Annotated in this window: 413 protein-coding genes, 2 tRNA genes and 11 pseudogenes (2 of these 426 only partly in view); 229 read left to right on the top strand and 197 right to left on the bottom strand. The window is 69.8% G+C overall.

The features are described 5' to 3' along the window. A protein-coding gene (locus OG828_RS07720; RefSeq protein ID WP_328500585.1) for a cobalt-precorrin-6A reductase crosses the window boundary here: on the top strand, nt 1-194 show its final stretch. 553 nt of this gene lie to the left of the window's left edge; the window shows 194 of its 747 coding nt (coding positions 554-747); its start codon lies beyond the left edge, outside the window; it ends in the stop codon at nt 192-194. 147 nt (nt 195-341) lie between these two features. On the opposite strand, the gene cobF is transcribed toward OG828_RS07720, so the two are convergent. Beyond that, entirely contained in the window at nt 342-1,118 is a 777-nt protein-coding gene (gene cobF, locus OG828_RS07715) for a precorrin-6A synthase (deacetylating) (RefSeq protein ID WP_328500584.1), read from the bottom strand. Between the two features lie 90 nt (nt 1,119-1,208). Beyond that, the gene (locus OG828_RS07710; RefSeq protein WP_328437258.1) at nt 1,209-1,730 is read right to left on the bottom strand and encodes a DUF309 domain-containing protein; all 522 of its coding nucleotides are present in this window, start codon (nt 1,728-1,730) and stop codon (nt 1,209-1,211) included. 100 nt (nt 1,731-1,830) lie between these two features. Between OG828_RS07710 and OG828_RS07705 the strand changes: the two genes are divergently transcribed. Next, nucleotides 1,831-1,904: transfer RNA gene (locus tag OG828_RS07705), tRNA-Pro, on the top strand. A gap of 218 nt (nt 1,905-2,122) precedes the next feature. Beyond that, complete coding sequence (locus tag OG828_RS07700; RefSeq protein ID WP_328500583.1) at nt 2,123-2,782, top strand: hypothetical protein; 660 nt, start codon at nt 2,123-2,125, stop codon at nt 2,780-2,782. An 18-nt stretch (nt 2,783-2,800) separates the two neighbouring features. Here the strand turns inward: OG828_RS07700 and OG828_RS07695 are convergent, their stop codons facing one another. The 5 genes from OG828_RS07695 to OG828_RS07675 all read right to left on the bottom strand — a co-directional run bounded on the left by OG828_RS07695 (nt 2,801) and on the right by OG828_RS07675 (nt 7,104). After that, on the bottom strand, nt 2,801-4,000 hold the full coding sequence (locus tag OG828_RS07695) for a site-specific integrase (protein ID WP_328500582.1): 1,200 nt from the start codon (nt 3,998-4,000) through the stop codon (nt 2,801-2,803). Between the two features lie 490 nt (nt 4,001-4,490). Next, nucleotides 4,491-4,658: a hypothetical protein gene (locus tag OG828_RS07690; protein WP_328500581.1), complete on the bottom strand. Its 168-nt coding sequence runs from the start codon at nt 4,656-4,658 to the stop codon at nt 4,491-4,493. A gap of 134 nt (nt 4,659-4,792) precedes the next feature. Then, entirely contained in the window at nt 4,793-5,788 is a 996-nt protein-coding gene (locus tag OG828_RS07685; RefSeq protein WP_328500580.1) for an Acg family FMN-binding oxidoreductase, read from the bottom strand. 163 nt (nt 5,789-5,951) lie between these two features. Next, entirely contained in the window at nt 5,952-6,596 is a 645-nt protein-coding gene (locus tag OG828_RS07680) for a CBS domain-containing protein (RefSeq protein ID WP_328500579.1), read from the bottom strand. 43 nt (nt 6,597-6,639) lie between these two features. Next, complete coding sequence (locus OG828_RS07675; protein WP_328500578.1) at nt 6,640-7,104, bottom strand: Crp/Fnr family transcriptional regulator; 465 nt, start codon at nt 7,102-7,104, stop codon at nt 6,640-6,642. Between the two features lie 328 nt (nt 7,105-7,432). On the opposite strand from OG828_RS07675, the gene pflB reads away from it, so the two are divergent. Together pflB and pflA are read left to right on the top strand one after the other, a co-directional pair. After that, nucleotides 7,433-9,691: a formate C-acetyltransferase gene (pflB, locus tag OG828_RS07670; RefSeq protein ID WP_328500577.1), complete on the top strand. Its 2,259-nt coding sequence runs from the start codon at nt 7,433-7,435 to the stop codon at nt 9,689-9,691. Between the two features lie 5 nt (nt 9,692-9,696). Continuing rightward, nucleotides 9,697-10,434: a pyruvate formate-lyase-activating protein gene (gene pflA / locus OG828_RS07665; protein WP_328504819.1), complete on the top strand. Its 738-nt coding sequence runs from the start codon at nt 9,697-9,699 to the stop codon at nt 10,432-10,434. On the opposite strand, the gene OG828_RS07660 is transcribed toward pflA, so the two are convergent. Then, nucleotides 10,428-12,137, bottom strand: coding sequence for a SulP family inorganic anion transporter (locus OG828_RS07660; RefSeq protein ID WP_328500576.1), 1,710 nt, complete (start codon nt 12,135-12,137; stop codon nt 10,428-10,430). The two genes, pflA and OG828_RS07660, sit on opposite strands and share 7 nt — an antisense overlap. Before the next feature lie 213 nt (nt 12,138-12,350). Between OG828_RS07660 and OG828_RS07655 the strand changes: the two genes are divergently transcribed. From OG828_RS07655 to OG828_RS07640, 4 genes are all read left to right on the top strand, one after another. After that, nucleotides 12,351-12,959 (top strand): hypothetical protein, encoded by a 609-nt coding sequence (locus tag OG828_RS07655; protein WP_328500575.1) that lies wholly within the window; start codon nt 12,351-12,353, stop codon nt 12,957-12,959. Nucleotides 12,960-13,104: 145 nt separating this feature from the next. Further along, complete coding sequence (locus OG828_RS07650) at nt 13,105-14,010, top strand: universal stress protein (protein WP_328500574.1); 906 nt, start codon at nt 13,105-13,107, stop codon at nt 14,008-14,010. 25 nt (nt 14,011-14,035) lie between these two features. Further along, a complete protein-coding gene (adhP, locus tag OG828_RS07645) occupies nt 14,036-15,052 on the top strand; it encodes an alcohol dehydrogenase AdhP (RefSeq protein ID WP_328500573.1) in 1,017 nt (338 codons plus the stop codon). 5 nt (nt 15,053-15,057) lie between these two features. Further along, on the top strand, nt 15,058-15,927 hold the full coding sequence (locus OG828_RS07640) for a universal stress protein (protein WP_328500572.1): 870 nt from the start codon (nt 15,058-15,060) through the stop codon (nt 15,925-15,927). Between the two features lie 5 nt (nt 15,928-15,932). On the opposite strand, the gene ppk2 is transcribed toward OG828_RS07640, so the two are convergent. Further along, nucleotides 15,933-16,736, bottom strand: a complete 804-nt coding sequence (gene ppk2, locus OG828_RS07635) for a polyphosphate kinase 2 (RefSeq protein ID WP_328437243.1) — start codon at nt 16,734-16,736, stop codon at nt 15,933-15,935. A 35-nt stretch (nt 16,737-16,771) separates the two neighbouring features. Here ppk2 and OG828_RS07630 point away from each other — a divergent pair, with 35 nt between their 5' ends. Continuing rightward, complete coding sequence (locus OG828_RS07630) at nt 16,772-19,156, top strand: phosphoketolase family protein (RefSeq protein ID WP_328500571.1); 2,385 nt, start codon at nt 16,772-16,774, stop codon at nt 19,154-19,156. Between the two features lie 55 nt (nt 19,157-19,211). On the opposite strand, the gene OG828_RS07625 is transcribed toward OG828_RS07630, so the two are convergent. Together OG828_RS07625 and OG828_RS07620 are read right to left on the bottom strand one after the other, a co-directional pair. Next, nucleotides 19,212-19,784 carry an Rv1733c family protein gene (locus OG828_RS07625; protein ID WP_328500570.1) on the bottom strand — a complete coding sequence of 191 codons (573 nt, stop codon included), beginning with the start codon at nt 19,782-19,784 and terminating at the stop codon, nt 19,212-19,214. 70 nt (nt 19,785-19,854) lie between these two features. Then, nucleotides 19,855-20,547, bottom strand: a complete 693-nt coding sequence (locus OG828_RS07620) for a TetR/AcrR family transcriptional regulator (protein WP_328500569.1) — start codon at nt 20,545-20,547, stop codon at nt 19,855-19,857. A gap of 149 nt (nt 20,548-20,696) precedes the next feature. Between OG828_RS07620 and OG828_RS07615 the strand changes: the two genes are divergently transcribed. The 4 genes from OG828_RS07615 to OG828_RS07595 all read left to right on the top strand — a co-directional run bounded on the left by OG828_RS07615 (nt 20,697) and on the right by OG828_RS07595 (nt 23,396). Then, nucleotides 20,697-21,368 (top strand): SDR family NAD(P)-dependent oxidoreductase, encoded by a 672-nt coding sequence (locus OG828_RS07615; RefSeq protein WP_328500568.1) that lies wholly within the window; start codon nt 20,697-20,699, stop codon nt 21,366-21,368. Next, nucleotides 21,365-21,868: a hypothetical protein gene (locus OG828_RS07610; RefSeq protein WP_328441217.1), complete on the top strand. Its 504-nt coding sequence runs from the start codon at nt 21,365-21,367 to the stop codon at nt 21,866-21,868. The genes OG828_RS07615 and OG828_RS07610 overlap by 4 nt, the downstream gene beginning before the upstream one ends. A gap of 308 nt (nt 21,869-22,176) precedes the next feature. After that, nucleotides 22,177-22,926, top strand: a complete 750-nt coding sequence (locus tag OG828_RS07600; protein ID WP_328500567.1) for an SDR family NAD(P)-dependent oxidoreductase — start codon at nt 22,177-22,179, stop codon at nt 22,924-22,926. A 341-nt stretch (nt 22,927-23,267) separates the two neighbouring features. Continuing rightward, complete coding sequence (locus OG828_RS07595) at nt 23,268-23,396, top strand: hypothetical protein (RefSeq protein ID WP_328441219.1); 129 nt, start codon at nt 23,268-23,270, stop codon at nt 23,394-23,396. 251 nt (nt 23,397-23,647) lie between these two features. On the opposite strand, the gene OG828_RS07590 is transcribed toward OG828_RS07595, so the two are convergent. Next, nucleotides 23,648-24,040 carry an STAS domain-containing protein gene (locus tag OG828_RS07590; protein ID WP_328500566.1) on the bottom strand — a complete coding sequence of 131 codons (393 nt, stop codon included), beginning with the start codon at nt 24,038-24,040 and terminating at the stop codon, nt 23,648-23,650. Nucleotides 24,041-24,316: 276 nt separating this feature from the next. On the opposite strand from OG828_RS07590, the gene OG828_RS07585 reads away from it, so the two are divergent. The 6 genes from OG828_RS07585 (at nt 24,317) to OG828_RS07560 (ending at nt 29,541) form a co-directional block, all read left to right on the top strand. Further along, entirely contained in the window at nt 24,317-25,387 is a 1,071-nt protein-coding gene (locus OG828_RS07585) for a zinc-dependent alcohol dehydrogenase family protein (RefSeq protein WP_328500565.1), read from the top strand. Nucleotides 25,388-25,405: 18 nt separating this feature from the next. Continuing rightward, nucleotides 25,406-26,089 carry a helix-turn-helix domain-containing protein gene (locus OG828_RS07580; protein WP_328500564.1) on the top strand — a complete coding sequence of 228 codons (684 nt, stop codon included), beginning with the start codon at nt 25,406-25,408 and terminating at the stop codon, nt 26,087-26,089. Nucleotides 26,090-26,205: 116 nt separating this feature from the next. Continuing rightward, nucleotides 26,206-26,646 carry a pyridoxamine 5'-phosphate oxidase family protein gene (locus tag OG828_RS07575; RefSeq protein WP_328437237.1) on the top strand — a complete coding sequence of 147 codons (441 nt, stop codon included), beginning with the start codon at nt 26,206-26,208 and terminating at the stop codon, nt 26,644-26,646. A gap of 255 nt (nt 26,647-26,901) precedes the next feature. After that, on the top strand, nt 26,902-27,726 hold the full coding sequence (locus OG828_RS07570) for a universal stress protein (RefSeq protein ID WP_328500563.1): 825 nt from the start codon (nt 26,902-26,904) through the stop codon (nt 27,724-27,726). A 181-nt stretch (nt 27,727-27,907) separates the two neighbouring features. Beyond that, complete coding sequence (locus OG828_RS07565; protein ID WP_328500562.1) at nt 27,908-28,540, top strand: hypothetical protein; 633 nt, start codon at nt 27,908-27,910, stop codon at nt 28,538-28,540. Between the two features lie 152 nt (nt 28,541-28,692). Next, nucleotides 28,693-29,541, top strand: coding sequence for a universal stress protein (locus tag OG828_RS07560; RefSeq protein WP_328500561.1), 849 nt, complete (start codon nt 28,693-28,695; stop codon nt 29,539-29,541). Between the two features lie 135 nt (nt 29,542-29,676). Here the strand turns inward: OG828_RS07560 and OG828_RS07555 are convergent, their stop codons facing one another. Beyond that, on the bottom strand, nt 29,677-30,729 hold the full coding sequence (locus OG828_RS07555; RefSeq protein ID WP_328500560.1) for a class I fructose-bisphosphate aldolase: 1,053 nt from the start codon (nt 30,727-30,729) through the stop codon (nt 29,677-29,679). 80 nt (nt 30,730-30,809) lie between these two features. Continuing rightward, nucleotides 30,810-31,873 (bottom strand): IS630 family transposase gene (locus OG828_RS49485; protein ID WP_443062357.1). Its coding sequence is split into 2 segments (ribosomal slippage): nt 30,810-31,427 and nt 31,430-31,873, totalling 1,062 coding nucleotides; the frame shifts between segments, so codons are not numbered across the junction. A 356-nt stretch (nt 31,874-32,229) separates the two neighbouring features. Between OG828_RS49485 and OG828_RS07540 the strand changes: the two genes are divergently transcribed. Beyond that, entirely contained in the window at nt 32,230-33,120 is an 891-nt protein-coding gene (locus tag OG828_RS07540; protein ID WP_328437233.1) for a universal stress protein, read from the top strand. A 12-nt stretch (nt 33,121-33,132) separates the two neighbouring features. Here the strand turns inward: OG828_RS07540 and OG828_RS07535 are convergent, their stop codons facing one another. Both OG828_RS07535 and OG828_RS07530 read right to left on the bottom strand, forming a co-directional pair. Further along, complete coding sequence (locus tag OG828_RS07535) at nt 33,133-34,158, bottom strand: 6-phosphofructokinase (RefSeq protein WP_328500559.1); 1,026 nt, start codon at nt 34,156-34,158, stop codon at nt 33,133-33,135. A 94-nt stretch (nt 34,159-34,252) separates the two neighbouring features. Then, entirely contained in the window at nt 34,253-34,927 is a 675-nt protein-coding gene (locus tag OG828_RS07530; protein WP_328500558.1) for a CBS domain-containing protein, read from the bottom strand. Between the two features lie 222 nt (nt 34,928-35,149). Here OG828_RS07530 and OG828_RS07525 point away from each other — a divergent pair. The 9 genes and pseudogenes from OG828_RS07525 to OG828_RS07485 form a co-directional block, all read left to right on the top strand. After that, nucleotides 35,150-35,330, top strand: a pseudogene (locus OG828_RS07525) (DUF1918 domain-containing protein); the annotation flags it as partial. A gap of 569 nt (nt 35,331-35,899) precedes the next feature. Beyond that, nucleotides 35,900-36,241 carry an ArsR/SmtB family transcription factor gene (locus tag OG828_RS07520; RefSeq protein ID WP_328437232.1) on the top strand — a complete coding sequence of 114 codons (342 nt, stop codon included), beginning with the start codon at nt 35,900-35,902 and terminating at the stop codon, nt 36,239-36,241. Next, complete coding sequence (locus tag OG828_RS07515; RefSeq protein ID WP_328500556.1) at nt 36,238-37,974, top strand: SulP family inorganic anion transporter; 1,737 nt, start codon at nt 36,238-36,240, stop codon at nt 37,972-37,974. Before OG828_RS07520 ends, OG828_RS07515 begins: the two co-directional genes overlap by 4 nt. Beyond that, nucleotides 37,971-38,381, top strand: coding sequence for a pyridoxamine 5'-phosphate oxidase family protein (locus OG828_RS07510; protein ID WP_328437230.1), 411 nt, complete (start codon nt 37,971-37,973; stop codon nt 38,379-38,381). Before OG828_RS07515 ends, OG828_RS07510 begins: the two co-directional genes overlap by 4 nt. Beyond that, nucleotides 38,381-38,806: an ATP-binding protein gene (locus OG828_RS07505; protein ID WP_328500555.1), complete on the top strand. Its 426-nt coding sequence runs from the start codon at nt 38,381-38,383 to the stop codon at nt 38,804-38,806. The genes OG828_RS07510 and OG828_RS07505 overlap by 1 nt, the downstream gene beginning before the upstream one ends. A gap of 31 nt (nt 38,807-38,837) precedes the next feature. Further along, on the top strand, nt 38,838-39,200 hold the full coding sequence (locus OG828_RS07500) for an anti-sigma factor antagonist (protein WP_328437228.1): 363 nt from the start codon (nt 38,838-38,840) through the stop codon (nt 39,198-39,200). A gap of 75 nt (nt 39,201-39,275) precedes the next feature. After that, nucleotides 39,276-39,626 carry a zinc ribbon domain-containing protein YjdM gene (locus OG828_RS07495; protein WP_328500554.1) on the top strand — a complete coding sequence of 117 codons (351 nt, stop codon included), beginning with the start codon at nt 39,276-39,278 and terminating at the stop codon, nt 39,624-39,626. A gap of 267 nt (nt 39,627-39,893) precedes the next feature. Then, complete coding sequence (locus OG828_RS07490; RefSeq protein ID WP_328437226.1) at nt 39,894-40,244, top strand: ArsR/SmtB family transcription factor; 351 nt, start codon at nt 39,894-39,896, stop codon at nt 40,242-40,244. 215 nt (nt 40,245-40,459) lie between these two features. Beyond that, nucleotides 40,460-41,464 carry a GerMN domain-containing protein gene (locus OG828_RS07485; protein ID WP_328500553.1) on the top strand — a complete coding sequence of 335 codons (1,005 nt, stop codon included), beginning with the start codon at nt 40,460-40,462 and terminating at the stop codon, nt 41,462-41,464. 57 nt (nt 41,465-41,521) lie between these two features. Here the strand turns inward: OG828_RS07485 and OG828_RS07480 are convergent, their stop codons facing one another. The 3 genes from OG828_RS07480 to ppdK form a co-directional block, all read right to left on the bottom strand. Beyond that, nucleotides 41,522-41,986 carry a pyridoxamine 5'-phosphate oxidase family protein gene (locus OG828_RS07480; protein ID WP_328500552.1) on the bottom strand — a complete coding sequence of 155 codons (465 nt, stop codon included), beginning with the start codon at nt 41,984-41,986 and terminating at the stop codon, nt 41,522-41,524. 163 nt (nt 41,987-42,149) lie between these two features. Further along, nucleotides 42,150-42,551, bottom strand: coding sequence for a hypothetical protein (locus OG828_RS07475; RefSeq protein WP_328504818.1), 402 nt, complete (start codon nt 42,549-42,551; stop codon nt 42,150-42,152). A 20-nt stretch (nt 42,552-42,571) separates the two neighbouring features. After that, nucleotides 42,572-45,268, bottom strand: a complete 2,697-nt coding sequence (gene ppdK / locus OG828_RS07470) for a pyruvate, phosphate dikinase (RefSeq protein WP_328500551.1) — start codon at nt 45,266-45,268, stop codon at nt 42,572-42,574. Nucleotides 45,269-45,524: 256 nt separating this feature from the next. On the opposite strand from ppdK, the gene OG828_RS07465 reads away from it, so the two are divergent. The 4 genes from OG828_RS07465 (at nt 45,525) to OG828_RS07450 (ending at nt 49,705) form a co-directional block, all read left to right on the top strand. Then, nucleotides 45,525-46,220 carry a response regulator transcription factor gene (locus OG828_RS07465; protein WP_328437222.1) on the top strand — a complete coding sequence of 232 codons (696 nt, stop codon included), beginning with the start codon at nt 45,525-45,527 and terminating at the stop codon, nt 46,218-46,220. Between the two features lie 138 nt (nt 46,221-46,358). Continuing rightward, nucleotides 46,359-47,387 carry a type I glyceraldehyde-3-phosphate dehydrogenase gene (gap, locus tag OG828_RS07460; RefSeq protein ID WP_328500550.1) on the top strand — a complete coding sequence of 343 codons (1,029 nt, stop codon included), beginning with the start codon at nt 46,359-46,361 and terminating at the stop codon, nt 47,385-47,387. Nucleotides 47,388-47,513: 126 nt separating this feature from the next. Then, a complete protein-coding gene (locus OG828_RS07455) occupies nt 47,514-49,238 on the top strand; it encodes a sensor histidine kinase (protein ID WP_328500549.1) in 1,725 nt (574 codons plus the stop codon). Nucleotides 49,239-49,414: 176 nt separating this feature from the next. After that, the gene (locus OG828_RS07450) at nt 49,415-49,705 is read left to right on the top strand and encodes an NAD(P)(+) transhydrogenase (Re/Si-specific) subunit beta (protein ID WP_328500548.1); all 291 of its coding nucleotides are present in this window, start codon (nt 49,415-49,417) and stop codon (nt 49,703-49,705) included. A gap of 55 nt (nt 49,706-49,760) precedes the next feature. Here the strand turns inward: OG828_RS07450 and OG828_RS07445 are convergent. Both OG828_RS07445 and OG828_RS07440 read right to left on the bottom strand, forming a co-directional pair. After that, nucleotides 49,761-49,823 (bottom strand): annotated as a pseudogene (locus OG828_RS07445) (hypothetical protein); the annotation flags it as partial. Between the two features lie 235 nt (nt 49,824-50,058). Beyond that, nucleotides 50,059-50,943 (bottom strand): universal stress protein, encoded by an 885-nt coding sequence (locus OG828_RS07440; protein WP_328500547.1) that lies wholly within the window; start codon nt 50,941-50,943, stop codon nt 50,059-50,061. Between the two features lie 230 nt (nt 50,944-51,173). Here OG828_RS07440 and OG828_RS07435 point away from each other — a divergent pair, with 230 nt between their 5' ends. The 4 genes from OG828_RS07435 to OG828_RS07420 all read left to right on the top strand — a co-directional run bounded on the left by OG828_RS07435 (nt 51,174) and on the right by OG828_RS07420 (nt 53,634). After that, the gene (locus tag OG828_RS07435) at nt 51,174-51,605 is read left to right on the top strand and encodes a cyclic nucleotide-binding domain-containing protein (RefSeq protein ID WP_443060270.1); all 432 of its coding nucleotides are present in this window, start codon (nt 51,174-51,176) and stop codon (nt 51,603-51,605) included. A 24-nt stretch (nt 51,606-51,629) separates the two neighbouring features. Then, nucleotides 51,630-52,352, top strand: a complete 723-nt coding sequence (locus OG828_RS07430) for a CBS domain-containing protein (protein ID WP_328500546.1) — start codon at nt 51,630-51,632, stop codon at nt 52,350-52,352. Between the two features lie 135 nt (nt 52,353-52,487). Then, entirely contained in the window at nt 52,488-53,087 is a 600-nt protein-coding gene (locus OG828_RS07425) for an Rv1733c family protein (RefSeq protein ID WP_328500545.1), read from the top strand. A 124-nt stretch (nt 53,088-53,211) separates the two neighbouring features. Beyond that, entirely contained in the window at nt 53,212-53,634 is a 423-nt protein-coding gene (locus tag OG828_RS07420) for an Hsp20/alpha crystallin family protein (RefSeq protein WP_328500544.1), read from the top strand. A gap of 98 nt (nt 53,635-53,732) precedes the next feature. On the opposite strand, the gene hypE is transcribed toward OG828_RS07420, so the two are convergent. The 9 genes from hypE to OG828_RS07375 form a co-directional block, all read right to left on the bottom strand. Then, nucleotides 53,733-54,767, bottom strand: a complete 1,035-nt coding sequence (gene hypE / locus OG828_RS07415; RefSeq protein ID WP_328500543.1) for a hydrogenase expression/formation protein HypE — start codon at nt 54,765-54,767, stop codon at nt 53,733-53,735. After that, entirely contained in the window at nt 54,764-55,867 is a 1,104-nt protein-coding gene (hypD, locus tag OG828_RS07410) for a hydrogenase formation protein HypD (protein ID WP_328500542.1), read from the bottom strand. Before hypD ends, hypE begins: the two co-directional genes overlap by 4 nt. Beyond that, nucleotides 55,864-56,529, bottom strand: coding sequence for a CBS domain-containing protein (locus tag OG828_RS07405; RefSeq protein WP_328500541.1), 666 nt, complete (start codon nt 56,527-56,529; stop codon nt 55,864-55,866). The genes hypD and OG828_RS07405 overlap by 4 nt, the downstream gene beginning before the upstream one ends. A gap of 18 nt (nt 56,530-56,547) precedes the next feature. Then, on the bottom strand, nt 56,548-57,864 hold the full coding sequence (locus OG828_RS07400; protein WP_328500540.1) for a Ni/Fe hydrogenase subunit alpha: 1,317 nt from the start codon (nt 57,862-57,864) through the stop codon (nt 56,548-56,550). After that, nucleotides 57,861-58,616 (bottom strand): oxidoreductase, encoded by a 756-nt coding sequence (locus OG828_RS07395; RefSeq protein WP_328437209.1) that lies wholly within the window; start codon nt 58,614-58,616, stop codon nt 57,861-57,863. Before OG828_RS07395 ends, OG828_RS07400 begins: the two co-directional genes overlap by 4 nt. 1 nt (nt 58,617) lies before the next feature. Further along, on the bottom strand, nt 58,618-59,436 hold the full coding sequence (locus tag OG828_RS07390; RefSeq protein ID WP_328500539.1) for an FAD/NAD(P)-binding protein: 819 nt from the start codon (nt 59,434-59,436) through the stop codon (nt 58,618-58,620). Continuing rightward, complete coding sequence (locus tag OG828_RS07385; protein WP_328437207.1) at nt 59,433-59,891, bottom strand: Crp/Fnr family transcriptional regulator; 459 nt, start codon at nt 59,889-59,891, stop codon at nt 59,433-59,435. Before OG828_RS07385 ends, OG828_RS07390 begins: the two co-directional genes overlap by 4 nt. Continuing rightward, nucleotides 59,888-61,051, bottom strand: a complete 1,164-nt coding sequence (locus OG828_RS07380) for a 4Fe-4S dicluster domain-containing protein (protein WP_328437206.1) — start codon at nt 61,049-61,051, stop codon at nt 59,888-59,890. Before OG828_RS07380 ends, OG828_RS07385 begins: the two co-directional genes overlap by 4 nt. A gap of 124 nt (nt 61,052-61,175) precedes the next feature. Further along, a complete protein-coding gene (locus OG828_RS07375) occupies nt 61,176-61,460 on the bottom strand; it encodes a TOBE domain-containing protein (RefSeq protein ID WP_328500538.1) in 285 nt (94 codons plus the stop codon). 21 nt (nt 61,461-61,481) lie between these two features. Here OG828_RS07375 and OG828_RS07370 point away from each other — a divergent pair, with 21 nt between their 5' ends. Both OG828_RS07370 and OG828_RS07365 read left to right on the top strand, forming a co-directional pair. Next, nucleotides 61,482-61,895, top strand: a complete 414-nt coding sequence (locus OG828_RS07370) for a peptidase M52 (RefSeq protein ID WP_328500537.1) — start codon at nt 61,482-61,484, stop codon at nt 61,893-61,895. A 609-nt stretch (nt 61,896-62,504) separates the two neighbouring features. Then, nucleotides 62,505-62,717, top strand: coding sequence for a hypothetical protein (locus OG828_RS07365; RefSeq protein WP_328437203.1), 213 nt, complete (start codon nt 62,505-62,507; stop codon nt 62,715-62,717). Nucleotides 62,718-62,779: 62 nt separating this feature from the next. On the opposite strand, the gene OG828_RS07360 is transcribed toward OG828_RS07365, so the two are convergent. The 6 genes from OG828_RS07360 to OG828_RS07335 all read right to left on the bottom strand — a co-directional run bounded on the left by OG828_RS07360 (nt 62,780) and on the right by OG828_RS07335 (nt 67,728). Beyond that, complete coding sequence (locus OG828_RS07360; RefSeq protein WP_328500536.1) at nt 62,780-63,289, bottom strand: universal stress protein; 510 nt, start codon at nt 63,287-63,289, stop codon at nt 62,780-62,782. A 119-nt stretch (nt 63,290-63,408) separates the two neighbouring features. Continuing rightward, on the bottom strand, nt 63,409-63,786 hold the full coding sequence (locus tag OG828_RS07355; protein WP_328500535.1) for a hypothetical protein: 378 nt from the start codon (nt 63,784-63,786) through the stop codon (nt 63,409-63,411). Then, nucleotides 63,783-64,439, bottom strand: coding sequence for a DUF4389 domain-containing protein (locus OG828_RS07350; RefSeq protein WP_328437200.1), 657 nt, complete (start codon nt 64,437-64,439; stop codon nt 63,783-63,785). The genes OG828_RS07355 and OG828_RS07350 overlap by 4 nt, the downstream gene beginning before the upstream one ends. A gap of 177 nt (nt 64,440-64,616) precedes the next feature. Beyond that, on the bottom strand, nt 64,617-64,892 hold the full coding sequence (locus tag OG828_RS07345; RefSeq protein WP_328442292.1) for a HypC/HybG/HupF family hydrogenase formation chaperone: 276 nt from the start codon (nt 64,890-64,892) through the stop codon (nt 64,617-64,619). Nucleotides 64,893-64,897: 5 nt separating this feature from the next. Further along, entirely contained in the window at nt 64,898-67,186 is a 2,289-nt protein-coding gene (hypF, locus tag OG828_RS07340) for a carbamoyltransferase HypF (RefSeq protein ID WP_328500534.1), read from the bottom strand. Continuing rightward, a complete protein-coding gene (locus OG828_RS07335; RefSeq protein WP_328500533.1) occupies nt 67,183-67,728 on the bottom strand; it encodes a hydrogenase maturation protease in 546 nt (181 codons plus the stop codon). Before OG828_RS07335 ends, hypF begins: the two co-directional genes overlap by 4 nt. Nucleotides 67,729-67,888: 160 nt before the next feature. Here OG828_RS07335 and OG828_RS07330 point away from each other — a divergent pair, with 160 nt between their 5' ends. From OG828_RS07330 to OG828_RS07310, 5 genes are all read left to right on the top strand, one after another. Further along, nucleotides 67,889-68,764, top strand: a complete 876-nt coding sequence (locus OG828_RS07330) for a universal stress protein (RefSeq protein WP_328437197.1) — start codon at nt 67,889-67,891, stop codon at nt 68,762-68,764. 2 nt (nt 68,765-68,766) lie between these two features. Beyond that, nucleotides 68,767-69,543, top strand: a complete 777-nt coding sequence (locus OG828_RS07325; RefSeq protein WP_328437196.1) for an HAD family hydrolase — start codon at nt 68,767-68,769, stop codon at nt 69,541-69,543. Then, on the top strand, nt 69,540-71,921 hold the full coding sequence (locus tag OG828_RS07320) for a glycoside hydrolase family 65 protein (protein WP_328500532.1): 2,382 nt from the start codon (nt 69,540-69,542) through the stop codon (nt 71,919-71,921). The genes OG828_RS07325 and OG828_RS07320 overlap by 4 nt, the downstream gene beginning before the upstream one ends. A 174-nt stretch (nt 71,922-72,095) precedes the next feature. Beyond that, on the top strand, nt 72,096-72,998 hold the full coding sequence (locus OG828_RS07315) for a universal stress protein (protein ID WP_328500531.1): 903 nt from the start codon (nt 72,096-72,098) through the stop codon (nt 72,996-72,998). A 48-nt stretch (nt 72,999-73,046) separates the two neighbouring features. Continuing rightward, nucleotides 73,047-74,063, top strand: coding sequence for an Acg family FMN-binding oxidoreductase (locus OG828_RS07310; protein ID WP_328500530.1), 1,017 nt, complete (start codon nt 73,047-73,049; stop codon nt 74,061-74,063). Nucleotides 74,064-74,111: 48 nt separating this feature from the next. On the opposite strand, the gene OG828_RS07305 is transcribed toward OG828_RS07310, so the two are convergent. After that, on the bottom strand, nt 74,112-74,561 hold the full coding sequence (locus OG828_RS07305; RefSeq protein ID WP_328437192.1) for an OsmC family protein: 450 nt from the start codon (nt 74,559-74,561) through the stop codon (nt 74,112-74,114). 213 nt (nt 74,562-74,774) lie between these two features. Between OG828_RS07305 and sqr the strand changes: the two genes are divergently transcribed. The 3 genes from sqr to OG828_RS07290 are packed head-to-tail and all read left to right on the top strand — an operon-like array spanning nt 74,775 to nt 76,847. Further along, a complete protein-coding gene (sqr, locus tag OG828_RS07300) occupies nt 74,775-76,016 on the top strand; it encodes a type III sulfide quinone reductase, selenoprotein subtype (RefSeq protein ID WP_328500529.1) in 1,242 nt (413 codons plus the stop codon). 20 nt (nt 76,017-76,036) lie between these two features. Beyond that, nucleotides 76,037-76,354, top strand: a complete 318-nt coding sequence (locus OG828_RS07295; protein ID WP_328500528.1) for a TusE/DsrC/DsvC family sulfur relay protein — start codon at nt 76,037-76,039, stop codon at nt 76,352-76,354. A gap of 19 nt (nt 76,355-76,373) precedes the next feature. Beyond that, entirely contained in the window at nt 76,374-76,847 is a 474-nt protein-coding gene (locus OG828_RS07290) for a DsrE/DsrF/DrsH-like family protein (protein ID WP_328500527.1), read from the top strand. 86 nt (nt 76,848-76,933) lie between these two features. On the opposite strand, the gene OG828_RS07285 is transcribed toward OG828_RS07290, so the two are convergent. The 4 genes from OG828_RS07285 to OG828_RS07270 are packed head-to-tail and all read right to left on the bottom strand — an operon-like array spanning nt 76,934 to nt 80,630. Continuing rightward, nucleotides 76,934-77,119, bottom strand: a complete 186-nt coding sequence (locus OG828_RS07285) for a hypothetical protein (protein WP_328500526.1) — start codon at nt 77,117-77,119, stop codon at nt 76,934-76,936. A gap of 6 nt (nt 77,120-77,125) precedes the next feature. Continuing rightward, on the bottom strand, nt 77,126-77,341 hold the full coding sequence (locus tag OG828_RS07280; protein WP_328437187.1) for a hypothetical protein: 216 nt from the start codon (nt 77,339-77,341) through the stop codon (nt 77,126-77,128). A 12-nt stretch (nt 77,342-77,353) separates the two neighbouring features. Continuing rightward, the gene (locus tag OG828_RS07275) at nt 77,354-79,681 is read right to left on the bottom strand and encodes a heavy metal translocating P-type ATPase (RefSeq protein ID WP_328500525.1); all 2,328 of its coding nucleotides are present in this window, start codon (nt 79,679-79,681) and stop codon (nt 77,354-77,356) included. Nucleotides 79,682-79,739: 58 nt separating this feature from the next. Next, nucleotides 79,740-80,630 (bottom strand): universal stress protein, encoded by an 891-nt coding sequence (locus tag OG828_RS07270; protein WP_328500524.1) that lies wholly within the window; start codon nt 80,628-80,630, stop codon nt 79,740-79,742. 241 nt (nt 80,631-80,871) lie between these two features. Between OG828_RS07270 and OG828_RS07265 the strand changes: the two genes are divergently transcribed. The 5 genes from OG828_RS07265 (at nt 80,872) to OG828_RS07245 (ending at nt 88,557) form a co-directional block, all read left to right on the top strand. Further along, nucleotides 80,872-81,738 carry a universal stress protein gene (locus tag OG828_RS07265; protein WP_328437184.1) on the top strand — a complete coding sequence of 289 codons (867 nt, stop codon included), beginning with the start codon at nt 80,872-80,874 and terminating at the stop codon, nt 81,736-81,738. A gap of 2 nt (nt 81,739-81,740) precedes the next feature. Further along, entirely contained in the window at nt 81,741-84,461 is a 2,721-nt protein-coding gene (locus OG828_RS07260) for a cation-translocating P-type ATPase (protein WP_328500523.1), read from the top strand. A gap of 145 nt (nt 84,462-84,606) precedes the next feature. Then, on the top strand, nt 84,607-87,300 hold the full coding sequence (locus OG828_RS07255) for a bifunctional acetate--CoA ligase family protein/GNAT family N-acetyltransferase (RefSeq protein ID WP_328500522.1): 2,694 nt from the start codon (nt 84,607-84,609) through the stop codon (nt 87,298-87,300). Between the two features lie 14 nt (nt 87,301-87,314). Continuing rightward, nucleotides 87,315-88,046: a CBS domain-containing protein gene (locus OG828_RS07250; RefSeq protein ID WP_328500521.1), complete on the top strand. Its 732-nt coding sequence runs from the start codon at nt 87,315-87,317 to the stop codon at nt 88,044-88,046. 16 nt (nt 88,047-88,062) lie between these two features. Further along, nucleotides 88,063-88,557 carry a flavodoxin domain-containing protein gene (locus OG828_RS07245; protein WP_328500520.1) on the top strand — a complete coding sequence of 165 codons (495 nt, stop codon included), beginning with the start codon at nt 88,063-88,065 and terminating at the stop codon, nt 88,555-88,557. Nucleotides 88,558-88,843: 286 nt separating this feature from the next. Here the strand turns inward: OG828_RS07245 and OG828_RS07240 are convergent, their stop codons facing one another. Together OG828_RS07240 and OG828_RS07235 are read right to left on the bottom strand one after the other, a co-directional pair. Then, nucleotides 88,844-89,866 (bottom strand): hemolysin family protein, encoded by a 1,023-nt coding sequence (locus tag OG828_RS07240; protein ID WP_328500519.1) that lies wholly within the window; start codon nt 89,864-89,866, stop codon nt 88,844-88,846. After that, the gene (locus OG828_RS07235; protein ID WP_328500518.1) at nt 89,863-91,200 is read right to left on the bottom strand and encodes a hemolysin family protein; all 1,338 of its coding nucleotides are present in this window, start codon (nt 91,198-91,200) and stop codon (nt 89,863-89,865) included. The genes OG828_RS07240 and OG828_RS07235 overlap by 4 nt, the downstream gene beginning before the upstream one ends. A 219-nt stretch (nt 91,201-91,419) precedes the next feature. Here OG828_RS07235 and OG828_RS07230 point away from each other — a divergent pair. Both OG828_RS07230 and OG828_RS07225 read left to right on the top strand, forming a co-directional pair. Next, nucleotides 91,420-92,256 (top strand): annotated as a pseudogene (locus OG828_RS07230) (sporulation protein). A gap of 91 nt (nt 92,257-92,347) precedes the next feature. Then, entirely contained in the window at nt 92,348-92,803 is a 456-nt protein-coding gene (locus OG828_RS07225) for a tellurite resistance TerB family protein (RefSeq protein WP_328360281.1), read from the top strand. Between the two features lie 61 nt (nt 92,804-92,864). Here OG828_RS07225 and OG828_RS07220 read toward each other — a convergent pair whose 3' ends face one another. Together OG828_RS07220 and OG828_RS07215 are read right to left on the bottom strand one after the other, a co-directional pair. After that, nucleotides 92,865-93,797, bottom strand: coding sequence for a M56 family metallopeptidase (locus OG828_RS07220; RefSeq protein ID WP_328500517.1), 933 nt, complete (start codon nt 93,795-93,797; stop codon nt 92,865-92,867). Between the two features lie 6 nt (nt 93,798-93,803). After that, nucleotides 93,804-94,193, bottom strand: coding sequence for a BlaI/MecI/CopY family transcriptional regulator (locus OG828_RS07215; RefSeq protein ID WP_328437175.1), 390 nt, complete (start codon nt 94,191-94,193; stop codon nt 93,804-93,806). A 166-nt stretch (nt 94,194-94,359) separates the two neighbouring features. On the opposite strand from OG828_RS07215, the gene OG828_RS07210 reads away from it, so the two are divergent. Together OG828_RS07210 and OG828_RS07205 are read left to right on the top strand one after the other, a co-directional pair. Then, nucleotides 94,360-94,935 carry a TerD family protein gene (locus tag OG828_RS07210; RefSeq protein ID WP_328500516.1) on the top strand — a complete coding sequence of 192 codons (576 nt, stop codon included), beginning with the start codon at nt 94,360-94,362 and terminating at the stop codon, nt 94,933-94,935. Nucleotides 94,936-94,953: 18 nt separating this feature from the next. Then, nucleotides 94,954-95,196 (top strand): twin-arginine translocase TatA/TatE family subunit, encoded by a 243-nt coding sequence (locus OG828_RS07205; protein WP_328437173.1) that lies wholly within the window; start codon nt 94,954-94,956, stop codon nt 95,194-95,196. Between the two features lie 27 nt (nt 95,197-95,223). Here OG828_RS07205 and OG828_RS07200 read toward each other — a convergent pair whose 3' ends face one another. The 3 genes from OG828_RS07200 to OG828_RS07190 all read right to left on the bottom strand — a co-directional run bounded on the left by OG828_RS07200 (nt 95,224) and on the right by OG828_RS07190 (nt 96,714). Continuing rightward, nucleotides 95,224-95,547 (bottom strand): hypothetical protein, encoded by a 324-nt coding sequence (locus OG828_RS07200; RefSeq protein ID WP_328437172.1) that lies wholly within the window; start codon nt 95,545-95,547, stop codon nt 95,224-95,226. A gap of 47 nt (nt 95,548-95,594) precedes the next feature. Next, nucleotides 95,595-96,419, bottom strand: a complete 825-nt coding sequence (locus OG828_RS07195; protein WP_328353643.1) for a sulfotransferase family protein — start codon at nt 96,417-96,419, stop codon at nt 95,595-95,597. A 139-nt stretch (nt 96,420-96,558) separates the two neighbouring features. Beyond that, entirely contained in the window at nt 96,559-96,714 is a 156-nt protein-coding gene (locus tag OG828_RS07190; RefSeq protein ID WP_328500515.1) for a hypothetical protein, read from the bottom strand. Nucleotides 96,715-97,624: 910 nt separating this feature from the next. On the opposite strand from OG828_RS07190, the gene OG828_RS07185 reads away from it, so the two are divergent. Together OG828_RS07185 and OG828_RS07180 are read left to right on the top strand one after the other, a co-directional pair. Then, a complete protein-coding gene (locus OG828_RS07185) occupies nt 97,625-98,710 on the top strand; it encodes an IS110 family transposase (RefSeq protein WP_328500514.1) in 1,086 nt (361 codons plus the stop codon). Nucleotides 98,711-99,300: 590 nt separating this feature from the next. Next, a complete protein-coding gene (locus OG828_RS07180) occupies nt 99,301-100,371 on the top strand; it encodes a PucR family transcriptional regulator (protein WP_328500513.1) in 1,071 nt (356 codons plus the stop codon). 743 nt (nt 100,372-101,114) lie between these two features. On the opposite strand, the gene OG828_RS07175 is transcribed toward OG828_RS07180, so the two are convergent. The 8 genes from OG828_RS07175 to OG828_RS07140 form a co-directional block, all read right to left on the bottom strand. Continuing rightward, complete coding sequence (locus OG828_RS07175; protein WP_328500512.1) at nt 101,115-101,561, bottom strand: hypothetical protein; 447 nt, start codon at nt 101,559-101,561, stop codon at nt 101,115-101,117. Nucleotides 101,562-101,986: 425 nt separating this feature from the next. Continuing rightward, on the bottom strand, nt 101,987-102,382 hold the full coding sequence (locus OG828_RS07170; protein WP_328437168.1) for a hypothetical protein: 396 nt from the start codon (nt 102,380-102,382) through the stop codon (nt 101,987-101,989). A gap of 888 nt (nt 102,383-103,270) precedes the next feature. After that, nucleotides 103,271-104,569, bottom strand: a complete 1,299-nt coding sequence (locus OG828_RS07165; protein WP_328500511.1) for an ArsB/NhaD family transporter — start codon at nt 104,567-104,569, stop codon at nt 103,271-103,273. Further along, nucleotides 104,566-105,024 (bottom strand): CBS domain-containing protein, encoded by a 459-nt coding sequence (locus tag OG828_RS07160; RefSeq protein WP_328500510.1) that lies wholly within the window; start codon nt 105,022-105,024, stop codon nt 104,566-104,568. The genes OG828_RS07165 and OG828_RS07160 overlap by 4 nt, the downstream gene beginning before the upstream one ends. After that, nucleotides 105,011-106,246: a cation:proton antiporter gene (locus OG828_RS07155; protein WP_328500509.1), complete on the bottom strand. Its 1,236-nt coding sequence runs from the start codon at nt 106,244-106,246 to the stop codon at nt 105,011-105,013. The genes OG828_RS07160 and OG828_RS07155 overlap by 14 nt, the downstream gene beginning before the upstream one ends. Nucleotides 106,247-106,428: 182 nt before the next feature. Beyond that, complete coding sequence (locus OG828_RS07150; RefSeq protein ID WP_328500508.1) at nt 106,429-106,797, bottom strand: hypothetical protein; 369 nt, start codon at nt 106,795-106,797, stop codon at nt 106,429-106,431. Between the two features lie 312 nt (nt 106,798-107,109). Continuing rightward, complete coding sequence (locus OG828_RS07145) at nt 107,110-107,649, bottom strand: hypothetical protein (RefSeq protein WP_328500507.1); 540 nt, start codon at nt 107,647-107,649, stop codon at nt 107,110-107,112. Between the two features lie 445 nt (nt 107,650-108,094). Then, complete coding sequence (locus OG828_RS07140) at nt 108,095-108,616, bottom strand: nitroreductase family deazaflavin-dependent oxidoreductase (RefSeq protein WP_328500506.1); 522 nt, start codon at nt 108,614-108,616, stop codon at nt 108,095-108,097. A 168-nt stretch (nt 108,617-108,784) separates the two neighbouring features. Here OG828_RS07140 and OG828_RS07135 point away from each other — a divergent pair, with 168 nt between their 5' ends. The 3 genes from OG828_RS07135 to OG828_RS07125 all read left to right on the top strand — a co-directional run bounded on the left by OG828_RS07135 (nt 108,785) and on the right by OG828_RS07125 (nt 111,353). Further along, the gene (locus tag OG828_RS07135; RefSeq protein WP_328437163.1) at nt 108,785-109,873 is read left to right on the top strand and encodes a PP2C family protein-serine/threonine phosphatase; all 1,089 of its coding nucleotides are present in this window, start codon (nt 108,785-108,787) and stop codon (nt 109,871-109,873) included. Between the two features lie 34 nt (nt 109,874-109,907). After that, nucleotides 109,908-110,444, top strand: coding sequence for a MarR family winged helix-turn-helix transcriptional regulator (locus tag OG828_RS07130; protein WP_328500505.1), 537 nt, complete (start codon nt 109,908-109,910; stop codon nt 110,442-110,444). Nucleotides 110,445-110,630: 186 nt separating this feature from the next. Then, nucleotides 110,631-111,353 (top strand): hypothetical protein, encoded by a 723-nt coding sequence (locus OG828_RS07125; protein WP_328500504.1) that lies wholly within the window; start codon nt 110,631-110,633, stop codon nt 111,351-111,353. A gap of 21 nt (nt 111,354-111,374) precedes the next feature. Here the strand turns inward: OG828_RS07125 and OG828_RS07120 are convergent, their stop codons facing one another. The 6 genes from OG828_RS07120 to OG828_RS07095 all read right to left on the bottom strand — a co-directional run bounded on the left by OG828_RS07120 (nt 111,375) and on the right by OG828_RS07095 (nt 119,082). Continuing rightward, on the bottom strand, nt 111,375-112,121 hold the full coding sequence (locus OG828_RS07120) for a DUF4142 domain-containing protein (protein ID WP_328436819.1): 747 nt from the start codon (nt 112,119-112,121) through the stop codon (nt 111,375-111,377). A gap of 152 nt (nt 112,122-112,273) precedes the next feature. Next, nucleotides 112,274-114,214: a kelch motif-containing protein gene (locus tag OG828_RS07115; RefSeq protein ID WP_328500503.1), complete on the bottom strand. Its 1,941-nt coding sequence runs from the start codon at nt 114,212-114,214 to the stop codon at nt 112,274-112,276. A 961-nt stretch (nt 114,215-115,175) separates the two neighbouring features. Next, the gene (locus OG828_RS07110; protein WP_328500502.1) at nt 115,176-115,964 is read right to left on the bottom strand and encodes a class I SAM-dependent methyltransferase; all 789 of its coding nucleotides are present in this window, start codon (nt 115,962-115,964) and stop codon (nt 115,176-115,178) included. After that, complete coding sequence (locus OG828_RS07105; RefSeq protein ID WP_328500501.1) at nt 115,961-117,523, bottom strand: radical SAM protein; 1,563 nt, start codon at nt 117,521-117,523, stop codon at nt 115,961-115,963. Before OG828_RS07105 ends, OG828_RS07110 begins: the two co-directional genes overlap by 4 nt. A gap of 302 nt (nt 117,524-117,825) precedes the next feature. Next, the gene (locus tag OG828_RS07100) at nt 117,826-118,002 is read right to left on the bottom strand and encodes a hypothetical protein (protein ID WP_328500500.1); all 177 of its coding nucleotides are present in this window, start codon (nt 118,000-118,002) and stop codon (nt 117,826-117,828) included. Between the two features lie 507 nt (nt 118,003-118,509). Continuing rightward, on the bottom strand, nt 118,510-119,082 hold the full coding sequence (locus OG828_RS07095) for an SRPBCC family protein (protein ID WP_328500499.1): 573 nt from the start codon (nt 119,080-119,082) through the stop codon (nt 118,510-118,512). 235 nt (nt 119,083-119,317) lie between these two features. Here OG828_RS07095 and OG828_RS07090 point away from each other — a divergent pair, with 235 nt between their 5' ends. After that, nucleotides 119,318-119,872, top strand: coding sequence for a CDP-alcohol phosphatidyltransferase family protein (locus OG828_RS07090; RefSeq protein ID WP_328500498.1), 555 nt, complete (start codon nt 119,318-119,320; stop codon nt 119,870-119,872). On the opposite strand, the gene OG828_RS07085 is transcribed toward OG828_RS07090, so the two are convergent. Both OG828_RS07085 and OG828_RS07080 read right to left on the bottom strand, forming a co-directional pair. Beyond that, nucleotides 119,861-120,187: a DUF427 domain-containing protein gene (locus OG828_RS07085; protein ID WP_328500497.1), complete on the bottom strand. Its 327-nt coding sequence runs from the start codon at nt 120,185-120,187 to the stop codon at nt 119,861-119,863. The genes OG828_RS07090 and OG828_RS07085 overlap by 12 nt on opposite strands. A gap of 289 nt (nt 120,188-120,476) precedes the next feature. Next, a complete protein-coding gene (locus tag OG828_RS07080; protein ID WP_328500496.1) occupies nt 120,477-120,881 on the bottom strand; it encodes a MerR family transcriptional regulator in 405 nt (134 codons plus the stop codon). A 412-nt stretch (nt 120,882-121,293) separates the two neighbouring features. On the opposite strand from OG828_RS07080, the gene OG828_RS07075 reads away from it, so the two are divergent. From OG828_RS07075 to crcB, 4 genes are all read left to right on the top strand, one after another. Then, nucleotides 121,294-122,799 (top strand): SulP family inorganic anion transporter, encoded by a 1,506-nt coding sequence (locus OG828_RS07075; protein WP_328500495.1) that lies wholly within the window; start codon nt 121,294-121,296, stop codon nt 122,797-122,799. A 428-nt stretch (nt 122,800-123,227) separates the two neighbouring features. Beyond that, complete coding sequence (locus tag OG828_RS07070) at nt 123,228-123,713, top strand: fluoride efflux transporter FluC (protein ID WP_328500494.1); 486 nt, start codon at nt 123,228-123,230, stop codon at nt 123,711-123,713. After that, complete coding sequence (locus OG828_RS07065) at nt 123,710-124,057, top strand: DUF190 domain-containing protein (protein WP_328500493.1); 348 nt, start codon at nt 123,710-123,712, stop codon at nt 124,055-124,057. The genes OG828_RS07070 and OG828_RS07065 overlap by 4 nt, the downstream gene beginning before the upstream one ends. Continuing rightward, nucleotides 124,054-124,428, top strand: coding sequence for a fluoride efflux transporter CrcB (gene crcB, locus OG828_RS07060; protein WP_328500492.1), 375 nt, complete (start codon nt 124,054-124,056; stop codon nt 124,426-124,428). Before OG828_RS07065 ends, crcB begins: the two co-directional genes overlap by 4 nt. 291 nt (nt 124,429-124,719) lie before the next feature. On the opposite strand, the gene OG828_RS07055 is transcribed toward crcB, so the two are convergent. Continuing rightward, entirely contained in the window at nt 124,720-125,124 is a 405-nt protein-coding gene (locus OG828_RS07055) for a DUF302 domain-containing protein (protein WP_328500491.1), read from the bottom strand. Between the two features lie 176 nt (nt 125,125-125,300). Here OG828_RS07055 and OG828_RS07050 point away from each other — a divergent pair, with 176 nt between their 5' ends. Together OG828_RS07050 and OG828_RS07045 are read left to right on the top strand one after the other, a co-directional pair. Beyond that, entirely contained in the window at nt 125,301-126,668 is a 1,368-nt protein-coding gene (locus OG828_RS07050; RefSeq protein ID WP_328500490.1) for an MBL fold metallo-hydrolase, read from the top strand. A 70-nt stretch (nt 126,669-126,738) separates the two neighbouring features. Continuing rightward, entirely contained in the window at nt 126,739-127,134 is a 396-nt protein-coding gene (locus OG828_RS07045) for a rhodanese-like domain-containing protein (protein WP_328500489.1), read from the top strand. A 290-nt stretch (nt 127,135-127,424) separates the two neighbouring features. Here OG828_RS07045 and OG828_RS07035 read toward each other — a convergent pair whose 3' ends face one another. Further along, nucleotides 127,425-127,712 carry a metal-sensitive transcriptional regulator gene (locus OG828_RS07035; RefSeq protein ID WP_328504817.1) on the bottom strand — a complete coding sequence of 96 codons (288 nt, stop codon included), beginning with the start codon at nt 127,710-127,712 and terminating at the stop codon, nt 127,425-127,427. 81 nt (nt 127,713-127,793) lie between these two features. Here OG828_RS07035 and OG828_RS07030 point away from each other — a divergent pair, with 81 nt between their 5' ends. Further along, nucleotides 127,794-128,381 carry a rhodanese-like domain-containing protein gene (locus OG828_RS07030; RefSeq protein ID WP_328500488.1) on the top strand — a complete coding sequence of 196 codons (588 nt, stop codon included), beginning with the start codon at nt 127,794-127,796 and terminating at the stop codon, nt 128,379-128,381. Between the two features lie 59 nt (nt 128,382-128,440). Here OG828_RS07030 and trxA read toward each other — a convergent pair whose 3' ends face one another. From trxA to OG828_RS06975, 12 genes are all read right to left on the bottom strand, one after another. Then, nucleotides 128,441-128,812 (bottom strand): thioredoxin, encoded by a 372-nt coding sequence (gene trxA / locus OG828_RS07025; RefSeq protein WP_328500487.1) that lies wholly within the window; start codon nt 128,810-128,812, stop codon nt 128,441-128,443. A gap of 50 nt (nt 128,813-128,862) precedes the next feature. Continuing rightward, nucleotides 128,863-130,557, bottom strand: a complete 1,695-nt coding sequence (locus tag OG828_RS07020; protein WP_328500486.1) for an aminotransferase class V-fold PLP-dependent enzyme — start codon at nt 130,555-130,557, stop codon at nt 128,863-128,865. Beyond that, on the bottom strand, nt 130,554-131,006 hold the full coding sequence (locus OG828_RS07015) for an OsmC family protein (protein ID WP_328500485.1): 453 nt from the start codon (nt 131,004-131,006) through the stop codon (nt 130,554-130,556). The genes OG828_RS07020 and OG828_RS07015 overlap by 4 nt, the downstream gene beginning before the upstream one ends. 685 nt (nt 131,007-131,691) lie before the next feature. Next, entirely contained in the window at nt 131,692-132,297 is a 606-nt protein-coding gene (locus tag OG828_RS07010) for a class I SAM-dependent methyltransferase (protein WP_328504816.1), read from the bottom strand. A 174-nt stretch (nt 132,298-132,471) separates the two neighbouring features. Further along, the gene (locus tag OG828_RS49480; protein ID WP_443062377.1) at nt 132,472-132,777 is read right to left on the bottom strand and encodes a three-helix bundle dimerization domain-containing protein; all 306 of its coding nucleotides are present in this window, start codon (nt 132,775-132,777) and stop codon (nt 132,472-132,474) included. Nucleotides 132,778-132,920: 143 nt separating this feature from the next. After that, nucleotides 132,921-133,883, bottom strand: a complete 963-nt coding sequence (locus tag OG828_RS07005; RefSeq protein ID WP_328500484.1) for a sulfite exporter TauE/SafE family protein — start codon at nt 133,881-133,883, stop codon at nt 132,921-132,923. After that, on the bottom strand, nt 133,880-134,461 hold the full coding sequence (locus OG828_RS07000; protein ID WP_328500483.1) for a rhodanese-like domain-containing protein: 582 nt from the start codon (nt 134,459-134,461) through the stop codon (nt 133,880-133,882). The genes OG828_RS07005 and OG828_RS07000 overlap by 4 nt, the downstream gene beginning before the upstream one ends. A gap of 80 nt (nt 134,462-134,541) precedes the next feature. Further along, on the bottom strand, nt 134,542-135,927 hold the full coding sequence (locus OG828_RS06995) for a rhodanese-like domain-containing protein (protein ID WP_328500482.1): 1,386 nt from the start codon (nt 135,925-135,927) through the stop codon (nt 134,542-134,544). Nucleotides 135,928-136,057: 130 nt separating this feature from the next. Beyond that, complete coding sequence (locus OG828_RS06990; protein WP_328500481.1) at nt 136,058-137,287, bottom strand: NAD(P)/FAD-dependent oxidoreductase; 1,230 nt, start codon at nt 137,285-137,287, stop codon at nt 136,058-136,060. 76 nt (nt 137,288-137,363) lie between these two features. After that, a complete protein-coding gene (locus tag OG828_RS06985) occupies nt 137,364-137,690 on the bottom strand; it encodes a rhodanese-like domain-containing protein (RefSeq protein WP_328500480.1) in 327 nt (108 codons plus the stop codon). Nucleotides 137,691-137,758: 68 nt separating this feature from the next. Further along, nucleotides 137,759-139,255 carry a sensor histidine kinase gene (locus tag OG828_RS06980; protein ID WP_328500479.1) on the bottom strand — a complete coding sequence of 499 codons (1,497 nt, stop codon included), beginning with the start codon at nt 139,253-139,255 and terminating at the stop codon, nt 137,759-137,761. Next, the gene (locus tag OG828_RS06975) at nt 139,245-139,940 is read right to left on the bottom strand and encodes a response regulator transcription factor (protein ID WP_328500478.1); all 696 of its coding nucleotides are present in this window, start codon (nt 139,938-139,940) and stop codon (nt 139,245-139,247) included. Before OG828_RS06975 ends, OG828_RS06980 begins: the two co-directional genes overlap by 11 nt. Before the next feature lie 171 nt (nt 139,941-140,111). On the opposite strand from OG828_RS06975, the gene OG828_RS06970 reads away from it, so the two are divergent. Next, entirely contained in the window at nt 140,112-140,789 is a 678-nt protein-coding gene (locus tag OG828_RS06970) for a DUF2202 domain-containing protein (RefSeq protein ID WP_328500477.1), read from the top strand. Nucleotides 140,790-141,799: 1,010 nt separating this feature from the next. On the opposite strand, the gene OG828_RS06965 is transcribed toward OG828_RS06970, so the two are convergent. Genes OG828_RS06965 through OG828_RS06955 form a run of 3 tightly spaced genes read right to left on the bottom strand, consistent with a single transcriptional unit; the run spans nt 141,800 to nt 145,148 of the window. Beyond that, nucleotides 141,800-142,465: a hypothetical protein gene (locus OG828_RS06965; protein ID WP_328500476.1), complete on the bottom strand. Its 666-nt coding sequence runs from the start codon at nt 142,463-142,465 to the stop codon at nt 141,800-141,802. A gap of 59 nt (nt 142,466-142,524) precedes the next feature. Next, entirely contained in the window at nt 142,525-143,418 is an 894-nt protein-coding gene (locus OG828_RS06960; protein WP_328500475.1) for a 5'-methylthioadenosine/S-adenosylhomocysteine nucleosidase family protein, read from the bottom strand. After that, the gene (locus OG828_RS06955) at nt 143,415-145,148 is read right to left on the bottom strand and encodes a hypothetical protein (protein WP_328500474.1); all 1,734 of its coding nucleotides are present in this window, start codon (nt 145,146-145,148) and stop codon (nt 143,415-143,417) included. The genes OG828_RS06960 and OG828_RS06955 overlap by 4 nt, the downstream gene beginning before the upstream one ends. 85 nt (nt 145,149-145,233) lie before the next feature. Between OG828_RS06955 and OG828_RS06950 the strand changes: the two genes are divergently transcribed. Beyond that, the gene (locus OG828_RS06950; RefSeq protein WP_328500473.1) at nt 145,234-145,956 is read left to right on the top strand and encodes an NUDIX hydrolase; all 723 of its coding nucleotides are present in this window, start codon (nt 145,234-145,236) and stop codon (nt 145,954-145,956) included. Between the two features lie 154 nt (nt 145,957-146,110). After that, nucleotides 146,111-146,585: pseudogene (locus OG828_RS49475) on the top strand (IS630 family transposase); the annotation flags it as partial. Here the strand turns inward: OG828_RS49475 and OG828_RS06940 are convergent. Both OG828_RS06940 and OG828_RS06935 read right to left on the bottom strand, forming a co-directional pair. After that, nucleotides 146,579-147,929, bottom strand: a pseudogene (locus OG828_RS06940) (SMI1/KNR4 family protein); the annotation flags it as partial. The pseudogenes OG828_RS49475 and OG828_RS06940 overlap by 7 nt on opposite strands. A gap of 413 nt (nt 147,930-148,342) precedes the next feature. Continuing rightward, nucleotides 148,343-148,552 carry a hypothetical protein gene (locus tag OG828_RS06935; protein WP_328500471.1) on the bottom strand — a complete coding sequence of 70 codons (210 nt, stop codon included), beginning with the start codon at nt 148,550-148,552 and terminating at the stop codon, nt 148,343-148,345. Nucleotides 148,553-148,847: 295 nt separating this feature from the next. Between OG828_RS06935 and OG828_RS06930 the strand changes: the two genes are divergently transcribed. Further along, entirely contained in the window at nt 148,848-149,543 is a 696-nt protein-coding gene (locus OG828_RS06930) for a hypothetical protein (RefSeq protein WP_328351667.1), read from the top strand. A 2-nt stretch (nt 149,544-149,545) separates the two neighbouring features. Here OG828_RS06930 and OG828_RS06925 read toward each other — a convergent pair whose 3' ends face one another. The 3 genes from OG828_RS06925 to OG828_RS06915 all read right to left on the bottom strand — a co-directional run bounded on the left by OG828_RS06925 (nt 149,546) and on the right by OG828_RS06915 (nt 151,499). Then, entirely contained in the window at nt 149,546-149,974 is a 429-nt protein-coding gene (locus OG828_RS06925) for a hypothetical protein (RefSeq protein WP_328500470.1), read from the bottom strand. Nucleotides 149,975-149,992: 18 nt separating this feature from the next. Continuing rightward, the gene (locus tag OG828_RS06920) at nt 149,993-151,036 is read right to left on the bottom strand and encodes a zinc-dependent alcohol dehydrogenase (RefSeq protein WP_328500469.1); all 1,044 of its coding nucleotides are present in this window, start codon (nt 151,034-151,036) and stop codon (nt 149,993-149,995) included. Nucleotides 151,037-151,343: 307 nt separating this feature from the next. Next, entirely contained in the window at nt 151,344-151,499 is a 156-nt protein-coding gene (locus tag OG828_RS06915; protein ID WP_328500468.1) for a hypothetical protein, read from the bottom strand. A gap of 393 nt (nt 151,500-151,892) precedes the next feature. On the opposite strand from OG828_RS06915, the gene OG828_RS06910 reads away from it, so the two are divergent. From OG828_RS06910 to OG828_RS06895, 4 genes are all read left to right on the top strand, one after another. Then, a complete protein-coding gene (locus tag OG828_RS06910; protein WP_328500467.1) occupies nt 151,893-152,387 on the top strand; it encodes a MarR family winged helix-turn-helix transcriptional regulator in 495 nt (164 codons plus the stop codon). 114 nt (nt 152,388-152,501) lie between these two features. Then, entirely contained in the window at nt 152,502-153,110 is a 609-nt protein-coding gene (locus OG828_RS06905) for a DsbA family protein (protein ID WP_328500466.1), read from the top strand. Between the two features lie 44 nt (nt 153,111-153,154). Continuing rightward, complete coding sequence (locus tag OG828_RS06900) at nt 153,155-153,961, top strand: MBL fold metallo-hydrolase (protein WP_328500465.1); 807 nt, start codon at nt 153,155-153,157, stop codon at nt 153,959-153,961. A 2-nt stretch (nt 153,962-153,963) separates the two neighbouring features. Then, a complete protein-coding gene (locus OG828_RS06895) occupies nt 153,964-154,374 on the top strand; it encodes a nuclear transport factor 2 family protein (protein ID WP_328500464.1) in 411 nt (136 codons plus the stop codon). Between the two features lie 148 nt (nt 154,375-154,522). Here the strand turns inward: OG828_RS06895 and OG828_RS06890 are convergent, their stop codons facing one another. Beyond that, nucleotides 154,523-155,566 carry an alpha/beta fold hydrolase gene (locus tag OG828_RS06890; protein WP_328500463.1) on the bottom strand — a complete coding sequence of 348 codons (1,044 nt, stop codon included), beginning with the start codon at nt 155,564-155,566 and terminating at the stop codon, nt 154,523-154,525. A gap of 204 nt (nt 155,567-155,770) precedes the next feature. Between OG828_RS06890 and OG828_RS06885 the strand changes: the two are divergent. Continuing rightward, nucleotides 155,771-155,979: pseudogene (locus tag OG828_RS06885) on the top strand (hypothetical protein). Here the strand turns inward: OG828_RS06885 and OG828_RS06880 are convergent. Further along, nucleotides 155,911-157,146, bottom strand: a complete 1,236-nt coding sequence (locus tag OG828_RS06880) for a PP2C family protein-serine/threonine phosphatase (RefSeq protein ID WP_328500462.1) — start codon at nt 157,144-157,146, stop codon at nt 155,911-155,913. The pseudogene OG828_RS06885 and the gene OG828_RS06880 overlap by 69 nt on opposite strands. A gap of 336 nt (nt 157,147-157,482) precedes the next feature. Here OG828_RS06880 and OG828_RS06875 point away from each other — a divergent pair, with 336 nt between their 5' ends. Beyond that, a complete protein-coding gene (locus tag OG828_RS06875; protein WP_328437155.1) occupies nt 157,483-157,776 on the top strand; it encodes a hypothetical protein in 294 nt (97 codons plus the stop codon). Nucleotides 157,777-158,129: 353 nt separating this feature from the next. On the opposite strand, the gene OG828_RS06870 is transcribed toward OG828_RS06875, so the two are convergent. Continuing rightward, entirely contained in the window at nt 158,130-158,708 is a 579-nt protein-coding gene (locus OG828_RS06870) for a TetR/AcrR family transcriptional regulator (RefSeq protein WP_328351479.1), read from the bottom strand. Nucleotides 158,709-158,799: 91 nt separating this feature from the next. Between OG828_RS06870 and OG828_RS06865 the strand changes: the two genes are divergently transcribed. Then, entirely contained in the window at nt 158,800-159,246 is a 447-nt protein-coding gene (locus OG828_RS06865) for a DUF1772 domain-containing protein (RefSeq protein WP_328351476.1), read from the top strand. Between the two features lie 649 nt (nt 159,247-159,895). Further along, nucleotides 159,896-161,065: an ABC transporter substrate-binding protein gene (locus OG828_RS06860; RefSeq protein ID WP_328500461.1), complete on the top strand. Its 1,170-nt coding sequence runs from the start codon at nt 159,896-159,898 to the stop codon at nt 161,063-161,065. Nucleotides 161,066-161,326: 261 nt separating this feature from the next. Here the strand turns inward: OG828_RS06860 and OG828_RS49470 are convergent, their stop codons facing one another. Then, a complete protein-coding gene (locus OG828_RS49470; RefSeq protein ID WP_443062376.1) occupies nt 161,327-163,765 on the bottom strand; it encodes an MFS transporter in 2,439 nt (812 codons plus the stop codon). Between the two features lie 143 nt (nt 163,766-163,908). Further along, the gene (locus tag OG828_RS06845) at nt 163,909-164,388 is read right to left on the bottom strand and encodes a MarR family winged helix-turn-helix transcriptional regulator (RefSeq protein WP_328351470.1); all 480 of its coding nucleotides are present in this window, start codon (nt 164,386-164,388) and stop codon (nt 163,909-163,911) included. Nucleotides 164,389-164,487: 99 nt separating this feature from the next. Between OG828_RS06845 and OG828_RS06840 the strand changes: the two are divergent. Further along, nucleotides 164,488-164,839, top strand: a pseudogene (locus tag OG828_RS06840) (alpha/beta fold hydrolase); the annotation flags it as partial. 137 nt (nt 164,840-164,976) lie between these two features. Here the strand turns inward: OG828_RS06840 and OG828_RS06835 are convergent. Beyond that, nucleotides 164,977-165,816 carry a helix-turn-helix transcriptional regulator gene (locus tag OG828_RS06835; protein WP_328500460.1) on the bottom strand — a complete coding sequence of 280 codons (840 nt, stop codon included), beginning with the start codon at nt 165,814-165,816 and terminating at the stop codon, nt 164,977-164,979. Between the two features lie 133 nt (nt 165,817-165,949). Beyond that, on the bottom strand, nt 165,950-166,699 hold the full coding sequence (locus tag OG828_RS06830; protein WP_328437152.1) for an SDR family oxidoreductase: 750 nt from the start codon (nt 166,697-166,699) through the stop codon (nt 165,950-165,952). 352 nt (nt 166,700-167,051) lie between these two features. Between OG828_RS06830 and OG828_RS06825 the strand changes: the two genes are divergently transcribed. The 6 genes from OG828_RS06825 to OG828_RS06800 all read left to right on the top strand — a co-directional run bounded on the left by OG828_RS06825 (nt 167,052) and on the right by OG828_RS06800 (nt 171,334). Further along, nucleotides 167,052-167,255: a cold-shock protein gene (locus OG828_RS06825; protein WP_210569121.1), complete on the top strand. Its 204-nt coding sequence runs from the start codon at nt 167,052-167,054 to the stop codon at nt 167,253-167,255. Nucleotides 167,256-167,781: 526 nt separating this feature from the next. Further along, on the top strand, nt 167,782-168,687 hold the full coding sequence (locus OG828_RS06820; protein ID WP_328500459.1) for an NADP-dependent oxidoreductase: 906 nt from the start codon (nt 167,782-167,784) through the stop codon (nt 168,685-168,687). Between the two features lie 91 nt (nt 168,688-168,778). Next, on the top strand, nt 168,779-169,840 hold the full coding sequence (locus OG828_RS06815; protein WP_328500458.1) for an alkene reductase: 1,062 nt from the start codon (nt 168,779-168,781) through the stop codon (nt 169,838-169,840). An 11-nt stretch (nt 169,841-169,851) separates the two neighbouring features. After that, nucleotides 169,852-170,331 carry a MarR family winged helix-turn-helix transcriptional regulator gene (locus tag OG828_RS06810; RefSeq protein WP_328500457.1) on the top strand — a complete coding sequence of 160 codons (480 nt, stop codon included), beginning with the start codon at nt 169,852-169,854 and terminating at the stop codon, nt 170,329-170,331. A gap of 95 nt (nt 170,332-170,426) precedes the next feature. Next, a complete protein-coding gene (locus tag OG828_RS06805) occupies nt 170,427-171,086 on the top strand; it encodes an SDR family oxidoreductase (RefSeq protein WP_328500456.1) in 660 nt (219 codons plus the stop codon). Next, a complete protein-coding gene (locus tag OG828_RS06800) occupies nt 171,065-171,334 on the top strand; it encodes a hypothetical protein (RefSeq protein ID WP_328500455.1) in 270 nt (89 codons plus the stop codon). The genes OG828_RS06805 and OG828_RS06800 overlap by 22 nt, the downstream gene beginning before the upstream one ends. A 6-nt stretch (nt 171,335-171,340) precedes the next feature. Here the strand turns inward: OG828_RS06800 and OG828_RS06795 are convergent, their stop codons facing one another. Then, on the bottom strand, nt 171,341-172,510 hold the full coding sequence (locus OG828_RS06795; RefSeq protein WP_328500454.1) for an epoxide hydrolase family protein: 1,170 nt from the start codon (nt 172,508-172,510) through the stop codon (nt 171,341-171,343). Between the two features lie 82 nt (nt 172,511-172,592). On the opposite strand from OG828_RS06795, the gene OG828_RS06790 reads away from it, so the two are divergent. Continuing rightward, nucleotides 172,593-173,168 (top strand): CGNR zinc finger domain-containing protein, encoded by a 576-nt coding sequence (locus tag OG828_RS06790; protein WP_328500453.1) that lies wholly within the window; start codon nt 172,593-172,595, stop codon nt 173,166-173,168. 3 nt (nt 173,169-173,171) lie between these two features. Here OG828_RS06790 and OG828_RS06785 read toward each other — a convergent pair whose 3' ends face one another. From OG828_RS06785 to OG828_RS06750, 8 genes are all read right to left on the bottom strand, one after another. Beyond that, nucleotides 173,172-174,350, bottom strand: coding sequence for an esterase-like activity of phytase family protein (locus tag OG828_RS06785; protein ID WP_328500452.1), 1,179 nt, complete (start codon nt 174,348-174,350; stop codon nt 173,172-173,174). A gap of 68 nt (nt 174,351-174,418) precedes the next feature. After that, the gene (locus OG828_RS06780) at nt 174,419-175,354 is read right to left on the bottom strand and encodes an ABC transporter permease (RefSeq protein ID WP_328437144.1); all 936 of its coding nucleotides are present in this window, start codon (nt 175,352-175,354) and stop codon (nt 174,419-174,421) included. After that, complete coding sequence (locus OG828_RS06775; protein ID WP_328351436.1) at nt 175,351-176,463, bottom strand: ABC transporter permease; 1,113 nt, start codon at nt 176,461-176,463, stop codon at nt 175,351-175,353. The genes OG828_RS06780 and OG828_RS06775 overlap by 4 nt, the downstream gene beginning before the upstream one ends. Beyond that, nucleotides 176,460-178,046, bottom strand: coding sequence for an ABC transporter ATP-binding protein (locus OG828_RS06770; protein ID WP_328351434.1), 1,587 nt, complete (start codon nt 178,044-178,046; stop codon nt 176,460-176,462). Before OG828_RS06770 ends, OG828_RS06775 begins: the two co-directional genes overlap by 4 nt. Before the next feature lie 13 nt (nt 178,047-178,059). Beyond that, nucleotides 178,060-179,154 (bottom strand): BMP family lipoprotein, encoded by a 1,095-nt coding sequence (locus tag OG828_RS06765; protein WP_328500451.1) that lies wholly within the window; start codon nt 179,152-179,154, stop codon nt 178,060-178,062. A gap of 136 nt (nt 179,155-179,290) precedes the next feature. Then, on the bottom strand, nt 179,291-180,040 hold the full coding sequence (locus OG828_RS06760; RefSeq protein ID WP_328500450.1) for a glutamine amidotransferase: 750 nt from the start codon (nt 180,038-180,040) through the stop codon (nt 179,291-179,293). 91 nt (nt 180,041-180,131) lie between these two features. Next, nucleotides 180,132-181,166, bottom strand: a complete 1,035-nt coding sequence (locus OG828_RS06755) for a LacI family DNA-binding transcriptional regulator (protein WP_328500449.1) — start codon at nt 181,164-181,166, stop codon at nt 180,132-180,134. Beyond that, nucleotides 181,156-182,520: an amidohydrolase gene (locus OG828_RS06750; protein ID WP_328500448.1), complete on the bottom strand. Its 1,365-nt coding sequence runs from the start codon at nt 182,518-182,520 to the stop codon at nt 181,156-181,158. The genes OG828_RS06755 and OG828_RS06750 overlap by 11 nt, the downstream gene beginning before the upstream one ends. A gap of 104 nt (nt 182,521-182,624) precedes the next feature. Here OG828_RS06750 and OG828_RS06745 point away from each other — a divergent pair. The 3 genes and pseudogenes from OG828_RS06745 to OG828_RS06735 all read left to right on the top strand — a co-directional run. Further along, nucleotides 182,625-182,915: pseudogene (locus OG828_RS06745) on the top strand (NUDIX domain-containing protein); the annotation flags it as partial. A 131-nt stretch (nt 182,916-183,046) separates the two neighbouring features. Then, nucleotides 183,047-184,030, top strand: a complete 984-nt coding sequence (locus OG828_RS06740) for an aldo/keto reductase (RefSeq protein ID WP_328500447.1) — start codon at nt 183,047-183,049, stop codon at nt 184,028-184,030. A gap of 58 nt (nt 184,031-184,088) precedes the next feature. After that, nucleotides 184,089-184,904 (top strand): DUF427 domain-containing protein, encoded by an 816-nt coding sequence (locus tag OG828_RS06735; RefSeq protein ID WP_328500446.1) that lies wholly within the window; start codon nt 184,089-184,091, stop codon nt 184,902-184,904. Nucleotides 184,905-184,915: 11 nt separating this feature from the next. Here the strand turns inward: OG828_RS06735 and OG828_RS06730 are convergent, their stop codons facing one another. Both OG828_RS06730 and OG828_RS06725 read right to left on the bottom strand, forming a co-directional pair. After that, nucleotides 184,916-185,701, bottom strand: coding sequence for a GntR family transcriptional regulator (locus tag OG828_RS06730; RefSeq protein WP_328500445.1), 786 nt, complete (start codon nt 185,699-185,701; stop codon nt 184,916-184,918). Nucleotide 185,702: 1 nt separating this feature from the next. Further along, nucleotides 185,703-186,380 carry a PfkB family carbohydrate kinase gene (locus OG828_RS06725; protein ID WP_328500444.1) on the bottom strand — a complete coding sequence of 226 codons (678 nt, stop codon included), beginning with the start codon at nt 186,378-186,380 and terminating at the stop codon, nt 185,703-185,705. A 298-nt stretch (nt 186,381-186,678) separates the two neighbouring features. Between OG828_RS06725 and OG828_RS06720 the strand changes: the two genes are divergently transcribed. The 5 genes from OG828_RS06720 (at nt 186,679) to OG828_RS06700 (ending at nt 192,151) form a co-directional block, all read left to right on the top strand. Next, nucleotides 186,679-187,692: a sugar ABC transporter substrate-binding protein gene (locus tag OG828_RS06720; RefSeq protein WP_328351414.1), complete on the top strand. Its 1,014-nt coding sequence runs from the start codon at nt 186,679-186,681 to the stop codon at nt 187,690-187,692. Then, nucleotides 187,692-188,771 carry an ABC transporter permease gene (locus OG828_RS06715; RefSeq protein WP_210569159.1) on the top strand — a complete coding sequence of 360 codons (1,080 nt, stop codon included), beginning with the start codon at nt 187,692-187,694 and terminating at the stop codon, nt 188,769-188,771. The genes OG828_RS06720 and OG828_RS06715 overlap by 1 nt, the downstream gene beginning before the upstream one ends. 4 nt (nt 188,772-188,775) lie before the next feature. Beyond that, on the top strand, nt 188,776-189,690 hold the full coding sequence (locus OG828_RS06710) for an ATP-binding cassette domain-containing protein (protein ID WP_328351411.1): 915 nt from the start codon (nt 188,776-188,778) through the stop codon (nt 189,688-189,690). 1 nt (nt 189,691) lies between these two features. Next, nucleotides 189,692-190,594 carry a sugar phosphate isomerase/epimerase family protein gene (locus OG828_RS06705; RefSeq protein WP_328437132.1) on the top strand — a complete coding sequence of 301 codons (903 nt, stop codon included), beginning with the start codon at nt 189,692-189,694 and terminating at the stop codon, nt 190,592-190,594. Between the two features lie 231 nt (nt 190,595-190,825). After that, on the top strand, nt 190,826-192,151 hold the full coding sequence (locus OG828_RS06700) for an alpha/beta fold hydrolase (protein ID WP_328500443.1): 1,326 nt from the start codon (nt 190,826-190,828) through the stop codon (nt 192,149-192,151). A 47-nt stretch (nt 192,152-192,198) separates the two neighbouring features. On the opposite strand, the gene OG828_RS06695 is transcribed toward OG828_RS06700, so the two are convergent. The 3 genes from OG828_RS06695 to OG828_RS06685 are packed head-to-tail and all read right to left on the bottom strand — an operon-like array spanning nt 192,199 to nt 195,188. After that, nucleotides 192,199-193,203 (bottom strand): Gfo/Idh/MocA family protein, encoded by a 1,005-nt coding sequence (locus tag OG828_RS06695; protein WP_328351404.1) that lies wholly within the window; start codon nt 193,201-193,203, stop codon nt 192,199-192,201. Nucleotides 193,204-193,252: 49 nt separating this feature from the next. Next, nucleotides 193,253-194,029, bottom strand: a complete 777-nt coding sequence (locus OG828_RS06690; RefSeq protein WP_328500442.1) for an SDR family oxidoreductase — start codon at nt 194,027-194,029, stop codon at nt 193,253-193,255. 16 nt (nt 194,030-194,045) lie between these two features. Beyond that, on the bottom strand, nt 194,046-195,188 hold the full coding sequence (locus OG828_RS06685; RefSeq protein WP_328500441.1) for a phytanoyl-CoA dioxygenase family protein: 1,143 nt from the start codon (nt 195,186-195,188) through the stop codon (nt 194,046-194,048). 118 nt (nt 195,189-195,306) lie between these two features. On the opposite strand from OG828_RS06685, the gene OG828_RS06680 reads away from it, so the two are divergent. Then, nucleotides 195,307-196,329, top strand: coding sequence for a LacI family DNA-binding transcriptional regulator (locus OG828_RS06680; RefSeq protein ID WP_301986103.1), 1,023 nt, complete (start codon nt 195,307-195,309; stop codon nt 196,327-196,329). Here the strand turns inward: OG828_RS06680 and OG828_RS06675 are convergent. Further along, nucleotides 196,319-197,470 carry a Gfo/Idh/MocA family protein gene (locus OG828_RS06675; RefSeq protein WP_328500440.1) on the bottom strand — a complete coding sequence of 384 codons (1,152 nt, stop codon included), beginning with the start codon at nt 197,468-197,470 and terminating at the stop codon, nt 196,319-196,321. The two genes, OG828_RS06680 and OG828_RS06675, sit on opposite strands and share 11 nt — an antisense overlap. Before the next feature lie 129 nt (nt 197,471-197,599). Here OG828_RS06675 and OG828_RS06670 point away from each other — a divergent pair, with 129 nt between their 5' ends. Genes OG828_RS06670 through OG828_RS06660 form a run of 3 tightly spaced genes read left to right on the top strand, consistent with a single transcriptional unit; the run spans nt 197,600 to nt 200,874 of the window. Then, nucleotides 197,600-198,637 (top strand): LacI family DNA-binding transcriptional regulator, encoded by a 1,038-nt coding sequence (locus tag OG828_RS06670; RefSeq protein ID WP_328500439.1) that lies wholly within the window; start codon nt 197,600-197,602, stop codon nt 198,635-198,637. A 51-nt stretch (nt 198,638-198,688) separates the two neighbouring features. Further along, nucleotides 198,689-199,345, top strand: a complete 657-nt coding sequence (locus tag OG828_RS06665) for a hypothetical protein (protein WP_328500438.1) — start codon at nt 198,689-198,691, stop codon at nt 199,343-199,345. A gap of 56 nt (nt 199,346-199,401) precedes the next feature. Then, nucleotides 199,402-200,874 (top strand): glycoside hydrolase family 3 N-terminal domain-containing protein, encoded by a 1,473-nt coding sequence (locus OG828_RS06660; RefSeq protein ID WP_328500437.1) that lies wholly within the window; start codon nt 199,402-199,404, stop codon nt 200,872-200,874. Between the two features lie 11 nt (nt 200,875-200,885). On the opposite strand, the gene OG828_RS06655 is transcribed toward OG828_RS06660, so the two are convergent. Further along, nucleotides 200,886-201,560: a M15 family metallopeptidase gene (locus OG828_RS06655; protein ID WP_328500436.1), complete on the bottom strand. Its 675-nt coding sequence runs from the start codon at nt 201,558-201,560 to the stop codon at nt 200,886-200,888. Nucleotides 201,561-201,646: 86 nt separating this feature from the next. Here OG828_RS06655 and OG828_RS06650 point away from each other — a divergent pair, with 86 nt between their 5' ends. The 3 genes from OG828_RS06650 to OG828_RS06640 all read left to right on the top strand — a co-directional run bounded on the left by OG828_RS06650 (nt 201,647) and on the right by OG828_RS06640 (nt 204,509). Further along, nucleotides 201,647-202,342: a response regulator transcription factor gene (locus OG828_RS06650; protein WP_210569184.1), complete on the top strand. Its 696-nt coding sequence runs from the start codon at nt 201,647-201,649 to the stop codon at nt 202,340-202,342. Beyond that, complete coding sequence (locus tag OG828_RS06645) at nt 202,335-203,441, top strand: sensor histidine kinase (RefSeq protein ID WP_328500435.1); 1,107 nt, start codon at nt 202,335-202,337, stop codon at nt 203,439-203,441. The genes OG828_RS06650 and OG828_RS06645 overlap by 8 nt, the downstream gene beginning before the upstream one ends. A gap of 159 nt (nt 203,442-203,600) precedes the next feature. Then, nucleotides 203,601-204,509, top strand: a complete 909-nt coding sequence (locus OG828_RS06640) for an endonuclease/exonuclease/phosphatase family protein (RefSeq protein ID WP_443062494.1) — start codon at nt 203,601-203,603, stop codon at nt 204,507-204,509. On the opposite strand, the gene OG828_RS06635 is transcribed toward OG828_RS06640, so the two are convergent. Further along, nucleotides 204,499-205,749 (bottom strand): glycoside hydrolase 5 family protein, encoded by a 1,251-nt coding sequence (locus tag OG828_RS06635; protein ID WP_328500433.1) that lies wholly within the window; start codon nt 205,747-205,749, stop codon nt 204,499-204,501. The genes OG828_RS06640 and OG828_RS06635 overlap by 11 nt on opposite strands. Before the next feature lie 63 nt (nt 205,750-205,812). Here OG828_RS06635 and OG828_RS06630 point away from each other — a divergent pair, with 63 nt between their 5' ends. Both OG828_RS06630 and OG828_RS06625 read left to right on the top strand, forming a co-directional pair. Continuing rightward, complete coding sequence (locus tag OG828_RS06630) at nt 205,813-206,790, top strand: N-acetylglucosamine kinase (protein ID WP_328500432.1); 978 nt, start codon at nt 205,813-205,815, stop codon at nt 206,788-206,790. 59 nt (nt 206,791-206,849) lie between these two features. Then, nucleotides 206,850-209,007: pseudogene (locus OG828_RS06625) on the top strand (glycoside hydrolase family 3 N-terminal domain-containing protein). On the opposite strand, the gene OG828_RS06620 reads toward OG828_RS06625, so the two are convergent. From OG828_RS06620 to OG828_RS06595, 6 genes are all read right to left on the bottom strand, one after another. After that, nucleotides 208,971-209,855 carry a carbohydrate ABC transporter permease gene (locus OG828_RS06620; RefSeq protein WP_210569193.1) on the bottom strand — a complete coding sequence of 295 codons (885 nt, stop codon included), beginning with the start codon at nt 209,853-209,855 and terminating at the stop codon, nt 208,971-208,973. The pseudogene OG828_RS06625 and the gene OG828_RS06620 overlap by 37 nt on opposite strands. Next, the gene (locus OG828_RS06615) at nt 209,852-210,859 is read right to left on the bottom strand and encodes a carbohydrate ABC transporter permease (protein WP_328500430.1); all 1,008 of its coding nucleotides are present in this window, start codon (nt 210,857-210,859) and stop codon (nt 209,852-209,854) included. Before OG828_RS06615 ends, OG828_RS06620 begins: the two co-directional genes overlap by 4 nt. 2 nt (nt 210,860-210,861) lie before the next feature. Then, nucleotides 210,862-212,235, bottom strand: a complete 1,374-nt coding sequence (locus OG828_RS06610; protein WP_328500429.1) for an extracellular solute-binding protein — start codon at nt 212,233-212,235, stop codon at nt 210,862-210,864. Between the two features lie 139 nt (nt 212,236-212,374). Next, nucleotides 212,375-212,803, bottom strand: a complete 429-nt coding sequence (locus tag OG828_RS06605; protein ID WP_328500428.1) for a hypothetical protein — start codon at nt 212,801-212,803, stop codon at nt 212,375-212,377. A gap of 197 nt (nt 212,804-213,000) precedes the next feature. Then, nucleotides 213,001-217,230: an NEW3 domain-containing protein gene (locus tag OG828_RS06600; RefSeq protein WP_328500427.1), complete on the bottom strand. Its 4,230-nt coding sequence runs from the start codon at nt 217,228-217,230 to the stop codon at nt 213,001-213,003. Nucleotides 217,231-217,351: 121 nt separating this feature from the next. Continuing rightward, nucleotides 217,352-218,236 (bottom strand): MurR/RpiR family transcriptional regulator, encoded by an 885-nt coding sequence (locus tag OG828_RS06595; RefSeq protein ID WP_328500426.1) that lies wholly within the window; start codon nt 218,234-218,236, stop codon nt 217,352-217,354. 157 nt (nt 218,237-218,393) lie between these two features. Here OG828_RS06595 and OG828_RS06590 point away from each other — a divergent pair, with 157 nt between their 5' ends. Further along, on the top strand, nt 218,394-219,158 hold the full coding sequence (locus OG828_RS06590; protein ID WP_328500425.1) for an SIS domain-containing protein: 765 nt from the start codon (nt 218,394-218,396) through the stop codon (nt 219,156-219,158). Nucleotides 219,159-219,220: 62 nt separating this feature from the next. Here OG828_RS06590 and OG828_RS06585 read toward each other — a convergent pair whose 3' ends face one another. Then, complete coding sequence (locus tag OG828_RS06585; protein ID WP_328500424.1) at nt 219,221-220,120, bottom strand: EamA family transporter; 900 nt, start codon at nt 220,118-220,120, stop codon at nt 219,221-219,223. Between the two features lie 68 nt (nt 220,121-220,188). Between OG828_RS06585 and OG828_RS06580 the strand changes: the two genes are divergently transcribed. The 7 genes from OG828_RS06580 to OG828_RS06550 all read left to right on the top strand — a co-directional run bounded on the left by OG828_RS06580 (nt 220,189) and on the right by OG828_RS06550 (nt 226,802). After that, a complete protein-coding gene (locus tag OG828_RS06580; protein WP_328500423.1) occupies nt 220,189-221,043 on the top strand; it encodes a LysR family transcriptional regulator in 855 nt (284 codons plus the stop codon). 97 nt (nt 221,044-221,140) lie between these two features. Then, nucleotides 221,141-221,791, top strand: a complete 651-nt coding sequence (locus OG828_RS06575; RefSeq protein WP_328500422.1) for a GntR family transcriptional regulator — start codon at nt 221,141-221,143, stop codon at nt 221,789-221,791. Nucleotides 221,792-221,837: 46 nt separating this feature from the next. Then, nucleotides 221,838-222,599, top strand: a complete 762-nt coding sequence (locus OG828_RS06570; RefSeq protein WP_328500421.1) for a PIG-L deacetylase family protein — start codon at nt 221,838-221,840, stop codon at nt 222,597-222,599. After that, nucleotides 222,596-223,300 carry a 4-carboxy-4-hydroxy-2-oxoadipate aldolase/oxaloacetate decarboxylase gene (locus tag OG828_RS06565; protein ID WP_328500420.1) on the top strand — a complete coding sequence of 235 codons (705 nt, stop codon included), beginning with the start codon at nt 222,596-222,598 and terminating at the stop codon, nt 223,298-223,300. The genes OG828_RS06570 and OG828_RS06565 overlap by 4 nt, the downstream gene beginning before the upstream one ends. Nucleotides 223,301-223,326: 26 nt before the next feature. After that, nucleotides 223,327-224,409: a 4-oxalomesaconate tautomerase gene (locus OG828_RS06560; protein WP_328504814.1), complete on the top strand. Its 1,083-nt coding sequence runs from the start codon at nt 223,327-223,329 to the stop codon at nt 224,407-224,409. Beyond that, the gene (locus OG828_RS06555) at nt 224,390-225,340 is read left to right on the top strand and encodes a VOC family protein (protein ID WP_328500419.1); all 951 of its coding nucleotides are present in this window, start codon (nt 224,390-224,392) and stop codon (nt 225,338-225,340) included. Before OG828_RS06560 ends, OG828_RS06555 begins: the two co-directional genes overlap by 20 nt. Nucleotides 225,341-225,473: 133 nt before the next feature. Continuing rightward, on the top strand, nt 225,474-226,802 hold the full coding sequence (locus tag OG828_RS06550; protein ID WP_328500418.1) for an MFS transporter: 1,329 nt from the start codon (nt 225,474-225,476) through the stop codon (nt 226,800-226,802). Between the two features lie 172 nt (nt 226,803-226,974). Here OG828_RS06550 and OG828_RS06545 read toward each other — a convergent pair whose 3' ends face one another. Next, nucleotides 226,975-227,553 carry a TetR/AcrR family transcriptional regulator gene (locus OG828_RS06545; RefSeq protein ID WP_328351332.1) on the bottom strand — a complete coding sequence of 193 codons (579 nt, stop codon included), beginning with the start codon at nt 227,551-227,553 and terminating at the stop codon, nt 226,975-226,977. A 214-nt stretch (nt 227,554-227,767) separates the two neighbouring features. On the opposite strand from OG828_RS06545, the gene OG828_RS06540 reads away from it, so the two are divergent. After that, nucleotides 227,768-229,201 carry an MFS transporter gene (locus OG828_RS06540; RefSeq protein ID WP_328500417.1) on the top strand — a complete coding sequence of 478 codons (1,434 nt, stop codon included), beginning with the start codon at nt 227,768-227,770 and terminating at the stop codon, nt 229,199-229,201. 43 nt (nt 229,202-229,244) lie between these two features. Further along, nucleotides 229,245-229,318 (top strand) — tRNA-Pro (locus tag OG828_RS06535). An 81-nt stretch (nt 229,319-229,399) separates the two neighbouring features. On the opposite strand, the gene OG828_RS06530 is transcribed toward OG828_RS06535, so the two are convergent. After that, complete coding sequence (locus OG828_RS06530) at nt 229,400-229,543, bottom strand: hypothetical protein (RefSeq protein ID WP_443062375.1); 144 nt, start codon at nt 229,541-229,543, stop codon at nt 229,400-229,402. Nucleotides 229,544-229,771: 228 nt separating this feature from the next. On the opposite strand from OG828_RS06530, the gene OG828_RS06525 reads away from it, so the two are divergent. Further along, nucleotides 229,772-230,560 carry a DeoR/GlpR family DNA-binding transcription regulator gene (locus OG828_RS06525; protein WP_328500416.1) on the top strand — a complete coding sequence of 263 codons (789 nt, stop codon included), beginning with the start codon at nt 229,772-229,774 and terminating at the stop codon, nt 230,558-230,560. Between the two features lie 95 nt (nt 230,561-230,655). On the opposite strand, the gene OG828_RS06520 is transcribed toward OG828_RS06525, so the two are convergent. Genes OG828_RS06520 through OG828_RS06510 form a run of 3 tightly spaced genes read right to left on the bottom strand, consistent with a single transcriptional unit; the run spans nt 230,656 to nt 233,780 of the window. After that, nucleotides 230,656-231,513, bottom strand: coding sequence for a carbohydrate ABC transporter permease (locus OG828_RS06520; protein ID WP_328500415.1), 858 nt, complete (start codon nt 231,511-231,513; stop codon nt 230,656-230,658). 41 nt (nt 231,514-231,554) lie between these two features. Next, nucleotides 231,555-232,526, bottom strand: coding sequence for a carbohydrate ABC transporter permease (locus OG828_RS06515; protein ID WP_328500414.1), 972 nt, complete (start codon nt 232,524-232,526; stop codon nt 231,555-231,557). A gap of 3 nt (nt 232,527-232,529) precedes the next feature. Further along, nucleotides 232,530-233,780: an extracellular solute-binding protein gene (locus OG828_RS06510; RefSeq protein WP_328437110.1), complete on the bottom strand. Its 1,251-nt coding sequence runs from the start codon at nt 233,778-233,780 to the stop codon at nt 232,530-232,532. Between the two features lie 119 nt (nt 233,781-233,899). Here OG828_RS06510 and OG828_RS06505 point away from each other — a divergent pair, with 119 nt between their 5' ends. The 12 genes from OG828_RS06505 to OG828_RS06450 all read left to right on the top strand — a co-directional run bounded on the left by OG828_RS06505 (nt 233,900) and on the right by OG828_RS06450 (nt 259,057). Next, a complete protein-coding gene (locus OG828_RS06505; protein WP_328437109.1) occupies nt 233,900-234,229 on the top strand; it encodes a hypothetical protein in 330 nt (109 codons plus the stop codon). A 562-nt stretch (nt 234,230-234,791) separates the two neighbouring features. Then, the gene (locus OG828_RS06500; protein ID WP_328500413.1) at nt 234,792-237,818 is read left to right on the top strand and encodes a TIM-barrel domain-containing protein; all 3,027 of its coding nucleotides are present in this window, start codon (nt 234,792-234,794) and stop codon (nt 237,816-237,818) included. 123 nt (nt 237,819-237,941) lie between these two features. Beyond that, a complete protein-coding gene (locus OG828_RS06495) occupies nt 237,942-239,816 on the top strand; it encodes a DUF4091 domain-containing protein (RefSeq protein ID WP_328500412.1) in 1,875 nt (624 codons plus the stop codon). Next, complete coding sequence (locus OG828_RS06490) at nt 239,813-243,457, top strand: beta-galactosidase (protein WP_328500411.1); 3,645 nt, start codon at nt 239,813-239,815, stop codon at nt 243,455-243,457. Before OG828_RS06495 ends, OG828_RS06490 begins: the two co-directional genes overlap by 4 nt. Beyond that, the gene (locus OG828_RS06485) at nt 243,454-247,203 is read left to right on the top strand and encodes a beta-galactosidase (protein WP_328500410.1); all 3,750 of its coding nucleotides are present in this window, start codon (nt 243,454-243,456) and stop codon (nt 247,201-247,203) included. The genes OG828_RS06490 and OG828_RS06485 overlap by 4 nt, the downstream gene beginning before the upstream one ends. Next, on the top strand, nt 247,203-249,206 hold the full coding sequence (locus tag OG828_RS06480; protein WP_328500409.1) for a glycoside hydrolase family 31 protein: 2,004 nt from the start codon (nt 247,203-247,205) through the stop codon (nt 249,204-249,206). The genes OG828_RS06485 and OG828_RS06480 overlap by 1 nt, the downstream gene beginning before the upstream one ends. A gap of 10 nt (nt 249,207-249,216) precedes the next feature. Then, nucleotides 249,217-250,437, top strand: a complete 1,221-nt coding sequence (locus OG828_RS06475; RefSeq protein WP_328500408.1) for an SGNH/GDSL hydrolase family protein — start codon at nt 249,217-249,219, stop codon at nt 250,435-250,437. Between the two features lie 9 nt (nt 250,438-250,446). Beyond that, on the top strand, nt 250,447-252,600 hold the full coding sequence (locus tag OG828_RS06470; RefSeq protein ID WP_328500407.1) for a GDSL-type esterase/lipase family protein: 2,154 nt from the start codon (nt 250,447-250,449) through the stop codon (nt 252,598-252,600). An 11-nt stretch (nt 252,601-252,611) separates the two neighbouring features. Continuing rightward, nucleotides 252,612-254,060, top strand: a complete 1,449-nt coding sequence (locus OG828_RS06465; RefSeq protein ID WP_328500406.1) for an alpha-L-fucosidase — start codon at nt 252,612-252,614, stop codon at nt 254,058-254,060. A 5-nt stretch (nt 254,061-254,065) separates the two neighbouring features. Beyond that, the gene (locus OG828_RS06460; RefSeq protein WP_328351291.1) at nt 254,066-255,010 is read left to right on the top strand and encodes a hypothetical protein; all 945 of its coding nucleotides are present in this window, start codon (nt 254,066-254,068) and stop codon (nt 255,008-255,010) included. After that, a complete protein-coding gene (locus OG828_RS06455) occupies nt 255,007-255,903 on the top strand; it encodes a beta-glucosidase (protein ID WP_328500405.1) in 897 nt (298 codons plus the stop codon). The genes OG828_RS06460 and OG828_RS06455 overlap by 4 nt, the downstream gene beginning before the upstream one ends. A gap of 25 nt (nt 255,904-255,928) precedes the next feature. After that, a complete protein-coding gene (locus OG828_RS06450) occupies nt 255,929-259,057 on the top strand; it encodes an alpha-N-acetylglucosaminidase TIM-barrel domain-containing protein (RefSeq protein WP_328500404.1) in 3,129 nt (1,042 codons plus the stop codon). A gap of 614 nt (nt 259,058-259,671) precedes the next feature. On the opposite strand, the gene OG828_RS06445 is transcribed toward OG828_RS06450, so the two are convergent. Both OG828_RS06445 and OG828_RS06440 read right to left on the bottom strand, forming a co-directional pair. Beyond that, nucleotides 259,672-260,133 (bottom strand): hypothetical protein, encoded by a 462-nt coding sequence (locus OG828_RS06445; RefSeq protein ID WP_328500403.1) that lies wholly within the window; start codon nt 260,131-260,133, stop codon nt 259,672-259,674. Between the two features lie 22 nt (nt 260,134-260,155). Further along, nucleotides 260,156-261,817, bottom strand: a complete 1,662-nt coding sequence (locus tag OG828_RS06440) for a DNA/RNA non-specific endonuclease (RefSeq protein WP_328500402.1) — start codon at nt 261,815-261,817, stop codon at nt 260,156-260,158. A 98-nt stretch (nt 261,818-261,915) separates the two neighbouring features. Between OG828_RS06440 and OG828_RS06435 the strand changes: the two genes are divergently transcribed. Further along, nucleotides 261,916-262,449, top strand: a complete 534-nt coding sequence (locus OG828_RS06435; protein ID WP_328500401.1) for a dienelactone hydrolase family protein — start codon at nt 261,916-261,918, stop codon at nt 262,447-262,449. Nucleotides 262,450-262,714: 265 nt separating this feature from the next. On the opposite strand, the gene OG828_RS06430 is transcribed toward OG828_RS06435, so the two are convergent. Beyond that, nucleotides 262,715-263,407 carry a TetR/AcrR family transcriptional regulator gene (locus OG828_RS06430; RefSeq protein ID WP_328437096.1) on the bottom strand — a complete coding sequence of 231 codons (693 nt, stop codon included), beginning with the start codon at nt 263,405-263,407 and terminating at the stop codon, nt 262,715-262,717. Nucleotides 263,408-263,548: 141 nt separating this feature from the next. On the opposite strand from OG828_RS06430, the gene OG828_RS06425 reads away from it, so the two are divergent. From OG828_RS06425 to OG828_RS06415, 3 genes are all read left to right on the top strand, one after another. Continuing rightward, entirely contained in the window at nt 263,549-264,445 is an 897-nt protein-coding gene (locus tag OG828_RS06425; RefSeq protein ID WP_328351271.1) for an NADP-dependent oxidoreductase, read from the top strand. A gap of 34 nt (nt 264,446-264,479) precedes the next feature. Beyond that, nucleotides 264,480-265,160 carry an SDR family NAD(P)-dependent oxidoreductase gene (locus OG828_RS06420; RefSeq protein WP_328500400.1) on the top strand — a complete coding sequence of 227 codons (681 nt, stop codon included), beginning with the start codon at nt 264,480-264,482 and terminating at the stop codon, nt 265,158-265,160. Between the two features lie 123 nt (nt 265,161-265,283). Continuing rightward, on the top strand, nt 265,284-265,655 hold the full coding sequence (locus OG828_RS06415) for a DoxX family protein (protein WP_328351266.1): 372 nt from the start codon (nt 265,284-265,286) through the stop codon (nt 265,653-265,655). A gap of 409 nt (nt 265,656-266,064) precedes the next feature. Here the strand turns inward: OG828_RS06415 and OG828_RS06410 are convergent, their stop codons facing one another. The 5 genes from OG828_RS06410 to OG828_RS06390 form a co-directional block, all read right to left on the bottom strand. Beyond that, on the bottom strand, nt 266,065-266,949 hold the full coding sequence (locus OG828_RS06410) for a helix-turn-helix transcriptional regulator (protein WP_328500399.1): 885 nt from the start codon (nt 266,947-266,949) through the stop codon (nt 266,065-266,067). Between the two features lie 195 nt (nt 266,950-267,144). Continuing rightward, nucleotides 267,145-268,365: a metallophosphoesterase gene (locus tag OG828_RS06405; protein WP_328500398.1), complete on the bottom strand. Its 1,221-nt coding sequence runs from the start codon at nt 268,363-268,365 to the stop codon at nt 267,145-267,147. Nucleotides 268,366-268,699: 334 nt separating this feature from the next. Further along, the gene (locus OG828_RS06400; RefSeq protein WP_328500397.1) at nt 268,700-270,187 is read right to left on the bottom strand and encodes a UDP-N-acetylmuramoyl-L-alanyl-D-glutamate--2,6-diaminopimelate ligase; all 1,488 of its coding nucleotides are present in this window, start codon (nt 270,185-270,187) and stop codon (nt 268,700-268,702) included. A 252-nt stretch (nt 270,188-270,439) separates the two neighbouring features. After that, nucleotides 270,440-270,562 (bottom strand): hypothetical protein, encoded by a 123-nt coding sequence (locus tag OG828_RS06395; protein WP_328500396.1) that lies wholly within the window; start codon nt 270,560-270,562, stop codon nt 270,440-270,442. A 185-nt stretch (nt 270,563-270,747) separates the two neighbouring features. After that, nucleotides 270,748-272,172, bottom strand: coding sequence for a DUF1996 domain-containing protein (locus OG828_RS06390; protein ID WP_328500395.1), 1,425 nt, complete (start codon nt 272,170-272,172; stop codon nt 270,748-270,750). Nucleotides 272,173-272,529: 357 nt separating this feature from the next. Here OG828_RS06390 and OG828_RS06385 point away from each other — a divergent pair, with 357 nt between their 5' ends. Next, nucleotides 272,530-273,279: a DUF429 domain-containing protein gene (locus OG828_RS06385; RefSeq protein ID WP_328500394.1), complete on the top strand. Its 750-nt coding sequence runs from the start codon at nt 272,530-272,532 to the stop codon at nt 273,277-273,279. A gap of 63 nt (nt 273,280-273,342) precedes the next feature. Here OG828_RS06385 and OG828_RS06380 read toward each other — a convergent pair whose 3' ends face one another. The 3 genes from OG828_RS06380 to OG828_RS06370 all read right to left on the bottom strand — a co-directional run bounded on the left by OG828_RS06380 (nt 273,343) and on the right by OG828_RS06370 (nt 276,016). Next, the gene (locus tag OG828_RS06380) at nt 273,343-273,531 is read right to left on the bottom strand and encodes a YbdD/YjiX family protein (RefSeq protein ID WP_210569279.1); all 189 of its coding nucleotides are present in this window, start codon (nt 273,529-273,531) and stop codon (nt 273,343-273,345) included. Next, a complete protein-coding gene (locus OG828_RS06375; RefSeq protein ID WP_328500393.1) occupies nt 273,528-275,705 on the bottom strand; it encodes a carbon starvation CstA family protein in 2,178 nt (725 codons plus the stop codon). Before OG828_RS06375 ends, OG828_RS06380 begins: the two co-directional genes overlap by 4 nt. 89 nt (nt 275,706-275,794) lie before the next feature. After that, nucleotides 275,795-276,016: a DUF3311 domain-containing protein gene (locus tag OG828_RS06370; protein WP_328351242.1), complete on the bottom strand. Its 222-nt coding sequence runs from the start codon at nt 276,014-276,016 to the stop codon at nt 275,795-275,797. Nucleotides 276,017-276,184: 168 nt separating this feature from the next. Here OG828_RS06370 and OG828_RS06365 point away from each other — a divergent pair, with 168 nt between their 5' ends. Genes OG828_RS06365 through OG828_RS06355 form a run of 3 tightly spaced genes read left to right on the top strand, consistent with a single transcriptional unit; the run spans nt 276,185 to nt 278,711 of the window. After that, nucleotides 276,185-277,747: a sodium:solute symporter family protein gene (locus OG828_RS06365; RefSeq protein ID WP_328500392.1), complete on the top strand. Its 1,563-nt coding sequence runs from the start codon at nt 276,185-276,187 to the stop codon at nt 277,745-277,747. Further along, nucleotides 277,744-278,424 carry a sigma-70 family RNA polymerase sigma factor gene (locus OG828_RS06360; RefSeq protein ID WP_328351236.1) on the top strand — a complete coding sequence of 227 codons (681 nt, stop codon included), beginning with the start codon at nt 277,744-277,746 and terminating at the stop codon, nt 278,422-278,424. The genes OG828_RS06365 and OG828_RS06360 overlap by 4 nt, the downstream gene beginning before the upstream one ends. After that, on the top strand, nt 278,421-278,711 hold the full coding sequence (locus OG828_RS06355; RefSeq protein WP_328500391.1) for a hypothetical protein: 291 nt from the start codon (nt 278,421-278,423) through the stop codon (nt 278,709-278,711). The genes OG828_RS06360 and OG828_RS06355 overlap by 4 nt, the downstream gene beginning before the upstream one ends. A 17-nt stretch (nt 278,712-278,728) precedes the next feature. Here OG828_RS06355 and OG828_RS06350 read toward each other — a convergent pair. Continuing rightward, nucleotides 278,729-278,839: pseudogene (locus OG828_RS06350) on the bottom strand (DUF1731 domain-containing protein); the annotation flags it as partial. Between the two features lie 85 nt (nt 278,840-278,924). Between OG828_RS06350 and OG828_RS06345 the strand changes: the two are divergent. After that, nucleotides 278,925-279,509, top strand: a complete 585-nt coding sequence (locus tag OG828_RS06345) for a DinB family protein (RefSeq protein ID WP_328437081.1) — start codon at nt 278,925-278,927, stop codon at nt 279,507-279,509. A gap of 97 nt (nt 279,510-279,606) precedes the next feature. Beyond that, nucleotides 279,607-280,398: an SDR family oxidoreductase gene (locus tag OG828_RS06340; RefSeq protein WP_328500390.1), complete on the top strand. Its 792-nt coding sequence runs from the start codon at nt 279,607-279,609 to the stop codon at nt 280,396-280,398. 43 nt (nt 280,399-280,441) lie between these two features. Here the strand turns inward: OG828_RS06340 and OG828_RS06335 are convergent, their stop codons facing one another. From OG828_RS06335 to OG828_RS06325, 3 genes are all read right to left on the bottom strand, one after another. Then, nucleotides 280,442-281,404, bottom strand: coding sequence for an ABC transporter substrate-binding protein (locus tag OG828_RS06335; RefSeq protein WP_328500389.1), 963 nt, complete (start codon nt 281,402-281,404; stop codon nt 280,442-280,444). An 87-nt stretch (nt 281,405-281,491) separates the two neighbouring features. Then, complete coding sequence (locus OG828_RS06330) at nt 281,492-283,855, bottom strand: arylsulfatase (RefSeq protein WP_328500388.1); 2,364 nt, start codon at nt 283,853-283,855, stop codon at nt 281,492-281,494. Nucleotides 283,856-284,078: 223 nt separating this feature from the next. Next, nucleotides 284,079-284,960 carry a LysR family transcriptional regulator gene (locus OG828_RS06325; protein ID WP_328351218.1) on the bottom strand — a complete coding sequence of 294 codons (882 nt, stop codon included), beginning with the start codon at nt 284,958-284,960 and terminating at the stop codon, nt 284,079-284,081. Between the two features lie 194 nt (nt 284,961-285,154). Here OG828_RS06325 and OG828_RS06320 point away from each other — a divergent pair, with 194 nt between their 5' ends. The 4 genes from OG828_RS06320 (at nt 285,155) to OG828_RS06305 (ending at nt 289,266) form a co-directional block, all read left to right on the top strand. Then, a complete protein-coding gene (locus OG828_RS06320; protein WP_328500387.1) occupies nt 285,155-286,240 on the top strand; it encodes an S-(hydroxymethyl)mycothiol dehydrogenase in 1,086 nt (361 codons plus the stop codon). A gap of 242 nt (nt 286,241-286,482) precedes the next feature. Beyond that, a complete protein-coding gene (locus OG828_RS06315) occupies nt 286,483-286,845 on the top strand; it encodes a bifunctional 3-phenylpropionate/cinnamic acid dioxygenase ferredoxin subunit (RefSeq protein WP_210569291.1) in 363 nt (120 codons plus the stop codon). Then, nucleotides 286,842-287,999: an NAD(P)/FAD-dependent oxidoreductase gene (locus OG828_RS06310; RefSeq protein WP_328500386.1), complete on the top strand. Its 1,158-nt coding sequence runs from the start codon at nt 286,842-286,844 to the stop codon at nt 287,997-287,999. Before OG828_RS06315 ends, OG828_RS06310 begins: the two co-directional genes overlap by 4 nt. 97 nt (nt 288,000-288,096) lie before the next feature. Continuing rightward, entirely contained in the window at nt 288,097-289,266 is a 1,170-nt protein-coding gene (locus tag OG828_RS06305; protein WP_328351206.1) for an aromatic ring-hydroxylating oxygenase subunit alpha, read from the top strand. Here the strand turns inward: OG828_RS06305 and OG828_RS06300 are convergent. Beyond that, complete coding sequence (locus tag OG828_RS06300) at nt 289,238-289,984, bottom strand: IclR family transcriptional regulator (RefSeq protein ID WP_328371631.1); 747 nt, start codon at nt 289,982-289,984, stop codon at nt 289,238-289,240. The genes OG828_RS06305 and OG828_RS06300 overlap by 29 nt on opposite strands. Before the next feature lie 202 nt (nt 289,985-290,186). Here OG828_RS06300 and betA point away from each other — a divergent pair, with 202 nt between their 5' ends. Continuing rightward, complete coding sequence (betA, locus tag OG828_RS06295) at nt 290,187-291,863, top strand: choline dehydrogenase (protein WP_328351203.1); 1,677 nt, start codon at nt 290,187-290,189, stop codon at nt 291,861-291,863. A 75-nt stretch (nt 291,864-291,938) separates the two neighbouring features. Here betA and purU read toward each other — a convergent pair whose 3' ends face one another. Next, nucleotides 291,939-292,871, bottom strand: coding sequence for a formyltetrahydrofolate deformylase (purU, locus tag OG828_RS06290; RefSeq protein WP_443062374.1), 933 nt, complete (start codon nt 292,869-292,871; stop codon nt 291,939-291,941). A gap of 166 nt (nt 292,872-293,037) precedes the next feature. Here purU and OG828_RS06285 point away from each other — a divergent pair, with 166 nt between their 5' ends. The 5 genes from OG828_RS06285 (at nt 293,038) to OG828_RS06265 (ending at nt 301,236) form a co-directional block, all read left to right on the top strand. After that, nucleotides 293,038-294,507 (top strand): aldehyde dehydrogenase family protein, encoded by a 1,470-nt coding sequence (locus tag OG828_RS06285; protein ID WP_328500384.1) that lies wholly within the window; start codon nt 293,038-293,040, stop codon nt 294,505-294,507. A gap of 19 nt (nt 294,508-294,526) precedes the next feature. After that, on the top strand, nt 294,527-295,615 hold the full coding sequence (locus OG828_RS06280; protein ID WP_328500383.1) for a quaternary amine ABC transporter ATP-binding protein: 1,089 nt from the start codon (nt 294,527-294,529) through the stop codon (nt 295,613-295,615). Then, on the top strand, nt 295,615-297,618 hold the full coding sequence (locus tag OG828_RS06275) for an ABC transporter permease (protein ID WP_328500382.1): 2,004 nt from the start codon (nt 295,615-295,617) through the stop codon (nt 297,616-297,618). Before OG828_RS06280 ends, OG828_RS06275 begins: the two co-directional genes overlap by 1 nt. 15 nt (nt 297,619-297,633) lie before the next feature. Further along, entirely contained in the window at nt 297,634-298,620 is a 987-nt protein-coding gene (locus OG828_RS06270; protein WP_328437074.1) for an ABC transporter substrate-binding protein, read from the top strand. A gap of 177 nt (nt 298,621-298,797) precedes the next feature. Then, nucleotides 298,798-301,236, top strand: a complete 2,439-nt coding sequence (locus OG828_RS06265) for a GcvT family protein (RefSeq protein ID WP_328500381.1) — start codon at nt 298,798-298,800, stop codon at nt 301,234-301,236. Between the two features lie 117 nt (nt 301,237-301,353). Here OG828_RS06265 and OG828_RS06260 read toward each other — a convergent pair whose 3' ends face one another. Then, a complete protein-coding gene (locus OG828_RS06260; protein ID WP_328500380.1) occupies nt 301,354-301,746 on the bottom strand; it encodes a VOC family protein in 393 nt (130 codons plus the stop codon). A 119-nt stretch (nt 301,747-301,865) separates the two neighbouring features. On the opposite strand from OG828_RS06260, the gene OG828_RS06255 reads away from it, so the two are divergent. The 3 genes from OG828_RS06255 to OG828_RS06245 all read left to right on the top strand — a co-directional run bounded on the left by OG828_RS06255 (nt 301,866) and on the right by OG828_RS06245 (nt 303,663). Then, nucleotides 301,866-302,042 (top strand): hypothetical protein, encoded by a 177-nt coding sequence (locus tag OG828_RS06255; RefSeq protein WP_328500379.1) that lies wholly within the window; start codon nt 301,866-301,868, stop codon nt 302,040-302,042. 401 nt (nt 302,043-302,443) lie between these two features. Further along, nucleotides 302,444-302,647: an erythromycin esterase family protein gene (locus OG828_RS06250; RefSeq protein WP_328500378.1), complete on the top strand. Its 204-nt coding sequence runs from the start codon at nt 302,444-302,446 to the stop codon at nt 302,645-302,647. A 158-nt stretch (nt 302,648-302,805) separates the two neighbouring features. Beyond that, on the top strand, nt 302,806-303,663 hold the full coding sequence (locus OG828_RS06245) for a hypothetical protein (protein WP_328500377.1): 858 nt from the start codon (nt 302,806-302,808) through the stop codon (nt 303,661-303,663). Between the two features lie 63 nt (nt 303,664-303,726). Here OG828_RS06245 and OG828_RS06240 read toward each other — a convergent pair whose 3' ends face one another. From OG828_RS06240 to OG828_RS06230, 3 genes are all read right to left on the bottom strand, one after another. Then, entirely contained in the window at nt 303,727-304,434 is a 708-nt protein-coding gene (locus OG828_RS06240) for an ABC transporter ATP-binding protein (RefSeq protein ID WP_328500376.1), read from the bottom strand. A 6-nt stretch (nt 304,435-304,440) separates the two neighbouring features. Then, entirely contained in the window at nt 304,441-305,820 is a 1,380-nt protein-coding gene (locus OG828_RS06235) for an ABC transporter permease (RefSeq protein ID WP_328500375.1), read from the bottom strand. 80 nt (nt 305,821-305,900) lie between these two features. Then, a complete protein-coding gene (locus OG828_RS06230) occupies nt 305,901-307,175 on the bottom strand; it encodes an ABC transporter permease (RefSeq protein WP_328500374.1) in 1,275 nt (424 codons plus the stop codon). A 150-nt stretch (nt 307,176-307,325) separates the two neighbouring features. On the opposite strand from OG828_RS06230, the gene OG828_RS06225 reads away from it, so the two are divergent. Together OG828_RS06225 and OG828_RS06220 are read left to right on the top strand one after the other, a co-directional pair. Beyond that, nucleotides 307,326-307,988: a response regulator transcription factor gene (locus tag OG828_RS06225; RefSeq protein ID WP_328500373.1), complete on the top strand. Its 663-nt coding sequence runs from the start codon at nt 307,326-307,328 to the stop codon at nt 307,986-307,988. Then, nucleotides 307,979-309,169, top strand: coding sequence for a sensor histidine kinase (locus OG828_RS06220; protein ID WP_328500372.1), 1,191 nt, complete (start codon nt 307,979-307,981; stop codon nt 309,167-309,169). The genes OG828_RS06225 and OG828_RS06220 overlap by 10 nt, the downstream gene beginning before the upstream one ends. A 34-nt stretch (nt 309,170-309,203) precedes the next feature. Here the strand turns inward: OG828_RS06220 and OG828_RS06215 are convergent, their stop codons facing one another. After that, the gene (locus OG828_RS06215; RefSeq protein ID WP_328500371.1) at nt 309,204-309,491 is read right to left on the bottom strand and encodes a hypothetical protein; all 288 of its coding nucleotides are present in this window, start codon (nt 309,489-309,491) and stop codon (nt 309,204-309,206) included. A gap of 409 nt (nt 309,492-309,900) precedes the next feature. Then, the gene (locus tag OG828_RS06210) at nt 309,901-310,749 is read right to left on the bottom strand and encodes an esterase/lipase family protein (protein ID WP_328351161.1); all 849 of its coding nucleotides are present in this window, start codon (nt 310,747-310,749) and stop codon (nt 309,901-309,903) included. 328 nt (nt 310,750-311,077) lie between these two features. Here OG828_RS06210 and OG828_RS06205 point away from each other — a divergent pair. Together OG828_RS06205 and OG828_RS06200 are read left to right on the top strand one after the other, a co-directional pair. Continuing rightward, a pseudogene (locus OG828_RS06205) lies at nt 311,078-311,931 on the top strand (IS5 family transposase). Beyond that, complete coding sequence (locus OG828_RS06200) at nt 311,928-312,326, top strand: hypothetical protein (protein ID WP_328500370.1); 399 nt, start codon at nt 311,928-311,930, stop codon at nt 312,324-312,326. Before OG828_RS06205 ends, OG828_RS06200 begins: the two are co-directional and overlap by 4 nt. A 54-nt stretch (nt 312,327-312,380) precedes the next feature. Here OG828_RS06200 and OG828_RS06195 read toward each other — a convergent pair whose 3' ends face one another. Next, nucleotides 312,381-312,962 (bottom strand): TetR/AcrR family transcriptional regulator, encoded by a 582-nt coding sequence (locus tag OG828_RS06195; RefSeq protein WP_328500369.1) that lies wholly within the window; start codon nt 312,960-312,962, stop codon nt 312,381-312,383. A 50-nt stretch (nt 312,963-313,012) separates the two neighbouring features. Here OG828_RS06195 and OG828_RS06190 point away from each other — a divergent pair, with 50 nt between their 5' ends. Beyond that, on the top strand, nt 313,013-313,969 hold the full coding sequence (locus OG828_RS06190; protein WP_328500368.1) for a quinone oxidoreductase family protein: 957 nt from the start codon (nt 313,013-313,015) through the stop codon (nt 313,967-313,969). 23 nt (nt 313,970-313,992) lie between these two features. Here the strand turns inward: OG828_RS06190 and OG828_RS06185 are convergent, their stop codons facing one another. From OG828_RS06185 to OG828_RS06165, 5 genes are read right to left on the bottom strand one after another with little or no spacing between them, the layout of a single operon-like run. After that, on the bottom strand, nt 313,993-317,154 hold the full coding sequence (locus tag OG828_RS06185) for a glycoside hydrolase family 38 C-terminal domain-containing protein (protein ID WP_328500367.1): 3,162 nt from the start codon (nt 317,152-317,154) through the stop codon (nt 313,993-313,995). A gap of 54 nt (nt 317,155-317,208) precedes the next feature. Beyond that, nucleotides 317,209-318,402, bottom strand: coding sequence for a glycoside hydrolase family 76 protein (locus OG828_RS06180; RefSeq protein ID WP_328500366.1), 1,194 nt, complete (start codon nt 318,400-318,402; stop codon nt 317,209-317,211). 36 nt (nt 318,403-318,438) lie between these two features. Beyond that, the gene (locus OG828_RS06175) at nt 318,439-319,254 is read right to left on the bottom strand and encodes a carbohydrate ABC transporter permease (protein WP_328351144.1); all 816 of its coding nucleotides are present in this window, start codon (nt 319,252-319,254) and stop codon (nt 318,439-318,441) included. Nucleotides 319,255-319,257: 3 nt separating this feature from the next. Next, the gene (locus tag OG828_RS06170) at nt 319,258-320,223 is read right to left on the bottom strand and encodes a carbohydrate ABC transporter permease (RefSeq protein WP_328500365.1); all 966 of its coding nucleotides are present in this window, start codon (nt 320,221-320,223) and stop codon (nt 319,258-319,260) included. After that, complete coding sequence (locus OG828_RS06165) at nt 320,220-321,533, bottom strand: ABC transporter substrate-binding protein (protein WP_328500364.1); 1,314 nt, start codon at nt 321,531-321,533, stop codon at nt 320,220-320,222. The genes OG828_RS06170 and OG828_RS06165 overlap by 4 nt, the downstream gene beginning before the upstream one ends. Before the next feature lie 240 nt (nt 321,534-321,773). On the opposite strand from OG828_RS06165, the gene OG828_RS06160 reads away from it, so the two are divergent. Genes OG828_RS06160 through OG828_RS06145 form a run of 4 tightly spaced genes read left to right on the top strand, consistent with a single transcriptional unit; the run spans nt 321,774 to nt 325,773 of the window. Then, on the top strand, nt 321,774-323,495 hold the full coding sequence (locus OG828_RS06160) for a class I mannose-6-phosphate isomerase (protein ID WP_328500363.1): 1,722 nt from the start codon (nt 321,774-321,776) through the stop codon (nt 323,493-323,495). Then, nucleotides 323,492-324,409 carry an ROK family protein gene (locus OG828_RS06155; protein WP_328500362.1) on the top strand — a complete coding sequence of 306 codons (918 nt, stop codon included), beginning with the start codon at nt 323,492-323,494 and terminating at the stop codon, nt 324,407-324,409. The genes OG828_RS06160 and OG828_RS06155 overlap by 4 nt, the downstream gene beginning before the upstream one ends. A gap of 45 nt (nt 324,410-324,454) precedes the next feature. Further along, nucleotides 324,455-325,456 (top strand): LacI family DNA-binding transcriptional regulator, encoded by a 1,002-nt coding sequence (locus OG828_RS06150; RefSeq protein WP_443062493.1) that lies wholly within the window; start codon nt 324,455-324,457, stop codon nt 325,454-325,456. After that, nucleotides 325,453-325,773: a hypothetical protein gene (locus tag OG828_RS06145; protein WP_328500360.1), complete on the top strand. Its 321-nt coding sequence runs from the start codon at nt 325,453-325,455 to the stop codon at nt 325,771-325,773. Before OG828_RS06150 ends, OG828_RS06145 begins: the two co-directional genes overlap by 4 nt. Here OG828_RS06145 and OG828_RS06140 read toward each other — a convergent pair. From OG828_RS06140 to OG828_RS06130, 3 genes are read right to left on the bottom strand one after another with little or no spacing between them, the layout of a single operon-like run. Then, the gene (locus OG828_RS06140) at nt 325,760-327,268 is read right to left on the bottom strand and encodes a family 43 glycosylhydrolase (protein ID WP_328500359.1); all 1,509 of its coding nucleotides are present in this window, start codon (nt 327,266-327,268) and stop codon (nt 325,760-325,762) included. The genes OG828_RS06145 and OG828_RS06140 overlap by 14 nt on opposite strands. 17 nt (nt 327,269-327,285) lie before the next feature. Continuing rightward, entirely contained in the window at nt 327,286-329,043 is a 1,758-nt protein-coding gene (locus OG828_RS06135; RefSeq protein WP_328500358.1) for a ThuA domain-containing protein, read from the bottom strand. Between the two features lie 17 nt (nt 329,044-329,060). After that, complete coding sequence (locus OG828_RS06130; RefSeq protein WP_328500357.1) at nt 329,061-331,931, bottom strand: PQQ-dependent sugar dehydrogenase; 2,871 nt, start codon at nt 331,929-331,931, stop codon at nt 329,061-329,063. 300 nt (nt 331,932-332,231) lie between these two features. Here OG828_RS06130 and OG828_RS06125 point away from each other — a divergent pair, with 300 nt between their 5' ends. Next, on the top strand, nt 332,232-333,383 hold the full coding sequence (locus OG828_RS06125) for an acyl-CoA dehydrogenase family protein (RefSeq protein WP_328500356.1): 1,152 nt from the start codon (nt 332,232-332,234) through the stop codon (nt 333,381-333,383). A gap of 300 nt (nt 333,384-333,683) precedes the next feature. Here OG828_RS06125 and OG828_RS06120 read toward each other — a convergent pair whose 3' ends face one another. From OG828_RS06120 to OG828_RS06100, 5 genes are all read right to left on the bottom strand, one after another. After that, entirely contained in the window at nt 333,684-334,205 is a 522-nt protein-coding gene (locus OG828_RS06120) for a PaaI family thioesterase (protein WP_246884670.1), read from the bottom strand. A gap of 57 nt (nt 334,206-334,262) precedes the next feature. After that, on the bottom strand, nt 334,263-335,237 hold the full coding sequence (locus tag OG828_RS06115) for an LLM class flavin-dependent oxidoreductase (protein ID WP_328500355.1): 975 nt from the start codon (nt 335,235-335,237) through the stop codon (nt 334,263-334,265). Then, nucleotides 335,234-337,669 carry a bifunctional acetate--CoA ligase family protein/GNAT family N-acetyltransferase gene (locus tag OG828_RS06110; protein ID WP_328500354.1) on the bottom strand — a complete coding sequence of 812 codons (2,436 nt, stop codon included), beginning with the start codon at nt 337,667-337,669 and terminating at the stop codon, nt 335,234-335,236. Before OG828_RS06110 ends, OG828_RS06115 begins: the two co-directional genes overlap by 4 nt. Nucleotides 337,670-337,759: 90 nt before the next feature. Next, on the bottom strand, nt 337,760-338,716 hold the full coding sequence (locus OG828_RS06105) for an electron transfer flavoprotein subunit alpha/FixB family protein (RefSeq protein WP_328500353.1): 957 nt from the start codon (nt 338,714-338,716) through the stop codon (nt 337,760-337,762). A 26-nt stretch (nt 338,717-338,742) separates the two neighbouring features. After that, a complete protein-coding gene (locus tag OG828_RS06100; RefSeq protein ID WP_328500352.1) occupies nt 338,743-339,522 on the bottom strand; it encodes an electron transfer flavoprotein subunit beta/FixA family protein in 780 nt (259 codons plus the stop codon). Between the two features lie 146 nt (nt 339,523-339,668). Between OG828_RS06100 and OG828_RS06095 the strand changes: the two genes are divergently transcribed. The 7 genes from OG828_RS06095 to OG828_RS06065 are packed head-to-tail and all read left to right on the top strand — an operon-like array spanning nt 339,669 to nt 346,521. Further along, complete coding sequence (locus tag OG828_RS06095; RefSeq protein ID WP_328351098.1) at nt 339,669-340,976, top strand: phenylacetate--CoA ligase family protein; 1,308 nt, start codon at nt 339,669-339,671, stop codon at nt 340,974-340,976. Beyond that, nucleotides 340,976-341,701, top strand: a complete 726-nt coding sequence (locus tag OG828_RS06090) for a hypothetical protein (RefSeq protein ID WP_328351095.1) — start codon at nt 340,976-340,978, stop codon at nt 341,699-341,701. The genes OG828_RS06095 and OG828_RS06090 overlap by 1 nt, the downstream gene beginning before the upstream one ends. A 4-nt stretch (nt 341,702-341,705) precedes the next feature. After that, nucleotides 341,706-342,614, top strand: a complete 909-nt coding sequence (locus OG828_RS06085; protein WP_328437044.1) for an SDR family oxidoreductase — start codon at nt 341,706-341,708, stop codon at nt 342,612-342,614. A gap of 1 nt (nt 342,615) precedes the next feature. Continuing rightward, nucleotides 342,616-343,035 carry a Zn-ribbon domain-containing OB-fold protein gene (locus OG828_RS06080; RefSeq protein WP_328500351.1) on the top strand — a complete coding sequence of 140 codons (420 nt, stop codon included), beginning with the start codon at nt 342,616-342,618 and terminating at the stop codon, nt 343,033-343,035. After that, nucleotides 343,032-344,180, top strand: coding sequence for a thiolase family protein (locus OG828_RS06075; RefSeq protein WP_328504812.1), 1,149 nt, complete (start codon nt 343,032-343,034; stop codon nt 344,178-344,180). Before OG828_RS06080 ends, OG828_RS06075 begins: the two co-directional genes overlap by 4 nt. 14 nt (nt 344,181-344,194) lie before the next feature. After that, the gene (locus OG828_RS06070) at nt 344,195-345,415 is read left to right on the top strand and encodes an acyl-CoA dehydrogenase family protein (RefSeq protein ID WP_328500350.1); all 1,221 of its coding nucleotides are present in this window, start codon (nt 344,195-344,197) and stop codon (nt 345,413-345,415) included. Next, a complete protein-coding gene (locus tag OG828_RS06065; protein ID WP_328500349.1) occupies nt 345,412-346,521 on the top strand; it encodes an acyl-CoA dehydrogenase family protein in 1,110 nt (369 codons plus the stop codon). Before OG828_RS06070 ends, OG828_RS06065 begins: the two co-directional genes overlap by 4 nt. Before the next feature lie 65 nt (nt 346,522-346,586). Here the strand turns inward: OG828_RS06065 and OG828_RS06060 are convergent, their stop codons facing one another. Genes OG828_RS06060 through OG828_RS06035 form a run of 6 tightly spaced genes read right to left on the bottom strand, consistent with a single transcriptional unit; the run spans nt 346,587 to nt 351,958 of the window. Continuing rightward, complete coding sequence (locus OG828_RS06060; protein ID WP_328500348.1) at nt 346,587-347,744, bottom strand: acyl-CoA dehydrogenase family protein; 1,158 nt, start codon at nt 347,742-347,744, stop codon at nt 346,587-346,589. A gap of 38 nt (nt 347,745-347,782) precedes the next feature. Then, nucleotides 347,783-348,298 (bottom strand): DoxX family protein, encoded by a 516-nt coding sequence (locus OG828_RS06055; protein WP_328351074.1) that lies wholly within the window; start codon nt 348,296-348,298, stop codon nt 347,783-347,785. After that, the gene (locus OG828_RS06050; protein WP_328500347.1) at nt 348,295-349,206 is read right to left on the bottom strand and encodes an SDR family NAD(P)-dependent oxidoreductase; all 912 of its coding nucleotides are present in this window, start codon (nt 349,204-349,206) and stop codon (nt 348,295-348,297) included. Before OG828_RS06050 ends, OG828_RS06055 begins: the two co-directional genes overlap by 4 nt. Before the next feature lie 3 nt (nt 349,207-349,209). Then, nucleotides 349,210-350,367 carry a CaiB/BaiF CoA transferase family protein gene (locus tag OG828_RS06045; protein ID WP_328500346.1) on the bottom strand — a complete coding sequence of 386 codons (1,158 nt, stop codon included), beginning with the start codon at nt 350,365-350,367 and terminating at the stop codon, nt 349,210-349,212. A 54-nt stretch (nt 350,368-350,421) separates the two neighbouring features. Beyond that, nucleotides 350,422-351,192, bottom strand: a complete 771-nt coding sequence (locus OG828_RS06040; protein WP_328500345.1) for an enoyl-CoA hydratase/isomerase family protein — start codon at nt 351,190-351,192, stop codon at nt 350,422-350,424. Nucleotides 351,193-351,202: 10 nt separating this feature from the next. Further along, a complete protein-coding gene (locus OG828_RS06035; protein WP_328500344.1) occupies nt 351,203-351,958 on the bottom strand; it encodes an SDR family NAD(P)-dependent oxidoreductase in 756 nt (251 codons plus the stop codon). Between the two features lie 88 nt (nt 351,959-352,046). Between OG828_RS06035 and OG828_RS06030 the strand changes: the two genes are divergently transcribed. The 6 genes from OG828_RS06030 to OG828_RS06005 all read left to right on the top strand — a co-directional run bounded on the left by OG828_RS06030 (nt 352,047) and on the right by OG828_RS06005 (nt 358,688). Continuing rightward, nucleotides 352,047-353,189: an acyl-CoA dehydrogenase family protein gene (locus OG828_RS06030; RefSeq protein WP_328500343.1), complete on the top strand. Its 1,143-nt coding sequence runs from the start codon at nt 352,047-352,049 to the stop codon at nt 353,187-353,189. A gap of 81 nt (nt 353,190-353,270) precedes the next feature. Then, the gene (locus OG828_RS06025) at nt 353,271-354,761 is read left to right on the top strand and encodes an aldehyde dehydrogenase family protein (RefSeq protein ID WP_328437034.1); all 1,491 of its coding nucleotides are present in this window, start codon (nt 353,271-353,273) and stop codon (nt 354,759-354,761) included. A gap of 21 nt (nt 354,762-354,782) precedes the next feature. Next, nucleotides 354,783-356,375 carry an AMP-binding protein gene (locus OG828_RS06020; RefSeq protein WP_328500342.1) on the top strand — a complete coding sequence of 531 codons (1,593 nt, stop codon included), beginning with the start codon at nt 354,783-354,785 and terminating at the stop codon, nt 356,373-356,375. After that, nucleotides 356,372-357,523, top strand: coding sequence for a thiolase family protein (locus OG828_RS06015; RefSeq protein WP_328500341.1), 1,152 nt, complete (start codon nt 356,372-356,374; stop codon nt 357,521-357,523). Before OG828_RS06020 ends, OG828_RS06015 begins: the two co-directional genes overlap by 4 nt. After that, the gene (locus tag OG828_RS06010) at nt 357,520-357,924 is read left to right on the top strand and encodes a Zn-ribbon domain-containing OB-fold protein (protein ID WP_328351048.1); all 405 of its coding nucleotides are present in this window, start codon (nt 357,520-357,522) and stop codon (nt 357,922-357,924) included. The genes OG828_RS06015 and OG828_RS06010 overlap by 4 nt, the downstream gene beginning before the upstream one ends. Nucleotides 357,925-357,929: 5 nt before the next feature. Beyond that, the gene (locus tag OG828_RS06005) at nt 357,930-358,688 is read left to right on the top strand and encodes a FadR/GntR family transcriptional regulator (RefSeq protein ID WP_328500340.1); all 759 of its coding nucleotides are present in this window, start codon (nt 357,930-357,932) and stop codon (nt 358,686-358,688) included. Between the two features lie 22 nt (nt 358,689-358,710). On the opposite strand, the gene OG828_RS06000 is transcribed toward OG828_RS06005, so the two are convergent. The 5 genes from OG828_RS06000 to OG828_RS05980 form a co-directional block, all read right to left on the bottom strand. Beyond that, entirely contained in the window at nt 358,711-359,169 is a 459-nt protein-coding gene (locus tag OG828_RS06000) for a nuclear transport factor 2 family protein (protein WP_328500339.1), read from the bottom strand. A 50-nt stretch (nt 359,170-359,219) separates the two neighbouring features. Continuing rightward, nucleotides 359,220-360,278 (bottom strand): type III polyketide synthase, encoded by a 1,059-nt coding sequence (locus tag OG828_RS05995; protein ID WP_328500338.1) that lies wholly within the window; start codon nt 360,276-360,278, stop codon nt 359,220-359,222. Nucleotides 360,279-360,439: 161 nt separating this feature from the next. Continuing rightward, nucleotides 360,440-361,462, bottom strand: a complete 1,023-nt coding sequence (locus OG828_RS05990) for an LLM class F420-dependent oxidoreductase (protein ID WP_328437027.1) — start codon at nt 361,460-361,462, stop codon at nt 360,440-360,442. After that, the gene (locus tag OG828_RS05985; protein ID WP_328500337.1) at nt 361,459-362,595 is read right to left on the bottom strand and encodes an acyl-CoA dehydrogenase family protein; all 1,137 of its coding nucleotides are present in this window, start codon (nt 362,593-362,595) and stop codon (nt 361,459-361,461) included. The genes OG828_RS05990 and OG828_RS05985 overlap by 4 nt, the downstream gene beginning before the upstream one ends. Before the next feature lie 19 nt (nt 362,596-362,614). Beyond that, the gene (locus OG828_RS05980) at nt 362,615-363,382 is read right to left on the bottom strand and encodes an enoyl-CoA hydratase/isomerase family protein (RefSeq protein ID WP_328500336.1); all 768 of its coding nucleotides are present in this window, start codon (nt 363,380-363,382) and stop codon (nt 362,615-362,617) included. Nucleotides 363,383-363,473: 91 nt separating this feature from the next. Between OG828_RS05980 and OG828_RS05975 the strand changes: the two genes are divergently transcribed. The 3 genes from OG828_RS05975 to OG828_RS05965 all read left to right on the top strand — a co-directional run bounded on the left by OG828_RS05975 (nt 363,474) and on the right by OG828_RS05965 (nt 367,490). Beyond that, nucleotides 363,474-364,340 (top strand): crotonase/enoyl-CoA hydratase family protein, encoded by an 867-nt coding sequence (locus OG828_RS05975; RefSeq protein ID WP_328500335.1) that lies wholly within the window; start codon nt 363,474-363,476, stop codon nt 364,338-364,340. Nucleotides 364,341-364,362: 22 nt separating this feature from the next. Further along, nucleotides 364,363-365,964, top strand: a complete 1,602-nt coding sequence (locus tag OG828_RS05970; RefSeq protein ID WP_328500334.1) for a GMC family oxidoreductase — start codon at nt 364,363-364,365, stop codon at nt 365,962-365,964. 122 nt (nt 365,965-366,086) lie between these two features. After that, nucleotides 366,087-367,490 (top strand): glycoside hydrolase family 1 protein, encoded by a 1,404-nt coding sequence (locus OG828_RS05965; protein ID WP_328500333.1) that lies wholly within the window; start codon nt 366,087-366,089, stop codon nt 367,488-367,490. Here the strand turns inward: OG828_RS05965 and OG828_RS05960 are convergent. Beyond that, nucleotides 367,469-367,969: a MaoC family dehydratase gene (locus OG828_RS05960; protein WP_328351018.1), complete on the bottom strand. Its 501-nt coding sequence runs from the start codon at nt 367,967-367,969 to the stop codon at nt 367,469-367,471. The genes OG828_RS05965 and OG828_RS05960 overlap by 22 nt on opposite strands. A 10-nt stretch (nt 367,970-367,979) precedes the next feature. After that, nucleotides 367,980-368,801 (bottom strand): enoyl-CoA hydratase/isomerase family protein, encoded by an 822-nt coding sequence (locus OG828_RS05955; RefSeq protein WP_328500332.1) that lies wholly within the window; start codon nt 368,799-368,801, stop codon nt 367,980-367,982. Between the two features lie 84 nt (nt 368,802-368,885). Between OG828_RS05955 and OG828_RS05950 the strand changes: the two genes are divergently transcribed. Genes OG828_RS05950 through OG828_RS05935 form a run of 4 tightly spaced genes read left to right on the top strand, consistent with a single transcriptional unit; the run spans nt 368,886 to nt 372,475 of the window. After that, nucleotides 368,886-369,995, top strand: a complete 1,110-nt coding sequence (locus OG828_RS05950; RefSeq protein WP_328500331.1) for an acyl-CoA dehydrogenase family protein — start codon at nt 368,886-368,888, stop codon at nt 369,993-369,995. 39 nt (nt 369,996-370,034) lie between these two features. Continuing rightward, on the top strand, nt 370,035-371,213 hold the full coding sequence (locus tag OG828_RS05945; RefSeq protein WP_328504811.1) for an acyl-CoA dehydrogenase family protein: 1,179 nt from the start codon (nt 370,035-370,037) through the stop codon (nt 371,211-371,213). Beyond that, nucleotides 371,210-371,722: a nuclear transport factor 2 family protein gene (locus tag OG828_RS05940; protein ID WP_328437018.1), complete on the top strand. Its 513-nt coding sequence runs from the start codon at nt 371,210-371,212 to the stop codon at nt 371,720-371,722. Before OG828_RS05945 ends, OG828_RS05940 begins: the two co-directional genes overlap by 4 nt. Further along, complete coding sequence (locus tag OG828_RS05935; RefSeq protein WP_328351008.1) at nt 371,723-372,475, top strand: SDR family NAD(P)-dependent oxidoreductase; 753 nt, start codon at nt 371,723-371,725, stop codon at nt 372,473-372,475. It abuts the gene before it with no gap. Nucleotides 372,476-372,552: 77 nt separating this feature from the next. Here OG828_RS05935 and OG828_RS05930 read toward each other — a convergent pair whose 3' ends face one another. Continuing rightward, the gene (locus OG828_RS05930) at nt 372,553-373,128 is read right to left on the bottom strand and encodes a TetR/AcrR family transcriptional regulator (protein ID WP_328500330.1); all 576 of its coding nucleotides are present in this window, start codon (nt 373,126-373,128) and stop codon (nt 372,553-372,555) included. A 111-nt stretch (nt 373,129-373,239) separates the two neighbouring features. On the opposite strand from OG828_RS05930, the gene OG828_RS05925 reads away from it, so the two are divergent. Both OG828_RS05925 and OG828_RS05920 read left to right on the top strand, forming a co-directional pair. Next, the gene (locus tag OG828_RS05925) at nt 373,240-374,250 is read left to right on the top strand and encodes an NADP-dependent oxidoreductase (protein WP_328504810.1); all 1,011 of its coding nucleotides are present in this window, start codon (nt 373,240-373,242) and stop codon (nt 374,248-374,250) included. A 113-nt stretch (nt 374,251-374,363) separates the two neighbouring features. After that, nucleotides 374,364-375,113, top strand: coding sequence for an SDR family NAD(P)-dependent oxidoreductase (locus OG828_RS05920; protein ID WP_328500329.1), 750 nt, complete (start codon nt 374,364-374,366; stop codon nt 375,111-375,113). A 31-nt stretch (nt 375,114-375,144) separates the two neighbouring features. Here the strand turns inward: OG828_RS05920 and OG828_RS05915 are convergent, their stop codons facing one another. Continuing rightward, nucleotides 375,145-376,356, bottom strand: coding sequence for a CaiB/BaiF CoA transferase family protein (locus OG828_RS05915; protein ID WP_328500328.1), 1,212 nt, complete (start codon nt 376,354-376,356; stop codon nt 375,145-375,147). Between the two features lie 126 nt (nt 376,357-376,482). On the opposite strand from OG828_RS05915, the gene OG828_RS05910 reads away from it, so the two are divergent. The 6 genes from OG828_RS05910 to OG828_RS05885 are packed head-to-tail and all read left to right on the top strand — an operon-like array spanning nt 376,483 to nt 381,254. Further along, nucleotides 376,483-376,977, top strand: a complete 495-nt coding sequence (locus OG828_RS05910) for a PaaI family thioesterase (protein WP_328351000.1) — start codon at nt 376,483-376,485, stop codon at nt 376,975-376,977. Nucleotides 376,978-376,981: 4 nt separating this feature from the next. Then, on the top strand, nt 376,982-377,827 hold the full coding sequence (locus OG828_RS05905) for an enoyl-CoA hydratase-related protein (RefSeq protein ID WP_328500327.1): 846 nt from the start codon (nt 376,982-376,984) through the stop codon (nt 377,825-377,827). An 18-nt stretch (nt 377,828-377,845) separates the two neighbouring features. Next, a complete protein-coding gene (locus OG828_RS05900; RefSeq protein ID WP_328500326.1) occupies nt 377,846-378,286 on the top strand; it encodes an FAS1-like dehydratase domain-containing protein in 441 nt (146 codons plus the stop codon). Continuing rightward, on the top strand, nt 378,286-378,702 hold the full coding sequence (locus OG828_RS05895) for a MaoC family dehydratase (RefSeq protein WP_328350994.1): 417 nt from the start codon (nt 378,286-378,288) through the stop codon (nt 378,700-378,702). Before OG828_RS05900 ends, OG828_RS05895 begins: the two co-directional genes overlap by 1 nt. A gap of 3 nt (nt 378,703-378,705) precedes the next feature. Then, complete coding sequence (locus OG828_RS05890; RefSeq protein WP_328500325.1) at nt 378,706-380,151, top strand: class I adenylate-forming enzyme family protein; 1,446 nt, start codon at nt 378,706-378,708, stop codon at nt 380,149-380,151. Next, nucleotides 380,148-381,254, top strand: coding sequence for a serine hydrolase domain-containing protein (locus OG828_RS05885; protein WP_328437008.1), 1,107 nt, complete (start codon nt 380,148-380,150; stop codon nt 381,252-381,254). The genes OG828_RS05890 and OG828_RS05885 overlap by 4 nt, the downstream gene beginning before the upstream one ends. Before the next feature lie 15 nt (nt 381,255-381,269). Here the strand turns inward: OG828_RS05885 and OG828_RS05880 are convergent, their stop codons facing one another. Then, a complete protein-coding gene (locus OG828_RS05880) occupies nt 381,270-382,070 on the bottom strand; it encodes a FadR/GntR family transcriptional regulator (RefSeq protein ID WP_210569463.1) in 801 nt (266 codons plus the stop codon). Nucleotides 382,071-382,240: 170 nt separating this feature from the next. Here OG828_RS05880 and OG828_RS05875 point away from each other — a divergent pair, with 170 nt between their 5' ends. Next, nucleotides 382,241-383,029: an enoyl-CoA hydratase-related protein gene (locus tag OG828_RS05875; protein WP_328500324.1), complete on the top strand. Its 789-nt coding sequence runs from the start codon at nt 382,241-382,243 to the stop codon at nt 383,027-383,029. After that, nucleotides 383,026-383,598: a DUF2889 domain-containing protein gene (locus OG828_RS05870; protein WP_328500323.1), complete on the top strand. Its 573-nt coding sequence runs from the start codon at nt 383,026-383,028 to the stop codon at nt 383,596-383,598. The genes OG828_RS05875 and OG828_RS05870 overlap by 4 nt, the downstream gene beginning before the upstream one ends. A 118-nt stretch (nt 383,599-383,716) precedes the next feature. Here the strand turns inward: OG828_RS05870 and OG828_RS05865 are convergent, their stop codons facing one another. Continuing rightward, on the bottom strand, nt 383,717-384,934 hold the full coding sequence (locus OG828_RS05865; RefSeq protein ID WP_328500322.1) for an acyl-CoA dehydrogenase family protein: 1,218 nt from the start codon (nt 384,932-384,934) through the stop codon (nt 383,717-383,719). A 104-nt stretch (nt 384,935-385,038) separates the two neighbouring features. Between OG828_RS05865 and fabG the strand changes: the two genes are divergently transcribed. From fabG to OG828_RS05840, 5 genes are all read left to right on the top strand, one after another. After that, on the top strand, nt 385,039-385,785 hold the full coding sequence (gene fabG / locus OG828_RS05860; RefSeq protein WP_328500321.1) for a 3-oxoacyl-ACP reductase FabG: 747 nt from the start codon (nt 385,039-385,041) through the stop codon (nt 385,783-385,785). A 75-nt stretch (nt 385,786-385,860) separates the two neighbouring features. Continuing rightward, a complete protein-coding gene (locus tag OG828_RS05855; protein WP_328500320.1) occupies nt 385,861-387,096 on the top strand; it encodes an acetyl-CoA C-acetyltransferase in 1,236 nt (411 codons plus the stop codon). Beyond that, a complete protein-coding gene (locus OG828_RS05850) occupies nt 387,096-388,520 on the top strand; it encodes an OB-fold domain-containing protein (protein ID WP_328500319.1) in 1,425 nt (474 codons plus the stop codon). Before OG828_RS05855 ends, OG828_RS05850 begins: the two co-directional genes overlap by 1 nt. A gap of 16 nt (nt 388,521-388,536) precedes the next feature. Then, nucleotides 388,537-389,745: an acetyl-CoA acetyltransferase gene (locus OG828_RS05845; RefSeq protein WP_328350969.1), complete on the top strand. Its 1,209-nt coding sequence runs from the start codon at nt 388,537-388,539 to the stop codon at nt 389,743-389,745. A gap of 15 nt (nt 389,746-389,760) precedes the next feature. Then, nucleotides 389,761-390,558: an SDR family NAD(P)-dependent oxidoreductase gene (locus OG828_RS05840; protein ID WP_328350966.1), complete on the top strand. Its 798-nt coding sequence runs from the start codon at nt 389,761-389,763 to the stop codon at nt 390,556-390,558. Between the two features lies 1 nt (nt 390,559). On the opposite strand, the gene OG828_RS05835 is transcribed toward OG828_RS05840, so the two are convergent. After that, the gene (locus tag OG828_RS05835) at nt 390,560-391,441 is read right to left on the bottom strand and encodes an NAD(P)-dependent oxidoreductase (protein ID WP_328500318.1); all 882 of its coding nucleotides are present in this window, start codon (nt 391,439-391,441) and stop codon (nt 390,560-390,562) included. Nucleotides 391,442-391,537: 96 nt separating this feature from the next. On the opposite strand from OG828_RS05835, the gene OG828_RS05830 reads away from it, so the two are divergent. Beyond that, a complete protein-coding gene (locus tag OG828_RS05830; RefSeq protein ID WP_328500317.1) occupies nt 391,538-391,876 on the top strand; it encodes a winged helix-turn-helix transcriptional regulator in 339 nt (112 codons plus the stop codon). 45 nt (nt 391,877-391,921) lie between these two features. Here the strand turns inward: OG828_RS05830 and OG828_RS05825 are convergent, their stop codons facing one another. Then, nucleotides 391,922-394,606, bottom strand: a complete 2,685-nt coding sequence (locus OG828_RS05825; protein ID WP_328500316.1) for a branched-chain amino acid ABC transporter permease/ATP-binding protein — start codon at nt 394,604-394,606, stop codon at nt 391,922-391,924. A 241-nt stretch (nt 394,607-394,847) separates the two neighbouring features. On the opposite strand from OG828_RS05825, the gene OG828_RS05820 reads away from it, so the two are divergent. From OG828_RS05820 to OG828_RS05805, 4 genes are read left to right on the top strand one after another with little or no spacing between them, the layout of a single operon-like run. Further along, nucleotides 394,848-396,041 (top strand): ABC transporter substrate-binding protein, encoded by a 1,194-nt coding sequence (locus OG828_RS05820; protein WP_328350954.1) that lies wholly within the window; start codon nt 394,848-394,850, stop codon nt 396,039-396,041. After that, nucleotides 396,041-396,757, top strand: a complete 717-nt coding sequence (locus tag OG828_RS05815; protein WP_328350951.1) for an ABC transporter ATP-binding protein — start codon at nt 396,041-396,043, stop codon at nt 396,755-396,757. The genes OG828_RS05820 and OG828_RS05815 overlap by 1 nt, the downstream gene beginning before the upstream one ends. Before the next feature lie 24 nt (nt 396,758-396,781). Then, the gene (locus OG828_RS05810; protein WP_328350948.1) at nt 396,782-398,125 is read left to right on the top strand and encodes a hypothetical protein; all 1,344 of its coding nucleotides are present in this window, start codon (nt 396,782-396,784) and stop codon (nt 398,123-398,125) included. After that, the gene (locus OG828_RS05805; protein WP_328500315.1) at nt 398,122-399,513 is read left to right on the top strand and encodes an acyl-CoA reductase; all 1,392 of its coding nucleotides are present in this window, start codon (nt 398,122-398,124) and stop codon (nt 399,511-399,513) included. Before OG828_RS05810 ends, OG828_RS05805 begins: the two co-directional genes overlap by 4 nt. 35 nt (nt 399,514-399,548) lie before the next feature. On the opposite strand, the gene OG828_RS05800 is transcribed toward OG828_RS05805, so the two are convergent. Both OG828_RS05800 and absR1 read right to left on the bottom strand, forming a co-directional pair. Beyond that, a complete protein-coding gene (locus tag OG828_RS05800; RefSeq protein ID WP_328500314.1) occupies nt 399,549-399,932 on the bottom strand; it encodes a hypothetical protein in 384 nt (127 codons plus the stop codon). Between the two features lie 134 nt (nt 399,933-400,066). Next, the gene (gene absR1 / locus OG828_RS05795) at nt 400,067-401,152 is read right to left on the bottom strand and encodes a beta-glucuronidase AbsR1 (protein ID WP_328500313.1); all 1,086 of its coding nucleotides are present in this window, start codon (nt 401,150-401,152) and stop codon (nt 400,067-400,069) included. 95 nt (nt 401,153-401,247) lie between these two features. Between absR1 and OG828_RS05790 the strand changes: the two genes are divergently transcribed. Continuing rightward, on the top strand, nt 401,248-403,071 hold the full coding sequence (locus OG828_RS05790) for a LuxR family transcriptional regulator AbsR2 (RefSeq protein ID WP_328500312.1): 1,824 nt from the start codon (nt 401,248-401,250) through the stop codon (nt 403,069-403,071). A gap of 107 nt (nt 403,072-403,178) precedes the next feature. Here OG828_RS05790 and OG828_RS05785 read toward each other — a convergent pair whose 3' ends face one another. Next, nucleotides 403,179-405,782 carry a CHAT domain-containing protein gene (locus tag OG828_RS05785; RefSeq protein ID WP_328500311.1) on the bottom strand — a complete coding sequence of 868 codons (2,604 nt, stop codon included), beginning with the start codon at nt 405,780-405,782 and terminating at the stop codon, nt 403,179-403,181. 111 nt (nt 405,783-405,893) lie between these two features. On the opposite strand from OG828_RS05785, the gene OG828_RS05780 reads away from it, so the two are divergent. From OG828_RS05780 to OG828_RS05770, 3 genes are read left to right on the top strand one after another with little or no spacing between them, the layout of a single operon-like run. Continuing rightward, entirely contained in the window at nt 405,894-407,321 is a 1,428-nt protein-coding gene (locus OG828_RS05780) for a S8/S53 family peptidase (RefSeq protein WP_328500310.1), read from the top strand. Further along, nucleotides 407,318-407,950 carry an RNA polymerase sigma factor gene (locus OG828_RS05775; protein WP_328436840.1) on the top strand — a complete coding sequence of 211 codons (633 nt, stop codon included), beginning with the start codon at nt 407,318-407,320 and terminating at the stop codon, nt 407,948-407,950. The genes OG828_RS05780 and OG828_RS05775 overlap by 4 nt, the downstream gene beginning before the upstream one ends. 38 nt (nt 407,951-407,988) lie before the next feature. Next, entirely contained in the window at nt 407,989-408,459 is a 471-nt protein-coding gene (locus tag OG828_RS05770; RefSeq protein WP_328504809.1) for a hypothetical protein, read from the top strand. Between the two features lie 171 nt (nt 408,460-408,630). Here OG828_RS05770 and OG828_RS05765 read toward each other — a convergent pair whose 3' ends face one another. From OG828_RS05765 to OG828_RS05755, 3 genes are all read right to left on the bottom strand, one after another. Then, a complete protein-coding gene (locus tag OG828_RS05765; RefSeq protein WP_328500309.1) occupies nt 408,631-409,854 on the bottom strand; it encodes a cytochrome P450 in 1,224 nt (407 codons plus the stop codon). Between the two features lie 98 nt (nt 409,855-409,952). Next, on the bottom strand, nt 409,953-410,744 hold the full coding sequence (locus OG828_RS05760; RefSeq protein WP_328500308.1) for an N-formylglutamate amidohydrolase: 792 nt from the start codon (nt 410,742-410,744) through the stop codon (nt 409,953-409,955). A gap of 389 nt (nt 410,745-411,133) precedes the next feature. After that, nucleotides 411,134-413,353, bottom strand: coding sequence for an NADP-dependent isocitrate dehydrogenase (locus tag OG828_RS05755; protein ID WP_328500307.1), 2,220 nt, complete (start codon nt 413,351-413,353; stop codon nt 411,134-411,136). Between the two features lie 229 nt (nt 413,354-413,582). Between OG828_RS05755 and OG828_RS05750 the strand changes: the two genes are divergently transcribed. Further along, nucleotides 413,583-415,118: a M1 family metallopeptidase gene (locus OG828_RS05750; protein WP_328500306.1), complete on the top strand. Its 1,536-nt coding sequence runs from the start codon at nt 413,583-413,585 to the stop codon at nt 415,116-415,118. A 27-nt stretch (nt 415,119-415,145) separates the two neighbouring features. Here the strand turns inward: OG828_RS05750 and OG828_RS05745 are convergent, their stop codons facing one another. From OG828_RS05745 to OG828_RS05735, 3 genes are all read right to left on the bottom strand, one after another. Further along, nucleotides 415,146-416,249: a mechanosensitive ion channel family protein gene (locus OG828_RS05745; RefSeq protein WP_328350916.1), complete on the bottom strand. Its 1,104-nt coding sequence runs from the start codon at nt 416,247-416,249 to the stop codon at nt 415,146-415,148. A 197-nt stretch (nt 416,250-416,446) separates the two neighbouring features. Then, nucleotides 416,447-417,970: an amino acid permease gene (locus OG828_RS05740; protein WP_328500305.1), complete on the bottom strand. Its 1,524-nt coding sequence runs from the start codon at nt 417,968-417,970 to the stop codon at nt 416,447-416,449. A gap of 30 nt (nt 417,971-418,000) precedes the next feature. Next, nucleotides 418,001-419,002 carry a hypothetical protein gene (locus tag OG828_RS05735; RefSeq protein WP_328500304.1) on the bottom strand — a complete coding sequence of 334 codons (1,002 nt, stop codon included), beginning with the start codon at nt 419,000-419,002 and terminating at the stop codon, nt 418,001-418,003. 297 nt (nt 419,003-419,299) lie between these two features. On the opposite strand from OG828_RS05735, the gene OG828_RS05730 reads away from it, so the two are divergent. The 3 genes from OG828_RS05730 (at nt 419,300) to OG828_RS05720 (ending at nt 423,443) form a co-directional block, all read left to right on the top strand. Next, nucleotides 419,300-420,739, top strand: a complete 1,440-nt coding sequence (locus OG828_RS05730; protein WP_328500303.1) for an FGGY family carbohydrate kinase — start codon at nt 419,300-419,302, stop codon at nt 420,737-420,739. Between the two features lie 104 nt (nt 420,740-420,843). Further along, on the top strand, nt 420,844-422,223 hold the full coding sequence (locus tag OG828_RS05725) for an FAD-dependent oxidoreductase (protein WP_443062492.1): 1,380 nt from the start codon (nt 420,844-420,846) through the stop codon (nt 422,221-422,223). Further along, the gene (locus OG828_RS05720; protein ID WP_328500301.1) at nt 422,220-423,443 is read left to right on the top strand and encodes an NAD(P)/FAD-dependent oxidoreductase; all 1,224 of its coding nucleotides are present in this window, start codon (nt 422,220-422,222) and stop codon (nt 423,441-423,443) included. The genes OG828_RS05725 and OG828_RS05720 overlap by 4 nt, the downstream gene beginning before the upstream one ends. Nucleotides 423,444-423,538: 95 nt before the next feature. Here OG828_RS05720 and OG828_RS05715 read toward each other — a convergent pair whose 3' ends face one another. Then, on the bottom strand, nt 423,539-424,495 hold the full coding sequence (locus OG828_RS05715) for a lysylphosphatidylglycerol synthase transmembrane domain-containing protein (RefSeq protein WP_328500300.1): 957 nt from the start codon (nt 424,493-424,495) through the stop codon (nt 423,539-423,541). A 162-nt stretch (nt 424,496-424,657) separates the two neighbouring features. Between OG828_RS05715 and OG828_RS05710 the strand changes: the two genes are divergently transcribed. Next, complete coding sequence (locus tag OG828_RS05710) at nt 424,658-426,565, top strand: ABC transporter ATP-binding protein (RefSeq protein WP_328504808.1); 1,908 nt, start codon at nt 424,658-424,660, stop codon at nt 426,563-426,565. 30 nt (nt 426,566-426,595) lie between these two features. After that, nucleotides 426,596-428,194, top strand: coding sequence for a serine/threonine-protein kinase (locus tag OG828_RS05705; protein ID WP_328500299.1), 1,599 nt, complete (start codon nt 426,596-426,598; stop codon nt 428,192-428,194). Between the two features lie 2 nt (nt 428,195-428,196). Here OG828_RS05705 and OG828_RS05700 read toward each other — a convergent pair whose 3' ends face one another. Continuing rightward, nucleotides 428,197-428,670, bottom strand: a complete 474-nt coding sequence (locus OG828_RS05700) for a hypothetical protein (RefSeq protein WP_210569534.1) — start codon at nt 428,668-428,670, stop codon at nt 428,197-428,199. 367 nt (nt 428,671-429,037) lie between these two features. Here OG828_RS05700 and OG828_RS05695 point away from each other — a divergent pair, with 367 nt between their 5' ends. Continuing rightward, the gene (locus OG828_RS05695; protein WP_328500298.1) at nt 429,038-430,453 is read left to right on the top strand and encodes a DEAD/DEAH box helicase; all 1,416 of its coding nucleotides are present in this window, start codon (nt 429,038-429,040) and stop codon (nt 430,451-430,453) included. Between the two features lie 88 nt (nt 430,454-430,541). Continuing rightward, nucleotides 430,542-430,784 carry a DUF5302 domain-containing protein gene (locus OG828_RS05690; protein WP_328500297.1) on the top strand — a complete coding sequence of 81 codons (243 nt, stop codon included), beginning with the start codon at nt 430,542-430,544 and terminating at the stop codon, nt 430,782-430,784. A 348-nt stretch (nt 430,785-431,132) separates the two neighbouring features. Here the strand turns inward: OG828_RS05690 and OG828_RS05685 are convergent, their stop codons facing one another. Then, a complete protein-coding gene (locus OG828_RS05685; RefSeq protein WP_328436826.1) occupies nt 431,133-432,674 on the bottom strand; it encodes an alanine/glycine:cation symporter family protein in 1,542 nt (513 codons plus the stop codon). Nucleotides 432,675-433,073: 399 nt separating this feature from the next. On the opposite strand from OG828_RS05685, the gene OG828_RS05680 reads away from it, so the two are divergent. The 7 genes from OG828_RS05680 to OG828_RS05650 all read left to right on the top strand — a co-directional run bounded on the left by OG828_RS05680 (nt 433,074) and on the right by OG828_RS05650 (nt 440,012). After that, complete coding sequence (locus OG828_RS05680; protein WP_328436825.1) at nt 433,074-433,505, top strand: NfeD family protein; 432 nt, start codon at nt 433,074-433,076, stop codon at nt 433,503-433,505. A 4-nt stretch (nt 433,506-433,509) separates the two neighbouring features. After that, the gene (locus OG828_RS05675) at nt 433,510-434,541 is read left to right on the top strand and encodes an SPFH domain-containing protein (protein ID WP_328350881.1); all 1,032 of its coding nucleotides are present in this window, start codon (nt 433,510-433,512) and stop codon (nt 434,539-434,541) included. Nucleotides 434,542-434,742: 201 nt separating this feature from the next. Further along, on the top strand, nt 434,743-436,116 hold the full coding sequence (locus OG828_RS05670) for a TrkH family potassium uptake protein (protein WP_328350878.1): 1,374 nt from the start codon (nt 434,743-434,745) through the stop codon (nt 436,114-436,116). After that, entirely contained in the window at nt 436,109-436,831 is a 723-nt protein-coding gene (locus OG828_RS05665; protein ID WP_328350875.1) for a potassium channel family protein, read from the top strand. The genes OG828_RS05670 and OG828_RS05665 overlap by 8 nt, the downstream gene beginning before the upstream one ends. 268 nt (nt 436,832-437,099) lie before the next feature. Further along, complete coding sequence (locus OG828_RS05660; RefSeq protein WP_328500296.1) at nt 437,100-437,615, top strand: hypothetical protein; 516 nt, start codon at nt 437,100-437,102, stop codon at nt 437,613-437,615. A 104-nt stretch (nt 437,616-437,719) separates the two neighbouring features. Further along, nucleotides 437,720-439,153 carry a flotillin family protein gene (locus OG828_RS05655; protein WP_328350868.1) on the top strand — a complete coding sequence of 478 codons (1,434 nt, stop codon included), beginning with the start codon at nt 437,720-437,722 and terminating at the stop codon, nt 439,151-439,153. Nucleotides 439,154-439,535: 382 nt separating this feature from the next. Further along, nucleotides 439,536-440,012 (top strand): CBS domain-containing protein, encoded by a 477-nt coding sequence (locus OG828_RS05650; protein WP_328350865.1) that lies wholly within the window; start codon nt 439,536-439,538, stop codon nt 440,010-440,012. Nucleotides 440,013-440,036: 24 nt separating this feature from the next. Here the strand turns inward: OG828_RS05650 and OG828_RS05645 are convergent, their stop codons facing one another. Beyond that, complete coding sequence (locus tag OG828_RS05645) at nt 440,037-440,594, bottom strand: hypothetical protein (RefSeq protein ID WP_328436824.1); 558 nt, start codon at nt 440,592-440,594, stop codon at nt 440,037-440,039. Between the two features lie 275 nt (nt 440,595-440,869). Then, on the bottom strand, nt 440,870-441,301 hold the full coding sequence (locus OG828_RS05640) for a hypothetical protein (protein WP_328500295.1): 432 nt from the start codon (nt 441,299-441,301) through the stop codon (nt 440,870-440,872). 417 nt (nt 441,302-441,718) lie between these two features. Here OG828_RS05640 and OG828_RS05635 point away from each other — a divergent pair, with 417 nt between their 5' ends. Beyond that, nucleotides 441,719-443,662: an NAD-binding protein gene (locus tag OG828_RS05635; RefSeq protein ID WP_443062373.1), complete on the top strand. Its 1,944-nt coding sequence runs from the start codon at nt 441,719-441,721 to the stop codon at nt 443,660-443,662. Nucleotides 443,663-443,766: 104 nt separating this feature from the next. Here the strand turns inward: OG828_RS05635 and OG828_RS05630 are convergent, their stop codons facing one another. Beyond that, a complete protein-coding gene (locus tag OG828_RS05630) occupies nt 443,767-444,705 on the bottom strand; it encodes a DMT family transporter (RefSeq protein ID WP_328350851.1) in 939 nt (312 codons plus the stop codon). 565 nt (nt 444,706-445,270) lie between these two features. On the opposite strand from OG828_RS05630, the gene OG828_RS05625 reads away from it, so the two are divergent. From OG828_RS05625 to OG828_RS05610, 4 genes are all read left to right on the top strand, one after another. Further along, on the top strand, nt 445,271-446,332 hold the full coding sequence (locus tag OG828_RS05625) for a PucR family transcriptional regulator (RefSeq protein WP_328350848.1): 1,062 nt from the start codon (nt 445,271-445,273) through the stop codon (nt 446,330-446,332). A 748-nt stretch (nt 446,333-447,080) separates the two neighbouring features. Then, nucleotides 447,081-447,998, top strand: coding sequence for a lactonase family protein (locus tag OG828_RS05620; RefSeq protein ID WP_328500294.1), 918 nt, complete (start codon nt 447,081-447,083; stop codon nt 447,996-447,998). Beyond that, on the top strand, nt 447,913-448,296 hold the full coding sequence (locus OG828_RS05615; protein ID WP_328500293.1) for a beta-propeller fold lactonase family protein: 384 nt from the start codon (nt 447,913-447,915) through the stop codon (nt 448,294-448,296). Before OG828_RS05620 ends, OG828_RS05615 begins: the two co-directional genes overlap by 86 nt. A gap of 202 nt (nt 448,297-448,498) precedes the next feature. Further along, nucleotides 448,499-449,035, top strand: a complete 537-nt coding sequence (locus tag OG828_RS05610) for a MarR family winged helix-turn-helix transcriptional regulator (RefSeq protein WP_328350842.1) — start codon at nt 448,499-448,501, stop codon at nt 449,033-449,035. A gap of 227 nt (nt 449,036-449,262) precedes the next feature. Here the strand turns inward: OG828_RS05610 and OG828_RS05605 are convergent, their stop codons facing one another. From OG828_RS05605 to OG828_RS05590, 4 genes are all read right to left on the bottom strand, one after another. Beyond that, complete coding sequence (locus tag OG828_RS05605; RefSeq protein ID WP_328350839.1) at nt 449,263-450,009, bottom strand: DUF4142 domain-containing protein; 747 nt, start codon at nt 450,007-450,009, stop codon at nt 449,263-449,265. 29 nt (nt 450,010-450,038) lie between these two features. Continuing rightward, nucleotides 450,039-450,572, bottom strand: a complete 534-nt coding sequence (locus OG828_RS05600; RefSeq protein WP_328500292.1) for a DUF1929 domain-containing protein — start codon at nt 450,570-450,572, stop codon at nt 450,039-450,041. Nucleotides 450,573-450,694: 122 nt separating this feature from the next. Then, entirely contained in the window at nt 450,695-450,970 is a 276-nt protein-coding gene (locus OG828_RS05595; protein ID WP_328500291.1) for a hypothetical protein, read from the bottom strand. Between the two features lie 105 nt (nt 450,971-451,075). Continuing rightward, nucleotides 451,076-451,309 (bottom strand): hypothetical protein, encoded by a 234-nt coding sequence (locus OG828_RS05590; protein ID WP_443062372.1) that lies wholly within the window; start codon nt 451,307-451,309, stop codon nt 451,076-451,078. 341 nt (nt 451,310-451,650) lie between these two features. Between OG828_RS05590 and OG828_RS05585 the strand changes: the two genes are divergently transcribed. Next, nucleotides 451,651-452,787 (top strand): tyrosine-type recombinase/integrase, encoded by a 1,137-nt coding sequence (locus OG828_RS05585; RefSeq protein ID WP_328500290.1) that lies wholly within the window; start codon nt 451,651-451,653, stop codon nt 452,785-452,787. An 808-nt stretch (nt 452,788-453,595) separates the two neighbouring features. Continuing rightward, on the top strand, nt 453,596-455,389 hold the 5' portion of the coding sequence (locus tag OG828_RS05580) for an MMPL family transporter (RefSeq protein WP_328500289.1). Its footprint extends 507 nt past the window's final position; only the first 1,794 of its 2,301 coding nucleotides appear in the window; its start codon is at nt 453,596-453,598; its stop codon lies beyond the right edge, outside the window.

The following is a 455,389-nucleotide window of genomic DNA, read 5'->3' as shown; positions in this document are numbered from 1 at the left end:
TGCTGCACGCCCACCGCATCGACGTCCTCGTCACCAAGGACAGCGGCGGCCAGGCCACCGCGGCAAAACTCACGGCCGCCCGCGAACTCGCCCTGCCGGTCGTGGTCGTACGCCGCCCGCCCTTGCCGTGGGGTGTGGATGCGGTGGGCGATGTGGCGGGGGTGTTGGAGCGGTTGGGTCTGGGCGGGGTGTGACGGGGGTCGGGAGTGGGGCTCATGGAGTGGGGGGGCTGATGGAGTGGGGCCACGTCTTCTCAGCGCGCCGTTGGTGTGGCTGGGGCAACGGGAGGTGCCGGCCCGGTTCCGCCCGGTCCGTTCCCCGCTCGGCGTTTGCGGTTCGCCCTACGACTCCTTCGGTCCCCGGCGCCGCAGCAGATACGTGTCCATGATCCAGCCCTTGCGCTCCCTGGCCTCGGCACGCAGCCGCTCGATGCGGGGGGCGGCCTCGGCGATCGGGCCGGAGGCGAGGATCTCGTCGGGTGTGCCTATGTAGGCGCCCCAGTAGATGTCCATGTCCTGGTCGGCGTACTGCCGGAAGGCCTGGTGGGCGTCGAGCATCACGACCACGTCGTCCACGCCGTCCGGGAAGCCCTCGGCGAGCCGCCGTCCGGTGGTGATCTGCACGGGCCGCGCCACCCGGTTCAGCCCCGTCCGGTGCCGGGCGACGAGCGCCGAGACGCTGCTGATGCCCGGCACGACGTCGTACTCGAAGGCCACCGCGCCCCGCGCCAGCACCTCCTCGAGAATCCCGAGCGTGCTGTCGTACAGCGCGGGGTCGCCCCACACCAGGAACGCGCCGCTCTCGTCCTCGCCCAGCTCCTCGACGATCATCCGCTCGTAGATGTCGGCGCGGGCGCTGCGCCAGTCACCGACGGCGGGGGAGTACGCCGACCCGCCCGCGGACCGATCCCGCTCCGGGTCGCGCGCCGCCACCACGCGATACGTCCCCTCGGGCACATGTGCGTCGAGTATGTCCCGGCGGAGCTGCACCAGGTCGGACTTCACCTCGCCCTTGTCCAGGACGAAGAACACGTCCGTGCTCCGCAGCGCCTTGACGGCCTGCAGGGTCAGCTGGTCGGGGTCGCCAGCGCCGATACCGATGACATGAATCTTTCGCACGCCCCCGAGTCTGCCGCACGCCACTGACAACGCATGCGGCACCTCCTACGAGGCACTGCTGAGCCCTGTTGAACCCCTACTGACCCCCTGCTACGAGCCCCCGCGCAGCCGAGGCGCCCGCGCCCCCGCGTCGACGGCCACCCCGTCCCGCTCCACGTCGCCCGCCAACTGCCGCGCCCAGGCCACGACACCGGCGAGATCCATCCCGTACGGCCGCGGCTCCCCGGAGCCCGACGCCCACTCCTCGACGGCCCCGGCCCCACGCCGCAGCAGCCGCACCCCGCCCGTGAGATTCCCGCGGGCCGTGTGGGTGAGCCCCACGGCGAGCTGGGCCAGCCCCCGCCACAGCGCGCGCTCCGACGCGGGACCCGATTTCCAGGCGTCCTCGAAGACCTCGTGCGCATGGAACGGCTTCCCCGCATCCAGCAGCTCCTGCGCCTCGGCGACGGTCCGCGCCGGGCTGCGCACGACCCCCTCCGGCTGCCGCGCCACCCCTTCCGCGCCGTACGGCAACGGCCGCCCGAGCCCGTCCCGCGGCCGGGCATTACGTGCCCGCCCCTCATGATCCCGGTCCCGCGCCCCCACCGGTCCTCCCGAAGATGTACTGCCCATACCTCGATTCTGCCCCGCCGCATCATCTTTCGGCGCCGCCCCCGACGTGCGGTAAAGTTCTGTCTCGCGCGCTCACGCGGATCACCGCGAGACAGCGCACCGGGACGTGGCGCAGCTTGGTAGCGCACTTGACTGGGGGTCAAGGGGTCGCAGGTTCAAATCCTGTCGTCCCGACAGTTCGACGGACTGTCGTAGCAGGTCAGGGCCTTGAATCACTTCGGTGAGACGAGGCCCTTGATCGTTTCTGAGGCTCTCGTCTCACAATCTCTCACAGACAGGTCTATAACCCTGACCAGGTTGCCCGGATCCGCTGACCTACGGAGAGGCGCTCAGGCCGGGCCTTGGCCAAACACGTCCAGAACATGCGTCAACGCGCCGTAGACTGACTGGCCGTGACATCTCAGGGCGATGACAGCACCCCGGTTCCTGGCATAGCACCTGCGGGTGACGATGACGGAGACCCCAACCCCGGTACCAGGCAGGTAAGGGGCAACTCGAACACCAGCACCACAGCCCCCGACACTTCTTCATCGCAGCACAGCGAAGATCACCGCATTGTTCTGATTGGATTTGCCGTCGCCTTGATTGGTGCGCTAATTGGTGGAGTATTTTCCTACCTGGGGGCTTACCAGCAGGCCCGCACGCAAATCGAATCGCAATCCTCCCAACTCTTCGAAGATCAGAAGAAGGAGCAACGCGAGAAGCGGGCGGAGGTGTATGAAGAATTCCTCAAAGCGGCCGACACCTTCGCGGTAGAAACAAACAAAATCATCACTGATTGCAAAGATGGTAAATGCTCACCAAACTGGGGTGACTGGCAAACCGCTCGCTACGACTACCAAGGGGCTGTCAATCATGTGTGGGTCTTTGGGAGTGATGCGGCCGTCAAGCAACTGGTAGCGGTTTCAGGGACACTGCCCGAGTCCGTTTGGGCACCCAACTCGGACGAACTGAATCTACGCTTCAAGTCGACCGGATTCACGACTGCTTATAACGGCTTCCAATCTTTGATGTGCCGGGAACTTCCTGCGCAACCCCGCAACAGCTGCTGAGGTGGGGATGATCTTCCCCTAGCCGAGCAGCTCGCTCAGCTTCTCCGAGCCTGCCTTGAGGCTCTGCGGGTCAGGGTGGACGTAGACCCGCTTGGTGAACGAGAGGTCGCTGTGCCCGGCCCAGGCCGAGACCACCGTGTCGGGAACGCCGTTGTTGGCCATCCAGGAGAGGCAGGCATGCCGCGCGTCGTAGAGACGGACCCTGCGCACGCCTGCTGCCTCCATCAGCTTCTGTGCCTCACGCCGAAGCTTGTCCGTCTTGAACGGGCGACCAAGCTCATCGACCACCACATAGCCTGAGTCCTCATAGGCCTCACCAGCTTGCTCCTTCTCCTTCGCCTGGAGACCTCGGAGAGCCACAAGCGAGCTGTGAACAGGCTTGGGCAGCGGCAAGGTGCGCTTGCCGTTGAGGGTCTTGGGCTGCTTCTCAACGACCTTGTTTCGTAGACCCAGCTCAAGGCTTCGGTCGTAGACGATGGTTCGGGTATTGCCAACGGCAATAGTCCCCTCCCCTTCGAGGTCAACATCCTCTTTCCAACGAGCGCCGCATACTTCTGCGGGACGCTCGGCAATGAGGGTGAGGAGCATGGGACCGAACAGCCGGTGATCCTTGCTCGCCTCGATGAAGGCCTTCACCTCGGACTCGTCCCATGGACGCCTCTCAGGCGCGTTCTGGGCTGCGCGAGTGCGAGCCTCCCGGGATATTCGAACGTGCTCGGCGACGTTTCGGACCACCCAGCCTCGGCGAACGGCCAAATGCAACGCCGAGCGGAAACGGCCGAGCGTCAGCTGAACTGAGCGGGCACCCAAACCGGTGCCCGGCTTCCCGCCTCGCCGGCGTCCGCTGGTGACAAGCCAGTCGACGAACTCCTCGACATCCTCCTCGGTGAGCTGCTGTACGCGCTTGTACCCGAGGTGGTTACGAACCGGGCGGACCGCGTTGTCGTAATTGGAGGAGGTCGCCTCCTCAACATCCCGCGTCGCGGCCTTGAGCCAGATATCCAAGAGCTCGTTGACAGTCAGCTTGGTCGGTGCGACGTACTCGCCTGTTTTGGACTGGTGACGAATACGAGCAAGCTCGCTGCGTGCTTCCGTCTTCGTGTCATACGTCTTAGTGACCTGCCGACGCTTCCCGTCGGCTTTGCGGGGTCCGTCCGTTACGAAGCGATACCGCACCGTGCCGTCCCGCAGTACCACCTTCTTTATGGGATCTCCCACTGGGTCACCTACTCGCGGTGAACCCCCCTGAAATGAACGTGAGCGCAAGCACTCACAGGCGGCTACAAGAGGTGCTCCCCTACTCTGCCTCAAGGTAGCGGATCAACGAAGCGGTGATCACTCGGTACCGAGTACCGAGGCCACCACTCGAAAAGGAACCTGGTCGCGCTTGATCAACTCGTACAGATGGGAACGTGAGATACCGAGCGCCCGCGCTGCGTGGCAGACATCGATAGTCGCTGCCCACGAGTGGATCTCCGAAAGGGTGGGTCTCATGAAGGATCATCCTCCGGCGTGGCCTTTCTTCGGCCGACCAGGTCCCCGCTTGCGGGGCGATCAGGCCGAGTTCGGTGAACGTCTTGTCGGACGCGATGTCCTTCAGCCTCGGGTACTCCTGGGCGGTGTGCTGCAGGACGAGGTTGATGGCGAACTCATAGCCGGAGCGGGCCGCCCCGGACGCGGTGGCCCGCCAGTGCAGGGCCCGCTTGTCCTACTCGGTCTTGACCAAGGTCCCCTCGAAGCACACGTGCGACCCGGTGGTCTCGGCGCAGTCCTCCGCCTTGGCCGACTGAAGGGCGTCGCGCTTCCACGGAAGCTCGGCGAGCGCGTGCACCACCCTGTGCGGTGAAGCCTCGGCCAGCCGGGCCGCCGCGATCACGCTCGCGATGACGTGCCGACCGGCCGCCGACGAGGGAAGGTATTCCTGCGGAAGTCAACGACTATCGTGGTGCCTTCGGACATCTTGCGCCAGCCGGGCATGTGCTCGAACGCGTACAGCGCGCGTCCGGTCAGTCATCCCGGAACCGACAGGGAACCTTCAGCCAAGGTCTGCTGGGCTGTGCGGCGAGGGGAATGAGGTCCCTCGGGGCCGTACCCCAGACGGAGGACCATCTGGGCGTGGAGGCGCTGCTCGCCGGATGTCTGAACGAGTTGCTCGCGCAGGTCGGGCCACTCGAGTGCCTGGTGGAGCATCGACGCCCGCACGCCGTGAGCGGTGGCCACCAGCAGGACGCGTTCGAGGGCCTGGCCGGCTCGCAGCCAGTCGGTCCGCCGGTCGTGTGTCGTGGACAGGACGGTGATCGACGGCCGCTTCTCGAAGGGGCGGGAGGGCAGTACGGCGGGGTGGCGGTGGGCACCGAAGTCCCGCATCGGAATCTGCTCCCGGGAGTCCTGGGGTCCCAGTGTCTCGGGCGGCATGCCGAGGGCCGCGCTGTTCGGTTCGTGGACCCAGCGGCGGCTTTCCATTGCCCGGTCGGGGTCGGCAGTGTTGCGGTGCTCGGCCTCACCGGTGAGTCGTAGCAGGAGGTCGGTTCGGGCAGGCTCAGGACGGCTCAGCACGGCGCCTTCGGCATGCGCTGCTTCCACGAGTTCGGTCAGTACGGCGGTGGGCAGCGGCCGGTCGGAGAAGGGGAATCGGCTGCTGCGCCGACGCCACAGCATGTCGTACAAGTGCGGCGTGGAGGAGGCCGTGGGGCTGCCACTGAGCCGCACGACGGCAAGGAGGTCCGGCTCGTCCGGCCGCGGGAGCAGCCTGGTCACCGGCTCCCAGCCGAAGTGCGCAACGGCCACCCGCAGGTTGAGGACCGCGCAGCCGACGGAGAGGTGCAGGGCGCGCCCCGTTGGATCGACGTGACGCAGCCCGCGCTCCGCGGCAGCACGGATCTCCCAGGTGACCGTGTCGGGGTCGAGCCGGATCCGCCAGGGCTGGGTGTTGTGGATCGAGGGTGCGGCCACAGCGGCGGAGACCAGCGTCTCCAACGTAGGGACGTCCAGAACCGCAGCACACATCGGGAGCTCCTCCCCGCCCTGCACCAATGGGGCAGTGGGGCAATTCGGTGACTCTGCCAGGGTGGTGTTTCTGCGAGTGCCCGAGGAGGGGCCGTACGGCCTCAACCAGTGCCGGATGGCCCCGTCGTCGCTCACGGGGGCAGCTGATGGCTCTCCGACAGGGTCAGTCCCCCGCAAGCTCGAATTCCACGTCGACGACACCCTCGACAGCGCGGACCAGCCGAGCGGCGACGGGGACGAGTGCCGTGTCCCGGACGCGGCCGCTGAGCTTGACGACTCCGTCACTTACCTCTGCCCGTACGGCTGACACCGGCGCGGGGAAGAGATACGACACCACTTCTCGCCGTACCTCCTCCGCGATCTCCTCGTCGGCTCGCAGGAACACCTTCAGCAGGTCGGAGCGGCTGACGATGCCTTCCAGCATGCCCAGCTCGTCGACGACGGGGAGGCGCTTGACCTTGGCGCGTGCCATGGTGCGGGCGGCTTGGGCGAGTGTGGCGTCCGGGCGGGTGGTGAGGGCCGGAGAGGTCATCAGCTCTCCGGCGGTCACCGCGCCCGCCTTGGCCAGGTCCGTGAGACGCCGCAGTTGCGTGTACCGGTCGGGGTCGCTGTCGCGGAACTCCTCCTTCGGCAGCAGATCGGCCTCGGAGACGACGCCGACGACACGGCGCTCGCCCTCCACCACGGGGAGGGCGCTGACCTTCCACTCCTGCATCATCCGCACGATGTCCTTGAAGCTCGCCCCACGGCCGATGACGGCGACCGTGTGGGTCATGACGTCGCGCACGATGTGCGGGGTTCCGTGCATGGTGACTCCCTGGTGGCTCGGATCGTTTCGGTCGAGGGTGCTGTCACATCAGGCTGCCGCTGCCGTACGGGGCGTACAGGTCCAGCAGGCGGGTGCGGGCCGCGCACAGGCGGTGCGCCAGGACGTCGCCCACCCATTGGGCTACGGAAAAGCCGAGTGCGGGGTCGTCGTGGCACATAGAGCGGACCATCGTGGCGTCGAACTCGTAGGCGCGTACCGGGCTCGTCGCCTCGGCGCCCATGTGCCAGATGTACGGGGTGAACAGCCAGGACCAGCCGATGAGTTCGTTGTGACCGAGGATCTCGATGACGGCGGGCTGCCGGCCCGGGACACGCATGTCGAGTTCGACCGTACCGGTGCGGATGACCCAGAATCGGTCGGCCCGGCCGCCCTCCTCGAAGAGGCGCGTGCCCTGGGGGAACGACACCTCCCGAGCGGTCCGCATGATCCGGTGACGGTGCTCGGCCGGGAGCGCCCGCAGCATGCTGGCAGTCGGGGGAGCGTTCATGACGGGCCTCCAGAGCGGGGCGTACGGATACTCCTCTTCGAGCGTGCTCCTGCCTCTCGGCCCGGACCATGGGCCACCCGGCCCCAAGTGCGTGCCACCTGGCACTTCGCCAGCGCGCTGAGCCTCGTCACTTCGCCCAACCAGCACAAGCCGCCGGGAACGTGCGAGTGACGTCCCCGCCTGTCGGACGGGGCCATACGGCCCCCGCCGAGGAGGGCCATACGGCGCTCCTGTCGACACCACCCGGTCCTCACGCCGGCCAAGTCGAGCGACCAGCATCGGAAGCAGGGGACATCCCCATGCGGAAATGCGAGGGAGAGGACCGGCGATGACTGTGACCGTGACAGCGGGCACTTCGACGGCCGAAGCGTGGCGGGGCTTTACTGGAACCCGGTGGCGCGACCGAATCGACGTGCGTGACTTCATCCAGGCCAACTACACGCCGTACGAAGGGAATTCTGCGTTCCTGACCGGCCCCACCGACCGGACGCGCGCCGTCTGGGAAAAGGTGAGCGCGCTGTTTCCCGAGGAGCGGCGCAAGGGCATCCTCGACGTCGACCCGGCGACCCCGTCTACGATCACCTCGCACACGCCCGGCTACATCGACCGCGCACGGGAGCTCATCGTCGGCCTGCAGACCGACGCCCCGCTGAAGCGCGCGATCATGCCGAACGGCGGTCTGCGTATGGTCGAGAACGGACTGAAGGCGTACGGCTATCGGCCCCATCCGTTCGTGATGAAGGTCTTCGGTACCTACCGTAAAACCCACAATGCGGGTGTCTTCGACGCGTACACGCCCGAGATGCGGGCCGCCCGCAAAGCGGGCATCATCACCGGTCTGCCCGACGCGTACGGCCGCGGCCGGATCATCGGCGACTACCGTCGCGTCGCCCTGTACGGCACCGACCGCCTGGTCGAGGCCAAGCGCGCCGAACGAGACATGCTGGACGAACGGCCGTCCACCGAGCACGTCATCCGGGACCGTGAGGAACTCGCCGAGCAGATCCGGGCTCTGGGTGAGCTGACCGACATGGCCGCCACGTACGGCCACGACGTCTCCCGCCCCGCCGTCACCGCGCACGATGCCGTGCAGTGGCTGTACTTCGGCTACCTTGCCGCCGTTAAGGAGCAGAACGGTGCCGCCATGTCGCTGGGCCGTACCTCCACCTTCCTCGACGTGTACCTCCAGCGAGACCTGGACGAGGGGGTCATCGACGAGACCCGTGCCCAGGAGCTGATCGACGACTTCGTGATCAAGCTCCGGATCGTACGGTTCTTGCGTACCCCCGAGTACGACGCCCTGTTCTCCGGCGACCCCACCTGGGTGACCGAATCGATCGGCGGCATCGGCTCCGACGGGCGCTCGCTGGTCACCCGTACCTCCTTCCGCTTCCTGCAGACGCTCCACAACCTCGGGCCCGCCCCCGAGCCCAATCTGACCGTGCTGTGGTCGCCCCGACTGTCGTCCGGATTCAAGGAGTTCTGCGCTCAGGTCTCCATCGACACCAGTGCGGTCCAGTACGAGTCCGACGAGTTGATGCGGCCCTGCACCGGCGACGACACGGCGATCGCCTGCTGTGTCTCTGCCATGGCGGTGGGCAAGCAGATGCAGTTCTTCGGTGCCCGCGTCAACCTGGCCAAGGCCATGCTGTACGCGGTCAACGGCGGCCGGGACGAGGTGACCGGCGAGCAGATTGCCCCCGAGACGCCCGCACTGACCCGCGAGTACCTGGAGTACGAGCAGCTGTGGGCGTCGTACGACCACATGCTCGACTGGCTGGCGGCCACCTACGTGAACACACTCAACGTCATCCACTACATGCACGACAAGTACGCCTACGAGCGCATCGAGATGGCGCTGCACGACCACCCGGTACACCGCTTCATGGCGTGCGGTATCGCCGGTTTGTCGGTCGCCGCCGATAGCCTGGCCGCCGTCAAGTACGCGCGCGTGAAGGTGATCCGGGACGCCACGGGGCTCGCCGTCGACTACGAGGTCGAGGGCGACTACCCGGCCTACGGCAACAATGACGACCGGGTGGACGCCATCGCGGCGGATCTTGTCCGCTCCTTCATGGCCAAGGTGCGCCATCACCCGACCTACCGGGACGCCGAGCACACCCAGTCGGTGCTGACGATCACCTCGAACGTCGTCTACGGCAAGCACACCGGCAACACCCCCGACGGCCGACGTGCCGGTCAACCCTTCGCGCCCGGTGCCAACCCGATGAACGGCCGCGACCGGCACGGGGTGGCCGCCTCCGCACTCTCGGTGGCCAAGCTGCCGTACGAGCAGGCTCGCGACGGCATCTCGCTCACCACGACGATCACCCCGGAGGGACTGGGCCACGTGCCCGCCGAGCGCGCTCGCAACCTCGTCGGCATCCTGGACGCCTATATGACCTCCGGCGGCTTCCACATGAACGTCAACGTCCTGGACCGGGCCACGCTCGAGGACGCCATGGAGCACCCGGAGCAGTACCCCGAGCTGACGATCCGGGTCTCCGGATACGCCGTCAACTTCGTCCGCCTGACCCGTGAGCAGCAACTCGACGTGATCAGCCGCACCTTCCACGGATCGCTGTGAGCACGATGGCGGCGACGATGAACGGCCGGATCCACTCCTGGGATCTGTCCACCGGCGTGGACGGTCCCGGGACCCGGTTCGTTCTCTTCGTCTCCGGCTGTCCGCTGCGCTGCCTGTACTGCGCCAACCCCGACACCTGGCACATGCGCGATGGTAAGGAAGCGACCGTCGAGGAGGTGATGGAGGAGATCGAGAAGTACCGCGCCTTCATCACCACGGCCGGCGGCGGAGTGACCGTCACGGGCGGCGAGCCGCTGCTCCAGCCCGCCTTCACCGGCGAGGTCCTGCGCCGCTGCAAGGAGGCGGGACTGCACACCGCCCTCGACACCTCGGGCTTCCTCGGCGCCCGCGCCGGCGACGAACTCCTCGCCGACACCGACCTGGTGCTGCTGGACATCAAGTCCTTCGACGTTCGCACCTACCGGGAGCTGACCGGCGGTGAACTCGCGCCCACCCTGAACTTCGCCACCCGCCTGGACCGATGCGGCGTCCCGATGTGGATCAGGTACGTCCTGGTACCGGGCTGGACCGACTCACCGGAGGCCGTGTACGGCCTTGCCCGCTTCCTCGCAGGCCTCGCCAGCATCGATCGCGTGGACGTCCTGCCGTTCCACAAACTCGGCGCCGCGAAATACGAGGCCCTCGGTCTGCCCTTCCCGCTGCGGAGCACGCCGAGTCCGGGGCCCGACATGGTCCGGCGGGTCCAGGAAATGTTCCGCGAGCAGGGGCTGAACGCCTACTGATCGCCGCACCGTTTCCGGTAGGCGGCGACGGCGGTGGGCAAGGTGGGGAAGATCAGGTCCGACCCGACGGAATCCGCGAGACCGTATGCCTTGAGTTCGTCCATGAGGTCCTGTTTGACGCGGGCGAGGGCGAACACGATGCCACGGTGGGCGAGTTCGCGGCGCAGTTCGTCGACGGCGTCCAGGGCGGTGATGTCCACCTCGACGTTGGCCTCGGTGTTGAGGACGAACCAGCGGACCGGGCCCGTCTGTTCGTCGACGGCGGCCAGAGCCCGGCGGTGGAAGTCCTCGGCATTGGCGAAGAACAGCGGCGAGTCGTAGCGATAGACCAGCAGGCCGGGGATCGTACGGGCCTCGGGATAGTCGTCCACGTCGTGCATGCCGGCCACCCCGGGGACCAGCCCCTCGACGGCGTCGTGCGGACGGGCCACCCGCGTCAGCAGCTCGGCCACCGACAGGCCGACCGCGACCAGGACGCCGTACAGGATGTCCAGGGCCAGCACCCCGGCCAGACAACCGAGCGCGAGCAGCAGCTCCCGGCGCCGGAACGAGGCCAGCCGGCGGAAGCCCGCCAGGTCGATCATGCGGACGGCCGCGTAGACGACGAGCGCGCCCAGCACGGCCGACGGCGTGCGGGTCAGCAGCGGGCTGAGGAAGAGCAGCACGGCCAGCACTGCCGTGCCGGCGACCAGTGCGTACACCTGGCTGCGGGCGCCCGCCGAGGAGGCGAGCGCGGTGCGGCTGGCGCTGCTGCTGACCGGGAAGCCGTGCACCGCACTGGCGCCCAGGTTGGCCGCGCCCAGAGCCAGGAACTCCTGGTTGGCGTCGAGGCCGCCCTCGTCGTCGCGGACGGTGAAGGCGCGCGCGGTCAGGATGACGTCGGTGTAGCCGACGAGGAGGACACCGAGAGCGGGCAGCACCAGCTGCGGCAACTCGGTCGGATCCGGCAGGGCGATGTCGGGCAGCCCTGCCGGTACCTCTCCGATCACTTTGATGCCGTGTCGGTCGTCCAGGTCGAAGACGGCCACGGCCGCGGTGGCGAGCACCACGACCAGCAGCGGACCCGGCACCGTATTCAGGTATCGCGCCGCCGCGAAGAGGAACACGAGCGCGCAGGCGGAGAACAGAGCGGTGGCCGGGTGGATCTGTGCCGTATGCCTTACGAAGGACCACAGTTGGGGGAAGAAGGCCGAGCCAGTCGTCCGTACGCCGGTCAGCTTGGGCAGTTGGTCCACCATCATGATCAGCGCCACGCCCGCGAGATAGCCGATCAGGACGGGCCGGGAGAGCAGATCGGCGACGAAGCCCAGCCGTAGGGCCCAGGCGACCAGGCACAGCAGCCCGACCGTGAGCGCGAGGGTGGCCGCCAGCGTGGCGTAACGGGCGGGGTCTCCGGCGGCGAGTGGGGCGATCACGGTCGCCGTCATCAATGCGGTCGTGGACTCGGGGCCGACCGACAGCAGACGCGACGAGCCGAGCAGGGCGTACAGGGCGAGCGCCGGCAGGATCGCCCACAGCCCGGCGACCGGTGGCAGACCGGCCACGCCGGCGTATGCCATGACCTGCGGGACGAGGTACGCGGCCACGGTCATCCCGGCCAGCAGGTCGCCCCTCAGCCAGGTGCGTCGGTACCCGGTGAGGGTGCCGAGCCCGGGCGTAAGGCGGCGCCACGCTGCGACGCGCCCGCCCGAACTCCGGGACATGTGCCTCCTCTCCCAGCCTGATCTCAGGATCCACCGATGGGAGGCGACCCGCGACATCTCCTGCCCCATCGGCCCAACCGGCCCTGCCGAAAGGGCCGTTCAGACCCGCCGTCGCGGACCTTCGGCATCAGGCGCGAACCCCCGCCGCATCACCAGAGTGAGGGGCGTCAGGCAACGAGCCGACATCCTCGGATTCCCGAAGGGAACACCAACATGGCTGTGCACGAGCACCCTCACCGACGCCTGGGACTGCGCCTGCCGTCCCTGCACAGGACATCCGCTGATTCGACGGCTGAGGCGGTGACGGCGATGCGTGCGTATGTTTTCGCGTCGCTGCGGTTGCTGACCGGGTTCGTCTTCTTGTGGGCGTTCCTGGACAAGACGTTCGGGTTCGGTTACGCGACCCCGTCCGGTAGGGGCTGGGTCGATGGTGGTTCGCCGACCATGGGTTTTCTCAGTGGTGTTGCGGTGGGGCCGATGGAGTCGACGTTCCATGAGTGGGCGGGGGATGGCTGGGCGGACTGGCTGTTCATGCTGGGTCTGCTGGGCGTGGGGCTGGCTCTGATCGCTGGTGTCGGTCTGCGGCTGGCCGCGGTGGCGGGGGCGGCGATGATGGCGTTGATGTGGGTCGCGGAGTGGCCGCCGGCGAAGCACCTGTCGGATGGTGCGGCGAGCATGTCGACCAATCCGTTCGCCGATTACCACGTCGTCTACGCCGTGGTCCTGGTCGCTGTGGCCGCTGCGGGCGCCGGCGCCACCTGGGGTCTGGGCAAGGCCTGGGCACGGTTGCCGTTCGTCAGCCGCAACCACTGGCTCCTCTGACATGCCCGACACGGCGGGGCCGGCCATCGGCGCCCCGCCGTGTCGACTGGGCCGATCGGCCCTCCTTGGGGCCCTGCGGCCCCTGCCCACCAACCCCTGCAACAACGACGCTGGGATCGGGTCACCGATCCAGGAGGTGGAGATCATGCTCCGCACGGTCATCGTGGGTCTCGACGGCTCACCCGAGAGCCGGGCCGCCGCCGAATGGGCGGCCCGGGAAGCGAAGCTGCGCGGTCTGCCGCTCAAGGTCGTTCATGTCTGGGAGCCGGTGCCCGATCCCATGGCGCAGGCCCCGCTCCTCGGCCCCGAGACGCATGCGCACTGGACCGAGCGGGTTCCCCGCGAATCCGCCGAAGGCCTCCGGCTGCGGCACCCCGGTGTCGAGGTCGTCGCCGAGCACCGCAGCGGACGTCCCGCCGACGTGCTGTCGGAGCTGGCGAAGGACGCCGCACTGCTGGTCCTGGGCTCCCGCGGCCTGAGCGGTTTCGGCGGGTTCATGATGGGCTCCGTCGGGATGCTCGTCCTGGCGCGCGCCGAGCAGCCCGTTGTGCTGGTCCGAGCCTGGGAGCAGGCCGCCGACGAGCACGAGAAGGACCCGGTGGGCATCCCGTCGGCCGCGGCCCCGTACCGGCCCGTCGTCCTCGGGCTCGACATCGACAACCCGGACGACTCTGTGATCGAGTTCGCCTTCGACGCGGCTACCCGCCGTGACACGGCCCTGCGGGTCGTTCACGGCTGGAACCTGCCGCCGTACTACGTCTACGGCCTGTCCGCCGACCTCGACCAGCACAGCGACATCGCCCGGCAGCAGGCCGCGGCCCTCAGCGAGGCACTGCGTCCCTGGCGCCAGAAGTACCCGGCGGTGGAGGTGAGCGAGGAGTCCAGCTCCGGCAGCCCGGCCAACCACCTGGTTGACGCCTCCCGCGAGGCCTCCCTTGTCGTCGTCGGCCGCCGGATCCGGCGCAGCCCGATCGGTACCCACATCGGCCCCGTCGCGCACGCCGTCCTGCACCACGCCACCGCCCCCGTCGCCGTCGTCGCGCACAGCTGACGCACCCACCGAAGGAATTGTCACCATGAAGGCAGCGGTCGTACGAGCATTCGGCGAACCCCTCGTCATCGAAGAGCGCCCCGATCCCCAACCCGGCCCCGGTCAGGTCCGCGTCCGAGTGGAGGCCTCCGGGCTGTGCCACACCGACATCCACGCGGCCCACGGCGACTGGCCGGTCAAGCCGAACCCGCCGTTCGTACCCGGCCACGAGGGCGTCGGACTTGTCGAGGCCCTCGGAGATGGTGTCACCCACCTCGCCCTGGGGCAGCGGGTCGCCGTGCCGTGGCTGGGCAAGGCCTGCGGGCGGTGCGAGCACTGCCTGTCCGGCTGGGAGACGCTGTGCGAGCAGCAGATCAACACCGGGTACGGCTGCGACGGCGGGTACGCCGAGAAGATGCTGGCCTGGGCCGACTACGCACAGCCGGTGCCCGAAGGCGTCACCGCGTTCGACGCCGCACCACTGACCTGCGCGGGCGTCACCACGTACAAGGCCCTCAAGGTCGCAGACGTCCGGCCCAGTCAGCTCGTCGCGATCTCCGGCGTCGGCGGACTCGGCCACCTCGCGGTGCAGTACGCGAAGATCGCCGGGGCGACCGTGGCGGCCATCGACGTCACCGACGACAAGCTCGAACTTGCCGCGGAGCTCGGCGCCGACCTGGTCATCGACGCTCGCAAGCAGGACGTGGCCGACGTGCTCAAGCGGCACGGCGGAGCGCACGCCGCGATCGCGCTCGCGGTGAACGAGGCCGCGTTCACCGCTGTCAACTCCGGGCTACGGCGCGGCGGCAAGCTGGTCATGGTGGCCCTTCCGGCGCACGGCACGATCCAGGTTCCGATCTTCGACACGGTACTCAACGGCACCTCGGTGATCGGCTCCATCGTGGGCACGCGGCAGGACCTCGCCGAGGTGTTCCAGCTGCACGCGGCCGGCCGGACGAAGGTCATCCACGAGACCCGTCCGCTCGCCTCCGTCAACGAGTCCATCGACGACGTACTCCGCGGTCAGATCAAGGCCCGGATCGTCTTCGACCTGGGCCTGTGATTCCCGTGGGACTCCCTCTGGTCGTGGGCGTCGACGGCTCCGAGCCGAGCATGCGTGCCGTCGACTGGGCGGCGGAGGAGGCCGCCCTGCGCGGAGTACCGCTGCGGCTGGTGTACGCCTCCCTCTGGGAGCGCTACGAGGGTGCCGCGCTCGCCCGCGACCTGGGCAGGACGTCCGAGCAGATACTCGCCGACAAGATCGTCGATACCGCGGCCAAGCGTGCCCAGCGACGCGAGGCGAACGTGAAGATCTCCACCGAGGTCCTGCCGGAGGAGCCGGTGTCCGCGCTGCTGCACGCGGGCCGCAACGCCTCCGCCCTGGTCCTGGGCACGCGTGGCCGCGGAGGCATCGCCGAGTTGCTGCTCGGTTCCGTCAGCCTCGCGGTCGCCGCCCGCGCCGACTGCCCGGTGATCGTGTTGCGGGGCAACGGCGGTCGGGTCGGACTCGACCAGCGCATCGTGCTCGGTGTCGGCGAGGACACGAGCCCGGACGTGGTGCGCTTCGCCTTCCAGGAGGCGGCCGACCGGTATTCCACGCTGCATGCCGTACGGGCCTGGCGGCGCCCGGCGCACGAGCCCACCGATCACCCCTTGCCGGCCGGGGAGCCGGCCCACTACCACGAGCAGCATGCCGCGGAGCTCCTGGAGACGGCACTGCGCGACGCCGCGGCGGAGCACCCGTCGGTCAAGGTGCGCCGCAGGACCGTCGAGGGAGCGGCCGGCAACGTGCTCGTGGAGGCTTCCGCCGGGGCAGATCTCCTCGTCGTCGGGGCCCACCGTCGCCGCGGCCACTTCGGGCTCCAGTTCGGCCGCGTCGCCCACATGGTGCTGCACCACGCCGCCTGCCCGGTCGCCGTGGTACCGCAGCCGGCGTGAGCGGGTCAGAGGGTCGCCGCGTGATCCGGGACGTAGGTCTGAAGATCGCGCGGCGGACGCACATAGCCGGTCGACGGCGGCCGCTCCGGAAACTCCAGAACCGGCAGCGGTACCTCGTTGTACGGCACGGAACTCAGCAAATGAGCGATCATGTTGATGCGCGCCCGGCGCTTGTCGTCGCTCTCGACGACGTACCACGGTGCTTCCGAGATGTCGGTGTGCACCAGCATCTCGTCCTTCGCCCGGGAGTACGCCTCCCAACGGGTGATCGACTCCAGGTCCATCGGGGAGAGCTTCCAGCGGCGCACCGGATCGTTCAGCCGACGCCGAAATCGCTCCTCCTGCACGGCGTCGCTCACCGAGAACCAGTACTTGCGGAGCAGGACGCCCGCTTCCACGAGCATCCGCTCGAAAATCGGGCACTGGCGAAGGAAGAGCTGGTGCTCCTCCTTCGTACAGAAGCCCATGACGTGCTCGACGCCGGCGCGGTTGTACCAGCTGCGGTCGAACAGCACGATTTCCCCGGCGGCCGGCAGATGCTCGACGTACCGCTGGAAGTACCACTGGGTGCGCTCGCGCTCGGTCGGCGTGGGCAGCGCGACGATGCGGGCGACTCGCGGATTGAGGTGTTCCGCGACACGCTTGATGGTGCTTCCCTTGCCCGCCGCGTCCCGCCCCTCGAACACGACGACCAGACGTGCGCCCTCGGTACGGACCCACTCCTGAAGCTTGACCAACTCCGTCTGCAGGCGGAGCAGTTCCTGCTCGTACGTCTTGCGCGGCAGCGTCGTTGCCTTCTTGCCGGCCATGCCGCCTCCACCCATCGATGACTTACGGAGTCACCATGCCCAAGGCCGAACACCAGGACAGCAGCACCGTACTGACCGATGAGGAACTGCGCACCCTGGACGCCCACTGGCGGGCAGCCAATTATCTCGCCGCGGGCCAGATCTACCTGCTGGCCAACCCTCTGCTGACCGAGCCCCTCAAGCCGGAGCACATCAAGCCGCGTCTGCTCGGCCACTGGGGGACCTCGCCCGGCCTGAACCTCGTGTACACCCACCTCAACCGGGTGATCAGGGATCGTGGCCTCGACGCATTGTGTGTCTGGGGGCCGGGGCACGGCGGTCCGTCCGTGGTCGCGAACTCCTGGCTGGAGGGGAGCTACAGCGACACCTATCCGGACGTGTCCCGGGACGCGGCGGGCATGGAGCGGCTGTTCCGGCAGTTCTCGTTCCCCGGCGGAGTGCCGAGCCACGTCGCGCCGGAGACCCCGGGCTCCATCCACGAGGGCGGCGAGCTGGGGTACGCGCTGTCCCACGCGTACGGCGCAGCCTTCGACAACCCGCAGCTGCTGGTCGCCTGTGTGATCGGCGACGGTGAGGCGGAGACCGGACCGCTGGCCGCCTCCTGGCACTCCAACAAGTTCCTCGACCCCGTCCACGACGGTGCCGTACTGCCGATCCTGCACCTGAACGGCTACAAGATCGCCAACCCGACGGTGCTGTCCCGTATCCCCGAGCCCGAACTCGACGCTCTCCTGCGGGGGTACGGCCACGACCCGATTCACGTGACCGGCGACGATCCCGCCCAGGTCCACCGCGCCCTGGCCGGCGCCTTCGACGAGGCCCTGAACCGCATCGCCCTGATGCAGCGCACGGCACGCGCGGAGGGCATCGCCGAGCGCGTCCACTGGCCCATGATCGTGCTGCGTACGCCGAAGGGCTGGACCGGCCCGGCGGAGGTGGACGGGGTGCCGGTCGAGGGCACGTGGCGTGCCCACCAGGTCCCGCTCGCCGGAGTCCGTGAGAACCCCGACCACCTGCGGCAGCTGGAGGCGTGGCTGCGTTCGTACCGCCCCGAGGAACTCTTCGACGCCGACGGGCGCCCGGTCGCGGACGTCCTCGCGTGTGTGCCCGAGGGGGACCGGAGGATGGGTTCCACCCCGTACGCCAATGGCGGCCTGCTGGTACGCGAACTGCCGATCAAGCCCCTCGACCGCTTCGCCGTACCCGTCGACAAGCCCGGGGTCACCCTGCACGAGCCCACCCGGGTCCTCGGCGACCTCCTCGAACAGGTCATGCACGACACTTCCGCCCGCCGCGACTTCCGTGTGGTCGGCCCGGACGAGACCGCGTCGAACCGGCTGCAGGCCGTGTTCGACGCCAGTGGCAAGGCCTGGCAGGCCCAGACCCTTCCGGTGGACGAACATCTGGACCGCCATGGCCGGGTGATGGAGATCCTCTCCGAACACACCTGCCAGGGCTGGCTGGAGGGCTACGTCCTCACCGGTCGGCACGGCTTGTTCTCCTGCTACGAGGCGTTCGTACACATCGTCGACTCGATGGTCAACCAGCACATCAAGTGGCTCAAGACATCGCGGGACTTGGCGTGGCGGGCCCCGATCGCCTCACTCAACTACCTGCTGACGTCGCATGTGTGGCGCCAGGACCACAACGGCTTCTCCCACCAGGACCCCGGTTTCGTCGACCACGTACTCAACAAGAGCCCCGAGGTAGTACGTGTGTATCTGCCGCCGGACGCCAACACGCTGCTGTCCGTGGCGGACCACGCCCTGCGCAGCCGCGACTACGTCAACGTGATCGTGGCAGGCAAGCAGCCCTGCTTCGACTGGCTGTCCATGGACCAGGCCCGTGCCCACTGCGCGCGCGGCGCCGGGATCTGGGACTGGGCGGGCACTGAGAACGGCGGCGAGCCCGATGTCGTACTGGCCTGCGCGGGCGACGTTCCCACCCAGGAAGTGCTGGCCGCCGCGCAGTTGCTGCGCCGCCACCTGCCGGAGCTGGCCGTCCGGGTCGTGAACGTCGTCGACATGACGAGGCTGCTGCCGCGCGAGGAACACCCGCACGGGATGAGCGACTTCGAGTACGACGGCCTGTTCACCAAGGACAAGCCGGTGATCTTCGCCTACCACGGCTACCCGTGGCTGATCCACCGTCTCGCCTACCGCCGCACCGGGCACGGGAACCTGCACGTGCGCGGCTACAAGGAGTCGGGCACCACGACGACTCCCTTCGACATGGTGGTGCGCAACGACCTCGACCGGTACCGGTTGGTCATGGACGTCATCGACCGCGTCCCCGACCTCGCCGTCCGTGCAGCCGCCGTACGCCAGTCGATGGCGGACGCCCGCACCCGCCACCAGGCCTGGATCCGCGAGTACGGCACGGACATGCCCGAGGTCGCCGAGTGGACGTGGAATGCCTGAGTCATGTGTGCGCCACGACGATTGCCGACGTCGTGGCGCACGAGGGCCACCGTGTTCAACCGTGTTCAGGTGATGGATCAGCCTGCCGGTGTCCCCACCGTGGGCCGATCGGTTCCCACTCCCTGTCCCACTGGCTGATGCGTCGTCGGTCGAGGCGCCGCCGCGCGACGACGGCCAGAGCCGCAGCAGTGCCCAGCACACCTGCCTCGACGGCTGCCTCGGTGGCACTTGCGGGCTCGGCGGTGAGCTCGCCACGGCTGTCCACCCACACGACGACCTTGGAGCCAGATTGCCGGCCGGCGTCGATGAGTGTCTTACCGGTGTGTATGGAACCGTCCGCGGCCGTCCAGCTGACCTCTGCCCGGCCGAGGTCGCTCACTCCGCCGACCGCCGAAGGGATCCGGGGAACGGTGGTGAGGAGTACGGCCTCGACCGGATACCGCGCGCTGCGCTGTCCGGCGAGCATCTCATCGGTGACGCGGGCCGTGATCAGGCCGACGAGGACGCCTCCGACGCTGATGACCATCCATACGGCCAGCACGATCCACGCCTCGATGATGTCGTCGCGCCGCCGGAGCGGGTTGCTTCGCCACTGCCACAGCCACCTGTTCGTGCGCCTGCTGCCCATCGGTCCGCCCTCCCTGGTCGCCGGGAAGGAGTTCCCCGCGGTGCCTTGAGACAACGACGCGTGCCGACGGTCAGGCGCCGCAGGCCCCGTTTCCGCCGAGGCTGATCATGGCGCGGTACAGCTGCTCCTCGGTGAGCGGCGGTGCCGGCAGCGGGTGGGCGCGGTCGGTTCGGAAGCCGTCGAGCAGAAGGTAGAGGTGGCGGCGCCAGGCGTCCGGGGCGATGGCGTGGGTGGCCTCGGTGACGCGGCTGTGCGACCAGATGACGAAGGCAAGGTCCTCGGGGGTGAGGTCGGGGCGCAGGCTGCCCTGCTCCTGCGCACGCTCGACGATGTGTACACCGAGTTCACGGATGCGGGTCTGGGCGCCCGCCAGGCAGGCGCTCTCCGGCAACCGCATGGAGGCCAGATCGTTGAACCCCCGGTCCTGTGACTGGAGTTCGCACATGGTCTCCAGGAAGTGGCACAGCCCCGCCCAGGCGTCGTCCATGGTGACGGCCTTCTCGGCGGCCTCCCGCCAGAGGGCCAGCTTCTCGGCGAAGGTCGCCTGCACCAGGTCCAGCCGGGTGGGGAAGTGCCGGTACAGCGTGCCGATGGCCAGCCCGGCCCGCTTGGCCACCTGCTCCAGGGGTGCCTCCAGGCCCTGCTCGGCGAAGCAGGAGCGGGCCGCGGTGAGCAGGGCCTCGCGATTGCGCTGCGCGTCGCGCCGCAGGGGGCGGACAGGGGCCGGGTTCCCGGCGGAGGCGGACGGAGGGTCGATGGCCATGTCACTCAGCCTACCAACCGGAGGGGTGCCTCATATTCTCTGCTACGATCCAAGAACATGAGGATGCCCTCGACTTTCAGTTCTGACCGCTGTCGGGGCGGGAGGTGCCCCTCATCCGTCCAGCCCGTCCGACCACAGGAGCACCACCCATGCCCGTCATCGCCGTCATCGGGGCAGGCCCAGGCCTGGGCCTGTCCATCGCCCGCCGCTTCGGAAGGGAGGGGTTCCAGGTCGCCCTGGTCTCCCGGACCCAGGACAAGCTCGACGCGCTCGCCGCACGGCTCGCCGAGGACGGCATCGAGGCCGCGGGCTTCGCCGCGGACGTGACGCGTCCCGACTCGCTGCAGTCGGCGCTCGCCGCGGTCGCCGACCGGTTCGGGGCCGTCGACGTACTGGAGTACTCACCCGCCGACCCCACGTTCGCCGGCGCCGCCGCCGTCGACGCCACGGCGCAGGACCTCCACAAGCAGCTCGACTACTACCTGTACGGAGCGGTCGCCGCGGTCCGTCAGGTGCTGCCCGCCATGCTCGAACGCGGCAGTGGCACCCTGCTGTTCTCCACGGGCGCCTCCTCGGTCCGGCCGAGCGGCGGCGCGTTCGGCAGCATCGGCGTCGCGGCGGCGGCCCTGCGCAACTACGCCATGGCCCTGGGCATCGACCTCGCCGAGCACGGGGTCCACGCCGCACACGTGGCGATCGGGGTGTTCATCGGCAGCGGTCCCGGCACCGAGCCCGAGACCATCGCCGAGCACTACTGGGACGCCTACACCAAGCGCGACCAGGCCGAGATCGTCCACACCGCCCCCGGCGGCATCAGGTGAGCACCTCCGGCACACCCGCGGCGAACACGGCCAGGCCACCCATGGTGAAGCTCTTCCGAGCAGCCAACAAGGTCGTACGGCCGCTGCTCGCCTCCCGCTTCCACAAGCCGCTGAGCGGGCGCCTGATGCTGCTCACCTACAACGGGCACAAGACGGGCCGCGAATACACGGTCCCCATCGGCTACTTCGACTGGGATCCCGGCACGGTACTCGCCATGTCCTCCCAGCTCGGCTGGATCCCCAGCATGCGCCAAGGGTCCGCCGTCCGGCTGCGCATCCGGGGCCAGGACCACAGCGCCGTCCCGACGGTCGTCGAGGACCCTGAGAAAGTCGCCGCCCTGCTGGGTGAGTTCGGCCGGCGCAAAGGGCCCAAGGCCGCCAAGGGGCTGATGCTCGGCCTCCCGGGCGACCGGCAGCCCACCGACGACGAGCTGCGCACGGCCGCCGCGAAGACCCGCTTCGTCTGCTTCCGGATGGAGCCCGAGCGGCCCGGCCGGTAGCACTTGTGAAGCGCCGGTTGCACATCGCCCGGCCCGGGGAAAGCCCCCGGCTTCACCGACCCCGTCAAGTTCACCGACGGCAACCCCTACGGAACCTCGCACGTGACCGGTGCCCGGGGAGAGATCCCCGTCGACAGCACGGCCCGCGTCTCTGGCGCCTACCAGGGCAAGCGGATCGCCAACGTCGCCAGGACCCTCAAGGCCGGCCGCGCGGCGTGACGCTCACCCCGGTGGGGGCCGGAAAAGAAGTCTCGGGCACCGTGCCACGAGGCGCGGGACCGGAAGTTCGCAACAAGGGAGTTTCTGACATGTCAGTTCCCCAGACACACACGGACCGAGTGGCCGTTGTCACCGGCGCCGGACGCGGCATCGGCCAGGCCATCGCCGTCGACCTCGCCGCACGCGGCGCGACCGTCGTCGCGGTCGACCTCAACATCCCCGAGGAAACCGTCGCCTTGCTCGCCGACACAGGACACCCGGTGCTGGGTCTCACAGGCGACGTGTCCAATCCCGACCAGACCGCGGCCGTGGGCAAGGAGGTCGCCGACCGGTTCGGGCGGGCGGACATCCTGGTCAACAACGCCGGCATTTGCCCCTTCCTCGACATCGAGGAACTGGACTACGACACCTGGCGGCGCGTCATCGCGGTCAACCTCGACTCGCAGTTCCTCATGGTCAAGGCCCTGCTGCCGACCATGAAGAAGAGCGGCTGGGGCCGCATCGTCAACCTGACCTCCAACTCAATCGTCGCCAACGCGCCCGGCATGTCCCACTACATGGCGAGCAAGATGGGCAACATCGGCTTCAGCCGCGGACTGGCCAACGACCTCGCCCCGTTCGGCATCACCGTCAACGCGGTCGGCCCGACCCTGACCATCACACCCGGCGTCCCGAATGCCCACCCGCAGGAAGCCCTCACTGCGGCCGCACAGTCCCAGGCCATCAAGCGCAACGGGCTGCCGGAAGACTTGACCGGCACCATTGCCTTCCTCACCAGCGACGACGCTGCCTTCGTGACTGGCCAGACCATCATGGCCGACGGCGGCTACGCCCGCTGATCCACGCTGAGCGGCCGTAGGCGCGCTGGTCGCAAGCGCCACCCGGACCGATCCGGGTGGCGTTCTGCGCGGGCCCGCCCGTTTCCGGTCGCGCCCTGCCTCACCCGGTCATGGGGTGATGTTCTGGCGGGGGCCGACCATACGGCACGACAGCAGTGGTGCGGTGAACGGCATGTGCGACACGGCGCGAATGCCGGGCTCTGAGGGTCCTGGGAATGACTTCTGGGAGGCGCGTCATGGCGCGAGTCCCTGCGTTGACCGCAAACGAGCAGCGCATGGCACGGGCCGACGGATGTTCCGGGCGCCGGCACTGAATCGTGCTGGCGGCCGGGTTCCTGGGCGTGCGCTCGACCCTGTTCGCCGCGCGAGCGGGAGTGCCGGAGTTGTTGCGCCACGCGCGAGACGGCGATGTGTCCGTCGTGCCCGTTGTCAGCCCCGACGTCGGCGTACGGGTCTTCCGGCTCTCCTGAGCGGATGCCGGCCACCAGCGATGGGGCGGCCTGCGAGGTTGACGACCGTCGTCAACGGGGCCTGACATCAGTTGTCGGTCAGATGTCACAATGTGTGCTGATTCTTGCGGGTGCTGGCGACGCCAAGGGCCCGATATGCCGCAGCGATGTCGCTTGGCTACTTCCCGACCGCCGGTGGTGTACCTCGCCGTTGATGATCAGGATCCTGTGGGCTGACCACGCATCGTGGCAACTGTCGCACACTGTTTTGACTAACCCGCCTGGGCCGATACGACGCTCGGCTCCACCTCGTGCGCAAGCGCTTCGGGCAAATGGGTGTGCACTTCGAAGACGCCAGCCAGGCCGGCGTGGCGCAGGATCCGCAGGAAGCGGGGGCTGCCGGTGACCAGCCGGAGCCGGCCGTGCTGTGTCCTGATCCGGTTCCGTGCCCGGCACAGAAGACGCAGTCCGCTGCAGTCGATGAAGGACACGCCGCGCAGGTCCAGGACCAGATCGGGGCGCGGACCGGCGGTCAGGGCGTCGATGCGCACCGAAACGAGCGGAGCTGTGAGGATGTCGATGTCGCCGAGCAGCTCCATGACGGTCGTGTCGCCGACGGTGCGTTCCCTGAGGTACTGCAGTCGCCTGGCGTGGGCTTCGGACATAGTCCGAGCCAAGCGTGGCCGGTGGTGCTTCAGGAAGGGCCGTTCGGCCCCTTTGGGCATGTTTGGGTCGGGACTTCCGGGGACTCGCCCGTGGCCGTGTGGCCCCCATGCCCCGTACGGCATCGAGATGAGGGCCGACCGGCCCAAGCGGAGCCCATTGGAACCGGACAAGCTGGACCTGCGGGGCAATCCCGGCAGCTGTGACGCCTGGCCGCCCCGGACCTGGCCGACAGCCGGGTCGGGCTCCGGAGGAGATCAAGGACGGTGATGATCGTCATGAAGGGCTTCGTATTCCACGGCCCCGGAAAGTCGGCCTGGGAGGACGTCCCGGACCCCGGCATCAGGGACGCCACCGATGCGGTCGTACGCGTCGACGCAGTCACCATCTGCGGAACCGATCTGCACATCCTCAAGGGCGACGTGCCCGAGGTGCCCCCCGGCACGGTCCTCGGGCACGAGGCGGTCGGCGAGATCGTCGAGGTCGGCGCCGACGTGCGGACCGTGCGGCCGGGGGACCGGGTGCTGGTCTCCTGTATCACCGCCTGCGGGCGTTGCCGCTTCTGCCGGGAGGGGATGCAGGGGCAGTGCCGGGGTGGCGGAGGCTGGATCCTGGGCCACCTGATCGACGGTACGCAGGCCGAGTACGTTCGCGTGCCGTACGCCGACCTGTCCGTCTATCCGCTGCCCGGTGCGGTGGACAGCAAGGACGCCGTACTGCTGGCGGACATCTTCCCGACCGCGTACGAAGTGGGCGTGCTCAACGGGTGTGTGCGCCCGGGTGACACAGTCGCCGTCGTCGGAGCCGGCCCCATCGGACTGGCGGCGATCGCCACGGCCAAGCTGTTCGCGCCTGAGCGGATCGTCGCCGTGGACCTGGCCGCCACCCGGCTCGACGCTGCCAAGGGGCTCGGTGCCGACGCTGTGGCGGATGCCCGCGAGGCCCCCGAACAGCTGATCGCCGACCTCACCGACGGGCTCGGTGCGGACGTGGTCATCGAGGCGGTCGGCGTTCCGGAGACCTTCGAGCTGTGCACGCGCATGGTGCGCCCCGGAGGGCATGTCGCGAACGTCGGAGTGCACGGCAAGCCCGCGACACTGCACCTCGAAGACCTCTGGATCAAGAACATCACCATCACCACCGGCCTGGTCGACACCTACTCCACGCCGACCCTGCTGCGGATGGCGGCCGCCGGCCGGCTGCCCACATCCGCCCTGGTCACGCACGCCTTCCCGCTCGACCACATGGAAGAGGCGTACGACGTCTTCGGCCGAGCCGCCGAGACCGGCGCGCTCAAGATCGTGCTGGGCGGGCCGCAACACGAGGTCGTCCCCGTTGAGACGGCCTGACGAGAGGAAGTGAGGGCGATGGCCGAACAGGCACCCTCGAACGCAGCGCACGCCGCGGAGGGACTCCCGCGCGGTGATCTCGGCCGACGCATCGCCCGGCGGCGCGCGGAACTCGGATTGACCCGGGGTGACACGGGCGCCCGAGCGGGCATGACGGGCAGCTACGTCCGGCACTTGGAAGAGCACCCGGACGCCGCACCGGACTCCGGCGCCCTGCGCAGGCTGGCCGGAGCCCTGGAAACCACCGTGTCGGAGCTCGCCGGCGGCAACGTCGATCTGCCGCCCGGCACCGGACAGGCCACTCGCCACCCCGAGTTCACCGAGCTGAGCACGGCGGAGTGCTGGGCGTTGCTCTCGACGCACGGCGTGGGAAGGCTCGCGGTGCCCACCGAGTCCGGGCCGGTCATCGTCCCGGTCAACTACACGGTCATCGACGACGCGATCGTTTTCAGGACCGCACCGGGCACGACACCGTCCCAGGCGTCCGATGTCCTGGCTGCCTTCGAAGTCGACCGCATCGACGACGTCTTCAGCCAGGGCTGGAGCGTCCTGGTACGGGGCCACGCCCAGATCGTGATGGATCCCGAGGTCGCACGCCGACTGGAGGAGCGGGCCTACAGCACGCCCTGGGCAGGAGGGAAGCGCGACCTGTGGGTGCGCATCGTCCCGCTTGTCATCACCGGGCGCCGGATCACGGTCTGACAGGGGGCCGTTCTCCGGCAGGGCGAGGACCGATGGCCCTCGCCCTCGGTTCTCGCCCGGCGAAGGATGGACAACTACGGCAGTACCGCCGTACCAGGTGAAAGACGGACTGGCTGATGTATCCCAACGACGGTTTCCGCGAACTCGAACGGCGGGAGTGTCTGCGCCTGTTGGCGCAGGCGCCCGTCGGCCGCATCGTCCACACACGCCAGGCGCTGCCAGCGGTGCTGCCGGTCAACTTCGCTCTGGACACCGACGACTCAGTGCTGCTGCGCACGTCGTCCGCCTCGGAACTGGTACGCGCCATCGAGGGCTCGGTGGTCGCCTTCGAGGTCGACGAGGTCGACGCGGCGACGCACTCCGGATGGAGCGTCGTCGTCACCGGCTCGGCGACCGTGGTGAGGGACCCCGCCGAGCACGCTCGGCTGGCCCGTACCGGCCCGCCCTCCTGGGTGCCGTCGCCCGATGAGGTATTCGTCCGCATCGAACCCGAGTTGGTGACGGGGCGTGAACTCGTCGCCGGACAGACCATGTACGGGGTGGACCTCTCCTCCTGAGTATCAGTCACCACAGCCGTTCTTGCGCACTCGCCGCCACCGCGTTCCGGACGTACGGCCCTGCGAATAAGGGGCCGTTCGGACCGTCGACGGGCCCCGTGCGGCCCCTGCCCCGGGCTCGGGCGGACGACGAGCATCATCTGCGGAGCTGCCCCGGCGCCCGGCTGGACCGGCGGTCCCGTCCGCAGCGGACGAGTCCCCGGCACCCCCTTCCGGCCGTACACCAAGAGCACGGCACAGAAGGGAAACTGAACGATGACTGCCCACGACGTGGTCGTAGGAGTGGACGGCACGCTCGTCGCCGTACGGGCGTTGGACTGGGCCGCGGATGAAGCAGTACGACGCGGCGCCACCCTGCGTATCGTGTACGCCGCGCCCGATGCGGACGAAGCCGCGCCGATCCTTGCGTCGGCTGCCACACGGATCCATGAGCGTCACTTCGGCCTGCCGACGGAGACGACGGCCGCGGAGGGAGACGCCGTACGTGCGTTGGCGCGCGAGAGCGAGCACGCCGCCCTGACCGTTGTCGGGACCCGCGGGTTCGGCGGAGTCACCGGCCTGCTGTTCGGCTCGGTGAGTCTGCGTCTGGCCGCTCGCGTGCACGGCCCTCTCGTGGTCGTACGCGGTGATCATCCGTGCGACGGCGAGGTGTTGCTCGGACTGGCGGACGACGCCCACGCGGATGTGGCCGCCTACGCCTTCCAGGAGGCGGAGCGGCGGGGTGCCCGGCTGCGTGTCCTGCACTCCTGGACCCATCGGCACACCACACCGGAGTTGCCCTCGCCGCTGCCGGCGACGAGCCTGGGACAACGGCAACTCGCCCAGCAGGACCGGGCCGAGGAGGCCGTGCCGCGCTTCTCCATTGCAGGCTTGAGGGAGCGGTATCCCGAGGTCGAAGTGGAGCCCCGCACGGTCCGGACGAGCCCGGCACACGCGCTGCTGGAGGCCACCCGCGACGCCTCAGTCGTCGTCATTGGCGCCCAACGGCACGCCAGTTGGCACCGCCCGCGCCTGGGCCCGGTTACGCACACCCTGCTGCACCGCTCCCACTGCCCCGTGGTCGTGGTGCCCACCGGCTGAGGACTCCGCCGACCGGCCGCGCGCTTGCTGATCGGCTTCAACAGCGGCCGCAGTCAGGGACGTTCGGCCCCTCGTCCGGGCCCTGCAGACCCTCCGGCAGCGCGCGGCGGGGCGGGACAGTGAGAGCGAAACGAGAGCCACCAACACGCAAGCATGTCACCCGTCGAAAGGGATGAGCATCATGGCCGTGCACGAGCACCCTCACCAACGCCCGGGATTCCGTTTCCCGTCCCTGCACAGGGCCGGGGCGGCTCCGGGAACCGCTGATTCGACGGCTGAGGTGGTGACGGCTGCGAGTGCGTATGTCTTCGCGTCGCTGCGGTTGCTGACGGGATTCGTCTTCTTGTGGGCGTTCCTGGACAAGACGTTCGGGTTCGGTTACGCGACTCAGTCCGGTAGGGGCTGGGTCGATGGTGGGTCGCCGACCATGGGTTTCCTCAGTGGTGTTGCGGTGGGGCCGATGGAGTCCACCTTCCATGAGTGGGCGGGGGACGGCTGGGCGGACTGGCTGTTCATGCTGGGTCTGCTGGGTCTGCTGGGCATCGGGCTCGCTGTGACCGCTGGTGTCGGTCTGCGGCTGGCCGCGATCGCGGGGGCGGCGATGATGGCGTTGATGTGGGTCGCGGAGTGGCCGCCGGCGAAGCACCTGTCGGATGGTGCGGCGAGCATGTCGACCAACCCGTTCGCCGATTACCACGTCGTCTACGCCGTCGTCCTGGTCGCTCTGGCCGCCGCGGGCGCCGGCGCCACCTGGGGTCTGGGCAAGGCCTGGGCACGGCTGCCGTTCGTCAGCCGCAACCACTGGCTCCTCTGACCGCCGTCCTCGTCGCACCGGGGCACCGCCGCTCCCCGTGGTGGTGCCCCGTTCGCTTGCCCCGCCCACCGGCTGCATACGGGGACCGTTCGGCCCTGCTGCGGCGGGCCTCGGGCGACAAGAGTGGGATCAGATCCCGAAGGAGACCAAGCATGCTCCGAACCGTCACCGTCGGCTTGGACGGCTCGCCCGAGAGCCTCGCTGCGGCCGACTGGGCCGCCCGCGAAGCCCTGTTCCGAGCGGCCGCTCTCCGTCTCGTACACGTCGGCGAGCAGCCGCCCTACGCCTACGTACCGTTCGCTGCGGAAACCGTGCCCCCGCCCGGTGCCGACCGGTCCGCGAACATGTTGCGCGAGGTGCCCGCATCCCTTACCTACCGGTACCCCGGCTTGCGGATCACCGCCGAGCAGGCTTCTGGGCAGCCCACGAAGGTTCTGACGGCTGAGGCGAAGGATGCCGAGCTGCTGGTGCTCGGGTCACGAGGGCTGGGCAGGACAGCCGGACTCCTGCTCGGTTCAGTGGCGTTGGCCGTCGTGGCCAGGGCCGAGGCGCCGGTCGTCCTGGTGCGGGCGGAGGCCGAGGGTGCGGACGAACGCCTGCCGGACACTGCCGGGACCGCCGCAGCCGCCACGTCGTTCCGCGATGTTGTAGTCGGACTTGACCTGCACGCCCCCGACGACACGGTTCTGGAGTTCGCCTTCAACGCCGCCGTCCGCCGTGCCGCCGTCCTGCGAGTCGTCCACGGTTGGAGCCTGCAGGCACGGGAGGAGTTGACCGACACGTTGCGGCCGTGGCGTGAGAAGTTCCCCGGCGTCGACGTGACTGAGGAGGCCGTGATCGGCCAGGCGGGTCCGCACCTGGTGGACGCCTCCCGCAGAGCCTCGCTGGTTGTCGTCGGCCGGAGGAACCGCCACGTTCCGATTGGCACGCACATCGGCCCGGTGACCAACGCGGTGCTGCACCATGCCGTCGCGCCGGTCGCTGTGGTTCCCCACGACTGATCGACGACGGGGCGGTCGCCGCTTCACTTCCTGCCTCGGGGCCCCTGACCAGGCCCAGGGGGTGTTCCGAGGCACCGGGTTGCCGCGGACGATCTCCCACGCCGCGGCGTAGCGCCCCGCAAGGGTGCTTTCTCGTCAGGCGATGGTGATGCTGTCGTCGAGGTAGACGTCCTGGACGGCGTGGAGCAGCTCGATGCCCTCGCCGGTGGCCCGCTGGAAGGCCTTGCGGCCGGTGATGAGGCCGGTGCCGCCGGCCCGCTTGTTGATCACCGCGGTGCGTACGGCCTGGGCGAGGTCGCCCGTGCCTGCCGAGGCGCCGCCGCTGTTGATCAGTCCGACCCGGCCCATGTAGCAGTTGGCGACCTGCCAGCGGGTGAGGTCGATGGGGTGGTCGGTGGTGAGCCTGTCGTACAGGAGTTGGTCGGTCTTGCCGAATTCCAGCGCGCGGTAGCCGCCGTTGTTCTCCGGCTGCTTCTGCTTGACGATGTCGGCCTCGATGGTCACGCCGAGGTGGTTGGCCTGGCCGGTGAGGTCGGCCGACAGCGCGTAGTCCACGCCGTCCTTCTTGAACGCCGAGTTGCGCAGGTAGCACCAGAGCACGGTGAACATGCCCAGTTCGTGGGCCCGTGCGAAGACTTCGCTGACCTCCTGCAGCTGGCGGTCCGACTGCTCCGAGCCGAAGTAGACCGTGGCACCGACGCCGGCCGCGCCGAGCTCGAAGCACTGCTCGACGTTGCCGAACAGGATTTGGTCGTGGTGGTTCGGATAGGTCAGCAGCTCGTTGTGGTTGAGCTTCACGACGAAGGGGATCTTGTGCGCGTAGCGCCGCGACACGGCCCCGAGCGCACCGAGCGTGCTGGCGACCGCGTTGCAGCCGCCCTCGACGGCGAGTTCCACGATGTTCTTGGGATCGAGGTAGCGGGGGTTCGGGGCGAACGCCGACGCCGCGGAATGCTCGATGCCCTGGTCGACCGGCAGGATCGACACGTATCCCGTGCCGGCCAGTCGGCCGTGGTCGAAGAGGGACTGCAGGTTGCGCAGCACCCGGGGTGAGCGGTCGGTTCCGGCCACGACCCGGTCGACGAAGTCATGGCCCGGCAGGACCAGGTCTTCCTTGGGAATCCCCTGGGCGGTATGGGCCAGCAGGTCCTTGGCCTCGTCGCCCAGCAAGCCTTGAATGTCGGTCATCGTTCCGTCTCTCCTGTCACCCGGAATGCTGATGGAGGGAGCCACAGGCCGTGCCTACCGACCTTGAATGCGTGATGTCGTCATGGCGGGGTGGGGCGAAGTCCGGTGCCGGTGAGGCAGCCGTCGAGTGCGTCGCTGCGGTATTGGAGTAGGCGTAGGCCCTGCCGGACAGCGGCGATGAGGTCCTCCGGGTCGGCGAACGCGCGGTTGGCCAGTGTCGTCCGGCGGAGGATGGACCAGATTCCTTCGACTGGGTTGAGGTCAGGCGCATAGGCAGGCAGCTGGTAGACGGTGAGCCAGTCGCGCTCGGCGATGTAGCGGCGCATCCCCGCTGTCAGGTGCGTGTTGAGGTTGTCCCACACCAGCACGATCGGGCCACCGAGCTGGTGGTGAGCGGCCTGGACGAGATCGCGGTAGTCGGTCCAGGCGAAGCTCTTGCGTCCGTCCGGCCGGGTGTCGGGGCGGGGTCGGTAGATCAGCCGGGACGCCCGCCCGGGTTTGTAGCAGGCCAGGGCGGCGACCGATAAGCGGCGGCGGGAACGGCCACGGACCCGCACGATCGGCGTGTGCCCGCGTCGGGACCAGGTGCGGGTGGTGGGCGGCGTCATCGAGAAGCCGGCCTCGTCCTCGAACACGAGCCAGGCGTCGAGCGCCGCCGCGGTCATTCCACGCGCGGCCAGGTCTCTTTCACCCAGCCGGCCACCGCTTCCTCGTCCCGCTCAAGCGCCCGGCGGGCGGGGACCTGGCAGGTCCAGCCGTGCCGCTTGAGCAGGGCCGCGACGCCCTGGACCGTGTAGCTCTTGTGGAACCGGCGCCCGATCAGGGTCTTGATGCGCGACAGAGTCCAGGTCTGGTCCGGCCAGCCATGCGCGACCGGTCCCTTGTCCAACTCACGTTCCAGCACCACGAACAGTTCGTCGCTCAGCAGCGGCAGCGACGCCGGGCCCTTCGACGCCAGTGCTCGCGGACCTTCTTCGGCCCACGCTTTCCGCCAGCGTTGCACCGAGCGGACGGTGACCCGCAGATCACGGGCGACGACGGCATTGTCGTCACCCCGGACGAAGCGTTCGGCGGCCTCTCTCCGTAACCGCTCACGAAACGCCCGACGTTCAGCGGTCAGCCCGCCACCCTGCGCGTACCTCATAAAGACGGCATACCGCTGGGATCACCAGCCGTCAGCCCTCACGACACCACGCTTTCAAGGTCAGTAATCAGCGGTACGACCGGGCCCTGGCCCGAGGCCAGGTTCACAGAGCTTTTATGTACGGCCGTCCCGCAGATTCACTGTCAACCATGCAGCGCGGCGGGATCGCTCGGCAGAGCCAGTTGGTCCCCTCATCGAGGCCGAACGGCCCTCAAAGGGACGATGCCGGCGTTGAGAGCAGGCAGCCTGACGCCAGTCCGCCGGGACCTTCGGGGCCCGCCGTGGAACAGTGGGAGAAGGGTAAAGGGGTCGCGGGACGTGCCTGCCAAGGTGCACGGCGGGTGAAGGAGGATGCGATGAGTCAGCCTGTGCTGACGGGCATCGACGGATCCGAACGTAGCCTGGTCGCGGCCGACTGGGCAGCGCGGGAAGCGGTGCTGCGTGGCGTTCCCCTGCGTATCGTGAACGCCTCACCACCGCTTCCGGGCGAGGCCGTTCCGGTCCCGGCCGTGGAAACGCTGCACCATTTGGGTGAGCGCATGCTCCAGCAGGCGATCGCCGGTCTCGGCGCCCGCTACCCGGATCTCGAGGTGCGGGGCGAGCAGGTCGCCGACGCCCCGGCCATTGCCCTCCTCGACGCGGCGCGCAGCGCGGGGCTCCTCGTGGTCGGTGCACGAGGCTCGGGTGGCTTCGACGGACTTGCGGTCGGCTCGGTGGCGCTGCGGGTCGCGGCAGGAGCCGCATGCCCGGTCGTGCTGGTGCCCGAGCAGCCGCTCGGGGGCTTCGGGGACGGGACGCGGGTGGCAGGCGGTGCCGGCCAGGTCGTGGCGGGTTTCGACGCACACCGTCCGGTCGGCGAGGTGGCGGACTTCGCGTTCGTAGCCGCCGAGGCGCACGGGGCGCGTCTGAGGGTGGTGCAGGCATGGGCGTTTCCCGCCGAGGCCGTGTCTCCCCAGATGCTGTTCGTGACCGAAGAGGACCGTGCCACCTGGGAGGATCAGGAGGTCATGCAGCTGTCCGACGCTCTGCGCACGCGGCGGGAGAAGTTCCAGGAGGTGGCTGTGCGTAGCGATGTCGTCCTGCTCCACCCCGCGGAAGCGCTCCTGAACGCTTCCCGGGGAGCGGACCTGCTGGTCGTGGGCCGACGCACTGGCTCACAGGCGACCGAGGGTCGGCTGGGGCCGGTCACCGACGCCGTACTGCACCACATCCGCTGTCCGGTGGCGGTCGTACCGTACGGCGGCTGACAGCGGAGAGCATCAGCCGAAGAAAACCTCGAACTCGTCGTACAGCGACGGATCCACCGACTTGGTCTTCGTCCTGGTGTCGGCGAGGGGAACGCGGATGATCTGCGTGCCGCGCAGGGCCACCATGCTGCCGAAGTCACCGTCCTTGACCGCGTCGACGGCGTGCAGCCCGAAGCGTGTGGCCAGCCAGCGGTCGAAGGCGCTCGGGGTGCCCCCGCGCTGGACGTGGCCGAGGACCGTCGTGCGGGCGTCCATGCCGGTGCGCTCCTCGATCTCCTGTGCCAGCCACTCGCCGATGCCGGACAGCCGCACATGGCCGAACTCGTCCAGCGTCTTGTCCTTGAGGATCATCTGTCCCTCTTTGGGCAAGGCTCCTTCAGCCGCCACGACGATGGGCGCATAGTGGATCTTGAATCGGCTCTTCACCCAGGCACAGACCTGATCGATGTCGAACGGCTGCTCTGGGATGAGGATCACGTTGGCCCCGCCTGCGACGCCGGCGTGCAGGGCGATCCACCCGGAGTGCCGGCCCATCACCTCTACCACCAGGGTGCGCATGTGCGACTCGGCGGTCGTGTGGAGGCGGTCGATGGCCTCTGTGGCGATGCCCACGGCCGTGTCGAAGCCGAAGGTGTAGTCGGTGCCGGACACATCGTTGTCGATGGTCTTGGGCACGCCGACCAGCTTGATCCCCTGACGGCTCAGTTCGGCGGCCACGCCGAGCGTGTCCTCGCCGCCGATCACGATGAGCGCGTCCACCTGGTGGGAGGCAAGGGTGTCCTGGATGCGCCGCACCCCGTCCTCGTGCTTGAACGGGTTGGTGCGAGAGGAACCCAGGATGGTTCCGCCGCGTGGCAGAATCCCGCGCACGCTGGAGATGTCCAGCGGTACGACATTGCCCTGGAGCGCGCCGAGCCAGCCGTCGCGCAGGCCGATGAAATCGAAGGCGTACTCCTGGATGCCCTTGCGGACGACGCTGCGGATCACGGCGTTCAGGCCGGGACAGTCACCGCCGCCGGTCAGCACTCCGACCTTCATGGCGTTCTCCCTCTCTGCGCGGAGTGACGTCGGCGGACGCTGATACAGCGGCCGGTCCATGTGCTCGACGAGGGAGCCGCCGCTCCTGAGGCAGTCATGTTCTGGTGGGGGAAGGCCGGGAGGCGTCGATCCGGTACCCGATGTGTGTGGAGACCGAGACCACGCCGTCAACATTCCGGCACAGGCGTTCGATGATGGGGATCAGGCTGCTCACCTGGACGGATCCTCCGAGGGTCACCTGCCCTTCGCGCACTCTGACCGTGATATCTGAGGGTGCGAGGTTCAGCGTCTGCCGCAGTACGTCCTGGGTGATCTCGTCGCGGATGGCGTCGTCCCGGCGCAGGAAGACCCGCAGCAGATCTCCTCGACTGACAATGCCCTTGAGCCGGTCGGCCTCGTCCACCACAGGCAGCCGCTTGACGTTTCGGAGCGCCATCAGGCGGGCCGCCTCGACCACGGTCCACTCGGGACGTGCGCACAGGGCGGGAGCCGACATCAGCTCCTCGGCCCTGGCGCCCGCGGCCTTGGCGCGCTCCCATGCCTCCAGGTGAGGAACGGGAGTCCGGCTGGACGGGTCGGTCTGGACAGAGCACTTGCGCAGCAGGTCGGCCTCGGACACCACGCCCACGGGGTGGTCCAGTTCGTCCACCACGGGTACGGCCGTGACGTCGTTCTCCGCCAGCAGCTTGACGATCTCCTTAAAGGGCATGTCGCGCCGGGCCCGGACGACATTGTGGGTCATCAGGTCGGCGACCGTACGGTGCTGCATGTCGCTCCTCCCTTCCCCTGGTGACAGCCGACGACTGTCACGTTTCAACCGTGTCAGGACTCAGTCGTCCACAGGAGAGGCCATCCAGGCCCTGTTCAGGGCTGGTTGGCCCCGGAAACGGTCTGTTCGGCCCCCTCGAGTCAGGGTTTTCCAGCCCATGTGGTTGAACGCCATGCGTGCCACGTTGGGTGCAGGAGCAGTCTGAGGAAACGGGTGGCGATCATGCGAGCTCAACTCGGGGATGTACTTGTTGTCGAAAGCCCGATCACCGGCGTCACCAAGCGCGACGGCGAGATAGTCGGACTGCACCACAAGGACGGCACGCCTCCCTACGACGTGCTCTGGTCGGACACGCATCGGGTGTCGCTCGTGTTCCCCGGACCCGACGCGCACGTCCATCATGTCGAACACGGCGCCGGAAACCCGCCCGCTGAGCGCAACACGACCGGCACGGCGTGAAGCACCGGGAATGGTCGGAATCCCTGTGGGCGAGGGAGCCGTAGGCCCGGGGCCGACTGTGGATGGCGGCACGCGTCGGGCAAACAGCTCCCCACGACAGCGTGTTGACCGCGACTCCTTCACCGAGCAGCCGTAGTGAAGTCCTCCTTCGCGGCCATGGAACCCGGCCGGCCGAGCACGCTGGCGGACACCTCGACCGGCAGCCGGTACGGCGCCAGGGGCGCGCGCCCGCGAGGGAATCGAGCGCGGCCGGGACGACCAGCCCGGTGCCGAGCCCGAGCAGCAGCATGCCGGGGAGCACGTTCTCGTAGGTGCCGGAGACATCCGCGGCGGACAGCTGCCACGGTCTGTCATGTTCTGGACCAAGGAGCTATTGCCCAATATCTGAATTGCAAAAATTCGCAAGTCCATACATGCTGGAGTGGCTGTGCCCGCTCCGCCGGTAGCCGCGGGGGCAGCGCAGTCGTGTCTGCCCGGACCGGCGGGTGTGTGGATAGGGGAAGCCGAGGCGTCGTGTCTGTTCCGCTGTACCAGGCCAAGGCCGAGTTCTTCCGGATGCTGGGGCATCCGGTCCGTATCCGGGTGCTGGAGCTGTTGCAGGATGGTCCGAAGCCGGTACGGGAGTTGCGCGCGGCGATCGAGGTGGAGCCATCCGGCCTGTCGCAGCAACTGGCGGTGCTGCGCCGCTCGGGGATCGTCACGTCGCAGCGGGAAGGCTCGACGGTCGTCTACGCACTGGCCGGCGGGGACGTCGCCGACCTGATGCGGGCCGCGCGCCGGATCCTGACCGAGATGCTTGCGGGTCGCAACGAGCTGCTGGCCGAACTGCGTGAGGCCGGGGTCGCCCCGCGATGATCTCGTCACTTGGCCGGGCTTGGTCCCGGATCGTCGGGCTCCTGCCCGCCTATTCCGATCTGGCGGAGATGCGGCGCGACCCTCGCCGGGACTTGCTCGCCGGACTGACCGTGGCGATCGTGGCGTTGCCGCTCGCGCTCGGATTCGGAGTTTCCTCCGGTCTCGGCGCGGAAGCCGGACTGGCGACCGCCGTGGTCGCGGGCGCCCTGGTGGCGGTGTTCGGCGGGTCGAATCTTCAGGTGTCGGGGCCGACGGGGGCGATGACGGTCGTCCTGGTGCCGATCGTCGGCCAGTACGGTCCTACGGGTGTGCTGACCGTCGGTCTGATGGCGGGCGTGATGCTGATCGCGCTCGCGGCGGCCAGGGCCGGGAAGTACATGCAGTACGTGCCCGCGCCGGTGGTCGAGGGCTTCACTCTGGGCATTGCCTGCGTGATCGGGCTCCAGCAGATCCCGAACGCGCTCGGCGTGCCCAAGCCCGAGGGCGACCGGGTGCTGGTGGTCACCTGGCGCGCGATGGAGGAGTTCGCGAAGGCCCCGAACTGGACCGCCGTCGGCCTCGCGGTCGCGGTGGCCGCCGTGATGCTGGCCGGGGCGCGCTGGCGGCCCACGGTTCCCTTCTCGATCCTGGCCGTCATCGCCGCGACGGTCGTGGCGCAGGCCGCAGGGCTGGACGCGGCTCAGCCGATCGGTGCGCTGCCGTCGGGCCTGCCCGCGCCGTCGCTGTCCTTCCTCGACGTGGGCTCGCTGGGCTCGCTGCTCGCCCCGGCCGTGGCGGTCGCCGCGCTCGCCGCACTGGAATCCCTGCTGTCCGCCTCGGTCGCCGACGGCATGACGGTCGGCCAGCAGCACGACCCCGACCGGGAGCTGTTCGGCCAGGGCCTCGCCAACATCGCCGCCCCGCTGTTCGGCGGCGTGCCCGCGACCGGCGCAATCGCCCGCACCGCGGTCAACGTCCGCACCGGCGCGAGCTCTCGGCTCGCCGCCCTCACGCACGCCGCGATCCTCGCCGTGATCGTCTTCGCGGCGGCGCCCCTCGTCTCGAAGATCCCGCTCGCAGCCCTCGCCGGCGTGCTGCTGGCCACCGCGATCCGCATGGTCGAGGTCGGCTCACTGCGGGCGATGGTCAGGGCCACCCGCTCGGACGCGATCATCCTGGTCCTCACCGCAATGGCCACGTTGGCGCTGGACCTGGTCTACGCCGTCATCATCGGCCTGGTCGTTGCGGGCGCCCTCGCGCTGCGCGCCGTCGCCAAACAGGCCCGCCTGGACCAGGTCCCGCTGGACCGGGCCGACCACACGGAGGAGGAGCACGCCCTCCTCGCCGAGCACATCGTGGCGTACCGCATCGACGGCCCGCTGTTCTTCGCAGCCGCCCACCGCTTCCTGCTGGAACTGACGGACGTGGCCGACGTGCGGGTCGTGATCCTGCGCATGTCCAGGGTGTCGACGATGGACGCCACCGGGGCCCTGGTCCTCAAGGACGCGGTGGTGAAGCTGAAGCGGCGCGGAATCCTCGTTCTGGCCTCAGGGATACGACCCGGACAGCGCCAAGTCCTGAACTCTGTAGGCGCGTTGGACCTGCTGCGGCACGAGGGTCGGGAGCACGCCACTACCCCCGAGGCGATCTTGGCCGCCCGCGACCACCTGGAGACGGTCGGAGTCCTGACCGCGATCCCCGCGCAGAAGACGAGCCCGAAGCCTGTAGACACCCGCGAGGAGCGAGTCCGATGAGCACCACGCCCGCTCCGCTACGCATGGTCGCGGTCTCCGGCGTGGAGGCGCTGTGGCTGCTGGAAGGTTCGGCGCTCAGCCGGTTGGTACTACTGCAGGGGGAGTTGGCCGTCGTACGGCCCGCCCGGCATGTGTGGGAGTACGGCCGACTGGTCGTCCGCGCCCCAGTGCAGGCGGCCGCGGTCCTGACGACGGCGACGTACTACGTGGACGAGATCCGAGCCGCGACCGGCACCGGCTGGACGGTGATGGCGGCCGGACCCGCGGAAGTGATCACTGACCCGGACGAGGCCGCGCACTACCGGCGCACGCTTGTCGGCTGGACGCACGGACCGCACGACACCATTTCGTGTATCCGCCCCCAGACGGTCACCGGGTTCCGTCTCGCACGAAGCGCGGAGCGCTGATGTCCGCGCAGTTGGAGGCGCTGCCCCACCGCCACGTACTCACCCTCCCTGCGCTGCCGTCCGCGGTCCGGCTCTCCCGCGAGGTCGCCGAACAGGCGCTGGTCGAATGGGGCATCGGCCTGCGCCATCCCACGGTGGACCCGGCGCTGCTGATCCTGGGCGAGCTGGTCACGAACAGCGTCCGGCACGCCGCCGTGCTCTCTCCGCAGCTCACCGTCATCTACGCGGCGGGCGCCGACTGCCTGGCTTTAGCCGTCCACGACCGCCACCCGTATCAGCCGCCGATGTACGCGTCGGTCACCGGAACGGGAACCGGTGGTCTTGGCACCGTCATGGAACTCACCCTCGGCCTGGGCGGCACCGCGGTTGTCCGGGCCGACGCCGACGGCGGCGGCAAGAGCATCTGGATCACCCTGCCCCTGTGAGGGGCAGCCCCGGCAAGGAAGTTTCACCACCATGACCATCGAGTGGCGCTACACCATCGAGCAGGACCTCGGCATCCTCTCCGTCTCCGGTTACCTGGGCCCGGACGCAGTCCGCCGTTTCAGCGGCGCGGTCGGCTGGGTCGTCGCGCGCGGCACCGGCCCGGTCATCGTCGACCTGACCGGGCTGCGCAGCTGGTCGGCCGAGGGACAACTGGCCATCACCGAGGCCGCCCGCCGCCTCGCCGACGACGGCCGGATCCTGGAGCTGGCCGCGATCCCCGCCGACGGGTCCCTGGTCCCGCCGGGTGACTGCCCGCCCATCCCGGTCCACGGCGACCTGGCGGCAGCCCTTGTCGCCCACGCCAGGACAGAAGCGGCTGCCGACGAGGGGTAGCAGACGTGGCGCACCGACGGGTGGCCCTCCTGACTGACGTATCGATTCGAACCTGCGACTGAAAGATTTTGTGTAATGAGCGAGAAGCTTCCCCCATGCCCCACATGCTCCGGTGAGTACACGTACGAGATGGGCGCGCTGCTGGTCTGCCGGGAGTGCGGGCACGAGTGGTCACCGTCCGACGCGCCCATGGCCGACAGCGCGGACAGGGTGATCAACGACTCGGTCGGAAACGTGCTTGCCGATGGCGACACCGTGACGGTGGTCAGGACGCTGAAGGTCAAGGGCAGCCCGACCGGAATCAAGGCAGGTACCAAGGTGCGCAACATCCGCCTCGTCGACGGTGTGGACGGTCACGACATCGACTGCAAGGTCGACGGGTTCGGGGCCATGCAGCTGAAGTCCAGCGTGGTCAAAAAGGTGTGACCTCGGCGGCATGAAGACCGCCTGCATCACAGTGTTGAGCAAGGCGACTCATGTCCGGCGGCGGGCATCCCGTGTGGCGGGATTGCTAATCTCGGCAATTTCTGAGTTCGTCTCCGCTGGATTTCGCGGCTCGGATCCTCAGTGCGGGTTCGGCCGCTCGGAGCCGCACGCGAGGATGGGGCGCATGTTGTCGACGAGCAGTTGGATGCGATGGACCGAGGTCCGGCCGGTGGGGCCGTCCTGTTGTGTCGGAGAGGGGACGGCACGATGAGTACGCCGCTCTACCAACTGAAGGCCGAGTTCTTCAAGACGCTCGGCCACCCGGCCCGCATCCGCGTCCTGGAGCTGCTGAGCGAGCGCGAGCACGCGGTCGCCGAGATGCTGCCCGAGGTGGGCATCGAGCCCGCGCACCTGTCCCAGCAGCTGGCCGTACTGCGCCGGGCCAACCTGGTCGTGACCCGCAAGGAAGGCTCGACCGTGTACTACTCGCTCACCAGCCCGCACGTCGCCGAATTGCTCAGGGTCGCCCGCACCATCCTGTCCGGGGTGCTGGCCGGGCAGGCCGAGCTGTTGACCGACCTGCGGGCAGCGCAGGGGGAGGCGAAACCGCCGTCGTAGCGGTGGCCCTCGAACGGTGGGAGCCGTGACCCTGGGCATGGGGTGGCTGGTTGGCCGCCTGCAGACAAGTCCTCGGCGTGCTCCTCACCTGATGCCGCGTCATGCACGGCCTGAGCAGTCCGAAATCGGTGTCCTGCGGCTCACCTACCAGGGCCGTACGGCACTTGAGGCATTCCGGTCGCAGGTGTTGCCTGGAAGGAGCGGAGGAGGCCGTCATGCGCACCGAGATCTCCACCAGGCGTACATCCCACAGGCTGCGGCGACCGATCGTTCTGGCCGCCGCGGCACTCCTCGTGTCATCCGCGGCGACCGCGTGCGGCAGTGACGCCGGCACCTCGGGCACCTCTCCCGGCACCGCCCGGCCGAGCCCGTCGAGCACCGATGGCACCAGTGGCGGCACGACGGGAGGCAGCCCCACCACACCTGGCCGGGACGCCACCACCACGCCCGGCACCCCCGGGACGACGGACACGCCCGCACCGCCAACGACCCCTGGTGGCGGACCGCGCCAGGTGCGCGCGTCGGTGTACTTCCTGCACGGCGAGAAAGTCGCGCCCGTTCCGCGCACCGTGACCACTCCCACCACCACGTCCAGTGCGCTGCGGGCCTTGCTGGCAGGGCCCAGCCGCTACGAACGCGGCCACGGGCGCACCACGGCCATTCCTTCGGGCACGACGCTGAACTCCGTCGTGGTGAACCGCCACGTGGCCACGGTGGACCTGTCGGGGCGGTACGACGACGGCGGCGGAAGCCTGTCGATGCGGGCCCGCCTCGCGCAGGTGGTGTTCACCGCGACCCGCTTCCCCGCCATCGAGAAGGTGCGCTTCGAGCTGGACGGCAAGCCAGTCACGGCCTTCGGCGGTGAGGGCATCGTCCTCAACCGGCCGGTGGGCCGGGCCGACTTCGAGGACCTCGTGCCGCTCGTCCTCGTCGAGTCGCCGCTGATCGGCGACACCATCCGCACGCCTGTCAGGGTGTGGGGGAGTGCCAACACCTTCGAGGCGACCCTCCGTCTGAAGATCACCGACGCCGCGGGGCGCACGGTGGCGAACATCTACGCCACGGCGACCTCCGGCAGCGGGACGCGGGGCACGTTCGACGTGACGTTCCCCTACAAGGCGACCCGCTCGGGCGTCGGCACGCTCACGGCGTACTGGGATTCTCCTGAGGACGGCCGCGTGGTGGTCGAGGACACCGTGCCCCTGAACGTCTTGGGGTGACGCCTACCTCGACTCACGGCAGACCGGGCGTCGCGTGACGCACGCAGGTCGATCCAGTCAGGCGGGTGTGGATCGGTCCGCGACGGTGAGCCGGATTCCCGTGACCAGATCGGGGTGGATACGGACCGCGTGGTCCATGGTCTGCTGAACCCAGGGGTGGAGCAGGGCCTGGTAGATGGCCAGCTCCTCCGGATCGGTCACCAGGTGGGCGTAGCCGGTGACGACCACGCTCCAGCCGAGGTGGGTGTCCGGGTCGATTGTGTCGGCCTCGTAGGCGACGACGACGCCGGGCACACCGGCCTGCCGCGTGTGCGAGGTGAGGGCTCCGCCCTCGTGGGTGCGGATGACGATGTCGCCATCGATCAGGATGTGGTTGACCGGCCGGATGGTCGGCAACGCGTGCTGCGTGAAGACGATCCGGCCCAGGGACATACTGCCCAGCAGTCGCAGTGCTTCGGTGGTGTCGAGCTCGATGCTCTGGCGCGGGCCGACAGGGATCGGCTGGGCATGGTTGGTGTCCATGGAATGTTTCCGTACGGATTCGTCGCTCACTGCTTCGGGCACCTGGCCGGTTCACCCAGCGTTTTGCACGTGTGCATCTCGCAATTGAAAGCAGGTCATGATCGGCCCGCCAGGGCCGTTCGGCCCTGACTTGCGGCCGCCCGGCCCTGCGCGGTTTGGATCTTCACGAAGTCGTCGTCCAGCTCTCTGCCCGCCCACCCCGCCACGGGGGCGGCGTGGCCAACCTGCGGGCCGCGTCCCTGCGGTGCAGGAGTCTGTCGGCCTGGCTGCGCAGCCGGCCGTGGATCCGGTCGGCGAGCTCATGTGCGCTCGCCTCCCGGGCGTGCACCACCACGAGGATGTTGCCCACCACGATCTCGGCCTCGGCCGACCACGGGTGCTCGGCGTGGTGCGTCGAGGCCCGGGCGATCCGCACTTCGCCGCTGACGGCCGGAAGTCCTGGCCGGACGAGGGCCGCACCGACCTTGGCACGGACGTACGCGATGGCTTCCTCGTTCACGTCGCCCTCGGCGCGCACCCGCACCTCGGCGCTGGGAACCTGGGTTCCGGTTTCCCTGGCAGCTATGTGCGCCACTCTCCAGTCCCTCACCTGCTGTCGCTGACCTCGGTCCCAGGCAACGCGGCCCGGCCCGCCTCCAGACGGGCGATCGGGACGCGGAACGGCGAGCAGGAGACGTAGTCCAGTCCCGCGCGGTGGAAGAAGTGGACGGACTCGGGGTCGCCGCCGTGTTCTCCGCAGACGCCGATCTTCAGGCCGGGACGTGCGGCGCGGCCCTCGGCGACGGCGATCTCGACCAGCCGGCCCACGCCGTCGCGGTCGATGGTCTCGAACGGGGAGGTGGCGAAGATGCCCTTGTCGAGGTAGGCGGAGAAGAACGCCGCCTCCACGTCGTCGCGGGAGAAGCCCCAGGTCGTCTGCGTCAGGTCGTTCGTGCCGAAGGAGAAGAACTCGGCCTCCTCGGCGATCCGTCCTGCGGTGAGCGCGGCCCTGGGCAGTTCGATCATGGTGCCGACCGGGCAGTGGACCGGAACGCCCGTTTCCTCGGATACCTCAGCCAACACCCGTTCCACTTCTTCACGCTCGATCCGCAGTTCCTCGACGGCGCCGACCAGCGGAACCATGATCTCCGCCTCGGGGGCGCCTCCGGCCCGCGTACGCTCCACGACCGCTTCGGCGATGGCCCGTACCTGCATGGCGACCAGGCCCGGGATCACGAGGCCGAGGCGCACGCCGCGCAGGCCGAGCATCGGGTTCTCCTCATGCATGCGGTTCACGGCCTCGAGCAGTTCGACGTCGTGCGGGTCCGGCAGGTCGCCGTGGGCCTCGGCGGAGGCGATGCGGACGGCGAGTTCGGTGTGGTCGGGCAGGAACTCGTGCAGCGGCGGGTCGAGCAGGCGGATGGTGACGGGCAGCCGGTCCATCGCCTCCAGGATGCCGATGAAGTCCTGCCGCTGGAGGGGGAGCAGCGCGGCGAGCGCGCGGTCCCGCTCGGTGTCCGAGCGGGCCAGGATCATCTCCTCGACCAGCTTGCGGCGCTCGCCGAGGAACATGTGCTCGGTGCGGCACAGGCCGACGCCCTGAGCACCGAACCGGCGAGCGCGTGCGGCGTCCTCGGGGGTGTCGGCGTTGGCGCGCACCTCCAGTCGCCGAATGTCGTCGGCCTGCTTCAGGACGCGGGCCACCGGGCCGACGACCCAGTCCGACTGCTCCAACCACACACCGGCTTCCAGGTACCGCATGACCGCGGAGTCGACCAGCGGTGCCGCACCCGGGTACACGGCACCCGCCGAGCCGTCCACCGAGAGAACCGTGCCCTCCTCGACGACCGTGCCGTCGCGGGTGGTGAAGCGGCGGGCCTCGGTGTCCACGGTGAGTTCCTCGGCGCCGCAGACGCAGACTTTGCCCATGCCGCGGGCGACGACGGCAGCGTGACTGGTCTTGCCGCCGCGGCTGGTCAGCACCGCCTGGGCGGCGATCATGCCGGGCAGGTCGTCGGGGGTGGTCTCCTGGCGTACGAGGACGACCTTCTCGCCGGCCGCGGCACGCCGTACGGCCTCGGCGGAGTCGAAGACGGCGGCGCCGACCGCGGCACCTGGCGAGGCGGGGATGCCGTGAGCGAGCGCCTCCCCGGTCGCAGAGGCGTCGAAGCTCGGGAACATCAGGTGCGCGAGCCCGTCCCCGCTGACCCGCGCCAGGGCCTCGTCCGGGGTGACGAGCCCCTCGTCGATCAGCTCGGCGGCGATGGCGAAAGAGGCCGCGGCGGTGCGCTTGCCGACCCGGGTCTGCAGCATCCACAGGGTGCCGCGCTCGATGGTGAACTCGATGTCGCACAGGTCCCGGTAGTGCCGCTCCAAGGTCCGCATGTGGTCGCGCAGCTGCCGGTACGAGCCCGGGTCCAGTCGCTCCAGGTCGGTGAGTGGCACGGTGTTGCGAATGCCGGCGACGACGTCCTCGCCCTGTGCGTTCGGCAGGTAGTCGCCGTACGGGCCGGTGCGGCCGGTGGCCGGGTCGCGGGTGAAGGCGACGCCGCTGCCCGAGTCGGCGCCCAGGTTGCCGAACACCATGCGCTGGACGGTGACCGCGGTGCCCAGGTCGTCGGGGATGTGCTCGCGGCGCCGGTAGAGGCGGGCCCGCTCACCGTTCCAGGACTGGAAGACGGCGAGGATCGCCCGGCGCACCTGCTCGGCGGGGGACTGGGGGAAGTCCTGGCCGGTTTCGTCGTGGATCAGGTTCTTGTACACGTCCACGAGCTCAGCGAGGTCGCTCGCCTCCAGGTGCACGTCGTCCGGGACGCCGCGGATCGTCTTGAGGGCCGTCATGGCCCTCTCGAACAGCGCGGAGTCGACGCCCATGACCGTGCTGCCGAACATTTGGACCAGTCGACGGTACGAGTCCCAGGCGAAGCGCTCGCTCCCGGAGACCTTGGCCAGGCCCAGGACCGAGTCGTCGTTCAGGCCGATGTCGAGGACCGTCTCCATCATGCCGGGCATGGAGAAGCGTGCCCCGGAGCGGACCGACAGCAGCAGCGGGTCGTCCGGCTGCCCCACCGTCCGTCCGGAGGCGGCCTCAAGGGCCGACAGGTGCCGGGAGACGTCCTCCGACATACCGTCTGGTTCGGCACCCGTGGCCAGGAAGGCCCGGCAGGCATCGGTGGAGACGATGAAACCGGGTGGCACCGGCAGGCCCAGCCGGGCCATCTCGGCCAGGTTCGCGCCCTTGCCACCGAGCAGGTCGGCCATGTCACGGCCGCCCTCGTGGAAGTCGTACACGTAACGGACCATGACGCAGTGCTCCTCAGCTTCGTTCCGCAGCTTGGCGGGGCTCCGTTCCGTTCCAGCGTCGAACGGATACCGGTACGAGGGCAGGTGCCGGTCGTCCCGTCGGGTGGGCCGGTCGGCCCCAGTCGTCGTGAGCGGGCTCCAATCAGGGCCGACCGGCCCTGGTCTTTCGGCCCTGACGCGGCAAGGATTTCTGTATGGAGGCCGAAACCGTCCGTGGGCGGGCGACGGCGAAAGATGCGGACCCGAGGAGCCATCGATGGCCGCCAGTGAGCAGACCGACCCGCACGACCCGATCCGGGTCTTCCTGCTGGACGACCACGAGGTGGTACGACGCGGGGTGCGCGATCTGCTGAACGACGAGCCGGACATCACCGTGATCGGCGAGGCCGGCACCGTCGAGCAGGCCCTGGTGCGCGTCCCCGCCCTGCGCCCGCAGGTGGCCGTGCTGGACGTCCGGCTGCCCGACGGCGACGGTGTGACCGTGTGCCGGGAGCTGCGCTCGCGCATGCCGGAGCTGACCTGCCTGATGCTGACCTCGTTCGACGACGAGGAGGCGCTTCTCGACTCGATCATGGCTGGGGCGTCCGGCTACGTCCTCAAGCAGATCCGGGGCTCGGACCTGGTGTCCGCCGTCCGAACGGTGGCTGGGGGACAGTCCCTGCTCGACCCGAGCGCCACCACCAAGCTGATGGCCCGCCTTCGCAAAGGCCAGCACGAGGAGGCGCAGCCGGAGGCGCTGCCGGGCCTGACCGACCGGGAGCGGGAGATCCTGGCCTTGATCGGCGAGGGACTCACCAATCGCCAAATCGGTGAGCGGCTCTACCTTGCTGAAAAGACGGTGAAGAACCACATCTCCCGTCTGCTGGCCAAACTCGGTGTGGAGCGGCGTATTCAGGCCGCCGTCATCGCCACCCAGGCCCAGGACCGGATGAATCAGGAAGGCAGCCACTGAGGCTCCCGCGCCGGTGACCCGCGGTTGGGCGCTGGGCCGAAGGTCCCTCGGTTCGTCCCCGTGCGGCCCATGCCCTGCTCGCTCAACGGCCCGCAAGCTGACAGCGGACACCGGATTTCCCATGGGAGGGCGAAGGACATGAGCGTACGCGTGGGCATCAACGGTTTCGGCCGCATCGGGCGCAACTACCTGCGCTGCGTGCTGGAGCGCGCGGAGGCCGGGACCGGCACACCGGTCGAGGTCGTCGCGGTCAACGACGTCACCTCGCCGGCGACGCTGGCCCATCTGCTGGAGTACGACTCGACGTACGGCCGCCTCGGCCGCGCCGTCGAGCACGACGACGACTCGATCACCGTGGACGGGCACCGTATCGCCGTCACCGCCGAGCGCGACCCGGCGGCCCTGGCCTGGGGCGACCTGGGCGTGGACATCGTCATCGAGGCGACCGGCCGCTTCCGTAGCCGCGCCGACGCCGGACTGCACCTGAAGGGCGGGGCCCGCAAGGTGCTGCTCTCCGTGCCCGGCAAGGGCGTCGACGCCACGATCGTCATGGGCGTCAACGAAGGCACGTACGACCCGGACAAGGACGACGTCGTCTCCAACGCCTCCTGCACCACCAACTGCGTGGCCCCGATGGTGAAGGTCCTCGACGAGAGCTTCGGCATCGACAAGGGCCTGATGACGACCATCCACGGCTACACCAACGACCAGGTGATCCTCGACGGCCCGCACAAGGACCTCCGCCGCGGCCGCAGCGCCGCCGTCAACATCATTCCCACCAGCACCGGAGCCGCCCGAGCGGTCGGCCTCGTCCTGCCGGAGCTGGCCGGGACCCTGGACGGCATCGCCGTGCGGGTGCCGGTCGAGGACGGTTCGCTGACCGACCTCGCCGTGGTGCTGGACCGGCCCGTGACCGCCGACGAGGTCAACGCTGCCTACCGGGAGGCCTCCGAGGGCCCGCTGAAGGGCATCCTGCGGGTGTCCGACGCCCCGATCGTCTCCCGCGACGTCGTCGGCGACCCCGCCTCCTGCGTCTTCGACGCCCCGCTCACCCAGGCCCACGGCAACCTGGTGAAGGTCTTCGGCTGGTACGACAACGAGTGGGGGTACACCAACCGGCTCCTCGACCTCACCGAGTACGTCGCCGACCGGCTCCCGAAGGGCTGACCGGCGACGACTGCTGCCGGGGCGACCGCGCCGGATTCCCGTCCCGTCCCTCCGCCGGACCGTTACCGTGGCACATGACGGAACGGTCGGCGGTCGGAACGTTGCAGGGGACCTGGAGGATCACCGGTGGGAAGCCCCAAGCAGCCCAGGGAGGCCCTTGTCAGGCTGCCGCAACTGAGGCTGGACGAACTGCTCGAGGAACTGCAGGCCCGGCTCGACGCGGCCCGCGGCACCCGCGACAAGGTGCACAGCCTGCTGGAAGCCGTGCTCTCGGTCGGCCGTGAACTGGACCTCGAGCAGGCACTGCGCAGCATCGTGGAAGCCGCTGCGGTGCTGGTCGAGGCCCAGTACGCGGCCCTGGGCGTGATCGGACCGGACGGCAAACGGCTGTCGGAATTCCTGACCGTCGGCTTCACCAAGGATCAGATCGCCAAGATCGGTCACTACCCCGAGGGCCACGGCATCCTCGGCGAACTGATCCGGCGCCCCGAGCCCCTGCGGCTCGCAAAGATCTCCGAGCACCCCGCCTCGTACGGCTTCCCGGCCCACCACCCGCCGATGAACTCATTCCTCGGGGTCCCGATCCGGGTGCGGGACCAGGTGTTCGGCAACCTCTACCTCACCGAGAAGCGAGGCGGCGTCCAGTTCGACGAGGAGGACGAGTCGGTGCTGGCGACCCTGGCTGTCGCGGCTGGTGTGGCGATCGACAATGCCCGCCTGTATGAGGAGTCCCGCCTGCGCGAGCGGTGGCTGCAGGCGAGTGAGGAGATCACTCACAGTCTGCTGTCCGGCAGCGAGCGCGGCGAGGTACTCGGGCTGATCGCCGAACGGGCCAGAGAGATCACCGGCGCCGCACTGGCCGTGGTCGCGCTGCCGATGGAGGACACCGGCTCCCTGACCCAGGAACTGGCGATCGGGCAGCAGGCGGAGGTGCACCGCGGGCTGGTGCTGCCCGTGGAGGGCAGCCTGATCGGCGAGGCCTTCTCCCAGGCTGTCCCTGTGAGGAGTCCCGACATTGCCCACGACGGACGGGTCACAGCGGGCCCCCCGCACTTCGAGGGTCTCGGCCCGGCCGTGGCCGTCCCCATCGGCGCCGGCGACGGCGTACGCGGCGTGGTCCTGCTGGTCCGCGAGGCGGGGCGGACGGCGTTCACGGCGAAGGAGATCGAGCCGCTCCGGGGCTTCGCGGCTCAGGCCGCGGTGGCGATGGAGCTGGCGGAGCGGCGCCGGGACGCCGAGCAGATCGCGATGCTCCAGGACCGCGACCGGATCGCCCGGGACCTCCATGACCTGGCGATCCAGCGGCTGTTCGCCACCGGCATGACCCTGCAGAGCGCGGGGCGCTTCATCAAGCACACGGAAGCCTCGGAGCGAGTGCTGCGGGCCGTGGACGACCTGGACGAGACCATCAAAATCATCAGGTCGACGATCTTCGGTCTGCGTACCCGCGAGGGTGCGTCCGGGCCCGGCCTGCGGGCACGGGTGGTGCGTGTGATCGGGGAAGCCGCGCCCGTGCTGGGCTTCGCGCCCAGCCTGCGGATGGACGGCCTGCTGGACACCCAGGTCCCCGAGGAGACCGCCGAGCATGTCGTGGCGGTGCTCTCCGAGGCATTGACCAATGTCGCTCGGCACGCCCACGCCGACCGCGCCGCGGTGGCCCTCGAGACCGACGGCCGTCAGCTGCGGCTGACGGTCACCGACAACGGCGTGGGCATGCCGCCCGACGGCCGCCGGAGCGGTCTGCGCAACCTGGCCGAACGAGCTGAACAGCTGGGCGGGGAGCTGGAATTGAGCACTCCGGTCGACGGAGGCACGGCGTTGGTGTGGTGGGTACCGGTGCCCAAGGACTAGGGGCGCAACGATTCGGCGGCCACGGTGGTGAAGGCCATCCTCGTGCTGTTCGTCGCTCTGGTTGTCGTAGCAGTGTTCCCTGCTCGCGCGGCATGCCGAGGAGAAGGACGCGGGAGGTGCCGTGGACGCTGCCACCACCGCCCAGGCGTCTGCGCTGCGCCGCGCACGAGCGGTTCGTGACTTCGCCAGGGTTGCTGGGGGTGCGGAGCCTGGTGGCCGACTCGTGGCGGCGGTGCGAGACGTGTGGCGTACGCCCCGACGGCAGCCAACTGCTGTCGATCTCAGGGATGCCCATCCTCGACGTCGACAAGGCCAAGAGCGTTGCTGTCATCAAGCGCTCGATGGGTCACGGCTATGCGGGCATCGACAACGAGCTCTACACCAACCCCAAGACCGGCATGTTCTACTCCGACGCGAAGAAGGGACTGGCCGAACTCAAGGCCGCGGTGAGGGAGTTCGTCGGCTGACGGACACAGACTTTGAGCCCCCGGCGGACCGAGGGCTCAGGTCATGCCCGGGTTCTCACTCCTCCCGCACCATCTCGATCGCCCCGCTCGGGCATTCGGCCACGCACAGTGCGCAGCCCTTGCCGGGTCAGAGCTTGGTGATGGCGTTGTCGGGGCAGACGCCGTAGCAGTTGTCGCACGGGCAGCGGCGGGCCTCCGGTGCGTTCCGAGCCGAAGCTCGGGAACGCCTGCGCGCACCGACCCTCCACGAACGCCGCCACTGACAGCAACTCAGCCGCCGTGACTGGCGCGGTACAGAGGCCGAACGTCCCGAGGGGTACAGAGAAACGGGACGGGAGCCATGCCGTTGGCAGTCACTCGTGCGGCACGATGGCGACCGGGCAGCGGACATGGTGCATCACGGCGTGCGCGACCGGCCCTGTTTGGGCACCCAGCCTGGTCGGGCGAATCCTGCGGCCGACGACCAACAGGCCGGCGTCCGCCGCCGCGTTCAGCAGAAGCTGCGCCGGACGACCGCTCTCCACAAGCGCCCGAACGGTCACCGCCGGGTACTTCTCCCGCCAGGGCCGGAGCGCGGATGCCAGGGCGTGCGCGGCCTCTGCCTTTCCGTTCGCGGTGCCCGGGACGTGCCCGTAGGCGGATGACAAATGCGACGAGTGGACCGCGAGGAGTGATGTGGAACGCAGCGCCGCGCTCTCGAAGGCGAACGCAAGCATCTCCTCGCACGGGTGTGCCGCGTCCACGCCCACCACGACCTCGCGGTACGGGCCGTCGGCCGAGGGCCGGCCGTCGGCGTCCGGCATGTGCTCGGCCTCGGCGGTCTCGTCCGCCCGGACGAGTATCACGGGCCGCGGCACATGGGCCACCGTCGCCAGTGCCACGGAGCCGGCCAAGAATCCACCGAACCCGCTGAGCGCCTGGCTGCCCAGGACGAGCAGTTCGCCCTCCGCGCCAGCTGAGATGAGGGCCTCGGGCGCGGGCCGGGGAATCTGCTCGGCGCTGAGATACACCTGCGGATAGCGCTCGCTGATCCGGTCCATGGCGTCACGCAGGATCCGCCGCGCCCAGAAGCGCGGTGCGTCGAGCTCCGGAAGACGCGACTCCTCGGGCGACCACGCCTGCCACGCGTGCACCAGACGCAGCGGCAGGCCGCGCAGCAGAGCCTCCCTGGCCGCCCAATCGGCGGCAGCAAGGCTCTCGCGTGAACCGTCAAGTCCTACGACTACGGGGCGAAGCACGGCCAACACCTCCCCGGTGAGTTCCGCAGGCCGCCCTGCGGGGTCCCCCTAGGACCAGCATCTCCCTGGGGAAGAGGCCGAGGCATGGGCCGCGGGGCCTTGCTTCGGGGCCCACCGGAACCAGGGACAGGGCCACTCGGCCCATGTGCCCGGCGCGTTCGTGTCCGAAGCTGAAGGCGTCGCGTGACCACGTGGAGGAGTGAGCGATGGACCTCAACGACGTCACCACGATGACCAGCACGGCAGCGCCCCGTATGGCCGGGATGCTGCCCGTCGACTACCGGGGCAGGCTCATGAGCATGGCCCGCGATGTGGGTCTCCCTCAGGGCATCCGCCTGTTCAGTGAGGGTGAACGGGCCGACCACTTCTGGATCGTGCGTTCCGGCACGGTCGCCCTCGCTGTCCGCGTGCCCGGTGACGGCACGGCCGTAACCGAGCCGCTGGGCTTCGGCGACCTCGTCGGCTGGTCCTGGCTCACGCCGCCCTACGTCTGGCAGGCGGGCGCAGAGACGGTGACGTCGGTGCGCGCCCACGAATTCGACGCCGCCGCCGTACGGCAGATATGCCAGGCCGATCCGGCGATGGGGAGCGCGGTCGCCCGCTGGGTCGGCAGGGTCATCGACCATCGTCTGCGCTCGGCCGGCGCGCGCCTCAATCTGTAAGCCCCTAGCGCCCCGGAGGACGCCATGCACAGTACTCCGCACATCGTGAGCGATGTCATGACCAGTAGGGTCGTGGCCCTGCGCCGTGGCGCGACGTTCAAGGACATCGTGAAGGCCATGCAGCGGCGCAAGGTCAGCGCCCTTCCCGTGCTGGACGGCGAGAACCGGGTCGTCGGTGTTGTCTCCGAGGGTGATCTGCTTCCCAAGGAGGCGTTCCGCGACGGCGACCCGGACCGGTACACGCAGTTGCGGCGCCTGTCCGATCTGGTCAAGGCCGGCGCGGTCACGGCCGAGGAGCTGATGACCGCTCCGGTCATCACCGTCGGAGCGGGCGCGACCTTGGCGCAGGCCGCGCACCTCATGGCCCGGCGCAAGGTCAAGCGGCTGCCGGTCGTCGACGACCAGGGCGTGCTGCAGGGCATTGTCAGCCGCGCCGACCTGCTCAAGGTGTTCCTGCGGGACGACGAGGACATCGCCGGGCAGATCCGCCGCGAGGTCGTCGCCCACCTGTTCCCCACTCCGGTCGAGCCGATCCGGGTGGAGGTGCACGACGGGATCGTCACGCTCACCGGCCGCATCCGCGACACCGGACTCGTCCCCGTCGCCGTAGGCCTGGTGCGGGCCGTGGAGGGCGTGGTGGACGTGGACTGCGCGCTCATGGGCCAACGCCGCCATCCGGACCTCGACCCGGACCTCCCGGACGACGCGGGCACCATCCCGGACGCACCCGTGCCGAACGGCCCATAAGGGCCGGGGAACTTGGCCCGGACGTCCCGGCGAGCAAGCCTGGTCGGCCCCTGCTGGCGGACCGCGCACCGTGGCACGTTTCCAAGCGGCAGGTGTCACGAATCGCTCGCGGTACTCGTTAGGGGGTGTCCACCGATGGCGAAGACACAGCGCACGAAGGTGACGAAGGTGCGGTTCTGGCGGTGGCGGCGCAGCCCCCTGCGACGCCGCAGCGACCGCTTGGAGGCCTGGATCGTGCTCTGCACTTGGACTCTGGCCCTCCTGGGCGGCGTGTCCGCCGGCTGGATGGCCTCGGAGTCCGTGGCGGACGGCATCGCCTCACGGCGCGCGGAGGTCCACCCCGTAGCGGCCGTACTGACGCAGGACGCGGCCAAGACCCTGGCCTTGACGGCTTCCGGATCCAGCACCGGCACGGTATGGGCGAAGGCGCGCTGGACGGCCCCTGACGGCTCCGCGCGTACGGGCCCGGCGAAGGTCGAGCCGGGCAGCAAGACGGGCACTGCGGTCACCGTGTGGACGGACCGCACGGGCAAGCTGGTCTCCGAGCCCGCCACCGCGACCGAGACGAAGTTGGAGGCGGCATTCGCGGGGGTGCTGATCGGGGCGAGTGCCGGTGGCGGCGTGCTGCTGTGCGGGTGGCTCGTGCGCGAGCTGCTGGCGCGGCGGCGCCTGGCCGACTGGGACGCCGAATGGAAGCGCATCGGCCCTCAGTGGAGGAAGCGGATGATCGGTTGAAGTGGTGGAAGCGGATGACCGGCCGACAGGGCCGACCGGGCCTCGTACAGGGCCGGTCGGCCCACGCACGTCTCGGCCCCGCAGCGTGACGCTGGAAGTGACGAAGAGTGAAGAGGAGGGCGACATGAGCGGCATGATCGAGCGGCTGCCGGGCTGGCCGGCACTGCCCGACCTCTTCGGCTGGGTCGAGGCCGGCATCCCCGGGACGCACACGATTCCCGGGTCGCACGCCATCCGCATCGAAGAGCACATCGCGGACGGGACATACGTGCTGCGCGCCGAGCTCCCGGGCATCGACCCCGCCAAGGACGTCGAGATCAGCGTCACGGAAGGCGTTCTGACCCTGCGGGCCGAGCGCAGTGAGGAGACAACGGAGAAGCACCGTACGGAGTTCCGGTACGGCACCTTGACCCGCTCCGTCCGGCTGCCCGCCGGAGCGAGGGGTGACGAGGCGACCGCCGATTACAAGGACGGTGTCCTGACCATCACGGTCCCTGTCCCGGAGGAGAAGGCGGGCACCAGGACCATCCCCGTGCGGCACGCGTGACCGCGGACTCACGCGGCGTCGCACCCGTGTGCGCGGCCGGCACTCCCGCTCGGCCGCGCACACGTCTGTCCGACCCCACCCGCTGCAGTGTGCAACGCTCAGCAGATACGCGGGAGTTGCTCACCCAGCGGCATGTCCACCACGCGCCGGGCGCCGACCAGCGTGCGAAGCGTCACCCGGCCGCGGGGCCCGTCGGTGAGGACCTCACCGATGCGGACAGCGTTCCGTCCCTCGGGGAGCGACCGCATCGTCGCGAGCGCCTCGTCCGCCGCCGACGGCGCGACGAAGGCGACCATGCAGCCCTCGTTGGCGACGATCAGCGGATCGAGGCCGAGCAGATCGCAGGCGGAGGCGACCGCTTCCGGCACCGGGACGCAGCTCTCGTCGATCTCGACGGCGACGGAGGAGTCGCGGGCGATCTCGTTGAGGGCCGCGGCGAGTCCGCCACGGGTCGGGTCGCGCAGGGTGTGGACGTGCTCGCCGAGCGGCGCCAGAGCGCGTACGAGGCGGTGCAACGGCTGGCTGTCGGAGGCGATGTCACTCTCGAAGCCGAGTCCTTCACGGGTGGACAGCACCGTGGTGCCGTGCAGCCCGATCGGGCCGGAGAGCAGGACGGCGTCCCCGGGACGGGCGAGCGCGGCGGACAGGCGCAGTGCCCCGCGCCGCCGGCCGATGCCGGTGGTGTTGATGAAGATCTTGTCGACCGCCCCCCGGCCCACCACTTTCGTGTCGCCCGTGATGACCGGCACGTCGGCGGCGTGGGCCGCCTTGCCCAACGACTGGATCACGGACCGCAGTTCAGCCAGCGGCAGCCCCTCCTCGACGATGAGGGCGACGGACAGGGCGAGCGGCCATGCGCCGCGCATGGCCAGGTCGTTGATGGTGCCGTGCACGGCGAGAGAGCCGATGTCGGCGCCGGGAAAGAACAACGGGCTCACCACGAAGCTGTCCGTGCTCACCACCAGGTCGGGGTGACCCGGCAGCAGCGCCGCGTCCTCCAATGGGCCGCTCTGGTCACCGAGGGCAGGCAGTACGACCGTGTCCAGGAGCTCGGCGGTGAGCCGGCCTCCGGCGCCGTGACCGATCAGAACGACTTCGTCCTCGTGGAAGGGAGTGGGGCAGGCGAGAGTCATGACGGTGACACTTCCTTCGTACGGCCGGCCGCATGGAACGCGGCGCAGGTGCCCTCGGCGGACACCATCGGCGCGCCGAGCGGATGACGGGGAGTGCAACGGGTGCCGTAAGCCGTGCAGTCGGTGGGGAGCCGGGCGCCGGTGAGGATGGCGCCGGCGATGCACTCGGGGTCCTCAGTCGGGCACAGCCCGCTGACGTCGAAGCGGAGCGCCGCATCGAACTGCCGGTAGCTTTCGGCGAGTTCGAGACCGCTGTCGGGCAACGCGCCGATACCGCGCCATGCCCGGTCGGTGACGCGGAAGACCATGCGGACCGCATCCTGCGCCTCCGTGTTGCCCGAGCGCCGCACGGCCCGCACATACTGGTTCTCGACCTCGAAGCGTCCCTGCTCCAGCTGGTCCACCGCCATCAGGATGCCCTCCAGCAGGTCGAGCGGCTCGAAGCCGGTGATGACGATCGGCACCCGGTAGCGCTCGGCGATCGGCTCGTACTCGCGCCAGCCCATCACCGCGCAGACGTGCCCGGCGGCGAGGAAGGCCTGCACCTCGCAGTCGGGGTCGTCGAGCAGTGCGGTCATCGCGGGCGGTACGAGGACGTGGCTGACGAGCATCGAGAAGTTCGTCAGGCCCAGACGGTCCGCGTGCAGGACGGCCATGGCGTTCGCAGGGGCTGTGGTCTCGAACCCGACCGCGAGGAAGACCACTTCACGGTCCGGCCGCTCCTGGGCGATACGAACCGCGTCCATCGGCGTGTACACGACGCGTACATCCGCGCCGCGCGCTCGCAGCGACAACATGTCGGTGTCAGAGCCGGGAACGCGCAGCATGTCGCCGAAGCTGGTGAAGATCACGCCGGGGCGGGCGGCGACGGCCATGGCGCGGTCCAGGGTCTCCAGCGGGGTGACACACACGGGGCAGCCGGGCCCGTGGATCATGCGGACGCCCGCCGGGAGGAGTTCGTCGATGCCCTGCCGGACCAGGGTGTGGGTCTGGCCGCCGCACACCTCCATGATCCGCCAGGGCCGCGTCGCCGTGTTCCGCAGCTCGTCCAGCAGGTGGCGGGCGAGCGCCGGGTCGCGGTACTCGTCGAGGTACTTCACCGCGGGTCACTCCTTGGCACGCCGGAGAAGAGGTCGCACTGAACGTCGACCACTCCTTCGACGGCGCGTACGAGGCGGGCGGCCACCGGCACCAGCGAGGTGTCCCTGATCCGCCCGGTGAGCGTGACGACTCCCTCGGTGACCTCGACCCGGATGGGTTCGACGGGAGCCGGGAACAGGTGCGTGACGATCTCGCGGCGGACCTCCTCGGCGATGTCGTCGTCGCCCCGCAGGAACACCTTCAGGAGGTCGGCCCGGCTGACGACGCCTTCGAGCAGGCCCTCGGCGTTGACGACGGGCAGCCGTTTGACCTTCCGCTGGGCCATGATGCGGGCCGCTTGGGCGAGGGTGGCGTTGGCGTGGACGGTGATGGCCGGTGCGTTCATCAGGTCCGCCGCGGTCAGCCCGCCCGCCTTGGCCAGGTCGGCGAGGCGGTCCCGCTGAGTGAACCGGTCGGGGTCGCTGTCGCGGAACTCCTCCTTGTGCAGTAGATCGGCCTCGGAGACGACGCCGATCACCCGGCCCTCGCCCTCCAGCACGGGAAGGGCGCTGACCTTCCACTGCCCCATGAGTTCCACGATCTCCTTGAACGGGGCATCGCGGCCGACGGCGACGACGGTGTGCGTCATCACGTCGCTCACGATGCGCGGGCTGCCGAACATGGCGTCCTCCCTTGCTGCTCAGGTGCGTTCGACGGTGAGGTCGAGGAAGTGGGTCGCGCAGGAGATGCACGGGTCGTGATTGCGGATGAGCCGCTCGCACAGGTGCGTCAACTCGTGGTCGCTCGCGTCGTGGTCGGTGATCGCGGTCTGGACACTTCGGACCAGGTCGTCCTCGATGGCGCCTTGGTTCTGTGCGGTGGGCGGCACCAGCTGGGCATCGGTGACGGTGCCTTCGGCGTCGAGCCGGTAGCGGTGGTAGAGCAGCCCGCGCGGTGCCTCGGTCGCGCCGTGGCCCGTTGCCTCGACGGGCGGTACGTCGACGTACGGGCGGGGCGGCGGCTCGTAGGCGTCGATGATCCGCAGCGCCTCGTCGACCGCGTACACCACCTCGACGGCCCGCACGAGGACCGAACGGTACGGATTGCGGCACTCGGGGCCCAGCCCGGCCTCACGGGCCGCCTCCAGCGCCGCGGGTGACAACAGGTTCCCGCTGATCGCGTACCTGGCCAGGGGGCCCGTGAGATGACGCCGCCCGTCGAGGCGGGAGTGCAGCGCGGTGGAGTGCGGCACCTGCGCCTCGCGGACATGGTCGAGGAAGGAGGGCAGGGGGAATGTCGTCAGCGTGCCGTCGGCGCGCAGCCTGGTCGGGGTGCCGCCCTCGATGGCGTACGTGCTCGGGGAGGCCAGCGCCAGGAAATCGGCGTCGACCACGGCGTCTGGGAAGTCGAAGCCCGCGACCCAGCGCACCGTCTTCCTCGCGTCCTCGGCCGCGCGACGCAACTGCTCGGCCAGCGGGCGGAGTTCGGCGGACGTGGGAGTCCGATGGAAGCCGCCGAGGCGCACGTTGACGGGGTGGATGGCGCGGCCGCCCAGCTGCGTGAGGAGAGCGTTTCCCGCCTGCTTGAGCCTGAGTCCTCGCTGCACGGCGGTGCGATCGGTACGGGCGAGGTCCACGGCGCTGTCGCAGCCGAGGAAGTCGGGTGCGTGCAGCAGGTAGATGTGCAGAGCGTGGCTCTCGATCCACTCGCCGCAGTACAGCAGCCTGCGCAGATCCCGGATCGGCCGGTCGACGGTGACACCGCAGGCGTCCTCGATGGCCTGGCAGGCGCTCATCTGGTACGCCACGGGGCAGATCCCGCACACCCGGGCGGTGATGTCGGGCGGCTCGGTGTACGAACGGCCGCGCAGGAACGCCTCGAAGAAGCGCGGCGGTTCGTAGATCTGCAGCCGTGCCTCCTCCACCCTGCCGTTGTGAACGCGCAGATGCAGGGCGCCCTCGCCCTCGACGCGGGCGAGCGAGCCGACGCGCAGGACACGGGAACCGCGGTGGGTCATGGCTGACGCTCCTTCGCGAAGGCGGCGGCATTGAAGGTGCGGAGGAAGCGTTCTGTATCGCGGTCGTCCATGCCGTCCCGGTGCAACAGCGGTATCAGCGCGGGCAGGTTGACCGATCCGGACGGGCCGAAGCAGCCGTAGCAGCCGCGCCCGTACGCCGGGCAGATCGCCCCGCACCCGGCGTGGGTGACCGGACCGAGGCAGGGCGTGCCGTGAGCCACGGTCACGCAGACCGTGCCGCGTCGCTTGCACTCGAAGCACACGCTGTGGTTGGGGACATCGGGCTTGCGACCGGCCAGGAACGCGGTGATGACTTCGAGGAGCTGGCCGCGGTCGATGGGGCAGCCACGCAGCTCGAAGTCGACGTCCACGTGCGCCGAGACGGGAGTTGAGGTGGCCAGTGTGTCGATGTAGTCGGGACGGGCGTAGACGGTCCGCGTGAACTCCTCCACGTCGGAGAAGTTGCGCAGGGCCTGGATACCGCCGGCGGTCGCGCAGGCGCCGATGGTCACCAGGAAGCGGGACTGCGCGCGGATCTCCTGCACGCGCTCCGCGTCGGCGGGCGTGGTGACCGAACCCTCCACAAGCGCGAGATCGTACGGGCCGGGCCGAAGGGCGCTGGACGCCTCCGGGAAATGGGCGATCTCGACCTTTTCCGCGAGGGCGAGGAGTTCGTCCTCGCAGTCGAGGAGCGTGAGCTGACAGCCGTCGCAGGACGCCAGCTTGAACACGGCGAGCGTGGGTGCGGTCATGTCACAACTCCCGTACGGAGAGCAGAGAACCAGCCTGGTCCCAGCCGATCACCGGGCCGTCCCGGCACAGCAGGACACCGCCCAGCTGGCAGTGGCCGCAGTGTCCGGTGGCGCAGCGCATGTTGCGCTCCAGTGAGACTCGGATGCGCTCGGCGGGCAGACCTCGGTGGAGCAGGTCGCGGGCGGTCGCGCGGATCATCACCTCGGGACCGCAGATGAACGCCGTGGTGTTCTCCGGCTCGAACCGGGCGCCGTTCAGCAGGGTGGTGACGACACCGACCTGGCCCCGCCAGCCGGCGGCGGGCCGGTCGACGGTGACCGCGCAGTGCAGCGGGCCGTGCGCTGTCGTCCAGGCGCCGAGCTGTCGGGCGTAGAGGAGGTCGTCGGGGCTACGGGCGCCGACCAGGAGGCCCAGCCGTCCGTACTGGTGCGGGTCGGCCAGCGCGGCGAGCACCAGCGGTCGCAGCGGGGCGAGACCGATACCGCCCGCGACGATCAGCAGGTCCTGTCCGGCCGCCCGTTCGAGCTCCCACCCGATGCCGAAGGGGCCACGCAGACCGACCTGCGCACCCGGCCGCAGCGCGCACAGCGCGGCCGACACCGCCCCGACCGAGCGGACCGTGTGGATGAGTTCCCGCCCTTCGATGCGCGACACCGAGACAGGGATCTCTCCGACCCCGAAGGCGTACACCATGGCGAACTGTCCGGGCGCGAAGGGTGCGAGCCGCGCAGGGCCCACCGGCGCGAGCGCCAGGCTGACCGTGTCAGTGGTCTCGTCGCGCACCCGGGTCACCTGGTACGGCAGGGGGACTTCGCTCATGGCCGGCTCCCGCTGCCGTAGGGGGCGTACAGGTCGAGGAGGCGGATACGGGAGGCGTGCAACCGGTGGGCGACCACACGTCCGACCCAGGTCGCGACCTCCCGCCCGAACGCCGGGTTGTTCGCGCACATGGCTCGTACAGCGTCCGCGTCGAACTCGTAGGCTCGCACCGGGCTCAAGGCCTTCGCGCCCAGTTGCCACAGGTACGGCGGGAAATGCCAGGACCAGCCGACCAGTTCGCCGTGTCCGAGCGACTCGATGACGGCCGCCCGGCGGCCCGGCACATGCAGGTCCAGCACGACCGTCCCGGTACGAATGATCCAGAACCGGTCGGCACGCCGGCCTTCCTCGAACAGGCGGGTTCCCGCTTCGAAGGACACTTCGCGGGCGATCCGCATCAGACGTTCGCGATGCTCGGCCGGAAGGGCCGCGCTCAGATTGGTGGTGGAGGTCATCGCTCCGGCTCCTTTCCTTCGTCTTGTCGCAGCCGGGCGGCGAGCTCGTCGTGGAGCGCCGTCGCCTCCTCGGTGATGTCGATGCCGACCGGGCACCAGGTGATGCAGCGTCCGCAGCCCACGCAGCCGGAGCTGCCGAACTGGTCGTACCAGGTGGAGAGTTTGTGGGTGAGCCACTGCCGGTAGCGGCTGCGCGGCGAGGAGCGCACCGCGCCGCCGTGCAGGTACGAGAAGTCGAGGTCGAAGCAGGAGTCCCAGCGCTGCCACCGCTCGGCGTGGTCGCCGGTGAGGTCGGTGACCTCCTCCGTGGTGGTGCAGAAGCAGGTGGGGCAGACCATGGTGCAGTTGCCGCAGGTCAGACAGCGGGCTGCGACGTCGTCCCAGCGGTCGGCCTCCAGGCTCCCGCCCATCAGCGTGCGCAGGTCCACAGGCGGCATGGTCCGGCCCATCCGGTCCCGGGCGGTATCCACCGCGTCCCGGGCGGCGGTCGCCGTCTCCGGATCGGCGGGACGGTGGGGTACGAGGGCGAGGACCTCGTCCCCGGCCTCGCTGCCGACACGGACCAGGAAGCGGTGCCCCGCCTCGTCGACGATCTCGGTCAGCGCCAGGTCGAAGCCCGCCTCGGCCGCCGGTCCGCTGCCCATGGAGACGCAGAAGCAGGTGGCTCCCGGTTCGGTGCACTCGGCGGCTATCAGGAAGGCACCCTGACGACGTTCCTGATAGCCGCTGTCCTGGTAGTGGCCTCCGGCCAGCACCCGGTCCTGGATGGCGATGGCGCGCAGGTCACAGGGGCGCACACCGAGGAAGGCATACGACGGCTGCTCCTCATGTGCTGCGGTGACGGACAGGTGCCCGTCGGCCGTACGGTCCGCGCTCCACAGCTTCTCGCGCTGTGGGTGCAGGAACGCCTTCCACGACTGCGGGCCCGCCGTGTGCGCGAAGGCTCCGCCGTCCTCGCGGGGGACGAGCCGGTAGCGGCCCGCCTCGACCTCGCTGCCCCAGCCGAACGGCAGCTGGTCGGCCGAGGCGAGCTCGGCCAGGACCACGGCACCGTCCCGTACGGTCGGGCCGATGACCGTGCGTCCCTGGGCGCTCAGCGTCTTGACCAGCGCGTCGAGCCCGTTCCTGTCCAGGACCGCGGCTCTGGGGCTGTCTGTCATGGTTCCCCTCCGGTATGCCGTGGGGGCTGCTGACCCCATCGTCGGCGCAGGTCGGGCGGGACGCCACGGGCCGCCCGGGCCTCGTAAAGGGGCCATTGGGCCCCAGGTGTCCGGACCCACCGGATCAGGCAGACCTTTCGCCGGTGTCCAGCCTGAGCTGCGTCTTCGCCGAGAAGAGGTGGATGTCGTCCGGGCGGACCGTGACGCGCAGCTGCTCCCCCTTGCCGCACGTCTGCCGTCCCGGGGTCCGGACGATGATCGGCGTGGCCTCCTGGCCGACCTTGGCGGTCGTGTGCAGACAGACCACGGCGCCGGTGTCCTCCACCGCGTCGACCACGAGCTCCAGGCCCGGAGTCTCGAGGTCGTCCTTCGACAGGATGGTGAACCGCTCCGGTCGGATGCCGAGCACGATCTCCGCGGAGCCCTCGTCGTGCGCGGCACGCCGCAGAGGCCGGGGCAGCCGCAGCCCGCCGAGATCGATTCCGGCCGGCTGATCCGACTGTGGGACGACGCGGAACTCGCCGTCGTACTGGAGCCCGCACATGCCCGGCCCGGCCATCCCGGCCGCATCTACCGTCTCCAACTGGACGCCGCCGAGCTGGGGCGCCCGGCGGCCATGAGCCCGCACGGTCTCGGTGAGGCCGTGGAACTGGCGCGGGTGCTGGGGCGTCTGCCGGGTCGGCTGGTGGCGTACGCCGTCGACAGCGGGGACACCTCACTCGGCCAGGGGCTTTCCGAGCCGGTTGCGACATCGGTCGAAGCCCTGGTGCGGCGAGTGGAGGACGAGATCGCCCGTCACCGGGTCGCAGCGGCGCCGGACACAGCCGGCCTGGGCGCGGCATGACGGAGCGGGAAGGGCCCCATCCGCTTCTCGCGGATCCTGATTGCGCGGTGCGCGGCTGTCGGCCGCTTCTCCGCGTCTGCTCGGGTCCTTCCCGCCGACTCCAGCACAACACGAGGCACGCGAGTCCGCCAGGGCCGAACGGCCCCACGTCGGACTCCCGGCCTTGGTGCGGTGCACGTCGTCAGGGTCGCCGGCGTACGGCACTTCATGGCGTGACGGGAGCCGCACATCATCAGTAGGGAAGGGGCCGTCCGGAGGGTGTTCGGAGATCGGGGGGCTCCGGTTCGCGCGGAGTCCGGGGGCGCCTGTCCCCCTGCATCCGCTTCATGGTCGTCGCCTCCTGGACGAGGTCCGCGGTCTGCCGGTCTTTCCGGCACCGCGCATACGTCAGCCTTGTCGATGACCAGCGGTCCGACCATGAGGCGACCGGCCCTGACCGAGGGCCATGTCGGCCCACGTGCCGGGCCGACACGCCCCATCACTGCGGGCGGCTCGTGGACAAGGGCCGCTTCGGACCTCCGTTCGGACCGGTCGGCTCACGCGTCGCGGCTCGTGTCGGCGTTGGCTGGAAGTGAAAGGAATGACGCCGACCCGAGGGGAGTGAGGGCAATGGGTACGAGTCTCACGCCGGAGTTCTGGGGGCGTTTTGCCGTCCTCCTGGTTGCGGCCATGGGTGTGACCTTCATCCTGACCGCAGTGCTCGACGCATGGGCCGTCCGGCTGCTGCATCGGCGCGTGCGCGGGGCACCGACGCAGGTGGCGCTCCGTTCGACGACCGATGATCAATCCACGCCCGGTGCGAGCACCTTCGTCCGCCACTGAGGGACGTGGCGGCAAACCCTGGGGCCCGCCACGGGCATGCCGGCTGGCTGATGAGACGAGTGCTACGCGGCACCGCTCCGCCGGAGCGACGACACACCGACAGCCCGGAGCGGTGAGGCGGTCCGGTCGGCGGCGGGCACTGCGACCACGGGGACCGTCGCGTGCGGCAGGCACGCGCGGCCCACCGTGCCGACCGGGGGCAGCCCGTGCTGTCCGTGAGCCTTGCGTCCCAGGGCCAGCAGCAGGGCGCCGTGCGCCTGTTGGAGCAGCACCTGTTCGGGCGGTCCCTCCACGAGCACGGCGCGTACGGCGCTGTCGATACGTGGACCGAAGACCTCTCGTACCGCAGAGGCGAGCAGCTCCGCAGCTTGGTCGCGCTGCTCCGTGACCGTCGGGAGCGCGGACACCGGAGCGTAGGGAGCGAACCGGGGCCCGACCGGTTCCCAGGCGTGCACGGCGACGACTTCGGCGTGCAGGGCGTGAGCCTGCTCGGTGGCCCAGCGCAGTGCCGCCATGGACGCCTCCGACCCGTCGATGCCCACCACGATGCTGTTGCCCACGGGTTCTGTCATGGCTTCCTCCCGGAACGGCCTCTTGTTCCACGGTGCCGTGAGCCGGGTGGGCGGGGCCTGGGCCGAGTGTCCCCGTGCGCATGCCGGTCGGTCCCTTGTCCGCGGTCGCGGTCGGCGGCTCAGTACAGCGAGGCGGGCCAGCTCATCAGGACGGCGGTGATGACACCGGCGTCGAGCAGTACGCCGAGGGACAACCAGGGGTTGAACCAGAGGGCCTTGAGCACCAGGCCGACGGACGCAGCGAGGATTGCGGCGGTGGCCCAGCCGCTGCTCTGTGCCGCGGTGGCCGCGCCCGCGATGACGTACAGGATGGTGGTCACCGAGGCCAGGCCGACGGCGGCCGAGCTGACGACCCGCGCCTGGGGCAGTCCGGCCGTGGCGAGTGGCCACGAGTGCCGTGGGTCGAAGGGCTCGTTCCTGTCGTCCTGTGCCAGCCAGACAGGCAGATGGACGAGGCCATGGAGGAACAGGAAGGTGGCGACGAGCGCGGTGGTCACGGCAGGTACTCCGGTTCGTGGCCGCCCTGGTCGAGCCGGAACGGCGGGTACACGTCGGTGAGGAGGGCCGCGTAGGCGGCGGTGCGCAGCACCCAGCGGTTGAGCCCGATCACGAGGTCGAAGATGCCGCGGGGGTAGCGTCCGGTGAAGGCCAGGGCGATTCCGGCGAACAGGGTCAGCAGGCCGATCAGCCCGCCTTCGGCCCAGGGCACACGGAATCCGCCGATCAGGAAGGCGAGCACCGCGTAGTGGGGGATGGCCAGCAGCCACCACTTCACCCACACGAGGCCGCGGGAGAGGTGCTTGGGGTACGTCACGTCGAAGTGCGCCGGGTAGTCGGGGACCTCGGCGAGCGTGAACGGCGGATAGCGGTCGGTGCCGAGAGCGCCGTACGCGTAGTAGGCGACGCGCCAGGTCCACCGGAGCACCCCGGTGTTGAAGTCGAACAGGGCGCGTGGATAGCGGCCGGTGAAGGCAATCGTGAAGAACGCCGCCACGCTCACGCCCACGAACGCCACCCACAGGAAGAACAGGACGACGTAGTGGGGGATGGCGAGCAGCCACTTCACCAGCCAGAGCCAGCGGGACAGTTGCGGGTCGAGGTCCGCGGTCAGCCGGGCCGGCTGGACCGGGGGTGTGGTGTGCGTGCTCATGGCGTCCATCCCTTCGGAACCGAGGGGGATTCACTTCCCGAAGCACTGGTGTTCGCTCGCTGCCTCCCCTTCGTCTGCCGCAGGGTTTTGCGCAGCCAGGGCTTCGCCTTCAGCGTCCGGCGTCGGAGGCGAGCGGCACAGGGGCTGACGGGGCAGGCGGCTGGGCCGAACGGCCCCTCAACGCCCTTGCGAAGGTCCCGGCAGCGGCTCTCCCAGTTCGTTTTCCACCGCGTCAGCCATGGCGCGCAGCACGTCGAGGGTCCGCTCGGCCTCCGCCTCGTCGACCTCGGTGATGGCGAAGCCGACGTGGACGATGACGTACGTGCCCACGTCCGCCGTCGGCGTGTAGGCCAGGCACACCTCGCGCCGTACGCCACCGAAGTCGACCGTGCCCATCCGCAGGCCGGCGCCGTCATGGACCTCTGTGATCCGGCCGGGGATACCCAGGCACATCGTGCTCACCCTTCCTTCGCGAGCAGAGCGGACGCTACCGCCGCCTGCCCATAGCTGATACCGCCGTCATTGACCGGGACGGCGTTGCCGGTCAGGATCCGCAGTCCCCGGGCGCGCAGGAGTCGCTCCACCTCGGTCAGCAGACGCCGGTTCTGGAAGCAGCCGCCGCCCAGACACACCGTGTGGAGGTCGTCGGCGGCGACGGCACGCTCGACCAGCGCCGCGGTCACCTCGGCGACGGTGGTGTGGAACCCGGCGGCCGCCTCGGCCACCGGGACACCCGCGGCGAGTCCTTCGAGGAGTGCGGTGAGCGTGGGTGTGGGGTCGTACACCCACAGTCCTTCGACGAGCGTCAGGCGCCAGGGAAGCGCGCCGACGCGCAAGGACCCCGCCGCGCTCTCCAGGGCCACGGCGGCCTGTCCCTCGTACGACACGGTGTCCCCCAGGCCGAGCAGGGACGCGACGGCGTCGAACAGCCGTCCCGCGCTGGAGGCTTGCGGACAGTTGACCCCGCGCTCGATCAGGGCTCGGACCGAGCGTGACTCGCGCTCGTCGAGGCGGTCCGTGAACGCCCGCGTGAGCCAGGGCGCGGGCCGGGGCACACCCAGCGGCTCCAGCCCGTGGAGGTAGCCGAGCGCCATCCGAGCGGGGTGCCGGACCGCGGCCTCTCCGCCGGGGAGCGGAGCCCGCGCGAAACGCCCCACGCGGCGGTAGCCGGTCAGGTCCGCGACCAGGATCTCGCCGCCCCAGAGTGTGCCGTCGTCGCCGAGGCCGAGGCCGTCGTAGGCGACGCCGACGAAGGGATCGGTCAGGCCGTGCTCGGCGGCCACAGCGGCCACGTGCGCGTGGTGGTGCTGCACGGGGATTCTGCGCTCCACGGGCTGGGCCTGGGCCCATTGTGTCGACAGATAGCCGGGGTGCAGATCGTGGGCGACGGCGCGCGGGCCTATGCCGGTGAGACGGGTGAGATCCGCGTACGAGGTCTCGAAGGCGTCGTACGTCGCCGCGTCGGCGAGATCTCCCGTGTGCGTCCCGAGATGAGCTCGGCCGCGCTCGGCCAGCGTGAAGGTGTGCTTGAGCTGCGCGCCGGCGCCCACGAGCGGAAGTGCGGCGGGAACCGGCAGCGGAAGGGGCGCGGGTGCGTAGCCGCGGGCCCGGCGGAGTACGAGGGTGGCGCGGCCGACGGTGTGGACGACGGAGTCGTCGTAGCGGGCGCGGATGGGTCGATTGTGCGTCAGGAATCCATCCGCGACCGCCGCGAGTGCCCGTCGGGCTTCGACATCGTCCGTGGCGATGGGCTCGTCGGCGAGGTTGCCGCTGGTGACGACGAGGGGCCGGTCCAGCTCGCGCAGGAGGAGGTGGTGCAGTCCGGTGGTGGGGAGGAAGAGGCCGATGCGGCGGGTGCCGGGGTGCACTTCGGGCAGTTGCGAACGTGCCGTGACCAGTACGACGGGTCGCTGCGGGGAGGTCAGTACGTCTCGCGCCTGCGCGCTGATGTGTGCCAGTCCCCGTGCTGTCGTGAGGTCGCGCACCATCACGGCGAACGGCTTGGTCGGCCTGTGCTTGCGCCGCCGCAGCTCGGTCACCGCCGCTTGATCGGTGGCGTCGCACACCAACTGGTAGCCGCCGAGCCCCTTCATCGCGACGATGCCGCCGTCCTCGACGGCTTTCACCGCCGCCTGAAGGGCCTCCTCACCCCTCAGGTCGTTCCAGGCGAGGCGGGGCCCGCACACGGGGCAGGCCAGCGGTTCGGCGTGGAAACGCCGGTCGCCGGGATCCCCGTATTCGGCCGCGCACGAGGGGCACAAGGGGAAGCGGCGCATGGTAGTGCGCTCGCGGTCGTACGGCAGGTCCTCGATCACGGTGGCGCGCGGGCCGCAGCCTGTGCAGTTGATGAAGGGATAGCGGTGCCGCCGGTCTCCGGGGTCGAACAGCTCCCGCAGGCAGGCCTCGCACGTGGCGGCGTCGGGCGGGATCTCGCGTGGCGCTGCGGACGGGTCCGTCTGGCTCGTGCGGACCGTGAAACCGCCCTCGACGGGTGTCTCTTCGCCGGACACGTCCGTCACCTCGATGCGGCGGACGGCGGCCAACGGCGGCGGGTGCTCGCGGAGACTCGAGATCAGCTCGCGCAGAGCAGCGGGGTGTCCGGCGGCGGTCACCTCTACATGACCGTTGATGTTGCACACCCATCCGTCGAGGCCGAGCGCGGTTGCCGTCCGGTGTACGAAGGGGCGGAAGCCGACTCCCTGGACCCGGCCGAGGACCTCGATGCGCTGGGTGATCCGTTCGTTCATGGCTCGTCCTCACGGGAAGGACGCCCGGTGTCGGTGCGATAGCGGGCGATCTCGTCCGCCACGCTCTGCACCAGGGCGTCCACCTGTGCCGCGACGGGGGCCGACAGCCCCCTGCCCAGGCTTCTGTCGGTGCCCTCGACGGCGTACACCACGAGACGACCCGGCAGCCGGCCCAGGACGCGGGACAGCTCTACGGCCTCGCCCAGCCCCAGGCCATGGGAACTCGTCGCCCCGGCCTTTCCCCAGTGTGTGCTGTCCAGGGCGAGCCGGTGGACGCGACCGGGGACAGCTGGCTGGGCGTCCGCGGCGTCGAGCACGATGGCCAGCCCGGCGTTCTCCCAGAGACCGAGCAGCCGACCGGGGTCGCCGTCGCAGGTCTCCAGGACTGTGCCGGACGGCAGACGTCCGGCGCCTCGGTACTCCGTGAGACGTGCGATCACGGCCCACCCCACCCCGTCGTCGTGGCGGAACTCGTTGCCGACCCCGATGACCACGATCCCGGGGGCGCCGGCCGTCGTCCCTGCTTCCTCACTCCGGGCCATGTGATCATCCTCGGCTTCCCGCGAGGGGAACGCCATGGGCCGAACGTCCCGGTCAAGGGCCGAACCGTCCCTTCTGCCGCCCGGTGGGCAGTGGGACGGTGAGCGTGGTAACCCGTCCGGGCGCTGCGATGTGCAGCCGGGACTCAAGGTGGTGGAGACGATGGAACTGCCCCTGATAGTGGGTGTCGACGGATCCGAGGCGAGCCTCATGGCGCTCGACTGGGCGGTTGACGAGGCGGCTCGGCTCGGGCTGCCGCTGCGGCTCGTGTACGGCTCCCTGTGGGAGCGCTACGAAGGCGCCGCACCGCCGGGCAGCCCGGAGCGGCCGTCCGGGCAGGTGATGGCGGAGAACATCGTGGGAGTCGCGACCGAGCGCGCCCGGCGGCGCAATCCTGAGGTGAAGGTCTCTGCCGAGGTGGTCCCCGAGGAAGCGGCGGACGCCCTCCTGCGCGAAGGCAACAACGCCTCCGCCCTGGTGACGGGATCGCGCGGCCGCGGCGAACTGAAGGGCCTCCTCCTCGGCTCGGTGAGCCTGGCCGTGGCGTCCCGCGCCCACTGCCCCGTGTACGTGGTTCGCGGCGACAAGGCCGCCCTGGAGAGCACGCACGAGCGGATCCTCCTCGGGGCCGGTGAGCCCGCCACGGGCGGTGAGGCGGCGCGGTTCGCCTTCCGGGAGGCCGATGCACGCAAGTGCACCCTCGACGTCGTACGTGCCTGGCGATGCCCCGCGCACGAGACCACCGACCATCCAATGCTGGCCGACGCGCCGGCGCGCCACCACGAGGAACGGGCATCCGACCTGCTCGACGAGCTGATCCACGACGCCGCGGCGGACCATCCCGGTGTCCGGGTGCGCCGCGACACGGTCGAAGGGCCGGCCCGCAAGGTGCTGCTGAACCGCTCGGCCGCCGCGGACCTCGTGATCATCGGCGCCCAGCGCAGGCACGGCCACTTCGGCCTTCAGCTGGGCCGGTTGGGGCACACGCTGCTGCACCACGCGGACTGTCCCGTGGCGATCGTCCCGCAGCGGGTCTGACCGTGAATCCACCGGCCGCGCCGCCCGAGACGTCCCGCAGTGCACTCGCGCCCGCACTGCGGGACATCCAAGCTGTCGTCTTCGACACCGACGGGGTGATCACCGACTCGGCCCGGGTGCACGCCGCCGCCTGGCGGACCGCCTTCGACGCCCATCTGCGCGCCCACCCGCCCGAGGATCCGCAGCAGCGGCGCCCGTTCGACCCGGTCGACGACTACCTGCGGTACGTGGACGGCAAGTCCCGCCTCGACGGCGCCGCCGCATTCCTCGCTTCCCGCGGCCTCGACGCGTCGGCCGACACGGTGACGTCCGTCGCCGCCTACAAGGAAAGGCTGTTCACGGAACGGCTGCGCACCCACGGTGTCGACGCTTATCCGGGGACGGTCCGGCTGGTGCGTGCCCTGCGCCGCGCAGGGGTACCCGTGGCGGCGGCCTCCGCCTCCCGGCACGCGGGTGAACTCCTCGCCCACGCTGGGGTGCTGAACCTCTTCGACGCCCTGGTCGACGGCGGGGAGGCGGCCCGGCTGGGCCTGGCGGGCAAGCCGCAGCCCGACCTCTTCCTGGAGGCGGTCCGCCGCCTCCGTGTCGCTGCCGCTCGTGCGGCGGTTGTCGAGGATGCGCTGGCGGGTGTGGAGGCGGGCCGCAACGGTGGGTTCGCGCTCGTCGTCGGCGTGGACCGGGCCGCCGGTACGGACACCGGCGCGAGACTGCTGCGGCACGGCGCCGACATCGTCGTACGAGATCTGGGAGAACTGCTCGCGGGAGGGGCACCGCAGTGACGGCAGGGACGGACTGGACCTGGGAGTACGACGGGTATGAAGCGGCAGACGAACGCCTCAGGGAGTCGCTGTGCACCCTGGGCAACGGGTACTTCGCCACCCGTGGCGCGTTCCCGGAGTGCGTCGCCGACGAGGTGCACTACCCCGGCACGTATGTCGCCGGCTGCTACAACCGGCTCACCTCGGACGTGGCCGGACGCCGCGTCGAGAACGAGGACATGGTCAACGTCCCGAACTGGCTGTCGCTGCGCTTCCGCCCGGTCGGCGGAGAGTGGCTCGTGCCGGATGCGGTGACGGTGCTCGACCACAGGCAGGTGCTGCATCTCGCCTCCGGGCTGTTGGAGCGCCTTACTCGGTACGCGCTCGGGGAGGGACGGGCGCTGTTCGTTCGGCAGCAGCGGTTCGTGCACATGGCCGATCCCCATCTGGCGGTCCTGCGTACCGAGTTCACCGCCGAGGGCTTCGCCGGTGCCCTCAACGTCGAGGCGACGCTCGACGGGGAGGTCACCAACTCCGGGGTCGCGCGGTACCGCGCGTTGGACGGGCGACACCTGACCCACGTCCATACGGGCACGGCTGCCCCGGACACGGTGTGGCTGCGGTGCCGGACCCGTACCTCGGACATCCGCATCGGCATGGCGGCCCGTCTGACCGCCGACGCGCCTGTCGCGGACCGGCACGAGGGTCCGTGTGCCACGCAGCGCGTACGCCTTGACCTGGCACCGGGCCGTACCGTCACCGTCGACAAGACCATCGCCCTGCACACCTCCCGCGACCCCGCGATCAGTGATCCGCTGGCCGCCGCTATCGACCGGGTGGGGCGGGCGCCGGGCTTCGATGACCTGCTCGAAGCTCACCTCACGGCCTGGGACCGTCTGTGGCGTCGGGCCGCACTCGACATCGCCGACGGGGAGGCTGGCAGCATCCTGCGGCTGCATCTCTTCCACGTCCTGCAGACCCTCTCGCCGCACACCGCCGACCTGGACGTGGGCGTGCCGGCCCGGGGACTGCACGGCGAGGCGTACCGGGGGCACGTCTTCTGGGACGAGCTGTTCGTGCTGCCGTACCTGAATCTGCACTTCCCGGAGGTGTCCCGGGCCCTGCTCCGGTACCGTCACCGGCGCCTGGACGAGGCCTGCACTGCCGCTCTGAAGGCGGGCCGGAGGGGTGCGCTGTATCCGTGGCAGAGCGGCAGCGACGGCCGCGAGGAGACCCAGCGGCTCCACCTCAACCCCCATTCGGGGCGCTGGCTGCCGGACCACTCCCACCTTCAGTACCACGTCGGCTCGGCGATCGCGTACAACGTGTGGCAGTACTGCGAGGCGAGCGGCGACGCCGAGTTCCTGCACACCAAGGGTGCCGAGATGCTGCTGCAGATCGCCCGCTTCTGGGCGGACTCGGCGGTCTACGACGAGAGTCTGGGCCGGCACCGGATCCGGGGCGTGGTCGGCCCGGATGAGTACCACGACGCCTACCCCGACGCGAAGCTGCCCGGCCTCGACGACAACGCGTACACCAACGTCACCGCCGCGTGGGTGCTCACCCGCACCCTGGAGGTGCTGCAAGCCCTGCCCGAACCCCGCCGCCGCGAACTCCTCGAACGCACCGGCCTGGACGGCGGCGAACTCGAACAATGGGAGGACGTCTCCCGCACCCTCCACGTGCCCTTCCACCGGGGAGTCATCAGCCAGTTCGAGGGCTATGGCGACCTCGCCGAACTCGACTGGGACCGCTACCGCAAGCGCTACGACGACATCCGACGACTGGACCGGATCCTGGAGGCGGAGGGCGACACCGTCAACCGTTACCAGGCGTCCAAACAGGCCGACGTGCTGATGCTCGGCTACCTGTTCTCGCCTGCCGAACTCCAGTCGCTCTTCAGTCGGTTGGGGTACCGGCTCGACGAGGGCACCTGGTCACGCACCGTCGACTACTACCTGGATCGAACCAGCCATGGCTCGACACTCAGCGGCCTGGTCCATGGCTGGGTGCTGGCCAGGGCCCGGCGGGCCGAGGCGTGGATGTTCTGCCAGGAGGCCCTGCGGGGTGACATCGCGGACCTCCAGGGCGGCACCACCGGTGAGGGCATCCACCTCGGCGCCATGGCCGGCACCCTCGACCTCGTCCAGCGTGGACTGACCGGGCTGGAGACCCGCAGCGGGGCGCTGTGGCTCGACCCCGTGCCGCTGCCGGAGCTGTCGTCGTACGGGTTCGCTGTCCAGTACCAGGGTCATTGGGGCGTAAGGCTCCGGCTGGAGCGCGGACGGCTGGAGATCGCGGTGCCGTCCTCCGACCGTGATCCGATCGACGTCCGCCTTCCGAACCGCACGGTCTGTCTCCAACCGGGGGAGACCTACCAACTGATGCTTCCCGACTGATCGTCGCGCCGGGGCGCGGTTTCGCCAACTTCTTGAGCGAGCCTGCGACTTCGGCAAGCAGCTGTCGGCAGGGGCCGGACGGTCCGGAGGGAGGGCCTGGCAGCCCCTCCTGCTCTGCTTGTCGAGACGCGACGCTGGCCATGAGGAGCAAACCGAGCATTGGAGGTGCGCGTCATGCTTCAGCCTGTGATTGCCGGAGTCGACGGATCCGCCGAGAGTCTGGCAGCGGCCGAGTGGGCGGCGCGCGAAGCCTTGCGCCGCGAGCGTCCCCTGCGTCTGGTGCACGTCTGGAACTGGCACCCGCGTCAGGCGGGTAGCGAGATGGCCAACGCGGCGCAACGGCACCTGGCGCGGCGTTCCTTGCGCCAGGCGGAGGAGCGTGTGCGAGCCGCCTGCCCCGGAGTGCGAGTGGAGGACGAGCAGATGGAGGGGCCCGCGACGCCGGCCCTGCTGAAGGCGGCGGAAGGGGCCGACCTGTTGGTGCTGGGCTCTCGCGGGCTCAGCGGTTTCACCGGATTCCTCGTGGGTTCGGTCGCGCTGGGCGTCGTGGCGAAGGCCTCACGTCCTGTCGTACTCATCCGGGCCGGAGACGAGCCGGAGGACGAACATCTGCCGGCGGTTGACGGCAGTGCCTCCACGCGCACCGGCTACCGGGACGTGGTGCTCGGTCTGGATCTCGGTGATCCGTGCGACGAGGTCATCGAGTTCGGATTCCAGGAGGCACGGCTGCGCCGAGCCCGACTGCGCGTCGTGCACGCGTGGCAGCCGCCCTCCGCGATCAGCCTGGGGCCGGGAGACATCGCTCTGGTCGACGACCCCTACCGCGGGGAGGAGTGGCAGGGGTTCCTGTCCGCTGTGCTTCAAGTGTGGCGGGACAAGTATCCCGATGTCGAGGTTGTCGAGTGCGTGCCGAAGGACAAGGCGACGACCGCCCTCGTCCGGGCCGCCTCCGGAGCGAGCCTGCTCGTCGTCGGCCACCGCCTGGCCGAGCGGCCGGTCGGCCCCCGCACTGGACCAGTGACCCACGCCGCCATCCATCACGTCGGCTGCCCCGTGGCCGTCGTACCGCATGAGTGACGAAGGCCCCTGGAGCCGGGCGACAGCTCAGAAAGGGCGGAACCGATCATGTCCGACTTCCTTGTGCGCCCGGGCTACGCGGCCAACTACCTCGTACGTGCCGCCGTCACGGCGCCCTCGGTGCACAACACACAGCCGTGGCTGTTCGTCGAGGAGGGCCGGGACCGCAGCCTCGAGGTGCACGCGGACGCCACCCGGCGCCTCGTCCTGACCGACCCGTTCGGCCGGGAGATGGTCATCAGCTGTGGTGCCGCTCTCTTCAACGTCCGCCTTGCCATGCGACACCTCGGCTTCCACGCTGTCGTCCAGTCCCTGCCACACCAGGGGGACCCGGCGTTCCTCGCCCGTGTGGGCTGGGGAGCGTATGGCCCTCCCACGCTCGACGAAGAGCTCATGTACCGTGCCCTGGCCCGCCGGCACACCGTCCGGGGCCGCTTCCGCAGGGACCCTGTTCCGACGCCGCTGTGGGAGGAGTTGCGTGAACAGGCTCACGCCGAGGGGGCCACTCTGCACCGCCTGGACGTCGGCGACGATCGGCGGCGCCTCGCCGAACTCGTCCGGATCGCCGAGGGTGTGCATCGGACCGATCCGGGTCACAGCGCCGAACACGCCCGGTGGGCGAGGCCGGTTCGCCGGCCCCGGTACGACGGCGTACCCGTCGACGTGTCCGGCACACACCCCGACGCCACTGTCCTGGCCGGACGGGACTACGCCGGCGTCATGAGGAACGAGCCGTCGCCCGCTCGGCGGTGGACCGCACGGACCGGACTGGTCGCCGTGCTCAGTACGGACCGCGACGAACGGCCGGACTGGCTCCGGGCCGGACAGGCCCTCGAGCGGGTCCTGCTGTACGCCGCTGCACACAACGTCATGGCGGCCTTCCATACCCAGCCGCTCGAAATCCCACGGCTCAGGTCTCGCATACGCGAGACCGTCACCGCGGGAGGATGCCCACAGATGATTCTCCGCCTCGGCTACGCGACGTCTATCCGCCCGCTTCCGCGGCGCCCGGTGGCGGAGGTCCTCAGGGTGGGCGTTGCCCGAGCCGACGGCGTTCCCCGCTGATCGCTCGGAAGACGGGCGTCACCGGCGGTGCCGATGGCGCCCGTGTGCTCATGGCTCCAGTTCGAGATCGATCTCGGGCGGTTCGTGGAGCGTGTTGTGGACGGTGCAGTGGGAGGCGACGGCGAGCAGGGCCGCGTGGCGCTGCGCGGACAGCGCGGGCGGCGGCACGAGGACGAGGCGAATGGACGCGACGCGGGCGGGGCGGTCGGTGGCCATGGTGAACTCCGTGCGAACCCTGAGTCCGTCGTGGTGCAGGCCGTGGCGCGTGAGATAGCGGCCCGCGTAGAAGGCCACGCACGTGGCCAGGGACGCGGCGAACAACTCGGTGGGAGTGGGCGCGGTGTCCTTCCCGCCCGCCTCCAGAGGCTGGTCGACCAGGAGCTGGTGACCGCGGATCTCCACGGCGAAAGCGTCCCCCTCGATGTGGGTGACGTCGAGCCGGTGAACGTCCGCACCCGGAGCTCGTGGGACGATCGTTTGCCGTGCGGTGCCTGTCATGGCCGCGCCTCCTTGTCGATGCCGAGTGCTGTCCACTTCCAGTGGAACGCTGAGCTCGTGGTGGGACGAGGGCCGGACGGGTTGCGGTAGGGGCCGTTCGGCCCTGGAGAGCACTCGGCGGACGGGGCGTGCACACAGCTATACCCCTCCGGGTACCTGACCAGGGACCAGTGGCCCCTGCTCCCGCCTCAACTCCCGCACGAGAGTGGAGGCATGGACAAACGCATCGTGATTCTCGGCGGCGGTACGGCCGGTACGCTGACGGCCAACCGTCTGCAACGGACGTATGGCGAGCGCGAGTGCAGGATCACCGTGGTCGACCAAGACGACGATCACGTCTACCAACCCGGGCTGCTGTTCGTCCCCTTCGGGCTCGCGCAGCCGCAGCACCTCGTCCGGTCCCGCCCGCGCCAACTGCACGCCGCCATCGACTACAAGATGGCGCAGATCGAGCGGGTCGACCTGGACGCACGGGCGGTCCATCTCAGCGGCGGTATCCGGCTGGCCTACGACGTCCTCGTGGTCGCCACCGGAGCCGCGCTGCTGCCGGAGGAGACAGAGGGGCTGACCGGTCCCGGCTGGGGCGAGAACGTCTTCACCTTCTACGACCTGCCCGGCGCGGTGGGCCTGCATGGCGCGCTGGAGCAATTCCAGGGCGGACGTGTCGTGGTGAACGTGGCCGATCTTCCGCTCAAGTGCCCCGTGGCACCGCTGGAGTTCGCCTTCCTCGCCGACTGGTACTTCCAGCGGCGCGGAATCCGCGACAAGGTGCAACTGACCTACGTCACTCCGCTGGACGCCGCCTTCACCAAGCCCGTTGCGGCGGAGGCCCTGGGAGGCCTTCTGGCGGAGAAGGGCATCGAGCTGGTCACCGAGTTCACGCTCGGCCAGGTCGACGGTACGGGCGGCCGGCTGGTGTCGTACGACGAACGCGAGGTGCCGTTCGATCTGGCGGTGGTGGTGCCGCTGCACGGTGGCGCCGCGTATGTCGGCCGCTCCCAGGGCCTCGGCGATGAGCTCGGGTTCATCCCTGTTGATCCGCACAGCCTCCAACACCCGGAGCATCCCGACGTGTTCGCGATCGGTGACGCGGCCGGCCTGCTCGCATCCAAGGCCGGGTCGGTGGCCCATTTCGAGGGCGAGACGCTGGTGCACAACATCGGCCGCTTCCTGGCCGGACAGCCGCTGGACGCCACCTTCGACGGACACACCAACTGCTTCGTCGAGACCGGCTACCACAAGGCCCTGCTCATCGACTTCAACTACGACACCGAACCGCTGCCCGGCCACTTCCCGGCCGCCGTCGGCCTGCCGCTGCTGAAGGAGTCGCACGCCAACCACCTCGGCAAGCTCGCCTTCGAGTGGCTGTACTGGCACAGCCTGCTGCCCGGCCGCGAACTGCCCGGGATCGGCTCGGCGATGCCCGAGCGCGGCAAGAACCACGTCCACGCCTGAACAAGAGGAGGGACATCGTCATGTCCACTGCCACCTACGACGACAACGCCGTCCCCGTCGACGACGAGGGCTTCTTCACCGAACCCGACCGGTGGACCGAGGCCATGGCCGAGCAGATCGCCTGCGAGGCGGGCATCGAGGAACTGACCGAGCGGCACTGGACGGTCATCCGGTTCATGCGCGAGCAGTACGCCGCCAAGGGCACGGGCCCCACCGTCCGCGTGCTCGGCAAGACGTCCGGCGTGACCGTCAAGGAGCTGTACCAGCTCTTCCCCAAGGGGCCGGCCAAGACGGCCGCCAAGATCGCCGGAATTCCCAAGCCCCGCGGCTGCATCTGACCCGAAGGAGTGCTCCGACATGGCCGACACCGCCACGATCGAGAAGGTCTCGATCATCGTCTCCAAGGGATCCCTGGAAGGGATCTACCCGGCCCTGATCATGGCCAACGGCGCTCGCGCCGAGGGCATCGAGGCCGACCTGTTCTTCACCTTCTTCGGTCTGGACGCCATCACGAAGACGCGCTGGGAGCACATCAAGCTCGCCACCGTCGGCAACCCAGGCCTGCACCTGCCCACGCTGCTGGGCGGCCTGCCGGGCGTACCGGACCTGGTTACCCGCTACATGGAACGCAAGATGGACAAGCTCGACATCCCGCCGATCCCCGAGTTCCTCGAGATGATCGCCGACACCGGCGCGGGCATTTACGCCTGCAAGGCGTCCGTCGACCTCTTCGAACTCGCCAAGGACGACCTCATCGAGCAGGTCCAGGACATCATCACGGTCGGCGAGTTCTACGAGAGGGCCGCCGGCAGCCAGATCATCTACACCTAACCGGCACCCGCCGGGCGGCAGTACACACGGAGTCAGTCACTCGCGTGAGTCGAGCCACCGCCCTGCCGGTGGACTGAACCGAATGGCTAGCCGTCGAGCCGGATTCCGGAGATGCGTCCCGTCGCCAGATCGGACTGGATCATCAGGTGGCTGCGGTGGGACCGGTTCCCGGGGTCCTGCCAGGTGAGGGTCACACGGGTCCAGCAGTGCCCCATGCCGCTGTCGTTGTAGACGACCTGCCACGCTGTCGGAACCCCCTTGGCGCGCAGCACACCGTCCTAGTGGTGGGCGGCCTCCCAGCGGGCGAGGCTCTGGCGCAGCCCGGCCGTCAGGTAGTGGCGGCGCAGGGCGTCGGCCAACTGCTCCCGGCCGGAGTCGTACAGAACGTCGATGTACGTGCCGTAGAAGTCGGCGACCGGGTCGACGGGGGACGCAGGGTTGCCGGAGCGACCGGGAACGGCCGGCCGTGCGCAGCCAGACTCCCGCGGTTTCAAGGAGCGAGAGTTTCAAGGAGCGAGGGAGAAGTAGTTCTCCTCCTCCTGCGTGAAGTGCAGGCGCAGCACAGTGTGCAGCCCGTACAGAGAGGCACGCAGGTCGTCGAGCTGTTCCGGTGCCAGGCCCTCGTCGGTGTCGGCGAGCGTGAGGTGGGTGGCGATGCGTCGGGCGAGCCGGTGGATCTCCGCGTGGGCGCGGCTCATGGTGGCGGTCGCTTCGGGGCCGCCGAGCGCGGGGGCGAGCGCCGGGTAGAGCTGATGTTCCTCGGCGTCCTCGTGCGGCAGCAACCGTTCGGTGAGCAGCCGGTGCGCCTCTCCCACGGCCGCGAGGGCGTCCGGGCCGCTGTTGTCCGAGAGGCGGTCGGCGGCGGCCCGTACTGCTTCGAGGACGTCTTGCAGATCGTCGTGTTCGGCTGCGAAGCGGTGGAGGAGGGCCTCGGTGGCGGGCTGGAGGGCAGGTCGCGTGACGTGGTCAACGCGCAGCGCGCGTAGCGCATTGAGGATGACCGCGACGTCGATGCCCTCCTGCAGCAGGGCACCTGCGGCGGGTGGGAGCAGACCGAAGGCCGCCGCGACCATGGCGGCGAGGGACATCAGCATGCCGCCGAGCGCGCTCTGCACGGCGATGCGCCGGGCGCGTACGGCGATGCCGACCGCGTCGGCCAAGCGGTCCACCCGGTCGGTGGTCAGCACGACGTCGGCGGCCTCGGAGGAGGCGGTGGAGCCGTGGGCGCCCAGGGCGACTCCGACGTCGGCTGCCGCGAGCGCGGGGGCGTCGTTGACTCCGTCGCCCACCATCACCGTGATCGCGCGCTCGCGCTCGGCGCGTACAGCGGCAACCTTGTCGGCCGGGGCGAGTTCGGCGCGCACCTCGTCGAGACCCAGGACAGCCGCGATCTCGCGCGCGGGTTCAGGGCGGTCGCCGGTGAGCATCACGAGCCGGTCGATACCCGCCGCGCGCAGTCGGCGCAGGGTGCGCGGCGCGTCGTGGCGCAGCGGGTCGTGCAGGAGGACCGCGCCCGCCGGGCGGTCGCCGACGGTCAGCCAGGCGACCGCGGCCCCGTCCAGGAGCGCGCGGTTGTCGACCGCGCGGGCCCAAGCAGGCCGCTCCGTACGGGCGTCGAAGCGACCGATGGTCATGGGGCGTCCTTCGACGGTGCCGGTGGCGCCCCGGCCGGGTTCCTCGGACACATCCTTGGGCACGGACAGGACCAGTCCGCGCTCCCGGGCCGCGTCGACGATCGCCCGGGCCAGGACGTGCGGGGAGTACTGGTCGAGCGAGGCGGCCTGCCGCAGCACGTCGGCCGGTGTCCAGCCGGGGGCCGCGGTCACGTCGAATGCGTGTGGCCGGCCGCTGGTGAGGGTGCCGGTCTTGTCGAGCAGGAGCGTCCGGGCCCGGCCGAGACTCTCCAGGGCCCCACCGTCCCTGATCACCACCCCGACTCTGGACGCCCGCGAAAGACCGGAGACGATCGCCACCGGCGCCGCGAGCAGCAGCGGACACGGAGTGGCGACCACCAGGACCGCCACCGCCCGCACCGCGGAGCCGCTGACCAGCCAGGCCAGCCCGGCCGCGGCCACGGACAGCGGCAGGAACCAGGCCGCGTAGCGGTCGGCCAGGCGGACGACGGGGGCGGACTCGGCCCCGGCCTGCCGGGCCAGCCGCACGATCTCGGCGTACGTGCTGTCCTGCTCGGTTGCTGTGGCACGCATCTCGAAGGCGCTGCCCGCGTTGACCACACCGCTGCGCACTGTCTGGCCCAGGGGACGTTCCACGGTCAGGGGTTCCCCGGTGAGCACCGATTCGTCGAGCACGGCCGTGCCGTCGGCCACGCGGCCGTCGACCGGGACGACCTCACCCGGACCGACGACGAGCAGATCGCCGACGGCGACATCGGCCGGCGGCACCAGGCGCACGTCCGTGCCGGTGCGGCGCCGTGCGGTCCGGGGCGAGTGCTCCAGCAGAGCGCGCAGATCATGCGAGGCACGCCGCTGAGCCGCGGCCTCGAGCGTGCGGCCGGTGGCGAGCATCAGCGCGATCAGAGATCCGGCCAGATACTCGCCGACCGCCAGGGTGCCGCCGAGTGCCAGAACCGCGATCAGGTCCACGCCCGCCTGTCCGCGCCGCAGCGCGGCCAGCACCCAACCTACCGCCGGCGCGACGGCCACGACGGTGCCCAGTCCCCAGCACAGTTCAGCGAGGTCGCGAGCGTCGGCGAGCCAGGAGATGCCACCGACCGTCAGGGCCGTGGCAGTGACGGCAAGGAGCACCGGTTCGAGGGACCACGCCGTGAGCAGACGACGCAACTGCTTCCTCGGTACGACGATGACGCGGTTCATGGCAATCCTTTGTCGGGCGCCCGGCGACTTCCCACCCCGCCTGCCTCCCGCCCTCTCCTCAGCCGTGCGGGACGACGGCGACCGGGCACGGGACGTGGTGGAGCGCGGCGTGTGCGACGGGCCCGAGCTTCCACGCCAGGTGGGACGGGTGCGGACGACGACCCACGACAGCGAGTTGGCCGTGTACGGCGGCGGACAGCAGAACGTGCGCCGCAGGCCCTGTGGCGACCTGTTCCACGACGGAGACGTCGGGGAACTTCGCGCGCCACGGCGCCAGAACTGCGGCGAGCCGCTCGCGTTGCTCCGCTTCGTACTGGCTGTCGGCGTGCTCGGCGGATACCACGCGTGGATGGGCCGCCAGCGTGGTGAGTGGAAGCGCGTGTACGGCGCGTACGGAGGCTCCGCGCAACTCCGCGGCGGTGAAGGCGAATTCCAGCAGCGGGTCGGCGGCCGGTCCCGGCTCCTGCACGCCGACGACGATCCCGTTCCGGTCGGCCGCGGCGGGGTGCCCCCAACCGGCCTCGACGGCGGGATCGTCGGCCCGGACGGTGACGGTGGGGCATTGGGCGAGGCCGAGAACGTGCAGGCTGATCGAGCCGAGCAGGAAGCTTGACACCGAGCCGAGCCCCCTGGCACCGAGCACGAGCATGGACGCGGTCTCACTGTGTTCCAGGAGTGCCTGCGAGGCGGGGGCTCGCACGAGTTCCGTGGTCAGCGCCAGATCGCCGTAGCGGTGCAGTAGTTCGGCTCCGGTCCGGTGCAACACGTCCCGCCCGTACTGCTGCTTGCTGCGGGCTTCCTGGGCCACGGGCACGTTGAGCGGCTGGGTGGTCCAGGAGTGGATCAGGTGGACAGGCAGATGCCTGTCCACGGCTTCGCGGGCGGCCCACCAAGCGGCCGTCACGCTGCCGGGGGAGCCGTCGAGTCCGACGACGACGGGTCCGGTCATGGCGCACCTCCGGTGCCGTTGCGACAGGTGAGGGGCAAGCTGCGCGCATACCCCCCACGTACAGGCTCGTCGCCCTCCGGCTGCCGGGGGAGGGCCGGACGGTACGCCTTTTGGGCCGTACGGCCCCGTGCCGGACGGAGGAGGCGGGCAGAGGCTGGAGCCGCGGAAACGAGGGCCCCAGTTGCGCGGTGCTTCATCGTGTCGCCGGGCCCACTCAGAGAGCAGAGAGGGGAGAGCTGCGATGACTGGCCCGGTTGTGGTGGGCGTGGACGGCTCGATGTCGAGTTTGACCGTGGTGGAGGCAGCCGCGCGCGAGGCCGGTCTGCGCGGGGTGGGACTGCGGCTGGCGCAGGCCGTCGCGTGGCCGTCGGAGCCTGTGCCAAGCGGTGTGCCGCCGTGGGACCCGGACGGCGGCGGACTGGGCGAGCCGGTGAACGGCATGCTGACCGAGGCCGAGCGGCGGGCCCGCGCGGTGGCACCGCAGGTGGAGGTCACCTCCGACGTCCTGCTCGGTGAGCCGATGGCGGTGTTGGAGTCCGAGTCGCGCCTCGCGTCGCTCACCGTGGTGGACGGTCGTGGGGCGGGTCGGCTCGATGGCCTGCTGCGTGGCTCGGTCGTCGGGCATCTGACCGCCCACGGCTGCTGCCCGGTGCTCGTGGTGCGCGGCAGGCCGGAACCGACCGGTCCCGTGGTGCTGGTCGACGACGCCTCACCCGCCGCTCGGGAAGCGGCCCGATTCGCCTTCGCCGAGGCCTCGGTGCGCGGCACGGACCTGGTGGTCCTGCGTACGCGCAGCATCCGGACCCGGTCACCGGTCGGCGCTCCTGTCGGTCCGCGTCACGGGACGCGTGGCGGCGACGGCCGGCAGCCACGCGCCGCAGCGCTGTCCGTTCTGCAGAAGGACCACGCGGACGTCTTGGTGCGCGCTCGGCAGCTGGCAGGCCGCGCCGGGCGGGCGGTTGTGGAAGCCAGCGCCGGTGCTCAGCTCGTCGTACTCGGTGCGCCGGCGATGGGTCGAAGGGCCAACGTGCTGCCGGGATCGGTCGGCCGTGCGGCGCTGCGGCATGCGCAGTGCCCCGTCGCTGTGATCCCCGGCAGGAAGGTCTGACCGTGGACGGGCGAGCGACGGCCGAGGCCGCACGAGCGAGTTCCGCGGCCGACCCTGCTCGGGTGCCGGACGCCTGCCGGATGACCTCGGCACAGGTGGCGGACCTGCTCGGGGCCGACCCGACCGCTGGACTGAGCACAGACCGGGTCACCGAGCGGGCGTCGGCCCACGGGCCCAACCGGCTGGCTGAACCGGCCCGGCGCCCGGAATGGCTGAAGTTCCTGGACCAGTTCCGCAACTGGCTCATCGGCATCCTGCTGATCGCCGCCGTGGTTGCGGCCGTGATCGGCGACATCAAGGACGCCCTGGTGATCACCGTCGTCCTGCAGATCAACGCCGTCCTCGGCTACCTCCAGGAGCGGCGTGCCGAGCGCAGCCTGGAAGCCCTGCGCCGGATGCTCGTGCCCACCGCCCGCGTCCGCCGCGACGGCAGGGAAAGCGTCGTGGAGGCCCAGACGCTCGTCCCCGGGGACGTGGTGCTGCTGGAGGCCGGCGACCGCGTACCGGCCGACGGGCGGCTGACCGTCGCCGAGTCGGTCGAGGTCGCCGAGGCGGCCCTGACCGGCGAGTCCCAGCCGGTCGCCAAGAGCGTCACGCCGGTCGAGCGGGCCGGGGACGCGCCCGTGCCGCTGGCCGAGCGCACCAGCATGCTGCTCATGAACACCGCTGTGACCCGGGGCCGCGCCGAGATGATCGTCACGGCCACGGGCATGCGCACCGAACTCGGCGCGATCGCCGACGCGTTGCGCACCGGCGAGGAGCCGGTCAGCCCGCTCCAGATCCAGCTCGACAGCCTGGGCCGGCGGCTGGCGGTACTCAGCGGCGTCGCGGTCGTCGCCTACGCCCTGACCGCACTTCTCCGCGGTGAGTCTCTGTCGGACATCGCGCTGCGGGCCGTCGCCCTGGCTGTCGCCGCGATCCCGGAGGGGCTGCCCGCCGTACTCGCCCTGACGCTTGCGCTCGGGGTGTACCGCATGGCCCGCCGCGGCGCCATCGTGAAGCGGCTCGCCTCGGTGGAGTCGCTCGGCTCGGCGACGGTCGTGTGCAGCGACAAGACAGGCACGCTGACCCTCAACGAGATGACCGTGCGGGCGCTCTGGACCGCCGGGAGGCTCTACGAGGTGACGGGCGAGGGCTACGACACGGCGGGCGAGATCCGCTCCACCGACACCGCTCTCACCCACGACCTGCGGGAAGCGGTGCTGCCCTTTGCCGTCTGCAACGACGCCCGCCTGACCGACGAGGACTTCATCGGCGACCCGACTGAGGGAGCGCTGGTGGTGCTTGCCGCGAAGGCCGGTGTCGACGCCGACCGACTGCGCGCGGAACTGCCCCGCACCGGCGAACTGCCCTTCGACGCGGCCACGAAGTACATGGCCACCTTCCACGACGAACCCGAGGGTCGCACCCGCGTCTTCGTCAAAGGCGCGGTGGACGTTCTGCTGGACCTGTGCGCCCACGTCCGCACCCAGGACGGCGTGCAGCCTCTCGACGACCGGTACAAGGGCGAACTTCTCGCCGTGACACAGAAACTGGGCGGCGCGGGGCTACGGGTCCTGGGCGCAGCTACAGCCGTGACGGACAGCTCTGGGGCCACCGAACTGCCCGCCCTGACCCTGGTGTCCATCGCCGGGATCGCCGACCCGCCCCGCCCGCAGGCACGCGACGCCATTGCGCTGTGCAGCACGGCGGGAGTCGCCGTCAAGATGATCACCGGTGACCACGCCGACACCGCGGCCGCCATAGCCCGCGAGCTGGATATCGACGGCGACGTCGTAACGGGCGCTGATCTGGACGAGATGGCGGAGGACGAACTCTCCGCCCGCATCGACCACATCGGAGTCTTCGCCCGCGTCGCGCCCGAACACAAGGTCGTGATCGTACGAGCGTTGTCGAAGCGGGGCCACATCGTCGCGATGACCGGCGACGGAGTCAACGACGCCGCCGCGCTGCGCGCCGCGCACATCGGCGTGGCCATGGGTATCACGGGCACGGACGTGGCCAAAGAAGCCGCCGACATGGTGCTGACCGACGACGACTTCTCCACGATCGTTCGCGCCGTCCGCGAAGGCCGCTCCATCTACGACAACATCGTCAAGTTCGTACGCTTCCAGCTGGCCACCAACATCGGGGCGATCCTGACCCTGCTGGGCGCCTCGCTGGCCGGGTTGCCCGCCCCGCTCACCGCGGCCCAACTCCTCTGGATCAACATCATCATGGACGGGCCGCCCGCGATGGCGCTGGCCGTCGACCCCGCCCGCGACGACGTCATGCGCCACCCGCCACGCGACCCGGCCGAGCGGATCCTGAACGCGCACCGCCTCTTCGCCATCGGCAGAGCCGGTGCCGTCATGGCCGTGGGCACGGTGACCCTGCTGGCTCTGGCCCGTGTCCAGCTCGATCCGGACACCGCTCTGACCATGGCGTTCACGACCTTCGTCCTGTTCCAGCTGTTCAACGCTCTCAACGCCCGCGCGGACGACGGCCCACTGCTGGGCCGCCACCAGTTCCGCAACCGCACCCTGTGGCTCTGCCTTGCAGGGGTTCTCGCCGTACAGGTTGTCGCCGTGCACCTGCCCTGGGCGCGCACCGTCTTCGGCACTGTGCCGCTGACCGCGGCTCAGTGGGCCGTCTGCGTCGGAACGGCGTCCACGGTCCTTGTCGCCGAGTTGGTCCTGCGCGTCGTACGACCGGCGCTGCGCGGGTCCGGCCCGGCTAGCTGATCATTCCGCAGAACGCGCAGGCAGCGACGCCGACCAGCGCCCGAACTAGGGCCGACCGGCCCCACAGCACGCCCGGACAGCCCATGGGATGCGCCCTCGATCCGCTGGATGCTCGAGGTGTCGAGAAGCTTGGAGGAGACCCGCCATGACGGACGACGCGTCCACCCGGCCCACGGTTCACGCCCTGCTCGCGGACGGCACGACTGTGTGCATCCGCCCGGTGACTCCGGGCGACCACGATCAGTTGGAGGGACTCTACGAGGAGATGTCCCCGGAGAACCTGAGGCTGCGGTTCTTCGCGGCGAGCCGCCGTTCGGCGGCGATGGCGGCCGACCGGGCCTGTGCCTCGTCCCGCCCCGGATACCGAGCCCTGCTGGCGGAGACGAAGAGCCAGGTGATCGGCCTGGCCGAATACGACGCAGGTGACGACAAGGATTCGGCTGAGATCTCCATCGCGGTCGCCGACGGACTGCACCACCGGGGCATCGGCACCCTCCTCGTGGAGCACCTGGTCTCGGCTGCCCGTGCCGAGGGCATCACTTCGTTCACCGCCGACGCCCTCAGCGAGAACCATGAGGTCCTCCAGCTCTTCGCCGACCTCGGCCTGCGTACCGCCCGCCGCTTCGAGGGTCCGGAGGTCCGCTGCACTGTCGAACTCGACGAGACCGACAACTATCTCTCCGCTGTCGAGGCACGCGGTACGTGCGCCAATATCGCCAGCTTGGAGCCGCTGCTGCGGCCGGCCACCGTCGCCGTCGTCGGCGCGGGGCGCAAGCCCGGATCCGTGGGACGGGCCATCCTGCACCACCTCCACACCGGCGGATACGCCGGACGGCTCTTCGCGGTGAACCCCAGGGCCACCTCGATCATGGGCGTGCCCTCCTACCCGTCGATCAGTGCACTGCCGAAGACCCCCGATCTCGTGGTCGTCGCAGTGCCCTCCGCAGGGATCCCAGCCGCTGCCGAGGAGTGCGGAAAGGTCGGCGCGCGGGCCCTGCTCGTCATCACCGCCGGCCTCGACAGCGAGCAGGCACAGGCGTTGATGGCGGCATGCCGCACCTACGGCATGCGACTCGTCGGACCCAATTGCCTCGGCATCACCAACACCGACTCCGACGTCTCGCTGGACGCGACCTTCGCTGCCGATCACCCGCGCCCCGGCACGGCGGGCGTCGCCGTGCAGTCCGGCGGCGTCGGCATCGCCCTGCTCGACGGGCTGTCCCGGCTCGGCATCGGCGTCTCGTCGTTCGCCTCCCTCGGTGACAAGTACGACGTCAGCGGCAACGACATGCTCCAGTGGTGGGAGAGCGACGGCCGTACCGACCTCGCGCTGCTGCACCTGGAGTCCTTCGGCAATCCGCGGGCTTTCTCCCGCACCGCCCGCCGCGTGACCCGCCGACTGCCCGTCCTCACCGTGGACGCCGGGCGCACCGACGCGGGCCGCCGCGCCGCCGCCTCGCACACGGCAGCGGCCGCCACCCGCACCATGACCCGGCGGGCGCTGTTCACCCAGGCCGGCATCACCGCCACCCACTCGTGCGCCGAACTCCTCGAAACCGCGGCTCTGTTGCACTCCCAGCCGCTTCCGACGGGCACCCGGGTCGCGATCGTCACCAACGCGGGCGGCGCGGGCGTCCTCGCCGCCGACGCCTGCGCGGAGGCGGGGCTGGCCATTCCGCCGTTCACCCCGCAAATGGTCGACGACCTGCTCGCCGTACTCCCCGAGGGAGCCGCCGTCGGCAATCCCGTCGATGCGACAGCTGCGGTCACGGAGGAACAGCTGAGTGAGTGCGTGGACGGCATCATGCGGTACCCCGGCATCGACGCCGTCGTACTGGCCCTCGTCCCCACCGCGGTCGCCACTGCGACGGGCGAAGACCTTGTCCGGGCCCTCACCGGCGGTCCCGGACGCCGTACGCGCACTGCAATCGTCATACGTATGGAGCAGGACCTCCCGGTCAGGCTGTTGCCCGCCTCCGGCGGCGGCACGATCCCCTCGTACGCCGAACCGCAGGCGGCGGCACGGGCCTTGGCCCACGCCGCCCACCGTGCGGACTGGTTGAGCCGACCCGCGGGAACCGTCCCCGACCTCGAAAACGTGGACACCCCGCGCGCCCACGCAGTTGCCGAAGCCTTCCTGGCCGCACACCCGGAGGGAGGTTGGTTGGACCCGCGTACCTGCGCCGACCTCCTCGCCTGCTACGGCGTCCCGCAACTTGCGTGGGCCTGGGCCGAGACCGAGGACGAAGCCGTCATCGCCGCCGATCGGCTGCGCGGTGCCGATGGCCGGGTGGTCATGAAGGCCCACTGGCCCGGGCTGGTGCACAAGAGCGAGCAGCACGCCGTGCACCTCGACCTGCGCGGGGACACCCAAGTACGCGCCGCCTTCCGGGACTTCGCGACCCGCTTCGACGGCCTGCTCACGGGCGTGCTCGTGCAGCCGCTCGCCAGGCGCGGTACCGAGCTGTTCGCGGGTGTCGTCCAGGACGAGGTCTTCGGCCCGCTGGTCCTGTTCGGACTCGGCGGCACCGCGACCGAGGTACTGGCCGACCACGCCGCCCGGCTCGCCCCGCTGGCCGACCAGGACGTGCACGACCTCATCACCGCGCCGCGCTGTGCGCCGCTCCTGTTCGGCGCGCGTGGCAACGGACCGATCGACCTCGAAGGCCTCGAACAACTGCTGCTGCGGCTGTCCCGCATGGCGAGCGACCTGCCGCAGCTGGCCGAGGCCGACTTCAACCCCGTTCTCGCGACACCGGGCGGAATCAGTGTGCTCGATGCGCGTGTACGACTGCTGCCGCGCAGGCCCCAGGACCCGTATCTGCGCAGGCTCCGCTGAGGGAGGGAACAGAAATGAAGCACAACAAGGTGGGTTCCGTGATGACCACGGAGGTCGTCCGCGCCGAGTACGGCACCCCGTTCAAGGAAGTGGCACGGCTGCTGGCCGACCACCGGATCAGCGGATTGCCGGTCGTCGACGAGGACGAGCGGGTCATCGGAGTCATCTCCGAGACCGACCTGATGGTCCGCCAGGCCGAGACCCCTGACCCGTACGAGCCGAAGCGCCGCTTCCGGCTCACCAGCCTGACGCCCAGCGCCAAGAAGCGGGCTGCGAAGGCGAACGCCCGCACCGCGGGACAGCTGATGTCCGAACCGCCGGTGACCGTGCATGCCGACGTCACCATCGTCGAGGCCGCCAGGACGATGGCGCAGCACCGAGTGGAACGGCTGCCCGTCCTGGACGAGGAGAACAGGCTCGTCGGCATCGTCACCCGGCGCGACCTCCTCCAGGTCTTCCTGCGGCCCGACCGGGAGATCCGCGACCAGGTGATCAAGGATGTGCTCGAGCGCGCTCTGTGGCTGCCGCTCGGGTCGGTTGACGTGTCCGTGGTCGAGGGCGTGGTCACGTTCTCCGGCCACACGGAACGCAAGAGCGAGGCGGAGATCGCCGTCTCCATGACAGGCCAGATGGACGGCGTGGTCGGCGTGGTCGACAAGCTCGCCTACCGCCTGGACGACTCGCGACTCCAGCCCAGCGAGCAGGCACTGCACGGCGTTGCCGACGACTGGCTGCGCAAACTCTGAGAGGAGGCGGACCGCCATGCCCAAGAGCGTGTTGGTCGTTTACGGAACGACGAACGGATCGACCGCACAGATCGCCGAGGCCATCGCCGACGTCCTGCGGAAGGACGGGCTGACCGTCGAGGCACAGCCCGCCCGGTCCGCGGCGAATGTGGCGTCGTACGACGCCGTGGTGGTCGGAGGCGGACTGTATGCCGGGCGCTGGCAGAAGGACGCCCGCCGCTTCATCCGCCACCACCGCAGGCCCCTGACCGAACGCCCGCTGTGGCTCTTCAGCAGCGGCCCGCTCGACGCCTCGGCTTCAGAGCGGGACATCCCACCCGTGCCCGGCGTGAAGAAGGCCATGGCCGCGCTCGACGCCAAGGAGCACATCACCTTCGGAGGCTGCCTAGAGGAGGGCGCCAAGGGGTGGATCGCACGGATGATCCTCAGCAAAGGAAAGGGCGGGGATTTCCGGGACTTCACCGCGATCGAGGCGTGGGCGGCGCGGATCGGGGCCGAGCTCACGAGCTGAGTCGTCCGCATCGGATGGTCCGAGGGCCGACAAGTTGCAGTGTTGGATGGCTCGTTCGCGTGAGGCGCCGCGCCGGGGTCAAGAAGGCCCCGGCGCGGCTGGCGCGGCGTGAGAGGTTGGCGTAGCCGGGGATGCTGGCCTTGATGCGCTCGAGTTCGCGTTCGTCGGAGATGCCACGCCCAGGCCGACCGCCTGCTGGAACTGACGATCGACGGCTTCCGGCCGTAGGGCGGCCCCGTGGCCGGCACCAACGATCTGAAGAATCCGAACGAAACCCCCTAGTGGGTCAGGCTCTCGCAGGTGCCGGTCCCACCAGCTCCGACAGGACGTCCTCCATGGTCACGAAGCCGAGGACCGCGCCCGCCTCTCCGGTGACCGCGGCCAGGTGGCTGCCGTCGGCGCGCAGGGCGGTGAGGGTGTCGTCGAGCGGGGTGTCGATGCGGACGCGGGTGACCGGGTGCAGGGCGTCGCGCGGGAACGGCCTGCCGCGGTCGGCGATGCCCAGCGTGTCCTTGATGTGCAGGTACCCGAGCAGCGTGCCGTCCTCGCCGGTGACCGGGAAGCGGGAATAGCCCGCGTCGGCGGCTGTCCGTTCGAGCTCGGCCGGGGTGACGGCGTGGGCGACGGTGCGCATCTGCTGCGCCGGGACGAGGATCTCGCCGACCGGGCGGGTGCCCAGTTCCAGCGCGTCGCGCAGCCGTTCGCCGTCGGCGGGCGTGAGCAGGCCGGCCGCGCTGGAGTCGACGACCATGCGGGCGAGCTGGTCGTCGGTGAAGACCGACTCGACCTCGTCCTTCGGCTCGACCCGCAGCAGCTTCAGCAGGGCGTTGGCGAAGGCGTTGATGCCGAACACGAACGGGCGCAGCGCGCGGGTGAGGGCCACCAGCGGCGGGCCGAGCAGCAGGGCCGTCGGGACCGGTGCCGCGAGCGCGATGTTCTTCGGGACCATCTCGCCGATCAGCATGTGCAGATACGTCGCCACGGTCAGCGCGATGACGAACGCGATCGGGTGCACCAGGCCGTGCGGGATGTGGGCGGCCTCGAAGCCGGGTTCCAGCAGGTGGGCGATGGCCGGTTCGGCGACAGCGCCCAGTACCAGTGAGGAGACGGTGATGCCGAGTTGGGCGGTGGCCATCATCGCGGAGAGGTGCTCCAGGGCCCACATGGTCATCCGGGCCCGGGTGTTGCCTTCCTTCGCGCGCGGCTCGATCTGGCTGCGGCGGACGGAGATCAGGGCGAACTCGGCGCCGACGAAGAAGGCGTTGGTCAGCAGGGTGAGGGCGCCGATGGCGAGTTGCAGGACGGTCATCGGGACTCCTCCCCGGCTTGGGCCGGCACCCGGGCCGGTGCGGTGATGCGGACACGGTCGGCGCGGTGGTGGTCGACGTCGAGGACGTCGAGTTGCCAGCCGTCGTCCAGGTCCAGGATGTCGCCCTTGGCGGGGATGCGTGCGAGGTGGGTGGCGACCAGACCGGCCACGGTCTCGTACGGGCCCTCCGGTGCCGTCAGTCCTATCGCGGTGAGCTGGTCGGTGCGGACGGAGCCGTCCGCCTCCCAGGCCGCGCGGCCGTCGGCCGCTGCCGGTGCGGACTGCAGGTCCGGCACCTCGACGGGGTCGTGTTCGTCGCGGACCTCGCCGACGACCTCTTCGACGATGTCCTCCATCGTCGCCACGCCCGCCGTGCCGCCGTATTCGTCGATGATCACGGCCATGGTGCGGGTGGAACGCAGCCGCTGCAGCAGCCGGTCCGCGGTGAGGCTGTCGGGCACCAGCAGGGGCGCGGTGGCCAGCTCGGTGACCTGGGTGACCGCGCGCTTGTCCGGCGCCAGCGCGAGCACGTCGCGGATGTGGACGCTGCCGATGACCTCGTCCAGGCTGTCGCGGTAGACCGGGAAGCGGGACAGGCCGGTGGCGTAGGTGAGGTTCGCGGCATCCGCGGCCGTCGCGTGCGCTTCGAGCGCCTTGACGTCGACGCGCGGGGTCATCACGTTCTCGGCGGTCAGCTCGCTCAGGTGCAGGGTGCGCACGAACAGCTCGGCGGAGTCGGCCTCCAGGGCGCCTTCGGCGGCGGAGTGCTCGGCGAGCGCGACCAGTTCCTCGGGGCTGCGGGCGGAGGCCAGTTCCTCGGCGGGCTCCAGTCCGAAGCGGCGTACGAAACGGTTCGCGGTGTTGTTCAAGTGCCGGATGAACGGGCCGAAGGCGGCGGTGAAGCCGCGCTGCGGGCCCGCCACCACCTTGGCGACGGCCAGCGGGCGGGAGATCGCCCAGTTCTTGGGCACCAGCTCACCGACCACCATCAACACCACGGTGGACACGGCCACGCCCAGCAAGGTGGCGACGGTGGACGCCGCACCGCCCAGGCCGATCGCCTTCAGCGGGCCGCGCAGCAGCGCCGCGAGCGACGGCTCGGCGAGCATGCCGATCACCAGCGAGGTGACGGTGATGCCGAGCTGGGCGCCGGACAGCTGGACGGTCAGACTGCGTACGGCCTTCAGCGCGCCCTCGGCGCCGCGCTCGCCCTCCTGGGCGGCCCGTTCCAGGTCACCGCGCTCGACGGTGGTCAGGGAGAACTCGGCGGCGACGAACAGCGCGCAGGCCAGTGTGAGGAGGAGGGCCAGCAGGAGCAGCAGGACCTCGGTCACCCCGCCACCCCCGTTCCCTCAAGTCTGTGACCTGGGCAGGGCATGGCACGGCCGGTACTGGGAGGCTCACCCATTGCGGGACACTGGCTCCTTTTCGGTACGTCGGGTGGATGTAAGCCACTCTATGCTTCTACTCGCTTGTAGAGAACGTGCGGGCCGTCCCGGATGTTCCGCACATGACGGAGGTATGCAGTCGCTCGTAAAGGAGTGGACGACGCGATGGCGTTCAAACGGCTGCTCGGTTCGCTCGGTGTGGGCGGGGGACACGGTCCTCGCCCCGGGGGGGCCAGCCGGGCGGGGGCCTGTCGGGGGAGGTCCGTCTCAAGGGCGGTGACGCCGACTTCGGCATCGAGCACGTCGCCCTGGAGCTGGAGGCGCGGGTCGAGGCCGAGCACGACGGCGGGGAGGCCGACGGGGTCGTCGTCTTCGACCGGTTCATGGTCGGCGGGCTTCCGGCTCTCGGCGGGCGCGGAGCGCGGGGTGCCGTTCAGTGTGACGCTGCCGTGGGAGACGCCGGTCACCGAGCTGGCGGTGGCCGGCGCGAAGGACAAGGGCGACCTCGACCAGCTGACCGTGGGCCCGCTGCCCGTGCAGGAGGCGGTCCTGGAGTCCCTCGGGCAGATCGGCTTCGGCTTCCGGTCCGCCGACCTGGAGAACGGCCGTATCGGCGGCACCGGGCAGCAGCTGCCCTTCTTCCAGGAGATCGAGCTGACCTTCCTCGCCTCGCCGGGCGGCATGGAGGTGGTCCTGGGGGCCGACAAGCGCGGGGGCTTCTTCTCTGAGGGCCGTGACACGGTCACCCGGTTCACCGTCGGCCATCACGACGCCCGGGACTGGAATGCCGAGGTCGACGGCTGGATCCGGCAGCTGGTCGAGCACCGGGCGTCGTACGGTTCGCACGCCTCGTACGGACCTGAAGGCCATCGCCCCGGCATGGGCACCGCTGTTGCGGCCGGCGCGGCCGGGCTGGCCGTCGGGGTCGTCGGCGGCATGGTCGCGGCCGAAGTGGTGGACGAGGTCGGTGACTTCTTCGAGGGCGACGAAGAGGAGGGGTAGCCGCCCTGGTAGCTTCTACATTGCTGTAGAGGATTGCGGCTGCCCGGGCCGCGCCGGTCCGGGCCCACCTCCCGACACGTACGGAGTTCTCATGGCCCTGTGGGACCGCATCAAGGAGTCCGCATCGACGATGCAGACCCAGCTGACGGCGAAGAAGAACGACCTCAAGAGCGGCGCCTTCCGCGACGCGAGCATGGCGATGTGCGCCCTGGTCGCCGCCGCCGACGGCACCATCGACCCCTCCGAGCGGCAGCGCGTAGCGCAGCTGATCGCCACCAACGAGGTGCTGCAGAACTTCGACGCCACGGACCTGCAGCGGCGCTTCGAGGAGAACCTCAACAAGCTGACCGCCGACTTCGCCCTCGGCAAGGTGAGCGTGCTGCAGGAGGTCGCCAAGGCGAAGAAGAAGCCCGCCGAGGCGCGGGCGGTCATCCAGATCGGCATCGTGATCGGCGGCGCCGACGGCGACTTCGACAAGACCGAGCAGGCCGTGGTCCGCGAGGCGTGCTTCGCGCTGGACCTGCCGCCGCACGAGTTCGACCTCTGAGACCCCTGGGATCTCTGGGACTTCTGCGTGCGGGCGACGCCGCTCTGACCCTTGTCCGGGGCTAGAGCGGCGTCGCCGCGTGCAGGATGAGGGCCATCGTCACCGCGGAGTTGGCCGACGACAGTGCGGAAATCGCCGTACCCGCGGCCGCCGTCCACGCGGCCACGCCCACCGCGGTGAACACGGACGGCCAGCTCCGGGGCGCGGGAGCGGGCCCGAGGAGGGCCGCCACCCGGCGCGGGACCGGCCCCGGGGAGGCGAGACCCGCGAGCGTGGGGATCGGGGTGCCCCGGGAGATCAGCGCCGCCTTGCCGATCGCGTGGGCCACCGTCCGGCGGTCGCCGAGGACGCGGGCCGCCTCCTCGTCCGCCCAGCGCTCGGTCGTGTACGTCACCGCTGTACGCAGCGGACGCAGGAACGGGTTCGCGCGAGCCGCCAGCTGTGCGACCAGCAGGAATCTGTGGTGACGGGCGGCGAGATGGGCCCGCTCGTGGGCGAAAAGGGCACGCCGCTCGGCGGGTTGGAGGGCGGAGAGCAACGCCGTGGTCGCCACGATGCGATCACGGGCTCCGCCGGGAAGGGCGTACGCGTACGGCACGTCGTCGGGCAGCACCGCGACCTCCGTACCGGACAGCCCGGCCAGGGCCCGGTGGGCGCGGCGGCGTACCCGGCCGTGCCGCCACAGCGTACGGCCGCACACCACGGCCACGGCGATCAGCGCGGGGATGGCCGCCTTGCCCGCCACCTCGTCGTACGGAACGGCCTCCCGCACCTCCGGGTCCGACCAGCCGTCCGGCAGCGGGTTGCCGGGGAGTTGGGCGGTGCCGACCACCATCAGCAGGCCGAGACACACCGTGCTGCACAGAGCCATGACGCCGGCCACGCCGGTGAGCAGGCGGGTGGCGATGCGCGGATGCAGATGGTGCTCGGCCAGCCGTGCGATCGGCCAGGCCGTGAGCGGCAGTACCAGCGGCAGGAAGACGAACACCCCCATGAGGCTTCAGTCTTCCCCTTCGGCCTTCGGCTGACCCAGCAGTTCGCGCAGGAGCCGCTCGTCATCGGGGTCGAGTGCGGTGACGAAGCTCGCCAGCACCGCCTCCCGGTCCTGCTCACCGTCCAGCACCTTGCGCATCTTCCGGGCGGCCAGTCCCGCCTCGTCCGAGGCCGGTGTCCAGGCGAACGACCGTCCGGCGCGCTCCCGCGTCACCGCGCCCTTGGCCAGCAGCCGGGTCAGGATCGTGATCACCGTCGTATAGGCGAGGTCGCCGCCGAGCCGCTCCTGCACCCAGCCCGCGGTCGCAGGCCCGTCCGCCTCCCGCAGGGCCGCCAGAACCTGCACCTCCAGCTCGCCCTGCCCCCGTCGCCGGGGACGCCGGTGATCCTCCGTCACGCCCTGTCTCCCTTCCGCTGCCGCGTACGCCGCAAGCGGTCCATCGTAAGGACACTGGGGATCACATCGTGCCCTCGCGTCCGGATCACACCTTCCATTATTTCTACAATGCTGTAGATTCTACGGTGTTGGAACCTCGATCGGAATCTCAACCAGGAGGAAAACAGTGGGTGTTTCCCTGTCCAAGGGCGGCAACGTCTCGCTCAGCAAGGAGGTACCGGGTCTGACCGCGGTCCTGGTCGGCCTGGGCTGGGACGTGCGCACCACGACGGGCACCGACTACGACCTGGACGCCTCCGCCCTGCTCCTCGACACCTCCGGCAAGGTCCTGTCCGACCGGCACTTCGTCTTCTACAACAATCTCACCAGCCCGGACGGCTCCGTCGAGCACACCGGCGACAACCTCACCGGTGAGGGCGAGGGCGACGACGAGGTCGTCAAGGTGAACCTCGCGGGCGTACCCGCCGAGGTCGACCGGATCGTCTTCCCGGTGTCCATCCACGACGCCGAGAGCCGCGGCCAGAGCTTCGGCCAGGTCCGGGGCGCCTTCATCCGCGTCGTCAACCAGGCCGGCGGCGCCGAGATCGCCCGCTACGACCTGTCCGAGGACGCGGCCACCGAGACCGCGATGGTCTTCGGCGAGCTGTACCGGGGCGGCGCCGAGTGGAAGTTCCGCGCGGTCGGTCAGGGGTATGCATCCGGGCTGGCCGGCATCGCCTCCGACTTCGGCGTCGGCGTCTGACGCGGGCGGGCGAGCGACATGTTCGGGCTGAGTGAAATCGCGGTCATCCTCATCGTCGTCATAGCCGTACTCGCCGCCAAGAAGGGGCCCGATCTGGCTCGCTCGGCGGGCAAGGCGGCGCGCATCCTCAAGGCGGAGCGCCGGGCGTTGAAGGAGGATCAGAAACCGGACGAGGAGCAGACAGCGCCCCGTGTGATCAAGGGGGAGACAGGCACCCCCGCCGCCCCGGAGGCGCCTCAGCCGCCGGGCGCGGGGCAGTAACGGCTGCGGGGCTGAGGCGGGATTCTCTCAGCCTCGCCCGGTCAGCAGGCTGTGGACCGCCTCCGTAGTCTCGGCGCACTCCGGCTCGGAGGCGCACACCTCGACGTACCGTGTGCCGCTCGCCGCGTGGCGGTCCCGTACCTCCGTCACGCCCTCCTCGGCGCAGGGGACGATCGCCACGATGCCGTTGCGGGCCAGTACCTCGGCCATCAGGCCGATGCGTTCGGCATTCGTATCGTGGCCGTTGAGGCGGTCGAGCACCTCTACCCGGCGCTGTCCGGCCAGTAGCCGTTCGGCGAGCGCGTAGGCGGCGCCGCGCCGGTCGGCGGCCGTCGGCCCGGTGACCCACACGGTCGCTCCCGGGCAGGTACATCGGCACTTCACGTCGGACATGTCGCTCAACACGGATACCCCCAGGCACGCGTGATGTCGCGCAGCGGCGCCGGTACGTCTGCCGCGTCCGGCAGCGCTCGCGCTTTCTGGATCTTCCCGGACTTGATGTTCTCGCTCCAGTCGCCGATGTACGGCACGAACGGGCCGTGATCACCCTTGCGGTAGTCGAGCATCCTCGGCGCCCACGGAACGCCGAGGTAGGCGCAGATCTCCCGGGTGACCTCCTCGGGCCGCTCGGTCAGATCCTCGTATCGGACGGTGAGGCCGGGCAGCGCGGTGCGGGCCGCCTCGACCGCCTCGACGTAGCCGCGCACTTCCCGCACGGTCGCGTCCGGATCGCGGTCGGGACGGTTGGTGATCAGTGAGTTGACCATCGACGCGGGATGGCGCAGCAGGAAGATGTACCGGGCCTTGGGCCAGCCCTCGTGCAGCCGCTCCCAGACGCCCGCGTTGCCGGGTGTCTTGTCGACGATGATCCGCTTGCCGCTGCGCACGAGTTCGCGGTGCAGCACCCGGTCCCACAGCAGGTACTCCAGCTCACGCTGGTCCAGGTCGAGTTCGGACATCGCCTTCTTGGTGTACGGCTTGTTCAGGTCGACGGAGAGCGTGCGCAGGTGCATCTCGTGCGGGGCGCGGATCTGCGGATGGCTGTTGAGCAGGACCCGCAGCAGGGTGGAGCCGGAGCGCACGGAGGACAGGACGAACACCGGGTCCGGTACGAGCCGATACGCCGACTCCGGCACAGGAGGCTCGCCCAGTCTGCGTATGCGCCGTCTCACGCCGCGCGCCACCCGGCGCACTCCCGGACCGACCGATCCGACCATGACCATTGCCGTGCCTCCTTGACCCCCCGGCCGCGCGGAACCTCACCCTCCTGTTGAAGGCTTGACCATACTGTGGCCGGTCCCTGGTTTCACCATGGGGACCGGATGAGATTCTCCTGTGACTCGTGTGCCGCAGAGCATGCGGCTACGTCCCTCGAAGGGCTTCCAGGAGCATGGGCAGCGAGCGGTGGAACTCGCGTGCCCAGTACGGCGGGGAGTGTGTGCCCGCGTAGAAGTGCGTCGTCACCGGGGCTCCGAGGGCGGACAGGCGGACGGCCAGGGCCTGGGACTCGCGTTGCATGAGCGTCTCCGTCGGCGAGATCGCGTCCTCGGGGAACGGGTCGGCCGGGTCCTCCAGTCCGGGGATCTCCGGGCTGGGAACGGGCCGACATCCGGTGGAGCGGAAGGACCGTCTGGCCGCAGCCCCTGTGACCCGTTCGGAACCGCCCGGATCCGTGTCTCGACCTTGGCGCGACAGAAGACCATGGCCACCGCGTGTTCGTACGCCGCCATAGTCCAGACAGCCGTCGTACTCGGCATCGTCTACGACCGCACGTCCACTCCCCCGCCGTCAGCACAGTTGAGCGGACCCCGTCCGGGCGCGGGCACCGTGGCCAATCCCGCAGTCAGCCGCCGTTCCGGACGGCACACCGCGCGATCCGAGAGACGGCTACACCTTCCCCTCTGCCGGAGCGCGTGTGTGCCCGATCCACAGCAGTTGGGACAACAGGTCTGCACGCCGCAGCAGCGGCTCGATCACCTCACAGACGGGACACCCTCCCGTGGCTGGGCCTACACCACCTGTAGTGGACCGCTCGGGCAGCAGTGCGCGCGGGACAGCCCCCGCTCCGTGCCCCCGCGAGCACACCGGGACAGGCGAGCCGTCAGGATCGCGATGACGGGCTGCCATCCCATATACCTCCTTGTGGAGCAGAGGCGAGCGCGGTCCCTCTGGTTTATCCGGTTCCCACCGAGAAGACAGCTGATGGCACGCGGGGGTTGTGCGGTCGCGCAACACGATGCCGTTCACGCCGGGCTCTCTCACCAGCGAGGGGTCTGCCACTCTTGTCCATCGTGCGTTAGATCGTATGAAGCGTCGGTGGGTTCGACCGCAGAGAAGACCAAGCCCGATGCCCCTCGCGCAAGTTGACGCGGGTTGCCTGCCGGTGGGCACGGTGGCGGGTAGTGCCGCAATTACCGGGAGGCACCGGATGTTTTCCGAACGTACTTCGGTCGGCCTGGATGTCCACGCCCGCTCCACCACGGCCTGGGCACTGGACGGTACGACCGGTGAAATCTTCACCGACCGGCTCGTCGTCAACACAGCGGACGTGGTTGCCTGGGTGCGCCGTCTGCCGCAGCCAGCCGCGGTTGCCTACGAGGCCGGACCGACCGGCTTCGTCCTGGCACGCGCCATGCAGCAGGCTGGTATCCGCTGCGTGGTGGCGGCCCCGTCGAAAATGGAACGGCCGGCCGGAGACCGGGTCAAGACCGACAAGCGCGATGCCCAGCGGCTCGCGAAACTGATCCGACTGGACGAGCTGCCCGCGGTGCGGGTGCCTGATCTGGAACAGGAAGCTGCCCGGGACCTCACCCGGGCCCGCGACGACGTCCGCGCCGACCTGATGCGCGCCCGCCACCGCGTGGCCAAACTGCTACTGCGCCGCGGCATCGTCTACACCGACGGCAGGGCCTGGACCGCTGCCCATCACCACTGGCTGACCGGACACCGCTTCGACGAGTTCGGTCTGCGGGTCGCCTACGACGAGGCCCTGGAGACGGTATGGGCCCTCGAAGCACGCCGGACCCGCCTGGATGCGGCCATCACCGAACTCGCCGCCCAACCTGCCTGGGCCCCGGCCGTCCGCCGACTGGCCTGCATGCGCGGGGTGAGCACCTTCACCGCGTTCGGCCTCGCCGTCGAGATCGGTGACTGGCACCGCTTCACCGGCTCGACCATCGGCTCCTACCTGGGGCTTGTCCCCAGCGAGGACTCTTCCGGCAGCCAGCGCCGCCAGGGAGGCATCACCAAGACGGGCAACACCCATGCCCGACGGCTCCTGGTGGAGGCCGCCTGGCACCACCGCCGTCCCTACCGACGCCCCGGCGCCGGTCTCCAGGCCCGCCTCGACCACGTCGCCGCCCCTGTCCGGCAACGCGCCGAACGGGGCAACCGACGCCTGCACCAGCGCTGGTTGAACCTGGACGCCCGTCACAAACGCTCCACCATCAGTGTCGTGGCCGTCGCCCGGGAACTGTCCGGCTGGTGCTGGAGCCTGGCAATCATGGAGGACTGACGCCCATCAACTCCTCCACAAGAACCGCTGGCGGGGCATCAGCCCGGGGACCGTGCAGCGCGAGGAACGATCCGCGGAATTCCTATGAGCAGCCCGCTCCTTGCGGGCCACGCCCGGCATTAGATGAGCGGTCCGTTCCCGACGCACAACCGGTCATGCGGTATCCAACCCGCGCATATCAGGCTGACCGCGCGTCGACGCCACGACACGCACACCCCGGTCCGCCCCCGCCAGCCCCACACCCCTCCCAACGGGGAGGGGCCGCACACCCCTGCCCCTTGACAAGAACCTGCTACATATCAGGAACGATCCGCGGAATTCCTATGAGCAGCCCGCTCCTTGCGGGCCACGCCCGGCATTAGATGAGCGGTCCGTTCCCGACGCACAACCGGTCATGCGGTATCCAACCCGCGCATATCAGGCTGACCGCGCGTCGACGCCACGACACGCACACCCCGGTCCGCCCCCGCCAGCCCCACACCCCTCCCAACGGGGAGGGGCCGCACACCCCTGCCCCTTGACAAGAACCTGCTACATATCAGGAATACGCCAGCAGTGCGTCAAGAACAGAGGAGAACGGGTGACGGGGCGTGAGGTACCCGACGAGTATCTGGGGCTATGCCCGGATACTGGCCGAGGCGTCCGAGACGGGCAGGCGCCTTACGCGGGACGAGTTGGAGTACCTGCGGGCCCGGGGAGAGCGCGCCGCCGAGGCGGGCCTTGGGCTACGGGCACTTGTCCGTCGGCATCTGTCCGCGGCCCGTGAGAGCTGGCCCACCCTCTCCTCCACGGAGGTCGATCGCGTGCTCGCCGTCGTCGAGCAGGCGATCGATGCCTTCGCCGAAGGCCACGAACGGGCACAGAGACTCGCAGTACGGCAGGAGGAAGCCGTGCGCCGAGAGTTCATCGACGACCTCCTCTACGGCCGCAGTGACCTCGGCCGCCTGGCCGGACGCGCCGAACGATTCGGGCTGCTCCTCTCCCGGGCCCACGCGGTCGCAGTCGCCCAGGGCAGCAAGCCGGTGGAGGACACGCACCCGGCGACCCAGCAGGTGGAGAGCGCCCTGATCAGCAGGTTCGGTGAGCGGCGCATCCTGCTCACCACCAAGGACGGACGGCTGATCTGCATCGCCCCTGGAGAACAGGATGATGTCCTTGCGTTCTTCGCCAAGCAGGCGCACGCGTCCACTGACGGTGGTCAGGTCGCCATCGGACGCGCCCACCCGGGTGCCGGCGGCGTCGTCCACTCCTACGAGGAAGCCCTCAACTCCCTTGACTTGGCCCACCGGCTGCACCTCCACGAACCGGTGCTCCGCGCCGCCGATCTCCTCGTCTACCCCGTCCTGACCCGTGACCGGCAAGCCATGGCCGACCTCGTGCACAATACGCTGGGCCCACCGCAGAGCGCCCGCGGAGGCCCGCAGCCGCTCGTCGACACGCTGACCGCGTACTTCGACTCCGGTTGCATCGCGGCCGAGGCAGCCCGCCGTCTGAACCTGAGCGTGCGAGCCTTCACGTATCGCTTGGGGCGCATCCACCAACTCAACGGTGCCAACCCAGCCGTCCCTGGCGAAACCGCACACCCACGCATCACATCAGGGTTCATGAGGCACTTGGGTGCACGGAGTGAAGAGTCGCCGCGCCGGAATTGTGGGTCTTGAGTTCGCAAGCGACGCAGTGCTGGGCATGGCGGGCACACTGGAGGCCAGCAGTGGCCAGATGAAGTCCGCGTCCAAGAAGATGACATGAAGTACGCCGACTCGACTTGGACGGGCACGGCCGTCTCGCAGACTCCTGGGACTACGGCTTCGAGAGCTTTCGAAACTCACGAGAGGCGTGTCGAAGTTCGCCAAGAAGGCATCGGAGAAGTCCACAAAGCTCGATCACAGGCTGCACGACGAGCTGAAGAAGAACTGCCCTCTCCCGCGGTGCCTGGGGCCATGACCTTGCCAGCGACCGGCTCATGGCCTGGACGGACGGTGAACTCACCAATGGGGTCGGCGCCTCGCGTCCGTATTCCGGGGCACTCGGCGGAATCGGTCTGTGCCAGCAAGATGGCGACGCCCGCCCAAATGACGCACGCCCCAACGTGGCGGGGTGCGACGGTCCATGGGCCTCCGAGTCGGCCCAGTAGTCGGCGATGTTGGGCGGGAAAGCGTCCACGGGCACGTGCGTCAGCGGGAAGTCTTCGTCGGGGGTCCCCTTGCAGCCCCCTACGGGGGCCGCGAAGGCCAGCCCGTATATCACAGCGCCCGTGTATCCGACCGCTGACGCAAAGGCGCTGATGACGGTCCGGCGAGCCTGCTGGGATGGATGCCGCCGGGCTGTGCACAGTCGATACGAACAGAGCCCGCCGCGCACAAGAGGACACTGATCAACGGCACGCCGAAGAACGCCAGCCTGCTCACGACCTCGGCACGCGGCGGTCCACGAATCCCGCGCCTACGGCCAGGCTCACTCCGGTGACCGTTAGGCCGACCAGCACTGGGTTCACGTATCCGGGTACCCCTTCGTCGTAAGTGGTCCCGTCCCTGCGATGACACACGAACCGCACCGGCACGTACCAGACTTGGTAGTCGTCGATCCAGTAGTCGCGTTCGTACACCCCTGTACGGCAGGGCCGGATCGGAGACGAGTCCGTCCCGCCGTCCTCTGCCTCCAGTACGGCGCCCGCGACATACAGCATCCCCCACGCGTAGATCGCTGCCGCGCTCGCCGCGACGACGAACGCCAGACCACGGAGTGAATGCGTGAGCCCGCCTTTCCAGACGGCGGCCATGCCCTTGGCGTAGAACGCCACCCCAGCGGCGACTGCGCCCAGTACGAGCAAGAGGCAAAGAAGGAGGCTCACTTGGTCTCTCTCCGGCCCGCGTCCGCAGGGCGCATATGACCTGGCACGTACGATCCCCCTCCCATCGCGGTTCTCTACGGTGGGACGATCAAGGAGTGGTGGGCGGTTGCACTGACCCGGCGGGCGTCACAAGCCGAGTGGCGGACATGGCTGGACCGCGTGTGGGTGACTGCCGGGTGGGGCGCTCGTCCGTGTGGAGTGACCCGATGCGGATGACCGTGTAGGTCTCGCCCGGAGCCGGAGGCCGGGTCCAGGACCGTATGACGAGGGTGTGCAGGTGGCCTTGGCTGAGGGCGAAGCGCGACAAAATGCACAGCGAACTCGGCGGCGATGGCCTCCAGCGCTCGGCGTTCGCCCAAGTGTCCGGCGTCTGGTTCTGGTGCGGTGGGGCCGATTCGCCGTGGGGCCGGCGGTGTCTCGGACGGCTAGGGATCCACGCGCTCTGCATCCGTCGACGCATCCTTGGTGAAGAACCGCCCAGGGTTCAGCGACGCCGGTATCGGGCCGTTCCGCCGGATCATGGTGCCCTGGACGGTGAAGGCGTAGCGCTCCCCGCCGTCCTCCGCGACGGAGAGATGGAACAGGGCGGAAGCGTCGGGCTGTCGCCCGGGCTCGCTCAAGATCACGACCGCGCGGGTGCCGCGGGAGGCGGGTACTGCCGGTGAGGCGAAGCGCCGTTCGTGGAAGTGCCGGCTCGGCCGGGTCTCGAACACGAAGCTCCAGCCCGAACTCGCCCGCCCCACGGCGGCCAGCGCCTTGTCATCCCACGTGGAGGTCTCCCGGTTGTCGCGCAGACGGAAGCGGGCATCCCACAGCGACATCGGTTCGTTCAGTACGACGGTGTCGTCGCCGATCCGCGCGGGCAGCTCCGGGGATGCGCCCTTTCGAAGAGGATCAAGCGATACGTCGTCAGGAAGTTGCCCGGATCTCTTTCCCGTCAGCCAGGCCAGACCCGGTGGGTCGAGGTCGGCCGTGAGCGGTGGAGCCTCGCCCGGCTCGCCGGCCCGGGGTGTAGTCAGTGGCTCCCTGCCTCGCTCCGGGGTGCACAGCGGACCGAGGACCCGGTCGGCGTTCAGGCCCGAGCGGGGCCAGCTGGTCCGGGCCGGAGGGCTGCCACTGCGGCAGCGTGGCACGAGGCGCGTGCCACGCGGCGTCCGTGTCACCCCAGCGTGCCTGCTCCCGGGCTTCCTCCACGTCCCGGCCGAAGGAGCCTGTGACGGTGTAGTGGAACGTGCCCTCCCGGACCTCCCGCAGGATCCTGTCGGCCCTTCGCGCACGGTTTCCGAGCGCCCCGCAGGTGGAAGGCCCGTATGCGACCGCCCGGTCACGCGCGCACGGTGGGCTCCTCATCTCCTGGAAACGTCCCTGTACTCAGCGTCGTACACCCGTGGCGTGCAGGCGAGGACATTGACGCGAAACGTACACCGCGCCCGCCTGCGGGAGCACGCTAGAAGTGCGCTGTCGGTGCCCCGATGGCCGCGTCACGGTGTACGAGGGTGCGGCTGTGGCGATGGCGGCGGAATCCGCTCAAACGGCGCAGCGATCTCATCGATGCGTGGGTCGTGCTCGCCGGGTGGGTGGCCGTCCTGGTCGGAAGCCCGCTCGTTGGGCTGGCGACGGCCGCTGCGGTCGAGCAGGACGGAGGTCTCGGGCCATGGATCCCAGTGCGTTGGCTGAGGGAAGACGCCCATGCCGTGTGTCACCTCCGGTCAGGCGAGGGCGAAGTAGCGCAGCCACACGTACAGCGCCGAGAGCGCCACCGTGACGGCGGTGACGACGAGGCCGTACTTGGTGAACTGCCAGAAGGAGATGGGCTGGCGGTTGCGTTCGGCGATGCCCAGGACGACCACGTTGGCGCTGGCGCCGATCGCGGTGGCGTTGCCACCGAGGTCCGCGCCGATGGCCAGAGCCCACCACATCACGTGGTCGGGGGCGCCGCCCATGTTGTCCACCAGGTCGGCGGTGATCGGGGCCATGGTGGCGACGTAGGGGATGTTGTCGACGATGCCGGACAGCACGGCCGAGGCGCCGAGCAGCAGCATGGAGCCGCCGAGTTCGTTGTCGCCAATGGCGTCGGCGAGGCTCGCGGAGATCTCGCCGATCACGCCGGTCTCGATCAGGCCGCCGATCATGATGAACAGGCCGGCGAAGAACGCGAGGGTGGGCCACTCGACCTCACCGAGGACCTCGCCGGTCTCCACGCGGGAGATCGCGATGAGCAGGCCCGCGCCGAGCAGGGCGACGACGCTGGGCTCGTAGTGCAGCACCGGGTGCAGCACGAATCCGACGACGACCAGTGCGAGGACGACCAGGCCCTGGACGAGCAGTCGCGGGTCGCGGATGGCCTCGCGCTCCTCCAGTTCCATGACCTCGGCGGCGCGTTCCTCGTCGTAGACGAAGGACTTGCGGAACAGAAAGCGGCACATCGCGACCAGCACCACTATCAGGACCGCGGACAGCGGCGCGAGGTGGACCAGGAAGTCGTTGAAGGTCAGGCCGGCCCGGCTGGCGATGATGATGTTCGGCGGGTCGCCGACCAGGGTCGCGGTGCCGCCGATGTTCGACGCCAGCACCTCGGCGATCAGGAACGGGGCCGCGGGCAGTGCCAGCCGCTCGCACACCAGCAGGGTCACGGGAGCGATCAGCAGGACCGTGGTGACGTTGTCGAGGAGCGCTGAGGCCACGGCGGTGATGACGACGAGCATTGCCATCACCCGGAAGGGCTTGGCCCGTGCCCGCTTCACCGACCAGATGGCCAGGTACTCGAACATGCCGGTCTTCTTCAGCACGCCGACGATCATCATCATGCCCATGAGCAGGAAGATGACGTTCCAGTCGACGCCGGAGTGCTCCGAGAAGAAGGCCGACTTGTCGTCGGTGGCGCCGATCGCCAGCATCAGCGCGGCGCCGCCCAGGGCCGCGCCGACGCGGTGGATCTTCTCGCTGATGATCAGGCCGTATGTGGTCACGAAGACGGCGATGGCCGCCCAGCTCTGCCAGCCGTTCACGGTCCTCCGACGAGTCGTTCCATCAGGCGGGCGGCCGTGACGGCGCTCGCGAGCCGGGTGCGTTCGCCGTCGTGTTCGACGACGGCGACCAGTGGGGTGTGCGTGCGCGTCATGAGTGCCGCGATGTGCATGACGCTCGCGTTCGGTCCGACGGTGGGTGGCCGGAACCTGCGGCGCGGCAGCCATTCGGCCACTGTGAGCCCGGCGAGCCTGTCCGGCACCTCGTCGAGGTCCCGGTCGTCGATCACCGCGGCGAGCGTCGGGTCTTCCAGCGCGTGCTCGGGTACGAGCTGCCCGATGAGCTGGGAGCCGGGCACGATGGCGTACGGCTGCCCGTCGGGATCGACGACCAGCAGCGCGGGCAGCTTGTACTCGGCCAGCAGCCGGGCCGCGTCGGTGGCGTCGTCGTCGGTGGACACGGACGGGTAGGGCTCGGCAAGCTCACGCGCCGACATGGCCGGCCTCCTTGGCGGTACGGGGTGCTGGGGTTCCGTCGTCCACGCCGGCGATGTCCTCGACGTGGAAGAGACGGGCGATGGGCACGTCGGTGGAGCTGTGGGCGATGATCGAGAAGGCGATGCACACGGCGATGAGGGTGAACGCCTCCTCGCCCTGCGGTATCCCGGCCTGCAGCACCAGCAGTCCGTACACCACCGACGCGAAGCCCTTCGGCCCGAACCATGCAGCGACCAGCTTCTCCTGCCGGGTGAACCGGGTCCCGATGAGGGAAAGCAGCAGGGAGACCGGGCGGATCAGCACAATCGCCAGGACCACGGCGACGTATCCGCCGAAGGACAGGTCACCGAACAGGTGCGGCGTCAGCAGCGCACCGAAAACCAGCAGCGCCGCGAACTTGGCCAGCTCCGCCAGCGCCTCACCGAGCGGCTCGAACGCCTCCTTTGCCTCCAGCGAGCGGGCGGTGAGCACGGCGCCCGCGGAGAACGCGGCGAGGTAGGGGTTGGCGTGCGTGAGGTGGCAGACCGCGTAAAGGATCACCCCGATGGCCAGCGGCAGCAGCGGCTGCAGCTTGGGCTCGGCGCCCAGCAGCCGGAACCGTACGAGCTCGATCACCACGAACGGCAGAACGACTCCGAAGACCAGCCCGAGGACCAGCTCCAGCCCGATCTTCCCCAGCGATGCCTCGGCGTGCCCGGAGGTCGGCCCGGCGGCGGCGAGGAAGATCAGCACGACCGGGAGGGCGAGTCCGTCGTTGATGCCGCTCTCGACGTTCAGCAACTGCCGCAGCTTCGCGGGGACTTCCTTGCGTCCGACGATGGCGGAGGCGAACACGGGGTCGGTGGGCGCGAGCACGGCGCCGACGAGGAAGGAGGTCGTCCAGTCCAGGCCCACCAGGAAGTGGGTGATGAGTGCCATTCCGACGAACGCGAGCGGCATGCCGAGGCCGAGGGCGCGGGCCGGGTTGCGCCAGTTCTCTTTGAGCTTCGGGAAGGAGACGTGCATGCCGTCGGTGAACAGCACCGCGAACAGCGCCAGATCGGCCGTGACGGACACGATCTCGCTGTCCGGCGTGATGTGGATCAGTCCCAGGAACCCGTCACTGACGAGCGCGCCGCCGACCAGGAAAAGGAACGATGTCGACAGGACGGTCCGGGCGGCGAGCCCGGACAGCAGCACCGCGATGAGCAGTGCCACCCCGAAGACCGCGACGAGCACCATGACCCAGACCCCGATCGGTGAAGAGAGTTGTCCTCAAACCGCCGACCAGGCTTCCCGGCACACCGCGGGGAACCCTACACGTTCTTCACGCGGCATTGACAGGACCTTGGCGTGCAGTCAGGTAGGGCTGCCATTGCCGAATCCCGGCAGAGAGCACTGCCCGTGTCCAGGATCATGTCGGTTCACAGCAGGTTCTCGATCTCGCGGAGTTCCTGGCGTGCGGTGTCCGGCTCGGCGCGCTCGCGGTCCAGGACCAGCAGGAGGAAGAGCCCCTCGTGGGTCCGGCGGGTCAGCGGGCGGAGGACGTGGTACTCGCTGTCAAGGGTGACCAGGATGTCCTCGAGCTGTTCCGGCTTGCGGCCCATCAGGTCCAGGGCGGAGAGATGGGCGCGTACAACGTCGGTGCCGCTGTGGGCGACCCGGTTCAGATCGAGATCCTTCCGGTGGCTCAAGGTGCCGAGTGGCATGCGGCTGAGGTAGTCGACGATGGCGACGCCGAGCGCTCCGTCGAGGCGCATCGCCCGGTTGAGCGCGAACTGGATGGCGGACACGGTCGGCCCTTTCTTCGGCACAACGGCGATCTTCCGTGCCGACCAGGCTTCCCGGCGCTCCAGTCCCGGCCGACCTCCCTTTGCGGGCCACGCGGCGGGTCACCTTTGCATCGTGCCATGGTTCGCGGCTGTTCGGCTCTCCCCAGGTGGATTCCCGGCGTGCGGTCTCTGGGCCCAGGCGGGTCCGCGGGCGTTCTTCTTCGCGTGTAGTCCTCCCCGCGATCCGAATCGTGTCCGCCTTGGCCGCCCCCTCCCTGGCTGTCACCACCCAGTGCACCGTCCCTGGAAAGACTCCATTCGATGCAGCGCGCCTCATCCGGCAGTCACCGCCGACGAGGACGGCTGAGTGACGGCGGATCCAGGCGCGGCGTGGGTTGCCGTGGGCAACTCGTGGGGCAGGTCCTCCAACTGCTGCACGATGATGTCGTCCGTCGCGTCGTCAGGAGTGCCCGCGCTGGTGGAGAACCAGGACCAGGCTCCCAGGGCCAGAGCGACCGCCGCAGCCGTGGCGATCACGTGGCCGACGCGCCGGAGCCTCGCGCGGCGGTCCAGGTTGCGCCAGGCCGGGCCGGGCAAAGCGTCGTCCGGCTGCCACAGGCCGCTGACCGCGTCCATCCCGGAGCTGGCCGACTCGTCGTGCGGATACTGCGTGCGCGGCTCTGCTCTGTCCGCGCCGACCATTCGGGGGTGCGGCCCCGGTGCGCGTTCTCGGGCGGAGGGATCTTTGGGGGCGGACCGGCGGATCGCCCCCTCGCTGTCCGTAAGGAACTTCAGCCAGACTTCCTCGGAGCTGGATGGCGTACCGCCCCGCTTTTCGGGTGTTCCCTCGCCGTCTGGCTCTTGGGTGGTCATGGTCCCCGTCTCCCTGACCCTCGCGTATCGGGCTCCTGGCCGTGAGGTCCAGCGGTGGTGGACCAACAAGAGGCGGGGGAGCCCGCCGACGGCCGATGCGCCGTCCCGCTTACCTTGCCGGTGTCACTCGTGGGCGCCGGACGGCAATCAGCCGTCGGCCTGGCCCCCTGCTCGATCATTGCATGATGCAAAATGAGATCGCCAGTCCCTCTGGCCGCTTTTTGCGCACTTCCCTGCGATGGCTCGGGCAGTGCGCCTCGTGCCGAGGCGAGGGGGCATCGACCTGGCGGTGACACAGGACGAGAAGTTCCTCTACGTGCAGAACGCCGTCTCCGGCACGGTCGACGGCTTCCGCCTTCGCCGACTCCGGCATGGAGGGCATCCCCGCGGTGTAAGGGAAAGCGGCCACCGCGGCACCGACGCCCCGGACACCGCGTCCGGGACGTCACGCGCGCGGGCGTCCGTGCTGATGGTGTCCAAGGGACGCGTCGAGGCGTACGAAGGGGATGTCCCGCCCAGCCTCGCGATACGACGCCTCGCTGCCGTCGACGGGAAAGCCCATGTATGCGCACAGGCGGCGGGTCGTGCGGGGATGCCGCCGGGCGTAGTCGGCCATGATCCCGGCGCCTTCGTCGGGTGTGGGGAAGTGGGCGGTGACGGCGTGCGGTCGGTTGCCGAATTGGATGAGGGTCTTCGGTTGCGCGTGCAGGTTCTGGTACCAGTCGGCCTTCGGCCCGAATCCGGAGGCGATGGTCCAGCTTGCGCCGATCGGGTCGTAGGACACCACTTCGAGGACCACCCTGCGGTCCAGGCCGCTGACGCGGCCGACGTGGTGCAGCAGGAGCAGCCGTTTTCCGAAGAGGGATCCCAGCCCCGCGCGGAAGAGCAGGATCGGCAGCCGCAGAGCCAGGCGTCGCCATCCGGTGGGGAGTTGGGGGCGGCGAGGTGTGGTTTGTCTGTGTGTCATGGTCGTCTCCGCGGGTCGGGAATGTCGGCTCTCGGCCTCGATTGGGTAAAGGACCGGGGTTGTGAGCCGCCTCGCGCATGCCACCTTTGCATAGTCTAAAGGTGGGGGAGGGGCGCCCGTGGGGACGAGGGGCGGCTCTCGAGCGCCGCGACACCGCTGGAGTGCGACATGACCGACAAGAGACCGCCATCGAGCTGGACCGTGCTGTCCTGGATGCCGGTGGTGGTGATGGCGATCGTCGCGGTGATGGATGTCGTGGCCGGTCCGGGGGTCGGGTTTCTCCCGCTCGTCTCGCTCGGGCCTGCCTTTTCCGGGCTGGTCGGGGGATGGCGTCGTACGGCGGTGTTCGGACTGGTGGCCATGGTGCTGTGCGTGGCCCTCGGGTTGTACGACGGGTTGTTCGAGGAGCGTCGGGGGTTCACCGCGCTGGCCTCGGTGGCCGGCGTGACGGGCGTCGGTATCGCGGCGGCCGTGATGCGTTCGCGCCGGGAAGGGGAGCTGGCCAGTGTCCGGTCGATCGCGGAGGTGGCTCAGCGGGTGCTGCTGCGGCCGGTGCCGCTGACGGCGGGGCCGTTGCAGGCGGCGGTGTCGTACACCTCGGCTGTCGCGGAGGCGCGCATCGGCGGGGACCTGTACGAGGTGGTGGCCTCGCCGCACGGCATCCGGGTGATCGTGGGCGATGTGCAGGGCAAGGGACTTGCCGCGGTGGAGACGGCGGCTGTCGTCCTTGGTGCGTTCCGGGAGGCGGCGCACGACGAGCCGGACCTGGTGGGGCTCGGCGAGCGCCTGGAGCGCAGCGTGGCCCGGGAGTTGGAGGGCGAGAAGTTCGTCACCGCGATCCTCGCCGAGATCGGCACCCGCCACGAGGCCGTGTTCCTCAACTACGGCCATCCGGCCCCGATGGTCGTACGCAAGGAAGGCGCCGTCGACTTCCCGCAGCCGCCCGCCTACGCGCTTCCGCTGGGGCTGGGTGCACACGGGAGCGAGGGCCCGAAGCCGTATCGGGTGGACTTCGCCCCCGGCGAGCAGCTCCTGCTGTACACCGACGGCGTCACCGAGGCCCGGGACCAGGACGGCCGCTTCTATTCCGTCGGCGAGCGGGCGCACCTGCTGAAGGATCCCGATGCGCACCGCGCCCTGGACGCCCTGCGCGCGGATCTCGCCCAGCATGCCGCCGGGCCACCGCACGACGACGCCGCGATGCTCCTGCTGCGCTACCACGGTCATGAGGAAGGAAAATCTGTTCCCATCGCCTGAGTGAGCAGGGAGTTCGGCGCGGTACAAAGGACGTATGCCGGAGCGCGAGACCCCCGCGGGGGCGATGGGCGATGTTGACGTGGTGACCCGTGCGGTGCTGACCGCGTCGCGACTGCTGGTGGCGGTCTCCGCCCGTTCCCTTGCCGCGGTCGAGGAACGCGTGACGCTCCCGCAGTTCAGAATGCTGGTGGTGCTGTCCACGCGCGGGGCGACCAAGCTGGTCGCGCTCGCCGGCCTGCTCCAGGTGGCGCCGTCCACGGCGATGCGGATGGTCGACCGGCTGATCGCGGCCGGCCTCGCCGACCGGCAGGCCAATCCGGACAACCGCCGCGAGACCCTGCTGCAGCTCACCGGGGAAGGCCGACGCACGGTCGAGGACGTCACCGCCCGGCGTCGCGCCGAGATCGCCGCCATCGTCGAACGGCTCACCCCGACCCAGCGGCTGGCGCTCATGGAGGCCCTTGCCGCCTTCAACGAGGCCGGGGGAGAGCCTCTCGCGCCGGCGCTCGACGATGCGGAACCGCACCCGCTGGGGTGGGCGGTGGACGTTCCGGCGGCCCGCGACGCCTGATCCGCCTGGCGTCACCGTCGGATGTGGGCTGTTATTCTCCACCCTGCGTTTGCATAATGCAAGGGAATCGTGCGGGGGTCCGTGGTCTCGCTGCCTGATCCCGGCAGCGCAGGCAGTGCGGACCGGCCGTCTGCCGCACCAGGACGGCAGACGCTGAAGGTCGCCGAGAAGGGGAGGGAGACGCGCATGCGCCGACGACGTCCTCCCCGGCCCATGCAGGAACGGCACCTGATGGCGCATCTGCGGAGCACGGTGTGGGGGCCCGCCGAGTTCGTCGGCCTGCCGCCGTGGTGGCTGGCGACCGAAGCGCTTCTCGCCGGATGCGTGGGAGCGGGAGCGATCATCGGGGTCGCGGTCGTCGGTGCCTGGTACGGGCTTCCAGGGCTGGCGGACGGCGAGGGCGGCCTGGCGTGTGCCGCCGCGCTCGCCCTCTACCTCTGCGTGGTACGGGCCGGCCGGGCGCTGATCGCGATCGTCGCCCTGCTCGGAGCCTGCCTCGCCCTCCAGGCGCCTCAGGCGGCTGTCGGCCTGGTGCTGGCGGAGCGGGGGCGCGTGGAATCCGCCGTGGTCACCTCGGTCGAGGGCGGACCAGGAGCGGTTTCCAGTCGCGGCCGCTACCTCTGCTCGGTCGCTGACCATGACGGCGTACCGCTGCACGTCCGCATCTGGCGCGGCTGCGGGCAGACCACCCAACCCGGCGATGCCATTGCCGTCGTGTACGACTCGAAGGGGCGCGTGCCGCCGCGCGGCGTGGAGGCCGGAGCGACCCGTTCGGGCCCTCTGCGCGACCTGGGCGGCTGGGTCGCCGCGCTCGTCGTCGCGTGCGTGATTGCGGTCGTACGCTCCTACCGGATCTCCCACACCGCCTCCGACCCTCCTGTCGTCCCGTCCTCCGCGGCTGGACCGTGAGAGGCTGCGCCGCCTCGCCGTTCACTCGATGGTCGGGTTGGGCGTGGGTGTCGGGGAGCTGGTGTTGACGTCCAGGTCCGGGCGCGGGGTGAGAGCGACCATCGGGGCACCGGGCTGGGCGGGGGGCGGGGTCAGCTGGTCCTTGGGGAGCTTGGGCGGGCTCGTCTGCTGGAAGTTGACCTGCTCGTAGTTGACCATGCCGGTGTTCTCCAGGACCGTGATGTGGTCCAGAACCGTGTCGTTGGCGAGGTCGGCCAGCTGGCGGACCAGGACGTTCTCGGTGCTGGCGCGGATCTTGGCGATGGCGGGGAAGATCTGGCCGTGGGTGACGCGCATGATGCTGACGGCGGTGGAGTCGAACTCCTGGCCGCTCTTGGAGTCCACGGTCGCCACGAACTGCTGTTGCTGAGGGCTTGCCTGGTTGGGCAGGGTGATGTTCAGCTCCGGTGCGATCTTCCGGCACATCTCATCGAGCCCGGCGTGCCCGACGATCAGGTGCTCGCCGGCCTCCTTCATCTCCTTCGTGGTGCCCCGCTCCATCGCCATCTCTCCCAAGGGGTACTCCCACAGGCCGGCCGAGCGGACCTTGACGACGAAGTCACGGTCGGCCTCGGTCAGTGGGCCGTACGGGGTGTTGGCGATGATGCGGGACGTGTTCGTCGCCGCGTTCTCGATGCCGAGCATGGCGGGGTAGGCGAGGGCGGCGAGGGTCAGACCCATCGCGCCGAACACGAAGACCGTCCCGGCCTTGTTGCGGGAGATCGGCATGGAGCCTCCTGACGTGAGCGAGCTGTGTGTCAGGGAGTACGGGTGCGCAGGACCCAAGCATCATTGCACTGGGTAAATTTTGCACTGGGGTGCGTGATGTGCATCACAGGCCGTTGTACTTCGGGTCCGGCGGCCGGGGTGAGCGCGCCGTCTCACACGAACACGTGGATCCAGACGGCGCGGGACGGAACACCTCGCGTGTCGACGGCGACGGCCATGTACCAGCCGGGTGGGACGAGGGAGGCGTCGTCAGGCACGCGGACGGTGAGCGTGCCGCCTGCGCGCCGGGTGATGTCCAGGGCGACCGACCGCTGGTCGAAGTCCGTGACATGGGTGGCGGATCCGGGGCGCATGAGTCGCACGCGGCTGATGCCGGCCGGGTCGGTGGTGTGCAGGACGACCTCGCTGCCGTGGTCGACGTCGGTCCGGCCGCCGAGGGCCAGGTCAGGGCGGCGGCCGCCGTGGTGCAGGTAGGGCGGGGCGAAGACCTCGACGCGCTGCTCGAAGTGGCCGGGGCGTGAGTCGGCCTTGTCGGCGAAGAGGGGGTCGGAGCCGAAGACGGCGACACGGCCGTCGGGCAGCAGCAGGGCCTCGGTGTGGTAGTTGCGGCCGACGCTGGGATCGGCGGCGGGCGTGAAGATGTTCTTGGCCGGGTCGTAGATCTGGGACTTGAGGATGTCGCTGGCGCCCTTGCCGCGGTAGTCGTGGCTGCCGCCGGTGGTGAACACCTTGTCGTCCGGGAGGAGCACGCTGTTCAGGTAGCGGGTGTTCTCCGGCAGGCGAGGGCCGGTCGTGAAGGCGGGGTGCTCGGCGTCGAGGTCGACGATCGCGGTGCGGGAGGTGGCCGCCCGGGACTCGCCGACGCCTCCGCCACCCAGCACCATGACCTTCTTGTCCTGCGCGGGCGGCAGCAGGACCGAGGAGGAGGTCTCCAGGACGTCCGGATCCTTCAGGCCGGGGACAGGGGTGAAGACGTTGGTCCTGAGGTCCCACAGGCCGGGGGTTCGGCCTTTGTCGGCGGGCCCGTATCCGGCGTTGGAGCCGGAGTAGAAGATCTTCCGCTTGCCGGTGAGGAAGAAGGACGGGTAGGTGGGGAAGTAGCGGGTCGGTGCCGGGGACCAGGTCTGTGTCCTCGGGTCGTAGATCTCGTTCTTGCCGGGCACGATCTGCCCGATGTCGTCGAGGCCGGAGACGGCGAGGACGCGACCGTCGGAGAGGGTGGTGAGGGTGGGGTACCAGCGGGCCTCTCTCATGGAGCCGACCTTGGTGTACTTCTCGGTGACCGGGTCGAACTCGTAGGCGTCCTTGATGCCTTGGAAGTCCTTCTTGTCGAGGCCGAGCTTGTTGGCGATGCCGTAGAGGTTGCCGGCGTCCTTGCCCTTCAGGCCGACGATGGCGTACTGCTCGGTGGTGTTGGTGATGCCGAGCGGTCCCTCCTCGACCGCTTCGACGAAGACGCGGGCCTCGCTCGCGGTGACCTTCACGGGGCCGATCCGCCCGGTGGGTGTCTTCTTCGCGGCGGGTACGCGTACGGGGAACTGGGAGCGGTACTCCACGCCGGAGGGTGAGCGGAAGAGGGTGCCTTTGGGGAAGGTGCGGGCGCGGTCCGGGTCCTCGTTCTTGACCAGCATGGCGCCGCCGGCTCGTTTCACGTCGCCTTCGAGGACCTCGTAGCGGGCGGTGCCTCCGGCCACGAGGATCTTGCCGTCGGGGAGCTGGGCGTGGCCGCCGCAGAACAGGTCGGCCGGGGTGTCGATCTTCTTGAAGGTGTCCGTGGCCGGGTCCCACAGGGTGCTCTTGAAGGCTCCGCCCTCGAACAGCTTCACGCTGTTGCCGGATCCGGCGATCAGCAGCACCTTGCCGGTGTGCAGCAGGATCGCGTGGATGGAGTTGAGCTGGTACTTCTCCGGGAGCGAGGCGAGTGCCCAGTGGCCGTACTTCGCTTTGTACTCCGGCTGGTTGATCTCGTAGCGGTGGTAGGCGTGCTGGGCGAAGCCCGCCACGGCCGGGGCATTGAGGGCCGCGAGGGCGACCACGGCTGCGACACCGAGCAGGGTCTTGCGGGTGGTCGGACGCGAGGGACGCTGGGCCATCGGGTGCCTCCGCGGTGGGCAGGTCGGTCCCACCGAGGACTACCCTCTGCGGCCCGGGACGCATGGCGGGCCACTCGCTTGCACTATGCAAAATGCCCCGATCCGCGCAATGCGCGGGCTGGCCGCCCGCGTGAGGGGACGTGTCGGGGTCGGATTGTGCCTCCAGCCATCCGGCGCGGACCAGCGAGGTGGTCAGGGGGCAGGCGGTGAAGAAGCCGGCGATATTGATGAGCTGTATCAGCAGCCAGGAGGAGGCCGTCTTCCACCGTCAGATCGGAGGAGGACGGTCTCCTGGTCGCGAGCCCGGTCGCTCGCACCAGCTACTTGCCCGTGATGGCAACGGCTGCGAGACGTAGAACTACCCATGTCCGCTGTGGTGCCCACAGGGCTCGCGCAGGGCCGCGCGAGGTTCGTCCGGCCAAGAGCCCCACTTGTCTGTGCGTGTCGGTCGGCACCTCTTTTGCATTGTGCAAAACTTGTTGGAAGCGGTCGTGGGGTGGGATGACCACGTGGGGAGAGCATCGGTACATGACGGACGCGTCCATGACGAGGCGTACACGATCCGCAGGGCCGGGGCTGGGCCCCTGGGATTGCCCGCGGCCGCCGGGAGGCGAGCGGGGACGGGCGGCTCCCGTGGTGGTGCACAGCCCTTTCGGTAGCGGCGGTCGCCAAGTGTCGGTCAGGGGCGAGCTGGTGGGCATGGCGCGTGGCGTGGTGGACGTTCTGGCGGTGGTGCGCCGGCTGGGCATCGTTCTGGAGTCGGAGGAGGCCGGGGCTACGCCATTGATCGAATGGCGGGGTGGAGGAGCCGATGCCTGGCCGTAGCCGTGCCTAGGTGCGCTGCACGCATGCCGCGGCGATAGCCGCTGGAACGGGGGCCCCGTCCGCCGCCCCGTGGTTAGGCGTCCCCTTCCCCGTGCTGTGAGCGCGCTTACGTACCCCGGGGTAGAAGGCGGGGCCGTCAGGGGGATTTCGCCGCGGTCAGTAGGGCGTAGCCGAGCGTGCCTTCCGCGACCGCTGCACGGGCTGCGCTGAGCACGGGAGGGGCTGCGGTGAGGTCTGCGCCGGCGTCGGCGAGGCGGGTGGGGGCGGTGATCCGCAACAGGTTCAGCCGCGCCTCGATCTGGTCGATCATGCGGAGCATGGTCTGATCGTGGCGCTCGGTGGTCATGACGCGCAGGCCGGCCCGGGCCAGAATCTCGGCGTACTCGTCCAGGGGGCGGGCATCGGCCACGCAGGCGATGCGGGCGACCGGGCCAAGCAGTTCGGGCGGCAGCCGACGTGCGTCAGCGGTGACGTCCGTGATGCCGACGCGACCGCCCAGTTTGAGTACGCGGGCGAACTCGGCGGCTGCCTGCGCCTTGTCGGGGAACGTGCACAGCGCGCACTCGCACACCACCGCATCGAACACCCCGTCCTCGTACGGCAGGTGTTCGGCATCGCCAGTGACGAATACGGCCCGGTCGGCGAGGCCGGCGGCCCGGGCGGCCCCCTGGGCGAGGGCAGTGTTGGCGGGTGCGTAGTCGACGCCGTCCACCCGCACCTCGTGGGCGTAGGCGAGCCGGAGTGCCGTGGTGCCGCGGCCGGAGGCCACGTCCAGCACGCGCAGGCCGGGAGCAAGAGCAAGGATGTCGGCCAGGCGGCCTGTCAGACTGGCGCCGCCGGGATGGTAGGACTCGCCGAGCAGCAGGGCGACGACGTCCTTGGAGTAGGCGTCGGCGCAGCAGGACTTGATCTCGTCATGGTTCACGGCCGGTGCTCCGGGGACTTCGTCGTCTTCGAGCCGTACGGGGTGTCGGTGAGCCGGTCGGCGAGGGGCAGTGCGTTGGGTGCCACGTCGGCGACGGGGACGCCGGACATCTGGGCGCGGACCTGTTCGCGGTAGCCGACGGAGTTGTACGCGCAGAACGGGATGAGCCGCCCGTCCGGGGTGATCTCCTCGACGCAGCACTTCATCAGTTGCTTGACGTTCAGGGTGTAGGGGTCCTGGAAGTCCTGGACCACGATCATGAACGCCTTGTCGTTGACGTCCTTCACGGCCTCGGGGAGGTCGATGCCGCAGGAGTCCGCGCAGTCCAGGGCCTCGGCGGTCGCCCGGAGCTTGTCCTCGGTCGTGGCCGTGCCCATGAACGCTGAGGCGGACCACAGTTTCTCCACGGCCTCGCGGATGCCGTCGTCGGGCAGGACCCGGTTGGTGACGTAGTCGAGGTAGTCCTCGACGTTCAGCAGCCGTGGGATGGGGACCACGATGCGGTTGCCCGGTGCGCCGTCCACCAGCAGGTAGGTGATCGAGCGGCAGGTGGGGAAGCAGCATGGCACGGGGAAGAAGTCGCCCTTGGTGAACCAGCCGGGAAGTTGCTCGCCGATCAGGCGGATCACATCGGGGTTGGTGAGACGGTTCAGCGGGTCGAAGGGGACATGCCGGCCGGAGTGGGTGACCGGCTGGAAAGCCACCGAGCGGACGGCCGGGTGGTCGACGCCGTACTCGATGATGGCGCCCAACTCGTGTTCGTTCAGCCCGTGTTCGACCGCGGCGACCAGGGTGACGGTGAGGCCGGCCTCGGCGCAATTGTCCAGGGCTCGCTGTTTGAACGTACGCAGGTCCCGGCCCCGGATCTCCAGGTGGGTGCGCTCGTCGAAGCCGTCGAACTGGAGGTAGACGTTCACCGACCTGCCGGGCGTCTGGTTGCGCTTGCCGAGTTCGGCGACGAAGGTCGTGTCGGTGGCGAGGCGGATGCCGTTGGTGTTGAGGGTGACGTTCCTGATGGGGCGAGCTTGGGCAAGGCCGATGAAGTCCAGGATGTGCTTGTGGATGGTGGGCTCTCCGCCGGAGAACATCACCACCTCGGCCTCGCCCTCGGACTCCACGAACACGTCGAGCATCCGCGCACACTGCTCGTGGGTGATGGAGTAGCCGTCGCTCTGGTGGCCGGAGTCGGCGAAACAGATCGGGCAGTCGAGGTTGCACGCAGTGTTGACCTCGATGATCCCGAGGCAGGCGTGCTGCTTGTGTTCCGGGCACAGCCCGCAGTCCGAGGGGCAGCCGTCCTTCACCTCGGTTTGGAAGGTGAGCGGGATCGTGCCGGGCTTGTTGAAGCGGGTCGACGATAGGTATTCCTCGGCGTCCCCGTAGACCAGGGCCTCAAACTCCCCGTGCTCGCGGCAGCGTTTACGCAGGTAGACCTTATTGTCACGGATGTTGACCTGAGCGTCGACGGGCGTCTTGCACATGGGGCAGATCGACTTGGTGCACTCCACGAACACCTCGTCCCGGTCCACCTTGCGCTTCGGCACGGGGGCTTGGATCATCCTGGGCTCCTTCACCCGCAGTTGTGGCCGGGCTCCCGGGCCCGGTCTGGACAGTTCGAGAGGACACGGTCGGGCAGCAGTCCTCCGGTCTGGCGCCATCACGGCGCCGGACCCGGCACCACAGTGCGTAAACGGAGCCCATAAGCACCATCACTGCCCTCACGGAAATCAGCCACGGGTTGCGCAGTGCCCCGGCCACGCCGCTGATCCCCCCGCCGGCCAAGAGCAGCGGGTCCGCGCAGCACGCCACCATGAGAACCCCGGCGCCCAGGGCCGCCACCACGCCGCCCCGACGAGGGTGTTCACGGGACGCGGACATCACGGCTCGCCTCCACTCCACCGGGAGGCTCCCGGGCGGGGATCCTGCGGGTGGCGCGCAGTAGCAGTCCGGCGTACAGCAGCATCAGGGCGTCCTGAAGCAGCACGAACCAGCTCAGCGGCTGGGTGAAGTAGACACCGAAGCAGCCGCAGTTGGACACCGTCAGACCAACGTGCGTACGCCTCGGTGGCCAGCAGCGACCACACCACCGACACGGCCGTGTACACCCCTACCGGGGCCAGGGCTTTCGACCCGGGGCGGGCCAGGAACATGCACCGCACACCAGCTCGCCGGCGATCATAGCCACGGCCACCATGGTGGCAGCTCCGCCACTCACCAGCCCGTACGCGGACCGGATCGTGGGTATGTGGCGGAATGAGGCGAGCTGGCCGATGGCCATCGCCGTATACACCGAGCCCAGCACGAACCTCAGCACCATGATCCGAACTTAGGTCCCGGTGCGGGGCGAGAACTGTAAGCGCGCTCACCGAACTGGCGCCCGACTCGCGGCACGATCAGCAGCGATGTCCACCGCGCCAGGCCGGTGTCCCAGGGTTCGGGAGGTGCCGGGAGAACGGTCAGCAGGTGCCCGTCCGTCGAGGCGCCAGGTACTGAAGTGCGCCGGAGCGATCGGGGCGGTCACCACGTGCGGGTGACTGCCGGCGGCTCACGACAGGGCCGCGCGCCGCTCCGCCTCCTGCCGGACTATGGCCAGGGACGCGGCCACGGTGGCCTCCCACCGCGAGGCCACCACCGAGCCCCACCAGTGCCCCGCCCGCCACAGGTCGGTGGCGAGTTCACCCTCGTACACCAGCCGCGTGCCCCCTTCGTGGTCCCGAAGCGTGAAGGACTCCGTGACGGCGGGCACGGGGCCGCGCACCAGGTGGAAGTCGACCCGTTCCGGGCGGGTGAACCGAACCGTCTCCACCGTCGTGGCCGTCAGCCGCCCGCCCGCGACCGGGGTGTGATGGGCGACGAGCACCATGTCGGACCCCCGCTCCACCACCTGCACCTTCTCCCGCATCGCCCGGGTCGCCCGCCCCAGATAGGGCTGGGCGATCACCTCAAAAACCGTCTCACGCGGTGCTGCGACGTCGATGGTCTGCGGCCCCAGGGGGCGAGTCCGCCGCCCCATCCCCACATCGAGCGGCAGGGCGCCTGTGACCAGCCCCAGATACCCGGCTGCCACTGCGCCCCCACCCGCCGCCGCCACGACTGCCAGTCGCCCGAACCAGGTCATGTCCAGCTCCTTCCACGGCAGTACGCTACGGCCGACGCGTCCGGGGATCCGTGAGCGCGCTCACGTTCGGCGCTGGGCAGGGCGCCTACCTTGAGTGCGACGCCTCCGGAAAGGTCAGGTTGTGCGCGTATCCGCCTTTGACGACGACAGCCGCGCCGCGACCAATGCCCTGTTGGCGGCAGCGAGAGAAGCCCACTGGAGACCTCATGCCGTCGCCCGCTTCCTGTGGCAGGCTATGGACCGGTCAACGCGGCAGGCGGCCCGCCGCCCCCGGGCACTCACCGAACTCACAGCTCTGCACTGCCTGCTGCTGCCCCTGACCCGGACGCGGCAGGACCGTAGATGGGTGACGGTCAGCTGGACCCTTGGTGCTCTGCACCTGGGCCTGCTGGAGCGCCGTGACCGGCTCTCCGCTGCCGACGCGCTCACCCTGATCCGCGGCAATCTCCCCGCCACGACCGTCGGAGCGAGTCGCTTCGCGGGCGTCCTGGCCATGGCCTCCGATCTGGTGGATGGCCGACTGGCCCGGCGTCAGGCCGCCGTGTCCCCGTTCGGCGACTATGCGGACTCCTTCGCCGACGCGGCGTTCTGGACCTGGCTTGCTGTCCGGCACGAACCGAGCCATACGGTCCGGGCGGCGGCCATCGCCGCCTGGGCGGCACCGATAGCCGCGGTCACTGCTGTCGCCATACGCCGCGGCACAATGCCGGAGCGGCCCCGACCCGCGCTGCTGCGACCGGCCGCAGCCATGCAGGGCGTCATCGCGCTCCGCCACCTGCTACGCCGCTGACCCGGCGCCGCCGCTTTGCGCGGGCTCCGGGGTGCCTTTCACCACGATGCCCTGCCGGAACGCGACATGGTTCTTGATCCGGCGGGCAAGCGGGCTTGGGTGCGGGTAGTACCAGGCCGCGTTCCGGTTGGTCCGCCCGTCGACCGTGACGGTGTAGTAGCGGGCGAGCCCCTTCCAAAAGCACAGCGATCGGCTGCGGGAATCGGTGAAGTACTCGCGGCGCAGCGCCTCGGCTGGGAAGTAGTGGATGCCCTCGACAATCACCGTGCGTGGGGCTTCGGCGATCACCGTGCCGTTCCATACAGCGCGCAGCACTACAGTGCTCCTCGTCATGCGCGGGGGAGGTTCCTCACTTCCAGAACGCTACGCACGGTGGAGAACGCCGCTCAGTAATCGTGCTCACTGTTCGTCCCGGCCAGGACACGGAAGGCGTCGGCGTCCGTGCACTCGGCCGGGTCGGTCGCGGCGCCTGCTCAGCGAGGGCGCACAACGCGGTGGGAGTCTTGCGCAGTTCGGCCTGACGCCGCTCGATGTCGGCGAGGTGGTGGTCGATGAGCGCATCACCACCACAGGCTTGGCGTGCGCACCGTGGCGAGGGGCGGCTTTACCCGGCGGGCATGCGCGTGAGGTGTTCGCGCAGTGTGGCGGCGAACTCCTCGGCCCGTGCCAGTTGGGTGCGGAGCTTCTCCACCTGCTCGGTTGCGCCCTGCTCGTACCGGCGGACGCGCTCCAGCAGGGCCTCCCGATCTTCTGCCGCGAGCTCCTCGCCGGAGTCGAGCCGGTCGGTGGCGTCCAGCAGATCGCGCATCTCGTCCAGGGTGAAGCCGAGCGGCTTCATGCGGCGGATGACCATCAGGCGGGCCACGTCGGCCTCGGTGTAGAGGCGGAAGCCGCCCTGGGAGCGGGCGGAGGGGATGACCAGGCCGGTCTCCTCGTAGTGCCGGATGGTGCGCAGCGACAGCTCGGTCCGTGCGGCGACCTCGCCGATCTGCATGTGCTCGCTGCTCACGCGGGCACCCCTTTTCTCTGTCGCCGAGGCCACAGGCGGCCAGCGTCGATCTCTACCGTAACGTTAGGGTAGAGTAAGTGATCGCTGGGGTCGGCTCCGCGCCGTCCCCGTTCCCACGGTGCGGGATGGATCTTTCCCGTGACCGACAGCCGTGTCGGGGCCGACGATGCCCCCAGCGAAAACCGATGCCCGTAGGAGAGAGCGTGCGCATGCCCATGACGCCCAGCGCCGCCGCCTGCCCGCCGTGATCCTTCGCCCCTGAGCAGCGCCCGGAGTTCTCGCTCGCGTCCGCTGCTGCCTTCTGACTACAGCCCGCCGTACGTGGGCTTCGCGGATGGCTGTCCCGGCCTTCCCGCGCCTTCTCGCACGCCCCCATGGATGCTGGCGTGCCCGAGCACGACAGGTACTTGTCTTGTCTACGTCCGCACTGTCTCCTGCCACGCGACTGCGCGGCCTGCGCCCCGACTGGCTGTCCGACCCGAAGGTCTGGCGCACGGAGGTCCTGGCAGGCCTGGTGGTCGCGCTTGCGCTGATCCCGGAGGCGATCTCGTTCTCCATCATCGCCGGGGTCGACCCGGCGATCGGCCTGTTCGCGTCCTTCACCATGGCCGTGACCATCTCGATCGTCGGCGGACGTCGCGCGATGATCTCAGCTGCGACCGGTGCCGTCGCCCTGGTCATCGCCCCGCTCAACCGTGAGTACGGCTTCGGCTACCTGGTCGCGACCGTGATCCTGGCCGGCGTATTCCAGATCATCCTCGGTGCGCTCGGCGTCGCGAAGTTGATGAGATTCGTGCCCCGCTCGGTGATGGTGGGCTTCGTCAACGCCCTAGCCATCCTGATCTTCATGGCCCAGGTTCCCGAGTTGCACGACGTGCCCTGGCCCGTCTACCCGCTGATCATCGGCGGCTTGGCGCTCATGGTGTTCTTCCCGAAGATCACGACCGTGATTCCGGCGCCGCTCGTGTCCATCGTCATCCTCACCGTGATCACGGTCGCCGCCGGAATCGCGGTGCCGACGGTGGGCGACAAGGGCGACCTGCCGTCCTCCCTGCCGGTACCGGGCCTGCCCGACGTGCCCTTCACGATGGAGACCCTGACCACCGTCGCCCCTTATGCACTCGCGATGGCGCTGGTCGGCCTGATGGAATCCTTGATGACCGCGAAGCTGGTCGACGACATCACCGACACGCACTCCTCCAAGACCCGCGAGTCCCTCGGGCAGGGCATTGCCAACATCGTCACCGGCTTCTTCGGCGGCATGGGCGGCTGCGCCATGATCGGCCAGACGATGATCAACGTGAAGGTGTCCGGCGCCCGCACGCGCCTGTCCACCTTCCTGGCAGGGGCGTTTCTGATGGTGCTGTGCATCGTCTTCGGGCCGGTCGTCTCCGACATTCCCATGGCGGCGTTGGTCGCGGTGATGGTGATGGTGTCCTTCGCGACCTTCGACTGGCACTCCATCGCCCCGAAGACCCTGAAGCGGATGCCAGCCGGGGAGATCGCCGTCATGGTCATCACCGTGGCCAGCGTGGTCTCCACCGACAACCTCGCCATCGGCGTCGTCATCGGCTCCATCACCGCCATGGTGATCTTCGCCAAGCGGGTCGCTCACCTCGCAAACGTCACCGCGGTCATCGACCCCGATGGCACCACCGTCGTCTACCGGGTCACCGGTGAGCTGTTCTTCGCCTCCTCCAACGACCTCGTCGGCCAGTTCAACTACGCCACCGACCCCGACAAGGTCGTCATCGACCTGACCGACGCCCACATCTGGGACGCCTCCTCGGTAGCCGCCCTGGACGCGATCGAGACCAAGTACGAGCAACGCGGCAAGACCGTCGAGATCGTGGGCCTGAACCAGCCGAGCGCCCAGATCCACGAAAAGCTCAGCGGCGAACTCGCCGGCAGTCACTGACCAATCAGTCGAATACGAGGACCGCTGTGGAGGTAGTAAGCGTCCGCCGCGGCCTTCGCAGCGCCTGCAGCCAATGTGCGAACAAACGGCTCCTGGACGCCACTCGATTCAGGGACAGCGCTACATTGTTTATTCGCACCCGGGTTTGCCGACATCAAAGGTGAGCTGCACAAATCCATCGCAGATGCCTCGCACTACACGGCCTCGCCTAGAGAATTCGTGCTTGTCGGGGCAGTGCGCCAGCTCGGACAGTTAGGCGCGTCGTCGTCGGCCGGAGCGTTACGATGGTCACTGGCTGTGACCTGTGATTGCAGCGCGGCGGTGGGGTCCGCCGTACCCGAACCGCGGCACCGGTGCCGCCAACGGTCTCTGCTTGCGGTGGTGTGTGCCCGTGTCCGTGGGCCATGGCGAGTAGGAGATGTACGTTCATGACAGCCCCGAATCCTCGGATGGTGGGCGAGCCCACGGATCCCGACGTCGATCTGCGGGTACCCGCTCAGTGGCAGCTGTTCTGGCGGGTACAGGGACCGACCGTGACGGTGGTGGCTCTCGGCGGCGGGCTCGGGGCAGCGGCCCGGTATGGGGCGGCGCAGCTGTGGCCGGTCGCGGCGGGCGGGTTTCCGTGGACCACGTTGTGGGTCAACGCGGTCGGCTGCGCGGTGATCGGCGTGTTCATGGTGGTCATCAGCGATGTGTGGGCGGCACACCGGCTGGTGCGGCCGTTCTTCGGCACCGGGGTGTTGGGCGGGTTCACGACGTTCTCGACGTATGCCGTGGACATTCAGCGGCTGGTGGACGCCGGTGAGGCGCGGACGGGGCTGGCGTATCTGGCCGCGATGCTGCTGATGGCGCTCGCGGCGGTGTGGCTCGCGGTGACGGCAACGCGCCGCGTTGTGGCATGGAGGCAGCGATGACGAGGCTGACGGGCAGCGCCCTGCGGGTGACGGTCTTCATCGGGGAGAACGATGTCTGGCACCACAAGCCGCTGTACACGGAGATCGTGCACCGCGCGCACCGGGCCGGACTGGCGGGTGCCAGCGTGTTCCGCGGGATCGAGGGGTTCGGTGCCTCGTCGCTGATCCACACCTTGCGGCTGCTGTCGCTGAGTGAGGACCTGCCGGTGGTGATCGTGATCGTGGACACCGAGGAGCGAGTGCGGGCTTTCCTGCCGCAGCTGGACGAGGTGGTGGGTGAGGGGCTGGTGATCCTCGACGAGTGCGAGGTCATCAGGTACGTGGGCAGGGGGCAGGACGCGTGAACTGGCTGCTGGTGGTGGTCGGCGGGATGGTTGGCGTGCCGCTGCGGTATCTGACCGACCGGGCGGTGCAGAAGCGGCACGACACGGTCTTCCCTTGGGGCACCTTCACTGCCAACGTTGTCGGCTGCTTTGTCCTTGGCCTGCTGGCCGGAGTGGCAGTGGCCGGGGCCGCCTCCTCGCACATGCAGCTGCTGTTCGGTACCGGGCTGTGCGGGGCTTTGACGACGTATTCAACGTTCTCGTACGAGACGCTGCGGCTGGCCGAAGACGGGGCGAAGTTCTTCGCCGCGGCCAACATCGTCGCAAGCGTCGTGGCGGGCCTGGGCGCGGCGTTCATCGGAGCGGCCTTCGCAGAGGCGTTGTGGGCGTGAGAGCCCGGAGATGGCCGACGCGGGGCCGGGAGAGCCGCTCTCCACGATCATGTCCAACTCCAGCGTGGCCCTCTTCTTGCGCCGGTGTCCTCAACTGGGGTGTGGGGTAAGCCGATTGGCCTCCGTGTTGCGGGCGTGGACGGTCCCGTACGGACGGACAGCCGTGTCCAGCGGCGGGGCTGTTCGCGCGGTGGAAGCGGCACTACCGTCGATTGGGTTCCGTACCGGAAGGCGCGGCCACATCCTCCACCCATCCCGCCGCGTCTGAACATGCGATTGCTTGGCGTGCCGTCAGCTGTCCGCAGTGGCTGATGTGAGGGCGGCGAGGGCGGCGTCGAGGCGGCGGGTGGCCTCCTCGGCGACCGGGCGCAGCGCGTCGAGTTCGGTGAGGGCGACCATCGTGTTCGGGTCGAGGGCTTGTACGGCGGTGCGGTCACCGTCCCGGCGGACGACCACGTTGCAGGGCAGCAGCAGGCCGATGGAGCGGTCGGTCTCCAGGGAGCGGTGTGCGAGGGGCGGGTTGCAGGCGCCGAGGATCACGTAGTCCTCCATGTCGTGGTCGAGCTTGGCCTTGAGGGTGGCGGTGACGTCGATCTCGGTGAGGATGCCGAAGCCCTGGGCGGCGAGGGCGTCGCGGACTCGGCCCACGGTGGTGGCGAAGTCGGTGTCGACGTGCACGGTGCGGTCGTAGCGCATGGCAGTGATCCTTCTGGTCGGCTCGCGCGGCGCGGAACGGGTGTCCGTTCCTGTGCGAGGTACTCGTGAAGCGTTTTCCAGGGCTTCCCATGCCCCTGGAAATACCCCCTGGGGTACTCGTGTTACGGTCGTAAGTATACCCCCAGGGGTAATTCTTCGCTGGAAGGGAGTACGTCGTGTTCTTCGTCGACTCGATTGAGGTGGCCGGGCTCGGCAATCGCAGTTACCTGGCGGGCGGCGAGCGGACGGCGGTGGCGGTCGACCCGCCCCGTGACGTGGACCAGGTGATTGCGGCGGCAGCCCGGCGCGGGGTGCGGATCTCGCATGTCGTCGAGACGCACGTGCACAACGACTACGTCACCGGCGGACTGGAGCTCGCGCGGCTCACAGGCGCCGCCTACCTCGTTCCTGCCGGGGCCCGTGTCTCCTTCGCGCGCGTACCGGTGCACGACGGCGACCGTACGGAGATCGACTCCGACGCCGGGCTGACCCTCCGCGCGCTCGGGACACCCGGCCACACCCCGCATCACACCTCCTATGCGCTGGAGGAGAACGGCACAGCAGTCGCGGTGTTCACCGGCGGCTCCCTGCTGATCGGCACCGTCGGCCGGCCCGATCTCGTGGAACCGCGGCTGACCGATCGGCTCGCCCGCGCACAGCACGCCTCTGCGCACCGCCTGGCCGCCGAACTGCCCGACGACACGGCTGTGTTGCCGACGCACGGCTTCGGCAGCTTCTGCTCTTCCGCCCAGGCGGAGGGCAGCGACACGACCATCGGCAAGGAGAAGGCGTCCAACGAAGCCCTCACCCGGGACGTGGACGACTTTGTCGCCGACCTGCTGGCCGGCCTGGACGACATCCCCGCGTACTACACGCACATGGGGCCAGTAAACGCGGCCGGACCCGCGCCAGTCGACCTCACCCCGCCCGCCGTGGCGGACCCGGACGAGATCGCCGCCAGGCTGGCGGCGGGGGAGTGGGTGGTGGACCTGCGCAACCGTGTGGCCTTCGCCGCGGAGCATGTGTCCGGCTCGTTCAACTTCGAGGCCGAAGGGCAGCTCGCCACGTATCTCGCCTGGCTGATCCCGTGGGGTAAGCCGGTCACGCTGCTCGCCGAATCGGCCGAGCAGCTCGCCGCCGCCCAGCGCGAGCTGGTGCGCGTGGGCATCGACCGCCCTGCCGCGGCGGCTACCGGCCACCCCGGCGGCTGGGTCCGGGAGAGCGAGGCCCTTGCTTCCTTCCCGCGGGCCACGTTCGCCGATCTCGCCGGCCGGTACCCGGCGGAGGGCGTCGTCGTGCTCGATGTCCGGCGTGCTTCGGAACAGGTGGGCGGATACATCGAGGGCTCGGTCCACATCCCGGTCCACGCCCTGCACCGCCGCCTCGACGAGGTGCCCGCAGGTGAGGTGTGGGTGCACTGCGCCGGCGGGATGCGCGCCGCGATCGCCGCCTCTCTGCTGGAGGCGGCGGGCCGTGACGTCGTCGCCGTCGACGACTCCTTCGACGCGGCCGAGAAGGCCGGACTCGCCGTGCGGAACAGCTGACGGCAGCGAGTGCCGCGGAGCGCCCATCAACCCTCCGTACCGACATGGGAAACAGGAGCCAGACACCGAAATGAGCATCTTCCGACGAGAACGGGGCGGCCCGGGGCGGGTGACCGTGCAGGAGGCGGCCGCGCGCACCGGCCACGGGAACGGAATCGCCGCTGAGAGCGATGCCGACGACGTACTGCTCGACGTCCGCGAACCCTACGAATGGCAGGCGGGGCACGCCCCCGGAGCCGTACACCTGTCCCTCTCGGCGCTGGTCGCCGGGGCCGGACTGCCCGCCGAGGCGCAGGCACGGCCCCTGATCGTGATCTGCCGCTCGGGCAACCGCTCCCGGCAGGCCGCCGAACTGCTGGCCGCCCGGGGCGCGGAGGCCGTGGACGTGATCGGCGGCATGCGGGACTGGGCTGGGGCGGGGCTGCCGGTGGTGGACCAGCGCGGCGGGAACGGCACCGTCGCCTGAGCACTCTGATACTCGCCCTGGCCGCCGCGCTCGGGGGCGGCGGCAGCGTACTGGCTGTCCCTGCCAACCTGGCCCCGCTTGCGACGTGCGCCGGCACGATCGAGAGCCTGGACTGGGTGGTCGTCGGGCGCTTCGTCGCGGCCGCGATCCTCGGTGCCTGGGACGGGAGACGGCCGGTCGCGAGGGTCTACGGACGCATGCTTCAGCGAATCTTCGCCCTGGTGCTGCTGGCGGTGGCGGCCTTCATGCTGATCGATGCGGTGCCGTGGCGACCGCCGCGGCGAGAACCCTCACGCCAACGACAGGAATAGCTTCTCCAACCGGGCACGCATCGCATCCGCGTCCTCGCCGTTCTTGCGGCCGGATTCGATGTCGGTCATGCACTGCTGCATGCCGGTCGCAATGATCGCGAAACCGGCGCGGTCGAGCGCCCGTGAGGCGGCGGCGAGCTGCGTGACGACGTCCTCGCAGTCACGCCCCTCCTCGATCATCCGGATCACACCGGAGATCTGACCCTGCGCACGGCGCAGTCGGTTCAGCACGGCCTTCAGGTCCGCACCCTCGAGCTCCAGCTCCACGATCACTCCTCAGAAAATACCCCTAGGGGTACTGTACGTCCCGGTTCGGGGCGCCGTCGACCATTAAGGATCACACCTGACATGACCAGCCCCCTCACCCCCGTCGCCCTCCGTACCGACCAGGCCCGCACCCGGCTGCACGAGCTCACCGTCATCGACGTACGCACGCCCGCCGAGTATGCCTCCGGCCATCTGCCCGGCGCTCTGAACATCCCCCTGGACCGGCTCCGGCGGGCGCTGCCGGAGATACGACACGCCGCCGAGCGCGGCGACGTCCTCGTCGTGTGCGCCTCCGGCGCCCGTTCGGAGAGCGCCTGCAGGCAACTGGCCGAGCAGGGCATACAGACCGCCACCCTCGCCGGAGGCACCGGCGCCTGGGCCGCCGACGGTCACGACCTGCACCGTCCCGCCGCCTGCGACACCCGGGCCAACTGGAGCATGGAACGGCAGGTGCGCTTCACCGCCGGGGCGGTGGTGGTTCTGGGGCTCGTCCTCGGTCTGCTCGTGCACCCCGCGTTCCAGTTCCTCGCCGCCGGTATCGCGGGCGGGCTGGTCTTCTCCGCGGTCACCGACACGTGCGGCATGGCGGTCCTCCTCGGCAAGCTGCCCCACAACCGCCCTCGGGCGGCCGACCTCGACGCGGCGCTCGCCGCCCTGCGCAGCCGGTGACCCCCGCGCTCCAGGGCGCTCACGCCGACGCCGTGGCGCCTTGGACGTATGCCGAAGCGTCAGCTTCGCTCCTCTGTGCCCGCTGCGGCCTGCCGGCGTACGTCGTCCATGTCGACGGCCCGGATCTTGCCGATGAGCTCCTCCAGGGCCTGCGGCGGCAGGGCGCCCGGTTGTGAGTACAGGACGGTCCGGTCGCGGACAGCCATCAGGGTGGGGATGGAAGAGATCCGGAAGGCCCCCGCCAGCTCGGGCTGGGCCTCGGTGTCGACCTTGCCGAACACGATGTCCGAGTGGCGCTCGGCCGCCTTCTCATAGACGGGGCCGAACATGCGGCACGGCCCGCACCAGGCGGCCCAGAAGTCGATGAGCACGATGCCGGAGCCGGTCACGGTCTCCTCGAAGTTGTCCTTGGTCAGTTCAATGGTGGGCATGCGGTTCCGCTCTCCTCTCGTATACCCGGTGGGGTATCCGGGTGTACGGTTCAACCGGCGCCGGTCCGGGTTTGTTCCAGGCAGGCGGGCGGCAGCGGGAACCAGCGCATCCGCTCGAATTCGGCCGACAGCCCGGTGGGGCCGTCGTCGAGGAGGTCCGGACGACAGGTGAGCACCTCGCGTCCACGGTCGAGTTGGCCGGACAGCGTCTCCTCGCCCAGCCGGTGATGACGAACCGCCGATGTGGTGCTCTGTCCGTCGGCGGTGAAGCGCACTTCGGCCAGTCGCAGCGGGGGTTCGGCGGGGCCGTCGCGGTGGCGCCACTGTCCGGTGTGCGGGTTGAAACGGTAGTCGGGCAGGAGCCGGTGGCCGTACATGGCGGTTAGGCCGACGGCGTCGATGAGGTAGTCGCGGACGGTGTCACTGATGAAGTAGTTGAAGTTGATGCGAACCCAGCCGGGTTTGATGCCGTCACAGCCGTGGACGACCTCGTCGAGCAGGGCGTGGGAGGTGGCGGGATCGATCGCCAGCAGGCGGTGCCCATAGGGGCCGGCGCAGGAGCAGCCGCCCCGGGCCTGGATGCCGAACAGGTCGTTGAGCAGGGCGACGACGTAGTTGTGATGCAGATAGGAGTGATCGCCGTGACGGACGCGGAAGGAGACGATGGACAGGCGCCGAGCGTCGTGGTTGCCGAGGACCTCGATGCCGGGGACACGGTCCCACCGTGCGAGCGCACGTTTCCAGTGCCGCTCCTCGGCAGCCTGGATGATGTCGGTCCCGACGGCCTGCTTGAGGGCGAAGACCAGCCCGGCGCGGATCGACTCCACGATGGCCGGGGTGCCGCCCTCCTCGCGGGCGACCGGGTCGTCCAGATACCGGTGGCCGATCGGGTCGACGAAGGCGACCGTGCCGCCGCCGGGCGCGGAGGGCACCTGGTTGCGGACCAGTTCGCGGCGGACGACGAGCACGCCCGGTGTCTGCGGACCGCCGACGAACTTGTGCGGGGAGAGGAAGATCGCGTCCTTCTGGTCGCCCGCGCCGGGCGCGCTTTCCGCGACCCGGATCGGAACGTACGGAGCGGCGGCCGCGTAGTCCCAGAACGACAGGGCGCCGTAAGCGTGCAGCAGACGCGCGATGCCGTCGGCGTCGGTCAGGATGCCCGTGACGTTCGAGGCGGCAGAGAAGCTGCCGATGCGCAGCGGCCGGTCGGCGTACCGGACCAGCTGCGCCTCCAGCTCATCGAGATCGATGTGACCGTCCGCGTCCTCATCGATGACCACGACGTCCGCAACTGACTCCCGCCAGGGCAGTTCGTTCGAGTGGTGCTCGTACGGGCCGACGAACACGACTGGACGTACGGCCTGCGGGAGCGGGTCGGGCCGACGCAGCTCCAGGATGCCCACCAGTTTGTTGACCGCCGCGGTGGCTCCCGAGCCGCAGAAGATCACGAGGTTGTCCTCGCTGCCGCCGACCGCATCGCGGATGATGCGCCGGGCGTCCTCGCGCAGCCGGGTCGTCTGCAGCCCGGTGCTCGAGCTCTCCGTGTGCGTGTTGCCGTAGAGGGGCAGCACTTGCTCGCGCACGAAGTCCTCGACAAAGTCCAGGGCGCGGCCGGAGGCGGTGTAGTCGGCGTACACGAGGCGTCGGGGGCCGTAGGGGCCGTCCAGCACCTCGTCGTCGCCGATGAGGCCACGGCGGATGCGGTCCAGGACGGGTGACGTGGGTGGCGCCGAGGGCGGGGTCATGGTGCCAGCTCGATGCCGATCTCGGGTGGCTGGTGCAGTGTGTTGTGGACCGTGCAGCGGGAGGCGACGGCGAGCAGGGCCGCACGGCGCTGCTCGGGCAGTCCGGGCGGCGGGCTGATCGTGACGTGCACGGAGGCCACGCGGGCGGGCCGGTCGGTGGCCATGGTGAATTCCGTACGGACGCGCAGTCCGGCTTGGTCCAGGCCGTGGCGGTGGAGGAAACGGCCCGCGTAGAAGGCGACGCAGGTGGCCACGGAGGCGGCGAACAGCTCGGTGGGGGTGGGTGCGATGTCCGTGCCGCCCGCCTCAATGGGCTGGTCGACCTGGATGTGGTGGCCGCGGATGTCCACGGTGTAGATGTCGCGGTCGACGTGGGCCACCTCGAAGCGGTGCACGTCCGCGTCCTGCGGCTGGTTCGTCCTGAGGGTCTGTGGTGCGGTGCCGGTCATGGCCGGACCCTTTCTCGCTGGCGTCGGCTGCTGCCAGGTTCCAGTCGACCGCGAAAGGCTCGGCTGATCGAGAGGTCGAAGGGGTGCGGCGAGGGCCGTTCGGCCCTCGCGCCGGCAGTCGTGGCGGCATACCCTGGTAGGTATTTTTTCAGGGGTTTCGAGACGGAAATGCAGCGCGTGGGGCCTGCGGGGCAGGCGAAGACATACCCGCGTGGGTACCAGGACGGGGACCAGTGGCCCATGCCCGGGCCTCATCTCCCGAACGACAGTGGGGACATGGGCAAACGCGTCGTGATACTCGGCGGCGCCGTAGGCACGCTGACGGCCGACCGGCTGCGCCGCATATACGGCGAGGGCGAATGCCACATCACGATCGTCGGCCAGGATGACGACCACGTCTACCAGCCCGGTCTGCTGTTCGGCCCCTTCGGCTTGGCTCAGCCGCGCCATCTGGCGCGATCCCGCCCGCGGCAGTTGCACGCCGCTGTCGACTACAGGATCGTGCGGAACGAGCGGGTCGACTGGACCCGCGGACGGTGTACCCAGCATCCGGCTGACCTGCGACGTCCTCGTGGTCGCCACGGTCGCCGTGCCGCCTCCGGAGGAGACCGAGGGGCTGACCGGTCCCGGCCGGCGCGAGCAGGTCTTCACCCGACGACAACGCGCCTGGCCTCGCGGGACGGTGTCATCGCCGTACAGCGCGCACGAGGGCGTCGACAGCCGTACGGCTTCCACCCTCGGAGTCGGTCACCGGCCGGGTGACCGCCTCGGCCCGCAGGATGTCGGCGTACGGTCGCCAAAGATCGGCCACCTGCTCAGCGGTGTACAGTACACGCGGATCCTGCGGGCCGCCGTGGCCGTGTTCGGGATTGGCCGCGTGGTGGCCGACGAGCAGCAGGGTTCCGCCCTTGCGTACTCCGTTCGCCGTCTGCCGCAGCACCTGCGTCATCTGGGCCCAGGGCAGGTGAAGATACGAGATCAGAGACAGGTCGTACGCCCCTTCCGGAGGCGCCCAGACCGTCAGGTCGGCGCGGACGGATCGCAGCCGGACACCCTGCTCGGCGGCCAACCGCTCGGCCTTCTCCAGTGCCACGGCGGAGAAGTCCACGGCGTCCACGTCCCAGCCCTGCTCCGCGAGCCAGATCGCGTTGCGCCCTTCGCCGGCGGCGATGTCCACCGCCCGCCCCGTCGGCTTCAGATCGGCCAACTCCTCCTCGACGAACCGGTTCGGCTCCGCTTTCCACACCAGTTCGCTGCCCCGATACCGCTCGTCCCAGCCCGCTGCGTCCATCTCGCGCACCTCACTTCTCCGTGTGGGTGGAATCCTCGCCCGTACGGTCGCCGTCATCCGGGTCCGCCTCGTCGTCTCCTGCGAGGAGATAGGGGTACGGGCAGCTGCTCGGGTCCGGGGCGATGCACGCGTTGCAGGATCGGGATCGGTCGAGGACGCACTTCGGGGTCGGTCTCACGGCCCACCGCTTGCCGCGCCCCGGGCGCCGAGTCGGTCGGACAACAGCCCCGAGGCGCGCTTGAGGGACAGAACGGGAACGTAGTGCCGAACGCGTGCATCCGCGAAGTACGCGAACGCCTCTGCCACCGCGATGTCCACTACCGCGGGTGGGGCATCCGGAAATCGGAGCAGCAGCCGCGTACGGACATCCTGGCGGGCGTGTTGTTCTGCCGCCGGCGTCGGTGGGCCTACCGGCCGAGTGTCGGCGCAGTGGCTGCCCGGCTCGACGGCCCACTTGACGGTGAATGGGGATGAGATCACCTTGATACCCCCTCAGGTATGAAGTCGGGCCAGGCGAGCGCCGGGAACAGCTTCTCCGGTTCGGCCTCGGTCAGCGGAGGGGTGTGACTCGAGGCACCCGGACACTCCCGGGGCCGGGTTCGTCAGAGGTTCGGGATGCCCGGCTACGTGTCGTGCGGTGATGTCGCAGCGCCACTGGTTGGCACCGCTCCTGTTGGATGCGGGGCCGTCCGTTCGCCTTCCTTGATGGGCGGGGCCGCGTCGTTCGCCCAGCCGGTCGTTCGCTCGGACTTGCGCAGCATGTACCAGCTGAACACAACCCCCGCCGCCGTGGCCACGGAGGCCCAGGACCACGGACTGGTCAGCAGCGTGTGGCGCAGATCGGAGCTGATCTGCTGGCTCAGGACGAAGACGCCCATGACGGCGACGAACCAGCCGAAGGATTTGCGCAGGGCGTCCTGCGGGATGCGTCCGGCGAGACGGCCGCCGATCACGCTGCCGACGACTGCCGTCGCGGTGACGAGGGCCGCGAACCCCCAGTCGATGTGCACGGCGGCGAGATAACCGGCCAGGCCTGCGAAGGACTTCATGGAGATGACCAGCAGCGAGGTACCGACGGCGACGGTCATCGGCAGGCCGCCGAGCAGGGCGAGGGCGGGGACGACCAGGAAGCCGCCGCCCGCGCCGACCAGTCCGGTGACCAGTCCCACCACGATGCCGTCCAGCAGGACGTGGAGGACGGGGAGTTCGTGGTGGACCCGCTTCGGCGCCTCGCGACGGCCGCGGATCATGGCGACGGCGGTGGCGATCATCATGAGGGCGAACGCGAGCAACAGGACGGTGCCGGGGATGAACTCGGCCAGTCGCCCGCCGGCGTAGGCGCCGGTCATGCCGGCCAGGCCGAACAGCAGCCCCGTACGCCACCGGACGCGTCCGGCGCGGGCGTGTGAGACCACCCCGGCGGCACTGGTGACGCCGACGACGAACAGGGAGGTGGCGATGGCTTCCTTGGTCTCCATGCCGGCCAGGTAGACCAGGATGGGCACGGTCAGGATGGATCCGCCGCCGCCCAGGATGCCGAGACTGACGCCGATGAGCAGCGACGCGGCGATGATCAGGGCGATCATGACGGGCCCCGCAGGCTGGCGACGACGGTGTCGAGGTCGGTGCGCGGGCCGCGGTTGTAGGGGAGCTTCGCCAGCAGCATGCCCAGCGCGCAGGTGTTGGTGAGTGCGGCGACGGTCAGTGCGGCGCCGACGGCGGTGCCGATCAGGTGCAGTCCGGGCAGGAACAGGCCCGCGATACCGGTGACCGCCACGATGGATCCGGCGATCAGGCGCACCTGGCGTTCCAGGTCCCAGCGTTCGGGGCCGCGGGTGAGCGGGCCCCCGGCGGTCTCCCACGCGGTGACGCCGCCGTCGAGGACGCGCAGATTGGGCAGTCCGGCCTCGGCGAGGGCCTGTTCGGCCTGGGCGGCGCGGGCGCCGGAGCGGCAGATGAGGATGACGTCCTCGTCGAGGTGGTGCAGCAGTTCGGTGCGGTGTTCGCGCAGGGTGTCGAGGGGGACGTTGTAGGAGCCGGGGATGTGGGCGGTGCGGAACTCGCCGGGCGTACGCACGTCCAGCAGGCGCGGGCCTTCGCCGTCCTGCGTCAGGTTGCGCAGGGCGGCGGGATCGAGCCGGGGTTTGTCGGCATGGGTGGTCATGGGATTCCTTGCTGTCGCTGAAGCGGTTTGCGGGGCTGGCGGCGGCCGACGGTTTCGGCCGCCGCCCGGCGTGCGGTGGATCAGACGTCGACCGATGCGGGCAGGGCGAGCCAGGCGCCGTAGCCGCCGAGCAGGTCGGAGACGTCGGTGCGGCCCTGATGGCGCAGCAGGCTGGCGGCGATGGAAGAGCGGTGGCCGCCCGCGCAGTGGACGATCAGGGGCCGGTCGGCCGGGACCTCGTCGATACGGCGGGTCAGTTCGGCCAGCGGGATGTGCAACGAGCCCTCGATGAAGCCCTCTTCGCGCTCGGCGGTGTTGCGCACGTCCAGGACCAGCGGCGGCTCCTCACCGTCCAGCAGCCGGTGCAGTTCGTCGGCGGTCAGGCGGCTGGCTTGCTCCATCTCGTCGGCCAGGGACGGGAAGGTGCCCTCGGGCTCGCGCAGATATCCGCCGACCCTGTCGAAGCCGATCCGGGCGAGTCGGGTGACGACCTCCTCCTCTCGATCCTGCGGTGCGATGACGACGACGTCCTGCTCGGGGGCGACGACCATGCCGGCCTGCTCGGCGAAGCGGCCGTCCGCGGGCACGTTCACCGACCCGCGCAGATACCCGGGCGCGAAGTCCTGCGGCGAGCGGGCGTCGACCACGACGGCCCCCGCCGCGCGCCGCCGCATGAACTCCTCGACCGACAGCGGCCGGGGCGCGGAAGCTGCGTCGAACAGGCCGTGCTCCTTGCGGTTGAGGATGGCGTCGTAGACGAAGTACGCGGGCGCGGACGGCTGTCCCTCGGTGACCAGCGCGACGAACTTCTCCTCGCTCATGGGCCGGCAGGCGTAGTTGGTCGCGCGCTGTTCGCCGATGGTGGACTGGCGCTGGGTGGAGAGGTTCTTGCCGCAGGCGGAGCCGGCGCCGTGCGCGGGGAAGACCCGGACGGCGTCGGGCAGGGCCATCAGCTTGTGCTGGATGGTGTCGTAGAGCATGCGGCCGAGTTCGTCGGCGGTCACGCCGATGGAGGCGAGCAGGTCGGGCCGGCCCACGTCGCCGATGAACAGCGCGTCGCCTGTCAGGACGCCGTAGGGGATGGCGTCGGAGGTGTGCTCGTACACCAGGACGCTGATCGACTCCGGCGTGTGGCCGGGGGTTTCGAGGATCTGCAGGTGCACGTCGCCGAGGCTGATGCGCTCGCCGTCGGTCAGCTTTCGGATGGGGTACTCGGCCTCGGCGCGCTGCCCGTAGCCGATCCAGGCGCCGGTGCGGTCGGCCAGCTCCAGGTGGCCGGCGAGGAAGTCGGCGTGGAAGTGGGTGTTGACGACGGCCTCGATGGTGAAACCGTGCTCGGCGGCGTCGGTGAGGTATTCGGAGACGTCGCGGCGGGGGTCGACGACGACGGCCCGGCCGGTGGTCTCGTCGGCGATCATGTACGACGCCTGGGAGAGGCAGTCGAGGTAGTACTGGGCGAAGAACATCTTCGGGTGACCTCCGTGTCGGAAGAGCGTGACGGCTTATACCCCTGGGGGTATATAAATGGGTCTGATGCGCCCTTGATTCGAGGGCGGGGTGACCGGCCCGGGTCGGGGGATGTCCCGGGCCGGCCGGTCAGAGGCGGCCGGTGAGCATGCCGTGCCAGTACACGGGCGGCAGGCCGTACCGCTTGAACAACCACATCGTGCGCCGCTCCTTGAAGGGGTCGAGCAGCGGGAAGGTGGGTGTGGGGTTCAGGTCGTAGTCGAACTCGGCGAGCAGCATCCGGTCGCGGGCGGTCACCAGCGGACAGGACGTGTAGCCGTCGTAACGATGCGACGGAGCCCGACCGTGCATCGCGTCGAGCAGATTGGCGGCCACGACTGGTGCCTGCTTGCGCACGGCCGCGCCGGTCTTCGAGGTGGGCAGGTTCGCCACGTCGCCGAGCGCGAAGACGTTGTCGTAGGACGGATGTTGGAGGGTGTGCTTGTCAGCGGCGACGAACCCCTGGGGGCTCGCCGGGTCGGCGAGCGGGCCCGTCTTGATCCAGTCGGGGGCGCTCTGCGGCGGCACGGCGTGCAGGAGGTCGTAGCCGATGGACTCCTTCGTGCCGTTCGCGTGCTCGGTGACGGTGATCTCGCGGGCGGTGCCGTCGACGGCGGTCATCTCGGAGTGCAGCCGCACCTCGATCCCGTACCGGGCGGCCACCTTCTCCAGGACCTGCGACCAGGCGGGCACCTTGAACAGCGCCGGGTCGGGGAGGACGAGGATGATCCGGATGCGGTCAAGCACCTTCTGCTTGCGCCAGTGGTCCGCGGCCAGGTAAGCGATCTTCTGCGGAGCGCCGCCGCACTTCAGCGGCGTGGCCGGGTGCGTGAAGACAGCGGTACCGGAGCGCATGTGCCTGATCAGCTCCCAGGTGCGCGGGGCGTACTCGGGTGCGTAGTTGCTGCTCACCCGGTCGTGGCCGATGGCCTCGGCCAGGCCGGGCACGCCGTTCCAGTCGAGCTGGAGGCCGGGCGCCAGCACCAGGTACTCGTAGGTGAGTTCGCCGCCGCCGGAGAGTGTCACCGTGCGGACGTCGGGGTCAACGGCCAGGGCGCGCCGGCGGATCCAGCGCACGCCGTCGGGTATGACTGACCCCTCGGGGCGGCGGGTGGCGCGCAGGCGTGCCTGGCCGCCGCCGACCAGGGTCCACAGCGGTTGGTACCAGTGGGTGTCGGACGGTTCGATGAGGGTGATGTCCCTGACGCCTGCCCGCCGCAGGCGGGCGGCGACGCTGATGCCGGCGCTGCCGCCGCCGACGACGGCGACGCGGTGGCGGCCGGAGACCGGCTCGCCGGTGGGTGAGGGGGTGGCGGCCAAGACGGAGCTCCTTCACTTCTGGTGCGGGTGCGGGTGCGGGTGCGGGTGCGGGTGCGGTGCGGGTGTCGGTGTGGGGTCAGGCCGCGTGCTCGATGGGTCCTGCCGCGACCGGGCGTCCGGCGCGGGCCCAGGCGGAGGTGCCGCCGGCTACGGAGTAGGCGTCGATGTCACGGGAGTTCATCCAGTCGGCGGCGGTCCTGCTGCGGTTGCCGCTGGCACAGATCACGTACACCGGCTGGTCGGCGGGCAGCTCGCCGCACTGCGCCGGCACGGTGCGCAGAGGCATCAGCCGCGCGCCTGGTACGTGTCCGGCGGCGTACTCGTCCGCCTCCCGTACGTCGACCACGAGCCCACCGTCGGCCCAGGCCGCCGCGAAGGCCTCCTGCGTTGCTTCACGAGCCACTTCGTTGCCTCCTCAAATACCCCCGGGGGTTTCTCACTGGCGAGAGTACGGCGGCCTCGAGGGGAGCGTCAAATACCCCATGGGGTATTTGCCTGTGGGGCAACCTCCGGCGTTGCGCGCGATCCGCGGGCGGCCCCGGAGCGCCGTGCGTCGGCCATGGGCAGGCGGAGGGCCATCAGGGCCCCGCCACCTGGTGCGGAGTCTGCGGTAACCGTGCCGCCGTGGGCGGTGACCAGCTCCTTGACCACGGCCAGGCCGATGCCGCTGCCGCCGGTCGAGCGGGCGCGGGCGCCGCGCCAGAGGCGGTCGAAGACATGGGGGAGCTCGTCGGCGGGGATGCCCGGTCCGGTGTCCGCCACCTCGACGAGTGCTTCGGCGGCGGCGGTGGTGGAGGTGGTGACGGTGACTGTGTCGCCGGGACGGCAGTGGCGGGCGGCGTTGCTCAGAAGGTTGCCGAGAGCCTGATGCAGGCGGTCCGCGTCGGCGCGCACCGGCAGGGGAGCAGGGCCCGTGCGGGTGCGCACGGTCAGCCCGGCGGTGCGCAGGTCGGCCTCGCGGTCGGCCACGGCGGCACGGACCAGGGCCGTCAGATCCACCTCGGCCAGGTGGAGGGAGAGCCGGACCGACTCGGCCTCCGCCAGTTCGCCGAGGTCACCGACGACGCGGCCCAGTCTCAGGGACTGGTCGTGGAGGGCGGCCAGGCGGTTCGGGGCAGGGTCGGCGTAGCCGTCGCGGAGCTCTTCGAGCCCTGCCTGCAACGCCGCGAGCGGGGTGCGCAGTTCGTGGGCGATGTCGGCTGCAAGCCGGTGGCGGGCCTGCTCGGTGCGGGTGACTTCGTCGGCCATGGCGTCGAAGGCGCGGGCGAGATCGCCCAGTTCGCCCGGGCCGTCGATCCGGGCACGGGCGCCACGGTCTCCGGCGGCGAGCGCGCGGGCGGTGGCCGCGACCCGGACGACGGGAGCGGTCAGGCGCCGGGTGACGAACCAGCTGACGGCCAGCGCGAGGGCGAGAGCGCCGAGTGCGGCGGCGGTCACCCAGCCCCAGGCCACGGACAGTCCCGCCGAGCCTGTCCCGGCCGGGAAGCGCAGCTGCACTGCGCCGACCGTGCTGCCGTCCACCACGACGGATGCGCTCGCGCTGGGCCCGGAGGCGTTGCCGGGCCCGTGTGGGCCGTGCTGCCAGCCGGGCACGTCGTGGCCGGTTCCGGAGCCGTCGGCGCCGAGGACGGCACGGCCGTTCGCATCCCGCACGGTCAGTGCCGCCCCGCTGCTGTTGGCCAGCGCCTGGGCGGCGGCGAGGTCCGCGGCCGTCCAGCCGCCCACGGCCCGGTAGGCGTCCGCCGCGGCCGCGGCCACCCGGGAGGCGGTGCGTTGGCGATCGGCCTGGTGGGCACTGCTCAGCCCGCGGTCGGTGCCGACGAGCGCCGCGGCCGTCAGCAGGGCCACGGAGGCCAGCGCGACCACGGCGAACGCGGCGAACAGTCGTCGGCCCAACGGGCCCAGTCCGCCCGTCGGTTGAGCGGGCGGGACCTGTGCACCGGGGCGGAGCGAAGACTCAGGGGTCACGGGACCACCCCAGGCGGTAGCCCACGCCCAACACCGTCTCCACAAGGGCCGAGCCGGCGGACCCGAGCTTGTGGCGCAGGTTCTTCACATGCGAGTCGACGGTCCTCTCGTAGCCGGCGAACTCGTAGCCACGCACCCGGTTGACGAGTTCATAGCGTGAGTACACCCGTCCGGGCACCGATGCCAGCGCGGTCAGCAGACCCCACTCGGTGGGCGTCAGCTGCAGCTCTGCGCCGTCCAGCGCCGCCTCGTGCCGGGCCTCGTCGATGCGCAGCCGTCCTCCGCCGTACGACGAGACCGGCGCCGCATCCGTCGCCGTACCCCGGGCGCGCTGCAGGACCGCGCCCACCCTGAGCACCACCTCGGTGGGGCTGAACGGCTTGGTCACATAGTCGTCGGCGCCCAGTCGCAGTCCGTGGATGCGGTCCTCGATGGTGGTGCGCGCCGTGAGCACCACCACTGGCACCCGGCCCCGCTCACGCGCCTCACGCAGCACCTCGTCCCCGTCCACGTCAGGCAGCCCGAGATCGAGCAGGGTCAGGCCGACCCCTCGCTCAGCCAGCAGCCGTACCGCCTCCGCGCCCGACCCGGTCGTCAGCACGCCGTAGCCGGCGCGCTCCAAGTAGCGCCGCAGCAATTCGCGGATCTCCTTCTCGTCCTCGACGACGAGCACCGTGGTGGCCATGTCCCACACCTACGCGCCCGGGTGGTCCGCCGACGAGGGCCGAACAGCCCAATCCGCCCGCCCGGACGGTCTCCATCCCGTCTCCACATACACGGCATACAGACTGCAGCGCCCGCCACGACGGTGATGATGCGGGAACGGACCAGGTCCCCGCGGACCGAAGGAGGAATCATGAAGCGCAACGTCAAGGTGGCCACGGCCATCACCGCGGGCGCCCTCGCCATCGCCGGCGTCCTGGCGGTGGGCCCGGTGACCGCGGACTCGGGCGGCGGGCGATCGACGCCCGACCGGACCATCGCGCAGAGCCTGACGGCAGACGGCGGGCAGTACGCGCACCGCCATGGCCACGGCATGGGGGACGGCCTAGGAGACGGGACCTGCATCCGGTCCGGCCTCGCCGAGCAAGGCACCCTGACCGCCGCCCAGAAGACCACGCTCGCGAGCATGGCCGAGGAGGAGAAGCTGGCCCACGACCTGTACACGGTATTCGCGGACCGCCACGACGCGCGGATCTTCGAGCGGATCGCGGCAGCCGAGACCCACCACCTGACCGCTGTCCGCACCCTGCTGGACCGTTACGACGTCACCGACCCGACCACTGGCAAGGCGACGGGCGACTTCACCGACCCCACCGTCCAGGCAACCTATGACCGCCTGTTGAAGCAGGGCGAAGTCAGCCTGAACGAGGCCCTGAACGCGGGGCGCACTGTCGAGACCGAAGACATCGCCGCGCTCACCGCGGCGCTGTCCGGACTCACGGCCCCGGACGCGCGTCAGGTGTACACCAACCTGCTCGCCGCATCGGAGCGGCATCATGCGGCCTTCGAGCGCTGGATCGCCACCGAGTAGACGAATGACGAAAGGGAGCGATTGCGGATATCGGCCTGCCCGTCCCGAGAAGTGGTTCAGGCGGAGTCATCCAGGTGACTCCGCCTCGCCGCGCGTCGAAGGGCTGTTGAGCACCTACGACCGGCAGCCCGCGGGCTGCGTCCATGGAGATGGTGTACGGGTTAGACCTGATCCGGGGGTTTGTTCCGGCGTCGGTGTGAGGCCCGCATAGATGAACGGCCACCGGCTGATCTTCGAGGTGTCGAAGCTCGAAGGAGATCAGCACGATGACCGCACCCGACAGTGTGCCCCTGCACGCCCTGGCCGAAGTCACGCTCGTCACTGCGGAATGGTCGCCTGGTTTCAACCAGCAGCGCTTGCCCGCGGCGATCCGTGATATCCGTCCGCCGAACACGCAGCCGTTGACTACGTCCAGCAGCCCCAACTCGGGGCTGGAGTCAACGCGTAGAGCGTCCATCAATTGGGGATCGCTTCACCTCGGAGGGTTGTCGAGGGCACTCGGCGCTGCGGGAGGCCAGGGCGCTCGACGAAGGCGTTCCTTTCAACGATTCGACCGCCAGGTGGGTCTCGATGGCACGTCGGCCAGCGTCACCTCAGAGCGCAAAGACCGTATACACGTTCCGACTTGCTGGCTCTTGGCCGAAGCGCGACGATGGAAAAGCAGAGTTCGTTGCGGTTCCCCTCGACGAGCGGAAGGCGGTGCCTGAGGCGAACGAGGCTGTCCGGCGGAGGCCTGAGAGCGCAGACTCCTTTACTCGGCCGAGTACGCTGGACAGTGACCTCGAAGAACGATCCTTCGCACGCCGCTCATGGAGCACCCAACTGGGGGTCAAGGGGTCGCAGGTTCAAATCCTGTCGTCCCGACCAGCTTTGATGCAGGTCGGAGGCCGTTCTCTCGTTCGTGGGAGGGCGGCTTTTCGTGTTCCTGGAGGGCTGGTGGTCGCAGGCCGAATCTGGGGACGGCAAAGATCGCTACCGCTGAGCTCGAGGACTACGCGTGAAAATTGATGTTAGGGATGCGGTGTGAGGGGGGCTTCAGTGCTGTTGGCCCATGTGGTGTCGAATTGTTGGAGGGCGATGGTGTAGAGGAGGCCGGGTGCCCGTGCGTACAGGCAGGGCGAGTTCCGGCCGTGCGCGTTGTCGCTGTAGAAGGTGAGGTAGGCGGCCTTGTCGGTGGCGACGACGCGGCATGTGTGGGGGAGGTTGTAGCGGCGCAGTCGGATGCCGGGTTGTGTGTGAGCGGCTTGGGTGAGGTAGTCGATGTTGGCTCGGACCTGGCTTCTGAGGAGGTCAGGGGTGAAGCCCGGGTCGAAGTGGGCGACATTGTGGGAGCGGCGGTCGAGCCAGGAATCGTGGGGTGTGTCGGGGTCGGGGAGCAGGATCTGGACGGATGCGGGTGAGATGGTGCCCGACCACAGGGGAGCGAAGGCTTCGCGGGTGAGTATGTTGCCGCGTCCTGCCATGACTTTGACCCACTGGGCGCGGGCGAGGTCCTGGCGCATGGACGGCTCTGCGGAGGCTTGGCGGCGGTAGAGACGCTGGAGTCCCGTGCCGGTGAACCAGGAACAGGCGCCGGTGAGCCACCACAGAGGGCGTGCGGCGCGCAGGAGGCTGAGGGCGAGCAGGAGGGCGCTGGTGGCGAGGGAGCTGAGGATGCCGAGCAGGAAGGCGTTCATGCTGGGGCTCCGGTGGTGGGAGGTCTCCTTGGGCTGTGCCGACGCTCGGGGCTGGGTCTTCAGAAGTAGGGGAGCAGTTGGCTGAGCACGTGGGCGGCATTGCGTGCGGCGAGTTCGTGGTGGCTGTGGCCCTTGTGTTCGTCTGCGTTGTCGGATACGCCGCGGATGACGATCCAGCCGGGGTTGGTTGTGCCGTGGACGGAGTTTTCCTGCCAGTACTGGCTGAGGCCGCCGGCTTCCATGTCGACGGCGAGGACTTTTTCGTGGTATGTGGTCAGGTAGGTGCGGATGTCGCTGGCCCGGTCGGCGATGACGGCTTCGCCGGACCCGATGACTCCGGGGTAGACCTCGTACTGGTCGCCTGCGTGAGCGGTCATTTGGCCGTTGATGCGAGCCGGTGTCCCGTGGTCGGTGAAGTAGGCGTTCACGGCGTGGACGATGTGCGCCGGCGCTTGTCGGTGTTCTCCGCGGCGGCTGGTGTCTTGAGGATTGATCTTGCGGTTTTCGTAGTAGACGACGTCGGTGGAGACGATGACGTTGCCGATTCGGGCGTGGTCGTCATGGATGCCTCCGGCGATGCCGACGAGGGCCCACAGACGGGGTTTGTAGTGGCGGCGTAGGTTTTCCAGGGCGGCCATGGTGGATCGCTGGCCCTGGCTTTGGGTCTGCGTGGCCACGATGCGCAACGTGGCGCCCGAGACGGTGCGTTCGCCCTCGTAGAAGTAGAGGCCGCTGGGTGTCTTGTGGCGGTGGAGTTTTAACGCGTCGATGACGGAACGGAGTTCCTCACTGAGGATGGTGACGATCCCGAGGTCCCACGGGATGCCTGCTTCGGTGGTGGGCTCGGCCGAGGGCAGAGGGGCGGTAGTGGAGGCTTGCGCCTTCTCTCCGATGGCGATGGTGCTGAAGGTGTTGTTGTTGCCGCGGCTGATGATGCCTTTGTTGATGGTCATGTGGCTGCTCCGTTGTCGGCCTGTGCGGGCTGGTTCGCGGAGACGTTGACCTGAGCTGCGTCTCCTACGGCATTGTTGGTGAAGCTGTTGTTGTCGCCGAAGTTGAAAATTCCGCTGTTGATTATCTTGAGTGCGCGGTCGTTGAAGCCGGACGTATCGACGCCCCTGTCCTGGAGGAAGTCGCTGGCCGCGCTGAGAAGGCGCTGCTCTATGGTTTTCATGCGTCCGAGGATGTCGCTCTTTTCCAGTTGGACCTTGGTCCAGGTCTGGGACGACTCCTCCCGTATGCTCACGCGGCTGCCGATGAGGATGTTGCGGATCCGGGTCCTGGTGAGGTCCCGGGGCAGGACGGCGGCCTTGGCCACCCTGTAGAGGTATCGCAAGACCCGCCATGAGTACTGGATGTCGGTGGGGAGCGCGCCCAGTTCGTTGAAAGCTGCCCAGATGACGGCCGCAGCACCGTGGTGGCCGAACTCTTCACCCCGCTGGAATGAGCGCGGTGTGTGGGCGAGTACGCATGCTGCCGTGGACAGGCTCAGGGTGCGTCCCTGCAGGCTGACGTGCAGCAGGACGGTCGCGACGAATTCGGACCCGTCGGCGGGTGTGATGATTTCGAGGAAGTGGTGCTGCTTCGATTCCGGCGTGTCGATGATGGAGCGCAGGTCGCTGCGGGTGAAGTGGTGTGGAAGGAGCGACCGGTCGACGGCGACATCGGTCTCGGCGACGTAAACACGGTCCCGGACCTCGGCAGGCAGCCGGACGTCGCGGCTGTCGGCGTTCAGCGGCAGAACGGCTTCGCGTAAGTATTCGACGAGTTCGTGTGCCTTGAACGGTGGCACCGCGTGCTCACGCTCGTGCAGCGGTTCGTCGTCGGACTCGGCCCGCAGCAGTTGGATGCTCATCGGCGGGTTCCACTGGTAGACGAGTTCGCCCGCTCCGATGAACGGCGATTCGTCACCGAAGAGCGTGAACTTGGTGAGGTCGTCGTCCTCGTCGTCGCTGTGTCGGGTTCGGCGGTACACGGCGCACATGTGGTGCTGCTGGCGGTCGGCTGCCCGCTGGCGGCCGGACAGGCGGGAGGGGCGCAGGGCAGGTGTGCGCAGTATGCGGTTGAGGATCAACTGGCGTGTGGCGCCGACAGCCAGGTAGACGAGTGTGAGCGCCGCCGTCAGCAGGAGCGCCGCCAGTGCCTGCCGGGGATAGAGGAGGCCGATGGCCAGGATGGTCAGGGCCAGCCACAGTGCGGCCGTGGTGACGCGTTTGACTACGCGTGCTTTGGGCGTGGTGACGCGCGGGAGGAGAAACCTGAGGAGATGGCGATGAGCTCGTAAGGGATCCGGGACGCGACGTCGGGACCTGCCGGCCGCCATCGACTGGCTGTCGACGCCTCGCAGTATTACGGCCAGACGCAGCAGCAACAGGAGACCGAAACCGCTGGCAATGAGGATGGCCGCGGGAACGCTTCCGGCGAGCAGGGGACCGGCTATCGCGGCGATGACCGTGGTACGGGCGAGGGCTCTGAGCGTGGCAGCACGCCATGCGTGCTGCATGACAGGGACGATGTCGAAGCCGTAGGAAGGGGCGACCCTGCGGTGCGGCGCGGTGCAGACCTCGTCGATCACAAGGTCACGGAAACGTTCGTCCACGTACACGCCGGCACACAGATGGCGGGTGGCGGCCGTGGGTTCGAGCGTTGTCTCCTGTGCTGGTGGCGCGTCGGACGTGGTCATGTCCTACCCCCGGCTCCTACAGTTATGGTTGCAGTGACCATAAGTGTCGGCGGAGTTTAAGTCAATGAGACCTTTAGGGGTGCGGGTGGACGACTGGCTGAAAGACTCAGACGAGGTCGGACCCTCCTGGCTGACCGTGGATCTCGCGATCTTCACCCTCAGAGACGACCAGCTGATGGTCCTCCTGGTCGAGCGCGGCCTGGAGCCCTTCCAGGGCATGCCCGCCATGCCCGGAGGATACGTACAGAAGAACGAAACCCTGCGTGACGGCGCCCTGCGCGAGCTGGCGGAAGAGGCCGGCATCGACGGCAGCCGCCTGCACCTGGAGCAACTCGGCGCCTACGCGGACCCAGGACGGGACCCACGGGGCAGAGTGGTGACGGTCGCTTACCTCGCACTGGGGTCGAACCTGCCGGCCCCCGTCGGAGGGACCGACGCCGCACGTGCTTTCTGGGCCCCCGTGGCGCGCTTGGAGGATGGCACGCTCGGCTTGGCGTTCGACCATCAGGCCATCCTGGAGGAGGCCCTGGAAGAGATTCGCCGGAAGATCGAGTACACCGCTGCGGCCACCGCCTTCTGCGGGGAGACGTTCACGCTCAGAGACCTGCGCACGGTGTATCAAGTGATTTGGGGCCAGCAATTGGATCCGAGCAACTTCCGCCGCAAGGTACTCAACACCACGGGATTCGTGCAGCCCACGGGAGATCAGTGGCTGCCCCCCATCGGCCGTCCAGCCGCCCTCTACCGCCGTGGACAGGCATGGCTGCTCAATCCGCCCCTGTTGCGTGCCGCAACCTTCGGTCAGTGAGACTGAGGCCGCTCCGGTCGCGAAGGCGGCCAGACGCCAGTCAGTCGCGAGCTTGGCCAGCGTTCGACAGAAGCCCCATCTCTCGACGATGCGCTGACCGAGATGGGACTACTGAATCTCTTCGGGGTGTTGTCGGGGTGACGTGTGCTGATCCCTGCGGTGGGCCGGTGGTAAGTGGTATGCGCAGGGTGGCGGGCTGACCGCAGAGCGGCGGCGGTTTCGGGAGCGGATCCGGTATGAGGCCTGTGAGCGGTTCGCTCGTGGTGAGAAGAACGTGGTGATCGCGAAGGATCCGCGGGTCAGTGAGCGGTCGGTGGAGCGCTGGCGGCGGGTTTGGCGGCGGGGCGGGATGGATGCCCTGGCCTCTGCGGGGCCGCCGAAACTGCCCAAGCTCTCCGATGGCCAGTTCGCCGAGTTGGAGAAGGAGTTGGCGCGCGGGCCGGCCGTGCATGGCTGGAAGGACCAGCGGTGGACCGTGGCGCGGATCAGAGCGGTGATCGCCTTCATGTTCCAGGTCGACTGCTCGATGGCGGCGGTGTGGCGGAAGAAGGATGTGTGGCCGCAGGTGGAATGACTGCGGCGGCGCTGGGGCTTACCTGGTCTTCGAGGACGAGGCCGGTTTTGCGATGAGGGCCCTGTCGTCGTACGACGAGAACTCTCTTTTGTTGTGCAGCGATCTGCGGCGCGCCTCCCACAGGGTCATGGGTTCGTTCAGCAGGGTGCCGTCCCCGTCCGCGAGACGTCCGGGCAATTCCTCCGGCTCCACCCCTTCGACCAGGACGAACCGGTAGGACGTGCGGTTGTTGCCCGGGTCCGGCTCCGCGAGCTACGCCAGGTCGCCCGGGTCGAGCACGGGGTCGGCCACCCACCCCAGGGGCGCCAGGTGGTCCGGTCCCAGCGGCTCCCACAGGGGCAGAGCACTTATCAGTGTCCGCCATGCCTCGTCGGTGTCTCCCCACCGCGCCAGCTCCCGCGCCCGCTCGACCGCTTCCCCGAACGGTCCGGCCGCCGTGTACCGGTACGTTCCGTCCCTCACCTGGTCCAGCGTCGCGTAAGCCAGTGACACCAGGTCGTCGTCGGCGCCCCGCAGATGGTAACGTCAGCGTGGAGTCGTCCCGGTACGAGTGCGCCGCGTGCTCGGCGACCAGCGGTGGCAGCAGCTCGGGAGCGTACTGCGGATCCGTCACCATGCCGTCGAAGTACACCATGTAGGTCTGTCCGAGCAGGCGGCGGATCTGGTCGCCCAGCCCGGCGGCCCGCGGTCTGCCGAACTCCCTGGCCTCGTCCAGCGTCTTTGCGGCCCGTTCCCAGTCACCGCGCAGCGCCTCCAGCCGGGCCGCGTCCACCTGAGCGTCCAGCTTTCGCGTCGTGTCGTTGGCGAACACCGGCTCCCCGTCGCTCGGATGCGCCTGCAGGCTGTGGAACTCCCGGTACATGTCCCGCATGAACTCAAGGAAGTTCGCGTGCCGCTCGGGTGGCGCGGCCCGCCAGCTCGCCCACGTGTAGACGGCCCACTCACCGTCCCCGTCCACGTCCTCGGGATCCATGAGCACGTGGGTGATGTCGGACTCGACGTCGAGCTGCAGCCCGCGACGCCAGATGTCCACCTCCCGCCGCTCCTCGGGCCCAGCGTCATCGTCCAGGTACTCTTCGAACATGTCCGCGAGTCCCGACTCGTTGTTGTGCCAGCGCGCATCCTCGGTCCCCGCCAGCAGCCACACGAACCCGCCCGCGTGCCGCCACCCGTCGCTGACCTTGAGGAACTCCCGGTACGACGGGGGCATCTGACAGCCGAGGCGCCGTTCCATGGCTGCGATCCGCTCCGCGGATGCGGGCGGGAACCCCAGCCACCTTGTCCGCCGCGCGGTCTCGTCGTCCTCGCTCTGCGTCTCGCCGTCCGGCAGGGAATCCGCCCACTCCCCGCTCCACCTGAGCAGGAAGGACCGCCAGTCGAATGCCGTGGTGTCCGTCATGCGCCCGATGGTGTCACCCGCCACTGACAGTGCTCCGCTGCTTGCTGCGGCCAACGGGACTCTCGCACGCGCCCGGCACGGCTGGTTGTGCCGGCATGCGTGCCCCACTGCAGGGCGAGGATCGCTGTCTCGTAGCGCACGACCTGCCCATGCCGGAAGCGGTAGAGCCGACGGTGGTCGCTCACGTCGAAGCGGTTCTCGAAGCCGTCCGCGAAGGGCCGAGGGCGCCCGTCCAGTGCGGTGGCCGTGACGAAGGGGGTTACCGGCTGAGACGTGCGGGTTGCACGGTCGGCCTCGCCGTCGCGATCAGGATCGCCGTTGGTTTGGATCCGCGCCGGACGGCCGCCATTGAGTCGCCAGGGCCATGTCGCTCACGATTGAAGTCGGATCCCGCGACGCTGCTGGATGGCGGTTCACGCGCAGCCCAGTGCGCATCTGTCTTCGTCGGCCTCGGGGTCGTATCCCGTGCCCTCGTCGCTGGTGTCGGAGTCGGCGTCGGTTGCCAGCGTGATGACGTCGTGAGCGTCGAAGTGCTTGGCGATGCGCTTCAACATCGGAGCGGTGTAATCGGGGACGTCGAAGCCCGCTGCCAGGACGTCGCCGTCGTACACGGCGCGCAGCAATTCCTCCGGTGCGCCGTCGATGAGACCAAGCTCGTGGAGGCGGCGGGCGGCGGGCGGCGGTGGCCACCGGTCTCGTGAAACCGCGCAACATGCGATTCGCTCCGTAGCCGGCGAGTTTGTAGACGGTCTCCCGGTCGGCGGAGCCGTTGTTGCGGCCGGCGTGGAGCGGCACTGGCTCTTGTCCGGTTGTCACCGGCTGGGTTCGTCGTGGAGGATCAACGGCGTTTGAGGCGCACGGAACCGCTGTGCGCGGTGGGGGTGCGAGGGGGCGACGATCTTTTCCGTACTCGTCAATGTGCTGGTCGGTCTGGTGACCAGCCTCATCGGTGGTGGGTGCGTCTGGCTCTGGGAGCGCGGCAAGCGTGCCCGCGTGTTGCGGCGCAAGGCGGACTTCTTCGGCCTTGTTCCGGGGGAGACCTGTTTCATCGTCATCGGCAACAAGCACGACGCGCGAGGAGTCGCGACGCACAAAGAGATTCGAGCCATGATCGAGCTGGCGACCCTGGCCGGCCAGCTCGGCTGTGGCGTGGCCACCGAATCCGCCGACGACTTCCGTGGCAGCAACGACGACCGCACGGAGTTCTGCATCGGCGGTCCGCTCGGCGAGGCCAACCTCCGTACAGGCGGCCACCTCGCGGCCCATGTGCCCGGCGTCAGCATCCTGCCGTACGGTCCGGGCCCTGAGTCGGTGGCGTTCGTCGTCGGCGGCAGGCGCTACCTCTTCCGGAAGAGCGAAGTGGAGTATGCGCTGGTGGCCAAGTTCATGCCGCCCCAGGCGACTCGCCCAGTCGTGCTGGTCTGCGGCCAGAGCTCCCTCGCGAACCAGGCCGCGATCCACTTTCTCAAAAGGAACCACCGCCAAGTGGCCGACATCATCGGCTCGGTCGACCGCTATTGCCTGCTGATCAAGGTCGCGGATATCGGTACTTACGGCTTCCAGGGCGCGAGCCTCGAACGCGACGTGACTGGTGACGCGTTCACCGTGTCCTGATGTCAAGGGCGTGCCAGGCCCGGCCCTGTCTCAGGGTGGGGCGGCGCCTCGCCCAGCACGAGCGCGCCCGCAGCCGCCCAGGTCGCGCGTGCGGACAGGCGGTTGCGCACGTCGGCCGTCCGCTCCTGAACAGTCCCTCGGTTGATGAGTAAACGTTCGACCCGTTCGACGGCCACCATGGTGTTGTCGAAGCCTTCTTCGGTCAGCAGTCGCATGGTGGCTCTGGTCGGCCAACCGGGCTGATGGGGCTGTCCGCTATCGCACTCGAGCCTCTGCCATGTGCCGGTGGGCCTGAGGAAATCGTCGGAGATACGGGAGTTGAAGGCCGCCGCAGGGCCCGCGAGCCGGCCGGTGACGAAAGCGCTGATGTGCCGGTGCCTGAGCTCGTCCAGCTTGAGGCTGCCGAAGGCGGGGACGAGATCGTTGTGCACGTAGTCCCGGTAGCGGGCCTACCCCTCGTCGCCAAAGGTGACGACCACCTTCTCGGCCGCTCCCGGCGTCATGGCCAACCCGAAGGCACGGTCGGCCTCCCTGAACGGGACCCGGTGGCTGATCAGCTTGGCGAACCGCTCGTGGTGCTCCACGATCTCCGGCGTGACCTCGAAGATCTCGGTCGGGTAGCCCTGCGAGGCGATGAGGGTCAGCTCGCTGCGCAGCATGCCGCCGAGGTCGATGTCGGCGCCCTTCTTCTGTACGGCGACCATGACCAGCTTGGCGCCCCACTTCGCGGCATCGACGGTGGCGTTGAAGACGGCGGCGACGCCGGCCGCGTCGATGTAGATGTCGGTGCCCGCTCGCGGCTGGCCCAGCGCGTTGGCCGCCTCGCCGTGCAGCTCGGTCAGCCGGGCGGTGACGTCCTCCTCGGCGGAGTTGATGACGGCGTCGGCGCCGACGGCCAGCGCCGTCTCCAGCCGCTCGGGGATGACGTCGGCCACCACGACGTGCTTCACACCGCGCAGCTTCAGCCAGATCGTGGCACCCAGCCCGATGGGACCGGCGCCGAAGACGACCACCTTGTCGCCCGGCTTCGCCTCGGAGCGGTTGACACAGTGACGGGCGACCGCCATCGGCTCGTTCAGCGCGGCCACGTCGAAGGGCACCGTGTCGGGGAACACCGCGACGCTCTTGCCGACTTCGGCGTCCTCGATGAGCAGGTACTCGCTCATGCCGCCCAGCTCGCCGCCGCAGCCGATGATGCCGGACAGGGCGCCCTGCGGGTTGACGACCACACGATCGCCGACCTTCAAGCCGGTGACCTCGGCGCCCACTTCGACCACCTCGCCGGCCGGTTCGTGGCCCAGCGGTATGGAGCGCATCGAGCCGTCGGCCCCGGTCGGCATGCCGCCGAGGTGCAGGAAGAAGGTGTCGGTGCCGCAGATGCCGCAGGCGCGGATCTTCATCAGCATGTCCTTCGGCCCAGGCACCGGGCGTTCGACGTCCACCATGGCGATGTGGTTTTGGGCGCCGGTCAGGGCGGACTTCATCGTGGTCATCGCACTACTCGCTTTCATGGAATACGGAGGGGTCGACCCCGGCGGCGAGGGCTTGCCGTGGAACGGAGGTGTCGAGGACCAGCCGGTGGGACGGTGACCCCAGCTGGGCGTCGTACAGCTGTTTTCGCACGATCAATTGCTTGAGTTAGGCAAGCGTATTGTGTTACTTAAGTCAAGCGAGGTGAGTGGTGGATCTGCTCACGTCGGCACGGTGGCACGGCGCTGGGCCGACTCTGGCCTCGAAAGGGGCGACGTCGGCGGACCGGGGGAGTCCGGTCGCCGGCCTTGGCGTGTGCGAACGAGGTGGTCAGGCTTGCTGCGTGCGACTCCGGAGCAGGCCCATACCCGCGCCGAGGGAGACCACGCCCATGCCGGCGCTGGTGAGGTAGCCCTGGGTGCCGTCGACCACGAGGGGTGCGGCCACGGCGGCGGTGAGGTTGAACAGGAAGAGGAACCACAGCACGGGCTCGGGAGTTTCCTTTCGGGGGACGAGCCGGGGCAATCTGTGGTGTAGCGGGCCACACGGTCCGGCCTGTTCACCGCGGGGGCGTGAACAGGCCGTCGACCACGTCGCGCAGCGGGTCGAGGGGCTCGTCGGACGTTGTGTCGCCTACGGTCACGCCCGGACGGTGCCGTTCTCCCTGCAGAAGTACTTCGCCAAGGGCATGCTCACCGGAGCCATCAAGGGGTGAGGTGATATGCCCCGTGCGCCGTGGGATGGGATGAACAGCTTCCCGTGTGGGAACACCACCGCACAGCCGCTGCCCTTCGGCGTTCCGACCTGATGCCGGCTCGTCGGCCGTCCCATGCGTGATCGGTACGGTGGTACCGGGACGACGAGAGGGGCGGCGTGGCCGTGGGTGAGGAAGCCGAGATCAGGACGGCGAAGGACGCCGCCGACCACGAGCTCATCCTGGCGTTCGGGCGGCTGCAAGGGGCGGCGAACCGGCTGGAGTACATCCTCGGCCGGGCGCTCGAGGTGGAGTGCGGGATCAGCCATCTGATCTTCGAGGTGCTGCTGATCCTCGGGCGAGCGGGTGAGCCGGGGCTTTCCATGCGGGCCATCGCGCAGGAGCAGGTCCTGACCACCGGCGGCGCCACCCGACTGGTGGACCGAATGGAGACGGCGGGCCTGGTGACGCGCGCGGAATCCCCCGAGGACCGGCGCGGCAAGCTGGTGCGACTGACCCCGCTGGGCGAGGAGACGGCCGTACGCGCGTCGCTGGTGCACCTGGAGAACATCAAGCGGTACTTCGTGGAGCCCGTGCCCGCGGCGGACCGCGATCGGTTCTCGGAGGACCTGCGGATCCTCAGCCACACGGCTCGGGACGTGCTGCCCCGGCTGCCCTGAACACGCTCGTGTGTCCCAGTTCACACGGGTCGAGAAATATCTGACGAGTCAGTTACTGTTTGGTCAGATGAATCGCTCGCAACCGGCGAGCGCCCCTCTCTGCCGAGGTCATCGATGAAGCTCGTCTACGTCTTCGACGCCTACTGCGGCTGGTCGCACGGATTCTCCGGAACCCTGCGCGAGGTCGCCTCCCGTCATCCCGGGCTGCCGGTCGAGGTGGTCTCCGGCGGTCTGTTCATGGGGCGGCGCCGGGTGCCGATCCGCGAGTTCGGCTACATCCAGGGCGCCAACGCCAAGATCGCCGAACTGACCGGCGCCGAGTTCGGCCAGGCGTACGAGGAGTTGATCGCCGACGGGTCGTTCGTGATGGACTCCGAAGCCGCCGCCCGTGGCTTCGCGGCCCTGCGTCAGGTCGCCCCCGACCGGGCGGCGGAGCTGGCCACGGCCCTCCAGGCCGCCTTCTACGTCGACGGACACAGCCTGTCCGAGGCGACCACCTATCGGACGGTCGCCCAGGCGGCCGGGCTCGACGCGGATGCTGTCGTCGCCGCCTTCGACGCGCCCGAGGCGCAGGCCGTTGTCCGCGCCGACTTCCGCCGGGCGGCCGAACTCGGCGTCACCGGGTTCCCCACACTGCTGGCCGTCGACAGCGACTCGGTCGTCCCGCTGGCCTACGGCCACGCCACGGCCGACGAGGTCGACGAACGCCTCGCCACTCACTGATCTTCCCCCGTCCCCACCCCACCCCTTGCGCAAAGGAACCCACGATGAGCACCCTCTCCTTCAAGATCCTCGACCTCGACTTCCCGGTCGGCAGCAAGAACAAGACCGCCACCCTCGTCACCGGTGAGAACGAGGCCCTGCTGGTCGACGCCGCCTTCACCCGCGCCGACGGCCACCGCCTCGCCGCCGAGATTCTCGACTCCGGCAAGCAGCTCACCACCGTGTTCGTCAGCCACGCCGACCCCGACTTCTACTTCGGCGCCGAAGTGATCGCCGACGCATTCCCCGACGCCGTCTTCGTCGCCACGCCGATCGTCATCGAGCACATCCGGCACTCCTACGAGGGCAAGCTCAAGGCGTGGGCGGCCCTCGGCCCGAACCTGCCCACCCGCCTGGTCGACCTCACCCCGTTGACCGGCGACCTCACCCTGGAGGGCCACCGCTTCGAGCTCAAGGGCGGCCCGGCCGGCCTGCCCGACCGCCACTACCTCTGGCAGGCCGAGCACCGCGCGATCCTCGGCGGCGTCCTGCTCTTCCAGCAGGAGCACGTCTGGGTGGCCGACACCCCCACCCCCGGCGACCGTGCCGCCTGGATCGACCTGCTGGACGAGATGGCCGCCCTCGACCCGCAACTGGTCGTCCCGGGTCACCGTCTGCCCGACACCGCCGCCGACGCCTCCGCCATCGCCGCCACCCGCGACTACCTGCTCGCCTTCGATGAGGAGTTCGGCAAGGCGGCCGACGGTGCCGCGCTGACCGAGGCGCTCGTCGCCCGCTACCCCGGCAACGGCATGGTGATCGCCGCCCAGATCGGCGCCAAGGTCGCCAAGGGCGAGATGAAGTGGGGCTGACCATGGCCGAGTTCGCCACCTCTACCGCTCCCGCGGATGTCGTACGCCGCCAGTACCTCGCTTCCGCGGCGGGGGACCTGACAGCCCTGCGGGCCACTCTCGCCCCCGACGTGGAGTGGACCGAGATGGCCGGCTTCCCCCTCGCCGGCACCTACCGCACCCCCGACGGGGTCACCGCCAACGTGATGGAGAAGCTCGGCCAGGACTGGGACGGCTGGGCCGCCCATGACGACACCTACGTCGTCGACGGCGAGAATGTCGTCGTCCTGGCCCGCTACACGGCCGTCAACAAGGCCACCGGTAAGCCGATCGACGTCCGTGTCGCCCACCACTTCGTCGTACGTGGTGGACTCATCGTCCGCTTCGAGCAGTTCGTCGACACCGCGCTCGTCCGCGAGGCGATGGCCGACTGACGCGTTCCCCCCTCTTGGGCGAGGTGAGCGGCCGCGCCGATCCGCTGACGGACGTTGTGATCACCCGCAGCACGGTCAACAGACGGCGCTTCTTCGAGAAGGTGAAGGACTGGCCCGAGGGATCTGAGGAGACCGGGCCGGCGCGGCATCACGTCGCGCTGCGCTCGCTCGCCTCTCTCATGTCCCGCTCCGCGGCCCGGTTCTGCGCGGTGTCCGGCTGTCCCGCCGTGCTGCCCGGACGTCCGGCGCGGAGCAGTCCGCTCCAGTTCTCCCGGCTCCAGTCGGCCGGGCCGGTGGTACTCGTGAACTCCTCGACGAGGGAGAGGAACCGCGCGGGGTCGGTGTGGAACGGGAAGTGCCCGGCCCCCTCGAAGATCTCCAGGCGGCTGCCGGGCATCGCCTCGTGCGCCCCGTACGCGTGCCGTACAGGCACCACGCTGTCCCGGTCGCCCCATATCAGCATCGTGGGCATGCCCTCGGTGAGGTAGCAGCGGTCGAGCATGGTCACCACCTGGCCGCGCCAGTCGACCACGGCGCGCAGGGTACGGATGAAGGCGCTGCGCGAGGTCGCGTCGGGAAGCGCGTCCACGAGGGTGAGCAACTCCGGTGCGTCCTGGCCCAGATCGGTGTCGAGGAGCCGCATCAGGTGGGCGAACAGGCGTGCTTGCACACCCATGCCGGGCAGGCGCAGCGCGGAGAGCATCAGATCGGCGCCGGGCAGCGACACCGCCCGCAGGACCGGATTCACCTCGCGGCCGACGCCGCCCGCACTGACCAGGATCAGCCGCTCCGTGCGTTCCGGGAACTGGTACGCGAACTGCATGGCGACGCCGCCGCCGAGCGAGTGCCCGACCAGTGTGGCCTGTTCGATGTCGAGCGTGGACAGCAGATCGCGCACCCCGTTCGCGTACGCGGCGACCGAGTAGTCGGCCCGGGGCTTGTCCGAGGCGCCGTGGCCGAGCAGGTCGGGGGCGATCACCGTGTGGGTGCGGGCGAGGTCGGGGATGAGCTCGGCCCAGGTTGCCGAGGAATCGCCGATGCCGTGGATCAGAACGAGTACCGGGCCCTGGCCGGCCATGCGGTAGGCACGGCGGTAGCCGTGCACGACGCGGTGGTGCAGCCGTAGTTCTTCGTCGCCCACTGGGCGCAGCCGCTTGATGGGCCGCGGGCGCTGTCGTGGGTCGTCGACCACCGGCTCACCTCCCGTTCCGGGCCGCAGGAAATGCGGCTCCAAACGCTCGGTTCCAGCGTAGGGCCCTTGTCCCACAAGGGATTTCGGTGAGGTTTCGCCTCCGCTAACCGGGCGAACCGACACGTCGGAAAGGGCATTGTCAGTGGCGGACGGCAAGCTGGATCCAGTGCCACCGCTGCCGAGCCGAACCGGGAGAGCCGTCCGATGCCGACCGCCGTACTCACCGATCACGAACGCACCGAAGTGCAGGCCTATCTGCGCCTGTTGCAGACGGTACGGGCCGAGCCCCCGTCGTGCCGCCCACCGCCCTCGCGGAGGCGGAGCGAGTGCCGGCCGCGGCAGGGTTACAGACGGACCACGACGAGAGCGATGTCGTCCTGGCTGCCGCCGGTGACTCCCAGGTGGTCCAGTAGTCCGTCGGCGAGTTCTTCCACCGGGAGCGTGCTGCACCGAGCGAGGGCGTCGGTCAGCCGAGCCAGGCCGGTGTCGATGTCTTCGCCGCGGCGTTCGATGAGGCCGTCGGTGTAGAGCACAAGGGTGTCGCCCGGGGTGTAGGACAGGCCGGCCTGAGGGCGGGGGACATGCTCCGGACGTGCGCCCAGCGGCGGGTCGGTGGCCTGATCCAGCATCTGCCAATTGCCGTCCGGACGGAGTAGTACCGGCGGAGGGTGACCGGCGTTGCTGTAGATGATCAGTCGGCTGCGCGGATCGATGAGCACCTTGACCACGGTGGTGGCCAGCGCGCCGTCGACCGCCCGGGCGTACAGGCCCAGTACCTCCAGGGCCTGGGCCGGGCTGGGGACGGCCCGAATGGCCGCGCTCAAGGCACTGCGCAGCATGCCCATGACGGCAGCAGCCTCAAGGCCGTGGCCGACGACGTCCCCGACGGCGATGGAGTAGCGATCGGGTGGCAGATCGACTACGTCATACCAGTCACCGCACACGTTGAGTGATCCGAGGGCAGGCAGGTAGCGCACAGCGATGTCCCGGTGCCTGTCCAAGTCGGGCGAGCGCAGCATCACCTCCTGCAGAGCGACGGCGACTTCACGTTCACGGGCATGCGCCTGGCGCAGCCGCTCGTTCAGTTGCTCCAGATCATGCGACCGGGCATACACCAGGGCCGCGATCCCTGTTGCCTGGTTGCTCAGTGGCGAGGTGAACTCATGGATGACAGGGGAATGCATGAACTCGGTGACATCGTCGGCCCGTGCGATGATCCACTTCACGGTGCCGTCCGGCCCGAGGACGGGGCTGGACATCCCGCACCACCACCGCTCCTCGAGTTCACCTGGGCGGTCGGCAACGGGAATGTCGAATCGCTGTGGAGCCACCACATCGGGCTCGCGGGAGTCCAGCACGCGCTGGAGTGAGGCGCCGAAGTCACGCGCCGCGGCCGGCGCGGCCGGTGTGACTGGAAACGCCTCCAGGATGTACTGCCCGGCCAGTTCTTCGCGGGTCCTTCCGGTGGCCTGAAGGTAGGCACGGTTGGCATAGCGGATCACCAGGTCGGCGTCCAGCACCAAGTACGGGTTCGGTGCGGCGTCGAACAGCTCCTCGAAATTGATCTCCGCTGGCGTCACGCGCGTGACCTGCCGATCTTTACGAGCGCGACCGATTCACCTCTCAACCTACGAGGTGTCCGCCAGCTGCGCCCGCCGGACGGCCGGTCCGTTTCGCAAGGACAAGGCGGGCGGAGTGGATGAGGCCTTCGGAGGGCACCGAGCGCCCATGGCTGAGGCCCGTGGCATTGAGCCTCGACGAGAGGTCGCTGGATCCGGCCCAGGCCGAGACCACCGTGTCGTCAAGCACCCTCGGCGTGTCGCCGTACAATGTTCTGATTTTTCATATTAATCTCCCGTGACTGTACGAAGTCGATCTCTTACAGATCGCGCACCCCGCACTCCATCGGAGAGAACATGCACAAGCTTCGCAACGCCGCCGTCGTGGTCGTCGCCCTCGGCAGCGTCGGAATCCTGGGCGCCGGTACCGCCAGCGCCAACGGCCAGGACGGTCACGGCGACAAGGGCAAGGGGCACAAGGTCATGCAGAGCTCCGAATGTAAGTCGCATGACCTGAACGTCGACGTCCTCGGCCAGGTCGGCATCCTCAACGGCCTGCTGGGCAACGCGCTCAACGGTGAGGGCAACGCCGGTGGGCAGAGCAAGCACATCGGCTCGACCATGGGCTGCAGCAACAGCGTTGGCCACTAAGGGCGTGCTCTAGAACGTGGTGTCTGCTGGGTTGGCCGTCCGGTGAAGTCACGGGCGGCCAACCAGTCCTTGGGCCATCAGGTTCTGCGCGTCTGTGCCGTACATGCCGGACGAAGACGTGTCGGGCGTAATCCGGGATCTGCACCATGCCAAGCCGCTGCGCAAGCGGTGTACCGGTGAGTCGGCCTTCAAGTGCTGTGAGGCGAAGCTCCCGAAGCCGGATCCCGAGGTCCTCGCGTGCCTTCGGTGGAGGCTCCGGGCTGTCCCGAGTTGGGTGCCCAGGAGCCGAACTGCACTCCGTGGTCGGAGTGGATGATGGTGCGGCCCGGCCGTGTGCTCGCCGGGACGGTGTGTCAGAGCATGGCGAGCCGGTCCACCAGCAGTTGCGTCCTGCGCTCGGTGTCCTCCGGTGGGAGCCGTCCCGCTCGGGTCAGGGTGGCCAGTCCGTGCAGGGACGCCCAGAACGTCTCGGTGAACAGCTCCGGGCGCACGCCGTCCCCGGCGACCTCGCTGAGGCACTCCAGCAGCGCGGCGAAGGCGTCCTTCAACGGTTCGGGGGTGTCCTCCTGCGCGTACGCCAGGCCGCCGTCGAGCTGGAACAGGGCGTCGTAGACCGCCGGATGGCGTTCGGCGAACGCGAGGTAGGCACGGGCCAGCGCGGTGACCCGGGCGCGGGGGCCCTCGGCGGCGGCGGTTGCGGCCCGCATCGCCACGGCCATCTCGGAAGCGCCCTGCAGAGCGACGGCGCCGATGATCTCGCGCTTGCCGCGGAAGTGGCTGTAGAGGACGGGCTGGCTGTATTCGATGCGTTCGGCGAGCCGCCGGGTGGTGACCGCGTCCCAGCCCTGCTGCTCGGCGAGTTCGCGGGCCGTGGCCACGATGAGGCGTTCGCGGGCCGCCCGTTCGCGCTCCTTGCGTTCCTGTACCGACATGAGTCGATTCTAGCATCGCTAGACAACCGAGCGGCAGCATGGGTAGCGTTGCTTCATCAGCTAGCAGCGCTAGATCCCAGGAGGGGTCATCATGCTCAATGCACTCGAGGTCGTCACCATCGTGGTCGTCGGCGTGATGGTGGGGGTGGAGTTCTCCGGCCCCGTCTTCAGCAACCCGATCCTCAACGCGCTCCCCGGCGACAACGGCCTGCGCGGCCGCGTCCACGGGGCCCGAGTGGGCGGCGCCGTGATGCCGTTCTGGTACATCGGCTCGCTCGTCCTCGTCGGGGTCTGGGCCGTCGCCGGATGGGACGACGAGGGCACCGGCCTCGTCGTGACCGCCGCCGCGCTGCTGATTGTCAGCGTGCTCATGTCGATCCTGGTGCTCGTCCCGATCAACAACCGGATCAAGACGTGGACCGCCGGCAGCCGGCCGGCCGACTGGAAGGAGCAGATGAAGCGCTGGGACCGCTGGCACTACGTCCGTGTCGCCGTCATCATCGCCGCCTTCGCCTGCCTGGCGGCCGCTCTCACCTGAGCCCGCTGAGAGTCCCTCACGCCGCTGTACCGGGGTCGTGTGACAGGTGTGCCACAGCTCAGCCACGTGATCGTCAACCGGTGGTCACTGCACGCAAGTTGCTGCATAGCATCGTGGCCGGCACATGGTGAACCGATGAGCTCAGGAGGCATGTGGTGGGGAACGGGGGAGTGGCGGGCCTGGGCTGTGCGGTCGCGGTGTGCGGGTTGCTGCTGGCGGGCTGTACGTCAGGTGGAGCCGAAGCGTCCGGATCGACCGCTCGGCAGAAGACAGGTGTCACGGGAACCGCCGGCCCGTAGACGACGGCCGTCGTCGACATCGACCCCGCCAGCCTCCCGACGTCCGCGGCCCAGGCGGCCGCCCTGGTCCGGGAGGTCCTCGCGAGACCCTCCGAGTTCGGCCCGGACACCGACCGCCGGTCTCCGTACGAAAGCGACCCCCAGCTGTGGCCGGTTCTCGGCGACGACTGTGTCTGGCACCAGCAGGCGCTCCCGAAGGACGTCCTCGCCACCCTCACCCGCTCCTACGAGATACCGGCGAGCGGCACCAAGGGCCCACTCCGGCTGAGCGCCGTCGTCACAGTGCACCGCACCCCTGAGCAGGCCGACTGGGAGAACGCCGAGGTTCTGGAAGAGATGATGCGCTGCTGATGGGGAGTGCGGCGGCCTCCGTGGTCGCCGTCGGCGGCGGGGCCACCGCCTACCTGACCGCCGGGCGACGGGGCACAGGCGGCTCGGGCGGCACCCTTCCCGTTCACGCGCTCGGTTTCCAAGCTGACCTCAGCCGTACGCACAGGGCGGACGGCGTGGCGCAGGAGCGCGCGGTGCGGCTCGCCGTGGAGCAGCACAACGCGCGCGCGGACATCACGTTCCGCCTCGCCCTCGAGACCGCCGACGACCGGGGCGACCCGGCCCTGGCCGAACAGGCGGCCCAGCGCCTCATCCAGGCCGGGGTGAGCGCGGTCCTCGGTCCCAACACGGCCTCCGCGGCACGGGCCGCCGCCCCGCTCTACCGGGCCGCCGACACAGGCATGGTGCTGATCTCTCTGGACCACGCGACATTCGACGATGCCAGGCTGCGCACCGTGTGCGTCACCCGCGCCCCGGAGGGCGACCTGGCGCTCCCGCTGATCTCGTACCTGGCCAAGGTGCAACCGGTCGAGCGCACGGCCGTCATCGATGACCGGGCAGCGGGCCCGACGGGCCCGGAAGTCACCACCCAAGTCGAGCAGTACCCGCCCCAGAAAGGCACCACCAGCGTCCACTCCGTGGCCGCCGAGAGCGACGACTTCGGCCCCGCCGTCCGTGCCGCCGTCGCCGCCAAGGCACAGGCCGTCGTCTTCAGCGGCACCACCCCCGAACGCGCCGCGCGCTGCGCCCGCGCTCTCACCGAGGCGGGCTTCTCCGGACCGCGCCTGGGCACCTGGCACATCATGCGGCCGGCCTTTCTCCAGCAGACCGGACCTGCGGGCCAGGACTGGCTGTTCAGCGCCCCCTTCACCGACCCCGGCAGCGTGTCCCGCGGCTTCCGGGCCGCCTACCGCGCGAAGTACGGCACCACACCGGGCCGCTGGTCCCCGGAGGCGTACGACGCGGTAGGACTGGTGGCCGGCGCCCTCAAGTCGCTGGGCGGCTCGGCCGACGTCCCACCACGATCCGTATTGCCACGCCTCTTCGACGTCCCCTACAAGGGACTCGTCAAGACCATCCGCGCCGGCACCGACGGCATCGACCCCAAGGAGTCGGGCGCGGCGTACTTCCTGTTCCAGGCGAAGGGGAACACCTTCCGCTTCCGGGGACGCTCCGACCAGGTCAAGTGAGTCCACGGACCGGTATCCCGCGCGGAGCGGGGCGGCCCCTTCACGGCGGGCAACGCCAGCCCGCTCAACGGTGGTGCTTCGACGGGCTGTTGGGCGGCGGACACTGTGTCGGCAAGGCATGGCAAAGACGACGGACTCTCGTGGTGAATCCCGGACCGGTGGCGGCAGGCCGTCCCCTGCCGCCACCGACCACCGGATCCAGGGTTCGTCACCGCCGGGCCGGGCGCGCTTCCGGTCTTGGCGCGTCCGGCCTGGGGGCTGTCACTCGCCCGGGTGGGAGAGCTCGATGTCGTGGCTTTCCACGCCCGAGCCGTGCACGGTCAGGTGGGTGGCCTTCGGCGGGTAGCCGGTCGCCATGACCGTGTACTCGCCGCCGTCCAGGTCGGTGAAGGCGTAGCCGCCGTCCTCGCCGGTGGTCGCGCTGGCCACCACGTTGCCGGCCGCGTCGACGAGTGTGACCCGCGCGTCGTTCAGCGGTCGGCCCGCGGCTTGGATCACGCCCTGCACGTGCAGGGCGGAGGACAGTTCGACCTCGGTCCTGGTGACGCCATGCGGGGCGATCTCGACGGGCAGCGCGATCGGCCGGTACCCGGCCGCGGTCACGGCGAGGGTCAGCTGGCCGGGCACCAGCTCGGCGAAGCTGAAGGCGCCGTCCGTGTCGGTCAGCCCGGCGGCGAGCACGTCGCCGCGCACGTCGGCCGCGACCACCATGGCGCCGCCGATCGGCTCCTTGCAGTCGGCCGAGGTGACTGTGCCGGCCAGGCCGCTGGTGCCGGAGAGCAAGACGTCGTACGAGGCCGGCTCGTCGCTGAGCACCACCGTGGAAGCCTGTGGCTGGTAGCCGTTGGCGGAGGCGATGAGCACGTAGCTGCCCGCGCGCGGCGCGTCCACCGTGTACGAACCGTCCGGGTGGGCCAGCACGCGGCCCACCTGCCGCCCGCCCAGCGAGATCAGGGTGACGGCCGCCCCGGGAACGGGTGCCGACTCGGCGCCGATGACGTAGCCGCTGACCGGGATGCCGCCGGAGGAAGAGACCTTGGGCATGGCTGGCGCAGCGGACTGGCTCGGCACCTTCTCGTCGGTCTCGTCGGTTTCGTCGGGCGCGGTGTTCTCGGTGTTCTCGTGGTGCCCGTCCTGCCGGCCTCGGAGGCCGAACGCCGCGAGGGCGGCGCCCACGAGGGCGAGGATGCCCGTGACCAGGACGGCGGTGTGGACGCCGTTCATGAAGGCGGTGTGGCTGCCCTCCACCACGGCCGTCCTGAGCTGTGCGGGCATCGCGTCGGAGACCGGGGCGACGCCCATCGCGACCGCGTCCTTCGCCTCCTCGAGGCGAGCGGCTGCCGAGTGGGGCACGCCCGCGTCGGTCAGCGAGTCGGTGAGTGTGGAGCCGACGCGGCTGCTGATGAGGGACACGAGCACCGAGGTGCCGAGCGCGCCGCCGACCTGGAGCGAGGTGGCCTGGAGGCCGCCCGCGATGCCGCCGTCCTTGACGGGGGCGTTGCCGACGATCGCGTCGGAGGACGCGGCCATCACGATGCCGACGCCGAGACCGAGCGCGACGAACGGTGGCCACATGGCGGCGTACGACGAGTCGGCGCTCCACGCGAGCATCGTGAACGCGGCGCCGGCCTGCAGCAGCATTCCGAGCGGCATGGTCAGGCGCGGGCCGAACTTCTCGGTGAGCTTCGCGCCGAGCGGTGAGGCCACCATGGAGGCGAGGCTGAGCGGCAGGGTGCGCACTCCGGACTCGACGGGCGTGAAGCCGTGCACGTTCTGCAGGTACAGCATCACGAAGAAGATCACGCCGAGCAGGACGAAGAAGTTCAGCGCGGTGACGAACGTACCGATGGTCAGGGCCGGGTTGCGGAACAGGCGCATGGGCAGGAGAGGGTGCGCGACGCGGGTCTCGTACCAGCCGAAGAGGACCAGGACGACGACACCGCCGACGATCGCGCCGAGCGTGCCTGCCGAAGTCCAGCCCCACGTCTCGCCCTTGACGACACCGAAGACGACGCCGAGCAGTCCGAGCGCGAGCAGCACGACGCCGGGCACGTCGAACTTCTCGCTCGCGGCGGCCTCGTTCCTGGACCGCGGCAGCACTACGAGGCCGAAGATGAGGGCGATGACGCCGATGGGGGCGTTGATGTAGAAGACCGATTCCCAGTTGACGTGCTCGACGAGCAGCCCGCCGACGATCGGGCCGAGCGCGGTGGAGACGGACGAGATCATCGCCCAGATGCCGACCGCCATGCCGAACTTCTTCGGCGGGAACACCGCACGTAGCAGTGCGAGGGTGTTGGGCATCAACATCGCACCGAAGAGGCCCTGTACGGCGCGGAAGGCGATGACGCCCTCGACCGAGCCGGCGAGGCCGATCGCGACGGACGCGACGGTGAATCCGACGACGCCGACGAGGTAGAGGGTGCGGCGCCCGAAGCGGTCGCCGAGTTTGCCGCCGAGGATGAGGGCGGCGGCGAGGGCGAGCAGGTAGGAGTTGGTGACCCACTGCAGTTCCGCAGTGGTGGCGTTCAGGTCGCGGGCGATCTCGGCGTTGGCGATCGAGACGACCGAGCCGTCGAGGCCGACCATGAACAGGCCGAACGCGACGGCGACCAGCGTCAGCCACGGGTTGGCGCGAAGACCGCGGGGAGGGGGGTCGGATACGGGAGTGGACGCTGTGGAAACAGCGGTGACAGACATGTGTGAGCTGTCCTCGGGACGTGCGGCGCGCGACTGGGCGCGTGGACATGTGCGGGGGAGCTGTGTATGCGAGCAGCGCAGCCGGCCGGGCCCTGCCGCAGTAGTGGCAGGGCAGTAGGCGTACGGGAAGCGGGATCGACCGGTCAGGCGGAGTGGTCGCGCAGGCGCCGGGCGAGAGCTTCGAGGGCGCCGAGCGCCGAGCCGAGGGCGTCGCGGTCGCCGTCGGTGAGGGTGCGGAGCGCGGACGCGAGCTGCGCCGCCGCGATGTTCTCGACCTCGCCGATGCGTTGACGCGCCGTGGCGGTGACGCACAGGTGCGCCACACGCTTGTCGGTGTCGTCCTGACGCCGTTCCAGCAGGCCCGCGTCGGTGAGGCGGGTGACCAGGGCGCTGACGTTGTTCGGCATCATCCGCAGCGCGTCGGCTGCCTCGTGGACAGTCGCGCCGTCGTGCTCGGCGACGTACTGAAGCAGGGCCAACTGCCGCTCGGGGAGCTTGGGATAGGGCAGTCGCCGGTCGATGCTCTGTTTGATGTACCGGTTCAGCGCGGGCAGGCACGCCACGAGGCCTGCGGCCACATGGTCGACGCCCTGGCTCGGGCGAGCCTCGCTGGTTCCGGTCACGGCGCCACGTTATCTATGACGAGAAACCTATGTCAAAATACTAATTGATGCCGTCGAGCATCACCATCGACTGAGCGGTGGCGATGGCCGTGAGCACGTGTGACGTTGGTGGGGGAGTCCATGGGCGCGGTGCTCGCCCTGACCACCGTGGCCGATCTGCCGGAGCGGGTACGGCGGGTCGTCGCGGTGAACACGTACGACTTCCGCGGCGGAATCGCCCGGTCCGGTCTCCTCGCGGTGATCGCCGGGGTGGAGCCGGGTATGCGTCCCGGCTACCCGGCCGTCGCCAGGAGCGTGTACCAGGGAGAAGGACTGGTCCCGGCCCTCGGACCGGGAAGCCAGCAGGCAGCTGCTGCCGGCCGCCGACTTCACGCAGGTCCCCAAGGCAGGGCACTTCATCGCCGTGGAACGGCCCGACGTGCTGGCAGACCTGTTGAACCAGCGCCCGTGACGCCTTCGCCGCCCTCCCCGGCATGACGACGGTCAAGTGAACCCCTGCGGCCGACTGGACCTGCTCGCCACGCCCGCCGCGATCAACGCGCCGACGGCGCGGAGCCGAGCCTGGAGCGACCCATCCGGTCCGGGATGTCAGGGGGTGAGCTGTTGGTGTCCGATGACGGAGAGCAGTTCGAGTTTGCTGTGGCTCTCGGTGCCGGGGCGGGTGGTCAGTACCACCAGGGTCTGGGCGCGGTTCTCGGTGAACAGGAGCTGGGCGTCGACGTCGATGCGGCCGAGTTCGGGATGGAGGAGGGTCTTGCAGTCGTCGTAGCGCTGGGCGACCTCCTGAAGTTCCCACATGCGGACGAACTCGGGGCTGTGTTCCTGGAGTTCGGCGAGGATCCGGGCGGCTCGGGGGGTGTCGCTGCCGGCGGTCAGCGCGGCCCGCAGGCGTGCCGCATTGGCACGGCCGTGGTGTTCGTGGACGTCCTCGGGGTACACCAGACGCTCGGCCGGGTCCATGAACCAGCGGTAGTAGCCGCTGCTGGCCAGACCGGTGTGGCGCATCTGGTCGCCGAGCAGTGCGACGGCCAAGGGGTTCATCGCGAGGGTGTCGAGCAGGTCGGTCGTCACCAGGGCCGGGGAGTCGTCGAGGCGGTCCAGCACTCGCATCAGCGTCGGGCTGACGTGCTCAGAACGGTGGAATCGGGCCGGGGCGTTGTGGCCGATGAGGACGAAGAGATGGTCGCGTTCGTCCAGGGTCAGCCGCAGTGCCCGGGCGAGAGCTTCGGTGATCTGCACGGAGGGCTGCGGAGCACGCTGCTGTTCCAGCCGTGCGTAGTAGTCGGTGGACATACCGGCGAGCTGCGCAACCTCCTCGCGGCGCAGCCCCTGCGTACGCCTGCGCGCCCCCTCGACCAGCCCGACATCGCGGGGCCGCAACACCTCACGCCGACGGCGCAGGAATTCCGCCAGTGCCTTCTTGTCCATGCCCCCATCCTCGCCGCATCCCGCCCGGCTATCCAGAGACCGCCGATCCATGGCTGAGCAGTCCTCTCCCGCTCGCGCGAAGCCGCCCGCACGGCCGACGTCGAGGGCGCTCGCGTCGGTCACTCCAGATCGGTCAGCTGCCGCTGATCATGGCGAGGACCTCGTCGTAGGAGCCGTTGGCCTGCGCGTCACGGATGAACCTGGCGCGCTCGACGACCAGTTCCTGCGCGTCGGGCTTCTCACGCAGCAGGTCGAGGGTCTCGGTGAGGAAGTCGTCCAACGGCATCGACTGGTCGCTGTCCTGCTGGCCCAGCAGCGCCGTGCGCACGCCCGGCGGGACCACCTCGATCACCTGGACGCCGGCGTCGGCCCCGGCGAGCTGGATGCGCAGGCTTTCGGAGAAGGAGTGCAGCGCGGCCTTGGTCGCGCTGTAGGTCGGCGTGCTCTGGAACGGGACGAACGCCAGCGACGAGGTGACGTTCACGACGACCGCGTCGTCCTTGCCCACCAGCAGCGGCAGGAAGGCATACGTCATCCGGAGCGTGCCGAGCAGGTTGACCGTGACGTGATCCTCGGCGACCCGGAGTCCGGCCGGGTCCAGGAGATTCTCGAACTGCATGATGCCGGCGTTGTTGACCAGGACGTTCAGCCCCGGGTGGCTCGCCGCCACGGTCTCCCGGGCCCGGGCGATGGAGTCGGGGTCCGCGACATCGAGGACGAGCGCGTCGATGCCCGGGTGCTCGGCCGTGATCTCGTCGAGGAGTTCCTTGCGCCGGCCGGCGACGATCACCTTGTTGCCGGCCTCGTGCAGGCGCAGGGCCAGGCCGAGGCCGATGCCCGAGGTGCCGCCGGTGATCAGGATCGTGTTGCCGGTCATCTTCATGGGGTCTTGCTCCTTCGGTACGGCGGGCCGGTGAGCGCCCGCAGCCCCGACCGTAAGAGCGCCCGCGCAGGGGCGGGAGAGGAAGGTTTATCCATGGATCGGCGGTCTCTCTGTCGCCCGGCGCCTTGGCGAGGACTGCCAGGCCCTGCGTCACGCGGTGGGAATGAATCCGGCGGGGGGCGGGTTGTACGCGGCGGTCGTAGTTTTTGTGTCTGTGTTTCACCGCACGCTCGCGAAGAACGATGTCGCGGGCGCCGCCTTCCTTCAGGGAACTGGAGAAGTAGCGTCCAGGCCGGCCCGGGGCACCGCACGGTGCGGGTCCCGTACCCCAGCCCCTGCAAGGAGCAACAAAATGACTCAGGGAACCGTCAAGTGGTTCAACGCCGAGAAGGGCTTCGGCTTCATCGCCCAGGCCGAGGGCGGCCCGGACGTCTTCGTGCACTACTCGGAGATCGACAGCTCCGGCTTCCGTAGCCTCGAGGAGAACCAGCACGTGGAGTTCGAGATCGTCCAGGGCCCCAAGGGCCCGCAGGCCTCGCACGTCCGCGCCATCTGAGACCCGGCGGGCAAGACCTGCCGGACACCTCTTGATGTTGATGCGAGGGCCGGCGCCGCATGGCGCCGGCCTTCGGCATGTCCAGGGCCGGTCCAGTGTGCTGACCCCCGGGACAGCCCGAACCGCAATCGACCGCGTCGCCGCCGGCCAGCAACCGCCGGACGGTATGACCGCTGTCCAGGTCGTCGCGATGAGCGACGCGGCGCGGTGGCGGCGAACAGCGTGCCTGCCCTCGGGCAACGGGGCCGGTCGCTGTCCTGGTCCTGGCCGGAGCTTGCCGCACGGCGATCAGCGTGATCGGCGTCGCCCGGCAGGCCGACCTCGCCGATGCCCACTCCCACCCGTGAGCGCCCCGGGCCCCTGAGCCAGATGGGAACCGCTGACCGCCAGGGTCTGGCCGGCTCTGTCATCCAGCTTCCGGTCGGGACGCTCCAGCGAAAGCAAATACTTGGCTAGCCACGTGTTTGCTGCTATGTTCATTACGTGGCCAGCCACCTAAAGGGGTGGTGGCGCGAGAGGAGTCGTCATGAAACCCATCCTGTTCGACCGTTTCGGCGGCACGGAAGTGCTGCACGAGGCGGAGATCGAGGTCCCGCAGCCCGGCCCCGGCCAGGTCCGCGTCCGCGTGAAGGCGTCCGGAGTGAACGGACTGGACGGCAAGATCCGTTCGGGGATGCTGGAGGCCGTGTACCCGACGACCTTCCCGTCCGTCCCCGGCGGCGAGTTGGCCGGCGTGGTGGACGCGCTGGGTGAGGGCGTCCAGCACGTGCAGGTGGGTGACGAGGTGCTGGGCTGGGCCGACACCGGCTCGTACGCCGAGTACGCGCTGGCCACCATCGTGGCCCCCAAGCCCGTCGATCTGGAGTGGCAGGATGCGGCCGCGTTGCCGGTGGCGAGTGAGACGGCCGAGCGGGTCCTGAACCTGCTGGGCGTCACCGCAGGCGAGACCGTACTGATGCACGGCGCGTCCGGAGGGGTCGGAACGCTGGCGGTCCAGCTCGCCACGGCCCGCGGAGCGCGTGTCATCGGCACCGCAGGCCCCGCCAACCAGGACTACCTCACCTCGCTCGGCGCCACGGCGACCGTGTACGGCGAGGGCCTGGTCGAGCGGGTCCGGGAGCTGGCCCCCGACGGCGTGGACGCGGTGTTCGACCTGGCCGGCAAGGGCGCCCTGGAGGACTCGATCACCCTGCGGGGCGGCACCGAGCGCATCGTCACCATCGCCGACTTCCGCGCGCGGCAGCTCGGCATCACCTTCGCCCAAGGCGGCGCGCAGGCCTCGCCCGAGCGCCTGGCCGCCCTGGCACAAGACGCCGCGGCCGGAAAGCTCGTCACCACCGTCACCTCCTACCCGCTCGACCAGGCTGCCACCGCCCAGCAGGTCAGCGATGCCGGGCATGTGCGGGGCAAGCTCGTCCTCACCGTTGCCTGACCGCACCTCGTTGCCTGACCGCACCTCCTTGCCCCGCGCGGCAGCGCGCATCGCCGTATCGCCCTATCCCTATATCGAGAAGGAACCATTCATGTTGAATTCCCTGTGGACGCAGACCACCGTCGGCGGCATGTCCCTGCCGCACCGCCTGGTCATGGCCCCCATGACCCGCGACCGCTCCACGCCCGAGGGCGTCCCGACCGAGTTGAACGCCGAGTACTACGCCCAGCGGGCCTCGCACGCGCTGATCATCACCGAGGGCACCCAGCCCTCCGCCGACGGCCAGGGCTACCTCCTCACACCCGGCATCCACAATGACGAGCAGATCGCCGGGTGGCGCAAGGTCACCGACGCCGTGCACGCGGCCGACGGCCGGATCGTCATCCAGCTGATGCACACCGGACGTATCTCCCACCCCGACAACACCCCCCACGGCCGTCAGCCGGTCGCCCCTTCGGCGATCCAGCCGCAGGGCGCGATGTTCACCGCGTCCGGGCCCCAGGAGATGCCGACACCCCGCGCTCTGTCGACGCAGGAGGTCACGGCGACAGTCGACGACTTCCGCCGCGCCGCCGCGGCCGCCGTCGCGGCAGGCGCCGACGGTGTGGAGATCCACGGCGCCAACGGCTACCTGGTGCACCAATTCCTGTCCGACAGCACCAACCAGCGCACCGACCGCTACGGCGGTTCCCTCGACAACCGCATCCGCTTCGCCGTCGAGGTCGCCGCTGCCGTGGCCGACGAGATCGGAGCCGACCGCACCGGCCTGCGCATCTCCCCCGGCAACCCGTACAACGACATGGCCGAGTCCGACACCGCCGAGCTGTACCCGGCGCTCGTGCGCGCCCTCAGCCCGCTTGGCCTCGCCTACCTCCATGTGATGCACGCGGGCGACGAGGAGCTGCTGGGCACCCTGCGCGCCCTGTGGCCGACCACGCTGATCCTCAACCGCGCCGGCACCGACCTGCCCACCCGCGCCAAGGACGTCGCCCACGGCACGGCCGACCTTGTCTCCGTCGGCGCCCTCGCGCTCGCCAACCCGGACCTGGTCGAGCGGCTACGCTCTGACGCGCCGCTGAACACCCCCGACCCGGCGACCTTCTACGGCGGCGGAGTGGCCGGCTACACGGACTACCCCACCTACACCGTCTGAGGAACCCAACCATGCCCGCCCCCACACCCCGCAACCCCTCCACGGCGAGCGAGGGGCCGATGAGCTACGCGATCTTCCAGCTCGCCCGCGCTCATCGCGCCCGCGCCGCCGCCATGCTCCGCGAGATGGACCTGCATCCGGGACAGGAGCTGCTGCTGATGCACCTCCTGGACCGGGACGGCCAGACCCAGTCCGAACTGCTCGACAGCGTGGGCCTGGACCACTCCACCGTCTCCAAGTCCCTGCGCCGCATGCAGGACGCCGGCCTGCTCGTTCGCGAGCCGGCCGCACACGACCGGCGTGTCATGGTCGTCCACCTTACCGACAAGGGCCGTGCCATGCGCGCGCCCCTGGCGGCCATGTGGCAGGCCCTGGAGGAGATCTCCGCGCAGAACCTGTCCGCGGAGCAGGCAGAGTCCTTCGTCCGCACCGCCTACGCCATCGCCGACGCGATCAACAGCCGCGGTCTGCCGCAGGAAGAGTCCGAGTAGATCGCCTCGGCTCGCCCCTCGGGTCCGGCCTGGAGCGCGGATCGGTTCGTTCCGGTGCTCCCCTCAGCGCTGACCTGATCGAAAGTGAGTCCTCCATGACTGCCACCCTCCCCGTCCTCGTCGTCGGCGCGACCGGCTCCCTCGGGGGCAAGGTCGTCGACGAACTGCTGGGGCGCGGTAAGAACGTCCGCGCCCTGGTCCGGCCGACCACCGACGCGAGCAGGCTCGAAAGCCGGGGTGTCGAGATCGCCCGCGGCGACATGCTCGACCTCGACTCGCTCGTCGCCGCCATGAACGGCGCCGATGCCGTCATCACCACCGCTGCCGGCTACACCCGCGGCGGCAAGAACGCGTACGACATCGACACGGTCGGCAACGCCAACCTCGCCGAGGCCGCCCACCGCTCCGGCATCCGCCGGTTCGTCCTGACCAGCATCCTCACCAGCGACCAGACGCCCCAAGTCCCACACTTCTGGCACAAGAAAGTCGCCGAGGACAAGCTCGAAAAGCTCGGCGTCCCGTTCGTCGCGCTGCGCCCGGGGGCGTTCCTCGACCAGGTCGCGAGCATGGCGGGCGACCCGGTCGACAAGGGCCGCCTGATGTGGATCGGCAAGGCCACCGTCCCACTGACCTTCGTCCACACCTCCGATCTCGCGGTCTACCTGGCGGCCGCGGTCGACGCCGAAGCCGACAACGGTGAGCGCATCGACATCGGCTGGGACCGTCGGTCAGCATGCGTGAGGTGGCCGACCTGATGGGCCGCCGGGCCGGAAAGAAGATCAAGGTGTGGGCCGTCCCTTCCACTGTCGCCCGCGCCGCAGGAGCCGTCGCCGGCCGCTTCATGCCCCTGCTCAAGGACATGGCCGCGATGTTCAGCTGGTTCGACAGCGGCCGCTACGTCGCCGACACCCGTCGGCAGGAGCAGCTGTTCGGCCCCGTCCCCACGGCCGAGGACGTCCTCAGCCGGTACACCGACGAACTGGGCACGGCGCGGCACCGGTGACGGGCTTCACCTGGCGGCCAGCACTGCCGCGAGGCCCTCTTGCAGGTCCTTGACGAAATACTCGGGAACCTCCAGGGACGGGAAATGTCCTCCGGTTTCGGGCGACTCCCAGCGGACGATCTGTCGGTACCGCTCCTGCGCCCAGGGGCGCGGGCACTTCTCGACGTCGCGGGGATACATGGTGATGGCTGACGGGACGTCGACGCGAAGTTCGGGGTCCAGCGAGTTGTGGCTCTCGTAGTAGATGCGGGCCGCCGACGCTCCGGTCCGCGTCAGCCAGTACAGGGTGACGTCGTCGAGAACGCGGTCTTGGGAAATCGTCTCGAACGGGCTGTCTTCGGTGTCCGACCACTCGGCGAACTTGTCGAGGATCCAGGCAAGAAGCCCGACCGGTGAGTCGACGAGCGAATAGCCGATGGTCTGCGGTCGGGTCGCCTGCTGTTTCGCGTACGCCGCGCGGTGGCGCCAGAAATCGCGGGTTTCCTCGGCCCACTCGCGCTCGACCGCCGTCAGCCCGTCCGTTGTCAGCCCGGGCGGCCCCTCCGCGAACGTGGTGTGGATGCCGAGTACGTGCGCCGGGAACCTACCCGCCAGAACGGTGGTGATATTGCCGCCCCAATCGCCGCCGTGGGCCGCGAACTTGCTGTAGCCGAGCCTTCCCATCAGTTCCACCCATGCGGCCGCGATCTTTTCGGTTCCCCACCCGGTGGTGGCCGGCTTGTCGCTGTAACCGAAGCCTGGCAGCGACGGGACCACGACGTGGAACGCCGGAGCGTCCGCGTCTTTCGGATCTGCCAGCTCGTCCACTACATCGATGAACCGAGCAACGCTGTCCGGCCAGCCGTGCGTCAAGATCAGCGGGGTGGCATCCGTGCGCGCGGACCGGCGGTGCAGGAAATGGATTCCCAGGTCGTCAATGGTCGTGCGGAACTGGCCGATCTGGTTGAGGCGCTCTTCGAACGACCGCCAGTCGTAGCCGGTGCGCCAGTAGTTCACGACATCTACGAGGTCGGCGAGCGGAACGCCCTGGTCCCATCGGCGAGGGTCGGGCGCGGCGCGATGGACCGTCTCGGCCTCCGGTAGCCGCGCCGCGGCCAATCGCGCGCGCAGATCGTCGAGTTCGGCGTCCGGTGCGTGGGCTTCAAATGCTTGCACGTCGCTGGTCGGACGGGGCATGAGACCTCCTGGCCATCGCGGAACCGGCTAAGACGGTTCTACTATGCCCTCGCGCCGACGCGCAACCGGCTAAGGTGGTTCCATGCCTACCGGGTTCCCTGACTTCCGTCTCGGCAATGTGCTGGCGACCAGCTTCACGGGGACTCTCTCGGAGCGTCATGGCGAGGCTGTCGAGCGCATTCCCACGCCGCGCCGACTCATCGACTGGCTGGCGGTGAACGGCCTCGCCGTGGACTCCTGCACCACCGCCCAGCTCGAACTCGCTCGGGAACTGCGGGAGTCGATTCACGCCGCCGCGACCGCGGCCGCGCTCCAGGAGCCTCTCCTCGCGTCCGCTGTCCAAGTCATCAACGACTGCAGCGTTCAGGGTCGGGCCGCGGCGATCCTGACGCCCGACGGCAAGCGGCGATGGCGGCTCAGCTCGGCTTCCTGCGTGGAAGACGCCCTCAGCGTGATCGCCGCCGACGCGATCAGCATCATCGCGGGCGAACGAGACGGAAAACTGGCCTTGTGCGCATCGCCGACCTGCCGAGCCGCCTTCTTCGACACCAGCCAGAGCCGCACCCGCAAATGGTGCGACATGAACACGTGCGGGAATCGTCAGAAGAAGGCGCGCTTCCATGCCAGCCGGCGCAAGAACCTCAGCTCAGCGGAGTGACCGTCACCTCGAACGGACCGACAGCAGATGGAACTTGGTGACACTGCCGTTGAACCCGAAGTTGTCGTCCGCGACGAGGACGAGCGAGCGGGAGCCGTCGGGCAGCCTGGGCCCCCAGGTGATGCCCTCGACGTTGTCGGCGGCCGTGCCGGAGGTGGTGAAGTCGTACAGCAGCTTCTTCCGCATCGGCTTCTCGTCGCCGGACAGGGCGTCCTTGCCGTTCACGTTCGTGGCACCGATGGTGCTGGTCCAGTACAGCCGGATGGCGAAGCCGACCCCGGAGGCGAAGGAGCGCTCCACGGTGAGGTAGTCGGTCTCGTTGATCGCGAGGATCTCGGTGACTCCCCGGTCCGCCGAGTACGTCCCCACCGGGGGCGGCAGCGGCGCGGTGGGGGCGTCGGAGATCGGGTCCACCTCGTAGACGTGCTCGGCCTTCGGCTTGCCCGTCGCCCGGTCCGCCACCAGCAGCCTGGACGGGCTCTTGGCCGTCAAGGAGGCTGCGGGGCCGTCCTGGACGAGCGCGTTCTCCGTGACCGTGACGACCTTGCTGCCGTCGGGGGAGAGGGTGAGGCCTTCGAGCGCCTGGTTGTTGCGGACGCCGGCCGTGAGCGTGCCGGACGCCGACCTGACGGGCGCGTACGCATTGGGCAACGGCAGTTCGCGCTCGTAACCGCCCGAAGTGGTCGCCTCCCGGACGAAGGCAGGCTGCCCGGACGATGAGGCTCCCTCGCTGGTCCACAGCAGGCTGTTGCCGTCCGGCGTCCAGCGGATCGCCTCGGGGTCGACTGCCTTTGCGGTGAAGGGTTCGCCCGTGGTGTCGTCGAGCACGGTCAGGCCGTCGAGTACGGGCTTGTCCCCGGCGAAGGAGGCCCCGTCGAGCGGCAGTCGGAGGGTGTAGAAGCGGGCCTTGCCGTTCTCCGAGCGGTCGTCGCTGAGGGCGACGTATCGGCCGGACTCCCGGTCGTAGTCGATGCCGGACAGCCCGCCGAAGGGCATGCCGAACTCCGTTGTCCCGGCGGGCACGGTGATCGTGTCCAGCAGCCGTACGTTCCGCGGCTTCGCCGCCGCTGCGGGCTCCGCGGCGAATCCGCTCACGAGAGCCACGCTGCCGAGGAGGCCGATGGCGGTGAGGGAACCGACGAGCGCGTGTCCGCGGTGCGCTCGGTGTCTGTGTCGTCGCATGGGTGACCTTCCAAACCTTCCAAAGGACTGACCAAAAGGACTGATTGCACGGGAAGCCGGGGGCCGCGTCAGAGGGAGGCGGCGACCTCCGCGGTGGCTCCGCGTCGCTTGCGCCGCCACGCGTAGAGCGCGAGGGCCACCAGCGTCAGGGCGTACGGGATCGTCGACACCAGTTGCGGCGGTACGTCGAGCGTCCCGAGCTGTACGGCCAGGGCCTCCGCCGCGCCGAAGCCGAGCGCGGCGAGGAAGACGCCCCACGGGCGCAGCCCGCCCAGGAAGACCGCGGCGAGGGCGATGAAGCCGCGGCCGGCCGTCATGTCCCGTACGAAGAAGGACACATAGCCCATGCTGAGGAAGACCCCGGCGAGGCCGGCGAGCGCTCCGCTGAGGGCGAGGCCGGCGTACTGGACCCGTCGAACCGGAATCCCTACGGAGGCGGCAGCGTCCGGCATCTCGCCGACCGCACGCAGATGGAAGCCGAAGCGGGTGCGGAAGAACAGCCAGGCGACGAAGGGAGCGGCCAGGAACGCCAGCCAGGTGATCATGTTCTGACCACTCACCACATCACCCATTACGGGAACGCTCTCCACGCCCGGCAGGGTGACCGTCGGCAGCGTGCCGCTCTTCAGCCCTGACGTGCCGCCCTTGTCGTCGAGCAGGGTGTAGACCGCGAACGCGGTACCGCCGGAGGCGAGGAGGTTGAGGCCGATGCCCGCGATGATCGCGTCGGCGCCCAGCTCCAGCCGCAGAGCGGCCAGCAGCACACCCATCAGCGCCGCCACCGCGACCCCGCACACCGCGCCCAGGGCGACGGAGTGGCTGTATCCGGCGACCAGCGCGCCCGTGCAGGCCGCGCCGAGCATCTGCCCCTCAAGCGCGATGTTGCTGATGCCGGAGCGTTCGGCGACCAGTCCGCCGAGCGCGGCGAGCAGGTAGGGGGTCGCGACCCGTAGCACCGCCGCCAGGAAGGCGCTGCTGAGGACGACGTCGAGCAGGGAACTCATCGGACGCCCACCTGCCTGCGCGTGAGCCGGCGCTTGAGCAGCTCCGGCAGGGCCTGGGCGGTGACCAGCAGCACGATGACCGCCTGGATGACCACCACGATCTCGGTGCCCACGTCCGTCTGCTGTTCCATGATGTCGCCCCCGGCGCGCAGATAGGAGTAGAAGAGCCCGGCGACCACGACGACGAGCGGGTTGTTCCTGGCCAGCAGGGCCACGACGATCCCCTCGAAGGCCAGGCTGCCGGCGAGACCGGGTTCCAGGCGCCCGTAGACGCCCTGGACGAGGTGGGCTCCCGCGAGGCCCGCCACCGCGCCGCCGATGACGAAGCTCCACTCGATGACGCGGGGCACCTTGATGCCGCCGTACTCGGCGAAGCCGGGGTTGGAGCCGGTCATGCGGATGCGGTAGCCGAGCGGGGTGCGGGTGAGGAGGAGCCACAGCGCGACCGCGGTGAGCAGCATGACGCCGAACCCGATGTTGGCGCGGCCCATCGGGGTGCCGAACCAGTCGGTCAGCGGCGTGAGCGCGGAATCGTCCTGGATGGACTTCGAGTGCACGGCGCTGCTGCCGGGCTCCTTCAGCGGACCGTTGACCAGGTAGTCGTAGACGCGGACGACGATGGCGTTGAGCATCAGCGTGGCCACGATCTCGTTGGCGCCGAGGCGTGCCTTCATCGATCCCGGCACCAGACCCATTCCGGCGCCCGCGCCGGCGGCGGCGACCATGGGCACGATCACGGCGGCGACCGGCGGCAGCGGCAGGAAGATCGCCACCGTGCCGGCGGCCAGCGCACCGGCGTAGAGCTGGCTCTCGGCGCCGAGGCTGATCTGCCGGGCGCGGAAGGGGATGGCGACCGACAGGCCGAGCAGGGTGAGCGTGGTGGCGTCCTCCAGCCAGCGGCCGACCCGGAAGGAGCGGTCCAGCGGGCCGGTGAGCATCACCTCGTACGCCTTGATCGGGTTGTTGCCGGTGGCGAGCATGACGAGGAAACCGATGGCGAGGGCGGCCAGGATGGTGGCCAGGGCCATGCTGAGGTCCACCGCGAGATCGCGGCGACGGGTCGCCCGGTACTCGCGGCGGTCCTCGGTCTCGATCAGGGTGCCGGTCACGGGGCGTCCCCCAGGTCGGTCAGGCCGGCCGTGAGCTGGTCGCGGTCGTGGTGCTCGACGCCGAGCATGTAGAGGCCGACGCGCTTCTCGGTGAGGCCGGTGGTGTCGTCGAACCGGGCGGTCAGGCGGCCGTCCTTGAGGACGAGCAACCGGTCGGAGAGGGCGAGCAGTTCGGTGAGGTCGGCCGAGACCAGGAGCACGGCGGTGCCCGCGTCGCGCGCGGCGACCAGTTGCTCGTACATGAACCGCATCGCGCCGACGTCCACCCCGCGGGTGACCTGGGAGGCGATCAACAGCCTTGGTGCAGCGGACAGTTCACGGGCGACGATCACCTTCTGCAGGTTGCCCCCCGACAGCGCGCGCACCGGGACCGACGGGTCGGGGGTGCGGATGGCGTAGTCGGAGATCAGCCGCTCGGCGTGGGCGCGTACCGCCTTCGGGCTGAGCACGCCGCGGCGGGCGAGGGGCGGGCGGTCGTGGCGGTCGACGACGAGGTTGTCGGCGATCGACTCGTCGAGCGCGGCGCCGTTCGACAGCCGGTCCTCCGGTACGTAGCCGATGCCGGCCGCGCGGTGCGCGGCCACGTCCAGACCGGCCGTGTCGGTGCCGCCGACGTGCACCGTGCCCGTCGTCGGCCGGCGCAACCCGGCGAGGATCTCGGCGAGTTCGCTCTGGCCGTTGCCCTCGATGCCGGCCACACCGACGATCTCCCCGGCGGCCACGTCGAAGTCCAGGCCGTGCAGGGACTGCCCGGTCGGTGCCTCGTAGCCGAGGCCGCGTACCCGCAGGGTGACCCCTGCCGGGCTCGCGGGGGAGCGGTCCACGTCCAGGGAGACCTCGCGGCCGACCATCATCGAGGCGAGCGACCGCTCGGTGGCGTCGGCGGTGGCGACCGTCCCCACCAGCGAACCGGCGCGCATCACGCTCACTTGGTCGCTGATCTCCCGCACCTCGCGCAGCTTGTGCGAGATGAACAGCACGGTCATTCCGTCGTCGCGCAGCCGTCGTACGGCGGCGAACAGGTCCTCGGTCTCCTGCGGGGTGAGCACGGCGGTCGGCTCGTCGAGGATCAGCACGCGCGCCCGGCGGTGGAGGGCCTTGAGGATCTCGGCGCGCTGCCGCATGCCGACCGACACCTCGTCGACGCGCGCCTTCGGGTCGACGGCGAGTCCGGACTCCGACGCGAGCCGGGCGGTCGTCTCCATGGCCGCCTTCGGGTCGACCAGGCCGCGGCGGCCCGGTTCGACGCCGAGGACGACGTTCTGGGCGATGGTGAAGGAGGGCACCAGCATCAGGTTCTGGTGCACCATGCCCACGCCCAGGGCGATCGCCGACGCCGGGCCGCGCAGCACGCGGGGCCGGCCGCCGACCAGAAGCTCGCCGGAGGTGGGCTGCTCCAGGCCGTAGAACAGCTTCATCAGCGTGGACTTGCCCGCGCCGTTCTCGCCCACTACCGCGCGGATCTCGCCGGGCGGGACCTCCAGGTCCACACCGCGCACCGCGCGGACTCCGTTGGCGTACGTCTTGGTGACCGCGCGGGCGGCGACGGCGGGGCCGTCCTCGCCCCATGGCTCGTTCATCATCGAGGCCGTCCGGCTAGAAGGCGCTGGGGACCGTGACGGAGCCGGACTTCACCTGGTCGGCGGCTTCCTGGAGCTCCGTACGGGTCTTCTCGGGGACCAGCTCCGCGAAGTGGTCGTCGTTCACATAGCCGACGGCGTCCTCGGCGAGACCGACGGAGTCGACCGCGCCGTACTTGAGGGAGTCCTTCTGGTCCGCCTGCGCGGCCTTGTACAGGGCGTTGCCGACGTTCTTGAGGATGGAGGTGACGACGGTGTTCTTCTGCGCCTGGTCGGTGAGGGTCTGGTACTGGTCGGAGTCGACGCCGAAGGTGTACCGCCCGGCCGCGACCGCCGACTCGAAGGTGCCGAGGCCGGAGAGCCCGGCGACCGGCCACACCAGCGCGGCGCCCTGGCCGTACATGGCGGTCGAGATCTCCTTGCCCTTCGCGGGGTCACTGAACGGCTTGTCGCCGCCCACGTACTGCACGAGCACGTCGGAGTTCTGTCCGCCCGCGTCCTTGAATCCTGCCTTGAAACCGACGACGAAGTCCTCGATCAACGGGATCTTCACTCCGGGCATGATGCCGACCTTCTTCAGGGATTCGGCACCCTTGAGTGATTTCCCGGCCACCAGCTTCTCGGCGAGGAATCCGGCGAGATATCCGCCCTCGTTCTGCTTGAAGGTCACGGAGTAGACGTTTTCGCACTTGTTGGAACAGGTGCCGTTCTTGCCGCTGTAGTCGACCGGTGCGTCGAAGAGCCAGAACTTCTTGTCCGGGAATTGCGGGGCGAGTTCGCCGATGTAGTCGGTGACCTCGAAGGTCCCGGCCGCCAGGATGTCGTAGTCGTCGGCCGAGGCGGCGTCCTCGAATCCGGGCTCCCACTTGGTGCGGTCGGCACCCAGCTCGACCACCTTGAGCTCGTAACCGAGGTCCTTCTGAGCCCTCTTCAGCCCCTCGTGGGCGGAGTCGAAGAACGACTTGTCGCCCAGCCCGCCATTGATCACCAATTTGACCCGCGGCTTGTCGGAGGCGGCCGCTCCGGAATCGTCCCCGCCCGATCCCCCGCACGCGGTGAGCGCGAGCATGCCGGTCACCGCGAAGGCGGCGGTTCTTCCATATCGCATCATGGACCTCCTGATCATTGTGTTGCTGAGTGAGCGGCTGGGTTGACAGTAGGAAGTGCAAAACGTTTTGGCTACGTCGGCCGGTTTCTGTCTGATTTCCGGTGTGGGAATTTCAGACATCGCCGAGCGGCGCGGCACCTCACAGCTCCGCCCCGGCCAGCCAGCGCACCAGCCGGTCCCACAACTCCGCGTATCCGTCCCAGGCCAGGAACGGCGGCGGCGCCCAGTGCGGTGCCACGTCGGAGGTGAACGCGGCCGACCTGCCCGTGCCGTGTCCGCCGACGACCAGCAGCGGATGCCCGGCGCACTCGGCCAGCAACGACGCCTCCGGACGTACCGCGACCTCGTTGAGGCCGAGCAGAGCAGGCCAGGACCGGTCCAGCCCCCATACGAGCGGGTGCTCGCCCACCACCTCGGGCACGGCCCCGGCAGGCAGCTCCACCCGGTCGTCCCGATCGACCATGACCACCGGCAACGCGGCGGCCAGCGGCGTACGCCCCCACCTCGCGCGGGCGTCGATACCGCTGAAGCTCAGGTAGCCGCCGATCATCAGCACCCCGCCGCCACGCTCGACGAAGCCGCGCACCAGCTCCGAGCGGTCGGGCGCGGCGACGGACCGGGCGAAGGTCTCGGGCGGCAGCTGGAAGCTGTTGGCGCCGACATCGCTGATGACCACGACGTCGTACGCGTCGAAGCCCGCCGCCGAGTGGGGCACCCGGGTGGGGATCTCGTGCGCGGGAACGTAGGTCACGTCGTGGCCCCGGGAGCGGAGGGCGTCGAGGAAGACGCCTCCGCCCTCGGTGTACTCCGCGGTGTGGAAGGCGTCGAAGCCCTTCTGATGCACCGTGTACGTGAACCAGGACTCGCCGATGACGAGCACTCTGGGCATGGCGAACCACCTTTCGGGCAGGGCAGGTTGAGACGGCCGGGCACGTGGACATGGCCGCGTGGCGCGGTTGTCGAGCAGGGGGATACGCGGGTCAGCGGGTGGTGGGAGGCGCCGTGCTGCCCCGCACCTTCAGTTCGACGGGGAGGGTGTGCCGTGAGGCGGGCGGGATCTCGCCCCGGGAGACGTACTGGAGAAGCTGGGCGGTGGCGGTGCGGCCGACGTCGTAGGCGGGCTGGTGGACGGTGGTCAGGGACGGATGGGACAGCGAGGCCGCTCGGATGTCGTCGAAGCCGACCACCGAGACGTCCTGAGGCACCGAGAGACCCGCGTCCCTGAGCGCCGTGAGGGCGCCGAACGCCATCAGGTCGTTGGCCGCGAACACGGCGGTGCAGTCGAGGCCGCCGTCCTGGAGGAGCTTGTCGACCAGGACGTAGCCGGACGCTTCCTTGAAGTCGCCGACGCGCTCGACGACTTCGCCCCCGAAGGCCTGGACGAAGCCGTTCGCACGGGAGACGCTGCTGGGCAGGGCCCCGGGTCCGGTCAGCATCAGGACCCGGCGGTGACCGAGGGAGCGCAGGTGCTCTCCGACCAGCCGCCCGCCCGCCTCGTGGTCGGCCGTGGCGATGAGGGCGCCCTCCAGCCCCTCGACCTCCTCATCGGCGAGCGCGATGGGGAACTTGCCCATCAGGGCCTCCAGCCGGCGCCGGGACGGCGGGGATCCCGAGGCGTACACCATCCCGTCGATGAACCGGCTGCGGATCATGCCGAGATAGCGGTCCTCGCGATCGGCGTCGAACTCGGTGTTGCACAGGATCAGGCCGTAGCCGAGGTCGTGGGCGGCGTCCTCGGCGCCCTTGGCGAGCTCGGCGAAGAAGGTGTTGCTGATGTCGGGGATCAGCAGGCCGATCACCGAGGTGGAACCGGCCTGCAGGCTGCGCGCCAGCGACGCGGGGACGTAGCCGAGCCGGTTGACGACACCGCGCACCCGGGTGGCGGTCTCCTCGTTGACCGGCCGGTTGCCGCTGAGCACGTGCGAGACCGTGGTCGGGCTGACCCCGGCCGCCGCGGCCACGTCCTTGATGGACGCCGCACCGCGGACGGGGGCCCTGTCGGGCTCACGGGTCATAGTGCTGCACCGCCCTTCCGTGGGAGGTGTCGAGAATCCGCGCCACCCGCGCGTCGGCCTCCGCGAGAAGCGCCGGCTCGTCCACGGTGAGCAGCCGCCCGTCGCGCATCAGGACGCGGCCGTCGACGATCACCATACGTACGTCACTGGCGCGGGCGCTGTAGACCAGGGCGGCGCGCGGGTCGTGCAGCGGACGGCAGTGCGGTCCGGACAGGTCGGTGAGGACGATGTCGGCCCGCATACCCGGCTCCAGAGCGCCGACCCGGTCCGCCAGGCCCAGGGCGCGGGCGCCGCCCCGCATGGCCAGGCGCAGGGTGTCGGAGACGGTCATCCAGGTGGCGTCGCGCACCGCCTGCTTCTGGGTGAGCGCGACCAGCCGCAGCGCCTCCCACACGTCGAGAGTGTTGTGACCGGCGGCGCCGTCCGTGCCGACCGCCACCGTGACCCCCGCGCCGAGCAGCTCGCGGACCGGGGTGAGCGGGGACAGCGCGTGCTTGAGATACACCTTGGGGCAGCAGGCCACGGCGGTCGTGCTCGCGTACTCGGCCAGCAGCGGCAGGTCCTGCTCGACGATGCCGCAGCCGTGCGCGATCAGCACACCCGCCTCAAGCACCCCGGTCTCGTACAGCACCCGGATCGGGGTGATGCCGCGCCGCTCAAGACTGGACTGCGTCTGCTCCACATGCTCGGCGGCGTGGATGTGCGTCCGCAGGCCGAGGTCCCGGGCGTACCCGGCCAGGGTCCGCAGGTCCGCGTCGTTCACCGTGTACGGGGCATGCGGCCCGAGCGAGACGGTCACCCGGCCCGCCGCCCGCCCGTGCCAGGTCTCGGCGAACTTCACGCCGGCCTCGAGGGATTCCCGGCCCCCGCTGCTGAAGTACGTGGGAGCGATGTCGGCCCGCAGGCCGGTCTCGGCGACCGCCTCGGCGATCTGCTCGGGGAAGAAGTAATGGTCGGTGAAGGTGGTGACGCCGGAACGGATCATCTCCGCGCAGGCCAGCCGCGCCCCGGCCCGCACGTCCGCCGCAGTGAGGTTGGACTCCATCGGCCAGACGCGCTCGTTGAACCACCCCTCGACCGTCACGTCCTCGGCCGCACCGCGCATCAGCACCATGGGGCTGTGCGTGTGGGCGTTGACCAGGCCCGGTACGGCGAGCAGCCCGCGCCCGTCGACGACCTCCGCGGTGTCGTCGTCAGGGGCGGCGCCGGTCGGCCGCACCTCCTCGATGACACCGTCCGCGACCACGATGTCCCGCGCCGGGAGGATCTCGCACGCGCCCTCCGGCGGAACCCGCAGCACATCGCAGCCGCTCACCAGGAGACGGCCCGCGGACGGAGGCGTTCTGTCGCTCATGCGGCACAAGCTAGATATCCAAAACGTTTTGCACAACAGGCGAACGCTCGCAACTGGTAGAAGACGGGCATGACCACTTCACTCCACCCTCGTGGCGCCACCCGATGACCGCCGGTATCGACACCCCCGACCGCCGCGGCCGCACCGGACTCGACCGGACCGGCCTGGACCTGACCGGCAACCCGCGTGTGAAGGTGCGCGAGGTGACCCTGCTCTCCAGTCACTGGTACGTCGAGCGCGCGACGACCTTCGACCTCCAGCGTGCCGACGGCACCTGGAGCACCCAGCAGCGCGAGACGCACGACCGCGGCAACGGGGCCACCATGCTGCTGTACGACACGGAACGCGAAACGGTGCTGCTCACCCGCCAGTTCCGCTACCCCGTCTACGTCAACCTCCAGTGGGCCGCGTTGGAGGGGCCGTTCGCGGGCTGAACCCGCGTACTGTCTTGACTTGAAGAGCACTTCAAGCTGAAGACTCCCGTTCACGTGCCCCGAACGCGGGCGCGGAACGGGAGGCATCCACCATGAAGTACCGCACGATCGGCACCGACCCGAAGACCCGCCGCGAGGTGAGCGTCCTCTCCCTCGGCGCCATGCTGTTCGGCTCACGCACGGACGAGGCGACCTCCTTCGCGGTGCTCGACCGCTATGTCGAGGCCGGTGGCACTTTCATCGACACCTCCGACAACTACGCCTTCTGGGAGGACGGAAGCCAGGGCGGGCACAGCGAGGAACTGCTCGGCCGGTGGCGGCGCAGCCGCGGTGTCGGCGACGAGATCGTCATCGCGACCAAGCTGGGCGCCCGCCCCCTCGCTCCCGGCACCAGCTATGTCGACAACCCGGAAGGCCTGTCGGCGAAGGTGATCCGGGAGTCGGCCGAGCGCAGCCGGGAACGGCTGGGTGTGGCCAAGCTGGATCTGCTGTACGCACACATCGAGGACCACAAGGTCCCGCTCCAGGAGACCGTCGAGGCATTCGCCGAGCTGGTGGCCGAGGGCACGGTCGGACTGCTCGGAGTCAGCAACCACGCCATGTGGCGGGTGGAGCGCGCCCGCGCTCTCGCCGCCGCGGCCGGGCTACCCGGCTACGAGGTGCTTCAGTACGCGCACAGCCATCTGCGGCCCCGTACCGACGTACCGAGTGACCTCTTCCCCGACGGCAGCCTCGGCCACGCGGGCGCCGAGCTGCTGGGCTATCTGCGGGCCGAGCCCGGACTGACCCTGGTGGCCTATTCGCCGCTGCTGAAGGGGGCCTACACCCACCCGGACCGGCTGCCCGCGGACTTCGACCACCCCGGGGCCCCGGCCCGTCTGAAGGTGCTGCGGGACGTCGCGAAGGAGACCGGCGCGACCGTCAACCAGGTGGTGCTGGCCTGGCAGATCGGCGGCGAGCTGCCGATCGTACCGCTGGCGGGGGCGTCGTCGGTGGCGCAGCTGGACGAGAACCTGGCCGCCGTCGACCTGGAGCTGACCGAGGAGCAGCGGGCCCGGCTGGACGCGGCTCACTGACCGAGACGGTCGTTCGGCTCCGCAGTAGGCTGCTGGGAGAGCCGAAGGAGAGCGGGTCATGTCCATGCTGCCCACCGAGCGATCCATCCGGACCACCCCCGAGGGCCTCCTGTGGGAGCCCGGCGAACGCTGGGTGCGCGGCGTCAAGGGTGATGTCACCGTGGTGAACAGCCGGCATCCCGTCCTCGTCTGGGAGCCCGAACTGCCCGTACCGCAGTACGCCTTTCCGCGCGAGGAGGTCCGCACCGACCTCCTCCGTCCGGCCAAGAACCCGCCGACCGGCACGCACACCGGCTCACAGGTCTTCTACGACCTCGAGGTCGACGGCGAGGTGGTGGAGAACGCGGCGTGGACCTTCCCCGCCGAGGATCTGGCCGGGCACATCGCCTTCGCGTGGTTCCTGCGCTGGGACAGGGGTCTCGACCGCTGGTACGAGGAGGACGAGGAGATCTTCGTCCACCCGCGTGACCCGCACAAACGAGTGGACGCGCTCCCCAGCAGCCGCCATGTCCAGGTCGAGATCGACGGCACGCTCGTCGCCGACACCCTTCGCCCGGTGCTGCTCTTCGAGACCTCGCTGCCGACGCGGTACTACATCCCGCCCGAGGACGTCCGCCGCGATCTGTTCGTCCCCACCGACCACCACACGTCATGCCCGTACAAGGGCACCGCCGACTACTGGTCGTGGCGGGGCGAGGCCGACGTACCGCCGAACCTGCTCTGGAGCTACCCGGACCCGCTTCCCGCGGTGGCCGCGATCAGGGGGCGCTTCGCCTTCTACAACGAGGCGATCGACATCACCGTGGACGGCGAACGCCTCGAACGCCCGGTCACCCCGTTCAGCGCGTCGCTCGGCACCCGGCCGCGCCCGTAGCGCGGGGCCGGTCAGGGCCTGACCAGCAGACGGAAGTCGAAGGCGTACCGGGAGGCGCGGTAGATGTGCGTTCCGTACTCGATCGGCCGGCCGGTGTCGTCGTAGGCCGTGCGCTGCATGGTGAGCAGGGCCGCGCCCTCCTTCTCGTCGAGGCGGGCGGCCTCGTCGGGGGTGGCGGAGCGGGCGCCGATGGTCTGGCGGGCGCTGTGCAGGGTGATTCCGGCGGAGCGCAGCAGACGGTACAGGCCGGTCGACTCGAGCCGGGGAGTGTCCAGGGCGAGCAGGCCGGCCGGCAGATGGTTGCAGAGGAACGCCACCGGCTGGCCGTGCGTACGGCGCAGCCGCTCCAGGACGACGACCTCGGCGCCCTCCGCGAGCCCGAGGGCGGCCGCGACCTCGGCGGTGGCCGCCACCCGCTCGTTGCGCAGCACCTCCGTGGTGGGTCCCTGCCCGGCCGTCTCCAAGTCGTCGTAGAGACTGCTGAGTTCGAGCGGGCGCTTGACCTGGCTGTGCACGACCTGGGTGCCGACGCCGCGGCGGCGGACGAGCAGCCCCTTGTCGACGAGGGACTGGATGGCCTGGCGGACGGTGGGCCGGGACAGGCCGAGGCGGATGGACAGGTCGATCTCGTTGCCGAGGAGGTTGCCCGGGGCGAGCACGCCGTGCTCGATCGCCGCCTCCAGCTGCTGGGCGAGTTGGTAGTACAGAGGCACCGGACTGCCCCGGTCCAGGGCGAAGTCCACCGCGTCGAGCCCGGGGGAGGGCACGGCACGCGCGGCGCCACCGGTCCTCGCCATGCTAGCCAACTCCCTGTGAAGGACGGTCGGTTGAGGCGGGAGATACGGCCGCGTACTGTACGGTCGTCGCCAGATCCCAGCCGGACAGCAGCCCGTGACACAGCGCCCCGCCGAACGCCCCGCCCCCGCCATGGCCGTTGACCGGCCCTGCGGGGGCGGGAGGCGCCTCGGCCGTGCTGCCGTCGTGGCGCATGGCGAGTACGCCCGCGGCACCCAGCCTGACCACCGCCGTCTCGACCCCCGCGTCGAGCAACGCCCGCGCGCACGCGAGCGGTTCGCGTACGCCGGTCATGGTCCGGCATGCGTCGAGGGTGCCGACCGCGACGGTGGCGTGCCGCAGCGCCTCGGCGTAGTACGGGCGGGCTTCGTCCGGGTCCGACCAGGACTGCGGGCGCCAGTCGAGGTCGAAGACGGTGATGCCGGCCCGGCCGCGGGCCTTGAGCGCGGCGAGCACGGCGGACCGCCTGGGCTCGTGGCTCAGGCCGGTACCGGTGATCCAGAAAACGCGGGCCGCGCGGATGGCGAAGCAGTCCATCTCGTAGGGATCGTCGCCGGTGGAGGTCAGCACGACCGTGGAACGGCCCAGGCCGGCGGCGGCGACCGCCACGTCCGCGGCCGCGTCCCCGATTCCTGTGCGGCCCATCGTGATGAGATCATATGGCTGGGCTGACTCGGCCATGCGCGCTCCTCGTCGAGCTGAGGGAAGGTGGTCCCACCCATGGGGCCTGCCGACTCTCAGGTTGTAGGGCGCGAAGACCGATGCTGTCAATGGTTTGTTCTAACATTCGGACCTGTTTGTGAAATGATGTCTTAACAAAGTATTGACAGCGGCCCCGCCAAGGGATTTGATCCCGTCCCAGCAGACAAGCCACGTTCGGCGGCGCAAGACCCGGACCCGTAAGGGCCCGGCCTCCGGATCCCCAGATCCGCCGCCTCCTGCGCCGTCGTTCCCCGTCGCACAGTGAGGTGCAGGAAAGATGGACCGCTCCGCTCGCTCCCGCAGATTCGCCCCCGTAGTGGCCGTGGCGGCAGCAGCTGCCCTCACCCTCGCAGGCTGCTCCAGCAGCTCCGGCGGCAAGAAGGCCGAGGAGAGCGCGGAAGGCGCCTCTGCGGGCAAGGCCAACACGCCCCAGATGACGGTCGCACTGGTCACGCACCAGGCGCCCGGTGACACCTTCTGGGACATCGTCCGCAAGGGTGCCCAGGCCGCCGCGGCCAAGGACAACGTCAAGCTGATCTACTCCGCCGACCCCAACGCGGGCAACCAGGCCAACCTGGTGCAGAACGCCATCGACCAGAAGGTCGACGGCATCGCGATCACCCTCGCCAAGCCGGACGCCCTCAAGGACGTCGTCAGCAAGGCGAAGGCGGCGAACATACCCGTCGTCGGCCTCAACTCCGGTGTGAGCGAATGGCAGAAGCTCGGCCTGATGGAGTTCTTCGGCCAGGACGAGACGGTCGCGGGCGAGGCACTCGGCAAGCGGCTGAACGAGGCCGGCGCCAAGAAGGCCGTCTGTGTCATCCAGGAGCAGGGCAACATCGGCCTGACCCAGCGCTGTGACGGTGTGGCCAAGACCTTCAACGGCGACATCGAGCCCCTCAACGTCAACGGCACCGACATGCCGTCCGTGAAGTCGACGATCACCGCCAAGCTCACCGAGGACAAGGCGATCGACCACGTCGTCACGCTCGGTGCCCCGTTCGCGCTGACGGCCGCACAGGTGGTCGAGGAGACGGGCAGCAAGGCCAAGGTCGCCACCTTCGACCTCAACAAGGAGCTGACCAGCGCCATCAGCGAAGGCAGCATCGAGTTCGCCGTCGACCAGCAGCCCTACCTCCAGGGCTACCTCGCGATCGACTCGCTGTGGCTCTACAAGAACAACGGCAATTACATGGGCGGCGGAGAGCAGCCGGTGCTGACCGGCCCGGCGTTCGTCGACAAGTCCAACGTCGAGGCGGTCGCCGCCTTCGCCGCGAAGGGCACCCGGTGATGAGCATGGCCCAACAGGCTGAGCCGGCGGTGACCACACCGCCGGCCCCCGGCCCCGGCAAGGAGAAGGACGGGCGGACCGCACAGCGCCCGCTGGCGCTACGGCTGCTCGGCCGCCCCGAGATCGGCGTCTTCCTCGGCGCCGTCGCGGTGTACATCTTCTTCCTCGTCGCGGCGCCGCCGGTGCGCGACGGCAGCTCGATGGCGAACGTCCTGTACCAGTCGTCGACGATCGGGATCGTGACGATCCCGGTGGCGCTGCTGATGATCGGCGGGGAGTTCGACCTGTCGTCCGGTGTCGCGGTGATCACCTCGGCGCTGACCGCGAGCATGCTCGCCTACCAGCTGAGCATGAACGTCTGGGTCGGCGTGCTCGCGGCGCTGCTGGTCTCGCTGGCGGTCGGGTTCTTCAACGGCTGGATGGTGGTCAAGACCGGACTGCCGAGCTTCCTGGTCACCCTGGGCACCTTCCTGATGCTCCAGGGCATCAACCTGGCGGTGACGAAACTGGTCACCGGCAATGTCGCGACCGACAACATCAGCGACATGGACGGCTTCGACCAGGCCAAGGCCATCTTCGCCTCGTCCTTCGAGGTCGGCGGCGTCAATGTGAAGATCACCATCGTGTACTGGCTGGTCTTCGCGGCGATCGCCACGTGGGTCCTGCTGCGCACCAAGTACGGCAACTGGATCTTCGCGGTCGGCGGCAACAAGGACAGCGCGCGGGCCGTCGGTGTCCCGGTCGCCTTCACCAAGATCTCGCTGTTCATGCTGGTCGGCCTCGGCGCCTGGTTCCTCGGCATGCACCAGCTGTTCTCCTTCAACACCGTGCAGTCCGGCGAGGGCGTCGGCATCGAGCTGATCTACATCTCCGCCGCGGTGATCGGCGGCTGTCTGCTGACCGGCGGCGCCGGCAGCGCGATCGGCCCGGTCTTCGGCGCCTTCATGTTCGGCATGGTGCAGCAGGGCATCGTCTACGCCGGCTGGAACCCCGACTGGTTCAAGGCGTTCCTCGGCGTGATGCTGCTCGGCGCCGTCCTGATCAATCTGTGGGTCAGCCGTACGGCGACCAGGAGGTGACCCGATGACATCCAGCAACGGAACCGGCACGCACGGCGCAGTCCTCGCGGACGCCGTCCCCGACAAGGACACGCCGATCGTCGAACTGCGCAACGCGGGCAAGTCGTACGGCAACATCCGCGCCCTGCACAGCGTCGACCTGAAGGTCTTTCCCCAGCAGGTCTCCTGCGTCCTCGGCGACAACGGCGCCGGCAAATCCACCCTCATCAAGATCATCTCGGGGCTGCACCAGCACACCGAGGGCCAGTTCCTCGTCGACGGCGAGCCGGTGCGCTTCTCCACCCCGCGCGAGGCCCTCGACAAGGGCATCGCCACCGTCTACCAGGACCTCGCCGTGGTCCCGCTGATGCCGGTCTGGCGGAACTTCTTCCTCGGCTCCGAGATGACCAAGGGCCCCTGGCCCGTCCGCCGCCTCGACATCGAGCGGATGAAGAAGACGGCCGACGAAGAGCTGCGCAACATGGGCATCATCCTCGACGACCTGGAGCAGCCCATCGGCACGCTCTCCGGCGGCCAGCGCCAGTGCGTGGCGATCGCCCGCGCCGTCTACTTCGGCGCCCGCGTCCTCATCCTGGACGAGCCCACCGCCGCCCTCGGCGTCAAGCAGTCCGGCGTGGTCCTGAAGTACATCGCCGCCGCCCGCGACCGGGGTCTCGGCGTCATCTTCATCACCCACAACCCCCACCACGCCTACATGGTCGGCGACCACTTCAGCGTCCTGCGCCTCGGCACCATGGAGCTGAACGCCTCCCGCGACGACGTCAGCCTCGAGGAACTCACCAACCACATGGCCGGCGGCACCGAACTGGCCGCGCTCAAGCACGAGTTGAGCCAGGTCCGGGGCGTGGACGTCGAGAAGCTTCCGGAAGAGGGGGACCTCACCGCCCCCGTGGCGACCTCCGCCGAAGGGAAGTCCTGACATGACCCCTGCGCTGGACCGCATCCGGGTCGGCTCGGCCCCCGACTCCTGGGGCGTCTGGTTCCCCGACGACCCGCAGCAGGTGCCCTGGGAACGCTTCCTGGACGAGGTCGCGGAGGCCGGCTACCCCTGGATCGAGCTGGGCCCGTACGGCTATCTCCCGACCGACCCGGCGCGGCTCACCGACGAGATCGCCAAGCGTGACCTGAAGGTGTCCGCGGGTACGGTCTTCACCGGCATGCACCGCGGCCCCTCCGTCTGGGAGTCCACCTGGGAGCACGTCAGCCAGGTCGCCGCGCTCACCCAGGCCATGGGCGCCCGGCATCTCGTCGTCATCCCGTCCTTCTGGCGCGACGACAAGACCGCCGAGATCCTCGAACCGCCGGAGCTGACCGGCGAGCAGTGGGCCCACCTCACCAAGGGAATGGAACGGCTCGGACACGAGGTCAAGGAGGCGTACGGACTCGACATCGTCGTCCACCCGCACGCCGACACCCATATCGACACCGAGGACCACGTCGAGCGGTTCCTCGACTCGACCGACTCCGAACTGGTCAACCTCTGCCTGGACACCGGCCACTACGCCTACTGCGGCGGCGACAGCGTCAAGCTGATCGAGACGTACGGCGAGCGCATCGGCTATCTGCACCTCAAGCAGGTCGACCCGGAGATCCTCGCCGACGTGGTGGCGAACGAGGTGCCGTTCGGGCCCGCGGTGCAGCGCGGGGTGATGTGCGAACCCCCGTCCGGGGTACCGGAGTTGGAGCCGGTTCTGGTCGCGGCCCAGCGGCTGGGCGTGGACCTGTTCGCGATCGTCGAGCAGGACATGTACCCGTGCGAGCCCGACAAGCCCCTGCCCATCGCCGTGCGTACACGGAAGTTCCTGCGGTCCTGCGGTGCCTGACTACTGCCTGACCACGGGAAATGATCGTTGTTAGACACAGCGTCATATTACTGAAGCGTAATAATCCGAGGGATACCGCGAGTAACTTACGCGTGAGTAGGGTCGCGGCAATCCATTGTGGAGCGGTCCGAGGACGCCGTGGGACGACGTGCGTCCTCGACCCCACCTGCCCGGCCTGACCCCACGAGGCCGGGCAGGCCGCTCCGCATGCCTCTCCCCAGGAGGAGCCGCATGTCTCTCGGAAGATGCCTGCTCATAGCGGTGTCCACCGCCGCCTGCCTCGGTGCCCAGGCCCTGCCGGCCGCCGCGGCGGCGGACGCGGACACCGAGGTGGTGTCCCGGGGTGTCACGATCCCCGCGTTCTACAACCCGCCGGCCTCACTCCCGGCGGCCGATGGCGCGTTGATCCGCAGTGAGCCGCTGCACCTCGCCCTGAGCCTGCCCGGCCTGAACGGAACGCTGCCGGGCGAGGCGACCCGTCTGATGTACAAGTCCACGGATTCCAACGGCAGACCGGTGGCCGTCACCGGCGCCTACATCGAACCCTCCGCCGCCTGGAAGGGCTCCGGTCCGCGTCCGCTGGTCGCGGTGGCACCCGGCACCATGGGGCAGGGCGACCAGTGCGCGGCCTCCATGGGCCTGGAGCACCCGCTGCGGTTCAACGGCCGGACGGTGTCCGTCGGTTACGAGAATCTGGCGGTCTACCGGCTGCTGGCCAAGGGCGTCGCGGTGGTCGTCACCGACTACGCCGGACTCGGCGCGACCGACCGGCTGCACACGTACGTCAACCGGGTCGACGAGGCGCACGCGGTGTTGGACGCCGTCCGCGCGGCCCGTGCCCTCGCCGGGGCGTCGGTCACCTCCGGTTCGAAGGTCGGTCTGTTCGGCTACAGCCAGGGCGGCGGGGCCTCGGCCGCGGCAGCCGAGCTGCAGCCCTCGTACGCCCCGGAGTTGACGCTCGCGGGCACCTATGCGGGCGCTCCGCCGGCCGACCTGGACGCGGTCACCGAGGCCATCGACGGCAGCGACCTGGCCGGGGCCCTGGGCTGGTCGCTCAACGGGTTCCTGCAGTCCGACCCGGAGCTGCGGCCGATCGCCGAGGCCCACCTCAATGACAGGGGCAAGGCCGCGCTGAAGGACCTGTCGACGATGTGTGTCGGCGACGCGCTCTTCGGATACGGCTTCGCGAGCAGCACCAAGTGGACCAAGGACGGCCGGTCCATCAGCGAGATCATCCGCTCCGAGCCCAAGGTCCAGGCGTTCCTCGACGATCAGCGCATCGGCACGCATCTGCCGAAGAGCCCGGTCCGTCTCGCCACCGGCACCGCGGACAACCTCGTACCGCACGGGCAGTCCCGCGATCTCGCCGCCACGTGGTGCAAGAAGGGAGTCGACATCACCTACAAGGCGGTGGTCCTGCCCAGCCTCGGCGACGCGCTGCTCAACCACTTCGCGCCCCTGCTCGCCGATCAGGGTGCGGCGGTCTCGTGGCTGACGGACCGTCTGGCGGGCGAGCCGGCGAAGTCCAACTGCTGGAGCATGCCCCTCCAGCCATGAGAAGAGGGGGCTCGGCGGTTCGACCGCCGGGCCCCCTTTCTCGTACGTCAGACCGCGCGCACTTCCTCGATCGTCACCGGCCGGTGCTCGTGCAGCGACAGCGTGCACGCGTCCGCGATCCAGCCCGCCTCCAGCGCGTCCGCGATCGTGCACGGCGAGGGCCGGGTACCGGCCACGACCTCGGTGAACGCGGTGAGTTCGGCGCGGTAGGCCGCGGTGAAGCGGTCCATGAAGAAGTCGTGCGGGGTGCCCGCCGGGAAGGTCACGCCGGGCTCGACCGAGCGCAGCGGCAGCTTGTCCTCCAGGCCGACGGCGATGGAGTCCGTGAAGCCGTGGATCTCCATCCGGACGTCGTAACCCCGGGCGTTGTGGCGGGAGTTGGAGACCACGGCGATCGTGCCGTCGTCCAGGGTCAGGATCGCGCCGGTGGTGTCGGCGTCGCCCGCCTCCTTGATGTAGTCCGCACCCCGGTTGCCGCCGACGGCGTACACCTCCGTCACCTCGCGGCCGGTCACCCAGCGGATGATGTCGAAGTCGTGCACCGAGCAGTCCCGGAAGATGCCACCGGAGGCGGCGATGTACGCAGCCGGCGGCGGCGCCGGGTCGAGCGTGGTCGACCGTACGGTGTGCAGCTTGCCCAGCTCGCCGCTCTGCACGGCGGCCCGCGCGGCGACGAACCCGGCGTCGAAGCGGCGGTTGTAGCCGATCTGGATCGGCACGCCGCTGCCCTCGACGGCCTTCAGTACCTCGACGCCCTCGCTCATCGTCTTGGCGACGGGCTTCTCACAGAACACGGGGATACCGGCCTCGACCCCGGCCAGGATCAGCGCGGGGTGGGCGTCCGTCGCCGCGGCGACGACGATGCCGTCCACGCCGGCGGCCAGCAGGGCCTCGGGCGAGTCCACGACCTCGGCACCGAACCGCTCCGCGGCGGCCTTGGCGGCCTCCGCGAACGGGTCGGTGACGACGAGGGAGTCGACCGCGTCGAGTCCGGACAGAGTCTCGGCGTGGAAGGCGCCGATGCGGCCGAGGCCGAGGATGCCGATACGCATGGGGTGTTGCTCCTTGGAAGGTGCGGGTTTCTTGCCTTGCGGAGAAGTTTCAGTCGAGTCCGCCGAGTACGTTCTGGTCCCAGTCGATCACCGAACCGGTGACCACGCCCGACCGGTCCGACAGCAGGAAGACCACGAAGTCCGCGATCTCGTCCGGCTGGCCCAGCTTTCCCATCGGCAGCTTCCCGGCAGCCTCCTCACGCCAGTCGTCCCCCGCGCCGTGGAAGGTCTTCTGGGTCGCGTCCTCGCCCTCCGTCGCGGTCCAGCCGATGTTGAGGCCGTTGATCCGGATCCGGTCCCAGCGGTGCGCGTGCGCGGCGTTGCGGGTCAGGCCGATGAGCCCGGCCTTGGCGGCGACGTACGGCGCCAGGAACGGCTGTCCGCCGTGGGCCGAGGACGTGATGATGTTGACGATCGTGCCGGGCGCCTTGCGGGCCACCATGTCCTCGACGGCGGCCTGCATGGTGAAGAAGGGCGCCCTGAGGTTGATCGCGATGTGCTGGTCGAACAGCTCGGGCGTGGTGTCGAGGAGCGTGCCCCGTGAGGTCAGCCCCGCCGAGTTGACCAGGCAGTCGATCCGGCCGTAGGTGGAGACGACGTCGCCGACGGCCGTCTTCGCCTGCTCGGCGTCCGCCAGGTCGACCCGGATGAACATGGCCTTGCCGCCGGCGGCCGTCAGCTCGGTCACCAACGCCTCGCCGGGGGCCGTACGCCGGCCGGTGACGGCCACGATCGCTCCCTCGCGGGACGCCGCCCGCGCGACGGCGGCGCCGACGCCTTGGCTGCCGCCGCCCACGAGGACGACCTTGTCGTCGAGAAGTCCCATGTCGTGTCAGGTCCTTTCAGCTCTCGCGCCGCTCGGCGCCGGCCCGCAGCTCGTCACGCAGAGCCTCGGATGTCCATGCCTCACGCGCCGCCCGCCGTACGACGTCGGCCTGCGAGGGCGGGGCCAGACCGTCCACCGGCGGATCGCTGTCGAGGTTGGTGGGGAAGGGGTAGCCCTCGGCGCTCGCGGCGATGACGTTGTCCAGCCACCGCTCGCCTTCGGACCTGCGCTTGAGCAGCACGGGGTAGAGGGCGTTCGCGATCGCCTCCCGGTCCACCGTCTCCATCGCCCGCCCGAACGCGGACGACACCTGGAGGAGGTTGGCCATCCGCCGGATGTCCGCGGAGCGGTTGGTGCCGGCGGCGTGGAACAGGGCTGGGTTGAAGAAGACGGCGTCGCCCTTGGCGAGCGGAAGCTGGACGTGCCGGTCCGCGAAACAGTCCTGGAACTGGGGCAGTCGCCACGCCAGATAGCCGGGCTCGTACGACTGCGAGTACGGCAGGTACATCGTCGGGCCGGACTCCACCGGCATGTCGCAGTGCGCGACCGCGCCCTGAAGGGTGAGCACGGGGGAGAGGCGGTGGACGTGCGCCGGGTAGGCGGCGGCCGTCTCGTTGGAGAGGAACCCGAGGTGGTAGTCCCGGTGTGCGGTCTGGGCCGCGCCGCCCGGGTTGACCACGTTGACCTGCGAGGTGACCTGGTAGCCGGGGCCGAGCCAGGCCTGCGAGACGAGAGCCAGGATGTCGTTGGCGTAGTAGTCGGCGAACGCCTCGGGGTCGTACAGGGCCGCCTTCTCCAGGGCGTTCCACACCCGGTCGTTGGCGCCGGGCTTCGCGAAGTGGTCACCGGCGCTCGCGCCCGAGGCGTGCTGCTCGGCGATCAGGGCGTCGAAGACGGCGGTGAGACGGTCGACGGCGTCCAGGTCCGGAAAGGCCCGCCGGAAGACGACGATGCCGGGTCCGTCGGTCAGCGCGCGGACCAGCTCGGCCTGGACGTCCCGGCGGTTCGTGTCGCGCAGCCGGTCGCCGTCGTACACCAGGACGTTCTGCTCCACGGCCGCAGCGTGCGGGTAGTCGGCGGTCTCGGTCGTCCGCTCGACCAGCGCGCGGAAGGCGTCGAGATCGCAGTCCTGCTCGGTCAGCCAGGAGGTGGAGGACATCGTCGTCCCTTCGGTGACAGCGGCGACTCAGCCCTGTCATTCTTGTCAGTACAAACCCGTCGAACAACCAGCAGGCAGCCATCAAAAACCCCTCAGGGCAACCTAAGGAGCCGTCCCTATGGGCCACCCCTTCCCGATCCGGGAGATCGCACGTCAGGCAGGCCTGAGCGAGGCCACCGTCGACCGCGTGCTCAACGGGCGGGGAGGAGTGCGCGAGAGCACCGAGCGCGAGGTCCGGCAGGCCATCGCCGATCTGGACCGGCAGCGCACCCAGGTCAGGCTGGTCGGCCGCACCTTCATGATCGACATCGTGATGCAGACACCCGAACGGTTCTCCACCGCCGTACGCGCCGCCCTCGAAGCCGAGCTGCCGTCCCTGCACCCGGCCGTCGTACGCTCCCGCTTCCACTTCCGGGAGACCGGCCCGGTGCGGGAGCTGACCGCGACGCTGGACCGGATCGCCCGGCGCGGCTCGCAGGGCGTGATCCTCAAGGCGCCGGACGTCCCCGAGGTCACAGCCGCCGTCACCAGGCTCGCGGAGGCGGGCATCCCGGTGGTGACCCTGGTGACGGACCTGCCCGCCACGCCGCGCCTCGCCTATGTCGGCATAGACAACCGGGCCGCCGGGGCGACCGCCGCGTACCTCATGGGCCAGTGGCTCGGGGACCGCCCCGGCAATGTGCTCACCAGCCTCAGCAGCGGGTTCTTCCGCAACGAGGAGGAGCGCGAGATGGGCTTCCGCAGCGCCATGCGCGCCCGGCACCCGGACCGCACGCTGGTCGAGATCGCCGAGGGACAGGGCCTCGACGCCACGCAGTACGACCTCGTCCGCGCCGCCCTGAAACGCGACCCCGACATCCGGGCGGTCTACTCGATCGGCGGCGGCAACATCGCCACCCTGCGCGCCTTCGAGGACCTGGGCCGGGAGTGCGTGGTGTTCGTCGCGCACGACCTCGACCACGACAACACCCGGCTGCTGCGCGAGCACCGGCTGTCCGCCGTCCTCCACCACGACCTGCGCCAGGACATGCGCGAGGCCTGCCACCTCGTCATGCGGGCCCATGGAGCCCTCCCGCCCGCGGGACCGGCCCTGCCGTCCGCGATCCAGGTCGTGACGCCGTACAACATGCCTACGGCGTGACCCAGGCACCGCTCTCGGCCGACCGCGCCATCGCGTCGAGTACGGCCGCACTGTGCACGGCGTCCGCGAGCGTCGCCCCGTACGGGGCGCCCTCGGCGATCGAGCGCAGGAAGCGGTGGGCCTCGATGACCTTGAGGTCGTCGTAGCCCATGCTGTTGGCCGCGCCCGGCTGGAAGGCGGCGTACTCGCCGTCGCCCGGGCCGACGTAAACCGTGCTGACGGGCTGGTCCTGGTACGTCGTGCCGCGGCTGACGCCCAGTTCGTTCATGCGGCGGAAGTCCCAGAAGACGGCGCCCTCGGTGCCGTGCACCTCGAAGCCGTAGTTGTTCTGCTCGCCGACGGCGACCCGGCTGGCCTCCAGGACACCGCGGGCGCCGGAGGCGAAGCGCAGCAGGCAGCTGACGTAGTCCTCGTTCTCGACCGGGCCGAGTGCGCCGCCGGTGGCACGGGTGTGACCTGCGGTGGCGCCGAGGGGGCGGGCCCGCTCGGGGACGAAGATCGCCGTGTCGGCGGTGAGTGACGCGATGTCGCCCAGCAGGAAGCGGGCCAGGTCGGCGCCGTGCGAGGCGAGGTCGCCCAGCACTCCGCTGCCGCCGCGCTCCCGCTCGTACCGCCAGGTCAGCGCGCCGTCGGGATGCGCCGCGTAGTCGCTGAAGAGCCGGATGCGGACATGCGTGACCGTGCCGATGTCGCCCGCCGCGATCAGCTCGCGGGCGGTCGCGACGGCGGGCGCGTTGCGGTAGTTGAAGCCGACCGCGCTCTGCACGCCCGCCTTGGCCACGGCGTCGGCGACCGACCGGGCGTCGTCGGCGGTCAGGCCGACCGGCTTCTCGATCCAGATGTGCTTGCCGGCCTCCGCCATCGCGACGCCGATCTCGCGGTGCAGGAAGTTCGGGGCGGTGATGCTGACCGCCTGGACGCGGGGATCGGCGGCCACCTCGCGCCAGTCGCGGGTGGTCGAGGCGAAGCCGAACTGCGCGGCGGCCTCCTCGGCCCGGCCGGGCACCTCCTCGGCGACGGTCACGAGTTCGGGTCGCAGGGGGAGTCGGGGGTAGTGGTGCGGGACTCGGGCGTACGCCTGGGTGTGCACCCGGCCCATCCAGCCGAATCCGACGACGGCGACACCGAGCGTATCCACCATGAGAGCCCCTCTTCGGCCACGTGGGCCTCTTTGGACCGGTCCATATCCTGTCCAGGCCACCCTGAGCGGGGTATCCGCATGGTGTCAAGGGCTTTGACAAGCCGTCCACCTCGTGGAACGGTCCACTTCATGAGAGCGCCGACCATCCGAGACGTTGCCGAACGCGCCGGTGTCTCCAAGTCGCTGGTCTCCCTGGTGCTGCGCGGTTCCGCGCAGGTACGGCCCGAGAAGCGGGACGCCGTGCTGCGGGCGGTGCGCGAGCTCGGCTACCGTCCCAACGCCGCCGCGCGCAGCCTCAGCGAGCAGCGCTCCCGCACGGTGGGCGTCCTCCTGAACGACCTGCGCAACCCGTGGTTCGTGGACCTTCTGGACGGCCTCAACTCCCTCCTGCACGACAACGGCCTGCACATGCTGCTGGCCGACGCCCGCCTCAACCGCCGCATAGGCCAGGACCTCGCCCGTCCCTTCCTGGACCTCCAGGTCGACGGCCTGGTCGTGGTCGGCACGCTGCCCGACCCGGCGGCGCTCGGCGCGGTCGCCGAGCGGATCCCCGTCGTCGTCGCGGGCGCGCGCGAGGCGGTGCCGGCCGGCGTCGACGTGGTCGCGGGCGACGACGCGAAGGGCGCGCGGCTGGTCACCGAGCACCTCATCGGGCTCGGCCACCGGCGGATCGCGCACATCGCGGGCTTCGGCGCGGTCGGCGAACTGCGGCGGCGCAGCTTCGAGGAGACGATGCGGGCGCACGGCCTCGCGGACGGCGCCGTGGTCGAACCCAGCGACATGACCGAGGAGGGCGGCTACCGCACCACCGTCCGCCTCCTGAGCCGCCCCGACCGCCCCACCGCCGTCTTCGCCGTCAACGACATCGCCTCCGTCGGCGCCCTCTCAGCCGCCGACGAACTGGGCCTGCGCGTCCCCCGCGATGTCTCCGTCGTCGGCTACGACAACACCAGCATCTCCCGCCTGCGCCACGTCTGGCTCACCACCGTCGACAACGCCGGCCACGAGGTCGGCCGCCGCGCGGCCCGCCGCCTGCTCGACCGGTTCGCGGGACGCGGGGGGCAGGGCGACGTCCACCTCGCCGTGCCGACGCTGGAGATCCGGGGGACGACGGGACCGCCGCCGACAGGGGAAAGCCGGAGTTCCGTGAGCGAACAGGTCCGGTAGCCTGACGGCTCATCATCCTGGGGGGATCTTGTGCGAACGGCATCGACCGTAGTGACGGCTGCGCTGGCATGCCTGGTGATGGCTGCCGCCATGACCGGCTGTTCAGACGGCACGGCTGCGGAGGAGCTGTCCGCGGGGCAGATGCTCGACGACGCGAACGACACGATGAATGCGCTCAAGTCGGTGACGGTAGAGGCGGTCACCATCAAAGCCGCCGGTGATCGCTATTCCAGCCGTGTGACGACCGACCTGAAGGGCAGGTGCACGTCCAAGACGACCTGGCCCAATGGGGCTGCCCTGGAACAGATCCGAATCAGCGAGACGGACTACGTCCGGCCGAATCGCACGTACATCGACAAGTGGTCGGGCCGGGCCACGGCCGGTGCGAAGAAGCAGGACGTCTGGATCAAGGCGCCCACCAGCAAGGCGGAGCCAGGCGACGGGCTCGTTGCCTGCCCCCGGGAGTTCGCCTCGTTCGGCACAGCGAAGAAAGGCGAGCTGACCAAGGTCGACGGCAGGCCGGCGATCGAGCTGGTGGTGACGGACAAGGCGGAAAAAAGCGGCACTTACGCCTTCTATGTCGCCACCGAGGGCGAGCCGTGCATTCTCAAGACCGTCTACAAGGGCGCCGACCTCGACACCACCACCACGTTCAGCGCCTTCGACAAGCCCTTGGACGTGCGGCCCCCGGCAAAGGTCATCGGTTGAATGAGTCATCCATGAATTGGTTGACTTTTGGCTGAGCGATCCAGAGGATTCCAGGGGTGACCCATACCGAGCGCACGCCCCTGAGTCCGGCTCTGCCCTCCGACCTGGACGAGGCGGTCCACCGCTGTCTCGTCGCGGGCTTCGACGGCACCACGTCCGTCCCCGACACGCTCAAGCGGCTGATCGACCGTGGCCTCGGCGGGGTCATCCTGTTCACCCGCAATGTGCGGGACGCGGCGCAGGTGCGCGAACTCACCGACACGCTACGGGCGTTGCGGCCCGATCTGCTGGTGGCCATCGACAACGAGGGCGGCGGCATCGGGCACCTGGTACGCGCCGGCGCACCGGAAGTGCCCGGCTCCTACGCCCTCGGCGTCGTCGACGACCCCGAGCTGACCGCCCGCTGCGCCGACGCCCTCGCCGGACACCTCGCCTCGCTGGGCATCACGGCCTCGTACGCCCCCGTCGCCGACCTGCAGCACCAGCCCCTCAACCCGATCGTGCGGACGCGTTCCTTCGGCACCGACCCCGATGTGGCCTCCCGCCACCTGAGCGCCTGGATAGCCGCCACCGAGGCGCGCGGGATCGCCTCGTGCGCCAAGCACTTCCCGGGGCATGGCGGCACGGTCACCGACAGCCACCACGAGACGGCCGTCGATCCGCGGCCGTACGACGCACTCGACCTCGCGCCCTTCCGGGCCGCCGTCGCCGCGGGCGTGCCGATGCTGATGAGCGCGCACGTCGTCTTTCCGGCGCTGGATCCCGACCGGCCCGCCACGCTCAGTTCGCGCATCCTCAGCGGGCTGCTCCGGGACGAACTCGGCTTCGAGGGCGTGCTGGTGAGCGACGCGCTGGAGATGAAGGCGATCGCCGACCGGTACGGCGAGGCCGCGGGGGCGAGGCTCGCACTCGATGCCGGGGCGGATCAAGTGATCGTGGCTGTACCGGACTTGGGGGTGACGCTGGCCTGCCGGGACGCGGTGATCGATGCGTTGCGCACCGGTGAGCTGCCGGAAGGGCGGGTGCGGGAGGCCGCGGGGCGGGTGCGGGGGCTGGCCCGGCGGTACGCGACTCCCGCCGCCGTGGTTTCCGCGTGGGACGCGGAGGCGGGGCTGGAGGCCGCGAGGCGGGCGGTGCGGGGGCAGAGCGAGCCGATGGGGTTGCGTGGAGCGTTCGTCGTCGATCTGTTTCCGCCGCCGCATCCGGCGCTCAACTGGGGCGGGGAGGACCTGTTGAGCGAGGTGCGGGAGGTCGACGGTACGGCTTCGGGGGTCGCGGTCACGGGGGAGCCGGCGGATGCCGGTGCGCTCGTGGAAGAGGTCTCGCGGTTGGCCGGTGAGTCGCCGTTGGTCGTCGCCACGTGTGATGCCGGGCTGCATCCCTGGCAGGAGCGGATGCGGGACGCGGTGGTGGGGCGGCGGTCGGACGTGGTGCGGGTGGACACCGGGCTGCCGGAGGGTGGTGCGTTGTGTTCGTTCGGGCGGGGGCGGGTCAATCTGCGGGCCGTGGCAGAGGTGCTGAGCGCATAGGTCATGGTCCGTCACTGCCGCATCCTCGGGTCGTGTGCGGGGTCGGCATACATGGCGGGGCAACCGTCGTCGACGGCTTCGGGGCGCAGTTCGTAGTGCCAGGGCTCGTTGCCGTAGATCTGGCACAGGCCGTACTCGGCGCCGTGTTCGGACAACCACGTCGTGGCGTTGTCCTGCCCTATGTCGATCGCGTCCCCCGACACATGAGGTGACGTGTCCGCTGTGGCCACCCATCGCGCGGCTTCTTCCTCCGACCCGTATTTCGCGACCGCCTCACGCAGAAGCTGACTCTGCAGCTCCGCGGAACGCCAGCCGCTGTTGACGTAGAACGTGACGCCGTCGCCGGAGGCATCCGTCGCCGCCTCGCGCACGGCCTCGAGCAACTCGGGGTTGAGCTTGGTCACGCCCGGATACCCGTCGTCGAACACGGTCACGCCGTCAGGGAGAGCGCCGTCAGCCTCGCCCAGTACACCCTTGGGGGCCGTACGCCTGTGGTCTCCCTCAGGGGTGTCGGTGGGTGATGCCGACGCGGAGGGTAAGGAAGCCCACGAGGAGGAGGGCGAGGAGGCCAGCGCCTGCCAGAAGAGGACGCCGACGACGGTCGCGCTGATGGCCACAAAGGCGGCGAGGACGGCCGAGCGGGTACGGCGGGCCGCTGCTTTTCCTGCTGATTGGCTGTATGTCATGCCCGCAGTCAAGGCAGCGCGGTGTTGCCGGCCCGTATGCGGTTTTCGATACGACGACGATATGTGCCGACTCGTAGCCTCGGAGTATGCGTGTGCTGATCGTCGAGGACGAGCCCTATCTGGCCGAGGCCATCCGCGATGGCCTGCGCCTGGAAGCGATCGCGGCGGACATCGCGGGTGACGGCGGCACCGCTCTGGAACTGCTCAGCGTCAACGCCTACGACATCGCCGTCCTCGACCGGGACATCCCCGGACCCAGCGGTGACGAGATCGCCAAGAGCATCGTCGACTCCGGCAGCGGCATGCCGATCCTCATGCTCACCGCCGCCGACCGGCTGGACGACAAGGCCACCGGGTTCGAGCTCGGCGCCGACGACTACCTCACAAAGCCGTTCGACCTGCGGGAACTCGTGCTCAGGCTCAGAGCGCTCGACCGCAGGCGGGCACACAGGAGGCCGCCGGTGCGGGAGATCGCGGGGCTGCGCCTTGATCCGTTCCGCCGGGAGGTCCACCGCGACGGCCGCTACGTCGCGCTGACCAGGAAGCAGTTCGCGGTGCTCGAAGTCCTGGTCGGCGCCGAAGGTGGTGTCGTCAGCGCCGAGGATCTGCTGGAGCGGGCGTGGGACGAGAACGCCGACCCGTTCACCAACGCCGTGCGGATCACCGTCTCGGCGCTGCGCAAGCGTCTGGGCGAGCCCTGGATCATCGCCACCGTGCCGGGCGTCGGCTACCGCATCGACACGGCACCCGGTGCCGGACGTGAGGGACGAGACCGTGGATAGGCAGCCCGGGCTGAGCGTTCGCGTCAAACTCACCCTCAGCTACGCCGGATTCCTCATGCTCGCCGGTGCCTTGCTGCTCGCCGCCATCGGCGTGTTTCTCCTGCGGGAGGGGTGGCTGCAAACCAACGAACAGGGGGCATGGAGACAGACTCCGGGCACCACCTTCGTGCGCGGTTTCGCCCCAGTGGCAGCCGCGGTGATGGTGTTCCTCCTGATATTCGGCCTTCTGGGAGGCTGGATCCTCGCCGGCCGCATGCTCGCTCCCCTGACGCGCATCACCGATGCCACCCGCATGGCCACGAACGGATCGCTCTCCCACCGGATCCGGCTGCCGGGCCGCAGAGACGAGTTCCGCGAACTCGCCGACGCCTTCGACACGATGCTCGCGCGGCTCGAAGCCCAGGTCGCGGAACAGCGGAGATTCGCCGCCAACGCCTCCCACGAGCTGCGCACCCCGCTGGCGATCTCGAAGACCCTGCTCGAGGTGGCCCGCACCGACCCGGACCATGACATCGGTGAGGTCATCGCCCGCCTCGACGCCGTCAACACCCGGGCGATCGACCTCACCGAGGCACTGCTCCTGCTCAGCCGCGCCGACCAGCGGTCCTTCACCCGCGAACCGGTCGACCTGTCCCTCCTCGCGGAAGAAGCCACCGAAACGCTCCTCCCTCTCGCGGAGAGGCACGGCGTCACCGTCGAGACCTCCGGCGACATCACCCCCACCGTCGGATCCCAGGCGCTTCTGCTGCAGCTGACCACGAACCTCGTGCACAACGCGATCGTCCACAACCTGCCCGGTAAGGGGACGGTGTGGGTGACGACCGGCGTCCGCCCCAGGACCGTGGTGCTCACCGTCGAGAACACCGGCGAGAAGCTCACCCCCCAGCTGGTCTCCACGCTCACCGAACCGTTCCAGCGCGGCACCGAGCGCGTTCACACGGACCACGCGGGCGTCGGCCTCGGCCTGGCCATCGTCAAGCGGATCGCCCAAGTGCACGACGGATCCCTCACCCTCACCCCGCGCTCCGAGGGCGGACTCCGTATCGCCGTTCACCTGCCCGCCCCACCACCCCGTACAGCTGACAACGAGGACACCTGATCAGTGAGTGAAACAGTGCAAGACATCGCGGATGCGCGGCAGCAGGACGAAGACAAGGGGCGTGCCGAGCCCCGGAACGTGATCCGCCACCTCTCCCGGCCGGAGCCGTGGAAGCGTGGCCCGGTGCTCGCGACGCTGGCACTGCTGCTCGGCCTGTTCATGCTGCTGCACGCACAGATCCCGAACGGGACCGGGGGCCTCGGCAGCCTGGTGGAGACGTTCCTGCCGTGGTTCGGCGTGTTCATCCCGGTGCTGCTGGCCGGCGCGCTGTGGCGCCGCTCCGCCGCCGCGGTCGTCGCGCTGCTGCTGCCGGTCACCGTGTGGCTGAACCTCTTCGGCGGGCTGCTCGGCGACAAGTCACACGCAGGCGGCGACCTCACCGTGGTCAGCCACAACGTCGGCGCCGACAACCCCGACCCGGCAGGCACCGCGCGCGACCTGGCCGCCTCCGACGCTGATGTGCTGGCCCTGGAGGAGATCACCGCACAGGCGAAACCGCTGTACGAGAAGGAACTGGCGAAGACGTACCCCCACCACACGGTGCTGGGCACGGTCGGGCTGTGGAGCAAGCTGCCGCTGTCGGACACCCGGCCGGTCGACATCGAGCAGGACGCCGGGCCGCTGGGGGACGCCAAGCCGGCCGAGGTCAAGCTGGCCTACAACCGGGCGCTGCGCACCACGGTGGCCACGGACCAGGGGCCGCTGGCGGTGTACGTGGCCCACCTGGGGTCCGTACGGGTGACTCCCCGGACGGGCTTCTGGACGGACAGCCGGGACAGAAACGCGCAGGCGCTCGCCGAGGTCCTCGCCGCCGAGCGCAACGAGCGGGTGGTACTGCTCGGCGACATCAACGGCACCGTGGACGACCGTGCGTTGGAGGACATCACCTCGCAGCTGGAATCGGTCCAGGAGTCGGCCGGGGACGGCTTCGGATTCAGCTGGCCGGCGTCCTTCCCGGTGGCGCGGATCGACCAGATCCTCGTCCGTGGGGTGGAGCCGCAGAGTTCGTGGCTGCTGCCGGCCACCGGCAGCGACCACCTGCCGGTGGCGGCCGGAATCAGCTGGTGAACCCCGCTGGAAAGGGTTGGGGCCGTACGGCCTCCTTGATTCCCCGCGCCCTCAAGTAGTCGCCGTCCTCCGCCCGTTCCGCCAGCACGACCGCCGGACGTACGCCCTCCCTGCGCATCCGCATCCACGCCTCGAAGTACGCGCCTCCCGGACCGGAAACTGAGCGTGTCGCCGGAGTGCACTTCAGCACCAGGGCCGTTTCGCGCGCCGGTGCCGAACGCGGGGCGGTACGGAGTTCGGCGACCGTGTCGGCGAGTGCCCGCGCGATCGGCTTCGCCCGGCCGGTCGCGTCGAACAGGCCGAGGGTGTATTCGAGTTCGGGGTAGTCGGCCAGGGCGCGGTCCACGTCGTGGGAGGACCACCAGGTCACGCCCCACATGCCCGTGCAGTCGGCCGCGTTCAGCAGGGTCGCGCGGGCGAAGTCCGGTGCGTCGGCGGCGGGGATGTGGGGCTCGGGGGCACCGGTCTCCTGGACCCAGACCGGCCTCGCGGGGTCGTCGGCGTATGCCTTGGCCAGCTCCGTGCCGTACTCGGCGAGGTGCAGGACCTGGGGGGAGCGGGGGCCGTAGCGGCGGGCGCAGTCGCCGGAGAAGACCCAGGGGTGGACGGTGGTGAGGTCGCCCTTGCGGGCGGAGGCCTCGGGGGTGAAGGGGTGGTCGTCGCCGTACCAGGCGGCGTCGTAGGCCGAGTGCGTGACCAGATGCTCCGCGGCGGGCAGGCCCTCCCTGGCGGCGGTCAGGAGCGTGTCGAGGTAGTGGTCCACCTCGGCGGCCGTCACCGGGTTGTGTTCGACCAGGTTGTTGAGCTCGTTGCCGAGTTGGAGGCCGAGGAGGTTGGGGCGGTCGGCGAGGGCCCGGCCCAGGGTGCGCAGGAGCCGCGCCTGGGCCTCGATGGCTTCGGGGTCGGTGAACACGTTGCGGTGATGCCAGCTGCGGGTCCACTCCGGATAGAAGTCGAAGCTGGACAGATGGCCCTGGACGCCGTCCACGAGGACGTCGAGCCCGGCCTCCGCCGCGAGGTCGACGAGATGCACCAGCTGGTCCACGGCGGTGGTGCGGATGAAGGTGCGGTTGGGCTGGAGCAGGGGCCAGAGGTGGAAGACGCGGATGTGGTCGAGGCCCAGCGCGGCTATCTGGGCGAGGTCCTCGCGGGCGTGCTCCGGGTCGAAGTCGTGCCAGGAGTGGAACCAGCCGCGGCGCGGCGTGTAGTTGACGCCGAAGCGGGGCGTGGATGCGCTCATGGGTCCTCCTCGGACGGCGTCGGCCCTTGTCTCCGGCGAATGTATCAACCACCATAGTCATCGATGAACAATAATTTGAACCAGGATCTCGTGGTCGGCCTGGACGCCGGCGGCACCCGGACCCGTGCCGTCCTGGCCTCCGCCCACGACGGCCTGCCGCAGGGCGAGGGCACCGGCGGACCGGGCAACGCCCTGACGGTCCCGGTGCCGGAACTCACCGACCACCTGGCCGAGGCCGTCGCCCAGGCCGTGCCGGAGCCGCTGCGTGCCCGAGTCGGGGCCGTCGCGGGCGGCTTCGCGGGCGCCTCGCGGACCGCCGCCGACGAGCCCGGGCGGCTCAGGGCGCAGTCCGCCCTCTCCGCCGCGCTGGTGCGGCTGGGCATCGCCGCCGTGTCGGTCGAGATCTACAGCGACATCGAGGCCGCGTTCGCCTCCGCGCCGGGCTTCCCCGCCGACGGCCTCGCCCTGGTCGCCGGCACCGGCGCGGTCGCCGCCCGGATCACCGGACGCCGCTGCACCGCGACCGCGGGCGGCGACGGCTGGCTGCTCGGCGACGACGGCAGCGGCTTCTGGATCGGCCGCAGCGCCGTCCGGGCCGCCCTGCGCATGGCCGACGGACGCGGCGGGCCGACCCTGCTGGCCGCCTCGGTCGGACGGGAGCTGGGCCTGCCGGCCGAGGTGCTGCCGTACGGCGATCAGGAGTGGACCCGCGAGCAGCGCGAGCTCTACCGCATGCATGTGCTGCCCGCCGTGATGGCCCGCCCACCGGTCCAGCTCGCCCGTTTCGCACCCCTCGTGGTCGAGGCCGCCGGCGACAAGGACGCCGTCGCGGAGGCGATCCTCCAGGAGGCGGCCGACCAACTGACCGACACTCTCTGCGCGTTGGACCCGTACGCGGGGGAGCGGATCGTCGTCACCGGAGGGCTGATCGACCCGCTGCTGGCCCCCCTCACCGACCGGCTGCCCGAGTTCACGATCGACCAGGTGGCCGACGGGTGTCCCGGCGCCGTCGCCCTCGCCCGGCCGGGGCTCGGACGGTGACGACGTACCGGGACCGGGCCGCCCCCGTCGACGCCCGCGTCCGCGATCTGCTCGCCCGGATGACCCTGCGGGAGAAGGTCGGTCAGCTCAACCAGCGCATGTACGGCTGGGACGCCTACCGCCGCACCCCCGACGGCGCCTTCGAACTCACCGACGCCCTGCGCGCCGAGACCGAGCGCTTCGCCGGACTCGGCGCCCTCTACGGGCTGCTGCGCGCCGACGCCTGGTCCGGCGTCGACCACACGAGTGGAGCCGGTGCGGCCGACAGCGCGGAACTCGCCGACCTGGTGCAACGTCACATCGTGGAGACCAGCCGCCTCGGCATCCCCGCCCTCTTCGTCGAGGAGGTGCCGCACGGCCACATGGCCCTGGACGGCACGGTCTTCCCGGTCAACCTCGCCGTCGGCGCCACCTGGGATCCCGCACTGTACGAGCGCGCCGCCGCCCACGCCGCCGCCGAACTGCGCTCCCGCGGCGGCCATGTCGCCCTCGTCTCCGCACTGGACATCGCCCGCGACCCACGCTGGGGCCGCACCGAGGAGTGCTACGGCGAGGACCCCTACCTCGCCGCCCGTCTCACCGAAGCACTCGTCCGCGGCATGCAGGGCCAAGGAGAACTCTTCGCCGCCGACAAGGCCCCCGTCGTCCTCAAGCACTTCGCCGGACAGGGCGCCACCGTCGGCGGACGCAACTCGGCCGAGTCCGAACTCGGACCGCGCGAACTCCACGAGATCCACCTCCCCGCCGCCCGCGCCGGAGTCCGTGCCGGAGCCGCCGCCGTCATGGCCGCGTACAACGAGGTCGACGGCCTGCCCTGCGCCGGAAACCGCGCCCTCCTCCACGAACTCCTGCGTGAGCAATGGGGTTTCGAGGGCCTGGTCATGGCGGACGGGCTGGCCGTGGACCGGCTGGCCCGGATCACCGGCGACAAGGTCTCCGCAGGGGCCCTCGCCCTCAACGCCGGGGTCGACCTGAGCCTGTGGGACGAGGCCTTCACGCACCTGGAGCAGGCGGTCGAACGGGGACTGGTGACCGTGGCGGCCCTGGACGCCGCCGTGGCGCGTGTCCTGCGCCTGAAGTTCCAGCTCGGCCTCTTTGAACACCCGTACGGATCAAGCCGGTTGGCGCCACCGGACGGTCGCGAGCTGAGCACCGCCCTCGCCCGCTCCGCCGTCACCCTCCTCCACAACGACGGCGGCGCACTGCCCATACGCGCCACGGCCTCCCGTATCGCCGTCCTGGGCCCGCACGCCGCCACCAGCGCCCACCAACTCGGCGACTACACCGCCCCGCAGCGCCCCGGCACGGGAACGAGCGTGCTCGACGGCCTGCGCCGACTCGCCCCGCCCGGCGTCGAACTCCGCCACACCCGCGGCTGCGCCCTGACCGGCGACGACCTGTCCGGCATCCCCGAAGCGGTCGCCGCCGCGGCGGCGTCCGACCTGGCCGTGCTGGTGCTGGGCGGCAGCAGCGCCCGCACGCCCGACACCGAGTTCGCCGCCAACGGCGCCGCCGTGACGGCCGTATCGGAGATGACCTGCGGCGAAGGCGTGGACCTCGCCGGACTTCGGCTCGGCGTCGCGCAACACGCGCTCCTGGACGCCGTCGTCGCGACCGGCACACCCACGGTGGTCGTCCTGATCCAGGGCCGCCCGCACGCCGTACCCGAGGCCGGACGTGCGGCGGCCCTGCTCACCGCCTGGTATCCGGGCCCGTGGGGCGGCGACGCGATCGCCGAGGTGCTGCTCGGGCTGGCCGAGCCGAGCGGCCGGCTCCCCGTCTCCGTCCCGCGCTCGGCGGCTCAACTCCCCGTCTACTACAACCACAAGGACACCGAGTACGGCGGCTACGTCGACGAAAGCGCCGAGCCGCTCTACTCCTTCGGGCACGGGCTGTCGTACACGACCTTCGAGTACGGCACGCCACGCCTGTCGGGGCGCACGGTGGAGGTCGATGTCACCAACACCGGGGACCGGTACGGGCGTACGGTCGTGCAGGTCTATCTGCGACGCCTGATCACGACCGCATGGCCGCGCACCCTCGAACTGTGTGCGTTCGAGGGTGCGGGCCTCGCGCCGGGCGAGCGCCGTACGGTCGCGCTGGACCTCGGTGCCGAACTGACCGGCCTGGTCGAGATCCGCGTCGCCGAGTCCTCGCGGGCCGCGCTGAAAGCCGTACCCCTACAGCTTCACGGCCCCTGACGACACGCCCTTGTAGAACCACCGTTGTGTGATGACGAACAGGACGAGCACCGGGATCACGGAGATCACCGATCCGGCCATGACCATCCGCTGGTCGTAGCCGAACGACGAACTCTGCAGCCGGGACAGACCCAGTGTCAGCGTCATGTTGCTCTCCGAGCGCAGCACGATCAGCGGCCAGAGGAAGTCGTCCCAGGCGCTGATGAAGGTGTTGATGATCACCACCATGATCGCGCCCCAGGCGGACGGCAGATACAGATGGCGGAAGCGCTGCCACTCGTTCGCGCCGTCGAGCATGGCCGAGTCCTCGATCTCGCGCGGCACCGCCAGGAACGCGGCGCGCATCAGCAGGACGTTGATCGCGCCGACGAAGCCGGGCAGCCACACGCCCGCCAGGCTGTCGACGAGCCCGAGGTCGCGGATGCTCAGGAACAGCGACACCATGATCGACTCGAAGGGGAACATCATCGAGGCGACCAGCACGACCCAGACCGACTTGCGGCCCTTCCAGCCGGGCTTGGAGAGCATGTAGCCGGCCGTGGTCGAGAAGACGAGCTGGCTGGTGACCGACAGGACGACCACGATCATGCTGTTGCGGATGTACGTGGCCACCGGCACCTGCTCGAAGATCGTCCGGTAGGCCCGCAGGGTCGGGTCGTGCGGCAGCAGGGTGGCGTTCGCGCCGAAGACGTCCTCGCCGGTGCTCTTCAGGGAAGCCAGGAGCTGCCAGAGGAGCGGTCCTACGGTGAGGCCGAGGACGAGGAACAACAGCAGGTAGCGGACGAGCAGTTCGCGGGGGCGGCCGTAGTCCCGCCAACGGGGCATCAGACGGCGGCGCTTGGCCTCAGCGGCGGCCGTGGTCATGCGTCGTCCTCCTTCGTCAGGCGCTGCGCCAGCAGGGTCAGCCCCAGCGTCAGCAGGAACAGGGCCACACTGACGGCCGAGCCGTAACCGGCGTTGCCGGTGATCGGGTCCAGGCCGACGTCCCGGATGTAGAAGGGCAGGGTGCGGTCGGCGCCGCCGGGGCCGCCGGTGGAGCTGCCCAGCATGTAGATCTCGGTGAACACCCTCAGGGAGCCGATGCCGGTGAGCGTGCCGACGAGCATCATGGCGTTCCGGACGCCCGGCATGGTGATGTGCCAGAAGCGGCGGATCGCGCCGGCGCCGTCCATGGCCGCCGCCTCGTGCAGTTCCTTGGGCACGTTCCCGAGGGCGGCCAGGTAGAAGACCATGTACCAGCCGAGCCCCTTCCACAGCGTCAGGCCCATCGCGGACAGCAGGATCAGCCACGGGTCGGACAGGAACGGGATGGCGTCCCTGATCAGATGGGCCTTCTCCAGCCAGGTGTTGACCAGCCCGTCATCGGCCAGCAGCCACTGCCAGCTCAGGCCCACGACCACGCTGGAGGCGAGGACGGGGGTGTAGAAGGCGGAGCGGAAGAAGCCGATGCCCGGCAGGTTCTTCTCCACCAGGACGGCCAGCATCAGCGGCAGCAGCACCATCAGCGGTACGACGATCAGCGCGTACAGGACGCTGTTGCGGGTCGCCAGCCAGAAGTCGGAGTCGTCCAGCATGCGCGTGTAGTTGTCCAGCCCGACGAAGCCGGAGGCGCCGCCGAGAGGCTTGGCGTCGGTGAACGACAGCAGCAGGGTGTTGAGGAACGGGAACACCCCGAAGATCACCGCGCAGCCGATCGCGGGAGCGGTCCACAGCCAGGGCAGCCACCAACGGCGGTACATCGCTGCCCCGTTGGCGTCGGCAGCCGGTCCCGGCAACAGGGCCCGGAGCCGGGAGGGCTTCCCGGCCGGTGCGGAGTCCGTGCGCTCCGCACCGGGCACGGACACCGGCTTCGTGATCTGAGCCGTCACCGTCAGCCTGCCTGCTTCAGCAGCTGGTTGGCCTTGTCCTGGGCGTCCTTGACGGCCTGTTCGGGGCTCTTCTTGCCCTGCATGGCCAGCTGCACCTGGGACACGATGGCGTTCTGCACGGCCGGGGAGAGATTGGTCTGGTTGGTGTCGGCCGTCTTGAGCTGGTCGGCGACGAGCTTGCGGGCCTGGGAGAACGGGTCGTCACCGGTGACGTTCTGGAAGAACGGATCGTCCAGCGAGGCCGTGGTGGTCGGGAAGATCACCACGCTCGGGTCCTTGCACCAGGCCGTCTGGTTCTCGGCGTTGGTCAGGAACTTCGCGAACGCCAGCGCCGTGGGCGCGTTCTTGCTGGTCGCGGCGACCGAGATGTACTGCGGGGCCCCGGCGGAGGCGCGGCCGAGCGCGTCGTAGGGCTGCTGGCCGACGGCCGTCTTGGCGTAGACCGACGGGCTGTTGTCCTTCACGAACCGCACGAAGCTCGGGTTCGTCGAACCGTAGGCCACCTTGCCCTGGCTGTAGAGCGTGGACGGGTCGTTGCTGGAGGACAGCGAGTCCTTCGGCATCGCCCCCTCCTTGTACAGCTTCGCCATCCACTCGACCCACTGGACGGTGCGCGGGTCGTCGGCGAGGACGGCGGACTTGCCGTCGGTGGAGAGGATCTTGATGCCCATCTGGTCGAAGTCGGCCGGGATGCGCCAGATCGGGTTGGCCATGGTCGCGTAGAACTTGCCGTCGGCCGCCTTGGCGACCTTCTCGTAGTCGGCGAACAGCCCGAACATCGTCGTCGGCGGCTTCGCCGGGTCGATGCCGGCCTTCTTCAGCAAGTCGGTGTTGTACGTCAGGAGGACACCGCCGGTGTACCAGGGCAGCGTGGTGTGGGTCGCCTTGCCGTTGGCGTCCTTGAAGGTGGCGGACTTCCAGAACGACGGGACGAAGGGCTTCGAGGCGTCAGGGTCCTTGGTGCCGACGTCGAGCAGGTAGCCGGCCTTGGTGAGGGCCGTCGCCGTCGGCGCGTTGACGTTGATGACGTCCGCCAGCGTGCAGGCCTGGGCGTCGGCGACCGTGCGGCCGGTGAACGTGTTGTCGCCGGGGTCGTCGATCCACTTGACCTTGGTGCCGGGGTTGGCCTTCTCGAACGCCTTGATGACGCCGTTGAAGAAGTCCCCGAAGTCCTTCTTCAGGTTGGTGGTCTGGAAGGTGATGTCGCCTTCGATCTCGCCGGAGAGCTTTCCCGACCCGACGTTTCCCTTGTCGACCTTGCAGCCGCCCGCCGTGGCGTCCCCTCCGTCGGAGCCGCCCGACAGGCCGCAGCCGGCGGCGGTCAGCATCAGGGCGACAAGCCCCGCAACGGATCCGGTCAGTCTTGTAGCGCGCATTGCTGCCTCCTGCGACCAGCCAGCTGCTGGTTCAATTAACCAACTTCGACTCCGATTGATGAAAATGTGGACCACAATTCATCGGAGGTCAATGGGTTGCCATGTTGCTTTTAGGTTCCGCCGGTGATCAGCTGGGCGGTCAGTGCCGGTGCTCGTGGTCCGGATGGGAGGGGTCGCCGGGGTGTTCATGGCCGACGGCGTACTCCACGCCGGCGCGGGCGCGGTCGAACCAGTCGAAGAAGGCGCGGTGCGCTGCGGCGCGGCGCAGCTCGCTCGCGATGCGGTCGCGGGCCTGCGTGTACGGCACGAAGTCCTGTGGTGCGGTCACGCCGAACGGGTCGATGCCGCGCCGTAGTGCCTCCGGGGTGAGGAAGCGGTCCCGGTTGCGCTGGTAGTAGTCCTGTACGGCGGTCTCCGGGACGTGTTGCTCGCCCTCCAGGTCGGCGAGGAGGGTGCGTGCGGCGGGGGAGTGGGCGAGGGTTGCCGCGACGATGCTTCCCAGGTCGGCTACGGCGGTTTCGGCGACGGTGAGTGTCGGCGACGGCGACAGCTGGTCCGGGGGTGTCAAACCCCGTTCCCTGCATGCCTGTTGGGCCAGTTCATCGGCGATGACCACTTGTGTTGCCCAGCGGCGTCGTTGTCTTTCGTGTGCGGGTTCGTTGTGGCTGGTCGCGCAGTTCCCCGCGCCCCTACGGGGCGCTGCCAAGAAGGCGTTCACACGTTCCCTTGGGATCGGCTCGCCGTGTATCAGCGCCGCGTGTTCCGTCATGGGCTCACCTCCAGTTCCACGGCGTGCGTGTAGGCGACGCAGCCGTGCCAGGCGAGTTTTGCCATCAGCCAGTACGAGCCCGGCGGCACCGCGCCGCCGTCCACCTCGATCACGCACTCCAGGTGTTCCCCGGCGGCCACCGTGAAGCCCTGGCAGGCGGGGGTGACTCCGGCCCAGGTTCCCCAGGAGGACACGGCCCACAGGGTTCCGTTGACGGTGCCGCGGGTGGTGTTGTGGACGGTGACCGGGACTCGGACGCGCTCACCGCGGGGTACGGCGATGCGCTCAACGCCAAGTGCTGGTAGGAGAGTTGGGCCTGGCGGGGTGCCTGGCACGTCGAGGGCCACGACATCCTCGTACACCTGCCCTCCGTACTGCAGCCGGGCAGCGAGCCAGTGCCGGCCCGCCTCGGGGTCGGGGGGCGGGGTCACCGTGATCTCGGTGAGGGTGAAGCCGCCGGGGCCCAGGGCGTAGGGGAGTTCGGCGGGGGTGGTGGACCAGCCGGGTGGTGCGTGCAGGGTCACGGTGCCCCATGTCGGGGCGTCGGTGAGCTCTGAGCCGATGCGGACGGTGGCCGTGACCGGGCCGGTGGCGGTGAGGGCGGTGGGGGAGAGGAAGACCGAGACCGGCATGTTGCCGCGAGGGGCGGGGCCGGAGTTGTGGAGCCAGTAGCGGGTGTGGATCGGCTGGGCGGGCTCGTGGGCGGCGACGGTGGGACCGTCGGACGTACGGGCGGCGGTGGCCCTGGCGAGGACCGTGGCGACCTCGAAGCCGGTGAGGCTCAGATCGAGACCGCCGTCGGCATTGGGTGCCAGGGGTTTGCCCGGCGTCTCGAGTACGTCCGCCCGCGTGCCCTCCGCCCAGTCCCGCGGACCCTGCACGTGCGCGTGCACCGGCCGTCCGTTGACCTCGTGCATCCGCACGACGACTCCGCGGCCCGGGTCCGCGGGTGCCGCGCTGCCGCGGGCGAGTGGGGAGCCGAGCGGCTTGAGGGCGTCGAGCAGTACCTCGCCCGCGGGTTCGAGGGAGAGCAGGGTCGCCGTCCTCGGTATCCCGGGTTCGTCGGAGGACTGCCGGATCCGTGCGGTGAGTGGGTGGTTGAACTCATGGCCGGCCCGGGGCAGTCCCAGCTCCCGCCAGTCGCCCTCGCCCGCGACGACGGCGTACTCGAACGTGTGGGACCAGCGCTGGAGTTGGAACCCCGAGCCGTCGGGGGTGGTGCGACGCGGCGGGTCGATCCAGATGCCGGAGGGCCAGCCGGTGCAGGAGCGCATCAGGGACATGTAGAGGTCGCCGGAGGCGGTGACCACACAGCCGGGCGTGCCGCGGTTGAGGACGGCGAAGCCGTGCCCGTCCCAGGCGTCGCCCGGCGGCAGCGCCTCGCCGCCGCCCGCCGCCGTGGCGTGTACGACGGCGTCGTCCAGGTCGGCGATCAGCGCGTCGACCGCCTTGGCGTCGTCCTCGGGGCGGGCGCCCGCCACCACGAGCAGCGGCAGCCGTTCGAGGTCGCGGAGGTCCGCTCCGGGCACCCATTCCTCGCGCAGCCCGGCACGCGGCGCCACCCACACGGCCGCCATCCCGCGCTCGGCCAGTTGTCGCCGCAGCTCGCGTCCGGCGGCGGGATCCCAGCCGAGGGCCTCGGCGACCAGGGAGTTGCGGTCGGGGCCGCCGACGGCGATCCGGATGTCGGGCAGGTTGGAGTCCACCTCCAGGTCCCCGTACCGGGGCCCGCCGGCGATCGTCGAGGTCGCGGTGACTCCCGCGCGTACCAGGGCCGCCGCGAGCGGGGTGCCGAGTTCCCCGGCCTCGTCCCAGTCCGCGTAGACGAGTTCGGCGACTCCGATCGAGCGGTGCCCGAGGAACCTGCCCGTGTCGTCGCTCAGCGCCACGCGGGCCGTGGAGCCCAGGGCGAACCAGGTGTTCGCCGGGTTGTCCAGCGTCCACGGGAACCGCTCGCTGTCCACCTCCACGAACCCGAACCCACGCCCGATCACGGCATCCGCCACCTCGTGCACCGGCAGCCCGCCCTGGACGTTCGACGGCCAGCGGACCCGGATGAGTCGGTCGGCGCCGTCGTACCCGTCGATGGTGGTGGACACGTCCAGCCGGTCGACGCCCCGCCACAGACACAGCCGCTGCGTGTACCGGAAGAGACCGAGGTCGGCGCTGACGGTGATCCGTGATCCGGCGGCGGACTGCTCGACAGTGATGTCCGCGCGTACGTCCCCGCTGCGGGCGGCGGTGGTGCCGGTGGGGGTGAGATGCCAGGGGCCTTCACCGAAGCGGGGGTGCCTCGGGTACTCCTCCTGGACGACGAGTTCGTTGCCGATGTCACCGGGGCGCAGCAACTCCCGCCCGCCCTCGGTCAGTACGCGCAGGCTGCTGACGGCGCCGCCGCGCGCGGGATCGACTGTCACCTCGTAGAACTCGTTGCGGATGGTGTTGCCCTCGCCGCTCGTCCACTCGGGCACGGTGCCCTCGGCGAGGGGGAGTGCCTTGAGGCCCATGCCGGGCAACTCCGGGACGACTACGTGCAGTTGGCCGTCCTCGCGCACGGCGGGCAGGGGGTGGCCGGTGTCGTCCAGCGGGACCTGTCCGGGGTCCGCGACCGTCAGGACGTCCCGCCGCTCCCAGGTCGCCGGGTTGAAGACGACCAGGTCCGCCGCCCCGTCGGCGGGCGTCACGGCGTCGGCGAGGGCCTGAGTCGCGTCGGCGTGCACCGTCTCGGCGAGGTCGCACAACTCCCGCCAGCCGGTGAGCAGATCGATGTAGACCTGGTCCGACTCCGAGCCGGTGATCGCGTCGTGATGGGCGCCGTAGATCAGCTGCCGCCACGCCTTGTCGAGCGCCGCGTCCGGATAGGGGTGCCCGGTGACGAGCGAGGCGAGTGTCGCCCAGGCCTCCGCGTCGGCGAGGAGCGTCTCGCCGTACCGCTGGGCCTGCTTGGTGTCGATGTAGGAGACGTCCTTGCCGGTGTAGACGGGGTTCATGTCCCGCGTCTGCGGCGAGGCCTTCCGCCCCTCGGCTTCCAGCTCGTCCCGTACGGCGGCGAAGAAGTCGCGGGGCACGGCGCTGATGAAGCGCGGCCAGACGTAACGGGCGTTCCAGTCCCGGTGGATGTCCATCACCCAGCGGCACGGCGGGGCGTAGTCGCCGCCGACCGGGAGCAGGACGTTGCGGGTGAGCGCGACCTTCTTGAGCCCCTGGAAGAGCTTGTGCGCGGCTGCTTCCGCCTCCGGCAGCGTGGGCGCGTTGTCGATCGCCCAGCCGGCGCCGTAGTGGTTGACCATGTACGCCGTGAGCAGTCCGCGCCCGGACGGGGCGATCCAGTTGAACTCAGACGGGAACTGCATCCGCCCCGGATCCCGGGGCTCCTCGCCGAACACCGAGAGGGTCGGTCCCCACTGATGGAACGGCCCGCGCGCCCACGAACTGGAGGAGATCCCGGCGTCCGCCATCAGCCCCGGGAACTGCGGATCGTGCCCGAAGGCGTCGAGCTGCCACGCCGTCTCGGGGGAGGCGCCGAGAATCCCGCGCTGGAAGCCGTCGCCGTAGACGGCGTTGCGGATGGTGGCCTCGGCGCCGGTGAGGTTGGTGTTGGGCTCGTTGTAGGTGCCGCCCATGATCTCGATCCGCCCGGTGCGCAGCAACTGCCGTAGGAACGCGCGCTCTTCGGGGAAGGCGTCCCAGTAGGGCTTGAGGTAGTCGACCTCGGCGAGCACGAAGGTGTACGCCGGATCGCGCCGCGCCAGATCGCAGTGGGCCCGGACGAGGCTCATCCCGGACTGGCCGCGCGAGTCGAAGGTGCGGGCCGGAAGACCGGTCCTCGCCGGGTCGTCGGCCACGTCCCAGGTCTCCGTGTAGGCGCCCTGGGTGTTCCACCAGACGGGGTCGTAGTGGAAGTGGCTGACCATGAACATGGTCCAGCCGGGCTCCGCCGCCGTGAATTCGGCGGTGTGCCGGGCCACTTGGTCCTCGTCGGTGGCGGTGACCGTGATCTCGCGGCGGTCGCCGGGCGCGAGGCCGTCGACGGACACGGGTATCTCGACGCGTACGGTGCCGTCCTCGCCGACGGCGGCGAGCGCCACGCCGCTCACCTCCGCACCCGCCACGGCGAGGCGGACCGGCCTGCCCGGGACGTGCTCGATCACGGCGATCACGACCTGGTGCGGCTGCTCGGCGGTACCGACGAACAGGTCGGTGGACTCGACAGAGAGGACGCGCATGGGGCTCCTACGAGTGCTCGGCGGGGAGCCCCATCCTGGCACCGAGGGGATGATTCAAACAACCATCCAGAGGTTTCCTCGGTGGTTCATCCATGCACGGCGGTCGCGCTGACCGGTCGGCTCAGCGAGTGCGCCGGGACTTCACCGCATGCCGCGGAGTGATGTGGTCGGTCAGCGCCAGGGAGGCGCTGGCCCGCTGGTAGGAGAGCTGGGCGACGCGGACGTACAGGCAGTCGATGAGGAGCAGGGAGGAGTGCCGACTGCCGATGCTCTCGGCGCGGAAGCTGGTCTCCGAGGAGGAGATGATGAGCCGGATGTCTGCGGCCTTGGCAAGCGGGGAACGGGCGTCGGACGTGATCGCCACGGTGGTGGCACCGCGCTCCTTGGCCATCTCGAACGGCTCGATGGTCTCCCGGGTCGCTCCGGAGTGCGAGATGCCGATGGCGACGTCCGCCGGGGTGAGCAGGGCGGCGGAAGTGGCCGCGCCATGCACCTCGGTCCAACCTCGCACCGCGCAGCCGATGCGGAACAGCCGGGTCTCGGTCTCCTGCGCCAGGGCCCCGCTGCCGCCGACTCCGTACACGTCGATACGGCGCGCACGGGCCGTGGCCTGGGCCGCGCGCTCGACGGCGTCGAGATCCATCCGGTCGATGGTCTGCTGGACCGCGCGCAGATCCGCGGTGCCGACGACCTGCACGACCCGTTCCAGGCTGTCGTCGGGGGCGATGTCGGGGCCGATCTCGGCGGTGCCCCAGTCCGAGACCTCGCCGCGGCCGCGCTCCTGGGCCAGTTCGATCAGCAGATGCTGATAGGAGTCGAGCCCGATGGCCCGGCAGAACCGGGTCACCGTCGCCTGGGAGGTGCCGGTCCGGCGGCCCAGCTCGGCGGCCGAGCAGTGGGTGACGGCGGCCGGATCCTCCAGGATCAGCTCGCCGACCTTCCGCAATGAGCCGGCCAGCCGGGGCAGCTCGGTGCGGATCAGTGTGGTGACGTCCGTGGCAGGCATACGACGAAGGTAACAGCCACCGTTCAGGTCACCGATTGAATTCCAGGACCCAACGGCAGGGTGCGCTTCCGCATTGCTCGCGACCCACGGCGTGTGATTTATTGATTCACCTGCGCTGTTGTGTGAGGTGGTTCAATCCACCAGTGGGGAGTATCCCGTGTCCGTCGAGTCCGTGAGCGCCCAGGGCTTCGCCCGCGAGGGCATGGCCGCCCTCCACCGCATCACCGAGTCCGCCGGCGGCGAGGTGACGCGCGCCGCCGAACTGATCGCCCAGTGCGTGCGCTCGGACGGCGTCATCCATGCCTTCGGCACCGGCCACTCCCAGGCCATGGTCCTCGAACTCGCGGGCCGCGCCGGGGGACTGGTCCCCACGAACCGCCTCAGCATCGCCGACCTCGTCCTCTACGGCGGTGATCCGCCCAGCGTCCTCGACGACCCGCTCCTGGAGCGCCAGGCGGGAGTCGCCCAGCGGATCTACGACCTCGCCGCCCCCCGACCGGAGGACCTCTTCGTCATCATCTCCAACTCCGGCGTCAACAACGTCATCGTCGAAATGGCCCTGCACGCCAAGGAAAAAGGTCACTGGCTCCTGGCCATCACCTCTCTCCCCCACACCCGGGCCGTCCCCGCCGCCCACCCGAGCGGCAAGAAGCTCGCCGACATCGCCGACGTGGTCCTCGACAACGCGGCCCCACGCGGCGACGCCCTCCTCGAACTCCCCGGCGGCGGCGCCATCTGCGCCCTGTCCACCCTCACCGGCGTGATGCTGATCCAGATGACAGTCGCCGAGGCGGCCTCCCTCCTCCTCGCGTCCGGCGACCGCCCCCCGGTATACGTCTCAGCGAACGTACCGGGCGGCTTCGAGGGCAACCTGGACCTGGAGAAGCGCTACGCGGGCCGCATCCGTCGCACCGCGAGCTAGTAGCGCCCCAAAGGGGCGCGGGGAACTGCGCGAACAGCCACGACGGCGCCGCAGACGAAGAACTACCTGCCCGACCGAGCGAGCACGCTGAGCGCATTCGCGACGACAACCGCTGTGATACCCGCCCACTCCATCCACCCCAGCCCCTCACCAAGGGCGACCCATCCGACCACCGCGGCGAGCACCGGATTGACGCTCATGAACAGCCCGAACGCCGCCGCCGGCACCCGTCGCAGCGCGAACAGGTCGGCCAGATACGGCACCGCCGAGGACAACACCCCCGCGGCCACAGCACACCCCGCGGCCATCAGGGTCGGCGGATGCTGAACCGCCACGACGACCCCGACCGGCAGGAACATCAGCGCGGACAGCCCGGCCGCGGCTGCCGAACCCTGCGCTCCCGGGACGCGCCGTCCGACGGTCCGGTTGAGCAGGATGTACGACGCCCAGCACAGCGCCGCGAGCAGCGCCAGCCCCATGCCGAGATAGTCGGCCGACGGCTGCGGCCGCATCAGGACGACGACCCCCGCCGCGGCGAGCAGCGCCCCGCACGCGTCCAGACGCCGCCGGGTGGCCGCCAGCGCGATGCTCAGCGGACCCAGAAACTCCAGCGTCACCGCCAGCCCGAGGCCGATGCGGTCGATGGCGCTGTACAGGGACAGGTTCATCGTCCCGAAGACCACGGCCAGCAGCAGCACCGGCCACCACTGCCCCCAGGTGAATGACCGCAGCCGCGGCCTGCCCACGGCCAACAGGACGGCCGCGGCGACGTACTGGCGCACCGCGACGACACCGACGGGACCGATCACGGGGAACGCGAGCGAGCCGATCGCGGCCCCGATCTGGTTGGACAGCCCGCTGCCCGCCATCGTGGCCACCCCGGCGAGCGGGAGTCGTTTCGGGTCCGGGAGCGGTCCGGCGGCGGACGGGGACGCGGCGGGGCGTGCGGGTGCTCCTTGCATGCTCCGATCGTGCGCCCGTTCCGTACTTGCGCAAAATGCATCCGGCTCGGGATCTATACGCTATACGCATGGATGTGGAACTGCGGCAGCTGCGCTGTCTCGTCGCGATCGTCGACGAGGGCACCTTCACCGACGCCGCCCTCGCCCTCGACGTCTCCCAGGCCGCCGTCTCCCGCACCCTGGCCTCGCTGGAAAACGCCCTGGGCGTACGGCTGTTGCGGCGGACCTCGCGCGAGGTGACCCCGACCGGAGCCGGGGTGCGGGTGGTGGCGCACGCCCGGCGTGTGCTCGCCGAGGTGGACGACCTGGTGCGCGAGGCCGCGTCCGGCCATGCCCAACTGCGGATCGGCTACGCCTGGTCCGCGCTCGGCCGGCACACCGTCGCCTTCCAGCGCCGCTGGGCCGTGCTGCGTCCGGAGACCGATCTGCACCTCGTGCGCGTCAACTCGGGCACGGCCGGACTCGCGGAGGGCGCCTGCGACCTGGCCCTCGTACGGCGGTCCGTGGACGACCGGCGGTTCGAGTCGGCCATCGTCGGTCTGGAGCGGCGGCTGTGCGCGGTGGCCGGTGACGATCCGCTGGCCCGGCGCCGCTCGGTCCGGCTGGCCGACCTCGCCGGGCGCACGCTCCTCGTCGACCGTCGCACCGGCACCACGACCGCGGACCTGTGGCCGCCGGACTCCCGCCCGGCCATCGAGGAGACGCACGACATCGACGACTGGCTCACCGTGATCTCCGCGGGCCGTGGCATCGGCATCACGGCCGAGTCCACCGCCAACCAGTATCCGCGGCCCGGCGTCGTGTACCGCCCGGTGCGGGACGCCGAGCCGATCGCCGTACGTCTGGCCTGGTGGCGGGACGACCCGCATCCCGCCGCGCAGGCCGTGATGGAACTGGTCACCGAGCTGTACCGCGAGGGCTGAGGCGCCGACCGGTACGGCAATACGCCGGACAAAATTGTTGACAATTCTGTTTGGCTAGATTTACGTTCGACAGGCACTCACTCAGGGAGGGCACACGATGCCGAAACAAGCCCGTCCGAGCACCGGAGAGCAGGCCAAGCAGCACGCGCTCGCGCAGCTGCGGCAGGCGATCCTGCACGGCGAGATGGCACCGGCACAGCGACTGGTGGAGAACGAACTCGCCGAGCAGTTCGATGTGACACGGGCGAGCATCCGTGCGGCACTCATCGATCTGGAGGCCCAGGGCCTCGTGGAGCGGATCCGCAACCGCGGCTCGCGGGTGCGGGTGGTGACCGTGGAGGAAGCGGTCGCCATCACCGAGTGCCGGATGGTGCTCGAGGGGCTCTGCGCGGCGAAGGCGGCCGTCGCGGCCAGCGACGATCAGCTGACGGAACTGACGGACCTCGGCACGGCGATGAGCAAGGCCGTGGCCGACGGCGAGCCGATGACGTACTCCGAACTGAATCAGGAACTGCACGCCAGGATCCGGGAGTTCTCCGGCCAGCGCACGGCCGTGGAACTGCTGGAGCGGCTGAACGCCCAACTGGTGCGCCACCGCTTCCAGTTGGCGCTGCGGCCCGGTCGTCCGCAGCACTCCCTGAACGAGCATCTGGCGATGATCGAGGCGATCAGGTCCAGGGACCCCCAGGCGGCCGAAGCGGCCGTCCGCGCCCACCTCACCAGCGTGATCGAAGCGTTGCAGGACTGACTCACGCGGGGCGGGCGCCCCTCTGTCCACCAAGGAGATTTCCGCAATGACGCATGCCGAAGCGCCCGCCACCACCACCCCACCACCACGGTCGACCCTCGTCGTCACCGCACACGCCGGGGACTTCGTGTGGCGGACCGGTGGAGCCATCGCCCTGGCCACCTCACGGGGGGAGAAGGTCACCATCGCCTGCCTGACCTTCGGCGAGCGCGGCGAGTCCGCCAAGGCATGGCGCGAGGGCAAGCAGCTGGAGGAGATCAAGGCGATACGCCGGGACGAGGCCGAGCACGCTGCCGAAACCCTCGGCGCCGAGGTCCGCTTCTTCGACGCCGGCGACTATCCGCTGGTCCCCACAGCGGAGTTGACCGACCGACTCGTCGAGGTCTACCGCGAGACGCAGCCCGATGTCGTCCTCACTCACCCGACGGAGGACCCGTACAACGGCGACCACCCGGCCGCCCACCGCATGGCCCTGGAAGCCCGGATCCTCGCCCAGGCCATCGGCTACCCCGGCGAGGGCGACATCATCGGCGCCCCGCCGGTCTTCTACTTCGAGCCGCACCAGCCCGAGATGAGCGGCTTCAAGCCCGAGGTCCTGCTAGACATCACCGAGGTGTGGGACACCAAGCGCAAGGCGATGGAGTGCCTCGGGGCCCAGCAGCACCTGTGGGACTACTACACCGACCTCGCCGTGCGCCGCGGCGTCCAGCTCAAGCGCAACGCTGGACCCAACCTGGGCCTCGCCCACAAGACCATGGCCGAGGCGTTCATGCGTCCCTACCCGCAGATCGCGAAGGAGCTGGCATGAGCGGCGTGATCGTCACCGACCCGCCGAAGGCCGACGCCAAGGACGTCGAGGCGCTCGCCGGATTCGGCGTGGCCACCGTGAGCGAGGCGCTGGGACGCACCGGTCTGCTCGGCCCCGGCATCCGCCCCATCCAGCAGGGTGTGCGCGTCGCCGGAACGGCCGTCACCGTGCTCAGCTGGCCCGGCGACAACCTCATGATCCACGCGGCCGTCGATCAGTGCGGCGAGGGCGACATCCTCGTCGTCACCACCACCTCCCCGTCCACCGACGGCATGTTCGGCGAACTGTTCGCCACCGCGCTGCAACGGCGGGGCGTCCGCGGCCTGGTCAGCAACGCCGGTGTCCGCGACACCCAGGAGCTGCGTGAGATGAACTTCCCGGCCTGGTCCCGGGCGGTCTCCGCGCAGGGCACGGTCAAGGCCACCGGCGGCTCGGTCAACGTCCCGGTCGCGATCGACGGCCAGGTGATCCGCCCCGGCGATGTGATGCTCGCCGACGACGACGGCGTGGTGGTCGTCCCGCGCGAGCGTGCCCGCGCCACCGTCGAGGCGTCCGAGGCCCGCGAGGCCAAGGAGGCAAAGGCCCGCGCCGCCTTCCTCGACGGTCAACTGGGCCTGGACCGCTACGGGTTGCGGGACACGTTGCGGCGGCTCGGCGTCGAGTACCGGACGTACGAGGAATACACGGGGGAGCGGTCGTGAGCCGCGGGCCCGAGGAGGTGCCCTGCATGCTGATGCGCGGCGGCACCTCCAAAGGCGCCTACTTCCTCGCCGACGACCTGCCCGCCGATCCCGGGGACCGCGACGACCTGCTGCTGCGGGTCATGGGCAGCCCCGACCCGCGCCAGATCGACGGCCTGGGCGGCGCGCACCCGCTCACCAGCAAGGTGGCCGTCGTCTCCCGCTCGGCCGGCCCCGAGGCGGACGTCGACTTCCTGTTCCTCCAAGTCGCCGTCGACCGCCCCGAAGTGACGGACCGGCAGAACTGCGGCAACATCCTCGCCGGGGTCGGTCCCTTCGCCGTGGAACGCGGCCTGGTCCACGCGGACGACGCCGAGACGACCGTACGCATCCGGATGCTCAACACCGGAGAGCTGGCCGTCGCGACCTTCCCCACCCCTGGTGGCCGGGTCGACTACACCGGCTCCGCGGAGATCTCCGGGGTGCCGGGCACGGCGGCTGCCGTCGTGATCGAGTTCCCGCCGGGCGCCGGCCCGCTGCTGCCCACCGGTCACGTCCGCGACACCGTCGCCGGCACCGAGGTCACCTGCGTGGACAACGGGATGCCGACCGTGCTGATCCCCGCCTCCGCCCTGGGAGTCACCGGCTACGAGGCGCCCAAGGACCTGGAGGAGAACGTCACCCTCGCCGGCAGGCTGCGTGAAATCCGGCTGGAGGCAGGGAAGTTGATGGGCCTCGGCGATGTGGACGGCGCCACCGTGCCCAAGCTCAGCCTGCTCGCGCCGCCCCGGGACGGCGGTGCGGTGACGACCCGCACCTTCATCCCCTTCCGCTGCCACACCTCCATCGGTGTCCTGGGCGCCGCGAGCGTGGCGGCGGGGCTGCTCGTGCCCGGCGGCGTGGGGGAGGGGATCGCGGAGCCACCCGGGCAGAGCGACCGCGTACGCATCGAGCACCCCACCGGATTCCTCGACATCGAAACCAGCGTGGAGCCCGGATCAGCGGAAACCGTTCCCGTGGTCCGCCGCACCGCCGTCGTGCGCACCGCACGGAAGATCTTCGACGGCACCGTCTTCCCCCGCGCCGCCGTACCACCCTTGGAGGCACACCATGACCCCGCCGCTCGGTGACATCGCCCATGTCGGCCACGCCCAGCTGTTCACCCCGGACCTGGACGCCAGCGTCGCCTTCTTCACCGACTACCTGGGGCTGACCGTCAACGGGCAGCAGGGAGACACCGTTTACCTGCGGACCTTCGACGACTACGAGCACCACAGCCTCGTCCTCACGGCCCGCGAACAGCCGGGCCTCGGCCGGCTCGCACTGCGCACCTCCAGCGAGGAGGCCCTTCAGCGGCGTGTCGGCGCGATCGAGGACGCCGGCGGCACCGGCACCTGGGTCGAGGACGAGCCCGGCCTCGGCAAGCTCTACCTCACGACCGACCCGGACGGCCACGAGCACGCGTTGTACTGGGAGAGCCAACACTACGAAGCCCCCGAGGAGTTGCGGCCCGCGCTGAAGAACCAGCCCCAGGCCAAGCCCAACCGGGGCGTGGGCGTACGCCGGCTCGACCACATCAACTTCCTCGCCGCCGACGTACTCGCCAACGCGGAGTTCCAGGAACAGCTCCTCGGCGCACGACCCACGGAGCAGATCCGGCTCGACACGGGGAAGATCGCAGCCCGTTGGCTGACCTTCACGAACAAGTCGTACGACGTCGTCTACACCTCGGACTGGACCGGCTCCACCGGCCGACTGCACCACATCGCCTTCGCGACGGACACCCGCGAGGAGATCCTGCGCGCCGCCGATCTCGCCATCGACAGCGGGGTGTTCATCGAGACAGGCCCGCACAAGCACGCCATCCAGCAGACGTTCTTCCTCTACGTCTACGAGCCGGGTGGCAACCGCATCGAGCTGTGCAACCCGCTCACGCGGCTGGTCCTGGCTCCCGACTGGCCGCTGATCACCTGGACCGAGGAGGAGCGGAAGAAGGGCCAGGCCTGGGGTCTGAAGACCATCGAGTCGTTCCATACGCACGGGACGCCGCCGGTCGGTTGAGCGGGGACACAGCCGGCCCACAGAAGGTCACAGGAGCCCGGCGAACTGTCGATGAGATTGTTGACAAAAACGTTGACTGTTTGCCCGTCGACTTCTTAGCGTCTGGCGCACCACGTACGAGAGGTAACCAACGATGTCTCCCTCGCCCTCACTCTCCGCCCGCGGCGGCAGACTGGCCATCCTGGTCGTCGGACTGTGCTGGCTGGCCGTGCTCTTCGACGGCCTCGACATGTTCATCTACGGCTCGGTGCTGCCGCACCTGCTGGAGACGACGACCTTCGGCCTCACCCCGGACCAGGCCGGCGACCTCGGCAGCTACGCCACCTTCGGCATGCTGGTCGGCGCCCTGGCCGCGGGAACCGTCGCGGACCGGATCGGGCGCAAGAAGCTCATGGTCTCCTGCGTGATCCTCTTCTCGCTGGCCTCCGGCGTGTGCGCCATCGCGGACAGCGTCGCCGTCTTCGGCCTCGGCCGGACCCTGGCGGGCGTCGGCCTCGGCGGACTGCTGCCGACCGCGATCGGCGTGGTCTCCGACTACGCTCCGCGCGGTCGCGGCGCCATCATCATCGGCCTGCTGATGACTGCCCACCACGCCGGCGGCATCCTGTCGGCCTACGTCGCCAAGTGGCTCGTGGAACCGGTCGGCTGGCGTGCCGCGTTCTGGGTCTGCGTGCTCCCGCTGCTCTTCGCTCCGGTGCTTGCGCGCTTCCTCCCCGAGTCGCTGAGCTTCCTCGTCGCCAAGGGCCGCACCGAGGAGGCCCGCGAGCTGGCCGTCCGGTACAAGGTCGAGCTGCCCGCCGCCAAGCCCGGCAAGCAAGCCGCGGCCGACCGCTGGACCAACCTGGTCACCCTCTTCCGCGGCGGCGAGTGGACCCAGACCCTGCTCTACTGGCTGGCCTCCTTCGGGGGACTGCTGCTCGTCTACGGCGTCGCCACCTGGCTGCCCACCCTGATGCGCGCCGAGGGCTACGAGCTGGGCTCGGCCCTGTCCTTCGTGGTCGTCTTCAACCTCGGCGGCATCGTGGGCATGCTCGTCGCAGGCCGCGCCGCCGACCGCTTCGGCGCCCCGCGCATCTCGGCGATCTGGTTCGCGCTGACCGCCGCCGGGGTCTTCCTGCTCAGCGTCCACATGCCGATGAGCGTGACGATGATCGTCGTCTTCCTCACCGGCGTCTTCCTCAACAGCGCCCAGACGATGATCTACGCGACCGTCTCCATCCGTTCCACCCCGGACAGCCGCGCCACCGCCGTCGGCTGGACCTCCGGCATGGGCCGCTTCGGCGCCGTCTTCGGCCCCTGGCTCGGCGGCCAGCTCCTCGCCGCGAACCACGGCGACTGGGGCTTCACCGCCTTCGCCATCGCCGGCCTCTCCTCCATGGTCTTCATCGGCATCGCCTCATTGCGTGGCCCGAAGCGGTCCACGGGGGCCGGTGCGCAGCAGGAACTGGCGACCGCGCACTGACGTGGTCCCGCAGGGCTGGGGGCGGGACCGACGCCGGGCGCCGTGGGGGATGCGGCGGCCGCCGTTCGGTCTGTGTGAGGGCTGAGAGGGCAGCGGCGCCTGCCCTGACCGGGGGAGTGCTCGAGGCTCAGTCCCCGGCCCGTACGCCGTCTGCCCTGGCTGGGGGGACCGCTCAGTCCCTGGCCCGTACGCCGTCGAGCGCGACGGTCAGTACGCGGTCGCGCTGGGCCTCGTCGAGGAAGTTCGTCGCGGTGATGCCCGAGACCATCCGCAGCAGGTCGTCGAAGTCCATGTCCTTGCGCGCCTCGCCCGCCTCCTGCGCCCGCTGGAACAGCGGGCCGCCCGCCGCGTACATAGACTCCCGGCAGGCCAGGAAGATCTCCGACTCGTTGTTGAGGGCCTCGCGGATGGCCCGCTTGGTGACGGTGTAGTCGACGAACCGCCGCAGCCACGAGGTCAGCGACTCCCACGGCTCCTGGCCGGCGACCTCCACGGCGACCTGGCACAGGTCGTTCACCTCGGTCGCGTACACGCTCTCGAACAGATGGCGGCGGGTCGGGAAGTTCCGGTACAGCGTGCCGATGCCGACGCCCGCCCGCCGCGCGATGTCCTCCAGGGAGGCCTCCGCGCCGTGCTCGGCGAACGCCTCACGGGCGGCCACCAGCAGCGCGTCGTAGTTGCGCGCGGCGTCCTTACGGTGCGGCCGGCGCGACGCGACGATCTCGCTGACGGGGTACGGCTGGGCCGTCACTGCTGCCTCCCGGGGCGGACAGGTTGAAGCGGAGGTATGCCTCCGCTACAGTGGAGGGGTACCTCCACTTTAGCAGTGCGGGGTCCGTTCGCCGTGGACGCGTGACGTCTACGACGCGAAGACCCCTCACCCTCTTCCACTCATCCTCTTCCACTCACTCGTCCGCGACCGGACGCTCTCGGCCGCACCCTGTTCGGATTCGGAGAGGCTCTCCATGCCCCGCAAGTCCCCCCGTCTCACCTTCGCGGTCCTCGCGAGCGGTGCCGGCGTGTTCGCCATGCTGCAGTCACTGATCGCGCCGGCCCTGCCGACCGTCCAGCACGCGCTCGACACCTCGCAGGCCACCGCGACCTGGGTGATGACGGCGTATCTGCTGTCCGCCTCGATCTTCACACCGATCCTCGGCCGCGTCGGCGACCTGATCGGCAAGAAACGCACCCTCGTCGCCGTCCTGTCCGTCGTGGCCGTCGGCTGTCTGCTCGCCGCGCTCGCGCCGACCATCGGCGTATTGATCGTCGCCCGGGTCGTCCAAGGCGTCGGCGGCGCGCTGTTCCCGCTCTCCTTCGGCATCATCCGGGACGAGTTCGCCCCGTCCCAGGTGAGCGGCAGCATCAGCACCCTGTCCGCGGTGATCGCCGCGGGCGGCGGCGTCGGCATGGTCGCGGCCGGACCCATCGTGTCCGCGCTCGACTTCCGCTGGCTGTTCTGGATCCCCGTGGCGATCGTCGCCGTCACCACGCTGATCGCCCTGCGCTACGTACCCGAGTCGCGCAACCGGGCCGCGGGGAACGTCAATTGGCTCGGCGCCGGGCTGCTGTCGGCCTGGCTGGTGGCTCTGCTGCTGCCGCTCAGCCAGGCGAGCGTCTGGGGCTGGGGCTCGGCCCGGGTGATCGGCCTGTTCGCCGCCGCCGTAGCGCTCTTCGCGCTGTGGCTGCTGGCCGAGTCCCGCTCGCGCACGCCGCTGATCGACCTGCGCGTGATGCGGCTGCCCGCCGTGTGGACCACCAACACCGCCGCGCTGCTGTTCGGCGCGGGCATGTACGCGATCTGGTCCTTCCTCCCTGGATTCGTGCAGACGCCCAGCTCCGCCGGATACGGCTTCGGCTCCAGCGTCACCGCCGCCGGCCTGCTCATGCTGCCGATGCTCGGCGCGATGTTCCTCTCCGGCGTGCTGAGCGGCCGCCTGGAACCGGTCCTGGGCGCCAAGACACTGCTCACAGCTGGGGCGTCGCTCGGCGCCCTCGCCTGCGGCTTCCTCGCCCTCTGGCACGACGAGCAGTGGCAAGTCGCCTTCGTGGCAGGCGTGTTCGGACTCGGCATCGGACTGGCCTTCGCCTCCATGGCCAACCTGATCGTCGGCAGCGTCCCGGCCGACCAGACCGGCGCCGCGACCGGCATGAACGCCAACATCCGCACCATCGGCGGCTCCATCGGCGCCGCGGTCACCAGCGTCCTGGTCACCGGCCACCTCCAACCATCCGGCCTGCCCTACGAATCCGGCTACACCCACGGCTTCGCCCTGCTGGCCCTCCTCTGCCTCGCCGCGGCACTGGCAGCCCTGCTGGTCCCGGTCGGACGAGCCTCCGGCCTGACCGCGCGTGCCCGCGCCGCCGAGGACACGGCGTCAGCACCCGTACGCGTGCGTTAGGGTTGACCTGCGCGTTCCCACGGAACCTCGCGGGACGCGCAGCCGGGACGTGGCGCAGCTTGGTAGCGCACTTGACTGGGGGTCAAGGGGTCGCAGGTTCAAATCCTGTCGTCCCGACGGTGTTCACCAGCGGGTCTGCCGGAAACGGCAGGCCCGCTGGATGTGTTCGTGTGAGACGTGACAGCGGCGTGACAGCAGTCATGGGACGTTGACGCGGCGGCAGGCATGGGCGAGCACGGCCTGGTTGTGGCGCTTGCCCATGTAGAAGCCTCCCTGCAGGCGGCGGTTGTAGCCCTGAGGGCGCCGCTGGTTGCCGCTGATCTTCCCGGAATCGCAGGGCACCGGGGCGAGCCCGCCGAAGCCGGCGACTCGGAGGCCCGCGAAGATGCTGTTGCCGGTCCGGGGACGGTAGACGCCTCGGCCGTCCCGATGCGCGGCACCGTCTCACCGGTTGTGCGCAGAAGTGCTGGCTTCGGCCGTCTAAGCTGCGGAAACAGACATCGTGTTTCAGAGAATCGGACAATGGCTCGTGCTGTCACGGGCCCGCCCATCACGGACAGGGGACGACGCATGGCGGCACCGCAGGACAGATGGAGCGCCTTGCTGGACCTGTTGACGCGCGACGGACGGATCGAGGTCGAGGCCGCGGCGGAAGCACTGCGCGTCTCCACCGCCACGATCCGACGCGATCTGGATGAGCTGGCGCGCCAGCAAATGGTCACCCGTACCCATGGCGGCGCCGTGATCAACGCCATCGCGTACGACCTGCCGCTCCGCTACAAGGCCGCGCGCAACGCTCCGGAGAAGGAACGGATCGCCAACGCGGCGGCGGGCCTGGTGAAAGCGGGTGCCGTGGTGGGTTTGAACGGCGGCACCACGACCACCGCGGTCGCCCGGGCGCTGGCCGTCAGGCCCGACCTGAGCACGGAGGGCGCCGTGCCCTCGCTGACGGTCGTCACGAACGCGCTGAACATCGCCAACGAGCTGGTCGTACGCCGTCATGTGAAGCTCGTCCTCACCGGGGGAGTGGCCCGCCCGGCCTCGTACGAGCTCACCGGACCGCTTGCCACCGGGATGCTCGCGCAGATCACGCTCGATCATGCCTTCATCGGCGTCGACGCGATCGACGTCCGGCGCGGGGCGATGGCCCAGGACGAGGGCGAGGCCGGCATAAACTGGGCGTTGGCCGGACGTGCCCAACAGGTGATCGTGGTCGCGGACTCCTCCAAGCTGGGTCGGCGGGCTTTCGCGCGGATCTGCCCGGTGGAAGACGTCCACATACTGGTGACCGACAAGGCGGCGGGCCCGGAGCTGACCGAGCCGTTCGCCGCTGCCGGCGTGAAGATCATTCGGGCTTGAGTGTCTTCGCGTGTTGCACACCGCCGCCGAGTCCGGAGCCCGCCCGGGCCTGAGCCCGCTCAGGAAAGGGGGCGCGAAATGTGTGCGCCCGCAGATCACTTGACGCCGCCGGCCGTCAGACCGCTGATCAGATAGCGCTCCACGAAGACGAACAGGACGACGACCGGCACGATGGCGATCAACGACGTGGCGAAGAGGTACTGCCACTGCTCCTGGTACGCCGTGACGAATCCGGGGATGGCCTTGGTCAGCGTCGTCCGGTCGCCGGAAGAGGTGATGGTGAGGGCGACGACGTACTCGTTCCACGCCCCGATGAACGTGTAGACGAGCGCGGTCACCACTCCGGGCAGCGCCAGCGGAAGGGTGACCCTGACCATCGCACCCAGCCGGCCGGCCCCGTCCATGTACGCGGCCTCCTCCAGCTCCTTGGGGATGCTCGCGAAGTACGCGTTGAGGATCCAGATGCAGAACGGCAGGTTGAACGCCGCGTTGACCAGGATCAGCCCCTCCGCGGTGTCGGTCAGATCGAGGCTGACCATCTCCCGGTAGATGCCGACCAGTAGTGCGGTCGGCGCGAACATCTGGGTGACCAGCACCAGCAGCAGGAAGGCGCCGCGCCCGCGGAACCGGTGGCGGGCCGTGTAGTACGCGGCGGGCAGCCCCACGGCGAGTGCGAGGAGCGTGGACATCCCGGCGACGTACAGCGAGAACAAGAGCGCGTCGGAGACCGGCGGATCCTTCAGCGACCAGACATCGGCGAAGTTGGACCACTCCCACCGCTGCGGCAGATAGGACGGCGGCGTCTTCATCAGTTCAGGCGTCGGCTTCAGAGCCGTCAGCAGCATCTGCAGGTACGGCGCCAGGAACATCAGGGCCACCAGCCAGCCCACCCCGGTGAGCACGACGGTGCGCAGCCGCAGCGGACGCCGCCGGGCCTTTGCGGATCGGGCCATCGCGGATTGGACTGTTGTGGACCGGGCCGTGACGGCGGACATCAGCCGATCTCCTCTCGCCTGCGGACGACGCGCAGATACACCAGCACGACCACGAGGATCAGCGCGAAGTTCACGACGGCCATGGCCGCCGACTCGCCGACGGCCTGGTTGTCGAACGCGAGCTTGTACATGTAGGTGGTGGTCGTGTCGGTGGCGAAGCCGGGACCGCCGCGGGTCATGGCCCAGATGATCGGGAAGGAATTGAACACGTTGATGACGTTGATGACGGCGGCGACCAGCAGGGAGGGGCGAAGCAGGGGCAGCGTGACGGACAGATAGGTGCGGGCCGGTCCCGCGCCGTCCAGGCGGGCCGCCTCGTACACCTCGGCCGGGATCGTCCCCAGGCCGGAGAGGATGACGAACGCGGTGAACGGCAGGGAGACGAAGACCGCCACGGCCATCATCCAGGCGAACGCCTGGACCGGGTGGGCCAGCCAGTTCACCGGTTTGTCCAGGATCCCCACGTCCATGAGTACGCGGTTGACGACGCCGTAGAAGTTGTTGAGCATCCAGCGCCAGGTCAGCGCCGTCATCAGGACCGATGCCGCCCAGGGCACGATCAGCGCCCAGCGGACCATCCGGCGCCCGGGGAAACGCGAGTTGAGCAACTGCGCCAGCGCCAGCGAGACGATGATCGTGACCGTGACCACGCCCACCACCCAGACCAGGGTGCGCAGCACCACGCCCGGCAGGTCCGGCTCGGCGAACAGCTCGGCGTAGTTGGCGCCACCCGCGAAGCCGCGGGTCAGTCCGGTCGAGCTGATGTCCATCAGGGACGTGCGGGCCATTTCGACGACGGGCCAGACGACCACGGCGAGGATCAGCACGAGCGCGGGGCCGAGCCACAGCAGCGGTTCCAGTGCCCGCAGGCGGCGACCGTTCCTGCCGTGGTGGGAACCGCGTGCCGGTGCCGCCGACGTCCGCTCCTTCCCGCCCCCCGCGGTGCGCGTGGTGACGTCCTGTACAGCCACCCGTCAGCCGTCCTTCTCGGCGGTCTCCTGGATTTCGCCCAGGACTTCCTTGGGCTCGGCGCCCGACACAGCTGTGCCGATGCGCTGCTTCACGGCGCCCTCGACGGCCGCCCAGTTCGGGTTGTCGGTGGGGGCGAACCGCGCGCCCGACAGCGCGTCGACGAACGGCTTGTAGTAGGCGGAGTCCGAACTCAGCGCGTCACCGGCCGACTTGGTCACCGACAGGAATCCCTCGGTGGACAGGAACTTCGATGCGTTCTTCTTCTGGTAGAAGAAGTCGAGGAACTTGTTGACGGCTTCGCGGTTCTTGTCCTCGTCCTTCTTGAAGGCCACCAGGTAGTCCTGGACACCGAGCGTGTTGTGCGTCGTGCCGTCCTTGCTCGGCAGCGGCGCGACGCCGTAGTTCAGGTTCTTGTCGACCGTGTCGATGAAGCCCTTGCGCATGAAGACGGCGCCGTTGAGCATGCCGATCTTGCCTTGCGCGAACTGGTTGAAGACGTCCTTGCGGTTGGTGGCCTCGGGGTTGGGCTGGGTCAGCTCTGCCTTGGTGAGTGTCCGCAGGAAGTCCAGCGTCTCGACGTTGGCCCGCTGGTCGACCGCCCACTTGCCCGACTCGTCGGTCCAGCCGCCGCCGTTGTTCATCGCCCAGATGTAGAACTCGGCCTGGGCCTCCTCCGCGCCGAGGGGCAGACCCAGCGGGATGTCCCCGGCCTTCTTTATCTTCCTGGCGGCGTCCTCGACCTCGGCCCAGCTGGACGGCGGCTTGGAGATCTTGGCCTTATTGAAGATGTCCTTGTTGTAGAAGAACAGCCGCGCGCTGGAGATGAACGGCAGTCCGTACTGGACGCCTTCGTACTGTGCCTGGTCGGCGAAGAGCGGCAGGAAGTCGTCGAGCACCTTCGGCGACACGACGTCCTTGGCCTGGTAGATCAGGTCGTCGCGGGCGAAGTCGGAGAACTTGTTGTAGTTGAGGACGTCGGGTTGCTGCCCGGTCTGGACGTATGTCTTGACCTTGGAATCCAGCTGCTCCCAGTCGACAACCTCCAACTCGACCTGGTAGCCGGGGTTCTCGGCCTCAAAGGCCTTGATCAGGTTCGCCCAGTAGGGCTGGGTGTCGTCGTCGTACTTGGCGGCCACGAATCTGATCGTTTTTCCGTCGGAGTCGCCGCCACCGGACGAACCACCCTTGCCGCATCCGGTGAGGACCAGGGCGAGGACCACCCCGGTTGCGATGCCGATGAGGTGCCGTTTCACGAAAGACCACCTTCGCACTGGAACTGAGTGATTGTTTCTGCTCGAAAGTCGCTCAGTTCAAGCATTAATATCCATCATGCCCAACACGGCGGGCGCGATGTCAAGAGAGGCGGTGGCCGATGCATCCCGCCACGGCCTCCGATCGAGTGGCCGCGCTCACTCGGTCCGGCGCCCTCCGCGTAGGTGAATACGCCCGTCGGCTGCGGTCGGAGGTCCGCCGTCGCGGCCACCGCAGACCCGGCGAGTGGCTCGTGAAGGTTGCCGACGCGGCCGTCGTGCTCGACTTCGCCGGCGAGGCGGCGGTGGAGCGCACTCGGTTCACCACCACCGAACGGGTGCTGCTGCGCGCCCTGTTCGTCGAGGGTCTTGGGTGCCTTCGGGCGGAGTGGGAGCCGCGTGCCGGTGCAGCCGACGTCCGTTCCTCCCAGCCCCGGCGGTGCGCGTGGTGACGTCCTGAACAGGCACCCCGGGAGGCGGCACCGAGGGTGCACGAGGCGCCTGGGGCCTGGGCGGAGGCTTGTCCGGTGAGGGGAGCCCGGGCGGGCAGATCAGGCCTGCCGAGGGAAAGTGCCCGAAATTGCGACCAGTTGGTCGCCATCGGGTGTGCTGCGGTGACCGACGTAGTCGTGATGCGGCGGTTGGTCCGCGGCGCTCGGGCCTTGACCGTTGAGCCCCGTCATCCGGCCCGCTCGATGACCTGCCCTGGCCGCGGATCATCCCGGCCCCGCCTGTGTGGTGGACCCCGGGCAGGCAGGCCGAATCACCCGAACTGGGCGCGGTTCACACAGAATTTACAGCCGTCTTCCCCGGGTTCGCCCCCTCCTCGAGCAGGGCGCGCGCCCGGTCAGACCCCATCGCCAGGGGTCACAGGGGTCGATGGCGCTGTCGGGAAATCATGGAAGTGAATGTTGACAGCTGATGTTTATAGCCAGAACATGAGCAGAAATGAGCATGATCTTGCCGTGCTGCTCCGCGAAGCAACACCCCGCCCCGCCCCGCAGGAGGACGTGAGTGCGCACCCAACCGCTCAGACGGCGCAAGACTCGTAGTCTCGGAACGCTGTTGGCCGCCGCGCTGGCCCTGACGTTCATACCGCCCGTCACCGAACCCCTCACCACAAAGGCCCAGGCGGACACCGCCGACCGGCCGAAGGTGACCCAGAGCGCGGACGGCCTCACCCTGTCCGTGCCGGGCACCAGGAACACACCCGGCTACACCGTCGACATCGCCACCGACGTACTCGCCCTCACCACCGAGCGCTCCGGAAAGACCGTGCTCGACACCGCGGGCGGCGACACCGGAGGGCTCCGCTTCCGCTCCGAGGAGAAGTGGGAGCACGCCACCGCGGTCACCGACTGGACGTGGCGGAGCGGCGTCCTCACGCTCACCGCCGACACCACCCTCGACGGCGCCACCGTCAAGGCCCGCCTCACGCCCGAAGCCGACCGCTACGAGCTGGACTGGGATGTCGAAGGCGGCTCCCCCGACCAACTCGGCCTCTCCTACGACCTGTCATCGGCCGGCCACTGGTACGGCCACGGCGAGGCGGAGACCCCGCAGGGCGGTCCCGGCGTCAACCAGCCCTGGCCGCTCGACACCGGCGAGGTCGACCACGAGACCTTCGGCCCGGCGTCGTACAACATGATCGACCCGTTCTGGTACACCTCCAAGTCGACCGGTCTGCGCGTCGACACCGGGGACGTCATGGACGTGGCGCTCAACAAGGGCAAGGACGGCCTCGGCACCTTCATCGTCGAGTCGCCCGACACCTACAAGGCCACCGTGTTCGTCGAGTCGAACCCGCTTGAGGTCTACCGCGACTACATCGGCATCGTCGGCAAGCCCACCAAGTCCGACGCCACGTACGAGCAGTACGCCAAGCCTCTGTGGAATTCCTGGGCGCAGTTCTACACCAAGATCGACCAGGAGAAACTGCTCGACTACGCCACCGACCTCTACGACAACGGACTGGACGGGCACACCATCCAGCTCGACGACAAGTGGGAGTCGAACTACGGCAATCTCACCTGGGATCCCAAGACCTTCCCCGATCCCAAGGGCCTCTCCAAGAAGATCCACGACATGGGGTTCGACTTCGGCATCTGGGTCACCCTGTGGATCAACCTGGACTCCGACAACTACCAGTACGCGGTCGACAACGGCTATCTGCTCATGGACGCCAAGGACACCAGCAAGCCGTGCGAAGTGACCTGGTGGAACGGCCAGGCCGGGATCATCGACCTGGCCAACCCCGACGCCAAGGCCTGGTACGAGGGCAACCTCAAGAAGCTGATGGACACGTACGACATCGACGGGCTGAAGTTCGACACCCGCTTCTTCGACGAGAAATGCGCGCCACGCGAGGGCCACCAGGCCACGGACTACCAGAAGCTCGGCACCGAGCTCGCCGACGAGTTCGACCTCCAGGGCGCCGGCATCCGGGTGCACTGGAACCGGACGGCACACGAGGCGGGCTTCGTCACCCGCCAGGTCGACAAGGGCACCGGCTGGGACTCCCTGCGCGCATCCGCCACCCAGAACCTGGCCATCTCCACCATCGGTTACCCGTTCGTCGAGTCCGACATGATCGGCGGCTCCGGCGGCCAGCCCGCGCCTACGAAGGACGTACTGGTGCGGTGGGCGCAGTCCGCCTCGCTGATGCCGCTGATGTACGCCTCGACCTCCCCGGTGGACACCAACGACACCACCACCGGCCAGAAGGTGGACTACGACCAGGAGACGGTCGACCTCTACCGGGAGGCGATCAAGACCCACGAGAAGCTCGCCCCCTACATCTGGGATCAGGTGCAGAGCACCCTGAAGACCGGCGATCCGATCATGCGGCCACTGTTCTTCGACTTCCCGAAGGACGAAGCGAGTTACACGGTCACCGACGAGTGGATGCTCGGCCCGGCCGTGCTGGCGGCTCCCAAGCTGAGCACCGGCGCCACCCGTTCCGTCCATCTGCCGCCGGGCACCTGGTACGACGTGAACCAGGGCACCGTGATCCGCGGGCCCAAGACCCTCAAGGGGTACGCGGCGCCGCTCGGCGTCACCCCGGCCTTCGTCAACCTCAAGGCCAAGGGCGCCGCCAAGGCCGTCAAGGCGCTCAAGCGCGACGACGCTCCGGCCGCCTCCGTCCTGATCACCCCGGACGCTCCGTCCACCGACGCCGGTACGCCGTTCGAGGTCACCACCGAGATAACCAACTGGGCCACCGGGATCCTCAAGAACGCCAAGGCGGCACTGGACCTGCCCGACGGCTGGACCGCCAAGGCGACCGGCCCGACCACCGCGAAGTCCCTCAAGAACGGCGCCACACTCACCACCACCTGGACGGTGACCCCGGCCGACGACGCCCGCTGGGGCAGTCATGGCCTCACCGGTACGGCCACCTACACCGGTCGCAACGGCTCGCAGAAGGTGTCCGACACCGTGCCGGCGCAGGTGAAGGCCGCCCCGGGCAGCGTGCAAGAGCCGTACCTGACGGCCGACACCACCTCCGGGGACGCCCAATACGCCCAGGGCGGCGACCAGTTCGCCATCTGGGCGGGTGGCCAGGACCTGTCCGGCTGGAAGGACGAGAAGGGCGTCATCTACCGCGACGACGCCGCGGGCGAGAAGGCCACCGTGCAGGCCCGGTTGGTCTCCCAGAACAGCGCCTCACCGGTCGGCAAGGCGGGCATCGCCCTCGCCAACGACCTGACCGCGCCCGAGAAGGGCGGTTACGCGGTGCTGGTCATGACCGAGAGCTACGGCCTGGAGTTCATGACCGACAGCGACGGCGACGGGAAGCTCGACACCTGGGCGGGCGGTGGCTCCACCTACCACCCGGCCTATCTGAAGCTGACTCGGGACGGCGCCACCTACACCGCGTACGCCAGCAAGGACGGCGAGACCTGGTCACAGGTCGGCACCGCCCAGGTGCCGTCGGCCGCCGGTACCGGTGACGCCGGGATGGTCGCCAGCGCGGCCAACGCGAACTACCCCGGCGAGAACATCGAAGCCGTCTTCAGCGGATTCTCCGTCACCACCTGACGCCACAGGTGCCAGTGGCACCGTCGGCACCATCCCCGTTTCCCGGCAGGCCTCCCACCCCCGTGGGGCCTGCCGGGGGACGGGCCACTCCCTGCACGTCCATGAGAGAGGGAACCCACCCCCATGGCACGTACGTCCTCAGCTGTCGCCGGCTTCGTCGCGGGCGTGGTCGTGGCCGCGAGCACCACCGCGATAGCCGTCACCGGCACCACGGGTACGACCACCGGCACCGACCTCAATTCCAAGGCCACCACCACCTGGCTGACCGTCAAGGTCGCCGACGCCATGGGTACCAGGGACACCATCACCTGGGTTCCCACCGGCTCCTTCGCCGGCTCCGCGGAGGAACGGGTCCCGCGCTACCCGATGACCGCCATCCAGGGCAAGGACACCAAGGAGCTGAAGCTCTCCGCCGTGCGCAACGAGCAGGTCTCGGCGCAACTGGCGATCGCCTCCGGCCAGGATCTCGACGACGTCAAGGCCGTGGTCGGCGACCTCACCGGGCCCGGCGGCGCGAAGCTGTCCGGTGACGACACCCAGGTCCGGTTCGTCAAGTACGTGCCCGTGCAGCGCTCCAAGAGCGAGGTCGACTGGTCGGCCACCATCGACCAGGTCAGTTCCGCCAAGGAGGTGTCCGGCGACCGCAACCCCGATGTGGTCGCGGACGCGCTCGAGGAGCGGTCCTCCGTGGACGTGCCCGCGTACGCGGCGCAGCCGCTGTGGTTCACCTTCCAGATCCCCGAGAAGGCCAGGCCAGGCACCTACACCGGCACGGTGAAGGTCAACGCCGACGGCCGCACCCAGACCACCTACCCGCTGACCATCGAGGTCGCGGACGCGAGCGTGCCCGCCCCGGCGGACTATGACTTCTTCCTCGACGTATGGGCGCAGCCGGAGACGATCGCCAAGAACCACGGCGTCAGGCTCTGGTCCGACCAGCACTGGAAGCTGATCGAGAAGTACAACCGCGATCTGGCGTCGCGCGGCCAGAAGGTCATCAACACCACCATCGTCGACAACCCGTGGCACCACCAGTGGTCACTCGGCACCCGGGAGTCGCAGACCGCCACGCCGTACACCAGCATGGTGGGCTGGGCCTGGAACGGAAAGACGTTCTCCTTCGACTTCGCTCGCTGGGACAAGTACGTCCAGACCGCCAGACGCGCCGGGCTCGGGCCCGACATCGGTGCCTTCTCCATGCTGGCGTTCCAGGACCAGGAGCACCTCACCTACACCGACACCCGAACCGGCAAGACGGTCTACGAGAACGTCGACCTGGGCGGGGACCGCTGGCGGGAGGCATGGGGAACGTTCCTGCCCGCCTTCGAGAAGCATCTGAAGGCCAAGGGCTGGCTGGAGGACACCTGGCTGTCGTTCGACGAGCGGCCCATCGACACCATGACGGTCGTCAAGGACTTCGTCCACGAGGTCGCGCCGGTCTTCGACGACCGCATCTCCGTGGCCGGTTCGATCAGCACCGAAGGCGTGGCGTCCAACCTGTCCGTCGACTGGGGCGGCATCGACGCGATGACGAAGGAGAAGGTGGCGGAGCGGCGCAAGGCCGGCAAGACCACGACCTTCTACGTGTACGGCTCACCGGCCCACCCCAACACGCTGTCCTACTCGCCCGCCGTCGAGTCCCGGATGCTGCCGTGGATCTCCGCCCAGCGGAATCTGGACGGCTTCCTGCGCTGGTCGTACAACAGCTGGACCAGCGACCCCTTCAAGCAGCCGGTGCACGTCTTCACGCAGGGCGACGAGTACCTGGTCTACCCAGGTAAGGACGGCCCGATGTCCAGCATCCGCTGGGAGCAGCTGAAGGAGGGCATCGAGGACTACGAACTCATCGCCCAGCTGCGGAAGAAGGACGGCGGCACCGACAGCGACGCCCTGACCGAGGCCCTCACCACCGCGACCCGGAACCTTGACGGCCGGACGAAGGACGTCAACGACATCGAGACCGCGCGGGCGGCCGTCGTGAAGGGGCTGACGTCATGAGGGGGAAGTGGAGATCACTGCTGCTCGCCGGAGCCCTCTCTGTCATGCCCCTGACCAGCACAGATGCTGCCGCGGCACCGGTTCAGGCGAAGTCGACGGCCCCGCACACCGTCACCTACGACCAGTACTCCGTGCGGGTCGACGGCAAACCCCTGTACATCTGGGGCGCCGAGTTCCACTACTTCCGGCTGCCCAGCCCGGATGCCTGGCGCGATGTCCTACAGAAGATCAAGGCGGGCGGATTCAACGCGGTCTCGCTCTACTTCGACTGGGGCTACCACTCGGCCAAGCCGGGCTCGTACGACTTCACCGGCACCCGTGACGTGGAGCGGCTGCTCGACGAGGCCGAACGCGCGGGCCTGTATGTGATCGCCCGGCCGGGCCCGTACATCAACGCGGAGGTCTCCGGCGGCGGCATGCCCGCCTGGCGCAAGACACAGGCCGGCGTGAACCGTACCTCCGAGCCGGAGTACATGAAGGCGGCCCGGGAGTGGATGAGCCGGATCAACCCGATCATCGCGCGGCACCAACTCACGCGGGGCACCGGCAATGTGATCCTCTATCAGGTCGAGAACGAGTACCAGGGCGGTCGCCAGGACGCCGACTACATGCAGACCCTCATCGACTGGGCACGCCAGGACGGCATCGATGTCCCGACCTTCGTCAACGACGGCGGCGCCAACAAGAACTGGGTCAGCGGCAAGGGCGCCCCGGACATCTACGGATTCGACGCCTACCCGCAGGGCTTCGACTGCAAGGACCCCGACACCTGGAAGAACCTGCCCGACTACTCGTACGTCAACGAGTGGAAGCCCGAGTCCCCCCTGATCATCCCGGAGGCACAGGGCGGCGCCTTCGACCCCTGGGGCGGCACCGGATACCAGGACTGCGCGAAACTCACCGGGACCGACTTCACCCGGGTGTTCAGCAAGATGAACATCGCCGCCGGGGTGAGCGGCCAGTCCTTCTACATGACGTACGGCGGCACCAACTGGGGCTGGCTCGCCGACCCCAACGCGGTCTACACGTCGTACGACTACGGGGCCCCGATCAACGAGTCCCGCCAACTGACGGACAAGTATCAGGAGTTCAAGCGCCTCGGTTACATGGTCAACTCCGTCACCTCACTGGCGCGCACCGACAAGGCCGAGGCCCCCGTCCCGTCCGACGACGCCCTGCGCATCGACCGGCGCGTCAACCCCGACGACGGCACCCAGTTCTTCACCATCCGGCACGCCGACACCCGCGTGAAAAACAAGGACGAGACCACCCTGTCCCTGACCGGCGCGGACGGCGACTACCCGCGCGTGCCGCAGCAGGGCACGATCACCGTCGACGGCCGGGACTCCAAACTCCTGGTAGCCGGCTACGACTTGAGCGAGAAGCAGCGACTCGTCTATTCCACCTCGGAGATCATGACGCACGCCCGGATCGACGACCGGGACGTGGCGCTGCTGTACGGGCGTGAGGGCGAGGGCGGCGAGACCGTGCTGCGGTACGCCGAGCGGCCCGAGGTCACCGTCCTCGACGGCGATGTCACCACCACCTGGGACGCCGAACGGGGCGACCTGCGCCTGAACTACACCCACAAGGGTCTGGCCCGGGTGCTGGTGAACGGCATGGAACTGCTGATCGCCGACATCGCCGAGACCGCCCACTGGTGGCAGCAGGACACCGTCGCGGGCCCGGTCCTGGTACGAGGCCCGTCCCTCGTCCGTACGGCCGAACTGGCGGGCGGCACCCTGAAGCTGACCGGCGACTCCACGAAGGCCGCGAAGATCGAGGTCATCGCGGACGCCAAGAAGGTGACCTGGAACGGCCGCAGGGTTGCCCTGACCGAGGCGCCACGCCCGGTCCGGCTGCCTGAGCTGACGACGTGGAAGTACAAGGAGGAGGCACCGGAGTCCGCCCCGGACTTCGACGACTCCACCTGGACCACCGCCGACCACCTCACCGCCAACAACGCGGAACTGGCCGGGTCGCTGCCGGTCCTCGCGATGGACGAGTACGGCTACCACCACGGCAACGTCTGGTACCGGGGCCGGTTCAAGACGGCCGGCCGTGCGACCGCGCTCGCGCTGAACGCCAACACCGGCCCGACCGGCCAGTACGCGGTCTGGCTCAACGGCCGCTATCTCGGCAGCTCCGGTGACGGCGCGCACACCTTCGACATCCCGGCGGACACGCTGAAGGACAGCGGGGACAACACCCTCTCCGTCCTCGTCGAGAACGCGGGCCACAACGAGGAATGGGGCCACGACTACTCCAAGGAGCCGCGCGGCCTGCTCGGCGCCGAGGTGATCGGCGGGGCCTCCACCCTCACCTGGAAGATCCAGGGGAGCCGGGGTGGCGAAGACCCGGTCGACACCGCCCGGGGCCCGTACAACAACGGCGGGCTGTACGGGGAGCGGGCCGGCTGGTCCCTCGCCGGTTACCCCGACGGCAGATGGAAGAACACCACCCTCGCCGGACAGAGCGCGAAGACCGGGACCGGCGTGCGCTGGTACCGCACCTCCGCCCGGCTCGATCTGCCGCAGGGCCAGGACAACGCGATCGCCCTCGATCTCGCCGAGGCGGAAGGCGGCGGCACCGGCTACCGGACGCAGATCTTCGTCAACGGCTGGCTGATCGGCCGCTACCTGGCGGACACCGGACCCCAGACACGCTTCGTCATCCCGAAGGGCATCCTGCGCGAGCAGGGCAGCAACACCATCGCCCTGGCCGTGTGGTCCACGGAAGCCGGAGCGGGCCCGGGGTCGGCGAAGCTCGTCGACCTCGGCGCCTCGGCGGGCGGAATCAAGATCGGCACGGTGGCCGCGCCTTCGTACGACGCCAAGACGTACGCCATGCCGGAGTCGGGTGCCCGTGTCACCGTCGACGCCGAGCCGTTCCTGAGCACCGGAACCGCCGCCAAAGTCCCCGTCACCCTCAGCGTGCCGAAGGACGCGCCGACCGCCCGGAACGTCGAACTCGCGCTGAAGGTCCCCGACGGCTGGACCGCGACCACCGACGACACCACCCGTTTCGCGAGGGTCCGGCCCGGCGACACGGTGACCGCGGACTACACCGTCACCCCGCCCGCCGACCCGGTCCACTACGCCGTCCTGCCGGCGACCGCCAAGCTCACCCAGCCCGGCCGTCCGGGCACCGTCACCGGCGAGCGGGCCGTGCAGGTGCCACCTGCCGGGCTGTCCGCCGACGCCTATGTGAGCGATCTGACCCTGGTCAAGGCGGTCAACGGCTGGGGTCCGGTCGAGAAGGACGCCTCCAACGGGGAGAACGCGGCGGGTGACGGCCGTCCCCTGAGCATCGGTGGCACCACGTACACCAAGGGCCTCGGTGTCCACGCGAACAGCCAGGTCCGGGTCTATCTCGGCGGCGGCTGCACCCGCTTCACCGCGACCGCCGGAGTGGACGACGAGGTCGGCGACGACGGCAGCGTCTCCTTCGAGGTGATCGCAGACGGCCGCTCCCTGTTCGACAGCCCGGTGCTGTACGGCTCCGACGGCGGCGCCGCGGTCGACGTGGACGTGACCGGCGCCCGCTGGCTGGACCTGTTGGTCGACGGCGACGGCGATGTGTCCACGGACCACGCCGACTGGGCCGACGCCAAGCTGACCTGTACGGGAGGCAACTCGTGAGCCTCGCACGAGTTGGACGACTGCGTACCCCACTGGCCGCGGCGTTGGCCGCCGTACTACTCGCGGTCCTGTCCGCGGCGGTGCCGGCCCACGCCACGGTCCCGGCCGCCGAAGTCGCCGAAGTCGCGGAAGACACCATGGCCGCCAAGCCCACGCCGCACACGGTCAGTTACGACAAGTACTCCGTCAAGGTCGACGGCGAGCGGCTCTTCGTCTGGTCAGGGGAGTTCCACTACTGGCGGCTCCCCAGCCCCGACCTGTGGCGCGACGTGCTCCAGAAGATCAAGGCGAGCGGTATGAACGCCGTCTCGATCTACTTCGACTGGGGTTTCCACTCCCCGGCGAAGGGCCGTTACGACTTCAGCGGTGTCCGTGACGTCGACAAGCTCCTCGACATGGCCGAGGAGGCCGGGCTCTATGTCATCGCCCGGCCGGGCCCGTACATCAACGCCGAGACGGACGGCGGAGGCTTCCCCGGCTGGCTGATGACACAGAAGGGACAGGCCCGCTCCACCGACCCCGAATATCTCGACGCCGCCCGCGAGTGGCTCAAGGAGATCGACAAGATCCTCGCCCGCCGCCAGGTCACCGACGGCACCGGGCCGGTGCTGCTCTACCAGGTCGAGAACGAGCTGTACGACCCGGAAGGCCGCGACTACATCGTCGAGCTGAGCAAGCAGGTACGGGCAGACGGCATCACCGTGCCCCTCGTCGGCAACGAGCCGATGCCGCAGTACACGGGCGGTGAGGGCCTGGACTTCGTCGGCGAGCTGGACCAGTACAACTCCTTCTGCAAGGGCGAGTGGTGGCTGCCCACCCTCAAACGGCAGCAGGACGACGCACCGCTGGCGATCTTCGAGGCGGGCACCGGCTGGTTCCAGACCTGGGGCGACACCGGCTACGAGAAGTGCCGGGAGAAGATGGGCCCCGCCTACCAGAAGATCGTCAACAAGCACGAGGTCATGCAGGGCACGACGATCGAGAACCTCTACATGACCTACGGCGGCACCAACTGGGGCTGGCTCGCCGACCCGCGTCAGGTCTACACCTCGTACGACTACGGCGCACCGATCAGCGAGCCGCGCCAGACCGGCGCCGACTACGACGAGATGAAGCGGCAGGGCCTCTTCTACACCACCACCGGACCGCTCACCGCGACCGATCCGGCCGACGCCCCGGCCTCGTCCAACAACGCCGTGCACATCGAAGCCCGCGCCAACCCGGACACCGACACCCAGTTCCTCTATCTCCGGCACGGCGATCCGATGGCCGACGCCGACGCCACCACCACCTTCGACTGGCAGACCCCGGACGGCACCTATCCGGTCACCACACGGCTCAACGGCAAGACCGGCAAGATCCTCGTCGCAGGCCACGACCTCGGCGGTGGTCAGCAGCTCGTCTACTCCACGAGTGAGCTGCTGACCAGTGCAGGGACCGGTGACCGCACTCAAGCCGTGCTGTACGGCGGCGAAGGTGACCGGGGACAGACCATGCTTCGCTACTCCGCCGAGCCCAAGGTCACCGTGCTCGACGGCAAGGCGGACGCCACCTGGGACGCCGAGCGCGGCGACCTGAAGCTGGACTACACCCACTCCGGCCTTACCCGGGTCCTCGTCCAGGGCGGCGGCCGCCCCGATCTGCTGCTGCTCATCGGCACCGACGACGAGGCCGCCGGCTTCTGGCGGCAGGACACGCCGGCCGGTCCGGTCCTGGAACGCGGCACCGAACTGGTCCGTGCGGCGTCGGTCACCGGCCGGGGGACGACGCTCGCGCTCACCGGCGATGCGAAGAAGGCGGGCCCTCTGGAGGTCTTCGCCCCGCCCGGCGTACGGACCGTCACCTGGAACGGCGTACCCCTGAAGGTGAAACCGACCTCCTCGGGCAGCCTGCTGGGCACCGTCCCCGGCCCGGAGGACGTCAAGCTCCCCGAGCTGACCGGCTGGAAGACGTCCGCCGAAACCCCCGAGGCCGACCCGGACTTCGACGACTCGTCATGGACGTACGCCGACAAGCTGACCACCGACAATCCGACCAAGCCCGGAACTCTGCCGGTGCTCTACCAGGACGAGTACGGCTACCACCACGGCTACGTCTGGTACCGGGGCCGTTTCAAGGCCACCGGCACCGAGAAGTCCCTGTCCCTCACCGGATACGCCACCAACCCCGACACCTCGTCGGCGGCAGTGGGCGCGTACTCGGTGTGGATCAACGGGAAGTTCGCCGGGACGAGTCAGACCGGCCGCAAGACCTTCCCCATCGCCGAAGGGCTGCTGCGCGAGGGCAAGGAGAACGTGATCTCCGTCCTGGTCGGCACCATGGGCCACAACGAGGACTTCACCTGGAACAGCGACGACCACAAGCAGCCGCGCGGCTTGACCACGGCGTATCTGGCTGGCTCCGACGCGCAGATCACCTGGCGCATCCAGGGCGCCCGGGGCGGCGAGAAGCCCGTCGACACCGTACGCGGGCACATGAACAACGGCGGTCTGTACGGGGAGCGTTCGGGCTGGACACTGCCAGGCTACCCGGACCGGTCCTGGGACGCGGCCACGCTGCCGGCCAGCGACACCACTCCCGGTATCGCCTGGTACCGCACCACGTTCAATCCGCGGCTGCCCAAGGGCCAGGACGTCTCCGTCGGCGTCACCATCACGGATGACCCCGACCGCAACTACCGCGCTCTCATCTATGTCAACGGCTGGCTGATGGGCCACTACGTCAACGACACCGGCCCCCAGCACACCTTCCCCGTCCCCAACGGCATTCTGCGCGCCGACGGCAAGAACACCATCGCCATCGCCTCGTGGAGCGAGGACGCGAAGAGCGGCGGCCTCGGAAAGGTGGGTCTCACCACGCTCGGGAATGTCGCCTCCTCGCTGCGGGTCGCCGATGTGGCCGCCCCGGCCTACGACGCCGCCACCCACGCCGACCCGGCCACCCCGGCGCGGGTGACCGTCGACGCCCCCGACACCGTCGAACCGGGCAACAGCTACCAGGTCACGGCGACAGCCGCCGTACCGGACAACGGCAAGACGCTCCGCGACCTCACTCTGAGCCCGAAGCTGCCCGACGGCTGGACCGCGACCCCGGCCGGCCCGGTCCGGCTCGGCACCCTCAAACCCGGTGCCTCGGCGAAAGCCGAGTGGACCGTCACCGTGCCCGCCGGCCAGAAGACCGGCACTGTCGCCATCCTCCGCGCCACCGCCGACTTCACCCGCGTCGGCAAGCCCGGTTCGGTGACCGGGGAACAGGTGGTGGCAGCACAGCCACCGCCGCTCACGGCCGGCGAACACTACGTCAGCGATCTGCCGTTCCAGTCCAGCAGCAACGGCTGGGGCCCGGTCGAACGCGACCAGTCCAACGGCGAGAACGCCGAGGGCGACGGCCTGCCGATCACCCTCCACGACAACGTCTACGACAAGGGCCTCGGCACACACGCGGGCAGCAGCGTCCAGGTGTGGCTCGGCGGCACCTGCACCGCCTTCCACGCCGCGCTCGGCCTCGACCAGGAGACCTACGGCCGCTCCGACGGCCCGGCCACCGTCACCTACACCGTCCTCGCCGACGGAACGCCCGTCTACGAGAGCGGCACAGTCGACCGGGACACCGCGACCAAGGAGATCGACGTCGACGTGGCAGGCGCCCGGCGGCTCGAACTCGTCGTCTCGGACGCCGGGGACGGCAACGCCCTCGACCACGCGGACTGGGCCGACGCCAAGCTGACCTGCGGCGGCGGTGCCTGATGCCCAGGCTGAGACGAACCGTCCGCCGCAGCTCGGTGGCGCTGGTCCTGGCCGCGCCGCTACTCGGCTCAGCTCCAGCGGCCGCCGACTCCGGGCCGATCACCTTCGCGACATCCGCCTACGAACTGCGCGTCGCCACGGACCGGTTGACCGTCACCACCGTACGGGCAGGCCGGACCGTCCTGGCCACCGCGCCCGCGGCGTTCCGGTTCCGGATCGGCGCCGACTGGCACATCGTCCGGGAGGTCACCGGCAGTACGCGTGACGGCAACACCCTGCGCGTCACCGCCGCCACCGACCTGCCGGGCGTCACCGTGGATCTGCGGATCACCCTGCGCTCCGACCGGTACGACGTGAACTGGTCCCTGTCGGGCGCCCGGGCCGACGCGCTCAGCACGGCGTACGACCTGGACAGCGCCGGGCACTGGTACGGCCACGGCGAGAACAGCGACCAGACGGTCCAGCCGTGGCCGCTGGACTCCGGGCAACTGGTGGACACCGGGTTCAGCCCGGCGTCGTACCAGGTGGTCTCCCCCTTTTGGTACACATCCAGCGCCACCGGGCTGCGGGCGGACACGAACGACCCGATGGACGTGCGGATCAACTCCGGTGGCAACGGGCTCGGCGAGTTCACCGTCACCGGCGAACGGCCCGCCGCCTCCACGGTGTTCGTCGAGGACACCCCCGCCGAGGTGTACCGCGACCACATCGCGCTGGTCGGCAAGCCCGAACGCTCCGACACCCCCTACGAGCAGTACGCCACCCCTCTCTGGAACTCCTGGGCCCAGCTCTACGGCGAGCAGACCCAGGAGAACGTCCTCGCCTGGGCCCGCGCGCTGGCCGGCGCCGGGCTCGGCGGGCACGCGGTGCAGATCGAGGAGAGCGTGATCGCGGCCGACTTCGGCGAACGCTTCCCCGATCTGCCCGCCCTGTCCGAGCAACTCGACCGCCTCGGCTTCGACCTCGGCATGTGGACGGGCCTGTACATGCCCGAGACCGCCGCCAACTTCTCCGAAGCCATCGACAACGGGTATCTGCTGAAGGACCCGTCCGACCCGTCCAAGCCGTGCCTCTTCACCTGGTGGAACGGCCGGCAGACCGGGCTGATCGACCTGGCGAACCCGGCCGCGCGGCAGTGGTACACCGACGATCTCCACGCGCAGACGCGTGAGTTGGGGGTCGCCGGGTTCAAGTTCGACACCGCCTTCTTCGACGACCGGTGCGCCCCCTATCCGGGGGCGACCCGCGCCGACTACGTGAAGTACGGCACCGAGCTGGCCGACGAGTTCGACCAGCAGGGCGCCGGGCTGCGGGTCGCGTGGAACGCCGCGCAGGCCAAGGGCTTCGCCACCCGCACGGCCGACAAGCCGACCACCTTCGGCGGGCTGCGCGCCGCGGTCTCGGCCAACCTGGCGGTCTCCACGATCGGTTACCCGTTCGTCGAGACCGACATGATCGGCGGCTCGCTGAGCTACCCGCCGCCCTCCAAGGAGGTTCTGGCCCGCTGGGCGCAGGCGGCGTCCCTGATGCCGCTGATGTACGCCTCCACCTCACCCACCGGCGTACGGGACGCGACGACCGGCGAGTGGGTCGGCTACGACAAGGAGACGGTCGAGCTCTACCGGTCGGCCATCGCGACGCACGAGCGGCTGGCCCCGTACATCTGGGACCAGGTGCAGCAGACGCTGAAGACCGGTGACCCGATCATGCGGCCGCTGTTCTTCGACTTCCCGAAGGACGCCGCGAGTTACACGGTCACCGACGAGTGGATGCTCGGCCCGGCCGTGCTGGCCGCGCCCCAGCTCGACGAAGGCACCGCCCGGGACGTCTTCCTGCCGACCGGAACATGGCGTGACGTCACCAACGGCAAGGTCGTCCGCGGCCCCGTGACGCTCAAGGGCTATCGCACTCCGCTCGGGGTGACCCCGGCGTTCGTGAACCTCAAGGCCAAGGGCGCCACCAAGGCGTACGAGGCGCTCAAGCGCACCGGCGCGGAACGGTAAGGGGCGGCACATGCATGGGATCCGCGGCAGGCTCGCGGCTCTGCTCCTGGCGGTCTCGGCCGTCGTGGCGGGGACGATGGCGCCCGCCGAGGCCGGTCAGCAGGACGATCGGCGCGGCTGGACGGGAACTTGGGCGACGGCGGCCAGCGAGCACTACGAAGTCTCGGGGATGTCCGAGGTGACGGTACGGATGCCGGTGCACACCAGCGTCGGCGGCTCATCCGTACGCATCCGCCTGACCAACGCCTACGCCACCGACCCCGTGACGATCGGGCACGCGACCGTGGGCCTGCGCGACGGCGGTTCCGCCGTGGCGCGCCCGTACGACCTGCGGTTCGGTGGGAAGCGTGAGGTGACCGTCCCGGCGGGCGGCCAGGCGGTCAGCGATCCGGTCGGACTCGCCGTGCCGGCCCTGGCCGACCTGGTGGTCAGTCTCCATCTGCCCGGTCAGGTCACGCACATCACCGACCACTGGTGGGCGCAGCAGACCGTCTACTGGACGGATTACGGGGCGGGCGACCACGCCGCCGACACCACCGGCGACGCTTACACCTGGACCACCACGAGCTGGCCCTTCCTCAGCGGCGTCGACGTGACCGCGCCGAGGACCGGATCGGTGGTGGCGCTCGGCGACTCCATCACCGACGGGTCCTTCTCGACGCCCGACACCAACCAGCGCTGGCCCGACCTGCTGTCCGCCCGCCTCAACGCCTGCCTGCCCGGCGCGGGAGTGCTCAACGCGGGCATCACCAGCAACCGGATCACCGCCGGGACCGCGACCAACCCGTCGGCCCTGGACCGCCTCGAACGGGACGTGCTCTCCCAGCCGGGGGCCAGGACCCTGATTCTCTTCGAGGGCATCAACGATCTCGGCGGGGCGAGTGCCGAGCAGATCATCGCCGGGATGACGGAGATCGCCGACCGGGCGCACCAGCGCGGGATGCGGGTCGTCGCCGCCACGATCACGCCGTACAAGGACTTCACCTGGGGCGGCTGGAGCGAGGAGACGGAGGCCCGGCGGCAGCAGGTCAACGCGTTCGTGCGGGACTCCGGCGGGGTCTTCGACGACTACGCCGACTTCGACAAGGCGGTACGGGACCCGGCGGACCCGCGGCGGCTCGGCGCGGCATACGACTCGGGCGACCATCTGCACCCCAACGACGCCGGGATGAAGGCCTTCGCCGACTCCATCGACCTCGCCGCGCTCGGGCTCGGCCGCGGCTGCTCCTGAGGAGAACCCGTGTTTGGACATCTACGTGGACACCTGCGTGAACGCCGAAGATTCGCAGCCCTGACCGCGGCCGTGGCGGCCGTCCTGGCGGCCCTGCTCCCGGCGACTCCGGCCGCGGCCGAGACCAAGCAGCCGGAGTGGACAGGGACTTGGGCGACCGCACAGCACGCCTCGTACGACCCGGGCACCTCGGAGGTGACCGTACGGATACCGGTGCGGGTGAGCGCCGGCGGGTCGAGCGTACGCATCCGCCTGACCAACGACTTCACCACCGAGCCGGTGACGATCGGGCACGCGACCGTGGGGCGCCGGGACGGCGGTTCCGCCGTCGCGAAGCCGTACGAGGTCCGGTTCGGCGGCAAGGACGAGGTGACGATCCCCGCCGGGGAACAGGCGGTGAGCGATGCCGTCCGGGTCCCCGTGCCGGCCCGCAGCGACCTCGTCGTCAGCCTGTACTTCCCCGGCCGGCTCACCCACATCAGCCAGCACTGGATGGGCCTCCAGACCGTCTACTGGACACCCGACGGCGGCGGCGACCACGCCTCGGACGCCGACGGGGACGCCTTCACCAGGACCGATTCCACCTTGCCGTTCCTGACCGGCGTCGATGTGCGGGGCGGTGACACGGCGGGCAGCGTGGTGGCGCTCGGCGACTCCATCACCGACGGGGCGTCCTCCACGGCGAACGCCAACCGGCGCTGGCCGGACTATCTGGCGGGGCGGCTGTCGGCCTGTTCGTCCACCGCCGGAGTGCTGAACGAGGGCATCAGCGGCAACCGGATCACGGCCGGAGTCGACGGCAACCCGTCGGCGCTGGACCGGCTGGAACGCGATGTGCTGTCACAGCCGGGCGGCCGGACGGTGATCCTCTTCGAGGGCGTCAACGACCTCAGCTGGGGCGGTGCCACCGGCGACCAGGTGATCGACGGCATGAAGGAGATCGCGCGCCGCGCCCACGCCCGCGGGCTGCGCGTGATCGGCGCGACCGTGGTCCCGTACCGGGGCTGGGGCGACTGGTGGACCGAGGCCAAGGAGGCCGACCGGCAGAAGGTCAACGCGTTCGTCCGCGACTCCGGCGGCGTCTTCGACGACTACGCCGACTTCGACAAGGCCGTACGGGATCCGGAGGACCCCACCCGTTACGCCGCCGCGTTCGACTCCGGTGACCATCTGCACCCCAACGAAACCGGGATGAAGGCGTTCGCCGACGCGGTCGACCTCACCACTCTCGGGGCGGCCCGCGACTGCCCGTCGACCCGCGTCCGGCTCACCCCGTACCGGCCGAGCCTGGAGGCCGGCGACGACGGCACGGAGATCACGTCGACCGTAACCAACACCGGCCCCACAAAGGTCACCCAGGTCAGTACCCGTCTCGATCTCCCCGACGGCTGGTCCGCCGAACCGGCCGGCAGCGTACGGATCCGCTCCCTCGCCCCGGGCGACAGCGCCACCCTCACCTGGACGGTGGCCCCGGCGGCCGACGCGGCCTGGGGCACCCACGAGATCGGCGTACGCACGGCCTTCGTCCAGGACGGCCGCACACGGCACGACTCCGACAGCGTGGACGCCACGGTGACCCCCACGCCCTCCGAGGTGCGGGCGCCGTACCTGACGTCTGCCACCACCACCGAGCAGCCCCAATACGCCCAGAACGGCGGCCAGTTCGCCATCTGGGCGGGCGGCCAGGACCTGTCCGGCTGGAAGGACGAGAAGGCGGCGGTCTACCTCGCCGACGCCGCGCCGCCGTCCGGCACGGTGACCGCCCGGGTCGTCGGTCAGACCGGCAGCGGCCCCTCCGTCAAGGCGGGAATCGCCGTAGCCAACGACCTCACCGCACCGGAGGCGGGCGGCTACGCGGTACTCACCATGTCCGCGCAGTTCGGCCTGGAGTTCCTGACCGACAGCGATGGCGACGGGAAGCTCGACACCTGGGCGGGCGGCGGCAGTTCGTACCACCCCGCCTGGTTGAAGCTCGTCCGCGACGGCACCGCCTACACCGCGTACGCCAGCCCCGACGGCACCGCCTGGCAGCAGGTCGCCACCGCCACAGTGCCGTCCGCGAACGGCACCGGCGACGCCGGCCTGGTCGCGAGCGCCGTCAACCTCAACTACCCCGGCCAGACCACGACAGCACTCTTCGACTCCTTCTCCACCCACGAGTGAGAGGCACATTCATGGCAGTCGACCGCAGACACTTCATGACCTCCGCGGCCGCCCTAGGCGGCGCGGTGCTGCTCGCCCCGCCCGGCACCGCCCAGGCGCTCGCGCAGGGCGCCGTGTCCGGGACCCCGGGCATTCCCGACTACCAGCCCACCAAGGCGTCCCTCGACACCCATCCCGTGCCGCGCTGGTACAAGGACGCCAAGTTCGGCATCTTCGTCCACTGGGGCGTCTACTCGGTGATCGCCGGCGCGACGCCGAGAAGCGCCTCCGAGTGGTACCTCTGGTACCAGAGCACCAAGGACACCGCCGAGTGGAAGTACCACCGCGACACCTACGGCGAGGACGTCACCTACGACGACCTCATCCCGCAGTTCAAGGCCGAGAAGTACGATCCCGACGCCTGGGTGAAGCTGTTCGAGCAGGCGGGCGCCGAGTACTTCGCGCTGACCAGCAAGCACCACGACGGATTCGCCCTCTACCCCAGCAAGGTGACGGACCGTCACTCCGTGGCGTACGGCCCGAAGCGCGACCTCGTCGGTGAGCTGATGACCGCGGCCCGCAAGCGCGGCACCGTGCGCCCGGGCCTGTACTACTCGCTCGGCGAGTACTTCAACCCGGCGATCGGCCGGCCGATGCGCAACTTCTACACCGACGAGGAAATCCCGATGACCGGCTACAAGCCGGTCGAGGACTACATAGGAGACTACGAGCTCAAGCAGCTCTACGAGATCATCGACCGCTACGACCCGGAGCTGCTGTGGGCGGACGGACAGTGGTTCCGGCCCACCGGCGAACCGCCGTGGCGCAGCGAAGAACCCCTGGCCCACTACTACAACCAGGCCAAGAACCGTAAGCACCCCAAGGGTGTGGTGATCAACGACCGGTTCGACACCCACTTCGACTTCGCGACGTACGAGCAGCGCACCAACCCCACGATGGATCCGCAGAAGTGGGAGTGCTGCATGACCATGGGCTACTCCTGGGGCTACAACAAGCACGAGCCGGACGAGGACTACAAGACCTCCGAGTTCCTGATCCAGCTGCTCGCCGACGTGGTCAGCAAGAATGGCAACCTGCTGCTCAACATCGGTCCCAGGCCGGACGGCACGATCCCCGAGATCATGCAGGAGCGGCTGCGGGACATCGGCGCCTGGCTGAAGGTCAACGGCCCGGCGATCTACGGGTCGACGCCCTGGGTGCGGGCGGAGGAGGAGGGCAGTTCGCTCGGCATCCGCTACACCGTCTCCCCGGGCAAGTTCAACATCATCGTGCTGGGCGCGCCCAGCGGCACCCTCTCGGTGCCCGGCGACATCCCCATCAGCGCCACTTCCCGGATCCGGCTGCTCGGCACGAGCGGCAGTCTGAGGTGGACCCGCCGTGACGGAAAGATCAACATCACCGTCCCGTCCTCCCTGCCCAGCGACATCGCCAACGTCTTCACCGTCGACTGGGCCCGGTGAGCGGCATGGGAATCAGTAACGGTACCCAGTTCGACACCCTGGGGCCCACGCTCACCGTCACCACGGAACCCGCCGAGCCGGCCGGCGGTGACACGGTCACCGCCACCGCGGTCCTCACCAACGACTGCCCCTTCCCGCTCCGCAACGCCGTGCTTCACCTGATCGATCCCGGCGCCACCACGGCGGCGAAGACCATCCCGCTCGGCGATCTGCGGCGCGGCGCGAAGGCGACCCGGCGCTGGGAGACGGCGATGCCGGCCGACGTGGCCGGGAACGTGTCGTTCACCGCGCACGTGGTCTTCGACGTCGACGGGCACAGCAGCGACTGCGCGCGGTCCGCGAAGACGGTCACGGTGCCCTACGAGCCCAACGAGGTGCGGGACCCGTACCGGACGTTCGCCACCACCGACGACGCCGAGTTCGGCCAGTACGGCAGCCAGTTGGTGATCTGGGCGGGCGGCCGCGACTTCTCCGGCGGCACCGACGAGAAGGGGGGCATCCTCCTCCCCGGCTCCGCCGCCGAGGCGAGCGTGGTGCAGGTCAAGACGGTCAGCCTCACCGGCAGCGACAACCCCTCCGCCAAGTACGGCATCGCGGTCGCCAACGACCTGACCGCGCCGGAGAGGGGCGGCTACGCCGTACTCACCATGTCGAAGTCGTTCGGCCTGGAGTTCATGACCGACAGCGACGGCGACGGACGGCTCGACACCTGGGCCGGTGGCGGCGGTTCCACCCACCCCGCCTGGCTGCGCCTGGTCCGCGACGGCACCACCTGCACCGCGTACTCCAGCACCAACAGCGGCCTTTCCTGGACCGAGGTCGCGAGCGTGACGGTGCCCTCGGCGAGTGGCGCCATGGACGCCGGCGTCGTCGCCGGCGCCGTCAACCTCAACTACCCCGGCACGACCGTCCAGGCGGTCTTCGACCACTTCACGGTGGAGGAAGCATGAGTCCCTACCGCTCCGAGGAAGACTTCCTCGCCCCGCCCGTCTCGATCACCCTCGAGCCACCCGCCCCCGAGCCCGGTCAGGCGGTGACACTGACGGCCGAGTTCACCAACACCACGCGGATCACGCTGCGCGGCACGGTGCTGTATCTCTCCGTGGACGGTTCCGGCCAGGCGTCTTTCGTCCTCGGCAAGGTGGCGCCCGGCAAGGCGGTGACCCGCACATGGAAGACGCGGCTCTCCGACGACGCCGAGGGTGTGGTCCCCTGCATCGCGCACGCGCTCTTCGACGTGCACGAGGACGGATCCGACTGCACCCGCGCGACCCCGTCGCTGAAACTGCCGTACCGGTCACTGGCCAGTGCCTTCGACAACGCCGGAATCTCCTCCGACGACGCCACCACCACCGCCGACATCGACGGCTCGCGATCCAGCCTGTCCGCCCAGGCGCTGGCATCGGTCGGACTGACTCCCGGAGCCTCTGTCACCTACGGCGGGACGACCTTCACCTGGCCGGACACCGAGCCCGGAGCCAAGGACAACGTGGTGTCCTCCGGGCAGACCGTGCGGCTGTCCGGCACCGGCTCGCGGCTGGCCTTCCTCGGCACCTGCACCTGGGGCGACGGCAAGGGGCCCGGGAAGGTCGTGTACGCGGACGGCACGGAGCAGGCCTTCTCCGTCGAGGTCCCCGACTGGTACTGGGCGAACCCCGCGGCCGCGGTGGTGCTGCCGTACCGCAACACCCCCTCGGGCCAGGACAGGAACCCGGTCAGCCTCTACACCTTCGGCGTCGAGCTGGAGGACAAGGAACTGCACTCCGTCGTGCTGCCGAAGGTCAGCGACGGCCTGCCGAGCGGTAGTCCCGCTCTGCACATCTTCGCGATGACCGTCGCCTGAACCGAGAAGTTTTGAGAGGACGTTCATGACAGGCAACCAACACCTCAGCCGCAGACGCCTGCTGACCGGAGCGGCCGCGTTCGGCTCAGTGGTGCTGCTGACCCCGCCGCCAGGTGCCCACGCCGCCCCAGGGGCCGCGGACAAGGCCGGCAAGCCGTTCAACACGACCCCCGCATCGGTCGCGCTGCGACGCCTGCTGCCCGACCACCACCGGCAGGTGACGCTGCGCGCGCTGGGCGCCGGCAGCGCCGACCGGTTCAAGGTCACCGGCCGGGCCGGGGCGATCACCGTGGAGGGCACGAGCCCGGCGGTGCTGCTCACCGGCCTCAACACCTATCTCGCGCGGGTGGCAAAGGCCGACATCTCCTGGAACGGCGAACAGCTGAACCTCCCCAGGCTGCTGCCCGCCCCCGACGGGGAGATCGCCGGATCGGCGAACGTGCCGCACCGGTTCGCCCTCAACGACACCAACGACGGCTACACCGGCCCCTACCGGGACTGGGACGCGTGGGAGCGCGAGCTGGACGTGCTCGCGCCGCACGGCATCAACAGGGTGCTGGTCTACACCGGCGGCGACGCCGTCTACTACGACACCTTCCGGCAGTTCGGCTACTCGGACGCCGAAATGCGGGCGTGGATTCCGGCACCGGCACATCAGCCGTGGTGGCTGCTGCAGAACATGTCGGGGTTCGGCGGTCCGGTGTCCCGGCGGCTCATCGAGCGCCGGGCCGAGCTCGCCCGGAAGATCACCGACCGGGTGCGCGAACTGGGCATGACACCGGTGCTGCCCGGTTACTTCGGCACCGTGCCGGACGACTTCGTCGCCAAGCACGGCGGGGACGCGGCCGTGGTCCCCCAGGGCGACTGGGGCGCCTTCAAACGACCCGACTGGCTCGACCCGCGCACGACGGCTTTCGACGAGGTGTCCGCCGCCTTCTACCGGGCCCAGTCGGAGCGGTTCGGCGACAGCACGATGTACAAGATGGATCTGCTGCACGAGGGCGGCAACCCCGGTGACGTCCCAGTGGACGAAGCCGCGGCAGCCGTCGAAGGGGCGCTCCAGAAGGCCCACCCGGGCGCGATCTGGGCCATCCTGGGCTGGCAGTCCAACCCGTCCAAGGCGCTGCTCGACGGCGTCGACAAGAGCCGGATGCTGATCGTGGACGGTCTGTCGGACCGCTACACCACCGTCACGGACCGGGAGAGCGACTGGGGCGGCACCCCGTACGCCTTCGGCAGCATCTGGAACTTCGGCGGCCACACCCCGATGGGTGCCAACGCCCCGGACTGGGTGGAGCAGTACCCCAAGTGGCGTGACAAGGAAGGCAGCGCGCTCGCCGGGATCGCGGCGATGCCGGAGGCCGCCGACAACAACGCGCCCGCGCTCGCGCTCCTCACCGACCTGGCGTGGACACCGGGCACCATCGACCTCGACGACTGGTTCGCCGCGTACGCCGTGTCCCGCTACGGAGGCGAGGACCCGCACGCCGTCGCCGCCTGGAAGACGATCCGCGACACCGCGTACAACATGACCCGCAAGGACGGGTGGAGCGAGGCGCCCGACGGGCTGTTCGGCGCCCGGCCGAGTCTGGGCGCCAACAAGGCGGCCGCGTGGGGCCCGGAGGCCGACCGCTACGACACCACGGTCTTCGACGCGGCCCTCACCGAACTGCTCCAGGTCGCGCCGCGGCTGCGAGACAGCTCCGCCTACGCCTACGACCTCGCCGACGTCACCCGTCAGGTGCTGTCCAACCGCAGCCGCGTACTGCTGCCCCGGATCAAGGCGGCGTACGAGGCCGGTGACCGGGCCGGCTTCGGCCGGCTCACCAAGACCTGGCTGAGCTGGATGAAGCTGATGGACAAGGTGCTGGCCGCGTCCCCGCAGCACCTGCTCGGACGATGGCTGGCCGACGCCCGGTCCTGGGGCGGCACCAGGGCGGAGAAGGACCAACTGGAGTACGACGCACGGTCGATCATCACCACCTGGGGCGGCCGGGAGAGCAGCGAGGAAGGGCTGCACGACTACGCGAACCGGGAATGGGCGGGGCTGGTCGGCGGCCTCTACCTCACGCGCTGGAAGACGTACTTCGCCGAGCTGTCCGCCGCGCTCGCGGCCGGCCGGCAGCCCGCCGAGATCGACTGGTTCGCGCTGGAGGACCGCTGGGCGCACCAGCACGACAGCTACCCGGTGAAGGCGTCGGGCGACATCCACAAGCTGGCCCGGCAGGTACGGGACACCCTGGCCACCAATCCGGACCAGGTGACGCTGACCGCGTCCGCCGACCGGGGCGCGGTGGCCGAGGGCCGCCCGGTCACGGTCACCGTGGCGTTCACCAACCGCAACGGCTTCGGGCCGGCGACGGATGTGACGCTGTCCCTCGACGCACCGGAGGGGATGACCGCCGAGCCGGCCGGCACGACCACCGCGGCGTCGGTCGCCCCGGGGGAGACCTTCTCGGCGGCCTTCACCGTCACCCTCACCCAGGCCACCGGCGCGCTGATCTCCCGGGTGCCGGTGAGCGCGTCCTACCGGAGCAGCGGTACGCGCGGCCTGGCGTCGGCGAGCGTCCGGCTGATGGCGGGCACCGGGGTGGGCGACCCCTACCGGAGCGCCTCCTTCAACGACGCGGTCTTCGGCCAGTCCGGGGACGCGCTCGCCATCGAGGGCGCGGGCGCCGACCTCTGGGGCGGTACCAACGAGTTCGGCACGGTCTACCAGGCCGCCGCCTTCGGGTCCTCCTCGACCGCAACGGTCCAGGTCGCCTCGCAGGACACCACGGGCGGCTGGGCCCGCGCCGGGCTCATCGTCCGCAACGACCTGTCCGACAACGGCGGCGGCCCGGCCGGCTACGTCAATCTGGCGGTGACGCCGTCCAACGGCTGTGCGCTGTCCTGGGACTCCGACGGCAACGGCCAGTTCGACTCCATCGAACTGGCCGGTTCCCTCGCCGCCCCGGTGCATCTGCGGCTGACGCGCTCCGGCGGCACGTACACCGGCGAGTGCAGCCGTGACGGCGTCTCCTGGACCAAGGTCGGCACCGCCACACCAGGCGGCGTCGCCGAAACCCAGGACATCGGCGTCTTCATGACGGCCGCCAACGGCTGGACCGGCACCCGCGGGATCGCCGGTTTCGAGGAGTTCTCCGTCGACTGAGCGGCCGGGCCGGGCCTGGCCGGGGCCGCAGCACGCGTCGCGGAGTCACGGCGGCTCACGCTCAGGTGGACGTCGGCGGCCCGGACGGGCAGCGCTCCGGCGAGCCGGTCGAGCACGGTCGGCGCCGTCCGCAGCAGCAGGTGACCTTCGCCCATGCGGCGCGGAGCCCCGCTTCAAGGACCTCGATCCGACGGTGCCCAGCGCGGCGGAGCTGGGCCTCGTCGGCCGGTCCGCGGGAGCCTTGAGCGCAGCTGCTCCTCCTGTACGAGAGAGAAAGGGGACAGCGCAGAGCCGCTGAGATCGTCGTCACGGGGCTTGCGTGAGGCGACGAGGCCGCCCGGCGGAGGCCTGAATACACAGACTCCTTTACTCGGCTGAGTACGCTGGACAGTGACCTCGAACAACGACCCGTCGCACGCCGCTCACGGTCCACCCAACTGAGGGTCAAGGGGTCGCAGGTTCAAATCCTGTCGTCCCGACGGCGCGAAGGGTCTTCGCAGGCGAGAGCCTGCGGGGGCCTTTTCGTGTGGGCCGTTTCCGATCTCCGAGGTTGAGCACGCCGCTCTTGGATGGACCGCGCGCTGTACGCGAGATCGACGATCCTGCTGCCTGATTCAGGATGCCTCGGTGGCAAATTCGGAGCTGGGGAAGTTCTCCGGAAAGAGGGGGCAGATCAGCTGTCGGGTGAGAATGCCAGTGAGGAATGTGGTCATTGTGCCACTCCATTCCCAGTTCCCGGCGCGCCCGATGACGACGATGCAGCCGCGTGGGGGGTACCAGTGGAGGCGGTGGCTGTCGATGGTGGTACCCCAGGGGTAGAGGCCGCCGGGTTCGGGATGGAGGGGGTAGGGGATGTCGTCGGGGTCGGCCTCGCGCAGCATACGGTCGAAGTCGAGGAGGTCCTCGCCGGCGGTGAACAGGTTGGGTGGCGGCGCGGCGGGGTGGAAGACAGTCAGGAAGCCGTCAACGATGATCTGTGGGTACACGGCCGCCCAGGCGCGGTAGTCGTCAGGCACCGTGAAGCCAAGGCGTTGTTCGACTTGCGCCCAATCCACCGGCGGTGCTTCACGTGCCACGTTGCCCAGTAGGGCGAAGAGATCACTTTTTGCAGACATGAGACGCCGACGGGGTGTTGGGGATGGTCTTCGTGAAGATAGTGCCCTTGCTGCCCATGGCAATCATGGTGACGCTGTCGGGGATCACTTTGCCGGCGACGTAGTTCGCCGTGACGGTGTAGTCCACGGGCTGCTCCGTCTTGACCAGGTCGGCAACACGGTTCTCGCAGGTGCGCATCACGACCTGGTTCATCTGCTTGTACAGGGGGACGATGTTGGCCACCGTCCTGCCGGAGCCTCCGAACTGCTCGCCGATGAGGTGACCGCGGTCGAAGGTAGCCGAGTTGTAACCCTTGGGCGCAATTGCGGCAGCCGAGCCAGACTGCAGCGGTTCGCACAGCACGGCGTGGCCGGAGGTGCCGCGCCCGTCGTTCAGCGGGCCGTAGGTGGGTGCCTGGGGGGTGCAGTCGCTGGGAGACGGGGTGGGGCTGTTGAGGTTGCGCTGGTACTCCTCGTGCCGGCGGTGCAGTTCCTCAATCAGCCGATCGATGTCGGCCGAAGTGATCGCCCGGCCGAGGACACGGGCCAAAGCTGTGTAGACGTGTGTGCCCCGCTGCGCCTGGGCGCGGAAGTACCAACTGTTCCACTGCGGGGAGACGTTGGTGCACGACAGTGTGCCGGTGGCGTTGACCGGGAGGGGCCCGGAGGTGGTGCAGCCGCCGACGGGAGAGCCGTCACCGGTCATGGTGACCGTCATGGTGGCGTCCACCTTCGGCGGTGGCTTGAGGTTCTTGCTGGTGAAGGTGTTGGCCAGGGTGACGGTCACCGTGCATGCACCTGGGCCGCAGCCGGTGAAGGCGGCGCTGCCTCGCGTGTTGAACTGGTAGGACAGGTCGAAGGAGTCCTTCAACTGCCGGGTGTTCTTGACCAGGTCGTCGAAGAGGGCATCGACCTGTTGCTGGTCCATGTCTTTCAGATCCATCTGGCCCGGAAGGGCTGGAGCCACAGCGGCTACAGCGGCCCGTGCCTGGGAACGGCCGGCCCGCTCCGCGGTGAGACCGGCAGGCACCTCGGGCAGCGAGGGGAAGCCGGATGGCAGTGAGGGAAGGTCACTGGGCAGGGAAGGAAGACCGCTGGGGAGGGAGGGTACTGGTGGCAGGCTCGGAACCTTCACTCCGGCCCCTCTGGGTGTGATCCGCACGATGTGATGCGGCGTGCTCCGGGTGACGTAGATGTCGTTGGAGGGCGTGGATGCCTTCCATGCGGTTGTCCCGCTCACCTTCACCGTGGTGCTGCGGCGGGGGAATCGGGTCTTGGAGTCGTTGAGCTGAGCGGTGACCGTAGAGGCAATCTGCTGCGGCGTCAGCGTCTGCGTCACGCCCGAAGACGTTCCTCCGGTGATCCATTTGCCGTCGGCCAGGCCGGCTTCATCGGGTGAGACCCCACCGATCGGTGCGCCCTTCTGCCAGCGGACATACGACTTGTCCCCGACGGATAGAAGGCCCAGCCGCATCCCGGCCAGAGAAGCGGTACCCGTGGCCGCGCCGTCTCGTGTGACCCGCATGTCCAGCTCCGCCCCCGCGACTTGGGTGCTGTAGGCGATGGCCGGGGCCGCCTCCAACGCCGAGGCCGCCTTGAAGAAGGCATCCCGTTCGGTGCGGTCCTCGGAACTGGAGCATCCTGACGCCAACAATCCGGCGGTCACGCACCCGATCACGGCTGGCCGTAACGCTTCGTTCCTCATCCCGCCCCACCCCCGTCAGTAGACGATGCCCGGCACCACACCGTCAGGACGGCAGGATCATGTGCATGACGAGCACTTACCTAAGGACATCACCGATCCACAACTTGGTCCACGAGTTTCGCCCACAACTTCCCGCCACAACCCGGGGGCCCGGCTGGTTGAACCGGCCCAGCTGCGGCGGCCAGTGCCGCCCTTGCCGAGGACCGGGACTGCACCGGCAGGATCGGCATCATCGGCTTCTGCATGGGCGGAGCGGCTCACTTCCCAAGGACCTCGGCCACGCCGTGGCAGGAGCCTGCCCTGCCGTCGGCAGCTTCGGCGACCGCGACTTCGTGGTCGGCAAGGGCGCCGCAGCCGAACTGGAGGCCGCCCTCGACAAGTTCGGCGTCGTCCGGGACATCAAGGAGTATCCAAGGGCGGGCCACGGCTTCCTCGACGACAGCCAGTTCGGCTCACGCGTGCTGCACCCGGTGCTCCACGTCACCGGGGTCGGCCCGAACGCCGCAGCCTCCGCAGACGCATGGCGGCGCATCGACGCGTTCTTCGACACCCATCCCAAGCAGACAGCCGAAGCGCGAACGGATCGCATCTGACCTCCGCGTTCATCGCGGCCAAGGCGACCGCTGCCCATGTCGACCCCAGCGCACGAGTTCCCCGCACACAATGCCGCCCAGACCATAGGGCGGCCCGATCAACGAGGAGGGCCCCGGCTCTCTCAAGCTCCTGCGGAACGGCACCATCGCCGCGCTCGGGCTGGTCGCTGTCGTGACGGCCACGGCATGCACGCAGGGGTGATGACGCTCGCCATCTGGGGCGGCGCCGAACTCGTGCTCCTCACCGGCCCAGGTTGCCGGTGTTTCAGGGGGTGGCGGGTGTGTGGCGGCTGAGTCGGATCATGGCGCGGTAGAGGGCGCGGGGTGCGGGAGCCGGCGGCAAGGGGGGGATTTCTGTTCCCGGGGTGGCGTAGGCGCGGAGCATCTGGCCGACCAGGCGGCGCCAGGCATCGGGAGCCGCGTCGCCGGTGGCGGCGACGACGCCGGCGTTGGCCATCAGTAGGACGACCAGGTCCTGAGAGGTGAAGTCGTCGCGCAGGCATCCGGTGGCCTGCGCGCGGCCGATGAGTTCGACAAAGCCGTTGTACGCCTCGGTGCGTCGCGCTTCCAGAGCCTTGGCGGCGGGGAAGGTCATGGTCAGGACGTCGGCGAAGCCGCGGTCGGCGGCCTGCATGGCGCAGACGGCTTGGATGTAGCCGATGAAGCCGTGCCAGGGATCGGGGTCGGCGAGGGCTTCGGTGACGGCTTCGGCGTAGGCGTCCATGCGGTCGGCGAAGACCGCGGTGATCAGTTCCTCCCGATCGGCGAAGCGGCGGGAGAGGGTGGCTTTGCCGACGCCTGCCTCGCGGGCGACGGAGGCCATGGAGACGCCCAGGCCCTCGGTGGCGTACAGGCGGCGGGCGGCGGCCAGGATGCGGTCGCGGTTGCGTTCGGCATCGACGCGCAGACTCTGCTCGGGCTGCTGGCGCGGGGGTTCGGCAGGTGCACTCATGCTCATGTCTCCACTCTACCGAAGTGGAACGCGGGGTCCACTTGTGGTTATGCTGGCACCGCAGAAACGGGAAGGTCGTTTCACTTTTCTTGATGGGTGAGTGCTATGCGTGCCGTGACACTGGAAGCCGTCCCCGGGAGCCCCGCGGTGACCGAACTCGAAACCCCGCGCCCGGAGGCCGGTGAACTGCTGGTCAAGGTGGCCGCGGCCTCCCTGAACGGATTCGACGCCGCCACCGCCGCCGGCTACCTGCAAGGGATGATGGAACACCGTTTCCCCTTGGTGGTGGGCAAGGACTTCGCCGGAACCGTCGAGGCGCTCGGTGAGGGCGTGGACGGCTTCGCGGTGGGCGACACGGTCTTCGGCGTGGTGGCGAAGCCGTACCTGGGCACCGGTTCGCTCGCGGAGTACGTCACCGTCCCCGCCGCCCATGGTGTCGTGCAGGTCCCCGAGGGGCTGAGCGTGCGAGACGCCGGAGCACTGGGCCTGGCCGGGACCGCCGCGCTGGACAGCCTGAACGCCGTGGCCCTGGACAAGGGCGAGACCGTGCTCATCTCCGGTGCCACCGGCGGCGTCGGTGCGCTGGCCGTGCAGATCGCCGTGGCCCGCGGTGCCAAGGTGATCGCCACCGCCCGTCCCGGCGCGCCGGCGGAGTTCGTCACCGGCCTGACCGACGCCGAGGTGCACGTGGTCGACCACACCGGCGACCTGGAGGCTCAGGTGCGCGCGCTCGCCCCCGGCGGGGTGGACGCGTTGGTGCACCTGGCCGGCGACGGTGTTCTGCTCGCGGGCCTGCTGCGGCCCGGCGGGAGGCTCGTGTCCGCCGCCGGCTTCGACCCCGCCGGCGTCGAGGGCCAGGACGTCACCGTCAACATCCTGATGGCCGACCCGAAGGCCGAGACCCTCAGCGCGCTGGCCGAAGGCGTCGCCTCCGGCCCGCTGCGGGTGCCGGTCACCGCCGTCTATCCGCTCGAGCAGGCTCCGGAGGCGTTCGCCGCGTTCGGTTCCGGCAACCTCGGCAAGATCGCCATCTCCTGCTCCTGAGGACCCTGATCCCTTCACGAAGAAAGACCTGATCATGCCCACGATCGCCATCATCGGCGCCGGCCCCGGCATGGGCCTTGCCATTGCCCGAACCTTCGGCAAGCGCGGCTTCGACGTCGCCCTCATAGCCCGTACGAAGGAGAAGCTGGACGCCCTCGTCGACCAGCTCGGCCAGGAGGGCATCACGGCCGCCGCGTTCCCCGCCGACGTACTGGACCGTCCCTCCCTCACCGACGCTCTCGACGCGGCGAAGACCCACTTCGGCGGCATCGACGTACTCGAGTACTCTCCGGCACCCCACTCGCCGGTGCCCGGCTTCACCCTGGCCAGCCCGAGCGAGTCCACGGTGGAGAACCTGCAGCCGCAGATCGAGTACAACCTCTACGGCGCGATCGCCGCCGCCGGTGCCGTGCTTCCCGCCATGCGGGAGGCCGGAGCCGGGACCCTGCTGTTCACCACCGGCGGAGGCTCCGTAGACCCCAACCCGATGCTCGGCAACGTCAACGCCGCGTCCGCGGCACTGCGCAACTGGGTGCTCAACCTGCACAAGGAACTCGCGGACAGTGGTGTCCACGCCGCGCATGTGGCGATCAGCGCCTGGATCGGCGACGGCGGTCCCGAGGGCATCCCCTCCGCCACTCCCGAGCAGATCGCCCCTCTGTACTGGGAGCTCCACGAGGGCCGCGACCGGCCCGAGGCCGTCTTCACAGCCTGACACCCGCTTCAACGGCTGACATCCGCCGGAATACGGTTCGCCCGCCCACGGGCGGCGAACACTCCCGCTTTCCTCCTTTCCCTCTTCTCCCTCCCCAGCCCTCCCCGAAGGATCTCCGTCCCCATGAACGTCTTCCTCTGGATACTCCAGGCCCTCCTCGCCGCCATGTTCGCGATGGCCGGTGTCATGAAGTCCACCCAGCCCAAGGACAAGCTCGTCGAGAAGCTGCCCTGGGTCGCCGACTTCTCGCCCGCCACCGTCCGCTTCATCGGCATCGTCGAGTTCGCCGCCGCCCTCGGACTCATCCTGCCGGCGGCCACCGACATCGCGCCCGTCCTCACCCCGCTGGCCGCGACCGGCCTGGTCGTCGTGATGATCCTCGCCGCGATCACCCACGCCCGCCGCAAGGAGCCCTCGGCGATCGCCTTCAACGCCGTCCTGCTGGCCCTGGCCGCCGTGGTCGCCTGGGGCCGCTTCGGCCCCTACTCCTTCTGACCCACCCCCAACTGACCCTCAGCACCGGGAAGTTGTCCGACCAGACCGCCGTCCGGACTGCGGTGGCGGGCGCCGACGCGGTCATCAGCGCGCTCGGACCGACCCTCAAACGCTCCGCGACCGGCACGCCGGTGAGGCGTACATCTGCGCGATGCCGGGAGACAGGAACAGCCCCTTCTGCGCGTACTGATCGCCCGACCGCGCCTGGGCGTCGAGGTAGTGGCAGCCGGCTGCGAGCGCGGCATCGACGACCCCGGCCCGTACTTCGTGAACGGGCCAATGCGCGCCTTGTCGTGTCCGGCGGCGATGAAGGGGACGTTGTATTCCCGGAGGTACTCGCAGACGAGACGGCCGGTGCAGCCGGAGGCCCCGTAGGCGACGACGGGCTTGTCGTTGCCCATGGGCGGAGTCAGAGGGGGTGGGTGGGGGAGGCACCGTCCCGGGAGGTGCTCCAGGAAGCGAGAAGGCGCAGGGCTTCTTCGGAGGGTGAGCCGGGTTCGGCGGTGTAGATCAGGAGGGTGAGGTCGGGTTCGTCGTCCACGGCCGAGCCGTGCCAGGCGACGGTGAGGTCTCCGACGACCGGGTGGTGGAAGCGCTTGGTGCCGGTGCCGTGGCGGCGGACGTTGTGGGAGCCCCAGCGGGTACGGAAAGCGTCGCTGCGGGTGGACAGCTCGCCCACCAGGTCGTGGAGGTCCTTGTCGTGGGGGTTGCGGCCGGCCTCGATGCGCAGGACGTCGACGGTCATGTCGGCGATGAGGTCCCAGTCCGGATAGAAGCGCCGAGCCGCAGGATCAAGGAACTGAAAGCGGGCCATGTTCGGCGGCTTCACACCGTCGTTGTAGAGGTCGCTGAAGAAGGCGCGGGCGAGCTGGTTGGCGGCGACCACGTCCAGGCGGCCGTTGACGACGCACGCGGGCCCGGCGGTGATGGCGTCCAGGGTCCATTGCAGGCTTTTGGGCAAGGCCCGCCGGCTGCCGCCGGGACGCCTTCGGGGTCGGGCGAGTGTGTCGGAGCCTTCTTGTGCCTGGGCCAGGTGGAGCAGGTGCGCCCGTTCGACGTCGTCCAGCTGGAGTGCGCGGGCGACCGCTTCGAGCACGGCGGGGGAGACCCCGGCGAGGTTGCCGCGTTCCAGCTTGCCGTAGTAATCGACGCTGACGTCCGCCAGCGTGGCGACCTCGCTCCTGCGCAGGCCTGGCACGCGGCGCCGGCTGCCGGACGGCAGCCCGGCCTGCTCCGGGGCGATCCTGGCTCTCCGCGAGGTGAGAAACTCGCGGACTTCATCGCGGTTGTCCACGCTCCTGACCGTACGCCGCCCGTTCGGCGTTAGGGATGCACTGCCAGTACATGGTTCATCAGCCACTGGTTACTCAGGCGCCGCTCCGGTCACCTGGATGACGTGGCGCCCTGCCCGCCGGCCGCGCCCGCCGAGGCGGTACCCGGCACACCCATGGCGCCCGCGCCGACGAGGCCACTAGCTGCTCGCCCAGTGCTACGGCCTGGTGGGCAGGTGTGGGGAGCGGAGGACGAGCAGGGTGATCTCGCTGGGGGCGAAGATGCGGAACGGCGGGCCCCAGAAGCCGGTGCCGCGGCTGGTGTAGAGGAGGGTGCGGGTGCCGTGGTGGCTGAGGCCGGCGAGGGCGGGCTGGTCGAGGCGGACCAGGTGGTGGAAGGGCCAGATCTGGCCGCCGTGGGTGTGGCCGGAGAGTTGGAGGTCGATGCCGTCGGCTGCCGCCCGGTCGACGAACTTGGGCTGGTGGGCCAGGAGCAGGACAGGGTGGTCGGGGTCGGCGCCGTTCAGGGCTCCGGCGAGGTGGGCGCGGTGGCCTGCCAGGCCGGAGGACTCGGCGGTGACGTCGTCCACGCCGGCGACCACGAGGGTGTCGCCTCCGCGTTCGAGCAGCAGATGGCGGTTGCGCAGCGGCTCCCAGCCCAGTTCGTCCATCAGGTCGACCCAACCCTGGGCCTCGCTGTAGTACTCGTGGTTGCCGGTGACGTAGACCCGGGCCCGGGTGGCCCGCACGGTAGCGAGTGGGGTGGCCTGGGCGCGGCGGCGTTCGGCCGTGCCGTCCGCGATGTCGCCGGTGTGGCAGACCAGGTCGGCTTCCAGTGTGTTCACCGTCTCGCACACCCGCGCCGACCAGCGAGCGCGATCGAGCGGGCCGTAGTGGGTGTCGGTGATGAGGGCGACGCGGGTGCCGTCCAACCCGGCGCCCAGCCGCGGGAGTTGTACGTCGAGCTGGCGCACGCGTGGCACGCGGCGGGCCTCGGCGTACCCCCAGGCGAGTAGTACGGCGGTGATGCCCAGGACGGCCCACGTGACGATGCGGGCCCGGTCCTGACTCCCGCCGACGCCGGCCACGGTCAGGGCGAACCGCAAGAGGACGCCGAGCAGAACGGACCAGGTGAACAGAACCCAGCTGGCGCCCAGCAGGGTGTCACCGACGATCGCCGCCCCGTCCTGTTGGCGTCGGCCGTGGCCGCGCGCCATCGCGAGCGGCATACCGACGAGGCCGAGGGCGAACAGGGCGGTGCCGACCAGCGTGACGGGCAGCGGCCAGTGCTGGCCGGCGTGCAGGAGCACCCAGCAGGGCACGGCCCACAGCAGGACGGGGGCGATCAGGGGAAGGTAGCCCATCAGGCGGTGCAGTCGGCTCCGCCGCGGAGCTTGCACCTCGCTGTCGGCGGGTCGGGTGTCGCTGGTGTCGGTCACGCTTCCCCTCCCTGACCAGGCTGCCGTCTCACGCACTGTATCCGGTCGTCCTCGGGGCGGCCGGACGGGCGTCAAGGGGCCCCGAGGAGGGACGGTGGATTCACTGCGGGAGGTGGGACTCCGCCCTGGACACCTGGAAGGGCTCCGGGTTGATGGCAATGCCGCTTGGTCGGCGGGGCCCGGCGGACTGGGCTGTCGGATATGGCGTGTGGGGTTCGCACAGCGATCTGACCACCGAGTCGGTGCACTTCCGCGGTAAGGGCAGTAGGGACCGGCGAGTGCGTTTTCGGGCCGAGTACGGCGCGGGCATCCGCGTTTGAGGCGGCGGGGCCCGCTATCCCCGGGTGAGTTCGAGCACGGTTGCCATGTCGCTGAAGGGGAGCAGCTTGTCGCCGATGATCTGATGGGGCTCGCTGCCCTTGCCGGCGATCAGGACGATGTCGTCGGGGCCCGCGGCGGAGAGAGCGAAGGCGACGGCCTGACGGCGGTCGGTGAACCGTTCGAACGGTGTGCCGGTCGCCGCGATGCCGGGGGCGATCTGGTCCAGGATGGCCTGGGGGTCTTCGCCTCGGGGGTTGTCCGAGGTGAGGACGCACAGGTCGGAGTGGGTTCCGGCGATCCTGCCCATGTCCGTCCGCTTGGTGGTGTCCCGGTCCCCGCCGCAGCCGAAGACGGTGATGACCTGGCCGCGTGCGAAGTCGCGGATGGTGGTCAGGACCTTGTCCAGGGAGTCCGGTGAGTGGGCGTAGTCCACGATCACCGACGTGCCGCGCGGCGTCTGGAAACGCTCGAACCGACCCGGGATCGCAGGCATCCGGTCGAGCGCGGCGACCAGCCCGCCCAGATCGTGGCCCAGAAGGTGGCAGGCCGCCACGGTGGCCAGCGCGTTGGCCACCGAGAAGCGGCCCGGAATGGGGATCGCCGCCGGATACTTGTGGCCGTCGTGGTGCAGGATGAAACGCGTGCCGGAAGCGTCCACGGAGAGGTCGGTGGCCCGGTAGTCCGCCTCGGCGTCCAGGGCGTACGTGGTCACCGCGCCCGGCATCATCGCCTGGATGCCGGCGCCCACCGGGTCGTCGGCGTTGACCACAGCGCGCCTGCACAAGCCCTGGAACAGACGCAGCTTGGCGTCCCGGTAGTTCGCCATCGTTCCGTGATCGTCCAGGTGATCCTGCGTCAGGTTGGTGAACACGCCGACGTCGACGAACGTACGGTCCACCCGGTGCGTCAGCAGCGCCATGGACGTGGCTTCCAGTACCGCGGTGCCGACTCCGCGGTCGCGCATGCACCCCAGCAGGTACTGCAGGTCCGGCGACTCCGGCGTGGTCAGCACCGACCTCGGCATCGGGATCAGCTCGTCGCCGATCCGGCTGCCGGCGGTCCCGATGACCCCCACCTTCGCGCCCTCGGAGATCCGCAGGACCGACTCGACCATGTACGACACCGACGTCTTGCCGTTGGTACCGGTGATCGCCACCATGTCCATCTGCCGCCCCGGCTCACCGAAATAGCGGGAGGCTACGACCGCGGCCGCTGTCCGGGTGTCCGGCACTCGTACGACACACACCTCCGGGGCCGACGCCCATACCGACGCCGCAGGTGCCGGCGTCGTGGCGTCGACGAGTACCGCCGCCGCGCCGCGTGCGAGGGCAGGTGCCACCGAGTCGGGGCCGCCTTCACGGTGGCCGGGCACGGCGATGAACAGCGAACCCGGCGTCACCCGGTCGGCGTCGAAGGTGGTTCCCGCGGTGATCCCCGTCCTCGCCGGGTCGCCCTGCAGAACGTGGTGCTCCTGCCCGGCCAGCAACTCGCTTAGCTTCACAGTGATCCCTTCGAAGGTGGCTCGGGCCGTCGTGCGGCCGTCGCCAGGCGGCAGCCCCGGCGGTGCGCCGGAAGCTGCGGTGGTGCCGTTGAGCGGGTGCGCAGGTGTCGCGGACGCGTCCGATCAGAATCGGATACGGCGGCTCAGGCCGGGCAGCAGTAGTCCCGCCGTGTTGCCTGCGGTGTGTTTACAAGAACAGGGAGCCGAGCGAGGCCAGGGCGGCCCGGCCTCCGGTGAGGGCGCGGAGAATCGCTAGCCGTGGCCGTGGAGCGCGATACGGCCGCTCTCGGGCGCGTCATTGTCAGCTGCGGTCGCCGGGCACAGCCGACAGGCAGCCTGCTCCAGGCTGTCCCTCACGGCACGTGTGCGACTCATATGCCGAGTGTACGTCCGCCTGAGCGGCCCGAAGGCCACGCTCGGCGCGCCACCGAGGGCAGCGGCGCAGCGGGCGGCATGCAGCTTTGACTGCGCCGTACGGCGCAGTGTGCTCTGGAACCACGTGCAAACGCGACAAAGCGGTGGGCGTCGCCAGTACGACGCCCACCGCTCGGTACCGGGACTCAGCTGCACTTACGTCCGGTGTTGATGCACTGGACCGCCTTGTTCATCAGCTTCGCGTCGAAGACGTTGATGAAGTCACCGTGGTCGGTGACCGGCTTGTGCTCCTGTTCGGGGAAGCTGTCCAGCGAGAAGAACGGACGCGTCTTGCCGTTGTCCTTGATGCTGGGCGCGTCCACGTCGTACACCAGACGCTGCACCAACTGGGGAATGGCCTTGAAGCCGGTCGGGCAGTTGCCGGCCGCGTCAGCGAAGGCCACGTGCGTACGGTGGTTGGCGCTGTCGATGTTCGTGCCGTCCCAGCAACTCTGGAACTTGAAGGTGCGCACCACGTCGCTGCCTGACGGGCAGAGGGGGTACTTGTCCTTCAGCTGCACCTTGTTCTCGAAGCCGGTGCAGCTCCATGAAGCGTTGGCGTTGGCCGTGCCGTTGACGAACGCCTTGGCGTCACCGGTGATGATGCGCAGGAACCTGGGCATCGCCACCACCTTGCCGCGGGGGCTGCCCACGAAGTTCAAGGTGGCCTTCTTGGCCGTCAGAATCCGGCCCGTGTTGCCCTCGGCGCCGCCGCCCTGCTTGTCGGCGTCGAACTCCTTGGTGCCGTCCTGCAGGCGCAGCACCGGCCAGTAGTAGGACGACTTGTCGCCCTTGTTCTGGCAGCTGGTCCCGGCCTTGGCGAAGTCCTGGTCGCTCGAGAAGGCGTCGTTGTCCTGGTTGCCGATGTAATCGTGCACGTGGTGTGCGCCGTTGGTGACGCCGGGCGCGACGATGACGTTGTCGCTGTTGTACAGCTTGTTGGCGTTCACCCCGCACTTGCTGACGAAGACACCCTTTGAAGCCTTCGCCGACCTGGCCGGCGTGCGCACGTTGGCCTTCACCTTGGTGATGTCCACGAAGTCGGCGGCGACGGGGCCGTTGCCGGTCCCTCCGGCATTGGTGTCGTTGCCACCCTGGTTGCCGGTGGCACGCAGCGTGCAGGCCGCCAATGCGTCGAGGCCCTGCGGCTTGGCTGCCACACGGCCGATGGCGATGGCGATCCGGTCGATCGTCGCCTTCCGCTTGTCCTTCAGCGGACCCACGATCGCGTTCTGGGCGAAGTTGGGGTCCTGCTGAATCGCCTTCTGGGAGGTGGAAAGGCGCTGGTATGCCTCGGATATCTGCTTGTCGAGGAGTGCCAGTTCCTTGTCGACCTGGGCCTTCGCCTTGGCGGGCACTGACGTCAACTGCTGGCCGACGTCGGGGCAGTCGATGGTGGAGGTGCCGGCCGCGAGCGCCTGGTTCTGGGCAGTGCCCTTCGGCGCGCTGGTTTCGTCGGCCGAAGCGTAGATGTTGACCGCCACCAGTCCACCGGCCCCTATGGCCAGTGCGGCCGCCGCGCCTATCGCCCGGCGAGCAGTCGTCGATCTTCTTCGCGTGTTGCGTCTCATCAGGCCTCTCAAGGACATCGCCGGAGCCGGCAGGACTTCCGGCATGGGGGAAGCACGTCCTCAGATACGCATGCGGGCGCCGAATGCTCAGTGAATTCCCAGGTTTTTAGGATTCTCCATCCACAAAACAGTGCATGAGGGCCTAATCCGGGCCGGGGCAGCTTCCAGTAATCGTTGTGACGGGCAGCAGAACGCCCAGGGCGGTTGCGGTGAGTTCGACCCCCGTGCTGCGCAGCCGCGCCTTCGTCAACGCTGTCGACTTGGCCCGGCTGCTGACCGGCCCCGCGAGGCTTGGCCTGCCCGGGCCCTGCCCGGACCGGGGTGCCGCAGCCGAGCTCGAGTCGGCATGCTGAAGGCATGCTCACCCTCGGCGTCGATCTCTCCGCCAGCCCTCCCCGCACCGCCGCCGTCGTCATCGACTGGTCGGCGGGCCGGGCCACGGTCCACACCCCGCTACTGGGGTGCACCGACGAGCAGTTGCTGAAGCTGCTCTCCGGCCTGGGGGAGGCGGACCAGGCCGGAGTGGACTGCCCCTTCGGGTGGCCCGCCGCCTTCGTCGCGGCCATGTCCTCTCATGCGGGACCCCGGCCCACGTGGCCGGGCCGCGACGCCGAGGGGGCCGATGATCTGCGGGCCATGCGTTACCGGCGTACCGATCTGGTGGTCGCACCCCATGCACCGCGACTGCCGCTGTCGGTCTCCTTCGACAAACTGGGGGCCGTCGCGGCTCGCTGGGCACGTCTGCAGGCACTCCTGGAGCACCTCGGCCACCCCGTCGACCGCGTCGGAGCCGGCCCGGTGGCCGAGGTGTATCCCGCTGCCGCCCGCCACCAATGGGGTCTGACGCTCGGCTCCGTGGACGAGGTGCAGGCCGCCGCGTCCTGGCTGGACATCCCGGAGGAGGCACGGCGGCTGCTCGCCGCCAGCCGTGACGCCTACGACGCCCTGATAGCCGCCCTCGTCGCCAGGGCGATCAGGACGCGGCTCACCACATGGCCGACGGCCGACGAGGCCGAACTCGCCCGCACCGAGGGTTGGATCCACTTCCCGGGCCGTGACACGTTGCAACACCTGGCGGCATCCACCGGCCTGCCTTCGGCGAGCTGAAGGCAGGCTGAAGGCAGGCCGATGAAAGGGCCGGCCGGCCCACCCCGGGCTCGCCCCGCCCGGTCAGCAGCAACGGCTCTGCGGGTGATCTTCACGGTGCCGGGCTCGCAGCGTCTCGTACTCGCGCGGTGTCGGTACCGGCTCGAGTGGGTGGTGACGCAGGTGGCGTTCGCAGTAGCGGTCGTACTCCGCCTCTCCTGTCAGCTCGCGCAGGTACCAGCGCACGGCCCGCGCCCATCGCCTGGCACTCATGACCGGGCTCCCGCCAGCGGTTCGGCGGACTGCTCCGGTACGTCGATGCGGGACTGGACGTACGGCGTCTCGGTCGTCGGCAGCGGGACGGGCGACCGGATGGCGCGCACGCACACCACGGCCGCGTTGACGATCACCACGGCGACCAAGAGCATGAACAGGGCGATGAGGACGCCGTCGACCGTGGAGTTGGTGACCACCGTGTGCATGTCGTCCAGGGTCTTGGCGGGCGGCAGGACCTGACCGGCGTCGATGCCGTCGGCATAGCGTGCGCGCTGGGCGAAGAAGCCGACCCGGGGGTCGTCGGAGAAGATCTTCTGCCAGCCGGCGGTGAAGGTGACCGCGACCACCCAGGCCAGCGGGATCCCGGTGACCCAGGCCCAGCGCAGCCGACCGGACTTGACGAGGACGGTCGTGCAGACGGTGAGGGCGATGGCGGCGAGCAGCTGGTTGGCGATGCCGAAGAGCGGGAACAGCTGGTTGATTCCGCCGAGCGGGTCGGTGGCGCCGGTGTAGAGGAAGTAGCCCCAGGCGGTCACGACGAGTCCGCTGCACAGCCAGATGCCGGGCTTCCAGTTGACCCGGCCGATCGGCTTCCAGACGTTGCCGAGCATGTCCTGGAGCATGAAGCGTCCGACCCGGGTGCCCGCGTCGACCGTCGTCAGGATGAACAGGGCCTCGAACATGATCGCGAAGTGGTACCAGAAGGCCTTCATCGCACTGCCGCCGAAGACCCCGGAGAAGATCTCCGACATACCGACGGCGAGCGTCGGCGCTCCGCCCGAGCGGGCGATCAGGGTCTGCTCCTCCACCGCCTTGGCCGCCTGCGTCAGCTGGTCGGGGGTGATGCTGAAGCCGAGGCCCGTCACCGCCTGCGAGGCCGACTCGGCCGTCGTACCGAGCAGTGCGGCGGGCGCGTTCATCGCGTAGTAGAGGCCGGGTTCGAGGGTGGCGGCGGCGATCAGCGCCATGATCGCGACGAACGACTCCATCAGCATGGCGCCGTAGCCGATCATCCGGACCTGGGACTCCTTCTGGATCAGCTTCGGGGTGGTACCCGAGGCGACCAGCGCGTGGAAGCCCGACAGCGCGCCGCACGCGATGGTGATGAAGAGGAAGGGGAAGAGGGCCCCGGCGAAGACCGGGCCGGCACCCGAAGAGGCGAAGTCGCTGACCGCGTCGGCACGCAGCACGGGCGCGGCCACGACGACGCCGACCGCGAGAAGCGCGATGGTGCCGATCTTCATGAAGGTGGACAGGTAGTCGCGGGGCGCGAGCAGCATCCACACCGGCAGCACGGAGGCGACGAATCCGTATCCGACCAGACAGAAGACGAGCGTCGTCGGGCTGAGCGTGAAGGTGTCGGCCAGCGAGGACTCCTGGATCCAGCCGCCGCCGACGATGGCGAGAAGCAGCAGCGCCACACCGATCAGGCTGGTCTCGACGACCCTGCCCGGCCGGATGCGGTGCAGCCAGAAGCCCATGAACAGGGCGATGGGAACGGTCATGGCGACCGAGAACGTGCCCCACGGGGAGTGGGCGAGCGCGTTGACCACGACCAGGGCCAGCACACCGAGCAGGATGATCATGATGGCGAAGACGGCGATCAGGGCGGCGGCCCCGCCCGCCCGGCCGATCTCCTCACGGGCCATCTGCCCGAGCGACTTGCCGTCCCGCCGCATCGACAGGAACAGCACGACCATGTCCTGCACCGCCCCGGCGAAGATCACTCCGGCGACGATCCACAGCGTGCCGGGCAGATACCCCATCTGGGCTGCGAGTACCGGCCCCACCAGCGGGCCGGCGCCGGCGATCGCCGCGAAGTGATGGCCGAGCAGCACCCGCCGGTCGGTCGGCTGGAAGTCGACGCCGTCCTCGAGGCGTTCGGCGGGGGTGGCCCGCCGGTCGTCGGGCCTCAGCACACGCCGTGCGATGAAGCGGGAGTAGAAGCGGTAGGCGATGGCGTACGAGCCGAGGGCCGCCAGCACCAGCCAGACCGCGGAGATCTCCTCGCCCCTGGCCAGCGCGAGGACACCCCAGCCGATCGCGCCGAGCAGGGCCACGGCGGTCCACAGCAGCATCGACCGCGGTGTCATCCGGGACCGTGCGGTGGGTGGCCCCTCGGGCCCTTCTGGCGCCGGAAGACCGGATTCGGGCATGACGGACGTGGGCATGGCGGCTCCTCACCTCGACGGTGATGGTGTGGTGGTACGGATGCGTACGAATCGGCGGTGCGGCGGAATGCTTACGGAATGCGTACGAACTAGGGGTCGTGGCGGTCGTGCCTGCTCAGCGCATACGCGGCCAGCAGGCACAGACCGCAGCCGGGGACCCAGGCGAGCTGGTACCAGTAGAAGAACGGCGTCCCGGCGAGCCGCGGGCTCTCACCGGCGTACCAGGGAACCCACAGCAGTCCCGCGGCGGGCGCGAGGAGCAGTACGGCGATCGTGACGCGCCGTAGCCGGTGCTGACCCGTGGGTGCCATGACCTGTGCTCCTCTCCCGCTCGCTGTCGGTCTGTGCAAGAGTTGCCCACCCGCCGGAAGTGGTTGACAGCGAATGTCCAGAAGATTTCCCGCCGGTTCTCCGTCATCCGAACGAGCCGCCTGCGCAACTAACCGGTGAAGGCACAGGCACACCAAGGACGGTGACCCATGGCGGATGGCGCCATGACGGCGACGTTTCTCGCCGTGACAGGCGGAGCGTCGCTGCTCGCCGTCACCGCGCGCCGGCTGCGCCCCACCGACCGGCTGCCGTCCCTGGAGGGGTGGGCGCTGGCCGACCGGAGCCTGGGCCCGGTGTGGACCTGGCTGCTGCTGGGCGGCACGATCTTCACCGCGTACACCTTCACGGCCGTCCCCGGACTGGCGTACGGGAACGGTGCGCCCGCCTTCTTCGCCGTCCCGTACACGGTGATCGTCTGTCCGCTCGCCTTCGTCCTGCTGACACGCTTGTGGGCGGTGGCCCGGCGCCACGGCTATGTGACCGCCGGTGACTTCGTACGCGGACGGTACGGTTCGCCGCCGCTGGCCCTGGTCGTCGCGCTCACCGGAATCCTCGCGACGATGCCGTACCTGGCGCTTCAGCTGCTGGGCATCCGCGCGGTGCTCACCGCCGGGGGCGTCTATCCCCGCGGTGCGGCCGGCGATCTGGTGATGGTGGCGCTCTTCGCGGGCCTCGCGGTGGCGACGTACCGGCACGGGCTGCGCGCCCCCACGGTGATCTCCGCGCTCAAGGCGGTGGCCGTCTTCGTCTCGCTCACCGCGGTCTGCTGGCTGGTCCTCGAACGGCTCGGCGGCCCCGGCCCGCTCTTCGACCAGGCGGCACGACGGCTCGGCGGCACGGACGCGGCGCACTCCGCGCTGCTCCTTTCCCCCGAGCAGCAGCCCGCCTACGCCACGCTCGCCCTCGGCTCCGCGCTGGCCCTGCTGATGTACCCGCACGTGCTGACCGCGGGCTTCGCCGCCGACAGCCCCCGCACCCTGCGCAAGGTCGCCGTGGCGCTGCCTGCCTGGACCGGCCTGCTCGCACTCTTCGGCTTCCTCGGCATCGCGGCCCTCGCGGCGGGGGTACGGGCCCCGGACGGCGGTGCCGAGGCGGCCGTGCCGATGCTGGTCGACCGGTTGATGCCCGGACCGCTGGCCGGGCTGGTGTTCGGCGCGATCACCGTGGGGGCGCTCGTCCCGGCCGCCGTGATGTCGATCGCGGCCGCCACCTGCTTCGTACGCAATGTGTACGTCGAGTACGTCCAGCCGACCGCCACCCCCAAACGGCAGGTGCGCATCGCGAAAGCGGTGTCGCTCACCGCGAAGGTTGGGGCGGTCGCGTTCGTGTTCGGGCTGCGCGACCAGGACGCGATCAACCTCCAACTCCTCGGCGGCGTATGGATTCTGCAGATCTTCCCCGCGGTGGCGGTCGGGCTGTTCACGAGTCGGCTGCATCCGCGGGCGCTGCTGGCCGGGTGGGCCGTGGGCATGGCGGCCGGCACGTTCCTGGTGGTGCGCGAGGGGTTCTCGTCCATCGTGGACCTCGGTTCCGGCAGCCGGCCGCTGGAGATCTACGCCGGGCTCGCGGCCCTGGTGCTCAATCTGGCCGTCGCCCTGATCGGCACCGCGGCCCTCGAACGGCTCGGCGTGCCGCGCGGCGCCGACGTCACCGACCTACCGCCCCGCCTGACCGTCAGGCGCCACCCCGAGACGGGAGCTCCCAACCCGTGAGACGCAGACAGCACACCCGCATGACGGTGGCGCAGGCGGCTCCCGCCGCCGTCCCCGAGCCACGCGTCCCGCAGCCGGCAACGGTCCAGCCGGCGGTCGCGGAACGCATCGGCCTCGAAAGCGAGTCCGGACTCGCCGGGGCGCCCGAAGCAGCGTCCCTCACTCCTACGGTCGGCGATCCGGCCGACCTGGAACGGGAGGCCGCACTGGCCCGGCTCTTCGAGGTGCACTACTCCTCGATGCTGCGCCTGGCCGTGCTGCTCGGAGCCGACGACCCGGAGAACGTCGTGGCCGAGGCCTACTACCAGATCTACCGAAAATGGCGCCGACTGCGGGACGCCGCGGCGGCGGAGGCGTATCTGCGCTCCACGGTGTGCAATCTGACCCGGATGCGGATACGGCACCTGCAGGTCGCGCGCAAGCACGTCGAGAACCCGCCGAGCGACGTCGTGGCCTCCGCCGAGAGCACCGCCCTGCTCCACGACGACCAGCGCGTACTGATCGACGCGCTTCAGCAACTGCCCGCGCGGCAGCGCGAAGCGCTCGTCCTGCGCCACTGGCTCGGCCTGAAGGAGAGCGAGATAGCCGCCGCGATGGGCATCTCCTGCGGATCGGTCAAGACGCACACCGCACGCGGCATCGCCGCCCTGACCCAGGCGATGGAGGCCCGGCGATGAACGACACCTCTCCGGACCGGACGGAACAAGAGCTGCGCGAAGCCCTGGAGGCGCTGGCCGGTGGGGTACGGGCCGCGCCCGACGCGTACCGGACGGCTCGCGGCGACTGGGTGCGCCGGGAGCGGCGTCGCCGGGTCGTCCTCGCCGTGCTGATCGCGGTCGTCTTCACGCTCGCCACGCTGATCGGTCTGTGGGTCCTCAACCAGGCTCCCTCCGAACCCGGAGTCATCTTCTCGGGCATCGGGAATCCGGCTGCTTCCGGTGGGATTGCCAGCACGCCGACTTGACGGACCCATGGTCCGTGTCACGGATGCGCCGCACGAGGTCTTCGGCGGCCTCCGGCCTCCGGCCACCGGTCGTGGTCGAAGGAGAAGCCTGCTTCGAGCAGACGGCCGGGGACGACGCGGCGGCTCTTCTACGCTCGCCTGTGCTCTGCCGGTCGTTGCGGGCCACGTACGGGATCTTGAGGCCGCGAGCAGCCCATGGCAGGCTCGTGCCGCATGATCGATGAATTCGCGAAGGACAACCTGCACCAGAGACTGCGGCGGGACCGAAACGCGCTGCTCTGGAAACTCGACGGCTTGTCCGAATACGACGCCCGCCGACCGTTGACGGCGACCGGGACCAACCTCCTCGGCCTGGTCAAGCACGTGGCCACCGTTGAGGCCAGGTACTTCGGCGAGGTCTTCGACCGCCCTTCGCCGGAACCGCTGTGCCAGTGGCAGGACTCCGACGGCAGCGATCAGTGGGCGACCGAGGACGAGACCCGCGACCAGATCATCGGGTTCTACCGGCGCACGTGGGAACACTCGGACGCGACGATCAACGGGCTTCCCCTCGACGCCCCCGGCCACGTGCCCTGGTGGCCGGAGCCTTACCTCAACACGAATCTGTTCGCCGTCATGGTCCACGTCCTCGGCGAGGTCATCCGGCATACCGGGCACGCCGACATCCTGCGCGAGGGCATCGACGGCCGGACCGGGTTGCGCGCCGAACACGAGCAACAGATCGACGAGGAAGCCCGTGCCGCCTACCGCGCGAAGATCGAGCAGGCCGCCAGGTCGGCCGCACCGATCAAGGCTTAGTCGGACGAGCGCCGGGAAGCCGTTCTCGCCGGCCTCGCGAGGGCATCCTCACCCCTGAGGGCGTAGGGCGCGCCCACAGCTGGGAGGGCTGAGACGGATGGGCACCCTCGATGGAAAGACCGCGCTGATCACCGGCGCGGGTACCGGCATCGGCCGGGAAACGGCGCTGGTGCTGGCGGGGGAGGGGGCGAGGGTGGTCCTCGTCGGACGCAGGCAGCACATCCTCGACGAGGTCGCCGCAGTGATCGAGAAGGCCGGCGGCACGGTCTTCACCCACTCCACGCACGTCGAGAACGCCGGCGAGGTCCGTGAACTCGTCGCCTGGACGCGGGAGGTGGCCGGGCCCGTCGACATCCTCGTCAACAACGCGGGCGGCGCGAGCAAGGTCCTGGACGTCCGCTGGATCAGCGAGCAGGAGTGGAACCACGTCATGGGCGTCAACCTCACCGCCGTATACCTGCTCACCCAGGCCGTGCTCCCGGACATGCTGGAGCGCGGCGGCGGCTCGATCATCACGGTGTCCTCGCTCGCCGCGGTGCGGCCCACCCTCCTTGGCGGGGCACCGTACGGCGCGGCCAAGGCGGGCGTGCGCAACTTCATGACGTATCTGCACAACACCTTCCGCAACGACCTCATCCGCGCCACCTGCATCCTGCCCGGCGAGGTGAACACACCGATCCTGGACAGCCGCGCCGCCCCGCCGAGCGAGGAGAAGCGGGCGGCCATGGTGCAGCCGGAGGACGTGGCGCGAGCCGTGCTGCTGTGCGCCTCGCTCCCGCAGCGGACGGTCGTCGAGGAACTGGTGATCGCGCCCACGCTGCAGCGGGACACGTCCGCCGACATCGAGATCAGCCGCTGGATCGGCGCCCCCGAGGATGCCGGCCGATGAATTGAGAAGACCACCGCAGAAGACCACCACATAGGCACACTGCCTATCCGAGCCACGCCTTGACCTTGTCGGGGTTCGCGTCCACCCACTTCTTCGCCGCCGCCTCCGGTGTCATCTTGTCCAGTGCTATGGATTTCGCCACCGTGTTCTGGTCGTCGTTGGTCCATTTGAAGTTCTTCACCAGGTCGTAGGCCGGGCTGCCGGACTCGGAGAACTTCGTGCTGACGATCTTGTCGAGGTCGAACACGGGATAGTCGCAGGCGACCTTCGCCGGATCGGCGGTACAGCCCTCCGTGTGCCTGGGCAAGTCGACGTGGACCAGGGGTACTTCCGAGAAGAACCACTGCGGCTCGTAGAAGTAGCCGATCACCCATTTCTTGTTCTTCTCGGCGTCCCGGAAGGCCTGGATGAGCGCGGTCTCGCTGCCCGCGTACACCACCTTGAAGTCCAGCTTCAGGTTCTTGACCAGGGCCTCGTCGTTGGTCTGGTACGACGGGTCGCCGTCGAGGAGCTGGCCCTTGCTGCCCGATTCGGAGGTCTTGAAGTTGGCGGCGTACTTGTTGAGGTTCTTCCAGTCGGTGATGTCCGGGTACTTCTTCACGATCCACGGCGGGAGGTACCAGCCGATGATGCCCTTGTTGCCGGTCGAGCCGAGATCCACGGCGGTCTTCTGCTGGGTGATGTACTTCTTCTTCAGGTCCTCGTGGCCCCAGTTCTCGAGGATGGCGTCGACCTCGCCCGTCTCGAACCCCTGCCAGCCGATCTCCGCCTTGAGGTCCTTCTTCTCCACCGTGCAGCCGAGTTCCTTTTCGGCGATGTACGCGATGACCGCCGCGTCCGCCTCGTAGCCCACCCACGGGTTGACCGCGAGGTTGAACGTGCCGCACTTGCCCGAGCTGTCGGAAGCCGAGGAGCTGTCGCCGCCGACCTTCGCCCCGCCGCACGCGGTGAGGGTGAGGCCGAGGACGGCCAGTCCGGCCGTGCCGGCTCTCCAGTGTCGTGTCATGGTGTCGTGCTCCTTACGCGTCCGCGCGTTGCGGTGAGGGCTGAGGGCTGAGTGAGGAATCGAGTCGAGTCCAGGGCGCACAGCGGCTCACTGGGCCCCCATGACGCGCCGGTGCAGCCCACCGTCGAAGTCCGACGGTTCGCCGGCCGCGGCGGGGGCCAGGTCGATGCGTACGGTGTGCACGGTGCCCGTGAACTCGTTGTCGAGGACGGGGTAGTCGTCGGTCACCGGCGTACTGAGGTCCACTCCCACGTCGAGCGTCTCGTCGAAGGAGAAGTAGTACGGGATGGTCCGCTCGACGCGTCCGGTCGCCCGCCGTTCGCCGTCCACCAGGAGCACGGCGGTCCCGCCCTTGCCGAGTCCGCCGCCGTCGTAGTCGAAGGCGAGCCGTACCTCGTGCCGTCCCGGTGTCAGGGGTTGGTCGGCGCGCACGGTGTACAGGCTCATTCCGAAGTAGTTGTAGACGTACGCCGGTCTGCCCCCGGTGACGTACAGGGACCAGCCGCCGAACCGGCCGCCCTGCGCGATGAGCACGCCCTCGGCCGTCGCGTCGGGGACGTCGATGTCCGCGGTGATGCTGTGCGAGCGGTTCTTGATGTTGGGTGTGGTCTCCTCCGTGAACCGCCGCATGCCGCCGCGGTAGGTCACGGACGTGCGATCACCCAGCAGATCGATGCGCCCCGCCACGGCGGGGTTCTCCCGTTCGGTGACCCGGTCGTCCAGCGGGAAGACCTGGTACTTGGCCGCTTCGATCAGGAACAGGTCCTGCAACTGGCGCAGCTTCTCGGGGTGTTCGGAGGCGAGGTCGTGCGCCTGGCTCCAGTCCTTGTCCAGGTCGTAGAGCTCCCAGACGTCGTCGGAGAACCTCCGGTTCTTGTCTCCCACCATCTCCCAGGGGATGCCGTGCCGGGTGACCGCCATCCAGCCCTCGTGGTAGATGCCGCGGTTGCCGCACATCTCGAAGTACTGGGTGTGGTGGAACTCGGGCGCCCGCGGATCGGCGAGGGTGCGCCACATGCTCGTCCCCTCCAGGGGCTGCTGGGTCACCCCGTCGACGCTGAACGGTGCCGGGATATCCGCACAGTCCAGGATCGTGGGCAGTACGTCGATCACGTGCGAGAACTGGTGACGCAGGCCGCCGCCGTCGGGCACCCCTCGGGGCCAGTGCAGGATCATGCCGTCCCGGGTGCCGCCGAAGTGCGAGGCCACCTGCTTGGTCCACTGGTAGGGGGTGTTGAGGGCCAGCGCCCAGCCTGCCGGGGCGATCGGGTAGCTGTACGGTCCGCCGATCTCGTCGAGGTGCTCGATCATCTCGTCGGGGTCGTCCACGATGCCGTGCCCGAGCCGGTGTTCGACGATCGTCCCCTCGATGCCGCCCTCGCCGGAGGCGCCGTTGTCGCCGAGGATGTAGAGGATCAGGGTGTTGTCCAGCTCGCCCAGTTCCTCCAGCGCGTCGAGGAATCTGCCGACCTGCACATCGGCGTGTTCGGTGAACCCGGCGAAGGTCTCCATGAATCTGGTCGACAATTGGCGCTGGTTGTCGGTGAGTTCGTTCCAGTGGGGAACGCCCTCGGCCCAGGGGGCGAGTTCCGTCTCCGGGGGTACGACGCCGAGTTCCTTCTGCCGCTCCAGGGTCGCCTCGCGCTGGCGGTCCCAGCCGTGGTCGAAGCGTCCGCGGTACTTCTCCTGCCACTCCGGGCCGACGTGCAGGGGTGCGTGCGCGGCGCCGAGGGCGAGGTAGGTGAAGAAGGGGCGGCCCGGGGTGAGGGTGCGCTGGGTGCGGACCCAGTCGATGGCGTGGTCGACGAGGTCCTCGGAGAGGTGGTAGCCGTCCTCGGGCCGGCGGTCCGGCTCGACGGGGGTCGTGCCCTGGTACAGCAGCGGGTACCAGTGGTTCATCTCGGCGCCCATGAACCCGTAGAAGGTGTCGAAGCCTTCGCCTGTCGGCCAGCGGTCGAAGGGTCCGACCGCGCTGATCTCCCGCGGCGGGGTCTGGTGCCATTTGCCGAAGGCGGCCGTGCTGTAGCCGTTGCCCTGGAGGATCTGGGCCATGGTGGCGGCGCTGCGCGGCCGGAATCCGTTGTAGCCGGGGGCCGCGGTGGTCATCTCGGTGGTGCCGCCCATGCCGACCGAGTGGTGGTTGCGTCCGGTCAGCAGGGCCTGCCGGGTCGGCGAGCACAGGGCCGTCACATGGAAGCGGGTGTAGCGCAGCCCCTCTTCGGCGAGCCGGTCCGCGGCGGGCATCTCGCAGGGCCCGCCGAAAGCGCTGGAAGTGCCGAATCCCAGGTCGTCGACCAGCACGATCACCACGTTCGGGGCGCCCGGGGGAGGGGGGACCGGGCCGATCGGGGTGAAGGGGGACTTCTGGTCGTGGACGTCCATCGCGGTGGTGAGCGGTCGGCGGGTGTCAGGCCGCGGGAGTACGTGCCGTCCGGCGTCGAACTCAGTCATGTATTTCTCCGATGCCATGCCCGGCGGGGAAATGTCACACGTTCTTCGCGCGGCCGAATTGTCGGCGCAATAAAACGGGGCTTGAGGGCCGGTCCGGGAATCTCGCCGACTGTCGTGGAGCAAAAGTGACAGTCAATGGGACAGCGGTCAACCAGCCGACTTGAATACCCCTGAACCGGTTTTGAATGGGGCCGGTAGACAACTTCTATACCGGCAGTGGGGTTCAGTCCTCGGCGGGTGCGGCTGCCAGGTCGACGAAAGCCTGGGCGGCGGGGGACAGCGGGCCCGACCGCCAGACCAGTCGGCCGTGGCGCACCAGTCGTGGCCGGTTGGACAGCATCCGGGCCCCGCGCAGCGCGGCGTCCCGGGCCATGGAGCCGGGCAGGAGCGAGGCGCCGACGCCCGAGAGGATCAGCGGCACGATCATCGCGCGGTGCGCGGTCTCGACCACGATCCGCGGCGTGACGCCCAGCGCGGTGCATACGTCGTCCACCGCCGCCCGGGTCTCGGTGTCCGGCGGGGTCACGATGAGGTCCAGTGCGGCCAGTTCGCGCGAGGTGATGGTGTCGCCCGGCGGATGAGGGTGGTCCGGGGGCAGCACGACGTGCATCTCCTGCTCGGGCAGGTCCATGCCGCGCAGGTCGGCCGTGGGCACCGAGGCGTCCACCAGACCCAGTTCGCACTGACCGGCGGCGACCATGTGGGCCACGGCAGGGCCCTGCTCCGGGTCGACCACGCGCACGGAGACCTTCGGATGCGCGCGATGCAGACGCCCCAGCATCCCGGCGAGCGGATCGACCGAAAGCGTCGTCTGGGAGACGATGTCGAGCCGCCCGCCGCTGAGCCCGAGGACTTCACGGACCAGGGAACCGGCCGTGGTCAGATCGCGCAGCACCTGCCGGGCCGGCTGGACGAGCGCTTCGCCCGCCGCGGTGAGTACGACGCCGTGCGGGAGGCGGTGAAAGAGTTTCCCGCCGAATTCGCGCTCCAGAGTGCGGATCGCATGGGAAAGTGAAGGCTGCGCTACGTGGAGCGCAATGGCCGCGGCTGTGAATCCGCCGTGCTCGACCACGGCGATGAAGTATTCCAGCTGGCGTCGTTCCATCGGGTCTCCGTAAATTCCGGGCAACGCTATCACCGGTCGGCCGGGCCGTCGTGCGGCGACGGTTTCTGCCGTACGTCCGCGTCCGGGAGGCTTGACCCCCCGGTGGCCCTCCCTGATCCTGTGTTGCGGCACGCGAGATGGGTGCCGCAATGAGCAACATTCGACTCAGGTCTCGTACCAGCCGAGGAGTGGCCATGACGCATCAGGTCCGAGCTGTCGTCGCGCGGGGCAAGGGTGCCCCCGTCAGCCTGGAGACGATCATCGTGCCCGACCCCGGTCCGGGGGAGGCCCTGGTGAAGATCGAGGCCTGCGGGGTCTGCCACACCGATCTGCACTATCGCGAGGGCGGCATCAACGACGACTTCCCCTTCCTGCTGGGCCATGAGGCCGCGGGCGTCGTGGAGTCGGTGGGGGAGGGGGTCACCGACGTCACGCCCGGCGACTTCGTCATCCTGAACTGGCGGGCCGTGTGCGGGCAGTGCCGGGCCTGTCTGCGCGGACGCCCCTGGTACTGCTTCAACACGCACAACGCCCAGCAGAAGATGACCTTGCTCGACGGCACCGAACTGTCTCCGGCGCTGGGCATCGGCGCCTTCGCGGAGAAGACACTAGTCGCGGCCGGGCAGTGCACCAAGGTCGACCGGGCCGCGTCCGCGGCTGCCGCCGGACTGCTCGGCTGCGGGGTGATGGCGGGCATCGGCGCCGCGATCAACACCGGCAAGGTCGGCCGCGGCGACACCGTGGCGGTCATCGGCTGTGGCGGTGTCGGGGACGCGGCGGTCGTCGGGGCGAATCTGGCGGGCGCGGCGAAGACCATCGCCGTCGACATCGACGACCGGAAACTGGCCACCGCCAAGAAGCTGGGGGCGACCCACACGGTCAACTCCAAGGAGGCCGACCCCGTCGAGGCGATCCGCGAGCTGACCGGCGGCTTCGGCGCCGATGTCGTCATCGAGGCGGTCGGCCGCCCGGAGACCTACAAGCAGGCCTTCTACGCCCGCGACCTCGCCGGCACGGTCGTCCTCGTCGGCGTCCCCACCCCCGAGATGAAGCTCGAACTGCCCCTGCTGGACGTCTTCGGCCGTGGCGGGGCGCTGAAGTCCTCCTGGTACGGCGACTGCCTGCCCTCCCGGGACTTCCCGATGCTCATCGACCTCTATCTCCAGGGCCGCCTCGACCTGGACGCCTTCGTCACGGAGACCATCGCCCTGGACGAGGTGGAGAAGGCCTTCGAGCGGATGCACGGCGGCGACGTCCTGCGCTCGGTGGTGGTCTTCTGACGGCCGCGCGTACGGCCCGTCTCATCACGGTCGTATACACCGGGCACGGCGAGACGGCCACGGTCGCGGCCGAGGTTCCGCACACTCCTGACGCTGTTCCCTATCGCGCACATCGTTGCGCGACAGGCAACCACCGTCGGCGCATATCCGCCGCCCTGGAATCCCTTGACAAGGATTCCGGGGCGACCTCAGACTGACGTTGCGCTTACCGCAATCCGTTTCGTTATACGCACCGAGGTGTCATGATGATTCCCGCGTGCCGTCTCGCGGATCTTCCGCGAGGTGAGGCCTTCCGGCTCGACATCGATCCGCCGGTCTCGGTGTTCCACACCGACGACGGTGAGGTCTTCGCCATCGACGACACCTGCACCCACCAGGACGCCTCGCTCGCCGACGGCTGGCTGGAGGGCTGTGAGGTGGAGTGTCCGCTGCATTCCTCGAAGTTCGACCTGCGCACCGGCGCCGTCGACGCCCCGCCGGCCAAGCTCCCGGTGCGCACGCACGAGGTCATGGTCGAGGACGGCGTGATCTACGTCCGTGTCTCCACCGACGCCCCCAACCTGCCGCCCTGCGTCGCGGCCCGGCTCGCCGCCGGTCCCGCGTGAGAACCGTGGCCGTGGTCGGCGCCTCGCTGGCCGGACTGTCGGCGGCGCGCTCGCTGCGGAAGCAGGGCTACGACGGGCGGCTGGTCGTCATCGGCGACGAGACCCATCGCCCGTACGACCGTCCGCCGCTGTCCAAGGAGTTCCTGGCCGGCGCCCTCGGCGAGGCGGACCTGGCGCTGGAGACGGACGGCGAGGACCTGCGGGCCGAGTGGCTGCTCGGCACCCGCGCCACCGGGCTCGACCGCGCCGAGCGTGCCGTCCGGCTCGCCGACGGACGGGAGGTCCGCGCCGACGGCGTCGTCATCGCGACCGGCGCCGCCGCGCGCACCCTGCCCGGCAGTGCGGGTCTGGCCGGAGTGCACGTCCTGCGCACCCTGGACGACGCCCGCGCCCTGCGCGACGAACTCGCCCTGGGCGGACGGCTGGTGGTGATCGGTGGCGGCTTCATCGGTGCCGAGGTCGCCTCCACCGCGTACGCGCTCGGCGTCGACGTGACGGTCGTCGAGGTGGCACCGACACCGCTCGCCGGCCCTCTCGGCGAGACCATGGGCGGGGTCGTCTCCGCCCTCCATGCGGACCACGGCGTACGGCTGTTGTGCGGCGTGGGCGTCAAAGGGCTGAGCGGAGAGACCCGTGTCGACGCCGTCCTGCTCGAGGACGGCCGATCCATCCCCGCCGACATCGTCGTGGTGGGGGTGGGGGCGCGTCCGTGCGTCGAGTGGCTGGAAGGCTCCGGCGTCGAACTCGACAACGGCGTCAAGTGCGGCGCCGACGGCCGCACCAGCCTGGCCGGGGTGGTCGCGGTCGGCGACTGCGCCAACTGGTACGACCCACGCCTGGGCGCCCACCGCCGGGTCGAGCACTGGACCGGTGCGCGGGAACGCCCCGACGCGGCCGTCGCCGCGCTGCTGGCGGGCGGGGAGCTGGAAGCGGGCATGCCCAGGCCGCCGTACTTCTGGTCGGACCAGTACGGCGTGAAGATCCAGTTCGCCGGTCACGCGGGTGTCTCCGACAGTGTGACGGTGGAGGTGGGCGCCGTGGACGACCGGAACGTTTTGGCCGTCTACCGGCGGGCCGGAGTTCCGGTCGCGGTGCTCGGCATGAACCAGCCGCGGCTGTTCATGCGGTGGCGCAAGCAGCTGAGCGCGCCTTGATGGGTTGTTGTGATTCCGCGGCGCCGTTGTGGCTGGTCGCGCAGTTCCCCGCGCCCCTTACGGGGCGCTCTCCCCGACGTCCTCCGAGGAGTGCACCGTGACCTCGACCAGCCTGCCGGACAGTCTGATCGCCACTCTCCCCGGCTCCTCCTACACGGATGCGGCGGTCTTCGCCCAGGAGCAGGAGCGCATCTTCGAGACCATGTGGTTCTGTGCGGCCCGCGCCTCCGACCTGGCCAAGCCGGGCGCCTTCCGCACCGTCGACGTGGGCCGCGAGAGCATCCTGGTCACCCGGGCACGGGACAACAGCGTCCGTGCGTACTTCAACGTCTGCCGGCACCGGGGCGCCAGGCTCTGCACCGAGGAGGCCGGCGAGGTCAAGCGGGCCTTCCAATGCCCGTACCACGCCTGGACGTACGGACTGGACGGCAAGCTCGTCGCCGCGCCCAACCTCACCAGGATGCCCGACGTCGGCCGTACCGAGTACGGCCTGGTGAGCGTGGCCGTCCGCGAATGGCTCGGCTATGTCTGGGTCTGCCTGGCGGAGAACCCGCCCGACTTCGACGAGGACGTCATCGGTGATGTCGTCGCCCGCCTCGGCGACGTCGAGTCGATCGGGCGCTACGACATCGAGAACCTCTCCGTCGGCAAGCGGATCGTCTACGACGTGCGGGCGAACTGGAAGCTCATCATCGAGAACTTCATGGAGTGCTACCACTGCGCGACCATCCACCCCGAACTGACGGAGGTGCTGCCGGAGTTCGCGGACGGTTACGCAGCCCAGTTCTACGTGGGTCACGGCGCCGAGTTCGGCGAGGACGTCCAGGGCTTCACCGTGGACGGCTCCGCGGGTCTGGACCGCATCCCCGGGGTCGCCGACGACCAGGACCGCCGCTACTACGCGATCACGGTCAGGCCCCAGGTGTTCATCAACCTCGTCCCCGACCATGTGATCTTCCACCGCATGTATCCGGTGGCCGTCGACCGCACGATCGTCGAGTGCGACTGGCTCTACCTCCCGCACGTCGTCGAGAGCGGCAAGGACGTCAGCCGGTCCGTGGAACTCTTCGACCGGGTCAACCGCCAGGACTTCGACGCCTGCGAGCGCACACAGCCCGGAATGCGCTCCCGCATGTACGCCAAGGGCGGTGTGCTGGTTCCCAGCGAGCACCACATCGGCGCGTTCCACGACTGGGTGCAGGAGCGTCTGGGCGCCGGCGGGCCGTGGCCGGGGCCGGTCAGCCCAGGTGGCCCATCCGGTGGCTGATCTCCTCCGCGCCCTTGAGCAGCACCGGGGAGAGTTCGTGCATGCGCTCCTCGGTGAAGCGGTACGAGGGTCCGGAGGCGCTGAGCGCCGCGATGACCTGGCCGTCCCGGTCGCGGACCGGTGCGGCCATGGCGTGCAGGCCGACCTCCAGTTCCTCCAGGCCCATGGCGTAGCCGCGCTCGCGGGCCTCCGCGAGGTTCTTCTCGAGCTTCGTCTTCGCGGTGATGGTGCGCGGGGTGACCTTGCTCAGGCCGGTCCCGGCGAGCAGTGCGGCGCGCTCCTTGGCCGGCAGGTGGGCCAGCAGGATCTTGCCGCTGGAGGTGGCGTGCAGCGGGGTCAGCTGTCCGACCCAGTTGTACGCGCTGACGGCTCCCGGTCCACGTACCTCGTAGAGGTTGACCGCGTAATTCTCTTGCAGCACGGCGATGTTGACGGTTTCGCCGATCTCCTCGGCGAGCCGCTCGCAGACCGGGCGGCCCTGCTGGGTGATGTCGATGCGTCCCGTGACCGCACCGGCCAGCCGTACGATGCCGAAGCCGAGGCGGTACTTGCCGCGCTCGCCCGCCTGCTCCACCAGGCCGCGCGCCTCCAGGGCGCCGAGCAATCGGAACGCGGTGGACTTGTGCACCTCGATCTCGGCCGCCACCTCGCTGACCCCTGCCTCGCCACGCTGGGCCAGGATCTCCAGGACGCTGATGGCGCGGTCGACCGACTGCACTCCGCCGGCCTGCGAACTTGACGTTTCGGTGTCTTGGCTGTGGTTGCTCACAGTAAAACTATACGCGTAGTAAACAACAGCGTTGCAAGCAACAGAGCCGAAACTCGGGAGCCGTAGGTTGCGTGGTTCGCAACCTAGTGCGTATAGCGCTACTGGTACTAGCATGCCTCGCGTATCTACGGCGCGAGCGAGACGAGGCACCATGGCTCCCCTGCAGTACGACTTCGTCATCGTCGGCGGTGGATCGGCCGGCAGTGCGCTGGCGAACAGACTCTCCGCGGACCCGGCGAACCAGGTGCTGGTCCTGGAGGCCGGCCGCTCCGACCACCCGTGGGACGTCTTCATCCAGATGCCCGCCGCGCTGACCTATCCGATCGGCAGCCGCTTCTACGACTGGAAGTACGAGTCGGAACCCGAGCCCCACATGGGGGGCCGGCGCGTCTACCACGCGCGCGGCAAGGTGCTGGGCGGCTCCAGCAGCATCAACGGCATGATCTTCCAGCGCGGCAACCCCATGGACTACGAGCGCTGGGCGGCCGATCCGGGCATGGAGACCTGGGACTACGCGCACTGTCTGCCGTACTTCCGGCGGATGGAGAACTGCCTGGCGGCCGATCCGGACGACGAGTTCCGAGGCCATGACGGCCCCCTCGTCCTCGAACGCGGCCCCGCGACCAACCCGTTGTTCGGCGCCTTCCTCAAGGCCACCGAGGAGGCGGGCTACGCGCCCACCGACGACGTCAACGGCTACCGGCAGGAAGGCTTCGCCAAGTTCGACCGCAACGTCCACCGCGGACGCCGGCTGTCTGCCTCGAAGGCGTACCTCAAGCCCGTCAGGAAGCGGCCCAACCTCACCGTCAGGACACGCGCCCTCGTCACGCGCGTCCTCTTCGAGGGCAAGCGCGCCGTCGGTGTCGAATACCGGCGCGGCAAGGGTGCCCCCCAGCAGGTCCGCGCCAAGGAAGTCATCCTGTGCGGCGGCGCGATCAACTCCCCGCAGCTGCTCCAGCTCTCCGGCGTGGGCAACGCGCGGGAGCTGAGCGCCCTCGGCATCGACGTCGTCCACGATCTGCCGGGCGTCGGCGAGAACATGCAGGACCACCTGGAGGTCTACATCCAGTACGCCTGCAAGCAGCCGGTCTCCATGCAGCCGTACATGGCGAAGTGGCGCGCCCCCTTCATCGGGCTCCAGTGGCTCTTCCGCAAGGGCCCCGCCGCAACCAACCACTTCGAGGCGGGCGGCTTCGCCCGCAGCAACGAGGACGTGGACTACCCCAACCTGATGTTCCACTTCCTGCCCATCGCGGTCCGCTACGACGGCTCCTCGCCGGCCGGCGGCCATGGCTACCAGGTGCACGTGGGGCCCATGTACTCCGACGCGATCGGCTCGGTGAAGATCAAGAGCAAGGACCCGCGCGAGCACCCGGCGCTGCGCTTCAACTACCTCTCCACCGAGCAGGACCGGCGCGAGTGGGTCGAGGCCATCCGCGTCGCCCGCAAGCTGCTCAACCAGCCCGCGATGGCCCCGTACAACGACGGGGAGATCTCGCCCGGACCCACGGTGGATTCGGACGAGGAGATCCTCGACTGGGTCGCCAAGGAGGGCGAGACCGCGCTACACCCGTCCTGCACCTGCAAGATGGGCACCTCCGCCGACGAGATGGCAGTCGTCGACCCGGAGAGCATGCGCGTGCACGGCGTCGAGGGTCTGCGTGTCGTCGACGCGTCGGTGATGCCGTACGTCACCAACGGCAACATCTACGCCCCGGTGATGATGATCGCCGAGAAGGCCGCCGACCTGATCCTCGGCAAGCAGCCGCTGGCCGCCTCCAAGGCCGCGTACTACCGGCTCCGTGACGCTGAGAAGCAGACCGGGTAGACCTACGACGGCATCGATCGTCGTATACGACAAGGGCGGGGCCGGAGTCCGGTCCCGCCCTCGGTCATGTGCGGCTCAGCGGAAGACCACCGTGCGGTTGCCGTCCACCATCACGCGGTTCTCGCTGTGCCACTTCACCGCGTGCGCGAGCACCTGCGCCTCGACGTCCCGTCCGACCGTGACCAGCTCTCCGGGGTCGAGCGAGTGGTCCACCCTGACCACCTCCTGCTCGATGATCTGCCCCTCGTCGAGATCGGGCGTGACGTAGTGCGCGGTCGCGCCGACGAGCTTCACCCCCCGGTCGTAGGCCTGCTCGTACGGGCGCGCGCCCTTGAAGCTGGGTAGGAAGGAGTGGTGGATGTTGATGGCCCGCCCTTCGAGCTGCTTGCACAGGTCGTCGGAGAGGACCTGCATATAGCGGGCCAGCACCACCAGGTCGATGTCCAGCTCGCGCACCAGCTCCAGCAGCCGCGCCTCGGCCTCGCCCTTGGTGTCCTTGGTGACCGGGACGTGATGGAAGGGGATGCCGTAGGTCTCCGCCAGCGACTCGAAGTCGGGATGGTTGGAGACGATCGCGGGGATCTCGATGTTGAGGGAGCCCGTGCGCCGGCGGAAGAGCAGGTCGTTGAGGCAGTGGCCGAACCTGGAGACCATGATGAGCGTCCGGGTCGGTGTCGAGGCGTCCTGTAGGGTCCAGGAGATCCGGTAGGCCTCCGCCACGGGGCCGAATCGGTAACGCAGAGTTTCCAGATCCGCGTTTGGGTCGGAAACGTCGAAGTGGACCCTCATGAAGAATCGGCCCTGGAGCCGATCATCGAATTGCTGGCTCTCCAGGATGTTGCCGGAGTTCCGGACAAGGAAGCCGCTCACGGCGTGGACCAGTCCCGCGCTGTCGGGACACGAGAGGGTGAGGACGTACTCACGGCCAGGCCGTGATCGAGGGTACTTGAGGGACACGTCGGCCTCCGTCGGTGCGTAATGCACAACATGGTGAGCGATACGCAACATAGTTCAGGCGTACAGGGGCCTCGGTCAAGAGAGAAGGGGCCGATGGGACGGTGCTGAATCGTCATCCGGCAAACCCTTGACGTATGTCTGCACATTCGCGAGGGTGTTCCACCACTAGCAATTTGATGCACAATGCGCAACGAATTTCAGCTGAGGGGCTTGGCGCATGGCAGATCTGTATGTGGACGGTTCCTGGCGGGACCCGGTGGCCGGAGGCCTCCGCGAGATCCGCTGCCCCGCTGACGGCACGCTCTCGGCGACCGTTGCGGAAGGGACGCGTCCGGACGCCGAGGCGGCGATCGCCGCGGCTCGTCGCGCCTTCGACGAGGGACCCTGGCCGCGGACCCCCGAGCGCGAGCGCGGCGCGCTGCTGCTGCGGACCGCCGACATCATGGAGCGCGACGCCAAGGAGTTCGCCCGCGCCGAGTCTCTGGACACCGGCAAGCGGCTGGTGGAGAGCGAGTACGACATCGCCGACGTCGTCTCCTGCTTCCGCTACTACGGAGGGCTCGGCGGCACCGACGCCGGCCGGGTGATCGACACCGGACGGGACGACGCCGTCAGCCGCGTCGTCCACGAGCCCGTCGGGGTGTGCGGGCTGATCACGCCCTGGAACTACCCGCTGCTGCAGGCCAGTTGGAAGGTCGCCCCGGCCCTCCTCGCCGGCAACACGATCGTCCTCAAGCCGAGCGAGCTCACCCCCTCCACCTCGATCCTGCTGATGAGGGCGCTGGAGGAGGCCGGGATCCCGGCCGGCGCCGCCAACCTCGTCCTCGGCGCCGGGCCCGAGGCGGGCGCACCGCTCTCCGAGGACCCCGCCGTCGACCTGGTCTCCTTCACCGGGGGCGTGGAGACCGGCAAACGGATCATGGCCACGGCCGCGGCGAGCGTGAAGAAGGTGGCGCTGGAGCTCGGCGGCAAGAACCCGAACGTGGTCTTCGCCGACGCCGACTTCGAGACGGCCGTGGACTTCGCGCTCACGGCCGTCTTTCTGCACTCCGGGCAGGTCTGCTCGGCCGGCGCCCGGCTGATCGTCGAGGACTCGCTGCACGACCGCTTCGTCGACGAGGTCGTCCGCCGGGCCCGGCAGATCCGCCTCGGGGGCCCCTTCGACCCCGAGGCCGAGACCGGGGCGCTGATCTCCGCCCAGCACCTGGCGAAGGTCGAGGCGTACGTCGCCGTAGGGATCGCCGAGGGCGCCGTCCTGCGCTGCGGCGGGGAACGGCCCGACGACCCGGCCCTGGCGAACGGCCACTACTACCCGCCGACCGTCCTCGACGAGTGCCGGCAGGACATGCGTGTGGTGCACGAGGAGTCCTTCGGGCCCGTGCTCACCGTGGAGCGCTTCACCGACGAGGACGACGCCGTACGCATCGCGAACGACACCGAGTACGGACTCGCCGGGGCCGTGTGGACGCAGGACGGCGGGAAGGCCCTGCGGGTCGCCCGGCGGCTGCGTCACGGCACGGTGTGGATCAACGACTACCACCCCTATGTGCCGCAAGCGGAATGGGGTGGCTTCGGCCACTCGGGCGTGGGCCGGGAGCTGGGACCGACCGGCCTGGACGAGTACCGAGAGCCCAAGCACATCTGGCAGAACATCCAACCCCGGCCGCAGCACTGGTTCCGCGGCTGAACGCCCAGAGAGGTCGATCATGACCCCAACACAGACCGAGGTGCCGCAGCGGCGCGGCACCCCCCAGGACTCGGATGGCACTCCGGTCATATCCGTGCGCAATCTGTGGAAGGTGTTCGGGCCGAAGGCGGACCAGGTACCGGCCTCCGAGGAGCTGCGCGGGCTCACCCGACGCGAGCTCATGGATCGCGCCGGGTGCACCGCCGCCGTACGCGACGTCAACTTCGAGGTCGCGCCGGGCGAGGTCTTCGTCGTCATGGGCCTGTCCGGCTCCGGCAAGTCCACGCTGGTGCGATGTCTGACCCGGCTGATCGAACCCACCACCGGCGAGATCGTCTTCGAGGGCGAGGACATCCGCGACGCGGACGCGAGACGCCTGCGCGAACTGCGCCGCAGCAAGTTCTCCATGGTCTTCCAGCACTTCGGGCTGCTGCCCCACCGCCGCGTCGTCGACAACGTGAGCTTCGGGCTGGAGATCCGCGGCCTGAGCAAGTCCGCCCGCACCAAGCGGGCCCTGGAGGTCGTCGAGCTGGTCGGCCTCTCCGGCTACGAGAACTCCTACCCCGACCAGCTCTCCGGCGGCATGCAGCAACGCGTGGGCCTGGCACGGGCGTTGGCGGGCGACCCCGACGTCCTCTTCTTCGACGAACCGTTCTCCGCCCTCGACCCGCTGATCCGCCGCGACATGCAGAGCGAGGTCATCCGGCTGCACCACGAGGTCGGCAAGACCATGGTGTTCATCACCCACGACCTCTCCGAGGCCCTCAAACTCGGCGACCGCATCCTCATCATGCGCGACGGCAAGATGGTCCAGTGCGGCACCGGCGACGAACTCGTCGGCGCCCCCGCCGACGACTACGTACGCGACTTCGTCAAGGACGTCCCGCGCGGCGACGTCCTCACCCTGCGCTGGATCATGCGCCCGGTGGCGGAGGGCGACGCCCTGGACGGCCCCGAACTGGGCCCGGACGTCGTCGTACGGGAGGCCACCCGCGCCGTCCTCGCGGCCGAGAAGCCGGTCAAGGTGGTCGAGGACGGCAAACTGCTCGGCATCGTCGGTGACGAGGAGATCCTCGCGGTGGTCGCCGGGCAGGAAGGCGGCGCGTGATGACCGTCGCCGTGGAGAAACCGGAGACGCCACAAAAGACGCAGGAGCCCGCGCCGCCCGCCACCCGGGTCCGCCGGGTCAGCCGGCGCACGATGGTGGCCGCGATCCTGGTCGCCTGGCTGGTGCTGTTCGCCCTGCTGCGCGGCAAGCAGACCCTGACGCTCGCCGCGGCCGACCTGACCGACCTGCACCGGTGGTTCAACGACCTCAACGACTCGATCGGCGCGAACCGCAATTCCAACCCGCTCTTCCTCTACTTCTTCAACGAGATCCGGCTGGTCATCGACAACCTGGTGACCTTCGTCCAGGAGCTGATCTCCCAGCCCTCCGGCGACCGCCCCGTCCCGCAGATCGGCTGGCTCGGCGTCGTCGGCATCACCGGCTATGTCTCCTGGGCCGTGGGCAACTGGCGGGTGGCGCTGCTGGCGGTGGCCGGCTTCACCTTCCTCGGGCTTCAGGGCCTGTGGCAGGAGAGCATGGACACCCTGGCGCTCACCCTCTCCGCGGTCTTCGTCGCGCTGCTGTTCGCGATCCCGCTGGGCGTGTGGGCGGGGCTCAACGACCGGTTCAACCGGATCGTGACGCCCTTCCTGGACTTCATGCAGACGATGCCGACCTTCGTCTATCTGGCCCCGATGACCCTGTTCTTCCTCATCGGCCCCGCCTCCGCCACCATCGCCACCGTCATCTACGCGGCCCCGCCGGCCATCCGTATCACCGCGCACGCCATCCGCTCGGTGCCTGAGACCACCGTCGAGGCGGCCGACTCGATGGGCGCCACCCAGCGGCAGGCGCTGCTCAAGGTCCTGCTGCCGATGTCCAAACGGACCGTGGTGATGGGCGTCAACCAGTCGATCATGGCCGCCCTGGCCATGGTGACCATCACCGCCCTGATCGACGCGCCCGGCCTCGGCAAGACCGTCCTCCAGGCACTCCAGTCGCTCGACGTCGGTACGGCTTTCAACGCCGGCCTCGCCATCGTCGTCCTGGCGATCGTCCTGGACCGGGTCACCACCGCGGCGAGCACCCGCGAGGAGGCCGCCCGGAAGTCGTCCGGCCGGTTCCTCGCCTGGCGGCGGCCCCTGCTGGGAGCGGGCGCCGCGGTCACAGCCGTACTCGTCTACATGTCGCACACGTATCTCTGGGCGGCGGAGTTCCCCGGCGAGGGCACGACCGGAAGCAAGATCGCGAGCGCGGCGGACACCGCGACCACCTGGGCGCAGGACAATCTGTCCGGTCTGACCAACGCCTTCCGTGACGCGATCACCAACGGCCTGCTCAACCCGTTCCAGTCGTTGCTCACCGACTCCCCGTGGTGGCTCGTCGGCGCCGCCCTGATCGGACTCGGCGTGGTGCTCGGCGGCCCGCGCGCCGCGATCACCACCGTCGTGTGCGTGGGACTGCTCGTCGGCACCGGGGTGTGGTCCGACGCGATGACGACGCTCGCGTCCACCGCCGTCGCGACCGTCCTCGTGATGCTGCTCGGCATCGTCTTCGGGGTGTGGATGGGACGCAGCCCGCTGGTGGACCGGCTGATGCGGCCCACCCTGGACGCGGCGCAGGTCATGCCGCCGTTCGTCTATCTCGTACCGTTCCTGGCGCTGTTCGGCGCGACCCGCTTCACAGCGATCGTCGCCGCGATCGTGTACGCGGCTCCCGTGGCCACGAAGATCATCGCGGACGGGGTTCGGAACGTGCCCGCCACCACCGTGGAGGCGGCCACCTCAGCCGGGTGCAACACCTGGCAGATCATCACCAAGGTCCAACTGCCGATGGCACGCGGCGCCCTGACTCTCGCGACCAACCAGGGCCTCATCTACGTGCTGTCGATGGTTGTGGTGGGCGGCCTGGTGGGGGCAGGCGCTCTCGGCTACGACGTCGTGGCCGGCTTCTCACAGGGACAGCTGTACGGGAAGGGGCTCGCCGCGGGGCTGGCCATCGTCCTTCTCGGAGTCATGTTCGACCGGATCACTCAGGCAGCGGCGCGACGCACCAGTGCATAAAAGGAGCAACTGACCATGGCAAGGCAAGCAAGACAGTGGAGAGTCGGCGTGGCCGGCATAGCGGGCGCAGCTGTTATCGGACTGACCCTGTCCGCCTGCGGCGGTACGAAGGTCGGCGACAGTTCCTCGGACGCCGGCGGCTCGGCCGGCTCCGACAAGTGCGACACCTTCAACCTCGCGGTCAACCCGTGGGTGGGCTACGAGGCCAACGCGGCCGTCCTCGCCCATGTCGCGGAGAAGGATCTCGGCTGCAAGGTCACCAAGAAGGACCTGAAGGAAGAGATCGCCTGGCAGGGCTTCGGGACGGGCGAGGTCGATGCCGTCGTCGAGAACTGGGGCCACGACGACCTGAAGAAGAAGTACATCACCGACCAGAAGACCGCCGTCGACGCCGGCGCGACCGGCAACGAAGGCCTCATCGGCTGGTATGTGCCGCCGTGGCTGGCCGAGGCGCACCCGGACATCCTCGACTGGAACAACCTCAACAAGTACGCGGCGAAGTTCAAGACGTCCGAGTCCGGCGGCAAGGGCCAACTCCTCGACGGTGACCCGTCGTTCGTCACCAACGACGAGGCTCTGGTGAAGAACCTGAAGCTGGACTACAAGGTCGTGTACGCGGGCAGTGAGACCGCTCTCATCCAGGCCTTCCGCAAGGCGGAGAAGAACAAGGAATGGGTGATCGGCTACTTCTACGAGCCGCAGTGGTTCATGTCCGAGGTGCCACTGAAGAAGATCAAGCTGCCGGAGTACAAGGCGGGCTGTGACGCCGACGCCGAGAAGGTCGCCTGCGACTACCCCGTGTACAAGCTCGACAAGATCGTCAGCAAGAAGTTCGCCGAGTCGGGCAGCCCGGCCTATGACCTGGTGAAGAACTTCACCTGGACGAACGACGACCAGAACGTCGTGGCCAAGTACATCGCGGTGGACAAGATGACCCCCGAGGCGGCGGCCGAGAAGTGGGTCGCGGCCAACCGCGACAAGGTGGACGCCTGGATCAAGTAGGACCTTCACGGATGCCCGGCGGGTGGTGCGCACGCACGCGCACCACCCGCCGGGCATTGCTGTTTTCCCAGCTGTTCTCCGACGTCACTGGACCCCTTGACACCCAACCTGCCAGGCAGGCACATTGAGTTGCGCAACCTGAATCATGTTGCGCAGAAAGCAACCGGAGGTGCGGCGATGGCGGGACCCCGAGTGGTGATCATCGGAGCGGGCGTCGTGGGGGCGGCCCTCGCGGACGAGATCTCCGCACGAGGCTGGACCGAAGTGACCGTGGTCGACCAGGGCCCGCTGCCCGCCACCGGCGGCTCCAGCTCACACGCCCCGGGCCTGGTCTTCCAGACGAACTCCTCCAAGACCATGACGGAACTGGCCCGCTACACCGTCGAGAAGTTCTGCTCCCTCGACGTCGACGGCAAGCCCTGCTTCCTCCAGGTCGGCGGCCTCGAAGTGGCCACCACCCCCGAGCGCCTCACCGAACTGCGCCGCCGCCACGGCTGGATCACCGCCTGGGGCATCGAGTCCCGCCTCCTGACCGCCGACGAATGCGTCGAGCAGCACCCGCTGGTGAACCCGGACCGGGTCCTGGGCGGCCTCCTCGTGCCGACCGACGGCCTCGCCAAGGCCGTCCTCGCCGTCGAGGCGCAGATCCGCCGGGCCACCGAGCGCGGCGTGCGCTTCCTGGCCCGCCACGAGGTTCTCGACGTACTCCGGGCCGACGGCGAGGTGACGGGTGTCCGTACCGACCAAGGCGATCTGGACGCCGACATCGTCGTCTGCTGCGCCGGCATCTGGGGCCCGAAGATCGCCCGCATGGTGGGCATGAACCTCCCGCTCACCCCGCTCGCCCACCAGCTCGCCTGGACCGGCCCGGTCCCCGCCCTCGCCGGCCAGACCGAGGAGGCCGTCCGCCCGATCCTGCGCCACCAGGACGCCGACCTCTACTACCGCGACCGCTTCGACGCCATCGGCATCGGCTCCTACGGCCACCGCCCGATGCCCATCACCGCCGACGACATCCTCTCCGTCGACGAGGCCGACCAGATGCCGTCGGTCCTGAAGTTCACCGAGGAGGACTTCGCGGACGCCTGGACCGAGACCCAGTCCCTGCTCCCCGCGACGAAGGAGGCGAAGGTGGAGGAAGGCATCAACGGCCTGTTCTCCTTCACCACCGACAACTTCCCGCTGCTCGGCGAGTCCCCGGACGTCAAGGGCTTCTGGGTCGCCGAGGCCGTCTGGGTCACCCACTCCGCGGGCGTCGGCCGGGCCATGGCCGAATGGCTGGTCGACGGCCACTGCTCGTCCTTCGACCTGCACGAGTGCGACGTCAACCGCTTCGAGCCGCACCAGCTCACCCCGGAGTACGTCCTGGCCCGCGACTGCCAGAACTTCGTCGAGGTCTACGACATCCTCCACCCGCTCCAGCCCTCGGGTGAGCCCCGCCCGATCCGCACCAGCCCCTTCCACACACGCCAGCAGGAACACGGCGCGTTCTTCCTGGAGGCCAACGGCTGGGAGCGCCCGCAGTGGTACGAGGCCAACGCGGGCCTGGTGGAAGGCCGTTCCATCCCCACCCCGAACGACTGGGCCGCGCAGTTCTGGTCGCCCATCGTCGGCGCCGAGGCCCAGGCCACGCGCGAGACCGTCGCGATGTACGACATGACGGCCCTCAAACGCCTCGAAGTCAGCGGCCCCGGTGCCGCCGCCTTCCTGGAGCGCCTGTGCACCGGCAAGGTCGCCAAGTCCGTCGGCTCGGTGACGTACACCCTGCTCCTCGACCACGACGGCGGCATCCGCAGCGACATCACCGTCGCCCGCCTGGCCCGCGACCTCTTCCAGGTCGGCGCCAACGGCAACCTGGACCTCGACTGGTTCACCCGCCACCTCCCCGCCGACGGCACGGTCCAGGCCCGCGACATCACCCCCGGCACCTGCTGCATCGGCCTGTGGGGCCCGCTCGCCCGCAAGGTGCTCCAGACCCTCACCGACGAGGACTTCACGAACGACGGCCTGAAGTACTTCCGCGCCAAGCCCGCCCACATCGGCAGCGTCCCGGTGACGGCGATGCGGCTGTCGTACGTCGGTGAACTCGGCTGGGAGCTCTACACCACCGCCGACCTCGGACAGAAGCTCTGGGACACCCTCTGGGCCGCCGCCCAGCCCCTCGGCGGCGTCATCGCCGGCCGCGGCGCCTTCAACAGCCTCCGCCTGGAGAAGGGTTACCGCTCCTTCGGCACCGACATGACCTACGAGCACGACCCCTACGAGGCCGGCGTCGGCTTCGCCGTCAAGCTCGACAAGGACGACTTCATCGGAAAGGCGGCCCTCGAGCGCCGTAAGACCGACGTACGACGCAAGCTGACGTGCCTCACCATCGATGACCCGCGGTCGGTGGTCATGGGTAAGGAGCCGGTCTACGACGGGGAGCGCGCCGTCGGCTACGTCACCAGCGCCGCCTACGGCTACACGATCGGCAAAGGCATCGCCTACGCCTGGCTGCCCACGGAACTCACCGCCCCCGGCACCACGGTGCACATCGGCTACTTCGACCAGCGGGTCGAGGCGGTCGTCGCGGAGGAGCCGCTGTTCGATCCGACCATGTCCCGTCTTCGTGGCTGAGTGTCTGACAGGGGATGCCGCGATTCGTTGTCAACCGGCTGCGGGTACGTCGTGGCTTGTCGCGCAGTTCCCCGCGCCCCTCAGGGGCGCTCGGCGACGGCCCAGTTCTCCTGAATCTCAGTTCTCCTGAAGCACGGACAGGACGTTGCCCGCCGGGTCCTTGAACCAGGCGATCGCCGTCGGGCCGCCCTCGGGGCCCCGGACGATGCCCTTGTCGTCGGACCCGAACTCGGGGTAGCGCTCCATGGTCACGCCGCGCTGCGCCAGCCCGTCGACGGCCGCCTCGATGTCGTCCACGGGGAAGTTCAGGATCGTGAAGCTCGCGGGTGTGTGGTTGTCCTTGGGGTAGACGAAGACACTGGCGCCGCTGCCCAGCTTGATCGTGAGCATCCTCATGTCGCCTTCCCCGCTCTCCTCCACCGGGAGGCCGAGCGTCTCGCCGTAGAACTGGCGGGCCTTGCCGAGGTCGTCGACCGAGAAGCCGCTGAACGCCTTCGACTGTCCGAACATGCCGTTGTCTCCTTCGCGTGGGCCGCCCCGGATTTCCGAGGCCACCCCAGCGGACCACCACCCGGACACCCGCCTCGCGCGCTCGCGTCCGGATGGTCGCCCCGCGTCACTCTCTGGGAGTGCTCGGGTGTCAGGAGACGGTGAAGTGCTCGAAGTCCGCGATGCCCCGCGTGTCGGTCCAGCCGTTCGCGGCAGTCATGAAGACGCCCACGTCCTGCGCTTGCGCGACGCCGCCGGGCGTGGCGGTACCGATCGTGGTCCAGGTCGTGCCGTCGGTGCTCGCCTCGCCGGTGTAGGTGCCGCCGGTGCGGGTCAGCCGCAGGTGGACCGGGGCGGTGAACGGGCCGGCCTGCCGGATGGAGTCGAAGGTGCCGTTCGCCCCGGAGTCCCCAGGACAGGACGCAGCCGTTGGACGGCGTCACCCCCAGGTTGACGTAACCCGCCGACCCGTCCGTGGACAGGTCGTTGCGCACGATCAGTCCCGCGCGGGCCCAGCCGCCGGTGGGGTCCTGGGAGGTGACGGTGACTGTGGCGGTGGCGTCGGGTCCGAAGGCGCCGGGACGGTAGATGGCGCCGAACTGGTTGGTGCCGCCCCACAGGTCCGCGCCCGCACCTTCGACGGCCAGGGCGGCGCCGGACTGCCCGAAGACGGCTCTACGAGGGTGCCTTCAAGGCGTTCGGTGCCGAGGACAAGGTGATGCGCACCTACCGTGTGGGTGCCGCGAAGCCGGGCTCCAACGAACACACCCTGGACAAGGCCCGACAGGACGACTACATCCTCGACATGCGCACGGTCCCCGACACCGCGCGCGCCTGGCTGGACAAGGAGCGTGTCACCTGGAACATCGGCGCCGGGTGGCCCGACCCCATGGAGTACAAGTTCGGGAGAACTGAACAGTGAACCTAGTTGTCACGACTCTCCGCTGAGCCACTGCCGGGTCGTCCGTAAACCTGGCGCTGATGTTCTACGGGTTGCCGCTCTGGTTCATGCACGTACCGGATGGCCCTCCTAGGCTTCGACGGAAGGGGCATCTCGGGGCAATATTGAGGTCGATTTCCATGAATTTCATCGGTGGTTCCGCGTTCCCGAAGCAGTCCGATATCCGGGTGCGACAGGCCGATCTCGGCAGGGATGGCACGGTGAGCACGATCGGGATGGCGCGTTGGCTGGAGGACGCCCGGTTACGGGTGCGACTGCCCCGCTTCGAACAGCTCGTAGGCGCTGGCGGATTTACCCCGTTTCATGTCTTGCTCGTCAGTCAAAGCGTCGAACGACTCGCACCGGTCATCCGCGTGGACCGCAACATTCAGGTGCGTACCGGCGTTCGCCGCGTTGGGCGGTCATCATTCACCTTCGTACATGCAGTCTTCGCCGGCGGCAAAGAAGTAGGGAGTGGCGAGGCCACAGTGGTGCTGCACGGTGCTGCGGGACCCCTTCCACTTCCTGATGAGCTGATCGCGGACCTCACCGACTTGCAGATGCCGGAGTTGAGCCAGTCCGCCATGACGCGTCCGGGGGACGAGCGCCGCCAGCGGGACTATTACCCACATTTCACCCCACTGTGTGCACGGATCGGTGACGTCGACTCCAATCAGCACGTCAACTTCATCGCCCTGGCCACCTGGTACGACGAGGCTGTTGCGGCGTTTACATCGAAGGCAATCGAAGTGGGCGAGGGAGGGGCCGTGCCGGACCTTCCGCCGTGGTCGTATCGAATTCAGTACGTCGGTGAAGTCACTTATCCCGGCACCTACGAGGTAGGCCTTCTCGTCCGCTCTTTCGATGTTGATTCCGTCCAGTACGAGCTCGGCGTCTTCTCCGGCACCACATGCTTGGGCATCGCCGACGCCGTCGGGGCGCGTGGTGAGCTGTCCGCCAGGTCTTTGGAGACTTACCTGACGGGAAGGCTCGGCTGACCATGCCTGGGCTCGGGCCAGCCGTACGGCAGGTCGGGTGCGGGCCCGTTGTCGCTCCGCACCTCATCGGGTGTTCACCTGCTCCGTGAGCTTGCCCTTGCGCAGGTTGAGGACGCGGTCGGACTGGGTGGCCAGTTGCTGGGAGTGGGTGGCGACGACCACGCATGAGCCCTGCTCGTGGGCGAGTTCGCGGAAGGTGTCGATGATGCCCTGGGCGGTGTCCTCGTCGAGGTTTCCGGTGGGTTCGTCGGCGAAGAGGATGTCGACGTCGCAGGCGAGGGCGCGGGCGATGGCGACGCGCTGCTGCTGACCGCCGGAGAGCTGCAGCACATTGCGGGTGGCCGTCGCCTTGTCGAGGCCGATCTTCTCGAGGAGCCGCAGGGCGTGGGCCTTGCGGCTTCCGGTCGCGGGCCTGGCGCCGGTGATCTCCATGGCGGTGGTGACGTTCTGGAGGGCGGTCATGTAGGTGAGGAGGTTGTACTGCTGGAAGATCGTGGCGGCGTGCTTGTTGCGGTAGCTGCCGAGCCCGAGCTCGGTGAGGTCCTGCCCGTCGAAGCTGATCGTGCCCTTGGTGGGGGTGTCGAGCCCGCTGGCGAGGCTGAGCAGAGTGGTCTTGCCGCTGCCCGAGGGGCCCAGGATGGTGTAGAACGTGCCGCGTTCGAAGGCGTAGTCGATGCCCTTGAGGACCGTGGTCCTGCGGCGCCGACCGGCGTAGGTGTGGCTGACGTCGGCGAGGCGCAGGACGGGCGGGGTGGTGGTGGCGCTGGTCATGGCGGGTCACTTGCCCTTCGTGAGGATGGTGCGGGGGCTGAAGCGCAGCACGGCGCCGGCCGGGATCGCGGTGGCGAGGAGGCCGACGCCGAGGCCGATGGCGCCTACGGCGACGACGTCCGCCGGGTCGAGCGCCACGGTGATCTCGTCGATGGGATCGGCGTTCTCGACCGGCTGGTCGTCCATGTCGATGCCCTCGCCGAGCCCGGTGCTGCCGGGGCCCGGGGGCTGCCACGAGTCGAGCTTCCGCTTGGCGGCGGAGGCTTCGCTGCCGAGCAGGGACTGGCCGGCGTTCTGGGTCAGGCGCGGGGCGAACAGGGAACTCACCCCGATGGCGATGGCGGCCACCACGACGATCTCCAGGGCCTGTTGGGCGATGAGCTTGCTCTTCTTCTCTCCCATGGCCAACAGGACGCCGTACTCCTTGCGACGTTGCTTGACGGCGAGGTTGACCAGGAGGGCCAGGACGGCCGCACCGGCGACGGCCATCAGCCACATGGCGACGGTGGCCGTGGAGCGGATGCTTTTGAGCGGGCCCGTCATCTGCTGGATGGCCTTGTCGTTGGCGTCCAGCTTGAAGCTCTCGAGCGCCGAGCCGGCGATCCGCTTCGCCTCGTCCTTGAACGCGCCCTGCACATCGGCGTCCTGGAGGAGGAACGTCGCCTTGCCGACCTGCAGCGGCCCCTCCCCTTCGGGCGCGAGTGCGGAGAGGCCGCCCACCGTTCCGTACACCATGTTGGCCGGGTTGACGCCGTACTCGGCGTCGGCTTCGGTCGCGGGTCGCGGGTCGCGGTAGATGCCGCCGACGGTGAAGTCGGCCGTGGTCTTCTCGTCGTTGCCGGTCAGCGTGATCCTGTCGCCGACCTTGAGAACGTTCTTCCTGGCCAGCCGCTCCTCGATCAGCAGTTGCTTCTTGTCCTTGTCGGCGGCCGTGAGGTGTTCACCGGACAGGAGCGTGAACGTGCCGCTGCGGAAGTCGGGCAGCAGTGAGGAGTCGAGCACGCCGATGCTCGCGGTGCCGCCGGGGCCCATGGGCTCGGCCGGGCCGCCCTCGACCAGCTTGTACTCGCCCTTGAGGATGGCGCGGTCCCACATCGAGTAGGTGTACTTCTGCACCTGGGGCAGAGCCCCGAGCTTGTCGACGGTCGCGGCGTCGATGCGCGGGGCCTGCAGGGCACCGGCACCTCCCAACTGGCCCATATCCATATCGAGGTTGATCTCGGCGCCCACAGAGCGCTTGGCGTCCTGCTCGGCCTGGGCCGTCGCGTCGTTGATCAGGACACCGGCCAGCACCATCACGGAGATGACGAGGAAGGTGGCGAAGGTGATCAGGGTGCGGCCCTTGCGGGCCCACAGGCTGAGCCCTGCGCGTTTGACGAAGTTCATGGGTATCTCGGCTCTCTCGGTGCGCGCCGGTGAGTGGTCGTGCGCTGTTGGTGGCTGGTCCGTGCGATGCCGGTGGCCGGCTACTCGGTGTCGGCGAGGATGGAGCGGGGGTGCAGGCGGAGGATTCCGATGCCCGGGATGACGGTGGAGACCAGGGAGATCCCGAGCCCGATGCCGGCGACCCTGCCGACGGTGGCGGGCTCGACGCGCACCACGGGCGGAGCGATCTCGGCATCCGGTGCACCGGCCGACGTGACCGGCTCGCCGCTCTGGCCGCCGAGGAGCGCGTCACCCGCGGACTGTCCGGCGAGCGAGCCGGCCAGAGCGGCGATCGCGACGGCGGGCAGGGCTACGGCCGCCACCTCCACGGCGTGCTGGCCGATGAGCTTCCACTTCTTCTCGCCCATCGAGAGCAGCACCCCGAGCTCAGTGCGCCGCTCGCGGATCTGGAGCGTCACGATGAGGCCGAGGATCAGTGCTCCGGCCAGGGCGATCACCCAGACGATCAGTCCCGCGAACGTGCCGACCCGCTGGATGGGACGGACCTGGTCCCGGTACGCCTTGTCATTGACGCGAAAGTCGAAACCGCCCTTGCCGAGGAGTCGTTCGGCCTCGGCGTGCAGCTGCTGGGCCTGGCCCGGCGAACCGATCTTGAACACCGCCTCGCTGACCGTCTCGCTGCCGGTTCCGAGTCTCTGGGCCGTGTTCACCGGTACGTACAGCGCGTTGCCGGGCAGCTCGTGCGGCGGCGCCCAGTTCGTCGGATCCTGCATCGGGTCCCGGAAGATGCCGACGACCGTCAGCCGTACCGTGCGCTTACCGTCCGACGACCGCACCCGCATGGTGTCGCCGACCTGGAGGTGGTTCTCATCGGCCAAGCGCTGCTCGATCATGGCGACGTCGCGGTCCGCGTCCTCCGGGGTGATGCCGCGGCCCGCTGTGATCTTCGTCGAGCCGTACGAAAAGGGCAGCAGCATGCCCGAGTCACGGACGCCGTTCACGGCCAGCGGGCCCTGTTCCTTCTCCTCGGCACCGGTGCCGCCCGGCTTCGGCGCATTCGACGCCAGTGGCGTGAAGCCGCGCGCCCAAGACCGCACGGGAAGCTCCGGGTTGTAGCGGTGCACCAGGTCCGAGGCGCCGAGCCGGTCGGCGAGGGCCGGGGTCAGGCCCTGCCGCTTGACGGTGACGTCGACGCCGATGGCGCGCTGCGCGTCGGCCTCCTGGCGGGCGGCGGCGGCCTGCAGCAGGAAGCCGGCGAGGAGCAGGGTGCAGATGACGACGAAGATCGCCAGCAAGGCGGCGGTCCTGGATCTTCTGGCACCAAGGCTCATCCCGGCGCGCTTGACGAAGTTCATGCCGAGACAGAAGCAGCCTGGTGTGTGCAGTGGGATAAGGGTGTTACAGCGGCATAAAGGCCGGTCCGGCCCGTTACAGCGCCGACAGGCTTGGTGCACACCGCTCCGCGTCCTTATCCCGCTGAACCGTGATCTTGGTTTCATGTGGACATGAGAGTCCTGGTAGCCGAAGATCACCGCGTGCTCGCCCGCACCATCGCCACCGGCCTTCGCCGGCAGGCGATGGCGGTCGACATCGCCGCCACCGGGGCGGAGGCCGAGCGGATGTGCCTGCTCACCGCCTACGACGTGTTGCTCCTCGACCGCGATCTGCCGGTCATGAGCGGCGACGAGGTGTGCAGGCGGCTGCGTGAACTCTCCGACCCTCCGCGGATTCTGATGCTGACCGCGGCCGGCGAGCTCACGGACAAGATCTACGGCCTGACGACGCTCGGCGCGGACGACTACCTCGCCAAGCCCTTCGACTTCACCGAACTCGTCGCCCGCGTGCGGGCGCTGAGCCGCCGCGCGCCGAAGCCGCCGCCCGCCGTACTGCGCTTCGGGAACATCACCCTGGATGAGACGCGACGCGAGGTGTCCGTGGACGGGCGATCGCTGGAGCTGACCCTGAAGGAGTTCGCGGTCTTGCACCTGCTGCTGAGCGCCGGTGGAGCGCCGGTGCCGCACGACGAGTTCGTCCGCACCGTCTGGGACGAGCACCTCGACCCGCGCACCAGCGCGGTCCGCGCCGCCGTCAGCCGGCTGCGCGGCAAACTCGGCGACCCCGGACTGATCGTCGCCGACAAGGGAGAGGGTTACCGCCTGTGCGACTGAACCCGCGGGCACTGCTGAGCGGGCTGCCGTTCCGCGCCCGCCTGGCCGCCGCCTTCTCCGGGCTCTTCCTGCTCGCCGGCATCGCCCTGCTCGCTTTCGTGGTGCTGCTCGCGCGCTACGGAACGGAGCAGCAGGTCCAGGGGATCGCGGTCAGTTATGGCGATGCGCCGAGCGGCTCTGCGACGCCCTTCGAGCCCGTGCGCCCCACTCGCCCGGATCGCGCACCAACGGCCCTGAGCGACGTAGCCATGATCCAGAAGGTCGACCAGACCGTGCAGGCCGTGCAGGACACCGCGCTGCGCCAGATGGTGCTCTGGTCCGCCGTCGGACTCCTGATCACGGCGTTCCTTGCCGGCCTGCTCGGCTGGTGGCTCGCCGGACGGGCCCTGCGTCCGGTCGCCTCCATGACCGAAGCCGCCCGCCGCATCGGCGAACAGAACATGCATCAGCGCCTCGCGCTCACCGGGCCCGACGACGAACTCCACCGCCTCGCCGACACCTTCGACAGCATGCTCGACCGGCTCGAGAAGTCCTTCGAGAGTCAACGCCGCTTCGTCGCCAACGCCTCCCACGAGCTCAAGACACCCCTCGCGGTCCAGCGCACCAGCCTCCAGGTCGGCCTCGCCGATCCTCTGCCCGACGGCCTCGCCGACGTCCGCGAGGACCTGCTCACCGCCAACCGCGAGGCCGAACAGCTGATCAACGCCCTGCTTCTGCTGGCCCGCAGCGACCGCGGCCTGGAAGCGACCGAAAGTGTCGACCTCGCAGCCACCGCCCGGCTCGTGACCGCCGAACTCGCCCCGCAGGCAGCCGAGAACGGCGTGCACGTCGACCTCGACGCCGACACCCCGCTGGCCGTCCCCGGTGACCCTGTCCTGCTGCGCCACCTGCTGACGAACCTGATGTCCAACGCCATCCAGTACAACCACCCCGGCGGCCACGTCCGCGGACGTCTCGACGCCCGCACCGTGACGGTGACCAATACCGGCCCCCACGTGCCCGCCGAACGGATCCCCGAACTGTTCGAGCCCTTCCGACGCCTCGACGGGGACCGCACCGCCGCTACCGGCCACGGCCTGGGACTGTCCATCGCCGCCTCCATCGCCGAGGCCCACCACGCCACGCTCACAGCACACCCCGGCACCGAGGGCGGGCTCGCCCTCACCCTGCGCTTCCCCTGAGCGCCGGCCAGGGCGGAAGCTCCAACGCCCGTGTTCATGAGCTGCCGGCATCTGAGAGGGCGTTAAGTCCGTTTCTGGTAGCGGCCGCGTCCGGGCCGAAGCCCCCGTCCTTCGAAACGAACCAGAGTTCCTCGCCGGTGCCGCCCGCCGCTTCCAGGATCGTCAGCCAGATCACGGCGTCCCGGGCGCCGTGGGCCTGCACAGGCCTGCCGTCGTTGTCGAACACCGTGAAGCTGGATTCGAGCTCGACGCGTGGCATGCCGAGGACCGCACCCTGCGGGAAGGCTGCGTGACGCAGTTGGTTGGTGTCGAGAACAATCACGAAGTTCCCCAGGAACGGCCGTGTTGACACGAGCGATGAACCGGACTGAAGGATGACACGCCTGGGCCGGCTGCAGTCGATGAATGGACTACGCACAGGGTGGCCAAGTGAATCGCTGTCCGGTCTCACCGAGGTGAGGTACGGCAGCTCCCTGACCTGCATGGTTCAGAACTCCGTGACGCCTTGCGGTCGTTCGTCGGCCAGTACCGCCTGGGCGCAGCGCCTGCCCCATTCGGCAATTGCGTGGATCGGGCACCCGGGCGAAAGCCTCGATCAGACCCTAATGGAGAAACGAGCACGGCAGCCTTGCAGATCATGAAGCGTCGAGAACTCCATGACCGCAAGGTGCCGTGCCCGCTCCGCGTCCTGGGCTGATCCGGCGTCACACGATCAAGCCGGGATGAGGAATTTACTGGTTGCGATGGGCGTATGCGGCCACATATGCCTTGTTAATCGGCCCCGGCCGGTCGCCCCAGGCGCTCCAGCTACCAGTGCTCTTGTGATAATAGCGGGCGCGATAGGCATTCGAGCCTGTGACTTCCTTCAGCCCACTGTGGCTGATCTCATACAGTCCGCTGCCGTTGTACTGGGTTTTGTGATTCGCCCTGATCCCGACTCCGGAACCAACCCCGACCGTACCGTCGTCGGCGGACGACATTGCCGTCCAGTCCGTTCCCATTTGCGAGCGACTCGGAGTTTCGGGAAGCGTCCTGAGGAAGGTGCTGTCCGGATGCATCTGACTGCACTGCTTGTGCGCGATGGGGAACCTGGCCTTGCACAAGTTGATCTGTGTCTTGTTTGCCCCGTCGTGCGGAGTGCCGAGCGTGACAACGTCCTCTACATAGAGACGCGACGGAAAGCCGCTGGTGCCCTCGTTGACGTGGTACAGCGCGGAACGGATCACGAGGCCACCCATGGAATGGGCGACGACATCGACCTTCTTGCCCTGGCTGGTGTAGGTCGTGTAGATGCGGTTGGCGAGCGCCTTGGCCACCGTCGTGATGGACGTTGCACGGGTACCGTTGTACTTGTGGGTGCAGGTGTCCCCCTCGGAATAGTAGCCGAACGTTACCAGCTTCCTGCTGTTCCAGCCTTTGGCCTCGAAATGGCTAATGGCATCTCTCCAGTAACTTTCGCAGTTGGTGTTCGCCGCACCGTCCGGGTCGAATCCGTGAACAAAGATCACGGTGCTGCCTGTGCCGTCGGACCGACTTGGCGCGGCGCTTGCCGGGGCTGCCGCCACGAATGCAATCGCCATGGCGAGAAGCGTGCTGATGAACAGCGTGGCTGACTTTCGAGCTCGTTGCATGACCCTACCCTTCACAAACTCAGGCTGAACTCGTTGAGATCGGTTCTCGGGATTGCTGTCGAACTCGAATGCATCCGATATTCATCCTCGGGCGTCCCGATTTCGAAGATTACGCGACAGGTCGGCCATGGGCATGTCACGCGAACGCGTGGCACGCGGTCGCTTGGATTGGGTAGCGGGTCTCATTGGTACGCCGGGAGCTTCGGCGTAGGTCCGCACGTCTGGCCGCAGCCCTGAGAGGACGTTAAGTCCGATCTTCCATGTTGAGATGCGGGGAATGGAGCGAGAGCCGTACCCCAGCGACTTGTCGGACGAGCAATGGGCGTTGATCGAGCCGATGATCACGGCCTGGAAGCAGGGCCGGGCGGTCCGGTCGGCTACCGGCGGTACCGGGGCCTGCGACCTGCGGGAGGTCGTGAACGCGATCTTCTGTCAAACCGGACGGGCTGCCAGTGGCGCTACCTCCCGCGTGATCTGCCGTCCTGGTCGGCGGTGTTCTACTACTTCGGCCTGTGGCGCGAGGGCGGTCTCGACCAGCGCATCCAGGAACTCCTGCGCTGCCAGGTGCGGGAGAGGGCGAAGCGGTTGGATGACCTGTCCCTCGTGATCATCGACACCCAGTCCGTCCGTGCGGCAGCGCGTGTCCCGAAGACCACGACGGGACTGGACGCCAACAAGAAGGTGTCGGGCCGCAAGCGGGGACTGGCCGTCGACGTACTCGGCCTGGTCATCGGCGTCGTGGTGCTGGCCGCGTCCGCCCACGACAACGCCGCCGGCACCGTCCTGCTCGACCAGGTGGCCGAGCGGCGCGGGATGCGCCTGGAGAAGGCCCTGGTGGACCAGGGCTTCAAGGACGACGTCCTCATCCACGGCGCCCTGTTGGACATCGACGTCGAAGTCGTCTGCCGTAACCCCGACGACCAGGGTAAAGGCTTCGTCCCGCAGCCGAGAAGGTGGATCGTGGAGCAGGTCAACGGCGCGTTGATGCTGCACCGCCGCCTGGCCCGCGAGTACGACCACCGCTGCGACCCCTCCGCCTCTCGCGTCTACTGGGCCTCGATCGCGAACATGACCGGCCACCTCACCACACCGAGTCCCGCCTGGCGTGACACCTTCGGGCTGACCGCGTGAACATCACCGAGCTCCTCGCCGGCCTCCAGGCCCAGCGCGACGAGACCGCGGCCAGGGCCGGTGAACTACGCGACCAGATCGAGTACTTGACCACCGCGCTGGCCGAGAGCGAAGCGCGGCTCGCGGACCTGGCCGCCACCGCCAAGGTCATCGCCGAACTCGCACCAGCCCAAGGCGACCCCGAACCGGCCGAGACGAACAGCGTCCACCAGGCAATCGTGAACGCCTTCAACCAGCACCCCGGCCAGGAGTTTCGAGCCCGTGAGCTGCATGAACTCCTTGGCATGCCCACCGACGACGCGTCTGTCAACGTCACCCGCGCTCGTCTCGGACGCCTCACCCGTCAAGGCTTCCTCACTCAGCCCGGACACGGCCGCTACCAGAAACGGACTTAACGCCCTCCGGTGGCCGTATCGCGCGTGATCGTCCAACTACCGTTGATCGTGCGCCTACGACAACAGGTGGTCGAGGCAGAGGTTCAGCCCGGCCTCGAGGTGTTCTGCGGAGCCGGTGGAGAGCAGGACGGTGACACCGCCTTGGACGGCGGCGATCACAGCTGCGGCAGTGCGGTCGGGGTCGAGCGTCGGGTCGGCTTCGCCGGCCGTTTGGGTGGCCTCGATGCCGGCGCGGACGCACTCCTGCCACCGTCGCACCAACTGCGCCGTGACGGCCTGCGCGGCCGGGCTGTACCGGCCCACGTCGGCGATCAGCACCCCGAGCGGACAGTGCAGCCCTTGGTCGCGGTAGCGCTCGACAATGAGGTCGCGCCACGCCTCCCAGGCCGCGCGTGAGGTGAGTTCGCTCAGGTAGGGCGCCTGGTCATTGAACACGCGCTCGGCTTCGAGTTCGGCGACGGCAAGAAGAAGCTGTTCCCGGCCTTCGGGGAAATAATGGAACATTTGCCCCTTGCCGGTATGGCTGCGTCGGCATACGTCGTCGAGCGTGGTGGCGTTCGCGCCGCGTTCCCGGATTTCGGCTGCGGCGGCTTCGACGATGCGCAGGCGGGTCGCAGTGCCCTTCCTCGTGGTCACCACCCAAAGTGTACTTGCAGGTACATTTTTTGGTCCCTACCTTCGGCCGCATGAGAGCGATAGTTGTCAGCGAAGCAGGGGGACCGGAGGTGCTGCGGCTGCGCGAGCGGCCGGCACCTCGTCCGGGCCCGGGAGAAGTTCTGGTGGACGTACGCGTGGCGGGTGTGAACTTCTTCGACACCGCCATCCGCAGGCAGGCACTGGCCGAGGTGCCGGGTGCGGAAGGCGTCGGCGTGGTGGCGGAGACGGGCGAGGGCGTGCGCGGGTTCGCCCCGGGGGATCGTGTCGCATGGTTGACGATCAACAGCCACGGCAGCTACGCCGAGCAGATCGTGCTCCCGGCGAGCGGTGTCGTCGCGGTGCCCGACGCCATCGACGACGAGACGGCCGCGGCCGTGCTCTTGCAGGGCCTGACCGCGCAGCACTTCGCCACCGTGTCCCACCCGGTGCGGCCGGGGGACATCGCACTCGTGCACGCGTCCGCCGGCGGGGTCGGGATGATGCTCACCCAGGTCATCAGGGCCCGCGGCGGCACCGTGATCGGCCTGGTGTCGCGGCCTGAGAAGGTCGAGCCTGCCGCCGACGTCGGCGCCGATCACGTCCTGGTCTCCACCGGTGACGCGTTCGTCGAGCCGGTGCGCGAGCTGACCGGTGGGGAGGGAGTGCACGTGGTGTTCGACGGTGCGGGCGCGACCACGTTCGCCGCATCGCTCCAAGTACTGCGCACGCACGGCACGATGGTGTTCTACGGGCCGCTGATCGGTGACGTGCCGACCATCACGATGAACGACATCCCCCGCAGCACCCGTCTCACCTACGGCGTGACCGAGGACTACATCCGCACACCTGAGGAACTCAAGGCGCGCACAGCCGAGTTGTACGCGCTCGTCGAGAAGGGTGAGCTGACCGTCCGGATCGGCGGACGCTACCCGCTGGCCGAGGCCGCGAAGGCCCACGCGGACATCGAGTCGCGCACGACCACCGGGAAACTCCTGCTGATCCCGTGACGGGTGACCCGGCGCTCGCCGATTCAGCCGACTGCCGCTCGTCGCAACCGGAGGGTGACTGCTGCCGTTCCGAAGGCCGGCACATCGACATGGACGGCGCCGTCCGGTTGCGGGGTGAGTTCGCTCGGGGCCAAGCCGAGGTAGTTAGTGCGGAAGGCCCGGGTGAAGGGGAACGGGGTGCTCAGACGGCAGGTGACCGGGACATCGGCGATGGACTGCAGGCGGATCATGAGGTTTCCTTCGCTCGGGACGGTCAGGCCCACGAGACGTATGCGGGGGTCCTCCACGGTCAGGAACCGCGTCTGCGCCGGCGGCTCCGGCTGAGCCTCGGCACGGGCGCGGACCGCGACGAGCGGGTGGCTGGTGACGGCCGCGGTGCGCATGGCCAGCTGCTCGCCGAGCCCGCCGGAGGCGAAGCCGACGCTGTAGCGAAAGGCGTGATCAAAAGCCTGCTGAGCGGGGAAGTTCGTGTCCCAGATGTTGTTGTGCACCCAGGAGAAAACGGTGGCCGGTTCCTCTTGCGGCAACGACTGCGGATAGGGAACGTAAGGGATCGCGATCCCGCCGAGCTGCACGAGGGGCGCGTCGGCCGTTGCCAGCGCGGCGTGGTGGCGGCCGTCGCTCAGACTGATCCAGCGCCGGACGGCTCGCATGTGGGTGGCGGACCCTGGCACGGTCGCAAGTCCGGTACCCGTGACGCCGCCTGTCGCTTCCATGCGTACGGCGGGATCGTCCAGGGCGAAGGGGAAGGCGAAGAACGCACTCTCCTTGGTCAGCGTCGCGGTTTTGTCAATGCGGTTCTCTATGTCGATGCGAGCCGCGTCGTGGGGGAGGCGCACCGTCACGCGGAGTCGGCGCGTGCCGGCCGGGGCGCATTCATAGACCAGCGTGTGGCCGGTGGCGTCGGCGCGGCGTTCGACGAGTGCCGCGGGCGGTGCCGTGTGGCGCGAGGCGAGCAGGTGCATCGAGTCGTCGGCGACGGTCTTGCTGGACTGGTGATTGAACGCTCCGGCGGTGGCGTACTCGTCGTACACGTAGCCGTTGAAGCCGATGACGGCGTCCTGCCGGACCAGTTCGCGCCCGGTGTGCTTGTCGAGGATGGAGCCGATGCAGGCCCGGCTCAGATCAACCGTGACGCGCAGGTGATCGTTCTCCAGGACGGTCGGAACCGCGGGCAGGTCGGTGCTGTCACCGTTTTCCGTGGAGGAAGTGGAGGAAGCGGAGGAAGTGGCACCAGGGAGGATGTCCAGGCGCACGGCTCCGCAAGCCGGCACGTCGGTGAGGGGCACGTGCAGGAACCGGCCGGCTGCCCGGTGGCGGTCGTTGCTCTGGGCTTCCTCCCTGAAGGGCAGGGACGTGCCGGTACGGGCATCGAGAACCTGCACCGCCTCGCTCAGGGCCACGGTGCTCTCGGGCAGGAACAGCCGTGCCGTCTCCGTGCGTGGCCAACTGCAGGTGTTCACGATGTAGTAGCCGGCCAGAGCTCCTGCGGAGGGTGTGAAGGCTTCGCCGAGCAGCGCGGTGGCGGAGTCCAGCAGGGTCTCCGCGTCGTCGTGGGCGCGCAGGGCCTGCGCGTACTTCCAGTGCCACTGCGTTTCGCCGGAGCCCTGTCCATGATCGCCGTGGGTCCAGGGGTCACCGGCGCCCCAGGTGTGTTCGTTGAACAGGGAGGCCGAACGGTAGACGGCCGGCGCGGTCTCGGTGACGACCGAGCTGCCGGGCGCGCCCATCAACTGAGCGTAACCAGCCACGGTCTGCGCTTCGGCGAGGGCCGCCTGGCCGCGGCGCGTGGCTGCGAGCGGGACGGCCCCGGCGCCGACTCCGTCGACCCACCAGTCGCTCCAGTCGCCCTGGTAGGTCTCCAGCCGGTCCCCGACACGCTTTTCGGCGTCCTCGAAGAAGTCCTGGTTCCGGGAGGCCCGCAGCTGCGGGAACGCCCACTGCTCGTTCCAACGGCGCACGGTGTCGGAGATGATCCGCCGGGGCGGGCCGTTGTCCGCGAACTTGCCCAGCACACGCAGGTGCAGCACGTCCCAGGGGTACGGGTCGGATGTGACGCCGTGATCGAGAATGGGGAAGCCCGGGATCCCGCGGCCTTCGTGCGGGTAGGGGAACTCGGCCAGCGCGCTGAGATAGGCGGGCAGGAGGTCGTCGACGTGGTGGTAGGACTCGTCGAAACCCAGGATCGAGCCCTCCATGTACGCCAGTCCGTGCGGTGTGTCCGTGCGCCAGACCAGGAGGTTGTTGCCGCTGGGTGCCTGCCAGCGGAAGAGCCGTGGCAGGTGTTCCCCGCCGACGAGATGCGGTACTGCGCGTCCGGCCCAGTTGTGCGCCACGGAGAGGTAGCGGATGCCGTTGCCCGCCAGGACGTCGGGCAGGCCGACCACTTGGCCGGGCACGTCGGTCTGCATGGCTGTGCGGATGTCGATGCCGTGCCGGTCGCGCAGGTCCAGTACGGGGCGGAGGAGTTCGTGCAGTTCGTCGGTGGAGCAGGTCTCCGTATGGAGGTTGAACGGCATCGCCGTGAGTTCGATACGGCCTTCGCGCACCCGGTCGAGGAAGCTCTCGACCTGGCGGCGAGGGCGGTTGGACTGCCAGTCCTGGAAGGAGCGGAAGCCCTCGACGGCCCACCGGAACCGGGCGGGTTCCGGCCAGTCGTCGGTGTCGTGGCACAGCTCGAGCAGCGAGTCGAGGTAGGCGCGGTGCTCGGCCATCACCCGCCCCTGGGGGTCGGTGTAGCCGATGTCGAGGTGGGAGTGCTGCACCAGGTGGAGCGTCCAGTGACGCTGCGGGCGCGCCTCGAAGTCGAACCGGGTGCCTTCTTCCAGGTCGGGCAGCTCGATCAGCAGGGGTGTCGGTGCGTCCACTTCCGGCACCAGGATGCGGGTGTCGGAGCCCGGACCCGGGAGGATTTCGCAGGTGACCGGAGTGCCCCCGCTCGTGGTGACCCGGGCCCGGGTGACGCGCGGCAGGGCGTCGTGCGAGCCCGCGCCGTGGCGGCGCAGGCGCAGTCGGATGGACTGGAGCAGTCCACCCTTGCCGTCGCGGCGCAGCAGGGGCTCGCCCGACAACTGCAACCGCAGGTCGCCGATGCCGGCGCTGGTGGTGACCACGCGGTCACGCAGGATGTCGCGCGCGATGTCGGAGTCCCACCAGGAGGGCCGGGTCAATGGGGCCTTGGGCATGGTGCGTTGGTGTCCTTTTCGGGTCGGGCGGTCAGCCGACTGCGGGTGGTGGTCTCAGCGTCTGGAGCGGGCGAGAGTGGCGAAGATCTGGATCATGGCGGACTGTTCGAGGGTTTCGGCCGGAATATTGGGGTCGTAGTCGCCGCCGCCCGACGGCTGGAAGTGGAACAGCCCGGTCGCGGCGTTGCGGTTGGTGGCGTACGTGCTGTCCGCGTAGGTGCTCATGGCCTGCCGGTAGGCGGGGTTGGGGCGTACGGCGTCCAGGGCGAGCAGGTCCTTGAAGTAGAAGGCGTTGAAGATGGCCGGCTGATCGTGCAGGCGGGTGCCCTGGGTCCAGTACTCCAGGGAGCCGCGGGCGTCCTCGACGGCCTTGTTCAGGTAGTCGGTGTTGCCGGTGCCGCGGTAGAGGGCGGTGGCTGTGCCGATCATGGAGCCTGAGTTGTAGGTCCACAGGGTCGGGTTCGTGCTGCCGTCGTCGCCGCGGTCGTTGGCGTACAGGCCCGGTCCCTTCCGCATGCACGAGTACACCCAGCCGTACCACTGCTCGGCCTTGTCGAGGTAGGTGCGCCTGTGGGTGTGCTCGTAGAGCCTGGCGGCGAGCTGGGCGGACAGGGCCGTGACATTGGTGGCGCGGACGTTGTTGTTGGGGGAGTCGAACCAGTCCATGCCGCCGGGGCAGGGCTTGGCGGGGTCGCCGTCCCAGGCGCGGGTGACGATCGGTACGACCTGCTCGGCCCGGTTCAGGAACTTGGTGTCGCCGGTGCTCTCGTACTGGTCGAGTTGGCTCAGCGCGACCACGGCGTTGTCGTCGTAGTACACGTCACCGCCCGTCCCCAGCGGGGCCGGCAGGTAGGACTGGTAGCCCGGCCGGGCGCCGGACGCGAAGTACAGCTCGACAGTGTCGAAGCGCTCGGCCGCGTCCGGGCGGTAGGCCGGGCCGGTGCCCGGGAGTCGCTGCATGTCCACGGTGGCCGCGGCGGCCTCGCGCAGCGGCCACAGGTAGGAGTGCTCCCGGTCCGTAGGCTGCCGGGGCGTGCGCTCCAGGTAGAGGCCGTGGTGGTCGGCGCCCTCGTACAGATGCGTCTGCAGGGCGTCGTAGGCGTCGGTGGCACGGTCGGCCCACACGGCGGTGGACACGGGGTGAGGGCGTGCGGGAGAAGTGGGCTGGGCGTGCGCGGGGACGGCAGTCCACAGCAGGGCAGCGCAGGCGGCGGTCACGGTGGCACGGCGGAGCAGCGATCTCAGCATGATTGCCCTTCGTGGCTGGAAGGAAGCGTGCGGGGGTCAGCGGTGGATCTTGAGGCTGCTGATGAAGAAGCGCTGGGCGGAGAAGAACAGCACCAGGGTCGGCAGGGAGACGAGGAGGGCGCCGGCCAGCACGACCGGGGGCCCGACGTTGGAGTAGTTGCCCTGCAGATCGGCGAGCGCGGCCATGATGGGCCGGATGTTGCGGCTCGTGGTGAGCGTGATGCCGAACATCAGGTCGTTCCACACGGCCACGAACTGGAACACGAACACGGCGATCATGGCGGATCTGCTCAGCGGGACATGGATCTGCCAGAACAGCCGCCACCAGGAAGCACCGTCCACGCGCGCCGCTTCCACGACTTCACGCGGCAGTGTGAGGGCGTAGTTGCGCATGACGAAGAAGGCAAAGGGAATCGCGATGGCCGTGTAGATGAGGACGAGCCCGATCTGGGTGTCGTAGAGGGACGTCTCCGCGTAGGAGAGGAACAGCGGCCGGATGAAGACCTGCAGAGGCAGGAGCGTGCCTGAGTAGATCACCCAGAACCACAGCACCTGCCGCTTCACGGGCATGATGATGGTGGCGAAGGCGGCGCACGTGGCCACCGCGACAGCGGCCAGCGCGCTGACAACGGAGTACAGCAGACTGTTGCCGAGCGCCGGACCGAGTTGGGCCTTGTCCCAGGCCTGGGACATGTTGTCGAACAGTCCGAAACTCTCCGGCAGCCAGTGCGGGCTGCCCGAGTAACTCTCGGCCGGCACCAGTGCGTTGACCACCAGGAGCCAGGTCGGAACCAGCCACAGCACGGCGAGCACCACGACGGTGCCATTGCGCAGAACTCGGCCCAGAGACATTGGCTATTCGCCTTTCACGTCGAGCTGACGGCGCAGATAGAGCCAGGAAGCCGCCAGCACGATCACGGTGAGAACGACTGCGATGGCCGCTCCCGCACCAGGCCGCAGTTCCAGGAAGGTCTCGTTGTACATGGACACCGCAAGGGTCTCCGTGGCACGTCCGGGGCCTCCCTGGGTGAGCACCCAGATCAGGTCGAACGACTTGAGGCCGTTCACGAGGCTCATGCCGATCACGATGATCGAGACGGGCCGGAGCTGAGGCAGCACGATGTGGCGGAACTGCTGCCAGCTCCCCGCGCCGTCCAGGGCGCCGGCCTCCAAGGTCTCCGGCGGGATGGACTGCAGGCCGACCAGAAAGAGGATGACTGCCACACCGACGGCCTGCCAGGCGTTGGCGAGGATCATCACGACGGTGTTGCCCGGCCAGGTCAGCAGCCAGCCCTGGGCGAGTGAGCCCAGATTCAGCGTGGTCAGGACCTGGTTGACGGCACCATCGGTCGTGAGCATGAAGTTCCAGACCACTGCCACCGCGGAACCCGAGAGCGCATAGGGAAGCACTACGCACAGCCGTGCCAGACGCGACCAGCGGGTGGCGTTGGTCATGACGGCGATGGCAAGTCCGAGCACGAACGGGAGCAGGACGGTGCCCACCACCCACATCAGCGTGTTCTGGATGGAGCGGGACAACGCCGGGTCGGACGCGAACAGCGAGTAGTTGTCGAACCAGCTGAACGTCGAGGTCCGGGAGTCGCTGAAGAAGCTCCGACAGACGGTCCAGACGAACGGGGCGAGCAGGAAGGCGGTGACCAGGAGTACGGCCGGAGCCAGGAACGTCCCGGCCGTCAGGCGCTCACGTCTCTTGCGCCACCTGTGCGTCGGGGGCGAAGACGGTGCACTGCCGGGTGAGGACACTCTGGGGAGTCCACCGCCGGTGGCGGACGTGCGCTGGTCGGTCGAGAAAGTGCTCATGCTTCGTCACGCCTCCAGGCGGCCCATTCGTCCTGTGCACGCTCCTGCATCCGGCGCAGCGTGGTGGCCGGGGAGGTCTGCCCGGCCATGAAGCCGCCCAGGTCGTTGCTGTTGCCCTGGATGAGGCTCGGGGGGCTGGCTTCCCAGTACCTGATCAGCGGGAGCCGGCGCTCCCGGGCGATGTCCCGCTGCAGCTCCGCCACGACCGGGTTGCTCGAACGCACCGTCGGATTGGCCGAGCTGTCCTGCAGGAAATCGCTCCACACCCGCTGAACCGACGGGTCGAGCCAGGCTCCGACATTCCTCATGGCCGCGGCGTGTGACGAAGCGCGGGCGGGCACCGCGAAGACGCCCGACTCGGTGATCACACTCTTGGGGACGGAGGGCCGCACCGTGGGAAGAATGAAGGCACCGTAGTCGGCGCCCGGTTTCATGCCGACGGCGCTCATTCCCTGCGCCTGCCATGTGCCGTGCAGGAACATGCCCACCGTGCCGGCCTTCAGCGCGCCCGGGCCGCGGGCCTGGTCGAAGTCGGGCGATGTCATCCAGCCCTTGCGCATGAAGTCGTGCCAGATGTCCATCGCCTGGCGCGCCGCGTCGTCGAGATAGGAGGCCTCGCCTGCCACCAGCCTCTGGTAGAAACGCGGGTCGACCTTGGTGACCAGCTCCTGGAACCACTCGATCGCGGGCCAGCCCCCGACCTGGCTGGCCAAAAACGGTGTGATCTTGTTCCGCTTGAGAACGTCCGCACAGTGCAGCAGTTCAGCCCAGCTGGACGGGGCGGACAGCCCCAGCTTCCGGAACACGGGCTTGCTGTAGAACAGCACGTAGTACGACTCGTACAGCGGGACGCCGTAGACCTTTCCGTCGTACGACATCGTCTCCCGGGTCGCTTCGCGCACCCACCCCTTGGCCGCGTACTGCGCCCAGACGCCCGACAGGTCGGTGAGTCCGCCCGCGCGGGCAAGACGCTTGAGCTGATAGCCCGAGGCCCACTTGACCATGTCGGAGGCCTTCGAGGTCTGCAGGGTCATCTGCACGACCTGCTGATACGACGTCACCGACGGGTTCGACAGCGGCCGCAGCGCATACCCGGTGATCTTCTCCAGTTCGCGCCCGGCCGAGCGATACCCCTCGTCCCACGTGGCGTTGTCGTTGGCGATGCTCGTCGTGCCCGGCTGCGGGGAAGTGCTTGTCCCGCGAGCGCAGCCCGCTACGGCGAGAGTGACCCCACCCGCGGTCATCCCGGCGAGGAAGCGACGCCGAGCAAGCGGCGCGGCCGCGCGGCGGGGCGTGCCCGATGCTGTCATTGATCACCTTCACGAACGGGCCACCTGGCGTGGCCGGATGTGACCCTGAAAGTTAACGACAACATTCCAGTGGGGGCAAGGGTCCGGTGCCATGTGATGCCACTTCCGTGACGCCTTCTGGAAGTAACAGCAGGTAGACGCGTGGTCTAGATGAAGAAGCGGCCCGCGGGAAGGGGTGGGTCGATCCAGTCGTGGACTGTTATCGTTAACTGAGATGACGGAGCCCAGCGAGGAGAAGAAGTGCATTCCGCCTCTCGTGCGTACGACCCCCACCCCAGCTACGACTCTGTCGACGGGCAGGTGATCGCAGGCTGGCCGGCCGCCGTCGCCACGCTGCCGTCCGGCCCGCTCGCTCTGGCGGTGGACGGTCCTGCCGCGCTGGACTGGGGTGCGCTGGCCGACGGCCTGACGACGGCCCTGCGCTCCGCGGGGCGTGAGGTGGAGTTGCTGGACGTGCGCGGCCACTATGCGCCGTCAGCAGCCGAGCGGATCACCGCTCGGCCCGTCCCTGCCGACGACCCGTTCTTCACCCCGCTGTCCCAGGCGCAGGTCGCCGACCTGTTCGACTCCGTTCAGCAGGCCGAAAGGCCCCTGAACGACGGCGTGTTGGTGGTGTTCGGGCCGGGCGCGGCGCTGTTCGGGACGGACGTGCTGTGGTATGCGGACCTGCCGAAACGGTACGCGGAGGCTGCCGTGGCACAGGCGCAGTTGCCGGTGGGCGTCAACCTGGGCCGCACCGACGAGCCCGGCGATCTGGTGCGGCTGTTCTACACCGACTGGCCCGTCCTGGACCGGCACCGCGACGCGTATGCGGGCCGGATCGACCGGTGGATCGACATGCAGGACACGGCATCGCCCACCTCGCTGGACGGTACCGCGCTGCGCAGCACTCTGGCCCACCTGGCCCGCGGACCCGTGCGCACCCGCCCGTACTTCAACTCCACCCCGTGGGGCGGCCAGTGGGCGGCCAGCGAACTGGGCTTCACCCCGCAGGCCGGCAACACCGCTCTCGGCTACGAGCTGATCGCTCCCGAGGCGGGCGTCCTCATCGGCGAAGAGGCCGGGGCGCAGGTCGAGGTCCCCTTCCAACTCCTGTGCGTCCTGCACCCGACGGACATGCTCGGCCAGGAGGTGCACCGCCGGTTCGGCACCTCCTTCCCGATCAGGTTCGACTACCTCGACACGATGCGGGGCGGCAACCTGTCCCTGCACTGCCACCCGCAGGAGCAGTACATGCGGGAGGTGTTCGGCTGGCCGTACACCCAGCACGAGACCTACTACGTCACGGACAGCGAGGCGGGTGCCCAGGTGCTGCTCGGTCTCACCGAGCATGCGGACGTCGACGCCATGCGCCGCCAGGTGGAGGCCGCCATCACCGACAGCACCCCGCTGCCCGTCGAGGACCATATCCAGACCCATCCGGCCACGGTGGGCCAGCTGTTCATGATCCCCGCCGGTACCCCGCACGCCTCCGGCGCGGGCAATCTGGTGCTGGAGGTGAGTGCGACGCCGTATCTGTACTCCCTGCGCTTCTACGACTGGCTCCGCAAGGACGCCACCGGTGCGTCCCGGCCCTTGCCCTACGAACACGGATTCGCCAATCTGGACACCGCCCGGCGAGGGGAGGACGTGACGAAGGACCTGATCCAGCGGCCTCGGACGCTGCGCGCGGGCGAGGGCTGGCGGGAGGAAGTCATCGGCGCCCTGCCGGAGATGTTCTACGCGGTGCACCGCTTGGTCGTAGCCCCGGCCGCCGACGTCGTCGACGACACAGCCGGCCGCTTCCACATCCTCAACCTCGCCTCGGGCCGGGGCGCCGTCATCGAGACCAGTGACGGACGCACCCACTTCCTGGCCTTCGCCGAGACCATCACCGTGCCCGCCGCGGTCGGCCCCTACCGCGTCCGTGCTGTGGGCGACGACGAGGTGCACCTCGTGAAGGCTCTGGTGGTGGAGCCGTGACCGGTGCCGAGCGGGCCCATGCGCCGATCCCCGTGCTCGACATCGGCGGAACGCACGTCACCGCCGCCCTCGTCGACCCCGCGGCCAACTGCCCCCTCTCTTCCTCGGTGATCCGCAGACCCCTGGACTCGCACGCCCCGGCCGCCGGCATCCTCGACGCCATCGCCCTGGCCGCCCTGGAACTGCCCGCAGGGCACCGGCTGTGCTGGGGCGTGGCCATGCCGGGCCCCTTCGACTACGACACCGGGATGGGCCGGTTCGCGGGTATCGGGAAGTTCGAGTCGCTGTCCGGTGTCGATGTCGGGGCCGGTCTGCGGCAGCGGCTGGGCCACCGGGCCGAGCGACTGTGCTTCCTCAACGACGCCGACGCCTTCGCCCTCGGTGAATACCGCGCCGGCGCTGCCGCCGGGCACGAGCGTGCGGTGTGCCTGACGCTGGGCACGGGCGTGGGCTCTTCGTTCCTGCGCAAGGGCCTGCCCGTGCACGACGGCCCTCAGGTGCCGCCCGGCGGACATGTGCACCGGCTGACCGTGCAGCACGTCCCGCTGGAGGAAATGGTCTCGCGCCGTGCCATCCGCGCGCATTACGCCCGCCTCGCGACCCTTCGGGACGACCGCGTCCTCCCGGACGTCCACGAGATCGCCGCGCTGGCCAGGCAGGGCAGTACCGCGGCTTCGGAGGCTTTCCGCTACGCTTTCGACGCCCTGGGTCAGGCCCTGGCCCCGTGGATCGCCCGTTTCCAGGCCACCGCGGTGGTCGTCGGCGGGTCTGTGGCCCAGTCGTGGGACCTGATTCACCCTGCGCTCTCGACAGGGCTGGCGCAGGCCGCCGAGCCCGCTCCACGCGTCCTGGCGGCCAGGCAGCCCGCGGAGGCGCCGCTGATCGGGGCCGCCCACTGGGCGCAGGGCATATGAGGAAGGTGAAGGAGCGTGACTGGTCGCCGAGCCGGCGGGCCGACCATGCATGACGTCGGGAGACTCGCGCAGGTCAGTGCCATGACCGTCTCACGGGTACTCAAGAACGATCCCGGCGTGTCCGAAGCCACGCGCGAACGCGTCTTCGCCGCGGTGGACCGGCTCGGCTACCGCCGCAACGAGACCGCGCGCAGCCTGCGGCTCGGCGGCACCGGAATGATCGGTCTGGTCGTCACCAACCTCGCCAACCCGTTCTACTCGCGTCTCGCGCTCGGCGTCCAGGAAGTCGCCACCGAACACGGCTTGCGGATGATGCTCAGCAACACGGCCGAACAAGTGGAGCGGGAGCCCGGCCTGATCGACGGCCTCATCGATCACCAGGTCGAAGGGTTGATCGTCGTCCCCGCCGGAAGCCGGCAGCAGCACTTGGCCGACGCCATGCGCCATGTCCCCGTCGTCCTCGCCGCACGGCCGCCGGCCGGACTCGACACCGACTGCGTGCTGGTCGAGGACTTTCACGGTGCCCGCGAGGCCACCGCGTGCCTGCTCGCCGAAGGCCACACCCGCATCGCCTTCCTCGGCAACCCGCCGGCCCTGTATACGGGGGCTGAACGGCTGCGGGGGTTCTGGGCAGCACACGAGGAGGCCGGCGTCGAGCCCGACAACGCGCTCATCTGCCAAGGCCTCGTCGACGCCGCGACGGCCGAGCGAGCGGCCCTCGAACTCCTCGACCGGCCCCAGGGTCCTACCGCGCTGTTCTGCACGAACAACCGCATCAGCCAAGGTGCGATCCGCGCCCTCTACAAAGCCGGGATCACCCTTCCCCTGGCAGGCTTCGACGACTTCGAGCTCTCCGACGTCCTCGGCCTCCCCCTGACACTCGTCTCGTACGACGCCGACGAGATCGGCCGGCAGGCCGCGCGCCTGCTGATCGACCGCCTGAGTCACCGGGACGGCGAACCGCCCGCCTCCCGCCGCATCACCGTCCCGACCCGCGTCATTCGCCACGGCCCGCACACCCAGCGTTGCGCGGAAGGTCCGACATGAGTGCTTTCTTCATTGTTGCCGCCCTTACCGCCGTCATAGCAGTAGTCACCGGTGCTGTGACGTACCCTCTCGTCCGGCGTGACCTCAGCCCGGCGGGAGCGCTGCTGGCGGTCGCGTGCGTTGCCGTGGCCGTGAGTGTCGGCTGGCTGCTGACGCTTTTCCATGCGTTGCTCGGTTTCGTGGCCGGGCTCGTGGTCTATCTCGTGGCGCGCCGACGGCTGACGGGTAAGCAGGCGGTGGTGGCCGGTGGCGCAGGTTATGTCATCGGCACGCTGCTGTCCGTCGGTGCCCTGATGATTGCCCTCAGCGGCATGTAGAGCATGGTCCGATGGACACGTTGTCGAAGGAGGCGGCGGAGTCGAAGACGCGGACGCCGTTCGCACCGCTCAGGTAGGTGCCGTCGCTGACGGAGATCTTGGGGGCCGTCATGTCGTCGACGTACACCTTGATCGACGGGCCGACGGCGGTGACGCGGATCCGGTGGGTCGAGCCCGGTTTGACGGAGGTCCGGGCCGTGCCCAGTTCGGTCCAGGAGTCGTTCGCCCGGCCCAGGACCACCTTGCCGCTCGGGCTGATGCCCGCGTAATAGCCCGAGTAGCTGTCCAAGCCGACCGAGGGCCTGGTCGTCCGGAACATCAGCCCGGCGTCCCCTCGCCCTGAGGTCACCGTGACGTCGGCGTCGTACGTGAAGTCCGCGAAATCGGTGTCGAGGAGGGACTTGCCGCCCAGGCTGCGGCCCACCCGGTACCGCCCGTCGTCGGCCGACCAGGTCCCGCCGTACGTCTTCCAGCCCAGCGCGTTGCCGTCGGCGAAGTTGTCCTTCACCTGCATCGCGATGCGCCGGATCGTGCCGTCGGGGTTGAAGTACATGCGGTCGTAGGCCAGTTGACGGTGGTTGCCGTCAGTCTCGCTGAGCGGACGGCGGTGGTAGACGATGTACCAGGTGTCGGTACCCGGCACGTTGACGACGGAGTTGTGGCCCGAGCCCTTGGCGACCGCCGGATCCTGGGCGAGTACCTTGTCGATCTTCCGGAAGGGCCCCGTCGGCGAGTCGGACATGGCGTACGACACCGAATAGTCGGGGCCGGTCCAGCCGCCCTCCGACCACATCAGGTAGTACTTGCCGTTCCGTTTGAACATGTAGGAGCCCTCGGTGTAGTTGTCCGGCGTGATCTCCTTGTAGGTCGATCCGTCCTCGAAGGTGCCCAGGCTGGTCATGTCCGGGTTGAGCTTCACGACGTTGGCGTGGTGCCAGCCGCCGTAGTACATGTACGCCTGGCCGTCGTCGTCGATGAACACGTCCTGGTCGATCGGCTGGGCCCCGTTGTGGAACTGCGAGATCAGCGGCTTGCCGAGGGCGTCCTTGTAGGGCCCTTCGGGGCGGTCGGCGACGGCCACGCCGATGCCGCCGAGCTGGGAGTTGTTCTGGATGTCGTTCGCGGCGAAGTACAGGTAGTACTTGCCGCCGCGCTGGACTGGCGCCGGCGCCCACACCGCGTACTTGGCCCAGGAGACGTTCGCCGTTGTGAGGACGTTGCTGTGCTTGGTCCAGTGGATCAGGTCGGTCGAGGAGATCGCGTCGAGGTAGGTCTGCTCGGCATACGGCTTCGATGCCGTGGGAAAGACCCAGTACTTGCCGTCGTAGATCTCGATGTCGGGGTCCGCGTACCAGCCGTCGACGAAGGGGTTGCCGGCCTCGGCGGTCGAGTACTCGGGCACCGCTGCGGCGCCGGGCAGGGCCGCGACCTGGGGAGTCATGCAGAGCGCGGCGCCGGCGAACAGAGCGATGAGCGCTTTGAGCGGGGTACGCATCGTACGTCGCCTCCTTGTCACGGCAGGGTCCATTTCTGGTTGGGTCCGGTGTGGCAGGTCCACAGATGGACCGCGGTTCCGTCGTTCCAGGTGTCGCCGGAGGCGTCGAGGCATTTGCCGGACTGGGGGTTGCGGACGGTGCCGTCGGCTTGCGCTGTCCACTTCTGGGCGCCGGTGTTGTTGCAGGTGTAGAGCTGGATTTTGGTGCCGTCGGCGGTGCCTGCGTTGTCGATGTCGAGGCACTTGCCGAGTGCCTTGAGGCTGCCGTCGTCGGCGACGGTCCAGCGCTGGGCGGCGGAGGTGTTGCAGGTGTAGAGCTGGATCTTGGTGCCGTCGGTAGTGCCCGCGTTGTCGATGTCCAGGCACTTGCCGTTGACGCCCCTCACCTCACCGGAACGCGGACCGGGCGAGGTCCCGGCCTGCTTGATCCTGATGTTGCGGAAGGCCACCTCATCGCCGTCGCCGTGGTTCTGGAGGCCGATGTGGCCCTGCTTCAGGCTGCGCGCCGGGTCGGTGTTGGTGAAGTCGTTGATCTTCCGGCCGTTCAGGAAGATCTCCAGTCGCTCCCCGGTGACCCGGATCTCGTAGGTGTTCCACTCGCCGGGTGGGTTCAGCGCGGCGTCCCGGGCGGGGATGTCGGCGGACTGGAACCCGTACACGGCTCCGGTCGTGCGGTCCGCGGTGTCGGTGGCGTCGATCTGGATCTCGTAGCCGTTGTTCACCGCCGACCACGGGTCGTCGGAGGCCGGAAAGCCCACGAGGACACCGGAGTTGTCGTCTCCGCTCGTCTTCCAGTCCAGCTTGAGGGAGTAGTCGCCGGTGAACTCCCGGGCGTTGTACCAGAGCATGCCAAGACCGCCCTGCGAGGTGAGGGTGGAGTCGGCCAGGGTGAAGCCGCCGGGTCCCGCCTGCTTCCAGCCGGTCGTGCCGGTGCCGTCGAACAGGGACGTGTAGCCGGTCTCCGGGCGGCAGTCGGCCTGGGTCGTGCCGGCGGCCCAGCGGATGCCGCCGAGCAGGTGCCGGCGGAAGGCCGGGTCGGCGTAGGACTCCTCGGTGTGGCCGCCGCCGGTGTAGAAGGCCCGGCCACCTGCGTAGTCCTTGCACCAGGCGATCGGGTGGTCGCCGGACATGGTGCCGCCGGAGTAGCTGGACTCGTCGAGTGAGGCCAGCACGTGGGCCGTGGTGCGGGGGTTGGTGCGGTAGTTGTACCACTCGTCGGTGCGCTGCCAGGTGCGGCCCAGGTGCGCGGTGGCGTCGTGCGCCCGGTCCTCGACCTTGACGGTGGCGGGCTGGATGGCGGGGTGGGACTGGAAGTAGGCGCCGGCCAGTCCCTCGTAGAAGGGCCAGTCGTACTCGGTGTCGGCGGCGGCGTGGATGCCGACGTACCCGCCGCCCGAGCCGAGGTACTGCTCGAAGGCCGTCTGCTGGGCGTTGCCGAGCACGTCGCCCGTGGTCGACAGGAAGACGACGGCCCGGTACTGGGCCAGGTTGGCCGTGGTGAAGGCCTGCGGGTCCTCCGTCGCGTCGACGGTGAAGTTGTTCGCCGCGCCGAGGTCGCGCAGTGCCGTGATGCCCTCGTCGATCGAGGAGTGGCGGAAGCCCGCCGTCCGGGAGAAGACGAGGATCCTGTACGCCGGGTCGGCCGCCGCCGGTGCCGCGTCGCGCGGGGCGGTCAGCGCGGCCGGTGTGGCGCCGGGCAGGGCCGCGACCTGGGGAGTCATGCAGAGCGCGGCGCCGGCGAACAGAGCGATGAGCGCTTTGAGCGGGGTACGCATCGTACGTCGCCTCCTTGTCACGGCAGGGTCCATTTCTGGTTGGGTCCGGTGTGGCAGGTCCACAGGTGGACCGCGGTTCCGTCGTTCCAGGTGTCGCCGGAGGCGTCGAGGCATTTGCCGGACTGGGGGTTGCGGACGGTGCCGTCGGCTTGGGCTGTCCACTTCTGGGCGCCGGTGTTGTTGCAGGTGTACAGCTGGATTTTGGTGCCGTCGGCGCTGGCACCCTCGGAGATGTCGAGGCACTTGCCGAGTGCCTTGAGGCTGCCGTCGTCGGCGACGGTCCAGCGCTGTGCGGCAGAGGTGTTGCAGGTGTAGAGCTGGATCTTGGTGCCGTCGGCGGTGCCCGCGTTGTCGACGTCCAGGCACTTGCCGTTGACGCCCCTCACCTCACCGGTGCGGTCGCCGCCGGTGGCTGTGGTGAAGGAGAACTCGTCCACGTCGAACAGCGCGCCGCTGCCGCCCTTGAAGACGAGGTAGAGGGTGGTCGAGGCGGCCGGCTGGTTGACCAGTGACGCCGTGACGTCCTGGAAGGTCTCCCAGTCGCCGGTGACCGGCGCGGTGGCGGTGCCGAGCAGGGTGCCGGTCGGGGAGCCGGCGCGTACCTCGATGGTGCCGCCGGCGCCCGCCGAGGAGACGCGGGCGGTGAAGGTGCGGGCGTTGTCGAGGCTGTACGGCTTGAAGGAGATCCAGTCGCCGTTGTGGATGTCGCCGGCCGTCTTGCCGCCGTGCGCGGGGGCGTGGCTGATGACCGACACACCGGACGAGTCGCCGTAGTGCTCGGCCTGCCGGTGGCTGGGCTGGGTGATCCGCTGGTCGTGCGTGGTGAGGGCGGGCTGGCCGTTCGCGCCCTTGTCGGTGTACTCGGCGTCGAGGACGCCGAAGATGTTGGCGTTGGGGTCGTGCTCGCCGTCCGCCAGCGTCTGCAGGGTGCCGGTGCAGCCGGTGGCCGAGGTCTGCGGGTGGCCGTGGCTGTCGTGGCCGACGATGAAGTTGACCTTCACCTTGGAGCAGTCGATCGCGCCGTCCTCCGGGTCGGTGACCGTCACCTTGAACGGGATGGCGGCGCCGAAGTCGTAGATCCGGCCGTCGGCGGGCGTGTCGATCCGCACCGTCGGGGCGGTGTTGCCGACGGTGATCTGCACGGAGGCGGTGGCCGACTTGCCGGTGGGGTCGGTGACCTTCAGCGTGGCGGTGTACTGGCCGTTGGCCGTGTAGGTGTGGGACGGGTCGGCCGCGGTGGAGGTGGCGCCGTCGCCGAAGGTCCACTCGTGGGCGAGGGTGCCGCCCTCGGGGTCGGAGCTGCCGGCCGAGGAGAAGGAGACGGCCAGGGGCGCCTTGCCGGAGGTGACGTTCGCCTTGGCCTGCGCCACCGGGGCACGCCCGCCGGTCACATGCTCGATGCGGTACAGCGCGGAGTTCTCGTCGCCGTCGAAGTAGCCGGTGCCGTAGTCGAGGACGTAGAGGGCGCCGTCCGGGCCGAAGGCCATGTCCATCACCTGAGTGCCGCTCCAGGGGAAGGCGTTGATGGACTGCACGGTGCCGTCGCCGCTCGCCTCGATCCGCTTGATCCAGCGGCGGCCGAACTCGCCGGCGAAGAAGTCGCCGTCGTACTCCTGCGGGAACTTCACGTCCGAGGTGGACGCCGCGTCGTAGCGGTAGACGGGGCCGCCCATGGGGGACTCGGAGCCGCCGCCGAACTCCGGTACGGAGGTGCCGTCGTAGGGGATCCAGGCGGGCTGGGCGGGAGGCAGGTCGGTGAGGCCGGTGTTGCGCGGCGAGGTGTTCCTCGGCGCCGCGCAGTTGAAGGCAGAGCCCGAGGCGCCGGTCGCGAAGTCGAAGTCGACGTAGGCGTCGTTCTTGCCGGTGCAGTACGGCCAGCCGAAGTTGCCGGCCTTGGTGATCCGGTTGAACTCGACCTGTCCGCCGGGGCCGCGCGACGCGCTGGCGGTACCCGCGTCGGGGCCGTAGTCACCCACGTAGACGATGCCCGTGGCCTTGTCGACGCTCATCCGGAACGGGTTGCGGAAGCCCATCGCGTAGATCTCGGGCCGGGTCTTCGCGGTGCCGGACGGGAAGAGGTTCCCGGACGGGATCGTGTACGAGCCGTCGGCGCCGACCTTGATGCGCAGGATCTTGCCGCGCAGGTCGTTGGTGTTGCCGGAGGAACGCTGGGCGTCGTACGCGGGGTTGCGCGAGGCGCGTTCGTCGATCGGCGTGTAGCCGTCGGAGGCGAAGGGGTTGGTGTCGTCGCCGGTCGACAGATACAGATTGCCCGCGGCGTCGAAGTCGATGTCCCCGCCGACGTGGCAGCACAGGCCGCGGGAGGCGGGCACGTCGAGAATCTTCTTCTCGCTGGCGGGGTCCAGGGTGTTGTCGGCCTTCAGGACGAACCGGGACAGCCGGTTCACCCCGTCGAACGGGGTGAAGTCGGAGGCCGCCCCGTCGGACGGGGCGTCGCCGCCCGGCGTGTTCAGCTCGGGCGCGTAGTACAGGTAGACGAAACGGTTGGAGGAGAAGCCGGGGTCGGCCGCGATGCCCTGGAGGCCCTCCTCGTCGTGGCTGTAGACGTCGAGCGTGCCCGCCACGGCGGTGTTGCCGGCCGCGTCGGTGCGGCGCACCGTGCCGTCCCGCGACGTGTGCAGCACCGAGCGGTCCGGCAGGACCGCCATGGTCATGGGCTCGCCCGTCTCGGCCACGCCCTTGGCGAGGGTGACCTGCTGGAAGTCCTCGGCGGCCGTGGCACGCGCTGTGCCGCCGGGGGAGGCCGGGGCCTGGGCGAAGGTGGGAGCCGCGGTGGCGGGGCTCAGGGGGAGCGCCAGGCTCACGGCACACGCCGCGGCCGTGAGCAGCGTACGGACACGTCTGTGTCCGAGCGGTCTCGTGCGCACAGAGTTCTCCCGGGGGAGTGGGGGGTGGTGGCAGGCCGCGGAGGGCCTGCCATGGGGGAGTGACGGCGCGCGCCGTCGCGCCGTCAACACAGAGGCCAGTGGGCCCTGTTGGAGCTCTGACTGCTTCAGTTCCGGGAAGTTAGCGGGATTGGTCCGTACCCGTAACCCCTTTGACGCAAGATCTCGGAACTTTTTCCCCGCGAGAGACAAAGTGCGTGAGCTGCCCGGCGCGCCCCGTATCAGCTAACATAGAACAAAGAGTTAGATGAATGTGCCGCCAGCGCACGCGAGGGAGTGGCCGTGGACTTCGGGCTGACCGACGAGCAGGATCTGTTGCGCGCGACGGCACGGCAGTTCGTCGCCGATGTGTGCCCGGCCGAGAAGGCCAAGGAGTGGGACGAGCAGGGTGTCGTACCGCCGGAGCTGTTCCGGGGTATGGCGGAACTCGGCTGGTTCTCGCTGCCGTTCACCGAGGAGGAGGGCGGCGACGGCGGGGGTCCGCTGGAGCTGATCCTGATCGCCGAGGAGCTCGGGCGGGCCAGCTTCGATGTCGCCATGTGTTATATCGGTGTGCTCATTCCCGGGATCACGGTGTTCCGCTGGGGCAGCGAGGCCCAGCGCGCCTTCATCCGTGAGCAGGTCATGACCGGGCGCCACCGGCTCGCCGTGGGCCTGAGCGAGCCGGACAGCGGCTCCGACGCCGCCGCCCTGCGCACCACCGCCGACGACCACGGCGACCACTTCCTCGTGCGCGGCCAGAAGGCCTGGTGCACCGGCGGCGGACTGCCCGACACCACCATCGCGACGTACGTCCGAACCGGCCCCCGCGAGCCCAAGCACGGCGGCATCAGCCTGCTGCTGGTCGACCCCACCACGGACGGCGTCGAGGTCCGCCGGACCCCGACGCTGGCCCGGCACATCCTCGGCACCAACGAGGTCTTCTTCAACGACGCCCTGGTGCCCAGGGAGAACCTCGTCGGCCCCCGCGACGAGGGCTGGAAGGTCATGCTCTCCAACATCGAACTCGAGAAGGTGATCATCACCGGCGGCTATCTGGGCGCCGCCCAGGCCACCCTCGACGAGATGCTGGAGTACTCCCGCACCCGGCACGCCTTCGGACGCCCCATCGGCAACTTCCAGGCACTCGCCCACGCCATGGCCGACCTCCAGACCGAGATCGACTCCGCCCGGCTGCTCGCCTACCGCGCCGCGTGGCTGCTCGCGCAGGGCAAGCCGTGCACACGGGAGGGTTCGATGGCCAAGCTGAAGGGCTCGGAGACGTATGTGGCGGCGGCCCGGCTCGGGATGCAGGTCTGCGCGGGGCACGGCTTCTCCACGGAGAGCGTGATGAGCTTCCGCTACCGGGAGTCGATCGTGGCGACGATCTCCGGGGGGACGAGCCAGATCCAGCGGAACGGGATCGCCCGGAGCATGGGGCTGCGGTCCTACTGAGCCCCCGGGTGGCCCTGAGTCCCAGTGTCGCCCTGAGTCCCCGCGTCGCTTTGAGCCCTCGCGTCGCTTTGAGCCCTCGCGTCGCTTTGAGTCCCCGCGTCGCTTTGAGTCCCCGCGTCGCTTTGAGTCCCCGCGTCGCTTTGAGTCCCCGCGTCGCTTTGAGTCCCCGCGTCGCTTTGAGTCCCCGCGTGGCTCTGAGCCCTCGCGTGGCTCTGAGTCCCCGGGTGGCTCTGAATCCCCCGCGTGGCTGAGCCCTCGCGTGGCGCTGAGTCCCCGCGTCGCCCTGACCCCCCAGCGTCGCTACTCCCCTTGGGCGTCCGCGTCCTGCCCCGCCAGCCACTCCTTGTGCCGCGCGAAGTGCCCCTGGTCCCGCGTCACCCAGATCCCGGACGCGCGGGCCAGGACGGCGCGGGTCGGCAGCAGCACCATCTCGCCCTGGATGTACCAGCGCCTGCCCTCGCGCTTGTCCACCCAGGCCCGCACCTCCAGCGGCCGTTCCACCGGCACCGGCTTCACGAAGCTGACGCTGAGCTCCGCCGTCACGCTCAACACGCGGTGCAGCAAGGGGAGATGGCCGAGGCAGTCGTCCAGGACGGCCGCGGTCCAGCCGCCGTGCGCGACATCGGGCCCGCCTTCCTGATCGCGCGGGCAGTGCAGCTCGAACAGCGCCGCCCCGTCCTCGTCCAGCCGCTCGTGCTCCACGCCCAGCCGGCAGGAACCGGCGGCCCGGCACGCCCCGCACAGCGCCACACCGCCCGGTGTGCGCGGCGGCTCCTGGAAGTCGGCCCCCGCCCAGGGCCCGGTCGACGGCGTGGCAGACATGGCGTGACTCCTCGTGTCGGACATGCAGACATCAGTCTTCGGCAAGCATCGGATGTGTCAGACGTCGGCAAGCAGCGGACGCAGCTTCCCCGCGATGAGCTGGACCTGCCGGGCCACCATCTCTTCGGGCATCCCGGCCAGGGACGCCCACAGGAACACGCCCTCGACGGGCAGCCCGGTCACGTACTCCCGGATGGCCGCCGCGGTGTCCTCCGGTGTGCCGTAGAGGAACTGGCCGACACCAGTCGAACTCAGCCCCCGCTCCCGCCACTTCTCCGGGTCGATGGGGCGGGGGACGGGCTGGTCGGTGCCCTCGACCATGTACCGGCGATAGCTGTCCCACTGGTACGACAGATGCTGGCGGACCACCGGCCAGTCGGCGTCGGGATCCTCGGTGACGAACGTCGTGAACGAGCCCTGCATCCGGGCCGTCGAGACGTCGTACCCGCTCTCGGCGAGCCCCTCGCGGTAGGGGGACAGCAGGGCCGGGTTGAGCGACAGCAGGCCCGTGCCGAGCCGGCCGGCGCGGCGGGCGCCCTGTGGGCCCTGGTAGCCGAGCCAGATCGGCAGCGGGTCCTGGACCGGGCCCGGGGTGACCAGGGACTCGGCCCACAGGCTCCGGATGTCGCGGACCCGCTGATCGGTGGTGGAGTAGCGCTTGCCGAGGTCGCCGCCGTAGAGCTGGTACTCGGGTACGCGGTAGCCGGTGCCGAGTCCGAGGTCGAGCCGCCCGTCGCTCAGGATGTCGACGAGGGCGGCCTGTTCGGCGATCTCCGGTGCCGCGTGCAGCGGCGCCGGGATGACGGCCGTACCCAGCCGTACCCGGCGGGTGCGGGCGGCTGCCGCGGCAGCCATGGTGAGCGGCTGCGGAAGGTATCCGTCCTCGAAGCCGTGGTGCTCGGAGAACCAGACCGAGTCGAGGCCCAGCCGGTCCGCCTCTTCGCACATCTCCAGCGCGAAGCCGTACACCCGCGACCAACTCTGCCGCCACGGCGGCGGATTGCGCAGGTCGAAATAGATGCCCACCTTCATGACGGGCTCCCTCCCGGTGAGTTGTCGGTCAGCCGGATCGTCACGTGCGCGACGGCGACCCCGTCCCCGGGCGGCAGCAGCCGCACCGGACGCAGTTCCAGTGCCTCGATCTCCGGCAGGTCCTCGACCATCGCCGAGATCCGCAGGACGGTCTCCTCCAGCGCCGCCAGATCCACGCCCGCCAGCAGCGGCGCCGCGCGCAGGGACCGGACCATCTCGCGGGCGTCCCGGTCGCTGAGCGGAGTGATGCGGTACGCCACGTCCGCCATGAGGTCGGCGTAGTCACCGGTCAGGCCGAAGGAGACCACCGGCCCGAAGACCGGATCGGCGCTGACGGACAGGAACGCGTCGGGGCCCCGGCTCTCGGCGTCCGCCACCGTGATGCCGTACGAGCCCAGCAACTCGACCGCGACATCCGCGGGCACGGGACCGGGGGCGCACCCACCGGCCAGCGACCGCGCACGGTCTGTGTCGACTCCTGTCAGGTCCGGTACGACACCCGCCGGCGTACTGCGCCACGCCTGATACGCCGCCGCGTGCCCGAGGGACGCCGCCGCCGATTCGGGGAACGTGTAGGTCGGTACGACGAGTTCGCCCCGGCGCAGCAGATCGGCGACGCCCCCGTCACCGAGGAAGCTGGTCACCACCGGCTTGTCCGGGACGGCGGAGGCCGCGTCGAGGATCGCCGAGGCCACCTCGTCGGCCTTGTCGGCGAGCGGGGGCATGAACAGCACGACGGCGGCGTCGACTTCGTCGTCGGCGAGTACGGCGGCCAGGGCCTGCCGGTAGTGGTCGGCGGTGGCCATCGGGGTGAGGTCGATGGGGTTGCCGACGTCGGCGCGGGGCGGCAGGGCCGAGCGGAGCGTCTCCCGGGTGGGCTCGCCGAGCGCGGGCACCCGCAGTCCGCTCGCCGCGCACGCTCCGACCGTCAGCGCGGCGGGTCCGCCGGCGTTGGTGATGACGGCGACGCGGTTGCCGGGCGGCGGAGGCTGGTGGGCGAGCAGCAACGCCACGTCGAACAGTTCCTGGAGGCTGTGCGTGCGGATCACCCCGGACTGGGCGAACAGGGAGCTCACCGCCGCGTCCTCGTGACCGGGATGGACGGCGACGATCGGCTTGCGCGGCGCGACCCGGCGGGCGATCCGGGCGAACCGGCGCGGATTGCCGAAGTGCTCGACGTGCAGCAGGATCACCGAGGTCTCGGGGTCCTCGTCCCACCACTGGAGCAGGTCGTTGGTCGACACGTCCACCGCGTGACCGACCGACACGAAACCGGAGAAGCCGAGGCGCAGCCGCCGGGCGAGGTCGAGCACCGCCAGGCCCAGCGGACCGGACTGGCTGGACATCGCGACCCGGCCGGGAGCGGGCAGCGCGGGCGAGAAGGTGGCCGCGAGCCGGGCCGCGGACGTCGTGTTGACCACGCCCATGCAGTTCGGGCCGACCAGCCGCATACCGGAGGCTCGCGCGAACCGGGCCAGTTCCAGCTCGGTCGCCCGCCCGGCCGCCCCGGTCTCCCCGAAGCCCGTGGACACGACGACCACCGCTTTCACCCCGGCGTCCGCGCACTCCCGTACGACCTCGGGCACCGCCTCCGCCCGCACGGCGACGAGCGCCAGATCCGGCACCTCGGGCAGCTCGCGTACGCGCGGATACGCCCGCACCCCCGCGACCTGTCCGGCGTGCGGATTCACCGGGAACACGCCGCCCTCGAAGCCGCCGCGCAGCAGGTTGGCCACGATCTCGTGGCCGATGGTCAGCGGGCTGCGGTTGGCGCCGATCACCGCGACCGACCGGGGCTCCAGCAGGGGTCGCAGGGAGCGTCGTACGGCCGTGTGCTCGCGGCGCTCGGCCCGGGCCACGGCATGCGCCTGCGGGTCGATGGCGATGTCGAAGTGGAGGATCTGGCCGGGCGGCCCGGCCTCGACCCGGTAACCGGAGCCGAGGAACACATTGATCATGCGGGTGTTGTCCGCGAGGACATCGGCCTCCAGCACCCGGATGCCGCGGGCCCAGGCGGCGGCAGCGATGTGTTCAAGCAGCAGCCTGCCGAACCCCTCGCTCTGGTGGTCGTCCCGGATGGTGAACGTGACCTCGGCGTGGTCGGGTTCCTCGGGATCGCGGACATAGCGGACCAGGCCCGCGATCTCGTCCCCAGCCAGCGCGACCAGCGCCAGCTCGTTGAGGTAGTCGACGTGCGCGCCGCGCCGGATGACGTCGTCGCGCATCCGCACCACCGGGCCGAGGGAGCGGTAGGCCAGTGTCGCCCGCGACAGACCGCCCACGAAGGCGACCAGGCGGTCGGCGTCCTCCGGCCGGATGGGCCGCACGAAGGTCGACCGCCCGGTCCGCACCAGCCCGGGCTGCTCCAGGTCCTCCGGATACGACGGATACGACGGATCCGAGGCGTACGAGTCGTACGGGGGAGTGGTCACGGGCGCCGCATCCCCGCCATGGCGCTCCTTCGGGTCAATGGACTGAATCAGTTAGCTACATTAGATGTATCAGCCCCCTGTACGGAAGCCTCAGGCCCCGCGCTTGTCGATCTCCTCCACCAGCTGCGGCAGCACCTGGAAGAGATCGCCCACCACGCCGTAGTCGGCCAGCTCGAAGATCGGCGCGTCCTCGTCCTTGTTCACGGCCACGATCGTCTTGGACGTCTGCATGCCGGCCCGGTGCTGGATCGCGCCGGAGATACCGGCGGCGAGATAGAGCTGCGGGGAGACCTGCGTGCCGGTCTGGCCGACCTGGTGGCTGTGCGGGTACCAGCCGGCGTCCACCGCGGCCCGGGAGGCGCCGACGGCCGCGCCGAGGGCGTCGGCGACCCGCTCGACCACGGAGAAGTCGCCGTTCACACCCCGCCCGCCGGAGACCACGATGTCGGCCTCGGTCAGCTCTGGCCGGTCGCTGCGGGTACGCGGCGTGCGCTCCACGACCTGCGCGGCGGCGGAGGCCGGACCGAAGGCGACGTCCACCTTCTCCACCGTCGGCGTGGCAGGAGCGGGCTCGGGGGCGGTGGCGTTCGGCTTGACCGTGATGACCGGGACGCCCTGGGTGATGTGGGCGGTGACCTGGTACGTCGCAGCGAACACGGACTGCTCGGTGACCGGTCCGTCCTCGCCCGCGGTGACATCCACGGCGTCGGTGATCAGTCCCGACTCCAGCCGGAGCGCGACGCGGGCGGCGGTCTCCTTGCCGTCCAGGGTCGACGGCACCAGGATCGCGGCCGGTTCGGCGCTCGCGGCGATCTGGGTGAGGGCGTCGACGGCCGGGGTGACGAGGTACTCGTCGACCGGCGGCGCGTCCACGACGTAGACCTTCTGTGCGCCGTACCGGCCGAGCGTCTCGGTGGCGGCGGCCGCGCCCGCCCCGAGGAAGACGGCCGACGGCTCGCCCAACCGGCGTGCCAGGGTGAGCAGTTCGAGGGTCGGCTTGCGCAGGTTTCCGTCGACGTGGTCGACGAGTACGAGGATCTCAGCCACGGTGATGTGCTCCCGGCTCGGCGGTGTCAGATGAACTTCTTGGCGGTGAGGAACGCGGCGAGACCTGCGCCGGCCGCTCCCTCGTCGGTGACGATCTCGCCCTGGGTGCGCGGCGGACGCTTCGCCGCGCGGTCGACGGCGGAGCGGGCGGCGCTGCGGCCGACCTGCTCGGGCTCGATGCCGAGGTCGGACAGGTCCAGGCTCTCCAGCGGCTTCTTCTTCGCCGCCATGATCCCCTTGAAGGAGGGGTAGCGGGCGTCGCCGCAGCGGTCGGTCACCGACACCACGGCCGGCAGCGCGCTGTGCACCCGCACCGAGGCGGTCTCGCCCTCCCGGCGTCCGGAGACCGAGCCGTCCGCCACCGTGACCTCGTCGAGGTGGGTGACGGCCGGCACGCCGAGCCGTTCGGCCAGCAGTGCGGGCAGGACCCCCATGCCGCCGTCGGTGGAGGCCATCCCGCAGACGACCAGGTCGAAGCCGTGCCGCTCGATCGCCTTGGCGAGGACGAGCGAGGTGCCGAAGGCGTCGCTGCCCCGGATGTCCTCGTCGCTGACGTGCAGCGCGGAGTCGCCGCCCATGGCGAGTGCCTTGCGCAGCGCGTCCTTGGCGTCGTCGGGTCCCACCGTGAGGTAGGTGATCTCGGTGTCCTCGCCCGACTCGCCGACCCGCAGGGCCTGTTCGACCGCGTACTCGTCGAGCTCGGACAGCAGGGAGTCGACCGAGTCGCGGTCGGTGGTGCCGTCCTCGGTGAAGGTCCGGTCCGCCGTCGCGTCGGGCACGTGCTTCACGCAGACAACGATCTTCACAGCGGCACCTCCGGGTAGCTTAATGAGTTCTAATAGTTAACTATATAAGCCGAGGGCCGGCTTCAGTGGAAGTGATTTAGACGAATTAGTTGACTGATTGCGCTGATAGCTGGAACATCTGAGCAGCCGGGACGCGAGGAGGCGCCATGGTCGGTGACAGGTACTTCGAGCCGCAGGTGGAGACCATGCCCCGCGAGCAGCTGGGCGCGCTCCAGGAGGAGCGCGTCCTGGAGCTCGTGGAGTACGCCTATGCGCACTCCCCCTTCTATCGAGAGCTGTGGGACGCGCATGGCGTGCATCCACGGGACATCCGGACCCTGGACGACTTCCGGGCCCGTATCCCCTTCATCACCAAGGACATGATCCGCGCGCACCGGGCCCGCACCGGCGACCCCTTCGGCGGTCTGCTGTGTGTCCGGCCCGACGAGCTGACCTCGGTGTCCTCCAGCTCGGGCACCACCGGTGACCCGGAGTTCTTCGCGGAGATCTGGGAGGACGCGCCGCCCCTGGTGACCGCGCAGGTGCGGGACCTGTGGGAGCTGGGCCTCAGGCCCGGCGACCGGGTGCTGAGCCCGCCCGGCACCTTCCGCAACCTGATGGACCCCGGTTTCCAGGCGCTGGGCGCCGTGGTGATCGAGGTGGACACCTGGATCGGCCGGATGCACGAGGTGGTCGAGGCGCTGCGGAAGTACCGGCCCGCCTATCTGCAGATGATCTATCCGCAGATGGTCGAGCTGGAGCACCTGGCCGAGAAGACGGACCTCAAGGAGGCGTTCTCCTCTCTCAAGGGCGCCTCCTGCGCCGGCCAGCCGCTCAGCCGGAAGATGCGCGAGCGGATCGTCAACGACTGGGGCATCGAGGTCTACGAGTACACCAGCGCCGCCGACACCGGCACCGCCTGGGAGTGCCGGGAGCACGACGGCTTCCACCTGTGGGAGGACACGGTCTTCGCCGAGTGCGTCGACGTGAAGGACGACGGGTGGACCGACGTCGTGGAGGGCGACCTCGGCGAACTCGTCGCCACCGACCTCGACAACCGGGCCGCCCCGCTGATCCGTTACCGCAGCGAGGACCTCGTCCGGCTGTCCCGGGACCGCTGCGGCTGCGGACGCACCCACGCCCGGATGTGGGTGGCGGGCCGGCGCGGCGACGAAACCCTCGTCCGCGGACGCTCCGTCGTCCTGCGGGACATCTGGCAGGCGGTGGAGGACCAGCCGGAGACGGGTGCCGGAGTGTTCCAGATCGTCCGGCAGCGCCGTGAGGTGGAGGAACTGCGGCTGCGCGTCGGATACGACCCGGAGCGCACCGCCGATGTCGACGCCCTGGCAGGGCGGCTGAGCGAAGCCGTGCGCGAGCGGACCGGGGTGAAGCCGGTGCTCGATCTGCGGACCGAGGAGGAGCTGTTGCGGACCATGCCGAGCGTCGCCAAGTTCCCCCGGGTGGTGAAGAGCTGATGGCACGCGCCGACACCCTCGCCCGGGCCAGGAACCTCGACCGGCCCCCACTCGCCTACGTCGTACGCTTCCCGGCGGCCACAGGCACCACCGACACCGAGCTGACCTGGGCCGAACTCGCCCGCGACACCGCCTGGGTCAGCGACCGACTGCGCGGCCACGGCCTCGCGGCCGGACAACGGGCCCTGCTCACCACCTCCGGCTTCGAGGGCTTCTGGTGCCACTCGGTCATCGGCGCGCTGCGCGGGCTCAAGGTGACGTACGGCATCGCGGAGGCAATGGGCTGGGACCACCGCCGTACGTCCGTCTTCCACCGCGAACTCGAACCACACGCGGTGATCGGCCTGTCCGCCGAGACCCTGGAAGGGCTCAGCGGCACCGCCGACATCGGTGAGATGTTCCGTACGACATCGGTCGTGCTCGCGCGTCCCGCCGCGGTGCCGGTGCTCCGCGCGGCCGGTGTCGGCGCCTTCCTGATCGCCCCCGTGGGACCGGCCCTGGCGCTGGAGTGCCCCGAACGCTCGGGGGCGCATGTCAACGCGGCCGAGTGGCGGGTGGGCGAGCGGGACGGGGAGCTGTTCGTGGCCGCGGGGGAGGGGCGCACGTCCACGCTGCCCGAGACCCCGCTGGGCCTGCCGGGGCGGGTCGAGACCGGCCGCTGCGGTTGCGGGAGCGAGGATCCGCGCGTTCTGTTCGCCGACTCGCCGTCATCACCTAGGAGTTGAAGAGATGTCTGAAGGAGTGGCCGACGGCCGGGTCGTGGTCGTCACCGGCGCCGGCAACGGGATCGGCCGGGCGCACGCGCTGGCCTTCGCCGCGCAGGGCGCCAAGGTCGTGGTCAACGACCTCGGCGGCGCCCGCGACGGAGGCGGTGCCTCGACCGGGCCCGCCCAGGCGGTGGTGGACGAGATCACCGCGGCCGGCGGCGAGGCCGTGGCCAACACCGACGACATCGCGTCGTGGGACGGCGCCGAGCGCCTCGTCCGCCAGGCCGTGGACACCTACGGCGGGCTGGACGTGCTGGTCAACAACGCCGGCATCCTGCGAGACCGGACGATCGTGTCGATGACCGAGCAGGACTGGGACAGTGTGATCGCCGTCCACCTCAAAGGCACCGTCGCGACTCTGCACCACGCGGCAGCCCACTGGCGCGCCCGCACCAAGGCGGGCGAGGCCAACGACGCCCGGGTCATCAACACGACCTCGCCGTCCGGCGTCTTCGGCAACCCGGGCCAGTCCAACTACGGCTCGGCGAAGGCCGGAATCGCCGCCCTCACCATCATCGCCGCCGCCGAACTCGCCCGCTACGGAGTGACGGTGAACGCCATCGCGCCGACCGCGCTCACCCGGCTCACCGAGGACATCGAGGTGATGAAGCAGGCCGCCGAGACGCAGGATCTGACCCCGGAGGCCATCTCGCCCCTGGTGGTGTGGCTGGGCTCGGCCGCCTCGCGTGAGGTCACCGGCCGTGTCTTCGGAGCCGTCGGCAACCGGATCACCGTGCTCGAGGGCTGGGTCAACGGGCCCGGCGCGAGCGCCGAGTCCCGCTGGACACCGGAGGAACTGACCTCCGTCGTGCCGAACCTGGTCGCCAAGGCGGCACCGAACGCCGACGCCCTCGGCAACCGGAGGGGCTGACATGACGACCCAGAAACCGGTCACCGAGGGCCTGTTCACCACCGAGCCCCGTCTCATCGGCTCCGAGTGCACGGCATGCGGCGAAGTGGCCTTCCCCGCAACCGCGTTCTGCGTACGATGCGGCGGCGATGCCTCCAAGGAGCGGCTGCTGGCGGACCGCGGCACGCTCTGGACGTTCACCACACAGAACTTCCGCCCGCCGTCCCCGCCGTACGACGGACCGGAGTCCTTCGAGCCGTACTCCGTCGGCTATGTCGAACTCCCCGGCGAGCTGCTGGTCGAGGCCCGCCTCACCGAACCCGACCCGGCGAAGCTCGCGATCGGCCAGGACATACGGCTGACGCTCGTGCCCTACCGGGTCGACGACGACGGCACCGAGGTCCTGACGTTCGCGTTCGCCCCGGTCGAGGAGGAGGTCTGATGGAAGCGGTCATCATCGGCGTGGGGCTGCACCCCTTCGGTCGGTTCCCGGGCAAGCCGGCGATGGAGATGGGCACCGAAGCGGTCCGCATGGCCCTCGCCGACGCCGGCGTGACCTGGCCGCAGATCCAGGGCGGCTATGTCGGCAGCTACGAGGTCGCCAATCCGGACGCGATCGTCGGGGGCCTCGGTCTGACCGGCGTACCCCTGCGCGGCGTCTTCAACGGCTGTGCCACGGCCGGTACGGCGGTGGCGCTGGCCGCCCGTGCCATCGAGACCGGCGAGCACGACCTCACCATCGCCATCGGCATGGACAAGCACCCACGGGGCGCCTTCGCGGCCGACCCGTCCGTGGCGGGCATCCCCTCCTGGTACGGGCAGACGGGACTCTTCCTCACCACGCACTTCTTCGGCATGAAGATCAACCGCTATATGCACGACCACGGCATCTCCCACGAGACCCTCGCGCGCGTGGCGTCGAAGAACTTCGGCAACGCGGCGGGCAACGACAAGGCCTGGCGCCGTACACCGCTGTCGGTGGAGGAGATCCTGGCCTCGCCCGTCCTCAACTACCCCCTGCGCCAGTACATGTACTGCGGGCCCGACGAGGGCGCGGCAGCGCTCGTGCTGTGCCGCGCCGACCAGGCCCACAAGTACACCTCGACTCCTGTCCGGGTCCGTGCCACCGCCCTGCGCAGTCGGCGCCTCGGCGCGTTCGAGGTGCAGAGCCCGTCGTTCCCGGTCGGGGAGCCGACGCCCAGCCCCACCGTGGACGCGTCCCGGGCGGCGTACGAGAGCGCGGGCATCGGCCCCGAGGACGTCGACGTCGCCCAGCTGCAGGACACCGACGCCGGGTCGGAGATCATCCACATGGCCGAGAACGGGCTCTGCAAGGACGGCGACCAGGAACGCCTCATCGCCGAGGGCGCCACCGAGATCGGCGGCCGGCTCCCCGTGAACAGCGACGGCGGTCTGCTCGGCAACGGCGAGCCCATCGGCGCGTCGGGACTGCGCCAGATCCACGAGATCGTGCTCCAACTGCGCGGCACGGCAGGGTCCCGGCAGATCCCCGGCACCCCACGCGTCGGCTACACGCATCTGTACGGCGCCCCCGGCGTGTCCGCGGTCACCATCCTGAGCACGTGAGGACCTGAGCGCACATGGACGACGACATGCAGGACTTCACCGCCGACGTACGCCGCTTCCTCGACGCCCACGCGGCGAAGGCCCCCGACCGCACCGCCTTCACCTGGGGCGAGGGCGACGACTCGATGGCGTACTTCAGCAGCCTCCCGCCCGAGGAGGACCGCGAGCACGTCCGGCGGGCCCGCGACTGGCAGCGCGTCCGCTACGAGAACGGCTTCGGCTGGATCACCGGCCCCGAGGAGTACGGCGGTCGCGGACTGACCCCGATCCATGACGTCGTCTACGACGCGATCGAGGCCGAGTACGACGTCCCCGACACCGGCACCATCAGCGTGGTCGGCCTGGGCATGATCGGCCCGACGATCCTCGCCCACGCCCAACCGCACCTGAAGGACCGCTGGCTACCCGCGATGTACCGCGGGGACGCCATCGCCTGCCAGCTGTTCAGCGAGCCCGGAGCCGGCTCCGACCTGGCGAGCGTGACCACCCGCGCCGTACGCGACGGCGACGACTGGGTGCTCGACGGACAGAAGGTGTGGACGTCCGTCGCCCAGCACAGCCAGATCGGCCTCGCCCTGACCCGGACGAACCCGGAGGCGCCCAAGCATCGCGGCATCACGGCGTTCCTGGTGCCGATGGACGCCCCCGGCGTGGAGGTGCGTCCGCTCCGGCAGATGACCGGCGGCGCGGACTTCAACGAGGTGTTCCTCACCGGCGTACGCATCCCCGACGACCACCGCCTCGGCGAGGTCGACGGCGGCTGGACGGTCGCCCTGACCACGCTGATGAACGAGCGGGCGACCGTCGGCAGCGAGGGCGCGGGCCCCGTGGGCGCCGCCCTCTCCCCGGACCGGCTGGCCGCCCTGATGCGCGCCACCTGGACCGGGGAGGACCGCGCCCTGCGCGCCCGCCTCGCCGAACTCCTCGTGGACGTCATGGCCACCGGCTACCTCAACGCCCGCGCCACGCGCGCCCTGCGCTCCGGAGTCACGCCGGGCCCCGAGAGGTCCGTCTCCAAGCTGATGTACGGTCAGAACCTCACCCGGGCCGCCCACTTCGCGTCCGACGTCCTCGGCCCGCGGATGATCGCCGACACCGGCGAGTGGGGCACGTACGCCTGGTCCGAACTCCTCCTGGCCACCCCCGCGTTGCGCATCCTCGGCGGCACCGAGGAGATCATGAAGAACATCCTCGCGGAACGCGTCCTCGGACTGCCCAAGGAGGCACGCTCGTGACCGTCGACGACAGCGGACTGCACGAACTGCGGTCAGCCGTACGGGAGTTCCTCGAGGCCAAGTCGCCCGAGGACGTCGTCCGCAAGCTCATGGAGAGCGAGCCGCGCTTCGACCCGGCGGTGTGGGCACAGGCCTCCGACCAGCTGCGGCTGCCCGCGCTGACCGTCCCGGAGGAGTACGGCGGTGACGGCTTCGGAATGGTCGAACTCGGCGTGGTCCTGGAGGAGATGGGCCGCGCGCTGCTGTGTGCGCCCTTCTTCTCCACGGTCGTCCTCGCGGTCCCGGCCCTGCTCGCGTCCGGCGACGCGGAGGCCTGCGCGCGTCATCTTCCCGGTATCGCCGACGGACGGACCACGGCGACGCTCGCCGTCGCCGAGGACGCCGGATCCTGGGACACCGCGCTGGTCTCCGCACGAGCCGTGGGGGACGGCCGATGGCGGCTGACCGGCGGCAAGAGCTTCGTCATCGACGGGACGACGGCCGATCTGATCCTGGTCGTCGCCCGTACCGTCGCCGGTCCTTCCCTGTTCGCCGTCGACCGTACGGCCGCCGGTCTGACCGCCGAGCCGATGGAGACGCTGGACGCGACCCGGGCGATGGCGCGGCTCACCCTCGACGCCGTACCCGCGACGCTCGTCGGCGCGGAGGGCGCGGCCGAGCGGATCGTGAGCCGGGTCCTGGACCTCGCCTCCGTCGGACTCGCCGCCGAGCAGGCCGGCGGGGCGCGGCGCTGTCTGGAGGAGAGCGCCGCATACGCCCGCACCCGGCACCAGTTCGGCCGGCCCATCGGCTCCTTCCAGGCCGTCAAGCACAAGTGCGCCGACATGCTGGTCCAGGTGGAACTCGCCGAGGCCGCGAGCCGGGAGGCCGCGCGGCTCGCCGCCGAGGACTCGGACGAGTTCCCGGTCGCCGCCGCGGTCGCCCATGCCTGCTGCTCGCGGGCGTACATGGTCGCGGCGATGGAGAACATCCAGGTCCACGGCGGCATCGGCTTCACCTGGGAGCACTCGGCCCACCTGTACTTCCGGCGGGCCAAGTCCTCCCAGCTCCTGTTCGGCGGTCCGGCGGTGTATCACGAGCGGCTGCTGGACCGGCTGGGCGTCTGAGCCCGCGCCGTCCACCACGACAGAGGGGCCGCCGGCACAGCCGGCGGCCCCATGGTGTGTCTCCCTCAGCCGCGAGCGGCCTCCCCGAGCAGCGCCTTGGCGATGATGACCTGCTGGATCTGGCTGGTGCCCTCGTAGATGCGGAACAGCCGGGCGTCGCGGTAGAAGCGTTCGACCGCGACCCCGCGCATGTATCCCGCGCCGCCGTGGATCTGCACCGCCCGGTCGGCGACCCGCCACACCATCTCGCTGGCGAAGTACTTCGTACAGGACGGGCCGACCTTCAGGTCCGTGCCCGCGTCGAAGCCCCGGGCCGCCTCCAGGACCGTGGCGCGTCCGGCGTAGTAGTCGGTCATCGAGTCGGCGATCAGACCCTGGATGAGCTGGAAGGAGCCGATGAGCTTGCCGGACTGCCTGCGGGTGCTCGCATACGCGACCGACTCGTCGACCAGCCGCTCGGCCATCCCCACCATCAGGGCCGAGATGTGCACCCGCCCGTGCGCGATACAGCCCATCGCCGTGGCGAAGCCGCGGTTCAGGCCCTCCTCGCCGCCGACGAGCGCTTCGGCCGGTACACGTACGTCGTCGAAGAAGACGTCCGCGGTCCAGGCCCCGAACTGGCCCATCTTGTGGTCCTTCGGCGCCACGGTGAGACCGGGCGTGCCCGCCGGGACCAGGAAGGTGGAGATGCCGCGGGTGCGCGGGGCCTCGTCGTCGGTGCGGGCGAAGACCATGAAGACGTCGGCGAGCGGGGCGTTGGTGATGTACCGCTTGGCCCCGTTGATCACCCACTCGTCGCCGTCCAGGCGAGCCTTGGTCGTGAGCGTCGACGGATCGGAACCGGCGTCCGGTTCGGTCAGCGCGAACGACGCCAGTACGTCGCCGGAGGCGATCCTCGGCAGCCAGTGGGCCTTCTGCTCCTCCGTCCCGCCGACCATCAGCACGTGCCCGGCGATGCCGTTGTTGGTGCCGAACATCGAGCGCAGGGACGGCGTCGTATAGCCCAGCTCGAACATCAACTGGGCCTCTTCGTACATCGACAGCCCCAGCCCGCCGTACTCCTCGGGCAGCGCGAAGCCGAACAGGCCCATCTTCTTGGCCGCCTCGCGGATCTCCGCGGGCATCTCGTCCTTCTCGTCGATCTCCGCCTCCAGCGGCACGACGCGCTCCCGGACGAAACGCCGGACCTCGGACAGCACCGCGGAGAAGTCGTCCGCGTCCATGTCGCCTCCCTGGCTCACTGCTGCTCTGAACTCGTCGCTCACTGCTCTGGCTCGTCGGGATCAGCGGGAGCCGGCCGGTAGCACAGGGCGAGCAGCGCCGCCGCGCTCGCCACCCCGACCCCGGCGGCCAGCACGGCCGGCCCCGCTCCCGCACGCCCGCGCCTGAGCAATCCGTCCACCGAATACCGGCCGTTGCCGAGCGCGGCCAGCGCCACCGCCGCGCCGCCCACGACACCGACGTACTCCCAGCCGCCCTTGAAGACGAAGAAGCCCTTGCCGCGGTGATCGGTCCGCGCGGCCACCGTCATCAGGCCCACCGTCGCCGCGGCGGGCAGCGGACTGCCGGCGCCCAGCGTGATGGCCGCGCCCGCCGCCATCTCGGTCCCCGCCGCCATCCGGGCGTGCACCTCGGCCGGCTTCAGCCCGAGCGCCTCGAACCAGCCCGTCGTCCCCTTGAGCCCGCCCGGCCCGGCGACCTTGTTCCAGCCGTGCGCGAACAGCATCGGGCCGAGCGTGGCACGCAGGGCCAGCGCGGCGGCGTCCTGGCCCTTCACTGACCCACTCCGGTGGCGCGTCCGGCAGGGGCGGCACCGTACAACTGCGGTACGGCTTCGAGGAGTTCGTCGTAGGTGAGGGCCTTGCCGGTCCGGCTGGGGTGGACGCCCGCGACCGTCCAGCCCTGGAGCCGGTTCAGCCGGTTGCCCTCGATGCGCAGGACCTGACCGGTCAGCCAGGCCGCGCTGTCGGAGGCCAGGTAGACGACGACTCCGGAGGCGTTGGCGGGATCGCGCGGGTCGAAGTCGTCGGTGGCCTGGAGGGAGTCGCCGACCGCCAGTCCGTCCGTCATCCGCGTGGCGGCGATCGGCGAGATGGCGTTCGCGGTGACGCCGTACCTGCGCATCTCCAGGGCCGTGAGGACGGTGAGCCCGGCGATCCCGGCCTTCGCGGCACCGTAGTTGGACTGCCCCGCGTTCCCGAACAGCCCTGTCCCCGATGTCGTGTTGATGACGCGCCCGGCGACCCGCTCACCTCGCTTCGACGCCTCACGCCAGTACGCGCACGCGTGCCGGGTCAGCGCGAACGAGCCCTTCAGATGCACGGCGATCACCGCGTCGAACTCGGCCTCGCTCATCGAGAACAGCATGCGGTCCCGCACGATGCCCGCGTTGTTCACCACGATGTCGAGCCGCCCGAACTCGGCGACGGTGTCCGCCACCATGGCTTCGGTGGCCGCCCAGTCCGAGACCGAGGCGTGGTTGGCGACGGCCCGTCCGCCGAGCTTGGTGATCTCGGTGACGACGTCGTCAGCGGGGGAGTCACCGGTCTGCTCACCGTGCACGCCCGCCCCGAGATCGTTCACCACCACCGTGGCGCCCGCTTCGGCGAGGGCCAGGCAGTGCGCACGGCCCAGCCCCCGTCCCCCTCCGGTCACGATCGCGACCTTGTCGTCGAGGATGCCCACGACCTACCTCCCGAGCTCGTTGAGTATGTCGTCCGTGTGCTCGCCGAGCGTCGGCGCACCGGTGCGCGGCTTGTCGTCAACTCCCCAGAAACTCACGGGAGTCGCGACCGTCCGCAGTGGAGGCGCCTCGCCCATGCCGGGCTGCTCGACGAACGCGCCGACCGCCTCCGCCTGCGGATCGGCCGCCACCTCCGCCAGCGTCTGCACGGGCGCCCACCACACGCCTTCGGCGTCGAACCGCTCCGCCCACTCGGCCAGCGGCCGTTTCGCGAACTCCTCGTCGAACACGGCGATCAGCTCGCGTACGTGCCCCCGCCGAGCCTTGCCGGTCGCGAACCGCTCGTCGTCCCCCAGGTCCTCACGGCCCAGCGCCTTGAGCACCCCCGGCCAGTGCCGGTTGCCCTCCAGACCGACCAGCCAGAACCAGCGGTCGTCGGCGGACCGGTAGCTGTTGTAGAGGGGCGACTCGTGCTCGGTGCGCGGGCGGGTACGGCCGCGCTTGCCGAAGAAGTTCTGCAGGGCGAGGTCGTTGCCGTTGGCGTACGTCCCGGAGCGGAGCAGCGATACGTCGACCACGCCGCCCTCCCCGGTGCGCTCGCGTCGCAGCAGCGCGGCCAGCACACCGGCCACCAGGTTCGCCGCGGCGGTACGGTCGCCCAGGCCGGGGCGTATCCCAGGCGGCGGCTCACCGGCCGGGTTCAGCATCGCGGCGATGCCGGGACGGGCCCAGAACGCGGAGACGTCGTAACCCGCCCGGTCGCGTTCGGCGCCCGTCCAGCCGTACCCGGTCAACGTGCCGACGACCAGGCGCGGATGGCGTGTGCGTATCTCGTCGGGGGACAGACCCAGCCGCTCCAGGGCGCCCGGACGGAGGTTCGTCACGAACACGTCGGCACGCTCCAGGAGTTGCTCCAGGTGCGCCTTGCCGTCCTCCGCCCGCAGATCCAGCACGATCCCGCGCTTGCCCCGGTTGTCCGTCTCGAACGGGGGCGCGCTGTCGATCTCCTGGCCGACATGGCGCAGGGTGTAGCGGTTGGGGTCGCCGGTCGGCGCCTCCACCTTGATCACCTCGGCGCCCCAGTCGGCCAGCATGGTGGCCGCGGCCGGTGCCGCCACCCACATGCCCAGCTCGACGACGGCAATGCCCTCCAGTGGCCGCACGGCCCACCTCCCACTTCGTCAGATCCGCCAAGTCCGCAAGTCCGCCAACGTCCGCTACAGGCCCCGGAATTCACCGGGCCGACGCTCCCGGAACGCCTTCAGGCCCTCCGCGCGGTCCTCGGTCGAGAACAGCACCGTCACGCTCTCGCGCTCGTACGCGATCGCCGCTTCCAGATCCATGCCGAGCCCGTAGTCGATCAGCCGCTTGCCCGCGGCCAGCGCCAGCGGGGCGCCGGCCGCCAGTCGGCCCGCGAGCGCCTCGGCCGCCGCGAGGGCACCGCCGGGCTCGGCCACCTCGTTGACCAGGCCCAGCTCGCAGGCCCGCGCGGCGTCGATCGGCTCGCCGGTGAGGATCATCTGCTTGGCGATCGCCGGCGGCAGCAGCCGCGGCAGCCGCTGGGTACCGCCCGCCCCCGGCAGCACGCCGAGCTTCATCTCGGGCAGCCCGAGCAGCGCGCCCCGCTCGGCGACCCGCAGGTCACAGGCGAGCGCCAGCTCAAGGCCGCCGCCGTACGCGAACCCGTGCACGGCCGCGACGGACGGCTTAGGAAAGTCCTCAAGGAGCGCGTACGTCTCCGTCAGGCGCCCCACGAAGGCACGGAACTGTCCGGGCGCGGTGAACGACTCCATCTCACCGATGTCGGCACCCGCCGAGAAGCCCCGCCCCTCGCCCGCCAGGACGAGAGCCCGTACGTCGTCGTTGTGGCGCACCTCGGCCAGAGCGTCCTTCAGCAGGCCGACCGTCTCGGAGCCGATGGCGTTGAGCCGCTTCGGCCGGTCCAGGGTCAACACGGCGATCCGGTCGCGGAGTTCGACACGCAGCACGCTGTCCACCTCAGACCATCGTGAGGCCGCCGCTGACCGAGAGCGTCTGCCCGGTCATATAGGCGGCGTCGTCGGACGCGAGGAAGGCGACGACACCGGCGATGTCGGCCGGCTGCGCGATACGGCGCAGCGGGATCGCGCGGGCGGTCGCCTCGTACATCTTCTGGCTGTACTCGGCGACTTGGCCGAGCAGCGCGGTGTCGGTGGGGCCGGGGCAGACGCTGTTGACGGTGATGCCGTGCCGGGCGATCTCGCGGGCCAGTGTCTTGCCGAAGGCGATCACGCCGCCTTTGGTCGCCGAGTACACGGCCTCTCCCGAGGAGCCGACCCGGCCGGCGTCGGAGGCGATGTGGATGACGCGCCCGCCGCCCCGCTCGATCATCGGGTCGAGAACCGCCCGCGTCATGGTGATCGTGCCGCGCAGATTGACCGCGATGATGCGGTCCCAGTCCTCTTCGCGGCTGTCGGTGAAGCGCGCGATGACATCGACGGCGGCGTTGTTGACGAGGATGTCCACCGGTCCCAGCTCCGCGGTCACCCGCTCCACCGCGGCCCGCACCGAAGCGCTGTCGGAGATGTCCGCGCCGACTCCCGCGGCACGGACCCCGTACCGCTCGGTGAGCCCGGTGGCGACCTTGGCGGCGGCCTCCGTGTCCAGATCGCAGACGGCGATCGAGCATCCCCCGGCGGCGAGCCGGTCGGCGATCGCCTCGCCGATACCGCGTCCCGCCCCGGTGACGAGTGCCACCTTGTCCCGTTCGCTCACGCGCCCTCCCTGTCCCGGCCGTCGATACAGCGCTATCGTATAACTACTTCAGCTGAATAAGCGAGATGTGTGAGTTGGGGAGCCGAGCATGCGTCGTACGATCTTCACCGCCGAGCACGAGATGTTCCGGGAGACCGCTCGCTCCTACTACCTGCGCGAATGTGCCCCGCATGCGGAGGAGTGGGAACGGGACGGACAGGTGAGCCGGGCCGCCTGGACGGCCGCGGGCAAGGCCGGACTGATCGGCTGGCAGTTCCCGGAGGAGTACGGCGGCCAGGGCATCCAGGACTTCCGCTACAACGCCATCATGGCGGAGGAGATGCACGCCACGGGGTCCGTCGGTATCGGGCTCGGGCTGCAGAACGACGTCATCCCGCCGTATCTGACGCACCTCACCACCGCGGAGCAGAAGGCGCGTTGGCTGCCCGGCGTGACCAGCGGCGAGACGATCTGCGCCCTCGCCCTGTCCGAACCGGCCGCCGGGTCCGACCTCAAGGGCATCCGCACCACCGCACGCCGCGACGGCGACGAGTGGGTGATCGACGGCTCGAAGACCTTCATCACCAACGGCATCCTCGCCGACCTGGTCATCGTCGCCTGCAAGACCGACCCCGAGGCCGGGCACAAGGGCATCAGTCTGATCGTCGTCGAGCGCGGCACCGAAGGCTTCGAGCGCGGGCGCAAGCTCGACAAGGTCGGCATGAAGGCACAGGACACCGCCGAGCTGTTCTTCCATGAGGTCCGCGTCCCGGCCGAGAACCTGATCGGTCAGGAGGGGCGCGGTTTCTACCACATGATGGGCAACCTGCCGACCGAGCGGCTGGCCATCGCCGTCGCCGCTCTCGCCTCGGCCGAGCGGGCCTTCGAACTCGCCCTGGAGTACGCCAAGACGCGCGTCGCCTTCGGCCGGCCGATCGGCGAGTTCCAGGCCAACCGCTTCGCGCTCGCCGACATCAAGGCGAAGCTCGGCGCGGCCCGCGTCTATCTCGACGGCTGCATCATGGCGCTCTACGAGGGCGAGCTGACCGCCGAGGAGGCCGCCGCCGCCAAGTACTGGACCACGGAGACCGGCTGGGAGGTCATCGACCGCTGTATGCAGCTCTTCGGTGGCTATGGCTACGTCAACGAGTACGAGATCGCGCGGATCTGGCGCGACAGCCGGGTCCAGCGGGTGTTCGGCGGGACCTCGGAGATCATGCAGGAGATCATCGGGCGCTCGCTGGGACTGTGAGTGTGTCACGCGCATTGATTACCTTCGATAAATAGGTTATCTATTTAAGCGGTAAGGGTGGGGCGGCTCGAGGAGGCATCCATGGTCACGGTCGATGTGAAGCTGCACCAGGACAGGGCCGAGCGGGACCTTCCCCGGCCGCGGCTCGTCATCGGCGGCAAGGACGTCACCGACGGCAGCGGGGGAGCGTACGAGCACCGGAACCCCGCGACCGGCCTGATCCAGGCGTACGTCCCGCTCGCGGGCGCCACCGAGGTGGACCAGGCCGTGGCCGCCGCCCGGGGAGCCTTCGAGGTGTGGGGCCGGATGCGTCCCGCCGAGCGGCGCCGGCTGCTCACCCGGTTCGCCGGGCTGATCCGCGACCACATCGCGGACTTCGCGGCGATCTGCCCGCTGGAGAACGGCGTCTGCATCGGCGGCTGGGCGGAGAATGTCGGGCCGCATGTCGCCGAGTGGACCGAGTACTACGCCGGCTGGGCCGACAAGATCGAGGGCATGGTCGGCGCGGCCTACAGCCCGCACGAGAACGTCGAGTACACCATCGCCGAGCCGTACGGCGTCATCGGCCACATCATCACCTGGAACTCGCCCGCGCTGTCCCTGGCGATGAAGGTCCCGCCGTCGCTTGCCGCCGGGAACACGGTGGTTATCAAACCGGCCGAGTCGACGCCCTTCTCCGCGCTGCTCTTCGCCGACCTCGCGCACGAGGCCGGAATCCCGGAAGGTGTCATCAATGTCGTCACCGGGCTCGGCGACGCGGGTGAGGCCCTGGTCTCGCACCCCGGGATCGACAAGATCTCCTTCACCGGCGGCCCCGCCACCGCCCGCCGCATCATGGCGACCGCCGCACAGAGCCTCAAGCCGGTCCTGTTCGAACTCGGCGGCAAGTCCGCCAACCTCCTCTTCGCCGACACCGACCTGGACGCCGTCGTGCCGTACTGCGCGGCCTTCGCGATGAGCAACACCGGCCAGGGCTGTGCGCTGCCGACCCGGCTGCTGGTCGAGCGGCCGATCTACGAGGAGGTCGTCCAGCGGGTGGCCGGCGTCGTGGCGCACCTGCCCGTCGGCGACCCGCTCGACCCGGCGACGTACATCGGCCCGCTCATCAACGCCACCGCCCGCGACCGCGTCCAGAGCATGATCGACAAGGCCGTCTCGGGCGGCGCGGGACGGCTCGTGCACGGCGGCGAACGCATCGACTCCGAGGGCTACTTCGTCACGCCGACCGTCTTCGCGGACGTCGACAACCGCAGCGACCTCGCCCAGCAGGAAGTCTTCGGCCCGGTCCTTGCCATCACGCCCTTCGACACGGAGGACGAGGCGGTCGCGCTGGCCAACGACACCGAGTACGGACTGTCCGCGTACATCCAGTCCCGTGACATCGGACGCGTCAACCGACTGGTGCCGCGCCTGAAGGCCGGGACGGTCTACGTCAACCCCGGCCCCAACCCGATCAGTTCGCCCACCACGCCCTTCGGTGGCGTCGGCATGAGCGGGTTCGGGCGGGAAGGCGGACGGGCCGGGCTCGACGAGTTCATCAACGTCAAGGGCGTCGGCGTCGGCCGCGTCTGACCGAGCATGGGGAGCAACGACGTGCAGACCTTTCCTGGGGGATTCCCCTCAGACCCCCGCGCCCGCCGCCTGACCTTCGGTGACCTCGTCCGCGAGCACCGCCGGTCCTTCCCGGACGCCCTCGCCCTGGTCGACGGCGAAACCCGCCTGACCTGGCCGGAGTTGGACGAACGCACCAACCGGCTCGCGAACGCGCTCAGCGTGACCGGCGTCGGCCCCGGCGACCGGATCCTCTGGCTCGGCCAGAACTCCTTCCGCATCTGGGAACTGCTCGGCGCCGCCGCGAAGCTCGGCGCCATGGTCTGCCCCGGCTACTGGCGCTGGGCCGCCCCCGAGATGGCGTTCGCTGTGCAGGACTTCGATCCCAAGGTCGTGGTCTGGCAGGACGAGGAGATCGGCGAGACGGTCGCCAAGGCACGTGCCGAACTCGGCGACGGACAGCGAGCGTTGTGGCTGCGCCACGACACCGGGGGCCCGGGCTCCTACGAGGGCTTCCTGGCCTCGGGATCGGCCGACGACCCCGACACCGACGTCGACCCCGACTCCGCCCTCCTGGTCATCTACACCGCCGCGATCACCGGACGCCAGTCCGGCTCGATGCTCTCCCACCGCAACCTGCTCGCGATGGGCGCGAGCTCCGCCTGGATGGGCGACATCGGCCACGAGACCGCCTTCCTCAGCGCCGGACCCATGTTCCACATCGGCAACTACCAGTTCTGGGGCGTCCCCGCCTTCGTCCACGGCGGCAAGAACGTGATCGTCCGCCGCGTGGTCGCCGAGGAACTCCTGCCGCTGCTGGCCGCCGAGCAGTGCACCCACGCCTATCTGATGCCCCCGACCATCGCCCAGCTCGTCGCCCTCAACCGCGAGGCCGGGCACGACCTGTCGCATCTCCGCGCCAGCGTCGCCGCCCAGGTCTGGGAGGGCATGGTCCCCACCGACGTCAGCCGCTTCACCCGCAACGGCGGCGGCGAGGGCCGCGGCTACGGGCAGACCGAGGTCACCGGCTTCGCCGTCACCGGCGCATACGGCGGCATGGGCGCCGGCAACGCGGGACGCCCCGGCCCCTTCACCGCCGTACGCATCCTCGACGAGCGGGGTGCGGAGTGCGAGGTCGGCGAGATCTGCGTCCGCGGCGACCTCGTCCACCTCGGCTACTGGAACCGTCCCGAGATCAATGAGGAGCGCTTCCGCTTCGGCTGGTGGCACACCACCGACCTCGGACGTCGCGAGCCCGACGGCACGATCAGCTTCCTCGGCACGACGACCCGCATGCTCAAGTCGGCGGCCGAGAACATCTTCCCCGCCGAGGTGGAGAACTGCATCGAAGCCCACCCGGCCGTGAAGGAGGCCGCCGTGATCGGCGTGCCCAACCAGCGCTGGTCGCAGGACGTCAAGGCGGTCGTCGTCCTGAAGGAAGGGGCGGAGGCCACCGCGGAGGACATCATCGACCACTGCCGGTCCCGGATCGCCTCGTACAAGAAGCCGAAGACGGTCGAATTCCTCGACGCCCTGCCCCGCACGGGCGGCTACGCCAAGGACTACGAGACCCTCGACACCCGCTTCGGCGGCGGCGGTTACCCGGGCGGCGACACGCTCGGCGCGGGACGATGACCGACCGGACGCCCGTCGTCGCGGGCGTGTACGCCACCGAGCAGGCCCTGTCGCTCCCACACCGCGACGCCATGGACCTCGCCCTGGAAGCGGTACGCGGCGCGATCGAGGACGCCGGTCTCACCCCGGCCGACGTGGACGGCGCCCAGGTCGACTGGCCGGGCCCGGGCGGCGTACCCGGCGAGGGCAGCTCCTGGGCGCGGATGCTCGGCCGGGATCTGCGGTGGACCAGCGACTCGATGCTGGACAACGCGGGATCGAGAGGCCTGCTGAAGGCGGCGGCCGCCATCAGGTCCGGATACGCGGACACCGTGGTCGTCGGCGGCTGCAAGCTCGTCTCCCGCGGCACCGGACCGGTCGGCGCCGGGGTGCCGCTGGAGTTCGCGGACGTGTGGGGCAGCTACGTCGTCGCCCAGTTCGCCCTCGTCGCGGCCCGGCACATGCACGAGTACGGCACGACCTCCCGCCAGCTCGCGGAGGTCGCCGCCACCATCCGCAACAACGGCACCACCAACCCGGAGGCGATGATGTACGGCCGCGGCCCGTACACCGCCGACGACGTCCTCGCCTCCCGCATGGTGGCCACGCCCTTCCACCTGCTGGACTGCTGCATCGTGGGGGAGGGCGGCGCGGCACTCGTGGTGACGACCGCCGAACGGGCCCGGGACCTCAGCCAGCCGCCCGTGGCCGTGCTCGGCGGCGGCATGGAGTACCACCAGGCCGCGTACGCCAACCCCGCACTCCACCGGGATGTCGGGCAGCTCGGCCGGAATGCGGCCACCCGTGCCTACGCGATGGCGGGCGTGAGCCCTCACGACGTCGACGTGTTCTCCCTCTACGATCCCAACTCCTTCGAAATCATCCGGCAGTTGGAGATCCTCGGCCTCTGCGGCGAGGGCGAGGGCGGTCCACTCGCCGCGAGCGGCGCCATCGCCGTCGGCGGCAAGCACCCCGTCAATCCGGACGGCGGCTGCCTGGCGTACGCGTGGAACGGGACGCAGCAGATGACGCTCAAAGTCGTCGAGGCCGTACGGCAGTTGCGCGGCACCGCCGTGCACCAGGTCGAGGGCGCCGAGCTGGCCGTCGTGGGCAACGCCGGGTCTGGAGCACAGCATTACGAGATGAGCGTGCTGGGGAGGATGCGATGACCGGCAGACCCGTGCCCCAGCCGACGGAGTTGTCGAAGCCGTTCTGGGAGGCGGCCCGGCGCGGCGATCTCGTCGTCCCGTACTGCCCCAGCTGCGACCTGCGCTTCTTCGTCCCCGAACCCGCCTGCCCGGGCTGTATGGCGAAGGACTGGCGGTACGTCCCCAGCGCGGGCCGGGGCACCGTCTACTCGGTGACCGTGGTCCACCGCGCACCCGGCCCGGGCTTCGACGGGCCCTTCGCGCTCGCCGTGGTCGACCTCGACGACGGGGGCACGCTACTGACCCACGTCGACGCCGGCGACCCCGACAACGTCGTCATCGGCATGCGCGTCCGAGTCGACTTCCGCCCGCTCACCTCGGAGATCACCCTGCCGTACTTCGTACCGGACTCCGGTCACTGAAGGAGATGGACGCCGTGACGAACACGCCGGTACGGGTACCCAAGATGGCCGAGCTGGTCGCGGCGCAGCTGCGGCGGATGATCGTACGCGGGGAACTCGCCGAGGGAGACGCGCTGCCCGCCGAGACCGCACTCATGGAGGAGTTCGCCGTGTCGCGGCCGACGCTGCGTGAGGCGTTCCGGGTGCTGGAGTCGGAGGCGCTGATCAGCGTGCGCCGGGGAGCCCGGGGCGGGGCGCGGGTGCAGGTTCCGGAGGGCACGGTGGCCGCCCGGTACGCGGGCGTGGTCCTGGAGTACCGGGGCACGACCCTGAAGGACGTCTACGACGCGCGTACGGTGATCGAGGCGCCCTGCGCCGGGCTGCTGGCCCAGCGCCGCACGGACCAGGACCTTCAGCGGCTGCGGTCGGCGGTCGACGAGGCCGAGCGGCTGATGGACGATCCGTCGGCGTTCATCCGCGCCCATATGGAGTTCCACGCCCTCGTCGTCGAACTCGCCGGCAACCAGACCCTGACCGTCCTCAACGGCATGGTCCGGCACATCATCGACCAGGCCAACTGGTCCCATGTCGACCTCGACGCGGGCAGTGCCGAGAACGTCCGGGCCAACCGGCGGGGCTTCCGCGCGCATGTCGCCCTCGTCGACCTGGTGGAGTCCCGGCGGTCCGAGGCCGCGGAGGAGCTGTGGCGGGTGCACCTGCAGGAGGCCGAGGACTATCTGCTGCAGAACAGGTCCATGACGACCGTGCTTGACCTGCTCGGCTGAGCCGGGCCCCTCATACGGGGCCTCATACGGGGTCGGTGGGCGGCGGCGGGGGAAAGGCCGTGCCGCCCAGCCACACCGGAGTCACCCGCACACCGCTGATGCGCCACTGGCCGCCCTCGCGGAGGTAGGTGTTGTCGTACCAGCCGCCGACCGACCACCAGTGCGTGGGATCGGCCTCTTCCGGCAGGTGGACGGCGTGGAGATACGAGCGGGAGGCCGCTTCGTCATCGTCCACGGTGATCTGGTGGTTCGAGCTGATGTGGTGGGTGCGGTGGTAGCGGCCGAGATCCCTGGACACCAGATCGGCGAGGCCGGCCCGTCCCTGGTGCACGACGCCGGGCAGTACCAGCGTCCCCTTCTCGGTGAACAGGGCCGCGTAGCCCTCGAAGTCCTTCTCGTCGAGGCGACTCGCGAAGGCCACCAGCAGGTCGCCGATGGCCATACGGTCGAGGAGCAGGCGCACGTCAGCGTCGGAGGGCATCGTCAGCGAGACCTTTCGTGAAGGTTGGCAGCGAGGTGAGGGCGGCGGGGTCAGGCGCCGCGGAGCAGGGCGGCGTAGAAGGTCAGCCCGGGGCCGAAGGCCATCGCCAGGCCGTACTGCCCGGCAGCCAGCGGTGTGCGGCTCTGCAGTTCCCGTATCACCAGGGGCAGGCCGGCGGAGGCGCAGTTGCCGTACTCGCGCAGGACGGACCGGGAGGCGGCGACCGCGTCGGGGGTGAGGCCGAGGCTGCCTTCCACGGCGTCGATGATGCGCCGCCCGCCCGGGTGCACCGCCCACCAGCGGACGTCGTCGAGTCTCAGCGAGTGGCGTGCCAGCAGCTCGCCCACCGCGTCCGGCACCAGGCGTTCGAGGACGTCGGGCACCTCCGGGGACAGGCCCATCCGGAACCCGTGATCGCCCACGGTCCACAGCATGTGGTCCTCGTGCTCGGTGTCCGTGTGTGCCAGCACGTCCACGATCCGCAGACCGGCGCCGCCGTCGGCCGACGCGTCCGGATGGACGACGGTGGCGGTGACCGCGTCGCCGAACAGGACGTGCACGACGACCTGGTCGCCGTCCCACGGCGGGGGTTGCAGGTGCAGCGACGACAGTTCCGCGTTCAGCAGCACGGCCGGGCGCCGGTGGAGGCGTACGTAGTTGGCGCAGGCGGCCAGCGCGGGCAGTGCCGCAAAGCAGCCCATGTGGCCCACGAGGAGCCGCTCCACCTGCGGTGACATCCCGACGTCCCGGGCGACCCGGGTGTCCAGGCCGGGCGCCGCGTAGCCGGTCGAGGACACCACGCACAGCAGGCCCACGGCGGCCGGATCCACCCCGGTGGCGTCCAGGGCCGAGGCGACGGCGTCCTTGCCCAGCGGCAGTGCTTCCTGCAGATAGCGGCGCATGCGCGCGGCCGTGGACCAGTCGCTGATGTCCTCCAGCAGCGGGCTCACCGCCAGGTGACGCCGCGCGACGCCGGAGTGCGCGGCGATCCGGGCCGCGACCCGCTGGTTCGGGCTGCTGGCCCGCAGCAGGTCTACGACGTCTTGCTGACGGCAGGCGATCGCCGGCAGCGCCGCCCCGAATCCGGCGATCACCGATGACTCAGACATGCGCACCAGGTCCTTCCGCCGGCGACTGATCGAACAGCCTAGGGCGAGCGATCGCGGTGGCGGAGAGGCGCGCGGGGGCACTGTCGATCAGGGCGCAGGGGGCGTGAGCCGGAGTGAAGGGCGTGCTTGAGGCGTGCGGGCGGATCACCACGCCCGGCCGGTCAGCTGCCGCGCAGCTCCTGCACGATCGGCTCCCACACCTCGGCGTCGATCTCGTACGCCGTGTAGAACGAGACCCGGTCGACCAGCGCGCCGTACCGCCGCCGGATCTCCGCCGCCACCCGATCCGGCTCGGCCACCACCGAGAAGGTGTGCAGGACCTCGTCGTCGACCAGCCCGCCCATCGCCTCCCACTTGTCCTCGCGCGTGGACTTGGACAGCGCGTGCAGTTCGTCGCCGAGGTCGCCCCAGCCGTGCAGTTCCAGGACGCCGCGATAGGCGGGGGTGCTGCCGTAGAAGGCGATCTGGCGGCGGGTGCCGGCCACCGCGCGGGCCATTTCCTCCTCGGTGCGGCCGGTGGCGGTCAGGAGGAGATGGCTGACGGAGAAGTCCTCGCGGCTCCGGCCGGACTGGGCGAGCCCGGCTTCGGCGGTCGGCAGTGTGACCTCGCGCAGATACCGCTCGGTGGTGAAGCCGTGGGCCAGGAGGCCGTCCGCCACTTCGCCCGCCACCCGGGTCATCGCCTCGCCGACGGCGGCCACGAACACCTTCGGCGCCCCTCCCGGCGCGGGCGGCGGAGAGAAGAAGGGGGCCATCAGCGTGTGCGTGTAGAAGTCGCCGCGGAAGTCGAGTTTCGTGCCGTCGTTCCAGGCCGCCCAGATGGCGTGCAGCGCGCTCACGTACTCGCGCATCCGGGCCGCGGGCCTGCTCCACGGCATCGAGAACCGTCGCTCGATGTGCGGCTTGATCTGGCTGCCGAGCCCGAGGGAGAAGCGGCCGTCCGCGTAGGTCTGGAGGTCGTGCGCCGTGTACGCGAGCTGCATGGGGGAGCGGGCGAAGGCCACGGCGATGGCGGTGCCGACCTCGAGGCGGTCGGTGTGCTCGGCCGCGAGCAGCAGCGGCAGGAAGGGGTCGTGCTTGGACTCCGAGGCCCACAGGCCGTCGTAGCCCGCCTTCTCGTGGTGCCGGGCCTCCTCGACGACCTCGGTGGTGCGCCATACGTTGAGTTTGCCGTCGACCTTCATGCCGCTCCCTGGACTCGGATGACGCGCTGTGCGAGGCGTTCCCGGTGGTGGGCCGGGTCGCCGAACAGCAGTTGTGAGGTCTTGGCCCGTTTCAGATAGAGGTGGGCCGGGTGTTCCCAGGTGAAGCCGATGCCGCCGTGCACCTGGATGTTCTCGGCGGTCGCCTGGAGACAGGCGTCGGAGCAGAAGGCCTTGGCCAGGCTCGCCACGGCGGGCAGTTCGGGGTCCTCGGCGTCGGCGGCGAGCAGCGCGTAGTGGGCGGCGGCCCGGGCCGACTCCACCTCCAGGAGGACATCGGCCAGCAGGTGCTTGACCGCCTGGAAGGAACCGATGGGCCGCCCGAACTGGTGCCGCACCTTCGCGTACTCCACGGCCATGTCGAGCGCCTGCCCGGCCACCCCGACCTGCTCGGCGGCCAGGGCGACGGCGGCCCGGTCGAGCACCTCCGACACCAGCCGCCACCCGTCGTCGCCGTGCGCCCGCAGCCGGGTCGCCGGTACGTCGTCGTAGTCGAGGCGGGCCTGGCGGCGGGTCGGGTCCATCGTGGGCAGAGGGGTGCGGGTCAGGCCGGGGGCGTCACCGTCCACGCAGAAGACGCCGATGCCGTCGTCGCCGGTGCGGGCGACAGTGAGGACGACGTCGGCGGTCGCGCCGTCCAGCACGAAGGTCTTGTGCCCGCTCAGGCGCCAGCTCCCCGTCGATTCCCGCGCGGTGAGACACACCCCTGCGGCGTCCCACCGCGCGGAGTCCTCGGTCAGGGCCAGCGTCCCGACGAGTTCACCGGAGGCCAGTCCGGGCAGCAGGCGCTTGCGCGCGTCCTCGTCGTCGCAGCGCAGTAGGGCGGTGGTGGCCAGGACCGCAGAGGCGAGGAACGGGGCGCACAGCAGCGAGCGGCCAAACTCCTCCATGACCACGCCCACCTCGACCGGTCCGCACCCGGCGCCGCCGTACTCCTCGGGTACCGCAAGCCCTTGAAGGCCCAGCTCCGTCCCCATCCGGCGCCACAGCGCCCGGTCGAAGCCCTCGGGGGTCTCCATCAGCCGCCGCACCTCGGTCTCCGGCGAGGTGTCCGCCAGGAACGCCCTCACGGTGCGGCGCAGTTCCTCCTGCTCCTCGCTGAATGCGAAGTCCACGTGCCTGCTCCTGTTCCGCTCAGCGGGCGCCGCGCGCGGCGATGATCTTCTCGACCGCCGCGATGTGCTCCGGGTCGGTCATGCTGTTCTGCTCGGCGAGCAGCGCCGGTTCCAGTACGGCGGCGATCGCCTGCTCCAGATGGAGGTTTACCGCCCGCTTGGTCTCGCGCAGCGCCTTGACGGGCAGCGCGGCCAGGCGCTGGGCGAGGTCCATGGCCTCGGTGAGGATCTTGTCCTTCGGTACGACGCGATTGGCGATGCCCAGCCGGACCGCCTCCTCGGCGCTCACCCGGTCGCCCAGGAACAGCAACTCCTTGGCGCGGGTCAGCCCGACGAGCAGCGGCAGCACGAGCGCGCCCCCGTCGCCCGCGACGAGTCCGACCTGGACGTGCGGGTCCGCGATGTAGGCGTCGTCGGCGATCAGTACGAGGTCGCTGAGGAGGGCGAGGCTGCAGCCGAGGCCCACCGCGGGCCCGTTCACCGCCGCGATGACCGGCAGCGGGCAGCGGACCATGCCGGTGATGATCCGGCGGGCCTCGTCGACGTTCCGCTCCCGGAAGGCCGCGTCCTGCTGGACCCGGGTCATGATGCCGAAGTTGCCGCCCGCGCTGAACGCCCGGCCCCGCCCGGTGAGGACGACGACCCGCGCTTCCGGATCGGCCGCCATGTCCTCCCACACCGACGCGAGAACGGCGTGCGACTCCTCGCTCATCGCGTTGAGTTGCTCGGGCCGGTTCAGCTCGACCAGCCGGACCGGTCCCCGGGCCGTCACCACCAGATCCGTCATCTCCACCGCCGTCGACCGCTTGCTAATGAGTCAGTAGAGTTGAATGCTATAACTAATTAAGCGGACTGGGAACCGAGTGTGGAGGGCATGTATGCCGGAGCAGGAGTACGAGACCGTCACGGCGGAGTCGGCGGACCGGATCCTCACCGTCACGCTCAACCGGCCCGAGAAGCTCAACGCCTTCAACCCACGCATGATGCAGGATCTGCTGGACGTCCTGGACGCGGCCGACGCTGACGACAACGTGCGCGTGATCGTCGTGACCGGCGCCGGACGAGGCTTCTGCGCGGGTGCCGACGTCAGTGCCGGCGGCGGCTCCTTCGACCACCGCAGGGCGGGTGACTGGCACCGGGACACCGGCGGCCGGGTGGCGCTGCGCGTCTTCTCTTCGGCCAAGCCGGTCATCGCCGCGATCAACGGCCCGGCGGCCGGCGTCGGCGCCAGTATGACCCTGCCCATGGACATCCGGCTCGCCTCGACCTCGGCGAAGTTCGGCTTCGTCTTCGCGCGCCGCGGCATCGTCCCGGAGTCCGCGGCGAGCTGGTTCCTGCCGCGCGCGGTGGGCATGCAGCGGGCGATGGAGTGGGTGGCCACCGGTCGTGTCTTCGGTCCCGACGAGGCGCTGGCCGCCGGGCTCGTACGCTCCGTCCACGCGCCGGAGGAACTGCTCCCGGCGGCGTACGCCCTCGCGCGCGAGATCGCGGAGAACACCTCGGCCGTGTCGGTCGCCCTGGCGCGGCAGATGATGTGGCGGATGCTCGGCGAGGCCCACCCCATGACGGCGCACCGCCTCGACTCGCGGATCATGAGCCAGATCGGCGGCGGTCCGGACCCGACGGAGGGCATCGAGTCCTTTCTCGCCAAGCGCCCGCCGGAGTTCCCGGGGAGGGTGAGCAAGGACATGCCGCCGGTGTATCCCTGGTGGCAGGACGAGGAATTCCGTCCCTTCGGCGCGTAGGCCGCAAGCACCGGGAGGTGTGATGACGACGTTCGACTACATCGTGGTGGGGGCCGGTTCGGCGGGGTGCGTGCTCGCGAACCGCCTGTCCGCGGACCCCGGGACGACGGTGCTGCTGATCGAGGCGGGCGGCAGGGACTCCACGCCGCTGATCAAGATGCCCAAGGGGTTCGGCAAGCTGCTGGGCGACCCCCGGTACGCCTGGCACTACCCGGTGGAGCCGGTGGGCCCGACCGGGCGGGTCGAGCACTGGGTGCGGGGCCGCACGCTCGGGGGATCGAGTTCGGTCAACGGCATGGTCTACAACCGCGGCGACCGGGCCGACTACGACGAGCTGGAGCGGCTCGGCAACCCCGGCTGGGGCTGGGACACCATGCTCCCGGTCTTCCGGCGGATCGAGGACAACGCGCTCGGCGCCTCCGAAGTCCGGGGCGCGGGCGGGCCGTTGCACATCTCGACCGCGTCGCGGCCGGAACCCCTCTGCGAGGAGGTGATCGCCGCCGGAACCGGACTCGGCTGGCGCCGCACCGACGACCTCAACGCGAGCGACGACGAACGCATCGGCTATGCCATGGCCACCATCAAGAACGGACAGCGCTTCAGCGTCGCCCGCGCCTTCCTGCACCCGGTGGCACACCGGCCCAACCTGACCGTCGCCGTCGACACCCTGGTCACCGCGGTCGTCACCGAGAACGGTCGGGCCGTCGGCGTACGGACCCGCAGTGAGGGACAGCAGACCGAGGTCCGCGCCCGACGTGAGGTGATCCTGTCCGCCGGCAGCATCGCCACCCCGAAGATCCTTCAGCTCTCCGGCATCGGACCGGCCGAGACGCTCAAGGCGGCCGGCATCGACGTCCTGGTCGACAGCCCGCACATCGGCGGCCGGATGCGCGAGCACCGCTGCTTCGTCGTCCAGTACCGGCTGGGGGACAACCTGGGCTACAACAAGGCGCTGAGCACCCCGCTGCGGCAGGGCCTGTCCGGCGTGCAGTACCTGGCCACCCGCCGGGGACCGCTGGCCGCTCCCGCTTTCGACGTCATCGCCTTCTTCAAGAGCCGCCCCGAACTCGACCGCCCGGACGCCCAGTTGCTGATGGCGCCGGTCTCCCTGACCCCGGAGATCCCCGGCAAGGAGACCGGAGTCGAGCGCGAGCCGGGCGTGATGGGCCTCGGCTACATCCTGCGCCCCACCGCCGAGGGAAGCCTGCACATCACCTCGGCCGACCCCGAGGCACCCCTGACGATCACGGCCAACTACTACGGCTCCGACCACGACCGCACGGTCGGCACCGCCCTGTTCCGCAGGATGCGCGAACTCTTCGAGACCGCGCCGATCTCCGGGCGGATCACGGCCGAGACCCTGCCCGGCCCCGCGGTGCGGGAGGACCAGGAGATCATCGACGCGGGCCTCGAGCACGGGCGCTGCGGCTACCACGCCATCGGCACCTGCGCCATGGGCCCGGCCGAGGACGACCCCGTCGACGCCCAGCTGCGCGTGCGCGGCATCGAGGGCCTGCGGGTCGTCGACTGCTCGGTCATGCCGACCATGGTGTCCGGCAATCTCAACGCGCCGATCATGGCGATGGCCTGGCGGGCGGCCGACCTCATCCTCGAGGGGAAGTGATCACCGTGGCCGGTTCGAAGAGATCTGGCTGAAACATTGTCGTAGTTTCCCCGAAGTGTTAGCGTCCGGACGGCGAGCATTCAGTTGAATGCGCTAAACCATTCATCGCCTGGACGGTGACCATGAGCGATGGTTCTCTGTACGACTCCTACCGCGGTGTCGACTGGGGGACGGCCACTGCGGACGCCCTCGCGGCGGCCCCGATGCCCCCGCCCGACCAGGGCGGACACTTCCGGCAGTGGGCCGACGACGTCCGGCATGTGCTCGGTGCCGCCCCGACGACCCACCGGGCCGTGGCGGGCTGGCCGCAGCTCCAGCCCGAAGGGCCGGGCCTGTGGGACCGGACCGCCCTCGACCGCTGCGACCGCGCCCTCGACTCCCTGCTCGCGTGCGGCATGAAGCCCAGCGTCACCCTGCTCCATCTGTCGCTGCCTCCGTGGCTGGACGCCTCCGGCGGCTGGCTCGTACGCGACACCGCGAACCGCTTCGCCGAGTACGCCGCCGAGATGGGCCGCCGCTTCGGAGACCGGGTCGACCGCTGGATCACCTCGACGGACCTGGCGAGCCCCACGCTCGCGGACCATGTGGCCGGAATGTATCCCCCGAGCCGTGGCATCGGCAGGGCGGGACTGCCCGCGGTCCACCACATCCTGCTCGCCAACGGGCTCGCCACCCAGGCACTGCGGGCGACCGGCGCGCACGGCCGGATCGGCACCACGGTCACCCTCGTCGGCGGCTATGCGGCCACCGACGACCCGTACGACCGCCTGGCCGTGGAGCGGCTGGAGAGCTGGACCAACCGGATGTTCCTCGACCCGATGCTGCTCGGCGAGCACATGGTCACCGAGGACGACGTCTCACCGGTCGAGGCCACCGGCTGCGTACGCCCCGGCGACCTGGACACCATCGCCACCGCGCAGGACCTGCTGAGCCTGTCCTGGTACACCCCGTTCCGCGTCACCGCGCCGGAGAACCTGCCCAGGGCGCTCCCGGTGATGAAGTGCCTCGGCGCACTCAACGAGGTGAACCGGCTGCTCATCGGTCTCGGTTTCGCCCTGATCCCCTTCGACGACGTGGAGACCACGGCGTACGGCTGGCCGATCCTCCCCGAAGGGCTCGCCGATGCCGTCGCCGGCCTGCACGACCTGTACGGCGACCTCCTGCCGCCCCTGTCCATCGTCGACAACGGCATGGGCGACCTGGACCTCGTCGACCACCGGGGCCGCCGCGACGACGCCCGGCGCCGGGCGCAGCTCGGGGCCCGGCTGTCCTGGCTGGCCCGGGTCGTGTCGCGCGGCGTCGACGTGTGCGGCTACGAGTACTGGTCGGTGCTCGACAACATCGAGGCGAAGCTGCGCTACACCCGCCTGTACGCGATGGGCGTCCCCGAGCGCACACCGCCGCCCCGCCCGCCGATGCCCGCGGACTGGATCCACGGGGGAGCGTTCGCACCCGCCCCCACCGGGGCTGGGGCGCCGACCGGACTCCACGCGGTGCCGCGGGCTCAGGGCGCCGGAGCCTCGTAGTCCCTGCCGCGGATCAGCCGCACCGGCGTGTAGACGAGCACCTCCTCGTCGCGCTGGTTGCGGACGGAGATGCGGCTGGTCACCACGCCCCGGCCCGGCTTGCTGGACGGTCGCGAGTCCGTCGTCTCGACGACGGCGTACAGCGTGTCACCGACGTACACCGGACCCTTGACCGACAACTCCATGTGAAGGAACGCCAGGCCCGTGCCGTGCAGCACGTTCGTCTGGAGCACCAGTCCCTCGGCGAGGCAGTACGTCAGTCCGCCCGGCACCAGCCGGCCCGTGTAGCCGCCGTCCGCGGCGTGCGAGGCGTCCCAGAAGAGCGGCTCGGTGAAACCGCCCCAGGTGACGAAGTTGACCAGGTCGGTCTCGGTGACGGTGCGGCGGGCGGTGCGGAAGATCTGCCCGACGGGCATCTCCTCGTACGTCAACCCCCGGACGAGCAGGGGGGCTTCACTGATGGTGGACTCCGATGTCATCGCGGGCTCCTCAGAGGTCGAGCGGGTGCTTGGCGGCCACGCCCTCGAAGTCCGGGGCGCGCTTTGCACGGTGGGCGGCGAGACCCTCGGTGACCTCGTGCCCGCCGAACCCGAAGAACTCGAGTCCGAGCGAGGCCTCGAAGAGCGGCCCCGCCGTGCGGTACCAGTGGTTGAGGGAGCGCTTGGTCCAGCTCAGCGCGCTCGCCGGGCCGGCGGCCAGCACGGTCGCGAGGCGCAGCCCCTCGGCGTGCACCTCCCCGTCGTCGACACACTTGGAGACCAGGCCGATCCGCTCGGCCTCCTCGCCGGTGAGCGTCTCGCAGGTCAGCAGGTAGTACTTGGCCTTGGCCATGCCGCACAGCAGCGGCCAGCAGATCGCCGCATGGTCGCCGGCCGCCACGCCGAGCCGGGTGTGCCCGTCGACGATCTTCGCCCGGCGTCCGGCCACGGAGATGTCCGCCAGCATGCCGATCACCAGCCCGGCGCCGACGGCGGGACCGTGGATCGCGGACACCACGGGCTTGGAGCAGTTGATCACCCCGTACACCATGTCCCGCGCCTCGCGCATCACCCGCGCACGCACCGTGTAGTCCTCGGTCATGGCCTCGATGGAGTCGAAGGTCCCGCCCGCCGAGAAGGCCTTGCCCGCGCCCTGGACCAGGACCGCGCGCACGTCGTCGTCCCGGTCGACGACAGGCCAGATGTCGGCCAGCTCGCCGTGCATCTTGGGGTCGACCGCGTTGAGGTGGGGGGCGTCGAGCACGATCCGGAGCACCCCGGGCGCGGGCCGCTCGAAGGTCAGGCTCGTGAACTGCTCATAGGGATCCGTCACGTCATGCTCCTGGTGTATTCCGTTCGGATACTATAATTATCTAACTGTATCTGGGCGGGCAACACCGAGGACGGGAAGCTCGGGATGGATCTCACCTTCAGCGAGGAGCAGGACGAACTGCGCAAGGTCGTACGCGCGTTCCTCGCCCGACACTCCGACGAGGCCGCCGTGCGCCGCCTCGCCGCCGACCCGCACGGTCTCGACACGGTCGTCTGGCGGCGCATGGCCACCGAACTCGGCCTGCAGGGACTCGCCATACCGGAGGAGTACGGCGGCTCGGGCTTCGGCTACGTCGATCTCGGCATCGTCTTCGAGGAGGCGGGCCGCGCCCTGCTCTGCGCGCCCTACTTCGCCACCGTGGCCCTGGCCGCCGAGGCGCTCCTGCGCTGCGACGACGAGCGGGCCCGCGCCGACCTCCTGCCCGGCATCACGTCCGGCGCGACGGTGGCCACGCTGGCGCTGACCGAGGAGAACGGCCGCTGGGACGAGACGGGCATCGGCCTCACGGCCGGCGACGACAACCGGCTCACCGGAGTCAAGACATACGTCCCCGACGGCCATCTCGCCGACCTGTTCCTGGTCGCCGCCCGCACCGCGTCCGGCATCAGCCTCTTCGCCGTCGAAGCCGACGCCCCGGGCCTCACCCGCACCCTCCTCCCCACCCTCGACCAGACCCGCAAACAGGCCCGCGTGGAGTTCCGGGACACCCCCGCCCGGCTGCTCGGCACCGAGGGCACCGCCTGGCCCGCACTGCGCCGCACCCTCGCCACCGCCTCCGTCCTGCTCGCCGCCGAACAGGTCGGGGGAGCCGCCGCGGCCCTGGACACCGCCGTGTCCTACGCGAGGATCCGCGTCCAGTACGGCAGGCCGATCGGCTCCTTCCAGGGCGTCAAGCACAAGTGCGCCGACATGCTCACCGAGATCGAGTCGGCGCGCTCGGCGGCGTACGGCGGCCTGTGGGCACTGGACGCCGGGGACGAGACGCAGACCGCGATCGCCGCGGCGCTGGCCCAGGCCTTCTGCTCGGAGGCGTTCACCAAGGTCGCGGGCGACAGCATCCAGGTGCACGGCGGGATCGGCTTCACCTGGGAACACCCCGCCCACCTCTATCTGAAACGGGCCAAGAGTTCCGAGGTGCTGCTGGGGACGCCCGCGTACCACCGGGAACTGCTCGCCGCCCGGCTCGGCATCTAGGAGATCTAGGAGAGCGACATGGAGATCCCGGAGAACGACATGGAGCTGGACTTCGGACCCGCGGTACGCGACTTCCGCGACGAACTGCGCGACTGGCTCGCCGAGCACCTGGTGGGGGAGTTCGCCGAGCACAAAGGGGTGGGCGGCCCGACCGACGGCGCGGCCTGGGAGGTGCGGCTGGCCTGGGACCGCGAGCTGTCCGCCGGGAACTGGCTGGGCGTGGGCTGGCCGAAGGAGTACGGCGGCCGGGGACTGGGGCTGGTCGAGGAGATCGTCTTCGAGTACGAGTACGCGCGGGCCAATGCCCCCTACCGGGCCACCTGCGGCGCCCTCGACCTGCTCGGCCCGATGCTGCTCGCGATGGGCAGCGAGGAGCAGAAGAAGCGCTTCCTGCCGCCGATCCTCGCCGTGGAGGAGCTGTGGGGCCAGGGCTTCAGCGAGCCCGGCGCCGGCTCCGACCTGGCGTCCGTCCGCACCCGGGCCGAACTCGACGGCGAGGAGTGGGTGATCGACGGGCAGAAGGTCTGGATGTCCTTCGGCGACCACGCCGACTGGCTCTACGTCCTCGCCCGCACCGACCCGGATTCCCAGCGGCACAAGGGCCTGACCATGCTGCTGGTGCCGACCGACCAGCCCGGCGTCGACATCCGCCCGATCCGCAACCTGGCCGGCCAGGACGAGTTCGCCGAAGTCTTCCTCTCCGGTGCACGCACCTCCGCCGACCTGGTTGTGGGCGAGGTCGGCGGCGGCTGGCGCACGGCGATGACCACCCTCGGCATCGAACGCGGCACGACCCTGCTGCCCCTCCAGCTCGGCTACGAGCGTGAGGCCGACGCCCTGATCGAGCTGGCCCGGGAGCGCGGCGCCCTCGACGACCCCATGCTGCGCCGCCGGATCCTGGACGCCTGGATCTCCGTACGCATCATGCGCACCACCAACATGCGGACCGTCGCCGAACTGATCGCGGGCCGCACGCCAGGCGCCCAGGCGACGACGGCGAAGCTGTACGCGTCCACACGCCACCAGCAACTCGGCCATCTGGCCATGGAATTGGCGGGCCCCGCCGGGCAGATCGTCGGCGAGGACTACGGCCTGGACACGCGGCAGCGGTCCTTCCTGCTCTCCCTCGCGGAGACGATCTACGGCGGTTCCAGCGAGATCCAGCGCAACATCATCGGCGAGCAGGTACTCGGACTCCCGAAGGACCCCCGGCCATGAGCGGGCCGGCGGACCGTATCGACCGCATCGAATCCCAGCTGGCCATCCAGCAACTCCCCATCCGCTACGCCCTCGCGGTCGACGGCCGTGACCTCGACGCCTGGGTCGGCTGCTTCCGGCCCGACGTGGACTTGGGCCGCCACGGCAGCGGCAGGCAGGCCCTGCGCGCCTACATCGAGCCGCTCGTCCGCGGCTTCCACCGCTCCATCCACCAGATCTGCGGCCACCGCGTCGAGTTCACCGGCCGCGACACCGCGACGGGCTCGGTCTACTGCCGGGCCGAACACGAGGTGGGGGAGCGGTGGATCGTCATGGCGATCCGCTATCTCGACGACTACGCGCGCGTGGGCGGCGAGTGGTACTTCTCCCGGCGCCGCGAACAGCACTGGTACGCGGCCGATGTGACCGAACGCCCGCAGGCCGTCGGCTTCGACAGCTGGGCGGGGGCCGGTGATCCAGCACTGCCGGACGCCTTTCCCACCTGGGCCGCCTTCTGGAAGGAGACGTGAATGCGACTCAAGAGGAAGGTCGCGCTGGTCACCGGCGGCGGCCAGGGCGTGGGCCGCGGCATCGCGCTCGCGCTGGCCACGGAGGGTGCCGCCGTCGTCATCACGGGCCGCACCGAGAGCAAGCTGAAGGACACGGCCGCGGAGATCGCCGGGCGCGGGGGCCGGGCACACACCGTCGTGGGGGACGTGTGTGAACGCTCCGACGTCGACCACATGGTGGCGGAGACGCTACGGGAGTTCGGCTCGCTGGATGTGCTCGTCAACAACGCGCAGTCCTCGGTGCAGCGGCGGCTCGAGCAGACGTCGTACGACGATCTAGAACTCGCCTATCGCAGCGGCCCATTGGCGACGTTCCATGCGATGCAGGCCGCGTTGCCCTGGTTGCGGGAGAGCCGGGGCAGCGTCGTCAACCTCGGCTCGTCGACCGCCGTCCAGGGCGATCCGACCTTCGCGTCCTACGCGATGGCCAAGGAGGCGATCCGTGGTCTGACGCGGGTCGCCGCGCGGGAGTGGGGCACGTACGGGATCCGGGTGAACGTCATCTGCCCGGCCGCCCTCAGCCCGGCCGCGGAGGTGTATCTCACCGCCCATCCCGAACACGCCGAACGTCTCGCCGCGGACATTCCGTTGGGGCGGCTCGGGGACCCGGAGGAGGACATCGGGCGAGCGGTGGCGGCGCTGGTCAGCGACGACATGGCGTATCTGACGGGGGCGACGCTGATGCTGGAGGGCGGCCGCACGCTGATCGGCTGAGGGCTCCGCTGGGAGGGTTCGATGGCTGCGGGCGGGTGGGGGCTGGTCGCGCAGTTCCCCGCGCCCCTTTCGGGGCGCTATCGAGCTGCGTCGGCTGCGCCGCTCCCTGTGCTCGTCAGGATCGCGCTCGCGACCACATCGAAGAGGTGATCGGCGCGTGGTGCGAGCGAGGGTTGGTCGCCGAGCCAGGCGAGCGCCGCAATCAGTGCGAACAAGTCGGTGCCGTCGATGTCGCTCCGCGCCGCGCCGGCGGCCTGGGCGCGGGTGAGGAGCCGGGCGCCGGCTGCGCGCAGGGTGACGCACGAGGCGTGGAGGGCGGAGTCGGGGTCATCGATGGCGGCTGCCATCAGCACGGTCACGCCCCGGTACTCGGTGGTCCACGCCACGCAGTCCCGCAGCCACGACACCAGCGCGTCTTCGGGTGAGCTCGACGTCTCCAACTCGCCTGCCTTTGCCGTCAGTTCCTCGAAGCTCGTGTGGAGCAGGGCCTCGAGCAGCGCCTCGCGCGTCGGGAAGTGCCGCAGCAGCGTCGCGAGCCCGACATCGGCCCTGCGCGCGATGTCGCGCAATGACACATCGACGCCGTGCTCGGAGATGGCGGCGCCCGCTACGGCGAGCACGTGGTCGCGGTTCTTCCTGGCGTCGGCCCGCATGTGTCCCTCTTGACTATCCGGATCAGTGGTCCATATATTCGGATCAGTGGTCCACTTATGTGGATCGCTGATCCGGATAAGCCTATCCCGCAGTGCGGGCAGGAGAAAATGATGCCGACACACACGATGAGGGCGGTCCAGCTCCATGAGCACGGCGGTCCTGATGTACTGCGCTACGACGAGGTGCCGATTCCCGAGCCGGGGCCGGGTGAGGTGCTCGTTCGCGTGTACGCGGCCGGCGTCAATCCTCCGGATTGGTACCTGCGCGGCGGGCTGACCAAGGTGCCCGGGGAGACGGAGTCGACGGTCGGCCTGCCGGTGATTCCGGGGACGGACGTGTCGGGCGTCGTCGAGGCCGTCGCCGCGGACGTGGACGGCCTCGCCGTAGGTGATGAAGTCTTCGGTCTTCTGCGTTTCCCCAGCTTCGACGGTCGCGCATACGCCGAGTACGTGGCCGCGCCCGCGTCGGACCTCGCGCGCAAGCCGGCCGGTATCGACCATGTGCACGCCGCCGGCGCGCCCATGGCCGGGCTGACGGCGTGGCAGTTCCTGATCGAGGTCGGACATGATCACCCGTCGCCCTTCCAGGAGGCGCGGCATCGCCCGACGGCACTCGACGCCGACACGACGGTGCTCATCAACGGCGCCGCGGGCGGCGTCGGGCACTTCGCCCTGCAACTGGCGAAGTGGAAGGGGGCACGTGTCTTCGCGGTGGCATCGGGCGCGCACGAATGGTTCCTGAGCGAGCTCGGCGCCGATCAGTTCATCGACTACACCAAGAGCCGTCCCGAGGAACTCGTGCACGACGTCGACCTCGTTCTCGACACCGTCGGCGGCCCCCACAGCAGCCGCCTCCTGCGCACACTCAAGCGCGGCGGGGCCCTCTTCCCGGTGTTCCCCGGCGAATTCGACGAAGCAGAGACCGCCAAGCTGGACGTCACGGTCTCGATCGCCCAGGTCCGCTCGAACGGCGCGCAACTCGCTGAACTGGGACGCCTGCTCGACACCGGCACGGTCCGCGTCGCGATCGACAGCACGTTTCCGCTCGCGGATGCCCGGGCCGCCCACGAACGCGCCGCCCGAGGGCACATCCAGGGCAAGATCGTGCTCACGGTCGCTTAGGTGGACAGTTCCTCGTGTCAGGCCACTTCCGTACCGGTCGGTGCGGATGTGCTACGGTCTCGTTCGACGTCATTCAGTACCGGTCGATACCGAAGTGTGTGGAGGTCATGGGCATGGGACAACTCGAAGGCAAGACCGCCGTCATCACCGGCGGCAGTACCGGGATCGGCCTGGCGACCGCGAAGCGACTCGCCGCCGAGGGCGCACACGTGTTCATCACCGGACGACGCAAGACCGCGCTGGACGCGGCCGTGGAGGCCATCGGCCCGTCGGCGGCCACCGCGGTGGCCGGTGATGTCTCCGACCTGGCCGACCTGGACCGCCTGTACGACGCGGTCCGCGCCCGGGGCCGGGGCCTGGACGTGGTCTTCGCGAACGCGGGGAGCGGCGCGCTCGCGACACTGGAGCAGATCACCGAGCAGCACTTGGACCAGATCTTCGGTGTCAACGTGCGCGGCACGCTGTTCACCGTGCAGAAGGCGCTGCCTCTGCTCAACGACGGTGCGTCGGTGATCCTGAACTCCTCGGTGCGCGCCGACGACGGGGTCGCGGCGTTCGGTACGTACGCGGCCTCCAAGGCGGCGATCCGGTCCTTCGCCCGGACCTGGGCCAACGAGCTCAAGGGCCGCAACGTCCGGGTCAACGCGATCTCCCCGGGCACCATCGACACGCCTGGACTCGACGCCGTGGTCAGCGCGGAGGATGCGTCCGTCACCAAGGCGCAGTTCGCCGCGGGCGTCCCGCTCGGCCGGATCGCGGACCCGGCCGAGGTCGCCCATGTGGTCGCTTTCCTCGCCTCCGAGCAGAGCAGCTTCATCCTCGGCGCCAACCTGTATGTCGACGGCGGCGAGAACCAGATCTGACCAGCGCTGTCCCGGCTTTCCCGACCAGGCCCTAGACCACCCCCCGCGCGCGCAGTTCGGCCAGCCGCGTCTCCGTCACCCCCGCCAGCCTGCCCAGCACCTCGGCCGTGTGCTCGCCCAGTGCGGGCGGCGGGGTGTAGCCGTCGACGGGGGTGGCGGTCAGGCGGATCGGGTTGGCGAGCAGGGGGAGTCGGCCGGAGAGTGGGTCCTCGACCTCGACCAGCATCTCGCGGTGGCGGATCTGGGGGTCGGCGAAGACCTCGGGCATCTCGTTGAACGGGCCCGCGGGGACGTCGTGTTCGTCCAGGACGGCAAGCCATTCGTCGCGGGTCCGGGTGCGGAGGATCTCCTCCAGCACCGGCAGGATCTGCTCGCGGTGCGCGATCCGCGCGGACGTCGAGGCGAACCGCGGGTCCTGCAACAGGTCCGGACGGTCGGCCGCCGTACAGAACGCGGCGAACTGTTTGTCGTTGCCCGCGACCAGGAAGATCGGCTTGTCCTTGCACTGGAAGGCCTGGGACGGGATGCCGCCGTAGCCCCCGTTGCCGCGCCGCTGCGGGACCTGACCCGACACCAGGTAGTTCATCGCGAAGTGGGACAGCGAAGCGAGCCCGCAGTCCAGCAGGGACAGGTCGATGAACTGGCCCTCGCCGGTGGTGTCCCGGTGCCGCAGAGCGGCGAGCACGGCCGTGGCGGCGTACAGGCCGGTGAGGATGTCGACCATGCTGACGCCGACCTTCATCGGCTCCTCGGGGTAACCGGACACGCTCATCATCCCGGACATCGCCTGGAAGATGCCGTCGTAGCCGGGGCGTTGAGCGTACGGCCCGGTCTGGCCGAAGCCGGTCACGGAGAGGTACACGAGCCGGGGGTTGAGCGCGCGCAGGCTCTCGTGGTCGAGCCCGTACTTCGCCAGCGTCCCCGCCCGGAAGTTCTCCACCACCACGTCCGACCGGGCGGCCAGCGCACGGATCAGCTCCTGGCCCTCGGCGGTCGCGTGGTTGACGGTGACGGACTGCTTGTTGCGGTTGCAGGCGAGATAGAACGCGGCCGTGTCGGTGCGCTCACCGTCCGGGCCGGCCGGGAAGGGTGGCCCGTACGTCCGGGAGTCGTCGCCGCTGCCCGGCCGCTCCACCTTGATCACCTCCGCGCCCAGGTCGCCCAGCATCTGGGTGGCCAGCGGGGCCGCGAGGATGCGGGACAGGTCGAGGACGCGGATCCCGGCCAGGGCGGTAGACGGCATCGAGCACCCTCCCCTTCTCGAGTTTCTAATGAGTTAGATAAATGCTACATCCACTCCTCGCGGATGGCGCTGAATCATGTAACTATATGGATCTGCACTGCGAGGCAGAGACCGGAAGGTGCGCGGATGACCGTCGCGGCGAGGAGCCTCACCGACCAGGAACAGCGCGAACGCCGCGAGTGGTTCCGGGCCCGCTGGGAGCGCGGGGTCAAGTTCAACCGCGACTGCGGCATGCGCATCCTGCGCTGGGACCCGGACGGCATCGAGATGGTCCTGCCCTACGCCGAGTCGCTCTCCGCCCACGAAGGCGTCTTCCACGGCGGGGTGATCTCGGCGCTCATCGACACCGCGGGCGCCGGAGCCGTGATCGCCGGGCACGACTTCGACAAGGGCAGCCTGCTGAGCACCGTGTCGATGTCCGTGCAGTACCTCGCGCCCGCCCGTGGCCGGGAGGCCGTCGCCCACGCGCGGTGCGTCCGGCGTGGCCGGCGGCTGCACTTCGCCGATGTGGAGGTCCGTATGCCGGACGGCCGGATCTGTGCGCGGGGCCAGGTGGTGGTGACCATCTCCGGGGAACGGGCCGGTGTCGGCGACCCCATCGAACCGCTGACGGAGGAGTGACGACGTGCCCGAGCAAGCCGATCAGGACCTGGTGCTGTACGAGGTCGACGAGGACGGAGTCGCCACCCTCACCCTCAACCGGCCCGAACGCAAGAACGCCTGGAGCATCCCCATGGAGCGCCGCTTCTTCGCGCTCCTGGACGAGGCCGCACACGACCCGTCGGTGAAGGTCGTGATCATCACGGGGTCGGGCCGGGCGTTCTGCCCCGGCATGGACGTCCAGCGGCTGGAGCAGAACTCCCAGCCCGGCCAGTCCCTCAACCTCCAGGCCCGGGTGCCGATGTACAGCAAGCGGGACATGCCGAAGCCGCTCATCGCCGCCATCAACGGCGCCTGCGCCGGCATCGGCCTGGTCCAGGCCCTCATCTGCGACATCCGCTTCGCCGCCCGCGGCGCCCGCTTCACCACCGCCTTCACCCGCCGGGGCCTGGCGGGCGAGTACAACATGCCGTACGTCCTGCCCCGCGTCATCGGCCTGGAGAACGCCCTAGACCTGCTGCTCTCCGGCCGGGTCTTCGACGCCGACGAGGCGAAGGAACTCGGGCTCGTCAGCCGGGTCGTGGAGCCCGAGGACCTGCTCGACGCGGCCCGCGCCTACGCCCGCGACATCGCCCGCAACTGCTCGCCGCGCGCCATGGCCGTCGTACGCCATCAGGTGTACGGCGATCTGGACCGGCCGTTCGAGGAGGCGCTGGCCCGCTCGTACTCGGCCATGGAGTTCTTCGCCGGGTCGCCGGACTTCCGTGAGGGCGTGGCGAGCTTCGTGGAGAAGCGGGAGCCGAAGTTCGAGGGGCTGCCCGCCGACTTCGATCCCGAGGACGCCACCCGCGACGCGTTCCTGCCGTACTGACCGAGGAGACCACGAGACATGACAGGGCAGCCGTTCCCCGTCGAGGCCGGGCACATCATGATGTTCGCCCGCGCCATCGGCGACGAGAACCCGGCGTACGAGCGGTTCGCGCCGCCTACGTTCGCCATGGCGAGCGCGCACTACGACCCGGAGTACCACCTGCGTCCCAAGCCGGGACAGGAGTGGTTCGGCTCCGGAGGCGGCCCCGGGACGATGCCCGAGGGCGGCGGAGGACTCCACGCCGAGCAGCACTTCGAGTACCACCGCCCGGTACGCGCGGGGGAGACCCTGTACGCGCACACCGTGCCGGGGCGCAGCTGGGAGAAGCGGGGCCGCACCGGGCTGCTGCTGTTCAGCGAGCGGATCACCGAATACCGGGACGCCGACGGCGAGAAGGTCGTCACCGCCCTGACCGTGGCCGTCGTCCCCGAGGGCCCCGCCACCCGGAAGGACTCGTGATGCACGTCGACGACATCAAGGCCGGCGAGACCCGTGAGAGCGTGCTCGTCGAGGACCTGAAGCGCACCCGGATCGTCCAGTACGCGGGTGCGTCCGGGGACTTCAACCCCCTGCACACCGACGAGCTGTTCGCCAAGCAGACCGCGGGCTACCCCGGCGTCTTCGCCCACGGCATGCTCACCATGGGCATGACCGGACGGGTGCTCACCGACTGGGTCGGCATCGAGTCGCTGCTGACCTTCGGTGTGCGCTTCAAGGCCCAGGTGTGGCCCGGGGACACCCTCACCGCCACGGCCACCGTCGAGTCCGTCGAGGACACGCCGGCCGGTCCGGTCGCCCGCTTCTCCCTGCGCACGGTCAACCAGGACGGCGGCGAGGTGGTCACCGGCACCGCGACGGCCCGCCTGGAGCCCTGAGCCGTGGACCGCCCAGGCGCAGTCGAGCAGGACACCTGGACCGCCATGGTCAACCGCGCCTACGACCACGCCCGCCCCGCCACCCGGTTCGGCGACGAGTGCTGGACCGGACGCGAACTCCTCGACCGGGCGGGCGGCGCCGCCGACTGGCTCGACACACTCGGCCTCGCTCCCGGCGAACCCGTCCCCGCCCTCATCGCCACCTCCGCCGACGCCCTCGCGCTGGTGATCGGCGGCGCGGGCTCCGGACACCCCCTGGCGCCGCTCGGGGTGCGGATGACTCCGTACGAGATCGCGGCGGTGGTCTCGGCGGGCACGTCCGACGTCTTGGTCGTACAGGCAGAGTTCGCGCATCTCGGTGACGAAGTCGCCCACCTCACCGGCCGCAAGACCGTCGTGGTACCCGAACTGGCTTGTATCTCCAGGTCACTTACAGCTGTTCCGGACGAACTCGCCGCCGTCCTGCACACCTCCGGTACGACGGGAGCACCCAAGCCCGTCCCCATGAGCCAACGCCGACTCGCTGCCCGTGCACGGGTCAATAGCGGACTCTGCGCGCTGGACGCCGAGAGCTTCTACGGCGGCAGCGCGCCCTTCCACCACATCGCGGGCCTGGGCAACATCGCCGTCGCGCTCGCCGCCGGAGCGCTGATCACCGGGCTGCCGCGGTTCACCGTCGACGGCTGGGCCCGTCTCCGCGAACTCGGCACCACCCACACCAGCATGGTCCCCGCCATGCTGGAGACGCTGCTGGCCGCCGGGCAGGCCCGGCACGAGAGCCTGCGCGTCCTCCAGTACGGCGGTGCGCCCATCCGCCCCGGCACGCTGCGGCGGACGTACGAGCAGATGCCCGGGGTGCGGATGCTCAACATGTTCGGGCAGACCGAGGGCTCACCGATCAGCGTGCTCACCCCCGACGACCATCGCGAGGCCATCGCCGGGCGCACGGAGTTGCTGCGGTCCGTCGGACGGGCGGCGCCCGGCGTCGAGGTGCGGGTGCGGGACCCCGGGCCGGACGGGATCGGCGAGATCGACGCCCGCGCGGACCATTTCTTCCGGATCGACGAAGCGGGCTGGCTGCGCAGCGGCGATCTGGGACGGGTCTCGGCGGACGGCTATCTCTATCTCGCCGGGCGCCAGACCGACATGATCATTCGGGGCGGGGAGAACGTCCATCCACTGGAGGTGGAGACCGTCCTCGCCGCCCATCCCGATGTCGCCGACGTGGCGGTCACCGGCGTACCGGACGACCGCCTCGGGCAGACGGTCGTCGCCTTCGTCGTCCCCGCCGACCCCACCGCACCGCCCGACCCGGACACGCTCAGGGCGTACGCCCGCGCCCGGCTGTCCGGCTTCAAGGTCCCCGTCCGCTGGAGCTTCGTCGCCGACCTGCCGCGCAACGCCAACGGCAAGGTGCTGCGCCGCAGTCTGAGCAGGAGAGTGACATGACACGCGAATCCATGGGCGTCGACCCGCATCGGCTGGATGTGCTGCTGCGCAGGATCAGGCTGGAGGTGGAGCACGGCCCGCTGCCGTCCGCGCAGGTCGCCGTGGCCCACGCGGGGAAGTTGGTGGCTTTCGAGACGTGGGGGGAGGCGCGGCCGGACACCCGCTACATCCTGCAGTCCGTGGGCCGGTCGATCGTCGCGGGCGCGGTGTGGAAGCTGATCGGCGACGGGCTGCTCGATCTCGGGGAGCAAGTCGCCGCGATCATCCCGGAGTTCGCGCCCAACGGGAAAGAGGCGGTGACGGTCGAGCAGGTGCTCACCCACACCGCCGGCTTCCCCTTCGCGCCGCTCGGCCACCCGAAGATGCTCCACCGTGAGCAGCGGCTGGCCGCCTTCGGCCGCTGGCGGCTCGACTACCCGCCGGGCAGCCGCTTCCAGTTCCATCTCACCTCGGCCGCCTGGCTGATCGCGGAGATCGTGGAGCGCCGTACGGGCCTGCCCTTCGCCGGTCATCTCCGCGAGCGGATCGTCGGTCCGCTGGGCCTGTCGTCGATCGAGCTGGGCGTCCCGGTGGACCAACAGCCCGGCACGGTCGCCCCGATGACGGCCACCGATCGCACCGACGACGACCAGAAGCCCGACCCCTGGGGTCCCTGGTATCTGTCCGACCCGGAGGTGCTCGCGGCGGGCGAGCCGAGTCACGCGCTCGTCGCCACCGCCGCCGATGTCGCCCTGTACTTCCAGGCGCTGGAGCACTCGGGCCTGTGGAAGCCGGAGGCGGTGGCCGAGGGCACCCGGATCCGGCTGACCGAGCATCCCTACGGCGACCAGGTCTACGGCGGCGGGGGCAGCCGGCGTACGAGTATGGGGCTGTTCGTCACCGTCGCCGGACCTGACGCGGGCAGCGGGCTGCCGTCCACCGGCTCGCCGTCGCTCTTCGGGAACGCCGGAGCCGCCTACCAACTGGGCTTCATGGACCCGGAGACCGGGGTGTCCTTCGCGCTGCTGAGCAACGGCTATCCACTCGCCGGATACGACCACTCGCGGCGCGGTACGGCCTTCATGACGAACGTCGCCGATCTGGCGGCCGACCTCACGGACTGAGTGGGCTGAGCGGTGTCAGTCGATCAGTTCGAGGACGGTCTTCGGGCCGGCCGAGTTCACCACGTCGTCGGCGCTGGAGATGTGCCGCTGCCACAGCTTCTCGGCCTCGTCGGCCTTGCCGGACTCGATCAGCCCGACCAGCCGGACATGCGCGCGGTGACCCTTGAGGGCCTGGGCCTTCTGGGTCTCGGTGTCCGTGGCGGCCGCGGTGTACGAGGCGTTCGCCCGGTCGACGATGGTGCGCAGCATGCCGCACAGCAGGATCAGGGTCTGGTTGCCGGTGAGCTCGACCAGCAGGGCGTGGAAGGCGTCCTGGGCGTCCACGAGCGCGAGCGGGTCGTCAAGGACGGACTTCTCGGCGGCCACCGCGTCACGCAGCCGCTTGATGTCGTCCGCCGTGTGCTTGACGGCGAGCTGGCGGGCGCACGGCGGCTCGATGAGCGCGGCGGCGCGGTAGACGTCGCCGAGGGTGGCGCCGCGGTACTCGAGGATCAGACCGGCGAAGCGGGCCGCGACATCGGCGTCCGGCGCGCTCACCCGGGCGCCGCCGTGGGCGCCGCGGCGGACCGTGATCAGCGACTCCGACTCCAGGACACGGAAGGCCTCACGCAGGGTCGGCCGGGAGATGCCGAACTGCTCCATCAGCCCCGACTCCGGCGGCAGCGCGTCGTCGGGCTTCAGCTCGCCCCGCACGATCTGGCGGCGCAGATGCGCGGCGACCAGCTCGGCCGTCTTCGGTACGCGCACCTGGCGTCCGACGCGGGCGCGGGAGGGGGCGGGCATGGGGGGCGCTTCTGCGCGGGCTGCCTCGGCCACGGCGGAGTCTCCTCGCTGACGATGTGTGCCGTATAGAGCAAAATGAATCTGCTTAATGTATCGAGGGTACCAGGTCAAGGGGTCGGTGATCGCGGTCGGGCGGACCCGGATCTGGCGTCCGTCCACCCCTTGGGTATATAGATGATTCATCTATCTATTTTGGAGACGCGATGGTGATCCTCTCCGACCTCACCGACGACGGGGTCATGCTGCTGACCCTCAACCGGCCCGAGCGGCACAACGCCTGGACCCTGGAGATGGAGCTGCTCTACAACGAGCTGTTCGACCGCGCCGAGTCCGATCCCGGCGTACGGGCCGTGGTCCTCACCGGCGCAGGGCGCAGCTTCTGCCCCGGGATGGACATGAGCGTGCTCGACGGGGCGTCCTCCGGGGCCAAGCCGTGGCCGACCGATCAGCTGCCGCCGCGCACCCGGCCGATGACCTTCCCGAAGCCCGTCGTGGCCGCGATCAACGGTGCCTGCGCCGGTATCGGCTTCAACCAGGCGCTGATGTGCGACGTGCGGTTCGCCGTGCCGGGCGCCCGGTTCGCCGCCGCGTTCAGTGCGCGCGGGCTGGTCGCGGAGGACGGGGTGTCCTGGATCCTGCCCCGGCTGGTCGGCTACGGGAACGCCAGCGATCTGCTGCTGTCCTCGCGCCGGATCGAGGGGCCGGAGGCGCTGGCGATGGGCCTGGTCAACCGTCTCGTCGAGCCGGAGGAACTGCTCCCGACGGCACTCGCGTACGCCACCGAACTCGCCCGCTCCGCCAGCCCGTACGCGATGTCCCTGATCAAGCGGCAGCTCGCCGACGACCAGGCGCGGAGCTTCGTGGCGAGCCGGGACAGCGCGGCCGCGCTGCTGGCCACGGCGAAACGCGCCCCCGACTACCGGGAGGGCGTGCGCAGCTTCATCGAGCGACGGGAGCCGGAGTTCGCCGCGCTGGGCGAGGCGGCGTCGTGACCCGCGCGGAGCTGCCGCTGCACCGTCGCACGATCACCATCAGCGCCTACGAGGAGGACGACGGCGCCGAGCTGTCCGTCGAGGCGGAACTGGCCGACGTACGGCCGCGGGAGGACGCGTCGGCCGCGACGGTCCACCGGATGGTGCTGGCGGTGCGGGTTCGGCTCGCGGACATGGTCATCGTGGGGGCCGACGCGGACATGCGGACGTTTCCGCATGCCGAATGCCCGCTGATCGTCCCGGCGTTCGAGGGTCTGGTCGGGTTGAGTGTGGCCGCGGGGTTCAATCGGGCGATCCAGGGGCGGTTTCGGGGGATCTCGGGCTGCACTCATCTGTACGAGCTTGCCCGTGCGCTGGGGCCCGCCGTTGTGCAGGCCGCGATCTCGGCGAATGCGCGGCGGCGGGATTCGGGGCGGCCGTCTCATGGTCCGCGCTCCACCGCCGGCGTCCTGAACAGCTGCCATATCTGGGCGCCGGACGGTGTGGGGCTGCGGAAGTTGGATGCGGGGTGGCGGCCGGGGGAGGGGCCGGTGCCGGTGCCGGAGGTTGAAGCGTTCGAGGGGCGTTAGCTGCGCCGGTAGGGTTGTTCGCTGGCTGCGGGGCGGTGGGGGCTGGTCGCGCCCACGCGGCGGAGCCGCAAATTAACACAGCCCCGCGCCTCTATCGGGGCGCCAGCGAACCCCGGATCTACACCCTCGGTTCTCTCGGTAGCCCCAGTACCCGCTCCGCGAGGATGTTCCGCTGTACCTGGGACGTTCCTGCGTAGATCGTGCCCGAGCGGGCGATGAGGTACGTCGTCGACCAGGATGCCGAGGAGTTCGCGGCGCCGGGGTCGTCGGTGCGGTAGGTGCGTAGGGGTGGGCGGCCCTGTGGGACCTGGGCGTGGAGGCCCATGATGTCCATCGCCAGGTCGGTGACCTCGGTGTGGTACTCGCTCCAGTACAGCTTGGCGATCGACGACTCCGGGCCGGGCTCGGCGCCCTTCAGCCAGCCGGTGAGGATGCGGTAGCCGAGGAAGCGCATGATCTCGACCTTGGACCAGCACCAGGCGATGCGCTGCCGTACGACGGGATCCTGGTCCTTGCCGTACTGGCGGGCGAGTTCGACGAGGCGCTCGACCTCGGCCTTGAAGAGGATCGGGTTGGTCGCGGCCTCCTCCCCGCGCTCCACGCCCAGCAGGCTCTGGGCGACCGTCCAGCCGTTGTCGACGCCGCCCACGACGAGGTCGGCCCGGGTGCGGGCGCCGGTGAAGAAGACCTCGTTGAAGTGGAGCTGGCCGCTCATCATGCGAAACGGGCGGACCTCGACCCCGGGTTGGTCGAGGGGGACGAGGAGGAAGGAGATGCCGCGGTGCTTGGGGGCGTCGCGGTCCGTGCGGGCCAGGACGAAGATCCAGTCGCAGTGGTGGGCGCCCGAGGTCCACACCTTCTGGCCGTCGATCACCCACTCGTCGCCCTCCCGTACGGCCCTGGTGGTGAGCGAGGCGAGGTCCGAGCCCGCGTCCGGCTCGGAGTAGCCCTGGCACCAGGTGTCCTCGCCGCTGAGGATGCGCGGCAGGAAGTGGCTCTTCTGCTCCTCCGTGCCCCAGCGCAGCAGGGTGTTCGCCAGCATCTTCACGCCGAACGTGTCCTGCGGCAGCCCGAACGGCACGCCCGCCAGCGCCAGTTCCTCCATCAGGACGACCTGGTGGAGCTTGGAGAGACCGAGGCCGCCGTACTCCTCGGGCCAGGTGAGCGAGAGGTAGCCGCGCTCCGCGAGCCGCCCCCGCCAGTCGCGGGCGAAGGCCCACGCGGCCTCCTCGTCGAGGGCGCCGATGCCGTGCCAGTCGGCCGGAAGGGCGTCCGCGAGGAACGCCTTGACCTCGCTCCGGAACGCCTGGGTCTCCGGGGGATAAGTGATGTCCACCTGCGCTGTCTCCTCTCGCGGACGGGGGCTCGCCTTATTGATACTTTCAGCGTAATAGGTTATCTATTTAAGTGGAATAGCGTCGAGCCAGGGGACGGGCGGGCATGGGACTGCTGGACGGCCGTAGCGCGGTGATCACCGGTGGCGCACAGGGCATCGGCTTCGAGATCGCCGGTGTGCTCGGCAGCGCGGGTGCGTCGGTGGTCCTCGGCGACATCAACGAGGACGCGGCGGCCGAGGCGGCCGAGCGCCTCACCAAGAACGGCGTCGCCGCCACCTCCCTGCGCTGCGATGTCACGGACGAGGACGAGGTCGCCGCCCTCGTCGCGCACTGCGCCGACATCTTCGGGCCCGTCGGCGTGATGATCAACAACGCCGGCATCACCCGGGACGCGACCCTGCGCAAGATGCAGATCGCCGACTTCCGCGCCGTCGTCGACGTCCACCTCACGGGCGCCTGGAACGGCACCCGGTTCGCGGCCGAGTCGATGCGCGCGCACGGCGTGGGCGGCAGCATCGTCAACATCTCCTCGATCGCCGGCAAGGTCGGCAACTTCGGCCAGACCAACTACAGCGCCGCCAAAGCAGGCCTCGTCGGCCTCACCAAGGCCTCCGCCAAGGAACTGGCCCGCGCCGGCATCCGCGTCAACGCCGTCCAGCCCGGGCTGATCCGTACGGCCATGACCGAGGCCATGCCGCAGGCCGCCTGGGACGCCAAGCTCGCCGAGATCCCGATGAACCGCGCGGGCGAGCCCGCCGAGGTCGCCCAGGCGGTCCTCTTCCTCGCCTCCGGCATGGCGAGCTACATCACCGGAGCGGTTCTCGAGGTGACCGGTGGTCGATACATGTGACGCCCGTTCCCGTGTGGCCCGTATCTGTGTGGCCCGCTCCAGCGACGCCCGTCCCCCTGACGAAAGGCAAGACCGATGCGTGACGCGGTGATCTGCGAACCCGTGCGCACCCCCGTCGGCGGCTACGGAGGTGTCCTGAAGGACGTCACCGCGGCCGAACTCGCGGCCACGGTCGTGCGGGCGGTGCTGGAACGGACCGGCATACCGCCCGGCGCCGTCGACGACGTACTCCTCGGCCAGTGCTACCCCAACGGTGAGGCCCCCGCGATCGGCCGGGTAGCCGCCCTGGACGCGGGCCTGCCCGTCGAGGTGCCGGGCCTCCAGATCGACCGCCGGTGCGGCTCCGGGCTCCAGGCCGTGATCATCGCGGCCATGCAGGTGCAGACCGGCGCGAGCGACCTCGTCCTGGCCGGGGGAGTGGAGTCGATGAGCCAGGCCGAGTTCTACACCACCGACGTGCGGTGGGGCGTACGCGGCGCGGGCACCACCCTGCACGACCGGCTGGCCCGCGGCCGGGTCACCTCCGGAGGCGTCAACCACCCTGTCCCCGGCGGCATGTTGGAGACGGCCGAGAACCTGCGGCGCGAGTACGGCATCCCGCGCGAGGAACAGGACCGACTGGCTCTGCGCTCCCACGAAAAGGCCGTCGCCGCCCAGCGGGAGGGCCGGTTCGCGGACGAGATCGTGCCGGTCACCGTACGCACTCGCAAGGGTGAGACGGTCGTGGACACCGACGAACACCCGCGCCCCGACTCGACGTTGGAGAAGCTCGCGGCACTGCGCCCCGTCCTCGGCCGCAAGGACCCGGACGCGACCGTCACCGCCGGAAACGCCAGCGGCCAGAACGACGGCGCCTCACTCTGCATCGTCACCCACCCCGAACGCGCCGCCGAACTCGGCCTGCGCCCGCTGGGCCGCCTGGTCTCCTGGGCCGTCGCGGGCGTACCGCCGGAGACGATGGGCATCGGCCCGGTACCCGCCACAGCCAAGGCTCTGGAACGGGCGGGTCTCAAACTCGCCGACATCGACCTCATCGAACTCAACGAGGCCTTCGCCGCCCAGGTGCTCGCCTGCACTCGCGAATGGGCCCTGACCGAGGCCGACTTCGAGCGGTTCAACGTCAACGGCTCCGGTATCTCGCTCGGTCACCCCGTCGGCGCCACCGGCGGCCGGATCCTCGCCACCCTGCTGCGCGAACTCGACCGCCGCGACGCCCGCTACGGCCTGGAGACCATGTGCCTCGGCGGTGGACAGGGCCTGGCCGCGGTCTTCGAGCGGCCCATCGACATCACTGCTCAGGGAGGACGCTGATGGCCGGACTGATCGCGTACGGCGCCTATGTGCCGTACCACCGCCTCGCCCGCGCCGATCTCGCCGCCGTGCTCGGCACACCGCCCGGCAAGGGCACACGCGCGGTCGCGGGCTACGACGAGGACACCACCTCGATGGCTGTCGAGGCGGCCCGCGGCGCCCTCGCCCCCGATGGGCTGCGCCCCCGCATCGGCCAGCTCTTCCTCGCCACCGCGGCCCCCGCCTACCTCGACAAGACGAACGCCACCGCCGTGCATGCCGCCCTCGGCCTCGACGAGCACGTCCTCGCCGCCGACATGGCGGGCTCCGTACGCTCCGGCCTCGGCGCCCTCATCACGGCCGCCCGCTCCACCGTCCCGACCCTCACGGTCCTGTCCGACCTGCGCACCGGCCTGCCCGGCGGCAGCGACGAGTCCGCGGGCGGCGACGGCGCGGCGGCGTTCGTGTTCGGCGGACACCGCGACAGCACCCCCGTCATCGCGGAACTCCTCGCGCACGACACGGTGAGCGACGAGATCCTGGACCGGTGGCGCCTGCCCGGCTCGCCCACCTCCCGGGTGTGGGAGGAACGCTTTGCCGAGGAGATCTACGTCGACCTCGCGGGCGAGGCCCTCACCGCCGCGCTCGACCGGGCGGGACTCGACATCGCCGCCGTCGACCACCTCATCGTCTCCGGCCTGCACGCGCGCGCGTGCGCCTCGGTACGACGCAAGACCGGCGCCCGCCCCGAAGCCGTCACCGCCGACCTCACCGCGGCGATCGGCAACCCCGGCACAGCCCAGCCCGGCCTGCTCCTCGCCGACGTCCTCGACCGCGCCCGCCCCGGCGAGACCATCGCGCTGGTCGTGCTCGGCGACGGCGCCGGAGTCATCCTCCTGCGCACGACGGACGCCCTGCCGGCCCACCGCAGCGCCCGCCCGGTCGCCGGGCAGATCGCGGCGGGCAGCGCGCCGATGCCGTACGCCACCTATCTCTCCTGGCGCGGCCTGCTCGACCGGGAACCGCCCCGCCGCCCCGACCCCGAACCGCCGTACGCCCCGCCCGCGCACCGCCGCAACAGGTGGAAGTACGGCTTCGTGGCGGCCCGTTGCGAGAAGTGCGGCACCCGCCACCTTCCTCCGGACCGCGTCTGCACGTCCTGCCGCAGCGTCGACGCGATGACCGGCGAACCGATGGCGGACGTACGCGGCACGGTCGCGACCTTCACGGTCGACCGGCTCGCGCACACGCCGAGCCCGCCGATGCTCGTCGTGGTCGTCGACTACGACGGCGGCGGCCGGTTCCGCTGCCAGCTCACCGACGCCACCGAGGCCGACGCCGTCATCGGCGCCCGAGTGGAGATGACCTTCCGGCGCACCGTCACCGCGGCCGGCGTCCACAACTACTTCTGGAAGGCCCGTCCGGTCCGTACGGACGAGGACTGACGAGGGGAACGAAAACATGGGCTCGCACGGAATTCGGGACCGCGTCGCCATCGTCGGCATGGGCTGCACGCCTTTCGGCGAACACTGGAACCGCTCGGCCGACGACCTGCTGGTCGACGCGGTCGGCGAGGCGGTCACCTCGGCCGGCATCACCCTCGACGACATCGACGCGTTCTGGCTCGGCACCCAGGCCTCCGGCGTCTCCGGCCTCACCCTCAGCCGCCCGCTCCATCTGCCCTGCAAGCCGGTCACCCGCCTGGAGAACATGTGCGCGACCGGCTCGGAGGCCCTGCGGAACGCCTGTTACGCGGTCGCCTCGGGCGCCTACGACGTGGCCATGGCGGTCGGCGTCGAGAAGCTCAAGGACTCCGGGATGAGCGGGCTCTCGGGTACGACGATGCCGGGCGCCGGTGACGACAGCCGCGGCGAGATCACCGCACCGGCCAACTTCTCCCTCCTCGCCCCCGCCTACGCCGCCAAGTACGGCCTGGGCGAAGCCGAGTTGAAGGACGTCATCACCCGTATCGCCTGGAAGAACCACGCCAACGGCGCGCGCAACCCGCGCGCCCAGTTCCGCAAGGAAGTCCCGCTGGAACGCATCAAGTCCGCGCCCATCGTCGCGGGCATGCTCGGCGTCTTCGACTGCTCCGGCGTCTCCGACGGCTCGGCCGCCGCGATCGTCGTACGCGCCGAGGACGCCTACCGGTACACGGACAAGCCGATCTTCGTGAAGGCACTGTCGCTCGTGGCGGGACCGGCGGACGGACTCCAGGACCCGGAGTACGACTTCACCACCTTCCCCGAGGTCGTCGCCTCCGCCCAGGAGGCCTACCGCCAGGCCGGTGTCACCGACCCGCGCGCCGAGATCGCACTCGCCGAGGTCCACGACTGCTTCACGCCCACGGAGCTGGTGCTGATGGAGGACCTGGGCTTCTCCGGGCGCGGGCAGGCCTGGAAGGACGTCACCAGCGGCGTGTTCGACCTGGACGGCTCGCTGCCGGTCAATCCGGACGGCGGACTGAAGGCGTTCGGCCACCCCATCGGAGCCTCGGGGCTGCGCATGATGTTCGAGGCGTGGCTGCAGTTGCGCGGCGAGGCACCACCGGAGCGCACCGTGCGCACGCTCGCCGAGGGCCGTTCCCTCGCACTCACGCACAACCTGGGCGGCGGACCCGGCGAATGCGTATCATTCGTGTCATTGGTCGGCAGCGAACTCACAGACTGAGAAAGGGAGTTCGCCATGGGACGACTCGACGAAAAGATCACCGTCGTGACCGGCGCCGCCTCCGGGATCGGCGCCGCCACCGCCCGCCGCGTGGCGGCCGAGGGCGCGCACACGGTGGTCGCCGATCTGAACCTCGACGGCGCCAAGGCCGTCACGGAGGAGATCCGGGCCGCCGGCGGATCCGCGCTCGCGGTCCAGGTCGACCTCGGGGACATCGAGAGCGTACGGGCCATGGTGGAGGCGGCCGTCCAGACGTACGGCGGCCTCGACGTCCTGGACAACAACGCCGCCGCCACCCACCTGGCCGCCCATCAGGACCTCGCGGTCGCGGAGGCCGACCCGGCCGTCTGGGACGACACCATGCGGATCAACCTGCGCGGCACCATGGTCGCGATCCAGGCCGCCGTCCCGCACATGATCGCGCGGGGCGGCGGGTCCATCATCAACACCTCGTCCTGTTCCGGCATCGCGGGGGACCTGCGCAACCCCGCGTACGGCGCCTCGAAGGCCGCGCTCATCAACCTCACGAAGTACGTCGCCACGCAGCACGGCAAGCAGGGCATTCGCTGCAACGCCATCGCGCCCGGATTCATCGTCACGCCGGCGAGCGACGACTCGGCGCACGGAGCGATCCGGGAAGCGATGCTGCGCCATCACCTCACCCCACGGCTGGGGCTGCCGGAGGACGTCGCCTCGGCGGTCGTCTTCCTCGCCTCCGACGAGTCCGTGTTCATCACCGGGCACACCCTGCGCGTGGACGGCGGGCTGCTGGCCCATCAGCCGTACGTGGCGGATCTGCGCGACAGCATGTGAGTCACTGCAGCAGCAGGTCGATCACGCCCGTCAGATCCTCCTCACCACTGCCTTCGGCAAGGCGTCGGCGCATCAACTCGAAGAAGGGGCTGAGCAGTTCAGGACTGACGCCCTGCTGCTCGGCCGTGCTCAGAAACGTCGGCGTGCCGGCCACCTGCATGGCGATATTGGACACGACACCCTTGGTGTAGTCGCCGCTCTTGAGCTGATCGGCGGTCGTGTGCACGGCCGGCGCCATCGCGACGAGCCAGTCCGCGAGCAGCGGGGCGAGCGACGTGGGGTCGATGTCCTCCTTGCGGATCAGCGCGAAGGCATGAGCGGCCCCGGCGAACATCCCGTACATGGCGCTCAGCAGAGCCACGTCGTGCAGGGCCGCGAAGCCCGCGTCCTCGCCCACGTAGCGGGTGCCGACCGGGACGCCCAGCGTCTCCTGATGCCGCTCGAACAGCTCCCGCGAGCCGCTGTAGAAGACGTAACCACTCGCTTCCGGGACGCCGACCATCGGCGGCACAGCCATGATCCCGCCGTCCAGGTAGCGGGCGCCGCGCTCGCGGGCCCACTCGGCGCGGGCGCGGGCCTGGCCCGGAGTGCCGGTGGTCAGGTTGACCAGGTCCCGGCCGGCCAGCTCGGTGCCGCCCAGCACCTCCTCGACCGACGCGTCGTCCAACAGGCAGACGACGACCAGTGCGTTCGCCGCGACCGCCTCAGCGGCGCTGTCCGCGACCCGCGCACCCTCGGCGCCGAGCGCCGCCGCGCGGGCCGGGGTGCGGTTCCAGACGGTGAGTGGGTGCCCGTCGGCCATCCAGGCCCGGGCCAGTGCGGTACCCATCGCGCCGAGGCCCAGCAGCGTGACGGGGGCCTTCTCAACAGTGTTCTGTGTCATGCCGATCAGGCTGCTCGCAGCCCCGAAGGTGATCAAGTACGCACTTCGGAGTGGGTGGTTACTCTGTGGTGAGCGAGCACGTCAGAGGGGTGGGGCATGACGACGCTGAACCGGCCGGGCACACCAGACGGACACGTCTGCGGCATCGACACCGCGATGGAGGTCATCGGCGGCAAGTGGAAGGTCCTGATCCTCTGGGCCCTCCACGAACACCCCCACAGCCGCTTCGGCGAACTACGCCGCCTGCTCCCGGGGATCACCGAGAAGGTCCTCGCCTCTCACCTGCGAGAGATGGAAGCGGACGGGGTAGTACACCGCGTCTCCTACGACGAGGTGCCGCCCCGAGTCGAGTACTCACTGACGGAGGACGGCACACGCCTCAACGCGGCGCTGGAGCCGCTGGCTGCTTGGGGCCGGGAACGGCAGCGTCCCTAGGGGCGCGGGGAACTGCGCGCCAAGCCCCCACCGGCCCGCAGCTGCTCACACATTCACCGGATCCTCAGGGGACAGGTCCCCCAAATAGGCGGCCCGCACCGCCGCATCCCCCCGAACCTCCTCCGGCGTCCCCACACTGATCCGCCGCCCGAAGTCGAGAACGACCACCTGATCGCACACGCTCATCACCATGTCGACGTCGTGCTCCACCAGCAGAATCCCCATCCCCCACTCCTCCGCGAGCCTCCGCACCAGATGGGCCAGTTCACGCGTCTCGTCCTCCGACAGCCCCGCCGCCGGTTCGTCGAGGAGCAGCACGGACGGCGACGCCGCCACCGCACGGGCGATGGCGAGCAGCCGCCGCTCGCCGTAGGACAGGTCGCCGACCGGCCGGTTCAGGCTGTCCTGGAGGCCGAACTCCCGCACGGCGACCAGCACATGCGCGGGCAGCGGCCGACTGCCCGGCCGGATCAGGTCCGTGAGGTACGTCCACGGACCGGGCCGATCGCACGCGGCATACAGATTGTCCAGGACGGTCATGTCCTCGAACAGCTCCAGTGACTGGAAGGACCGGCTCAGCCCGGCGGCGGCACGCCGGTGCACCGGTGCGCGGGTGATGTCCCGCTCACCGAGCCGCACTTGTCCGGACGCGGCCCGGGTGAAGCCGGTGACGGCGTCGATGGCGGACGTCTTGCCCGCGCCGTTGGGTCCGATGAGCCCGACGACCTGGCCTGGCTCGATGCCGAAGGACAGCCCGTCGACGGCGACGACACCGCCGTATCGGACGGTCAGGCCCTCCACGTGGAGGGACAGAGGTGCCGCCCGGTCCACGGTCTGCTCGGTGGGGCCGTCGACCGCAACAGGTTTGGTACGGCGGTCAACTCGCGCCGCCTGCTTGGCCAGTTCACGCCCGATGCCGTCCTGGTTGCCCACCAGCGTCAGCACCAGGATGATCCCGCCGATCAGCGGCATCCACTCACTGAGCCCCGGCAGGACCAGGTCCCCGAAGCGGGCGCCGACCGTGCCCGCCGCGAACGTGGCGCCGAACAGCGGGCCGACCAGGAAGCCGACGCCACCGATCACCGCGAGCCCGAGCACGGTGATGGAGTCGAAGCTCGCGAAGTCGCTCAGCACCACGGACGTCGAGCGGAACCCGGTCAGCACTCCGGCGAGTGCGGCGATGGCCGAGGACAGCCCGAAGGCGTACAGCTTGGCCGCGCGGACGTCGATGCCGAGGGCCGCCGCGGCCCGCTCGTTCGCCCGGACCGCGACCAGCCGGCGCCCGCTGCGGCTGCGCCGGACGTTGGCGACGACGAGCGTGGCCGCGACGAACATGACCAGCACGACGGTGGCGTACCGCTGCGGATGGTCGACCCCGGAGATGCTGATGCCGAAGAGCGTCTGCTTGCCCACCGCGATCCCGTCGCTGCCCGGGGTGGTGGCGAGGTCGGTGTTCTGGAAGACCATCGTCTCCAGCGTGGTGGCGAGCCCGAGGGTGATGATCGCGAGGTTGACCCCGCGGGTCCGGACCGCCGGGAGCGCGAACAGCAGGCCGATCGGGACGGTGCCCAACACGCCCGCGAGCAGCGCGAGTTCGAAGGGCCAGCCCCAGTCGGCCGCGACGTGCCCGGCGATGAACGCGCCGGTCCCGGCGAGGGCGTACGCCGCAAGGGACACCTGTCCCGCGTACCCGGTGACCACGATGATCGACAGGATGATCAGGGAGAGGACCAGGGTGGTGGTGATCGCGTCCGCCCACAGCGGCGACGACACGCTCACGAGCAGCAGGCCGACGGCCACGGCGACGGCGAGCGGCACGGGCCGTACCCGTCCCGTGCCCAGGGTCGGCATCCGGTCCAGGAACGTGCCGCGCAGCGGCAGCGCCTTGCCCCGCGCCACCAGCACCAGGGCGATGAAGAGGAACGGCACCGAGGCGGCGAGCCCGGTGACGTCGGAGCCGAAGCGGGTCAGCTCGGACTGCACGACGCCGATCAGCAGACCGCCCGCCAGCGTGACGGGGAACGAGGAGAACCGGCCGACCAGGGCGGCGGCCAGCGCGCTCAGCAGCAGCGTCGTCAGACCGGTCACCGACAGGCCGATCACCGGCACGATCAGGATGCCCGTCAGACCCGCGAGCGCCGAGCCCAGCCCCCAGTTGGCGGCGGCGATGAGGTCCGCGGACCAGCCCAGCGATGCCGCGGCGCTCTGGTTCTCCGCGACCGCCGTGGTGCCCAGGCCGAACAGGGTGCGCCGGTACAGGACATGGAGGACCGCGGTGACCGCGATGGCGATCCCGAGCAGCCAGACGCGGTCCTCGGACACCTTCGCACCGGCGATCTCCAGCAGCCGGTTCGGCAGCTTGCCGGGCACCAACTGCACGCTGTCGCCATAGCGCTTGACCGCGACGGCGGTGAGCACGATGAACACCGCGAGCGTGCCGACCAGCCGGGCCAGCGACGACGCCCGGCGCAGCGGGCGGATGACCAGCAGGTGCGTGAGCAGTCCCAGCAGCGCGGACGCGGCCACCCCGCACGCCACGGCCGGCCAGTAGGGCATGCCCTGCTGAACGGCCAGCTCCCACTGCACATAGGCCCCGGCCATCCCGATCGCGCCGTGCGCGAAGTTCAGGACACCGGAGCCCCGGTAGATCAGCACGATGCCCTGGGCCGTGAGCGCGTACAGCGCACCGAGCCCCAGACCGAGCAGCGCGAAACGCAGGATGTCGTCCACGACAGATACCTCCCAGGGCCCCAGGGCCTACCTCTCAGGGCTCCATGAGTAGCGAACGACCGCGGGCCCGGCAAGGCTATAGCGCACATTTATTTAAATAATTGCTACGAGAGTACTTCTCTAACGAGACATCTCGCTCCATGCTGTCGGCATCTCGACGTCGCCCATCCGGGCCGACTCCCTCGGAGGGATCATGAACGACTCACGCCGACGCAGAACTGCCGCAGCGAGCTGTCTCGCGATGACCGGAGTGCTCCTGGCCGCCGGTTGCGGGGGAGAAGCCTCCTCGGACACCTCGACCACCTCCGAGCTCAAGGGCACCCCGGTCAAGGTGATGGTCTGGGCCCCGGAGGACACCCAGGGCAGCGCCCAGCCCGGGGTCCGGCTCACGGCCCAGGCCTATGAGAAGTGGATCAACGACAACGGCGGGATCAAGGGCGGTCCGCTGAAGGTGCTCACCTGCAACGAGAAGAACGAGCCCGACGAGGCCGAGAAGTGCGCCCAGCAGGCCGTCGCCGAGAAGGTGGTCGCGGTCGTCGGCTCGTACAGCCTGGCCGGCGACCGCTACATGCCGATCCTGGAGAAGGCCGGCATCCCCTACATCGGCGGCACCGGCGTCTCGGCCGCGGAGTTCTCCAGCCCGATGTCCTTCCCGGTCAACGGCGGTACACCGGTGGTGTTCGCCGCGCACGGCAAGCAGTTGGTGGACGAGGGCTGCAAGAAGATCTCCGGCGTACGGTACGACGTGGCCGCCGCCGCGATCGTCTCGAAGTTCCTCACGCTGGGCGTGACCGCGGCCGGAGGCGCGGCGCCCAAGGACCTGAAGGTGCCGGTCACCGCGACCGACCTGGCCCCACAGGTCGCCGCCGCGACCAAGGACGCCGACTGTGTCAGCGTCATCCTGGGCACCCACTCGGACCTGTTCGTGACGTCGTACGTGCAGTCCGGCGCCGACACCCAGCTGGGCAGCGTCGTCGGCAACCTCACCCCGGAGCTGGCCGAGAGCACCGGCGGCGCGAGCAGCCCGCTGGAGGGCTCCGCCATCACCGGCTACTACCCGCCCGTCTCGGACGCCTCCTGGAAGGACTTCGTCGAGGCCGCCGGCGGCAACAAGGACATCGACACCACCAACGGCGCCAACGAAACCGCCTGGGTGGCGTTCAAGGTCTTCACCGAGGCCGCGAAGAAGCTCCCCAGCATCACGTCGAAGGCCCTGGTCGACGAGTTGAACACGACCGACGGCATCGACACCGGCGGCCTCACCCCGAAGCTGACCTGGCAGGAGTCGACGGCTCTCCCCATGGAAGGCATGGGGCGGATCCACAACACCACCGCCACCGAACTGACCATCCGTGACGGCAAGATCGAGTGGGCCGAGTCCGGCTCCACCTTCGTCGACGTCCGCAAGCTCCTGACCGCGAAGGCGTCGGGGTGATGCACCCACCGAAGGCACCACTGATCGAGGCCCGTGCCGTCTGTGCCGGATACGGCACGCGGCCCGTCGTACGCGACCTCGACCTGGAGGTCCGCCCCGGAGAGGTCGTCGCCCTGCTCGGGCCCAACGGCGCGGGCAAGTCCACGACCCTCCGGGCGCTCGCGGGCGACCTCGCCGTGATGAGCGGCGAGGTGCGGTGGCTGGGCGACGCACGCCGGGCGCCGCTGCACCGCCGGGCCCGCGAGGGCCTGGCGTACGTGGGGGAGCGGGCGGTCTTCACCGGCCTCGACACCGCCGAGAACCTACGCGTCGGCCGGGTCACCACCGACCGGGCCGTCGCGCTCTTCCCCGAGCTCGGCACCCGCCTGACCACCGGAGCCGGCATGCTCTCCGGCGGTGAGCAGCAGATGCTGTCCCTGGCGCGGGCGCTGTGCCGCTCGCCCCGGCTGCTGCTCGCCGACGAACTCTCCCTGGGCCTGGCCCCCCTCGTGGTCGACCGCCTCCTGCGCGCCGTGCGCGAGGCGGCCGACCAGGGCCTCGGCGCACTCCTCGTCGAACAGCACGTACGCAAGGTGCTGGACATCGCCGACCGCGTGTACGTCCTGCGCCGCGGCCGGATCGTCATGACCGGCACCCCGAAGGAACTGCGCGAGAACCTGAACGCGATCGAGTCGTCGTACCTGGCCGAGGAGCGTTCCCAGAAGACAGATCACTGAGCTACCTGACAGAGGTGGGTTGTCGTGACCAGCGCACGCGAGCACATCCGGAACCTCGTCGCCTCCGGCGACACCTTCGACCAGCCCGCCAAGGAGCTGCGGGAGCTGCAACTCGACGCCGCACGGGAGGCCTTCGCCGCCCATCGCGAACGCATCCCGCTGCTGCGTACCCGGGCCGAGGAGACCGGCGTCCACGAGATCACCGCTCCCGCGGACCTCGTCCCGCTCCTCTTCTCGCACACCAGCTACAAGTCGTACCCCGTCTCCCTGATCACCGCAGGCCGCTGGGACCGGCTGCTGCGCTGGTACACCACCGTGTCCGTGGTCGAATCCGGCGACGTCGACCTCGACGGCGTAGCGGACATCGACGACTGGACCGACCGCATCACGGCCGCCGGACACCGCCCGTACATCACCAGCGGTACGTCGGGAAAGGTCTCCTTCCTCAACTGCGACGGCACCGACCTGCGGTTCCTGCACGACATCCTGGAAAACCTCACCTGCTGGCCCGACCCGCTGCCGCCGAAACCAACCCGCCGCGCCTATCTGCTCGCACCCGCGAGCGGCCCGATGCGCTCCATCGACGGCTTCCGCGGGCACGCCGACGTCTTCGCCCGCCCCGAGGAGACCCACCTGCTGACCGACGAACCACTGCGGGTGTCGGAGCTGATGAGCAGTGCCCTGCTGCGTCGGCGGATGGCGGAAGGGACGGCGACCCCGCAGGAGATCGGCTCCTTCGAGGCCGCGTCCGAGACCCGCGAGCAACAGCTGGGCGCCGCGCTGACGCAGATCGTCGACGACATCGCCGCCCACCGCGACGAGCCGCTGCTCATCGCCGGGATGAACAACCAGCAGTTCGCCCTGATCCAGGCCCTGCGCGAGCGCGGCGTCCCCGACGGCAGCCTGCACCCGGACACGCTGGTGCTCAGCGGCGGCGGCAACAAGGGCCGGGCACTGCCCGACGACTACCAGCAGCAACTCGCCGCCTTCTACCTCGGCGTGCGGCGAGTGCGCAGCTACGGCATGACGGAACTCCAGGGCTCCTGCCTCGCCTGCGAGTCGGGCCGCTACCACGTACCGCCCTGGGTGATCCCGCTGATCCTCGACGAGCCCGGCGAGACCCTGCTGAACCCCGAACACGGCGTCGTGGAGGGCCGGTTCGCCTTCCTGGACGTCTCCCTGTCGGGCCGCTGGGGCGGACTCATCAGCGGAGACCGGGTGTCCGTCGACTTCTCGCCGTGCGACTGCGGCCGACCGGGACCGGCCGTGCTGCCGGACATCCGGCGCTACGGCGACCTCGGCGGCGACGACAAGATCACCTGCGCCGCCACACTCGACTCCTACGTGCGGGGGATGATCCACGGATGACCACGACCACAAGGACGAGCGGCACGACCGTGGTCCATGTCGTCCACGGCGACGTAGCCGAAGGCGGCCCGTACATCGACCACGGCCGCGGTGATACGGCCTTCAGCGCGCCGGCCCTCGACCTGAACCGCCTGGTGTGGCCCCGCACCGAACCCGGCCCCGCCTTCAACGTGCCCAGCGCCGAGATCGTCGACCTGCTCGTGGAGACCGGCGAGGCCCTGAAGACGGACCGGCAGGGCCTGCTCGCCGAAGCCCTGGCGGCGATGGTCCGGGTCAGCCCGCTCCCCGCGGAGGTGCTGGAGCGCGCCTACGCCGTCCTGTGGCGCAGCTTCCAACGACCCTCCCTGCGCGCCCAGATCGACCATGAACTCGGCGGCCCCGATGTGCTCGACGGCTGGCGGGAGGTGCGCCTGCCCGAGGGTCGCCTCGCGTCCGTGCGCGCCTTCCCGCCGCGCCTGGTGCACGTCATCGCGGGCAACGCACCCGGAGTGGCCGCCATGTCCGTCGTACGCGGTGCCCTCACCAAGGGCGTCAACCTGCTGAAGCTGCCTTCGAACGACCTGTTCACCGCGACCGCGATCCTGCGCACGATGGCGAAGGTGGCACCCGGCCACCCGGTCGTGCGGTCGTTCTCCGCCGTGTACTGGCGGGGCGGCGACACGACCGTGGAGAGCGTCCTGTTCCGCCCGCAGTTCTTCGACAAGCTCGTCGCCTGGGGCGGCGAGGCCACGATCCGCGGAGCCCTGCAGTACGTCGGCCCGGGCTTCGAGCTGGTCTCCTTCGATCCCAAGACCTCCATCTCGGTGATCGGCCGCGAGGCCTTCGCCACCGAGGAGGCCCTGACGGAGGCCGCGGACGCCGCCGCGGCGGACGCCACGTTCTTCAACCAGCAGGCCTGCGTGGCCAGCCGCTTCCAGTTCGTGGAGGGCTCCGACGAGGACGCCGACCGCTATGCCGCGCTGCTGCGCGAACGGCTGGGCGTAGCCCGGGAGTTCAGCTCGGCCGACGGACCACGCGTCCCCGCCGAACTCCGCGAGGAGATCGACGTACTGCGCTCGATGGAGCCCGACTACCGCGTGTGGGGCGCCTACGACGGCCGGGGCCTGGTCATCCGCTCACCCGAGCCGGTGGACTTCCACCCCGACGGCAAGATCGTGAACGTGATCCCGGTCGCCGCACTCTCGGATGCCGTCACACACGCCGGGGTCGCCACACAGACCGTCGGTGTGTATCCGGACGCCCGGAAGACGGAACTGCGCGACGCCCTCGCCTGCGCCGGAGTGCAGCGCGTGGTGTCACTGGGCCGGGCGGGCGGTATGCCGCCGGGGCTGTCACATGACGGGTTCTATCCGTTGCAGCGGCTGATGCGGTGGGTGAACGACGAGTAGATCAGGGGGCGTGAGGGCTGCTCATGGGGCGAGGCTCACTCCGCCCAGTCGAGCTGATGCTCCGGAGTTCCCACCGACCGCCCGTACGCGATCACTTCGGCACGGCCCGCCTCGTCACCGCGTCGGTACCGGAAGACCTTGCCCGCGAAGACGACGACACGCTCGTCACCCGCGGTGAAGTCCGCGTACCAACCGTTCGACGGTTCGAGGGTGGAAGCGAGGGCGTCGGCGACGTCCGCGACGTCCTCGGCGCCTGCCTCCCATTCGACGAACGTCCACAGGCTCGGCTGTCCGTCGGTCGCACTCGCCGAGACATCCATCCGGCGGATCCCGCGCAGGCGCAGACCTCGCGGCTGGAACACCGCGCCAGAACGGAGGCCTTCGCCGATGACGTATCCGGTGATCACGTGTGAACTCATGCACCGAAGCTAACCGTTGCCACTGACAGTGGCGTGGTGGCGGGACGTCACCCTCCCCCGAAGGTGGCGTCCCGCCACCGCTCCCCCGGTGCCGGACAGTGGTCCGACCGTCCGTGAGGGGCGGTCATGCGCTGTCACCAGCACATGACCGCCGTATCCCCCGATCCCCACGTCGAGTGGAGGCGCACACGGACGAAGTAGCGGCGGCCCTTGACGAGCCGGACGTTGATGGCTGCGTTGTGCGGAGTGCCGCCGTCGTCCTGGCCGGCGAGGTAGCGGGGTTCGCCGTCCCGCTCCTCGAAGACCACGACGACGGTGTCGCTGTCGCCGAAGGTGCCCACGCTGTACTCGCGGGTCTCCGGCGGCTCGACGGTGAAGTCGGCCTGCTCACCAGGGGCGAGGCGGAGCGGCGCGGAGCGGAAGGGTTGCAGCTCGGGTGGCTGGAGGACTTCCGCCGGCGGGTACCAGCGCAGGACGAACTCCTTGTCGGCGGGGGAGAGGGTGCCGGGCGGGTTCAGCCCCGCGCGGTACTGCTCCGGCTCCAGGATCAGCCCGTCCGAGAAGGGGTACTCCATGATCGACTGCGGGTCCCAGACGGAGCCGTTGACCTCGTCCGGGTCGAGCTTGCGCAGGATGTTGAAGTGGGTCCTGTCGCGGCTCCAGAAGTTCGGCGGGCCCGCCAGATCGGCGTACACGGCCTCGTCGTCCCAGTGGATGCCGGCGAACGGGTTCTGGTGCTCGTGCAGCATGCCGAGCGCGTGCCCGATCTCGTGCAGGGCCGTCCCACGCTCCCCGGGCGCGGTCAGGTCCCAGCCGAAGTTCATGGTCCGCTCACCACGCCCGACCCGCAGCGCGTCCTTGCCGACCGTCGACCAGGACCCGTCACCGAGCTGGAACCCGATCCGTAACTCGGCCTCCGAGCGGTCCCCGACCTCCACGAAGTGGAGACCGATGCCCAGGTCCGCCCACTCCTGGAAGCACTCCCGCACGACGTCCTGCTGCTCCTTGGGGCCGGCCCACGACACCCGGCGGTTCTCCCCGGTCCCCGGTACGGCGATGACCGAGCCGTCGTCGTCTCCGTCGAAGAAGTAGTAGTGCAGCACCGTGCCGTTGACCCACATCTGGCGGCCGCTGATGAGCGCACTGAGCCGCTCGGCGGTCAGCCCCGGTGCGAAGACGGGAGCCGACTGCTGCGCGAGCGAGCAGTAGCGTGCGGTCATGCGATCAGGGTGCCGTCGACCGCCCCCGGGGCGCCTGAGTCGAGGGCTACTCAAGTCCCCCTGTATCAGGTGTGAGTAGCCGTGCTCTTGTTCACGTGACGACTTACGAACGGGACGCGAAGGCCCTTGAGCTGCCCTGGCCGTTCACCGGCCGGGAGAACGAACTGGAACTGATCCGCCGGTCCTTGGGCGCGAGCCGGCACGGCATCGTGGTGACGGGACCCGCGGGCTGTGGCAAGACCCGGCTCGTCACGGAGGCGGTCCGCGGCACGGACTGCGCCAAGGCGGCCGGCACGCCCGAGGCCCGGCACATCCCCTTCGCCGCGTTCGCGCACCTGCTGCCCGAGACGGTCACCCTGCACAAGGCGGTCCAACTGCTCTCCGCCGTACGGACCTTGCTCGTCGACGACGCACACCTCCTCGACGACGCCTCGGCCGCCCTGGTCCACCAGCTGGCGGTGCAGGGCCGCACCCGGCTGCTGGTCGTGGCCACGGACGACGTACCGGTGCCCGGCGCGGTGTCCCGGCTGTGGACCGGTGAGCTGCTGCCCCGCCTCACCCTGGAGCCGCTGCCGCACGAGGAGACGGACCGGCTGGCCGCAGCGGGTGCCGGTGGCCGACTGGAGCCGCTCACCGTGAACCGGCTGCACCGACTGTGCGACGGCGACCTCCGGCTGCTGCGCGACCTGTCCGGCGCGCTGCGCGAACAGGGCTTGCTGACCCGAATCCCGGGCTCGGACGAACAAGCCTGGCGCGGCCCGCTGCCCCTGACCGCGACCGTGCGCGAACGCACGGCTCACGTCATCCGCCGCGTCGACACCGACGAGCGCGAGACCCTCGAACTCCTCGCCTTCGCCGACCCCCTGCCGCCGACCGCCGACGACTTCGACCTGCGCGTCCTCGAACGCCTGGAGACCGACGGCCTGATCGACATCGACGACCAAGGCGCCGTACGACTCGCCCATCCTCTGCACGGCCCGGTCCTGCGGGCCACGGCCGGCCGACTGAGGGCCCGGCGGCTGGCCCGCACCCCGGACCAGTGCGGCCCTGCCCTCAAGGACGAGGCGGTCGAGCTGGCACGGCAGATCGACGAGGCCGACGTACGGACGCTGTGGGCACCCGTGGGGGAGTGGCTCATCGAGGAGGGCGAGCCGGTCCCCGCCGAGTACGCGGCCGTACGCGCGCGTGCCGTGCGGCTGCGCGGCGAACTGCGCGAGGCCGCGGCCTGGGCACGCGAGGGCCTGCGGGAATCCCCCGACGACCCCTCCTGCCACCTCGAACTGACCCTCGCCACCGCCCAGTCGGGCGAGGTCACGCCGGCACACAAGGCCCTCACCGCACCTCCGGCATCGGGCGAGGCGGCAACCTGGCTGGCGGCGGCACGCGGCGACATCGACACCGCGATCCGGTCGATCACCGGGGACGACGCGCTGGCCCTCTACGACGCCGTACGCCTGGGCGCTCCCGGACAGACCGCCTCCCGGCTGCCCGCGGACAGCGCCTTCGCAGCCCACGCGGACGCCCTCACCCGCGGCGACGGACCGGCCCTGGACCGGACCGCGGAACGCCTTCAGGAGCGCGGCCTCCTGCTCTTCGCGGCCGAGGCGCACGCCCAGGCCGCACGCTCCCACCGCGACCCCCGCGCCGCCCGCACCTCCCGCACCCGAGCCGTCGCCCTGACCCGCCGCTGCCAGGGCGCCCGCACCCCGGCCCTGTCCGGCCTCGTCCTAGGAGAACTCACCACCCGCCAACGCCAGATCGTCACCCTCGCGGCCGCAGGCCTCACCAACCGCCAGATCGCCGACCACCTCACCCTGTCCGTACGGACCGTCGGCAACCACCTCTACACCGCATACGCCAGACTGGGCGCAAGCGACCGAGCGACTTTGCCAGGCCTGCTGGATGCTCAACCGGCGTGAGTACAGCGCCCCGTCAGGGGCGCGGGGCTGTATCGATATGCGGCTCCGCCGCGTGGGCGCGACAAGCCCCCACCGGCCCGCAGCCAGACCACAACCCACCAGCGGAGCTAAGCCGCCCCGAACGCCGAAAACGCCCACCCCGTAGCCTGATGCACCGCATCCCCCGGCAGCGCCCCGCGAGCATCCCGCAAAGCCTCAGCCAACGACAGCCCCACGCTCAACCCCTTGTGCAAGGCGACCATAAGAGGCACCACCGCCGCGTCATTGACAGGCGCACTGCTCGCAACAACCCCCGCCGTCCCCAGCGGCAACAGCGCCGTGACCAGACCAAGGAGTTCATCCGCACCGACGGACGCCAGCCGCGCGGTATCGCAGCTGGACAGGATGATCCGATACGGGCTGCGGTCCAGCCGCTCGAAGTCGTGCACGATGAGCGGCCCGTCGGCCATCCGCAGCGAGGAGAACAGCGGACTGTCCGCACGGAACGTGCCGTGCGCGGCGATATGGGCCAGCGCCGCCCCGTCCAGTTCTTCCAAGACCCGCGGCACGCGCGCGTCGTCGTGCTCCAGAACCGTCGACTTGTAGTACCAGTCGGCCAGTTCCGGCACTTCCGCACGGCCGGTCGCGAGCCCCGGCCCACGCACCAGGACATGACGGCCACCCGGCGGCGGCTCGGTCTCCCTCGCCCGCAGCCAACTGCTGGCCGACGGCGACACGCTCAGCACCCGCTCCCGCAGCGACGGCAGCAGCGCCCACGGCACCCGGTGCAGCCGGCCCGGCGGCACCACCACGACCGGCCCGGAGCCCAGATGCGCGGCTGCCGGGCCGAGCAGCAGTTCCTCCAGCCGCCGCCCCGCCGCCTCCACCACCGGCAGCCGGCCCTCCGCCCCCGGATGCGCCAGCCGCCGCAGCCCGGCCTGCACATGCTCGGCCTCGACGACCGCGTCCGCGAGCCGCCCGGCCTCGTACCGCCTGACCCGCCCGTGTCCGCACAGCAGCACATGCACGCGCCCGTCGAGCACCACGAGTTCCACCAGCCGCACCTCACCGAGCCGCTCCAGCAGCCGGGCCGGGTCGAAGGACGCCCCGTCGCCGGGCGCGTCGCCGCGGATGTGCAGGGTGCGGGAGCGGATCTCCCGTTCCAGCCGCCGCTGTTCACGTTCCAGGGCCGGGACGGGCCGGGCCTCCATACGGGCGGCCTCCGCGCGTGCGGCGATCTCCCGGTAGGCGGTGAGGGCGCGTTGGAGCGTCGGGTCGGCGGGCGGCCGGGTGGGTGGCGCCGACAGCACGGTGGACCGCCAGCGTTCGCTCCACACCAGCAGCTGCCGCGGCCCGCCGGAGAGCAGACTCGCCTGCTGGGCGAGCGCGGCCAGCTCGGCGCCCTGCGCGGTGGCGCGAGCCCGCAACTCCGAGGCCCCGAGCGTCATCCGGTGGTCGTCGAGTACGTCGAGCCCGCGCCGGCACGCCTCCAGCACCCGTCGGCCGGAACCGGCGGCCTGCGCGCGCAGGGCCTGCGCCGCCCAGCCCGTCAGCCGCGCCAGCGGCGGCCCGCTGCGCCGGCTGCGGGCGGCGACGGTCAAGTGCCGTTCCGCGTCGGTCCGCCAGCCCAGCTCCAGGGCGATCCGGCCCGCGAGCAGGGACGCCTCGGGCGCGGCCGGCGCTTCGAACACGGCCAGCCGGTCCGCCACCGCGGCGGCGTCCGCGACGAGACGGCCCGAGCCCCGCCCGGCGGCCACCCGCGCCTCGATCAGCACCAGCCGGGCGTGCGTCTCCCACCAGGTGCGGCGCTGCGCCGCGAACAGCCGTACGGCCAGATCCGCGCGGGCGATCGCGGTCTGCGGATCGCCCGCGAGCCGTGCCGCGCGGGCGGCGGCCAGCAGCAGCTCCGCCTTCCGCGTGGACTGCCCGCCGATGCCGTCGAGCACCCCTATGGCCGTGTCGGCCTCGGCGAGCGCCTCGGGGGCGAGACCGGCCGCCATCAGGACCTCGCAGCGCCGGATGTTGAGCATGAACGTCGGCGTACCGAGTTTGGCGTACCGCTCCTCGGCCTCGTCCAGGAGCCGCAGCGCGGCCGGCACGTCCCCCGACCGGAACGCGGCCAGCCCCCGGCTCTCCACCGCGTCCGCCTTGTCGTGCTCCTGGCCGGTGGTGTCCCACAGCGCCTCGGCGGCGGTGAAGTCGGCCTCGGCCCGCTCCACCGCGCCCAGCGCCAGATGCACGGTCGCCCGCAGCGTCAGCGCCCGCGCCGTCCAGATGACGTCGTCGGCCTGCCGCAGCACGGGTATGGCCCGGCGTACGTCCTCCAGCGCCTCCCGGTGACGGCCCAGCACCCACCAGACGTACGCCCGGCGGTACAGCACCCGCGCCCGGGTAAGTCCCGTGCCGCGCGCGACACCTCGCTCGAACGCCTCCAGGCCCTGCCGGGTGCTGCCCGCGTGGACCAGTGCCACGCCGAGGGTGCCCAGGATGTCGGCCTCCCGGTCGGCCGATCCGGCGCGTGCCGCCAGATCGCGGGCGCGCCGCAGATGCCGCAGGGCGATCCGCAGGTCGCCGAAGTCCCGCTGCCACATGCCGATCACCTGGTGGGCGATACTGGCGTGCAGCGGTGAGGGATCGTCGGCGAGGACCTGTTCCGCCCGCGCCAGAGCCTCTTTCGGTGCGGCGAACACCATCGGCAGCAGTTCGAGAACCGAGTCGCTTCCCGCTGTCACCCAAAGGATGGTAGTGGCCCCGGATACACGCCACACGGGTTTGGCGCTGTATCAAGCGACGGCTCAGTGACTCTGACTGACGACCGACGCCTCTGTGGGAGGGGACACGCGATGGCACCTCAGCGATTCCATGAGCAGTTCGACCAGATCCAGCGCTCCATGCCCGACGTGCCGCTGGCGATGGGGCCGGACGACTCCGCCGAGTTCTTCTACGAGAAGGGCGTGGTCCTCGCCCGGGACGGGGAGGAGGCCCGGGTCGTCGAGGAGACCGTGCGCACGCACTTCACGGAGACCACCGGCCTCACCTCGGACCGGGTACGCCGGGCGGGTCCGGAGACCAACCGGTCCGGCATCACCCGTATCCAGGTCGGCGACCCCGGCCACGGCGACCGCCGCGGTGACCGTGCCGTCGCGGGCGCCCTGCGTGCCCTGCGGGGGGCGGAAGAGCGCACGGGGCGCAAGCTGGTCAGCCGTAACCACGTGGTGTCCACGACGGTCAACGCCTGCAACCCGGCGGAGCCCGTGCCCGCCCTGCTCAGCCAGACACCCAACCCGTCCGCCGCCGAGGCGTCGTACGACCCGGACACGGCCGTCGGCGTGCTGGTCATCGACACGGGTCTGGTGCACGACTTCCGCTCGTACCCGCTCATGGCGCATGTGCAGGGGGACGCCCAGATCAAGGAGTGCGACGAGAACGGAATCCTCCAGCAGTACGTCGGCCACGGCACGTTCATCGCCGGACTCGTCGCGGCCCTGTCGCCCAACACGGACATCGGCGTCAGCAACTCGCTCAACGACGCGGGCGCCATCCTGGAGTCAGAGTTCGGCGAGAAGCTCTTCGACGCCGTCGACCGGCACGGCTGGCCGGACATCATCAGCCTCTCCGCGGGCACGCCGAACGGCACCGCGACCGGGCTGCTCGGCGTGGAGAACTTCATGCAGGCACTGCGGAACCAGCCCCGCACCCTCCTTGTCGCCGCCGCCGGCAACAACGCCAGCGCCACGCCGTTCTGGCCCGCCGCCTACGCCGACCTGCCCGACTACCAGGACGTCGTGCTGTCGGTCGGCGCGCTGCGCAGCGACGGCGAGTTCGGCGCCTGCTTCACCAATCACGGTTCCTGGGTGAAGGTCTACGCCCCCGGTGAGCAGCTGACGAGCCCCCTCATCGGCTTCGACGCCCCCGTGCCGTACGTGTACCAGCACACCACGTACGACGCCTGCCGGTTCGGCTTCTCCTACCTGTGCACCTGCGTGCACCCCCGCCACACCGGCGAACTGACCTCCGGTTCGGTCAAGCCCGACCAGGTGATGTTCGAGGGGTTCGCGCACTGGAGCGGGACCTCGTTCGCCACTCCCGTGGCCGCCGGTCTGGTCGCCGCCCATATGACCGCGCACAAGGAGGCCGACGCCCGCGCCGCCCGACGGCAGCTGCTCGCCGCGAACTCAGAGTTCGCCGAAGTGCGCGGGGCGCACGTACCGGCGCTGCGGCCGTCGACCTGGCGCCCGGTTCCGGTCGTCCAGCACCCGGCAGGCGCATGACCGTCGGAACCGCCCCTTCCACGGCGTACGATGACGTGCCGTACACGAGGGGTGGGGCCGTGGACCGTGCAGATGTCGGCGCGCTCGTCCAGTCAGCCGTCGACGGTGACGCGGCGGCCTGGAAGGCGCTGGTGGAAGGGCTGAGCCCACTGGTGTGGTCCGTCGTGCGCGCGCACCGGCTCTCCGACGCCGACGCGCACGAGGTGTACCAGACCGTGTGGTTCCGCTTCGCCCAGCATCTCGGACGCATCCGAGAGCCCCAGAAGGCAGGGGCGTGGCTGGCCAGCACCGCACGGCACGAGTCCCTGAAGGTGCTCAAGAGCCTGAGGCGGCTGACTCCCACGGACGACGCCCAACTGCTGGACCGGGTCAGCGAGGACCGTACGCCTGAGCAGTCGGTCATCGACTCGGAGGACGCCGCGGCCCAGACCGAGCGCATCCGGCGGCTGTGGCAGGAGTTCGAGGAACTGGGCGAGCGCTGCAGGCAGTTGCTGCGGATACTGATGGCCACACCGCCGCCCAGCTACCAGGAGGTGTCCGCCGCCCTGGGGATCGCCGTGGGCAGCATCGGGCCGTTGCGCCAGCGCTGTCTGCGACGCCTGAGGGCCCGACTCGAGGGAGCGTTGTGAACGAGAGGGACGACGAGCGCTTCGGCGACGAAGAAGGGCTGGAAGACGGGCTGGAGGAAGGGCTGGACAAGGACTTGGCCGACGGCCTGCTGGACGAACTCCGCCAGGCCGCCGCCATCCTCGACCCCGTCCCGGCGGAACTGCGGCGCAGCGCCGTCGAGGCGTACGCGCTGCGCGACCTCGACGCCCGGCTGGCTGAGTTAACGTTCGACTCGCTGACCGACGCGATCCCGGTCAGAGGGGTCACGGACGCGCCGCGAATGCTGACCTTCCGCTCGGGGGACGTGACCGTCGACGTGGAGGTGACCGGGCAGGGTCTGCTGGGCCAGGTGCTGCCGCCGCAGTCGGCCAGCATCGAGGTCCTCGGCGGCCCGCCGGCGGCTCCGCCCACCACGCTCACCTCCGACGACATGGGCCGCTTCACCAGCGACGCACCCCCGTCCGGCCCGTTCGCCCTGAGGCTGCGGACCGGCGGGGAGGTAGTCGTCACGGAGTGGCTGCGGGCCTGACGGGGCGGACGGGCGCGCCTCGGGAGGGTCCGGTAGCCGCCCGGCTGACCGGGCGCGGGCGGGGTTGGTCGGGGCGCGCATGTCCCGGCATGCTCGGGGTCGCCCGGTTTGCTGGGCGCGGGCGGGGTTGGTGGGGGCGCGCATGCCCCGGCATGTTCGGAGCCGTCCACCTCACCACGCGCACGGCAGGGTCTGCGGGCCGCGGATCATCGTTTTGCGGCGCCAGACGACCTGGTCGGCGGGGACGGCGAGCCGCAGGCCCGGCAGCCGGTCCAGGAGGGTGCCGATGAGCAGTTCGGTCTGCAGGCGGGCGAGCACGGCACCGGTGCAGTAGTGCGAGCCGTTGCCGAAGGCCAGGTGCGGGTTCGGGGCGCGGTCGAGGTCGATCCGGTCCGGCTCGGGGAAGACCTCCGGGTCGCGGTTGGCGGCCAGATAGGAGACGTAGACGGCGTCGCCCGCCGCGATGCGCTGCCCCCGCAACTCGACGTCCTCCAAGGCGATCCGGGCCAGCCCGACCGAGCTGCGGTGCGGGATGTACCGCAGCAACTCGTCCAGCGCGGCGTCCCGTACCTCGGGCCTGTTGCGCACCCCCTCCATGAGCTCGGGCCGGGTGAGCAGCAGGTAGAGCATCTGGCCGCAGTTGTGGGTGACGGCCTCGCCGCCGATCTGCAGCGGACCGGCGAGACCCACCGCCTCCGTCTCGCTGATCTCGCCGCGCTCGACGGCGGCGGCCAGCAGCGAGTACACGTCGTCGCCCCCGCTGCCCCCGCCGCGGATCGTCTCCGTGATCCAGGCGTACATGCCGTTCTTCGCACGGTCGGCGGCCTCCGCGCCACCGGACGTGGAGATGATCTGCCGCGTCCAGGCGTGCACCTGCTCCCGGTCGGCGGCGGGTACGCCCATGACCTCGCTCACCAGATTGATCGGGAAGGGCTCCAGCACCCGCTCGATGAGATCCGCGGGAGGCCCGTCCTGTACGACGCCGTCCACCAGGCCGTCGAGCATCTCCTGCGCCCGGGGCCGCAACCGCTTCATCGCACCCACGGTGAACGCACCCGCGACGGCCTTGCGCAGCCGGTTGTGGTCGGGCTGGTCGGCGAAGGCGAGCGAACCCGGCCGCGGCTTGAAGTGCGGTGCCATCCGCGTCACCTGACGCTTCGGCACCTCAGCGCGGCCGAACCGCGGATCGTTGGTGATCATCTTCACGTCGTCGTAGCGCGTGGCCAGCCACGCCCACCCCTCGCCGTGCGGCAGCCGGATCCGGGTCAGCGGGCCCTCCCGCATGAGGTCCGCGAGGAACGGATCGAACTCCGTCCCGTCCAGGTCGAGCGCGGGCCAGTCCCGTACCGGCGGCGGGGCCTGGTCGGCGAGCGTGGTGGTCATCTCGTCGGTCATGCCCCCACCCTCACTGCCTCCGCCCGGTCTGTCGCGCGGGAGTGCTCCAGGCGGAGGGCAGAGAGGCAGGAGGGCAGGAGAGCCCGACGGCCGGAGGGTCAGAGCGGCACGGAGTCGACCAGCCGCGCCAGCGCCGAGGCGAGCCGGGACAGCCCGCTCCCCGCGGGCCCGCCCGGCTCCGTCATATACGTGTCCCGCCGGATCTCCACCATCAGCGCGCTCACCCGCGGCTCGGCCCGGTAGAACTCCAGCGGCACATACGTGCCGCTGAACGGGCTGTCCAGCCCCACCTCCCCGAAGACCTCCCGGGCGGCGGCCACCAGCTCGGGCGGCGTGTGGAAGGAGTCGGTACCGAGACAGACGGGCGGCCGAGGCCCCGATCCGTGCAGCTCGTACGGCAGCGGGGCGCTGGGATAGGAGTGCACATCGATGATCACGGCCCGCCCGACGGCCGCCAGCCGATCCGCCACGGCGTCCGTCATGGCTTGTGCGTACGGCCGGAAGTACGCGTCGATCAAAGGCTCGGGATCGATGCCGTCCACCCGCAGCACACCCCGCTGAGTGGTCCGCGTATACACGGCCCCCATCCCCACGGCCAGCATCTCCTCCCGCCCGTCCGGAAACCGCTCGGGGTCGACGACCAGCCGCGAGAGCCGATTGACGAACCGCCAGGGAGCGAGGGCAGCCAACTCGGCCGCCACGTCAGCGAGTTCAGCCGTATGCCCGTCGGTGATGCGGTCGAGTTCTCCCTCCAGCGCGTCGTCGTCCAGCACGATGCCCGAGCGCACGTGCGGCGGTATGTCCCGCGCCCCGTGCGGCACATGGAGGATCACGGGGGAGTCATCGGAGCCGGGCAGCAGCTCAAAGGAGGGCGGTGAGAGGCGAGGCATCAGGCGACTCCTGGGTATGGACGTCGAACGACGGGCTGCCGTCCCGCCCAGCTGCGGACGCGTGCCGCTTGGGGCGGCGCCCGCCCGGCAGGCGGCAGGCTGCCGTCCCGCCCAGCTGCGGTCGGCCGTCCCGCCAAGCTGCGGGCAGTCGCGCCGCCTGGCGCGGCGCCCACCCGGCAGGCAGTCCGCCAAGCTGCGGGCATTCGTGCCGCCTGGGGCGGCACGGGTGGGCGCAGGCGGCACCCCGTCAGCGCCGGGCTGCGCGACCCACCTCCGGCCGGCACCCCCACACCGCCCGGCAATGAGACACGGCTCCGCCCCGGCCGGGCAACGCCAACCGGGGCGGAACGGTACACAAGCGGGCCGGGTCGCTAAACCCCGCCCCTACGTCAGCTCAGCGACGCCAGCGTCTCGTTCCACGTCGTGGACGGCCGCATCACCGCCGCCGCCTTCGCCGGGTCGGGCTGGTAGTAGCCGCCGATCTCGGCCGGGCTGCCCTGGACGGCGTTCAGCTCCCCGACGATCTTCTGCTCGTTCGCGGCGAGCGTCTCGGCCAGCGCCGCGAACGCCTTCGCCAGGTCCGCGTCGTCGGTCTGCTGGGCCAGCTCCTGCGCCCAGTACAGGGACAGGTAGAAGTGGCTGCCGCGGTTGTCGATCCCGCCGACGCGACGGGTCGGCGACTTGTCCTCGTTGAGGAAGGTCGCCGTGGCGCGGTCGAGCGTGTCGGCGAGGACCTTCGCGCGGGAGTTCCCGGTGAAGCCGGCGTAGTGCTCCAGGGCCGGCACCAGCGCGAAGAACTCGCCGAGCGAGTCCCAGCGCAGGTAGTTCTCCTTGACCAGCTGCTGGACGTGCTTCGGCGCGGAGCCGCCGGCGCCCGTCTCGAACAGGCCGCCGCCCGCCATCAGCGGCACGACCGACAGCATCTTGGCGCTGGTGCCCAGCTCCAGGATCGGGAACAGGTCGGTGAGGTAGTCACGCAGCACGTTGCCGGTCACCGAGATCGTGTTCTCGCCGCGGCGGATGCGCTCCACCGACAGCTTGGTGGCCTCGACCGGGTTCAGGATCCGGATGTCCAGGCCCTCGGTGTCGTGCTCCGGCAGGTACGCCTTGACCTTGGCGATCAGGTTGGCGTCGTGCGCGCGGGTCTCGTCCAGCCAGAACACCGCCGGGTCGCCGGAGGCACGTGCGCGGGTGACGGCCAGCTTCACCCAGTCCTTGATCGGCGCGTCCTTCGTCTGGCAGGCGCGGAAGATGTCACCGGCGGAGACGGCCTGCTCGATGACGGCGTCGCCGTTCTGGTCGACCAGGCGGACCGTGCCGGTGACCGGGATCTCGAACGTCTTGTCGTGGGAGCCGTACTCCTCGGCCTTCTGCGCCATGAGGCCGACGTTCGGGACCGAGCCCATGGTCGACGGGTCGTAGGCGCCGTTGGCGCGGCAGTCCTCGATCACCGCCTGGTAGACACCGGCGTAGGAGGAGTCCGGCAGCACCGCGAGGGTGTCCGCCTCCTGGCCGTCCGGGCCCCACATGTGGCCGGAGGTGCGGATCATGGCCGGCATGGAGGCGTCGACGATGACGTCGGACGGCACGTGCAGGTTGGTGATGCCCTTGTCGGAGTCGACCATCGCCAGCTCCGGGCCCTCGGCGAGCTCGGCGTCGAAGGAGGCCTTGATCTCGGCGCCCTCGGGCAGGGACTCCAGGCCCTTGTAGATACCGCCCAGACCGTCGTTCGGGGTCAGACCGGCGGCGGCGAGCTTGTCGCCGTACTGCGCGAACGTCTTCGGGAAGAAGGCGCGGACCACATGGCCGAAGACGATCGGGTCGGAGACCTTCATCATCGTGGCCTTGAGGTGCACGGAGAACAGCACGCCCTCCGCCTTGGCCCGGGCGACCTGCGCGGTCAGGAACTCGCGCAGCGCGGCGACGCGCATCACGGAGGCGTCGACGACCTCGCCCTCTTGAACGGGTACGGACTCACGCAGGACGGTGGTGGAGCCGTCGTCGCCCTTGAGCTCGATACGGAGCGAACCGGCCTCGGAGATCACGACGGACTTCTCGGTGGACCGGAAGTCGTCGACGCCCATCGTCGCCACGTTCGTCTTGGAGTCGGAGCTCCAGGCGCCCATGCGGTGCGGGTGGGTCTTGGCGTAGTTCTTGACCGAGGCGGGGGCGCGGCGGTCGGAGTTGCCCTCACGCAGGACCGGGTTGACCGCGGAGCCCTTGATCTTGTCATAGCGGGCCTGGATCTCCCGCTCCTCGTCGGTCTTCGGGTCGTCCGGGTAGGCCGGCAGCGCGTAACCGTGCGCCTGCAGCTCGGCGACCGCGGCCTTGAGCTGCGGGATGGACGCCGAGACGTTCGGCAGCTTGATGATGTTGGCCTCGGGCGTCTTGGCCAGTTCGCCCAGCTCGTGCAGGTCGTCCGGAATGCGCTGGTCCTCGGTGAGGTACTCCGGGAACACCGCGAGGATGCGGCCGGCCAGCGAGATGTCCCGCGTTTCCACGGCGACACCCGCCTGCGAGGCGTACGCCTGGACCACCGGCAGGAAGGAATACGTTGCCAGGGCCGGGGCCTCGTCAGTGTGCGTATAGATGATGGTCGAGTCAGTCACCGGGTGCTCCGCTCCACGTCTGCAACATTGCTCGACATCAAGATATCTCGTGGTCGACCTCGGCTCGACAGGGGTCCTCGCAGGGTTTCGCGGATTCTGTGCATCTTCTGAGCGATCCCAAGCGTCTGATCTTGTGATCGCGCACCTTGATCGCAGGTCGATCGCACTCCGATCGCACTTCATCCGACGGCCGGACCTGACCACCCGGCCGCCCGAGCGAAAGCGGACCATGAGATATCGCAGCAGAGTGACCGCCCCGGCCGCCCTGATCGGCACCGCCGCGGCCCTGTCCGTCGGCGCCCAGGCGCACGCGGCTCCGGCAGCCACGGGCACGCCCGGCCCGGAGACGTTGGGGGACCCCGTCTACCCGAGCCTCGGCAACGACGGCTACCGCGTGTCGGCCTACCACCTCGACCTCGCCTACGACGCCACGACGAAGCTCGTCGACGCCACGGCCACCCTGAAGATCACCACCACCCAGGAGCTCACCCGCTTCTCCCTGGACGCCCTCGGCCTGGACATACGCACCGTCACCGTGGCCGGCCGCACGGCCGCCTTCGAGCAGGCCGACGAGAAGCTGCGGATCACGCCCGCCCGGTGCCTGCCCGCGGGCAAGAAGACCGCCGTCGCCGTGACGTACACGGCGGACCCGCGCCGCACCCTCGCGCACACGGCGTGGGTCCCCACCCCGGACGGCTTCGCCATCTGCCCCCAGCCGGACTCGGCGCACACCGTCTTCCCGTGCAACGACCACCCGGTGGACAAGGCGGACTTCACCTTCCGCATCACCGTCCCGGCGGGCCTGCGCGGCGTCGCGAGCGGTCGCCTCGTGAGCACCGAGAACCTCGCCGACGGCCGGACCGCGTACACCTACCGCTCCAGGGAGCCGATCGCCACCGAGATCGTGCAGATCACGGTCGGCGACTACGTGGTCACGGACCGGCCCGGCCCGCACGGACTCCCGCTCCGGGACGTCGTACCGACCGCCCGCGCCACCGCCCTGGAGCCGGCGCTCGCCCTCACACCGAACCTGGTGAGCTGGATCGAGCAGCGGCTCGGGGCGTACCCGTTCGAGACGTACGGCCTGCTGCCCTGCAACTCCGACGACCCGAACGCCTTCGACTTCACCGGCCTGGAGACCCAGACCCTCACCCTGTACAAGCCGAACTACCTCCTCCAGGAGGAGTCCAAGATCGGCTCGCACATGATGCACGAGCTGGTCCACTCCTACTTCGGCAACCTGGTCTCCCCGGCCACCTGGGCCGACCTGTGGATCAACGAGGGCCACGCCGACTTCTACGGGCTGCTCTACCGCTACGAGCGCGGCTGGCCGGACTCCATCGGCTTGACCACGATGGAGGCCCGGATGAAGAACACCTACGCGCGGGGCGACCAGTGGCGCCGTGACTCGGGCCCGGTCGCGGCCCCGAACGCGGTGAACCTCTTCGACAGCCAGCGCTACCTCGGCGGCGTCCTCGTGCTCTACGCCCTGCGCAACGAGATCGGCGAGACGGTGTTCAACGCCGTGGAGCGCGCCTTCCTGGACCGCTTCCGCAACTCCTCGGCGTCCACGGACCACTACATCGCCGTCGCCTCGGAGGTCTCCGGCCGCGACCTGTCCGGCTTCCTGCGGGACTGGCTCTACGGCACGAAGACCCCGCGGATGCCCGGACACCCCGACTGGACGGTGACGCCGCCGAGTACGTCGCTGCGGCGGCCGGAGAACCGGACGGACGGGCACCACGACAACTCGGCCACCCTGTAAGGGATCGGTCGAGGTAGAGGTAAGGGATCAGTCGAGCCGGGCGGCGGGGATCGCGCCCGGCTCGACCACGATCTCCGCGCCGCGCGGCTGCGGAATCGACACCGCGCCCTGCTGCAGGGCCACCGTGCGGGTCGGGGAGGGGATGCGGATGCCCTCCTCGTGGTAGCGCTTGTGCAGGCGCTTGATGAACTCGTGCTTGATCCGGAACTGGTCGCTGAACTCGCCGACGCCCAGGATGATCGTGAACCCGATGCGCGAATCGCCGAAGGTGTGGAAGCGCACCGCAGGCTCATGGTCCGGCATGGCGCCGGTGATCTCGGTCATCACCTCGGCGATCACCTCCATGGTGACCCGCTCCACGTGCTCCAGGTCGCTGTCGTAGGCGACGCCCGCCTGGAGCAGGATGGTGAGGTCCTGCTCGGGGCGGTTGTAGTTGGTCATGTTCGTTCCCGCCAACTGGCCGTTGGGGATGATGACCAGGTTGTTGGAGAGGTTGCGGACGGTGGTCTGCCGCCAGTTGATGTCGGTGACATAGCCCTCCTCGCCGCTGCTCAGCCGGATGTAGTCACCGGGCTGGACGGTCTTCGAGGCGAGGATGTGGATGCCCGCGAAGAGGTTGGCGAGCGTGTCCTGCAGCGCCAGGGCGACCGCGAGACCACCCACACCGAGGGCGGTGAGCAGCGGGGCTATGGAGATGCCCAGCGTCTGCAGCACCACCAGGCAGCCGATCGCCAGGACCACGACCCGGGTGATGTTGACGAAGATCGTGGCCGACCCGGCGACCCCGGAGCGGGCCTGGGTGACCGTGCGGATCAGTCCGGCGACCATCCGGGCCGCCGAGATCGTCACGACGAGGATCAGCAGGACGGTCAGGCCCTGGTTGACGTTGCGATGAACCGTCCTGGTGAGCGGCAGCGCCGCCGCCGCGGCCGCCGCGCCGCCCACTATCGCGGTCCACGGGATCACCGTCCGCAGCGCGGCGACGATGACCTCGTCGCCGGTCCAGCGGGTGCGGTCCGCGTGCTTGCCCAGCCAGCGCAGCAGCATCCGCAGCAGGAACGCCGCCAGCAGGCCCGCGGCCATCGCGATACCGGCGATGACCAGGTCGTGCATGGTGAGTTCGCGGTTCACCGGTCACCTCCGGTGAGAAGATCCGCGGGGACATTCCTCGCCGACAGCCGGATGTGAAGTCTCGTCACCTGGTCACCTGCTCGCTTCCGTGATGTGCGCCTCGCGCCGGACAGGTCCTTCGATGTCCGGCGCGAGGGCTCATCCTGCCGTATCGGGCACAGGAGTTCGTACCGGGACCGATGCCCGGATCGCGCAGCTCAGACGATTCCCTCGGCCAGTTCGGCCTGCTCCCGGTCGTCGCCGTACGCCGCTGTGGTGGGCGTTCCGTACGAACGCCGGGCGACGAACCACCACACCGTGGCGAGGACGAGTACGACAGCGAGGGCGACGGAGGCGTAGTTCATTGTGTCGACCGTCACCGGAGACGACTGGGGCAGGCAGAACAGCACCGTCACACAGGCCACCCACGCCACCGCGGTCCAGCCGATCGGCCTGCTCCACCGGCCCAGGTTCCAGGGCCCGGGCTGGAAGCGGTCGCCCGCCCGAAGCCGCAGGAACACGGGGATGACGTATGCGGGCGTGATGCCGATGACGTTGATGGCGGTGACCGCGCCGTACGCCGTCGCCGAGTACAGGGACGGCAGGGCGAGGACGCAGGCGACCGCCACCGACAGCCAGACGGCGGCGACCGGGGTCTGGGTGCGGCTGCTGACCTTGCGCCACAGGTGGGAGCCCGGCAGCGCGCGGTCCCGGCTGAACGCGAACACCATGCGGCTGGCCGCGGCCACTTCGGCGTTGCCGCAGAACAGCTGGGCGACGATCACCACGAGCAGCAGGGCGCTTGCGCCGTCGGTGCCGAGGCCGTCGAGCAGGATCTGCGCGGGCGGCACCCCGGTCTCGCTGGCGCGTGTGGCGTCGTAGTCCTGGATGGCGAAGGTGAGGCCGGCGAGCAGCACGAAGCCCGCGATCCAGGAGACCCAGATGGCGCGCACGATGCCGCGGGCCGCCGACACCGAGGCGTTGGAGGTCTCCTCGGAGAGGTGAGCGGAGGCGTCGTAGCCGGAGAAGGTGTACTGCGCGAGCAGCAGGCCGATCGCGGCGACGTAGACGGGGTTGGACCAGCCGGTGTCGTTGACGAACTCGGTGAAGACGAAGGACGGCGACTGGTGGTGGTCGGGGACGATGGCCAGCGCCCCGACGATGACCGCGACACCGGCGAGGTGCCACCACACGCTGATGGAGTTGAGGACGCTGACCAGCCGGACGCCGAACAGGTTCAGGGTGGCGTGCAGCAGCAGGATCACCATGAAGATCAGGAACGTCTTCTCCGGCGTCGGCTCGAAGCCCCACTGGAGGTTCATGAAGGCGCCGGTGAACAGGGCGGCCCCGTAGTCGATACCGGCGATCGCGCCCAGCAGACCGAGCAGATTCAGCCAGCCCGTGTACCAGCCCCAGCGCCGGCCGCCGAGCCGGTCGGCCATGTAGTACAGGGCGCCCGAGGTCGGGTAGGCGCTGGTGACTTCCGCCAGGGCGAGTCCGACGCACAGCACGAACAGGCCGACGCCGGCCCAGCCCCACAGCATCACGGCGGGCCCGCCGGCGCCCATGCCGAAGCCGTACAGGGTCATGCAGCCGGACAGGATCGAGATCACGGAGAAACTGATGGCGAAGTTGCCGAAGCCGCCCATGCGGCGGGCGAGCACGGGGCGGTAGCCGAGTTCACGCAGGCGCTGTTCCTCGTCGTGGGGCGGGACGCCGGACGGAGCGGGGGTGGGGGACATGCGGAACCAAACCTCCGGGAGAGGACGGGGTCAGGGGTGTGGGTGTAAATCGTCCGCGGCCGACCGGGTGCGGGCGCGCGCCTGGAGGAAGACGTCCACCGCCTGGCTGCGGTCGCCCGCGTCGGAGGTGCGGTAGGCCCAGGGGACGGGCGTCCAGTACGGGCCCAGCGCGTCAAACACCCGGGCGGCGTCCGGGAACCGGAGCGCGCCCCACAGGGCGTGGGCGAGGTGGTTCAGGTCCAGCAGGGAGCGCTCGGCAGGACGGCTGAGTTCGAACCAGGAGCGGAACGCCTGTCGTGCCTCGCGGGTGGCGTCCTCCGCCACCCAGTGCAGATCGAGCGCGGCGTCCCGCCCGCCCGAGCGGCGGTAGCGCTCCACCCGCACATACAGCGGCAGGACGTGCAGCGCGGAGCCCGGGGGCGCCGAGTCCGCGGCCCAGTGCGCATACCCGGACGCCTCCGCCAGCCGCCCGCCCGCGCCGCGCCCGTAGAGGAACTGCAGCATCCGGTGGTGGGCCTCGCGGTTGTACGGGTCACGCTTGTCGGCCTCCGCCAGCAGCCCCCACGGGCCCGGCGGCAGCATCGGCTCGGGTGGTCCGCAGCGGTGCTCGGACCAGCGCCGGTCCCGGTCCAGCTGGGCCAGCGCCAGCAGGCACACCCAGGGGACCGGGTCGTGCGGTGCGGTGTGCGTCGCCGTCTCGCACGCCTGCCAGGCCTCCTTCCACAGTTCGTGCGTACGGCGGTGTTCCTCGCGGTGGGCTCGCAGGGCGCGTTCCACGGTGACCCGAGCGTGCATCACGGCGGCCGGGATGCTGTGCGGCTCCTCGGACAGCCAGGTCCGCACCACGTCGGTGCCGGCCGCGGCGGCCGCGAGGATCTGGGTGCGCTGCGTCCACTGCCACCACTCCCCGGTCTCCAGCAGAAGACCGCGCATCGCCATCCAGCGGCCGGTGCGCAGCTCCTGGAGGGCGGCGCGCAGCGCGGAGTCATGGCCGGCGGGATCGTAGGCGGGGCGTGCTCCTTCTCTGGCCATCAGTCGCCCGCCCCCGGAAGAGGGCAGGTCGGGAGGGCAGGGGGGAGTAACAACAGCCTTCCTCCGGGCGGCAGTTGAGGAGTCGCGCGGTCGGCGTCACTATAGAGGCGGTGCTTCCGCATCGCTGTCGGTTTGCTGATCCTTTCGAACTCCTTTGCGGGGATGGCCGGTTGGTCGCGCGTCTCCCTTTGCCTGCTTGACGGGCCGTGCGGAGCGGCGGCAGGCTGGCGCACGGTGATCGCCCAGGGCTTCGATGGGATTCGCCGGGCTTCGATCGGCTTCGACGGGAGAGGTGCGATGACAGGTCCGGTCCTCGCCGTCGACCAGGGCACCTCCGGCACCAAGGCCCTGGTGATCTGCCCCGAACGCGGCGTCCTCGGCACCGGCTTCGCCGCCGTACGGCCCCGTCATCTGCCCGGCGGTCTTGTCGAGGTCGACCCCGGCGAGCTGTACGCCTCCGTCGTCGAGGCCGCGGACCGGGCCCTGGCCGAGGCACGGGAGCCGGTCACCGCGGTGGGCCTCGCCAACCAGGGCGAGACCGTCCTCGCCTGGGACCCGGACACCGGCCGCCCGCTGACCGACGCGCTGGTCTGGCAGGACCGCCGCGCCGAGAGCGTGTGCGCCGAACTCACCGATCACGCCGAGGAGTTGCGGGAGCTGACCGGGCTGCCGCTCGACCCGTACTTCGCCGCGCCCAAAATGGCGTGGATACGACGGCACCTGACCGCCGACGGAGTCGTCACCACCTCCGACGCCTGGCTGGTGCACCGGCTCACCGGCGCGTACGTCACCGACGCGGCCACCGCGGGCCGCACCCAACTGCTCGACCTCGACCGCACGTCCTGGTCACCCCGAGCCCTTGACCTCTACGGGCTGTCCGGCGAACGCCTCCCCGAAGTCGTCGACGTCGCCGGACCGGTGGGCACGACCACCGCCTTCGGCCACGCCATCCCGCTCACCGGCCTCGTCGTCGACCAGCAGGCCGCCCTGCTCGCCCAGCGCGTCACCGAACCCGGCGGCGCCAAGTGCACCTACGGAACAGGGGCGTTCCTGCTCGCCCACACCGGCGACACACCGCGCCGGGGCACCTCCGGGCTGGTCAGCTGCGTCGCCTGGCGCCTCGGCGGACACACCAGTTACTGCCTCGACGGCCAGGTGTACACGGCCGCGTCCGCCGTACGCTGGCTCACCGACCTGGGCGTCATCAAGGGCGCCACGGACCTTGACCCGGTGGGCGGTTCGGCGCCCGACAGCGGCGGCGTCACCTTCGTCCCGGCGCTGGCCGGACTCGCCGCTCCCTGGTGGCGGGGCGACCTGCGTGGCTCGCTCACCGGACTCGGCCTCGACACCACCGCCGGGCACCTGGTGCGCGCCCTGTGCGAGGGCATCGCCGCGCAGGTCACGGAGCTCGCCGAAGCCGCCGCGCTCGATCTGGGCGAGCCCCTCTCGGTACTCCGCGTCGACGGCGGCCTGACCCGCTCCGCCCTCCTCATGCAGACCCAGGCCGACCTGCTGCAACGCCCCGTCGAGGTGTCCGCGCTGCCCGACGCGACCGCACTCGGCGTGGGCGCGCTGGCCCGGCTGGGCACCGAGCCGGGCCTGACGGTCGCCGAAGCGCTGCCCGACTGGAAACCGTCGTCCGTGTACGAGCCACGCATCAGCGCGGACGAGGCCGCCGCACGCCTCGCGGGGTTCCGCCGGGAAGTCGCGGCGCTGCTCGATCGGGGGCCGACGTGAGCGGATGCGCTCCGCGGGGTGGGGCGATTGGCCGTCGAGCGTCTGCGGGACCGTTGGGGCTGGTCGCGCAGTTCCCCGCGCCCCTTCGGGGCACGGCCGAACCGCTGCCTTCAGTGACGTACGACGTCGCGATCGTCGGCGCCGGTGTCGTCGGGTGTGCCATCGCCCGCGCACTCTCGCGCCACCCCCACCTCCGCGTCGCCCTCGTGGAGGCCCGTGACGACGTCGGTGACGCGACCTCGAAGGCCAACACCGCGATCCTGCACACCGGGTTCGACGCGTCGCCCGGCTCCCTCGAAGCCCGGCTCGTACGTGAGGGCTCACGTCAACTCGCCGCGTACGCGGCCGAGTCCGGCATCCCCGTCGAAACGACCGGCGCCCTCCTCGTCGCGTGGGACCAGGAACAGCTCGCCGCGCTACCCCGACTCGTCGAGAAGGCCGAACGCAACGACTACCACGACACCAGCATCGTCGGCCCGACGGACCTCTACGACCGCGAACCGCACCTCGGCCCCGGAGCGCTCGGCGCCCTGCACGTGCCGGGCGAGAGCATCATCTGCCCCTGGACGACGACACTCGCCTACGCCACCCAGGCCGTCCGGCACGGAGTAGACCTGCACCTCAACTGCCGTGTGGAGGAGGTGAATCGGCAGGACGACACGCACGTCCTAGGCACCTCCCGGGGCACCCTACGCACCCGTTGGCTGGTCAACGCCGCCGGACTGCACGCCGACACACTCGACCGGCAGCTCGGCCACGACGACTTCACCGTCACCCCGCGCCGCGGCCAGCTGATCGTCTTCGACAAGTTCGCCCGCGGCCTGGTCGGCCACATCCTGCTGCCCGTCCCCACCGCGCTCGGCAAGGGCGTGCTGGTCGCCCCCACCGTCTACGGCAACGTGCTCCTCGGCCCCACCGCCGAGGACCTGGACGACAAGCGGGCCACGCACTCCACCGCGGACGGGCTTCAGCTGCTGCGCGACAAGGGCCGACGCATCCTGCCCGAACTGCTCGACGAGGAGGTCACCGCCGTCTACGCCGGGCTGCGCGCCGCCACCGAGCACGACGACTACCGCATCCGCGCCCACCCGGGGCAGTCCTACGTCACGGTCGGCGGCATCCGCTCCACCGGCCTCACCGCCTCGCTCGCCATCGCCGCCCACGTCACCGGCCTGCTCACCGACACCGGCCTCGACCCGGGCCCGGCACGGGAGTTGGAACCGGTGCGCATGCCGAACCTCGGCGAGACCTTCCCCCGCCCGCACCAGCGGCCCGACCTCATCGCCGCCGACCCCGAGTACGGCACCCTCGTCTGCCACTGCGAGCACGTCTCCCGCGGCGAGATCCGCGACGCCCTCGCCAGTACGATCCCGCCCCGCAGCCTCGACGGACTGCGCCGCCGGACCCGGGCCACGGCGGGCCGCTGCCAGGGCTTCTACTGCGGTGCGGCCGTACGGGCGCTGTTCGAGGGAGCCGGCGCATGACGTCCGGGCGCCGGATCGATGTCCTGGTCGTCGGCGCGGGCCCCGCCGGACTCGCGGCCGCCGCCCGTCTCGCCACCGCCGGCGCGGGCCACGTCGAGGTGCTGGAGCGAGAGCAGCAGGCGGGAGGCGTACCCCGGCACTGCGCGCACGGCGGCTTCGGCACGCTGCCGCGTCCGCGGACCGGACCGGCGTACGCCCGTCTGCTCACCGACGCGGCGACCAGAGCCGGAGCGGTCGTACGGACCGGCGTGACCGCCCTCGACTGGACCGGCCCGCTCACGCTCACCGCGGTCGGCCCGAACGGACCGGAGACGATCACCGCACGGGCGATCGTGCTGGCCACCGGCGCCCGCGAACGCCCGCGCAGCGCACGCCTGGTGCCCGGCACCCGGCCCGCCGGCGTCTACACCACCGGCGAACTCCAGCAGGCAGTCCACCTCTACCGGCAGCGGATCGGCACCCGGGCGGTCGTGGTCGGCGCGGAAGACGTCTCGTACGCCGCCGCCGACACCGCACGGGTCGCGGGAGCCGACGTCGTAGCCATGGTCACGGAACTCCCGCGCGCCCGGACCGCACCCGCCCGCGCCCAGAACGCCCGCCTCCGCCGCGGCATCCCGCTCCTCACCGGCACCACGATCACCGAACTCCTCGGCAACGGACGCCTGTCCGGCGTCCGGATACGCCACCGAGACGGCCGTACGGCAGTGCTGCCCTGCGACACGATCATCTTCACCGGCGACTTCATACCCGACCACGAACTCGCCCGGCGCGGAGGAGTACCGCTCGACCCCGGCACCCGCGGACCCGCCGTCGACGGAGCGCTGCGCACGCTACGCCCGGGCGTCTTCGCCGTCGGCAGTGTGCTGCACCCCGTGGAGAGCGCGGGCACGGCGGCCCGCGAGGGCACGCATGCGGCAACCGCCGTCCAGGCGTGGCTCGCGGGGGAGGCATGGTCCGAAGGCGTCCCCCTAGTGGTCGACCCGCCCCTGCACTGGATCGCCCCGAACCGCGTCACCCCAACCGACCGCCTCCGATACGTCCTGCGCGCGACGGCCCCGCTCACCCGCCCGACCCTTCACGTCACGCAGGACGGCCGGACCCTGCACCGAGCTGCGGTCCTCCTGAACCGCCAACTGACCCTCACCGCACGCTGGACCCACCGAGTCGACCCGAAGGGCGGCCCGGTACGGGTGAGCGTGCGGTGCGGCAGCGCCCCTTAAGGGGCGCGGGGCTGTATCTATTTGCGGCTCCGCCGCGTGGGCGCGACCAGCCACAACGAGCCCGCAGACGCAAGACGGCCCATAGCGGCGCTACATCAGATGACCTTCATCCGCACAAGCGCCCCCAACGTCAACGCCCCCGGCAGGATCGGCACCCAAACGGTGATGATCCGGTAGGCGAGCACCACGGCCGTAGCGACAGCGACCGGCCCGCCCGCCGCGACCAGCGCGACGATCAGCGCGGCCTCGACGGAACCGATACCGCCCGGCGTCGGTATCAGCGCGACCGCGACCGTCGCCGCCAGATACGCGACCACCATGTACGCGGGCGGCACCGGCAGCCCCAACGCCAGCCCCACCGCGACCAGTCCGGCCGCCTGCAGGGCGGGGAAGGCCAACGAGCCGCCCCACAGGGCCACAGCCCGCCAGGGCCGGGTGTGCACGGCCCGCGCCTCGCCCAGCGCGGTCCGCAGGAAGGTGAAGACGACGGTGCGCAGCTTCCGTACGAGCAGCAGGGCCAGCAGCGCGACGGCGGCCACCACGCCGACGCCGGTCAGCAACGGTCCCGCCACGCCGTCCGGCAGGAGCGAACCGAGCTGCAGCGCATGCGGGAAGGCGATCAGCAGGGCCGCCAGCATGCCCACGCGGGCGATCGACTCCGCCAGCAGATAGAGCGCGACCGCGGCCGACGAGCGGGCCAGCGGAACGCCGCACACCGCCATGAACCGCAGATTGACCGCGCTGGCCCCGAGACCGGTCGGCAGCAGATGGTTGGCGGCGCCCGCCGCGAACTGCGTGGCCAGCAGCCGCCGTACCGGAAGCCGCTCGACGAGCGCGCCCTGCCGGGCGGCGGACGCGGCGACCCAGGTGCCGCAGGTGGCCGCGCCAGCGGCCAGCAGCCACGGCCACTCGGCGTGGCGCAGGTGTCCGAAGCCCTCCACGAGCACGGACCAGTGGCGCACGGCGACCCACAGCACGAGCGCGAGCGGGACCAGCATCAGTATCTGCCGGTACGGGAGGCGCTTGAGGCCTCGGGGAAGACGCACGACCATCACATCGTGAGAGGTTCTCCACGCCAGGACAACGGCAGGTTGCGGGCGCGGGGACGGAGGCTGACACCCCGGGCACGGCCTCGCATCCATCGTGTGCCCGGACGGTGCCGATTCGGCGTTGACCTCAAGGATGGTTGAGGGCCTACGGTCCCTGTCATGAGTATGGAGATCACAGCCTGGACACAGCTGCAGAGTGTCATGAGCGCCCAGCAGGAGCGCCGTCCCCTCGCCCGCGCGACGCTGCGCCGCATAGGCGCGTTCGCCCGCCCGCACCGTGTGCGCATCATTCGCTTCGTGGGTCTCGGGGTGCTCACGGCCCTGCTCGCCGTCGCCACCCCCGTCCTGGCCGGCTACATCGTGGACGCGATCGTGACGGGCGACGACGAGGGAACCGTCGTACGCCTCGCGCTCCTCATCGCGCTCATCGCGGTCGTCGAGGCGGCACTCGGCATCCTCGGCAGACGGCTTTCGGCCACCCTCGGGGAGGGGCTCATCCTCGATCTGCGGACGGCTGTGTTCGATCATGTGCAGCGCATGCCGGTCGCGTTCTTCACACGCACGCGTACGGGGGCGCTGGTCAGCCGTCTCAACAATGATGTGATCGGCGCGCAGCGGGCGTTCAGCAACACCCTGTCCGGCGTGGTCAGCAACGTCGTCACGCTCCTTCTCACCCTCGCGGTCATGCTCACCCTGTCCTGGCAGATCACACTGCTCTCGCTCGTCCTGCTCCCGGTGTTCGTCGTGCCCGCGCGGCGGATGGGCAGCCGCATGGCCCGGATGCAGCGGGAGGCGGCGACGCTCAACGCGGCGATGGGCACCCGGATGACCGAGCGGTTCTCGGCGCCGGGCGCCACCCTGGTCAAGCTCTTCGGCCGCCCCGAGGAGGAGTCCGAGGAGTTCGCGGCCCGTGCCCGCCGGGTCCGGGACATCGGCGTACGGACGGCCACGGCCCAGTCGGCGTTCATCACCGCCCTCACCCTGGTGTCGGCCCTCGCACTCGCGCTGGTCTACGGCCTCGGCGGCTGGTTCGCCCTGCGCGGCACGCTGGAGCCGGGCGCCGTCGTCGCGCTGGCACTGCTGCTGACCCGCCTCTACGCACCGCTGACCGCCCTCGCCGGCGCCCGCGTCGAGGTGATGAGCGCCCTGGTCAGCTTCGAGCGGGTCTTCGAAGTCCTCGACCTGAAGCCGCTGATCGAGGACAAACCGGACGCCCGGCAGGTGCCCGACGGCCCGGTCGCCGTCACCTTCGAGAACGTCCGCTTCGCCTACCCCTCCGCCGACAAGGTCTCCCTGGCCTCCCTGGAAGAGGTGGCCTCGCTCGACACTCGCGGCGGCGACGAGGTCCTGCACGGCATCTCCTTCCGCGCCGAACCCGGTCAGACCGTCGCACTCGTCGGCTCCTCCGGCGCCGGAAAGTCCACGATCGCCCAACTGCTGCCGCGCCTGTACGACGTCGACGAGGGCGCCGTACGCATCGGCGGCGTCGACGTCCGTGACCTGACCGCCGACTCCCTGCGCTCCACCCTCGGCATGGTCACGCAGGACGGCCACCTCTTCCACGACACCGTCCGCGCCAACCTCCTCCTCGCCGCCCCCACCGCGACCGAGGACGACCTGTGGGACGCCCTGCGCCGCGCCCGCCTGGCCGATCTCGTACGTTCCCTGCCCGACGGCCTCGACACAGTCGTCGGCGAGCGTGGCTACCGCCTCTCCGGCGGCGAACGCCAGCGCATGACCATCGCCCGGCTCCTGCTGGCCCGCCAGCGCGTCGTCATCCTCGACGAGGCCACCGCCCACCTGGACAACACGTCCGAGGCGGCCGTCCAGGAAGCGCTGACGGAGGCCCTGGAAGGCCGAACCGCCGTCGTCATCGCCCACCGGCTGTCCACGGTGCGGGCGGCAGACCTGATCCTGGTCGTCGAGGCGGGGCACATCGTGGAACGCGGCACGCACGAGCAGCTGTTGGCAAAGGGGGGACGGTACGCGGAGCTGTACCGGACCCAGTTCGAGTCGGGTGATGTGGCGCCCGTGGACGCAACCGGTGATGTTGTAATGAGCGTCCGGCTGTAGTGCCACGCTGAGCAGGGGGACGAAACGATCATGGAGAACTTGCGGCCGGGCGATCCCGGGCAGGTCGGGGAATACCGGTTGCTCCGACGGCTCGGAGCCGGGGGCATGGGACAGGTGTTCCTCGGTCGGTCGCAGCGCGGGCGCACGGTCGCCGTGAAGCTGGTCCATGCGCAGTTGGCGTACGACGCGGAGTTCCGCAGCCGATTCCGCGCGGAGGTGGCCGCGGCGCGAAGGGTGGGCGGGGAGTGGACGGCTCCGGTCCTGGACGCCGACACCGAGGCGGACACGCCCTGGGTCGCCACCGGGTATGTCGCCGGCCCCACATTGCACCAGGCGGTGACCGAGATCAGCGGGCCGCTGCCGGAGCGGTCGGTGTGGCACCTGGCCGCCGGTCTGGCGCGTGCGCTGCAGAGCATCCACGGCTGCGGACTGGTGCACCGGGACCTCAAGCCGTCGAACGTCATGCTGACGGTCAACGGTCCCCGGGTGATCGACTTCGGTGTCGCGCGTGCGGCGGACGCGAGCGTGCTGACCCGTACCGGTGCGATGGTCGGCTCTCCCGGCTACATGTCGCCCGAGCAGATCCTGGGCCGCGAGATCACCGGGCTGAGCGACGTGTTCAGCCTCGGCCTGGTGCTGGTGTTCGCCGCTACGGGCCGACAGGCATTCGGTGGCCCGGACAGCGGCGCCCACGCGCTCATGCTGCGGGCGACCGAGGACGACCCGGACCTGTCGGGGATGCCCGGGCCGCTCGCCGAGTTGGTGGGACGGTGTCTCGCCAAGCGGCCCGAGGACCGGATTCCGCTGCCCGAGATCCTGGCGACGGCAGAGGCGGCCACGGCTGATGCCCGCTCGGACGCGTGGCTTCCGGGCGACCTGATGGCGGAGCTCGGCCGGCACGCCGCCGGCCTCCTCGACCTCGAGGAGCCGCCGCCGACCCAGGTGGACAACCCGGCCGCGGGCCGGGGCGGGGACAGCGTGCACGCCCTGCCGACCATGCAGGGCGGGCGCGTCCCGCCTCCGCCGCCGGGCACTCCGACGCCGGTACCGATGCCTCCGGTGCCCACGCCGACCTCGACACCCATGCCGCCGATGCCGACACCACGGATGACGGTGACCACACCACCGATGCCGCCGGTACCGGGCGGCCGTCGCAAGAGCCGGGTCGGCCCCGTGCTCGCCGTGGCCGCCGTCGCCGTACTCGCCATCGTCCTGGCCGTGCGGCTTCCCGGCGGAGGGAACGAGGACTCGGCCAACTCGGGGGCGTCCGGGGCGGGTTCCTCCACGAAGTCCCCGAAGGCGTCCCCTGCCGACTACAAGGGCAAGTGGACCGGGAACGTGCGCGAGACGGACGGCGGCCTCTACTCGATCAAGGTGAACTACACGGGCGGGAAGCTCAGCGATCAGGTGGCCACCGTCGAATACCCGTCGCTGGACTGCAGCGGCCGGTGGATCCTCACCATGGACACCGGGAATGCGGTACAGGTCCGAGAGGAAATCACCGAGGAGAGCAGCCCGTTGAACTGCGTTGACGAGGTCGACATCGTCCTGACCCCCGCGGACGACGGCAGCCTGGGCTACGAGGTGACGAGTGTGGGGGACACCGGAACGCTGCGGCGCGGCAACTGACGTCAGTCCGGCAGCGGGAGTGGAGGAAGCTGCTGGTACTCGGACCGGCCCCGGTTCAGCACGGAGATCGTCGCGGCGGTCAGCCATGGCACGGTCGGCCCGGCCAACCGCATCGGCTCCCACTGCTGGTAGTCGGTGAACAGCGCCCACTGTTCGAGCACGGGAAGAAAGCTGATGATCTCGTGGTGCCGCACCGTCACCCAACGGTTCTCGGCCGCGACATGCAGCAGCATGCGACGGTCGGTGAGGATCGCGCGGCAGGGGGAGAAGTCGCGCCATTGCGCCTGAGCCATCGCCTGCGCCCGGTTGCGGGCGCTGCTGTTGGCGAGCGCGTCTCCGACCAGCCCGGCGGCGACGAACATCGGTGACCCGAAGTAGAAGCCCGAGCGCTGGTTGTAGGTCACATTCGTGCCGTAGAAGCGCGAGTAGTCCGCCGATACGTCGCCGTACGCGATCTCACCGACTTCGAGCAGCACGCCTGGAGTGGGGATCGGAGCCAACTCCCCTCCGCTGCTCAGATGCCGGTGCAGAGAACACGCGGCCTCCCAGCCCTGCTGATGAAGGGCACGCAGCTGATCGTCACCTGAATTCGGCCGTGCCAATGCCCCTCGCCCCCACTGCGACCCAGAACGGGTGGATCTCCGTTCGCCCACATGATGCCAGGTGACGACGGGCCGGGAGGGCGAGCTGTCGGGCTGCGTCGGGTGATCGTTGTGTGTGTGGGGGCGGCGATCGGTGCCGCGGCGCGATGTTGTGCCTTGTGTTAGTGTCATGCGTTTGCGTGGTCGTCGCGGTGGGTCCTGCCGGGCCTTCCTCGGTACGTCCCCCTGCGGAAGGCAGTTGATGAAGCATCCCGACGACTTCGGCATCGCTCACGGCGGTCCCACCCGCTCAGCGGCCACGACTCCCGCGCTGCCCTCAGCCGTCTCCTTCGCCGGCTTGGAACTGCCGGTGGAGGTGCTGCGGACACTGAGCGGACTCGGGGTGCGCGAACCCTTTCCGATCCAGGCCGCCACACTGCCTGATGCCCTGAAGGGGCGAGACGTCCTGGGACGCGGGCGCACCGGTTCGGGCAAGACGCTCGCCTTCGGCCTGCCGCTGCTGACACGTACGGCAGGGCGGCGCGCCGAACCGAAGCAGCCCCGCGCTCTGATCCTTGTGCCCACACGAGAGCTGGCCCAACAGGTCACCCAGGCGCTGGCGCCGTACGCCGAGGCACTGCGGCTGCGGATGGCCACGGTCGTCGGCGGCATCTCGATCGGCCGGCAGGTCGCCGCGCTGCGCGAGGGAGCCGAGGTGGTCGTCGCCACCCCCGGACGCCTGCACGACCTGATCGAGCGCAAGGCCTGCCGCTTGGGACAGGTAAGGATCACCGTCCTGGACGAGGCCGACCAGATGTGCGACCTGGGATTCCTGCCGCAGGTCGCCGACGTGCTCGATCAGGTGCACCCTGACGGTCAGCGGATGCTCTTCTCGGCCACTCTGGATCGCGACGTGGATCAGCTCGTCCACCGCTATCTCCACGACCCCGTCGTCCACTCGGTCGACCCGTCCGCGGGCACCGTCTCGACGATGGAGCACCACGTTCTGGTCGTCCACGGCCCCGACCGCTACGCCGTCACCACGGAGATCGCCGCCCGCGACGGCCGCGTACTGCTGTTCCTCGACACCAAGCACGCCGTCGACCAGCTCACCCGGCATCTGCGGGCCAGCGGGGTGCACGCCGGGGCCCTGCACAGCGACAAGTCCCAGCCACAGCGCACACGGACCCTGGCACAGTTCAAGAACGGCCAGCTCACCGTTCTGGTGGCGACCAATGTCGCGGCCCGTGGCCTGCACGTCGACGACCTCGATCTCGTGGTCAACGTCGACCCGCCCACCGACCCCAAGGACTACGTGCACCGGGCCGGCCGCACCGCCCGCGCCGGTGAGTCCGGCCGCGTGGTCACGCTCGTGGTGTCGGCTCAGCGCCGCGAGACGAGCCGCGTACTGGCCGACGCCGGCATCGAGCCGACCGTCACCAAGGTGCGCTCGGGCGAGGCGGAACTGAGCCGGATCACCGGCGCCAAGGCGCCCTCCGGCACCCCGCTCGACGGCGGGCCCGCCGTCCCCCGGCCCAAGAACACCAACGCTCCCTTCCGCGGTCTCGGCACCAGCAAGGACACCTCCCGCGGCGCCGGCGGCAAGTCCCGAAAGGCCGGTGAGGCCCGCAAGCTCGCCGAGGCCCGCAAGGCCGCCCACGTGCGTCGCAACGGTTGAGAGCCGCTGCCCTGTCAGTTGCCGGTGCCCCGCACCGCGCCCGGCATGACAAGCTGTGCTGGCCCACCCCCGAACCCAGGAGGTCACCATGACCGCAGAGCCCGTAACCCCGGAAGGTTCGGAGTCGGTTGACCCCGAGACGTCCCCTCCGGCGCCGGACAGCGACGGCAACGACGACCTCAAGCGCAAGTTCCGTGAAGCCCTGGCGCGCAAGCGCGGTGCGCAGGCGGACGCGGCCGATGTCGCCGCCAACCCGAATGCGTCGAAGGTCCGCGCGGCCCACGGCCCGGCCGCGAGCCAGCGTTCGTTCAGGCGCAAGAGCGGCGGCTGAGTCGCACCGCCTCGCTCGCTCGATCGGCTGTCAGAGGTCGTCAGGGAGCAGCCGGAAGGAGCGCCGCCGGGGCAACGTTCATCGCGTCCACGAGACCCATCCCCGCACCGCCATCCGCGTCGACGTACCTACGCAACCTGGACGGTTCTCACGTCACAGCAGGTGAAGTCCACCGCCAGCCAGAAGCAACCCTGCAACCCGGAGTGGCCTCGGTGGCCATCGGCCACCCGCAGTGGCTCCGAACCCAGGCGCTCACGGGCCCGAAACAGCGGCGACATTGCACATGGGCCGCCTTGTACCGAGGCGCGGTACAAGGCGGCCCATATGCCGAATCAGCTGGTGCGAGGGTCAGACGACCTTGGCGGACTCCCGCTCGTCCTCGGGGTCCCCGCTGCCCACGGCAGCCTGGGCTTTGCGGCTCCGGACGAAGTCCAGGAAGGAGTTGAGCTCGCGCTTGACCACAGGGGCCAGTAGGTAGAGCCCGATGATGTTGAAGACCGACAGGAGGAAGAGCGCCGAGTCGGCCAGGCTGATCAGTGTGTCGAGGGAGAGCAGGGAGCCCGCGACGACGAACAGGCTCCAGGTGGCCTTGAAGACCGTCTCGCTGGTCCGGCTCTTGCCGAAGAGGTACGTCCACGCCTTGAGGCCGTAGTAGCCCCAGGTCAGGATCGTGGAGAAGGCGAACAGCAGCACCGCGACGGTCAGCAGGTTCGGGAACCAGGGCAGTACGGTCTCGAAGGCGTCGGAGGTGATGGTGACGCCGCCGATGTCCTCGCCCGCACGGGCCTCGGCCCAGCTGGCCGGGTTGGCGATGGCGATGGTCAGCGCGGTCATGGTGCAGATGATGACCGTGTCGATGAACGGCTCCAGCAGGGCGACCAGGCCCTCGCTCGCGGGGTGCTTGGTCTTGACCGCGGAGTGGGCGATCGGGGCCGAGCCCAGACCGGCCTCGTTGGAGAAGGCGGCGCGCTGGAAGCCGACGATCAGGGCGCCGATCACACCGCCCGCGACGCCTTCGGCCTCGAAGGCGCCCTGGATGATGCCCTGGACCGCGTCGGGTACCGCGGTGACGTTCACGATGATGACGGCCAGGCACGCCACGATGTACATGCCGGCCATGGCCGGGACCAGCTTGCTGGTGACCGAGGCGATGGAGCGGATACCGCCGAGCAGGACGAGGCCGACCAGCGCGGCGACCACCAGGCCGAAGAGGACGGCACCGGCGGAGGAGGCCATGAAGCCGTCCTCGCCACCGAAGGTCGAAGCGACCTGCGCGTAGCTCTGGTTGGTCTGGAACAGGTTGCCGCCGAACAGGCCGAAGAAGAGGATCATGATGGAGGCCAGGACGGCGAGCACCTTGCCGAACCTGGCGCCACCGCTGCCGAAGCGCTCGGCGAGCCCCTTCGGCAGGTAGTGCATGGGACCACCGGAGACGGTGCCGTCCTCATGCTCCTCGCGGTACTTCACACCGAGGGTGACCTCGACGAACTTGCTCGCCATGCCGAGCAGACCGCACAGGATCATCCAGAAGGTGGCGCCGGGGCCGCCGATGGAGACGGCGACGGCGACACCGGCGATGTTGCCGAGGCCGACGGTGCCGGAGACGGCGGCGGTCAGCGCCTGGAAGTGGTTGACCTCGCCGGGCGAGCCCTCCTCGTCGTACTTGCCGCGTACGACGTCGATGGCGAGCTTGAACTTGCGTACCTGGATCAGCCCGAACCAGGTGGTGAAGATCAGGCCCGCGATCACGAGCCAGGCGACGATGAGGGGGAGGTCGGTGTCGCCGACGGGCACGGTGTAGAAGACGACATCGCCGACATGCTTGGCGACGGGTTCGAAGAAATCGCTGACGGCGTCGTCGATGGATGTGGTGACGGACTCGAGTGACATCTGGTCTACCTCGGTGGGGCGGGGCGTGCTGGCCTGGCGCAGCAGTGCGGGGACAGGTAAAGGGACGGTGCACGCATGGCAAAGGTCGTCCCATGAAGGAATTGGGAAGTCCTATCACGCTCACCACGCGGCCTCGAGTGACCCAAGTCGCACAAAGGCGCCCCTGTGGCACAAATCTCAGGGGCGGCAATGCGATCGTTATCGGGATTTGAGCGTCCGCTGAGGAACGCAGTGTGAAAACGGCTTGGCGTGAGCGCCTCCCTGAGACGAGAGACGATCTTGCTCTGCCGGCCTTCGGTCCGAGTTTCCTTGTCCCAGGGGTATCGCGGCTGTCCCGTATCGGGGTCCAATGGTGGGATTCAGGCCTTTCGCGCCCGCATCGGTCAGAAGAGGCACGCAATGGATCCATGGCTGATCTGGTTGATCACCGCAGCTGTGCTGGCTGGGGCGGAGATCTTCACCCTGACCGCTGCGCTCGGAATGCTGAGTGCGGCCGCGTTGGTGACGGCGGGGTCTGCCGCGGTCGGGCTGCCGTTGCCGTTCCAGTTCCTGGTGTTCACCATCGTCGCCACGGTCACCGTGGTGTTCGTGCGCCCCATTGCGGTGCGCCATGTGCTCCAGCCCCAAGTGGCGCGATTCGGTGTGGACGCACTCGTCGGCAAGCCTGCCCAGGTCGTTGCGGAGGTGACGGGCCTGGGCGGCAGGGTCCGCATCGACGGTGAGGAGTGGACGGCCCGCGCCTACGACGAGACGCTGGTGATTCCTGCCGGCAAGACCGTCGACGTCATGGAGATAAGCGGCGCCACCGCGATCGTCTACCCACGGGATTGAAACCATGGACGCGTTCTTGATTGCCGGCCTGATCGTCGCGCTGATCGCGGTGTTCACCGTGGTGCGGGCGGTCCGTATCGTGCCCCAGGCGCGCGCTCGTAATGTCGAGCGGCTCGGCCGCTACCATCGGACCCTGAATCCCGGCCTCAGTCTCGTGATCCCCTATATCGACCGCGTTCATCCGGTGATCGATCTGCGGGAGCAGGTTGTCTCCTTCAAGCCGCAGCCGGTGATCACCGAGGACAATCTGGTCGTCGAGATCGATACCGTCCTGTATTTCCAGGTCACCGACCCGCGAGCGGCTTTTTATGAGATCGCGAATTTCCTTCAGGCGGTGGAGCAGCTCACCGTTACCACCTTGCGCAACGTCGTGGGATCCATGGACCTGGAGAAGACGCTCACCTCGCGGGACACCATCAACAGTCAGCTTCGCGGGGTGCTGGACGAGGCCACCGGAAAGTGGGGACTGAGGGTCAACCGGGTGGAGATCAAGGCCATCGACCCTCCGCAGTCCATCAAGGACGCGATGCAGAAGCAGATGCGGGCCGAGCGGGACAAGCGGGCCGCGATTCTGGGGGCCGAGGGGCAGCGCCAGTCGCAGATCCTCACCGCCGAAGGCGACAAGCAGGCCGCGGTCCTGCGCGCGGAGGGCAACCGTACCGCTGCGATCCTCCAGGCCGAGGGCCGGTCCCGGGCCATCGACGAGGTGTTCCAGGCCGTGCATCGCAACGATCCCGACCCCAAGCTGCTCGCCTACGAGTACCTCCAGATGCTGCCCCAGCTCGCGCAGGGCTCGGGCAGCACCTTCTGGATGATCCCCAGCGAGGTCACCGCCGCGCTCCAGGGCGTGTCCCGTGCCTTCAGCGAGGTGCTCCCGCAGTCGCCGGCCACCCGCGAGAAGCCCTCGGACGACATGGTGGCCCAGGCCGCCAACGACAAGGCTCAGGCCGAGGAAGCCGCTGCCGCGGCCCTCGCCGACGCTGCCAAGGCCGAGGGCGTCGCCCCCGACGCCCTCCCGTCCAATCCTCCACGCTGACCAGGCGCGACAACCGGCGATCCTGAACGTCATCGGCCGACGTCGGACCGTGGTCGCCCCGTGCCGGTGACGGCGGGGCAACCGGTGACTCCTCTCCCGCACGGTTTCCCCGAGGCAGACCTCGGTCAGGGTGGCCCGCTGGATCTTGACCGGATGCTGATGGATCCTTGACGGAACATTGGCAAGCGGAGAGGGCGGGGAGTGACAGGGCGCGCGGGGCGGATGTGGCAGTCGCTGTTGGCGGCGCACCCTGCTCGTACGGTGGTCATGGGCTTCGCTGCCGTGATTCTGCTGGGGACGGTACTGCTGATGCTGCCCGTCGCCACCGAGGACGGGCGGAGCGCCGATGCGGTGACGGCGCTGTTCACGTCCACGTCCGCGGTGTGCGTGACGGGTCTGGTCGTGGTGGACACCGGCACGTACTGGAGCGGCTTCGGCGAGGGCGCGATCCTCGTGCTGTTCCAGATCGGTGGCTTCGGCATCATGACGATGGCCTCGCTGCTGGGGCTGCTGATCTCGGGGAAACTGCGGCTGCGGATGCAGCTGACCGCGCAGGCGGAGACCAAGAGCCTGGACATCGGCGACGTGCGGCGGGTGCTGCTCGGGGTCGCCGGTTGCACGCTCGCGGTGGAACTCGCCGTAGGCGCGCTCCTGGCACTGCGGCTGCGCTTCGGCTACAGCGAGTCCGTCTGGGATGCCGCGTATCTGGGGTTCTTCCATGCCGTGTCGGCGTTCAACAACGCCGGGTTCGGCCTGCACGCCGACAACCTCACGAAGTACGCGCAGGATCCGTGGGTGACGCTGCCCATCGCCGTGGCCGTGATTCTCGGCGGAATCGGTTTTCCCGTGCTGCTGGAGTTGCTGCGGCACCGCAAGCGGGCCCGCGCCACGGGTCGGCGTCGCTGGTCGCTGCACTTCCGGCTGACGGTGATCACCACCGCCGTGCTGCTGTTCACCGGGACGCTGCTGACATGCGTGCTGGAGTGGACGAACAACGACACGCTGGGCCCGTTCGACTGGCACAAGAAGATCCTGGCGGGCTTCTTCCACTCGGCGATGTCCCGAACGGCGGGGTTCAACAGTGTCGACATCGGAGCTATGACGGACGCGACCCTGCTGCTGACCTGCATGCTGATGTTCATCGGCGGCGGCAGCGCGGGCACCGCGGGGGGCATCAAGGTCAGCACGTTCGCGGTGCTGGGTGCGGCGATGTTCGCCGAGGTGCGTGGTGAGCCCACGTCCTCGGTGATGGGCCGCAGGCTCGCACCGCATGTGCTGCGGCAGGCGCTCACCGTGGCGCTGGCCGGTGTGGGCTTCGTGATGACGGCGACCCTCGCGCTGCTCGCCGTGGTCGACAAGCCCTTCGAGGAGGTGCTGTTCGAGTCGGTTTCGGCCTTCGGCACGGTGGGGCTGTCCACCGGCATCACCGCCGACCTGCCGACCGTCGGCCGGCTGATCGTCATCCTGCTCATGTTCGTCGGCCGGCTCGGCCCGGTCACCCTGGTTTCGGCGCTTGCCCTGCGCGAGCGGAAGCGCCGCTACGAGCTACCCGAGGAGCGACCCGTCATTGGCTAACTTTCTGCACTCGCTGCGTCGGCGCCGCCGCAAGCGCCTCGCGGAGCACGCTGCCGTCGGTCACGGTGACCGCCGCGTGGCCGTGATCGGTCTGGGCCGCTTCGGCAGCTCGCTGGCCCATGAGCTGATGCGGCGCGGGTGGGACGTTCTCGGCGTCGACACCGACGCCCACCTCGTCCAGAGGCTGAGCGACGACCTCACCCACACCGCGGTTGCCGACTGCACCGACCCCGAGGTGCTGCGCCAGCTCGGGGTACACGAGTTCAGCAGCGCTGTGGTCGGCATCGGCACCGACATCGAGGCCAGCATTCTGATCGCCTCCAATCTGATGGACGTGAACGTGCCCAACATCTGGGCCAAGGCCATCAGCCGCCAGCACGGCCAGATTCTCGAACGCCTCGGCGTGCACCACGTCGTGCTGCCCGAGCACGAGATGGGCGAGCGCGTCGCCCACCTGGTCACCGGTCGGATGCTCGACTTCATCGAGTTCGACGACGACTACGCCCTGGTGAAGACCGTCGCCCCCGCCGTCGCCACCGGCATGCCGCTCGGTGAGAGCCAGGTGCGCAGCAAGTACGGGGTGACGGTCGTGGGCATCAAGCGGCCGGGCGAGGGCTTCACGTACGCCACTGCCGAGACGGTCATAGAGAAAGGGGACGTCATCGTCGTCACCGGCAAGATCCACGATGTGGAGTCCTTCGCCGAACTCAGCTGACTGCACAGGCCGTACCGCTGCATGCTCTGCTGGTGCTGTGCGGCGCTGGTGGCTTGCCTTCCTTTTGGTCGCGGCGTTGCTGGGTACGGTGGTGCAACCCGGTCCCGTTCAGGAAGAACGTGACTGTGTTCTGTTGGATCGGGATGTGAAGAGCACGGCATCAAAGCCGAGTAAAGATTGCCGGAACAAGGCAATGTGCTGGGACTTGTCCCGGTGCGAACATGCGTTCAACCGGCACGAAGGCGTCGACGAGGGGTGGTGAACGAGGATGGCCTGGTTTCTCGGTCTGGGCATCGCGGGGGTCGTACTCCTCGTGTTGTCGCTCCTCTTCGACGGCGTCCTTGAGGGACTCTTCGACGGTGTCGACGTGCTGGACGGCCTGTTCGACGGGTGGCTGTCGCTTCCGGTCGTCGCCGGGTTCGTCTCCATGCTCGGCTTCTCCGGTGCGATCGCCATGGGCGCCACCGGGCTGGGCGCCGTCGGTGCCACCGTGATCGGCGTGCCGGCCGGATTCGGCACGGGCTGGCTCGCGTATCGCCTCAGCCGTGCCCTGATGAGCGACCGGTCCGGCGCCGCCCCGCGCGACGACGACCTGGTCGGTGTCTCGGGCTCCGTGGTCACCGCCATCCCGGCAGGCGGCTACGGCGAGGTACTGGTCCACCTGGCCGGCCAACCCGTGAAGCTCGCGGCGAAGAGTTCCGCCCCGGTGGCGCGAGGCACCGAGATCTGGGTGGAGGAGACCTTGTCGCATACGTCGGTCTCCGTACGCCTGGTGGAACGCTGACCGACCGCGTCGCCGTACACATCCGGCACCGAGCCCGCGGTGCCCCTTCGTCCACATGAACCCATCGATCTGCCGTCCCCTGGGAGGGCTGAGGGGAATTTGTCATGAGCCCAGTTGTCATCGCTGTGATCGGAGTCGTCGTACTCCTGGTCCTGCTCGGTCTTGTCGTGATCACCCGCTACAAGGTGGCCGGGCCCAGCGAGGCGTTCATCGTCACCGGGCGGCGCGGCAAGACGTCCACCGACCCGGAGACCGGCCGGATCTTCACCGACAACAGCGGCCAGAAGGTCGTGGTCGGCGGCGGTGTCTTCGTCGTGCCGTTCGTGCAGCAGAAGTTCACCCTCGACCTGTCCTCCCGGCACATCCCGGTCGCGGTGCGGGGCGCCGTCACGCTGCGCGGGGTCAAGGCTCACCTCGAAGGTGTCGCCATCGTCAAGGTCGGCGGCAGTGAGGACTCCATCCGTGCCGCGGCCCAGCGGTTTCTGATGCAGCAGAACGGCATTGTCGGCTTCACCCAGGAGGTGCTCTCCGGCGCGCTGCGTTCCATCGTGGGCCGGATGTCGGTCGAGGACATCATCCGGGACCGTGCCGCGTTCGCGGGGCAGGTCGCGGAGGAGGCCGAAGCGAGCCTGTCCGGGCAGGGCCTGGTGCTCGACGCCTTCCAGATCCAGGACATCACCACCGAGGGGTCCTACCTGGAGGACCTGGGCCGGCCCGAGGCCGCGCGTGCCAAGCAGGAGGCCGACATCGCGGAGGCGGTGGCCCGGCGTGCTTCCGAGCAGGCGCGGCTGAAGGCCGAGGAGGAGATCGCGATCGCCCAGCGGACGTTCGCGCTGAAGCAGGCCGAGATCAAGGCTGAAACGGATCAGGCGGCTGCCCAGGCGAACGCCGCGGGCCCGCTGGCCGAGGCCGCTCGGCAGCAGGATGTGTTGAGCGAGCAGGAGAAGGTGGCCCAGCGGCAGGCCGCGCTGACCGACCGCGAGCTGGACACCAAGGTCCGCAAGCCCGCCGACGCCGCGCGCTACCAGGCCGAGCAGGAGGCCGAGGCCCGGCGTATCGCCCTGGTCAAGCAGGCCGAGGCGGACGCCCAGCGGTCCCGGCTGACCGGTGAGGGCGAGAAGGCGCACCGCGCCGCGCTCGCCGACGCGGTCCGCATCGAGGGCGAGGCGGAGGCCGCCGCCATCGGTGCCAAGGGTGCCGCCGAGGCGGAAGCCATGCAGAAGAAGGCCGACGCATTCGCTCAGTACGGTGACGCGGCTGTGCTGCAGATGCTGGTCGAGGTGCTGCCGCAGGTGGTCGCCAAGGCGTCCGAGCCGCTCAGCGCCATCGACAAGATGACGGTGATCTCCACGGACGGCGCCAGCCAACTGTCGCGCACCGTCGCCGACAACGTCGCCCAGGGCGTCGAACTCCTCAGCTCCACCACCGGAGTCGATCTCGCCGAACTGCTGAAGAACATCACCCAGCGGGGCAGCGGTTCGCAGCCCGTGACCACGGCACCCGCCGAGGCCAACGGGAAGGTCGAAATCACCGGCTGACATCAGTACTGATCAGCGGAGCGAGCCCGGGCGGCCCTTGAGCTGCCCGGGCTCGTGGTCGCTGGGCGGCTCCCGGAAGGGGAGTGCGAGTGAGTTTCTGTGGCTCTGGCTGATCGCCCGGCGTGATGGTCACGCCGCACGACCGGAGAGGCACCCGGGATCCCGGCGGCACCCATGACCGGTACCGGCGGCGTCCGGCGCAAGGTACCCCTGTCCGGCGGCGCGGCCGGTCAGCCGGTCCGGCATCCCCACCGTGTGCCGACCCGCTCCGCATTGCACTCGTCGAGGTCGCTGCGTATGTATCGCGTCAATGATCTGGCCGACACCCGCAATACGTACGACGCTGAGCACAGGATCGTTTCCCGTAGATGAGGAGCCCGCCGTGCGCGCTCGTGACCTGGCGGTCGAATACGAAACGGTGAGCGTCGACAGCGACGCCATGGACGCGGCCCGGCTGATGGCCGAGCACAAGCTGCCCGGCCTGCTGGTACTGGACGAGCGGGGTGAGCCGAAGGCGATCCTGCCGGCCTCTCAGATGATCAAGGTGCTGGTGCCCGCCTACGTGATCGAGGACCCCACCCTCGCCGCGGTCGTCGACGAGAAGCACGCCGACCGGCTCTGCCAGGCACTGACGGGCCGTCGCGTCGGCGACGTCCTGTCCAGCAAGGCGGCCCCACCGCCGATCGCCGCCCCGGACGACACCGCTCTGGAGGTGGCCGCGCTGATGGCGCAGGTGCGCAGCCCGTTGGTGGCGGTGGCAGAGAAGGCGAAGGACGGTACTCATCTGCTCGGTGTGATCACAGCTTCCCACCTGCTGCACGAACTCCTCGGCGCAGCGGGAGTGGTGAGTCCCCAGTAGTCGCTTCCGGGGCGGCGCGCAGGGCTAATCCATGCCGGAGGCCCGGAGGATTCCGCGGCACGCATCGCCGTCGATCCGCCGCCCCAGCCGCTCCAGCACCGGCATGCCGCACCGCAGGGTCCCCTGCTGCACGGATCGGCGGACACCTTGATCCAGTTGGTGCCACAGCAACGGGTTGGCGATCAAGACCTGTGGATCCAGCATCAGCCGCCCGCCGGACGTATCCGTGAGAATCACCCGCTGGCTGACGCCTTCGGACATGCGCACCGTCACGAGGCGATCGGTGCGCACCCGGCGGTGGGTCACGAGCCCGCGTGCGTCGAGTCCGCCGTCAGCCGCACTCACCCGCGGCGGCGTCAGGATGATCAGGAGCAGCACGGCGAGCGCGGCCCACCATCCGGCGCGCACGGCGGTGAGCCGTACGAGCCCCCAGTCGAGCAGTACCAGTGCCCCGAAGAGCAACACGCCGCAGAGCACCGCGCTGCGTAACTCCCGTGCCCAGTAACGGTCATGGACCGTCCGGACGGCATCCGCACGTGGTGTACCGCCCACCAAGGCGCGCTTCTTGATGTGCCGTCCCATACGAGCCACATTAGGGACGGCACCGGTCCGTGTCTTCGGCTGTGACAAGCCCGGTTTCGCGCTGACCGGTCAACCGACGCCGCCGACCTCGAGTACGGCCACGACGTAGGCGCATAGGGCCCCCACCTGAGCGAGGAACACGAGCCCGGTGTGCAGGACGAGATGCCCGCGCCGCCCGGTCCCGAGGCAGACACGGGCCGCCCGGCGGCGGACGTGACGCCGAGCCGCACCCCGTGAGCGTCGCTGGCCCGGCGTTGGCGCCGCGGGCGGTAGCCTCAGCCGCCGGCGCGGCGACTGCCGGGGCCGAACGGAGCGCCGTTCGCCAAGTCCCGTTGTCGCGGCCCAGGTTCGTGGCGGAACAGCTTGGTGAGCGGACGTGCGAGAGCATGTGCCACTGACCAGGCGGCGAGCGCGGCCAGCGCGAGCAGCATGACACGGGCCAGGGCGGCGCCGAACCCCGTCACGCCGATCCGCTCCATCACGAGCATCCCGGCGAGGTTGATGAGCCAGCCGCTCACCGTGACGACGGAGGCGGCCACTGCGACCGGTGCTCCTCCGAACACCCTGGCCAGCGCCGGGGCGTCGGCATCGAAGTCGCGTACACCGGCCCGCCCCAGCAGGACCAGGAGCCAGAAGCCGAGCGCGACGACCAGAGCAGAGGTGAAGATGACGGTGGGGAACTGCGCGGCGGCGTCGATGACCTCCAAGGTCCCTCACCCCCAAGTCTCGCCGTAGTGTCCGGGCATCCGCGGCCGTTGCCGGGGCCGGGCACCAGGACACACCCGTGTGTGCGCCAAGGTCATTGTGAACTGGCGCTGTTCCACACCGCATTGCCGCGTTCCGGCACTCTTGACGCCTCGTTGATGCCGGACTGCGATACCCAGGGGCCGACCGAGTCGGCTGTGACCACGCGGCTCATGCGTCATGATCAGTCCCGGTCACGGCGGCGTGCGCTTTGCTGTCGCTGTCTCGTGGGTATCGGCATCGGGGGAGGGGCAAGGGGTGGGCCGACTCGTATACGGCGCCGCAGGGGATGGCCGGCGGACGTCACCCGCTCGGGCAGACGGGGGTCCATCTCGCGGCCAGGGCGGACAGGCGGGCATCGGGGGACGGAGGTGCGCACCATGAGGCGCGTGCCCTCGCTTCCCCACCAGACCCGGTACCCGGCGCTGCCGGGCCACATGGTGGTGTGCGGCGACGACGCCCTCGCCGAGCGCCTGGCCGCTGAACTGCGGGACTTGTACCGCACGCGGGTCACCGTCGTCGTACCGTCCCTGCCCGGTACCGCCGACACCGGGAACGGTACGGAGGGACGGGCGCGGGCCGCCGCCCTTCTCGCCCGGATGCAGGCGATCGTCAACCGGGCCGCCGCCGACTCGGAGGCCCGACAAGGCGTCCGCGTCCTTCAGGCGCCACTCCTCGACGAGGAGACGCTCGCCGAGGCCGGTATCGCGCGCGCCGACGCCCTCGCCCTCGTCCATGACGACGACGAGACCAACATCCGCGCCGCGCTCGCGGCCCGCCGTCTCAACCCCCGCCTGCGCCTGGTCATCCGGCTCTACGACCGCAAACTCGGCCAGCATCTGGCCGAATTGCTGGACCAGGCCGCCGCGGTCGCCTCACCCGGCCTCGACCTGGCCGCCCTGGACACCTCCACCACCGTCCTCTCGGACGCGGACACCGCGGCCCCCGCCCTGGCGGCCACGGCCGTAGCGGGCACCAGCAAGGTCGTGCAGGCGGACGGCCTGCTGCTGCGGGCCGTCGAGCGCACCCCACCAGGACGCGGCGAGGTCGCCGACCCCGGCCTGTGCACGCTCGCGCTGCTCTCCGCGACGGCCAACGACCCTGCGGGAGCGGAGGGTTCGGACGCCAGCGGCCAGGAAGGACCGCTACTGCTGCCGGACGACCGTACCGTCGCCGCTGCCGCCGGCCGTGGCACCGTCGTGCTGGAAACCGTCACGCACGACGGCCCCGAGCGCGTCCCGAGCCGCGGCCTGCCGCTGGGCTCGCTCTTCTCGCGCCGACTGCGCTGGTCCCTGGCCGGGCTCGTGCTGAGCGTCGTCGGTCTGGCGGTGGCGTCGTGGCTGACCACCGGTGACCACCCCCTGCACGCCGCCTACCTCACCCTCCTCGACCTCTTCGCCATCGGCGACCCGGCCCTCGGCGGTCCCACGGCCCGCCAGGTCCTCCAACTCCTGTCCGGGTTGACGGGACTGCTCCTGCTACCCGTGCTGCTCGCCGCCGTACTGGAAGGACTCGGCACCTTCCGCACCGCCTCCGCCCTGCGCCGCCCGCCGCGCGGTCTGTCCGGCCACGTCGTCCTGCTCGGGCTCGGCAAGGTCGGCACCCGCGTCCTGGCCCGGCTGTGCGAACTCGGCATCCCGGTGGTGTGCGTGGAGGAGGACCCCGAGGCACGCGGCATCCCGCTGGCGCGCAGACTGCACGTGCCCACGGTGATCGGCGACGTGACCCAGGAGGGCGTGCTGGAGGCCGCGAAGGTCCACCGCGCGCATGCCCTGCTGGCCGTGACCAGCAGCGACACCACCAACCTCGAAGCCGCCCTCTACGCCCGATCCGTACAGCCGGGCCTGCGTGTCTCACTGCGTCTGTACGACGACGCCTTCGCTCTCGCTGTCTACCGCACCCTGCGCGCCGCCCACCCCCGGGCTCTCACCCGCAGCCGCAGCGTGTCCACCCTCGCCGCACCCGCGTTCGCCGGGGCGATGATGGGCCGCCGGATCCTGGGCGCGATCCCCGTCGAGCGCCGAGTCCTCCTGTTCGCCGCGCTCGACGTGGCGGGGCATCCGCAGTTGGAGGGCCGCACGGTCGCCGAGTCGTTCCGCCCCGGTGCATGGCGCGTCCTGGCCATCGACTCCGCCGCCCCCGACGAACGCCTGCCCGACCTCGCGGCCTCACCGTCGTACGACGGCACCGAGCACCCCAGCGGTCTTCTCTGGGACCTGCACCCCGGCTACGTCCTGCGACCGCAGGACCGCGTCGTGCTGGCCGCCACCCGCCAGGGCCTGGCCGAACTCCTGGGTGCCGGCTCGGGGACCCGCCGACGCTGACTCCTGTGGGGCCAACGGACGGCTGGACGGCGCCGCGTCACTGTCGAACGTACTCACCACCGGCAAAAAGCGCTGCCGGCCTGGACCGTGTTCTGTGCGTCGGCTCAGTCTTTGCCGGGTCCCTCGTCGGCTGCGAGGAACAGCACGCCGAACAGGAGAAGCACCGTGCCGGTGAGGACGATCGCGTTCAGCCGTTCACCGAAGACCGCGATGCCGATGACCGCAGCTGTGAGCGGTTCCACCAGGGCAACTACGGAGGCCGTTGTCGCCCGTACGACGCCAAGGCCGGCGAAGAAGAGCGTGTACGCCAGCGCCGTCGGTGCCGCCCCCAAGTAGATCAACAGCCCCAGGGTCCATACCGCACGTTCCATGTCTGGCAGCAGGCCTTCCAGCAGAGCCATCGGCAGAAGGCAGACAGTGCCCACCGCGAAGCCGGTCACCGTCGACTCGAACGCACCACCAGTGTTCTTGCGGCCGGAAGCGCGTCCCAGCAGGGTCACGCCCGCGTAGCCGGCGGCGGAGAGCAGCGCGTATCCGATGCCCAGGACAGGGTCCGGGCCGGTGTTCCCATCGGCGCCCCCCATCAGCAGCACGAGGCCGACGACGCCGCTCGCCACGGCGGCGGTTCCGGCGGCGCCGGTGTGCTCGCCCAACATGAACCGGGCTCCGACCGAGACCAGCACAGGCCCCGAGCCGAGGGTCACGACCGTGGCCACGGTCAGCCCTGCCTGCTGCACGGAGGCGAAGTAGGCGGTCTGGTACACGGCCAGCCCGAAACCCGTGATCAGGGCCTGTCTCCTGTTTGCCGCGAACGTTTCGCGCAGCGAGGTGGCCGTCTCCGGCCGCCTGGACCGCCGGGCCAGGTGTGCTGCCAGGAGCAGCCCAAGTCCGGTCAGGAACCGCCAGAAGGAGACGGAGACCGGGCCGATTCCGCCGGCGTCGTAGAGTTCGGCGGCCACGGCGCCACCAGTGCCCCACGCTGTGGCCGCGATCGCGACGTAGAGAACACCCTGCCGGACGGACAGGGCAGTAGAGGACTGCAACTGAGATCTCCTCGATCGATTGCCATCACGTTGTCTTCGTGGGCAACCCGCACAGCCACCCCGGCAACCCCGGGATGGCTCTGCATGACCGCCCGCCTTAAGCGGCGGGCGGCGGAGGCGTCAGAAACAGCTGCATGCGATCACGCTACCCGGCGAGGGGCACGCGCCCCTTCGCGAGAGCTGTCGGCAGGTGACGTTGCAGAACCCGTGCTCGGGAGGCACAGCTGAGTCGAGCACCGTGTGCCTGCTTTGTCCTGATCATCAGCACTGCCGTTGCAGTCGTGCCCCGTGCAGCACTTGTCGGTGTGGTGCGCATCGAGCGGCTGCCAGAGGAGGGGCCTGTGACTTGCGAAAGCGTCTCCCCCCAGGGATGGTCGGCACCGGACTCGCCACTGCTCCTGTCAAGAGGTGCGTGGCAACGAAACCGCCCATTCTGCATTGCCTGACACCGGCAATCTTGATGCGCTCTTCATGCCGGGCTCTCTCACTGGTCCGGGGGTCTGCCACTCTTGTCCGGCGTGCGTCAGGAGTACGCCAGCAGGGCGTCAAGAACAGAGGAGGCCGGGTGGCCGGGCGTGAGGTACCCGACGAGTATCTGGAGGGGTATGCCCAGATACTGACCGAGGCGTGCGTGACAGGCCGCCGCCTCACGCGGGACGAGCTGGAGTCCCTGCGCACCCGGGGAGAGCGTGCCGCCGAAGCCGGCCTCGGACTGCGGGTCCTCGTCCGTCGGCATCTGTCCGTGACCCGGGAGAGCCGGCCCACCCTCTCCGGCACGGAAGCCGATCGCGTGTTGGCCGTCGTCGAGCAGGCGATCGACGCCTTCGCCGAAGGCCATGAACGGGCACAGAGGCTCGCCGTACGGCAGGAGGAAGGCGTGCGGCGGGAGTTCATCGACGATCTGCTCTACGGCCGCAGCGACCTCGGGCGCCTGGCCGAGCGAGCCGAGCGCTTCGGGCTGCTCCTTTCCCGGGCCCATGCGGTAGCCGTCGCCCAGGGCAGCGAACCGGTGGAGGACACGCACCCGGCCACCCGGCAGGTGGAGAGCGCCCTGATCGGCAGATTCGGTGAACGGCACATCCTGCTCACCACCAAGGACGGGCGGCTGGTCTGCATCGCCCCCGGAGAGCAGGACGAGGTCCTGACGTTCTTCGCCAAACAGGCGCACGCGGCCACCGAAGGGGGCCAGGTCGCCATCGGACGCCCCCACCCGGGTGCCGGGGGAGTTGTCCACTCCTACGAAGAGGCCCTCAACGCCCTCGATCTGGCCGACCGGCTGCACATTGACGAGCCGGTGCTGCGCGCCGCCGACCTCCTCGTCTACCCGGTGCTGACCCGAGACCGACAGGCCATGGCCGACCTCGTGCGCAACACCCTGGGCCCACTGGAGTCCGCGCGCGGCGGCGCCCGGCCGCTCGTCGACACACTCACCGCATACTTCGACTCGGGGTGTGTCGCGGCCGAGGCGGCCCGCCGCCTGAGCCTGAGCGTGCGCGCCTTGACCTACCGCCTGGAGCGCATCCACAAGCTCACCGGCGCCAACCCGGCCGACTCCGTGCACCGTTACACCCTGCAGACCGCGGTGATCGGCGCCCGGCTCCTGGGCTGGCCGGACAACGACGTGTGATGTGCGGCCTGCCTTGCGTCGCTTTCCATTCTGTGGTGACTCCGCCGGCACCTCGCCTTGCGTCGGATCTTGCAGTACGAGAGCATCCCGGCCTGGTCGCTGTCGGCTGGTCTGCGTCTCGTGCGGGTGTGTGGTTGCCGAGGTACGGAAGGCAGTCAGGCACGACTGTGTCGAGCATGGTCTGAGCCCCGGAGGTGGTGAGAGGACGACAGGCGGGGCGATCCCGTCGTCGATGCCGCTCTCGACGTTCAGTAACTGCCGTAGTTCCGCGAGGACTTCTTTGCGCCCGACGATCGCGGAGTGGAGCCGGACGGCGTCCCGCCCGCCTTTTGGGTGTTCCCTCGCCGCCTGGCTCTTGGGCGGTCACGGTCTCGTCTTCCTGACCCTGCTCGGACCGACAGACGCGGGGGCCCGCCGACGGCCGATGCGCCGTCCCGCTTACTTTGCCGATGTCACTCCTGGGCGCCGGACGGCAATCAGCCATCAGCTTGGCCCCCTGTCCGAGCATTGCACGATGCAAAATGAGAGGGCCAGTCCTTCCGGCCGCTTTCCGCGCACTTCCCTGCGATGGCTTGGGCGGTGCGCCTCGTGGTACGGCGACGGTCCGGCGTCGCGCTGGGGGAGGGCCGTAGTCCTTACGAGAACCTGACGCGGCCGCGAAACCGCTCTCCCCCGTTCGCCCCACGGACAACTCTGGTCCCGTCCGCCACCGGCCCACGGTGGCGGCCCGAGCCCCGAGGAGCGGCACATGAGCAGGCACACCAGGCGCAAGTCCCCGCTACAGGTCCGGCTGTTCACGGCCGGGGCCGGCATCGTCGCCGCCGCGGCGGCGGTCGCGACGGTGACCGTCGCCTCGGCGGGCGAGCCCGGCGGCCGGGCCGCGCAGCCGCTCAAGGCCGGGGCGGACCATGCCGTGTTCGTCCAGGGCAACGAACTCGACGGCAACACCATCCACGCCTTCAAACGCGGCAAGGACGGCACCCTCAGCGCCGCCGGCCGCTACGCCACCGGCGGCAAGGGCGGCGACCAGATCGACGCCCCCACCGACTCCCTCGCCTCGCAGGGCTCCCTCGTCTACGACGACACCTCGGGCCTGCTGCTGGCGGTCAACGCGGGCAGCGGCACCGTGACCTCCTTCCAGGTCGACGGGCAGAAGCTGACACGCCGCCAAGTGGTCGACTCCGGCGGTGACTTCCCGGCCTCCATCGCCGTGCACGGGAACCTCGCCTACGTCATGAACGCGGGCGGCGCCGGCAGCCTCCAGGGCTTCAGGATCACGGCCAAGGGGCTGAAGCCCTTGCGCGACGCGCACCGCTCCCTCGGCCTGGACAACGACAAGGTCCCGCTGTTCTCCAGCTCGCCCGGCCAGGTCGCCTTCACCCCGGACGGCCGGGCCCTGGCCGTGACCACGAAATCCACCAACACCATCGAGGTCTTCCCGATACGCCGCGACGGACGTCCCGCACCCCGGCCGGTGGTCAACGACTCCGCCGGGGGCGTGCCGTTCGCGATCACCTTCGACAAGGGCGGCCGGATGCTCGGTGGCCGAGGCAGAGAAGTCGACGGTCAGCACGTACAAAGTGCGCGCCGACGGCCACCTCAAGGTGGTCCTGCGACCGCTGGCCAACGGCCAGGACACGCTGTGCTGGCTGGAGCGCGCCGGTGACTTCTTCTACGGCGGCAACACCGGCAACTCCACCGTCACCGGCTACCGCACCGACGCCCGTGGCCGGCTCGCCCTCACCAACGACGTCGGCATCGCCACGCCCCCGTCGGCCAGGTCCCAGGGGGTCATCGACCTGGCGGTGACCCAGGACGAGAAGTTCCTCTACGTGCAGAACGCCGTCTCCGGCACCGTCGACGGCTTCCGTATCGGCCGGAACGGCTCCCTCACCAAGGTCACCACCGCCACCGGACTGCCCACCTTCGCCGACTCCGGCATGGAGGGTATCGCCGCGGTGTAAAGGGAAAGCGGCCACCGCGACGCCGACGCCCCGGACACGTCGTCCGGGGCGTTACGCGCGTGAGCGTCGGTGCTCCAGCACGCCGCCGGGCCACCGCGGGACGACGCCGCGATGCTCCTGCTGCGCCACCACGGTCATGAGGAAGGAAAATCTGTTCCCATCGCCTGAGTGAGCAGGGACTTCGGCACGGTACAAAGGACGTATGCCGGAGCGCGAGACCCCCGCGGGGGCGATGGACGATGTTGACGTGGTGACCCGTGCGGTGCTGACCGCGTCGCGACTGCTGGTGGCGGTCTCCGCCCGTTCCCTTGCCGCGGTCGAGGAACGCGTGACGCTCCCGCAGTTCAGAATGCTGGTGGTGCTGTCCACGCGCGGGGCCACCAAGCTGGTCGCGCTCGCCGACCTGCTCCAGGTGGCACCGTCCACCGCGATGCGGATGGTCGACCGCCTCATCGCGGCGGGGCTGGCCGACCGGCAGGCCAATCCCGAGAACCGCCGCGAGACCCTCCTGCGGCTCACCGAGGAAGGCCGACGCACGGTCGAGGACGTCACCGCCCGGCGTCGCGCCGAGATCGCCGCCATCGTCGAACGGCTCACCCCAACACAGCGGCTGGCGCTCATGGAGGCCCTTGCCGCCTTCAACGAGGCTGGGGGAGAGCCCTTGGCGCCGGCGCTCGACGACGCGGAGCCGCACCCGCTGGGGTGGGCGGTGGACGTCCCGGTGGCCCGCGACGCCTGATCCCGGCGGGGCCGGCGGGCCAGGAGCGGTTTCCAGTCGCGGCCGCTACCTCTGCTCGGTCGCTGACCGTGACGACGTACCGCTGCAGGTCCGCGTCTGGCGCGGCTGCGGGGAGACCACCCAACCCGGCGATGCCATTGCCGTCGTGTACGACCCGAAGGGGCATGTGCCGCCGAGTTCGTCGGCGTGTGCGTGATCGCGGTCGCGAGGGTGCGCCGCCTCGCCGTTCACTCGATGGTCGGGTTGGGTGTGGGGGTCGGGGAGCTGGTGTTGACGTCCAGGTCCGGGCGCGGGGTGAGGGCGACCATCGGGGCACCGGGCTGGGCGGGGGGCGGGGTCAGCTGGTCCTTGGGGAGCTTGGGCGGGCTCGTCTGCTGGAAGTTGACCTGCTCGTAGTTGACCATGCCGGTGTTCTCCAGGACCGTGATGTGGTCCAGAACCGTGTCGTTGGCGAGGTCGGCCAGCTGGCGGACCAGGACGTTCTCGGTGCTTGCCCGGATCTTGGCGATGGCGGGGAAGATCTGGCCGTGGGTGACGCGCATGATGCTGACGGCGGTGGAGTCGAACTCCTGGCCGCTCTTGGAGTCCACGGTCGCCACGAACTGCTGTTGCTGAGGGCTTGCCTGGTTGGGCAGGGTGATGTTCAGCTCCGGTGCGATCTTCCGGCACATCTCATCGAGCCCGGCGTGCCCGACGATCAGGTGCTCGCCGGCCTCCTTCATCTCCTTCGTGGTGCCCCGCGCCATCGCCATCTCTCCCAAGGGGTACTCCCACAGGCCGGCCGAGCGGACCTTGACGACGAAGTCACGGTCGGCCTCGGTCAGTGGGCCGTACGGGGTGTTGGCGATGATGCGGGACGTGTTCGTCGCCGCGTTCTCGATGCCGAGCATGGCGGGGTAGGCGAGGGCGGCGAGGGTCAGACCCATCGCGCCGAACACGAAGACCGTCCCGGCCTTGTTGCGGGAGATCGGCATGGAGCCTCCTGACGTGAGCGAGCTGTGTGTCAGGGAGTACGGGTGCGCAGGACCCAAGCATCATTGCACTGGGTAAATTTTGCACTGGGGTGCGTGATGTGCATCACAGGCTGCTGCCCTTCGGGTCCGGCAGCCGCGGTGAGCGCGCCGCCTGTGCGCCGGGTGATGTCCAGGGCGACCGACCGCTGGTCGAAGTCCGTGACATGGGTGGCGGATCCGGGGCGAATGAGTCGTACGCGGCTGATGTCGTCCAGGCCGGTGGTGTGCAGGACGACCTCGCTGCCGTGGTCGGCGTCGGTCCGGCCGCCGAGGGCCGGTCCGGGCGGCGGCCGCCCTGGTGCAGGGAGGGCGGGGTGAAGACCTCGACACGCTGCTCGAAGTGGCCGGGGCGAGAGTCGGCCTTGTCGGCGAGTAGCTGGGGCGAAGGGCGAGCACGGAATGAACGAGCTCGCGTCCCAGGCCCTGTCGTTGCCAGGCGTCGCACACCGAGATGTCCAGGACCCGCCCTGTACGGCACCTCGTGCAGGCGCGGAGGCGCAGTCGCGCAATGGCGCGACCGTCATTGTCGAGCAGGACGATCTCAGTTGCTGCCCTCGCAGCGGCGGCGGGCTCGTTCGACCGCGCAGACGGGCCGACCCGGGTCACTTCTCCCGGAGTGGGGCACGCGCAGGCGCCACCCGGCAGTTCAATGACGTCCGCCATTCCGGTTCGCCGCCTTGTTCGCTTCCGGCCCGGTGGCCAGGTGGACAAGGTGGGCGACGAGTGCCCCGGCCAGCACGGCCCACGCCACGGAAGCGGTCCCGGCTGCCCGCCATCCGCCGATGCAGAGAAGCACCGCCACGGTTGCTCCCGCAGTCATCGGCCGGCGGCGGGCAAGGAAGCGCCACTGTCGGCGTGCGCTTCCCGGGTGGCGCATCTCCACCAGCGTGGTTCGGATCACCAGCAGGGCGATGACGGTCACGGGTGCTACTAGTGACGTGTCCATGGCCTCCTCCTTACGGTCCAGGCGGCCGTGCCCGTGATGGCTCCGGCAGACGACAGGTCAGGCACCCCATGTCGTTTGATGTCAAGCGGCAGGGGTGTAGGCGTGGTGCGACCAGGCGGTCGCTTCGTCGTAGAGGGTTCGGGTCTTGAGGCATCCGTGGAGGATGCCGACGAGACGGTTGCCGAGCTGCCGCAGGGCCGGGTTGTAGCCGGCCTCGCGGGCTCGTTGCTTGTCGTAGTAGCGGCGGGCACCGGGCGAGGCCCGCAGGGCGGAGAACATGGTCGGGTGGTCGAGTCCTGCTGTGGCGATCGTCACGAGAGTCTTCGGGGGCTGTTGCGTACGCTGATGGCGGTCGTTCGTCAGGGGTCCAGGGAGAGCTGCCCGGACATGCGACTCGTCATAGGGTGTGAAAAAAGACCTTGACCTGCAAACACGCAGGCAGGGAGCTTACCTGTGGGAGTGCTCCGATGTTGCGCACTATGTTCAGGTCCAAGATCTAACGCTTGGTCATCTCCGCAGGTCAAGGGCATGATAGCCGGGCTGGGGTCAGCAAACAGTCAGCGTCGGGCGCGGTGGCGTCCTGGCGTTGCTGACCTCTGGGCTGGGGAGTGACCCGGCCAGGGTAGTTCACCAGCCCCCACCCGGAGGTTTCATTCGTGCCCCGACAACTCGCCCGTGGCATGGGGTCCTTCTTCAAGGACTGCGCTTGTGCCAAGCCAACGCGCTGCCCACATCCGTACACGATTCGATTCAGGGACGCTCTCGGCAAGCAGCGCGAAGAGACCGGCTACGGCACACAGGACGACGCGATTGAACGCCTCACGCAGCTCTACGCGGAGAAGAAGCGCACGGCGCCATCCGTTGCCGAGGCCCGCCGAGAACTCGGCCAGCAGACGGTCGAGGAATACGCGAAGCAGTGGCGGCCCCGGCAGCGCCGGATGACGGAGTACTCCACGGGCGAGCACGTTGACAGCTCCATCAATGTGCACATCATTCCCCGGCTCGGGTCGCGGAAGCTGAACTCTGTCACGCCGATCGTGGTGGAGCGCTTCTTGGACGAGTTGGAGGCCGATGGGGTCGGTCGCGGCAACCAGGTGAACATATTCCGCACGCTGAAGGCGATCCTGCGGGACGCTTATGGCAAGGGAGCCATGGTGGATGACCCTGCAAAGGGCGTCCAAGAACCGGAGTACGTCCGGGAGAAGGTGGTCATCCCATCCCTCGACTACGTGGGGAAAGCGCTAGCTGTCGCTGATGAGCTTCTCGCGCTCGAGATCGTCATGATGGCAGGTTGTGGGTTGCGAAATGGCGAGGCCCGGGCGGTCAACGTCAACAACATCGTGGCGGACGATGTCTATAGAGTGCATGAGCAGATCCACTCCAACACGCACAAGCCGGCGAAGTTGAAGCACCGCAAGGCGGGTGAGTTCAGGGAGGTTCCTCTGCCGCGATCGGTCCGGGAAGCGATGGAGCGATACGAGGAGAAGCATGGGACCACGAAGGAGGGCTATCTGCTGCGTGGTCCCAGTGGGTACTACACGGAGCCAATGGAACGCCGTCGTGTGCGGAAGCTCTTCAAGAACCTTTCCGCGAAGGACGGTGTCGGCATGTACGGCTTTCGGCACTTTTTTGCCTCAAACGCGCTCGGGAACGGGATACCGATCACCGACGTCGCAGAATGGATGGGCCACAAGTCCATCGAGGAGACGTATCGCACCTACCGGCATCTGATGCCGGGCAGCATCACGAAGGCGGCCCGCATTCTGGATGCTGGTCTATGGCAAGCGGCTTGATGCGACACTTGCAGACAGCAGGCTTCGTCTGCTGGCGGTTCTGGGCGAGACTTGCCGCGCATGCTTCTGACCAGTGTGAGTATGTCGTTTGTGGGGACGTTGGCGGACTCTGGGCCGTCTATGGTCCGGATCTTGATCATGAATTGAGGCAGGCCGGAGGCGGGCAGAAGTGCGCATCTCAAACGGGCAGGACTCTGCCAAGCCGGAGGGACGAAGAGATCTTCTTGCAGTTGTCTACCTGGTGGCGCTGACCGGCGGATACGCAGTCCTGCGTGGTCCTGACCTGACCTGACCTGCGCTGATGCCTCTTTCATTGCCTTTCAGGTTGGTGCGGCGCTATGCAGTTGATTCTCCCCACGCGCTTCCCGGCGCGGCCGAAACTCCCCAGATTCTCCCCAGGGGAGCCCGTTTGGAGGCGGAGCCGTGCGAGGTTTGCTCTGGGTAAATCGATCACGGTGAGTGGCATGTCGACATGGCAGCCGTATGTGCTCAAGCGGCTGTCGTGTACGCCGAAGGGCCCAGTGGCGTCGGACAGGGCTGGACGTTGGTGGTGGGCAGGACGGCCGTCGGGAGGGTGGCGTCGGGCTTCGGTGGTACGGCTGCTCCCGGGACCCGTACGGCTGCCGCCCAATGTGGGGCAGCCCGCGACGTGGCGCCCGTCGTGTCACCCGTTCTCCCGCGCGGAAGTGCTGAGGGGACCGGAGGCCCTTTCACTGGCGGTAGTCCGGTACGTCATTCCTCGGGAGGCCCTCGCGCGGGTCCCCACGGACCGTCGCCGCGGCAGCGCCGGTGGTCGTCGGGAGTCAGCATGTCGTCATCTCAGCCCGCAGCCGAGCGTGCCACCGTTCCCCGCAAAGGCGTGCTGCGGCGCGTCGGCGAGTGGTGTGCCCGCCACTTCGTGACCGTCGTCGTCCTGTGGCTGGCCGCCCTCGCCGGGCTCCAGGTGCTGGACCGGGCGCACGGCGGCGAGTACTCGGATGACTTCACCCTGCCCAGTTCCCAGTCACAGGACGGCCTCGACGTCCTCAAGGCACACGACCCCGACGCCGGTGGATACGGCGCCCAGATCGTGCTGCACGACGCCTCCAAACCGCTCACCGACGTCAGCTCCCAGATCGCGACCGTGGTGACGAACCTGCAGAAACTGCCTCACGTGATCAGCGCGCAGAACCCCCTGCCCGCGCCCGGCACCACCCCGCCGCCCGCCGGGACCCCGAACGTCGGCCCACTCGCCACCGATGGGAAGACGGCCTACATCACTGTCAGATTCGACGCCCAGCCCTCCACGCTCGGCTCCTCCTACCTGGACGGGGTGGACACGGCTGTCCAACCGCTGCGCGCAGCCGACGTGACGGTGGAGTACGGCGGCCCGCTCGGCGAACTGGCCCGGCCGGAACCCGACGACCGCATCAGCGAGGCTATCGGCTTCGGCGTGGCGATCCTCGTGCTGCTGCTGGGCTTCGGCAGCGTCGTGGCGGCAGCACTGCCCTTGCTGACCGCGCTCATCGCAGTGATCTGCGGACTGGCACTCCTGGGACTGCTGGCCACGGCGTTCACCTTCGCTACGGTCTCGCCGACACTCGCCACGATGATCGGTCTCGGTGTCGGCATCGACTACGCGCTCTTCCTGATCACCCGGCACCGCCAGAACCTCATGAACGGGCAGGACCCGGTGATCGCGGCCGGCCTCGCGACGGCCACCAGCGGCCGCGCCGTGCTGGTCTCCGGCTGCACGGTCGTCATCGCCCTGTCGGGCCTGTGGGTCTCCGGCATCAGCTTCATCGGCAAACTCGGCCTGGCCGCCGCCGTCACCGTGGTCACGGCCGTGCTCGGCGCGCTCACCCTGGTCCCGGCGATGCTCGGACTGTTCGGCCGGCGGATCGACACGCTGCGGGTACGCAAGCCCGTCGCCGAGACCGACGCCGAACCCGGCGAGGAGGCCCACGGCACTTGGCACCGCTACGCCCAGCGCGTGGAGCGCCACCCCTGGAGGTTCCTGGCATCCGGCGTCGCGGTCCTGGCCGTCCTCGCGATCCCGCTCTTCTCCATCCAGCTCGGACACATCGGCGACGGAGCCGACCCGAAGTCCTTCACCGACCGACGCGCCTTCGACCTGATGTCGTCCGCGTTCGGGCCCGGCTCGAACGGCCCGATGACCCTCGTCATCGACCAGACCGACGTCCCACAGGCCGACCGCGCGTCACTGGCCACCGCCGCACAGAACGCCCTGGCCCAGGTGCCGGACGCGGCGACGATCACTCCCCTGAAGGCCACATCGGACGGTGATGTGCTGATCGGCACCGCGTACTCGGTGGCCGCTCCGCAGGATGAGAAGACCACCCATCTGGTCAACCGGCTGGTCGACGACGTCCTGCCCCAGGCGGTGTCCGGCACCGCTGCCCGTACGTATGTGACCGGTACGACGGCCGCTCAGGTCGACTTCCTGGACATCGTCTCCAGCCGACTGCCCCTGATCATCGCGGTGGTCGTCGGCCTCGCCTTCATCGTCATCCTCGTCGTCTTCCGCGGCGTGCTCGTCGCCCTCAAAGCGGCCGTACTCAACGTGCTGTCGATTGCGGCCTCGTACGGCGTCGTGGTGGCC

It is taken from the genome of Streptomyces sp. NBC_00457, assembly GCF_036014015.1.
Classification (GTDB): Bacteria; Actinomycetota; Actinomycetes; order Streptomycetales; family Streptomycetaceae; genus Streptomyces.
This window is presented reverse-complemented; position numbering and strand designations above follow the sequence as displayed.

Excerpts from the sequence above, each read along its gene's own strand:
- OG828_RS07675 (WP_328500578.1), bottom strand. The coding sequence starts at position 7,104 with ATGAACGCTCCCCCGACTGCCAGCATGCTGCGGGCGCTCCCGGCCGAG.
- OG828_RS07315 (WP_328500531.1), top strand. The coding sequence starts at position 72,096 with ATGCTTCAGCCTGTGATTGCCGGAGTCGACGGATCCGCCGAGAGTCTG.
- OG828_RS06790 (WP_328500453.1), top strand. The coding sequence starts at position 172,593 with ATGCCTACCGGGTTCCCTGACTTCCGTCTCGGCAATGTGCTGGCGACC.
- OG828_RS06170 (WP_328500365.1), bottom strand. The coding sequence starts at position 320,223 with ATGAGCACTTTCTCGACCGACCAGCGCACGTCCGCCACCGGCGGTGGA.
- OG828_RS06995 (WP_328500482.1), bottom strand. The coding sequence starts at position 135,927 with ATGTTCTTCGCCCAGTACTACCTCGACTGCCTCTCCCAGGCGTCGTAC.
- OG828_RS05765 (WP_328500309.1), bottom strand. The coding sequence starts at position 409,854 with ATGACCGACGAGATGACCACCACGCTCGCCGACCAGGCCCCGCCGCCG.
- OG828_RS07055 (WP_328500491.1), bottom strand. The coding sequence starts at position 125,124 with ATGCGCTACGACCGCACCGTGCACGTCGACACCGACTTCGCCACCACC.
- OG828_RS06895 (WP_328500464.1), top strand. The coding sequence starts at position 153,964 with ATGGCCGAGTTCGCCACCTCTACCGCTCCCGCGGATGTCGTACGCCGC.
- OG828_RS07250 (WP_328500521.1), top strand. The coding sequence starts at position 87,315 with ATGAAGCACAACAAGGTGGGTTCCGTGATGACCACGGAGGTCGTCCGC.
- OG828_RS07020 (WP_328500486.1), bottom strand. The coding sequence starts at position 130,557 with ATGACCCCGCCCTCGGCGCCACCCACGTCACCCGTCCTGGACCGCATC.
- OG828_RS06865 (WP_328351476.1), top strand. The coding sequence starts at position 158,800 with ATGCTCAATGCACTCGAGGTCGTCACCATCGTGGTCGTCGGCGTGATG.
- OG828_RS05690 (WP_328500297.1), top strand. The coding sequence starts at position 430,542 with ATGACCGCAGAGCCCGTAACCCCGGAAGGTTCGGAGTCGGTTGACCCC.
- OG828_RS06250 (WP_328500378.1), top strand. The coding sequence starts at position 302,444 with ATGCGCACCTACCGTGTGGGTGCCGCGAAGCCGGGCTCCAACGAACAC.
- OG828_RS07535 (WP_328500559.1), bottom strand. The coding sequence starts at position 34,158 with ATGAAGGTCGGAGTGCTGACCGGCGGCGGTGACTGTCCCGGCCTGAAC.
- OG828_RS06730 (WP_328500445.1), bottom strand. The coding sequence starts at position 185,701 with ATGGCGAGGACCGGTGGCGCCGCGCGTGCCGTGCCCTCCCCCGGGCTC.
- OG828_RS07270 (WP_328500524.1), bottom strand. The coding sequence starts at position 80,630 with ATGACCGGACCCGTCGTCGTCGGACTCGACGGCTCCCCCGGCAGCGTG.
- OG828_RS07095 (WP_328500499.1), bottom strand. The coding sequence starts at position 119,082 with ATGACCTGGTTCGGGCGACTGGCAGTCGTGGCGGCGGCGGGTGGGGGC.
- OG828_RS06670 (WP_328500439.1), top strand. The coding sequence starts at position 197,600 with ATGAGAGCGCCGACCATCCGAGACGTTGCCGAACGCGCCGGTGTCTCC.
- OG828_RS06810 (WP_328500457.1), top strand. The coding sequence starts at position 169,852 with ATGCCCGCCCCCACACCCCGCAACCCCTCCACGGCGAGCGAGGGGCCG.
- OG828_RS06720 (WP_328351414.1), top strand. The coding sequence starts at position 186,679 with ATGGACCGCTCCGCTCGCTCCCGCAGATTCGCCCCCGTAGTGGCCGTG.
- OG828_RS06970 (WP_328500477.1), top strand. The coding sequence starts at position 140,112 with ATGAAGCGCAACGTCAAGGTGGCCACGGCCATCACCGCGGGCGCCCTC.
- ppk2 (WP_328437243.1), bottom strand. The coding sequence starts at position 16,736 with ATGGCCGGCAAGAAGGCAACGACGCTGCCGCGCAAGACGTACGAGCAG.
- OG828_RS06820 (WP_328500459.1), top strand. The coding sequence starts at position 167,782 with ATGAAACCCATCCTGTTCGACCGTTTCGGCGGCACGGAAGTGCTGCAC.
- OG828_RS06365 (WP_328500392.1), top strand. The coding sequence starts at position 276,185 with ATGGCGGATGGCGCCATGACGGCGACGTTTCTCGCCGTGACAGGCGGA.
- OG828_RS06475 (WP_328500408.1), top strand. The coding sequence starts at position 249,217 with ATGCATGGGATCCGCGGCAGGCTCGCGGCTCTGCTCCTGGCGGTCTCG.
- OG828_RS06150 (WP_443062493.1), top strand. The coding sequence starts at position 324,455 with ATGCATGACGTCGGGAGACTCGCGCAGGTCAGTGCCATGACCGTCTCA.
- OG828_RS06830 (WP_328437152.1), bottom strand. The coding sequence starts at position 166,699 with ATGAAGATGACCGGCAACACGATCCTGATCACCGGCGGCACCTCGGGC.
- OG828_RS07600 (WP_328500567.1), top strand. The coding sequence starts at position 22,177 with ATGTCAGTTCCCCAGACACACACGGACCGAGTGGCCGTTGTCACCGGC.
- OG828_RS07420 (WP_328500544.1), top strand. The coding sequence starts at position 53,212 with ATGAGCGGCATGATCGAGCGGCTGCCGGGCTGGCCGGCACTGCCCGAC.
- OG828_RS07500 (WP_328437228.1), top strand. The coding sequence starts at position 38,838 with ATGACCATCGAGTGGCGCTACACCATCGAGCAGGACCTCGGCATCCTC.
- OG828_RS06725 (WP_328500444.1), bottom strand. The coding sequence starts at position 186,380 with ATGGCCGAGTCAGCCCAGCCATATGATCTCATCACGATGGGCCGCACA.
- absR1 (WP_328500313.1), bottom strand. The coding sequence starts at position 401,152 with ATGACCGCACGCTACTGCTCGCTCGCGCAGCAGTCGGCTCCCGTCTTC.
- OG828_RS05930 (WP_328500330.1), bottom strand. The coding sequence starts at position 373,128 with ATGCGGGCCGACGCCAGGAAGAACCGCGACCACGTGCTCGCCGTAGCG.
- OG828_RS06180 (WP_328500366.1), bottom strand. The coding sequence starts at position 318,402 with ATGCTGAGATCGCTGCTCCGCCGTGCCACCGTGACCGCCGCCTGCGCT.
- OG828_RS07560 (WP_328500561.1), top strand. The coding sequence starts at position 28,693 with ATGCTCCGAACCGTCACCGTCGGCTTGGACGGCTCGCCCGAGAGCCTC.
- betA (WP_328351203.1), top strand. The coding sequence starts at position 290,187 with ATGGCTCCCCTGCAGTACGACTTCGTCATCGTCGGCGGTGGATCGGCC.
- OG828_RS06800 (WP_328500455.1), top strand. The coding sequence starts at position 171,065 with ATGCGTGAGGTGGCCGACCTGATGGGCCGCCGGGCCGGAAAGAAGATC.
- OG828_RS07530 (WP_328500558.1), bottom strand. The coding sequence starts at position 34,927 with ATGCAGCACCGTACGGTCGCCGACCTGATGACCCACAATGTCGTCCGG.
- OG828_RS06385 (WP_328500394.1), top strand. The coding sequence starts at position 272,530 with ATGCTCACCCTCGGCGTCGATCTCTCCGCCAGCCCTCCCCGCACCGCC.
- OG828_RS07010 (WP_328504816.1), bottom strand. The coding sequence starts at position 132,297 with ATGGACGCAGCGGGCTGGGACGAGCGGTATCGGGGCAGCGAACTGGTG.
- OG828_RS49470 (WP_443062376.1), bottom strand. The coding sequence starts at position 163,765 with ATGTCTGTCACCGCTGTTTCCACAGCGTCCACTCCCGTATCCGACCCC.
- OG828_RS07590 (WP_328500566.1), bottom strand. The coding sequence starts at position 24,040 with ATGTCCGAAGCCCACGCCAGGCGACTGCAGTACCTCAGGGAACGCACC.
- OG828_RS06115 (WP_328500355.1), bottom strand. The coding sequence starts at position 335,237 with ATGAAGGTGGGCATCTATTTCGACCTGCGCAATCCGCCGCCGTGGCGG.
- OG828_RS05655 (WP_328350868.1), top strand. The coding sequence starts at position 437,720 with ATGAGCCCAGTTGTCATCGCTGTGATCGGAGTCGTCGTACTCCTGGTC.
- OG828_RS06265 (WP_328500381.1), top strand. The coding sequence starts at position 298,798 with ATGGCGGGACCCCGAGTGGTGATCATCGGAGCGGGCGTCGTGGGGGCG.
- OG828_RS06455 (WP_328500405.1), top strand. The coding sequence starts at position 255,007 with ATGAGTCCCTACCGCTCCGAGGAAGACTTCCTCGCCCCGCCCGTCTCG.
- OG828_RS06795 (WP_328500454.1), bottom strand. The coding sequence starts at position 172,510 with ATGCCCCGTCCGACCAGCGACGTGCAAGCATTTGAAGCCCACGCACCG.
- OG828_RS07335 (WP_328500533.1), bottom strand. The coding sequence starts at position 67,728 with ATGGCCCGGAGTGAGGAAGCAGGGACGACGGCCGGCGCCCCCGGGATC.
- OG828_RS06900 (WP_328500465.1), top strand. The coding sequence starts at position 153,155 with ATGAGCACCCTCTCCTTCAAGATCCTCGACCTCGACTTCCCGGTCGGC.
- OG828_RS06315 (WP_210569291.1), top strand. The coding sequence starts at position 286,483 with ATGATGATTCCCGCGTGCCGTCTCGCGGATCTTCCGCGAGGTGAGGCC.
- OG828_RS07485 (WP_328500553.1), top strand. The coding sequence starts at position 40,460 with ATGCGCACCGAGATCTCCACCAGGCGTACATCCCACAGGCTGCGGCGA.
- OG828_RS07115 (WP_328500503.1), bottom strand. The coding sequence starts at position 114,214 with ATGGCCCAGCGTCCCTCGCGTCCGACCACCCGCAAGACCCTGCTCGGT.
- hypE (WP_328500543.1), bottom strand. The coding sequence starts at position 54,767 with ATGACTCTCGCCTGCCCCACTCCCTTCCACGAGGACGAAGTCGTTCTG.
- OG828_RS05605 (WP_328350839.1), bottom strand. The coding sequence starts at position 450,009 with ATGCCGATCTCCCGCAACAAGGCCGGGACGGTCTTCGTGTTCGGCGCG.
- OG828_RS05895 (WP_328350994.1), top strand. The coding sequence starts at position 378,286 with ATGCACGTCGACGACATCAAGGCCGGCGAGACCCGTGAGAGCGTGCTC.
- OG828_RS06025 (WP_328437034.1), top strand. The coding sequence starts at position 353,271 with ATGGTCACGGTCGATGTGAAGCTGCACCAGGACAGGGCCGAGCGGGAC.
- OG828_RS06710 (WP_328351411.1), top strand. The coding sequence starts at position 188,776 with ATGACATCCAGCAACGGAACCGGCACGCACGGCGCAGTCCTCGCGGAC.
- OG828_RS05935 (WP_328351008.1), top strand. The coding sequence starts at position 371,723 with ATGCGACTCAAGAGGAAGGTCGCGCTGGTCACCGGCGGCGGCCAGGGC.
- OG828_RS07345 (WP_328442292.1), bottom strand. The coding sequence starts at position 64,892 with ATGTGCCTGGGTATCCCCGGCCGGATCACAGAGGTCCATGACGGCGCC.
- OG828_RS07295 (WP_328500528.1), top strand. The coding sequence starts at position 76,037 with ATGTCCACTGCCACCTACGACGACAACGCCGTCCCCGTCGACGACGAG.
- OG828_RS05780 (WP_328500310.1), top strand. The coding sequence starts at position 405,894 with ATGGCACCTCAGCGATTCCATGAGCAGTTCGACCAGATCCAGCGCTCC.
- OG828_RS06505 (WP_328437109.1), top strand. The coding sequence starts at position 233,900 with ATGCATCCCGCCACGGCCTCCGATCGAGTGGCCGCGCTCACTCGGTCC.
- OG828_RS05910 (WP_328351000.1), top strand. The coding sequence starts at position 376,483 with ATGACCGTCGCGGCGAGGAGCCTCACCGACCAGGAACAGCGCGAACGC.
- OG828_RS07070 (WP_328500494.1), top strand. The coding sequence starts at position 123,228 with ATGACAGCCCCGAATCCTCGGATGGTGGGCGAGCCCACGGATCCCGAC.
- OG828_RS06390 (WP_328500395.1), bottom strand. The coding sequence starts at position 272,172 with ATGAGACGCAACACGCGAAGAAGATCGACGACTGCTCGCCGGGCGATA.
- OG828_RS06070 (WP_328500350.1), top strand. The coding sequence starts at position 344,195 with ATGGACGACGACATGCAGGACTTCACCGCCGACGTACGCCGCTTCCTC.
- OG828_RS07655 (WP_328500575.1), top strand. The coding sequence starts at position 12,351 with ATGGCTGTGCACGAGCACCCTCACCGACGCCTGGGACTGCGCCTGCCG.
- OG828_RS07435 (WP_443060270.1), top strand. The coding sequence starts at position 51,174 with ATGACCAGCACGGCAGCGCCCCGTATGGCCGGGATGCTGCCCGTCGAC.
- OG828_RS07045 (WP_328500489.1), top strand. The coding sequence starts at position 126,739 with ATGAGCATCTTCCGACGAGAACGGGGCGGCCCGGGGCGGGTGACCGTG.
- OG828_RS06920 (WP_328500469.1), bottom strand. The coding sequence starts at position 151,036 with ATGACCACGATGAAGTCCGCCCTGACCGGCGCCCAAAACCACATCGCC.
- OG828_RS06700 (WP_328500443.1), top strand. The coding sequence starts at position 190,826 with ATGTCTCTCGGAAGATGCCTGCTCATAGCGGTGTCCACCGCCGCCTGC.
- OG828_RS06735 (WP_328500446.1), top strand. The coding sequence starts at position 184,089 with ATGTCCATGCTGCCCACCGAGCGATCCATCCGGACCACCCCCGAGGGC.
- purU (WP_443062374.1), bottom strand. The coding sequence starts at position 292,871 with ATGTTGCGTATCGCTCACCATGTTGTGCATTACGCACCGACGGAGGCC.
- OG828_RS07105 (WP_328500501.1), bottom strand. The coding sequence starts at position 117,523 with ATGATCCAAGCCCCCGTGCCGAAGCGCAAGGTGGACCGGGACGAGGTG.
- OG828_RS05945 (WP_328504811.1), top strand. The coding sequence starts at position 370,035 with ATGGAGCTGGACTTCGGACCCGCGGTACGCGACTTCCGCGACGAACTG.
- OG828_RS07135 (WP_328437163.1), top strand. The coding sequence starts at position 108,785 with ATGACCGACAAGAGACCGCCATCGAGCTGGACCGTGCTGTCCTGGATG.
- OG828_RS06460 (WP_328351291.1), top strand. The coding sequence starts at position 254,066 with ATGGGAATCAGTAACGGTACCCAGTTCGACACCCTGGGGCCCACGCTC.
- OG828_RS06705 (WP_328437132.1), top strand. The coding sequence starts at position 189,692 with ATGACCCCTGCGCTGGACCGCATCCGGGTCGGCTCGGCCCCCGACTCC.
- OG828_RS06285 (WP_328500384.1), top strand. The coding sequence starts at position 293,038 with ATGGCAGATCTGTATGTGGACGGTTCCTGGCGGGACCCGGTGGCCGGA.
- OG828_RS06640 (WP_443062494.1), top strand. The coding sequence starts at position 203,601 with ATGCTGCTGCACGCACAGATCCCGAACGGGACCGGGGGCCTCGGCAGC.
- OG828_RS05800 (WP_328500314.1), bottom strand. The coding sequence starts at position 399,932 with ATGAGTTCACACGTGATCACCGGATACGTCATCGGCGAAGGCCTCCGT.
- OG828_RS06960 (WP_328500475.1), bottom strand. The coding sequence starts at position 143,418 with ATGACCATCAACAAAGGCATCATCAGCCGCGGCAACAACAACACCTTC.
- OG828_RS07490 (WP_328437226.1), top strand. The coding sequence starts at position 39,894 with ATGAGTACGCCGCTCTACCAACTGAAGGCCGAGTTCTTCAAGACGCTC.
- OG828_RS07555 (WP_328500560.1), bottom strand. The coding sequence starts at position 30,729 with ATGACCGACATTCAAGGCTTGCTGGGCGACGAGGCCAAGGACCTGCTG.
- OG828_RS07190 (WP_328500515.1), bottom strand. The coding sequence starts at position 96,714 with ATGCAACGCGAGTCCCAGGCCCTGGCCGTCCGCCTGTCCGCCCTCGGA.
- OG828_RS05710 (WP_328504808.1), top strand. The coding sequence starts at position 424,658 with ATGGAGATCACAGCCTGGACACAGCTGCAGAGTGTCATGAGCGCCCAG.
- OG828_RS06650 (WP_210569184.1), top strand. The coding sequence starts at position 201,647 with ATGCGTGTGCTGATCGTCGAGGACGAGCCCTATCTGGCCGAGGCCATC.
- OG828_RS07540 (WP_328437233.1), top strand. The coding sequence starts at position 32,230 with ATGAGTCAGCCTGTGCTGACGGGCATCGACGGATCCGAACGTAGCCTG.
- OG828_RS06340 (WP_328500390.1), top strand. The coding sequence starts at position 279,607 with ATGGGCACCCTCGATGGAAAGACCGCGCTGATCACCGGCGCGGGTACC.
- OG828_RS06090 (WP_328351095.1), top strand. The coding sequence starts at position 340,976 with ATGGCACGCGCCGACACCCTCGCCCGGGCCAGGAACCTCGACCGGCCC.
- OG828_RS06030 (WP_328500343.1), top strand. The coding sequence starts at position 352,047 with ATGCGTCGTACGATCTTCACCGCCGAGCACGAGATGTTCCGGGAGACC.
- OG828_RS06245 (WP_328500377.1), top strand. The coding sequence starts at position 302,806 with ATGAATTTCATCGGTGGTTCCGCGTTCCCGAAGCAGTCCGATATCCGG.
- OG828_RS06145 (WP_328500360.1), top strand. The coding sequence starts at position 325,453 with ATGAGTGCTTTCTTCATTGTTGCCGCCCTTACCGCCGTCATAGCAGTA.
- OG828_RS07430 (WP_328500546.1), top strand. The coding sequence starts at position 51,630 with ATGCACAGTACTCCGCACATCGTGAGCGATGTCATGACCAGTAGGGTC.
- OG828_RS07390 (WP_328500539.1), bottom strand. The coding sequence starts at position 59,436 with ATGAGCGAAGTCCCCCTGCCGTACCAGGTGACCCGGGTGCGCGACGAG.
- OG828_RS06465 (WP_328500406.1), top strand. The coding sequence starts at position 252,612 with ATGGCAGTCGACCGCAGACACTTCATGACCTCCGCGGCCGCCCTAGGC.
- OG828_RS06080 (WP_328500351.1), top strand. The coding sequence starts at position 342,616 with ATGACGACCCAGAAACCGGTCACCGAGGGCCTGTTCACCACCGAGCCC.
- OG828_RS07125 (WP_328500504.1), top strand. The coding sequence starts at position 110,631 with ATGCGCCGACGACGTCCTCCCCGGCCCATGCAGGAACGGCACCTGATG.
- OG828_RS06330 (WP_328500388.1), bottom strand. The coding sequence starts at position 283,855 with ATGACTGAGTTCGACGCCGGACGGCACGTACTCCCGCGGCCTGACACC.
- OG828_RS07495 (WP_328500554.1), top strand. The coding sequence starts at position 39,276 with ATGAGCGAGAAGCTTCCCCCATGCCCCACATGCTCCGGTGAGTACACG.
- OG828_RS07005 (WP_328500484.1), bottom strand. The coding sequence starts at position 133,883 with ATGATCGCCCTGATCATCGCCGCGTCGCTGCTCATCGGCGTCAGTCTC.
- OG828_RS06565 (WP_328500420.1), top strand. The coding sequence starts at position 222,596 with ATGAGCGGCGTGATCGTCACCGACCCGCCGAAGGCCGACGCCAAGGAC.
- OG828_RS07185 (WP_328500514.1), top strand. The coding sequence starts at position 97,625 with ATGTTTTCCGAACGTACTTCGGTCGGCCTGGATGTCCACGCCCGCTCC.
- ppdK (WP_328500551.1), bottom strand. The coding sequence starts at position 45,268 with ATGGTCCGTTACGTGTACGACTTCCACGAGGGCGGCCGTGACATGGCC.
- OG828_RS05680 (WP_328436825.1), top strand. The coding sequence starts at position 433,074 with ATGGATCCATGGCTGATCTGGTTGATCACCGCAGCTGTGCTGGCTGGG.
- OG828_RS05830 (WP_328500317.1), top strand. The coding sequence starts at position 391,538 with ATGACGACGCTGAACCGGCCGGGCACACCAGACGGACACGTCTGCGGC.
- OG828_RS05735 (WP_328500304.1), bottom strand. The coding sequence starts at position 419,002 with ATGGCCAGAGAAGGAGCACGCCCCGCCTACGATCCCGCCGGCCATGAC.
- OG828_RS06815 (WP_328500458.1), top strand. The coding sequence starts at position 168,779 with ATGTTGAATTCCCTGTGGACGCAGACCACCGTCGGCGGCATGTCCCTG.
- OG828_RS07585 (WP_328500565.1), top strand. The coding sequence starts at position 24,317 with ATGAAGGGCTTCGTATTCCACGGCCCCGGAAAGTCGGCCTGGGAGGAC.
- OG828_RS06805 (WP_328500456.1), top strand. The coding sequence starts at position 170,427 with ATGACTGCCACCCTCCCCGTCCTCGTCGTCGGCGCGACCGGCTCCCTC.
- OG828_RS06765 (WP_328500451.1), bottom strand. The coding sequence starts at position 179,154 with ATGATGCGATATGGAAGAACCGCCGCCTTCGCGGTGACCGGCATGCTC.
- OG828_RS05995 (WP_328500338.1), bottom strand. The coding sequence starts at position 360,278 with ATGTCTGAGTCATCGGTGATCGCCGGATTCGGGGCGGCGCTGCCGGCG.
- OG828_RS06715 (WP_210569159.1), top strand. The coding sequence starts at position 187,692 with ATGAGCATGGCCCAACAGGCTGAGCCGGCGGTGACCACACCGCCGGCC.
- OG828_RS05875 (WP_328500324.1), top strand. The coding sequence starts at position 382,241 with ATGGTGATCCTCTCCGACCTCACCGACGACGGGGTCATGCTGCTGACC.
- OG828_RS07510 (WP_328437230.1), top strand. The coding sequence starts at position 37,971 with ATGAGCACCACGCCCGCTCCGCTACGCATGGTCGCGGTCTCCGGCGTG.
- OG828_RS05695 (WP_328500298.1), top strand. The coding sequence starts at position 429,038 with ATGAAGCATCCCGACGACTTCGGCATCGCTCACGGCGGTCCCACCCGC.
- OG828_RS06875 (WP_328437155.1), top strand. The coding sequence starts at position 157,483 with ATGCACAAGCTTCGCAACGCCGCCGTCGTGGTCGTCGCCCTCGGCAGC.
- OG828_RS07120 (WP_328436819.1), bottom strand. The coding sequence starts at position 112,121 with ATGCCGATCTCCCGCAACAAGGCCGGGACGGTCTTCGTGTTCGGCGCG.
- OG828_RS07615 (WP_328500568.1), top strand. The coding sequence starts at position 20,697 with ATGCCCGTCATCGCCGTCATCGGGGCAGGCCCAGGCCTGGGCCTGTCC.
- OG828_RS05775 (WP_328436840.1), top strand. The coding sequence starts at position 407,318 with ATGACCGTCGGAACCGCCCCTTCCACGGCGTACGATGACGTGCCGTAC.
- OG828_RS05845 (WP_328350969.1), top strand. The coding sequence starts at position 388,537 with ATGGGCTCGCACGGAATTCGGGACCGCGTCGCCATCGTCGGCATGGGC.
- OG828_RS05620 (WP_328500294.1), top strand. The coding sequence starts at position 447,081 with ATGAGCAGGCACACCAGGCGCAAGTCCCCGCTACAGGTCCGGCTGTTC.
- OG828_RS06225 (WP_328500373.1), top strand. The coding sequence starts at position 307,326 with ATGAGAGTCCTGGTAGCCGAAGATCACCGCGTGCTCGCCCGCACCATC.
- OG828_RS07310 (WP_328500530.1), top strand. The coding sequence starts at position 73,047 with ATGTCCGACTTCCTTGTGCGCCCGGGCTACGCGGCCAACTACCTCGTA.
- OG828_RS07620 (WP_328500569.1), bottom strand. The coding sequence starts at position 20,547 with ATGGCCATCGACCCTCCGTCCGCCTCCGCCGGGAACCCGGCCCCTGTC.
- OG828_RS06620 (WP_210569193.1), bottom strand. The coding sequence starts at position 209,855 with ATGACCACGGCCGCCGCTGAGGCCAAGCGCCGCCGTCTGATGCCCCGT.
- OG828_RS05950 (WP_328500331.1), top strand. The coding sequence starts at position 368,886 with ATGGATCTCACCTTCAGCGAGGAGCAGGACGAACTGCGCAAGGTCGTA.
- OG828_RS05850 (WP_328500319.1), top strand. The coding sequence starts at position 387,096 with ATGGCCGGACTGATCGCGTACGGCGCCTATGTGCCGTACCACCGCCTC.
- OG828_RS05760 (WP_328500308.1), bottom strand. The coding sequence starts at position 410,744 with ATGCCTCGCCTCTCACCGCCCTCCTTTGAGCTGCTGCCCGGCTCCGAT.
- OG828_RS07465 (WP_328437222.1), top strand. The coding sequence starts at position 45,525 with ATGGCCGCCAGTGAGCAGACCGACCCGCACGACCCGATCCGGGTCTTC.
- OG828_RS07195 (WP_328353643.1), bottom strand. The coding sequence starts at position 96,419 with ATGGTCATGGTCGGATCGGTCGGTCCGGGAGTGCGCCGGGTGGCGCGC.
- OG828_RS07580 (WP_328500564.1), top strand. The coding sequence starts at position 25,406 with ATGGCCGAACAGGCACCCTCGAACGCAGCGCACGCCGCGGAGGGACTC.
- OG828_RS06600 (WP_328500427.1), bottom strand. The coding sequence starts at position 217,230 with ATGCGCGTCCTCTCTGTCGAGTCCACCGACCTGTTCGTCGGTACCGCC.
- OG828_RS05610 (WP_328350842.1), top strand. The coding sequence starts at position 448,499 with ATGCCGGAGCGCGAGACCCCCGCGGGGGCGATGGACGATGTTGACGTG.
- OG828_RS06580 (WP_328500423.1), top strand. The coding sequence starts at position 220,189 with ATGGATGTGGAACTGCGGCAGCTGCGCTGTCTCGTCGCGATCGTCGAC.
- OG828_RS06380 (WP_210569279.1), bottom strand. The coding sequence starts at position 273,531 with ATGAGTGCCAGGCGATGGGCGCGGGCCGTGCGCTGGTACCTGCGCGAG.
- OG828_RS07680 (WP_328500579.1), bottom strand. The coding sequence starts at position 6,596 with ATGCACGGAACCCCGCACATCGTGCGCGACGTCATGACCCACACGGTC.
- OG828_RS07515 (WP_328500556.1), top strand. The coding sequence starts at position 36,238 with ATGATCTCGTCACTTGGCCGGGCTTGGTCCCGGATCGTCGGGCTCCTG.
- OG828_RS05705 (WP_328500299.1), top strand. The coding sequence starts at position 426,596 with ATGGAGAACTTGCGGCCGGGCGATCCCGGGCAGGTCGGGGAATACCGG.
- OG828_RS06135 (WP_328500358.1), bottom strand. The coding sequence starts at position 329,043 with ATGCGTACCCCGCTCAAAGCGCTCATCGCTCTGTTCGCCGGCGCCGCG.
- OG828_RS05715 (WP_328500300.1), bottom strand. The coding sequence starts at position 424,495 with ATGGTCGTGCGTCTTCCCCGAGGCCTCAAGCGCCTCCCGTACCGGCAG.
- gap (WP_328500550.1), top strand. The coding sequence starts at position 46,359 with ATGAGCGTACGCGTGGGCATCAACGGTTTCGGCCGCATCGGGCGCAAC.
- OG828_RS07565 (WP_328500562.1), top strand. The coding sequence starts at position 27,908 with ATGGCCGTGCACGAGCACCCTCACCAACGCCCGGGATTCCGTTTCCCG.
- OG828_RS07425 (WP_328500545.1), top strand. The coding sequence starts at position 52,488 with ATGGCGAAGACACAGCGCACGAAGGTGACGAAGGTGCGGTTCTGGCGG.
- OG828_RS05635 (WP_443062373.1), top strand. The coding sequence starts at position 441,719 with ATGAGGCGCGTGCCCTCGCTTCCCCACCAGACCCGGTACCCGGCGCTG.
- OG828_RS06060 (WP_328500348.1), bottom strand. The coding sequence starts at position 347,744 with ATGGACGCGGACGACTTCTCCGCGGTGCTGTCCGAGGTCCGGCGTTTC.
- OG828_RS05685 (WP_328436826.1), bottom strand. The coding sequence starts at position 432,674 with ATGTCACTCGAGTCCGTCACCACATCCATCGACGACGCCGTCAGCGAT.
- OG828_RS06010 (WP_328351048.1), top strand. The coding sequence starts at position 357,520 with ATGACCGGCAGACCCGTGCCCCAGCCGACGGAGTTGTCGAAGCCGTTC.
- OG828_RS07065 (WP_328500493.1), top strand. The coding sequence starts at position 123,710 with ATGACGAGGCTGACGGGCAGCGCCCTGCGGGTGACGGTCTTCATCGGG.
- OG828_RS06095 (WP_328351098.1), top strand. The coding sequence starts at position 339,669 with ATGGTCGGTGACAGGTACTTCGAGCCGCAGGTGGAGACCATGCCCCGC.
- OG828_RS07140 (WP_328500506.1), bottom strand. The coding sequence starts at position 108,616 with ATGACACACAGACAAACCACACCTCGCCGCCCCCAACTCCCCACCGGA.
- OG828_RS05675 (WP_328350881.1), top strand. The coding sequence starts at position 433,510 with ATGGACGCGTTCTTGATTGCCGGCCTGATCGTCGCGCTGATCGCGGTG.
- fabG (WP_328500321.1), top strand. The coding sequence starts at position 385,039 with ATGGGACTGCTGGACGGCCGTAGCGCGGTGATCACCGGTGGCGCACAG.
- OG828_RS06635 (WP_328500433.1), bottom strand. The coding sequence starts at position 205,749 with ATGAGCGCATCCACGCCCCGCTTCGGCGTCAACTACACGCCGCGCCGC.
- OG828_RS06755 (WP_328500449.1), bottom strand. The coding sequence starts at position 181,166 with ATGACCCGTGAGCCCGACAGGGCCCCCGTCCGCGGTGCGGCGTCCATC.
- OG828_RS07000 (WP_328500483.1), bottom strand. The coding sequence starts at position 134,461 with ATGACCACCCATGCCGACAAACCCCGGCTCGATCCCGCCGCCCTGCGC.
- OG828_RS07630 (WP_328500571.1), top strand. The coding sequence starts at position 16,772 with ATGCCCAAGGCCGAACACCAGGACAGCAGCACCGTACTGACCGATGAG.
- OG828_RS06165 (WP_328500364.1), bottom strand. The coding sequence starts at position 321,533 with ATGACAGCATCGGGCACGCCCCGCCGCGCGGCCGCGCCGCTTGCTCGG.
- OG828_RS07625 (WP_328500570.1), bottom strand. The coding sequence starts at position 19,784 with ATGGGCAGCAGGCGCACGAACAGGTGGCTGTGGCAGTGGCGAAGCAAC.
- OG828_RS06525 (WP_328500416.1), top strand. The coding sequence starts at position 229,772 with ATGGCGGCACCGCAGGACAGATGGAGCGCCTTGCTGGACCTGTTGACG.
- OG828_RS06495 (WP_328500412.1), top strand. The coding sequence starts at position 237,942 with ATGGCACGTACGTCCTCAGCTGTCGCCGGCTTCGTCGCGGGCGTGGTC.
- OG828_RS06695 (WP_328351404.1), bottom strand. The coding sequence starts at position 193,203 with ATGCGTATCGGCATCCTCGGCCTCGGCCGCATCGGCGCCTTCCACGCC.
- OG828_RS06015 (WP_328500341.1), top strand. The coding sequence starts at position 356,372 with ATGACCGACCGGACGCCCGTCGTCGCGGGCGTGTACGCCACCGAGCAG.
- OG828_RS06860 (WP_328500461.1), top strand. The coding sequence starts at position 159,896 with ATGGGGAGTGCGGCGGCCTCCGTGGTCGCCGTCGGCGGCGGGGCCACC.
- OG828_RS07170 (WP_328437168.1), bottom strand. The coding sequence starts at position 102,382 with ATGTCGCTGTGGGATGCCCGCTTCCGTCTGCGCGACAACCGGGAGACC.
- OG828_RS06560 (WP_328504814.1), top strand. The coding sequence starts at position 223,327 with ATGCTGATGCGCGGCGGCACCTCCAAAGGCGCCTACTTCCTCGCCGAC.
- hypF (WP_328500534.1), bottom strand. The coding sequence starts at position 67,186 with ATGAACGAACGGATCACCCAGCGCATCGAGGTCCTCGGCCGGGTCCAG.
- OG828_RS05740 (WP_328500305.1), bottom strand. The coding sequence starts at position 417,970 with ATGTCCCCCACCCCCGCTCCGTCCGGCGTCCCGCCCCACGACGAGGAA.
- OG828_RS05805 (WP_328500315.1), top strand. The coding sequence starts at position 398,122 with ATGACCACGACCACAAGGACGAGCGGCACGACCGTGGTCCATGTCGTC.
- OG828_RS06760 (WP_328500450.1), bottom strand. The coding sequence starts at position 180,040 with ATGCCCAGAGTGCTCGTCATCGGCGAGTCCTGGTTCACGTACACGGTG.
- OG828_RS05990 (WP_328437027.1), bottom strand. The coding sequence starts at position 361,462 with ATGAAGGTCGACGGCAAACTCAACGTATGGCGCACCACCGAGGTCGTC.
- OG828_RS06690 (WP_328500442.1), bottom strand. The coding sequence starts at position 194,029 with ATGGGACTTCTCGACGACAAGGTCGTCCTCGTGGGCGGCGGCAGCCAA.
- OG828_RS07405 (WP_328500541.1), bottom strand. The coding sequence starts at position 56,529 with ATGTTCGGCAGCCCGCGCATCGTGAGCGACGTGATGACGCACACCGTC.
- OG828_RS06555 (WP_328500419.1), top strand. The coding sequence starts at position 224,390 with ATGACCCCGCCGCTCGGTGACATCGCCCATGTCGGCCACGCCCAGCTG.
- OG828_RS06320 (WP_328500387.1), top strand. The coding sequence starts at position 285,155 with ATGACGCATCAGGTCCGAGCTGTCGTCGCGCGGGGCAAGGGTGCCCCC.
- OG828_RS07145 (WP_328500507.1), bottom strand. The coding sequence starts at position 107,649 with ATGACCACCCAAGAGCCAGACGGCGAGGGAACACCCGAAAAGCGGGGC.
- OG828_RS07030 (WP_328500488.1), top strand. The coding sequence starts at position 127,794 with ATGACCAGCCCCCTCACCCCCGTCGCCCTCCGTACCGACCAGGCCCGC.
- OG828_RS06240 (WP_328500376.1), bottom strand. The coding sequence starts at position 304,434 with ATGACCAGCGCCACCACCACCCCGCCCGTCCTGCGCCTCGCCGACGTC.
- OG828_RS05600 (WP_328500292.1), bottom strand. The coding sequence starts at position 450,572 with ATGACGGTCGCGCCATTGCGCGACTGCGCCTCCGCGCCTGCACGAGGT.
- pflB (WP_328500577.1), top strand. The coding sequence starts at position 7,433 with ATGACTGTGACCGTGACAGCGGGCACTTCGACGGCCGAAGCGTGGCGG.
- OG828_RS07400 (WP_328500540.1), bottom strand. The coding sequence starts at position 57,864 with ATGACCCACCGCGGTTCCCGTGTCCTGCGCGTCGGCTCGCTCGCCCGC.
- OG828_RS05730 (WP_328500303.1), top strand. The coding sequence starts at position 419,300 with ATGACAGGTCCGGTCCTCGCCGTCGACCAGGGCACCTCCGGCACCAAG.
- OG828_RS05915 (WP_328500328.1), bottom strand. The coding sequence starts at position 376,356 with ATGCCGTCTACCGCCCTGGCCGGGATCCGCGTCCTCGACCTGTCCCGC.
- OG828_RS06785 (WP_328500452.1), bottom strand. The coding sequence starts at position 174,350 with ATGCGACGACACAGACACCGAGCGCACCGCGGACACGCGCTCGTCGGT.
- OG828_RS06435 (WP_328500401.1), top strand. The coding sequence starts at position 261,916 with ATGTGCATGACGAGCACTTACCTAAGGACATCACCGATCCACAACTTG.
- OG828_RS06595 (WP_328500426.1), bottom strand. The coding sequence starts at position 218,236 with ATGCCTGCCACGGACGTCACCACACTGATCCGCACCGAGCTGCCCCGG.
- OG828_RS05925 (WP_328504810.1), top strand. The coding sequence starts at position 373,240 with ATGCCGACACACACGATGAGGGCGGTCCAGCTCCATGAGCACGGCGGT.
- OG828_RS05855 (WP_328500320.1), top strand. The coding sequence starts at position 385,861 with ATGCGTGACGCGGTGATCTGCGAACCCGTGCGCACCCCCGTCGGCGGC.
- OG828_RS05920 (WP_328500329.1), top strand. The coding sequence starts at position 374,364 with ATGGGACAACTCGAAGGCAAGACCGCCGTCATCACCGGCGGCAGTACC.
- OG828_RS06375 (WP_328500393.1), bottom strand. The coding sequence starts at position 275,705 with ATGCCCACGTCCGTCATGCCCGAATCCGGTCTTCCGGCGCCAGAAGGG.
- OG828_RS06430 (WP_328437096.1), bottom strand. The coding sequence starts at position 263,407 with ATGAGCATGAGTGCACCTGCCGAACCCCCGCGCCAGCAGCCCGAGCAG.
- OG828_RS06280 (WP_328500383.1), top strand. The coding sequence starts at position 294,527 with ATGACCCCAACACAGACCGAGGTGCCGCAGCGGCGCGGCACCCCCCAG.
- OG828_RS06085 (WP_328437044.1), top strand. The coding sequence starts at position 341,706 with ATGTCTGAAGGAGTGGCCGACGGCCGGGTCGTGGTCGTCACCGGCGCC.
- OG828_RS07360 (WP_328500536.1), bottom strand. The coding sequence starts at position 63,289 with ATGACAGAACCCGTGGGCAACAGCATCGTGGTGGGCATCGACGGGTCG.
- OG828_RS05820 (WP_328350954.1), top strand. The coding sequence starts at position 394,848 with ATGACCGGAGTGCTCCTGGCCGCCGGTTGCGGGGGAGAAGCCTCCTCG.
- pflA (WP_328504819.1), top strand. The coding sequence starts at position 9,697 with ATGGCGGCGACGATGAACGGCCGGATCCACTCCTGGGATCTGTCCACC.
- OG828_RS05750 (WP_328500306.1), top strand. The coding sequence starts at position 413,583 with ATGAGATATCGCAGCAGAGTGACCGCCCCGGCCGCCCTGATCGGCACC.
- OG828_RS06870 (WP_328351479.1), bottom strand. The coding sequence starts at position 158,708 with ATGTCGGTACAGGAACGCAAGGAGCGCGAACGGGCGGCCCGCGAACGC.
- OG828_RS06275 (WP_328500382.1), top strand. The coding sequence starts at position 295,615 with ATGACCGTCGCCGTGGAGAAACCGGAGACGCCACAAAAGACGCAGGAG.
- OG828_RS06770 (WP_328351434.1), bottom strand. The coding sequence starts at position 178,046 with ATGATGAACGAGCCATGGGGCGAGGACGGCCCCGCCGTCGCCGCCCGC.
- OG828_RS06750 (WP_328500448.1), bottom strand. The coding sequence starts at position 182,520 with ATGAGCGACAGAACGCCTCCGTCCGCGGGCCGTCTCCTGGTGAGCGGC.
- OG828_RS06630 (WP_328500432.1), top strand. The coding sequence starts at position 205,813 with ATGAACAATAATTTGAACCAGGATCTCGTGGTCGGCCTGGACGCCGGC.
- OG828_RS06575 (WP_328500422.1), top strand. The coding sequence starts at position 221,141 with ATGCCGAAACAAGCCCGTCCGAGCACCGGAGAGCAGGCCAAGCAGCAC.
- OG828_RS06420 (WP_328500400.1), top strand. The coding sequence starts at position 264,480 with ATGCCCACGATCGCCATCATCGGCGCCGGCCCCGGCATGGGCCTTGCC.
- OG828_RS06190 (WP_328500368.1), top strand. The coding sequence starts at position 313,013 with ATGAGAGCGATAGTTGTCAGCGAAGCAGGGGGACCGGAGGTGCTGCGG.
- OG828_RS06540 (WP_328500417.1), top strand. The coding sequence starts at position 227,768 with ATGCCCCGCAAGTCCCCCCGTCTCACCTTCGCGGTCCTCGCGAGCGGT.
- OG828_RS06230 (WP_328500374.1), bottom strand. The coding sequence starts at position 307,175 with ATGAACTTCGTCAAGCGCGCCGGGATGAGCCTTGGTGCCAGAAGATCC.
- OG828_RS06490 (WP_328500411.1), top strand. The coding sequence starts at position 239,813 with ATGAGGGGGAAGTGGAGATCACTGCTGCTCGCCGGAGCCCTCTCTGTC.
- OG828_RS05660 (WP_328500296.1), top strand. The coding sequence starts at position 437,100 with ATGGCCTGGTTTCTCGGTCTGGGCATCGCGGGGGTCGTACTCCTCGTG.
- OG828_RS06345 (WP_328437081.1), top strand. The coding sequence starts at position 278,925 with ATGATCGATGAATTCGCGAAGGACAACCTGCACCAGAGACTGCGGCGG.
- OG828_RS05980 (WP_328500336.1), bottom strand. The coding sequence starts at position 363,382 with ATGACGGATCTGGTGGTGACGGCCCGGGGACCGGTCCGGCTGGTCGAG.
- OG828_RS06680 (WP_301986103.1), top strand. The coding sequence starts at position 195,307 with ATGGGCCACCCCTTCCCGATCCGGGAGATCGCACGTCAGGCAGGCCTG.
- OG828_RS06550 (WP_328500418.1), top strand. The coding sequence starts at position 225,474 with ATGTCTCCCTCGCCCTCACTCTCCGCCCGCGGCGGCAGACTGGCCATC.
- OG828_RS05645 (WP_328436824.1), bottom strand. The coding sequence starts at position 440,594 with ATGGGACGGCACATCAAGAAGCGCGCCTTGGTGGGCGGTACACCACGT.
- OG828_RS07265 (WP_328437184.1), top strand. The coding sequence starts at position 80,872 with ATGACTGGCCCGGTTGTGGTGGGCGTGGACGGCTCGATGTCGAGTTTG.
- OG828_RS06520 (WP_328500415.1), bottom strand. The coding sequence starts at position 231,513 with ATGGCCCGATCCGCAAAGGCCCGGCGGCGTCCGCTGCGGCTGCGCACC.
- OG828_RS07240 (WP_328500519.1), bottom strand. The coding sequence starts at position 89,866 with ATGACCGTCCTGCAACTCGCCATCGGCGCCCTCACCCTGCTGACCAAC.
- OG828_RS06450 (WP_328500404.1), top strand. The coding sequence starts at position 255,929 with ATGACAGGCAACCAACACCTCAGCCGCAGACGCCTGCTGACCGGAGCG.
- OG828_RS06235 (WP_328500375.1), bottom strand. The coding sequence starts at position 305,820 with ATGAACTTCGTCAAACGCGCAGGGCTCAGCCTGTGGGCCCGCAAGGGC.
- OG828_RS07570 (WP_328500563.1), top strand. The coding sequence starts at position 26,902 with ATGACTGCCCACGACGTGGTCGTAGGAGTGGACGGCACGCTCGTCGCC.
- OG828_RS07480 (WP_328500552.1), bottom strand. The coding sequence starts at position 41,986 with ATGGACACCAACCATGCCCAGCCGATCCCTGTCGGCCCGCGCCAGAGC.
- OG828_RS07255 (WP_328500522.1), top strand. The coding sequence starts at position 84,607 with ATGACGGACGACGCGTCCACCCGGCCCACGGTTCACGCCCTGCTCGCG.
- adhP (WP_328500573.1), top strand. The coding sequence starts at position 14,036 with ATGAAGGCAGCGGTCGTACGAGCATTCGGCGAACCCCTCGTCATCGAA.
- OG828_RS07225 (WP_328360281.1), top strand. The coding sequence starts at position 92,348 with ATGGCCCTGTGGGACCGCATCAAGGAGTCCGCATCGACGATGCAGACC.
- OG828_RS05940 (WP_328437018.1), top strand. The coding sequence starts at position 371,210 with ATGAGCGGGCCGGCGGACCGTATCGACCGCATCGAATCCCAGCTGGCC.
- OG828_RS06210 (WP_328351161.1), bottom strand. The coding sequence starts at position 310,749 with ATGGCGATTGCATTCGTGGCGGCAGCCCCGGCAAGCGCCGCGCCAAGT.
- OG828_RS06415 (WP_328351266.1), top strand. The coding sequence starts at position 265,284 with ATGAACGTCTTCCTCTGGATACTCCAGGCCCTCCTCGCCGCCATGTTC.
- OG828_RS06905 (WP_328500466.1), top strand. The coding sequence starts at position 152,502 with ATGAAGCTCGTCTACGTCTTCGACGCCTACTGCGGCTGGTCGCACGGA.
- OG828_RS07330 (WP_328437197.1), top strand. The coding sequence starts at position 67,889 with ATGGAACTGCCCCTGATAGTGGGTGTCGACGGATCCGAGGCGAGCCTC.
- OG828_RS06655 (WP_328500436.1), bottom strand. The coding sequence starts at position 201,560 with ATGACATACAGCCAATCAGCAGGAAAAGCAGCGGCCCGCCGTACCCGC.
- OG828_RS06140 (WP_328500359.1), bottom strand. The coding sequence starts at position 327,268 with ATGCGTACCCCGCTCAAAGCGCTCATCGCTCTGTTCGCCGGCGCCGCG.
- OG828_RS05815 (WP_328350951.1), top strand. The coding sequence starts at position 396,041 with ATGCACCCACCGAAGGCACCACTGATCGAGGCCCGTGCCGTCTGTGCC.
- OG828_RS07205 (WP_328437173.1), top strand. The coding sequence starts at position 94,954 with ATGTTCGGGCTGAGTGAAATCGCGGTCATCCTCATCGTCGTCATAGCC.
- OG828_RS05965 (WP_328500333.1), top strand. The coding sequence starts at position 366,087 with ATGAGCGATGGTTCTCTGTACGACTCCTACCGCGGTGTCGACTGGGGG.
- OG828_RS05970 (WP_328500334.1), top strand. The coding sequence starts at position 364,363 with ATGACGACGTTCGACTACATCGTGGTGGGGGCCGGTTCGGCGGGGTGC.
- OG828_RS07130 (WP_328500505.1), top strand. The coding sequence starts at position 109,908 with ATGCCGGAGCGCGAGACCCCCGCGGGGGCGATGGGCGATGTTGACGTG.
- OG828_RS05835 (WP_328500318.1), bottom strand. The coding sequence starts at position 391,441 with ATGACACAGAACACTGTTGAGAAGGCCCCCGTCACGCTGCTGGGCCTC.
- OG828_RS06355 (WP_328500391.1), top strand. The coding sequence starts at position 278,421 with ATGAACGACACCTCTCCGGACCGGACGGAACAAGAGCTGCGCGAAGCC.
- OG828_RS06005 (WP_328500340.1), top strand. The coding sequence starts at position 357,930 with ATGGACGCCGTGACGAACACGCCGGTACGGGTACCCAAGATGGCCGAG.
- OG828_RS06175 (WP_328351144.1), bottom strand. The coding sequence starts at position 319,254 with ATGTCTCTGGGCCGAGTTCTGCGCAATGGCACCGTCGTGGTGCTCGCC.
- trxA (WP_328500487.1), bottom strand. The coding sequence starts at position 128,812 with ATGCCCACCATTGAACTGACCAAGGACAACTTCGAGGAGACCGTGACC.
- OG828_RS07365 (WP_328437203.1), top strand. The coding sequence starts at position 62,505 with ATGGGTACGAGTCTCACGCCGGAGTTCTGGGGGCGTTTTGCCGTCCTC.
- sqr (WP_328500529.1), top strand. The coding sequence starts at position 74,775 with ATGGACAAACGCATCGTGATTCTCGGCGGCGGTACGGCCGGTACGCTG.
- OG828_RS06965 (WP_328500476.1), bottom strand. The coding sequence starts at position 142,465 with ATGAACGCCTTCCTGCTCGGCATCCTCAGCTCCCTCGCCACCAGCGCC.
- OG828_RS07380 (WP_328437206.1), bottom strand. The coding sequence starts at position 61,051 with ATGACAGACAGCCCCAGAGCCGCGGTCCTGGACAGGAACGGGCTCGAC.
- OG828_RS07385 (WP_328437207.1), bottom strand. The coding sequence starts at position 59,891 with ATGACCTCCACCACCAATCTGAGCGCGGCCCTTCCGGCCGAGCATCGC.
- OG828_RS06260 (WP_328500380.1), bottom strand. The coding sequence starts at position 301,746 with ATGTTCGGACAGTCGAAGGCGTTCAGCGGCTTCTCGGTCGACGACCTC.
- OG828_RS07155 (WP_328500509.1), bottom strand. The coding sequence starts at position 106,246 with ATGGTGCTCGTCGCGGTCTTCGGGGTGGCACTGCTCATCGCGGTGCTG.
- OG828_RS07350 (WP_328437200.1), bottom strand. The coding sequence starts at position 64,439 with ATGAGCACGCACACCACACCCCCGGTCCAGCCGGCCCGGCTGACCGCG.
- OG828_RS07290 (WP_328500527.1), top strand. The coding sequence starts at position 76,374 with ATGGCCGACACCGCCACGATCGAGAAGGTCTCGATCATCGTCTCCAAG.
- OG828_RS06740 (WP_328500447.1), top strand. The coding sequence starts at position 183,047 with ATGAAGTACCGCACGATCGGCACCGACCCGAAGACCCGCCGCGAGGTG.
- OG828_RS07015 (WP_328500485.1), bottom strand. The coding sequence starts at position 131,006 with ATGACCGGCACCGCACCACAGACCCTCAGGACGAACCAGCCGCAGGAC.
- OG828_RS05900 (WP_328500326.1), top strand. The coding sequence starts at position 377,846 with ATGACAGGGCAGCCGTTCCCCGTCGAGGCCGGGCACATCATGATGTTC.
- OG828_RS06395 (WP_328500396.1), bottom strand. The coding sequence starts at position 270,562 with ATGAGTCGCACACGTGCCGTGAGGGACAGCCTGGAGCAGGCTGCCTGT.
- OG828_RS07090 (WP_328500498.1), top strand. The coding sequence starts at position 119,318 with ATGGACCGGTCAACGCGGCAGGCGGCCCGCCGCCCCCGGGCACTCACC.
- OG828_RS06585 (WP_328500424.1), bottom strand. The coding sequence starts at position 220,120 with ATGCAAGGAGCACCCGCACGCCCCGCCGCGTCCCCGTCCGCCGCCGGA.
- OG828_RS07305 (WP_328437192.1), bottom strand. The coding sequence starts at position 74,561 with ATGACAGGCACCGCACGGCAAACGATCGTCCCACGAGCTCCGGGTGCG.
- OG828_RS06370 (WP_328351242.1), bottom strand. The coding sequence starts at position 276,016 with ATGGCACCCACGGGTCAGCACCGGCTACGGCGCGTCACGATCGCCGTA.
- OG828_RS06480 (WP_328500409.1), top strand. The coding sequence starts at position 247,203 with ATGCCCAGGCTGAGACGAACCGTCCGCCGCAGCTCGGTGGCGCTGGTC.
- OG828_RS07505 (WP_328500555.1), top strand. The coding sequence starts at position 38,381 with ATGTCCGCGCAGTTGGAGGCGCTGCCCCACCGCCACGTACTCACCCTC.
- OG828_RS06835 (WP_328500460.1), bottom strand. The coding sequence starts at position 165,816 with ATGGACAAGAAGGCACTGGCGGAATTCCTGCGCCGTCGGCGTGAGGTG.
- OG828_RS06120 (WP_246884670.1), bottom strand. The coding sequence starts at position 334,205 with ATGTCTGCCACGCCGTCGACCGGGCCCTGGGCGGGGGCCGACTTCCAG.
- OG828_RS06825 (WP_210569121.1), top strand. The coding sequence starts at position 167,052 with ATGACTCAGGGAACCGTCAAGTGGTTCAACGCCGAGAAGGGCTTCGGC.
- OG828_RS06570 (WP_328500421.1), top strand. The coding sequence starts at position 221,838 with ATGACGCATGCCGAAGCGCCCGCCACCACCACCCCACCACCACGGTCG.
- OG828_RS07220 (WP_328500517.1), bottom strand. The coding sequence starts at position 93,797 with ATGGGGGTGTTCGTCTTCCTGCCGCTGGTACTGCCGCTCACGGCCTGG.
- OG828_RS07710 (WP_328437258.1), bottom strand. The coding sequence starts at position 1,730 with ATGGGCAGTACATCTTCGGGAGGACCGGTGGGGGCGCGGGACCGGGAT.
- OG828_RS07685 (WP_328500580.1), bottom strand. The coding sequence starts at position 5,788 with ATGTGTGCTGCGGTTCTGGACGTCCCTACGTTGGAGACGCTGGTCTCC.
- OG828_RS06955 (WP_328500474.1), bottom strand. The coding sequence starts at position 145,148 with ATGACCACGTCCGACGCGCCACCAGCACAGGAGACAACGCTCGAACCC.
- OG828_RS07395 (WP_328437209.1), bottom strand. The coding sequence starts at position 58,616 with ATGACCGCACCCACGCTCGCCGTGTTCAAGCTGGCGTCCTGCGACGGC.
- OG828_RS07660 (WP_328500576.1), bottom strand. The coding sequence starts at position 12,137 with ATGTCCCGGAGTTCGGGCGGGCGCGTCGCAGCGTGGCGCCGCCTTACG.
- OG828_RS06610 (WP_328500429.1), bottom strand. The coding sequence starts at position 212,235 with ATGCGCGCTACAAGACTGACCGGATCCGTTGCGGGGCTTGTCGCCCTG.
- OG828_RS07245 (WP_328500520.1), top strand. The coding sequence starts at position 88,063 with ATGCCCAAGAGCGTGTTGGTCGTTTACGGAACGACGAACGGATCGACC.
- OG828_RS07275 (WP_328500525.1), bottom strand. The coding sequence starts at position 79,681 with ATGAACCGCGTCATCGTCGTACCGAGGAAGCAGTTGCGTCGTCTGCTC.
- OG828_RS07160 (WP_328500510.1), bottom strand. The coding sequence starts at position 105,024 with ATGTCGGCGCGTGAGCTTGCCGAGCCCTACCCGTCCGTGTCCACCGAC.
- OG828_RS05885 (WP_328437008.1), top strand. The coding sequence starts at position 380,148 with ATGACACGCGAATCCATGGGCGTCGACCCGCATCGGCTGGATGTGCTG.
- OG828_RS06270 (WP_328437074.1), top strand. The coding sequence starts at position 297,634 with ATGGCAAGGCAAGCAAGACAGTGGAGAGTCGGCGTGGCCGGCATAGCG.
- OG828_RS06675 (WP_328500440.1), bottom strand. The coding sequence starts at position 197,470 with ATGGTGGATACGCTCGGTGTCGCCGTCGTCGGATTCGGCTGGATGGGC.
- OG828_RS05720 (WP_328500301.1), top strand. The coding sequence starts at position 422,220 with ATGACGTCCGGGCGCCGGATCGATGTCCTGGTCGTCGGCGCGGGCCCC.
- OG828_RS06975 (WP_328500478.1), bottom strand. The coding sequence starts at position 139,940 with ATGGCCACCACGGTGCTCGTCGTCGAGGACGAGAAGGAGATCCGCGAA.
- OG828_RS07575 (WP_328437237.1), top strand. The coding sequence starts at position 26,206 with ATGTATCCCAACGACGGTTTCCGCGAACTCGAACGGCGGGAGTGTCTG.
- OG828_RS06335 (WP_328500389.1), bottom strand. The coding sequence starts at position 281,404 with ATGACACGACACTGGAGAGCCGGCACGGCCGGACTGGCCGTCCTCGGC.
- OG828_RS05975 (WP_328500335.1), top strand. The coding sequence starts at position 363,474 with ATGCCGGAGCAGGAGTACGAGACCGTCACGGCGGAGTCGGCGGACCGG.
- OG828_RS06325 (WP_328351218.1), bottom strand. The coding sequence starts at position 284,960 with ATGGAACGACGCCAGCTGGAATACTTCATCGCCGTGGTCGAGCACGGC.
- OG828_RS06685 (WP_328500441.1), bottom strand. The coding sequence starts at position 195,188 with ATGTCCTCCACCTCCTGGCTGACCGAGCAGGACTGCGATCTCGACGCC.
- OG828_RS06780 (WP_328437144.1), bottom strand. The coding sequence starts at position 175,354 with ATGAGTTCCCTGCTCGACGTCGTCCTCAGCAGCGCCTTCCTGGCGGCG.
- OG828_RS07650 (WP_328500574.1), top strand. The coding sequence starts at position 13,105 with ATGCTCCGCACGGTCATCGTGGGTCTCGACGGCTCACCCGAGAGCCGG.
- OG828_RS05840 (WP_328350966.1), top strand. The coding sequence starts at position 389,761 with ATGGGACGACTCGACGAAAAGATCACCGTCGTGACCGGCGCCGCCTCC.
- OG828_RS06185 (WP_328500367.1), bottom strand. The coding sequence starts at position 317,154 with ATGCCCAAGGCCCCATTGACCCGGCCCTCCTGGTGGGACTCCGACATC.
- OG828_RS05960 (WP_328351018.1), bottom strand. The coding sequence starts at position 367,969 with ATGACATCGGAGTCCACCATCAGTGAAGCCCCCCTGCTCGTCCGGGGG.
- OG828_RS06000 (WP_328500339.1), bottom strand. The coding sequence starts at position 359,169 with ATGCCCTCCGACGCTGACGTGCGCCTGCTCCTCGACCGTATGGCCATC.